Source organism: Dyadobacter sp. NIV53 (assembly GCF_019711195.1).
In the GTDB taxonomy this organism is placed as follows: Bacteria; Bacteroidota; Bacteroidia; order Cytophagales; family Spirosomataceae; genus Dyadobacter.
On the sequence record NZ_CP081299.1, the window covers coordinates 5,083,872 to 5,545,244 of the forward strand.

The window sequence follows — 461,373 nt, forward strand, 5'->3', positions numbered from 1 at the left end:
ACGAGGAGATTTCAGAAATTACCGGAACGTCTGTGGGGGCACTGAAAGCTTCTTATCACTGGGCAACAAAAAAAATAGAGGATTATTTAAATGAAACGGATTAAACTATTTCAGTTTAGGGAAGTCAAACATTTGCAAGACAGGAAATAAAAATAATCATGGACAAAAATCGCATACGGTTGGATGATCTGAAAAAGGAGACGCCTTTTTCAGTCCCGGAAGGCTATTTTGATAAATTACCTCAAATCATTCAGTCAAGAATTCCAGCGGAACCTATTCGAAAACCTATTGTCGGATGGTCATGGCAGCGATCGGTTGCATTGGTTTCAGCAATGGCATTAATTTTGGTTTTGGTTTGGGTTACTGTGCCGGAGCGTCAGGGTTCATTGGGGCAGGAACCACTAAGTGATATCAGCGATTCATCAATTATTGATTATCTGGAAGATCAGAATATAAGTTATTACGATTTGAGTGAACATAAAGTTGTTCAAAAAGCTTTTGAAACTGACTCAACCGTATTATATTATCTGGATGGTATGGATGATGATTTCCTGCGCCAGCAAATATTAGAATCAACATCCGGATCTGAAAAAACTATTTGACCCTAACATATTTAGAATAATGAACTCGAAACATAATAAAATATTAAAGTATAGCTCCTTTTTACTTTTTTGATATCATTCTTCTCTAATTCTTCTTTTGCCCAGCAACGGTCGGAAGAGGAAATGCAGAAGATCAAGGATGCGAAGGTGGCTATTATTACCAATCGCCTAAACTTAACGCCGGAACAATCAACCGGATTTTGGCCTGTATACAATGAATTTTCTCAAAAGAGAAAAGATATCCATCGTGCCCAGCGTAAAATTATCAATGATAAAAAAGCTGAAGGTAAAACAGATGAACAAGTTTTAAATAACCTGACCGAAGTACAGGCACTTAAACAAAAAGAACTGGATCTTGAAAAAGAATACCAAAACCGTTTTTTGAAGGTAATTTCAGCCAATCAGGTTATAGAGCTTTACAAAGCAGAACGGACTTTTAACGATATGCTTATCCAGCGTTTAAAGCAAAGACCTGAGAGAAATTAGACCGACTTATCGACTTATTACAAATTACTGATTCCCGCCGATGGACTTCCATTTGCGGGATTTTTATTTCAAGTCATCTGACATAATAAAATATACCGGATAAACGAAGAGGCCACATTACTTAAAATATGACCTCTTAAAATATTTAACTTTCTATTAAAACATCCTCGTATTTAATGTCCGCCAACAACTTCAACGCCTTTTATTCCTCTCGTTTCAACCGTGATATTTCTTTGCGGAGCGGTATGCTCTTTAAAATCCTGAATGATTTCCAGCACATCATAATCAATATCAATAGATTTGCTGCCATCAATGATAACAGTTGAGTTCTCTGGTATATGATCAAGCGTTAATCCTATGCTGCCTTTATTCAGGAAGGTGACTTCTTCTGAAAGAACAAGTGTAATTACCTCTCCGTCACGGTGCTGTTCTTTTTTATAATGATAAGAATGTTTGTAATTTTTTCTTAGTATAAAGTAAATGGCCACGATCATTCCTATTGCAATTCCTTTGAGCAAATCCGTACTTAAAATAGCAATTATTGTTACTATAAATGGTATAAACTGGTCTTTCCCCAATTTGTACATGCTTAGGTAAAGGGATAATTTAGATAATTTATAACCTACCAGTAATAGTATGGCAGCAAGACAAGCCAAAGGAATATAATTTATATATTTTGGAATCAGTATCGCTGAAAGCAGGAGAATAGAACCGTGGATGATAGTGGACATTTTTGTTTTTCCACCAGATTCTATATTTGCTGAACTACGCACAATAACCTGGGTTATAGGTAATCCACCAATCAGGCCGGAAGTAATATTTCCAATTCCCTGGGCAATCAGTTCACGGTTTGTAGGCGTATCACGTTTGTAAGGGTCAAGCTTATCAGTTGCTTCTACTGACAGCAGCGATTCCAGACTTGCTACAATCGCAATTGTGAATGCTACTGTATATACTTCCACTCTTTTAAAAGCGGAAAAGTCAGGCGTTTTGAAAAAGCTGAAAAATTCTGAAGCATTGGATGCTACCGGTAATTGTACCAGGTGGTCACCTGACAAAGCGAGGTCAGGTGCGATCCCTGTAAACAATAAATTAAGCAAAACTCCAATCAGGACAACAAACAGGGCACCAGGGATAAATCTGAATAATTGCAATTTCTTCATAAAAGGTCTATCGAATAGTAGTAGTAAACCCAAAGAAGCTATAGAAATAATTACCGCACCTGCACTGGTATATTTTACTGCGTTAAATAGTTCAGTAAAAGTATTTTGTCCATCTTTCTGGTCAAAGGCTTCATCGCCCATAAAATCTGCGTCGTAGCCAAAAGCATGCGGTATCTCCTTCAGTATAAGTGTAATCCCAATTGCAGCAAGCATTCCCTTAATCACGGCAGAAGGAAAGTAATAACCGATAATCCCGGCTTTCAGCAACCCTGCAATAACCTGTAAAATACCAGCCAGCACAACGGACAACAGAAATACTTCAAAACTACCAAGCGTATCGAGTGCATTGAGCACAATAACAACCAAACCAGCAGCCGGACCAGCCACACCTAGTGCTGATCCGCTGACAAGGCCAACTACAATACCGCCAACCATACCGGCAATAATTCCTGAAAATAGCAAGTCCGGACGGCCTATAGATGCCAGTGCAATACCAAGGCAGAGTGGCAGAGCAACAAGATACACTACCAAACCTGCCGGGAAATCGTATTTTAGGTTAGAAAATAATTTATTATTAGTAGCTGACATGAGATTTGGCGTAAATAATAAAGGAGCGATCCGTTAACTGATTATTGCTGCGTATTCAGATCCACATCGAATTTATACACCGGATCTATCTGACTGGTATCACCGACTGTAATATTAAGATCTTTCAGCAAGCCATCGTGAATGTCATATATAATACCATGAACAAGTAACGACCGGCCGTTTGCCCATGCATTTTGTACAATTGAAGTTTTAGTGAGATTAAAAACCTGCTCCTGTACATTCAGTTCCACAAGCCTGTTACTCCTTTTCACCTGATCCTCAATGGCATCCAGTTCAGCTTCATACAAACGATACACATCTTTGATATTACATAGCCAGTTATCTATGAGGCCTACTTGTTTATTTCCCATCGCAGCATTCACACCGCCGCATCCGTAGTGGCCAACAACCATAATATGTTTTACACCGAGGACATTAATCGAATAATCCAGTACACTAAGCATACTCATATCTGTATGTATCACCATATTGGCAATGTTACGGTGCACGAAGATATCTCCCTGTGCGGTTCCGGTTAACTCATTAGCAGGTACCCGGCTATCTGAGCATCCGATCCATAAAAACTGAGGGCTCTGACCTTGAGCCAATTTTTCAAAAAAATTAGGATTTTGGCTGTTTATTTCTTTTACCCAGTTCTTATTATTCTCAAACAGTTTTTTATACGACTTAATCATGAGTTATCTAAATTTCGATCTTAAAATATGTTAATAGAAAGGCCCAATATCTGATTGGTCAAATCAATAAGAAATGACACAGACAGAATGCCGTAAATTTAAAAATTAAACGAAGATGTATTTAGGATAATTCAGGTGGGGGAGAAAACAGATTTCTGAAAATCTCATTTTCAATTTTAACCGTATGGGAGAAAACAGTTTTTAAGATAACTGTAACCGCATTTTTTTCTAAAGAAATTGAGTTGTAAACCACTTGCTGGTCATCAATCATTTTTTCAACTTCTTTTTCTTCATTACCACAATTGTCTTTATCACAAGAAGCCGTTATCTTATATTTAGCCAACACGATGCTTGCAACATCTGATGACTTACATAAGAAAAAGACTGTAAGCAATATGAGACAAAGGTTTTTCAACAGAAGAAATTATTTTGATTTGACCTGATAAACGCTTTTGATGCCTAAAATGTTCTATTTCTATTTTAGATTTTTTTTAACTTCATAAAAAAGGGAATGCATTAATATACATTCCCTTTCCTATATTTTTAAGCTCTCCAGCCTTTTTCATGGTTTTCAAGCCAACGGCCAACGGCCAAAGCTGAACCCAGCAAAACGATATAAAAAGCTATCATGATGATTGTCATTCCCATAATATTCTTATTTCTCTGAATGTATATCCACAAAAATATGTAAAAAAGTCCTACTATCAACAGTAGTCAGAAAAAATTATAACACGCCTTTTGTAGAAGGCAGGAAATCAAGCGCTTTCAGATCACGGCGAACAGCCATCTTAATTGCTTTGGCAAAACCTTTAAATATAGATTCTATTTTATGGTGCTCGTTTTGGCCTTCAACCTTAATGTTCAGGTTGCACAATGAAGTATCAGAAAATGATTTGAAAAAGTGGTAGAACATTTCAGTAGGCATTTCTCCGATTTTTTCCCTTTTAAACTCTGCTTCCCAAACCAACCACGGACGTCCTGAAAAATCAATAGCAACCTGCGCAAGAGCTTCGTCCATAGGTAATAAAAAACCATAGCGGCTTATACCCCGCTTATCTCCGATTGCCTGGCGATATGCGTCTCCCAAAGCAAGTGCAGTGTCTTCAATAGTATGATGTTCGTCAATATGCAGATCTCCGTCGACATGAATAGTGAGATCCGCTCCTGAGTGCCGTGCAAGCTGGTCGAGCATATGATCATAAAATCCAAGTCCTGTATGGATATCAGAACGGCCGCTGCCATCCAGGTTAAGCTCGATTTTTATTTGCGTTTCCTTTGTGTTTCTGGTTACAGAAGCAGTTCGTGAAGGTAATTTCAAATGTTCGTAAATAGCATCCCAGTCAGTGGAAACGAATGAGATTGTTTTATTCATTTCTTCTGTAACTCCTTCGGCAGGAACAGCCGGTAAAAATAGTATAGCTTTGGCTCCCAGATTTACTGCAAGCTGGACATCAGTGAGACGGTCCCCAATAACATAGCTATTAGCCAGGTCATAATCTGCCGAGAAATAAGAACCTAACATTCCGATACCCGGCTTGCGTGTTGGCAAATTATCTTCCGGAAAACTGCGATCTATGTATGTAGCACTGAAATATATATTTTCTCCGGAAAGTGTCTCAACCATTTTATTTTGAGCCGGCCAGAATGTTTCTTCGGGGAATGATGCAGTTCCCAGGCCATCCTGGTTGGTAACCATTGCAAAATCGTAATCCGTTTCTTCTGCAATCCGGCGGAGATTAGAAATAGCTTTTGGGATAAACGCTAATTTTTCAAGAGAATCAACCTGAAAATCAACCGGAGGCTCGACGATTATTGTACCATCGCGATCTATAAAAAGTACTTTTTTCATTGAATTAGGATATATACTGTAAACTCCCGGTGAAGGGTATCATGTAATTTCCACAAAGTTCGTAAAGTATATGGATTTGAAAAGGCTATCCAAAAGTAAATCGTAATCAGCAACAGGGCTATTCAAAAAGGTTTTTAAAGATGTTGTACCTTTGCGGTGAATCTTTTTTATGAAATTAGAAATGTTTACAGGAATTGTAGAATCACTTGCAGAGGTAATCAAAATAGATCAGGAAGGTACAAACAAGACTTTTACCTTGAAATCTTCAATCGCTGCGGAATTTAAAATCGATCAGAGTATAAGCCACAATGGAGTATGTCTGACGGTAACGGCAATTGAAGGTGATACTTATAAAGTAACGGCAGTGGAGGAAACATTGCTTAAAACCAATTTAAATTCTCTGTATGAAGCTGCTAAAATAAATCTGGAGCGTTGTATGCCTGCCAATGGGCGCTTCGACGGTCATATAGTACAAGGGCATGTCGACCAGACTGCTATTTGCACCAGAATTGAATCCAGGGACGGCAGCTGGTTATTTGATTTTGAATATGATGCAAATCCAGGGAATATCACAGTTGAGAAAGGCTCAATTTGTATCAATGGAGTAAGCCTAACCGTTTTTAATTCAGCAGCAAATTCATTTAGAGTAGCAATAATTCCTTACACTTACTCTTTTACCAATTTTCATGAGCTTAAAGAAGGAGATTCAGTCAATCTGGAATTTGATATTCTTGGAAAATATATAAAACGTATTCTTGGCGGCTATCAGTCGTAGAATATTGCATCCTGAAATATTACTTCTATTTTTACTTTTTATAAAAAAATATTTGTTTCAAGTACCTCTATGGCAAAAATTAGTACGCAATCCCGAAGTGATTTTTTTATCCACATCGGCATCATTGTTTCTTTGATATTGGTATTTTTTCTTGGCTTTTTCTTTATTTATCTGCCTTTTACAACCAATCACGGAGAGGCCATTACAGTACCTGATCTTAAGAAAAAAAGTTTGGAAGGGCTGGAAGATTTTTTGGATGCAAGGGATTTGCGTTACGAGGTGAATGACAGCGTTTTTGTAGCAAATATGACTCCCCTTACAATTCTTGCGCAATACCCGCTTCCCGGTGCCAAAGTGAAGGAAGGCAGGAAAATATATATTACAGTAGTTTCCCGCACTGCACCGCTCATTAAAATGCCCAAACTTACGGACATGACTCATCGGAGTGCACAAATGTTGCTTAAAAGTGTTGGTTTGGAAGAAGGTAATATTTCATACGTTCCTGATATGGCTCAAAATGCAGTTTTACGACAGATGTACAACGGCAGCGTTATTGAACCTGGAAAACCTATTCCAAAAGGGTCTAAAATAGATCTGGAATTGGGTGAAGGATTGGGAACTGCCCAGTTTGAAGCTCCTTCGGCTATTGGAATGCCAATGGACGAGGCAAAAATTGTTATAATTGGTGCAGGCCTCAAAATAGGCCAGATCATGGAAGTGCCGTTAGAAGAAGGACAAGCACCTGGTTCGATTGTTAAACAAAACCCTGAGGCTGGTAATAATGTAAGAATTGGTGATGTAATTGATTTGTGGGTGACACCTCAGGCAGCTGAATCTATTGAGAATGAAAACACACAACCAGAACAATTGTAATAAAAAGAAATCTTCTTTTATAAAGCTATATTTCATACTGGCACTGATTTTCTTTCAGTATCAGGAGATTTATGCACAGCTTAAATTGGTTCCGATTGGTGAAATGAAAACCAGTGGTGCTAAAAAAGTAATTACGCGGCAGGTGCCAGAACAACAGCATCACTAAGTTTGCCATTCCTGGATGATTTTTCTACTGCAAAAACAGCAGGGCCCGATACTACCTACTGGATGCCGGGAAGTGGAGTTTATATTAATAATACACTCACAACCAATCATCCTTCTTTAAACGTGGCCACTTTTGACGGAGTAAATGCAACTGGGTCGCCATACAATTTTATCGTGCCTCTGTCTCAGGGTTTTACAGATACACTTACTTCTCAGCCCATTAATCTGGCGGGTAAAACTGCCAGGGATTCCATTTATATTAGTTTTTACTGGGAAGGTAAAGGCCTGGGTGAAAAACCTGATTCCAGTGATTACATCAGCCTGGAGTTCTTAAATAGCAGTCAAAATTGGTCAACAGTCTGGACGCAAAATGGTTACGTAATTGATACGGTTTTTAAGCAGCAGTTTATTGCGATTAAAGATCCCGGTTTTTTTCATAATGGTTTTCAGTTTCGTTTCAGAGGTTATGGCAGGAGTTCCGGGCCTTATGATACCTGGCATCTGGATTATGTTTACCTGAATGATAAAAGAACAGCCAACGATAAATTCATTAGGGATATTACTGTGCGCAAGCCGCTTACACCTTTTTTGAAAAATTATACCTCCATGCCGCTGCGGCAATACAAAGTAAATCCTATGTTAGCCACCGCAGCTACAGTCAGTACGGATATAGTCAATCTGAACAATCGTGAAAATAGTAACTCCTTTACTTTTACAGTAAGAGACAGGCTTTCTGGTGCCAATTATGGAGTAATTAATGATAATTCAGTTTATATAGCACCTTATACCGGAACGGGTCCGTTCAAAAATCAGGAAAGGATTATGAAACTTAATCCGATCACTTTTGGTGCATCCCTTACCTCTGCTTCTTTACAATACAAACTGGTAGTAAAGACCACGGACGCAGATAATCCTATTAAATTTCTCAATTTGAATAGAAATGATACGATCAGTGCAAATGTGGATTTGAGTGATTATTATGCTTTTGACGATGGAAGTGCTGAATATGGTGTGCAGATCCCGCAAAAACTAGGACGTGCAGCCGTACGTTATGTACTTTCCAAACCCGATACAATTGGTGGAGTGAGGCTTTCCCTGGTTCCTTTCAATAAGGATATTTCAGGGCAAAGTTTTACTGTTCAGCTTTATAGTAATAAAAATGGAAAACCGGACCAGGTGCTTACCCAACGGTCTGTTTCTGCTACTTATCCGGATAGTCGCAACGGGTTTCTGGAGTATGAGTTCGGTAATCCAGTTGCAGTGGCCGACACATTCTATATTGGTTGGCTATAGATTAATGAAGAACCCGTAACGTTTGGTTTAGACAGGAATTCGCAGTTAGGTAAAGACAAAATATTCTATAATCTTGGAAATTCCTGGGAAACCGAGGTGGCCATAAAAGGCAGTATTATGATCCGTCCATATCTTGGAAAATCCGGACAGGGAGTTGTTACAGGAAATGAACCAGTTGCTGTTTCTGAAAATTACTTTTTCCCTAATCCTGCACAGGGAATCATCAATTGGAAAAATACTTCTTTAAAAAGAATTGATATTTATTCGGTACAAGGTAATTTGGTACAAACTATTTTGCCGGTAAAAGGTTATCAATCTTCATTGCTTCATGTAACCGAAGACGGAATGTATATTATTAAGGGGTCGGATGGGAAACGATCATTTATCCAAAAAGTGTTCATTGTTAAATAACTCATTTAAATTATATAGTTGTTATGGATATTACAGTTGAAGAATTAAAAGAACGTTTGGACAAAGGAGAAGATCTGAATTTTTATGACGTCAGAGAAGAGCATGAGTATGAAGAAGATAACCTTGGTGCAATATTAATTCCACTTGCAGAATTACCTGATCATCTGGCTGAACTGGAAGATTTGAAAGATGCAGAAATAATTATTCATTGCCGTTCAGGAGCACGTAGCGGAAAAGCTGTGAAATTCCTGGAATCACAGGGATTTACGAATGCAAGAAATGTAACAGGTGGGATTTTGGCTTTCCGCGATCTGGAAGAATAAAATAACTTTTAGTTATCCGGAAAGGTAATTGTATTTAACAGTTACCTTTCCGGATTTTTTTATCCTTCCATCGTGATCACAGCCCGGGTGCAAACGCCTCCAACGGGCGGATTAAATTTGGATACTTTTACAGTAACCAGGTTTACGTTGGGATAATGATCTCTTACTCTTGATATAACTTTGAAACCAATATGTTCGAGTAGCTTTGCCGGTTCCTGCATCACTTTTGCTGCAATATTATAAAGCGTTTCATAATTTACGGTTTCACTTAGCTTATCATGCTGTGCAGCTTCAATAAAATTAGTCTGAATCGTTATATCCAGAGCATATTTGTTTCCGATTTTTTGTTCCTCAGGATAAAAACCATGATAGGCAAAAAATTCGAGTCCTTCCAGTGTGATCGTTCCCAATGTGTATTAAATTTGGTCGAAGAATGATCCGCCGCCACCTCTGTTTGACTGATTATTTTCCTGATTTCTTAATTTATTAATTGCCGGAGTTTCATCACGGGCTTTCTGTGCTACCCGATGCATTTCTGCCAGTGCTTCACTTGCTGCGTCTGCGGCGCTCTTTACTTTTTCTCTCGTTTCGGATTCTGTTGTTTCCGATAATTCGGCAGCAGCTTCAACCAGTTCAGGCTCCTGTTCCGGTGTTAGCTCGATTTCAGGCTCTGCAATTTCAGCCTCCTCGTCTTCATGATAATCTATAATTTCAAAAGCAACTTCAGGTTTTTCATCAGAAAGCACAATTTGTACGTCATCAGTGTCTGTTATCTCTTCTTCTTTATTTTCAACTTGAACTTCCTGTTTAGGCAAAGGCTTACGTGGAATTTCAATTTCCAGGATATGCTGTTTTATTTCGTCCATTTTATTTAAAACGGAATCCTTATCATATTTCTGTTCGAAACGTTCAACAGTATCGATCGTATTATTAGCCAAGGAAGCTAGCTGAACCACAAGATTATCCCTGAAATTCTCAATTGCCCTGAAATCCCGCTCCTGAATTTTAACTTCTGCAACGAATTCTTCCCGGAAACGCTTTAATTTATCTTCTGTTTCACTAACAACCTGTCCGGTTCGTTGTTCCGCTTCCAGAATCATTTCATCGGCCTTTACCTTTGACTCTCCAATAGTTTTGGTGGCAAGATCATTCGCCTCTTCAATTGTCTTTGTAGCAAGTTCGTTTGCTTCGTCAATTGTTTTTACAGCCTGTTCGTTTGCTTCTTTTTCAATTTGTCTGCTAACGTCTTCTGCACTTTTTAATGTACGAAAAAGAGTAGACTCTATATCCTTGAGCTTGCTAAGTTCTTTTTCGGCATATTCCAACTGCATTTTTAGTAATCCATTTTCGCTGGAAAAACGCTCCCATTCCTGTGATAAAGAGTTCAGGAAAGCATCTACTTCGTCGGGGTCATAACCTCTGAAAATTTTTTCAAACGTATGTTTACGTATGTCTATAGCTGAAATTTTCATGATGTAAAATGTGCTTTGGTATTTATTGAATAATGGCAGCGTAAGTTAAAGACATATGAATCACATTTCAAAGTATTTACCAATTTTACCATTCTAAAAGTATGTCATTGTATTACTTCCCATACAGAAATTGTTCGGTCGTCACTGCATGAAATGAGCTGATTTTCATAGTCAGTCCATAATAATTTATTTACCGATGTTCCATGTCCCGCATGCCTCGCACGGTCAATTATTTTCTTCAGACGGAAAGTAGAAGCGTCCCAAAGTTTTACGGATTTGTCCATACTATAGGTTGCAAACAATTTACCATCCGGACTAAAACTCACATGATTGATCGCATACATATGTGCAGCTATGTCCGTGACAGGCTCGTAGTTGTTTAGCACATCCCATATTTTTAAATGTGCATCCCTGCCCATTGTAAATAGAAAACGTCCGTCAGGTGAATATTGTACAGAGAAGACAGAGTTTGTGTGAGATTTAATGATTTGTTTTAAATTAAAACCATCAAAATCAAAAATATGGATATTATGATTACTATCACCTACGGCAAATTCAGAAGTGGCGGGATTTATAGAAATAGACCTGATACTTTTGTCGGCTATTTTAATATGTTTCTGAACCGAAAAGGTAGAGATATCCATCACCAGTATTACCCCGTCGCCTAATGCGACCAGTGCTTTTCCGTTCCACATTTGAATATCAAAAATGGCCGCGGTAGTAATACGCGCTGTGTTTTCTATTTTTCCATTGACAGTGTCGAGAATCTGAATTCCTTCAAAATTTTGTCCGATCCATAAAGCCTGATTTTCCTTGTCAAAACACAATGAATAGACTGATACGCCTGCGCGGGCAACGAGTTTGCCCAGATCCGGTTTTTGCAAATCCCACTGTATTATAAAGCCGTCGGCTCCGGCTGAGTAAAAGCCATGTCCGGAGTTATCAGCAATAATGGTGTATACACTATCGCGATGACCCGAAAATGTATCTATTTTACGAATATTCATGGTGTTAAATTGCGGTTAGCAGTTGGCTTTTAGCGGTTAGCTATTGGCAATACAAACCATTACATGTCAAAGCAGCATATTTTAATCAGTTATAGTTTCAAAATGCGGATAAGTAAGTATCTTCTGTCTCTAGACTTTATTGATGAGATGCTGATTATTTTTAAACTAAAACTGATTACTGACAGCGAATGGCTAATATTGCTGCAAATTTAGAAGCCTGCTGAAATTTTTAAACAGAATTATTATGCCCCTCGTTCATTCCGAAAAGATTGAAGAGAATAGTACACTGCTCCTGTGGAAGTTAACCGAAAATGAAACAGAACTCCGCAATAGTTTAGGTTCCGAGTATAATTTGGATGATCTCAATTTGATTTCCCACCCTCAGAAAAAACGTGAGTGGCTTGCAAGCCGTTTGCTTATTAAAACACTGGCCGAAGAGTTTGGGATCTTTTATGAAGGTACGCATAAGGATGAGCACGGAAAAGCATTTCTGGTCAATAACGATTCTCACATCTCACTTACGCATACTGCAGACTATGTTGCAGCGGTAATCAATTTATTATCCCCGGTAGGTATTGATATGGAAAAAGTGGATGAGAAACTTCGGCGCACGGCAAAAAAGTATTTATCAGATACTGAATTTGTTCACGCAGAAAATGATCTTTCACATTTGTGCACTTACTGGTGTGCCAAGGAAGCACTTTATAAATTATACGGAAAAAAGAAAATCAGCTTCAAAAATTCAATTTACATCGAAGTCTTTTCAGGCCGGGAGAACCAGATCATTGGTATTTTAACAGATGAAGAATTAATCGTACATTCCCGCATACATCTTCGCTGGTATGACGATTACTGCCTCGCAATTGCATTGTGATCAGTCTTCACTTTCATCCAGCGTAGCCTTTAATATTTTCTCGATTTCTTTACTTTTTTCCTGATCGCTTGTTTTTTCATAGGACAAAATCAAATTGCGAAGCAAACGCTGAATGATTTCAAGATTTGTACAAGGCTGATAAAAAATATCCTTCGATTTGATATTAAGCTGGGCGATATAATGGTCAATATCGGTTCTGGAAAAAATAATTCCTCTGTTAAATACATTGATATAAAACTGGGTCTTATCATTTTTATAGGTCAGTACAAACAGATTAGGCAGGTTTACACCATATACAGGCAATCCTAATTTTCGTGCTATCAATAAATAGATAACACATAAAGTAGGCGGATTACCTCTTTTGGTTTCCAGTACTACATTGATCATGGAATTAGAAGGAGAATGAAAATTCTTCGTATTGGCTGCAAAATTCATTGGTCCAAAAAAAATACTGTTGATCCGTTTGATCTGGTCTACCGCATTCATTTCTTCCTGAAACTGTATCCATATATCATAATACAGCTGATCAATAGAAGTTTTCAGTTTTTCGATTGACAGATCAGGATAATGATAGGTTGCCAAAATCCACATACCTTCCAGCAGATCCAGGCTGCCGCCATTTTTCCAGCCCTGCAACCTTTCAATCATGATACTTAGCTGGAGTTCATGAATGAGTTCTTCGATTTTACGTTGGATAATAGGATTGAAACTTTCTTCCCACTCTGTTTCAAGAAACGGAATTACATTTCCGCCTAATGATAGTATCTTTCCCTCAACGTGTTGACTCACCTCATGATCATCGTCATCAAGCAGTGATATCAGCGCTTTAATTTCTCTCTGGTTCATTTTCCTCAAATCTTGCTTTTACTAACCAACGGATAAATAAAAACAATTTTTTTTTATGGACGTCAAATTTTCTACTTTTGCCCGGAAAAAAATTGTAATTTATTCAGTAGGGTTATTTTTTATTGATTTCGTAACAGTCTGTTATGGGGCTTTGTAAATATAATTTTATGAGCAAATACAGTTTAATAAAATTTTGAAATAATATTTCGATTTATGAAAATTCTCGTTACAGGCGGAGTAGGTTTTATTGGATCTCATACAGTTGTGGAGCTGGACAAAGCAGGATTTGAACCGGTAATTATTGATAATCTTTATAATTCGAATCTGGACGTATTGAAGGGAATAAAGAGCATTACCGGCAAAGACTTCCCGTTTTACCAGATAGATTGTAATGATGTTGAAAAGGTAAGAAGTTTGTTTGAAAAGGAAAAGTTTGATGGCGTTATTCACTTCGCTGCTTATAAAGCAGTGGGAGAATCCGTGGAAAAACCATTGAATTACTACGAAAACAACATCATTTCCCTGCTTGTACTTTTAAGGGTTATGAAAGAATTTAATGTAACCAAGTTTGTATTTTCCTCATCCTGTACGGTTTACGGTCAGCCTGAGAAATTACCCGTTACTGAATTAACGCCACGCCAGCCGGCCACATCTCCTTACGGGAATACCAAGGCAATAGCTGAGGATATCATTCGTGACCATGTGCATTCAGGTGCCGGAATCAAAGCAATCTGCCTGCGTTATTTCAATCCGATAGGGGCACACGAGTCATCACTGATAGGCGAACTTCCTAATGGTGTACCTAGTAATCTGGTTCCTTTTATTACACAAACTGCTGCCGGGTTACGCAAATCGTTAACCGTTTTTGGCAGTGATTATAACACGCCTGATGGCACCTGCGTTCGTGATTTCATACATGTGGTGGACTTAGCCAAGGCACATTTAAAGGCATTCCAGCTTTTGGACGAGCAGGAAAACGAAAATTATTATGATGTATTTAACGTAGGAACTGGTGAAGGTTACACTGTTCTTGACGTAATTAAGACCTTCGAGGAAGTGAATGGCGTAAAATTAAATTACATTATCGGGCCAAGAAGAGAAGGAGATGTTGAAAAAATATACGCACAATCAGACAAAGTCAATACGGTCATGAAATGGAAAGCCGAAAAAACAATGGCTGACGCACTTCGTGATGCATGGAATTGGCAATTAAAAATAACCGCTGGAAAATGAAAAAGATTTTAATTACTGGTGGGGCAGGTTTTATTGGTTCCCACGTTGTGAGGCGCTTTGTTACACAACATCCTGAATATCATATTTATAATCTGGATGCATTAACCTATGCAGGGAACCTTGAAAACATAAAAGATATTGAAAATGCGCCCAATTACACTTTTGTAAAAGGTGATATTGTGGATGCAGATTTCATTGACAAACTGATCAGTGAGAATAATTTTCACGGTATCGTCCATCTTGCCGCTGAAAGCCATGTTGACAGGTCTATTTCTGATCCGATGTCTTTTGTAATGACCAACGTGGTTGGAACTGTTAATTTGCTGAATGCGGCACGGAAAGTCTGGAAAGACGATTTTACTGACCGTCGTTTTTATCATGTTTCAACGGATGAAGTATATGGTGAACTACATGATCCCGGAACATTTTTCACGGAAAGTACCAGTTACGATCCCCGTTCTCCATACTCCGCTTCCAAAGCATCTTCGGATCATTTCGTACGGGCTTATCAAAACACATACAATCTGCCGGTAGTTATTTCTAACTGCTCTAATAATTATGGGCCTAATCATTTTCCGGAAAAACTTATTCCGTTAATGATCCATAATATTATCCAGAACAAACCGCTTCCTGTTTATGGAAGAGGTGAAAATGTTCGTGACTGGCTTTTTGTAGAAGATCATGCGATTGCCATTGATGTAATTTTCCATAAGGGAAAAAACGGGGAAACCTATAATATTGGTGGTCATAATGAATGGAAAAATCTTGATCTCGTACTTTTGCTTTGCAGGGTTATGGACAAGAAACTGGGACGTGAAGAAGGTGAAACAGAAAAACTGATCACTTATGTTACGGATCGTGCCGGTCATGACCTTCGATATGCAATTGATGCAACAAAGCTTTCGGAAGAACTGGGCTGGAAACCTTCCCTTCAGTTTGAGGAAGGCCTGGAAAGAACTGTTGACTGGTATCTGACCAATAAAGAATGGTTGCAGAACGTCACTTCCGGAGATTACAAGCTTTATTACGATTCGATGTATATTAACCGATAACGATGAAAGGAATTATTTTAGCCGGCGGATCTGGCACACGATTACACCCACTTACTTTGGCAGTCAGTAAACAGCTTATGCCCGTTTATGACAAACCGATGATTTACTATCCGCTTTCGATATTGATGCTGGCTGGAATCCGCGAGATATTGATAATCTCAACTCCGCACGATTTGCCGCATTTTGAAAAACTATTGGGTGATGGTAGCCGGTTGGGGTGTTCATTCAGTTACGAAGTACAGCCTAGTCCGGATGGACTTGCGCAGGCATTTATCATAGGTGAAAAATTTATTGGCGATGACAAAGTAGCACTAATCCTGGGAGATAATATTTTTTATGGTTCGGGTTTATCAGGACTTCTGCAATCCAATAATGATCCTGATGGTGGTGTTATTTTTGCTTATCAGGTACAGGATCCTGAAAGGTACGGAGTGGTAGAATTTGATGGGAGCAATAATGTTATATCCATTGAAGAGAAACCGGAAAAACCAAAGTCGAATTATGCGGTTCCCGGATTGTATTTTTACGACAACGATGTTATTGAAATAGCCAAAACGATCCCGCCTTCACCACGCGGAGAACTTGAAATTACGGATGTAAACCGGGTTTATCTGGAAAAAGGAAAATTAAAAGTGGGCGTTTTGAACCGTGGTACAGCCTGGCTGGATACAGGTACGATCCAGTCACTGATGCAGGCCGGACAGTATGTGCAGGTTATTGAAGAACGCCAGGGTTTAAAAATTGGATGTATCGAAGAAATCGCATACAGAATGGGCTTTATAGATGCGGAAAAGTTAAAAGAAATTGCCAAACCTCTTGTAAAAAGCGGATACGGTATTTATCTTGAACAGTTGGTTTCACACTTATAAGAAACTGATTCAGAAGTTTGTAACATTCCTATAAGTCAATTAAAAGAGCTTGGGATAATATGATTCCGGCTCTTCATTTCCTTCATACTATCAAATGAAATTTCTGCCAGATGAAATAGAAGCATATTCTGAGGCTCATACGGAAGGAGAAAGTGAAATTTTACAACGGTTGAATAGGGAAACCTATGCCAAGGTACTTAATCCTCGTATGCTTTCGGGGCACTTGCAAGGTAGATTTTTGTCCATGATTTCACGGATGATTAAGCCTGACCGGATTCTTGAAATCGGGACTTATACAGGTTATTCTGCTTTGTGCCTTTGTGAAGGATTAAATCAAAATGGCCGGCTTACAACAATTGACATTAACGAAGAACTGGAAACAATGACCAGAAACTTCTTTAATATGTCTCTTTTTGCTGAAAATATAGATTACAGGATTGGTAATGCCTTGGATATTATTCCGTTATTACAAGATAATTTCGATATCGCATTCATAGATGCCGACAAAATAAATTACATTTCCTATTTTAATCTTTGTTTGGAAAAAGTACGGACAGGTGGTTTTATTATCGCAGACAATGTATTGTGGAGCGGAAAAGTGGTTCAGCCTGAACTGAAAAAAGCAGATAAAGACACTCAGCTGTTAATGGAATTTAACCGCATTGTACATGAAGACAGTCGTGTGTCCAATATTCTGCTACCCATACGCGACGGGTTAATGATTCTTCAAAAATTGTAAGTCAATAAAATACCGGATAAGCATAAATTATTTATGACCAGAAAATTCATCAAAAACATTAAGATTACATCATTTACTTGTTTTTTGCTAATAAGTGTAATCGCTACTGCACACGCTCAAAATACTTCTGATATACCTGCCAGCGTTTCATTCGGTGGTATTACGGTAAAATTTGACAGATCAGCACAAAATCTCATCGAAGAGGATATTAAAAGCCTGATGTCGAATAAAAAGTTTTGGGAAGAAAAAATGGAAAGAGCCATTCTTTACTTCCCAATTGTTGAGGGAATTTTAATGGACGAAGAAGTTCCGATTGATTTTAAATATCTCGCAGTTCAGGAAAGTTCATTTAAGCCGGATGTTGTTTCCAGCTCTAATGCGGTTGGTTATTGGCAGTTTAAGCCAGAGACAGCGCGAGAACTTAATTTACGGGTAGACGATGAGGTAGATGAACGGAAAAATATCAGTTCTTCTACACATGCAGCAGCCTGGTATCTGAAGAAAAATAACCAGCAGTTTAATAACTGGGTATCATCTCTTTATTCATATTATCAGGGCGCGGGTGGTGTAAAGAAGATTGTTCCTGCCAATTGGTCCTATGCCAAAGAAGTTACACTTACCGGAAAGACAGATCGCTACATGCTTCGGTTTTTTGCGCATAAAATAGCATTGGAGGCAGGTATTGAAAAATATCGCAGTAACAATAAGATCATTTTACTGGAATCAGAATATGGTAAAGGCCAGTCATTTGATGAAATTGCCAGGTCTTTGGGAATCAATTCAAAAGAACTTGAAAGTTATAATCGTTGGGTAACCGATGGCAGGATCCCAACCGACAGAGAGTACCTGATTACTGTACCTGTGCCATTGGATCAGGTTGCTTCAGTTCGCGAAAAATTATCATTGCCTGCTACTGCCAGTACAAGTGTTGTGGCAACAGTGTACGACGAAAATGGCTTTCCTGTCCTGAAAAGATCTAATGTACAGTCGAAAGATAAAAATGCACCTGTGCTTTATGATATTAACGGACTTCCAGGAATAGAAGCACGTGCAGGAGACGATCCGAAGGCACTTGCAAAAGCAGGTAATATAAGGGCTCCTAAATTTATGCGTTACAATGATATGTTAAAGGATACACCACTTGTACCTGGCCATGTCTATTATCTCGCAAAGAAAAATAAAAAAGCTTCAACACCATTTCATACAGCAAAACCTGGTGATACCTGGCAAACAGTTTCACAGCAATATGGTCTCAGATTGGTTAATCTGCTTAAATATAACCGGATCATTAGCAGAAATTATCCTATTCAAACAGGGCAGGTACTTTGGTTAAACAAAAAACGTCCAAGAAAACAACCGGTTGAAATTATTAAACCGGAAGTTAAACCAGCCTCACCAGCACAAAATAATACAGAAGTCACTGCTGCAAATCCTGTTAAAGAGGCTCCGGCAGCAGCAGTAACTACTCCTTTAGGCCGCAAAAAATATACGCCTGTATTGGTAGAAAAAAGCGAAAGCAGTATTGCTAAGGACAATCAGGATTTTAAACCTGACGCAACACCTAAGGCTACAACATCTGCAATTGCGGATAAGGCCGTCACAACGCCAAGAGAAACCAATGACAGGGTTGTAATTATCACACAGGATAATGTTGAAGATGGTTCTTTTAAATCAGCTGATGACATTACACCTTCAAAACGTAAAAGTGATGGTTCTGCCAATGCAAAAACCAAGCCCGCTACATCCTCAACTCCTGTGAGTTCAGGTTCTGTATATGCACGTCAGCAAAGAGAAGCAGCAGAAAAGGAAGCAGCAGAAAAACCAGTGATAGAAAAGGTAAGTGATCCGGTGGTAAAAAAGGAGATGAAGGAGTCCGAAATGGAATCATTTCATACGGTGGTTGCAGGAGAGAACTATTACAGCATCGCCAGAAAATACGGAATGAACGCAAGTGATCTTATATATCTGAACAGAGAATCAAAAAAAGGGTTGGTGGTTGGCCAGAGATTACGGGTTAAAGGTAATGCGGCTGACAATGAAGCCGCTACGAAACTTGCTGAAAACAAAAGAAAAGAAACGGCAGGCTCTTTTTCACCAACAGGATTTACCCGTACAGAAAAGGAAGCAGCGCAAATTGTTAATGACAGAAATACACATGGTAACGAGGGAGCTGAATTTCACACAGTTCAGGCTGGCCAGACTTATTACAGTATTTCCAGATTATATGGAATTAGCTTACAGGAACTGATGACGCTTAACGATCTGAGTCCTTCGCAGCGACTGATTTCCGGTCAGAAACTAAGGGTTAAAAAAGGTGGAAGTAATGTGGATGAAAATCCTGATAGGGGATCAGTCCGGTCTTCTTCATCAGGTAGTCACACGCATACCGTTTCTGCTGGAGAATCTCTTTATCGAATTGCACAAAAATACGGGACAACAATAGAAGAGCTTAAAAGGCTGAACAATATATCTGAGAATAGTGTTACCATTGGCCAGAAGCTAAAAGTTCCACAAAAATAATAAGGCCCCAATAAGATGATACTCATAGACAATACTTGTATCAGTGATGATATTGAAGACCAGTTATTTGTCTGTAATCTCGACAAATGTAAAGGTGCCTGCTGCGTTGAAGGAGATTCCGGAGCACCATTGGAAGAACCGGAGCTTGCTATTTTGGACCAGATCTATCCATTTGTTGAACCTTATTTGTCAGATGCCGGGAAAGCGGTAATTGCGAAAGAAGGTACATATACAAAAGATTGGGAAGGGGATTATGTTACTCCGGTTATCAATAACAGAGAATGTGCATATGCAATATACGATCCGAAAGGAATTCTTAAATGCGGAATTGAAGAGGCATATAATGATGGCAAAATAGATTTCAAAAAACCAATATCCTGTCATTTATATCCGATCAGGGTTACAAAGTATGAACAATATCATGCTTTGAATTATGATAGGTGGGATATTTGCAGTCCTGCATGTAGTTTTGGTAAAGAACTGGGTGTACCGGTTTATAAGTTTTTGAAAGAACCGTTGATAAGGGCATATGGAGAAATTTGGTATGGCCAGCTAACACGTGAAATTGATGAGCGCCAGGAAGCAAGAGAGGAAGGAAAAAGCATCAAATAATGATTTTTTTCAAAATGTTTACGATGTAGTTCGTTTAATTCCAAAAGGAAGAGCTACTTCATATGGGGCAATCGCTGCCTATTTAGGCTCAAAAAGAGGAGCCCGTATGGTTGGTTGGGCTATGGGAAACAGTTATACCCAAATAGATATTCCGGCATATAAAGTTGTAAATAAAGCAGGCGTACTTTCTGCCAAACTACTTTTCGAAACTCCGGCTACAATGCAGGAAAGATTGGAAAGTGACGGAATTACAGTTAAAGATGATCAGATTCAAAACTGGGATAAAGTTTTTTGGGATCCGGAAATTGAATTAAAACTATAAACATAAAAAAGCATCGCCTCAGATTATTCGGGCGATGCTTTTTTAATGAAGAAGATGCTACTGAATTGAAATTGAACGGCCGGTGCTGGTTTGAATTTGTACTTCTTTAATCAATTTTTGATCTCCATAAGATAATTCAAAATAATACTTTCCGTCATTCATACCGTCCATATCAAACACTCTCCGGTATTGCTCTGAATTTTTGCCATACGTTTCAGTATAAAGAGTACGTCCACTTCCATCTTTAAGTTTTACCAATAATCGCCCGTCAGTTCCTTTGTCAACTGCAAGTTTTACTTTGCTTGTATTGACTACCTGAAACATACCTGCACTTAAAGAAACTGCATGGGAAGAAACCTTGTTCTTTCGATCAGCTTTTTTGTCAGCTGCAAATGAAGAAAGAGACACAATGAGAGCGAAAGCAACTAATTTTGAAATGATTGAGATTTTCATGGCTTTTTTATTTTAAGATTAAACATTCATATTTCATGACTGATTAACTTATAAAAAAGCTTGTGCCAGATCTGATTTGTAAAATCGAATCTGGCACATAGGTTAATTAATATTCTGATTTTCAGTTATTTAGTTCATAAATAGAAATATTTTTGAATGCTTTTTTCTAAAATGGTATTGTTCGAAACCGAACGCTTAGAATTAAAAACCGAACGGTTTTGAAAGTTTTAATCAAAATCAAATCTTGTTTTTACCGCGACTTTCATTTGCTATTTTTTGAATCATTGGAAGTTTACTTACCGGAATAAGGTTCTTGTAATCCCAGAAAGCTGAGACACAAACAATTTTCCACTGACCATCTATTTTTTCCATCAACCTGACCTCCTTGCTATGATGGAAGTTCTTTTCTTTTCCGTCACTGTTAAACTGATCCCAGGTAAGGTATGCAACATTATCGCAATAGAACTTGTACTTCATGTTTTTGCGCTCAACTTTGGGATAACTTTTTTCAGGATTGTCAGTAATATATTTACCAATCTGATTATTGATGTCGTCCCAACCTACATTTGAATCAAAAGTGCCATCCCGGTTACTCCATGCCTGAAAAGCATAATCAGTTTGTGCATAACTTGATTTCCAACCATTATAATCCCTGTTAAAAAAGGATTTTGTTTCGTTCTCGATTGTAGCATAAATGGCTTTTTTTCTTTTTCCAGATTTGCTTCAACTTGTGCGCTGTCTTCTTCTTTTGCTTTCTCAGAACAAGAGAAAAACAGAGAAGTTCCGATAAAAATTAATGCTAATGTTTTCATATTGTAAAAGGTTAGTTCGTTAAAAAATTAATAACTCAACTGGTTTTTTCAACTTAAACATCCACTTTTTCAGATCAAAAACGCTTATTTTCTTTCAATCCGTATATATCATAAAGTTAATATTTTTTTGCATTGAAGAAAGAGATTTTAAACATTTAATTATCAATTGTAGTAAATCGGGCACAAATTAACAGGATGAAATTGATCATTATAACAATTGCAAAATCTGCAAACTGCTATAATGATAATTTTAGTATTTGAGACGGTTTATAGGTAATTATGATTATTTCCTATGAGGCATACGTAGAAGCTTTTGGCTTGGAATCTTTCAACAACCAGAGTCCGATAAAGGTAATTAACCCATTAATTATGAGTCTTTCAAATCCAAATTTATAACCATTAAACCACTCCGCTGAGTGTTCATTAATCATGTAGGTAAGAATAGGGGCAGCAATGCAGACTAATGGCACCCAACGGTCTTTGACAGGCGTTTTGAGAAAAGCTCCAAATGAAAATAAACCCAGCAGTGGCCCGTAAGTATATCCTGCCAGATCAAATACGGCTGTAATTACTTCCTTACTATTCAGGCGGTTGAAAACAAGAATGACAAGATAAAATACTACTGAGAAGCCAATATGAACCCAAAATTTAATAGAAGATCTTTTTTCTTCTGGCCTTTTTTCAATATTCATAAAATCAATACAAAACGCTGTAGTCAGTGCTGTCAATGCAGAGTCGGAACTGGCATAGGTAGCTGCTGTAATTCCCAGAAGAAAAGTAATACCAACTGCAATTCCCAAATGATTGAGTGCCAGCATTGGGTAAAATTCATCTGTTTTGGCAGTAACGGGAATTCCCTGTGCGCTGGCATATACGTAAAGCAGTGCTCCAAGAGAAAGGAATAGAAAATTTACAATCACCAATACAACCGTAAACCAGAACATATTTTTCTGAGCTTCGCCAATATTTTTGCAGGTAAGATTTTTCTGCATAAGATCCTGATCGAGCCCGGTCATTACTATCGCAATAAAGGCACCTGCAAAAAATTGTTTAAAAAAGTTTTTAGGGTCATTGGTATCCCAATAAAATATTTGGGAGTATTTGCTTTCCTGCACCGTTTTCCAGATACCGGAGATACCATCAAGATCCAGTTCCTGTGAAACCAATACAATCGTAAGAATAACAGCAGTAATCAGAAAGAATGTTTGTAATGTATCAGTTACAATGATGGTTTTTACACCACCTTTAAATGTATAAACCCATATTAAAAAGATCGTAATAGCCACAGCCACTTCAAATGGTACACCCAATGGTTTAAACAATGCAAGCTGAAGAACCTGTGCTGCAACATAAAGCCTCACTGCTGAGCCAATAGTTCGTGATAAAAGAAAAAATCCGGATCCTGTTTTATATGACCAAAACCCGAAACGTTGTTCCAGATACGAATAAATAGAGATTAGATTGAGCCGGTAATACAAAGGCATCAGAACAGTGCCGATTACGAAATAGCCCAGAATATAACCGATAACTACCTGAAAATAAGAAAATTGAATATTGGCAACGGCTCCCGGTACAGATACAAATGTAACACCCGACAAAGATGTGCCGATCATTCCAAATGCTACCAGATACCATGGTGATTGCCGGTTAGCTGTAAAAAATGTATTAGTATCTGCTCCTTTTGAAGTATATATGGAAACTGTGATCAGCATTCCGAAATAAACGATCAGTATAACCAGGGAAATGTAGGGATTCATCAAATCAATTAATATTAAGGATATGTAACGGGCAACAAAAGAAGGGAAAATCTTCTGTTAATGTACGTTTTTAATTAGATTTGCTAATCAAACAGAAATTTGGTTGTTATGCAAGCGCTTACAGAGACAGAGGTTGAAATTCTGGAAAAAACCATCGAAACAGAGATAAAAAAACTGGTTATATATAATGATGACGTAAATACTTTTGATTGGGTAATTGATACGCTCATAGAAGTTTGTCGTCATACCAGTGAGCAGGCAGAGCAATGTACGCTTATTATACACTATAAGGGTAAATGTTCTGTAAAAGAAGGTGAATTTGAGGAATTGATCTTTATGCGGAATGAAATTTGCAGAAGAGGTATTTCGGCAGAAATTCATTGAGTACTAACCATGTTTAAAATTGGTATGGAATGAAATTTTGATGCCAATGAAACGTTGGTTTGTGACTTACTGTTTATTAAACACTGCTTAATTATTTATCAGTTCACATGAATTATCCTTCACGTCTTATTGAGGATGCCGTTGGAGAGATTTCCCGTCTTCCGGGAATTGGGAAAAAAACAGCTTTACGCCTGGCATTACACTTATTAAAAAGAGAAGAGGAGCAAACGCGTTCACTTGCCGAGGCAATTGTAAATATGCGCACAAAAACCTCATATTGTGTAAAGTGCCATAACATTGCAGATGGGCAACTTTGTAACATATGCAGTAATCCAAAAAGAGATGCATCCATAATTTGTGTGGTAGTAGATACCAGAGATGTTCTTGCCATTGAGGCGACCAGTCAGTACAAAGGTTTGTACCATGTTTTGGGGGGAATCATTTCACCCCTGGAAGGTATTGGCCCGTCAGATCTGCATATTGAATCGCTTCTGACAAGAGTTGAAAATCAGGAAGATGGAGAGCATGTTGCTGAAATAATTCTGGCGCTGAATCCTACTATGGAAGGCGATACAACCGCATTTTATTTACAGAAAAAATTAAAGGTAACTGGTGTTAAAGTAAGTACTATTGCACGGGGGATTCCGATAGGAGGTGACCTGGAATATGCAGATGAAATTACACTGGGAAGAAGTATCGTAAGCCGGGTGGCCTACGATTGATACATATACATTTAATGTTAAGGAGATTATGAATAGAATAGATTTCTTGCGCACCTTAGCCGGAAGCACATTTGCCGTTGGAGCTTTGGGAAACCAGGCATTTGCAGGATCAGATAACATTATACTTGCTGAAACTGCACCTTTTAAGCAAGCACCGCTTCCTTATGATTTTGGAGCTTTGGAGCCAAGTATTGATAAACTTACGATGGAAATTCACTACACAAAGCATCATGCTGCTTATGTGAAAAACCTGAATGACGCGGTAAAAGGAACTGAATTTGAAAAGAAATCCCTGGATGAGATTTTGAAAACTATTGGTAAAGCTCCGGCAGCTATAAGAAATAATGGTGGCGGGCATTGGAACCATACTTTTTTCTGGGAAGTAATGGGTCCTAAAAAGGGAGAACCAACGGGCGCAGTTGCTGATGCTATTAAAGCACAGTTCGGAACGCTTGATAAGTTTAAAGAAGAATTTGCAAAAGCAGCAACAACCCGTTTTGGTTCCGGGTGGGCCTGGCTGGTTGCTAAGGACGGAAAATTGTCTATTGGTTCTACACCAAATCAGGATAATCCTTTAATGGATATTTCTGATATTAAAGGGACACCTGTTCTGGCACTTGATGTTTGGGAACATGCCTATTACCTGCATTATCAAAACAAGCGTGCTGACTATATTAAGGCTTTCTGGGATGTAGTAAACTGGGATAAAGTCGCAGAAAATTTGAAGAAGGCATAATTAATAGCGTCTTCAACGGATAAAAGGAGAGGATAAACTATTAAATCGTTTTTCCTCTCCTTTTGGTTTAATTGGAAGCACAATAAGTACTAATTACCTTATAAGCCTGCGAGTAACCAAGTTCTCCTGCCTTACTCAGATCAAGACATCCATCATTTGTCTGTCCGAGACTATTTTTAAGAATTCCTCTCAAATAATAAGCCTCAGGATAATCAGAACGTAATTTTATTGAGCTGGTAAAATCCAGAACAGCTCCCATCTGATCGCCGTTGGAAGACCTGATCATTGCGCGTGAAAAGTAGGCATTTGTATAAGTCGGGTCTAATTCAATTGCAGCAGTTAAGTCCAGAATAGCGGCTTTACTATCTCCGGTCGCTGCCTTGCTTATACCCCTCATGAAATACGCTTCTGTACGTTCGTTCGTAAGATTGTCAATTTTAACGCGTTCTTTAACTTCATTACGAAGCTTGTCCAATACTTCCCGGTTTATTTTGCCTGCGTACACTATTTTTTTAGGGTCACCGACATAGCTGTTTTTTAATTCGATCGCTTTGGTAAGGTCTGCTATAGCTCCGTGATGGTCATTTAGTTTACTTTTGGAGAATCCTCTGCCATAATATGCCTCATAGTTTTCAGGATCAGTCTGTATCGTTTTTTCAAAGTCGATAGCAGCACCTTTGAAATCATCAATTTTATTTTTTGCAAATCCTCTTTTACTATAGAAAGAAGCATCCTGCGGGCTTAGCTCAATAGCTTTTGTAAAATCAGTTATAGCTCCCTGATAATCACCCAGCTCCATTTTAGCCGTGCCTCTGCCTGCATACGCACCAACCCGTTTTGGGCTTAGTTCAATTACTCTGGAAAAATCAGCGAGACTACCTGCATATTCCTGTAAATCCTGTTTGCAGTTTCCTCTGGCATAAAGCGCTGCAATTTCATCAGGATTTAATATTAATGCCTGATCCAGATCCAGCAAAGCATTACGGTGTTTGTGAAGTTTGGCGTAGCTTACACCACGATTATAATATGCCTTTGGATCTTCGGGGTTAAGCTCAATCGCTTTGGTATAATCCATTAAGGCAGACTGAAAATCATCCTGCAAACTTTTACTGACACCGCGACTTTGATAATATAATGCAACCTTTGGATTGATTTCGATAGCCTGATCGTAATCTAAAATTGCTCCGCGGTGATCTTTTAAATTTGCTTTTGCCAGTCCTCTGTTAAAATAACTCGGAGCATGCTGCGGGCTCATCTCAATAACAGTACTATATGCCTTTAATGCTCCGGAAAAATCGCCCTTAGATGCAATGGTATTGCCCTCTTCAAAGTACTCGGCTGCTGATCGTTGCGTAAAACCAGGTTTGGAAAGAAATAGTGTGGCTATTGAAAAAATGGTAATAAAACTGTTTTTCATGTACGAAAAAGTAGTAGGAATTTCTTTGAATGGCATAAAAGTATTCAAAATGATTCAGGAACAAAAACAAATTCCTCTGCCTGAAAACCATAGTCATTACATTTGTTAAATATATCTATTTTTACAGCGTGGAATACTTTAATAAACCAGATTAAAATATACAAATAAAAATGACTGCTGTTTCGAAAAAATTTTAATTTTAGGAGTGATCATCATTGCGTCGGTTGCTATATATCTGGCATTTTTTAAGCCTGCTGACAATGAGAATGAAACATCATTGAGTCCGGTTGCTCCTGTTGAAGCCAATGATGGTGTTTATATTTCATCGCTGACAGATCTGGAAGGCCAGTCTGTAGCAATGGACCAAGACAAGCTGATATTTATGAATGTTTGGGCTACATGGTGCGGACCTTGCAATATGGAGATGCCCGGAATACAGAAGTTATATGATAAATACAAAGAACATCAGAAAGTTGCATTTTATATTATATCTGATGAAGATTCTGAAACTGTAAATCCTTTTATAGCCCGGAAAGGATATCAGCTTCCTTTTTACCGCTTTACCGGCGTATATCCTGCCGCATTGGATGGTAATGCAATCCCCCGGACTTATATTATTTATAAAGGAAAAATTCTGGCTCAGGAAATCGGAGCTTCCCAATGGGACAGTCCGGAAATTATTCAATTAATTGATAAGCAGCTGTCTGAGATTTAACTGCTTGTAATTTTGATAAAATATCCAAAACTTAGAAAGTATGGACACAAAAAAGGAGCCTGATTTATTCAGGCTCCTTTTCTATAATTAAGTTTTTAGCAATTATTCAACAATGAAAGTACCTTTCATTAAAGCATAATGGCCAGGGAAGCTGCATATGTAAGTATAAGTCCCTTTTTTTGGTGCTGTAAAAGTGATGGTATCGCTTTCTCCGCCACCCACAAGTTTGGTATGCGCAATGATGTTGGCTTCTTCTGATTTTGGAATGTATTCAGTTTCTCTGGCTGCTGCTGCCTTCGAGCCAAAAGCGGCTACATCAACACCTGGTTTTAACAAAACAAAATTGTGACCCATTGCTGCCTTAGCTAGTTTCCCAGAATGTGTCAGAGTAAGTTTTACCTTTTGTCCTGCCTTTACTTTTATCTCTTTAAGGTCGAACTGCATGGCATCACTTCCTTTTATAACGATCACTTTTTCTTGCTTTGTGTCATTTACTTCTGACTTAACAGCAAGTGATTTTGCGGTTAACGAGCTTGTTGTAACAGCTCCCAAAGCCATTATCGAAGCAAGAAATAATACGCTGGACTTGATCCTTTTCATATTTTAATATAAGTAAACTTGTTTTGTTTTAAATAACTCGTGCAATTTAACAGATGGCTCACTAAAATAATAACGCATTAACATTTGTTTGAAAAACAAAATTTTAAAAAAGTATTTTATATTCATCCCTGATGGCATTTCCAAAGCAAATTACTGCCAATACAGTCATGTAACGGTTGATATCAATAGGATCCATTGGTAAAGGTATTCTATGGGATTTTGTCGAAAGGGCAAGCAGCGTCATCGAAACAATCACCCATAATGCACTTTTTTGTTTATTACCTAGCCCGAGACAAGAAATCAACAAGGTTACGATAATACAAAATGGCTGTATGATCAGGCCCATAAACTGCACATGGTACCAGGTAATACAGAATAAAAGTAGCAGACCTAAAGAAATCGTTGAAAACAGCATTAAATTTTTAGCTTCATAACGCATAATTACGCACCATGATGCCGATACAAGACACACTGCACCTAATGTCCTTTCACTGTCACGTATAATATTTTGCAAATTGTCTGAAATATCCAATCCTGCAAATACAAACAATTCAACCAATGCATTAACGGATATAGGTAATAAAAAAAATCCCCATAACAACCGGTTTGTTAAAGGTTGCAGATTGTAATATTTATAAAAAATAAATGCACCGGTCAGGCTGAGTATCAGGTTAGAAAATATATGAGGATTAGTAAGCATATCTATGAATATGGCCCAAGAATATCAAAAAAGCAATTTACAAATTCTGGTTACATTTTGCTACTTCGTGCTTTTCGTCCTACTTTTACCAAAAAAACTGATTTACCAACATGAGCGTTTTAGTTAATAAAAATTCTAAGGTTATAGTTCAGGGATTTACGGGTTCTGAAGGCTCTTTTCATGCCCAGCAAATGATTGAATATGGCACTAATCTCGTAGGTGGGGTAACTCCCGGGAAAGGTGGACTTTCACATTTAGAAAGACCTGTCTTTAATACAGTAGACTTGGCAGTACGTGCTACCGGTGCAGATGTTTCAATCATATTTGTTCCACCAGCCTTTGCTGCTGATGCCATTATGGAAGCTGCTGATGCTGGTATTGGCGTTATTGTTTGTATTACCGAAGGTATCCCTACAAAAGATATGATGCAGGTAAAGGCATATTTGAAAGGTAAAAATTGCCGTCTAATCGGACCAAACTGTCCGGGAGTTATCACTGCAGAAGAATGTAAAGTTGGTATCATGCCAGGTTTTATATTCAAAAAAGGAACAATTGGGCTTGTTTCTAAATCAGGTACACTTACGTACGAAGCTGTGGATCAGCTTACACGTGCAGGACTTGGACAAACAACAGCTATTGGTATCGGAGGTGATCCGATCATCGGAACAACAACAAAAGAAGCTGTTGAGCTTTTGATGAATGATCCTGAAACCGAGGCTATTGTAATGATTGGTGAAATTGGAGGAAGTATGGAAGCTGAAGCAGCTGCTTATGTGAAATCTACCGGAAATAAAAAACCTGTTGTTGGTTTCATTGCTGGTCAGACTGCTCCGAAAGGGCGTCGTATGGGACATGCCGGTGCTATCATTGGTGGTGCAGACGATACTGCAGAAGCTAAAATAAGGATCATGAAGGAGTCTGGAATATTTGTTGCTGAATCTCCTGCATTAATTGGTGAAACAATGCTTATTGCTTTAGGTAAAAAATAATAGCTATAACTAAAAATTATATGAAGAGGGCTGAGGAAACTCCGCCCTTTTTTATACCATGAAGTCCATTTCTTTAATTCTTTTTTGGGCTTTTAATTTAGCACTGGTTTTGGTGGGCTTTCGCGCTCATGCTGATACCAGGTCAACTCCACCCGAACAATTTTTCCCAATTTATAATTATCAGAATGACTGGCTGGTTTATAGCGACCAGTACAAAAACTATGTTCCTTTTTCCCAGGAAATTGATGAAAGTTCAAGATATGTAAGTGTTTACATTGATTTGATTAAAAACAGGAGATATAGTCTCTTGTTAAAAACAGAAACAAGGAACTATTTATTTATCGAGGGTACTCTTCAAAAGGAAATAACTCAGGAACAATGGGTTAAAATGGACGTAGACAGTCTTTACAAGATTTATAAAAAAGACGAATTACTGCTGACAGTTTATGGAAGTCCTGGTATAGACGACAAAAACTTGCTCCTATGCAATGAAAGGAAACGGAATGATGCAGGAATTATTGAGAGTGCTTCTTCCAATATCATTAATATAAAACCTATTGCCTTTTCGCCATTTCGTAATTTTGCGATTTTTGCAATGGTTATTATCCTGATCCTCAATGCCTGGATTTTTAATGTAAATCCGCTTGCATTTATCAGGCTTATTAATCCGGTAGAACTGTTAAAAAATGATCCGCGGGACCAGCTTTCCAAGTTAAATAAACCCTACAGCAGCAGCATTATTTTCTTTGTTATCATTGTATCCATGCTCACCAGCTTTACGCTGTTATTTCTGTCTTCCAATAAACTTAATGTATTTTCTGTAAACATTATTCTTTCAGAAAAATCCAATACATTTCAGTTGCTTGGAGATTTTTTTATTCTCTCAACAATCTTTTTTTACTGTTTTACTTTAAATTCATATTGATGGTAATGGTAGGGAATATGCTTAATCTGGACAAACTGGTAGATGTGCTGTTTATAAAAATAATACAATCATCCTACCTGTTTTATGTAGCGATATTTCTTCTTGTTTTTATGCTAAGCTTCAATAGCCCTATGTGGCTCAATTCGGTAAAGTCATTTTTTCTTGTACCGTTCCTTATCTTTTACATTGCAAGATTTCTTGTGCTTTACTTCGTAAGTAAGCCACCGGGCACGCTTATTAATCTGTATTTATTTTCGTACCTTTGCGTCATAGAAATAATCCCGCTGATCATTGGCATAAAGTTTGCTCTATAAGTCAACAGATTACATGTGGGAATAACTAATGGAGATTATACATGAGTGAAACTATCAAATTTGATCAGGATCGGTTGACTAAAGTTACTAGTCTATTGGTTAGTCAGTCCAGACCAGCAGACGAAAATTCTCCTTATTTTGAATTAGCACGTAAGTATAATATCAAAGTAGATTTTCGTGCCTTTATCCAAATTGACGGTGTTTCCTACAAGGAATTCCGGAAACAAAAAATTGCTATACTCGATCACACGGCTGTTATTTTTACCAGCCGTAATGCTATTGATCATTTTTTTAGAATTTGTACTGAAGGAAGAATAGAAGTGCCTGCAACGATGAAATACTTTTGTATTTCAGAGCAGACAGCTAATTATCTTCAAAAGTACATTGTGATCCGCAAGCGTAAAATATTTGCCGGCACTAAAACAGCGGTCGAGCTTATTGAATTGATGCGTAAGCACAAAAAAGAGAAATTTCTTTATCCATGTTCAGACGTTCGTAAAAACGATATCCCTGAGTTTGCTGATACTGAGGAATTTCACTTCACAGAGGCTACCATGTATCAGACTGTTTCAGCGGATCTTTCTGATCTTACAGAGGTATTTTATGATATAATCGCCTTTTTTAGCCCGTCCGGTATTAAATCCTTATTTGATAATTTTCCTGATTTCAAGCAGAATGCAACACGCATCGCTGCGTTTGGGCCAACTACTGCTAAAGCTGTCGAAAATGCAGGTTTAGTACTTGACATTCAGGCCCCATTACCTAATGCACCATCCATGACAGGAGCGTTAGAGTTATACATCAAGAAAGCAAACAATGCTTAGCATGACTGCTTCCATAAAAAAGGCCAGGAAAATTTCCTGGCCTTTTTTGTTGATTTATCAATTTTTTTGAGCAATATGCGTTATTAAATTAACCGAAAATTACGAGTGATTTTTAAACCCAACCTACCGGCATGATATTGAAGTTTATCATTCAGAATATTAAATGGAACCGGCTGCTTGCTATATTAATACTTATATCATCCAGTGCCATTGCTCAAAAAGATGCTCAGTTCAGTTTGTTTTCATTAAATCAGCTTTATCTCAATCCTGCGGCTGCGGGAGCTGGTGGATTGACTCAGTTCCAATTAACACATAGAACACAATACTCAGGATATCAGGGAACTAACCCTGTCGATGAAGGTGGTTCGCTTTCAACACAGTTGTTTTCTTTTAGCATGCCGATCAAAAACTTTGGAATTGGTTTTTATGCATTAAATGACAAAAGCGGTCCAAGAACAGATCAGGATTTTAAAATTTCGGCTTCCTATCATTTGCCTGTGCTTGGTGGCAATTTACAATTGGGAGCCAGTGCGGGATTGTTCAGACAATCAATTGATTATGGAAAGTTAAGAGCAGTTGATCCTGATGACCCTTTGATACTTACCGGGGTTATTTCGGAAATAAATCCGGATTTCGCAGTTGGTGCACGTTTTGAAAATGAAACATTTCATGTAGGGCTTTCATTAAATCATTTGTTAAAGCCAAAATACCAGCTGGGAAGCGAAACAGGCACTAATCCATTGCCAAGAACTTTATATTTCAATGCAGGAGTAAATATTGAATTGGGTTATTTGCTTGATATACAGCCGATTGTTTTGGTGAAATCTGATATATCCACTTATTCGGTAGAAGGTGGTGCAACAGTTACCTATAATAAACGGTATTGGGTTGGCGGTACCTACAGACAGCAGGATGCATTTTTTATTATTATGGGCGGGGTGTATCTGTTAACGGATCAATCATTAAGATTGTCAGGCGCTTATGATCTGGTAATTGGAGGCAATAAGACTAAGGCACCTTCATCTTTCGAGGTAATGTTATCGTATGCTTTACCATCTCCTAAATTTGGAAAAAAGACAATCATACGCACTCCGCGGTTCAGATTTTAATTTGTAGTAATGTTTATCTGAATACAGTTATAATTTATCTGGTTATAGTTTAAATAATGCTTCCAGGCTTGTTAATTTATATTTTTTTTGTTTGACAGTTATTAATTACTATCCGTCAGATTGGGAAACTTAATTTATATTTGTAAAATATTGGAGTATTATATCAATTGTTCATTTTGCTACGTTAAGACGATTAGCTTGGTAAAAGTTTCGAAAATAGCTCGGCTTCCTTAGATATGTATTGGAAAGCTGTGGTTTCAGATTGTTACTTTTGTTTTTATTTCAAGTATACTATATACAAACTGCCGACGTTTTTAGGCTAACATTTATTACTCAAATTTTTTACAAAACCACTATGAATGTGAAAGTGTTCTATCGGGATGGAGTCAAAAGTCTGCTTTTGGTAGCCGCTCTTATGCTCATGCAAAGTTGCGGATTTATTAAAAGTAAGTTTGGCAAGGGAGGAAAGGAAGAAAGCGGTGTTCAAAACGGAGAGATTACAGCTACCGCCCGTAAAGGATTTAAACAAACTACGCCGGCCGGAATGGTGGTAATACCATCAGGTTCCTTTATTATGGGCCAGGCGGATGAAGATATTGCTTCTTCGATGAATAATATGAACCGCAGGGTTACTATTAGCTCATTCTATATGGATGATACAGAAATCACCAATAATGAGTATCGCCAGTTTGTTAATGCCCTTCTTGTTGACTCTGTTTCGGTATTGGGCGAAGAAGAAATCATGTCAAAATATTATCCGGACACAACTGCCTGGAAAAAAGATTTTGCTTACTCAAACGGTGATCCTTTTGTAGAATATTACTATCAGCATCCTGGTTTTGATACATATCCGGTAGTGGGTGTTAGCTGGCAGGGAGCCCAGTATTTTTCTAAATGGCGCACCAACTTATTACATGATTTTCAAAACCAGGAAGGACAGTTTAATTCTACCGGTTTCAGGTTACCAACAGAAGCGGAATGGGAATGGGCTGCAAGAGGCGGACGTGCCGTTGCCAAATATCCTTGGGGAAATCCATATACTATGAATGCAAAGGGTTGTTTCCTTGCTAACTTCAAACCGCAAAGAGGTAATTATGATGCCGATGGATATCCTTATACTGGTCCTGCCAATGCATATAATCCTAATGATTTCGGTTTATATAATATGGCTGGAAACGTAGCAGAGTGGACTTCTGATGCTTATACTGATAATGCTACCGCTATTGTTTGGGATATGAACCCAAGATATGATAATCCTGATGAGCCCCGCAAAGTCGTAAAAGGCGGTTCATGGAAAGATATTGCTTATTATCTTCAGACCGGAACACGTAGTTTTGAATATGAAACAGAAAGGCGTGCTTTTATTGGATTCCGCTGCGTAATGGATAATGTAAATGATCGTGGTGGTGCACGTGCCCGTCGCCGTTAGAATATTTGATAAAAAAGAAGTGCGGTGTTTCAGACACTGCTTCTTTTTTACGGCCTTCTCTAATTAACTTTTATAACAAACAATTTTTCACTGTAACCGATTTGAATTCGTATGGCTAAGAATAGCGGACCTAGTTTTGTATGGGATAAACTAGTACCAACAATATACAGCGCCGGTGCTGCCGTCGTTATTTTAGGAGCATTATTTAAAATTCAACACTGGGATGGAGGTAGCGAAATGCTAACGCTGGGTTTGGGTACAGAGGTTATTATTTTCTTATTGTATGCAATCCAGACAATTTCCAAGCCTGTTGATACTGAGCCGGACTGGACGCGCGTATATCCTGAACTGGACGATGATTACAAAGGACCGGCAATTAGCCGTGCAGTATCTGCATCCGGAAGTGGTATTACTGCTAAACTGGATAACCTGCTTGATAGTGCTAAAATATCTCCGGATGTTTTCGATAGTTTAGGAAAAGGTTTCAAAAACCTTTCTGATACTATAGGTAAAATGTCTGATCTTACAGATGCTACTGTTGCAACCAATGACTATGCGAAAAACGTAAAGTCAGCTTCTGCATCTATCAATGATATGAACAAATCTTACGGAGTTGCCATCAATGCTATGACTTCAATGGCAGATGCAACTAAGGATGCTCAATCATATCGTGATCAGTTTCAGCAAATTACTAAGAATATGGGTGCATTGAATGCAGTTTATGAATTAGAATTGCAGGATACTACCAAACACCTGAAAGCCATGAATGCTTTTTATGGCAACCTTACTGCTGCTATGGAGAATATGGCCGATGCTACAAAAGAATCGCAGGTATTTAAAAATGAGATGAATAAGTTAACAACTAATATTTCTTCTCTTAATGGCATATATGGTAATATGTTAACTGCAATGCGCGGCAATTCATAGTATCTTCATAATCAATAAATAAACCGGCTCGAACCGCTATTTATTGTTACTATAAAATTATTTTATCACTGATAACTGATTACTGAACAATATGGCAGGTGGAAAAGAAACACCCCGTCAAAAGATGATTGGAATGATGTATCTGGTACTTACTGCAATGCTCGCATTACAGGTAAGTTCAGCCATTATCGAAAAATTCATACTTCTGAATAATTCTTTGGAACTTTCTTCCGGAGCGGCCGATAGAATAAACCAGGAGACGGTATTAAAAATTAAAGCTGCTGTTGAGAAATCGGGTAACCGTGCATCCGATATTGCAGTTATGAAACAGGCAGATGAAGTACGCAAAACCTCTTCGGGTATCATTAATGAGTTGAATGCATTGAAACAGGAAATCATCGCACAAGCTGGTGCGGGATTGAATGAAGAAGGTGCAATTAAAAATCCTCAGGAAGAAGCCAAAGTTGGTGAAATGATGGTAGGAGGGCAAAAAAACGGGAAAGCTTACAAGCTGAAACAAAGTCTTAATGGCTATACTTCGGAACTGAACAAACTTTCACCTACTCAATTTTTGCCACTTGCAATGGATGGTAAAGATGATCCGATTGCCAAAGACAGCAGAGACCAGAAAAACAAAGACTTTGCTGAACTGAACTTTGCTGAAACACCGGTTGCAGCTGCTTTGGCAGTATTGAGCCAAAAACAAACTGACATTCGCAGAATGGAAAGTGAAGTTTTGAACTATCTGGCAAGTAAAGTAGGAGCAGCAGATATTAAGTTTGACCGAGTTTTGGCCATGGTTAGCGCTGATGCAAAAACAGTTGTAGCTGGTACCAAATTTAAAGGTCAAATGTTTATTGCGGCATCTTCTTCAGGAATTACGCCTCGGATGAGTTTGAATGGCGGTGCAATTAAAGTAGAGAATGGTGTTGGATTAATCGAGTTTACTGCACAGGGTGGTGGATACAATGCCGAAGGAATTGCTAAAAGGTCCTTAACTGGTGAAATCAGAATTACTACACCCGCCGGAAAAGATACTACTTATAGGATGACACAGGAATATTTTGTAGTGAAACCTTCTTATCAGATTGAGACTGGTACTTTACCTCCATTGTATCTGGGTTGTGCTAATAAACTAAGTATTCAGAGTCCTGCGCTTGGAGCTCTTTGGGCACCAAGTTTCTCAACTGACGGTGGTGAAATAATTAACAGCGGTGAAAAAGGCAAGTTTACAATAGTGCCAAGTAAATCATCACTGAATATTACCGTAAGCAATGGTGGTAGTGTTCTTGGTTCAGATCCGTTCAGGGTTAACCGGGTTCCTAAACCAACGTTGGAAATAAGAGTTAACGGTGCAGTTTTTGATGAAAGAAAAGGAACTCCTGCTTCCGGAGCCAGAAGTATTCAGGTTGCTGCCATTCCTGATGAAAGTTTCAAGAATTTTTCTCCTGCGGATGCAAGGTTCAGAGTTGCCCAGATAGAAGTTTCTTTAGCCCGGGGAAACAGAAGAATCGGAGGCGTAACTATGAACGGTGCCGGTGGTTCTATATCTTCTCTAGCTCAGCAGGCACAACCTGGTGACAGATACGTGGTTACAGTAATAAAAGTAGAACGCCAAAATTTTAAAGGAGCTGTAACGGAAGTTGAAATGGGAAGTCCAATTCGCCAGGTTACATTATACTAAGTTTCGATCAATATTCGTTGCTAAGCATATAGAACACTAGAAGCTATGATAAGAATGAACGGAAAAACAATTGCATGGTCACTGTTGGCATTATCAATAGGACATAGTGCTGCTCTTGCTCAGGAAAAAATTGATTCGACTGAAAATCGTTTTTCTTCGCGTCCGATTGGTGATGAAGATATCATGATGAAAAGGACATTGTGGAGAAGAGTCGATCTTAAAGAGAAACAGAATATTTCCATGTTTTCTAAAAATAACGAGATCACCCGTTATTTGATGGATGCTGCGAAAGCAGGGTTGATCGATGCATATTCAAATGATTCTTGCACGGTTAAACTAACTTCCCAGGAAATTCATAAAAGGATACTAATTCCAAACCAAACGGCGGGTTTATCTGCTGAAGAAATTGCAGCTGGATTTGGGACTCCCGCCGCCGCAGCGGATGATGGCTGGGGAAATAAGCCAAAGCCAGAGGCAGCCAAACAAGCTAATACAACTACGGATGACGGATGGGGAAATACCAAAAAAGACCCTAAAAAAGAAGAAGTTGCAGCAGCAGACGATGGTTGGGGACCACCTAAAAAGAAATCTACCAAGAAAAAAGGTGCAAAAGACGCTAAGGTTGAAGCTCCTGTCGTAGAAGCGGCTCCTGTTGATACTTTTCAGACTCAGCAGTTAGCTGCTACCGAAGAAGAATACTTTCCGGATCAGTTGTCTATTTTGGAAGTGAAGGAAGACTGGACTTTTGATAAAAAGAGATCACGTTTGTATAATGACATTCAGACTCTTTCAATAGTTCTTCCATCAGAACAAACTGCAACAGGTTTGGAATTGCCGGTAGCTTCGTTCCGTTATAAGGATGTAGAGCGTTTATTCCGCAGTGATCCTAAGAAATATATCTGGTACAACACGCATAATACGGCTCAGAACAAAAATCTGGCTGATGCATTTGACCTGCGTCTTTTTTACGGAAGAATAACGAAATACTCCAATGCAAACGACAGGGCATTTCTGGATATTTATGGAGGAGACAAAGAGGCACTTATAAAATCTTTGAATTACGAGCAGGAATTAATGGAACTGGAACACGGCCTTTGGGAATATTAATTGTAAAATAATTTGGTATAATTTAGGGCTGGTAACATTGTTGCCAGCCCTATTTTTTTAAACGTATCCTGAATATAATAATTAAAGGCTCAGAATATTCCACATAAGTGGTTTTCTGAGCCTTTTAAAACTTTCTGTTGATTAAATATTATCTAATAATCTTCGAAGCCATTAGTTTTTGGTATCCTTGTTTCGCGCTATAGTCTAATTTCTTAACATTGGTTTCATTTAAACCAAGTGCAGCTATGGTTTGATCATAATTCTTCCAGTTAACGTTAGCGTTGGATCTTACATTTCTAACTACACCTGGGATTAATACTAACCGAAGATCATCTAAAATTCGGGTTGGTGCTGTATCCTGGTCTTCTGACCAATTGGTTGAATACAAGTAGACTAAAAATTGGGAATTCTCTACACCATAAGCATAGCTAAAAGTACTGAAGCCCTTCTCGAATTCTACATTGCCTGGTAAAGGCCACCATAACCCCCCACTTTTTGCAAAGACCTGAATCGTGGATGCGTCGATAAATTCTTCATCATCGGCAGTTAATTCATCGAAACCGAATACATATCTGCCGGTGTCCGCAGTAACCTCACCAAAGGAATAAATAACTGATCCAACACTTCCTGTAGTATCGCTAGCACCATCTGCACCTGCAGGTCCGGCTGGTCCTGTAGGGCCGGTAGCACCTGTATCACCTTTTGGGCCAACTGCTCCGTCATCGCCCTTGCAATTCACTAAAAACAATGCTACGCAAACCCAAGCAACTAATAATAATTTTTTGAACATAATTGTTAAACGTTTAGATAGTGAAAAAAGTAAGTATTTGTAAAATAGTATATACGCAGGTAAAATGAATATTGACGAAATTATATTTTATTATTTCACAAAATACACAAAATATTTTCTAATCTGTTTCCAAATCTAAAGAATCAACTCCTGCATCTGTTGGTTTATAATTTGAATAGTGACCGAGTTCTTTTTTATTAGAATCAGGTAATTGCAAATCGATTTTCCAGTTCATCGTCGAAGCAAGCTGAAACATCATCAGTTGGACCTGATTTGTAGCAATACGAGGCAGATCACTTTGCAATGCTTTATCATTCATCGTTTGTTTAGCTTCGTTCAATATGGCTGTGTAATCATCACTTTGAAAACGATTTAGCCATCCTTGTTCAATATCGTAAAACTTGTAATCGGTATCTATTGAAAGGATTTCTGGTTCTGGAAAAAAGTCGATGATCATTTTCTTGTCAACTTCAGAAATATGATAACGCATTTTTCCGAAATCGTAGCCAACCAGTACTTTCGCTTTGGCAATGATAAGAGCCTTCTTTTTATCATTTATCAGATTCCAGATACTTTTTTCATCCTGATAATTATAAATCTCTGTAAAATATCCTTCGGCCATAACTACCTTGAAAACTTTTTCAATTCTTTCGACTAATACAGTAGCTTCCAGTTTCGTATCCGCAGTTTTGGGATTGCGATTTGAAAAATAGTAATAACCTGTTGCGCCTAAACCTCCGCCAATACAAAGTGAGATAATAAAAAAAAATAGTGTGTTGGCGTCCATGATCTTTATTTTTGTAGCAACTAAAATTCATATAAAAAGTGCAGAATGCCAAATAGCAAAGAAAAATACCTGATCATTCTGGCGGGGCCTACGGCGGTTGGAAAAACTGACCTTTCCATTCGGTTAGCAAAAGCTTTAAAAACGGTCATTATATCCGCAGATTCGCGTCAGATTTTTAAAGAACTAAATATTGGAACAGCTAAGCCGGATCAAAAAGATCTGGAAAGTATTGAGCATTATTTTATTAATTCACATTCTATTAAGGAAACATACAGTGCAGGAGATTACGAACGGGATGTTTTAATATTGTTACAAAGTTTGTTTGAAAAGTATGATTGTGTAATTCTGACTGGTGGTTCAGGTTTTTATATAAAAGCAGTTTCCGAAGGGCTGGACTTCTTGCCTGCACCTTTACCTGGATTAAGAGAATCGCTTACACAACGTCTTAAAGAAGAGGGATTGGGAAAATTACAGGGAGAGGTAAAAAGCATTGATCCTGATTTTGCCAATAGCACAGAAATTGTCAATCCTCAGCGTGTAGTAAGAGCATTGGAAGTATTTCATACTACCGGAATTCCAATTTCAGCCTATCAGCAAAAAAACAGGTCACAGCGGCCATTTAAGCAAATACTGATGGCAATAGATAGGGAAAGGTCTGATTTATACCAACGTATTGATTCCCGCATGGATTTAATGCTTATGCAGGGCCTGGTGGAGGAAGCGAAGGAATTGGCTCCTTTTAGGTTACACCACGCATTACAAACGGTTGGTTATAAAGAGGTATATGGATTTCTCGACGGACTGTACAATGAGAAGGAAATGGTCCGGATTCTTAAGCAGAATTCAAGAAGATATGCGAAGCGCCAATTGACATGGTTCAAGCATCAGGGTGATTTTCATTGGTTCCAGCCCGATGATTTTAATTCAATATTATCATATATCGAAACCAGATTAAGTGAAAATACATAACAAAGAAAAACCGTTGCCTATAAATCTGGCAACGGTTTTTCTTTAAATATTTTGTATCGTATCAGGCAGGATATTCGTGAGGAAGCGCTTCGTTTATAAGCTCGTTCCAGGGTAAGCCGTGTTGGTTCAGAAGATCCATAAAAGGGTCAGGATTCAATTCTTCAACATTCCAGACACCCGGTTTCAGCCATTCTTCATTGGTCAGCATTAGCATAGCACCAATCATGGCCGGAACGCCAGTTGTGTAACTTACAGCCTGTGCTTTTACTTCACGGTAACATTCTGCATGATCGCAGTTATTCCAAACGTAATATGTTTTTTCTTCACCATTTTGAATGCCTTTTATCTGGCAGCCGATTGAGGTTTGACCGGAATAGTTTTCTCCCAATGAATCCGGTGCGGGGAGAACAGCTTTCAAGAATTCAAGCGGAATAACATCTATTCCCTGGAATTTGATCGGGTGGATACTAGTCATACCAACGTTTTCAAGAACGTTCAAATGTGTAATATAGGCTTGTCCAAAAGTCATCCAAAATCTGGCCCGTTTCAGGGTTGGGAAATTTTTTACCAGCGATTCAAGCTCCTCATGATAAAGGACGTAACTTTCTTTCGGGCCAATCCCGGGATAATCAATTGGCTTATGAATAGACATCGCAGGAATTTCTACCCATTCGCCATTTTCCCAATAGCGGCCTGGCTGCGTTATCTCACGTATATTAATCTCTGGATTGAAATTAGTGGCGAATGCTTTTCCATGATCACCTGCATTACAATCAACGATATCAAGATAATGCATTTCATCAAAATGATGTTTGTTGGCATATGCCGTATACACCTGAGTCACACCCGGATCAAAACCACAACCTAATAAAGCCATCAGGCCAGCTTCTTTGAAACGTTCCTGGTAAGCCCATTGCCAGCTGTATTCAAACTTGGCAACATCTTTCGGTTCGTAATTAGCCGTGTCAAGATAATGAACCCCTGTTGCCAGGCAAGCTTCCATGATCGTAAGATCCTGGTAAGGCAATGCTACGTTGATCAGCAACTTAGGCTGAAATCTTTTGATTAATAAAATAGTTTCTGCAACAATATCAGCATCAACCTGAGCAGTCTGAATACTCACACCATGCATTTCTTTTACTTCTGCTGCTATTTTATCGCATTTAGCCTTGGTACGGCTTGCCAGCATAATTTCTGTAAATACATGGCTGTTTAGTGCGCATTTGTGTACAACAACACTTCCTACACCTCCGGCACCAATGATAAGGACTTTAGACATTTTATGATTTTGAATGATTGAAATACAGGAACATAAAATAACAGGCCAGTTAATTTAAAGTGCCTTTATATTTTCGGCAAAGATAGAAAGTCCATACCTTTTTATGCTAATTCCCTAAGAAATTAACATTCTGGTAATGGACTTTTTCAAGTAATTATAAGTACAAGGCGAAGCTAAGTAAAATCCGAAATTCTGTTAAAGTTGTCCGGCAAATGGATGTAGCATAAACAATACTCAATATTCAAATATCAATTTTCAACAAATGTGATTGCCAGCTCTGAAAATAAATACTAAGGCAGGAATCCCCTTAATAATTAACCCTTAATAATTAACCGTTCACAACTATAAGAGGTGCTTCCAGATCACATCATAAACATCAACTCCTTCAATAGAGTCTTTGTTTAAGGGCTGATCGGTAATACAGATTGGATAATATTCCGGTGAAACATTAATTCCGCCGTGAGAACCTTTTACCAATGTGGCATCCAAAGGAATCACATCCATCAGATAGCGGAATCCCATTAATTTCCTGGCAAGTTTGTAACCTGCTCTTAGTTTAATCAACGGGTTTTTTGGATCCATAAACATCTCAACCGGATCATAGCCTGGCTTGCGGTGAATATCCACCAGATGGGCATAATCTGGTGCTTTCTTATCATCAAACCAATAATAATAGGTAAACCAACTATTAGGATTTGCAACAGCAACGAGGTCTCCCGAACGTTCGTGATCCAGATGATATGCTTTCTGCTCTTTTTTGTCCAGAACCAAGTCAATACCGGGTGTTTCAAGAAGCAGTTTTTTTACTTTTTCCTTTACCGTAGGATCATTCAGATAAATATGGGCAATCTGATGATCCGAAGAGGCAAATGCTTTGGAAGCACCCGGATCAAGCAGTTCGTACCAACGCTCATTACGAACAGAAATTAATCCTTCTTCTCTTAAGATCCGGTTAATATGGATTGGGTTATTCACCGGATTTATTCCGTATTCCGAAAGCAGGATAATCTTCGCCTTTTTTGCTTCATAAAAGTTTACCAGCTCTTCTACCACCTTGTCGATTTCTGCGAGCTCTGGTTTGATCTTTTCAAAATCAGGGCCAAATTTTTGCAGGCAATAGTCAAGATGTGGCAAATATATTAATGTAAGCGTCGGATTGTGTTTGTTATCCACCCACATGGAAGCATCCGAGATCCATTTGGTCGATTTAATATTTGCATTGGGCCCCCAAAAGCTAAACAACGGAAATTGTCCCAGATCTTTTTGGAGTTCATCCCTCAATTCGGGCGGAAACGCATAACAATCCGGCGCCTTCACACCATCTGCATGATACTGAGGCCTCGGAGTTACAGAATAATCGGCGGTAGAATACATGTTATACCACCAGAACATTTTTGAACACGTAAATTTCGGGTCAAGCTTTTTGGCGGCATCCCAGATTTTATCACCTTTTACCAATTTGTTGGATTGTTTCCAGAATTTGATTTCGGAATCATCCCTGTCATACCACCCATTGCCAACAATTCCATGTTCTGCCGGCCATTTTCCTGTAATATAAGTACTTTGTGCTGTAGTAGTTACAGCTGGAAGAACTGGTTTAATGGGCGTTAAATGATGTTTTTGTAAATAACTTTGTAAAAATGGAGTATGTTCTCCAATAAGATTGGCGCTAAGACCTACAATATCAATAACAACTGTTTTGTTCATAAATATTTTCTTTAGAACTTATCTGCTCCTGACATTTTAAGCAGTTATTTCATCCAATAAAGGTTTGTCCAATATTTGCTGAACCCATTGCATTTCTCTCACAATTGACTCTCCGATTGGTTTTTGCATATCTTCAGGAAGAACTCCCCAAGTATAAGTTTCGACTTCAAGAAAAGTTGAAAAAGGTTTTTTCTGATGAATGGCCAGTGTTTTTACAATATCACTTTGTGTTGAATCGAGTACGCCGTAAGAAGCAATGAATAAAGGAACATGAAAATGAATCCGCCATTCCTCCTGATTTTCATTCCAGCCTTCCAAAGCTTCGGGCAGATCAGGATAATGTGTCTGGCTTTGATCCGAATTTCGCGTTACTACCTGATGTAAATACACGGGCTCATCAAAAGTTTCGATTGCTTTACGTTTGATTTCTTTGTTGGAAGAAAAATCAATTTTAAGCGCAGAACTGATCTGGATACGGCCTACTTTGATACCCGTTTCTATAAGTGATTTTAATATATTTTCGGGTTCTTCAAAAGCCACGGCGGCATGACAAATATCATAACACAGCTGAATATGGTCGAAAATGATTGTTTTGCTATCGTCGTCAGAAATAGCATATCTTTCGCTCAGATATGAAGTCCCGGTTGGCAAAAGAACATCACGGTACCAGTTTACAAAATCCACAGTATTGTCAAGAATTCCATCCGGTTCGGGCTCAATATCAAGATGTACCAATATTCCTGTTTCTTCTTTTATCAGAATTAATTCGTCCAGTAATATCAGGATATTGGTGGTAGCATCCTGAATGGCGTTCTGCTTTTGATCTTCGTTTTTCCACCACAAACGATAGGAGAGAGGCGGGGTAGAAACGCCGCCTTCCATACCATCTGGAAGTAATTGGGATAAAATCCGGAAGAGCCTGATTGTATAATCAAGCCGGTCGTTTGTAGTCCAGTCGGGTGTGTGAACATCTCCTTTTACAATGGTATTATGAAAACCGCCGTAAGGAAAACCATTTATCACAAAAACATAGATATCTTCTTCCTGGAGCCACTTTTTAAACCCGGCAATTCTTTCAGGTTTAACAAGTTCAACAGATGCGTCATTGGCAATTCTTAAACCTAAACCAAACGGTTTGTCCGGAGAAAGCTGTTGTTTGATATATGGTAAATTTTCCCTGAGTTCCTTAAAGTGATCGTCCCATTTTTCTCCGGGATGAATATTACTGCAATAAGTTAAATGACCATAAGGAGTGTTCATGGGTTGAGAGAAAAAGGTTAAAAGGTAAAGGGCTAAAAAGGTAAATGGCTGATTTAGAGATAATTATTAATTTAATCTAAATATTTGCATCCTCCGCGGTTAAATTAATATTCATTGTTTCCAGGTAATCTACTGAACTCACAATTACCTCTGCATCCAATTCATGCACTTCTACTCCTTTGCCGATTTTCTCTAAAAGCATAATAGTAAGCCTTCCACCTAAATGCTCGCGGAATTCGTGCAACCCATTTCTGAGATTGATCTTATCATTTTCTGCCAGTTTCGGGTGATAAAGTTCAAAACCAAGTTTAATCAGAACATCCAGAATCCGATGCAGGTCTGACTCAGGAAGCATACCAATTTTTGCTGCATAAACGCAATCCAGGGCAATTCCTATTGCCACGGCTTCTCCATGGCGTACTTCAAAATGTGTCAGGTATTCGAGTTTGTGCGCTGCCCAGTGTCCAAAATCAAGCGGGCGTGAGGAGCCGAATTCAAAGGGATCGCCTCCGCCGATATGTTCCGTATGCATTTCAGCACAACGATGAATGAGATAAGCCATTGCTGTTTCGTCACGATGGGCAAGTGCAAGGGTATTTTCTTCAATCCAGTTGAAAAAAGAAACATCTTTGATCAGAGCAACTTTAATGGCTTCGGCAATTCCGGCGCGCCAGTCGCGGTCATCCAGGGTTTTTAGCAATGAAAGATCGTTGAATACTGCAACTGGCGGTGCAAAGGTGCCAAGGAAGTTTTTCTTGCCATGAAAATTGATACCATTTTTAACACCAACACCTGAGTCATTCTGTGAAAGTACAGTTGTCGGAATCCTGATCAGCTTGATACCACGATGAGATACGGCAGCTGCATAACCAACCAAATCCAGAACGGCTCCACCACCAATTCCAATTACGAAAGAATGACGGTCAATTCCATGTATATCTACGGATTTTGCCAGTTTTTCAAAAAGATCAGGATCATTTTTTGAAGCTTCCCCACCCGGTACAACTATTATTTCCGATGCAAGACTGATATGCTGAATATATTGCGAAAAGTATGATTTAATGTCTTGGGTAAGTGTTGGGTGATGCTTTAAAAAGCCAGCATCTACTATTACCAAAGCTTTACGCTGAAAGCCCTGCTCGGTATAGTTACTAAAAAAGTCTTTCAGAATAACGTTGTTCTGATCAAATATGTCGTGAGTAAAGAAGATAGAATAATTGTATTCTATCTGAAAACGTTGTTTTATGGTTTGCATTGAAATAGGCATTAGACACCAACTAAAAGGGTTAATATATTTACTATAACGCTGAAAAGAGAGGTTTTTAACATAACCTCATAAATTTATCTGAATTATAATCTTATTCTAATCAAGACTTACTTTTTGGAGAATACCATTAGTCCGCTTAATTAGAAAATAGTAATTACAGCTTTCAATTATCAAAAGCCCTATGTAACTGCAAAAACCCGTGCCAAAAGTATGGATAACGGCAACAATGTCAGAACTAAAAGAGCTAACGGCCATAGCCCGAATGCGACACACCAGGAAGCATTCATGACAATCAAAGAAATAACTCCTGCTTTCACAGCTTTTCCAATCAGCGGGCCGATGGGGTTTTGAATTGCATTCCACAATGGTCGGCCAATAAGCCATGCATGAAGGATTACAAACGGGATGGTAAAGAGTATGTTTCCATGTTGTTGGGAAATTACGAGTTGAATGGCCAAAACGATTAGATAAAGTAATGCAGCAATGTAAAGCGTTCTTCTTTTGCCGCCATGTACTTCATCCTGACTAATCATTGTAATAGCGAAGATATAGGCAATTGGTAATAAAGCAATCAATCCCCACTTTTCAATTGATTCGGGTAATACACTCATTCCCAGTATCAGATTTCCACCACGGCACATTCCCATTGTCAGCGGACCGAGAAAAGCATGGTGTTTGGCAAAGCGATTATAAATTACTGTAAGCAAAGCAATTGTGATAGCTATGAGACCGCTTTCAAGGCTAAACATAGCAGCTGACAGTATTCCCAGAAACAATAAAGAAATTCCCATTACAGCAGCAACTTTCAAAGGAACATTACCGCTCGGAATTGGTCTTTCCGGTCGTTCAATACTGTCTAATTTTGCATCGAAAACATCGTTCATCACTACTCCTCCTGCATATAAGCCCAGTGTCGAAAGAAGAAGATAAGTGGGTTGAAAGCTTGAAAATGTAAATTGTGCAATAGCCATCCCGGCCAGTATGTCTGCAATGGCGGTAACTAGATTGGCCGGACGTGTAAGCTGAAGATAAGGTTTTAGGCTACTCACTTTATTGGATTAATAATGAATTTTTAGCTGGCGCGGGCTGCTGTCCTCCACGCAAAATAGAATTTCCATGAAATTTGGCTGAATGATCACTTTCCATACCATCTTCAAAATCGGTAACATCAATTTGTCCGCTTTTTCCAAAGGCATCAATAGCATTCTGATAGGTTACGAGTTTGATGGATTCATTTGTAATCCCTCTCATTTTCATTAAAGCTGCTGTTTTTGGAATGGCCAGCGGATCTGAAATTCCCCAGTCAGCTGCCGAATTAATCATAATTCGTTCAGGGCCGTATTGTTCAACTACTTTTACCATCCGTTCATTTCCCATTTTTGTAAATGGGTAAATGGTAAATCCTGCCCAAAATCCTTTATCCAAAACACTTTTTACCGTTTCTTCATTATTGTGGTCAACAATAACCCAGGAAGGATCAAGCCCGTGTTCAAGTGCAATGGCCATACTTCGTTCCGTGCCTTTCTTTTTGTCACGGTGTGGTGTATGTATCTGCACAGGAAGATTCGCCTTTTTTGCCAGCTCCAATTGCAGGCGATAATATTTTTCTTCAGCAGGGGTCTGGTCATCGAAACCTATTTCACCAATACCAACAACTCCTTCTTTATAAATATACAATGGCAAAATCTCCATGACCTGCTCAGCCAAAGGTTCATTATTGGCTTCACGGGAATTAAGGCCCATGGTGCAGTAATGTTTAATTCCAAACTGGGAAGAACGGAACCTTTCCCAACCTACCAGGCTGCTGTAATAATCCTTAAAACTGGAAAGTCCGGTCCGTGGCTGCCCAACCCAGAATGCAGGCTCTATAAGTGCTACAATACCAGCCTGATACATAGCCTGGTAATCGTCCGTAGTACGGGAAACCATGTGGATATGCGGATCAAAAAACCGCATTCCTTTTATCAGTTCATTATACTCGCTCCATGTTATATCGGTATGTGCGGGTGTATTTCCATCGTCACTATCTTCAAAGTGGGAAGGATTTTGAGTTGTTTCGTTATGGTTGAGGCACATAGGTGTTTAGGTCTGTGGTTTCAAGATCAGTCCATGTCAGTTTGCCGGAAGCAACAGACTTTTGCAGTTCCGGATAATTGGAAATGAGTTCAATGGCAGGTTTATAACCTGATTCAAAGCTCGCAATTGCTGCTGCCTGTTGATTTGGTACATATCTGGATTGAAGCAAATGCTGCATATCTCCTGCAATAATATCGTTCATGAAATTACTTACAAGCCTCCAGACCTGTGGGGCAACAGAACGTCCTGCTGCCCAGCGTTCATGCGCGAAATCGGAAAGGATCATAGCCAGATCTTCATTCCTCCTGCTTTCAAGCCCTTCAATAAAGTGAATTGGTTTGTCATTAAAAATGGTTTTCAATACCAGCTGATTCCAAGCCTGTTCACTGAAATATCTGGCAGGGAACGGATTATGTAAAGCAATAGCATCAAATACAAAACCCATGTTGGAACGTACCGCATCAGTTGCCCTGAATAGCCACTCATCAGGATAGGATAAAAGGGGAAGAGCAGAATAGAGCGCAACCAGCTCATTCATTTCGGCAGTATCAAAGAGTGTCGATATATTTTTTACATACGTTTCTTTATCCGAAGAATCCAGCTGAGTGAGCAGCCAAACCCTGCTAAGCCGTACGAGAGACCAGTCATTTACTGAAAAGCCGGCAATTTCGGCATTCAGTTCCCAGGCTTGTTCAGGTGTAACGGTGATAATTTTTTTATGCAGATTTCTTGGAGAAGCCACAAAAGCAGTCATTAATTCCAACGGATCTGACGAGCCTTTTTGCGTGAGCCAATCCGATTCAGAAGGGGAGGTATTCTGACTGATTACCTCCCGGATTTTTTGCTGTATAACGTCTGACATGATAAACTAAAAAGCAATGAATTTACAAAAGTGATACAACCAGCGTAAATAATTTATGAGATGGATCATCCTTAGCTAAAACCTTAACAATTACATAAAGTTTCCATTAGCCTGTTTATAACAATTTTTCCAAAAAGTAATTCTTGTAACCGTGTGTTTATTTGAATTTCTAAATAAAAACTAATTTCTATTATCAGTTAATTTATCAAAAATCGAATTCCAGGATTTCCGGATCATTCAGCAGGTATTCTGTAACTTCCTCATGCATTTTCTGAGATCCCTGCAAAGTCCAGTTTCCTGTGATATGGCTTCCCGAGCGGTTTTGCTCTCCTCTTAAAATTTTCAGATGATTATTTTTAAAGAATTCCTCGTAATTTTTGAGAGAACTTTTGTGGTAAATACACATCAGCCTGTAATTTCTGATCTGGCTTTTGTGTCTGATGTATTTCTGGATCGGGGTCAGAATAACAAGTGAAAGTCCCGCTATAATGAAGCAGCTTAATGTAACCGCATACATTCCCGCACCAATACCCATTCCCAGCGCAGCTGTAACCCAAACAATAGCGGCGGTGGTAATACCAACAACCCGGTTATTTTCCCTGAAAATAATTCCTGCCCCAATAAAGCCAATTCCCGTTACAATATTAGCCGCAATTCTATCCGCATCTGAACCGATTTTTGCAGATAATATAGTAAATAACGTGGAGCCGACTGCAATCAGTATCATTGTCCTGAGCCCGGCAGATTTGCTGCGATATTCCCTTTCGGTACCAATAATAGCACCAAGCAAAAAGGAAACCAGCAGTTTGTAAATATCTTCGGTCAAAAATTCCATATGAGTTGATCGGGCCTTTATTTATTCAAAAGCCGGAAAGATTTAGAATCTTCCGGCTTGAGATAATTTATGGAAACAATGCTGAGCTATCATTCAGCTTTTCAGGCGATTGCGGTCTGATTTTCCAGCCAGCCAATAATTTTTTCAGCTTCTTCCAATCCGGTAGCAGCGAGTTCCGCACTTTTTTCGCCATCAGCCATATCCAGATAAAGTACCTGGTAAGCTGTTGTAAATGAGTTATATATTTTTTTGTCCCATTTTACCAAATGCTGTTTGTACCAGTCAACGTTTTTCAGGCCTTTGCCTTTTTTGCCCAAAAAGTCGTCAAGTGCAAATAAGATTCCGGTATAAGCCGTCTGTCCTGCTAATTTTACATATTCTGTATCCTGATAAAAGCCACCTTCTTTCAGTGCTTTTTCACGAAGAATATCTTTTGCGTCCTTAATATGGCGTTTAGCTTCGAGTATGCTATTCATATTGTTGATGTTATCAATTTTCTGTTCTACAATTGTCCTTTCCTAATTACCAACAAAAGTATTGTATACATGGTGTCATATTTCAGAATATAGGAATAATATTTATATTTTCCTCATTTATTCATCAAATCTTCAATTTCTTCGGCTTCAATCGGAATGTGTCCCATCAGATCAATATTGCCTTCAGCAGTAATCAGAATGTTGTTTTCAAGCCGTATCCCCAGTCCTTCTTCTTTGATATAGATACCTGGCTCGCAAGTGAATACCATACCCGGTTCAAAACGACGGTACTTATTTCCAACGTCATGGATGTCCAGTCCCAGAAAATGAGACGTTCCGTGCGGAAAGTATTTTTTGTAAGCAGGCCAGTCAGGATCCTGTTTGGTTATGTCGTCCTTGGAAATGAGACCGAGGCCAATCAATTCACTTTCCATGATTTTACTGACTTCCAGATGATATTCATCCCAGATATTACCTGTTACCAGCATACTCTTTGCCGATTTGAAAACGCGTAATACCGCATCGTAAACTTCTCGCTGGCGTTTAGTGAATTTCCCGTTTACCGGAATACTTCTTGATAAATCGGAGCCGTAATTGGCATATTCGGCTGCCACGTCCAGAAGTAGCACATCACCATCATTGCACGTTCTGTCATTCTGAATATAATGCAAAACGCATGCGTTCGCGCCGGAAGCAATGATCGGCTGATATGCAAACCCTTTTGAACGGTTTATTAAAAATTCATGGATCAGTTCAGCTTCAATTTCAAATTCCTGAACACCCGGTTTTACAAATTTCAGTAACCTTTCAAATCCCAGTTTCGTAATATCACAAGCCTTTTGCATCAAGGCTATTTCAGCAGGTTGTTTAATTGCACGGAGCTGATGCATCAGCGGAGCAAGCCTTACCAGATGATGAACCGGATATCTTTCCTTAAATTCAGCAACAAACCTTGCTTCCCGCGTCTGAACGATCGAACCGTTACGGGTATGTTCATTGGTATTGAGATAAACATGGTCAGCTTCAAAAATAATGTTGCCAAAAATAGTTTCAAACTGATGCGTCCAGTAAACATTCGTAATACCAGACACTTCCCTTGCCTGTTCCTTTGTTAGTTTTTCTCCTTCCCAAACTGCAATCAGCTCATTGGTTTCGCGCAGAAACAGCACTTCCCGGAATTTTTCGTCCGGATGGTCCGGAAAAGTAAGCAGTACAGTTTCCTCCTGGTCTACTCCGGTAAGGTAAAATATATCCGAGTTTTGTTTAAAACCCATTGCCCCGTCTGCATTGCTGGGCATAATGTCATTGGAATTCAAAATAACCAGCGACCTGGGCTTTAATAATTCGGTAAGCCTGAGCCTGTTTTCAACAAACAAAGATTTGTCGATGGAAGAATAACGCATGTGGTTTAATTTTGTAACTGGTAATTTAATTTGTAAAATTACGTTTATCTTGTTTAAATAATATTGAAAAAAGCATAAAATCAATTCTGTATTATCTTTAAAAACGTCGATATTTGAACTCGTTTTAGTACAAAATATTGTCGCCTGCATAGCCTAACTATTCGATATTTTCATGAGAAGATTTTTTTTACTGGCATTCGTGTTTGCCCCGCTTCTTTTATCTGCAAGTCCGAAATACTGGATTTATTTAAAAAATAAAAACCTGAATACCAGTCCTGCGGTGTCTCCGCTGACTTTGGAAAACCGCCATAAAATGGGTCTGGCTATTTCGGATGTAACGGATTTTCCTGTAAGTGCGGATTATGAAACGGTTCTTCGTGAGAACTCAGTGAAAATTATCAACCGTTCCAAATGGCTGAATGCTGTGTCGGCCACACTGACCAGTGAACAAGCCAGCCGTGTTCGTCAGCTTGATTTTGTGCAAGATGTGGTTCAGATTGATCCGGGGTTTTATATTGCCAGAACACAACCCGTTGAAAAAGCACAAATGGCACCGGTAATGTCACAGGTTCAGGCGAATGCTTTTCTAAAAGAAGGGATTTCGGCAAAGGATGTTACAATAGGTGTAATTGATGCCGGATTTTATGGTGCCGATTCTTCACTTTCTTTAACTCAGATTTTCGATAACCACAGAGTATTAGGTATCCGGGATTATGTAAAACCAGGCCGGCCGGGTGATTTGTTGTTCAGTACAGCAGAATCGTTCTCGGATATGCATGGAACAGAAGTACTTGCAGCCATTTCCGGTATTGATTACAAAGACCAGATCCAGTACGGAATGGCAACGAATGCTAAGTTTTATCTTGCACGTACCGATTATTCACTAAGGGAATACCGAGGTGAAGAGGATAACTGGATTGCGGCAATGGAGTGGATGGACAGTCTGGGCGTCCGTTTAATAAATACATCTCTGGGTTATGCCAAAGGTTTTTCTGATCCGAAAGAAAACTATACGCCTTCGCAAATGGATGGCAAAACCAGTGCTATCAGCCGTGCAGCACAGATTGCCTCTGACAAAAAAGGAATTACACTGATCGTTTCGGCGGGAAATGAAGGTGACGACAAAGGCTGGGGCATAGTATCTACGCCTGCTGATGCAAAAGGCGTTTTAGCGATAGGCGCTACCAATGGAAAGTTATGGAACCGAATCAGTTACAGCAGTACCGGCCCGGAGTTTTTATCTTATGTGAAGCCTAATGTTTCATGCTTTTCTTTATACGGAACTTCTTTATCTGCGCCGGTTATTACCGGGTTTGCGGCATGCTTACTACAAGCTAATCCCAAACTCACGAATAAAGAGCTTCTTGACCTGATTGAAAAATCGGCGCATTTATATCCGTATGGGAATAATTTTGTCGGATATGGCGTACCTCTGGCTTCCCGCGCTCTTGCCCTGATCAAAGCACCTTATCTGCCCAATAATTCCAGGCTTATTGAAGTGAAAGGCCGCAGCTGTGAAATTGACGTTACAAGCCTGGAACCACTCGTTGCGATATACAGGAAGAAAAATACCAAAGATGTTTTATCCCAGCAGGTGGCGAAGGTTCAGAATGGTAAAATTTCACTAAAACGCCAGAATGGCGAACACTTTACGACTATTGATCTGAAAGACTCGGTAATAGAAGTAGAATGGAACTGAAGTAATAATCCGAAAAATTTGAATTGATCTGTATTTCCTGGTTTCCCAATCTGTTGGGGGCAGGAATCGGCAATATTACACATCAAATATTATTTTGTGTTTTCTTGCAAGTAGTTGCGTTAACGAGCACACTTTTCAATTTTTGCAATTTTATTGATATACTTTCCGTTAGATTTATTTATCTTTATTGCGTCGATATGAGTTTTAACAAAATTATATTGCCATGATTTCTATTTCTAAATTCCTTAATCTCATTACTAAAGCATTATCCTAATGAATACTTCCAGACGAGACGTTTTGAAAATGGCGGGTGTTGCACTGGCAGGCAGCACTCTTCCGACTATCACTATTTTAAACCCGAACCGTGCATTTGCAGGTGTAAATACCGACACCCTGAAAGTTGGTTTGATCGGTTGTGGAGGACGTGGTTCCGGTGCTGCCAACCAGGCTTTGAAAGCAGATCCTAACGTGGTTTTACATGCTATGGGTGACATTTTTAAAGATAAAATGGATTCGTCTCTTGAAAATCTGACCAAGGTTCACGGAGCAAAAGTAAAGGTAGACGAAGGCCATAAATTCATTGGATTTGATGCATTTCAAAAAGTATTGGATTCGGGTGTTGACGTAGTAATCCTGGCAACTCCTCCGCATTTCCGTCCGGAGCATTTAACAGCCGCGATCAATGCAGGCAAACATGTATTCTGTGAAAAACCAGTAGCCGTTGATGCTCCCGGTGTAAGAAAAGTGCTGGAAGCTGCCAAACTTGCCAAACAGAAGAACCTTTCTTTGATGTCAGGATTTTGCTGGAGATATCATGAACCAAAACGCCAGAGTTTCTCAAGAATCCTTGATGGTGCAGTTGGCGATATTTCTGCTATTTACAATACTTATGATACAGGTACACTTTGGTCGTTTCCTCGTGTAGCCGGCTGGACAGATGCTGAATACGTATTGCGTAACTGGACTTATTATACCTGGTTAGCTGGTGATCATATTGTTGAACAGGCAGTTCACAGTATTGATATGATGTCGTGGGCAATGGGCGGAAAGCTGCCTATATCTGCGACCGGCACCGGTGGAAGGCAAGTGCGTACAGATTCTCTTTTTGGAAATATATTTGACCATTTTGCCGTGACCTACGAATACGAAAATGGCGCAAAAGGGTTCCATCATTCACGTCAGCAGGCAAACTGTGAAAACAGTTACCTGGTAGAAACACTTGGTACAAAAGGACGTGCAATGGTGAACTGTGCAAGAAATGTGCATGAAATATATGGACAAAAACCCTGGAAATACGAAGGCCCGCAAAGCGATATGTACCAGACAGAGCATAACGAATTATTTGCTTCAATCCGTAGCGGTAAACTGATCAATGACGGTGAAATGATGGCCCAGAGTACTTTATTGGCTATCATGGGTAGAATGGCTGCTTATACAGGAAAGAGAGTAACATGGGATGAAGCAATGAACTCAACAGAAAAACTTGGACCGGATACATACAGTTTTGATATGAAACCGCCTGTTGTTGAGGTTGCCAGGCCAGGTATTACTTCTTTCTCTTAATAACGTTATGCAAAGAAGAGATTTTCTTAAAAACAGTGCATTGGCAACAACTGCCGCGGTAGTAGGAACGGGTGCCATTGCAGCAGCAAATACTGGCATCTATGTGAAACCAGTTGCAGAATTACTTAGCCCGATAGCCCGGCCGATGGTGAAAAAAAGCCTTATGTGGGGAATGATCAAGGAAGACTTATCGATTATGGACAAGTTTAAGTTGCTGAAAGATCTTGGTTATGATGGTGTAGAGCTCGACTCTCCCGACAAACTCGATATGAAGGAAGTTCTTGAGGCCAGAGACAAAACGGGTTTGCTGATACCTGGAACAATCAATTCCATGCACTGGAAACTGCCATTGTCCGATCCCGACCCGAAGAAAAGGGAAGAATGTGTGAAGTCAATTGAAAAAGCATTGTGGGATACCAAACATTACGGCGGTACAACAGTTCTGGTGGTACCGGGTGTGGTAAATGCCAATGTGAGTTATAGTGAAGCATACGAACGTTCGCAGGCGGAAATCCGTAAGCTACTTCCGGTAGCTGAAAAAACGGGTGTGAAAATAGCCATTGAAAATGTCTGGAACCAGTTTTTGCTAAGCCCTTTGGAAGCTGCAAAGTATGTCGATGATTTCAAACATCCGATGGTTGGCTGGTATTTTGATGTAGGGAACGTGCTCCGTTACAGCTGGCCTGCTTCCTGGATTGAGGCACTGAACAAACGCATATTAAAGCTCCATTTGAAAGAATTCAGCTTCAAAAAGCAAAATGATCTTGGGCTCTGGAAAGGTTTTGATGTTGAGTTTTTTGACGGTGATAACAATTGGCCCGAAGTGAACAAAGCATTGCAAAAAGTCGGATATTCCGGTTGGGCATCTGCGGAAGTTGCTGGTGGTGACAGGAAGCGTCTGTTAACTGTCCGGGAGAAAATGGATGAGATTTTTAAGGCGTAAGAAATAAAAATTACTAAAATAAGAAAAGCCCGGTTCGTGCCGGGCTTTTCTTATTTAAAATTAATCCTTTCCTACTTCTTCACAGCCTTCCGATAACTCTTCAAGGCCGTAATTTTCAATTCGCCGTCTTCAACTTTTACCTTTTTATATTCCTTAAATTCATTTTCTTTTCCCTTGAAACCGATGATACAAGAAAGGTCTTCCGGCCCTTTTTTCATTTCTACAACTGGCTGGATTCCGAAATCAGGGATCATCAGCGTATCTTCTACCTGCAATTCCTTATACTGAATTTTTAAAAGGTACTTAAAAGTCATTGGTGTTTCAAAAGCTTCAACGGCAAATTTCCATTTATTGAGTTTGTCTTTATCTGCAACCGGTTCGCTGTAACTGGCAGCGGCTTCCTTTTTTACGTTAGCTCTTGTTTCTGAAATGTCGCCTTCATCTGTGCCGGAATCGCTTTGTTTGTTACAGGATAGGAGGGTGAACACGAGTAATAATGACCAGTATTTTTTCATAAATAAAGTGGTATATTCTTCAACAGTGAAGAATAAAGATAGAAAGCTCAGCTCACTAACCTAAATTATTCATAAAAAAGTATTTTTCCCAAATGCATTGCAATAGCAGAAATTGAAATTTGAACATTGCGAATTGAATATTTTCCAAAAGATAATTAAATCTCCGTAACCTCTTCCAAATGCTGTTGCTTGTATTCTTTTTTGACCATTTCAGCTGTTTTATGATCTCCGGTATGGCTCCATCCGGGCGGCATGAAGATGTATAATAGTTTATTTTTTAAGCCGGGGGCATGATAAACGTCTTTGGCCAGCACTACAATCTCGCCAAAATAAGCATCCAGAAAATCTCCTTTTTTCATAGGCCGGGAAATGCCGTATTCTATTTCAATATCTCTTTTCTCTTCCTGCAGTGTACCAAACGCCCTGTCCCAGATATTGAGCAAATTACAGAAGTTGGTATCCATATAAAGTGGATTTCTGGCATGATGTACCCGATGGTGGGAAGGGGTAAGGATAATCCTGTTCAGGAATCCCAGCCGTCCGTCTTTCAATACATTTTCACCGACATGAATAAATGCGCCCCAGGTTCCATCAATAAACATGATCAGGAAGAGCAATGGCGGATTTACACCCAAAAGGATACAGATTGTGGTGCGGATAATATCGGCATAAGGAGCTTCCAGGAAAAAGTGTGCGTATGTGACTGACAGGTTCATGTATTCAGGTGCGTGATGTGTAGAATGCAGGCACCAGAATAACCGGACTTTATGGCCCAGATAATGATACACAAAATGAGCAAGTTCCCAGACAATGTAGCCGTAAATAAACCAGTACCAGGTAAGTTCAGTTTTAAAGATTGCGTAAGGTTCAAATAAACCTATGCAGAAAGCCACCATGGCAATGGAAATAAACCTGGAAATGAAACGGTTAATAATGTAAGTAAAAAGTGAAATTTTGTATTGGGAAAATGTGTAACGCCGGTAAAACAAACTCCGGATAATCTCTATAACCAGTAACACCGGAATGAATGGCCCCAAAACAGACTGAATTCCTTTTTGGGTTAGCAGTGCTTCATAATTTTCGGTCCTGACAATTTCAATAAGGCCCTCATAACCGAAAAAATCTGTAAATTCTTTTAAAATTGTTTCAAAAAAATCCATGACTTCAACAGGTAAAAGTTTGTATACGAATTGATTAAAAAGACTTTAAAAACCGGGTTCTACTTTTTTCTTATTTTAATGTAGCTGCAAAAAATGGTCTGGGATATTGTATAACGAATTCTCATCTATTTATACTATTTTACACCCCGATTGATTTGTTGGTGGTTTTCCGGTTCCAGATAGCCTGCTTGTAGTTTAAAATCGGCCGAAAGAATATTATTGGAACTTTACCGAATGAAGGATTTCAATGTAAAAATTTCCTTAATTATATCAGTCGGAGGTACTATAGGTGATCAATAATAATAACCATTTAGCGATTTGGAGAAGTTAAAACAATCTGAATGAAATCAACTCCTTCATGGTTTCAATGCTGATAATGTTTGTAAATAGCTCTGTTACTAAATTAACAATTGATCATTAACACTTAACCATTCATTAACCCCTTTTTATGGCGTTAAACTACATTTTTGTTGCCTTTTTTGTAATTGCTTTTGTAATTGCCACACTCAAATTTATCCTAACCGGTGATGTCCAGGCATTTAAGGCGATTACAGAGGGCATGCTCGAAATGGCGAAAATAGCCGTAATGGATATCGCACTGCCTTTGACCGGAGTTATGACATTCTTTTTAGGGATACTGAATGTTGGCGAAAGAGCAGGGATTATCAATGCGCTCGCCCGGTTTATCGGTCCTTTTTTTAACAAATTTTTTCCGGAAGTCCCTGCCGACCATCCTGCTAATGGTCAGATGATCATGAATTTCTCAGCAAATATGCTGGGACTGGATAATGCTGCAACGCCGTTTGGTTTAAAAGCCATGCAGAGTCTGCAGGAACTGAATCCTGATAAGGACACTGCATCCAATGCGCAGATCATGTTTCTGGTCTTACATACTTCCGGCCTTCAGATTATTCCGTTGTCAATTATTGCACAAAGAGCCATTCTGGGTGCAGAAAGTCCTTCCGACATTTTCATTCCCTGTGTTGTCGGGACTTATATTACTACCGTTGCGGCGATGCTCATTACTGCGGCATGGCAAAAAATCAACTTGTTCAACAGGTCGATCATGCTTGGATTGGGAATCGCGACCACTGTTATGGCCTTGCTGTTGTGGTATTTATCTGGCTTGCCTAAAGAGCAGATTGAGAAGATTTCAATTTTTACTGGAAATTCTATTTTATTGTCTGTGATTGCCGGTTTTCTTTTTTGGGGTTTGGTAAAAAAAGTAAATGTTTTTGAGGCCTTTATCGAAGGTGCCAAAGCTGGTTTTACCACAACTGTAACGGTGATTCCCTATCTGGTTGGTTTGCTTGTGGCCATCAGCGCATTCCGTAATTGCGGTGCCATGGATTATCTGATTGATGGATTAAAATTTCTATTCTCTTTTTCGGGCTTTAATACAGATTTTACAGATGCATTACCCGTAGCATTAATGAAGCCTCTGAGTGGAAGCGGAGCAAGGGCGTTAATGATTGATGCCATGAAAGAATTTGGCCCGGATTCATTCGTCGGCCGGCTTGTTTGTATTTTTAATGGATCGGCTGATACCACTTTATATATCGTTGCACTATATTTCGGATCAGTCGGAATTAAAAATACGCGGTATGCCATAGTGGCCGGACTCATTGCCGATCTGATTGGTGTAGTTGCCGGTATCTGGCTCGGATATCTCTTCTTTCATTAATATCATTACCAAAGAAATTACCCTTTTACCTACATATGCAACCGTCCGTATAAAATGGATGGTTGTTTTTTATGGTATCATGTAATATTGATTATCTAACCTACACAAGCAATGATTAAATCGTTACGAAAATCCGTATTTTATACATTCCTGATTGCCGGATTTACCTCGTTTCAAATGGTTTTTGGACAAACCAAAGTACAGCAGCCACCCAATACGTATTCGCTTGAAGATTGTATCCGTCAGGCTCTTGAAACAAACCCGCAGGTGAAGATTTCAGAATTACAGGTGCAGACCAACGCCAATATTTTTCAACAGTCACGCTGGCAACGTTGGCCAAGTTTGAGTTTCAGTGCAGGGCAAGGGTTTAGTTCAGGTCGTAATATTGACCCTTATACCAATAATTATGTTCAGCAGAATGTAACATCCAACAGTTACCAGCTAGGTTCCTCAGTTGTACTTTTTAACGGATTTCAATTACAAAATGCTGTGAGAAGAAACGACGTTAATTTAAAAGCGAGCCAAAAAGATCTGGATGCTGTACGTAATGATCTGATGCTTAATGTTGCATTATCCTATTTGCAGGTAATTACCAACGAAGAGCTGATTGATGTTGCTACTAGCCAGGTAACGGCGTCGTCATTGCAGGTTGAGCGTACAACAAGACTGGTACAGGCAGGTACCCTTGCAGAAAGTAATTTGCTTGACCTGCAGGCACAGCTGGCCAATGATGAACTTACTTTGGTAAATGCCCAGAACAATCTGGAAACGGCCAAACTTAATTTGAAACAATATATGAATATGCCGGGAAGCGAACCGATTGAAGTGGTGAAAATCCCGGTTGCTGACCCGACCTTACAAGCTTACGATGCAACAATCCAGGAAGTTTTTGATACTGCACTGGGTAATCTTCCACAAATGAAGGCTGCTGAACTAAGGGTGGAATATGCCAAAAGATCCGTAGAATTTGCCAAAGGAGCGGGTATGCCATCGTTAACATTAAACGGGGGAATAGGAACAGCTTATTCCAGTGTGGCTCCCAAACAGCGATTTATTGCAGATGGCTCAGGAAGCACAACCGTTGAAGTCCCATCGGCTACAAACTTTGTGAGATATGGCGATTTTACATTACCGGTTATACAGAAAGTAACTACTCCTAACGGTTCCATACAGGACTTTGGATATCTCAACCAGCTAGACGGAAACAGGAACACATCTGTCAATTTGAGTTTACGCATTCCGATTTTCTCCAATTTCCAGGTGAAATACAATGTTGCCAATGCTAAGATTCAGCAGAAAACTACGGAATACCAGGCTCAGCAGGTGCATTTGAATATCCGTAAAAATGTAGAACAGGCTTATATTGATATGAACAACTCTGCGAAACGTTATTCTGCAACTGCTAATCAGGTTCGCGCCTTAACGGAGGCTTTTCGTGTGGCGCAGGTTCGTTTGGATGTCGGTTCTATTAATTCTGTTGAATATAACATTGCCAAAGCAAACCTGGATCGTGCCAATTCGAATTTGATCCAAACCAAATATGACTACGTCTTTCGTACCAAAATCCTGGATTTTTATATGAACCGTCCGTTATCCGACTTCTAAAATGGGTAAGTGACTGAACGTATTTAAGCAGAGAAAAAGAAATTAATTAAGTTATCCTTTACAAACAATAGTATAATTAATAAAAATATGGCACGTAAGTCTTCAACAAAAATATGGTGGATTACCGGAATAGTGCTGGTGGTTTTGATGGTCGGATTATTTGGGGCCAAACAGGCCGGATTAATAGGGAAACCAAAAACTACGGAGGTAGAATATACGAATGTAAAGCGCAATGATATTATAGAACGTGTAAGCGCATCTGGCAAAGTACAGCCGGAAGTAGAGGTAAAACTAAGCCCTGATGTTTCCGGTGAAATTATCAGCCTGAATGTAGCCGAAGGAGACTCTGTTGTAAAAGGCCAGTTGCTTTTAAAAATCCGTCCGGATAATTATGAGTCACTTATGGCACGTGCACAGGCAGCCGTTAATTCAAGCAAAGCCAATTATGAGCAAACAAAAGCCATGGTTTCGCAATCTGAATCCCGTTTGATCCAGGCAAAGGCAAATTTTGAAAGAAATAAAAAACTGTACACCGATAAGGTGATCTCTGCATCTGATTTTGAAACATTTGAGTCTAATTACGGCGTTGCGCAACAGGATCTTGAGTCGGCAAAAGCCAATGTATCTGCTGCTATGTTCAATATAAAAAGTGCAGAAGCAAGTATGAAAGACGCGGCTGAAAATTTAAGGAAAACCAGCATTTTTGCTCCGGTAAGCGGAATTATATCGCTTTTGAATGTAGAAGAAGGTGAACGTGTGGTAGGTACTTCACAAATGGCAGGTACTGAAATGATGCGTATTGCCAACCTGAGAAATATGGAAGTGCGGGTTAACGTAAATGAAAATGATATTGTACGCGTTTCAATTGGTGATACTGCCGAAATTGATGTAGATGCATATAGCTCTTCCGGCCGTAAATTCAAGGGTATTGTAAAAGAAATTGCAAATACAGCTGCTGGTTTGGCAACTTCCACTACTTCAGCTTCCAGCGTTTCTGCTGATGCAGTAACTGAGTTTGAAGTAAAAGTAAAAATCCTGAACGATTCTTTCAGTGACCTGATGGCCACACGTTCCAAAAAATCGTATCCTTTTAAACCCGGTATGACTGCCTCAGTTGAAATCATCACTGAGAGGAAAAATAGTGTGATTTCTGTTCCGATTGCTGCCGTAACTACGCGAAGTAACAAAGCAGCCGAAGATGCTAAAAAAGAACCCAATTCAAATGATGCAGATATAGATGCAAACAAGGCAAAAGCGAAGAAGGAAGAAGTTATAAAAGAAGTGGTTTTTGTAGATGTAAAAGGAAAGGCTGAAATGAAAGAAGTGAAAACCGGTATCAGCGATTTTGATAATATTGAAATACTTTCGGGCCTAAAGGAAGGCGATCAGATTATTTCGGGACCATATATTGTAGTCTCAAAAAACCTCAATAATGGCGATCTGGTGGAGAAAAAGAAACCGGAAGTGAAAAAAGATGAGAAAAAATCAAATGAAAATTAGAAATAGTACGTTGTAATTATGTAATAAGTTCGATTTAGTTTAGGTTAAAAAAAGAAAATCCTTGCGGCCTTGCTGCAGGGATTTTTTATTTGGGTTAGTGAAAGAGATAAGCAAATAGTTACAGAATTGTTTAGTTAAAACAGAAAGTTGGTTTTTTGCCAACCTTTTTTTAGATTTGCTCTGTTATACCAATAACATGTTATGAAAATCATCATATAATAAAACACATTATGTTAAAGTTTAAAATGATTATTTCATCACATGATTATAATTCAATCCCGCAAATTGGACAAGTTCGTACTAAAACATGCAGATTCTGGTAAGAGTTTAAGAGTCTGGATAACCGTTGTTGAACGTGCAAAGTGGATAAAGAGCTTTGATGTACTTCAGGATTTTCCTAAAGCAAAGATTATTAAAGGTGATAGGGCCAGATTTAAAATTACTGGTAATAAATATCGTCTCATTATTGAAATCGGTTATATAGATGAAATAATGGAGGTCAGGTTTATTGGAACTCATTCTGAGTATGATATGATTGATGCTGAAATTATTTAACGACATATTTAAATAAACAAAATGGCAGAATTACAATGGTTTTTGTTAGAAACCGAGCAGGAATATGAAAAAGCTCTTGCCCGGTATGAAGAAGTAAAATATGCATCAAAGGAATCCGATGAACATAAAGAAAAATTACTTTTAGTATATCTTATTTCGGAATTTGAAAAAGAAAACCGGGAGTTGCCTGAGGTCGATCCGATTGAATTAATCAAGATCAGAATGGCGGATTTTGGTTATAAATCTGCTGATCTGGCTCATGAGTACGGGGATAAAGGAACCATCAGTAAAGTGCTGAACTACAAGCAGGCACTTTCACTTACTATGATACGTAAATTCAGCAAATTGCTTCATATACCTGCTGATGCTTTAATTAAAGAGTACGATTTAGTGGTTTAATATTAATTACCATCCATGAGTTTTTTAAATAATACAAAAATAGCGGTTATAGGAGGAGGAAGCTGGGCGACGGCTTTAATAAAAATACTGTGCGAACAATCGAATGTGCAAATTCGCTGGTGGCTTCGTAACCAGGACGATATCAACCATATCCGTAAGTTTCATCACAATCCGAGCTATTTGAGTGATGTTAATTTGTCTCCAAAAAAGATAAAGGTTTTTGAAAAAACTATAGACGCGTTAAAAGGAGCTGACTACGTGATTCTGGCCGTTCCGGCTGCATTTGTTCAGGAATCTTTACGCGATCTTTCTGAAAAACATTTTAAAGGAAAACGTGTTGTCTCCGCCATTAAAGGTATGATTCCAAATGAGAACATGCTGATTACTGATTGGATTGCGCAGGAATTTAAAATCGACTTACACGATACTTGCGTCATAGCCGGTCCTTGTCACGCGGAAGAAGTCGCATTGGAAAAGCAGTCGTATCTCACAATTGCATCAACAGAATGCCCAACAGCGGAAGATTTTGCCAAACTGATGACATGCCGTTATGTGACTGCCAACGCCTTGGACGATTTGTATGGTGTAGAATATGCAGCTGTGATGAAAAACATTGTAGCACTTGCCTGTGGAATTACGCACGGTTTGGGTTATGGTGATAATTTTCAGGCGGTTCTGGTTTCAAATGCCATGCAGGAAATCGGCAGATTTGTTTCCGCATTGGATTCCAGGGAGCGTGAACTTAGCTCGTCTGCGTATCTTGGTGACTTGCTTGTTACTTCCTATTCTCAGTTTAGCCGCAACCGTCTTTTTGGTAATATGATCGGAAGAGGATACAGCGTTAAAGCGGCACAGTTGGAAATGAAAATGATTGCGGAAGGTTATTATGCAGCCAAAAGTATCATGGAAATAAATAAAACTTATCATGTAGACATTCCTATTACCAACGCAGTATATCAGATACTTTATGAGGATCATGCCCCGGCACACATTATGGACGAATTGAAAAAGCTTTTGAAATAATTAACTGTTTTTGTAAAAACATACTTCCTAAATCTTCTAAATTATTTTTATGCAAAAATTTAAAAACTTGTCAAACCAGTTTCTGGTTGCTGCAATTGTTACCGTGACGGCACTTACTTCATGTACAACTGACAAAAAAGAATCTTCTGACAACACATCAGATACACTCAAAGTAGAAAAGGATTTTGTTTTCGGCGATAAACGCCCGTTTGCCGAATGCCACGCTTCTACACTGGTACGGTTGGCCGACGGACAATTTTTGATTGCATGGTTTGGCGGAACAGAAGAGAAAAATCCGGATGTTGGAATTTGGTTGTCGAAAGGAAAACCGGGAGAATGGAGTGAACCAAAAGAAGTGGCGAAAATAAGAGAAGATGCACACTGGAATCCGGTTTTACAGCGAGCAGCGGATGGCAAAATTTATTTATATTTCAAAGTAGGAAAGGAAATTGCACAATGGGAAACCTGGGTAAAAACTTCCGATGATAACGGTGAAAACTGGTCGGAGGCATACGAATTGGTAAAAGGTGATAAAGGTGGCAGAGGCCCGGTAAAAAATAAACTGATTGAGCTTTCTAACGGAACTTTGCTTGCAGGTGCATCCAACGAGGTAAACCGTTGGGAAGTTTTTGTAGACAGGAGTGAAGATAAAGGGAAAACCTGGAAAGCAAGCCCATATTTTAAAATTGATACAACTGAAATTACAGGCAGAGGTGCAATTCAGCCAACACTATGGGAATCAGAGCCGGGAAAGATTCATATGCTCATCAGGACAACTGGTGGCGTAATTGGACGCAGTGACTCTGATGACTATGGTAAAACCTGGTCAACAATTAAAAAAACAGATCTTCCAAATCCAAATAGCGGAATTGATCTCGCCAAACTGGCGGACGGAACATTGGCACTTGTCTACAATCCGGATTCTAAGAACTGGGGTTCCCGTTTTCCGCTTTCCGTTGCATTATCGCATGATAACGGCAAAACCTGGCCTGAAAAATTTGATCTGGATAAAGGGAAAAAAGGAGATGAATTCTCCTATCCAGCCATCATCAGCTGGGACGATTCAGTAGCTATAACCTATACCTGGAACCGTCAGAAAATTGCTTTTTGGAAAGGGAGTAAGGAAGATGTTATAAAGCTTGCTAAGGAATAGAATATGGGTTTCATACAAACCCATATTCTATTCCATGTAAAAAACCTCTTTCAAAGCAACACTAACCGGTGAATTATCCGGATTGGTTTCCATGACATCTGCCATATAAGCCCACCATTTCTGAACAATTTCTGTGGTACCCAGATCCTGTGATGATCCGTTCCCATCCTGTTTCTGAACGGCAAAAAGTATATTGGTTTCTTCATCCAGGAAAATTGAGTAATCGCTGATACCACTTTCTTTCAAGAGCTTTTTCAGTTCCGGCCAGAGTTCATCATGCCGCTTTTTATATTCTTCGGCCTGCCCAGGATTAAGTTTCATTTTGAAGGCAACAGTTTGCATGATCGGTTTGAGATGGATTTACCAGATGATTTTAACTTGGTTTTTATAGTAATGGAATTTTTCATCCACAGTTATAATATCTAATTCTTCGGTCAAAGCAGTAGCAATAAGTAACCGATCGAACGAATCTTTGTGATCCGAAATTATTGGAATTCGATGATAGTTTGAAATGTGGGAATGATTGATTGGTAAAAGTACAATGCTCATTTCTTCCAATTCCTGAACAATGTCCGGATTGGATTTAGAATTTACCATTTTACCTAATGAAGTCTTACAATTATGTAAATTTCTCAAAACCCCATCAAATCCAAGTCAAAAGTCTCCTTCATCTCCACCCTTTTTCCCATCTTTTTCTGAATAATTTTGAAGTGATGTACATCTTCGGGAGTGATCAGAGAAATCGCTTCGCCTGTTGCTTCGGCTCGGCCGGTCCTGCCTATCCGGTGAACGTAATCTTTTGGAGAACGTGGTAATTCAAAATTGATCACGTATGGTAAAAATTGAATATCAATTCCTCTGGATACCAGATCTGTCGCGACAAGTACTGTTAATTTACCAGATTTGAACTTATTTAAAGCTTCCGTCCTTGCTCCCTGACTTTTACCACTATGCATAGCTGCCGCCTGAATACCATTTTTGCTCAGCTTTTCTACAAGATTATCTGCTGTTCTGGTTGCCGAAACAAATACCAGAACCTGCTTCATTTCGCCTGTTTTGATCAGATATCTTAATAATGGCCCTTTTCTTTCCGGATCAACGAAATAGCCGGTTTGCTTGATCAGGTCAAGATTGCTCTCTTCTTCCTCAATTTCTATTTTAACCGGATTGCGCAGAATGCTTTTGTGTATTGCCTCTACTTCGTCTCCCAATGTGGCAGAAAACAGAATGCTTTGCCGTTTTTTAGGTAAAAGAAAAAAGATGTCCTTCATCTCATCTGCAAAACCCATATTCAGCATTTTATCCGCTTCATCCAAAACAAGTATTTCTGTTTCAGAGATGCTTAATGCTTTATGTGATAACAAATCAAGCAATCTTCCCGGCGTTGCTACCAGTATTTCTACATTCTGTAAACCAATCATTTGGGGATTGATAGACACACCGCCATATACGGCCAGAGTTTTTACTTTTCTTGGTAATTTTTCACCAAATGTCTGAAACACTACTGCTATCTGAACGGCAAGTTCGCGTGTCGGAACCAAAACCAGTACTCGTATGGATCTGTTTCTTGGTGCTCCTTTGTCCTGAAACCATTCTAAAATCGGCAATACAAAACTGGCTGTTTTTCCTGAACCCGTTTTGGCAATTCCCAAAATATCATTACCCTTCAGAATAGACGGGATGGCTTCCTGCTGAATCGGGTAGGGTTGAGTATAATTTTGTTCTGCTATGGTTTTTAATAAAGGTTCAGAGAGACCCAGGGATTTGAAAGGCATAAGTATTACAGATATTTCGCAAATATATTTTTGACAAAGATACCATTAAAAACATGACCGTTAACAGAAGAGAATTTTTGCAAAAGGCAGGTATGGGTGCCCTGCAGCTTGGGTTGGTTAGCTATTTGTCCAGTTCGTCGTGGGCTGATGTATTAAAAGTCAGTCAATTACCCAGAAGTCTGCCGGAAGCGCAGGGTGTTGCATCGGCTGGTATTCTTGATTTTGTGAACGCAGTCGAAGCAGGCAAACTCAATTTGCACAGTTTAATGGTTTTAAGACATGGAAAAGTACTGGCCGAAGGCTGGTGGGCTCCATATGCCCCGAATCTTAAACACACTCTTTATTCCCTGAGCAAAAGTTTTACTTCCAGTGCAATCGGGTTGGCAGTTGGAGAAGGGAAGTTAACGGTAAATGATAAAGTGGTATCTTTTTTTCCAAAGGAAGTTCCTGAAAAAATCAGTGAAAATCTGGCAAATATGCGTGTAAAGGATCTTTTAAGCATGGCTACCGGCCATGATAAAGATACGACACCTGCGGTTCGTGAAAATAAAGATAATAACTGGGTGAAATCATTTCTTGCACAACCTGTTGAGCACGAGCCCGGGACATTTTTCGTGTATAACAGCGGTGCCACTTACATGCTTTCTGCTATTATCCAGAAACTGACCGGAAAAACTTTGCTTGAATATCTTACGCCACGTTTATTTAACCCGCTGAACATTGAAGGAGCCGACTGGGAAGTTGATCCGAACGGAATAAATACCGGAGGCTGGGGATTGCGTGTGAAAACAGAAGATATTGCCAAATTTGGTCAGATGTATTTGCAGAAAGGCATGTGGAATGGCAAAAGGATATTATCGGAAGCATGGGTCGCTGAGGCAACCAGTAAGCATATACAGTCAAAAGGTGGTTCGAAAAAACAAGAGGAAAATGATTGGCAGCAAGGATACGGTTATCAGTTCTGGCGTTGCCGGCATGATGCATATCGTGGTGATGGCGCGTACGGGCAATATTGTATTGTAATGCCAAAAGAAGACATGGTAATTGCTATTACAAGTGAAACCGGCGATATGGGGGCAATTCTGGATCAGGTCTGGAACCATATTTTACCTGCAGTTAAAAGTGCTGAAATAACAGCCAATAAGCCGGGACAAACAGAATTAAAGCAAAAACTTACTTCACTTTCCATACCTCTTGTTAATGGAAAAAATACGTCTGAAATTTCCTCCAAAGTAAGCAATAAGGGATTCAATATTACCGAAAACGCATTGAAGGTAACTCGTGTATCGTTGTCTTTTAGTGCTGATTCCTGCATATTTACCTTAACAGACGACAAAGGCGCACACCAGGTGGAATGTGGTATTGGTAAATGGAAAGAAGGCCTGACTGATATTTCAACCATGCCGCTTAAATTGGTTTTAACACCTGTACCGGGAGAAAATAAATCGAAAATTGCAGCGAGTGGGATCTGGACGAGTGAAAATACCTTTGAAATGGTATGGCGGTTTATTGAAACGGCACATTATGAAACAGTAACGTGTAAATTTGAAAAAGATGATGTCCAGGTTGAGTTTAAGAGAAGTCTCGCAATTTTGGGTAATACCAAGGATTCAAGGCCGGTTTTAAACGGAAAGCTGGTTGCGTAAAAATGAAACTAAATCTTTGTACCGGTTGAATTAAAAGGATTAAACCGTACTTTACGATAATATTAAAACATATCAAACCACCTTTTCCTAATTTTATGAAAAAGACACTTTGCCTTTTTTTGATGCTTACAATTATTGCATTGGGTGCTCAGGCACAAAAATTCCGGGGGCTGGACAAAAGCCCACGCGACGTATCATACTTCCCTGATAACTTTGCCCATGATCGCAAAGAAGGTGAAAAACCACTTGTAAAAGTAACTTACAGCCGTCCCTATTTGAAAGGCAGGGAGATTTTTGGCAAACTGGAACCTTTTGGAAAAGTATGGAGAGTAGGTGCTGATGAATCTACTGAAATTAAGTTTTATCAGGATGCAACCTTTGGAGGTAAAAAGATAAAGGCTGGTACCTACTCGTTGTTTGCAATCCCGGCAGAAAAGGAATGGACCATCATTATTAGTTCTGATCTGGATTACTGGGGTGCCTATAAATACAAGGAAGCCAATGACGTTTTGCGTGTTACAGTTCCTGTATCTCCAAAAGCTGCAACGCCTATTGAAAATTTTTCAATCGTGCTGACAGGCGAAAAAACAGACAAAGCAGTATTGGCTCTTGGATGGGATACCACTGTTGTTGAGGTTCCTGTTAGTTTTTAGGTTAAGAATGAATCTTCATTTTTAACCCTTAATTCTCAGTTGGCATTATTATTTTATAAGTGAGGTATTTGGACGTTATTGTTCAGATACCTCACTTTTTTAATGCAAACATAGGATTGAAGTTATGAAAAAGATTCATCTTGTATTTACCTGTTTAATAGCAGGAACCATATTAATTAGTTGTGATAGCAAGGAAAAAAAGGAAGCTGCATCCAGCGGCCCGGACTCAGTTGCGACTGTAACGGACAGTTTGGTCTTACCTGCACCTTTTACCACAAAATCTGTTACAAACCGGCCCGATGAAGTAGGATGGAAGGACGGTCAAATGCCAAAGGCACCCGAAGGATTTGTAGTGACCAAATATGCAGATAAACTTGAAAGTCCGCGCTGGACTTATATCGGGCCAAATGGTGATGTATTTGTGGCTGAATCGGGGACAAAGAAAAGTCCCGACCGGATTACTATTCTCCGCGATGTGAACAAAGATGGTATTCCTGAAATGCGGGAAGTTTTTCTTGAAAAACTGAACAAACCGCTTGGGATGCTTATCCTCAACAATTATTTCTATGTGGGAAACACTGATGGATTGTACCGTTATCCTTATAAACCTGGTGAAACAAAAATAACCGGCAAAGGAGTTAAGATTCTCAACCTGCCCGCTGGTGGATATAACAATCACTGGACCAGAAATTTGCTCGCAAATGCAGACGGATCTAAAATTTATGTTTCGGTAGGATCGGGCAGTAATGTGGCCGAACATGGAATGGATAATGAAATAAGAAGGGCAAATATCCTAGAAATTAATCCGGATGGAACTGGCGAAAAAGTGTATGCAAGCGGTTTGAGGAATCCGGTCGGAATGGATTGGGCACCCGGAACCAAAACGCTTTGGACAGCTGTAAATGAACGAGATGAATTAGGCGACGATCTCGTTCCCGACTTTATCACAAGTGTAAAACAAGGTGGTTTTTATGGCTGGCCATATTCGTATTTCGGTCAGAATAAAGATCCAAGAATGAAAGGCGAAGGTGCAGACCTGGTCGCTAAAGCTATTGTTCCGGATGTGCCGGTAGGTTCCCATACAGCTTCGTTGGGATTGGTTTTTTATAATAAAACAAAATTTCCTACAAAATATCACAATGGAGCTTTCATAGGTCAGCATGGTTCATGGAACCGCTCAAAACTGGCTGGTTATAAAGTAATGTTTGTTCCGTTTAAAGACGGAAAACCATCCGGTAAACCCGAAGATTTCCTTACAGGTTTCATCGACAGCGAAAGCCAGGTATCCGGCCGTCCGGTAGATGTGACAATAGCGGAAGACGGTTCATTGCTTGTAAATGACGATTCCGGCAATGTAATCTGGCGGGTAACTGCGAAATAGTAAATTTGACTTGTGATAAGGCGACCTGATTCGAAAAGTCAGGTCGTTTTATTTTTGATTTTATTCGTTATTGTAGTTATTTAGTTTTTTAGAAGCAGTTAAAATTATTCCTAAGAAATCTTGTAAAATAATACCAATTGGTATATTTTTGTATCGCAATGGAAAATAAGACAAACAAAGCAGAAAGGACCAGGCAATTTATCGTTGAGAAAACGGCCCCTATTTTTAATAAAAGGGATTTGCCGGAACATCACTGAACGATATGATACATGCAACCGGACTTACAAAAGGCAGTATTTATGGTAATTTTGTAAACAAAGATGATGTTGCACTGGCTGCTTTTGATTTTAATCTTAAACAGGTAAATGGCGTGATCCAAAATGAGATGGAAAGCCGGAATACTTGCCGTGAAAAATTGCTGGTTTATACCAAAGTGTACGAGAATTTCCTCGAATTTCCTTTTCCTGACGGCGGTTGCCCAGTTTTGAATACGGCCGTAGATTCGGACGATACACATGCGGAATTGAGACAAAAAGCGGCTGACGCAATTCAGAACTGGAAAAACATTATTTCCAAACTGATACAAAAGGGAATCCTCAACAAGGAATTCAGAGATGATGTTGATCCGGAGCAAATAGCACTTACGATTATTGCTACTATTGAGGGAGCGATCATGATTACTAAATTGACCGGAAAACTAAATTATCGCAGGTCTATTATGAGATCGGTGGAAAAGATAATTAATGATTTAGGCTAAAAAAATTTGAACTATAAAATACCGATCGGTATAAATATAATGAATGAGAATTTACGTGAGCGAACTTTCCATTGGGAAGACCCTATGAAAGGTGCAAAAGAGGCAGTAACTATGGCTGGGCTGGATTATTTTCAGGCAATAAATGATGGGAAATTACCTTTACCTCCTTTAATGCACGCCCTGGATTTTTATGTAGAAAGCATTGAAAAAGGAAAAGCAGTTTTTAAGTTTGAACCCAATGAATTTCATTATAATCCGATCGGAACTGTTCATGGTGGTGTTATCTCAGCCATTCTGGATTCCGCAATGGGTTGCTCTCTTCACTCACTTCTTCCGGCAGGTACAGGTTACACGACACTTGAATTAAAAGTAAATTTTTTGAAAGCAATTACAATTAAATCCGGTGAGCTGAAAGCTGTTGGAAAAGTAATTCATTCCGGAAGCAGGACTGCTCTTATTGAAGCTCAGCTGACTGATCAAAATGGTGCCATATATGCACATAGTACCAGTACATGCATGATTTTCAGTATAAATCCGGAGTCATATAAAAGCTAAAAATTAACAATCAAAAAGCTAAAAGCGGTCCGCCGCGCGGCTAAAACCTTAGAACTATGAAAACAACTAATAATACGATTTTAATCACTGGTGGAAGTGCAGGAATCGGTTTTGAAATCGCAAAAATGTTATCTGAAAAAGGCAACGAAGTTATTATCACCGGAAGAAATCCTGAAAGGCTTAAACAGGCGGTTGCACAATTATTAAATGTTACAGGTTTTGAATGTGATGTAACTAATGAAGATGAAGTAAATCAATTGGTTAACAAATTGAATACTGATTTTCCAAAACTGAATATTGTGATCAATAACGCTGGTCAGGCTTATGCGTACAATCTGAGCGAAAGTACCAATACCTTTCAAAAAGCCAGTGATGAAATGCTGACCAACTATTTATCAATTATCAGGATAAACGAGAAACTTCTTCCCCTGCTTCGAGCACAGCAGGAATCAGCTATTGTAAATGTTTCGAGTATTGTTGCATTTGTGCCAAATCAGGCCGCGGCGACATATGGAGCAAGTAAGGCTGCATTGCACTCTTATACACAAACGCTTCGGATTTCTCTCGCCAAATCAACAAGTGTTAAAGTTTTCGAATTAATGCCCCCGTTGGTTAATACTGATTTTTCTCAGGAAATAGGTGGTATTAACGGAATTTCCCCTGTTGTAGTAGCCGAAGATCTGCTAAATGCTTTCGAAAATGATTCGTACGAAATTCATGTTGGCCGTACCGCTGATATTTATGCATTATTCCATGCTTCACCGGCGGATGCTTTACTGGCTATGAACCCAAATTAAAGTTATGTTTCCGTTTTAGATATATAGTTTTATTAAATTATAAAGCCTTAAAAATTAGTAGTTTAAATAAAAAAATGGGATTTATGAAAAAGAGAATTGCTTTTGCTATGATTATGGGAATTATTACAACAGGTATCATTTCCTTTACATTGATTTCCATTAATATTGGATTTGTTCCCAATTTTGTGGTGATTTGGCTCAGGGCTTGGAGCACATCATATCTGGTAGTCATTCCTGCCATATTATTGATCGGTCCGAAAGTTCAGAATCTTGTTGATGTAATGTTTAAAGAAACGACATCTACCAGGTTAGAATAAGGACAGAAAACCGAAGAAATTTTTAAAATTTTTATGAAAAGAGTAGTAGTTACAGGTTTAGGTGCAATTACACCGTTGGGAAATACGGTAGATGAATTCTGGCAAAATATCCTGGCCGGAAAAAGCGGCGCAGGAGCGATTACAAAATTTGATACTTCTAAATTCAAAACGCACTTTGCATGCGAAGTAAAACACTTTAATGCAGTAGATTTTATTGATAAAAAGGAAATAAAAAAATACGATGTCTTTACGCAGTTCGCTATTGTAGCAAGTGATGAAGCGATTAAAGATGCCGGTCTGGATTTTTCTCAGATGAGTGAAGAGGAACGATACGAAGTGGGCGTAATCTGGGGAAGTGGTAATGGAGGAATTGGTACTTTTGAAGAACAGCTTCGCGAATACCACACAGGCGATGGAACACCACGTTTCAGCCCGTATTTTATTCCAAAGATGATCGTAGATATTGCAGCAGGAGTTATCTCGATCCGCCATAAATTACATGGCCCCAACTACTGTACAGTTTCTGCATGTGCTTCGTCTAATACGGCTATAATCAATGCGTTTGATACCATACGTCTGGGCAAAGCCACAATCATGATTGCGGGTGGGTCAGAGGCCGCCATTACAAATTCATCTTTGGGGGGATTCAGTTCAGCACAGGCTTTGTCGAAACGCAATGATGATCCTGAAACGGCATCGAGGCCATTTGATAAAGACCGCGATGGTTTTGTGATGGGAGAAGGTGCTGGTGCACTTGTACTCGAAGAATGGGAGCATGCTGTCAAAAGAGGTGCAACAATTTATGCCGAACTGGTTGGAGGCGGAGCAGCTGCCGATGCCTACCATTTAACAGGTACTCCTCCGGACGGTTTGGGTGCTTATCTGGGTATGTCGAAAGCATTGAGTGACGCAGGGATTTCTGCTGATAAAATTGATTACGTCAATGCTCACGCAACGTCTACAGGTTTGGGTGATATGAGTGAATTGCATGGAATTAAGCGCGTATTTGGCGATCATCCGGTTGTTATTGGTGCTACCAAATCCATGACCGGCCATTTGCTGGGTGCAGCGGGCGCTGTAGAAAGTATTGTCAGCGTATTATCGATCAGGGACAATGTGATTCCGGGAACAATTAATACGCAGAATCTGGATGAGCACATTCCGGAAGGACTGGATATTATTCTGGGAAAATCACGTCAGCAAACTGTTAATTACGTCTTGAACAACACATTCGGTTTCGGCGGCCACGTTGCTAGCTCGATTTTCAAGAAGTATACTGGAGAATAAACTTTCGGTTAAAATATAAATAATGATCAATTTTCAACGCTTAATGTTCAGCCTTACAGTTGAATATTAAGCGTTGACAATTGATCATTGAATTTTTTTACATCAAAAGATAACTGCTTCGATTCAGATTTTTACTTATAGCTGATTAGTGACAACTACCGGATCAAGCAGCTCTGACAATACTTCAACTACACCGTTTTCGTCGTTACTTTTCGCAACAAACCTTGCTATTTTTTTAACTTCAGGATGTGCGTTGGCCATTGCGTAAGAATAATATGCTTTTTGAAGTAATTCCAGATCGTTCAGATAATCACCGAATGCCATAGTCTGCTCAAAAGTAATACCGAATTTTTCCTGAAGAACTTCCATTGCCCTTCCTTTATTGGCCTGTTTATGAGAAATATCCAGCCAGATCGGGCCTGAAACTTTTACCTGCAAAGTCGTTTCCAGGTGTTTGAAATGCGGGTAACTGTTTTTTTCTGAACCGGCCAGATCACACAATGTAAATTTTAGAAACTGGTCGTCTTCCACTTTAAGAAGATCTTCAACGATTTCGTATCGTTCGAAATAGAGTTTCAAATGATCTATAAATTCTGGCTCGGCACTTTCTACGTATGCTTTTTTCTTACCGCAAATGATCGCGTATGTGTTTGGGATATTTTTTGAAGTAACAATAAGTTCTCTTACAATGTCCTGGTCAATAGCCTGAATATGGATTTCTTCATCCTGAAAAACCACATAACTGCCATTTTCTGCCGCAAAGATAACTTCATCTTTTACCGCTTCCAGTTTCTTTTCCAGATTGTAATATTGCCTTCCGCTTGCTGCAACAAAAATGATTCCCTGATCTTTTAACTTTCTGAAAACTGGAAAAAATGACTCGTTCAGTTCATGTCTGGTATTAAGAAGGGTGCCGTCCATGTCGGTTGCAATCAGGCGGATATCGGAAATTTGCATAGTTTTAATTGGAATAGAAAATGATAGAACCTTCCAAAGTGAACCTCATTTTATATCTTTCTGTTCCAATAAAAACAGCTCCTTCCGCAAATAAAACAATTTTCCGGCTTTATGAAGTTTTCCAAGTATTACCTGATTGCATTTCTTTCCTTTGTTATGTGGGGATTTTTCAGCCTTGCTTTAAAGCCTTTACATCATTATCCTTCGCTTGATATTTTATTTTACCGTGTTTTTCTGTGTGCAGTTATTATGGTTTTTATCAGCTTGTTTTTACGCATAAAAGTGTTGAAAGAAAACATAGCTATTTTAAAAGCAATGTCTGCACAGCAACGCAATAGGATCATAGGATTAACACTGGGAGGCGGAGTTTTACTTACAGCCAACTGGTTTTTCTTCATTTATGTGATGAATCATATCAGTGTAAAAGCAGCTTCATTTGCTTATCTGGTTTGTCCGATTCTGACGACTGTAATTGCTTTTTTTGTTTTGCATGAAAAGCTCAGCAAATGGCAGTGGACCGCAGTTTTGTTAAGTGTAGTAAGTTGTATATTACTCTCATTCAATAATGTTGCTGATGTTGCTTATAGTATGATCGTTGCCGCTTCCTACGCATTGTATCTGGTAAGCCAGCGTAAGAATATGGGACTGGATAAATTCCTGGTACTCACCGTACAAATCCTTTTTTCTGCTTTGATATTACTTCCTTTTTATCCGTCATACAGCGCAGCTTTGCCGGACGACAGTACTTTTTACTGGTATATACTGTTGATAGCCGTTGTGTTTACCATCGTTCCGCTTTACATGAATCTGTATGCATTACAAGGAGTTACTTCTTCCACGATGGGTATTATGCTGTATATCAATCCACTCATGAATTTCGCCATTGCGCTGTTTTACTTTCACGAAACGATCAACAGTTTTCAGATTATAGCTTACTCGCTTATACTTATTTCTATAGTGATATTTAATGAGCGGTTTATTTTTAGGAGGAGAGGGAATGTGGTGGTGGGGTAATAGAGCGTTACCAACGCAAAACCATAATCGCCCCGATTGCAAATCGGGGTTAGCTGAATTAGCTAAAGGGGAAATAGGTAATAGAGTTTAACCAACTAATTTCTCGAACAATTCACCAGTAACAATGGTACGGTCAAATCCCATTGTTTTTAAATGAGTAACCAGTTTTTTGTCACCAGTCCAAAGCCAGCCATTTGTTTGTAAGGATAATGCAACATAGCTGATATCAAAAGCATCAATACCGATTGTAAGACGTTCTGCTTCTTTTCAATGCTCCTGTTCAATTAATGTTTCATTAACCAAAGAATTTGTCGAAGCACAGAATATAATATATCAAGAACCTCATTTTGAGGTCTTTTAGAAAACTTTATAATTTTTGGCTGGTGTTTAAATAGTTCAATAAAAGCATAATAGCAATTCATTTTTTCAAATGGAGGAGCGGGATGTGCAATAATTTCTCCTATTCTGCTATCTGGTGAAATTACGGCACTAAACAGAATATTCATATCGACGACTACAATCATCATTTAATAAACAAGCTACGGTTTATGCTCCACCAGTCTTTATGCACTTCTCTCGCCAATTCCGCTGCCTGCTCTTCTGTTCCTTGATTTTTAGATATGGATTCCATCAAATTAAAATAATCCACTACTTTTTGAGCAGACCTGATATCGATAGGCCGGCTAACGCGAATTACCAACTCCTGATTTTGTTGTTCAATAATCATGCTTGTATTTATTTACTTCTTTCAAGTATAACATTCTCCTCTTTGAAAATCAAAGCCCAACGCGTTGCAAACGCGAAACCATAATCGCCCCGATTGCAAATCGGGGCGACCCGCGTAGGGCGACCCGCGTAGGGCGACCCGCGTAGGGCGACCCGCGTAGGGCGACCACCAGCAAATTAATCACCTCACTTTCAAACTCCTGATCTTTTCATTCGATATTCCTTTGATATAATCATGAGAATCTTCCTGTGAAATGCTTCTGACTTTTTCCATTAACTCGGGGCTAACGGTTTTGGGCAATGATTGTATTGCGAATTTTCTTACACCTACATCTTTATCCGTAATCAGTGCAGACAGAATTCTCTCTGTAGCCGCCGGTTGTTTGAGCACATTGGCAGAGTGGGCAATTGCTACTCTTACTGCACTTCTTTTATCTTTTACTGAATTAAATATCACCTCATTGCTTTCCGGGTTGTCAACACGGCTTAGTGCAAAAATGGCTCTTGCGGCCAGCCAGGCTTCATCTTCTTTCAATAGTTTTTTGAGTGAAGGAATATCTTCCGCAGTTATTTGGGAATACATGGTTTCGTTCGCTTCTATTGCGCTGAGTATCGCACGGACTTCTTCGTAGCTTTTCATTTATTTTTCTTGATTAACAGTTAATGGTAAATGTACTTCCTAACATGGTAGTATAATCCGCGGTGGTAACATCTGGCGGCGTATTAGTCCAGCCAACATTTGGCCACATTAAAAAGTCGCTGTTTGCAGGTATGGTACCATCGACATGAGACAATCCAAGTACATGCCCGATTTCATGCGCAAGCAGCCATGGGGCATTGATATTCACGACTGCACAGCCAGGTTGCCCGGTTGGATGGGACGCACATCCTACAAAATTGCCAGCTCCGCCAATCAATGAATTAACAATATAAACAACGAGGTCATCTGTTCCGGCATTATTCCTGTTCTGGAATAGGGTGGTCTGGTCTGTTGTAGGTGAGCCCATAAAACAGCCGCCAACATCCAGATTACTTAGGGGCTGTAATGCCGCATCACCACTTAAATCTTCGGTCGTGCCACGTATTACTCCCACTCTGCCATCAAGGAATAACGTTTCCATAGCCGCAAACTGGTTGTCAATATAGGTATTGATCGTAGCATCAAGAGCCACCAGCGTTTTGAAATGTACCGTTATACTTTGGTCATAAGGCCTGCCTGTATTTCCTGCGTGATTCCATTCTAATACATTGTTTACAAACTTGCCAAGCCACCAGTTGCCATCACCAGGGAAATAAAACAAAACATCCGTAGTATTATCGGCGCTGAAATTCCCGGTCCAGATCGGCCTCCCATCAGCCAGATTACCAAAACCATTTGTGTTTCCGGCAACATTCCATTCAATCACATTGTTCACAAATTTTCCAAGCCACCAGTAACCATCTCCGGGAGAATAGAAAAGTACATCCACTGTGCTGTCACCGCTAAAATAGCCAGTCCAGACCGGCCTTCCGTCCCAGATATTACCAAAACCGCTTGAATTTCCGGCATGGCTCCATTGCAGGGCATTGTCTGCAAAACTGCCAAGCCACCAGTTGCCGTCACCTGGAAAATAAAAAAGTACGTCTGCCGTACCATCGCCATTGAAATCACCTATCCAAACCGGCCTTCCGTCCCATATATTGCCAAATCCGCTTGTATTTCCGGCATGGTTCCATTCCAGAACATTGTTCACAAACTTACCAAGCCACCAGTTGCTGTCACCCGGGAAATAGAAAAGTATATCCGTAGAACTATCGCTGCTGAAATTTCCGGTCCAGACTGGCCTGCCATCTGCCAGATTACCAAATCCGCTTGTATTGCCTGCCACGTTCCATTCGATCACATTGTTTACAAATTTGCCAAGCCACCAGTAACTATCACCGGGTGAATAAAAAAGTATGTCTGTAGTATTGTCCCCGCTAAATTCTCCCAGGTAAATCGGCCTTCCGTCCCACAAATTGCCGAAACCGTTTGTATTGCCTGCTACATTCCATTCAATCACATTGTTTACGAGCTTGCCGAGCCACCAATTGCCATCTCCGGGGAAATAAAAAAGTATATCGGTAGTGCTGTCACCACTAAAACTTCCTGTCCAGATCGGCCTTCCATCTGCCAGATTACCAAATCCACTTGTATTCCCTGCCAGATTCCAATCTAAAACATTGTTTACAAACTTTCCAAGCCACCAGTTACCATCATCCGGATAGTAAAAAAGTACATCCCTGGTATTATCACCACTAAAATTTCCCGTCCATATCAGACGTCCCTCAGTAAGATTACCAAAACCACTGTAACATGCCATTTTTTAAATTGTTTAATTGATTAAAAATTCAAATTTTAATTACACATTATTGATTTGCAGGGTTATTACTTTATCTTGTTTTCAGGAAATTTTGTTGATTTAATTTTTTCGGGCAAGGAGATTTTATTTAACGGCTTTTCGGAAAAAGCCGATTTGGAAAACTTAGATTTGTATAATTCCAATTCCATTGGTAAATGTTGCGAACATTAGAAATTGCCTAAAATGTCAAAATCCTGCCGTTGAGCCGCTATTTTGGCTATCAACAACAGGATTTATTATGTATTGGTTTTTTAATTATTTCGCGAGCCTTACCATTTATCCAGGCCCAACAGCTTTTTACCTAACGGTGACAAAATAGCTGTTTCATATTTTGTTTTTTCCCAGTTTCTTGGATCTCCCGGAAACGCGTAGCCTTCCGGTGCCTGCCTTTCTTTCCAGGAATTGATCCGCCATTGGCGCAGTTCTTCATCGTCTTCCTGAGCGGGCATCATTGCAATATATTGTGCCATACGTACTTTGTCTTTACTTCTGTTCGGCCTTATTCCGTGTGGCTGTGAGCTGTTGAAAATCAGCAGATCTCCTGCATTCATTTTTACTTTCACCAGTTCAAAACCAGATATATCCGGTTTAAAATGATCCCGGTCTTCGGGCTGCGTCAGTTTCCAGGTATCGTAAGTCCTGAACAGTTCAGGAATACACTGAAAGCCGCCCATGTTTTCATCATCCTGGTCTGCCAGTGCCAATACACCCTGCACATTTTGTGGTTTTGTCTCCGGATCATAGTCCCAGTGAATGAAACCTTTATAATCAAATCCCGGTCGTAATGGCATATTCAGGTTCGCACGGTCAATTGTTACCCAAAGTTTTTCAGTTCCCCATATATCCGTAAATGCCTGATGCACTTTTGGATACTGACGATTGTCCCACATATACTGATGGTTGTAAACTTCAACCATTCCGGTATTGGTCAGCTCTTTCATTTTCATTTCTGCTCGTGGCGGAGCATACCAGGTTTCCGGATCATTCGGGTCTTTTTCTTCAAATTCCCAAAGAAAATCGGCCATCTTTTTAACCTGCTCCTTTGGCACCGCGTCTTTGATAACAATGTATCCGTTTGTAATCCAGAACTGCCAGTCTTCTTCACTTAATAACTGCAAAGGTTTGCCATTGCTACGGTCATTCAGTTTCACATTGCTCGACTTCGCGGTAGATGGATTGCCGGGTATATCCTGGTGCGCATTTTTTGGCGCCATAGTTGGAGCCATAGTTTGATGTTCCATTGGGATAATATTTTATTGTTATTTAATAGGACAAAGTTAATTTATTGCCAATGCTTATTTCAACCGTTACAATAACCAGTATTTGCTCTGTATTGATATTATTTTAAATTTATAGTGCGAAAAGAGCAAAAGGGAATGATTAATTGTAAATTGTTATGAGGAAAAGGGAGGATGGAGGAAAGGGAGGAATCTATATCCGTGGCCCGGCTGATTCACAGATCACCCAGCCGTACCACGGATCCGTAACCAAAACTATCAGGGAAAAGCTAAAAGCCAAACGCTAACAACTCACGGCGAAAAACCATGAAAATCATTCGTGAAGAAATTATTCCTACACAGGGAAGTTCGTTTAAAGTTCTTTTAAGTCCGGGATTGAACGACACATTTCTATGGCATTTTCATCCTGAATATGAAATTGTTTATGTGGAAGGAACAAGCGGAACGCGGCGTGTCGGTGATCATATATCTGTGTATGAAGGGAGCGACCTGGTTTTTATCGGTCCTAATATTCCGCATCTGAATTTCGATTACGGCGTCCGTACGGAATGTGAGCAGGTAATTATCCAGATGAAGGAGAACTTTCTGGGAAAAGATTTTTTGGATATTCCAGAGCTTAATTCTATAAAGATGCTGTTCGATCAATCTCATTATGGTTTATCATTCAGCGGTAATACGAAGCAAACTGTTGGCGAAAAATTAAAAAAGTTACCCGAACTGGATCATTTTGACCAGCTGATGTCATTGCTCCAAATCCTGAAATTACTCGCAAATTCCAATGAAATCAGTATTTTAAATACTGCTCCGGCTGGGAATAAATCGTTGCAAAAGGAGCAGCATCGTATGGATGCGATTTATAAATATGTTGAAGTTCATTTTGACCAAAGTCCTGACGTTAATTTCATTGCCGCACAGGTAAACCTCACAACAGCCGCATTTTGCCGGTTTTTCAAGAAAAATACCAGAATGACTTTCACCGATTTTGTTAATCAGTACCGCGTCAATCAGGCTAAAAATTATTTATTACAGGATAAAACGGTCTCTGAAACCTGTTTTGCAGTCGGATTCGAAAGTCTTTCGTATTTTAATAAATTATTCAAAAGTATTGTCGGCGAAAATCCTTCGGAGTTTAAAAAGCAGTATTTGAAATGATTGCTTTGTACTTTTAAATTCCCACGGAATCATAAAATTTTATGAAGTAAATTACTGCTTTGAAACAGCTGATATTCAAATAACTACCATATGTACATAAAGCGCTACCTGTCACCTCTTATTGTTTATTATTATTCCTGGCGAATGGTCTTGTTTTCCATTTTCACGGGTATTATGGCAATTTTTGTTTACCAGTACCTTGGCTGGGAATGGGTAGCTATTCCCTGGTTACCGGTGTCGCTGGTTGGTACGGCAACTGCATTTTTTGTCGGTTTTAAAAACAATCAATCTTATGACCGCAGCTGGGAAGCCAGGAAAATATGGGGCGCTATCACCAATCAAAGCCGGTCCTTTGGCTCTGCTGTCAGAGCTTTTACCGTGTATAATTCTGATTCTCAGTTAACAACCAAAGAATTGGCTGACAATGATATTCAAACAATTATTTACCGGCATATTGGCTGGCTGTATGCCCTGAAACACGCTATGGCGCAGCGAACTTCCTGGGAGCATGAAGATAAGGCAAGTAAGAGACAGAGGGCTGCTTTACATAAAACACAGGAAAGTTTTGATGATGAAATTGTACGATATCTTTCACCTCAGGAAACAGACTGGATTAAAACCAAACGGAATATGGCAACCCAATTGCTTGACCGCCAGTCACAACATATCAGTAAATTAAGAAGCGAGGGATTGATTGATGCTTACCAGCATGTAGAATTACAAAATCTTATTGCTTCATTTTATGATGAGCAGGGAAAAAGCGAGAGAATTAAAAATACCCCGTTTCCGCGTCAGTATGCCACTACTTCGAGCCTGTTTATCTTTATATTCATGACATTACTTCCATTCGGTTTGCTGACCGAATTTCTGGAACTGGGAGAAAAATATATGTTTTTACTGATTCCCTTTAATATGATCGTTTCGTGGGTTTTTATGTTCATGGAATATACAGGTGACATCAGCGAGAACCCTTTTGAAGGATTGCTCAATGATGTTCCCGTTGGCAGCATAGTCCGGAATATAGAAATTGATCTCAGGGATATGCTTGGAGAAGATAATCTGCCTGAAAAGATCAAGCCATTTTATGGAGCTTTATTCTGATAAAAGTTAGAAAAAATAAGATGAGGTTAATGATTAAACCGATAATCTGATATAAACCGAAGATTTGAGAAAATTATAAAACCGGCTGTAACTGTAAATCTCACGAAAGCCGTTTTCTGTAAATTTACTATCCATTGGAATAAGCTCTCTTGCTTCAATATCGCAGATGATCCTGAAAAAACGGAACATGAGTTTTAATAACAACTTTTGCCAGTTTTTACTTTCTTTATCAATATGAAAATCAGCAAATAGCCATTTCCCTTTTTCTTTCAATAAGGAAGCAAGTTTTTGAAAAACGAGTATGGCCTTTTTCTCATTAAAATTATCAAATAAATAGGTAGTCAGCACAATGTCGAATTGGTTGGGCGTAATAAAATCTTCAATTGCAATATTGATAAAATATGCTTCGTTCTGCTTTAAATCGCGTTTTTTTGCGAGACCTATCATTTTTTCAGAAATTTCTACATAGGTAATAGACAACCCGGAAGAATGAATTTTTGCGGTTTCTTCCAGAATCCATCCGGTTCCTCCGCCTACAATAAGAATGTTACAATTGGGAGGAATATGCTGAAGCAGGCAGGTTTGTGAAAGGATCAGGTTTTGCCGGAAAATAAGCCTGCTCAGGAAATCATAATTTGCGGCAATCGGATCATAATTGTTTATCATTGGTAATTTGTTAGAGCTTATGAACTGAAATACTTCATGAAAAGCATTCCTGTAATTCCACAAATGGCTTTCACCAACAACAATCCGTCAATGACAATAAGATAGTATAAAATTTTTTTCGGCCTTTGTAACGAATAAGCTACGAATAACAGACTAATAAATGGTATCAGGTTGATCAGGACCGGAACAATTCCAAAGTTTTTATAATACGTAAAGATCAGGAGTGAAATAAGCCCTACAAGTAATAATGGTATTAATATAAAGAAAATAGTCTTTCGTAATCCAATTCGGACCACAAAAGTTTTTAGTTGTTTATTGGCGTCGTCGTCATAATCTTTTATATCAAACATAACGGCGTTAACGGTACAGAACATCCAGTTTTTGATAAAAAGCCAAAGCATAAAACCTGGTTCTGAAACAGAGATGCCATGTTCTATTTTTACCATCGTGACGGGTAAAATATTGACGCAGCCCGCCCAAACAAAACCAATTACAAATGCTTTAAGCCAGCCCGTATTTCGCAGATTGAAACGGTAAAGTGACTTGGGAAGCAAGCCATAATATAAAACGGCCGCGATTGGTATAGCCGCTACCATAAGCCAGTAAACCAGGCCTAGACTGAAAATTCGTTTATAATTTTCAAACAGGATAAATGTGCCGGTAATTAAAAATACGGCCAGTAAAAACTTTTGACTAATACCTATAAACGAATGATGGCGGCGATACCATTCCGTGCGCGGATTGGCAGATGCGGCAGTACTGGCCGGCCCGGAGTAGGCATAGGTATAATACATGACCGTAGCCGAAAAAAGCAACAAGTAATAAGCAAAAGAATTGGATGGAAGTTCGAGCTGAAAAACTGTTTCAACGGATAGCGCAATTGCCAGTAACCCGACAAAATAATTAGCAAAGAAAACAAACTGAACGATTCGTGAACCCATCCGCAAATTGGAAATGACAATTTGACAAAAGTAAGGGTTTAGATAACGTGTATTTTACAAATAAGTCTTTAAAAAATTGCGTGCTATACAGGTGGATTTCGTTGATAACAATATTATTTAATTTCTTCTTCAAGTTCAGGATTAGTATTCTTTGAATTTGCATTCTTAGGATCAGGTTTTCTTGAACCAGCTCCAAGAACGTATCCTACAATTCCACTCAATATTGCAGCAGCGAGTTCACCTTCAATTCTGCCGGATAATGCTAAAACAGTAGTAGAAGCAATTACTCCAATAACTGCTGTAGTGCGAAAAAATGATTGCATTTGTAAAATTTCGGTAATCCTGACCTTTTGTTTATACGCAACCAAGAAAAATACAAACCATATAAGTACAATTCCCACTGTTGCCATCAATGAGATATTAAGTATTTCCTGCGAGCTTAACAGATTAGATGAAATTTCAAGGAGGATCATATTTTTTTCGATTGAATTTAGTCAAATAAATTTCAGGAAGAACCTCTGTATCACAGAAGAACCTCCAATCATGTCTATCGCAAGATAATGAATATTATTAAGGGTGGTATTTGGTAAGCTGTATACTTATTAAACGGCTATTTATTGATTTTCAGGTATTTGTAAATTTATAATTCTAAGGAACTATAAATCTTTTATTTCCTGAATAGAGAAAAATAATCGTTAATCCTTAAAACTGATTATTGTATAATTATGGTTGTTTTTTGTCTCAAATATTCGCAAATCTCTCCCACAGTCTGCAATTTGGAATAATCCTCATCAGGAATAGACACATGAAACTGATCCTCCATCTGAAGTACAAGATCGACGGTATCGAGACTGTCCAGTCCCAGGTCACGGGAAAGGTTTGCCTGATCAGTAATAGATGAGGCGGGAAGGCCGGAGGTTGCAGATAATATTGTGCGCAGTTGCTCTTTCATTTCGGATCGTTTTTAAATGAATATTTTTATCGGAAAGTCTTTCCAGTAGAGTTCAACGCATTGGTGTGAATCGGTTATTCCTGTGGATTGGCAGAATTTGAATATTTATATTTTAGCCGGTAATTACAATACTGCTGAATCAGTTATTATGTGGCAGTTAGAACGGAATTTACTTTAATAAAATGCAAATCAGGCTGTAAAAGGTATAGTGCCCCTTACCAAATGAATCTATTAGTCAAAATAATCATTTTGCATTTTAAAATGATTGAATACAAACATTTCATCATCCGTGTGGAAGCATGATTTAGATTCTATAAATTCGGAATTAACAATAACCTTAACCAACAATGAATTCAATGAAAATATTATCCAGATGCCTTTTCCTTATTCTGCTGATTTCCGGCAACATGGGCATGGCACAAACGAAAGATCCGGTTATTGACGGAATAGTAAAGGAAGCTACTGAAAATTCCCAGCTTGAGAAACTGGCTCATGAGTTAATGGATGTTATCGGCCCGCGACTGGTAGGTTCGCCGCAAATGATGCAGGCGCACGAATGGGCCGTAGCCAAATACAAAGGCTGGAACATTACAGCAAAAAATGAGAAATGGGGCGAATGGCGTGGATGGGAGCGGGGTGTTTCTCATATTGACATGGTATCTCCAAGAGTAAAGTCACTGGAAGGAATGCAGCTTGCTTGGAGCCCGTCAACAGCAGGAAAGGATGTAATTGCCGAGGTGATTATTATTCCTGATCTGGCTGATTCGCTTGCTTTTGCAAAATGGATACCGGCTGTAAAGGGCAAATTTGTCATGATCAGCATGTTACAGCCTACCGGCCGGCCTGATTACAACTGGGAGGAGTTTGGTACCAAGGATTCATTTGCAAAAATGAAAAAGGAACGTGACGAGAAAACAGAAGCCTGGACAAAACGGATTACCAAAACAGGTTATACTACCCGGACAATAGCAGTTGCTTTAGAAAAAGCGGGTGCAGTGGGTATAGTAACTTCCTACTGGTCAAAAGGGTTTGGGGCGAATAAGATTTTTGGTGCAGCAACCAAAAAAATCCCGACTGTTGATATTTCCCTAGAAGATTACGGTTTATTATACCGCCTGACAGAATCAGGACATACACCAAAAATCAGTGTACGCGGTGATGCAAAAGAAACGGGTATAGTACCCACTTTTAATACGATTGGTGAAATAAAAGGAACTGAGAAACCGGATGAATACGTAATCCTGTCTGCTCATTTTGATTCGTGGGATGGCGGTTCCGGCGCAACGGATAATGGAACGGGTACCATTGTAATGATGGAAGCGATGCGGATTCTGAAAAAAATGTACCCAAATCCAAAGAGAACGATTCTGGTTGGTCATTGGGGAAGTGAAGAGCAGGGACTGAACGGTTCGAGGGCATTTGTGGAAGATCACCCGGAAATTGTTAAAAATATTCAGGCTGTTTTTAATCAGGATAATGGTACAGGAAGGGTGGTGAATATTTCAGGGCAAGGCTTTTTGAATTCTTATGATTATCTGGGACGCTGGTTAACCAAAGTGCCGGAAGCAATTAAAACACCAATAGAAACCAAATTTCCGGGTGCTCCGGGTGGCGGAGGCTCCGATTTTGCGTCGTTCGTAGCTGCCGGTGCTCCTGCATTTTCACTAAGTTCTTTAAACTGGTCGTATGGAACTTACACCTGGCATACCAACCGCGATACGTATGATAAAGTGGTGTTTGATGATGTGCGCAGTAACGCAATTCTGGCTGCTATTATGGCTTATCAGGCAAGTGAAGATCCTGCAAAAACTTCTCGGGACAAGATTATTTTACCATTAAATGCTAAGGGTGAACCGGGAGTCTGGCCGGAACAGAAGAAACCAACGCGTAAAGGAGGGCTTGATTAATTATTAAGTGTTAGTGCTTTAGATGTCAATGAGAGAAGTCAAGTTTTCAAAACTTAACTTCTCTTTTTTTGTGCTAATAAATTGTATATTTCCATAAATAAACAACTGATATGCGCGCATTTATACTGTTTTTTAACTTGCTGATCTGTAACATGGTATATGCTCAGAAAGATGGGCATATATCTGAAATAAGCGACATATCGGATATTGCTAAAAGTGAGCAGGAAAGCCATCGCAAACTGGTTAATGCGCATAAAAACTCTGCGCTGGCTAATGCATCAGTCAATTTTGATGTACAGTATTATCGGGCAGAGTGGGAGGTAGACCCGGCCATTAATTATATCAGGGGGAAACTGACGGCCTATTATATCATGAAAGCCCATGATAATTTTATTTCTTTTGATCTTGATAATGCCCTTTCCGTTTCCAGCGTTCAGCAGCGAAATACCTCACTTGCCATTTCACACACCAATAATACATTACAAATTATTTTTCCGGCTTCGGTTGCTATTGGAACGCTTGATTCTGTTAGCATAAATTATGAGGGCGCACCACCAAGTTCAGGCTTTGGCTCCTTTATTCTTTCATCACACGGCAGTCCGTCAGTTCCGGCTATGTGGACGCTGAGCGAACCATATGGCAGCAGTGACTGGTGGCCATGCAAAAACGGACTGGATGACAAAGCGGATAAAGGGATAGATATTTATATAACCCATCCTGTTGCTTACAAAGCCGCTGCAAATGGATTGTTACAAAGTGAAACGGCAGTTCCTGGCGGGAAAACACGAACGCACTGGAAGCATATTTACCCTATTGCGAGTTATCTGGTTTGTTTTGCTGTTACAAATTATACGGTGTTCAATAATAGCGTTTTGATCGGATCAGTTAACCTTCCGATGCTTACTTACTGCTACCCTGAGAATCTCGCTTCATTTCAGGCCGGAACACAAAATACGCTGGATGCATTACAATTTTTCAGCAACCGTTTTAGCACTTATCCTTTTATAAATGAAAAATACGGTCATGTACAATTTGGCTGGGGCGGCGGTATGGAGCATCAGACTAATTCATTCATGGTTAGTGTTGATGAAAAGCTCGTTGCCCATGAATTGGGCCATCAATGGTTTGGAGACAAAATCACTTGCGGAACCTGGGAAGATATCTGGCTGAATGAAGGATTTGCTACACATCTGGCCAGTATGTATATGGAAAACAAATATCCGTCCAGTGCCATAGCGATACGCGCAAATGAAATTGCACAAATTACTGCTCTGGCCGGTGGTTCCGTTCGGGTTGATGATGTAAATGATGTGAACCGGATTTTTAACAGCCGTTTAAGTTATACCAAAGGATCGCATTTGTTATATATGCTCAGATGGATTTTGGGTGAAGAAGTTTTTTTTGAAGGAATACGGAATTACCAGAATGACGCTTCCCTTGCATATCATTTTGCCGGAACCGCAGATCTCAAAAGCCATCTGGAAGCAGTCAGTGGAAAAGATTTGACCTACTTCTTTGATCAGTGGTATTCCGGACAGGGATATCCGTCTTATCAGCTGGAATGGTATACAAACGGGAATTCGGTTCAGTTTAATATGAAACAGACCACATCGCACACTTCTGTTTCCTTTTTTAAATTGCCGGTTCCGTTATTATTTAAAAATGCTACAACCGGACAGCAAAAACTGGTAGTTGCGAATAATACATTCAGTAATCAGAATTTTAGTGAAAACCTGGGCTTTGAAGCAGAGTCAGTAACTATCGACCCGGAATTTTGGCTCATTACCCGAAACAATTCAACAACAAAAATAACAACGCCATTACCAGTTACATTTACGTATACCAAAGTGGCCTGCAATGAAAATAAGGTCGAAATTTCCTGGGGAACTTCCAGTGAGCTGAATGCTGATTATTTCGAAATACAAAAAAGTGTGAATGCTTTAAACTGGGAAAAAATTGGTTCTGTGGATGCAGCCGGCAATAGTGAGAAATCGAAAAACTATTCATTCACTGATCCATTCGTTTCTTCGCAGAAATCTTATTATCGGATTGTTGAAAATGACCGGGACGGCAAAGTGCAATACACACGTATTCTGGAAAAAAGTTGTTCAGCATTCCAGGAAAGTCCGCTGATGATTTTACCCAATCCAACAGATAATCAACTCAAAATCAGTTTAGCAAGTAGTAAAAACGCTATTATTGAAGCCAGTATCTATGACATTTTCGGGAGATTAATTTTAAGTAAAAATGAAATTAAACTGGATAATGATGGGCTTGGCTCGGTGAGTGTTTCGGTGTTACATGCAGGTTTGTATGTTTTGAAAATAAGATCTGATAATGAATTGCTTTCCAAATCTGTGAAATTTGTTAAGGAATGAGTTGATCCAAATTAATCCATCTACTTCTTCTGCAACAACTGAACCGAACTGTCATTAATTTCAAATGATTTGTTATTCAGTAAACTGATAATTTCTGAACCGGCCATAATTACCGGGCCGTATCCATGTGCTGCAAAAGGGCTGATCGGGCGATGATAATAAAATGCCGGGTCAAAGCCCATACCGGTTCCAACGCAGGTCCCTTCCACTTGCCCTTCTTTATTGATTTTAGTTGAAACGGCATTCCAGGCCAAAAGTGTCATAGGTGCATAAGTAAGTCCGTCAATCCAGCCATTATTGATCGCTTTTGCAATTGAATAAGCATAAATGGCCGTTGCGGACGTTTCCAGATACGAGTCATTTCTATCCAGTAACTGATGCCAGAAACCCGATCCTGACTGATATGAAGCCAGTCCGCGAACGTGTTCTTTCAGCAATGCCAGTATTTTCGGGCGGCCGGGATGGTTTTCAGGAAGTACATCCAACAGCTCGACTTTTGTAAGGATTCCCCATCCGTTTGCCCTCGCCCAGTGAAATTGCGGATGTTCTGTCATGCCTTCAACCCAGCCATGCATGTATACGGCTTTGCTTTTGTTGAACATGCGATCTGAAATTTGCAAAACCTGCTTTACAGCTTCATCATAGTACTTTTTTTCACCTGTCAGTTTTCCCATTTGAGCCAGAGCAGGTACAGCCATAAACAAATCATCCAGCCATATCGTATTAGGTTGCGGCCGCATTCTGGCCAGTGTGCCATCTTTCAGTTTATGTTCTTTATTCAGGATATAGTCAATATGGCTGTCAATTAAGGGGCGAAAATTACCGGTAGTGCCTGCACGTGTAGCTCTGATCATCGCCGCACACATTGCACCGCAGTCGTCCAGGGCATGAGGATCAACCAGGCCGCGTAATGGGCCGGCTGTTGCCCAATCCGCATGTTCCAGGCTTGTTTTCTTGAAAAACGGTACAGATTCAGCTATGAATTTTAATCTCGAATCGGAATATTCTTTAAACTTTGGATCGCCGGTAGCCTTGCTTGCCAGCAACATAGCGCCATAAGTAACACCCCATTCATAACTGACAATCCTGTAATCGCCTTTTTGAAGTGCGGTGTTCTGGTCAATTTTAGTAAGATCCGTTACCTGTTTCCCGGTTTTAGAATCCACAAAAGCAGCCGGCGTTACTTTGTTTAAATATTCATAAATCCTGGTCAGGTCGGCAACAATATTTTCTTTTTTTACAATGCCATAAGGAACCGGATAATCTGGTTGTAAAAGGTGTAGCGGTGTATTGGAATCGTTGGCTTTGGTCTCGTTCCTTTGCGCGAAAGAAGCCGTTGTGATACTGGCTAATAATACCGTAGCCGCGATTAAAGAAGCATTCGGTTTCAAATAGGAAAGTATTCCGGTCATATAATTGAAGATTGTGTCGAAAAGTGTAAGTCAGGTTAAAACGGAAAGTAAAGAAGTAGGTAACATTTCCATACTCATCATATTTGTTATTTTACAGACGATAAAATTATCGTTTCACCTGTAATACGAATGATAGTGAGTGAAATTTTTTTAATCATAAAAATCCTGTAAATCCGAAAATCCTTAAATCTTGGTTAGCTTTGATTTTAACTGATAAATTAAATTACAGCAAATGCAGATCATTCAAACACTGGAAGCACCAGAGGATATACTTCTACTTCGTGCTTTTGAACAAGGACAGGAACCAGCAAACCAGAACATGTTTAAAGCCGAAAAGGGTGAAATTTGGTGGTATTCTTCTCAGGAATTGTGGTTTGGATTAGGGAAACAACCTAAAATATCTTCTGTTATTAAAGCATTCAGGTCTCTTTTTTTAAAAGGAAAGACCGCTGGCCGGAACAGATTGTACTGGATGCACGCAATTTTTCACCGGAATGGATCGAAGTTGCAGTAAATGGTATTCTGCTTGGCGGATATAATATACAGCTATACAAATCTGACCCAAAACCTTTCAGCTCATTTTTTGGTGAAAAAGGAAAGTTATTCATCCTTCCCGGAGAGCAATCGAATTCCGTAACCGCGGCTGCTGAACTGGCGAAGCAAACAGCTGTTGTACAGATGCGGATTATGGATTTGATGAATGCACCGGGTAATTACAAAACTCCTGATACATTGGCTGAATGGGCGCTGGAATCGGGCCGGAAAAACAATTACAAAGTGTCTGTTTTTGATAAGGAAACTTTACTGGCATTGGGGATGCACGCATTGCTTTCTGTAAGCAAGGGAAGCGACCAGCCACCGGTGATGATCGTAACAGATTATCAGCCTGAAAAGTATGAAAAGACAATAGCTTTGGTGGGAAAGGGCGTGACGTTTGATACAGGTGGTATTTCTATTAAAGGCTCTGCCAACATGCATTTGATGAAAAGCGATATGGGCGGAGCTGGTGCAGTACTGGGAATTGTTGAACTCGCGGCACAGCTGAAACTTCCGGTCCGTATCATTGGTGTTATTCCTTCCACAGAAAACTGTGTGGACGGCTCATCTACAAAACCCGGTGATGTGATTGGTTCTTACTCAGGAAAAACCATTGAAGTGATTGACACTGACGCCGAAGGAAGGCTGATTTTGGCTGACGGGTTAAGTTATGCAGTCCGCCAATATAAGCCGGATGTTGTAATAGATCTGGCAACATTGACCGGAAGTGTGATACAAACGCTGGGTTATGAAGCAGCCGGGCTATTTACTCCTAATGATTCATTAGCAAACGAATTGACACTGGCAGGTGAAAAAACCGGCGAACGTCTGTGGCGGTTGCCGGTTTGGGACGAATACAAAGAGGAGATTTCTTCGGATGTGGCTGACCTGAAAAACTACCATGGAAAACCGTTGGCAGGAGCCATTGTTGCAGCCAAATTTCTGGAAGTTTTTACGGATGAACATACTTCCTGGGCACATCTGGATATAGCTGGAACCGCTTTCGGGGACATAGAGTTTGCGCCTGGCCGGTCTGGTACAGCTTATGGAGTACGTTTATTAAGAGAGTTTTTAATGCAGCAATGAAAAAACTTTTATCATACAGGATCAGTTATAAACACGCTTTTACGCCAAAATATAATTTTGACATGCCTTGACAAATTGGTTCTTTTTGTTAGATTTGAGAAAGCAAGTTTTATTTCAAAAACCAGAATAGAATCCATATACATCCACTGATAAATTTCTTATGACTCAAACTCTAACCTTTCTTTGCATATCAACGTTTTTTAAAGGAAATGACTTTCTCAAAGCCTGCAAAAATGCTGGAAATACAGTCTATTTGCTAACTGCTAAAAAGCTCGAAAACAAGCCATGGGTCCGGGACTCCGTAGATGAGTTTTTTTATGTAGAAGAAGGGGAAGATGGTACCTATAACATGGATCAGATCATTAGCGGACTGGCCTATGTGATGCGTAGCAGGCCAATTGACAGGATTGTTGCCCTGGACGATTTTGATGTGGAAAAGGCTGCACATTTAAGAGAATATTTCAGGATTCCGGGAATGGGGCAAACCACAGGCCGGTATTTTCGTGACAAACTTGCGATGCGTACCAAAGCTGCTGAATCGGGGATTCTGGTTCCGGGATTTTCTTCACTTTTCAATGATGATGAGATCAATCGTTTTATCGAAAAATATCCCGGCCCATGGATGATCAAGCCGCGTTCAGAAGCCTCTGCCACAGGAATCAAAAAAATGCACCATGTGGATGAGCTTTGGGAAACTATTCACAGCCTGGGCGACAAAAGGCATGCATACCTGATTGAACAGTTCAAGCCGGGAGATGTTTATCATGTCGATTCCATATCGTATAACGGCAGGGTTATCTTTTCATGGAACAGTAAATACCTCGCTCCGCCGTTTGATGTAGCGCATGGCGGAGGCATATTCCGTTCTGTTACCGTTCCTTTTGATTCTTCGGAAGAACACGCGCTGGAAACACTGGCAGTGGATTTACTAAAAGCATTCGGATTAAAACACAGTGCCTCACATACCGAAGTGATCCGTTGTTACGATGATGGGAAATACTATTTCCTGGAAACTTCTTCAAGAGTTGGCGGTGCCAATCTCTCTGAAATGGTAGAGGCTTCGTCCGGTATCAATTTATGGAAAGAATGGGCGAAAATGGAGACTGCGGAAGCAAAAGGTGAAAATTATAAACTGCCTCCTGTAAGAAAAGATTATTCGGGGATTATTATATCATTAGCCCGCGTAGAATGGCCGGATCTGTCTGTGTTCCATGATCCTGAAATAGTATGGCGCATGGATGAACCTTATCATGTTGGATTGGTAGTAAGGGCAAAAACGCGTGAAAAAGTAATAGAATTGCTGGATAAATACGCAGAAATCATTCAAAGTGAATACCACGCGTCTGCTCCGGCACCCGATAAACCGTCGCATTGAATTCAATGGTTTTAATTTAAAAGAATAAATTATAAAGCAGGAACCACCTGTGACTTATTAGAGCATTTACATTTTCTGATAAGTCGCAGGTGGTTTGTTTTAAGAGAAAAGCCAGGACTGTTACAAATTGGACAGGTTGATTAACATTTAGAATTCATTTTAAAGTAACATATGATTTTTCAACCTCTAACTGATTGTAACTATGCTTGTTTTTACAAAATCGCTTTGTATATTTTTTCTTATTGGTTTTCTGTTTACAGGTTGTAAAAAAGATGAAGAAGTCGTTCCCAAAAGTATTATTACTATCAATGGGGTTGATTACGACTTATCACAGGCACTTCTGATTGATTATGGCCCTTTTGCGACTGGCCAACCCAATGCACAGGTATTGTTTCTCTCTTCATCCGGTGTTCAGTTTCATGAAGTAAACGGAAAACTGGATTCCATTTCGGGTGTAGGCCATGCCATTTATTTCGAATTATCCGGCTCCGTTCCCAATGCGCTTACCGATGGGGAATATGCTTTTAATCCATTCGGTCCACCCTATAAAGGGGAGACGTTTCTGTATTCCTATGCTGTTTTTCAGGCAGACTTTGTAACTTTTGATGGCGAATTTTATGAAATATCAGCGGGTAAAATCACGGTAAAAAAAGAGGATAGTCAATATGCGATTTCCTTTGATTGCACTGAAATAGAAGGCAAACATATTACCGGTTTTTATAAAGGGGCGTTAAAGTTTTTTGATGAGGGATGAGGTTCTGAATCTGTTGTTCCAGAATAGACAGGTATAATTCGCGGGATTCAAGAAAGGGAGCTTTTAAATCAATTACTACGGTCAATTATACGCGTGGAGTGAAAAATATGGATTGGAAACCATTTAATAAAAAATTGTGGCAACGGGATTATTTTGAGCACATCATCCGCAACAATGAAGCGTTTGACCGGATTGCAAATTATATCATAAACAATCCATCAAAATATCAGGGTAATTTAAACGCCTGACGTCCTATCAATAACCAATCTCCCTTCGATTTTTGCCAAACCATAAAAATACCCAGTTTTACCGGAGCAGGGTCTTTGCCTTTGTTATGCGTATCTCCCATGAGCTTGTGCCGTACCAGTGCAATATCACCCGAGATTTTGATGGTTTGCTCAGTAATCTCAATTCGCGTAAAATTTGATTCTTCACTGGTCAGAGCACGGATAAATTCCTTTTTATCTTCCAGTAAACCATTGGAATGCCCGTAAGACAAATCAGCAGAAGTAAGTTTATTTAAATCGGATTCTTTAGCATCCAACATTGCAACCCGAAGTTTTTCCACGGCGTCAGCCACTGCTTTTTCATCACTGCTTTGTGCAAAAGACAGGATATTGATTAATAAGAAACAAACAGTAATTAAGAATGTCCTTTTCATTTTTGTTCGATTAATGATAACAAAATAAGTTATGAGTAATGGCTGAAATATTGCAGCTGAAAGCCGACTGCTGAAAGCTGATAGCCCTTAAATCTTTACCTGTTCCATTTTTGGAGCAAATAAATGCATCACACCCCAGGCCAGTAAATAAGCAAAACCGCAAATAATAAAGATAATATTATAACCTCCGCCGATATTTCCTGCCGCTTTGTAATTGTCCAGAATGATCCCAACTAAAAGCGGAAAAAGAATGCCTCCTACTGATCCGGCCATTCCGCCGATACCTACCACAGAACTAACAGCTTTCTTGGGAAACATATCCGAAGCTGTTGTGAAAATATTAGCGCTCCACGCCTGGTGTGCAGCTGCCGCCAGACTGATCAGAAACACAGCCTGCCAGATATTGGTAGTGTACTGGGCGAGCATAATAGGTGTAACCAGAATAGCGAAAAACAGCATGGACATCTTCCGTGCACGGAAAATCGGCCAACCTTTTTTAATCAGATATCCTGATAAATAACCACCGCCAATACTGCCGATCGTTGTTGCGGTATACACAATTACAAGTTCAAGGCTGGGTTTGGACAAGTTTAATTTAAATGCTTCTGCAAAATAGGAAGGCAGCCAGTACAGGAAAAACCACCAGATCGGATCAGTCAGCATTTTACCGAAAACAAATGCCCAGGTTTGCCGTATTTTGAAAAGGTCCAGCCATTTTACTGGTTCTTCTTTACTTGTATCCGGTTCATTGTCACTATGGATATAATCAAATTCTGCTTCGCTCAGGCTTTTTTGTTTGGCAGGAACTTCATAATATCTCCACCAGAAAAAGAGCCAGACAAATCCTACTGCTCCGGTAATTAAAAACGCCTCCTGCCAGCCATAAGCACCCAAAATCCAGGGTACCATAATTGGGGCAACAACAGCGCCAATATTGGCTCCTGAATTAAAAATACCCGTTGCCAATGCACGTTCTTTTTTTGGGAACCATTCCGCAGTTGCCTTAATAGCTACCGGGAAATTACCAGCTTCTCCAAGGCCTAATAACGCCCTCATAAACCCAAAACTGAAAGTGCCCGTGGCCACCGCATGCAGAAGCGCCGCCAAACTCCAAACCACAACAGAAATGATGTAACCCATTTTGGTACCAATGCGGTCAATTATAGCTCCAAAACCAATTAAAGAAATGGCATAAGCCGCCTGGAATGCCATAACGATGTGGCTGAAATCACTTTCTTTCCAGCCAAATTCCGCTTCCAAAGTTGGTTTAAGAAGGCCAAGTACTTGTCGGTCCAGATAATTGATCGTTGTAGCAGTGAAAAGCAATGCCACAACGCGCCATCGGTATTTCGTCATCTGGTTTTCCATGAAATCAGGTAATTAGGTTTAGGTGGTAAATTTAAATTTATATCAGATCAGCAGTAGTAAACGGTTTCAGGCATATTCCATGTTTCCCATAAATGCTTTCAGCGCGGCCATAGCTCCATTGGTTTTTATGGATTCCAGATACAAGACGACACTTTCTTCGATTACTCCCGTTTTTGTCAGGTCTTTTCCCCAGATAAACGGATCTTTCAGTATGGCGTGAACCATTTCAGGCAATGAAACGATCAGCCATTTCTGATAAAAATAAGCTGCTTTATTATCCTGGATCAGATAGTAATTGCCATTAAAAAGTCCGTAATATTTATCGCCATTCTTTTTTACAGATTTCATAAAATAGATATAAGCTGCAAAGCCAAAGGTGATATAATCGGGATTGGTCTGAAACTGTTTATCGTATTGTACAAAAACCGGCATAACCCGTGAAAGTATTTTTGCCGAATAATTAGAGGTAATATTTAGCCATTTATGCTGAATATGATGATTTCTGAACCTGTCTAAAACGAGCCGTCCGAAATTCCGGGCAGTTTTTAAATCCAATGGATAGGGTATGGCCGAAGCAATTTCATTTTCCATCAGATTACTCAGATAAGCAGCGAAAAATCTGTTTCCCATCGCTTCCACTACCGTAGTAAAGCCACACAAATGAGCCAATCCGCCACCCAGTGTATGTCCTCCATTCAACAAGCGCAGTTTCAGTTCTTTATAGAGTTCAATATCAGGTTCAATAATTACGCCACTGCCAGCTTCACTGAACGATAATTTCTTTTTTACACTTTCATTTCCTTCTATCGCCCATAAATGATAATGTTCAGTAATAATCATCAGGTCATCTTCATAACCCAGTTCTTCTTCCATTTCTTTTTTCGTCGCCTCATCCGGTTTTCCCGGTACAATGCGGTCGACAAGCGAATTGCAAAAGGAGTTACTTTGTTCGAGCCAGTCTATAAAATTGCTTTCCAGTCCGTTCCGGTGAGCCAATTCAAGCACAATGGATTCCAGTTTGGTTCCGTTATCAGATATCAGTTCGGTTGGAATAATGACTACGCCATAATCCGGGCTTCCCCCAAAAGCAACATAACGGGCATATAAAAAAGCAAGTAATTTGCCTGGAAATGAGATAGGCGGCCACTGGTAAATATCATCCTGGATAAGCTGGATCCCAAGTTCGGTCGTATTGGAAATAACAATACTGATTGCCGGATTCCGGGCAAGATCCAAAACAAGCGACCATTGCGACCGGGCAGAAAGCACACGGCTTATCGACGAACAGATAATATTTTCTTCAACCGGTTTGCCTTCCTGAATCCCTCTTGTACAGATCGTATACAAATTGTTCTGCCTGTCAAATGCTTTTAAATCACCTTCACTGGTGGACTTTACGACTACAATACGACCATTAAAAATACCCTGGCGATTGGCCTTGTCGATGGCATAATCTGCCAGTCCGCGCAAAAATGCACCGGTCCCAAATTGCAGTACCTTTTCAGGAAGTTTGAAAATGGCATCGTCCGGTACAATTACATCGGAATTATTCCGGAGCTGCCGCAGGTTTTCACGAAAAAGATGATTCATAAGCGTTGTATTTTACTTTTTTACAACTTGTTTCAACAGCCACTCTGCCAGATCTTTTCCAGCCTCAAAGTTTTCAAAGCTTGTATCAATACGCCTGCCATCCAGATATTCGTTGTATAGCCACGGGTCGCCCACGGCAAATACAGTTCCTTTTCCGTATTTCGAAATCCCAAGAATAATATCACCATGATCTGTGAGCGCAGATTTCGCAGCACCAGTCAATGCTAACGGGGATAATTCTTTGATGTAAATTTTACCGGCAGTTTTAAAAATAGCTTTGTCACTGGCAGGAATGTCGAGCCGGCCCTGCTCAAATTGCAGTCCCTGTACCATATTCCGGTTTCTGTTTGTGAATTCGATACCAAATACTTTTGCCAGTTGGTTAAAATGAGGTATTTCACAGTTAGAAGTATCATTCGCCATCAGCATAAGTACGCCGCCTGCTTTTACCCATTTTTCAATAGCAGCAATATCTTTAGGCTGAATAAAATTCGGGTTGGCCGTTTCTTTTTTTGTATCAGGATCTACGATAATATAAAGATCTATTCCTTTCAGGTTTTCAGCATTTGGGGCGGCCGGAACAGAAACGGTCTGAGCGCCAAGTTCCCTGAACGTATTTCCCCAAAGCCAGAACCCTGAATGCTGGCGATCCTCCCAGGTATAGTGAAATGGTTCCTCTTTGCCGGTAGCGCTTTTGCGGAATTCGTGATTGAAGAAATAATCCAGTGCTACTTTTTTATTTTTGCCAACAGCGTTTTCTGCTGCGATTTCCATTTCGACACTCGCAAATATAAATGGCCCGACACCTTTCAAATCGTTCTTTCTGATTGGCTCGCTTAAGTAATATTCGTAACTGCCATCCCGGTACGGTGTGCCGCCCAAACCACCGACACTCACCGTTTTATTCAGACTGATACTGCCATCACCTTCTTTTTCTATGAAATTTTTCAGGATTCCGTCATATCCGGTTTTAGCATTTTTAGCGTATGTTGCCGGAATGTACCCAAGCCTCGCACCTTTTGCCAAAGCATAAACAAACATACAGGATGCCGAAGCTTCAAAATAATTGCCTTTGCGCGCTCCCTGATCTATTACCTGATACCAAAGACCCGATTGTTTGTCCTGATATTTAGCCAGAACCGGCGCTAACCTTTGGAGATATCTGATTAGTTCGGCACGTTTCGGATGATCCTGAGGGAAATATTCCAGTACGTCCACCAATGCAACTGCGTACCAGCCAATCGCACGTCCCCAAAAATTTGGCGATCTGCCTGTTTTTTTATCTGCCCATGGCTGTTCACGGCTTTCATCATAAGCGTGGTAAATCAGTCCCGTTTTTTCATCAACAGCGTATTTTTCAATTAATGCAAATTGGTTTGCAATGTCATCAAAATGCTCAGGATGGCTGAAAAGCATGCTGTATTCCGCCGCGAAAGGTTCACCCATAAACAGGCCATCCAGCCACATTTGATTGGAATAACGTTTTTTATGCCAAAACCCACCCTCTTTGGTTCGTGGCTGTTGTTCCAGTTGTTTCCAAAGCTGGTCCGCAGCTTTTTTGTATTTTTCTTTATCCGGCTGAGTTTGCTGGTATAAAGTCAGTAAAGCCCTGCCAGTCGGAATATTATCAATATTGAATTCGTCAAATTTGTAAGTGCGTATGCTTCCGTCTTCTTTTACATACTGGTCAATATCTTTGCGGATATATTCAAAATATTTTCCTTCACCAGTCCGGTACCATACCTTTTCAATGGCTTTCAGCATCAGTCCCTGCTCGTAATCCCAGCGTGTTACAGTACTTTTCCCAACCAGAATAGAATCCTTATTGCGGGCAATAAAGGAATCGGCCATTTGCTGGGATAACGGAATATCCTGCGCAATAGCAGTCGTGGATAAGATAGAGAACAAAAAGAAAAGCGCTATATTTTTTAAGCAAAAAGAAAAAGTATTTATCATATTCAAACTCATTAATAAGTTGTCAATCAGCTTTATTTTACAAAATCCTCACGCATGGGCGTAAACAAATCGATCAGGATTCCCGGCTCTAAACATACCGCGCCATGCATCACATTGGAAGGAATGTAATAGCCATCGCCTTTTTTTAATATTTGTTTTTTGTCTGCAATTGTCACTTCAAAAATACCACTTTCAACATAGCTCATTTGCGTATGCACATGTTTATGAGGAGTACCGATGCCGCCTTTTTCAAATACTATTTTGACCATCATCATCGTACTGTCGTACGACATAATTTTGCGTTTCAGTCCTTTTCCCAGATCCTGCCACGGAATATCTGCATCGACAATAAATTGTTTCCCTTTTGCTTCCTGTGCAGGTGATTTAGCTGTTGACTGAGCGAATAAGTGGCTGGTTATAAACAAAAAGATGATGGAAAGAAGCGCTGATTTGAAGGTGAATTTCATTTTAAACGATTTAGTCAGATATTGGTTTTTTTATTTAATAAAATCTTCCCTTAACGGAGTGAAAATATCTACAAGAATGCCTTCTTCTGTGCATAAAGCACCATGTATAATATCAGGCGGAATGTAGTAAGCATCACCTTTTTTGAGCGTTCCGGTTTTATCCCCGATCGTAATTTCAAAAGCACCGCTTTCCACGTAGCTCATTTGCGTATGAAAATGACTGTGTAAAGCGCCAATTCCACCCGTTTCAAAGGCAACTTTTACCATCATCAGGTTATCATCATAAGACATGATCTTGCGTTTCAAACCTCCTCCCAAGTCGTCCCAGGGTATTTCGTCGTCGTTTATGAATTGTTTGGCTTTTTGGGTCATTGGTTTAATTTCCTTTTTTATGATGTTATTTCAAGCAATTGGATTGAATTATCTAAGATTCTGTCACACTGAGCGAAGTCGAAGTGCGAGCCGGTATGATTGAATTATCTTGTTAACATTATGTATCACTTTGGCAAAGGTTTTAACGTGTTGAATGTAGATAATTGAGACTTGGTCGCCTGCACTTCGACTTCACTCAGTGTGACAAGATCGTCGCTCAGTATGATCAACTTCTTGATCGTTGATAATTTTATTACTCCCGCCTCACAACCCCCTCTAAACCCTTCCCACCAAACTCAACCCCCTTCTTCACGCCCTTTTCATCCGTATTAATCAACCGAATCGCCTTTGACTGATCCCCCGTCACCTTCAAAAGCAAATCGCGGTTGTCTGCATACTGAATTCCATCCATGGTTACATTTCTGCTGTTCTGGATTTGCATCACGGTTTTTTCTTTTGTGAAAAACGACACATTTTTAAGGTTGATATGATCGCCTTCTATACATACAAAACCTTTATTACTATGCAGGACTGCATTTTCTATATTAATATTTTTAATATTCATTTCAGGTAAACCACGCACCAGAATTCCGGTTTCCGCGCCTTCACAAACCACATTCCTGATGTTAAAGTTTTGAAACTGAGGTGTGCCTTCATTTACAGGCTCCCTCTTCATTATTGGCAGAACATTCTTTTCACCGGGCTTTGGAACCGGATCTTTTGCCTGGTAATACATATCGAACAAAATCGCTTCGCCGGGAATATTACTCATTTTAATATCCGATATCCATATATTTTCGACCACTCCGCCACGTCCGCGGGCCGTTTTAAAACGCAATCCTACATCCGTCCCGGTGAAAGTGCAGTTGGTAACAAACAGGTTTCTAACCCCGCCCGACATTTCACTTCCTATTACAAATCCGCCGTGTCCATGCAGGACAGTTGAATTCTGAACAATAATGTTTTCCGTAGGAACCCCACGTTTCCGGCCTTCTTCGTCTCTTCCTGATTTTATACAAATCCCGTCGTCACCTACGTTAAAAGTGCAGTTATCTATCATTCCAAAACGGCAGGATTCCAGATCAACACCGTCGCCATTTTGTGCATAATAAGGGTTTGTCACTTTTAAATTTCTAAGTGTAATGTGTTCGCAAAGCATAGGATGCAGGTTCCAGGCAGGGGAGTTTTGGAAAGTTACGCCGTCCAGCAGTATCTTTTTGCAGTTGGTAAAACGAACCATATTAGGGCGGAGGAAATCCTTGAAAGGCGTTACATTTTCCACCGTATAACCCGCTGCAATATTTCCGGCACCTTTTGTATTATTCCCAAGCAATGATTTTTCAGTAGGGTACCAGATCGTTTTATCTTTATTCAAAACACCGCCGGAAGCCACCAGTTTATTCCATTGCTCCTGAGTTAATTTCTCCTTTTTTACTGCCCTCCAAACCTGTCCGGCGCCGTCTACGATCCCACTGCCTGTAATAGCGATATTGGTGGCATCAATTGCACTGAGAGGAGACTGGCAACGCACAGCATCGAGTCCTTCCCAGGTAGTCCGGACTACCGGATAATCATCATAATTACTGCTGAACTGTAAACGTGCATTTTTTGAAATATGTAAATCAACGTTGCTTTTAAGGATAATCGGGCCTGTAAGCCAGATACCGGCAGGTACTAAAACCGTTCCGCCTCCATTGAGAGCACATGCATCAATCGCTTTTTGTATGGCAGCAGAATTTACGAGAACACCATTATTTTTTGCACCGTAGGAAGTAATATTAAAAGTGTCTTTTTTGAAAACCGGTAGCTGCACTTTTGGAAGTTCGTAAACGAATTTGTCGGTTGTTCCAAAGTGTTTCAGGTATTTGGCGATATCCAGTTTTAAGTCTTTTACACCTTCTGCTATTACACTTGCCATGACCGTTGCCCCATACCTGGAAAAATGCGTATCATCTACAAATGGTTTGGGGAATTTTGGATAAATACCACCTTCCAGATGAATGAATAGAGCCTTTGAACCTTCAACACCGTGTTCAAGAATGATTTCTTTACTTTTGGCATGCAGGTCAATCAGCGGAACGTTCAGTTCCTTTGCAACATTTTTTACAGCCTGGGGATAATCGCCATGTATGTCCGAAAAAACACCGGCCTTGTCAAACCTGCGGCGCATAACCGGTGTGATCAGTACCGGATTTCCGCCTTTTGCACGCGCTTCTGTAACAAACCTCATCAGGTTCTTCCTGTAATCCGTATTGGCAGCAGCATACCGGCTCGTGTCCTTGATTTTTTCATCATTATGCCCGAACTGGATAAATAACCAGTCACCTGATTTCATATCGTTTAATACGTCCGTCCAGCGCCCTTCGGCAATAAAGCTTTTGGTACTCCGGCCATCCTTTGCATGGTTTTCAACGGCTATGGCATTACCGTCAAAATAATCCTGAAAAACCATTCCCCAACCCGTTTCAGGAGCATTTTTGGCTAATTTATTAGCCATAGTAGAATCACCGATCAGGAAGACGTGGATTTTGTCCTTATCCGATTGGAATCCTAAAATGAAAAGCAGCGATATTAAAACCAGTTTTTTCATAATTGACTTATTTCAATATTCCGGAAACGAATATCTTTAGATGTTAATAACTGATCAGACGAGTTTAGGTCTAATAATTATAATTATCAAATATTAAATTGTGTTTAATTGCGCAATCGTTATCGGGAACGTTGCCGGAAGGCGGGAATTATTTGGAAATAAGTGAATCAAATACTTACAGCCAGTTTTTGGAAGAAAATTGCCGGAAGACAGGTAAATCCTGGTAATGAATTTTTTTAGGATTTTACGTTGAAGAGGAAGTTTGCGTATTCTAACTATTCCGTTTTATGGCACCCCAACGATAAGTTACATATAAAACCATAGCCACGAAAATGACCTATAGTCCGGTGAGGAAGTTTATGATCAGGCCGAGGTCCGGTTTTTTTGTCCAGGGAAGTTCGGAATCTTTTAGCGCTGACATCGGGGGATATAAAACCCATCCACTTTTTCCGGCATGTGATAACTGGTCCAAGTTCCTGACTAAATATCTCAATGCTAAAATGAGTACTGCACCTGAAACAACAATCAACCAGTTCGGAAGTGCACGGTTAAAGGATTTCGGCATTTCGCTGATGAAGTATCCCAAGAATGTTAGCAACGAAAAAAGTGGGATAAAGAAAAGCCAGACAGGTAAGACGAAATAGGTGTCGTAAAGTTGAATCTCAATGGTATTGTTTGAAATGATTGCAGCGGTCAGGAGAAGGGTTATTCCTAAGGAAATACATAACCAAAGTAATTCTTTCCAAAGTGAGCTGGTTTTGTTTAGCATAGTTTAGACGTCCAGATAATTTTATGAATTTAAGTCGGAATGCTCGGATTAAGTTAAGTTTATAAGTTGAATTGTTTCATGTTGACCCAAAGGTATTCAGACCAATTCAGGTTTTCAGGAAGTGTGCGTCTACTAAACTCGATGTGTATTACCCTTCGTTTCATGTAATTTGTGGTTCGGCTCGACGCATGAAGCAGCAATGGTTTCATAAACATTACTCCGCCTTTCCCAACATTGCAGCTTATTTCGTTTTCAACATTCCAGTCGATTGTTTCTGCCCTGTAAACACCTTTTAAATGTGATTTAGGAATTATTTTTAACGCTCCGTTTTCTTCATTTGTATCATCAAGGTGAATGCGGGCTGTAAAGTTGTCTTCCAGAATTTCCAGGGGAGGCTGAACCGCGAATTGATTTTGTTTCGTTGTCCAGGGGCCAAAGCCGGGTAAATTTATTTTCTTATCAACCGAAATGGTCAGATCCTGATGATAAGGAACAAACCAGTTTGATTCTCCCGGTTTGTCAAAATATATGGACTTTACAACAAAGAAATCCTTCCCGAAATTATCTTCTAAAATTTGAATAAACTTATCACTGAAAATTTGCTTCACTGAATCCGGAATCTCTTTTAAAAATTGCCTGATCGCAAACAGATCTTCCGTTTTACGAAAAGTAGATTTATTGGTGTCCGAACCTGAAATGGTTGAAATGATTTTATCCACTTCTGATCCGGAAAAGATCTGTTCTACAATTGCGAATCCTTCTTTTGAAATGCTTTCTTTTACGTCAAATGTCATATTTGAATAGTTTTCGATTGGTCGAACTACAAAAGTATGTACAATTCAGGTATTGAAGGCTCGGTAATCAACGATAACATCTGTCAGGCTAAGTTTCATCGACATTTTAGGTCTTTATTTTTTGGTGTCAGTCATAAAATTACCACTAACGTTTTGCGGATTTGCGAAGGGCGGACTATTTACCACGAATGTTGATGCGGAGAATGGAACTTACTTAAAAGGCAAAACTTTCTGAGGAGCACGAAACACCACCTATTGCAAATGTATTGTTAGGCGCTGTTTATCTTATCACAAATATAAGTCCTCCTCCAATACTTAAAGTAAATATGTCTTTGTTGTATCTAATGTTTTCGCTTGTTGAAATGTTTGTATTTAAGTCTGTCATTTTCTTTATAAATGTAATGTCTGTTTTGTAATATGAAGTCATAAAGTCTATATTTAGAAATAACCTCTTTGATAATTTGTAACCAAATGCTGTGGATGTTGCCAAAATAAAATGGTCGTTGGGTTGTTTGCCTGAGTCATATGTAACTTCTATTAAATTATTTGAGTTTTTCTGTTTCAAAATTGCGTTTCCCCAATCGGTGTAAAATGAACTTACTCCAATTGATAAATTTGGATAAATAAAAAATCTCTTTTTTTCATACCTATAAATTAAACCTATAAAACCCCGTTCAAAATTACCGCTAAACGGATTGAAATCATCATAGCTTGCACTAGTAGAAGACGTTACATAATAATTGTCCTCGTAATCTGATTTCATAGCGTTTAAAAAATTGTCTGCTCTTTTAGAAATATTACCAGCTGTCATTCCCTGGAAGTTAAACTCTAAACCCCAGTGTTTGTGAAAAAAATATGAAATTGATAAAACTTGCCAATATGTTGAATTATCGCCATACTTAAACATATTGTCTGGAATACCTCCGTCCAATAATTTGGTGATTGGAATATTTACTCCATAGCTAGGTCTTATCTGCCATTTCGATTTATAATTCAATGAATCTTGGCAATATGCCTTGTCCGAAAAAAAGCCAAAAAGCAAAAATATGATGAAAATATTTCGCATTAAATTAAATCAATTGAGGTTGTAGTTCCTTCAAGAGTCCGACCATCAGACAAAATAATTTTAATTTTAAAGTAATTGTTTTGGTTTAGATTAGGCGGTATCATAAGTAGAGCATCAAATGATAGCTCTAATTCACTTTTGCTATACAAAACAGTATTGTACATTTTTATAAAATTAGCAATAGTACTAAAGGAAGAACCTTTAAATATTTTAAAGTAGTCTGATATATCCGAATTTGCAGGATGATTTACATCAAAGTCATTTAACGTAAAAATTTGAATAGCTATCACGCTGTCTCTTGCTAATAATTGGTTAGGAGGTGGGCAGCCGCAACTTGTCGCATAGGCTGTTTGAATAAATAAATATTTGAAAGGGTTTAAACAAGCAGTCTCTTCTCGGTTCAATTGTGTCCTAATTCCATATGCTTCTTTAGGAACCGAATTTGCAGTCGTTGTCATTGGTTCACTGCCACTATTGTCAATGTTGTTAACTACAATTGTCTTGTTAGTATAGTGTCCGATTAAAGGGTCTGTGCAGTCGCAACACGCAACTAAAACCTCTGCCATCAAAGGAAAGAGTAGTAAAAGAAGTATTTTATTTATTTTCATGTGAGTCAATTTTGTTGTGTCGTTAATTTGTACCTAACGCTGGCGGCTTGGCGTAAGGTGTGGCATTGAAAAATGTCTGCTCGTAACCGCAGGCCGGTGATAAGAAATTGTTGATGATAAGAAACTTATATTTGGCTCTGTTCTTCTGCCGGAGCCGCTGCTAAATTCATAACAAAAGGCGATGTTTCATTCTTCCGCCACACTTGTGCCAAACCGAATGTTGCATGCCGGGTGTTTTTTGCTTTCGCCTTCAGCTAAAAACTAATATTAAAAGTTTAGGCGAAAAGCAACTGACATGCATCTAGGAAATATACGAAACTTACATCTCAAATTAATCGATTAAATACCTAAAATTATTCGCATTGACGAATTGATCTATTCGATATTGAAAATTCCAATCAAACCATTAAACTAAAAAAGCCGAACAAGTCCCAAAAACTCATCCGGCTCCAAAAAATATCAAAAAACCCCAACTACCTCAAATCCCCAATCGCCACAGCGTCCATATCTGTATAATCCTTATTTTCTCCTGCCATTCCCCATATAAATGAGTAATTAGAAGTTCCGCAGCCGGAGTGGATGGACCAGGGTGGAGAAATGATTGCCTGGCGGTCGGCTATCCATAAATGGCGCGTTTCGGATGGTTCGCCCATTAAATGCAATACCCGTTGGTTTTCAGGAACGTCGAAATAACAGTAAGCTTCCATGCGGCGGTCGTGTACGTGCGAAGGCATAGTATTCCATACGCTTCCTGTTTTTAATACCGTCAGTCCCATTACGAGCTGGCAACTCTGAATGCCGTCCATGTGAATATACTTGTAAATAGTGCGGTGATTGGACGTTTCCATACTGCCAATCGTTACCGGCGTTGCATCTTCCTTGGTAAATAATGTGGTAGGATAAGTCTGGTGCGCCGGTGAAGAGAGCAAATAAAATGAAGCCGGATCAGTTGCGTTATGGCTGATGAAAGTCACTTCCTTTGTTCCTTTTCCAATATACAAACAACTCATTTTGCTCAATTCAAAATCGACTCCGTCGGCTGTTACTTTTCCGTCACCACCAATATTGATGATCCCGATTTCCCTCCGTTCAAGAAAATAATTTGCTTTCAGCGAATCGTAGGTTTTGAGTTCCAGCGGCGCATTGGCAGGCACAGCACTCCCGATCATCACCCGGTCATAATGAGAATAAACCCATGAGATTTTGTTATGGCCGAATATATTTTCAATTAAAAAATTCTCACGTAAACTCGCAGTATCCATTTGTGACACTTCTTTACGGCTGCTCTCAAATCTGATTTCCATAATTTTTTAGCTATCGGCTGTCGGCAATCAGCTTTCGGTAAACCGGATTCAGCTTTTCACACAACAACCTTCTATTATTTTAAATCCTAAACTTAGCGGCAACTGCTCTTAGTCATGCAGCTAGCCTCTTTAAACCTTAAACTCTTTACTCTGAACTTTAAACTACCTTTACCGCCCCATCCATCCGCCGTCAACTGTCAGCGTAATTCCGTTGACATAGTTTGCAGCATCCGAAGCCAGGAACAAAACGGGGCCTTTAAAATCTTCCGGCATTCCCCATCTTCCGGCGGGTATCCTGTCCAGAATAGACTTACTTCTTACCGGGTCATTTCTTAGCGCTTCTGTATTATCCGTATTGATATAGCCCGGAGCTATGGCATTGACATTGATGCCTTTACCCGCCCATTCATTTGCCAGTGCTTTTACCAAACCGCCAATCGCGCTTTTGGAGGCCGTATATCCGGGTACATTAATTCCACCCTGAAAAGTAAGCAAAGAAGCCGTGAATATGATTTTACCGTAACCTCTTGCCACCATTTCTTTGCCCAGTTCCCGTGACAAAATAAACGGTGCATCCAGATTGATATTTAAAACCTGGTCCCAGTATTCATCGGAATGTTCTGCCGCAGGCTGACGCAGAATAATTCCTGCATTGTTCACCAGGATATCTATTTGCGGATGATCTTTTTTAACCTGGTCAATGAATGTGTAAAGCTTGGCGCGATCGCCCAAATCTACCTGATACGGATAAAATTTCCTACCCAATCCCGTGATGGATTTTTGGATTTCGCTGTCTGTGGAAGGTAAGGAGGAGGAAATGCCTATGATATCTGCACCTGCTTCCGCCAGCGCTTCTGCCATGGCTTTGCCTATGCCACGGTTGCAACCGGTTACGAGTGCGGTTTTTCCCGATAAGTCGAATAAATGAGTGGCCATTCAGTGGGGTTAGAAATTAGCTTTTTTTGAGGTACTATATTCTTAAAACTGAAAAGAATTTAACCTTTGTATCAACGAGTTTAGGCCGAATTATTAGAAATATCAAATAATGAATTGTCTTTTTTTGTGCAATCGTTGTCGGGAACGTTGCCGGAAGAGTAAATCATTCGGGGAAATTCCTTCATTTCCGAATTGCTCCTTAATTTAGTACATTCACTAAATGTTGCCGCAAGTATTTTGAATTGAATATTAAGTTGGAATAAACCAAGTTTTCTTTGGAAACGATCACTATAAAGGATATTGCACGGGCTCTTAATCTTTCGACTTCCACGGTTTCCCGTGCTTTGCGGAATAGTTATGAGATTAATACAGAAACCAAAAAACTGGTGATGGAATATGCGGAAAGGATGAATTACCGTCCTAATCCGATTGCACTGAGTTTGAGGGACTGTAAGAGCAAATCCATTGGAGTAGTCATTCCTGAAATTGCAAATAATTTCTTTTCCCAGCTTATCAACGGTATAGAATCCATAGCATATAATCTTGGCTATCACGTAGTTATTTTCCAAAGCCATGAGTCTTATGAGCGGGAGGTGGCTAATACCAATTATCTGGTTTCCAGAAAAGTCGACGGATTGCTGATTTCACTTTCCAGCCTGACCACCAATTTGCATCACTTCGAAGAGCTGATGGAAAAAGGATTACCCATCGTTTTCTTCGACCGCGTACCCAATACGATTGAAACACATAAAGTAGTGGCCGATAATTTTGCAGGCAGTTATGAAGCAACGGAGCATTTGATCAAAACAGGAAGAAGGAGAATTGCCCACTTAACAAGTCCTGTTTATCTTTCCATAACGACTGAGAGATTAGCTGGTTACAAAAAAGCATTGGAAGATTATTCGATCCCGTTTGATGAATCATACGTGAAATATTGTCATCACGGAGGAAAACTGGCGTCTGAAAATGAGGTTGCCGTACAGGAATTGCTGGATATGGCCGAGCCTCCGGATGCTATTTTTCCCGCAAGCGACAGGCTCACAACCGGTTGTCTGGCTGTTTTGCTAAAAAATAATATTAAAATTCCGGACGAAATCGCAATCGTTGGTTTTACAAATATTGGTGTTGCCGAACTACTGAATCCGCCATTAACTGCCGTAGTGCAGCCAGCTATGGAAATGGGGCAGCAGGCCGTAGAACTCCTGATCAGCCTGATCGAACATCCCCAAAAAACAAGTTCATTTGAAACCCGGTCATTTAAAACTTCTTTGGTAATCCGTGAATCATCGGCTGGGAAGATTCATGCTTAACGTTTTTCTGATTAATTTATGAATGGTCCTGCAACAATCAGTTTTTCTCTTGCTGATGGTTTATTTAATTTCAGAGTGGCTGGTGTTGCCATTCAAAACGGCAAATTGCTTTTACATAAAACACCTTCTGATAATTTTTGGAGTTTGCCGGGAGGCAGATCAGACATGTTTGAAGTAACGGCACAAACGCTTTTGCGTGAAATGTCCGAAGAAACAGGGATGGAAGTAGTGGTTGGAGATTTACTTTGGGTAGTTGAAAATTTCTTTGAGTATAACGGAATCCGCCATCACGAAATCGGATTTTATTATAAAATGGAAATTTTAGATTTGCAAAATGAACTGGACTTTGTTGCAACTGAGAAGGGATCAGAATTAACATTTCACTGGCATTCTCTTCAAAATTTACATCAGATTAAAATATATCCTGAGTTCATTACCAGTGATTTAATTGAAAATACGACATCGGCAAAGCACATTGTTGCGGATTTCAAAAATTTGAACGAAGGATGATTTATTTTGTCATAAATTGCCAGGTTACCGTTCCAACTGTATTGGGTTTTCCATTCTCAGGTTCTGAAATACTTCCTTTCAGTTCTCCGTTTTGCTGGCGTTCCACCTTGATTTCCCTCCATGAGAAAATACCTTTTTCGTAGGCAAATGTTTCTCCGTCATCATCATAGAGTTTATAATTTCCATTCTTCTCTCCATAATGCCTGATTTCCAGATTGACTTTTTCACCAGCTTTTGGTGCATGTAGCAATGGTGGCATCATAGGGATTATTCCACCGTCTTTTACATAAACAGGAATCTGGCCCATATCTGATGAAACTGTGATTACTTCCCCATTACCAGCGAGTTGGCCCGTATAGAAATCATACCATTTTCCTTTTGGAAGTATTACTTTTCTTGAAGTTTGTCCTGCAAATAATGGTGCAACCAGTAAATATTCCCCAGCCATATACTGGTCTTTTACTTCATTCATAATGGCTTCCTCATAAGGGTTTTCTTCCAGGTTCTGAACCGTTTTTTCGGTTTTCAGATCCGAAACAAATCCTTCTTCCAGACTCATTCCGCGGAAAGGGGGTGTTCCCTCGTAATGGTATTTTGCAAATTCGCTGTACCAGTATGGCATCATTTGCATGCGTAATGTTGCCAAGGCTTTTATCTGTGGCGCCACTTCCGGAAATGTCCACGGCTGCGTACTGCTCGACCATGCATTGATCATCGCCATGGGGGAGAAGCAAACGGTTTGAAATCGCCGGAGCCATTCTTCCCCTGATTTGGAAGCCCTCACTTCCGGAGTCCAGAGTACGCCGGCATATCCGCTGTTAATGAGCGCAGTAATGAAATCCTCATGACTGTAATTGTCGTTGTAAATTACATAAGGAAATGATGATCCACCGGCATTGGAACCGCGTACCAGCCCATAAGTCCGGCGGTTATTTCTCCGGAACATTTCAAAACTTTGTTTCTGCACAAGTAATCCATAAGTCTGGCGTATCTGTTCGGAAGTATGGCCGGAAGGAAAGGTTGCAACATCAGGCCATACATAGGAATCATAACCATCCACTTCATCTATTTTATACCCACTGACTCCAATTTTGACATGTTCTTTTTCAAACTGGTCAAAAAGTATTTTACTTGCCTGGGGCATCGACAAATCTGGCACAATACCATTCCAGACAGTATGTGAGCCGGTGAAAGGTTTGATCTTATTATAAATGGCAGCGTCCGGAGATACGTATGGATTGGTCCAGAGATTGATCTTTACGCCGACGGCATCCATTTCTTTTACAAATGTGGCAGGATCGGGGAAACGGGTTTTATCCCATTCAAAGGTGCATGGATAGGATTTACTTTGCCAGCCGGGTTCCAGCCCTATAAAATCCAGAGGATAACCTTTTTCTTCAAATGCAGCTGCTTCCTGTTTAACCTGTTCGGAAGTATATAGCCGGTTAACTCTTTGTGTAAAGCCCAGTCCCCAGCGCGGGGGCAAACAGCCGCCACCACTCAATAAATTAAACCGCTGAATCACATTTACAGGTTTCGGGCCTGCAAACACATATAATTCAATGCCTTGAGCAGGGACAAGCATTTCCACAGCGTCTGAATAGGGATGTGCATCCCACGAATCGTCTGTATTTCTATCCTGAATATTTGGTGGTGTTTTGCTGTCTTTCCGCACATTTGAACCTGCATATACATCAATATATTTTGCAGAATTTACAAAAACGCCATAACCTAATGACGATACATAAAAAGGAACAGGAGCATGTGTACGGCCATTATCCGTATTTCCATAATGATCGGCGTGTAATTGTAATATCCGGCCACGCTGGTGTATTGTTTTGAAATTTAAACCAAAGCCAAAAAGTTGCTCATTTTTAACCAGAGGAAACCGCAAATATGTTTTTCCATTTTTAACCTGAACTGAAATTTTAGCTTTATCTAACGGAAATTCAGCCTTATTCAGCGTTTTTAATGCGGCGGATGGTTGCGTGTCAGCTGCTTTAAGCAGATTATAATTATCGGGTTTTCCAACAATTGCTTTCCAGATTCCCGGGTGTATTTCCTGCCATTGAACAGTTTGTGAGTAGGAAATAAGTGAAGTTGTACTAAAAATAAACAGAAAGAAATAACGCAGAAATCGATTCATAACGGATAACAATAAATGACTGACTGAGAATGAGAGGCATGGGAGGCGGATTTATACTATTTGTGTTATTGAAAATAATTCAATCCTGTACAAATTAGTATTTGTACAGGTTATAGTCATATATAAATAGTAATTGCATAACCATAAAATTATTTCACATTAAATATTTTAATTATAAGTCTATTAAACTTGTAGGATAAATAGATTAATAATATATTTGTGACAGAATCAATACAACCCTGGCAAATATGTATTACGAAATCGAAGATGAAGTAGGAAATATTTCTACCATTCAACTTAAAGAGAAAGAGTCGGACGAGGCTGTACAGGAATTAAAACCTGGCGATTTTGCTCCTTTGTTTTATCTCAAATCAGAAGAAGGTTTCCCTGTAACCTCTCTTACAGGCTTTTCTGTATCCAATGATTCAAGATCATTGATTGAATTATTAAGGGACAAACCTTTGGTATTGAGTTTCTATTGTACTTGCTGGGGAAGATACGCGCCAAAACATCTGGCATTTTTACAGGAAATTGCGCCGCAGATAGAAGCACTTGGCGGACAGCTTTTGGTTCTTGCCAACGAATCTTCCAAGCAAATTGAGCGTATGTTGAAGAAGCTCGATACTGATTTGAATGTTTATCACGATACAGATCGTAATGTAGCGCGTTCTTATGGCGTTTATTCTGAAACTTCGCCAATCTGGGACAGAATTGCTGGTATTTCGGAGGAAGTATTCACACCATCGTTATTTGTGATTGGAAAGGACAGGAGAGTTTCTTATACTTTTGTAGATGAAAATTTTGATAATTCTCCAAACGCGAAGACGATTTTAAAGGAAGTTTACGAATGGAAAAATAGAAAGTGATCCTGGCAATCGGCCGTCGGCGGGGCCGCCTAGGCTTTCGGCAATCGGCAGGACCGCCCCGACAAAGGAATTCGGTAGTCATTCTGAATTTGATTTTCTGCATTAATCTGAAAGCCGAGTGCCGATAGCCATAAAATATAATTATCCCGCATCATGCTGAGTACTATCAAGTATATTTGATACAATCAGGTAAGAGATGCGGGATTTTTTTGTTAAAAACATTTATTAATCAATATCGTCAATAGTTATATGTCATTAACCAGGACAGCAATCCGGTCAAAACTTCCAAATGTTGGAACTACGATTTTTACAAGAATGTCGAAACTGGCAGAAGAATATAAAGCCATTAACCTGGCCCAGGGTTTTCCTGAATTTGATTGTTCAACTGAATTGCAAAAGCTGGTTGATAAATACATCAGACAGGGAAAAAATCAATATGCGCCAATGGCTGGTGTGATGGCATTGAGAGAAGCAATTTCCCGAAAAACGTATCTGGCAACCAACGCAGACTATCATCCTGAATCGGAAATAACAATCACAAGCGGGGCAACCGAAGCGCTCTATGTTGCGATCAGCGCTGTGGTGCATGTTGGTGACGAGGTAATTATTTTTGAACCTGCTTATGACAGTTACGTTCCGGCTATCGAGATGAACGGTGGTATTCCTGTATTTGTAACATTAGATCCGCAATATGAATCTATTAATTGGGAAAGCGTCAGTTCTAAAATCACGGACAAAACAAAAGCGATCATTATCAATACTCCCCATAATCCAACCGGGAAAGTATGGACATTATCCGATCTGCAAAAACTAACTGAACTCGCTGTAAAACATGATTTGCTGGTAATCAGTGACGAGGTATACGAACATATCATTTTTGATGACCGCGTCCATATTTCTGCTTCTTCTATTCCTGCATTGGCCGAAAGGACATTCGTTTGCGGGTCATTCGGGAAAACATTCCATACCACTGGCTGGAAAATTGGCTACTGTCTGGCTCCGAAAGATTTAACCACAGAATTTCGTAAAATTCACCAGTTTCTGGTTTTTAGTGTGGTAACGCCATTCCAGTTTGCCATTGCCGAATACCTATCCGAGCCGGATCATTATTTAGCTTTATCTGCTTTTTATCAGCAAAAAAGAGATTTGTTTCTGAATGCAATTACTGATATTGGTTTTATCATAAAACCTTCGGAGGGCACTTTCTTCCAAAACGTTGATTATAGTAATCTGTCCGATGAAGATGATTTGATCCTGGCAGAAAGACTCACGCGGAAAGCCGGTGTAGCTTCTATACCAGTTTCAGCGTTTTATGATAAAGTTGTAGACCACAAAGTTTTACGTTTTTGTTTTGCAAAGAATGACGATACGTTACTAAAAGGAGCAGAATTGTTACAAAAAATCAAAGTCTGGTAGAATTTTGATTACCTTTTTTACTTTCACGAAAAAAGTCGTATACTTGTATGACAAAATACTGATTTTATGAAAGTCATACAATATGAAATGCCGGCAAAAGGCAAAGCGCTGGCCATAGTTTCGGAACCCGAAGTCCTGTATCTGACCCAGGAAAAATCAGATACGTTTACAATCGAAAGTTTTCAAAAGTTATCTCAAAAGCTCCTGTTCACACAATTGGAATGGGCAGATATCCTGCACATAAGCGATCGTACTTTACAGCGGTACCTGAAAGAAAATAAACCGTTTGAAGGATTATTTGCAGAGCATTTATATCAGCTGGATAATATGTCAGACTTAGGCCTTATCGTGTTTTCCAATGCGAAAAATCTAGAAGAATGGCTAAGAAAGCCTAAAAATGTATTAGGGAAAGTTCTTGATTTTTCAACTCTGCAATCTTTCTGGGGTGTGAAATTAATCGGTAATGAACTTGGGCGGATGGAACACGGCGTTTATATATGATCGTATACCGGCTGGCTGCGAAGGAATATATTAGTGATAAGCTGGGTACGGGAGCGCGGTTGTTTGGCGGGCGCTGGAATCCACAGGGATTACCCTGTATTTATACTAGCGAACATATTTCTCTGGCGCTCTTAGAAAAATATGTTCATGCCCAGTCCAGAGAAAATATGGAACGGATTGCGCTGATAAAAATTGAAGTTCCTGATATAGATGGCCTGATTTTCAATACCGATGAAAAGCTCTTAAAAACCAATTGGGCTGATGATATTTCTTACTCACAATGGATTGGAGAGCAGATTTTGAAAGATCTGTCAATCATTGCATTCACTGTACCTTCCGCCATTATACCTTTGGAAAGAAACGTTATTATTAATCCTTTGGCCATAAAATCGGATCTCATAAAGTTTTCTGAACCAATTGATTTTTCTACGGATTTCAGATTGCTGAGCAGGCTGATGAAATAATTACTTTTTAAACAAAAGCGCCTTTATCGGCTGGATCCGTATAATGATCAATGTCGGAATCAGTAATATTAATGCCGAAACAATAACGGTAACCAGATTTACCATTGCAAATATTGTCCAGTCGAATACAATAGGAACGGTATCCATATAATAATTTACAGGATCGAGGGGAATAAGTTTAAACTGAAATTGAAGCCAGCAGAATAGTAACCCGACAAGGTTTCCAATCAGCAATCCCTGTCTCACCATATGAAGCCCAACCCTGAAAAAAACCATTCTGATTTGTCTGTTTGGGCTGCCTAATGTTTTCAACAGCCCTATTAAAGGCGTTCTTTCCATGATCATCACCAATAAAATTGAGATCATATTAAAACAAGCTACAAAAAGGATTAGACCCAAAAAAACGGCTGTATTACGGTCCAGCATAATAAGCCAGTCAAATATTTGCGGAAAACTATTGGTCACTTTCTGAAGATAAACAGCGGGGGGTAATAATTTTCTTAACCTGTTGGACACATCGTCCAGCTTTTCAAAATTTTTCAGATAGATTTCATAAGTCCCTACTGAATCAGCACCCCAGCCATTGAGCCGTTGTACTAACGCAATGTCACCGATAATCAATGTGTTATCAAATTCCTCCATTTGCGTGTCATAAATTCCGGCAACAGTCAGTTTTCTTGGTCTCGGAGGATTTTGAAGCGAATACATGATCACATTGTCGCCTGATTTTAACCGTAACTGTGAAGCGATTTTCCGGCTGATCATTATCTCGGAAGAATAACCATATTTAATTGAAGAGGAATCTTTGTAACCAATCAGGCGGCCGTCAATCAGATTTTTTTGAAAGATTTCCAGTCATAATCCTTGCCAACGCCTTTTAAAACAACTCCCTTTATTTCATCCAGTGTTTTTAATATACCTGATTTGTGTGCTACCTTTTGCCAGCGGCTTATTTCCGGCATTTTCGGAAGGGCATTGGCGACAGGATTATTAATTGAAAGCGGGCCTTCTTCATAAGTATTGCCCAAAGCAAAAGCGCTGATGTTGATATGTGCGCCAAAAAGAAATATTTTCTGCTGGATGGTTTGCTTGAAACCCAGTAATACGGCAAATGCAATGATCCCTACAGAAACGCCGATTGCAATACTGGCAATGCCTATGCGCGAAACGGTTGCAGAAAAAGAACCTGCTTCATTATGACGTATTCGTTTGGCAATGAATGAGGGAAATTGCAAGAGTATTGGACTGGTTAAATTTATGTTTGGCAAAAATAGAAAAAAAACAACAGAGGCATGGGAATGAGGAATAACAGTTGTTATGTTTTTGAAATTGTTAAAGATATTTTTTGTTAAGTTGCTATCCGATTCGTTTGTCCCGAAAGGAAATTACGCTTACTAAACTGATTATTAATTCATATGCCACAAATAAAAGTAGCTTCCGGAGTTGTAAACCAGACACCAATGGCTTGGGAGACCAATACAAAACATATTATTCAGGCAATAGATGAAGCAAAAAAACAACAGGTAAGCCTGCTTTGTTTGCCTGAATTGTGTATTTCAGGATATGGCTGTGAGGATTATTTCTTTGCTCCCGATATGACAGAACAGGCTCAAAAATGTTTACTTGAAATTGTACAGGAAACGGCCGGGATCGTTGTGGCTGTCGGTATGCCGGTTCGCCACAACAACAGTTTATATAATGCAGCCTGCCTGATTGCCAATAAACAGATCCTGGGTTTTTGCTGCAAACAAAATCTGGCCAATAACGGAATCCATTACGAAGCACGCTGGTTTCGCCCCTGGCAGCCGGGAATGGTAGAAAGCATCGAAATTAACCAGATCAATTATCCGATAGGGGACATCATTTTTGATTTATCTGATAGCCCGTTACAGGGCGGGTCGCAGGGCGTTCGTATTGCTTTTGAGATTTGTGAAGATGCATGGGTTTCCAATCGTCCGGGCAGGCGTCATTATGAACGTGGGGTTGATATTATATTAAATCCAAGTGCAAGCCATTTTGCCTTTAATAAATTTATGACAAGGGAACGCCTGGTAGTGGATGGCTCACGGTCATTTTCATGCAGTTACATTTATACCAATTTGTTGGGAAATGAAGCAGGCAGGGCACTTTATGACGGGGATGCGATGATCGCTTCGAACGGTGATATGCTGGTAACAAGCACACGTTTCAGCTACGAGGATTTTTTGATTACCGCAGCTGTTATTGATACAGATTACACAAGATTAGCCCAGATACAGAACAAAATTGCTGTTCCTTTCAAAGATAAAACCTGGCGCGTTCCTGGCAGGTTTGATTTTCCGTCGATAGAGCCGGTATTGCCTCAGGTCGCGGAACTGGAAGCATTTGAAAAAGGCGGGGCTCTGAAAGAAGAAGAATTTGCGAGGGCCGTATGTCTCGGACTTTTTGATTATCTGCGTAAAAGCCGCTCAAACGGTTTTACTATCTCACTTTCAGGCGGTGCGGATTCGTGTGCCTGTACGGCACTTTGCGGATTGATGATCCGATTGGCCGATGAAAGTATCGGAATGAAGCGCTTAAAACAAAAATTATCTTACATTGAGGCTATTCAATCTGCGAAAACAGAAGAGGACATTGCACTCGCTCTGATCCATAATATTTACCAGGGAACAGAAAACAGCTCGGATGCTACCTTAGAATCAGCCCGTTCACTGGCACATTCTATTGGATCTACTTTTTATAATATCAATATCGATGGTTTGGTCGAAACATATGTGGGGCTTATTGAAGACCAGATTGGAAGGCAACTGAACTGGCAGCATGATGACATAGCTTTGCAAAATATACAGGCGCGGGTTCGTGCTCCGGGTGTGTGGTTGCTTACCAATTTATCCAATCATTTGCTTCTGGCAACTTCCAACCGTTCCGAAGTAGCAGTAGGTTATGCAACGATGGATGGCGATACAGCCGGAAGTATCAGTCCGCTGGCGGGAATAGACAAGCATTATTTGCGCCAGTGGCTTCGCTGGCTGGAAACAGTTGGTTGTGAAGTAAAAGGAAAACATATCAAAATTGAAGGACTTAAAAAAGTGAACAGCCTGCAGCCGACCGCAGAACTTCGTCCCAAGGATAGAAACCAGACTGATGAAGATGATCTGATGCCTTATGATTTTCTGGATGCATTGGAAAAGCTTGCTATTCGTGATAAAAAATCGCCTGTTGATGCTTATCGTAATCTGGTCGTTCGTTATCCGGGAATATATACCGGTGAACAGATACACGCCTGGACCGAAAGATTTTTTAAATTATGGAGCCGTAATCAATGGAAACGTGAGCGTTACGCACCTTCATTTCATCTAGACGATCTCAATCTCGATCCGCGTTCCTGGTGCCGTTTTCCAATTTTGTCAGGAGGTTTTGTGAAGGAATTGGAGGAATTGAAAGAGTATGTCCGTGGTAATCCCGTGCAGGGCGGGAGGAAGAGGATTGGTTTCTGATGTGAGAAGGGTAGGTTATGCAGAGAGCCACGGAGAATTATTAAAAATCTCTGTGGCTCTCTTTCCTTTTTCTCAGTGGTTCTCCGTGTAACCTACGACTGACTTACAACCTGATACCGGCTTGGAAACCTATCCAGCTGTTTGGTTTGGTGTTGATCCAAATAGGTTTCAGGAAACCTGTACGTTCGGTATTGATTAATCCGGTATAATCTCCTGTTAAAAGATTAATGGACGGGCCTGCAAATAATGCAAATCTGTTACCGAATTTCTTTTCAATATTTAAAGAAAAACGAAATAAACCGGCCGGAATATTATCAATACTTTGCCGTTTGAGAATAACCGCATTCGCCGTTACATCTGCGTCCAACATCCAGGTTTTTCCCAATTTTTGCGCTGTTCCAAATCCATAACCAATTGTACCCAGGGGTTTATTCGCTGTTAATGCATTGAATCCCAATGAGAATATATTGTAAAATCTACTGACACCTGTTTTAAATGAGAAATTGAAATAATTAAATTCATTGGAAGCGAATTCATATCGTCTGTAACCGTTGCTGCGCACATAGCTGAATAATCCAAAGGGAACAGTGGCCGTAGAATCGGTATAATTGACAACGCCGATCTGGTGGCCGCTTCTCACCGTATTGGCATAATTATAAACTGCCGAAAGCTGATAACCATTTAAAGCGCCGACTACAACATTTCCAACTGAGGAAACCTGAAAACCCCTGAAATTTTTCCCTGTATAATTAATCACATTTGACCCCTGAAAACCTACAAAATTCCCCAGGGTAATGTTCAGGACATTGGCATATTGAAAACCAGTAACGTCATTTCCCACAATATTGCTGATGCCTGCAAGCTGGAAGCCGGTAACATTACTGCGGACGACATTCAGAATTGCCCCGATTTCCAGCATGTTGACTCCCAAAGAATAACCTGCTATTAAATTCACAGAAATATCATTTACAATATTTCCGCTCAGCTCATGATTTGTTCCCAGAAATGGTAATAATGAAGCCTGAAAATGACGGTGCAGCGTATCCGGAATATTTCTGGTATTGATCGCCTGTTTAGCAGACGCAAAAGCAGTTACCAGTTCGCTTTGTACTTTTTGATAAGTCTTTTTCAGTTTATCATTTCGCCTTGCTGCTATTACTTCATGCGTGGTGTCAGCAACGGTTAAAGCTGTAGCAGGCGCTGTAAATTGCGGGATTTCTACTTTTTGATGTAACGAATCTGCAAATCGGGATGTTCTGGGAGATAATCTCGATATTGGTTTTAAAGTATCCGGATTCAGGGTAATTGGTAAATAAGCGTCTTTACGTTTCGAAACCGGAATGGAACGGGCAATGTAATCCTCTTTTCTGATTTCCAGGCGGAGAGAAGCAGGGGCAGTCGGAAGCCGTATCCTGTAATATCCATATTGATTACTGATCGTTGAGGCCAGCGTCACAGATTCGTAAATACTGGCGTTTGCTAATTTTTCACCGGTTATTTTATCAATGATATAACCGTTTAAATTAAAGTTTTCAGGTGCTTCACCTTCCTGATTTATCGCAATTTTTTGTAAAATGATATATTTCCGCCGCTCCTTATAACCTACTTTTCCTTTAAAAATCTCATTCAGTATTTCCCTGATAGTTAAGCTAGTAGCCTGAACTGATACCTTTGCTTTTACATCTATCGCATCAGGGCTGTAAGAAAAACTGAAACCGCCAAGATTTCCGATTCTCTGTAATACCTGGTCTACCGGCTGATTGGTAATGCTGATAGATATTCTTTTTTCCAATAACTGCTGGCCAAAGCAATCTTTGGAAAAAAGAATAAAAAATGTCAGATAAATTGTAAGCCGAAATGTATTCATTCGAATAGGAAACGAAATTTTATGGGCAACCGCTTCCATCAAGCCAATAGGTCTCACCTTCTTTTCTTACTTTTAAATCAAGCGTTTCAGCAATGACAGAAAGTGTGGCATCAACGGGCTCTTTTTCAAAGCGGATGGTGAGACGGCATTGTTCTGATTTCGTATTCGACAACCGAAGGTCAATATGATAACCACTTCTGATAGAGGATACTACATCTTTTAAATTTGTAGCATCAAAATTGAAAACCTGCGTGCGGTATCCCATCATGTTAATGTCCGGGATAATTTGTCTGATCGTATCCGGATCAGCTTCGGCGCTTTGCCCTTTTACCAAATTCAGTTCCATACCTGAATTGTGTATCCTGACTTTTCCGGTTGCCACATCTACGCGGACCGCTTCTTTTTCATAAGCCTTTATATTAAAGGATGTACCCAAAACCTTTATTTCAATTCCGTTGGCATCAATGACAAACGGATGTTCGGCATCGGGTTTTACATCGAAAAATGCTTCACCTTTCAATGAGACAGTTCTCAGATCGCCGGTGAATTTTTCAGGGTAAGTCAGTGACGAATTATAGTTTAAAAATACCTTTGTGCCGTCGGGTAAAATCTTTTCAATGTTTTTATTTTTTGTTGCAACCTGTAAAGACGGAGGAATGCTGTATTCGGTTCTTATTAAAAACCATCCAAGAGCCATTAACAGCAGTGCAATAACCGCTGCAGCCCAAACTGTAACCGGTAATTTTCGCTGAATTGTTTTTTGTCTGGAATTGATTGGTTTGATATGATCTGAAAAGGATTCCTCAGGAATATTTACATAAGTGTTGTGCATTTTAGACCTAACCTTTTTCCAGGCTGCGTCCGTATCTACATGAATATTTGTCCGCTCAGAAATCCCTGATTGTTTCCAGATAATACGATATGCTTCAAGCTCCTGTTCATGATCCGGCGATTCGGCAAGCCAGAACTGCACCTGTATATTTTCAGTTTCAGTAGTGGTTTCGGCCAGATAACGTGCTAACAGCTCTTCCGATATGTTTTCATGATTATTCATGGTTACGGTTTGGTTAGCTGTTCAATAAAAAAATAAACCGGCAAAAGCATCGACGGGAGATAATCAGCCAACTCAATCCTTAGAATTTTTAATGCCTTGCCAATCTGATTTTCAACAGTTTTGATTGAAATTCCTAGCTGATCTGCTATTTCCTGGTATTTTAATTCCTGAAACCGGCTCATTCTGAATGCTTTCTGGCATTGTTCCGGCAGTGAGCTCACTGCTTTTTCAATCCGTTCTTCGAGCTCGTTTGCATGAATGACTTCTGTTACCGATTCACTGGATTGCGGAATGAAGTATTCGGTGTATTCCCGGTGTGCTTCCCGGACGGCGGCATGTTTAAAACGATTCAGGCAGTGATTATGAACTGCACGATATAAATAAGATTTTAGCGAAAGTGTGATTTCCAGATCAGCGCGTTTTTCCCAGATTATTAAAAAAACAGTTTGTACTACTTCTTCCGATTCCTCTTCATCTTTTAGCAGGGAGCAAGCATAATTACACAACCGGCCATAAAATTTACGGAATGTCAGCTCAAAGGCGTTTTCGTCGCCCCTGCGGATAGCACTCACTATTTCCGGGTCAGAAGTGTACAAGGATTTCTTTTTTTGATTGTTGGTCAAAAATATGAAATCTCTGTCGATTCGTAACTCCGGATATAGAAGAGCGGTCGCTTCCAAGTTTGAATTTGCTTTTCACTATGACAATCCGCTTTTGTCATTCCCCTACGTTTAAAAAAATAAAATTCTTATAGGGGGAAAACCGCCTGCGATTGTCTTGGGCAGATAGTGATTATTGGATTTTGATTTTAACTTATTAGCCATGAAAAAGTTGTTTTTGATTTTTAGTCTTTTTTCGCTTGCCACAATTCAGTCCTGTATTTATGTTAATGACCGGGATGATATTCCGCCGCGTGGAGAAAGTACACGAACTTATGATTTTCGTAATTTCGATGAGCTGGAAATGGGACATGCTTTCCAGGTAAATGTACAGGAAGGTGCTGCATATGCGGTTTCTGCTACCGGAGAGTTGAATGATCTGGATGATCTTGAAATTTTCGTTCAGGAAGAAAAGCTGGTTGCACGTTACCGAAATTCCTGGCGAAACCGTGAACCAATGAATATTGATATTACGATGCCTACCCTGGCCGCAGTGGATTTTTCAGGTGCCATTGATTCACAAATAGAAGGTTTTTCCAATCTATCAAAATTGGAAATTGAGCTTTCAGGTGCTTCTAAATGTGATTTTATTGGTTCTGCAAAAACGATAGATTTTGATCTTTCGGGAGCATCGCAATTGTATTTATCAGGAAACGGCCAATTTCTGGATGGAGAACTTTCGGGGGCTTCACAGCTGGATGCCTTGGATCTGCCCGTTGAAGAATCCGATTTGAAATTATCAGGAGCAAGTGATGCCAAAGTCTGGGCTTCAAAGTTTCTGGAAGTGGATGCAAGCGGAGCCAGCAGTGTCCGTTATAAAGGCGATCCGGCCATTAAGCAGAACTTGTCCGGAGGCAGTACATTAAGACGCCAATAAATTTTTTATCTGATCATTCCGTATTTTGCCCGTGCCTGTTTTTTTGACATTCCATCAAAGTGCCACCACTCGGTGGTATTTTGTTTAAAGCCGGCCTGGACCATTACTTGTCTCAGTATTTTTCTATTGGCAATTTGTCTGGTAGTTAGTTTGCCCAGGCGCAGCATTTCCTGTTCAGAACGAGGGTAGGCGAGAGGACCAAAAAAATCAAACTTTGTACCCATATCCAAAGGCTTGCCTTTTTCATCTGCAACGGTTAAATCAATGGCGCAGCCAAAATTATGGTTTGAGCCGATTTTGGGATCAGCCACATACTGGGTTTTACTGCCTTCCGGGATTTTTAAAATATCCAGCGCCTTCCAAAGGTCATATTGGGCCGAATTAGGACGGGCTGCATCGTAAACTAATAATTGATAACCAGGTTTTGTTTGTTGTAAAAAGTTACTTGCTTGTGCTAATTTTTTAGCCATGTCAGGCTGTAAATATGCGCGTGTCAGATCGCCATAAACATCTTTTCCTATAAAATTATCGGTGGTCGAATATTTTAACTGTACAAGAATATCCGGGTCAATCTGCTGAATATCAACTAATCCCTGATCAATCATTTTTTGTTCAATGGATGGTAGTTTAACCTTTTTTGCTTGCTGTGAATAGGTTGACTGATTATAAATCAGCAATAGAAAACAAATGAAAAATAATGTATAAATACGCATAAACGAAAAAAATGAATCTGAAAGTCACTTAACATCTAAATGGTAAAAAATAATCAAACCATTTAGGAGTTAAGAAAAATTCAGATTCAGTATTAAACTGATAATTATAAAAATTAGTATCTTCTTATTTTAAAGCTTGTTAAACCGCCTTCATAGTTAATAATGATCTTTTTCGCTGACTGATCAAAACCGTTAGAGCGATATAATCCATTGCTGATCTTTTCAAGTCCGTCAAAACTTTTGGAATTAAAAGCACCGTCCATATGCATTTCGCAACCTACCGAATTTGGGATTTCAAGTGTAATTGAAGCCACGCCTGCCTCAATATCTACATTGGAATTGGTTAGTTTATCACCCAAGCGAATGGACATATCCGCTACTCCGGTACTTACTTTCAACTTTTCGACTTTATAATTACTAAAATCAAAATCTCCTTTTCCCGCACCAATTCCAAGGTCGATAGTCCAGACAGGTTTATCGTTCAGCTGAATTTTAGCTTCATTAGAAACCTCACCTTTATTAATTTTGACGTTGCCATCTTCCATTTTCAAATTAACTGTTGCGGAATTATCAAGTTTATTGACAGAAGTATTAGACAAAAAACCGACCAGGTTGCTGCGCGTATTTGCTTCAAATAATTTGGTTGTATTGCCCTTCATAGTAAAAGATCCCGCTCCTCCTTCCAGATTGAAACTGGCTTTTTGGATAAAATCTTCCATTTCATATTTATATGAACCGTTTACTGGTTTTTTTCCATTCATGAAACCACGTTCCTCGTGATAATCCTCGTCTTTATTGTCATCCTCGTCTTCATCCTCGTCGTCATTGTCATTGTTGCCTTCGTCATCACGATCATTGTCATCGTGATGATTGTCGTCATCATCATCATCCCAATTGAAATTCCAATCATTGTTATGACGATCAAAAGCCCTATCCGTACGGTTTACAATACCACCGAAAACTGCCAGTGTAATCAGCAAAGCTACAATACCACCCGAAACTCCCCTGTCACGGCGCGTTATCAGCAACACCGCACCTGCTAAGATCAGTAAAGCCGGCCAGTATGGAAGTATTTCGTTCCACTGCACATTAATGAGATCCATATTGCGCAAAAGCCAGAACGTCCCCAGAATGACAAGCAGCCCTCCCCAAACAATACCTCTTGAATTTTTCATTTTTTCTTAAATATTAGAATGGTTGGAAATATCTGATTTCAGGAAATTTTTCAGCAAAAGAAGCCCACCGGAAACAATCATGATAATAGGCCAGAAAAAGCGCCCAAAATCGAAGTCGGTCAGTTCTTCCACTAAAAAAAGAGAACCGGTTATGATGAGGATTACACCCCAGAATATGTTACGAAAGTTCATGACTTTTTTAATTATAGATGGTTAATTATAAACTGTTAAAATTGCTAAAACAGATCAATTCACTTTGATAACCTGGTCATCGTCTTCATCGTCCGGTTTTTTCGTTTGCGGGTCTTCCGGGAAATGTGTTGTCGATGTTGTTGGTGTAAATGGCGTGTAAGGTTGCGGATCAGGGTCTAAGGGTTCTGCCGGAGGTGGTGTGGTAGGATACACCGTCGTGTTGCTTTCATTTGATTTGTCCCTCTGCCGAAGAATCAGGAAAGCACCAATACCGATCAATACAATCGGCCAGAAATAATGCTTGATCTGGTACCAGATTGGCAGGTGGTCTACCAGCATAATCGCACCAAAAAATATCAGGGCACCACCCAATATCATGATCGTCTGTTCAGATTTTTTCTTATCTGCCGGATCAGAAGATTTGTTCATGAAGGAGTCAAAAGTAGAAGCGCTGCTATTTCCTGTCACCGAGCTATCAGCAGATCCTGTGGGAAGCACTGCCCACAAAATAATATACAGAATACCTGTCCAGCCAAAACTTGGAGGCAAAGGCAAAAACAGCATTACAACGAACAGCACGCGGATAATTACTACATCTATTTGAAAATACTGAGCAATTCCGGAAGCTACTCCTCCAAATACTGCCTGATCAGGTATGCGGTGCAATTTCTTTTCCATGATTAAGTTTATCGTTTATTTGTAATCAAAGGTAGTGGGTTATGCAAGATACTGCAACGCGGAAGTTTATTATCGGTAACGTGACGTGTTAAATGGTTATTTTCCGGGAAAGGGGAGGAAGGTTACACAGAGGTTCACTGAGTAAGGAAGAGAACCACAGAGATAATTAAATAGAAATAAAACTCTGTGGCTCTCTACAACCACTATAGTTCCGCGCGGCGGCCGCTCTGTGTAACCTTCTTCCCCTTTACTTCACTGTTCCTCCAGCGCTTCCAGAATGTCCATCATACTGCCGAAGTCTTTGTAACCCGGACGGATTTCTTCGCTTCCTCTTAATGCGATACCAATTGATGGGAAAAGGTTTGTTAATGCAGTTACTGAATACTCATCATCTAATCCAAATCCAACAAGTATTGGATATTCGTTGGCAAGGCTTCCTAAAACCTGTATCCATTCGTCTGAAAGTTGTGCGTTGTTATCACTTTCCAATAAGAAATGTGAAACATCGCCTTCATATCGACTTAGAATAGAACTGATTTCATTTGCTTCGTACGTGTCAACACTTACGCGTAAAATTAGTGGCAGATTCAGTTCACTGTGCAGGTAGTTCAATAAACCGGAAGATTCAACCTGAACGGAATGAACAGCATATTGGCTTAGAGCTGTGATAATATTTTCCGGATCAGTTTGGGCTGTTTCCGCAACAAGATTAACCCCTGCAAGCCAGGAACATATATCATCGAATTTTTTTGGAGAAATATAATTCGGAGAGTCTTCATCAATAGAAAAACCAAGCATTTCCACACCCATGCCTGCACAATAACGTGCATCTGACAAATTGGTGACATTACTGATTTTTACGGTTCTGGTAAGCATGCTGACGGATATTTTTGTTGATGCAAAGATAAACCATCAAAAATAAAAAAGATCAGCTTTTTATTTTACCCGCATACAATTCTTCAACAGGGAAAATCAAATCCCAGTCTTTTCCCCAAACAAGGTTTCCTCTTTCAATTTTAAATTTTCTAAATTTTTTCAAATCCAGATATTCGGCGAATTGAGGATGGGAATTTTTTCAAGAAAGTTCTCAAAGTTTACTTCTTGTTGCTTACCATCCGAAAAGGTAATGAGAATCTTGTAATTTGATATATATATATAGCATTGACAACTCTGATTGTCACTGTAATAACTCATACAGCCAGTTTTACAGTTTCTTCTAATAATAGCCCTCGCAAACTTAAATCTGCATCAATTTCTGGCCAATGAATACCGTAATCAGATACTTTATATTGATTTAACTTTTCTTCAATTGCTTGTTCAAGTATAGGATATGAAGAAAGTGGTCTTTGAATAATGCGGCGATTGTTTAAAATGAAAATTACAAGATCCAAATCTTTAAAGAATGCGAAACGTTGAATTTTTAAATGGTTGTCTTTAATGATTTTATCAAATTCGTCAGTGCTAACAATGACATCGTTATTATCATTATCATTCAAAAGTTCTGTTAACTCTTTACTTATCAAAGGTTTCATGCCACTTTTCGATGATTTTTTCATAATTGTCAATAATTATTTCAATGATGGTTCGCAATTCGTTTTTCTTAAATCCTCTGCAGTAAGAAACATCAATGGCAGGAATTAAAACTATCCTTGCTTCGCTATCGCCTTTGGATACATGAATGTGAATTGGTTCGTGCTCGTTTAAATAAAAGAAAAAACGAAATCCATTTATAAGTAATATAGTCGGCATTATCAAAATTAACTAAAAAAAGCAAAAACGGCTCATAGAAAACGCCACGGATGCAATAATCTACACAAATCGTTATTCTTTAACATTCGTGCAAATTAGTGCATTCGTGGCTGAAATTTTACTCCGCCGAAAACTTATACATTGTAGTTGTATGGTAAGTTTTGCCAGGTTTTAATACGGTTGAGGGAAATTGTGGCTGGTTTGGAGAATCCGGATAATGTTCCGTTTCCAGGCACAGGCCAAATCTTTTGCTGAATGTGGCTCCTTTACCGGACAAACTGCCATCCAGGAAATTGCCGGTATAAAACTGAACAGCAGGTTCGGTGGTGGAAACTTCCATTACTCTTCCACTTTCAGGATCTTTTACTTTTGCAAATTGCATAAGACCTTTATCTTCACGTTTCAGAACCCAGCAATGGTCATAACCGCCTCCGCTTTTAATTTGCTCATCATCTGTCTTGTCAATTCCTGTTCCTACAATAGCAGATTTTCTAAAATCAAACGGTGTTCCTTCTACTGCACGTAATTTGCCGGTTGGAATTAACGTCGTGTCAACCGGTACAATGCTGTCCGACAGAATAGTAACTTCGTGTCCAAGTATATCACGTTTCAGTCCTGATAAATTGAAGTAAGAATGGTTGGTCAGATTAATTACGGTTTCCTTATCAGTTGTAGCAGTATAGTCAATGGTTAAAGAATTGTCATTAGCCAAAGTATAGATAATCTTCACAGTCAGATTTCCCGGATAGCCTTCTTCCATGTCTTTGCTCGTATATTCCAGTTGCAGTCCAACGGTTGAATCTTTTTTGATCTCGGTAGTTTTCCAAAGCTGTTTATCAAATCCTTTAAGTCCTCCGTGCAAAGCATTCGGGCCATTATTGATTGCCAGTTTATATTCCTTACCGTTCAGTTTAAATTTCCCTTTCGCAATACGATTTCCATATCTTCCCACAAGGGCACCAAAAAACGGATGCCCTTTCAGGTAAGGAGGCAGTGAATCAAAGCCTAATACCACATCTGCCCATTCGCCTTTTTTGTCAGCAGCAGTAAGTTTGGTGATAATTCCTCCGTAATTGGTAATGTTCACGGTCATGCCTTTGGAATTAGTCAGGGTATACAAATCGGCCGTCTGTCCATCAGGAAGTTGCCCGAATACTTCTTTGGAAATTGTACTGGTCATGGTCTGTTCTTTACTGGATTTAGAGCAACTGAACAAGCCAAAAGCAATCAGTGCAGTGAATAGAAAAGTAATTTTTTCATTAAAAAGGATTTAAGAGTTTGCGGCTATTCTATACAAAAGCAGTAACACCATTTATTCTATTCACTTCAATTCTTCTGTTCCGCCAGTGATTTTTACACGATAACAAGGCAAATCTATATTAAACTGTTCTTTATAAGCCGTTTTCATACTTTTTTCAAAGTCTTCCACCGCATCAATTTTAACAAGATTAATTGTACAGCCTCCAAATCCGCCGCCCATCATACGCGCTCCAAGCACATTAGAATTGTCTAAAGTCTGTTCAACCAGAAAGTCCAGTTCGTCGCAGCTAACCTCATATTCGTGCTGTAATCCGTTGTGTGTTGCATACATTTCTTTACCAAAATTCTCCATATCGCCCTGTACCAAAAAATCGCATGCTTCCTGGACACGAAGAATTTCCTCTGTCATATATTTGCAGCGACGATAAACCACGTCCCCCAATTCATCCTGATGCTGTGCAACCAATTCCGGTGAAGCATCTCTGAGACTTTTTATTTCAGGATGGTATTTTTGTAAAATAGAAACACCTTTTTCGCATTCCAGCCTTCTGGTATTGTATTCGGAACTTGCAAGTGAATGTTTTACACTCGTATCACATAAAACAAGAAGATAATCTTTCATCAGAAAAGGAAAGTATTCATATTCCAGCGAGCGGCAGTCCAGACGGATAACGGATTCCTCTTTTCCGAATACGGAAGCAAACTGGTCCATAATCCCGCTTTGGACGCCAACATATTCGTTCTCTACTTTCTGTCCCATTTTCACAATAGTGAACTTGTCCAGTTTCAAGTCGAACATTTCACTCAAACCAAATAAAAGGCAGCATTCCAAAGCGGCCGAGGACGACATTCCTGCACCAACAGGAACATCTCCGCCAAAAGTGGTTTGGAATCCACCAATGACATGACCCATTTTTTGAATCTGTTCAATAACTCCAATCTGGTACAATGCCCAGGATTGTTCGGGCTTGGAAAGATCATCCAGTGTAAATGTATAAGTTTCGTCCAAATCAGCTGCATGCAAAATCACCTGATTGTCCTCTCTTGGTGAAATCACAAAATATACCGCTTTGTCCACACTGGCAGGCAAAACAAAACCATTATTATAATCTGTATGCTCCCCGATCAGATTAATTCGCCCGGGAGATCGAAAAATTCTTGGTTTATCTGTACCATCAGCATTCCCGAATTTCTGAAAGTATTTTTCCTTGATCTGATCAGCTGTATTTTTTTCTGTAGTTAGCATTCTGTTAGTTTTTTAACCGCGATGGGCGCAATCATTATAAAAAACACCATAGTGTCCATTGCGAAAACCATTGTGCTCATCGGGGTAAATCTTAATTTTTTAATACCCTTTTGATAGATCCACTTCGTCGAACAGTGCGCTGCCGTTTTCAATTGCAAAGATATTGTTCAGAAACAGGTCTACTTTTCCTACGTGTTCATCTTTTCGCCCGCCACCGGTATGCTGTGTTAATATCACATTATCCATTTTCCACAACGGGTTTTCAGCTGGTAGAGGCTCTACTTCGGTTACGTCCAGAACAGCCCCGCTCAGGCGCCCGGACTTCAATGCTTCAATCAAAGCATTTTCGTCTGTAGTACTTCCACGGCCTACACTTGCGTAAATACTGTTTTCTTTCATTGCCGCAAAAATTCCCCATTTACGAAATGAGTAGCTGTTCCAGGCAGCGTATTAATAACCAGGTCAGCATAAGGCAATTCATGAAACAGATCTTCGCGGCTATGCAGATCGGCATCCGGAGAAGTACGCGCCAGTAAATGCGTGTAACAGCCAAAGCCTTTCAGGATTGCATTAACAGACTGCCCGATTGTACCAGCTCCCAGGATCACTGCATTTTGCTCGTGTAAAATCCTAAGCTCGGAACGTAATTTTGCACCTATCCATTCAGTTTGTTCCTTGAGATGAATCAGCGTGTCCAATCCTCTGTATAAAGTTAAAATTCCGCCCACAATGGTTTCGGCGCAAGGGCGTGCAAACCAGTTTCCCATATTTGCTACTTTCACATTTTTATCCAAACCAATAGCTGAATACTGGTCAAATCCAGCTGAGTCGAGCTGCCAGAATTTTAAATTCGCAGGTTTATTTTCAAACCATTCAACAGGTGGGTTTCCAAGAATGAAATCAGCGGTCTGAAATATATTTTGTGCTTCATTATCATTAATGTCAGCACTGAAATGAATGACATGTTTGGGAGACAAAGCATCGGTCAGTTTTGAACGAAGTGCTTCATCTATTGATGAATGGCAATAAACAATCATTGGTTTTTATAGTTAAAAGAAAGTATATCGTGTTTTTACCTGTTAATGTAATCATGTTACCGGCTATTCTTAATTTCAGAGAACAAAAATGTCCTGATTTATCGGACATTTAATACTTACAATCGTTCCTGTCCCGGGATGGCTTTCCAACAGAAATTTCCCTGCAAATACGGAAGTGCGTTGCCTCAGATTAAAAAGGCCATTACCTCTGCTTTTGTTTTCATTATATACAAATCCGATACCATCATCCCTGACAATCAGGTTAAGATAATTATTTTCCAAAAATAGCCTGATGTATACATTTTGGGCATTGGAATGGCGTACAATGTTATGTAAAATCTCTTTATAAACTAAAAACAAATTTCGCTTATATTCTGTTGGGATGTGCGAGTCAACTTCCTCAGCGGGCATGTCCAGATGCAGCTCAATAGGATAAAGCTCAAAAAGGGCATACGCTGTTTCTTTTGCCCTGAATGAAAAATTACCAATAGAATCCTTATCAGAATGAAGGCTTAAAATGATCTCTCTCATTCGCGCAATCACTTTTCTTGAAGTTTCTCCAATTACATTTATGGTATTTTCAGTTGCCGGATCCAGGTTTTTTAGCTGCCTCAATGCGGCATGGCTCAGTACACTGATACTTCCCAGGTCTGCACCCAGTTCATCGTGCAGGTCACGGGAAATATCATCCCTGATACGCATCAAGGCAGACTGTTTTTTTTCATTTTCACACAATTGTTCGATTAATTGCTTTTGTGCCTCTATCTTTTCAAGCTCATTTTTTCGGTTTTTTACTGACATACCCAAAATGAAACACATTACTTCCATGATAACGCCAAGTTCCATATATGTGATTGGAAACGACAGCGGGTTTGACGGGTTGCGATTAAAAACATCAGGGATGAAATTAATTATAAGTGACAGCAAACAGCCTAATACAAAGAAGAGCGAACCAGCTATAAAATAAACAACTGCAATCTGTCGAAGTTTTAATATCCTCGGAACAACTATCAGTGCACCGGCTGCAAGAATACACCGGAAAAGGATGTAACTGTTACTTTTGAAAATGGCAGATGTGTTAAGGAAATAAAAGAAGAAATCCGAAGCCATTTCTATACATAACAATAGGCTCATAATCCTTAGAATGCGGTAACTGAACGGATCGAGACGAGGAATTTCAATTAATAAAACAGCAAAACGGATATAAAGTAAAAATGCTGTTGATTCAATAATAACTACTTTTAAATTGACACCAGGTAAGTAATTCACCTGGCCGTAATCAATATCATCCCAGTAAAACGTAGTGACCATGCAGGCAATGTAAAGCGCATATTGCCAATAAATTGCTTTTCGGTGCAGGGTGTAAGAAAATAACGCATAAAGCGCCATCATGCATAACATTCCATCGAAAAACACTCTTAATTGTGGGTAGGAGGCGATCCAAAAAAGCATGTTAATAAATTCGTATCGGGTATCGGAAGTTATTTAACAACGTGATTTTTGTAACGATAACTTATGGGACGAACCGGTTAATTGAAAAATTATAAAGACAGGATTTGCTATTTTTCTACTGATAAATCACAGTTGAAATTGGTGTTCAGGTATTTGCTGCCGGTATTCTGGTTAATCTACTTTCTTATAATTAAATGTTGAATCATTGCTTACCTGTATATAGAGTTTGCCCGGTTCGATCCTGAATGGTATCGTTTTATTAGCCAGACGGCTCAGATAACTGCTTTCAAAATTCATATTTGGACAGGCCATCAATGTTCCGGAAAATCTACCGAAACGGATTTTTTTCCCTGAACTTCTATTGAGCTGTTGAACTCGTTACAGCCGGCAAATGCAAATACTTGATTTTGTGTTAAATTCAGTTCTATGCGTGGTAAGCCTTTTGGAAAATTGGCAGTATCAATTTTAGCATCATTGATGCTTTCCAATACCCAGATATCATTCAGGCGATAATCCGAAAGATAGGAGCCGCAGCCTTTATACTGTTTATCTGTCATTGTAATTTCTACTTTTTTAGGCAGCTCATTACCGGAAAGATTGTCAATACAGGGCTGGTCGTAAATAATAATTGTAAAATAATCAGAACCGGTTTTTGCCCTGTAACTGGTAGCAGCTACATCCTGCAGCCGGATTCCTTCCGGTACCATTGTCTGAATAGAATCACCATGAACACCTTTGAAATAAATGCGTTTGTCAAAATCAATCTCGAGAGACCAGAATGGTTCAGTGCCAGAAGCAATAAAATCAATTCCGTTCTCTAACTTATTCATTAACTGATCCGAATAACGCGCCGGGCCCTTTTCTCCGTGTTCCATTCCCGGCGTATGGTTCGTGACTTGCTGACTGCAAGCTGTTAATTCAAGCACGATCAATAATATGAATATTGTATTTTTCATTCAGTGGAGTTTAGCAAATCAGCTATAATGTATAAAAAAACCGGACTGTGGAGCCTGTTAGGCGCAATTAAACGTGAATAATAGTTATTCATTCAAATCTTTGCAAGTATTTTCTTTGCCCTTGATTTAAACGCAGCTGTTTCATAATCTATATTCTGAAGAACGATCATTTTCAATTCATTTCTTATTTCGGGGTAAATTTTTGAAAGATTAAAAAGAACATTTAATGAAAATGCTTTAATCGCAATGGGTGTATTGCGCTTTTGTATAAAATCAAAACAAGCACTTAATAATTCTCCATGAAATGCAGCGGGTATTTCCATATCCTGCAAAATCCGGATACTATTCCTGATGACTGCATCATGAATATTTGTTTTCGTTAACTGACTAACGAGTAAACCTATATGATGCTGTACAATTTCCGGGTTTTTCTTTGCTGCCCAGCTCACACTCCATGCCGCTCTTTGCGCCAGCTTTACATTTTCAGCTGTAAAACAATCAATCAGCTCCATGAAATTCTCCTCAGAAGAAACAGCATATTCAGCAATGCGTAATGCGTTTTCTTTGGATTGAACCTGGTATTTTAAAAGCTCTTCACGGATATTCATGAGATATTGAAAACGATCATTTCATTTAAAACTTCCAATTAATATGGTTTGAGGTTTGTTTGGTACCAGATTTACTTCAAGCGTTTTTGTACCATATTTTATTATTTGTTTTTGAGGATTTGTGGAAGACAGCGTAGTGGATACGAGTTTTCCATCCACCCATTTTTCATCTACTGTGACATTGCCTCTTGCTTTCAAACCCTTTACTTCGCCTTCCTGCCAGGCTTCCGGTAAAGCAGGCAGTAATTCTATCATTCCTGCCTGCGACTGTAAAAGCATTTCAGCTACACCGGCTGTTGAGCCCATATTACCATCCAGTTGGAAAGGGGGATGCGCACATAGCAGATTAGAGTAAGATCCACCGCCATTTGCCATGTTTGTGCCTTTATCGCCCACCGGTCGCAATACGCTTTTGAATAACTTATAAGCACGGTTTCCGTCCTGTAACCGCGCCCAGAAATTTACTTTCCATGCAAGTGACCATCCAGTTCCATCGTCTCCACGGGCATTTAGAGTTACTTTTGCGGCCTCAGCTTCTGCCGGAGTTTTTGTGATAGAAACCTGTTTACCAGGATGTAATGCAAACAAATGCGAAACGTGGCGGTGTTTGTCAGTTGAATCGTCAACATCTTCATTCCATTCCTGTAATTGGCCCCAACGGCCGATTTTTAATGGCAATATTTTATCTTTAATTACCTGCGCCTTTAAAATAAAATCAGCATCGGTATTTAATATTCTGGCTGCATCAATGGTGTTGGTTAAAATATCCCACGCAATTTCATGATCCATACTGGCACCGGTAGAAATGCCGCCATGTTCAGGCGAATAGGAGGGAGAAGAAACCAGATGGCCTTTTCCGTCTTCCGATAAATAGCTCATCCAGAATAAAGCTGCTTCCTTCATTATCGGATATGCTGTGTTTTTCAGATAATCCTGATCCTGTGTAAAAGCATAATGCTCCCACATGTGTTGTGATAGCCATGCCGCGCCGCCAGGAAAAAATCCCCATGGGAAATCCCATCCCGGAGAAGTGTAACCATAAGGATTCAGCATGGTATTGACTGTCCAGCCTGGTGCATTGAAGAATTCCTTAGCCGCCAGTTTTCCAGGTTCAACAATGGATTTTGTAAAATCAGAAAGTGGCAAAAAGCACTCAGAAAGATTGGTAACTTCCGCAGGCCAGTAAAGCATTTGGATATTGATATTCGTATGGTAGTCATTAGACCAGGGCGGATTGGTATTATCGTTCCATTTTCCTTGCAGGCTCATGGGCATCGTACCCGGACGCGTAGAAGAAATCATCAGATAACGGCCATACTGGAAGTATAATTCCTCAAAACCGGGATCAGACATTCCTTCAAAATACTGTATTTGTCGCTGGTTAGTTGGCAGGTTGTTCTGATCCTTTGGACTACCTAATTTTAATGAAACCCTGTCAAACAGATTTTTATAATCTTTTTGCTGTTCCTTTAGTAAAAAATCAAAGTTTTTACCAGCAAGGGCGGTCATCGTATTCAGATTTTCTTTTTTGTAATCCTTGCCTTTATAAGTGGGAAACTGAAATACATAATCAGTGGATGCAGTATGGATCAGTGTAACAATGCGCGCATTTTTTATAGTCAGTACACCATTTTCATAAGTTACTTTTCCATCTGTATCAATCCTGTAAGTTGTTTCAAATTCCTGATGATTGTCCTTTAAACTTCCACCGAAAGTGTATTGGTTCTTGTCAAACTTTTCATATTCCTTTTGGTGTGGCGTTGTAAACCGGACGGAATAGGTTTCAGCAGATGTGGAGGAAAATTTATAAACCATCACTTTTGAAGGGTAATTTCCAAAAAATGTTCTTTCAAATTTATCTTTTCCTGCCTGATACGAAACTTTTCCTTTGGCCATAGAAATGTCAAGTTCTCTGCGATAGTTTTCAATTTCACCTTTGTGTGAAACGCTGACAAATAAATCGCCCATAGGTTGCTGCGCGCCAAAATCACTGCTGCCGTTTTTATCATGGATGATTCCGGTCAGTTCTGTGTTGGCCAGTTTGTGCGCTTCTTCCAGTTTTCCCTGCGCCAGCAATTCTCTTACTTTTGGCAGATTTTTATAAGCATCTTTTCTTAAACCGAAATTATAATCTGTATTTGCATTTTTACCGCCAGACCACAGGCTTCCTTCTGAAAATTGCAATCGTTCTTCACCCGGATCACCAAAAAACATTACACCTAGATAACCATTGCCAAGTGGGAGAGCCTGTGTCATCCAGTCTGTTGCAGGTGCGTCGTACCAGAGTTTTAGTGTAGGCTTTTCTTCTTTTTTCTGACAAAATCCCAGGATATTTGAAAGAATAAAAACGAGTGTAAAGAGCAAGGCTTTTGAAAACAGAAATTTCATGTTGTTTGTTTAGGAATTCAGGATGCAAGGTAAAACAAAAAGCCCCGCGTTGAAATGCAGGGCAGTATTTTAAATCAGTTACAATGAGCCGACTGATTATTTATTATCACCAACCATCTCTTCCGGCTTTACCCAGGCATCAAATTCCTCAGGTGTAACATATCCCAGTGCCACTGCCGTTTCTTTCAGAGTTGATCCGTTTTTGTGTGCAGTCTGAGCAATTTCTGCTGCCTTGTAATAACCGATTTTCGTATTCAGCGATGTTACCAGCATCAGAGAATTGTTTACATGTTTTTTAATATTTTCATGCAACGGTTCAATTCCTATTGCACAATTATCATTAAATGAAACACAAACATCACCAATCAAACGTGCCGAATGAAGGAAATTATAAGCCATCATAGGTTTAAAAACATTCAGTTCAAAGTGTCCGTTTGATCCGCCAATGCTGATCGCAACATCATTCCCCATCACCTGAGCCGCCACCATGGTCATTGCCTCGCATTGGGTCGGGTTCACTTTTCCCGGCATGATAGAACTTCCCGGTTCGTTGTCAGGAATATGAATTTCGCCAATACCGGAACGCGGCCCGGAAGACAGCATACGGATATCATTGCCGATTTTCATCAGACTTACAGCAACTGTTTTCAATGCGCCGTGTACCTCCACAATAGCATCATGTGCTGCTAATGCTTCAAATTTATTTTCAGCCGTTATGAACGGTAAACCTGTCAGTAAAGCGATGTGTTTAGCTACATTTTCAGAATAACCTTCTGGTGTATTAATGCCAGTTCCAACTGCGGTTCCGCCTAGTGCAAGTTCAGATAAGTGAGATAATGTATGGAATATAGCACGTAAACCATGATCCAGCTGTGACGCATAACCGGAAAATTCCTGGCCCAGGGTAAGCGGAGTGGCGTCCATAAAGTGTGTACGGCCAATTTTAACCACATTCCTGAATGCTTCCGATTTCGCTTTTAAAGTATCCCGAAGTTTGGTAATCCCGGGGATGGTTACATCGACCAATATCTTGTAAGCCGCAATGTGCATGGCCGTTGGGAAGGTATCGTTGGATGACTGCGATTTATTAACGTCGTCATTTGGGTGTAGCACTTTTGTTTTATCAGCCAGATCACCTCCCTGCATTACATGTCCGCGGTATGCAATTACTTCATTACAGTTCATGTTCGACTGTGTGCCAGAACCGGTTTGCCATACAACAAGTGGAAATTGGTCATCCAGCTTGTCAGTCAGTATTTCGTCACATACTTCGCCAATCAGGTCACTTTTTTCCTTAGGTAAAATGCCTGCTTCGTAATTGGTAATTGCCGCCGCTTTTTTCAGATATGCAAAGGCTTTAATGATTTCCTTTGGCATTTTATTGATATCCTGTGCAATTGGGAAATTCTGGATAGAGCGTTGTGTTTGTGCGCCCCAATATACATGAGCAGGTACCTGCACTTCACCCATGGTGTCTTTTTCTATACGGTATTCCATTTTTTGAATGTAATGAATGTTAAAAGGTAAAAGGTAATACGGTCAACCGTCAGTTGATTTTGTAAAGTTAGGGTTGGGAGGGGAGTTTTTGGTATTTTTTTGTGGATAAATGTTTTAGAGTTGATTGGGACTGGATTTGATTTTGTAAATTCCATGAAAATTTATCTTAAAGTCCTTAAAATATGGATCTGCAATACATTTCGAACGAGAACGGGGAGAAAACTGCTATTATTATTCCAATTGAGGATTGGAATACAATAACTGCCAAGCATGAAGATTTAAAAGAATTGGAAGAAAAAGTATTAAAATTTCAACCTTCAAAAAGAAAAAAACCGTCAGACTTTGTTGGTATCATTTCAAACCAGGAGGCAGATGAAATGCAGGAATATTTAAAAAAAGCTAGATCTGAATGGAACAGAGATTTTTAATGGATAGTAATGCCGTAATAGATTACATTGCAAAAAGAATTCCTTCAAATGGACAAAATTTCATCAATCAGATAATTGATGAGGAATTTTTGATTTCGTCGATAGTGAAGATTGAGGTATTGGGTTTCAATGAAAGTATTCCGGCAAGAATGCTGGAATTGAAAGAGTTTATAAGTTTAGCAACACTTCTGTCTCTAAATGACTCTGTGATTGAGCAAACTATTGAATTGCGAAAAAATTATCAGAAACTAAAATTGGGAGATGCTATTATAGCCGCCACTGCTTTAATTCATAATTTAACTGTCATAACAAGAAATACTAATGATTTTAAAAATATAAATGGACTGGTAGTGCTTAATCCTCACCAGTTGTAACTACTAAAATGATCTTTGACTATTCCAATTCATGCCTCCAAAAATCAGCATATACAACGACTATACTACTTTAAGCCAAGCTGCCGCTAATCAGGTTATTGCACTTCTAAGACAAAAACCAACAGCTGTAATTTGCCTGCCTTCCGGAAGTACACCTTTAGGTTTGTTTCAGGAATTGGTTGCGGCACATATATCCGGAGAAACTGATTTCACCAAATGTACCTTTATTGGTCTGGATGAATGGATTGGGCTTGGTGCTAATGATGACGGAAGCTGCCGTGATTTATTAGATAAAGATTTCCTTTTACCTATTGGTTTCAGAGAAGATCAGATTACATTTTTTGATGGACTTGCCAAAGATCCTCAGACAGAATGTGAACGCGTCAACGATGCAATAGCAAAAGCAGGAGGTCTTGATCTGATTATACTCGGTGTAGGTATGAACGGACATTTAGCTTTGAATGAACCCGGAACGGCATTCGATACTTATGCACATGTATCTGAACTGGATACGATTACAAAAGAAGTAGGGCAAAAATATTTTAACCAGGCGACAGAGTTGAAGTTAGGTATAACGGTTGGGATCAGGCATATTCTGGAAGCGAAGAAAGCGATATTGATTGCCTCGGGAAAAGCAAAAGCCCCGGTTATCCAGCGTGCTCTTTCGTTACCGGTAACAACGGATTTCCCGGCCAGCATTCTGCAGGAGCATTCAGATTCAGAGTTTATTCTGGATAAAGAAGCGGGAGAACTCTTACAATAAAACTTCATGTTTCTTAACTTCTGAATGGCTATTAAACATTAAGAAGTTAAGAAACATTGAGAGAGAAGTTATTAAATTCAACGGAAATATTCACTTTTCGAATACCTGATTTTTCCTCAAAAAGGATAATTTATCTCCCCGCAATTTCAATTTTTGCTCTTCTTCACTTAAATAAAGCTTATTGAAAACAAGTCAGTTTTTACTCTACTATCTTTGTAGTGTTCTTTTGTGAACACCCGTCAATCGGGGTAGTGGTTTTCGCTGTGGAGTCCTCATTCAAAGCAGAAATTAAAAAGGAACCGTGTGAAATTCACGGGCAGTCGTGCTACTGTAAGTGCCGTTTCGGAAGTACCGGAAAAGTTTTTACCCTTGCGACCCATTGCCATCATAGGTGAGAAGGGCGGTAAAAATGGCACAAGCCAGGAGACTTGCCTCTACTCTCAATGGCTATTCCCTCACGTAAGGGTTTCGTCACGCATTGATTTTACATATTTTATTGGATACAATTTTTGAAAAATGATAGCCAATAAAAGACGTACGGATTTGGTAGCAAATGTTTACTGATTCCTGTTATGGAGTAAATGAAATGACCGCAGAAAGTGGCTTATTTTTCTTTTAAGCTACTATTCCAACGTGGGCTCTGAACTGTGAACTTTAAACTTTCAACTAAAAAAGCAGGGTGTTTCCGGAAGGTTTTTATAATCTTTTAAACACAAGTTTTATGTTATCACACAATTTGGGTTATCCGCGTGTTGGAAGCCAAAGAGAACTCAAAAAAGCCTCAGAACAGTACTGGGCCGGGAAAATTGACCGGGATGCATTACAAAAAGTTGCCAGGCAAATCCGTCACCGCAATTGGGAAACACAGCAGCAATCTGGTATTGACCTGATCCCATCGAACGATTTTTCATTGTATGATCAGGTTTTGGACACTTCCTTATTGGTAGGTGCAATCCCGGAACGTTACAACCAGCTTATCGACGGAAAATCGAACCGGGAACTGGATCTTTATTTTGCAATGGCGCGTGGTGTTCAGCGCGAAGGTGTCGATATTAAAGCGATGGAAATGACCAAATGGTTTGATACAAACTACCATTACATTGTGCCGGAATTTATTAAAAATCAAAAGTTTAACCGTTATTCTGATAAAGTCATTCTCGAATTCGAAGATGCAAGGCAGCAGGGAATTATTACAAAACCTGTTTTACTTGGACCGGTTACGTATTTGCTTTTAGGTAAAGAAAAAGAAGAAGGATTTGACAGGATTGATCTGCTAGATCAATTGTTGCCTGTTTATATCGAAATACTAAAAGAACTTGCTTCCCGGGGTGCAGAGTGGATTCAATTGGATGAACCTTGCCTGGTACTGGATCTTACAGATAAATACAAGATTGCCTTGGAAAGTGCTTATGCACAGATTCATGAGGCAGTTCCAAATTTAAGAATACTTCTGGCCACATATTTTGGTGCTTTGGAGGACAATTTATCTTTGGCTACAAATCTTCCGGTTGCTGCTTTACATATTGATTTAACAAGAGGCGAAGAAAGTCTGTCGGCTGTTTTGTCGGACCGGGATTTTATAAATTCAACTAAATTACTTTCGCTGGGCGTTGTAGATGGGCGAAATATCTGGAAAAATGACTACAAAAAATCATTGGATTTTATTCAAAAAACCGTTGATATAATTGGTGAAAACCGGGTATTAATTGCGCCGTCGTCTTCTCTTCTGCACAGTCCTCATGACCTGGATCTTGAAAAAAATGAAGAAGTACTGACTCCGGAAATTAAAAACTGGATGGCTTTTGCGAAACAAAAATTAGCTGAGGTCTCGACGCTCACAAAACTGTCCGGGACAGATTATATTAAAAATAAGCTTTTTACAACCAACCAGAAAGCGATTGAAAGCAGGAGAACTTCCACTTTAATCCATAAAACTTTGGTTAAGAAACGAGTAACAGCCATTGAGTTGCAGGATTTTGAAAGGAAAAACAATTTTGGAGCAAGGCAGATTATACAACTGGAAAAATTAAAACTTCCGTTATTTCCTTCAACCACAATAGGTTCTTTTCCACAGACTGACGATGTTCGTCAATTGCGTGCTAATCTTAAGAAGGGAATTTTAACGCAGCAGGAATATGAAAACCGTATTGAGGAGGAAATCGTAAAATCGCTGCGGTGGCAGGAAGATCTTGGTATTGATGTACTGGTTCATGGTGAATTTGAGCGGAACGACATGGTGGAATATTTCGGGGAAAGTCTGTCCGGATTTGTATTTACACAAAATGGCTGGGTACAAAGTTATGGCAGCCGTTGTGTGAAGCCGCCAATCATTTATGGTGATGTAGAGCGCCCGGCACCAATGACCGTAAGATGGTCTGCTTTTGCACAGGCAAATTCTGATAAGCTCGTGAAAGGAATGTTAACGGGTCCTGTTACGATTTTACAATGGTCATTTGTTAGGGACGACCAGCCAAGGAAAGACACTACTTTTCAGATCGGGCTTGCAATTCGTGATGAAGTGGTTGATTTGGAAAAAGCCGGGATTAAAGTCATACAGATTGACGAACCTGCCATTCGTGAAGGTTTACCATTGCGGAAATCTGCATGGAAAAATTATCTGAAATGGGCAGTTGATGCTTTCCGGTTGAGTGCAGCAGGTGTGGCCGACCAAACGCAGATCCATACTCATATGTGTTACTCGGAATTCAATGACATTATTGATTCTATCGCGGCTATGGATGCCGATGTGATCACAATAGAAACTTCACGTTCGCAAATGGAATTGCTTGATGCATTTGCTGATTTTAACTATCCGAATGAAATCGGGCCGGGAGTTTATGATATTCATTCCCCTCGTGTACCTACAATAGAAGAAATCACATTGCTATTGGAAAAGGCATTAAAAGTGATTCCGGCACGCAACCTTTGGGTAAATCCTGATTGTGGATTAAAGACCAGAAAATGGCCGGAAACGGAAGCTGCATTGCGTAATATGATTTCTGCGGCTAACTTGCTGCGTGAATCGGTGGCAATTGAGCAATAATATAATAAAACATTAAAATTTTGTGATCTCCCGGTTGTCTCTGGCACCGGGAGATTTATTTATATAGGTCGCCACCATCATTTATCTTAATTCTCAAAATCTTTCAGGAATAAAAATGACAGTTGAAGAAAAAATAAACCAGTCGGAAACCAGGGTTTTCAAAACGGTTTTTCCAAATAATACCAATCATTATGACACGCTTTTCGGCGGAACAGCTTTATCAATGATGGACGAAATAGCATTTATTACGGCCACCCGGTTTTCCAGGCTTCGCTGCGTTACAGTTTCATCCGATCGAATTGATTTTACCCATCCGATTCCTGCCGGTACCATCATTGAGCTCATTGGAAGAGTTGAGCATGTTGGCAATACAAGCATGAAAGTGCGGGTCGATATTTTTGTCGAACAAATGTATCAGGAAGGCCGGGAAAAAGCGGTTACCGGTATTTTTACATTTGTAGCCCTGGATGAAAACCATAAGCCAGTCAAAATTATTCAGGCTTAGTGATTATAAATTATAGATAACTGAAGCAATAAAATGAGGACAGAATGCAAACGTATAGGCAATAACATATACGGGCATTAACATGAATTTTAATTATTAAATCCCTTAATTTGTTGCCAGTTCAAAAACAAAGATGCAGAAACAGACAGAATATATCTCTCAGCTAGATGGATTACGAGCAATTGCAATAGCCCTGGTTATTGTTTTTCATTGGTTTCCTGAGGGAGAAGGAATTAATATTATTGCCAATGGTCCGTTAGGAGTGACTTTGTTTTTTGTTTTGAGCGGTTTTCTGATTACGCGTATCCTGTTATCCAGCCGGAATTATTTGCAGTCGCATGGTTTTGCCTCTACATATAAAACATTCATGATCAGAAGGATTTTACGGATTTTCCCATTGTATTATCTGACTCTTCTCATTATCTGGCTTGTCAAATATATTGCTTTTATCCCCCAGGTTTCGACAGAATTGTACACACATCCGTTTTACTATGTGTTATATCTGTCTAATTTTTTAATAGAAAGACTGCACAATTGGTCCGATGTATTATCGCCATTCTGGTCGTTGGCTGTGGAGGAACAGTTTTATATTTTGTGGCCGATAATATTACTGAGCGTAAAACAGCAATATCTCAAAAGTGTGATCATTCTGATCATTGTTATGGGAATTATTTCCAGGGGGATTCTTGCTGTGTATGGTTATGAAGAAGGTGTTTTAATGCCAACCTGTCTGGATGCTTTCGGCTTAGGTGCACTTTGGGCTTACATTTTATTTTACAACGAATCGCCTCAGAAATTTCTAAAAATACTCAACATACTGGCAGTTGCAGGTTTTGCTTTGTTTGTTTTCATTTGCCTGGACAAAGGAAACTCGCTGCTCAAAACACTATTTTTCAGAACTTCGATGTCCATGTTTTGCTTATACTTTGTAGCAAATGCAAGTTATGCTGGTGGTTTTAAGACATTTTTTGGAAAAATATTAAACAATGCCGGTTTAAAATATATTGGCAAGATCAGCTACGGGTTATATGTTTATCACATGCTGGTTCCTGCTTTGCTGTTACCATTTGTTGACAAACTGATGAACCGGTTTTTTCATACAACCTTTTTGCTGAATGATTCTTCTGTGAAAGTTATAAGCCTCATAATGTTGATTGTTGTCGCGTCCCTTTCATGGTATTTATTTGAATCACCTTTTAACGGATTAAAACGCTATTTCCAGCTGACCAACAGGCAGCAAAAAATAAAGGCAAATACCCGGTTTTAGTATTTGCCTTATATATATGTATTGTTGTTTCTGAATGGGATTAAGCTTTTTTCTTACGTAATGTTCTGTCATAAAGCAATTGCAGCATTCCGTCTTTTAGTCCTACATCCGGTACGTGTATAACCTGTGCTCCCGCCCATTTCATGGCCGATGTATAAATATCACCCGCCGGAACGATTACGTCTGCACGGTCAGGATTGAGCTGTAACTTGTTAATGCGTTCTTCGAGAGTGAATTGTGAAATGTAATCACGCATACGTTCAATTTCTTCCAGGCTCGTAGAGCTTTCGGTCAGCTTCGACGACAGATCAAACAGTTTATTGATATTACCTCCTGTACCAACCGCTTGTATGGGTTGTGAGAAATCCACATTGGCTACGATCCATTCTTTTAGTTTTGGCCAGATACTTTTTGATTCTTTGCCTTCTAAAAGCCTTACAGAACCAAGTTTGAAAGATTTGGCTATGATTTTCTTACGATCCTGGTAGATATTAAGCTCTGTACTGCCGCCGCCTACATCAATGTGAATATACTGGCCTTCGCTCAGGGATTTAACAACCACATTATTAACCAGTTCCGCCTCACGCTGGCCGTCAATAATCTGAATGTGGATACCGGTTCTTTGTTCAATATTTTCACGTACCTGATGGCCATTTTCGGCTTCGCGCATAGCTGAGGTAGAGCAAGCCATATAGTCCTCAACCTCATGCAGTTCCATCAAAAGCTGGTAAGCAAGCATCAGTTTTATCATACGGTCTTCGCTCAACGCCGAGATTTTACCTTGTGTAAAAACATCATGGCCTAAACGCAACGGAAACCTTACGTATTCAACTTTTTTCAAACGGGTAATACCTTCGTCCTGCAATACCGAAGATATTTGCATACGGGCACCATTTGATCCTATATCAATTGCAGCGAATTTCAAGAGCTAAGTGTAAAGGAGTAATAAATGCCAAAAATAGGGCTTTTTGACCATAAATTTCAATTCGCCGGCCGAGAATCATTTTGCTTGCGCTTACATTTTTCCACCAATCTGGTACAAAAGCTTTATTTTAACTCCGGGGCCAGTTCGCTGGCTTTCCGGAGAAAGCTGTTTGAAATAGCTATAAACGTATCCTTCCAGCTGCAAAACAACCGGGTGCCAGGTTTTCTCTATACCCGCTGAAAAGTTAACAGAATTGATAAGAGGCACATCCATTTTCCGTTCGAATGATTTTGTTAAACGGTCGCGGTTAGGGCTTGGTACCATGCAGTCGAAAGAAAACTTCTCCTTGCCATTCAAGGTTACATTGGTGCCTGCTCCTACGTAATAGCTGAAATTATGGTTGAGGCCGCTGCGGAAAGCTATAGTGAGCGGAATTTGAACCAATGTTGGTTTTACACTGATATTCTTAATTTCAAAAGCCATCGGTACTTCGTTTGGATGTGACCGTTTAAAATCTTTACGGTTTTTGTCCCTGAAAATCTTTTCATTGAAAAATTCCATTGGTTTCACTTTAAGCCAGCTAACACCAGTAGACAATGAGAATTTTTTCGAAATCAGAACTTCACCCGTTACAGTTTTAATCTGGTTACGGCCTTCAAATTGCATTCCTGCTCCAAACCGGTAAGGCACTTTCAGGTTAAGCCTTGGAATAGTGTTTTCTGCTTTTGCAATTTTTTCTGTTTTTTTGACATCAACAGTCATTTTTGACGATGCAGCAGTATTTGCCAGCCATACTTTTCTGGCTTGCCTTGAAGACAAGCGATTGGCCAAAGCGTAATTCATTTGCCTTGAACTATTTTTCAACGAAACTGACTGTATTTCAGTAAGCTGGTTAAAACTTTCATCCAATGTCCTGGCCGAACTCTGAACAGGTGGCAGTGCTGTATTATTTTCAGCTATTTCAATATTACCAGTATTTCCGGACTGGTTATTTTCTAGTTGATGATTATAAGTACCGGTTTTCCTGAAATTTTCATTTGGCTGGTTTACAGCAACTTCCTGAACTGGTTTTTGATTGAATGATTCCCTGTTCCCCGATTTAAGAATATCATTATTTTTTTCGGCAATTGTTGCATTGCTTGTTTCCGGAACTGCTTTTCCTTCCGACAGTTCCGTATTGTCTGATTTACGGTTACCAATATTATTTTCTGCATAAACCGGTTTATCATCAGGAGTTCTAAATTCCTGAAGAGCTGGTTTGTTATTTTGCTGTACAATTTCAGATTGGTTGATTTCCTGACGCAAAATATGGCTCTCTGTATTTTCAGATTCAGAGAAATTCTGTGATTCTCTTTCAAGAAACTGGTCTTTCGTTAGTTCCTTTTGAACAATATAAATGGTATCCGTTTTCCGGATTAGCGGTGGCGCGCTTTTTATCACCGCAATCTGATTTTGAAGTTGTTTTACGTCACTAACCAGATTATTGTTTTGTGAAAGTTGATTGATATACAAAAATGCCATCACAGTCGAAACCGACGCTGCAGCAGCATAGCCAAGCCAGGAACCGTATTGCTGCCAAAAAGTCGGAGGATTATGGACCTGCATATAATTTTGCATTTTGGCCCAGTCATTCTCATGAAAGTCTGGTGAAATACTCTCTAATTTCTGGCGTATAGTTTTTTCAAATTTATCAGTTTTCATTTCCTTTGAATGACTTTACAGCCCAATCACTTGGGAAGAGATGTGGGTAATATTTTTTAATCAGATGCTGCAAACGGGCTCTTGCCCTTACATAATGAGACCGGACTGTTGCCTCGTTAATTTGCAGTAATTCTGCAATTTCTCTGTGGTTATATCCGTCGACTACATACAATAAAAATACATTTTTGTATATAGGTTTAATTTCCTGAATCAGTTTTAATATTTCATCGGCCGTTATCTGGCTTACGATATCTTCTTCAAATCTTGGACATGGCGCATCTTCCAGCGAAATCATGTCTTCGGAATGTTTTTTGTGCTTGCGGTAATAACTTATGGCGGTATTAACCATAATAGTGCGAAGCCACGCTTTGAAAGGATGACTCTGATCATACCTTTCAATGTTATTAAATACTTTCAAAAAACCTTCGTTCAAAACCTCCTCCGCTTCCTCTGCAGAAGATGTATAGCGCAGACAGATACTTTTTGAGTATCCGAAAAATTGTTTGTACAAATGTCTTTGCGCCTGACTGTTACCGGCAATGCACGCAGAAACCACCGACGCGAAGTCGTTTTGGTCAAAGGATATTTTTCTTCCAAATAGCAAAGTTAGGGCGTAAGGTTGTCAGGGATTCGATTTCATAAATAAGGTACGCACCGGCTCTGGTTATTGTTGCAAAGTTTTTTAAATAAATATAACCAAAAAAATCAGGCTGTTTGCAACAAGATTTAAACAGGTCACGTAATGGTTGCAAATGGATAACATTTTTAACGCTTCAAACTGAAAAGATCATGATTAAAAAATGGATGTTAATGTTGGTTGTGGTATCGGGTGTGTGGTTTTCTTCTTGTCAGAATGATAGTTCAAATTCAACGGTAACGCCGGTTGACGAACTATCTGATATTGCGGAAGTTGTATCCACTACTGCTGCAAGGTATGCGGTTTCTACTGATTCGGTAACCCTGGGAAAATGCAAAGGAAAACTGACAGAAGTAGCTTTAGCCGATCTGTCGGCAACAATTACTGATTATATCAGTACAACTTACGCAGGTTCCAGCGTTACTTATGCTGCAAAAGACGAATCAGGGAAAGTTGTGGTGGCTATAACGCTTGCCGATGGTACATTGAAGGGATTATTATTTAACGCGGACGGCACTTTCAAAGAAGAGCTTAAAGGCCATGTTAAAAAAGCGAAATTAACTCCGGTTGAAGTAAGTGCACTTCCTGCTGCTGTTACTGATTATATTACGAGTACTTATACCGGTTCCGAAATCAAACAGGCAGGAACGAACGCGGATGGCCAATATTTTGTAGCAATATTGTTGGATAGTAAAGTTAAAATATTGTTATTCAATGCGGATGGTACTTTTAGCAAAGAATTAGAGAAACCTGCGATGGGAGGCAGAGGTCATAAAAAGCATTAAAGAATTTTGTTAGGGGTGAGTTGGAATACGGCGCTGGAATTTTCCGGCACCGTATTTATTTTTTACCGTTAATCATTTCCAGTTCTGAGGAATTTTTTATCTCACCCATTACAAACAAACTGTGTGTACTGCCAATGTTTTCAAGCGAGCCCAGTTTTTGCATCAAGAATTGCTGATACTGTGACATATCTTCAACAATGATCTTTAATAAAAAATCGTAATCACCCGATATATTGAAGCATTCCATTACTTCCGGCATGGCGACAATGGCATTTACGAATTTTTCCCCCATCACTTTTGAATGCTCTTTAAGCGCAATATTGCAAAAGGCCATCAATTTTTTGCCGACCTTCTCACGGTCAACTAGTGCTACATATTTTTTAATCACACCTTCTTTTTCAAGCCTTCTTACCCTTTCATAAACCGGTGTGTAAGAAAGGTTTAACTTTTCTGATAATTCCCGTGTTTTAAGGGTTGCGTCCTGTTGCAGGAAATGCAGAATTTTGGCATCTGTCTCATCCAGATTATACATAGATAGAATATCTTTATTCACTTTTTAACTCACCTGAACATAGATAAATTATGCAAAAGTAGTTGGTAATGTAGACTAATAATCTGATTTTTTTGATTTTATTGAACAAAACATCTATTAAGCTAAATTTGTATTTGAAAAAAAGTGCAGTTACAACCGTGAACGCATTTATTCACAATGAACAATTAAAAAGTAAAATAATGGTAGCAACACAAAAAAGTGATATCCGTGAAATTTTGAAAACTCGTATTCTGGTGCTGGATGGTGCTATGGGAACGATGATTCAACGCTACAAATTAGAAGACCACGATTATAGCGGAGAGCGTTTCAAGGATTGGCACCATGATGTGAAAGGAAACAACGATTTGCTTTCGCTGACCCGTCCGGATGTTATTAAAGAAATCCATGCTGCTTATTTTGAAGCAGGAGCAGATATAGCTGAGACCAATACATTTTCGGGAACCACAATTGCCATGGCTGATTATGGCATGGAAGAACTGGTTTATGAATTAAATTTTGAATCTGCACGGCTGGCGCGTGAAGTTGCAGACGAGTTTACAGAGAAGAATCCTGATAAACCCCGTTTTGTTGCGGGCTCAATGGGGCCAACAAACAGAACGGCGTCATTGTCGCCGGATGTGAACAATCCGGGTTACCGGGCAATCAGTTTTGATCAGCTTGTAGAAGCGTATTATGATCAGATTAAAGGTTTAACAGATGGTGGTGTTGACCTTCTTCTCGTTGAAACTGTCTTTGACACGCTGAATGCAAAAGCAGCACTTTTTGCGATTGACAAATTTTTTGTTGATGCCAAAAATGGTAAAGTTGAAGTGCTTCCTTCATGGAAAGTGGCGGCTGGGGAAGTGTTACCAATTATGGTTTCAGGTACTATTACGGATGCATCAGGGCGTACATTATCCGGACAAACTACCGAAGCATTCCTGACTTCTATTTCACATCTGCCTCTTTTATCAGTTGGTTTGAACTGTGCCTTGGGAGCTGATCTTATGCGTCCATATGTTCAGATCCTGGCTAATCATTCGCCTTTTTATACATCTGCGCATCCTAATGCCGGCTTACCTAATGAAATGGGTGAGTACGATGAATCTCCCGAGCAAATGGGAGAAGTGATCGACGGATTTTTAAGGGATAACCTGATCAATATTATTGGTGGCTGCTGTGGTACAACCCCCGGGCATATCCGTGTAATTGCGGATTTGGCGGCTAAATACAAACCAAGAACCATACAGAAATCAGAACCAATACTGAAACTATCAGGTCTGGAACCGATGGACATTACCAAGCTGACCAATTTTGTCAATGTAGGTGAGCGTTGTAATGTGTCCGGTTCAAAAATGTTTGCCCGACTGGTCCGTACCGGTGATTACGATGCAGCCCTTTCCATTGCACGTGATCAGGTTGAAAATGGTGCACAGGTTATTGATGTGAATGTGGATGAGGGAATGATTGATGGCGTGGAAGCGATGAGAACCTTTCTGAATTTATTGGCGGCCGAGCCTGATATTTCACGCGTTCCATTGATGATCGATTCATCAAAATGGGAAGTGATAGAAGCTGGTTTGAAATGTGTGCAGGGGAAAGCCATTGTTAATTCAATTTCACTAAAAGAAGGCGAAGAGAAATTCAAAGAATCAGCACGAAATGTATTACGTTATGGAGCCGCTGCCGTGATTATGGCTTTTGACGAAAACGGGCAGGCGGATAATCTGGAACGAAGAATTGAGATATGCAGCCGGGCTTACCGGATTTTGGTTGATGAAGTTGGTTTTCCACCTCAGGACATCATTTTTGATCCAAATATTCTGACTGTGGCAACGGGAATGGAAGAGCATAATAATTATGCTGTCGACTTTATCAACGCAACGCGCTGGATCAAGGAGAACTTGCCTTTTGCGAAAGTATCGGGTGGAGTTTCCAATGTTTCTTTCAGTTTTCGTGGGAATGAACTCGTTCGCGAAGCGATCCATACTGCATTTTTATATCATGCAATTCGTGCAGGAATGGATATGGGAATTGTGAATGCGGGACAGATTGGTATTTATGATGAAATTCCAAAAGAAACGCTTGAACTGGTTGAAGACGTGCTTTTAAATCGTCGTCCTGACGCTACCGACAGGCTGATCACATTTGCTGAAACGATAAAAGATAAAGGTAAAGTAGCAACCGGCCCGGATCTGACATGGCGTACATTGTCAGTGAAAGAACGCATGTCGCATGCATTGGTGCGGGGGATTTCGGACTATGTAGATGAAGACGTTGAAGAATGCCGGCATTTATACGGACGTCCTCTGGAAGTCATCGAAGGGCCATTGATGGATGGAATGAGCATCGTTGGAGATTTATTCGGAGCCGGAAAAATGTTCCTGCCTCAGGTTGTAAAATCTGCACGTGTAATGAAAAAAGCGGTGGCTTATTTGCAGCCGTTTATTGAAGCTGAGAAAAATGAAGGTTCTTCTTTTGCAGGTAAAATTTTACTGGCAACTGTAAAAGGGGATGTACATGATATTGGTAAAAATATCGTAGGCGTAGTACTTGGCTGTAATAATTATGAAATTATTGATCTGGGTGTAATGGTTTCTACGGATAAAATCCTTGCAGCTGCAATTGAACACAATGTTGATATTATCGGGCTTTCCGGATTGATCACCCCTTCACTGGATGAAATGGTGGGTGTGGCCAAGGAAATGGAAAGAAGGCATTTTACTATGCCGCTTTTAATAGGTGGGGCAACTACTTCACGTATTCATACGGCTGTTAAAATTGACCCGAATTATTCCGGTGCCGTAATTCACGTTTTGGATGCGTCCCGCTCGGTTCCTGTTGCTGGGAAATTGATTCAAAGTGATGTGAGTCAGGCAAAAGTACTGTCGGATATTAAAATAGAATACGCCAAACTCAGGGAAGACCATGCAAAAAGAGGCGGGGAGAAGGCGCATGTTGCCATAGATAAAGCACGTGATAACAGAGCGAAAATAGACTGGAGTAATTTTAAAGCTACCAAACCACAGTTTTTAGGAACAAGGGTTTATGAAGATTATGACCTGGCTGAAATTGCTAAATATATAGACTGGACACCATTTTTCCAGACCTGGCAATTACACGGAAAATATCCTGCGATACTGGAAGATAAAGTGGTGGGAGAAGAAGCAGGAAAACTTTTTGAAGATGCGGCTGTTTTACTCGGAGAAATAATCCGTGACAAAACACTTAAAGCCAAAGCTGTGATTGGGTTCTGGCCAGCCAATTCAATTCAGGATGATATTGTTCTGCATCATTTTGAAGAAGAAACGAAAGAAGTATCCTGTGAACGGCATGGATCGCATCAGCATATTGAATACAAAATCAGTCAGCACGGACTGGAAAATCTGAATGCTGGTGAACTTGTGAATGATACGGCTGTTGTGTTGCACCATTTACGTCAGCAAAGCCAGAAAGCAGCCAATTTGCCTAACTATTGCCTCTCTGATTTTGTGTCACCACTGGAAACCGGACATACCGATTATATTGGTGCTTTTGCAGTAACAGCAGGAATTGGTATAGAACCATTGATCGAGAAATTTGAGAAAGATCATGATGATTATAACAGCATCATGGTAAAGGCCCTTGCTGACCGCTTGGTGGAAGCGTTAACAGAGCTGATGCACGAAAGGGTACGTAAAGAAATCTGGGGACATGCGAAAGACGAACAGCTGACAAACGAAGAACTGATTAAAGAGGTATATAAAGGAATTCGCCCGGCACCTGGTTATCCAGCCTGTCCGGATCATACCGAAAAACGCAGGTTATTTGACTTGCTGAATGCTGAACAACTTGGAATTACATTGACAGAAAGTTATGCAATGTACCCCGCAAGCAGTGTGAGCGGCTGGTATTTTTCACATCCTGACAGCCGTTATTTCCCTGTTGGGAAGATATTTAAAGATCAGGTTGAAGATTATGCAAGAAGAAAAGATATGCCTCTGGAAGAAATTGAAAAATGGCTATCGCCTGTTTTGGGGTATTAAAATTATAATTCAGGTTCACTTTTACGGCTTCATTTCGAAAGATTTGGAGCCGTATTTTTTTAAAAAGTTAGTTTTCAGGAATGTCTAATCTATTTATTAACAAGTGATCCTGATGTTTTTTATTAAGCCAAAACAATGATCCATTGTCAATAATAGCAATTCTTGAACGAATTTTTAAACTGTTATCGAACAAATAAAGCCGGTCAAATTTCTGAAAATTCTCCGTCAGATTCTGTAAAGATCATTCGTAGCGTATCAGCAGATTTTTTGTAGGTACGTTGTGACCACCTTTTTCAACTCTGTCTTTTACACGTGCAATACTATCTTTAACATTTTTAAGGGTGACGAAATATCCAATTATTTTATAGCCTGCTTCTTTTGCTTGATTCAATAGTCGAATCTCAGAATTACCAGAAAATGTAGTTTCAATGGCAAAACTTTGTCTTTCTGATATACAATGTTCACGTTTTGCGAGTGCTATCCTTGCTGCCTGAAATTCCTTATCAGCCTGATCTGAACCAGCAATAGTTAGAGCGATATCATCTGGATTGATAACAGGAGTTAAATGTACATTTATCCTTCCTTTTTTTATAAGATAACTCGATAGAGTAGTTTTTCCAGACCCGTTTGGACCACCTATAATAATTAAAAGTGGAATAGAATTCATTTATTTAATGCCGGGATTTCTCTGATGGTTATAATTTTTGAATCATAAGCAACACCGTTGGCATCGTATAAAATTTCAATATCTATTAAAAACCTTTTTCCATCGGGCTGTTCCTGAACAATAAATTCAGGATACTCGTCATCGTGATATGTAATCCAATATCCATCTTTTAAAGATTGCTCAGCTGCATAACCGGCTCCTTCGTCAATGATTTTTTGTGTTGGGTCTTCTTCGTAGATTTCTTCCAGTGTTTTCATATCAGGAATTATGGTTTAAACTGATGAAGTATACAATAAATGTAGAAAATTATTGCCAGCTATTATTACAATTTTTGATCTGATAAAAGCTCGGGCTCGTAAGTACAAGTACAAACACCTGCAATAAAAATCAGGTAATTATACGCTACTTTTTCAATAATTTCCGTCAGATATTTGTAACCTGATTATAAGAAAGGATTACTTAATAATTTATTAGCCATGAATAGAAAAATATCGGTCTTTATTTTATTGATTTTGCTGGCATCATCATTTAAATACAGATCAAAAGCAGTTGAATCGAAGTCAGAGCCTTCTCCGGTGAAAAAAAGTATGATTTCATTAAAAGAGAAAGCTGATAAAGAATTTGAAGTAGTTGTAAATAAGATGCAGGAAGCCAACAGAGAATTTTTCCAGGGAAAACCAGAGGCATTGAAAGCATTGTGGTCGCATGGAGATGACGTGACAATTTTCGGCGGGTTTGGCGGAATTGAAGAAAAAGGATGGAAATCAGTAGAACCACGGTTGGATTGGGCCAGTAAAAAAATGCCGGCAGGCAGTACTTACACATTTGAAAACGTGAGCAGTCATGCTGGAGCAGACGTAGCCTATTTATTACAGGCAGAGCATTATATCCCGACTAATGGAAAAGGCATAGATTTGCGGGTAACCATTTTATTCAGGAAAGAAGCGGATGGCTGGAAGATGATTCACAGGCATGCAGATAATATGGTAGTAAAAGAGAAATGAAAATTTCAAAATTAATTTGCCGGTGGTAAATTTTCTAAATCTCGCAAATCCTGAGGACGGGCAACTGCTTGTTTATTTAATAGTAAATCTCGTAAGCTTATAAAGTTGACTGCGGTATCCTGCACATTCAATATAACCCGATTCTGATAACACTCCTCAAAAGTGACACCAAGAGTAAATGTCATTATGTCGATCCAGCCGTCGTACCGGCTAAAGGATAAATAATTTGGAACCAGGGTAAAATCACTTTCTTCAAATTCACCATTGGTATAACCTAAGCGTTCCAAAGCTTTCACAATATTTCGTGCATTTTGCTCACTTGGACTGACAAAAATGTCAATATCTCCGGTTGTCCTTAAATATCCGTGTGCAATGACCGCATGCCCGCCAAGAACCACATATTCAACGTTTTCTTCGTTCAACAGGCGAATCAGACTTAAATATTCTTCTTCCATTGTCTAGCGGAGTGTTTGCAGGATTGGACTTATAAAGCTCTTTTGCATATTGAATCAGTTTTAAAGCAGCATCCAATCGCTCCTGAGGACTTTTGGCCCACCAATATTCCTTATCATATGATGGAATTTCATTGAAAGACTGGGACTTTTTGATTAAGCTCATAAACAAAAATACAAAGTTTAGTAATGAAAAGATAATGGCCGCGATATAAGGAATCAATCCATAAAACTAAAATCACGATTTTTTATTAATCATTTGATTAAATTATTTGATTAATAAAATCTCTTTATTATTTTTGAAGAGAAATGATACAAGCTAAAAACCTGATGAAGAGTAAGCCAAAAAAGGCAATTGACCAGTCGACAGAGGAAAAGATTAAGGCGGCAGCATATAAATTATTTACCCGGAAAGGTTATGCCGGAACAAGAACGAGGGATATTGCGGAAGAAGCAGGAATCAATCTGGCATTACTGAATTATTATTTTCGCAGTAAGGAAAAACTATTTGATCTGATCATGGCCGATAATATGAAGCAATTTATGTTCGGGATTTTTGCCATAGCGAATGATGAAAAAACGGGTTATGAAGATAAAATTACACGTATAGTAAATGCATATATCGACATGCTAACTGTGCAGCCAGACATGCCAATATTCGTTTTAAGTGAAATAAGATATGATCCGGGCGGCCTGATTGAAAAGATGAAACTGGATAGTACTGTCATGCATTCTTACTTTGTTAAACAACTAAAACAAGCCATTGAAGCTGGTGAAATAGAACCAATAAATCCGCTTCAGATTCTGATGAATATTCTTGGCCTTACGATCTTCCCTTTTATTGGAAGTCCGCTTTTGAAGAAAATTGGTGGCATGGCAGATGACCAGTTTACTGGAATGATGCAGGAACGGAAAAAAATGATCCCGATCTGGATTAAAGAAATGCTTAAAAGAAGTAGCACGGGTTTGGCTATTTTTTTGACCTGACATTAATCAAATGATTAAAAGTGTTGATTAAATAAAACGATGGTGACATGAAAAAAACGTCTTTTATACTGCTTTTTATAGTTTCCTGTTTTGATGCAAAAGCGCAGTCGATAACGCTACAGCAATGTTATGAGCTAGCCGAACAACACTATCCGCTTGCCAAACAGAAAAATCTGATAGCCCAGACAAAAGCATATTCTATCGAAAATGCTCAAAAAGGATATCTGCCTCAAATCAGTATTCTTGGACAAGCAACATATCAATCAGATGTTACCGGGATTCCTTTCAGTTTTCCGGGAATGGATATTCCGAAGTTAAGTAAGGATCAGTACAAAGTATATGGAGAAATAAACCAGACGCTTTATGATGGTGGAATGATCAGGAATCAAAAGAAGCTGCATGAGGCCAATGCTATTGTGGAAGAACAAAACGTTACTGTCGAACTGTACAGGCTACGGGAAAGGATCAATCAGTTATATTTTGGCATATTGCTGATTAACAAACAATTATTGTTAACTGAGCTTCGCAAAAATGACATTCAATCGGGATTGGACAGAACCAATGGAGCCATAGCTAATGGTATTGCTTTTAAAAGTAACGCGGATGTATTAAAAGCTGAACTACTGCTGGCTGACCAAGCCGCAACGGAACAGAAAGCATTACAAAAAGCGTATCTGGATATGCTCAGCTTATTCATTGGGCAGTCGCTTAATTCAAATACTATTTTGGCAGAACCACCAGTTCCGGATCAGAATGGAACGCCTATGCGGCCCGAATTAGCAGGGTTTGATTACCGGAAAAGGCTTATTGATATCAATGAGTATATGTTGACAGCCAAAAATCAACCTAAAATAAGTTTGTTTGTTCAGGGCGGATATGGAAAACCTGGGCTGAATTTCCTGAAAAATGAATTTGTCTTTTATGGCGTCGGAGGTATACGTTTTAGTTGGTTATTAACCGGTTTTTACACCAATAAATCAGACAGGCTAATCCTGGAAAATAACCGGCGCTCGCTGGACATTCAAAAAGAATCTTTTTTATTCAATAATAATATTTCCGCTACGCAGGATCAGTCTGAAATTGCCAAATTAAAAGAATTAATCGGCACCGATGATGCCATTATTGGTCTAAGAACGAATGTGAAAAACGCATCAAATGCACAATTGGAAAATGGTGTAAAAATGCCGGCAGATTATGTTCGTGATGTTAATTTGGAAAGCCAGTCCAGACAAAATCTTGCTTTACACCAGGTGCAGCTGCTTTACGCACAATATAGGTTGAAAACTACCTTAGGGAATTAATTGGCCATAAATCCTTATTCAGATATTCCTCATCACAATATTTATCATGAAAAATATATTTCAACACAAAATGGCAATTGCTCTTTTCATTCTGATAATATCCTGTCAGAATGAAAAAAATGAATTTGATGCGTCCGGGGCATTTGAGGCGGAAGAAACAATAATTTCCGCTCAGGCAACCGGTACGGTTCAGAACTTTAATATAGAAGAAGGGCAAACGCTGGCGGCTGGTCAGCAGGTAGGATCCATAGACAGCATTCAGTTGTATTTAAAAAAGAAACAGCTCGAAGCACAGATCAGGACAATTGGCAGTAAAACACCTGAAATTGCCGCCCAGACGGGGACTTTTAAAAAGCAGATTGCAGTAACCGAAAGTCAGATCAATACACTTTTAGTTGAAAAAAAGCGGACGGAAAATTTGCTGAAAGCAGATGCTGCAACACCGAAACAACTTGACGATATTAATGGCCAGCTGGATATGCTGCAAAGACAACTGGATGTGATCCGTAATCAGGATATTGCACAGACTTCCGCGTTATCAACACAGAAAAGCGGATTATTAAGCGAACGTTCTCCTCTCGGGATCCAGGTGGAACAGGTTGAAGACCAGCTTGCAAAATGCAGGATTATTAATCCATTGAAAGGAATGGTGCTTACTAAATATATAGAAACCAACGAAATGGCGGTTCCGGGAAAACCACTATATAAAATAGCTGACCTGACTGGGATCATCATGCGTGCTTACATTACTGGTGATCAGCTTTCGAAAGTCAGGCAGAATCAGAAAATTAAGGTTTTGGTAGATGACGGAGCAGATAAATACAAAGAATATGAGGGGTTGATAACATGGATCAGCAATAAAGCAGAATTTACACCCAAAACTATCCAGACAAAGGAAGAACGTGCCAACATGGTTTATGCTATTAAAGCACTCGTAAAAAATGATGGGTTTTTAAAAATCGGAATGTATGGTGAGGTGAAGTTTTGAAAGGGGCAATGATGGGGTAAAGGTGGAAGGGGATGGAAGAAAAATAGAAAGGTATAACGGATGAATCCAGACAATGTAAGTGATGGCGTGTATTGTGACGCTTTGACAAAAACTTATAATAAGGGGAGTGTCAGGGCGGTGGATGCTGTTTCATTTTCGGTTAAGAAAGGTGAATTGTTTGGATTGATCGGTCCGGACGGAGCTGGTAAGACGAGCATATTCAGGATGCTTACTACTTTACTTTTACCCGATAGCGGGCAGGCAAATGTGGACGGGTTTGATGTTGTGAATGATTATAAAATGATCCGCAATAAAGTGGGATATATGCCCGGAAAGTTCTCTTTGTACCAGGATTTAACGGTTGAGGAAAACCTCCATTTTTTTGCTACTTTATTCAACACAACTATTGATGAAAACTATGATCTGATCAAAGACATTTACATTCAGATCGAGCCTTTTAAAACACGACGGGCCGGGAAATTATCGGGTGGAATGAAACAGAAACTGGCGCTATGCTGTGCTTTGATCCACAAACCAACTGTGTTATTTCTGGACGAACCTACAACAGGCGTAGACGTTGTTTCGAGAAAGGAATTCTGGGAAATGCTGAAAAAACTGAAAGAACAGGGAATTACGATCCTGGTTTCCACGCCTTATATGGATGAAGCTACCTTGTGTGATCGTATAGCATTAATCCAGGGCGGCAGGATTATGTCTATTGATACACCTCAGGAAATTGTAAATGCTTTTCCTGAACAATTGTATGCTATTAAGGCAGCAGACATTTATCAGTTGCTAAAAGATGTAAGATCCAATGCAGAAACGAAAAGCTGCTTTGCATTTGGAGAATACCTGCATTTGACTTTTAAAAACGAACAGGCTGATTCGGTAGAAAAATTAACTGGATTTTTAAATTTAAAAAATCATAAAAGGCTGGAAATTAAAAAAATAGAACCAACTATTGAAGATTGTTTTATCAGGTTGAGCAGCTAAATATACACCAATGAACGACAACCGGATTTCTATATCGGCCAATAAATTAACCAAACGTTTTGGCGATTTTACGGCAACCAATGAAATTACATTTGAGGTAAAACAAGGTGAAATTTTTGGTTTTTTGGGAGCAAATGGAGCCGGAAAAACTACGGCGATGCGTATGCTCTGCGGATTGTCTATACCAACTTCGGGTGAAGCAAAAGTAGCCGGATTTGATGTGTATAAACAAACCGAAGAAATCAAGAAAAACATTGGCTATATGAGCCAGAAATTTTCATTGTACGAGGATCTGACGATTTTGGAAAACATCAGGTTTTTTGGTGGAATTTATGGTTTGAGTAATGCGGATCTGAAACAGAAAGGAGAAAATCTGATTGAAGACCTGGGATTGCAAAACCAGACAAAAAAGCTGGTTGGGGAATTGCCACTGGGTTGGAAGCAAAAATTATCTTTTTCGGTAGCAATTATACACAATCCTAAAATTGTGTTTCTGGATGAACCGACTGGCGGCGTTGACCCGGTTACGAGGCGGCAATTCTGGGATTTGATATACGCAGCGGCAGATAGCGGAATGACCATTTTTGTAACGACGCATTATATGGACGAAGCCGAATATTGTAACCGAATTTCAATCATGGTCGATGGCCGGATAGAAGCACTGGATTCCCCGGCCAACCTGAAACGGCAATTTAAAGCAGATTCCATGGACGAGGTTTTTTACCAGTTAGCCAGGGGCGCAAAACGAGCTGAATAAAAAATAACTCTGTGACTCTCATTTAAACTCTGTGACTCTCCGTGTAACCTAACCACCAGCGAAAATGATAAAACGAAAAGCACTTTTATTACAAATGAGAGCCTTTATCAGAAAGGAATTTTATCATGTTTTCCGAGATAAAAAATCGCTTTTATTGTTATTTGGCTTGCCGATTGTTCAGATTGTACTGTTTGGTTTTGCATTAACTAATGAGATCAAGAATTCAAAAATTGCGTTACTGGATTATGCAAAAGATGAGGCAACAGGTAAAATTGTCAACCGGATAGAAGCCAGCCGGTATTTTGAAATAGAAAAATCCCTTATTGGGAACAATGATCTGGAAGCGGCTTTCAAAAGTGGAAAAGTTAAAATGGCTGTAGTCTTTCCGGCACATTTTAATGACGATTTATCACATCTGCACAAAGCCCGGATCCAGATCCTGGCCGATGGTTCCGATCCTAATACTGCCAATACCCTAACCAATTATGTGACGAGTATTATGCTGGATTATCAGTCAGAACTACAGCAAAATAATGCATTGCCATATCAGATTACTTCTGAAATCCGGATGCTGTACAATCCTCAATTGAAAGGCGCCCCAAATTTTGTTCCGGGTGTAATGTCACTTGTATTGTTATTAATTTGTGTAATGATGACCTCCATATCCATTGTCAGGGAGAAGGAACTGGGAACAATGGAAATTTTGCTGGTATCGCCATTTCAGCCGATTTTAGTGATTTTGGCAAAAGCCGTTCCTTATTTATTATTGTCTCTTGTCAATCTTACAATCATACTTTTATTAAGCGTTTTTGCACTCGATTTGCCCGTTAACGGTAGTGTGTTATTGTTATTTGCCGTCAGTACGCTTTACATTATTACCGCACTTTCTTTCTGTTTATTGATCTCAACCATTACTGAATCACAACAATCGGCTATGTTGATTTCATTAATGGGAATGATGCTGCCAACAATGTTATTTACAGGATTTATGTTTCCGATTGAAAACATGCCCTGGCCTTTACAAATGATTTCCAGAGTTGTTCCTTCCAGATATTATTATGTGATCGTAAAAGCAATTATGATCAAAGGACTCGGTATCACAGCTATCTGGAAAGAAACGCTTATCCTTTTTGGAATGACTGTTTTCCTGCTTTTTTTGAGTTTGAAAAAATTCAGGATCAGGTTGGAATAATAAATTTTCCTAAGAATTATTCAGCTAACTGCTAATAGCCATCAGCTAATATGAGAACGATCAGATTTTTACTGGAAAAAGAGTTTCGGCAAATATTCCGGAATAAGGCCATGCTGCCCATGCTTTTCATTCTGCCAAGTGTACAACTTCTGGTCTTGCCGTTAGCAGCAAATTATGAAGTGAAAAATATTAACATAGCCGTTGTGGATCATGATCATTCGACTTATTCGCAAAAACTGGTTTCAAAGATCACCGCGTCGGGTTATTTTCACATGGCAGGTTATAACGATTTATATAAAAGCGCTGATAAATTAATTGAGAATGATAAGGCCGATCTGATACTTGAAATTCCGGTTGGATTTGAAAGGAATATGGTTCGCGAAAATGAAGGAAAATTATTTATAGCCGTTAACGCGATCAATGGTACCAAAGCCGGAGTTGGAGGTGCTTATCTGAACAGGATTATTGCTGACTATAATAGTGATGTGCGTTTGGAGTGGATTACCCCGGAGCGTTTTAACGTACAGCCTGTCATTGAAGTTACCTCAGCCAACTGGTTCAATCCGCATATGAATTACGATTTTTTTATGGTTCCTGGAATACTGGCCGTTTTAGTTACCATGATAGGCGGATACATGTCGGCATTAAATATTGTCAAGGAAAAGGAAATCGGTACAATAGAACAAATAAACGTAACGCCAATCAGGAAATTTCATTTTATCCTGGGCAAACTTATTCCATTCTGGATCCTGGGAGTACTCATTTTTACATTCGGTTTACTCGTTATCGCTCGTTTTATCTATCACATTGTGCCTGTTGGAAGTATATTGCTTTTGTATGGATTCCTTGGATTATATCTTTTGGCCATACTTGGTTTTGGTTTGCTTGTTTCTACTTTTTGTGAAACGCAGCAGCAGGCTATGTCTGTGGCATTTTTCTTTGTAATGATATTTATATTAATGAGCGGACTTTTTACACCTATTGAAAGTATGCCGGAATGGGCAAAAATGATCGCCTATTTCAATCCCGTTACTTATTTTATTGATGTAATGCGAATGGTTGTTTTAAAAGGAAGTGGTTTTCGTGATCTTCAATACCATTTTATTAAAATCATTGCTTTTGCCATTGTACTAAACAGCTGGGCCATTTTGAATTACCGTAAGACGAGTTAAAGGTTTTCTTGAGACAGGATTAAAGGATTTACAGGATTTTTAAAATAAGCAATGTAAACTTTACTAAACTACGGCAGGTTTTTAATCCTGTCCAACAATAAATTCTTAGATTTTTCAGTAAAAAAATATTCTGAATCGTTGAAGTTTAATTCACTTCCGTGATATTTCAGTACCCGTGTGACTTACCATTAAAATGTTGTTATTTTGCACCCTGAAAAAAGCATCAACTAATTTACATGGAAAGATTTACCGGCCTGATTGGCATTGTATTGATTTTGGGTATTGCGTACGCAATGTCAAATAACCGTAAAGCTATTAATTATCGTACTGTTGGCGTCGGGTTGGGAATTCAGCTCGGTCTGGCTGTTTTTATTCTTCGTACAGATGTTGGACAATCTATCTTTCAATGGTTAGGCGCAAAAGTTCAAAAATTGCTTTCTTTCTCGGATCAGGGCGCTGATTTCGTATTCGGAACCTTGGTTCGTCCCGAATTAATGCAGCGTGCATTTGGTCCCGGAAACGATTTTGTATTCTTTTTTAAAGTAATTCCTACCATCATATTTGTGGCCGTGCTGGTGAACATACTTTATCACCTGGGTATTATGCAGCGCGTAGTTTCAATTATTGCCAAAGGCGTATACTGGTTAATGGGTGTTAGCGGAGCCGAGGCAGTTTCTAATGTCGCAAGTACGTTTGTAGGGCAGGTTGAGGCACAGATCATGATTAAGCCTTATCTGAAAAACATGACTAAGTCTGAACTTATGTCATCTATGACGGGCAGTTTTGCGTGTATTGCAGGAGGTGTAATGGCGGTGTATATTTCCTTGGGCGTGCCCGCTCCGTATCTGATCGCAGCTAGTTTAATGGCCGCTCCGGGTGCGTTGGTGATCTCTAAAATTGTTTATCCGGAAACGGAACAATCTACTACAAAAGGCGCTGTAAAGCTGGAAGTTACTAAAACACATGCTAATTTATTGGATGCTATTGCAGCAGGTGCAGGTGAGGGATTGAAAGTAGGGTTTAATGTAATAGCAATGCTAATCGGGTTTATTGCACTGGTAGCGCTTTTGGATTATTTATTGGGATTGATAGGTGGTATTTTTGCTTTTCCTCAGTTGAGTTTCAATTTCATTCTAGGTAAAGTATTTTCCGTATTTGCATGGGCAATGGGCGTTCCTGGTAAAGATATCGAAGCAGCGGGTTCACTAATGGGTACCAAAATGGTAATCAATGAATTCGTGGCTTATCTGGATATGGTAAAATTGAAGGACACACTGGATCATAAAACGATCGTTATTACTAGTTTTGCCCTGTGTGGTTTTGCTAATTTCAGCTCTATTGCCATTCAGGTGGGAGGTATTGGAGAACTTGCTCCCTCACGCCGCGCTGATCTGGCCCGTATCGGATTTAAGGCACTGATTTGCGGTACCTTGGCGTCCTATATGTCAGCGACTATTGCAGGATTGTTGTTATAAAAATTAAATAATATTTAGAGATAAAGGAGTCAAGTATAGGCGTCACCGTTTGAAACTTGACTTCTTTTGAATTAAGTTATCGTAAAATTCTTTTTGCACCCTTAGATGCTATCGGTGTAAACATTTGGCTTATAATCATTCAGTACAGAAACACTCACATCCTTATACTGCATTTTTCAAGGATTCTCCAAGTTCATTTAAAGTGCCGGAATCTTAATTTCCCAACATTGATTTTTTCACATTTAGCTGGTCTTTTTATTTATAACTGACTTTCTTGCCCTTCTTTAAACTACATCAATATTAATATCAATTTTAAGTTAAACCTTAAATTTCCGGTCATACAGGATTGGCATACAGCTTTCTGGCACGATTATGTTTCAAAAATTGTAAATATCAAAATATTAAAAGTTAAGAAATACGTCTCCTATGAAAACAATCAAGCTCTCTCTTTCTCTGCTCAAAGACAGTTTTAATGGATTTATGGATGATAATGGCCTGAAATTAAGTGCGGCTCTGTCGTATTATACCATTTTTTCTCTGGCTCCCATGTTGCTGGTAATTATTTCTGTGCTTAATTTTTTTTACAGAAATGGGGATATTCAGGGAGAGGTTTTTGGGCAAATTACTTCATTGGTTGGTAAAAATGCCGCGGAACAGCTGCTTGAAATACTTAAAAATGCCGAAATGTCAAAAAAGTCCGGCGTTGCAGCTGCTATTGGCATTGGTACTTTATTAATCGGTGCAACCGGGGTATTTGCAGAAATTCAGGATTCTATCAATTATATATGGTCTATTAAATCCAAACCTAAAAAAGGCTGGCTTCAATATCTTAAAAACCGGCTGCTTTCTTTTTCAATTATCCTCACTTTGGGATTTCTTCTGCTGGTTTCTTTGGGTGTAAATGCGTTGGTAGACTTGCTAAGTTCAAGATTGGAACAACGCTTTTCAGAAGCTTCGGTAGTTGTATTTTATATTGTTAATATGGCGCTGTTACTGACCATCATTACTTCTCTCTTTACGGTTATTTTTAAAGTATTGCCCGATGGACATGTAAAATGGAAAGAATGTATTGTAGGTGCTGCATTTACTGCAGTACTTTTTTTAATTGGTAAGTTCGTGATCACTTTCTATATCGGTCAGGCTGATCTCGGAGCAACTTATGGCACATCAGCTTCTATTGTCATACTTTTAACATGGGTATATTATTCTTCCATTATCCTGTATTTCGGAGCCGAATTTACAAAAGTGTACGCCGGCCTGGATGGGGTTGCAATATCGCCCAACAAAAATGCTGTGCTGGTCATAAGAAAAGAAGTAGACGAAAAAACCGGAAAGCTGGTACAATAGAAATCATTAGATAACAAAAAATCCCTTTTGCCTTTGCAAAAGGGATTTTTTGTTATCTAAACTCTAAACTCTAAGCTATTTTATCACCAGTTCAAAAGGCATTCTGGTTTGCGTTCCGCCCATGTTCATGAGTTTTTTATACATTTTAACATAAGTGGACATTTCTCCGAGATTTTTATCCATTACTTTTTGCTCTTCGTCGCCCATCATTTTAGTAAATAGCTCTTCAAGTGGCTTTTTCTTTTCAGGATAATACCGAACACGGTAATCATCTTTATCTAATTTGGCGGTTGTAGCAGCCAAACTGATAGCTTTGTCAATACCGCCTAATTCATCTACCAGTCCATTTTCCTTGGCTTCTACACCGGACCATACACGGCCTTGTGCTAGACTTTTTAATTTTTCAACAGGCATTTTTCTTCCTGCCGCAGCCTTAGCCGTAAATTTCTCATAACCTTCATTAACGCTCTTCTGAACCATGGACTTTTCAAATTCAGTCATTTCGCGTGTCGCAGTAGGCCAGTCAGAGTGGGCATTGGTACCAACATGGTCAAACGTGACACCCAGCTTATTATTCATGAAATCAGTTACATTAAAAATAAGTCCGAATATCCCAATCGAACCTGTAATTGTATTTGGCTGTGCAACAATCTTATCGCAACCCATAGCCATATAATATCCACCTGATGCAGCAACATCCGACATGGAAGCAATAACTGGTTTCTTTTTGGCTGTAATCTGAATTTCTCTCCACATTACATCCGATGCAAGTGCGCTTCCGCCGGGAGAATTGATACGGAGTACAATGGCTTTGATCTTGTCATTATCACGAAGTTTTTTAATTTCCTTCACAAACTTTTCAGAACCTATAGACTCGTCGCTGCCTTCTCCGCTTGAAATTTCACCTTCGGCAACCAGCACAGCAATACGCTTGTCAAAATCCCCTTCTTTTCCAATGCTTTCGCCTTTCAGGTATTTGTCGACACCTATGTAAGAAACTTCTTTTTTGTCTTCAATCTTTAAATCTTTTTTCAGGACGTTTTCAAATTCATCCCAATAACCAAGATTTGTAACAAGCTTGTATTTTAATGCAGATTCCGGATTCTCAACAGCCAGTGAATCGGCTAATCCTTTCAATTGATCAACAGGTATTTTACGTGATGCAGAAATATTTTTCAGGAAATTACCATTAATTGCGGCGATCAGCTCAGATGACTGCTTTTTACTTGCCTCACTCATATCCTGGCGCGAGAACATTTCAATAGCGCTTTTGAACTCACCCACACGGAAAATCAAAGGTTTTACTTCAAGCTTATCAAAAGTGCCTTTAAAGAAACTGTATTCAGCAGAAAGGCCGTTCCATTCCATTCCGCCAGCCGGATTTAAATAAATTTTATCTGCGAGGGAAGCGATGTAATAGCCTTTTTCCGAGAAAGATTCACCGTAGGTAACAATGAATTTCTTTGATTTTTTGAATTCTAAAAGCTGGTTTCTGATCTCTTCCAGTGTTGCCCAACCTGTTTCAGGACCTTCTGTTTTAAGATAAATGCCCTTAATTTTATCGTCGGTCTGTGCATTTTTCAGTGCTTCCAGAATATCCTTTAAGCCTACTGCATTCTCACTTCCTCCAAATGGCCCGCCAATTTCAGCGAAAGGGTTTTCAACACCAACTTCTGAAATGGGTTTATTCAAATCCAGTTTAAGAATAGATTTATCTTCTACCACAACTTTGTCCTCGGATGAGAACGCGGCTCCTATTCCGGCAACAATAAAAATGAAAAGAAAAAAGAAAACGGCTAAGCCAACTATTGTGGCTAAAACATATTTAAAAAACTGTAACATAAATTATATAAATCGTTGATTTGAAATTCACTGCTATTCTTTCAACAAAATTACGGATTAATTATCCCAGTTAGGGATATAAATAATGTCAAAAGGTATTTTCAGCGCATTAAATGGTCATATAACTTTTCAAGTATTTCTGTGCTTACATTCATGTATACACGTTTTGATTTTGTAATTTACGCAAAAATTAAAAATGAAAAAGATACTCATTTTAGTTCGCCACGCCACCGCCGAAGATCAGAGTTTTAAAATAAAGGATTTTGACAGACAGCTCGTTGATAAAGGGCTTTCTGAAGCCACTTTAATGGGCAAATGGCTTTATGGTAAAAATATAAATCCGGATCATTTCATTACCAGTGCAGCCCCTAGGGCATACAAAACCGCTGAGGTAGTTGCCGATCAAATGTATTTTGATGTTGCAAATATTGTTGCAACACAGGACTTATACGATGGCGGTCCGCAGGCTTATTTAAGTGCTGTCAATAAAAACCCCGAAGAAAGCAGGTGGCTGATACTTTTTGGCCATAATCCTGATATTACATACTTTGCTGAATATCTTTCAGGATCTCATATAGGCTCTATGAAAAAATGCGGTATTGCTATTATTGAATTTGAAAATCAGAAATGGGAGGAAATTTCAGGTAAATCAGGTAATCTGGTTTATTATATTACACCTAAGGAAGTTAGAGAAGCCAGTTGAAACCAATGGAGAAGCCCAATAAAAACCGTAAGATTTTCATCGTTGTATTAATTTTGTTTGTAGCCTTGTTTATTTATATATCCTACGATATGTCGAGCCGTACCACTGCACCCTGGAACAGGCCAAAGCAATTGAACCGTGCATTACCAGGCGCACTACCTGATTCTGATTCTCTTAAACTGGATTCGTTACTGGAAGAAGCGGATAAAAAATAGTGCCGATGGCTGCCATTCTCGCCATCTTAACCTCTTGGATGAAATTCGGTAATAATCTGACGTAAATAATCTCTATCCAAATGTGTATAGATCTCCGTTGTCGTAATGGATTCATGGCCGAGCATTTCCTGTACTGCTCTCAAACTTGCACCACCTTCTATTAAGTGTGTGGCAAATGAGTGCCGGAATGTATGCGGACTTACGTTTTTATCAATCCCGGCATTTTCAGTAGCATCTTTGATGATCAGAAAAATCATGACCCTGGTGAGCTGCTTTCCCCTTCTGTTCAGAAACACAATATCCTCGCTGTCTTTGTGTACAGCTATTTTATTTCTGACATGTTCAAGATAAATTTCAACATATTTAATTGCTTCCTTTCCAATTGGTACCAGCCTGACTTTATTGCCCTTGCCAAGTACCCGAATAAAACCGATATCAAAATAGCAATTCGTGAGCTGCATATTGATCAATTCCGAGACACGAAGGCCGGAGCTATACAGAACCTCAATGATGGCCCGGTTACGGGTTCCTTCGGGCGTTGAGTGGTCAATATTGGTTAATATTTCCTCTATTTCTTCATAAGACAAAACATCCGGAAGTTTTCTGGGGAGCCGTGGTGCACCGATCAGTTCTGTTGGATCTTCGGTAATTTCGTTTTCGAGAACCAGGTATTTGTAAAATGCCTTTATTCCGGAAAGTATTCTTGCCTGGGAATGTGCTGCAAGGCCCAATTCCGTAACATATTTCAGAAAACCAAGCACGTGCTCTTCCAAAAGACCTTTTGGAGTAACATCGATTTGATTCATTTCAAGATATTCCGCCAGTTTTTCTACGTCACGAACATAAGCTTGTATAGAATTATCAGAAAATGACCTCTCTAAGCGGAGATAATTTTTAAAATGTTTGATGTAGCTTTGCCACATACTCTAATTTTAATTGATTGAATGAATACAAAAAACAGCAATACAATGAATATCAATGTTGCAATGTATAATACTTTTGCGAGTTTGATGAAAAGAAGATAAACTACGGGTAAAATCAAAAAAATAAATCAAGAATCGTGGCTAAAAGCTAACAGCGGTCCGTCGCGCGGCTAATAGCCAAAATCTAAACAATATGAAAAAAATATTAATCCTTAACGGCCCGAATCTAAACCTTTTGGGGAAACGTGAGCCCGGCGTATATGGTAATCAGTCATTTGAGGATTATCTGCTGGATCTGAGAAATATTTTTCCTGATCATGAAATCCATTATTTTCAATCCAATCATGAAGGTGCAATGATTGACAAAATTCATGAAATTGGTTTTTCTTTTGATGGGATTGTGATTAACGCCGGCGCTTATACACATACCTCTATTGCTCTTGCTGATGCGTTGTCGGCTGTGACTACACCTGCGCTAGAAGTACATATTTCCAATATTCATGCAAGGGAATCATTCCGCCACCACAGTCACCTGACCCGTGTATGCAAAGGTATGATTTGCGGTTTGGGCTTAAAAGGATATGAAATGGCCATCCGGTATTTTGTTTATTAAACTACCGGACGGCCATTGTTTTATCTGAATACAGCGTTGCTGAATAATATTTTTCCGTTGTATATCATTCCTCGGAATAGCGGATCATCCATTAGATATACTACTTGTCCTTTTCCCATTGGCTGAACACCCATAATCAGTGTGTTTTTTAATTTTTCGGTCATTTTTTTACCCACAAACCCAGCTGCATATCCCTTATCGTCAAGATATCCGACGTTCCAGCCATCTTTCAGGTAGCCGATATCGTAGGAATCTCTTACCAATGTATAATATTCCTGATTGCAGCCAAAGGCAAGCGGATGTGTTTTGTCTAAATTAATAATGAACATACTCCCCGGAGAAGAATCACTTGCTTCGAGACGCTCCTGATCACCGAATTTTTTGAATACATCCGGCTCTTTACTTTTTTCAGAAATCTTTTTAGTAAGCCCGAACCCTGGCTTATTTATAAAAATATCCGTTGCCTGTTCCATAGCAATAAGTTTGCCTCCATTCCTGATCCATTCCTGTAGCATGTCAATTACCTTTTCATTCATAATATTGGCGTATTTCCCGGCAGGAAGGATCAAAACGTCAATTTCACTCCATGGTAAATTAGCCAGTTTGTCTCCATTAATAATGGTCATTGGATATTCAATCTGTTTTTCAAAGTAATGCCAAACCGCACCGAATGATGTAGCGGAAATGCCAGGGCCCCCAACAGTTACTATTTTTGGGGATTTCAAAACAGGTACAAATTGAGGAGATCCGAAATCTGCTCCGGATGTTACAAAACCAGTTTTTACAGGAATAAGCTGTACATGATGTTTTGTAGCCAGTGATGTTACAAGCTGGTCAAAATCTTTCTGACTGTTTCCTTTTTTTGTGATAACAAGTGTACCGGCTTCAAATTTAAGTTTATCAATCTCAAAATCAACATTTGAACTGCGCACCAGCATATTCCTTTTTAAAAGTTCTGAGAGGAAAACAACATCTTCCACCGCCGACCAGCGTGCTAAGTAAGCATAAGGCGAAACCTCTGAAATTTTGTTTTCAATTACCGGAGTTTTATAAGCAACCGGCGCCAGTTTTTCTTTCAAACCATATGTTTTCAATCCAAACAAATAAGACATTCCCCAGCTTGTAAGATCATACGTAACTGAATCTTCCAAAACCGGTTTAGTTTCAAAAAGTATCCTGATCAGGTTTGATTTGGGTTGATAAGCACTGATCAGCAAGTCATTACTTTCTATTTTTATGGATTGATCCGAAGAATTCGCCAGTTCAGTTCCTTTGGCAATCATATTTTTACCAGCCATTCCATATTCAAATCCCTGTTTTGTCAGCCATTCTGTGAATGACCTTACCCGTTCTTCATTTCCCTGGTTTTTTACTACATAAGTTTTAAAACCTCCGGCAGGATTTGTTGCTGCATCTTCATGGAATTTGATAAACTCTTTTACGATACGTTCCTGGTGTGATGTTACGGATTCAAGCGTGGCCATACTGGTTGCAAAATGATGATCGATCCTGCTCACAAGGGTTAAAGTATCCTTTTCTTTTTTCTTTCAATGGCTAAACCGCCGGCACCACCACCAGCCTGTTCATATGTAATACCAATCGCACCATTGAAAGTTGGCCAGGTATCGCCGTAACTTGGGTAAAACAGGTCATAATTGTATCTGGTAAAATAAGCCCAGTTATTTTTATCAAAATATTTACGACAATTTTCTCCAACCAATTCGTTGAATTCTCGTTGCCATCCGGTGATATCCTTATGAAAAGGCTTTGCAGCAGGTGGGAAATAATAACTGCTATTGGAACCCATTTCATGAAAATCAGCATGCAAATGAGGCATCCATTGGTTATAAAGCGCAATTCTGGCCTGTGTTTCTTTTTGTGTCTGCCATGCCCAGTCGCGGTTCAGATCAAAAAGATAGTGATTGAATCGTCCTCCCGGCCATGGTTCATCGTGTTCCAGTGCATACGGCGTTACGTTCGGGACTGCACTCTGGTAACGGTTGTACCATTGCGTGTAGCGGTCGTAGCCATCCGGATTTTCACACGGATCAATGATCACCACAGTATTTTTTAATATGCCTTGTGTTAAAGCATTTTCCTTATTCAGCAGTTCATACACAACCTTCATGCTCGTATTCGCGGAAACTGCCTCATTGCCGTGTACGTTGTAACTGAGCCATACAATAGGAGGGACAGTGCCTTCAGATTTGCCATCAAGCATTTTGATGCTTTTCAAATGATTGGTCCTGATGGATTCCAGGCGGCTGATATTTTCAGGAGAAGAAATAAAGGCAGCAATCAGCGGACGGCCTTCATTGGTACTGCCATATTGTATTATTTTCACGCGGTCCGGATTCTGGCTTTCCATTAACCGGATATAATCCACGATTTGATGATGGTAAGTAAATTTAGAGCCAAGCGGGTAGCCTAAATACTGATCAGGAGTTTTGTTTTGAGCAATGGCAAATTGAAACGAAAAAAGGAATAGGAGACAATAAATAGATTTGATCATAAATCTGTGAGTGAATTTCAAAATAGGTATAGCCAAATTTAGAAAGTTCGTGGAATTTAACGGCATTGAAAAATAAATTAAAAAAAGTTTGAATTTTAATGACTTGAAAATGAGAGTTGTAAAAAATAAGTGAATTATATTTCCTTCCGATGTTAGGAATTTAAAATTCAGTCCTGCATCTTTGCACCACGATTCCAGAACACGGAAACGAAAAGTGAAAGAAAGTGCTTAAAAAGCTCACGAAGTAGGAGACCAGTCGGCCCATTCGTCTAGCGGTTAGGACACGACCCTTTCACGGTTGAAACAGGGGTTCGATTCCCCTATGGGTCACAAACCGTGTGTATTGAGGGTAACTTCTTTCACTGAAATTATTGCAAATCAAGCTCGCTTTTAGCGGGCTTTTTTGTTTTATGTGGTAATTAGGAAATTGCGGAACGGTGAAAATGCGGATTATATCTTATCAAAATTATCTTGTTTTTATTTTCCATAGATTAAAATCCAGGGCTATATAATTGGTCATACCTATGGCATTTTATCTAAACTCGTTGATCGTAGTCTGTTTTAACAATTATAGACTTCATTCGGTAGGTTATAAGAACCAACAGACCCTTAATCTGTTGCTTTTGAGAATAATTTTTAAGTAGGCCTCTGACTGACGTATTATCTGGCCAAGTTCCATATTGCCGTACTAGACTTACGTTTAAACAATCCTATTCTCAAACCGCTCCATCCCAAAATTCTTTCCGTATTTTTGCTATACCACTTTTTAACCCATTTCCAATTCAATGTTCAGGAAACAACTTTTTATCTTTCTCCTTATACTTCCTCTATTGACCCAGGCACAAAATACTGTTACAACTGATACCAGTTTTGTAAGAAGCAATTACCGGAAAACGGAACGGACTATTCTGATGCGGGATGGGGTAAAGCTTTATACGGTTATTTACACGCCAAAAGACACAATGCAGTCTTATCCAATATTGATGCAGCGGACGCCTTACTCAGCCGGGCCGTATGGAGATAATAATTACCGCAGGAAGATTGGGCCTAATGTTTCGTTAATGCGGGATAAATATATTTTCGTTTACCAGGATGCGCGGGGACGGTATAAAAGTGAGGGGAATTTCCGTGAAATGACACCTGCTATCGTGGATAAAAAGAGTAATAAGGACGTTGATGAGTCGAGCGATACGTATGATACGATTGAGTGGCTTTTGAAGAATACAAAAAATAATGGCAAAGCGGGAATCTATGGGATTTCATTTCCAGGATATTATTCATCCGCCGCATTGCCTGATGCACATCCTGCCTTAAAGAGCAGTTTCTCCGCAAGCGCCTATGTCTGACGAATTTATTGGAGATGACTGTTACCATAATGGTGCATTTTTCCTGATGGATAATTTCGGATTTTACAGTGGTTTTGACGGCCCGAAAAGTGCAAATGGCGAAAATTATGAACTGTTCTTTAAAACCGGTGCTAATAGTGATGCTTATCAGTATTTCCTGGATTTTGGCCCCTTGAAAAAAGCAAATACCAGCGCTTATTTTTCAGATCCTAAAAGTGTGTGGAGACAGATTGTGGAACATCCTGTTTATGATGAGTTCTGGCTGTCGAGGAATATTAAACAACATTTGAAAAACGTTAAACCTGCCGTTTTGGTTGTAGGGGGTTGGTTTGATGCCGAAGATCTATATGGCGCTTTGAAAACATATGCCGCCATTGAAAAGCAATCTCCAGGCAACAATGCAAAACTTGTAATGGGGCCATGGACGCATGGAGGATGGGCGGCGGCTTCGTGGAAATCTTTTGCTAATTATCGGTTTGGCTCAGATTTAAATAAATATTATCAGGATGAAATTGAAACTAAATTTTTCAACTTTTACCTGAAAGATAAAGGCAGTTTCGACCAGTCGGAGGTAACGGTTTTTGAGACTGGTTCCAATCAATGGAAGAATTACGATGTATGGCCACCGAAAAACAGTCACCAGGTTCCGTATTTTTTTGGAGAACATGGAAAGCTTTCAGATACGAAACCAGATGCAGTAAAAAGTGCGAGTGAATATGAAAGTGATCCTGCTAAACCTGTTCCGTACACCGGCGTAATCAGTGGCCATAGGAATAACGAGTATATGGTGGAGGATCAAAGATTCGCTTCCCAGCGCCCGGATGTACTGGTATTTCAAACCGATTCTTTAACGCAGGATATGACATTGACTGGTGAAATTGCGGCTAATCTGTTTGTGTCCATGACTGGAAGTGATGCTGATTTTATTGTTAAAGTAATCGACGTTTGGCCGGCAGGTTCTACAATTACGGCAGCATCAGAAGGACAACGTCCAACGCAAATGGGAGGTTATCAGCAAATGGTAAGAGCTGAAGTATTTCGTGGTAAATTTCGTAACAGTTTCAGCAAACCGGAGCCGTTTACTAAGGACAAGATAGAAAAAGTTTCGTTTAAACTAAATGAAGTAGCACATACCTTCAAAAAAGGCCATCGTGTAATGGTTCAGGTTCAAAGCAGCTGGTTTCCGTTGGTTGACAGAAATCCACAAAAATTCATAAATATTTTTGAAGCAGACGAACAGGATTTTCAAAAATCAAAGATTATGATTTACCACGATTCAAAGAACAGCAGCAATGTCGTTCTACCGATTTTAAAATAAGTGTTTAATGTAAATCATGAATTCTGGATTAATGAAAAACTTCATTTGTAAATATCGCTTTTATCTAATATTCACGATTTTATTATACGCTCAGAGTCAGGTTTTTGCACAAACTAAAAAACCGGATTTTAAAGTATTAGCCATTTCCGAAAACGGTGGGCACCATGTCGAATACTCAAAAGCGGCTAAAATATGGTTGGAAAAGCTGGCGGAAGAGCGAAACTTCTCAATAGATTTTATTGAAAATACAAACCAGATAAATGATGATTTTTTAGCTCAATATCAGTTATTTATCCAATTGGATTTCGTGCCTTATGCCTGGACACCAGAGGCAATTACTGCGTTTGAAAAATATATCAATGAAGGAAAAGGAGGTTGGATTGGATTTCACCACGCAACTTTATTAGGAGAATTTGACGGGTATAAGATGTGGCCATGGTTTTCAGATTTTATGGGTGGAATCCGATTTAAAAATTACATTGCTGATTTTGCGTCGGCAACAGTTAAAGTGGAAAACAAAAAACATCCGGTAATGAAAGGCATTCCTTCCTCCTTTTTAGTAAAAAAGGAGGAATGGTATGTTTACGACAAAAGCCCGAGACCGAATGTTGACGTGATTGCCAGTGTAGATGAGTCAACTTATTCTCCGGATTCAAAAATTAAAATGGGCGACCATCCGGTCATCTGGTCAAACAAAAAAGTAAATGCGAAGAATGTGTACATTTTTATGGGACATTCTCCGGTATTGTTTGAAAGCGAAGAATATCAGACAATCTTCCGGAATGCGATTTTCTGGGCTGTTAAGAAGTAAAACAGGCCTTTTATTTTAATCCTTTCCGTTTTTTATATTCCTGGAAACGCTCGTTGTATTCCTTTAATTCTTCCTTTTTAAAACTTTTCTGGTAGTGTTCCGGCAAGTCGAGTCTTTCCTTTATTTTTAAAGAATTAGAAAGTTCTACCAATGTGTTTTGCCCGTTTTTATCTTTTTCCAGGTCAAAGGAGTCGTATAAATCACCATTTACGGTGTATGCTTTAAATTCAAGCTTTTTCTGGTCAATTGTAATTACCTGATACAATTGTGTATTGGACGCAGCACGATCCATCCAGTTTTGCAAACCAATATCATACATTTTCGGCCCGCTTACGGATACTACATAAATGGGGCCGTCCGGTTTTTTTCTGCTTTGTCCCAACGGCATATTAATACCTCTTCCATAAGTATGGTCGTGGCCCTGCAATACGATATCAACCTTATATTTTTTATAAAGTGGTTCCATTTTCAAACGCCATTCATCATTGTCTCTACCATTTTTGGTAGAATAGATAGGATGGTGATGGATCACAACCACCCAGCGATTGGGTTGGTCTTTTGCTGCATTTTCAAACCAGACCGCCTGTTTATTCATTGTTACAGAATCAATTATGGCAGCTTGTGAATTCAAGGTTATAAATCGTATGCCTTGATAGTCAATATAATAAGCAGTTTCTGATAACCCTTCCGGACCATTTTCAGGCAAAGCAAACTGAGGTTTCCAATGCATCGACACTTGTGGATTACCCTCTTTGTCTTTATAATATTCATGATTTCCTGGTGTTGCCAGACTTGGAACCATACCATTTACCCAGCCGCCCGCCTCAAACCATTCGCCCCATTCATAATCTGTGTTAGACCGGTTGATCAGGTCTCCGGCATGGATCATCAAATTCGCCTTCGGAAGTGTTGAATAAGCACCGCGAATAGTCCTCGACCATAAAGAACGAATGTCATTTTGTGCATCACCGAAATAAAGAAATGATACCGGCTCCGGTTTATCAGATGCTGTTGTAAAATGAAACCATTCACTCCAGTGGGAACCACCACCTACGCGGTAAACATATTGCGTGGCAGGTTTTAAACCCGTAAAATTAACTTCGTGATAATGCACTGTTTTGCCATCCATTTGCACAGCTTGTGTCAGTGCTTTTACAATTAGTGCATTTGGCCGAAAATCAGGAGACGGATCAGCTTCGTGAATGGCTGCAATTGCATCGGAAACCTGTTCATTGGTACGCCAGTTAACCGCTTGTGAAACAGCAGGGTTTCCTTTAAAACCAAGAATAACCCGATCAGGAAATTCAGAAGCAGGATAGGATTTGTTATCCTGGGCAAAAATAGGAGCGTAGCAAAAAAAGATGAAACAGGTAATCAGAGTAACCCTTAATAGAAAACCACTTGAACTTGGTATCATAATATAAATTATCATTCAGATTGTAATGATACCTGTTTCATCTCCAAACGGACTAGTTTTTATATTACGATATTATGAATTCTTTATTTTGAAGTGGTGGAATTTATGAATGACATTTTTCGGCAAGTGAGCTTTATTACCCGCCATTTGCACAGCTCAATAAGTTGGCAAAGGAAATGTATGTTTTGGAAAATTGGATTTCTGGGACTGGTTTTATTCTCCTGAGGAATAAAAAAATAATTTATAAGAACCGAAGCAAATGTATTGCTATAAAGAGCAGTGATTTAAACTATTTATGTCTCATTTATCTATAATATAAGCCTTATGTTTTTGCAGTATGGTAACTTGCGATTTTAATGATGGCAAAAAGCTAATTAGCTCTTCAATTTTACTGGTAAAACTATTCAGAACGACTATAGTGACTGGATATTTTTCTAGATTTTGTTGAAACATCAAATTTTTGTCAATAGTCAGTAAAATATCAAAATTATTTTCAACACAAAATGTCATTAATTTACCATTTTTGGTTCCACTAAGTCCCAATTCTCTTACCGTCGAAACTTCAAATTCCATTAAATGGTTTTTCAATCGTTTAGTAAAACATTCGTCAAGCAAAATTTTCATTTAGAATGTTTGTTGATGTTTCAATTAATTTCTGAGACATTTCCAGAACCTTTATAACCTGATTTTTACTAACACCCTCAAAATCTTCAAGGAAAGTTTCAATGTTGTCACCCGTTTCCAAATAATCAAATAAATTTTTAATGGGTACTCTCGTTCCAAAGAAAACTGGTGTACCGCCTAAAATTTCAGGATCAATATTTATTACCCGCCCTTCCATAATTCTGGAATTTATATTGTTTAATCAAATTTACATCATTTTGTTCAACAACAAGCTACTGAGAGTTAACTAGAAAAGGTTTCTCCAAAGCTGTATCTTTGCACCTGTAAAAAACCAGTTTTGCATTGAAAAAGAAAACACTATTTATTACCCCGCCATTTACCCAGCTCAATACACCGTATCCTGCAACTGCTTATCTCAAAGGGTTTTTGAATACTTTGGGAAGAGAATCGTATCAGGCTGATTTGGGTATTGATGTGATTCTGGCATTGTTTTCTTCAAAAGGGCTAAAAAAGCTTTTCTCGGATCTTGATAATTCTGATGCGGAACTAACGGAAAACAGTTACCGGATTTATTCGCTGAAAGATGATTATATATCTACGATTGATCCGGTTATCAGATTTTTAAAAAATAACAATCCAACTCTGGCCCATAGTATTTGTGACCGAAGTTATCTGCCGGAAGCCAGCCGTTTTCAGCAGCTTGAAGATATGGACTGGGCTTTTGGTACAATGGGAATTCATGATAAAGCCCGTCATTTTGCTACTTTATATCTTGAAGATCTGGGTGATCTCATACAAGAGGCCGTTGATCCCCATTTTGGATTCAGCCGTTATGCAGAGCGTTTAGGCAGATCAGCAACGCATTTTGATGAAATGGAGGCTGCCCTGGAATCTACTGATACACTTTTATCTCAAATACTAACACTTTTACTGGAACAGAAAATCCAGAAATACCAGCCTGACATGGTTTGTATTACAGTTCCATTTCCGGGTAATTTATATGGTGGATTTAAGTGCGGACAGTATTTAAAAAAACATCATCCAAATATTAAAGTAGTCATGGGCGGCGGTTTTGCCAACACAGAATTACGTTCGTTAAAAGAATCACGCGTTTTTAATTATATAGATTTTATCTGTCTGGATGATGGAGAGGCGCCGCTATTATCATTACTTGAATATCTGGACGGCGAAAGGGAAATAACACAATTGAAACGGGTTTATTCACGTGTTAACGGTGAAGTAATTTATCATAATGGTGCTAATGAAAAAGACGTCCCGCAACGTGATACCGGCACACCGGATTACAGCGATTTGCCTTTACACGATTATTTGTCAGTAATAGAAATTGTAAATCCTATGCACCGGCTTTGGAGCGATGGCCGCTGGAATAAGCTTACGCTCGCGCATGGATGTTATTGGGGTAAATGCTCTTTTTGTGATATATCACTGGATTATATCAGGCGGTACGAGCCGATGACAGCCGGACTGCTTTGCGATCGTATTGAAGAGATTATAGAACAAACCCGGCAAAACGGATTTCATTTTGTAGATGAGGCTGCACCACCAGCGTTGTTACGGGATCTGGCACTGGAAATTATACGCAGAAAACTAACTGTTGTCTGGTGGACGAATATTCGTTTTGAAAAGAATTTTACACATGACCTGTGCTTGCTGCTGAAAGCTTCGGGATGTATTGCCATTTCCGGTGGGTTGGAAGTTGCATCTGACCGTTTGCTCGAACGTATGAAAAAGGGCGTAACGGTTGCACAGGTGGCAAGAGTTGCGGATGCATTTACGCAGGCTGGTATTATGGTGCATGCGTATCTAATGTATGGTTTCCCCACACAGACCGCTCAGGAAACGATTGATGCGTTGGAAATGGTGAGGCAATTATTTCAGCAGGGAATTGTCCAGTCCGGTTTTTGGCATCGTTTCGCAATGACTGCACACAGTCCGGTTGGTTTGCATCCGGAAGAATTTGATGTTATGCGTATCGGGCCGGATACGGGTAAATTTGCAAATAACGATCTGGAACACCTAGATCCATTAGGGGCCGATCATGATCTTTTTGCGGAAGGATTGAGAAAATCACTTTTCAATTACATGCATAGCGTTTGCCTGGATTTTCCACTTTCACGCTGGTTTGATTTTAAAGTTCCTTCCACTTCCGTTTCTCCGAAATATATTGAAAAAAGTGTCCGCGACTTACCGGATTCCGTTAGCAGGCCAAATGCGCTTGTAACCTGGTTAGGAAGTTTGCCAGAATTATCAGTGTTTGAGGAGAAAAGGGGTAAAAAGATTTATGAAGTTGCCGAACTGATTTTTTATAACAAAAAGAAAGAATGGGCTGTTGAAGCGGAAGTTGAAATAGCAGAATGGCTGGTAGAGATCATGCCAAAAATCCTGATCGCCAATCCGGAAACTTATGCTTTTGAATTGTTAAGAAATGATTTTGAATCTTTGGGATTGGGGAGTTTTGAGACGCTGGTTCAGTCCAAAACCTGGGCAGATCTGAGAAAAGGCGGTTTGCTGATAGTTTAGGATTTTTTTGCAGCTAATGCAAGGACACACTAAGGATGAAAATTAACAATCACTGCTTTGTCTTTGTGACTTTCTGGCAAAATCAGTATTTCAAAACCTCAAACTTTTCCAGCCCATCGTCAAAAGTGGTAAAAACAGCCGGGAAACCAACGGCAATCTGCCCGATTTTATTGGATAATCCCAAGGCTTTTGCAGGCCTGATCGTTGCCATTTCTATTGCTTCCTGAACCGGGATATTGATTTTTTGTACTGCATTCCGAACAGCATCACCCAATGAAATAGTTGCTCCTGCCAGATTTCCGTCTGAGTTGGTATACCTTCCGTCTTTCAGATAAGCATCAAATTCTCCCCATTTAAATTCAGTTACTTTTTCTCCTAAAAACAGTGCATCAGAAATAAGAAAAAGTTTGTCTTTTTTGATCATATAAGCGACACTTGCAGCTGCAAAATCGCAATGAACGCCATCGATAATAACTGGCGCATAAACAGACGGAGTATCAAAAGTAGCACCAACAAGCCCAGGCTGACGGTGTCCAAATGCTGACATGGCATTGTAAAGATGCGTTACAAGGTTTATTCCCTGCGAAAAAGCCTTTGCAGCCTCTTCATAAGTTGCATTAGAATGTCCGGCTGATATAGTAATGCCTGAATCTAAAAGCATCTGGATCTGATCTGTCGTGAACATTTCCGGCGCTATCGTCATCAGGCTAATGACATCTTTACCGTAATGAATTATTTCCTCAAGATCGGCATTGGTTGGTTTGCGAACGTATTCCGTTAAATGAGCACCTCTTTTGACTGGGTTTAAAAATGGGCCTTCCAAATGCATTCCCAAAACGCCTGAGCCAGGATTTTTTTTCTGGTAACTTTTAATGGCTTCAATCCCTTTTAAAATATTGTCCTGGGGCGATGTAATTAATGTTGGCAATACGTAGGCTGTTCCGGTCTGGAAACTTGCCTGATAAATATCGTCAATCGTTTCTTCATCCGCTTTTTGTGTAAAATAAAATTTCTCTCCACCATTGATATGGCTATCGAAAAACCCGGCTGCAAGATTATTTACAATTTTAACTTCCGGTGAATAAGCAGAATGGGAAATAGCGTTTATTTTCCCGTTTTCAACTGTAATCAACTGATCTTTAAGGATTTCATTCCCTGTGTAAACGTTCTTTGCAAATAATTTTTCCTGCATAATCCAAAAGTGGAATTTTTATAAAGAAGAAACTAAGACTGAAAATCAGTTCAATATCATTTAATAATTATATCAAATTTTGTAAGAAGCCCTGCCAGATCGGATGAAAGGAACTTGGCTTTTCTCACATTATTATTAGTCGGATCAATCGTGAAATTTTTACTGGTTGTAAAGTCTACTCCACCTACATTGGTATTGACAAATACAGCATCCCAAAAGTCACAATTATGCAGTTTGCATTTTGATAAATCTGCCTGAGTAAAGTCAGCATTGTGGATTTTGCAATTGGTGAAGCTGCTTTTGTTCAGTTTTTTGTTATCAAAAATAGCATAATCTAAAATGCAGTTATCGAATTTTACCAAAAAACCGAAGTCTTTAGTCTCCGAAAAATTAACGCCCAATAACTTGCAATTATAAAAAGTCACGTCGTTCATTTTACAATTTGCAAACGTGGCATTGCTGAAATTGCAATCGGTAAAAATACAATCCGTAAGCTCTATTCCCGCAACACTGGAAAATGTACAGTTAATAAATTCAAATTGTTCAAACTCACTTTCCGGTATTTCCCTGTCCGAGAAATCTATGCTGTTAATAACTTCCAAATTTCCTTTACTGATCATTTTTGTTTTATCGGTGGCAGTCTTACTGTGGCAGTCACACTGTGGCAGTCACACTGTGGCCGGCAAAGATTACAAATATTTTTTAATTACTGATTTAAGCTGGTCCGCCTGTACTACTCCAGACTGTCTCCACATTGGTTTTCCATGTTTGAAAACGATCAGTGTAGGAACCCCCTGAATTTTGTATGCCTGTGCAGCGGATGGATTTTTATCCACATCTACCTTGATGATTGTTGCAGCATCGCCCAAATCAGATTTTAATGTATCCAAAATAGGTTTCATCATTTTACATGGGCCACACCATTCAGCTGAAAAATCAACGAGTACGGGTTTGTTCCCATTTATAAGTTCTTTGAATGAAGACATAACAGATCGTTTTAAATAGTAAGTAAGGAATGTTTTAAATCCTGAAATAACCAAAAATCAATTATCTGTATAATTAACCAATCAGGAACTGAAATGGTTTATGAAATTCCTAATAAAGTTGTCCCGCCGAATGTATCGGGCTATGCCGAAAAAGGAAGGTTTTATTTAAAAGTCAAAATGTCTTTTTCAGAAACTGGCCAAATCGTTTCTCAATCCATTCATACGTGAAATGAGAATAGATGATGGTAATGGCAATAGAAATAAACAGGGAAAATCCGATCATCCATTCGGTTTGAGGGGATTTTAACATTCTGAAAAGAATGATGTTTACAAATATCAGAACAATAGCGTGGTTGAGATAAATAGAGTAGGAGATACGTCCCAAATATTGAAAAAGCCTGTTACTCAGCATTTTTGTAACAAAACCTGTCGAATTACAGAAAACAAATATGCCGGCAGAAAAGATAAAAGGAAATACCAGTTTCCAAACATTTAGCTGATAGTGATGCACCAGATACATCATTGAAACCAGTAAAATCAAATAAGGGATTTCTAAAAATGATAATTCTAAATTCCGGTTTTTGATAATTTCAAACGTAAAAATTCCTATACAAAAACAAAGCAGCCCTCTGATAAAACCGTAGTCATAAGTCAGCAGATATTCATCGCGATCAATAATAAAAATACCTGCAAAAAGTATAATTGCCAGGAACGCCAGGTTTTTTTGCTTTGGAATAAAGAGCAGAATAAGCCCAAAAAAGACATAGGATATCATTTCAGAAGAAATAGACCAGGCAGGATAATTGAGCCCGATCCAGCCACCCAATACAGGTGTAGATCCCATGAAGGTAAGTGTATCCAGGGCAGTCAGGAAATAATAGGAAAGGCCGAGATTGGATGAATTTTTTAATACACTGTGTTCACCAGTGAGATTGGCGATCAGAAACACAATTTCAGAATAAAATAAAAGCGGATAAAGGCGGAAGAAACGTTTTTTTATAAACTGGAAAAAATCCTGCCCTGTACTTAGCTTACCGATGTAATTCATAGCAATTACAAATCCGCTCAGCACGAAGAAAAAATCTACAAACAGACTTGAATTGATTACAAAAAAGTTGTTGTAAAGGATGGAATTTTTAAAAGCATTGTGATGATGGGCCACTACAAGGAGAGCAAAAATGCCTCGTAATCCATCGAGTTGTTCTACTCTTTCTCTCATTAGTCGGGTTGAAATGTTAATGAACCCGTACATTAACAAAGATTTTTCAGGGTTATTGGCAAATATTTTTAAACAGTATTAAACAGAAATCGTTTCCAGAGTATTTTGTTTTGCCGGTGCCAGGTAATTAGTGATATATCCAATACCCAGGAACCGCATCATGGTCACGTAAGGAAACCAGAAAGCAATATCTGTAGGCCTTCCTCCGGTGATTAGTAATATGGTCAGTGAGATGAAAAAATAAGCCAGGAAGGTTGATAGGGAATTGGTACTTCTTCTGATTTCCCTGATCGCAAAAAGTAAAAGGAACAAGTTGAACGAAGCAAAAAATGCAAACCCTATTATGCCGTGATTTACAAAAGATTCCAGGATAGGAACGTCCAGATAAAAACTTTTATAACCTCTTCCTAAAAACACATCCCATGAATAAACGGTATCAAGAAATTCACCGAAACCACTGACGCGACCCATTGCCGAATAATCTACATCAGCTGTTTCTGTAAGTTTTACCCCAAAAGAAGTGAAAATTACATCCATGATCCGGTTTTCAAATACATCCCAATAACCCAGGATCAAATTGAAGATATCTCCGTAACGGCTCAGAAAGTAGTTAAGCCCAACCAGGATTAACAGAAAAACGATAAAGTTTTTAAATTTGAATAGGCTTCCCACAGCTGTAAATACACTGGATACTTTGAAATGGAAAATCATGTACGCAGCCAGCATGAGACCAATTCCCAGATAACTTGATTTAGCCAGAGAAAGAACTACCACACCCAGACTAAAAAGTACAGAGAAAAACAGGAATATTCTGGTAAATACACCAGGCGTTTTTCCAAGCAGTACCAACGCTGTTACGAGGCATATTACACCGTTTCGTGCGGTGATATGCGGATTTCCTCCCGGCTGGGCACCATCATTGGAAAAACTAACGGCCGCACGCATACCCGGAGACCAGTTAGGATCGGTTAACAGGGAATATACGAGTGTGATATTACAGAATAATGAAAGAAGAAATAGTACTGTGACAAGCGTTTCCGATACTTCGTTTGGAGTATGGAGCAGCAATACCAAAAAGGCGAAAATAAATACATAATTACCTATGTCAGCAATCGGTTTTCCTCCTGAATTGATAAACATGAAGTAATAAAACGATATAAGGAGAAACCCCAATCCCAGATTAAACAGAATGGTATTGGGCTTATAGAGGCGTTGGAAAAGATGCGTCGGAACCATTAAAATAAGTGCCAAAACAAAAAAAACGGCAGTGAAAACACTACTTGCAGGCCCAATCTTTAAAGTATCACGTATAAAAAAAATCAAAGGAAATCCATTGAACATCATTGCAATGCCAAGTGAATACCTAAGATTGTTAAAGTTTTGAACAATATTTAAAAGACTCCAATTCATCTGGATAATCTGTAACTTATATATTTAAAATCAAATTTTAGAGCGAAATACGCCGTTTTACGTAATCGGCACCAAAGATACCTCAATTTGTTGAGAGCCGGGAAGCCAATGGAAGGAATGTACAATTTCTGGATTTTTACATGCTCTTCTTCTCCTACATGTGCAATGGTTGAGGATTTGGCATCTGCATGCACCCTCAGTGCTCCGCCCAGGCCTTCTACTTTCCTAACGCTCGTTGTACCTTCTGCTGTGTAGCGGGTGATAAATTCATAATCAAAGGCAAAACGATAAGATTCATCAAACTTTCCATATTTATCCACCAGTGTTTTTTTGAAAAACAGCGACTGATTATGAATCTGCATTCCTTCAAGTACCTGACAAGTAAGGCTATAAGAAGTAGTTTTTAGTATTTCAGTAACTTCATCCGTTGTTGAAACCATGAAAAGATCACCATACAGAATGTCATCCGGCTTTTTCACAGTTGCTTCTCCAAAACGCTTAAACGTACCAGGGAAATATACATCATCAGAATTTTGAAAACCTATATATTCGCCGGTTGCTCTTTCAAGTGCCTTATTTATAGCATGTACCTGCCCGCGGTCTTTTTCCGAAACCCAGTAAGTAAGGTGATTTTCGTATTTTTTTATTACTTCTACGCTGTGGTCTGTTGAGCCGCCGTCAATAATGATATATTCCAGATTCGGGTAATTTTGATTTAAAACACTGAGAATCGTTCTTTCTAAATAATCTGCCTGGTTATATGACGGCGTGATGATGGTAAGTTTCGGGAAATGACCTGAATTTTCCTTTTTTATTTTTAATACCGAAATGAATTCACGCAAATCACGTGTACTTTCTTGGAGGGATTTCATCCTGCTTTCCTTATTAGTTAAATTGGAACTGATCAATAAACGCAGTTATTGATTTTAGCTTGCCTTCAATCTTTTTTCTCATCATTCTGTTCTTCCTGATATCCGGAATGAGGCCGTAGGTCGGTTTTGATTCAGAAGGCAGAAACGATTGAAAAGCGCTGAGGTTTTTTTTATATTCAGAAAAAAGCTTTTTGAATGCCTGATTTTGAGATAATAACACTGCCTGATCTGACCAGATAGGATCGAAAAAATCAAGACCTGCAAAGTCAATGGAAATCAATGGATTTCCATTGACCAGATAATGGCCGTTCTCAAATTCCAGTTTTTTGCTCAGCACCGAATGAAGACCGAAATGCCAGCCACTATGAGAAATCTGGTGCGCATCTTTAATTCTGACCAGAGCAAAATTGAGCCATAACTGATCCATGCACATACCATTACAAAGATCAAATTTTGCTCGGTCTATGGTTCTTACAGCCCACCAATCGAGGAATTTCAGACTTTCTTCACTTTTATTCAAAATCCAGCTTCCCGCATGGAACATACCAATGTTGAGGATTCTTTTGTCATCCAGGACAGCAGATTTTTGTAATGGGCTTGTTGTGTGAGGCGTCAGGATTATACCTGCATCCCGGACAAATATTTCTTCCACTGGTTTTAACAGTAAAACCGTGGGCGCAAAAAAGGTAAAGGTTACCTGATCCGGATGCAGATTGATTAAGTGTTTTGCAAACCAAGGACGACACGCAGGCAACAATTCAAAATCATAATAATGCCCAATCATTTGTGGCCACTCCGGAATATTGATTTCAGAAACGGTCAGTAACCTGACATTCTCAGGCAGTTTCAGAGGTTCCGGGCTATCTGCCCAGCATAGGTAAAAAATGTTTCCCGAATGTTGCATAACGGATCTGCCCAAAGCCAAAGCATTGGATAGATTTGTACGGTTGCAGACGGTGAAAATAATGTTCATGTGTGTAAGGTTCTCTTCGTTACCTATTTAAAATAGGGCAGGCTATTGATATTGGTACCGTTAATGCCAGTCAAAGCAAAAGGTAATTTATCCTTTAATTCTGATTGGGTGATTTGGTGATCAACGTATTGGCAAAAATAATTTTGTACAATTGGCGTTGGCTTCCGCAAATTTGGCCAGAAACGATTGGCTTCTATCTCCCAGAACAGAGCGTCACGGTTCAACAGATCTTGGTGATGCCTGTAATTGTAGGCAGTTTTCTGTTTGCCTTTAAGCGTGGCAATCATTCGTTCAACAAGGCACAGGTATAAGCCGTTATCCTGAAAACTGCTTCCCAATCTCAATTTTTCAGTATGGTTTAATCCTTTAATCAGTGAAATATCTTCAAAAAAATTCTGAAAACTTCCTTGTTTTTTGGAAACAGGTGCTGCTTTTAAATAATCATAACCAGACTTGCACCAGTAATACAGTTCATCTTTTATTACCCAGCTATTCAGTTCATGAATAAGCAAGAAACTGGCCCAGCTGAACTGGTGGTAAAAATCTTCCATCAGGAAAAGCTTTCCGAGCGTTTCCCGTGACTGAAAATATTCTTTGGGAAAATATACAACATCTATTTCCTTCTGATGCTCTCTGATGATACTCAGATCTGCTTTTTCAAATGTGATGAAAACGATCGGGTAATTGGCCAATGCCTCCAGGCAATGATGCAGTATCCGCTCTTCGGTCGGGTTAAGATTTGGATCTAATACAGGAATTATTACAGATACAAGCTCTTTCATTTATATCGTTTCGAGCTGGTCAATTACGTAATTAAAAGGTTTTTTAAGCCATTTTCTTACACGAAGGTAACGTACTACACGAGCAGGTTTGATATAAAAGCATGGAAATTTCCGGTAATAGGCGTTCCCGTTTTTTATAAGGTTGTTTTTATATAAAGCAAAAAGTTCAGTCAGATCAGGTCTTTCCGCAAGTTCAAACCGGTCCTGATATTTGGAAAGTATATCGGGTTTGGCCGGATCATAACCACTGTAATGGAAAAATATCAAAGGATTATCCCCATTTACAAAATAATTTTTATCAACAATCGAAAACTGGCGTTCGTGCAGGTTCCAGTACGCCGCATTGTATCCGGGATTTCGCTCAATATGCACATTCTTTACAAATACAGGGAGGAAATTCATCCAGTTCTGATCTGTAAATAATCCGTTACAAAGGTCAATCATACACTCGTAACGGAGCTTTTCTTCCCACCACTGGATATATTCCAGGTTTTCAGGACTTCTTCTAAAGGCTGCAAAACCCAGATTATATATCCCTGTATTTAAATGGTGCAATTCATTTGGTGTCAGCCGGTCTTCAATCGGTGTATTGATATGAGGCGTTAAAACGGCCTGATGAAGTTGCAGTGAATGTAACAGTTGTGTTAACGGCTTAAAGATGATAATGTCAGGATCGAAGTAAATGACGTTATCGGCTTTCGGGTAATTTTTGAAAAAATAGGTAAAATAGAAAGGTTTAACCGCCGTGTTCAATTCTGTAATGTCATATCTGGCAGCCATTTCGTCAAACCCGTCAATGCCTATTTTGTCGATTTCAATCATGGGATATTCCGGCATAAAGGCATCATCGAAACTAACCCCTTCAAGTATATCTACAAGTCCGATAAAAAAGAGTATGTCAGGATTTGTAGCTTTCAGCGAATCTCCGAGAGTCCGCGCCTGCGCCAGGTAATTGATTGAACAAATAGTAAAAACGATGGTCATTGATTTTGTTTTTCCGAAACCTGCAAAGGTAAATACTTTTGAATGATGGCCTCGATATTACTAACGCTTTTATCAGTATTATGTCTTTCCAAAACCTTTTTTCGTCCTTTTACACCCAGCCTGTCACGTAATTCAGGATCAAGTACGAGCTGGATAATTGCATCAGAAGCTGCGTTAATATCCATATAAGGTACTACAAATCCCGCATCACTTTCTATGAGTTCGGGGGCACCACCAGCATTTTCAAAACACACTACCGGAATTTCCTGCAAGGCAGCTTCGAGCACAACAAGCGGATAAGGATCTTCCCTTGAACTAAGGAGAAGTATATCAAAACGATTAATATAATCAAGCGCCTGGGGAGTTGGCGGTATGAGTATAATCCTGTCTGAAAGTCCCATCATACGGATGTCGCTTTCAATCAAATCATATATTTCATGCTGCGGACCTGCTCCAATCCATACAAAGTAAACGGGTAGCGGAGTAGTTCTCTGGATCACATTTCGTGCGATCCAGTTGAACAGATCATTTCCCTTACGCCATTCAGCATTGCCGCATCCACCGATAACAATGGCATTTTCAGGAATCCGGTATGCTTTTTCCAATATCTGAACCTGAACATTTTTAAGCTTTTCATCAATGTGCTGATGATCAATAAGCGTAAAAGTACTTACGTGATGTATTGGAAAGTCGTATTTTTTTACGTAATAATTAGCTACCGCTTTTGATACAGCGATCAGGTGATCAGTCTTTTTCAGTAGAAAATTCAGATGTTTTTCATGCGTATAAATCTTGACAGACATGGCCAGTTCATGCACGAACAATACCAACGGCAGGTGATGCAGGAAACGCAAAGTTTCATAGTATACACCGGCGTTAGCTATGGAATTAACAAAAATAAGCCCGATATTTTGACCTTCCAATTCTGCTATAATCCTGTCATTTTCTTTTTGAGCAGAATGTTCTTCGTATAATTTATGCAGGTTAACTTTTCTGAGAATTTTTCCGGTAAGCAGAGGTGTCATTTCTGAATATTGCGGGTTCAACCGGGTAATGGTTATAACTTCTGCAAAATCATCTTCCAGTTCACCACCATTACAAAGCAACAAATGCATCGGAATACTGCGTTCTTTCAGTAGCCTTAGCAATTGCAGCAACAGAAGCTGGCTTCCGGCCCGGTTGGCATCATGACTTACAAATAATATTTTCTTTTGTTCCATTTACTAAGTGTGTTTCTGCCATGAGTAATATCAAAATCCACTGTGTTATTTTAATAAAATGGTGTCAGTAAGCTTCATAACTTTTTTTGCCTGGTACCTTTTTTGCGGGATTGCCAATATAAATGCCCCATTCTTCGGTTTCCTTAGTAATAGCGGATGCCATACCAACGAGCGTGCCCTGAGCAATATGTGTGTAATCACGGATAGTGCTGTTAACGCCAAAAAAGCAATATGGCTCAATTACACAATGACCTGACATCACTACATGCGAAGTGAAAAACACGTGGTCTCTTATCGTACTGTGATGCCCGATATGGTTGCCACTCCACATAATAACGTTGTTGCCGATTGTTGTAAAAGGCTGAATGGTATTGTCTTCTAATATAAAGCAATTTTCGCCTACTACGCTTTTATCAAAAATGGTTGCATGCGAACTGATGTAAGATATAAACTGATATCCTTTTGCTTTGGCTGCATGGTATACACTTTCACGGTTCCGGTTCATATTGCGTCCCGTCATGGGAGCAAAAAATGAGTATTCTGTCGGAGAAAAAATGTTCTCAATATCTTCAAAAGCTACTACCGGCAAGCCATGAAATGTTTCATCCTGAATGTATTCCCGGTTGACTGTAAAAGCTGCTACTGTATGTTCTGAATCGTTTTCAAGATAGTAATGAGCCAGTTCTGCTGTGTCGAGGACACCAAAAATAATAACTTTCGCCATGCTTATATAAGTTCGTATTCTTTTAAGAGTTTGCTGATGTTTTCGTTATCGTTAAACATAAGGATATCGATAATTGACAGCCAAGGTACGAAAGCATTTTTGAATTGAGAATAAGGGGTTGCTACACTTTTTAAAAAGTTAAGCCGTATGCTCTCATTGGCAAATTTCGATTTTTCGTATAATTCCATTCCACCAACAGGATTAATATAATGAGATGCATTTTCCTGTTTACAAATATCAAGTATCCTTTCCTGCCCTTTAAGATCTGTATTTTTGTATACGGCTGACGTAGAAACGATTTCAGTCTTAATTTCCATGTAAGTACACACTTTTTTCAAAGCATGATATGCAAGCTCGTTAATTGTTCCGATATTTAAATATACAATTTCTTCTACAAGACTAAAAGTTTTTTCAAAATAAGGTGCCTTCTGATACGATTGCTGAACTGTTTTTAAAAACTTTTTTTCCACTGGTCACCACCTATTAATTCCACCTCATGAATTAATTTGTTCTGGCTGGCATCCTTTAATGGAATCGTAAACAGATGCGCTTGTCCGGATACTAATATGTTATTACGATTAATCCATCCTTTGTTTATAAAATTTACATCATCATAAATGATGAACTTATCTACGGCATTGATCAACTGGAAATATCCGATATATGGAAATATATAAGGTTGCATGATTGCAATAGTCATTGATTATCAGATTACTGGCAGTACAATTTGCCATGGTTGACGAATTCAGGGGTAATATCAATTTACGGAGCTGAGACCGTTGTTAAATTTCCCTAAAACGTTTATTTTAATTTACGCAGATAATAATCTTCTCCCTTTACGGCCAGATGTTTCATCGTTGTATCGCTTCCTAATCTCAAATCTGTTGGTAAGGCTTTGATACGGCTTGAATCATTTACAACACTTTTGGCGTAGAACAGATAATCCGCATCTTTTGGAATAGGCTGCAACCCTTTTTCAAAAGGATTAATGGAGATTAATCGTCGTGATAGTTTGGCTCCGTATAAAGGATACTCGAAATCATCGTTGATTGTAGCCAGGGCTATAGTTGCGTCTTGCGGAACAATTGAATCATAAGTCTGGTATGCTTTCGTAATATCCGGCCTTGCAAATGTCTGGTATTTGATACGTTCCATTTTTAAAGCAGATTCTGAACCATAGGCTGGAAAGGGAAGGCAACGGCTATTCAAAAAAACAGCCATAATTGCTGATGTACAAGCGAGCAGAACAATCAGGAGTACATATCCTTTCCATACTCTCCGTCTTGGTTTAATAATCGAAAGACGATGATTTGAAAACAGGAGAAGCAAAAATAAAACGCCGAACAAGCCCGGTTCTATAAAATATCTTCCTTTAAACGGGTCATATACGGCTGAAAAAGAAACCGATATGAAATTAAGTACGAATGCTAAAGCAAGGAACCAGTGAACTCTGGATGAGAATACCCTTAAAAAGACGAGAAGCAGTAACGGAAGAATTAAAGCAAAACCAAAAACGCCCCAATAGGGATTTGCATTATAATTGTCAAACCGCCTTTGGAACATAAAAGGCACAATGACGTAAGTAGTTTCTTCGTCCAGTCGCAGATTAAGCTTATTTTCCATTGCGACAATTGGCTTGCGAATCTGGGTATTTAAATCATAGCCCCATTGGGCATTGCGTATGCCGTCCAGATTAAAAAATTCGTAACTATACCGGATCACATTTCTGGTGCCTTGTTTCAGAAGATTAGGAAATGTTACAAATCTTTCAACAGACTGATGTTTCAATGCGGTTGGCGGACCAATAGGGTGGCCGTAAACCTGGATATTTTTGATATAACCGGTCGGCAATGTATAAATGAGGACTGCCAGAAATATAGCGATTGCCAGCTTAACAAAGCGGTCAAAAAATACTCTAAAGTTGGGTGAGATAAAAACAGCATAAACCATGATGATAAACACCGATGGAAGCAATAATACAAAAGTGATTTTATGCCCGAATACTATTCCGAATACCAAACCGGACAGGTATAAATATCTGTTGTCGCGATTGGTATAATAAGTAAAAAGGAAATAAAGCAAACAACTTAAATAAGCAGTGAGTACTATATCTGTCTCTGTTGTAACGGCCTGCATTAAAAAATTCAGGAACATACTGTAAGCAAGCGCACAGAAAAAACTGGCAGAAAGATTCCTGCCGATGCGTTGTGCGGTGCCGAAAACTGCGATAATCGTTATCCAGTACGACAAATGGTGTATGAGCTTGAAAGCGTTTTCTATTTTTCCTGTGATCAGGTAAGAATAGATCTGGATAGTGGTAACGCTTTTTGGGTATGTATCCATGTTCCAGTTGGTACCACCAAAATGCTCCATGGTACCGCGCTGAATATAACGAATGGCCCGATTGAGGTGACCAGTCATGCTATCCCATTCGTTGGGAACGGTAAATAAAACCAAAATTAAATTGGTGATCCCTATAATAGCCAGGGTACCAAACATGATAACGAAGATGAACTTCAGATAAGGTGACAATTCTTTTGCCCAGATACTGAAAGTACTTATTCTGTCTTTTAATACAAATCTGATAGAATATTCAGCTTTAACAGGAATAAGCACCGACCACATTCCAAATTGAATTGCAAGTACCAGAAAAGTACCGGCAATCCACGAAAATGGACTTGCGGTCAGATCCAGTGCCGAAAGCACAAAACCAGCTGGTATGATGCTTCCGACAAAAAGAATGAATGAAGTAATGATCCATTCAGTCAGCGATGGCTGGGTTATTTTTTAGAAACATAACCTACACTGTAAATGAACAGGAAAAAGAAAAGCCAGTATACAATAACCATAATACTATGGTAATAAATGACCGTTGATGATAGCAGAGATCCGTTCGATATCCGAATGGGGGAGCCCTACAAATAATGGCAAACATAAAACTCTTTCTGAAATATCTTCGGAAACAGGACATGCTATTTGCCTTGGCATAAATGTAAGCGTGTTCAGTGACGGATAAAAATATCTGCGTGGAATAATGTCTTCAAGACGCAAAGCTTCCATCACATTTTTCATGATTTTTTCATTTGGAAATACAACAGGGTAATACGCATAATTGTATTCCATATCTTTATTCATCACTGGCTTTTCCAGAATATTCCAGTTTAGCAAACTGTCATAATCATTAAAAATATCTTTTCGGGCGGCAATAATTTCGGGCACATGAGGCAGATTGCATAACCCCATCGCTGCATGGAACTCCGAGTTTTTACCATTTATTCCTGCAAAATGATAAGATTCGTCTCCCTGATGACCAAAGGCTCTGAGCAAATGAAGTTTCTTATCAAGTTCGGGATGATTGGAAATTAATGCTCCGCCTTCAATGGTATGAAAAACCTTGGTTGCATGAAAACTGCAGGTACTTATATCACCATAAGACAGTAAAGACCTGTTTTTATATATTACACCAAAAGCATGTGCTGCATCATAAATAACTTTCAGGTTATGCTTTTTTGCTATTTTTTCAATCTCTTCAACATCACATGGGTTACCGTAAACATGGGTTGCCAGGATAGCCGTAGTAGCAGGCGTAATAGAAGCTTCAATCAAATGGGGATTGATATTAAATGTTTGCGCATCAATATCAACAAATACCGGTGTACAGTGTTCCCAAAGTATGGCATTGGAAGTAGCACAGTAAGAAAAAGGAGTAGTTATCACTTCTCCTTCAATTTCTAAGGCCTTAATGGCAATTTGTAATACAATGGTCCCGTTCCCACAGAAATAAAGATATTCAACTCCAAGGTAGTCTTTTAGTTGTACTTCAAGCTCCTGTAACAAAGGGCCATTATTGGTAAGATACCCGCGTTCCCAGATTTCACGAACATATTGAAGGTATTTTTCCTGATCGGGTAAAAAAGTCTTAGTGACGTTAATCATTCACTACGTGTTCAGATTGGCGAATGGAGAAATTAAGTTGAGGGCGAATATAACCAGGCCATTTACCGTACCAGGTTACATTTTCACGAAAATCCTCAATATCAAAAACAAGGGCTTCCTCCATGTTGTAAAGTACCGTGCTGGTATCTTTAACAATCATCATGGATACTACATAAGAGCCATCGTTTAAAAAGTTGCCGGGAATTTCACAGGTTCCTTTGATAAGTCCTTTACCAAAAGATTCGGCTTGTGTTCCGACATTGAATATACATTCGCCTGTAAATGTATAAAGGTGCATACTCAGGTTCAGAATAGATTCCTCTTCCATATTCCAGAATTCGAACTCAAAATTGATCGGGGTACGAACATCAATATGAAACAGATTGTCCTGAAATTCGGGAGAAAGCCTGAAACTTTTAATACGTACCTGGTCATTTCCAGGAGCATGGTCAATATTATCCCAGTGCTTTTCAAGAGATTTGTGAGAAACCTTGCTCAGATAATTGGTTACGATGTGTGTAGTCTCACCCTGGTCAATTAACCTGCCTTTTTCAAAATAAAAAGCTTTGTTACAAAGTGCCTGAATGGCAGTTAAATTATGGCTTACAAACAGGAGTGTCCTTCCGCTTTCAGAAACGTCCCGCATTTTTCCAAGACATTTTTTCTGAAATTCAGTATCACCTACTGCCAGTACTTCATCTACAATCAGAATTTCCGGGTTCAAATGGGCTGCAATGGCAAATCCTAAACGCACATACATGCCGGACGAATAACGCTTTACAGGAGTATCCAGAAACTTTTCAACACCTGCAAAATCCACAATAGCATCGAATGACTGCTTGATTTCACTCTTGGCCATTCCAAGTATCGCACCATTCAGGAATATGTTTTCACGTCCTGTAAGTTCGGGATGAAAACCTGTACCTACTTCAAGTAAGCTGGCAATCCGTCCTTCAATTTTTATCTGTCCCGTACTGGGTTCAGTAATGCGGCTGAGAATTTTAAGAAGCGTGGATTTTCCCGCTCCGTTATGACCAACAATTCCGATACGATCCCCTTGTTCAATACTGAAATTAACATCCTTTAAGGCCCAGAATTCTTCCTTTTCTGCGAAATCGGAATTCTTACCTTTGCGCGAAAAAAGCTTGTTTACCGTTTCGGTAGCAATTTCGCAGAAGGCTTGGAGGACCACCTTTTCTCTGATGGTCAATGATATATTTTTTGCTGAGATTTTCAGCTATAATTACAGACATTTACAAAAATAGCTATTTCAGATATGATCAACGAACGTATTTTCCTTTTTGCGGAAATAAAAGACAGATAAAACTAATATTACAAACGAAATAATAGTAGTTGAGATAAGGCTTTGCGGATCAAAGTAGGCCTTGTCTCCTAATAAGCACCATCTGAACCCGTCAATAATTCCGACAATCGGATTTAATTTATATATTTTCTCATACCATTCGCCCTGAACCAATCGGCTTGTGTAAGCAATAGGGCAAATATAAAAACCGACCTGAACCATAAATGGTATAAGCTGGCCAATATCCCGGAACCTGACATGCAGAGCAGCAAAAAACAGGCCGAAACCCAGCGAAATAACAAAGGTTAGTATTACAAATGCAGGAAGGTATAATATATTCCAGCTTAACGGATAGCCTGAAATAACCGTAAATATCAGGAAAATAACGAATGTGATAACAAAATCAACGAAACCAACCGCCACAGAACTCAGCGGCATGAGCAGCCTGGGAAAATAAACCTTTGAAACCAGATTGGAATTAATTAAAATACTGCTGCTGATTTGTGTAAAAGTATTGGAAAAGAATGTCCAGATCGTAAGTCCGCTCAAAACCATCAGTGGATAGGGTATGCCAGGATCACCTTCAAGCTTTGCAACAAAACTAAAAACAAAGACCATGATGGCCATCGTCATCAGTGGCCTTAAAACACTCCAGGCCAATCCCAGAACAGTTTGTTTGTAACGGACAGAAATATCACGCCGGGAAAGTATCATTAATAACTGCCGGTTCTGCCATAGCTCTTTCCAGTAATCCTTTTCTGACCTTCCGGCTTTTATTGTAGTGATGTGTTGCATGATTATAAATTAATCCCTGACTACCTTAGTTGCAGGAGAAAATACAGTTCTGAAATATGTAAAGACCAATGCGATTAATAATCCGGCCAAAGCTCCGATTTTTGCTCTTCTTTTATCCTGCGCTTTCATATCCAACGGAACTTTTATTCCTTCAATTTCTGTAAACAGAGGTGCTTCACGAACCAGAGACACGCGCATTTTTTCGGCGTTACCCATGGCTTCGTAATACAGTTGCTGAAGGAAAGTTGATTTGCGTTCCATACTATTGGCAGTAATTTTGGCTTCCGGCACGATGATCTGGGAGCTGTAATCCAATTCTCTTGCCAGTTTATGCTCAGCTATTCCTAACACACGCGCCAGTGAGTCTGCACGATGCTGTAATAATCTTAGTGTTTTACGTGTTTTCTGAGTCTGACTTTCTGTATACATTTCCTCTACTGTTGTAAGCAAAGTTGTTATCCACAATCCCGCCAATCTTTCATTCTCCATATTGGTGGAAAGTTTTATGAATGAAGATTTGCGTTCCAGGGAAGAAATATCCGTAGCATTGGTTGCTTTAACAACAAGCTCATTCAAAATAACCCTTGAATTCATATCCAGGGATTTAATATCTCTGGTAGTAAATTGAAACTTATGCGATTCCGGACGATTTTCCCATTCTTTTTGTTTGATTCCACTTGAATCAATATATAGATTGGCTAAAATCATTTTTTTGCCATTCACATCTACTTCTTTCATCAGGTTCCGTTCAATAACAGGCCGTGATTTAACAAAGTAGAAAAAATTTTCACCAGTAAAAATGTTGGCGTCCGGAGCGTTACCCAATCCTAATAATCCTGCCATATCGCCCAATCCGGCACTTTGACTGCCACCTCCGAGATTAAAAACAACATCAGCCTCAAATTCGGTTGGTGTTTTTAAATAAGAATCCAGTGCATATCCTATACCGAAACCCACAATTGGTAAAAGAAGCAGCATTTTCCAGTTTTTAACCAGCGCATTTTTTACTTCTAGCACTTTATCAATGACATCTCTCGGGCTAAGCTGATCTTCAGGGATTTGTTGTGTTGTATTCGACATTGTTAATTATTTTATTGTTCGGAAGGCCAGAACCGCAAAAATTAGTGTCATGATTGAACTTAGCACACCTGTTGTTGTAGTTATAGCTTGTTGCGGGCTAAGAGCAGGTGCAGCTCTTTGCGGCACATATATTTCTGATCCTGGCTCAACTTTCGGATAAACATTGAAGAAGAGAAATCTCCTAGTTCTGTCTACATTTCCGTTAGGGTACTTAATATAAGAGCTTTTTCTTAATGACTGAGTAGTGAAACCGCCGGACTGAGAAATGTAATCAGAGAAGGCCATTCCCTTGCCATATTTTACGGTTGTAGGATATAAAACGGAACCAATTACCTGTACCGTTTCTAATCTTTTAGGAATACGAATGATGTCTCCTTCCTGTACGATCAGGTCTTCAAAAGAACCTGGGCTTTTTAGTATATTTTTTAATTTAATACCAATGGACTCTTCTTTTACATTTGGAAGGTCATTTGTAATCGTTCCGCGTTTGATATTAGTTTCAGCAGCTTCTTCCGCCAGATAATCAACCGGGGTTTGCAGACTGTTAACGATCGTTCTTCTTAGCAAAGTTGCTCCTTCCGGATAAGCCAGTTCTGTTAATCCGCCAGATCTTTTGATGATGTCGCTGATCTTATCGTTTTTATTAATAATGCTGTATGGGCCCGTTACCAGTACCTCGCCTTCCACAAAAACAGATTGCTGCTCAACATAATTAGGTGATTTCCGGACAATTACCTGATCAAAAGGGAGCAAAACGAAATTGGTTTCCTTATTATTCAGCGAAAGGTCACGGTTGACATTGAATTTATAAATTTCAGATATCTGCGCATTTGCGGCTCCTGCAATACTATTTCTTTTGCGGCGCACCACTTCCACTTCCGTAGAATACGCAGATTCTTTCAGGCCGCCTGCCTGTAAAAGCACATCTTCCAGGGTCATATTCGAAGTAAAAGGGAATTTGCCCTCATTCTCACCGATTTTGGTATTATTGACTTCGCCTTCTACACTGATGTAAGCGGTTTCTGCCATTTCAAATTTGGAAGGAATTACAACCTGGTCAAGTCTCGTTAGTACCAGATCCGGAACTACATTGTTAATTACATCCGTATAATTTAAAGGGATGCTTTCAATAGTAAGATCCTGGCGGGTTCTTAACACATTGATACGTCCTACAAAAGCATCTTCCCTAAGTCCTTGTGCATTTTCAATCAATTTTTTCAGGGAAGGGCTGCTGTCAAGTGAAAAGTTTCCCGGCCGCATTACTGCACCGGTAATAGTTACAATGTTTTCAATCCGGTCAAGTACCGTTTCAACATTAACAACATCTCCGGTAGCCATTTCAAATGTCTTGAATTCGCTTTCCTGAACATCAAATAATTTTCTTTCAATTGACGTAATCCTTTCCAGTTTTACTCTGCCGCGATAAGCCTGATCTTCAAAACCTCCTGCGTAACTAATAGCATCAATTAGTTTTTCATCTGGTGAAAGTTCAAAAAGCCCGGGTCTTTTAACCAGGCCTGCTATTTCAACTCTTTTAAGATAATAACTCACAACGATGTTATCATTGTCCTGCACACGAAGATCGCCATCAATTTTTCCGTTTGAAAGGAAATCGTAAATATCAAGATGAGAAATCACCTTACCATTCCGCACGATACGAACATCACGGAAAGATCCTATTTCATTAGGTCCGCCAGCCTGATACAATGCATTAAATGCGGATGCAAGAGATGACATTTCATAAGCACCAGGATTGATAACTTCACCAGTAACAAATACTTTGACGGTTCTTACTTCCGACAGGGTTACAGCCAATTTGGTTCGGGCTGATTCTCCGCCTGTTCCGAGCATTCCAGGAACAAATTTTGAAAATTTATCTATCAGGATTTTTTTTACTTCTTCAATTGTTCTGCCACTGACATAAACATTTCCAACTCTGGGTATCGTGATAAAACCATCGCGGTTTACTGAGACTTCGTAAGCAGCTTCGGCAAAATTGTATAAGTAGATATTAAGGCCGTCTCCTGCACCCAAAACATAATTAAAAGGTGTGGAAATCTGGAAGTCAGGAATTGTATTTAGATTCTTATCAGCAAAAATTGAATAACCGTAAATTTTATTCCGCAATTCCTGTTTTGCCTCTTGCTCAGGCGTTAAAGTACCGGTAGTAGACTGGTTTTGTTTGCTTTGATCCTGGGAATTCTGGTTTCCTGTATCTGTTGCATCAGTTCCGGCTGCTTTTCCATTTTCTCCCGCACCTTGTGGATTCGTACTGTTTGCAGGTTGGTTGCCTGTTGTAGTACTTCTGGGGTTTGCAGGATTGGTACTTCTTGGAGTTCCTGATGGTTGCGTTCCCTGTGGCTGGCTGGTAGAAGAAGGAGCAGTAGCAGGTGAGATTGTCGGTGCGGTAACCTGTGAAATTGCTGGTAGTGAAATGATAAAACTTAGCAAATAAGGTAATATATATTTACAATTTTTATCCAACTTGAATATGCTCATAAGAAGTGTTATTGTGTGCTTTTAATTACTTATAATTCAATATAAGCATGTAATGATCTTATAATTTTAAATTTTCAGTAGAGGAGAACTGAATATTTGATTTTTTATATAATGCAAAGTAAATTAGATTTTTCCTATTTTTAAAGAATTTCTGGTATTCACCGGAATAAGGATCAATTGCGCAAAGTTACAATAGCGTAACGATAAATGGCCAAAATTATTAAAATACAATTAAAATCCGTCATCATGAACATACGGATAATGGTAAATTATGGAAAATACGACTAACGTTCAATACGATGAAGACAGTATAAAGTCACTGGACTGGAAGGAACATATTCGTCTCAGGCCCGGGATGTACATTGGAAAGCTGGGGGATGGCTCATCGGTTGACGACGGGATTTATGTGCTTGTGAAAGAAATAATGGACAATTCCATTGATGAGCACATGATGGGAAATGGCAAAACGATTGAAATAAAAATTTCTGAACATCGTGTAGAAGTAAGAGATTATGGACGTGGAATTCCGTTGGGAAAGGTAGTGGATTGTGTTTCTAAGATAAATACTGGCGGGAAATATGATTCCGGTGCATTTCAGAAATCGGTTGGATTAAACGGAGTAGGTACAAAAGCTGTAAATGCACTTTCCAATTATTTTAAAGTACAATCGTACCGGGAAGGAAAATCAAAATCAGCCGAATTTCAGCAAGGTGTTTTATTAAAGGAATCAAAGGAAGAACAAACAAATCAGCGAAATGGTACCTATATGGTATTTGAACCTGACGGTATAATTTTTAAAAATTTCAGGTATATACCTCAGTATCTTAATAATATGATCTGGAATTACTGTTATCTCAACGCCGGGCTGACAATCAATTTCAATGGTCAAAAATACATTTCCCAAAACGGATTGCTTGATCTGTTACAAAGTAAGTCTGACGCCGAAACAATACGTTACCCAATCATACATCTCAAGGGAGAGGATATTGAATTTGCGATGACACATGGAAATCAATACGGTGAAGAGTATTATTCTTTTGTTAATGGCCAGTATACCACACAGGGAGGAACGCATTTAACCGGATTCAGGGAAGCGGTAGTGAGGGCTGTTCGGGAACATTTTGGTAAGGATTATGCACCAGAGGATATCCGCTCTTCAATTATTGCGGCCGTTGCAATCCGTGTTCAGGAACCAGTTTTTGAATCACAAACTAAAACCAAGCTGGGCTCCAATACGATGACGCCTGATCCTAACAGTACAACAGTCCGTACTTTTGTCAATGATTTCGTGAAAGAAAGGCTGGACAATTTTCTGCACATGAACCCGGAGTCCAGGGATGCGCTGAAAAAACGGATCGAACAATCTGAAAGAGAGCGGAAAGAGCTGGCTGGTATTAAAAAACTGGCAAATGACCGTGCTAAAAAAGCGAATCTTCATAATAAAAAACTGAGAGATTGCCGGTTACATCTTACTGACCTTAAAAATGAGCTCCGTTATGAAAGTACGTTATTTATAACAGAAGGAGATTCGGCAAGTGGTTCTATTACCAAGTCACGAAATATACAAACGCAGGCTGTTTTCAGTCTAAGGGGAAAGCCATTGAACTGCTTCGGGCTGAACAAAAAGATTGTTTATGAAAATGAAGAATTTAACTTGCTGCAGCATGCACTGGACATTGAGAATGGTGTTGAAAATCTGCGATTTAACCGCATTGTGATCGCCACCGATGCAGATGTTGACGGTATGCACATCAGATTACTGCTGATGACGTTTTTCCTGCAGTTTTTTCCGGATCTGGTGCGTAACGGACACTTATATGTGCTTGAAACTCCGCTTTTTAGAGTAAGAAATAAAAAAGAAACGATCTATTGCTATACGCCGGAAGAAAAACAGGCAGCTATTGACAAACTGGGAAGTAAACCGGAAATAACGCGTTTTAAAGGGTTGGGCGAAATTTCACCCGAAGAATTTGGAAAGTTTATTGGAGAGGACATGCACCTGGAACCGGTAATCCTTCAAAAAGAAACGTCAATTCAAAAATTGCTGACATATTACATGGGAAAAAATACACCTGAACGCCAGCGTTTTATAATTGATAATTTAAAAATAGAAAAGAATATTGAAGAACTGGCAATTGCCGTTTAGTATAATTACATGAATATCCTCCGTACACATTTTTCATTTTATACAGTTACTTTGTGAATTTACAAGATTTAAGAAATAGAATTGATGCACTTGATGATCAGTTGCTGGCAGTTTTGAATGAGCGGATGGAGCTTGTTCGGGAAGTTGGCGAATTGAAAAGGTCTTCAAAATCAATTATTTACAGGCCGGAAAGGGAAAAACAAATACTTGACAGGTTAGAAAAACGCAACGCGGGTTTACTAACAAGACAGGCGATTGACGCTATTTTCTTTGAAATTTTTGCTGTTTCACGCAATCTCGAATTACCGGAAAGGATTTCTTATCTGGGTCCCGAAGGCAGTTTTACACACCAGGCTGCGGAAAGCCGGTTTGGAGCAATGAGCGAATATCTGGTTTTACCCACAATCCATTCAGTTTTTGAAAGTGTGGAAACCGGCCGTGCTAAGTTTGGTGTAGTGCCGATTGAAAATAATCAGGAAGGTATTGTTATTGAAACGGTGGATTTTTTACGCGACAAAAACCTGACGATTGTTGCCGAACTGATGTTGCCAATACATTTTACCTTTGCTTCCCAGTCTGATTCCCTGCGTGATATCCGGCGTATTTATTCCAAGGATATTGCTTTCAGGCAATGCGGCAAATTTATCAGTGAATATCTTGATGGTCTGGATGTTGAACTGATATCAGTCGATTCTACTTCCAAAGCCGCGAAGATGGCTGCAGCCGATCCTGAATCTGCTGCAATATGCTCTTCAATATCGGCACGTTTGTTCGGTGTTCCGGTTCTTTTTGATAATATAGAAGACAGTGACCAGAACCGGACGCGTTTTCTGATACTTTCAAAGGATTTTGTCAATGCAAAAAGTAATGATGATAAAACCACTATCATTGCTAACCTGCCTAATACGAACCGCCCGGGTGTTCTTTATGATTTTCTGAAAGATTTTAATGACCGGGGAATCAACCTGACCAAAATAGAAAGCAGGCCACAGCGCGGCGAAGCTACTTTCCGTGCCTGGTTTTTGGTTGAATTTCTTGGGCATGTAGAAGATCCTGCTGTTCAGGAAATCATGCATAAATACGGCACTCACCTGAAATGGCTGGGTAGTTATGTGAAAGTTTCGTAAGTAAAGAATAATATTTTTTATACTGAGCGAACGACCTGATCCGCTCAGTATAAAATCAAATCCTGGAAATTCTCAAAATATTAATTTACTTCTTCAATTTGCCACGGTATAACACCGGCCAGTTTCCATACAATTCTATAGTTGCTACATTACCATCAGGAAGTTTTACATTTACCTTTTTCGATGCATTTGGTGCCTGAAAGCTGTCCACAGCAAGAACAGCAATCTGATTCCCTTTCACAATCGCTGTCACAAACGGTTCTTTCCTGTCAATTGCTAATATGGCCTGTTCCTTTTTTGGTTCAATCCATTTTCCGTTCAGTTCGAACGGCAAATCCTGATTTATGCCACCAATAAGAATATCTTCCACCTGTTTTGCCATCCAGTTTCCTAATACATAATATTCGGTCGGATAATCCCAGTAAGTTGGTGTTGCTGGTGCGCCGGGAGCTCTCTTTATTGCTGATATATCTGTTTTGCCATCAGCAGGATGCCATTCCTTATACCAGCCGCTTGCTTCGTCAGGAATGTTGTACCCATTTGGATCATTTCCGGCGGGGCCGCTATCACTCCATAAATAATAACCGTCGAAAAGAATTAAGGAAAATAACGATAAACTTAATGCCTGACTGGCCGGCATTATTTCTAATTGATTGAGTATTAATTCACCTTTTGGATTTGTTGTCTGAAAATTCCAGGGCACAACCGGGTCACCATAAAGTGGCTGATATTTGTTCCAGCCATAAAAAATGAATTTGTTGTTTTTCTGATAAGGAATCAATTTATTAATCCGCATAGAATGAATAGCCGAAAGCAGGACATAATTATTTACCGTATTTCCTTGGGCATCCATGGCAAACATGGCTTTGGGATATACATCAATAGGTGTAACATTAAAGAGGTTTTGAAAACTTTCACCATTGGGCAGCGGATCAAAATTGCTGTTATTGGATTTTGGGTTTTCGTAGTCCTTTACATACTCTAATGGATCTTTACTTGCGGTGTTACTGATGTGTGGATTGGTATAAGCTCCCCCTCCCCAATAATCCATCAGACGAAGATTCGGATGTGCTTTCCGTATCGGCTCCGTAAACCAGATTAACCGTTGCTTAACTTCCGGTGTGTAATGCTGGTTCCAGAACTCAAAATCAAATGCATAAACAGCAAAATCGGGTATATGCGCAATAGATTCTACTTCTTGTTTGCTGAGGCTTCCAAACCACTTTTCATCTTTGTCGCCAAAATTGTTAGGTGTTGCGGTCCAGTGCAGTTTTTGAACGGGCAAATCTTTTTCCCAGCCATATAAATAGTTAATTCCTCGTTTGAAATAATTTTCAGGAGATACGTAAGCGTTCAAACGGTACTGCATCACCATTTTACCTGCTATTGGCTCAAACTCAGGAAATTTTGTGTCAAAATCGGCGTTAATGGTTCTGGAAGGTGAAAACCATTCAGGAGTTGCAATTTGGGTTAGCTGCGAATTCTCTGAAACTGAGCTATGCCCGTCAATCCATATATTTTGCTGACGAACAGTCCTGTTTCTTAATTTATTCCACCAATCATTATAAGGTGCATCAATCCAGCGGGCGGTAACAGAATACAAATAACCTGGTTTTACTTCAATTCCCTGATTCATATTGTTCACCGCAATTCCGTCGATCATAATTACACGGGTTCTTCCGTCATCATAATTGGCAAAATCTTTCAGGTAAATGCGGCCATCTTTCTGAACCGGCCTTATATCCAGCCAGATATCTTTACTTCCTTTCCTTACCCATTTTTCTTCTGCCAGAATTTCATTACTGCGTGTTGCATCGTAATAAAAAGACGCTGTGGTGCCACATCCGGCTTGTCCCAGGCTGGTTACTTTTATGGTTGCAGGACCTTGTTTCAACGTCACTTTTGTCAAAGTAAGCCAGGTGCCGTGGCGGTGCTGCACGTGGCCGAATTGTTGTACAAAACCATTCTGTGATATTTCAACATCATAAGGTGCGAGCCCTGAGGCATTGGCTGCGAGTTCAAACTGCATTTCTTTTCCGATCTGTTTGTAACGGCGCACAGTAAGATCACAAGCTTTTGAAGAAGAGTCCAGCGTTTTTGCAATAAGCACATTCTGTACCTTTTCCGAATATATTTTATCCCGGGAAGGGCCAAATCTGTTCCAAACCCAAATTCCGGTTCCGGCCAAAAAAAGCAGGGTACCGCTGATCCATAAAAAGACTGTTTTTGACAAAATTTTATTTTTATTCAAGACTTAATAAATTGAGAATTGGCATGGAAATGAATCATCAAAGATACTTTGACTCATTCACTTCCATGCCAATTTTATAAAATCAGACTCTTACAGCTAATTACCACCAGCGGTAAAAAAACCTACTGATGCATTTAATGTTGGAACCCCTTTGTCAACGTAATCATATTTGAACGAAGTACCCTGGTATTTTACGCGTACATCGGCACCAAATGATCCGTCTTTTTTAAACATGAATTTTGATCCCACACCAACCCCATAAGTAGGTGCTGTTTTTTGTTTCTGCTGAGCCAGGCTGCCATAATACAATGTATAATCAAGAAAACTGATTCCGCCACTCAACTGTACATAAGGTTGTATAGATGAACTTTTAGGCAGAAAATGATAATTAACAAAAAACTGTAATGGATATTGTGTCAGTGTCCTTGTCTGAACGGCAGAAACGGTCTCGTCTCCGCTTTCATATATAGCTCTGGGAATCCTTTTCTGAAAATAAGATGAACCTAATTCACCACCTACCGATAATGGAGAGTTGCGAAGGACCCATTCCAAAGAAATTGAATAGTTTTTGAAAGAGGCTTTATCTATATAGGAATCAGAAAATGAGCCTAACGGAATTGCACCTGTATACCGTACTGTTGCAAGATAATGCGTATAACGTTCAAACGGGGAAGGCAAGGTATATAACCGGGGTGCTGTTTCCTGTGCATGCACCGATGAAAGTGCTGAAATAAGAAACGCAGCTAAAATTATTTTTTTCATTTTTAATTATTTTTAAGATACTTGGACTGGGCAAAAATTGAATCTACCATCTGGTCAATATACTGCCTGCTACCAATGCCTGATCCGCGGATTTGCGCATCCCAGATTACGTTGAATGTTTTGTCTGCTATATTAGGATTTTTAAAATCAACCATTGAAATCAGCCAGTAACTTTCGCTGGTTTCATAATATTGGTAATAACTTGGATAGCCATACCCATATCCTCCGCCCCAGTAACTTCCGTAATAAGGCTGCGACACCACGTTTAGCTGCGTATTGGTAACCCAGGCAGCATTAATTCCCACATCTGGTTTTGCACTTGGAGCGACATATGTATAACCAAGGTTTTTCATATTGGTTATAATCCGCACCAGCAGATCTTTGTCTATTTCTGTCAGTGCTGTACCACTCTGGTTATTTTCCACAACTAACACCGAATCCACAATGCTGAACGTTTTGTACTCTTTGTAATCGGCGTCTGTATCCCGGTTTGTGATATAAACGAGCGATTCTTCTGTCGACAAATCGTTGATCGGATCATTGGAACAGGAGAATAAACCGAAGGTGGTAATAAGAATAATTAATGAAGTTAGCTTTAACATTTTTTTTGTTTTGTATTTAATATGTTTACTAAACGAAATTTAATTTTGAAGATTTTATTTCCTCGTATTTCTGCGTTCTTTTTATTTTTATCATTTCTGATACATATACTGACTATTCATAAACTAAATTGGTTGGAACAGTAATTTAATTTATAGTTGGATCAGAAAAAAATCGCACCTTAATTAAGGCAATTTGTAAAAGACATATTACTATTGTAAAAATTAGCATTAATCAAAAATCGGGCAGAAAATTTTCATTGAAGAATATAATTCAGATGCTCCAAACGGAACAAATCTTATGGAATCAAAAGACGAAATTTTAAGGATTATAGATGTATTAAACGATACATATGAAAGCGAAGAGGCTTGGTATGGCCCATCGGTGGTAGAGGCACTCCGGGATGTAACACCTAAAATGGCAGAAGCAAGGATCAGCTCAAATACGAATTCCATTGCTGAAATTGCTTACCACATGACTACCTGGCGCATATTTGCAGTCCGGAAAATTCAGGGTGACGCAGAGTTCGATATCAAAACAAAAGATAAGGACTGGAAAAAATTCCCCATCGTTGATGAATTTGAATGGGAAGCGATCCAGATGGAGTTAAGCCTTTCGCAGGAAGAATTAATTTCTGAACTTGAAAAAATTGAAAGTGATGCATTTCTGGAAGAATTTGTTCCTGGAAGGGATTACTCTTATTATACCATGATCCATGGTGTGATTCAGCATGATGTGTACCACACCGGCCAGATTGGATTAATAAAAAAAGCGGTCAAAGGATTGCAGCTTGAAGATGATGATTTCGGCGCATACGATGATCGCTCTGAGTTTGATAAAGACACTGATTATTTTTGATAAAATTTAAGGTTTGCATTCTTGTCAGTCAACCTTAAATTGTGTTCAAAACAGGAATGAATTGGCTATTCGGTATATCGGGTAGCTTTTTTTATGAATTGTCTTAAATCTGTGCAACATTTGACACTTTATCGCACCATCTCTTATGAAAATACTTGTTGTAGAAGACGAACCAAAGCTAGCCGGATTTTTAAAACGAGGTTTAGAAGAGCAATCCTGGGAAGTGGAATTGGCTTATGATGGTCAGGTTGGGAAAAAATGGCTTCTAATTATCGTTTTGATGTCATCGTTTTAGATGTCAACCTGCCTATAATTAATGGTTATGATCTTGCCAAACAACTCAGGGGTGATGGGCTTGCTACGCCTATTTTATTTTTAACGGCATTGGGTACCATTGATGATAAACTGGATGGCTTTGATGCAGGAGGGGACGATTATCTGGTAAAACCATTTGAATTCAGGGAGCTTATTGCTAGAATAAAAGTGCTTTCACAAAGAAACAGCAACAGGGAGCAATCCAGCCAGATACTGAGCCTGGCGGATCTTGAACTTAACCTGGATGAAAAAGTAGCACGCCGCGCAGGTAACCGCATTGATCTGACGGCCAAAGAATTTGCTTTATTGGAATACCTGATGCGAAACCGCGGCAGGGTGGTCTCACGTGTAGACATTGCTGAGCAGGTTTGGGATATCAGGTTCGATACAGGAACTAATGTAATTGATGTCTATATCAATTTTTTAAGGAAAAAAGTGGATAAGGATTATGCTACCAAGCTGATTCATACTGTGGTAGGTATGGGATATATTTTCAAAGAAGAATGAATATAAAATCCCGTCTTACACTGCTCTTCACCATGCTGGTAGGTTCTATCATGGCATTGTTCTGTTTGTCCACCTATTTTTTTTACGACCAATACCGTGAAAAGCAATTTTATTCTTTTTTAAATGAAAGAGGACAGACTATTGCACAGCTGGTAGAAGCAAGCAATGGGATCAGCAAGGACGATATTGTTAAAATTGAAAAGGAAAATAATACCGTTTTGCTTGATGAAGAGATCACGATCTACAACGGAGAGGATTCACTGATTTTTACAAGTGGAAAAGAAAAATTTTTCCTTTCTCCTTCCTCACTACGGGAAGCGAGAAACGGCCATGAAATCCATACAAAATACAAAAAGAAAGAAGTAATTATTATCAGGCATATCCTGCAGGACCATAGAAAACCCTGGGTTGTTGCTGTCGTAGCAAGCGATATTCATGGAATGAACCAGTTGAAGCGCCTGAGAGAAATCCTGGTAATAGGATGGCTTTTGTCATTGGTTTTGGTAGGAGTAGCAGGCTGGCAGTTTGCCAATGATGCCATTAAACCGGTTTCTGACATAATTGACCAGGTTAATAATATTTCGGCGGGAAATTTACATGAAAAAGTAACGGTAGGCCGGGAAAAGGATGAACTGGCATCACTGGCTCAAACATTCAATCTGATGCTCAACAGGCTGGAAATTGCATTCGTGGCTCAAAAGAATTTTGTATCTCATGCCTCTCACGAATTAAGGACTCCGCTTGCACTAATTATGAGTGAAGTGGAAGTAACATTAATGAAAGAAAGAACGGCGGCGAATTACCAGGATGCGTTAACAGGTATTTTGTCAGAAGCAAAGGAAATGAATGAGCTGGTAAGCAGGCTACTGGAATTGGCTCGTACTGAGGAGCACGCATTTCGGGTTACCTTTTCTAAAATCAGGATTGATGAAGTACTCTGGCAGGCAAAAGCATCTGTTCAGCAAAAAAATCCCGGTTACGAAGTACATATACACTATGACCGGATTCCGGATAATGAGGAAGAACTGAAAAGGTATGGTGATGAAAGTCTGCTTAAAACCGCATTCCTCAACTTAATGGATAATGCCTGTAAATATTCCGAAAACAAGACAGTTCATGTATATCTTGAAACCCGCAAAGATTTAATTACCATAAACTTCAAAGACTTCGGAACAGGAATAGCTGCCGAAGAACTTCCGTATGTATTCGATACATTTTATCGCAGTGCAACCACAATGAACAAGGCAGGTTACGGCATTGGGCTGGCTCTGACCAAAAGAATAATAACTATGCAGGGTGCCAGTATTAATGTAGAGTCCAAAGTAGGAGCTGGCACAACTTTCACTTTAAAATTCCCGCCTTTTTAATTTTCTTTTAATTCGGTGTTAATGTGACTTTAACACATTCCAAAGTAATTTGTAGCATAGATTCAATGATCGGATTTATACATGCTACCAAGCATTGCTGTGCCAGACTTAAGTACCTGTTTTTTATGTCTAGTTTTTTAGAAGTTGATATGTCTGATTCTAATCTGATCTAAAAAATGATGAAGTCAGCACTGAGAAAGCCTGCAACTGGTGTAGTTGGGTTAAAGGAAAACTGGAAGGCTGATCTGTTATCTGGTTTTTTGGTCTCGCTCATTGCTTTGCCATTAAGTTTAGGTATTGCTGGTGCAAGTAACTTTCCTCCGATTATGGGAGTGGTGAGTGCTATTGTTGGAGGCATTGTTGTTTCGTTTTTTACAAATTCAGAATTAACTATAAAAGGTCCTGCGGCTGGTCTTATTGTAATTGTTGCAGGAGCAGTTGACGAACTTGGAAAAGGAAACCCGGTTGCTGGATGGCATCTTGCCTTAGGAGCTATTGTTGTTGCGGGTATTATACAAGTATTAATGGGCGTTTTTAAACTCCCGAGATTTGCGGATTTCTTTCCATTGTCAGCCGTATACGGTATGCTGGCTGCAATAGGGATCATTATCATGTCAAAGCAGCTTCATCTTGCAGTTGGTATTGCGCCTTCTGAATTAAAAGGTAAAGAACCGCTTGAATTGATTAAAATGGTTCCGCACAGTCTGTTACAAATGGAATACCATATTGCGATCATCGGCCTGGTTAGTCTGATGATCATGTTTGGATGGAAATATCTGTCTTTTTCATTCTTTAAAAAATTGCCGCCTGCATTGGTTGTTTTAGTTGTTTCGGTTTTACTTGGTCAGTTCTTTCATTTATTTGAACCTGCTTACCGGGATTTCAAACCACTGATCAATCCGGGTGATTTTACACTTGCATACAATGTAGATTTTGGTGGAATGAAAGGAGATTTGCTTCCCGTTTTCATAAAGTTCGTTGCAATGTTTGCGCTGGTTGGAAGTCTTGAATCGTTGCTAACTGTTAAAGCGATCGATCTTTTGGATCCATTCAAACGCAGGGCTGATTTAAGCAGGGACGTAGTAGCAGTTGGTATAGGTAATATAGTGGCAGGTTTTATTGGCGGTTTTCCAATGATTTCAGAAGTAGCGAGAAGTTCTGCTAATATTAATAATGGTGGTAAAACACGCTGGGCTAATCTATTTCATGGAATATTTCTTTTAATATTTGTGGTTGCACTTTCCCCGCTTGTTAAAATGATTCCTGTTGCAGCTTTGGCGGCGATGTTAATATTTGTAGGTTTTCGCCTGGCTTCTCCAATGGAATTTAAACACGTTTATTACATTGGTAAAGAGCAGCTTGTTATATTTTTAGTAACTATTGCAGTCACATTGAGTACTGATTTGCTGATAGGTATTGCAGCTGGAATTATTACCAAAATAATTATCCAGTTGTATTACGGTGTAAAGCTTTCCCACATATTTTCGCCAAAAGTTGAGATACGTGTCAATAATGAAGTGTATTTCGTGGACGTACCAAGAGCAGCTGTATTTACAAATTATTTGAGTCTTAAAGGTAAATTGGAATCGATACCAAAAGGTAAAAACGTACATGTCGATTTTTCAGATTCACCTTATGTCGATCATACCGTAATGGAAAATGTTACCCGCTTCAAAAATGATTACGAGCAATCGGGAGGGCACATGGAACTGATAGGTTTTGAACATCATATAACACTATCCGACCACCCGCTTGCTGCCAGAAAAAATCAGAAGAGGGAAACAATACTGAGTTAAATTAGATTTAGTTAGATGAGTAGTAAGGAAAAATGGCCTCCGAGATTTTGGAGGCCATTTTTTTGTTACAACGGGTTCACGCAGAATTAATGGAGTTTTGCGCAGAGTTTCGCAGAATAGCCATTAAAAACTCCCAGTTCTCTGCGTAAAACTCTCTTTAACTCTGCGTGATACTTTACCCCTTCTCCTCCACCCTGAAACTTGGCAGAGCATCCGGGAATTCCTGTATAATATATTCAATCATTTTTTCACGCACATAACATCTGAGATCAAAAGCCTGGGAAGAACTTCTGGCCGACATAATAGCTCTTACCACCATCCATTGCGCGTTCGTATCTGTTACCTGCAAAGCAAAAGAGCGTCCATCCCAGAGCGGTGTACTTAGCAGGATTTCTTCCAGTTTTGTCCTTAACTTATCAACTGGTGTATTGTAGTTCAAATTAAAAAAAGCAGTGCCTATCAGATTACTTTCATTTCTGGTCCAGTTCTGGAAAGGCTTTTCGATAAAATAGGTAATGGGTAGGACCAACCTGCGCAAATCCCAGATATTGACAACTACATAAGTAAGATTAATTTCTTCAATCCGGCCCCATTCACCTTCTACAATTACCACATCATCAATTTTAATGGGCTGTGTAAATGCGATTTGTATTCCTGCCAAAAGATTTCCAAGTGATTTTTGCGCGGCAAAACCAATAATTACACTGAAAATACCAGCCGAAGTAAGAATACCAATTCCATACTGGCGCACACTGTCAAAACTAAGAAGCAGGATAGAAACGCCAATCAGGATGATCAGAATGATAATAATGCGCTTGATAAACTTGATTTTGGTAAACATACGCCGCGCGTAATTATTGTCTTCCGTTTCAAAATCAAGTTGTTCAATCAGTATCTTTTCAATGATTATGACAATCCTGGTCATGAGCCAGGTAGTGACCGCAATTAGCATTGTTTTGCTGATTGCATGTGTCCATTCATAATCAGGATGGGAGAGGGAATAAGTTTTGGTAACGGTTGTAATGAGAACCAGTGGCACAAAAAAGCAAAGCACATTGGTCAGGTTCTGGCTTACAGCTCTTACAACTACCCAGTCTTTTTTTGAAGCGGTCAGTTTTATAAGCTTGATCACAACAATGCTGATTATAAAACCAATCACGCCAGCCAGGAAAAGTATAAGCCAGGGTGTGTTCTTATAATTCAGCAGCTCGAAAAAATAATTCATTGATTGTTGTCAGTAAGGCGTGCTACGATCATACCTGTATGTTTGGGTACGGAAGCAACGTATTCTGCAAGAGGAACATTTGATATAATTACTTTTTTACCTGCCAGAGAAGCGTGAATAAGATATGCCCTGCTGCCAACGCGCGTAATCACGCCCATGTGGTTAACGTCCAAACCTTCTACGGCGGAAGTGAATGCTACAATATCACCATCATGCAGCATAGGTTCTGCTTTCTGAATTTCAGCTTTCGGGATATAAGAATGTTCACGGCTGTTGATCAGGTTTTCCTGCTCTTTGACTTTTTCCCATGCAGAAGTTTCTGCAAGTGCAGGATACAAATTGGCATGGTTAGTCATAAAATTGATTTCCTTTTTATACGGAACACCGCCTACTTTTTCAGTTATATCTTCTAGACGTCCGCGTTTTTCATTTTCATAGAGCCAGTCCAGAATGTAATGAAGGCGGGATGGATATCCGTCAATAATCCCGTCACGGTAGCGTAGTTTGGTAAGCTCATTTTTATAACCCTCAAAAGTCGGATTTTCGGTTTTGGCAACTGCCAGTGCTATCGAACTTTCAACGAGTGTGGTGCAGTCAAGCCCGTCAAATTTGCATACAAGCCTTTCCGTTGGATTTCCTTCCAGCGTACCGCCTACGTAAGGCATTCCTAAAAAGGATTCGCTCATACGAAGCATTTTGGTTCCCATTTCCCTGCTGTCAGCCACATCCATTTTCTGGTTGAAAACCTTTTGCAAATTCGACTGTGCCATCATGCTCGTTGATAGCATCAGGAAAATACTGGAAATTAATATTCTGATCATATTGGTAATTCAATACGGACAATGTATCCGGTTGTGTAATGAGTGAAATTCGCGATAAAAGTAATTTTTTCTAATAAGTAAAATTAGCAACGAATTGCCTGTTTACAAGCTATATCTGTCTGCTAACGTGTGTTTCCTGCAATTCTTCACTGTTCATCTCCTTATTTTTAACAGGAAAAAAGAATGCCAGTCCGTGATGGAAAAATTGCCAGGCCAAATTTCCAAACAAACTCTTTACTTCACTAAATTTTGCATTACGTGATTTTAGTGCGAACGCAATGGAAAGCCCAAAACTAACCAGAACGTTCATGATTCCAATACAGGTTATGCCAATGATCGAATTAATCCAGAGATCAGCCGAAATCTGGTTTTCCAGACTGGAAACAGCTATTCCAAAGTTTCCTGATGCAAAAGTAATATGGCGGATATCCAATGGCAATCCAAGCGTAAATCCAATTGCACTGGTGGATCCGAGAAAAACACCAAGAAAGAAATTTCCAGCCAGTGCACCAAAATTTCTTTCAAAATAGCCAGCAATACGATTCAGTCTTTCCTGACCAAATAAACGGATTAGCCGGCGATGGCTCATCAGGCGGATTGAATATTTGTTGTAAATCCATTTATTTTCATAATATCCTGATATCAAGCCGGATAGCATTAAGTAAACGCCGGCCAATGCAGCATGTGGAAGTGCCAGACTTTCCCATGCATTCAATTCTCCGATCAGCCTGAAAGCTTTTGCAGGATCAGCGATATGATGACCAAGAGCCGAAAAATACAATTTGTCAAGCCCGTAAGCAACTGGAAAAGCTATAAGTGCATTTCCAACAAGCGATATAAACTGGCTCCGGATCAGCCTGATTAGTAATTGTGTTGTTTTGTGAAGCCAGTTTGGGTTTTCTCCGTTATTGCTCAAATTTGCTGCAATGGTGGAAGCCGTCATGGCCGGTTGCTTGGTTGCCAGTGTAAATCCTAAAAGATGGATCAGCATGAAACCAATGGAATAATTAATACTATAAAAGAATGCTTCCCAGAAAATAGGCAAATGCTGAAAATATAACCTGGTTTTATCGCCGCACAAAAATGCTACAATCGCACCTCCGCCAAGTGCCTTTCCAAACAATTTCCAATAAGCGATTTTGTCCGATGCAATGTAATGTTCACCGGTTTTGGAAGTATTCTCAATGACTTTGAAGGTCAGTAATTCCAGATTGGTTGAAAAATGTTTACGCAAACTGTATTTTGTATTCTCAGCATAAACAAATTCCTTTAATAACTGCGTGATGATCAGCCACTTTCTGTATTGATCGTTGGTTTGCAGTAATTCCAGTAACTGTGCAAGGCGTTTGAGGTGTTGTTCCGGTTGCCGTACCAGAGAAGTTAATTGTAAACTGATGCCGAAAACATCTTTATGTTTATAAATGTAACTGATCTGGCTGTTACACTGGCTGATCATTACAAGAATATGCTTGTAATCATTATTGCCTGACGACGCAAAATCATTAGAATTTAATGCTTTTTCTACGTAAAAGATCACCTCCCGGTTCAGACCCAGAAATGGTGAATCAAGATCGTCGACACGAGGGATTTTGGAAACAACTTCGGGCTCAATTCCCAGCGTTGCGGCTCTTTGCGCAAGTATAAGAATGGCATTTAAGACTTCCTTTTCAATGTACTTAACGACTGACGGATTAGTATCAATAAAAATTCCTTCAAAGAAATCAATCCAGTTTTCGTCAGGAATTGCCTTAACCCATTGATAATCTTTCTTATGATTAAAAAGATTGTCAAACTGCGTACGTAGCTCATCAGCTTCATTGACCGGCGGTAAAAATTTAAAACTCAGCCTGGCGGAAGCATCAGAAAAAAAACCTTTGTTGGAACCAATTTCAGATTCAGTAAGCAGGGAAACAAATTTGGTAGAAAAGAGAATAGAAAGTATTTGTTCGGAAATGAGGTCTTTCTCACGACGATCAAGTAGTATACTGCCTAGAACTTCTGAAAAGGAGTTATTTTTAGCAGATTTGTTTTTCCAACGGTTACGGATTATCTCAATTAATTTCCCGACGTAATCAATCCGGTCCGATAGTAAAGCGTTATCCATATTAAAGATTTAAAACGTTCGCTTATACGAAATTGGACAACTACCCATTCGTAACCTGGTCATAGCGGGAAGCTACAATCATGTATTTTCAGCTTAAATAAGCTTTCAATTATTAAGCCAGCAGCAGGTTTTTACTATGCCTGTTTAGGTAAATTTAGACATTCTTTGACATGGAAAGATGGAATTATGTCTATTGTTCAAAAACACGTTTAAATTATACCATTACGTAATAAACAATCATGCAACGCGTTCCAAACATTTTTTTGCAGCGCGTTGCATGATTGTTTTAAATTGTCAGTAAACTACTTATCTGTGATTTCGTAAACAATGACTGAACATGGAGGCAGGTCAACCTGAATGCCACCGGATGTAATTTCGGAAGCAGGAATTATCCGTTTTAGTGCTGATGCCGGAAAAACGGGCTTTAATTTATAAGAGCTTGTTATGTTTAAATTAAATGAATTTGTCCAGGCATCCTGAGGAATTCGAACAGATGTTTCGTAGTTCTTTTCTTTATCAAAATTATAGATGAAAAGAAGCTTTTGATTGTCGGTGTAACGTACGTAACTGTAAATGCGGTCTTTATCATAATTATAACACTGCCCGTCAATATTAAAGTATTGAAGGTCATAAAACAGGCCAGCGTAAACCGCTTCGTTGTCAGTAACAAAGTGATTAAGGCTTTCATAAAATACCCGTAGCTCTTTCTGATTGCCAGTCAGTTTTTCAAGATTATATTTCCCGCCGTTAATCCATTGCTGAAATTCCGGAACGCCCCAATAATCAAATATAGTCGTGCGTCCGTCATTGCCCTGAAATCCTTCTGATTCAGTAGGAGTTACACCAATTTCCTGGCCAAAATACAGCATCAATGGTCCCGTATGCATGGTAGCGCTCAATGTCATGGCCGGTATAGCAACCCACGGATTACCCGCAAAATAAGTAGATGCAATACGCTGTTCGTCATGATTTTCTAAAAAACGAAGCATATTCTGACTAATATCGCCAGATTCCCTTTGCCATAAACGTGTAATATCTTCTGCACTTCCGCGGCCTTCCATCAGTTCCCTGAGCAGGTTGTACAATCCGACTTTATCGTACAGATAATCAAATTTTCCTATTTTGATGTAGTTGTGGTATTCATAGGAATTATAAATTTCTGCAATAAATATAATTTCAGGATTTACCTTTTTTATTTCAGGAATGACCCAGCCCCAAAATTCTACCGGCACCATCTCGGCCATGTCACATCTGAAACCATCCACTCCCTTTTTTGCCCAGAAAACAAGAATATCACGCATCTTCAACCAGGTAGATGGAACAGGGTCAAAATAACTTGCCCTGTTATTCAGATAATCCACGCCATAGTTCAGCTTTATCGTTTCGTACCAGTCATATTGGCTTGGCTGTGCCCGGAAAACATCATTTCCTGTTGCTTTTGCGGGCCGTTCGTGATATGGTGCATCTACTTTAACAGGCGGTTTGTGGCCTTCCGGAACAATAAAATCCTGCTGCGGAATATAGTAAAAGTTGTTCTGAGGATTAAAAGCAAGTGTTATATCGTCATCTTCGCCAAAATCCTTGACCCGGATGGAATCATCCGTGGAGCGAATAATAGAATGATACTGGCGGGCAACATGATTGGGTACAAAATCTATAATTACTTTCAGGTTATGCTGATGCGTTCTGTTTACCAATGCTTCAAACTCACTCATTCTGTTAGTTACAACAACAGCCAGATCAGGATCAACATCGTAATAATCTTTAATTGCATAGGGAGAGCCGGCGATTCCTTTCACGATAAGCGGATGGTCATTTGGAATTCCGTATTGGGAGTAATCGGTTAAGGTGGCATGTTTTATCACACCTGTATACCATATATGTGTACTTCCAAATTCTTTCAGAGCGGCAAGCGCGGTATCTGTAAAATCATTGAACTTACCAGAGCCGTTTTCTTCTATGCTGCCAAAATATTTATTCGTTGTATTCTGATTGCCAAATAATCTTGTAAAAACCTGATAGACGATGAATTTATCTTTGTTAATTCCTGATTGAGCCATTTTATTTTTAATAGATTGATGCTGATTGATTTCTTCTAACTTCTACACAAATCGTCATTTTATTGCACAAACTGATGTTTCTACATTACTTATCTGACATTTGGTTTTACATCTGTTTTACTTTTTGCAGAGCAAAGTGTATAGTTACAACCGTGCCATTGCAAAGTCTTCTACTTTCGTTCCTATTATTTTTTACTATTTTGCAAGATATTAAATTTGAAATGATATGCCCGCAATTAAAGCTTGCCTTTTTGATCTTGACGGAGTTATTGTAGATACTGCCAGATTTCATTATATCGCCTGGCGCCAGTTGGCCAATGACCTTGGATTTGATTTAAGTGAAGAGGAAAACGAAAAGTTAAAAGGAATAAGCCGCATGGAATCGCTGGAAATTATCCTGGCAATCGGTGGAGTGGAATTAAGTGAAGAAGAAAAATCAGAACGTGCTGCTGTTAAAAATACCAGATACCTGGAACTTTGCATGCAAATGACACCGGACGATACATTACCGGGAGTACGCCGGTTTTTGGACGAATTGAAATCAGCTTCTATTAAAATCGGTCTGGGATCGGCGAGTAAAAATGCAAAAGTAATATTGGATAGAATTGATATGTTGTCCTACTTCGAAACCATTGTGGATGGCAACCGGGTTACAAAAGGCAAGCCGGATCCACAGGTATTTTTGATGGGAGCAGCGGATTTGCAAACATTACCTGAGAATTCTGTGGTTTTTGAAGATGCAGTTGCGGGAGTTCAGTCGGCGAAAGCGGCCGGAATGCTGGCAGTTGGGATCGGTGAAAAATCGGTACTGACAGAAGCGGATATCGTTGTTCCCGGATTCAGGGATTTTCAACTGGCCGATCTCCTGGAAGCATTTGAAAAGTAAAATGACTTTTCTATAATCTGTTTTGAAATAATTGATCAAAAAGCCGTTGGTTCACAGCTGACAGCTGATAGCTAATAAAAAAATGAAAAATTATATAACACACGATGAATGGTGCATAGTCGAAGATGGCTTTCATGCTGCCAATAATGAAATTACCGAAAGTTTGATGAGCCTGGGAAATGGACGTATGGGTCAGAGAGGTAATTTCGAAGAAAAATATTCCGGTAAAACTTTACAGGGAAATTATGTTGCAGGCGTATATTTTCCTGACAAAACAAGGGTAGGCTGGTGGAAAAACGGCTACCCCGATTATTTTGCCAAAGTGCTCAATGCCTGTAACTGGATTGGGATTGATGTCAAAATAGGGGATGAAGTCCTGGATCTGAACACTTGCGAAGTAGAAGATTTTCGCCGTGTACTCAACATGAAAGAAGGTGTTCTGGAACGAAATGCAACAGTGATTTTACCAGATGGAAAACGTCTTAAAATTCATTCAAAACGGTTTTGCAGCATGGCCGATGACCAGTCGGGTGCTATCAGATATAGCCTTACACCGCTGAATTTTAGTGATAACTTTGTCGTAACTCCTTATCTGGATGGCAACATTCGTAACCGCGATTCCAATTACGACGAAACTTTCTGGGATGAGATTCATAAAGAAACAAGTTTTTCAGAAGGCTATCTGATCCTGGAAACAAAAAAGAATCCGTACGGTGTAGAACAATTCCAGGTTGCTACCGGCATGGCATTCGATATCAGGATCAATGACCTTAAAACAGATTACCAGTCCTTACCTGTAAGGCAGGAAAAATATGTTGCAGGAACGGTACACCTTCATGTTCAGGAAGGAAAAGAACTTGTAGTTTACAAATATGGCGTAAATCTGTCTTCAACCAATTATTCTCCGGAATCCATACTCGCAGAAACCAAAACGTATCTGGCTGCCATTTACAGAAAGGGTTTTGATCAGTTATTATCTGAACAAATTGAGGCCTGGGCGGAGAAATGGGAGAAAAATGATATTACTATTGATGGAGATATTGCTGCTCAGCAGGGTATCCGGTTCAATATTTTTCATCTTGGACAAACCTATACGGGAGAAGATGAGCGCCTGAATATCGGGCCAAAAGGATTTACCGGAGAAAAATACGGCGGAAGTACCTATTGGGATACCGAGGCATATTGTATACCTTTTTATCTGGCAACAGCAGAACAGAAAGTCGCGCGCAATTTATTGGTTTACAGATATAAACATTTGCAAAAAGCCATCGAAAATGCTGAAAAACTAGGTTTTAAGGACGGAGCCGCACTTTATCCGATGGTAACGATCAATGGTGAAGAATGTCATAATGAGTGGGAAATTACTTTTGAAGAGATCCACCGGAACGGCGCGATTGCTTATGCCATTTATGATTACACAAAATATACAGGCGACGAAACTTACTTACACGAATTCGGCCTGGAAGTACTGATCGGTATTTCAAGGTTCTGGAAGCAAAGAATTAATTGGTCTAAGGAAAAAGGACAGTACGTAATGCTGGGAGTAACAGGCCCAAATGAATACGAAAATAACGTAAACAACAACTGGTATACCAATTACATTGCTTGCTGGACACTGCGCTATACCCTGGAAGCAATTGGCAAGCTGTGGACAACCAATACAACCCGGCTGAATGAAATTATTATCCAGACCCATTTTAACCTGAATAGCGAAATGGCTGACTGGAAGCATATTGTAGACAATATGCACTATCCGTATGACAGCACTAAAAAAGTCTATTTACAACAGCAGGGTTTTTTAGATAAAGAGATACTGACTGTGGACGATATTGCAGATCAGCGCCCTATTAACCAGAACTGGTCATGGGACAGGATATTGAGATCGTGTTTTATCAAACAGGCTGATGTATTACAGGGTTTATATTTCTTTGAAGATGAATTTAACCTGGATGATATAAAGAGAAATTTTGAGTTCTACGAGCCCATGACGGTTCACGAATCTTCACTTTCTCCGTGTGTACATGCCATACTGGCTGCAAAAATAGGTTTTAAGGATAAGGCATACGAAATGTATGTACGCACAGCGAGGCTTGATCTGGACGATTATAATAACGATACAGAAGACGGCCTGCACATTACTTCCATGGCTGGAACCTGGATGAGTGTTGTAAAAGGTTTTGCGGGACAACGGATTAAAAACGGGATTTTGGAGCTGAATCCTTACATACCAGCTCAGTGGAATGCGTATTCGTTCAGGATTGGATTTCAGGGGTCATGGTTAAAGATTGAGGTTACGCAGGATGGTGTGATGGTCCAGAATACGTCCGAAAAGGATCTGACTTTATGCATTCACGATCAGAAGCTTTTCGTGGCAGCGAATGCGACGGTATTTAAACAGGCCATTTAAATAATGAAACAAGGCAGTAATTTTAGTTAACTCATTACTTAGTAAATTAATATTTTAACTAACTATTGCACCATGAGAAGGATTTTTTTACTGCCTTGTTTTATATTATGACTGTCTTTTCAGTATTCAGTCAAAGTGCTAACTCTTTGTCTCAGCAAGAAAAAAGGAAGGCTGGAAATTACTTTTTACAGGAAAAGACTTTAAAGGATGGCATGCATACGGAGGAAACATACCTGGTTCAGCCTGGAAAATTGATCAGGGTGCTATAAAGCTGGATGTTCCTGAACGTGCCGGAAACAAGGCAAAAAATGGAGGCGATATTGTTACAGACCAGGTCATCAATGGCGACTTTGAATTTAAAGCCGATTGGAAAGTGAGCAAGTTTGCTAACAGCGGGATATTTTTCTTTGTGAAAGAAGATCCAAAGTACAAGAACATGCATGATACCGGACTGGAATTACAGGTAACTGATAATGCTATTTATGATGGTGCTAAGGAAAATACACATCGCGCTGGTGATTTTTTCAGCGTAGCCAATGCACGGCTTCGGGAAATTAATCCGGTTGGCGAGTGGAACCAGGTACATTTTATCATGAAAAAGAATCAATTAACAGTATATCTGAATGGTTTTATGGTTCAGGAACACGATATCGCTGGTGCAGACTGGAAAAAGCGTATTTCAGAAAGCAGTTTGAAAAATGCACCTGTTGCAAAAGGTGTATATTCCGGCCTGATCGGTTTGCAGGATTGGGGCAGCAGCGTCTGGTACCGGAATGTTAAAATCCGCGTTTATAATTAGTAGTAATATTATTATGGAATTAAATTATATTTTACGTTTAAAGTAATAATATTTGTTATTCGAAATTGATTTTCTAATTCATTTCTGGTAGGTTAGTAGTTGCGCCACCCTCTCATGTTATGGTCTTGAACGGTTACAAACTACTCTTTTTTGTCTTGCTGACGGTCGCCGTTTCCTACAAGCCTTGCTCAGCGCAGGATTTTAGTGAATGCCAGAGACTGGTCAAAGAACTATTGCCGGTTTTCAACCAGTCGTTTGAAGATAACGACCCTACTTTACTTCACGACGAAACCTATCAGCGTACTTTACGCCAGCTACAGGTAGCTTTTACAAAATACAATAAGGAATCCTTTTTATCTTCGGATTCAGTACAGCGGATGAATAATGAGGCAGTAATATTGGCCTTGTCAGGTAATCCATACAAAGCCATGCACATGATGGAAGATCTGGAATTAGCCGGTCAGGATGCTTATTTTCATTATAACCGTGGATTGTTCAGCTTACTGAGCGGAAAATACCAGGCAGCGAGAAATGATTTTGCTGATGCTCCGTCCAATTCCCAGGCGAATCTGAATATGCTTTTTTCGTATGCCAAACAGAAAAAGTATCTGGAAGGAAAAGATTTTGCATCCACAGCATCCGGCAAAAATTCCGGAGGAAAGTGGAATTATAATGTAGGTATGATCCACAAATTTGACGGTAATTTCCCCGAAGCAGTTGATGAAATTTCTTCTGCCATCCGTCAGAAAGATGACGTAATTGCTTACCGTTTGCAAAGAGGAGATTTGCTCATGAGGATTGGCAGCCAGAAAAAAGCGGTAAAGGATTTTGAAAAAGTTGCCAGACGCCATCCAAAAGCACAGATCAGATATGCCAATGCATTATTATCTCTCAGCCGGTTTGAAGAGGCAAAGGCCGTATTTGAAAAATATCTGGAAAGTGAGGACAAAAAATTCCGGGGTGATGCATATCTGGGTATGGCTCATTCTTACTATGGCCTCAAACTGATCCCGGAAGCGCAGCGATATTACAGACTGGCTTCAGCAACAAAAAGGGAAACCCTTGCGCTACTATCAGGAATTGCCAACACCCATCTTTCAAAACATGAATATCAAACTGCATTTAATCTTTTTGATAAAGTAATCAGGAAAGACACTACTTATTTGCAGGCTTATCTGGGTAGGGCTGTTGCTTATTACGGCCTGGGAAAGTATGATATGGCACTAAAAGATTTCAAAAAGGCAGAAAGGGCCATGGATGAGAATAACAGTTTTTTTGCTGATCTGTTTGTGACCAAAGCATTTTCTGAATATTATCTTAACAAATCGAAAGAAGCTGAGGAGGATTTCAGGAAAGCAATACGCCTTGACGCAACCAGATTTGAGGCTCTGGCAGGTTTGAGCAGCATCATGATCGACCGGAAAAGCTATTCGGAAGCTGGCCAGTATTTGGCAAAAGCGTTACAATATGAGCAGAATTATGACAAAATGTGGAGCAATTACGGAAACCTGCTTTTACATTTTGATATGTTTAAGAAAGGTTATCAGGTCTTTAAAAAGGCAATATCCCTTAACCGGGAAAATATCAATGCACAAAATGGATGGGGTGTAGTATTACTGGAAAATGACCAGCTTGATAAGTCTATGTCGCTTTTTGATAGCTTGGTTAAAGAGAATCCTGAGCTTCCTTTCCTGCAGAATAACCATGGCATTGTGCAATCGTATATTGGAAACAGACATGAACAGCGCCGGCAGATAGACCAGGCCAATACGCGCTATGAAGGAGCATTTGCAGATTTTAAAAAAGCATTGGAAGTAGCGCCTGCACGAAAATTTTATAACGTGAATCAGGGAAATGTGTACCGGTACTGGCAACAGTACGAAGAAGCGAAACTAAGTTACCAGAGTTATCAGGATAAAAGCGCGCTTAATAATACTGCGGTAATGTATGCAGGGCAGGAGAACTTTAAAGATGCAAAATATTACCTGGGCATTGCGATTGAAATCGACTCGTTACAACGGGTTTTTCAATATAACATGACAATACTTGTAAAAGGAAAACAAAAGGAAATGATGCGACTGGTAGCGTCTAATGAGGACAGCCCTTTTTCAGATATTGGCATTAAATATAGCAGGGATGGTTTTGTAACGATTTACCTGTATGACTATGATTACGATAAATTGTCGTTTCCCGGGCGTCACTATATGCCACTGCCTGTTGCAGAATACAATGAAGACTATTTTATCCCAGATTATGACTTTAAGTTAATGCCTTATGAAAAGCATAAAAACCTGATAAAAGTAAAAAAAGTGAGATATAAAGAGCAAAAAGTAAAAATGCCGGGAGGCAGAGGCAAATCAGGCACGAAATGTCCGGTATTCAGGTAAATGCCGGTATAAATATTATTGAATGCAAATGTAAATGAGTAAGAAATTCCACAGAGTATTCTCAGCATCTCTGGTATAGAGATATTTTTTCATTCATTTTATATGCACTCGTACAAATCTGTAATCGTTAAATAAACGTTTTGTCCTATAATCAGACCATTGGTGAATCGAATATATTCTGTACTTCGGCAAAACTGATCGGTTTATCCAAAAAGAAATCAGCTCCGTTTTTAATGGCCTCTTCCCGTAGATTTGTCATAGCACTCATCATGACAATACGTGTGTGATTTTCATTTTTAGCATAACTTTTAATGCTTTTAATTTCATTAATTCCTTTGCCATCAGGAAGGTTGTTATCCATAAATACCCAATCAGGGTCGATTTGCTTAATACAATTAATGCCCTCAGTAAGCGAAGTAACTAATTTGACTATAGAACCAGGTGCATCAATATTAAATTGTTTTACCAGAAAATTGCGCATCAATATTCCCAAATCTGTTTCATCTTCAATAATTACAATTCTCATGGCCGTCTGTTAAAATAAATATTCATTGACTTAGGTAGATGATGATTAGAGAACTGGTTTTCTAAAAGCTTTATTAGCTACATGTTGTGATCTGTTCTAAATTAAAATAACCTTGCCATGTCCATTTTACAAATTTGTATTTAGCTTAAAAATACAAATAAATTAAAACTCAGATATGTTACATTGTAGAATCCTGTCCCTTATTTTCTCTAAAAGCGTAAATATTTTACCAATAATGAGCAAATGCGTAGTTCAATTCTTACTTCATTGATTTGTAATTTTCTGATTTTCAGTGAAATGCAAATTCAACGGATGCAGCAATAAATTGGTACAGGTTTTTAAATAATATGTTATAAAAAATTAAACACTAAACCATTGCAAGTCATGGCAAATAATAACAGATTTTTTTGGGGAGTGGTTACTGCAACGGCAGTGGGAGCGGTAATCGGTTTACTTTTCGCACCAGACGAAGGAAATAAGACAAGAAAGAAAATAAAGAAAAAAACAAATAGCCTGGCAAGTGAGCTGATCGATGCTTTGGAAAAAAGTAAAGAAAAGGCAGTTGATGTAACCGGAAATCTTAAAGACAAAGCTCAGAAATACAAAGACGAAACGGTTGATACTGCTGAGCAATATGTAGATGATGCTAACGACGAAATAAACAAGTTTAAATAGTGTTTCGGGAAAGTTCTCCCGAAATACTATTTAAACTTACTCAATACTTAAACTGAATTTATGAAAAAGTACGATAATAATTTGCATCACAATGAGCAGAAGCAGACATCGGGTGGGGCAGTAAATCTTATCAAGGATTTGCTGATCGCCAGTTCAGGAAATGCTGCAAGTACCGGCCTTAAATGGGGTGTAGGAACGGCACTTACGAAAACTGTTTTTAGGCGACTGCCAGCTCCTCTAAATTTTGTAGTACCAATTATTGCTGAGAAAATCATTACTAAAGATACTGTTGACAGTGGCAGGGAAATACTTTTAAAAGGCCTTAGATGGGTTAAAAAAGCAACTGATGAAAAGCCGGAAGTTAAACTGCAACCGTATAACTAGAAGCAAAATGATTATTCAGGAAGGGTTGCTGTATCAAGCCAAAACCTTTGAATATTTACAACAACTTCCTTTAACCCTTCGTAACTGGAGGGTTTTATTATGTAACAGTTGGCTCCGTTCTGATAAGCAAAATTTACGTCATCCGGAGAATTAGAGGTACTGAAAATAATGATAGGAATTGTATACCATACAGCCTTACTTCTTATCAGCCTGAGCACTTCACGACCATCCCTTCTGGGCATATTAAGATCTAACAATATCAGCAGCGGATTAGGTTTTTTCTCATCTTCTGAAAGATGATTTACCAGTTGCTCTCCATCTTCAAAAAAAATAACAGGATTGGAAATATTGTTATCTTCAAAAGCAGATTTTACAAGAAAGCGGTCATCGGCATCATCATCTGCCATCAGAATTTGCCGGTCGGTCATACAAATGTTTTATTATTTAAAATATATTTCGATGTAAGCAAATTGAAGAATTATGCTGTCCGGTTGGAATCAACAAATAGAAATAATGGTAAATGTATGGAAGTTTGAGGCTTTTTCAATTTTTACCTTTTGCTGATATATCCCTAAACAGGTCATTTTCTTTTATTAAGCAGTTAAACAGATACAATTTGAAACAATTCTTCGATGGGAAATTTATAAAGGCCAAACGTTTCGATATCTGATAAGACTGAGGTAAATTGGAAATGAGGCAAGGGATTTGTTAAATGGGTTTAGTATTAATTTGAGTCTGGTAAACAGTTGAACAAAATGTTGGTTTTACTACTTCAAAAAAGACATTGGATAAGACGCAAACAACCATTTACAAATTATTAACTTTTTATAAAAGTATATTGCTTTTGTAAGTTCAAAGCGTTAACTATATGGCAGATGGTTAATTAGAAGAAACTGAATCTTTATAATTCCTAATGAAGTAGCATTAATTGAGCTTCGATTGCAATTTAGTAGTATTCTTCACACACTAGCAGGGACGAAATAGTTGGATTGAGTATAATGTCTACAATTTTGTTTGACATACTCAGTTTGTGGAAATAACTACGCAATCTTTTATAAATAACAATTCTATTAATATAGATAGGATAAAGAGTAGTAAATTTAAACCATTCAATAGAATTTTAATTTTTACCCTTAATTGCAATATGCAAAGACAGACGCAGACGCAACGACAGACACTGAAATATTCTCCCTTGCAAATTCAAATGCTGAATTTATTGCATTTGACTACAATGGAATTGGAGCAAAGGATTAAAGAGGAGCTGGAAGAAAATCCCATATTAGAAGAAGGCAAGGAAGAAAATGCGCCTGAGGAGTCGGCTGATGAATTCGCAGATCCTTCGGATGTGGCAGGTGGTAGTGATGAAGACTCATCCAGTGTTCAGGATTATTATGACTGGGATGAGTTTAGAGATGATGATATTCCGGATTACAAAACGTATGCGAATAATCAGTCAGCTGATAATGAATTGTATACCCGTCCGATGGTGGAGTCTATCGGTTTCAGGGATGACCTCAAACAGCAGGTGCACTTTCTTCGTTTGGACGAAAGGCAGCAGTTAATAGCTGATTTCATTCTGGATTCACTTGATGAGGACGGATTTTTGAGACGGGACAGTGAAGTAATCGCTGATGATATTTCCTTTGCCAATAGTATGTTTATTGATACTGAGGAAGTGGCTCTGATGCTGAAAGTGATCCAGCAGCTCGACCCTCCCGGTATAGCTGCAAGTGATCTGAGGGAATGTCTGTTAATCCAGCTGCATCGCCTTGAACGCCAGGATGAGGTGTGGAAATGGTCACTTCGCATTGTTTCGGATGCTTTTGACGAACTTGGTTCAAGGAATTATGATAAGATCATGCGAGTGCTTGGCCTGGACGAAGAATCGTTAAAAAAGGCTATTCAGCTGATCACTACACTTAATCCTAAACCTGCTTCCGGATTACGAAATGATACCCTTGTCAATGAGAGCATTAAACCGGATTTTATGCTCAGATATACCGAAGACGGTGAAATTGAAGTTCAGCTTACCTGGGGAAATAGCCCTGCATTAAAACTGAACAAGCTTTTTACACAAATGGCCGAGCAAAAAATTGACAAAGCCACCAATCAGTTTTTGAAGAATAAAATGAACTCTGCAAAATGGTTTATTGATGCCATTAAGCAGCGTGAAAATACGATGATAAGCACTTTGCGTGCTATTGTAAAACTTCAGTATGATTATTTTCAAACCGGTGATATCAAGAAACTGAGGCCAATGATCTTAAAAGACGTTGCTGAAATTATTGACATGGATATTTCAACAGTGTCGCGTGTTACGACAAATAAATACGTTCAGACTCCATTTGGCATCGTGTTACTCAAAGATTTATTCACAGAAGGTGTAACCAACGAAGACGGAACGGAAGTTTCTAACAGGGAAATACAGGAAGCAATTCGTGAAATAGTGGTTGATGAAGATAAAAGACACCCTTACAACGATCAGCAGATCACAGATTTACTTTCTGAAAAAGGGTATTCAGTAGCACGGCGCACCGTGGCAAAATATAGAGAGCAGTTAAATATACCAACGGCAAGACTAAGAGTAACCATTTAAAATATACAAAAGCCCTTAAAACCTGGCATGAAAAAAATTGTAGTTGTTGATGATGAAGCAGACATCTGCTTCTTGTTGAAAAGGTTCTTATCAAAAAATGATTTCATTGTAGAAACAGCACAAAATGGTAAGGATGGCCTGGCGTTAATTGAGGCCATTTCGCCGGATCTTGTAATGACTGATTTTCGTCTGGGTGATATTACCGGAACAGAACTTCTTACTGCAATCAAAGCGAAACGTCCGAATGTACCCGTTTTAATTATAACTGGTTATTCCGATATAAAAGTGGCAGTCAGCGTGATGAAACTGGGTGCTTATGATTATATCACCAAACCCCTTTTCCCTGACGAAATTCTGGTAACGGTAAAGAAAGCAATTGCTGACGCGGAATCATCCAAAAACGAACAGGTAGAATATGCAGCAGCGGTCGAAGTAAGCGATACAGCAACTGTTAAGCCGGCACGCAGAGGTTATTCCAAATCTAAAGCAGGTTATGTGATGGGGCAAAGTGACATATCGGATAATTTGTTCAGACAGGTTGATCTGGTAGCTCCAACCAACTTCAGTGTAATTATTTATGGTGAAAGCGGTTCGGGAAAAGAGGCTATTGCACAGGAAATCCATAATCGTTCGAAGAGAAAAGATATGCCATTTGTGGCAATGGATTGTGGCGCAATATCCAAGGAACTGGCAGGCAGTGAATTGTTCGGGCACGAAAAAGGTTCGTTTACAGGAGCCCTGCAGACAAAAATCGGTCATTTTGAGATGGCTAACGGAGGAACTTTGTTTTTGGACGAAGTTTCTAATTTATCCTATGAAATTCAGGTTGCGTTGCTGCGTGTGGTTCAGGAGCGCAAAATGAGAAGAATAGGCGGTTCAAAAGAAATTGATCTGGATGTGCGGATATTGGTGGCGAGTAACGAAAGATTGCTGGATTCTGCCAAAAGTGGAAAATTCAGAGAAGATTTATATTATCGTTTCAACGAGTTTACAATTGAAGTTCCTGCCCTTAGAAACCGGAAAGATGATTTAATGCTTTTCGCGAATACATTCCTGGAATCTACCAACGCAGAGTTGAGTAAAAGTGTAAAAGGGTTTTCAGACGAAGTTGTGGATGATTTTTTAAGTTATTCGTGGCCAGGTAACCTCAGGGAGCTTAAAAACGTAATTAAGCGTGCGACTTTGCTTTCTGATGGTGATTTGATAGAAGAAAAATCACTTCCGTTTGAAATTGTTAATTATCGTAAGTTGAAGGATCTGGATGAAGAACCTGTTTCGGTTCCGATAATGGCAGCGCAGGGAAATCTGGAAATGGCAGATGGTGATGATGTAAAACCAAGCCTCAAAACAGTTGCCAACGAAGCCGAATATGATATGATTATGCAGGTGTTGCGGGATGTTAATTTTAATAAAAGTAAGGCTGCCCGTTTGCTGAACATTGATCGAAAGACGCTTTATAATAAAATGAAGCAGTTCGATATTTAGTTAAAGCTTGTAATCTTTCTTGAATGAATAGTAAATTAATAACGGTACTTCTGGTCGATGATGATGAAGATGATTATTTTCTGACCAGAGAGTATTTTCAGGATCTGATAAACTGGAAATTTGATATTACGTGGTGTTCTACTTACAAAGAGGCACTGTATGAAATAAAGAATAATAAGTACGATCTCTATCTTTTCGATTATCTACTAGGTGAAAATAATGGAATTGACTTAATAGAAGAGGCTTGTGGAATGGAATGTGAGGAGCCCATTATATTGCTCACGGGCAAAGGTGATACCAAAATAGCCGTTGAAGCTTTACGTCTCGGAGCAGCGGATTATCTGATCAAGAGTGAACTGGATCCTGAAAAACTGGAAAGAAGTATACGCTATGCACTCGAAAGAACTTCTGTACTGAAAGCACTTAAACACAGTGAAAGACGGTACAGAAGGATTTTTGAAGAATCCAACGACTTTCTTTTTATTAGTGACTTAAAAGGTAATATTCTTGATTTTAATGCATCTGCATGTGTCCTGACAGGTTATTCGGAAGAGGAATTGAAAGCGATCAATATTCTGAACCTGGTTGATGAACCACAGTTTGAAGCGTTCTGGAACAGCATGAGGGACAGAACCATTCATGATTGCGAAGTACGCCTTATCACGAAGGACAACGACAAAAAATATTGCCTTTTTTCTGCTTCTGTCGAGGTGGATGACGGTAATCTGTATGTTCAGGGAAGGATACACGATATGACTGCCAGGAAGCAATCAGAAAGAGAACGCCTGTTTTCTGAAAAAATGGCAGTGACCGGACGGCTGGTTCGCATGCTTGCACATGAGGTTAGAAATCCACTTACCAATGTTAACCTGTCTGCCGAGCAACTGGAAATGGAGCTGGTGGATGAAGACCAGAAATTTTATACCCAGATAATCAAACGTAATTGTAACCGGATTAACGACCTGATTACACAGTTGCTTCAGCCATCAAGCTCTGCTGATATTGAGCTTGTTGAAAGTTCGGTCAACAAAGTTTTGAATGATGCCATTGCTACTGCTTATGACCGTGTTCAATTAAAAAGGATACAGATTATAAGTCAGTACGCAGAAGAGAACCTGTTGCTTCCGCTTGATTCTGTGTCGCTGCAAATGGCCTTTTTAAACCTGATTACCAATGCTATTGAAGCAATGGAAGAGGATAAGGGTATACTGCGTATCAGTACGAGAAACCACGGAGATTCATTCCAGGTGATCTTTGCAGATAATGGTTCTGGTATCAGTGAAGAGAATATGGACAAAATATTTGAACCTTATTTCACGGGTAAAAACAACGGAATGGGTATCGGTTTGGCAACGACGATGAGTATTATTAACGCCCACCACGGCCGTATTGATGTACAGTCAGAAATCGGAGTTGGTACTACTTTTACGATTAGTTTTTAGGAAACTGAAAAACTACTGATTTGATTCAGAGGCACCGTGAAATTTGTAAGATAGATAACTGACTATTTCCATAGACTAAAAATGACAAAGCCATTTATAGTACTGATAAGTTTCCTCGTCTTGCCTATAACCGGCTTTGCCCAAAATATATTTGATTGCACTTCCAAATCTGTTCAGGATAGTTTGTTTCCGATTTATTCAAAAAAAGCCCGGAAATACACATGGGATGATCCGGCACGAGAACTTACTTATGACAGTTTGCTTGCTATTTGCCCTGATATTGCGGAAGCTTATCAGGAAAAAGGTATCCCATACCTGGCAAATGGAAATTTTGAAAAGGCATTGCAAAACAATGATAAAGCAGTTGAACTTGACCCGGTTCGGTGGACTGCTTACCGTGGTTATTTACATTGCATTTATGCCAAAAATTACGAAAAGGCCATTGCTGATTTTGAAACTGCGGAAATACTGACTCCCCATTCATTTATTCAGGATCATAGTTTTTCATTTTATATTGCGCTTAGTTACATGGAGCTGGGAAACTACAGCAAAGCAGAAAGTTATTTTTTAAAAGATATTGCCCAGCAAAGCAGAGGAGAAGCCATGAATGATATTCATTTTAATTCATTGCTTTATTTTGGAATCCTGTATTACCTGATGAATGAATTTGATAAGGCAGAAATGTATCTCAGGGATTGCCTGCGGCTATATGAACAGCATCCAATGGCCAATTACTACATGGCTATGACGTTTAAAGTCACCGGCAATAAGCAGCAGGATCTTTATTTTGAAAAGGCTAAGCAGTTTATGCAGGAAGGTTATAAAATGAATGAACCCCACACTTTTAATGTAAATTATCCAAGACAAATTACGATGTCGGATATAGAAAAACGATAGATTCCTGCTTTGTTTCCTGCAACGTTCATGGCGTCAGCGGCGTAATGGTTTAATAGAATTTTTACCATTCCTGTTATGAAGCCAATCTATACGTTCATTGTAATTATTGCCTTTTCGAACTTTGTTTTTGCTCAGGATAATGCGGATTATTATCGTCCGGTTTTTCCTAAACCTGTTGGTTCAAAACCCTACAATGCCGAATCTCTGTTAAAAACGTTTGGGGATGTACGTGTCACTAACAGATGGTACGCTGGTGCCAATGGTTTTGTAAGGACCGACAAAAATATGCTGAATAATACACTCGATGGAATTATTGCAACCAAATCACCAGCCAGCTATGGTTACAGTGCTTCGGTTGGATGGATAAGCCACGAACAGTGGGCGGTTGAGGCAGAATTTGCAAGATCACCCATTCATAATGTGCTTCTGATCAATGGGGCTAATCCATTATCTTATAAATTTTCAAATGACAAAAACAGCCTGATACTTCGTGGAAAACGCCGTTTGTTATTTGGAAAATCATCTTTACGCCGCTCTGCATTCTGGATTGGCGGAGGAATAGGCATAGTTCCAAATTCAGGTAAAACAAAGGAGTATCTGGAATTTTCGGGATATAAAGAACGGGGCCGGAGACAAGCTATTGATACATTGTTTATTACGAGTGATACCCGCACTAATGCACATTTTACAGGTTTGGCGGAAGTATCGGCGGAGTATGTCTTGAAAGTTTCCAGAGCTATTGACCTTAGTTTTTTTGGTCGTAAACAGTGGGGAATGGGGAATTCACTTACAACCAATCTGGTTTATTATGTCAACGGCCTGGAAACTCAGACTGCAAAAATTACAAGTGATGGAAGTGGATGGAGTTTCGGTATTTCCCTGCGTTATATGATGCACATTGGTTATAATTTTGATAAAATGAACCACTCTTTTAAATTGAGGAAGGAAGCAAAAAACCTTACTGATATATAAAATTTCAGCCCAAAGTTTAAACTCCGGGCTGATTTTACAATTTAATTGCGCTTACCAACAGCTTTATTATGATCATTTTTATCTGATCCTTTACCTGAATTACCATTGTTATTACGGTTGGCTATGTTTTTTTGGCCAGGCTGCTCTTTTTCCCATTTCTGGTGCTGTGGATGCTGATTGCTCTGGAAGTACTTTTCATCTTTACTGTCACGGATTACGGCCTGGTTTCGTTTTCCTTTATAATTCGCGTACTGTGTTTTTTGGATCTTATTGCGCAAATATGGCTTAGGTTCGTTCATTACCACTTTGTAGGAATTATATAAGTCAAAATTCTTGTAACGCGACGGAAGGTTTTTTCCATAGATCCATTGCGTACCGTTTTGATAAACGTATTGCGATTTGTTTACATCAAAATATACATTGATGTCCGGAAGATAATAGAAATCAACATGGTCATAGCCGGTTGGCCCCCAGGCTGGTTGATTGCCTATATTGATGTTTACACTTACTTGTGCATTTACTTCATACCCGAGTGCAGATACTATAAGAAGTCCCGCTAAAATTAACTTTTTCATTTTGTCAAAAATTTGTGAATGAATTACTAACAGCAAACAATTTGCTTTTCTAATTCTATGACGCAGAATTTGACCGAATGTTTAGTGGTAAAATTCGGATATCGACAGAGAGGTTTAATTTACCGATGGATACATAGCTTTTAACGATAAGGCGGGCGCAAAGAAGTCTCTTTTTTTTGTGTATATACTTGCAAAAAACGAAAAAACCACTCTACCGATTAGAGCGGTTTTTGGCAGAATTTACATAAAATCTTTTATCTTGAAATACTATTATTTTTAATACTGTTAAAATCGATTATTTTTCAGAATTAAGCTCAGAACGTATTTTTTTAACAAAGTCAAGATGAACATCCGTAGCAGAAGCAATCTGTTCATCAGCAAATGTAACATTTTTTATAAATGCTGACATAATAACTACTTTTTGTCAACTTAACCTGTAAATAAATAATTCTAAGACATAAAAAAACTGCCTTCTCATACAGAAAAGACAGTTTCCGAATTACCAACTCATTCTTTTAAACTAACATCTTCTTCTTCCGATTGAAAAAAGCATAGATAATCGGGAAAATAAGCAAGGTTAGTATTGTCGCTGTAATCAGCCCGCCGATTACAACTATGGCCAGAGGTTTCTGAGTTTCTGAACCAATTCCGGTAGATGTTGCAGCAGGAAGAAGACCTATTGCAGCCATTAATGCGGTCATAATGACCGGTCGTATTCTTGATTTTACACCTTCTCTTATTGCATCGTCTAGTGGCATTCGTGCTGCCAGATTTTTATTGAACACAGAAATAAGGATTACGCCATTCTGCACACACAAACCGAATAAGGCAATAAAACCTACTCCGGCTGATATTCCGAAATTCATGTGTGTGGCATGCAAAGCCAGGATCCCGCCAATCAATGCAAAAGGAACATTCACCAGTACCAAACCGGCATCTTTCGCATTGCTGAACATGATAAACAGCAGGATAAAAATACCAATGAGGCTAATTGGCACAACCTGTCCCAGACGTGCCGTTGCGCGAACCTGATTTTCAAATTCACCCGACCAGTTTACTGAATAACCTTTCGGTAAAGATTTCAACAAAGGTTTCACACGGCTTTGCGCATCTGCAATTGTACTTCCCAGATCCCTTTCGCGAACAGAGAATTTTACACCAATAAAACGTTTGTTATTATCCCTGTATACGAAAGCCGGGCCAGTAACCGTACGGATACTGGAAATCTCTTTTAACGGGATCTTGCCACCGGTTAGCGTTGGAACCATCAGCTGCTGAATATCATTTACATCACGGCGGTACTGCTGTTCGTAACGTAGGCGGATATCAAACTTTCGCTCACCTTCATAAAGAATTGAGGCTGTTTTTCCACCGATCGCCATTTCAATTACCGCCTGCACGTCGGCTGTGCTTACTCCATATTGCGCCATTTTGTGATCATGCAGAATTACACTGATTTCCGGCTGCCCAATGTTTCTTAAAATACCTACATCCTTAATTCCCGGAACATTTTTAATGGCCTCCAACACTTCATTGGCTTTATTATTAAGCGTTTCCAGGTCGTCGCCATAAATTTTAACCGCATTACTGGCATTCATTCCAGCTACGGCTTCGGCGACATTGTCGATAATCGGCTGTGAATAATTGTAGTTGATACCCTGGAATTCTTTGAGTTTTTTGTCCATTTCCTCAATCAGATCATCCTGACTAATATTCCTTTTCCATTCATCCTTTGGTTTTAAATTCACCTGCATCTGAACGTAATAAAAACCTGAAGGGTCAGTTCCGTCATTGGATCGGCCGGTTTGGGATAAAACACCATTCACCTCAGGAAACTCATTCAGTTTGGCACGAAGGACAGTTACCATTTTAATAGTTTCGTTCAGAGAACTGCTCATGGGCATTTTTGCTTCTACCCAGAGTGCTCCTTCATTAAGCGTTGGCAGGAATTCGGTTCCGAGCAATGTGGAGGAGAATAAACTTAATCCCATAAATACAGATGCGAACAAAACGCTGATCTTTTTATGCCCGTAACACCAGTTGAAGCCATTAATAATGATCGTATCAAAAAACCTTACGATCGGATTGCTCTTTTCACGTACATTTTTATTCAGCAAAAATGAGCAAAGTACAGGTACCAATGTAAGTGTGTAAAGCAAAGCGCCCATTAGTGCAAAACCCAGTGTATAGGCCAGTGGAGTAAACATTTTACCTTCTACTTTCTGGAAACTAAAAATGGGGATAAGCGCTGTAATGATGATAAGTTTTGAAAAGAAGATTGCCTTTCCAAGTTCGCCACCGGTTTTTTTGATTAATCCCAGTTTGGAAAGTTTATTAAACCTGTCCATCCCGTTTTTATGTGCCAGATGATCTAGGGCCACAAAAATCCCTTCAACCATTACTACTGCGCCATCAATGATAATCCCAAAATCTATCGCACCCATTGATAAAAGGTTTGCCGACATACCTTTCATTCTCAGGCACATAAATGCAAACAGCAATGCAAGCGGAATAATAATGGAAACAATAACTGTTGTTCGCCAGTCGGCCATAAATAGAAATACAATGACTGTTACCAGCACAATACCTTCTATCAGATTGTGTTTTACCGTATGTGCACAAAATTCGATCAGGTTATCCCGGTCATAAAAGGTCACCATTTTTACATCCGGCGGCAGTATTTTCGTATTCAGTTCATCAACCTTTTCCTTTATACGTGCCAGTACTTCACTCGGATTTTCACCTTTACGCTGTACAACAATCCCTTCAACAGCATCGTCATTTCCATCAAGCCCAACCTGCCCGACACGCGGCATATCCGATTCTTTCACCGCAGCCACATCACGTACCAGAACAGGATTGTCCTTTACATATTCTACAATAATATTTTCAATGTCAGGTATGGAATTCAGTAATCCGATTCCTCTTACTACATAAGCCTGCCCGTTTTTTTCAATGACATCACCACCTACATTGACATTGCTTTTTGTTACAGCCTGGTAAACTTCCAGTGGCGTAATGTTGTATTTTACAAGTTTGGTAGGATTTACCTGTACCTCATATATTTTTTGCCTTCCGCCAAAAGCCACTACATCTGCAACACCCGGAATACTTCTTAGCTGGCGGTCGATTACCCAGCTTTGAAGTGTTAGCAATTCACGGCTGTCGCGGTCTTTACTTTGCAGTGTATACCGGAAAATTTCACCTGTTGGCCCATAAGGCGGCTGAACATCCGGTTCTACGCCTTCGGGTAATGATATGTTCCGAAGCTGGTTATTAACCTGCTGCCGGGCAAAAAAGTCTTCGACATTGTCATCAAAAATGATTTTGATAATGCTCAGACCAAACATGGTGGTACTTCTCACATTGGTTTTTTGCTGAACTGAGTTCATTGCAACTTCAATGGGCACAGTCACGAACCGCTCAATTTCCTCGGCACTCCGTCCGTTCCATTGTGTAACGATAATGATCTGTGTATTAGTAACATCCGGAAATGCTTCCAGCGGAGTCTCACGATAACTGACAATTCCTGCAACAATCAGCAGGCCTGTCATAAAGAATATGAAGAAGCGGTTTTTAAGAGAAAAACCAACAATTCCCCGAATGAATTTATTCATAAAACAATGTTGAATGATAGAATTTTGACCGGGTCGCCGGTGCGATGAGAGAATATTTTGACGGAACGAGCTTAGTAGAATGATTGATTTATTATATCATTCTCTCATTCTATCATTGTTTTTAGTCATTCAGCGCGTCGTATACCAGTAGCTGATTTTTTGAAATAATGGCTTCTCCGTTTTTTAATCCGCCACTGATGTAACTCCGGTTGGCAAGCGACCGATAAACTTCCACCGGACGCGTTTCAATATTAGAACGGCTGTGAAACACCATTACCCAATTTTTACTCCGGTCGAATATGATGGCTTGTGAAGGAATTGCCTGCATTTTATCTCCTTCCTCAAAGTTGAGGCTAACAGTCGCATGCATTTCAGGTTTAAGTTTAAATCCCGAGTTTTGCAGTTGAATCCTGATCTGCATAGCTTTTGTTTCAGGATCCAGAACGTTATAAATTTTGTCAACTTTTCCTTTAAAAACCTCATCTGAAAAACTGATCGTACGGACATCTGCCGGCATTCCCAATTGTACTCTTGGAATATCGCTTTCATTCACATTGGCCATCACCCACACATCAGAAATCTGCCCGACAGTAAAAAGGCTCTCGGAATTATCAGACCTTAACTGCATACCGCGGTTTACATTTTTGGCAATGATAAAACCGTTGATAGGAGATTTTACAGTATAATTCGTTGACTTGCCCAAACCGTAAATCGAAAATATTTCTTTCACACGGCTTACCTCTGCTTTTGCTTTATCCACCATTTGTCTGGCTGTAATGGCGTCACGTTCCGGAACCAGTTTGCTTTCATATAAATCTTCGGTAGAGGACAAATTCTTTTGAGCAATAAGCAAATCAGATTGTGCCTGAATCATTTCCCTCTCAAAATCAGCTACTTCTCCTGAGCGGATCGTTGCTAGTTTCTGGCCTTTTTTAACATAATCACCTAATTCCACGTTTACGTCTTCCACGTTTCCACCTACAAGAGGGAAAATTTTAATCACCTGGTTTTCATCCGGAACAACTTTTCCAACCAGCGTCAGTTCATTTCTGACCACTTCCGTTTTCACTGTGTCAATGGTAATACGGTTCATCATCGTATCCGAAAGCATAAACGCCTTGGCTTCATCCTGAACCTCCTTTTTCTTTTCACAGGAAGTAGTCCAGATACTAACAAGCGTTAACAAAACGATGCATGGTAAATTTTTCATTTTATTGATATGGATTGACAAATGTCTTATTATGAAAATGCTGACTTATTTTGTTTCGAATTTTAGGTCAAACCTAATTTTGTTTTCATTTTCTAAAATGTTGAAAAACAATTAGTTGGATCAGTTTACTTTAAACCTGCACCTGACTAATTAAACAGTTCTTCGCCGACTACAAAGTTGAGTTCTTCGTATACTTTTATGCGGTCAGACTGAAGGCGGTTAAATTCCTTAATACTTTCGTTGTAGGTTTCTATAAAATCAATGAATTCGAGCAGCGTTACATTTCGTTTCTGAAAATTTTCGTACATCCCCTTATTCAGCAATTCAAACTGATCTGTGAAATGGTTTTCAACGCTTTTATAAGCATTTTCAGCAACCGTCACTTTTTGCAACGCAGCATCTACCTCGTTTCCAATACTGTTTTCTTTTGCTTTTTCTTCTGTTTTAAAATAGCTGATATTGGTTTTGGCAGCACGGATATTTCCCTGGTTCCTATTAAAAAATGGCAGGTCAACAGACGCGGATACACCAAAATAATTGCTTTGGTAATTACTGTTCTGGTCATAAGTAGCCCCTAATTGAATGTTTGGAACAGCCAGTGCCTTTTGAAGTGTATAATTTAATTCGGCCTGTTTGGTTGAAGACTGCACGATTTTTAAATCAGTCCTGCTTAGTATTGCACGGTCTCTGAGCGATGCAGGGTTGTAATTTTTAACCTGATACCTGTTAATGTCTGTACTGTCTACCAACGGTTTTACCGGAAGATCAGCATTCAGATATGTTTTCAGATCCCGCTGATTTTCTGACAGTTCAAAAAGAATATCGGCCCGGTCGTTGGTCAGCTGGAAGAGAAGTGCCTTTAAACGGACCACCTCTTTTAGAGAAATATTATTACGGTTATATTCTTTTTCAAAAGCTGAAACAGTCGTATTCAGCGTGGCAATTTGTGTATCTAACAGCCGTATGGTCTGATTAAGAAAATAAGTCTCGAAGAAGATTTGGCGAAGATCAAATTTTAATGTGCGGATCAGATCGAAAAACTGGTATTCACTTTTTCTGGTCGATTCTACGTCCAGTGCTACTTGTTTGTTACGTTTTCCGGCGCGGGTAATCATTTGCTGGATACTCACCGCTTTTTGCCCCTGGCGTCCCACATCAAACAATCCACGTGAAGGGTTGTACGCACTCAACTCAAAGCTCAGGTTCGGGTTGTCCCAAAGTTTATCCTGGATTTCAATGGATTTGGCAATGTCAATCTGGTATCTTTCGGCAAGTAATTGTAAGTTGTTTTTCAGGAATAGACTGTCTGCCTGTCTGATGGTAAGTCTTAGAGTATCCTGGGCAAATAAGCTGGTGGAAATAAAAGTTAAAAATCCAATAATGTAAATTCGCATGTTCTCTAGTTTAGAAGATGCGATATTCGGCAGCCAACATTACAGGAGCCTTAAAATAACCTTAGAAAAAAATTAGAATGCTCAGATGTGGCTTAATTGAACCTGAAACTCACTTCCCTTTCCCAATTCACTGGCAACAGAAATGGTACCATGATGTAATTCAACAATTCGCTGGCATATAGAAAGGCCAATTCCAAAACCAGGCAGTTCGCTTGTGTGGGATGAGCGGAAGAATGGATTGAATATTTGCGGCAGATCTTCCTTGCTGATCCCTGATCCCTGATCTATCACTTTCACAATGCAATATCTTTCATTGGTAGCAATGAGTAACTGTGCAGTATGATTTTCAGAATACTTACAAGCATTGTCGATCAGGTTTAAAATCACGCGTTTCAATAATTCTTCATTTCCCTCAATCACGGTTTCGTTTTCGTTATCCGGAATCGTTGCGTAATCAATATTTACTTTGTAGTCAGGAAAAGATGTAAGCAATTCTTCTTTGGCAAGAAATGCAAGGTCTTCAATACGAACCGGATACATTTTCATGCGGCCCAGATTTTCGTAGGAACGTGCCAGGAAAAGAAGGTTATTGGTAATACTGATCAGCCGCTCGGTATCTGAAAACAGATTGGTAAAAACTTCTTTCAGGTCAGGATCATTTTTGGTAAAACGCTGTCCAAGCTGAATCTCTGATTTGAGCGCAGCCAAAGGCGTACGTAACTCATGGGAGGCATGGGAAACAAAGCTTTTTTGCTGCTCAAATGCCAGATTCAACCGACCCAATACATTATTGAAATTAATGGCCAGCTGTGCAATTTCGTCTTTCCGGTTGCCTTCGTCGAGTTTTTGAGAAAGATTTTGTGCTGTAATTAATGAAACCTGCTCATTGATCTTACTGATTGGCCTTAATGAATTTCCTGCAAAATATATTCCCATTACAATCGTAACACCGATCCCGGCAATCAGCCCCCAGGAAAGGGTTTGGATAAGATTGCGTTGCTTGCTACGGCCAAATTTATCATATGCCGATGCCAGAACGACCAGTGGTTCAGAGCCTTCTTCATAAAGGAGCCCAATGACTTCGCTGTCGCCCTGTACAAATTCCAGGTCTTTTTTTGCCTTACTTCCGTTAATAAATTGGCATGATAAGTAATCAGTTTGTCGTCAACACTTGAATAGATCAGTTCGTTTTTAGAATCAAAGATCAGCACTTTTTCGTCCAGCATTTCTGTCAGGGTGTTTTGATCAATTACTTTTAATAGATCTTTGTCGATACCGTTCACTTTCACTAAAAGCCTGCAGGTAGTACGTGCCTTGCTTCTTAACCGGTCATAAAATTCTTCCTGCCTGAAAGTGGACGAAACAATATATACGGCTATAGAAAACAGCAACAGCAGTGCGGCAACCAGTAATGTAAACTGAAAAGCAATTCGATCCTTAATTTTCACAGATATAAAAACAGCTATACGATTTAAATTTTATCCTTATTCCTCCTTTAAAACGTAACCAAGTCCCGGACGTGTATGGATCAGTTTAGTCTCAAAATCTTTGTCTACTTTTTTACGTAAATAATTGATATACACTTCAACCACATTTGTTCCCGGATCAAAATTCAGGTGCCATACGTGCTCCGCCAGATCCATTTTTGAAACGACCCGTCCACGGTTGTAAAGGAAGTATTCCAGGAGGGCAAATTCTTTGGCAGTAAGTTCAATAGATTTTCCTGCACGGATCACTTCTTTTGTTCCCAGGTTCATTTCCAGATCAGCAATCCGCAGTATTTTGTTTTCAGTTTCAGGATTCCGGATTTCTGAGATACGCAACGCAGCATTGATCCGAGCCAGCAATTCCCTGAAATCAAACGGTTTAACAATGTAATCGTCCGCACCGCGACTTAATCCTTCTACCTTATCTTCAATTTCTCCGTAAGCGGTCAGCATTATAATAGGAATGGCAGGTTTGTATAACCTGATTTGCTGACAAACTTCAAAACCCCGCATTCCCGGCAGATTTACGTCCAGAAGAATAAGGTCAAACTTTTTATCCAATGCGAGCTGCTTTCCGGTAATGCCGTCGTAAGCGATTTCAGCCTCAAAATTTTCAGAGATTAATCCACGGTAAATATTCTGTGCAATCCGCTTGTCATCCTCAACAATCAGTATTTTTTTCATAATGTAGTAAAGTCGGGTTTGTGTGTGATGGACTAAAGTGAAGGTTTTAACGCAATTGGCGTAATAGGTTTCGCAATGGACGCAAAGTTTAGTAATTATTTTACGGTTAATGAACAGCCCATTGCATGGATTGCGGTAAATTTTAACCTTCACTTCATTATAATATTTCCAATCCCTGTTCCAGATCTGTGATCAAATAATCTGCATCTTCCAGTCCGATATAAATCCGCGCCATACGATGTTTTTCATTTTCAGGATCAAATTTTTCCGGTCCTATTCCGGCAGCTTGCGGCAGTATTAAAGATTCGTGGCCGCCCCAGGAAACCGCAACGAGAAAATGACTCAAGGCATAAGTGAATTTCTCAATCTGAGCATACGAATCCGTTTTGAGCGTAACAGTAAACAAACCGCAAGCTCCGGTCATTTGTTTATGCGCCAGTTTCAGCTGAGGGAAACCTTCATCGAATGGAAAAATAATTTTTTCAATTTTCGGGTGATTTTTAAGATAGGCTACCACCTTTCTTGTCGTTTTGGAAATATGTTCCAGGCGCATGGGTAACGTTCGAAGACCACGCAGGATGAGCCAGGCATTAAAAGGAGAAATTCCGGAACCGGTATTCAGTAACTGCTCATTGAAAATCCTGTTTAACATTTCCTTAGAACCGGTAAGAACGCCAGCAACCGTATCGCTATGCCCCCCAGATATTTTGTAGCTGACTGCAGGCTCAGGTCAATTCCCAATGCGTGCGGTTTCTGATAAAGTGGTGTACAATAACTGTTATCCACGATAGTCAGGATGCCCCGGCTTTTAGCCAGCTTTGCCACTGCTTCCAGATCCTGTAACTCAAAAGTGCCTGAATTAGGCGACTCCATGTACATAATCCTGGTTTCAGGGCGTAAAGCATTTTCGAAATTTTCTATTTCTGTTCCATCAATATAGGTTGTTTGTATTCCAAAACGCGGCAGAATATTGTCAAACATTCTCCATGCCCAACTGTATGGTTTGTCCACAGAAATAATATGATCACCGGTTTTGAGGTTGGCCAATACTGAACAGAAAATAGCTGATGCTCCACTGTTAAAGACCAAGGCATCCTCAGCTCCGTCAAGTGCAGCAAGTTTTTTTCTTAGAATTTCAATTGTTGGATTTTTTCCACGGGAATAAAGAAATGCTGAATCTTCATCTTCAAATGCTTTTCGGATATCATCAAATGAATCAAAAACGAAGTTGCTTGTCTGAATAATGGGTGGTGCAACGGCATTGAAATATTGGCTGCGGTCTTCACCAAGCTCATTCAGAATGTGGGAAATTTCCATTTATTATTGTTGCAGATTTTTTAAGTGAATATTAAAGCAAAAGTTATACAGAATTTATTTCTGTTTTTCGGAATGATGTGGCGTTTGCAAAACAATCCCGTTATCAATAGAATGCAGGATAGCTTTTTTACTGTGTGCAAAGTAACAAATATCAATTCCCAGATTTTGAATGCTGTTTAAAAATGCAGTTGTTTCAGGTTTGCTGCGTGTCCTTGTCTGGCGAATATAAACAGCCCGTATGTTTTTGGTAAATTGTTTACAGATCTGTTCATAGATTTCGGGGTCTTTTTGTGAATCATCACCCAGCAAAATAAATTGTAACTGAGGATAAAACTCAATAACATTATGAATTTTCCGAAGCTTGTGTCCGTGCGAACCGGCTCCGGTCATGACAAAATCATCGAGTCCGGATTTTATTTTTTTTAACTTTAAAACTGCTTTCGGCAATCCGTTCAGTTCTGCAAATCTGACGATCATGTCATACAGGTTCCATTCGCTGCTGGACACATAAAAGAAAATATTGGTATGTTCCAGCGGATGTACTTTGGTTGCAAACGATAATAGCTGATAATGCTGCACAACATCGTCAAAAGGTTTCCTTGCCTGAACATTTTTTGATAGCAAAAGGAAAAGCTTTTTGAATGAACGGCGGCTGTGCGAAACAAGGAAGGTATCGTCTATATCCGAGATAATACCGTAAGAACTTTCGAAAGGAATAAAAAACTCTTCCTGTCTGGTTGCGTGGTATTTATGCCCATTTAACTCCTCATCAACAGTTACTTCATATTTATGCCAGCCTCCGTCCTGATACTCGGTAAAAGGTACCTGAAATCGGAAATAGCCATCTTCTTCGGCTACTGTCTCAGCAACGAGTGAACCAACTTTTAAAATCAGCTTTAAATTTGGTATGGTTTTTATTGAAAAAAGCTGAATGATGGTTCTGGCATATCGAAACCCTTTTCTTGTATATTTATGGTCCCCGGAAGGATATTTTTCTACCACGTGCCCAAATACAACCAATTCCTTTTTATTTGCGTAACCTCTGTATAGTTTTATGTCACAACGTTTCATATACTATATTTAAATCTCATATACTTAAAGTCCCTAATTTAGACAATATGTTTTCAGAACGAAAAGTTTTGTTAGTTGTAAATCCAATTTCCGGTGATCTGGTTAAAGATGAAATTTTTGAAATAGTCATTGAAAAGGCAAAAATTGAACAGTTTGATCTACGTATTTATACGACCACAGGAAAAGGCGATCTGGAAATTATCAGGGAAATGGTTCAAAATATCGGACCGGAAAGAGTTTTGGTAGCAGGAGGTGATGGCACGATTTCGCTCGTTGCACAGGCAGTTTATGGCCTCAATGTTATTCTGGGCATTATTCCGGCTGGTTCAGCCAACGGTTTGGCAGCCGATTTTGGAATCCCGGATTATATAACTGATTCGGTCAATATTGCTTTTGCTGATAATTCCATTGTTATCGACGCTGTTAGTATCAATGGCGAAATAAGCCTTCATTTAAGTGATATTGGTTTAAATGCTTTATTAATAAAAAATTATGAGAGCAGTGATTTGCGCGGGAAAATCGGCTATGCGCGTGAAATGCTTAAAACTTTAAACGAACATGAGAATTTTCTCGTCCGCATTACTACGGACCAGGAAACTATAGAAACAGAAGCGTTGATAGTAATTATTGCAAATGCCCAGAAATACGGGACAGGGGTTGTTATTAATCCCAAAGGCAATATGTCCGATGGGTTATTTGAACTCGTAATTGCTAAAAAACTGGATTTTCTGGAAACTGCTAAAATCCTGACCGGAAATACAGACTTTAATCCGGAAATTATGCAGGTTATTTCTGCTGAAAAAGCGTTGATAGAATGTCTGGACAAAGAATCCCATTTTCAGATTGACGGTGAATACAAGGGCATGGTAAGCCGCCTGGAAGCAAATATTATTAAAGGGTATATCAAAGTGGCTGTTCTATAGTGCTCTCACACCAATTATTTCTAATTAATAACATCCGGCAAATTGATCAGTAGTAGTGAGTACTTATGTGTCTTTTCAGGAAAACAGGATCATTTACTTATTCCAGATGAAGGCACTTTTGATATTACTTGCTGCATTAATGACAATAAAAGGCTTTGCCCAAACCGCTGAATTGTGCCAGGGCGCCTATTTTACAGAAGCAGGGGGAAAAGCTTTCCTGGAAAAACATCCTGTAACCACAAAACTTGCCTGGGAAACCCGTGCAGCCCAAATCAGAAATCAGATTAAAACGGGAATGGGTTTACAGATTTTACCTGCCAAACCGAATTCTGCTCCGATTATCAATGGTAAAAAGGTCATGGACGGTTACACCATTGAAAACGTAGCTTTCGAAAGTCTGCCTGGCTTTTATGTAACGGGAAACTTATACCGTCCGGTTAAAGAACAAAAATCTTACGCTGCTATATTAGCTCCGCACGGACATGGAGAAAATCCGCACGGGCGTTTTCGTGAACAAACCCAAAAGCGCTGTGCAACACTGGCACGTATGGGCGCTATCGTTTTTGTTCTGGACATGGTCGGACAAGGAGATTCTAAACAATGTGAACATAAAATGCCGATGGCTTTGAAGTTGCAGACTATCAATGCAATACGGGCAATTGATTTTTTGTCAGCACTTCCCGGAGTTGATCCGGAAAGAATTGCAGTTACAGGTGAATCCGGCGGAGGAACGCAAACGTTTTTACTAACCGCGCTGGACAATCGTATAAAGGTTTCGGTTCCTTGCGTGATGGTTTCATCTCATTTTTTTGGAGGCTGTGTTTGTGAAAGCGGGTTGCCAATTCATAAAAACGGAGATTTTCAAACCAACAATGTAGAAATTGCAGCACTTGCCGTACCAAGGCCCATGTTGTTGATTTCCGACGGAGACGACTGGACTAAAAATACGCCAAAAGTTGAATTTCCATATATTCAAAAGATTTATGGATTGTATGGAAAATCAGATCTGGTTCAAAATGTACATCTTGCTGATGAAAAACACGATTACGGGCCATCGAAGCGTAAAGCAATGTATGCTTTCATGGCCAAATATCTTAATCTAAACTTAAAGGCAGTGACTGACAAAAACGGTGCAATTGATGAAAGCCCGGTGAAAGTGCTGGATCAGAAGGAATTGGAAGTATTTAATGCAGCTCATCCCCGTCCGGCAAATGCCGTAATGGGAGACAGCAATGTGCTTGGCCTGTTGTAAGAGACTTAATGAAATAACTATCTTGCAAATAATTACGGCCTTGTGATTTTCAAAGCAATTCAAGCATGATCATTGTAGTTGTATTAATCTCTATACTTTTTATTGTTTTAAGTTCTACGGTTTTCAAAATGCACCCGCTGGTCGGTTTATTACTGGCTGCCCTGGGTGTTGGGATTTTTGCAGGATTACCCATTGACAAACTGGCCGAAACCATTGGAAAAGGTTTTGGAGAACTGATGTCAAAAATTGGTCTGATGGTTATCCTGGGCTGTGTGATCGGAGCTATTCTGGATAAATCTGGTGCTGCAATCAAAGTGGCTGATGTCATTCTAAATTTGTTTGGAGAAAAACGGCCTGCTTTTGCCATGTCTGTTATAGGAGCAATTGTAGGTATTCCTGTATTCTGTGATTCCGGTTTTATCATTTTGCATAAATTAAACCAGATTGTTGCCAAAAGGACAAATCTTCCATTAGCGACCGTTGCTCTTTCACTTTCAGGAGGTTTGTTTGCTACACATACGCTTGTTCCGCCAACTCCCGGTCCACTTTCTGCTGCCGGAAATCTGGGGATACCGGATTCTATAGGTTTGGTAATCCTGGTCGGCCTGATAGTTTCTATTCCCAGTTTATTTCTTTCTACTTGGTTTGCAGCAAGATATGCCAAAGATGTGCCGATTGTTGATGAGGCCTCAGAACATCATGCAGTGTTGGAAGTAAGTAATTTACCCCCGGCATGGAAAGCATTTATGCCCATTTTACTTCCTATACTTTTAATAACCTTAGCCTCTTTTGCAAGTATTTTACATTTTCCTGCACCTTTAACAAAATGGCTAGGATTTTTAGGAAGCCCGCTGGTATCGTTTTTACTCGCGATCTTTTTCAGCTATTCCTTATTTCCGGAAAAAGCATCTGAAAAAATGATGTCCTGCTTTAAAAGCGGTATCGAACATTGCGGTACAACATTGGTTCTGGTAGGAGCAGGAGGCGCTTTTGGAGCTATATTAAAAGAAACACCGTTGAAAGAAATGGTCAGTGAGTGGCTAACCAGAAATGAAATGTCGGGTGGTTATTTGTTACTTATAGCTTTCCTGATCGCTTCTTTTTCAAAACCGCACAGGGATCAACAACCTCTGCCATGGTTTTGACAACAAGCATTCTGGCGCCACTTTTAACATCGCTGGGATTTATTACTCCGTTTCAGGTTACACTTGTTGTAATGGCTGTTGGCAGCGGTGCCATGGTAGTATCACATACAAACGATGCCTGGTTTTGGGTTGTTTCACAATTTACAGGCATTACTGCTAAAGATACTTATCGCACGCATACCATACTTACCGGGTTGCAGGGAGTGGCGAGTTTCATAACCACACTGATCATTTACTGGCTTTTTGTTTAGTTTGATTGTGTTTTTAATAATTTTAGGGTTTGTATCTGATCGTTCATCAGTACTTTAAGGAAATACAATCCATCGGCTAGTCCATCAATATTTTGGCTTACCTCATTTTTTCCTGTTTTAAAATCAAACTCTTTATCCATTATTTTCCTGCCAATTATATCATACATTTCCATAAAGCCATTCCCTGATTTATCAGAATGGAAATTAAGATTAAACCGGTTTTGAGCAGGTAATGGAGCAACATTCATTGCAATGTATGGATTGTATCTGATCGTAATAATATTGCTAAACATAAAGCTGTTATCAGAATCAATCATTTTAAGCCTGTAATAATTAGAGCCGGGTTCAGGTATTGAATCTGTAAAAGTGTATCTTCCTTCGGGAGAATCTCTTAAATAAATGTGTCCGATTTTAGCAAATGGACTATTTTTGGGATCGGAAGATCTCTGGATATCAAAACCTTCTCCATTTTTTTCCTGATTTACATTCCAGCTTAATTCTACATTTTTGTTGTTTAAACTCGCTCGGAAACCAGAAGTATAGATAGGCAAAGCTGTGGGCTCCATGGCAGTAAATATCCATTGCTGCGTAACTCCTTCATAAATGTTGCTATAATTTTGAGCGATTTCTCCATTTTCATTATCAGCTCCGTTGGTATCAGCAGCTTTACTGCTTCCTCGGTTTATAATTCCATAACGATTGTTTTCAGTATCTGTAATCCGCCATTGCTGGTTCAGATTATTACCTTGCGCTTCATTTAAAAATAACTGTCCATTTTCAATAAGTGCTTCCAGTACTTTATGAGCTGAACGGTTTTTTATTGTGAAAAACCCATTATTCAGATTTATAATTTCCCATTGCTGAGTGTTATCGCCCGTAAATGTTTTTTGAATAACCGCTACTTTGTCATTCGAAATATCACCTGTTGACATTACTTTTCGACTGAAACGGTTTTCTATTTGATAATACGCTTTGGTATCAATGCCATTCAGCTCACGATCAAGCCAATTCAGGTGCTCCTCAATATATGTTGAAAGAAAATTAGTTTCGTTCTGATAAGTGTGTCGTACTTCCAATTCAAGCCAAATGATTTCATCAAGAATATTCCATCTCTTGAAATTAAGATCCTGGGATTGATTGATTTCTGTAATTAAACTATTCGTTATAATATTAAGATGTGATTTAATGCCCTGGTCTTTTAATTCATTCCAGCGTTGCTTTACAGCAAGGTTAAACTGGTCATCCTGTAAAAGTCTTTTAATCCATAGAAGATTATAACTTCCAACATCAGACATCCTACGGTTCGTTGTCGATCCGGGCCTGTTGTCATTATTAAAAGCAATATCAAAATCCCATAATGGCCCAAAGTAAAGTTTGTCTTCATTTGCTTTCTTAAACATATATGTGCTCCAGAATGAATCGGTATTTCCGGTGATTTCACATGCCACATACCAGTTGACCAGAGAAGTGAAATCTACCCTGGACTTATAACCGTTCTGAGAATCCCGGAAATTTGCTGAAAACAAAAGGTTTTCAAATTCCTGAATGTAATTTATTACAGTAGTACTCTGAGCGGGAGTGATCTCGTCATCCTTTGGATCTTTAATAGTAAATTTCATTCCTCTTGTTGTTGTAAACCAGGATGTCTCATTTTCGTTGCTGGCAAATCCGTCAGCTTCTACAAAAAAGCCTTCGGATGATTCTGTATTTGAGCCACCTGTAAGTTTAACCCGGTCACTTCCCGTTTCAACCTGATCAGTTAAAAGGTAATTTCCAATGAAATCGTCGTTCAGATAAACATCTACAAAACGATACGAACACGTAAATGGCATTCCGATAAATTTACTTACTTCAAAAGCTAATGCATTTCTCAGTAGTGTTTTATCGGCATGGTTGGCAAGGAGAACCCAGTTTTTGGCATTTGCCGGCATGCCAAGAAAGTTGATTTTATTGGGAAACTTAATGCGGTATGGCTTTTTGTTAAAGCTCCATGTTGAATTTCCACGGCCCCTGATCTCAACCGGGCCATTATATACACCCGCAGTTCCATCAGCAGCATTCATTGTTAAAGTGCCGCTTCTCCATTCAGATTTACTATCCACAGGAAGAGTTGTCGTAATGCGCAGGGTAGGGAGATTTGTTAATTGTTGCGCATGAATTTTGACGGTTAGCAACAGGATAACACAAAGTGCTGCCACAAAAGTTGTGTATAGTTTTGTCATGATTAAGAAAACGTTGAGTAGAGTTGGGTTTTATAAGATCCTGATGTAAAAACTTAACAATCAGAGCTGCAATAATGCACTGACCAATTGAATTTTAACGTTCAGTGACCTGAATAAAATAACTGATTTCGCTAAGTTATAGAAAAATCAGTGTTATAATAGTCATTGTAAAATTATTGATTACAATGATATTTTCCTGTAAAACTATATCCGATATACGGTTAGAAAAAGTGTCAGGTTTGAATAAAAAAAGGACGACCTGTGAAGATCGTCCTCTTTATAAATTTTTATACAATAGGCTTAAACGCCTAGTTCAGCCAAAACCTCAGAAACTTTTGTAGCTGCTTCTTTGAATTCAATAGCTGAATATACTTTAAGCCCTGATTCGTTAATGATACGTGCGCCTTCTTCAGCGTTGGTACCTTGCAAACGAACAATGATCGGAACAGGAATTTCACCAATTGCTTTGTATGCTTCCACAACTCCGGCAGCCACGCGGTCGCAACGAACAATTCCACCAAAAATATTGATAAGAATTGCTTTTACATTCGGGTCTTTCAAGATAATACGGAAACCTGCTTCAACAGTAACTGCGTTTGCACCACCCCCAACATCCAGGAAGTTAGCAGGATCACCACCTGATAATTTAATGATATCCATCGTTGCCATTGCAAGACCGGCACCATTTACCATACAGCCAACGTTACCATCCAGTTTTACGTAGTTCAGGTTGTTAGCGCCTGCTTCTACTTCCAGAGGATCTTCTTCGTTGGTATCACGCATATCGGCAAGATCCGGATGACGAAACAAAGCATTGTCGTCCAGATCAACTTTTGCATCTACGGCAAGAATTTTATTATCTGATGTTTTTAAAACCGGGTTGATTTCAAACATCGCTGCATCACTTTCAATATATGCTTTGTAAAGTGAGCCGATAAATTTCACCATTTCTTTAAAAGCATCTCCTTCAAGACCCAGGGCAAATGCAACTTTGCGTGCCTGGAATGGCTGTAATCCAACTTTTGGATCAATCCATTCTTTCATGATCTTTTCCGGTGTATGCTCAGCAACTTCTTCAATGTCCATTCCACCTTCGGTGCTGGCCATTATTACGTTGCAATTTTTGGCACGATCCAGCAATATGGACAAATAATATTCTTTAGGCTCACTATTGCCCGGATAGTAGACATCTTCTGCAATAAGGACTTTGTTCACACGCTTGCCTTCAGGGCCAGTCTGATGCGTAACAAGTACTTTACCCAGAATGTTTTTAGTTATCGTACGCACATCATCAACTGACTTGGCAAGAGCAACTCCACGCTGTTCTGTACCTACGATTCTGCCTTTACCCCGCCCACCAGCGTGAATCTGCGATTTAACCACATACCACTTGGTACCTGTCTGCTGGCTAAGTTCACGTGCAACTTCTACCGCCTTGTCCGGCGTGTCGGCTACGAGCCCTTCCTGAATACGAACGCCGTATTTTTTCAGGATGCTTTTGCCTTGATATTCGTGAATATTCATGAGTATTAAAGTAAATTGGTATTTTCACGGCAAATTAAGGAATTAATCAAAACGGGCATTGACTTTAGCCCAATTATCTTTTCAGAAAATGAATTTACTTCAGGCAAAAGGAATAAAGCGTACTTACGGTTCATTACAAGTTCTGAAAGGAATTGACTTAGAAGTAAAAAAAGGAGAGGTTGTTGCGATTGTCGGGCCTTCGGGAGCAGGTAAAAGTACTTTTCTTCATATTCTGGGAACACTCGACCGGCCAGAGGAAGGCCAGGTATTTATTGAAAACATCAATGTATTTACTCAAAAGGATAAAGATCTGGCTAAATTCAGAAATGAAAAAATCGGGTTTATATTCCAGTTCCATAATTTACTGGCAGAATTTACCGCATTAGAAAATGCCTGTATGCCCGGATATATTGGAGGAATGAACGAAAAAGATATACTTAGCAGAGGAAAAGAACTTTTGGATTTGCTTGGATTATCACATCGTTTTGATCATCTTCCATCTCAGCTTTCAGGTGGTGAACAGCAACGGGTTGCAGTAGCCCGTGCATTATTGAACAAGCCGGCTATTGTTCTGGCAGACGAACCGAGTGGTAATCTGGATTCGCATAATGCATTGGATCTGCATCAGCTTTTTTTCAAGCTTAGAGATGAATTCGGACAAACTTTTGTAATTGTAACACATAACGAAGAACTCGCAGAAATGGCTGACAGGCGCCTTGTTATGCAGGATGGACTTATGTTACCATAGAGATAAAAAAGTAAAATAATTTTTTTTAATTTTTTTCTAATTAAATGTGACCAACGTTTTAATGCTCCGTCACAAGAGCGAAGTTTTTCATAACGTTGAGTAAAGTGAATAGCCGCCTGGATTTTCCGGGCGGCTATTTTTTGTTAATAACATATAAATTAATGCTGATAACAGGATTTCAGGTATTGATTAAATGCAAAAACAGCCATCCCAAATCCGGGACGGCTGTTTTTATATATACATCTAAAAGATAGATGAGGGATGAATTACATCATTCCGCCCATTCCACCACCGTGGTTATGACCACCGCCAGCAGCGCTTTCTTCTGGTTCGTCAGCAATTACACATTCAGTTGTCAACAACAAGCCTGCAATAGAAGCTGCGTTTTCAAGTGCCAAACGTGAAACTTTCTTAGGATCGATGATACCAGCTTCAATCAAATCAACGTAAACGTTGTCTTTTGCATTGTAACCATAAGAACCTGATCCTTCTTTTACTTTCTGAACTACAACCGAAGGTTCCTGACCGGAGTTAGAAACGATTGTTCTCAAAGGAGCTTCCAAAGCAACACGGATGATATTGATACCAGTTGTTTCGTCTTCGTTGTTTCCAACCAAGCCTTCAAGAGCAGCAGCAGCACGGATATAAGCAACACCACCACCAGCTACGATACCTTCTTCAACAGCAGCACGGGTTGCGTGCAATGCATCGTCAACACGGTCTTTTTCTCTTTCATTTCAACCTCAGTAGCTGCACCAATATAAAGGATAGCAACACCACCTGACAATTTAGCCAGACGTTCCTGAAGTTTTTCACGATCGTAATCCGAAGTTGTATTTTCGATCTGTGCTTTGATTTGGTTTACACGTCCCTGGATATCGTCAGAATTTCCAGCTCCGTTTACCAACGTAGTATTGTCTTTATCGATAATTGCTTTTTCGCAAGTACCAAGATAATCCAAAGTAACGTTTTCAAGTTTGAATCCGCGTTCTTCGCTGATAACTGTTCCGCCAGTAATTACAGCGATGTCTTCAAGCATAGCTTTACGACGATCTCCAAAACCAGGAGCTTTAACAGCAGCAACTTTCAAAGCGCCACGGATTTTATTAACTACCAATGTAGCCAAAGCTTCTCCGTCAACATCTTCTGCCAAAATAAGCAAAGGACGGCCAGTTTGAGCAACTGCTTCAAGAACTGGAAGAAGTTCTTTCATTGAAGAAACTTTTTTCTCAGAAATAAGGATATATGGACGCTCAAGATCAGCTTCCATTTTCTCAGTATTTGTTACGAAATAAGGAGAAAGGTATCCACGGTCAAACTGCATACCTTCCACAGTTTTAACTTCTGTTTCAGTACCACGAGCTTCTTCAACAGTGATTACGCCCTCTTTACCTACTTTGTCCATCGCTTCAGCAATCATGTTACCGATTTCTTCGTCATAATTGGCGGAGATAGTAGCAACCTGAGCGATTTCTTTTGAAGTAAGAATGTTTTTCTTTTGTGCTTCAAGATCTTTAACAACCACTGAAACCGCTTTTTCGATACCGCGTTTCAAATCCATTGGATTTGCACCGGCAGCTACGTTTTTAACACCGATTGAATAGATCGCTTGTGCAAGTACAGTTGCAGTAGTAGTACCATCACCAGCAGAATCAGCAGTTTTGGAAGCTACTTCTTTCACCAATTGAGCACCCATATTTTCGATAGGATCTTTCAGATCGATTTCTTTAGCAACCGTTACACCATCTTTCGTGATGCTTGGAGAACCGAATTTTTTATCGATTACCACGTTACGTCCACGAGGTCCCAATGTAACTTTAACGGCGTCAGCCAATGTATCTACACCCTTTTTTATCTTATCGCGGGCTTCGGTATTAAAAAATATTTTCTTAGACATACGAATTAGTAATTTGAATTAACTTTTATTTCAATTATTTAATGTCAGTCAATTAACCAATTATGGCATAAATGTCTGACTCACGCATAATAAGGACATCTTTTCCTTCATATGCCAGTTCTGTACCAGAGTACTTGCCGTATAATACGGTGTCACCTGCTTTCACGGTCATCGGCTCATCTTTTTTACCTGGGCCTACTGCAACTACTAGTACCGCGTTGAGGTTTTTCTTTTGCAGTATCAGGAATAATGATACCAAATGCTGTTTTTTCTTCGGCTGGGGCTGGTTCTACAAGAACACGATCAGCCAGAGGTTGTACGTTCACTTGTATTTCTGCTAAAGTTGACATAGATATTAAACGTTTTATTTTTGAATTGTCAGTAATTTGATTTGACTCCTCTTTGCTTAGCACAATCTGTGCCAGTAGCATTCGTCTGACATTTTTTCAGACACAATGTGACAATTTTGTATCTTGCCCGGCTTACATATAACTTTTATACTATTCTAACTGTCAATGAGGGTAAATATTTTGGTTTGTGATTTCAAATGATTAATTTTTTACCGACATCAAATGAACCCGGAATTATGACGAAACTTAAAAGCGATTGGCTGACCGAAGGAGTTTTTGATTTTGAATATAAGAAATATGTCCTCCTGGCATATCTGCAACACATTGACAGCCAGTTTACAGCCAACAGGCTATACCCTCATCTACAAGAGCTGAAATTGCATTTTGATACCTGTGTGGATATTCAGGCTAATAAAAATGCAATAAAAAATTTCTTTCCAAAAAACGTAACCGGCATTGATAAAAATACCTGGAATCTCATATATGAAGATACTTACAAGGAAGATGCCTATTTGTCTGAACTAAACTATATTCTGGATTTTGCCATTCCTCATTTTTCGAAAACATTAACCGAAGGATCTGAACTTTTAACTGAAGTAGGAGGGAACATTACCATTTCGCCGGTAGGAATTGTTCCGTTACGAATTGAAGAAGGATATTTGTTTTTTGTACATACGTTTGAACGGATGGTCACTATATATCAATATCAGCTTGCACTTTATAATGAATTGAGAGAGAGGTACCTTAAAACTATATTCATTGATTCAGTAAGATTTGGGATTGGTAATACTGTTGCGCAGATTAAAATGGATCTTACCAGAAAAAACAAATCTCTACCAAATCCTGCAACTTATGTCGTAGAATCAAAGTATGATTATCCGTTGCATGAAACACTGTTACCGGTTGTTCAGCGACTCATGGTAAAACAAATGAATGTTACTTAGAATAACCAACTACCAAAATATCATTTGCTTAAACGTAGGTGATAAACCAAAAAAAGCAACTGATACTGACATTTAATCTGTCAATATCAGCTGCTTTTTAAAAGGAGATCTATTTTATTTTGCAGTATCAGCTGCAGGTGCAGTTGTTGCCGGTTTGGTTGCTGCCGGAGCAGTTGAACCCGGAGCCGGAGCAATATTTCCACCTGGAACTACTGTATTTTGCGCTTTATCAATATTTACACTTCTGATTCCACCACCGTCGTTACCCGTGCCAACCACGATATAAGAAGCCAATGAGACCAATATAACCGCACTTGCAAGTCCCCAGGTAATTTGTTCAAGCAAATCAGTCGTCTTTTTTACTCCAAACATTTGACTAGTACCAGCACCACTGAATTCGCTGGATAATCCGCCACCTTTTGAGTTTTGAATCAATACTACCAAAATTAACAATACCGCGATAATCGCAATCAGAATAATTAAGCCCAAATACATGCCTTAAACAATTATTGAATGAATGAATGTGTGAATTTTCTATAAAGGATAAAAAATTTATTTACCTGAATGATATAATTCACTTAATTTTTTCGCAAAGTAATTCCTTTTTTCCGGATTTTTCAAGATCAATTTTTGATAAACATCAATTGCCTTCTCAATTTTTCCCTGACGGAGTAAAATCCGGGCAAATGCTTCTGTTTCAATTGCTCCTGTACCAGACTGGGCAACGCGCCCATTCACATCCACATTAACGGGCTCAATATTGCTTTCCTGGCGGCTGATCCTGGGATTTTTTTTCATAAATCCTTCAATGATCAGCTGTTGTCTTTTTTGCTCTTCTGTTTTTTGTGATGGTAAAAGAGCCCCTTCCAGTATTACCTGATCGATAAGGATATCTTCCTCTTTTTCCAGGTCAGGCTGATCTTTGGCGATAGCAATTTCCTTTGTATTAACTGATGCGTCATATCTTTCGTTGTTACTTTCCACAAGATGCTGTAATGCAATCCTGCTCAATGCATAAGTTGCTGCAAGAGGTTTGGCTTTTTCCAGTTCTTCCGTTCCTGTCAAGCTGGATGCTTTTGCTAATAAAGAATAAGAAATCTGACAATATGGAAATGCCTTGATTGTAGCTTCAAGTTGTGGAATTAAATCGGTATTAAGTTCATTTGGATGCTTTACCAAATTGCTGAACGTATCTCTATCAACCATCGCCATAAAACGCTCCTGATATAAATTTGAAATAAAAAGATAAATTTAGATAAAATGAACCGCTCTCACCAGTCCGCAGCGGATTTATTGAATATTTGCTGCACTAAATTGTCCTGAATTGTTGGAAGTAATCTGGCTTCATTCTGATTTAAGGTCTGGGCCTGAGGGAAATCCGCGTAGTAAGTAAACGACTGGTCAAAGTTCTTGGTTTCGTCCTTAGCATTTGTAAAACGAATCTGAACTGTAACATTCAGACGGTTAAGTCCCGCCTGGTCATTTGCCGTGGGTGCAGCTGCCAGTACATCGTATCCTGTTATAGAGCCTTCTATAATCAGGTCACCGCCACTTGGCAAAATAGTCAGATTGGTGTTTTTCTGAAAATATTCTTTTAGCTTTTCTGTTAATTGCTGAGGCAGGTTTGTTGGTCCGCCCGCTGTACCCATTGTAAGGTTTATAACTGAAAAAGTTTTAAGATCAGGAGATAAGTTGGTTCCGCTGAACGAATAAACTCCGCAGCCGGAAATGAAAAATGACGAATTAAGAATAAAGAATAACAGTATTACCCTATTTTTTATAGAGAGAATACCTGCTTTTTTTAAACTGCTTTTTATTGGAAAACGCATTTTAGACGATTCATTTTTCATAATAATACTATTCTTCAATATCGTATTGCTTGATCTTGCGGTATAACGTACGCTCCGAAATCCCTAATGCGCTTGCTGCATATTTTCGTTTGTTATTATTTTTACGCAAAGCTTTTATGATCATTTCCTTCTCTTTGTCTTCCAATGAAAGCGATTCTTCTTCTGCTGTAACGTGCACAACGTCTTCTATTTCACTGCGTTCGTCCGAATATCTGTCCAGATCTACATTTCGTTGAGGATAAGGGCTTAATAATCTTGAAGGTTCGATAGTTGGTGTGGTAACAACCGGATCATTGTTATTCAGGGAGCTGAACAGTTCCTGATGGTCTTTTAATATTTCACCACCATATTTTTCATTTTCCAGTACATTCAATACAAGTTTTTTTAGTTCAGTCACATCTCTGCGCATGTCAAAAAGTACCTTGTATAGCAATTCCCTTTCCGAAAATGAGTTGGAAGGATCGTCCAGGCTCCGAACCGGAACCAGCGCTTTACGGCTTGATGGCTGGATCGGATTAAGATATATATTTAAAGTTTCGGCGGTAATTGGCAGCTCTTTATCCGTTTCCAGAATAGTAATCTGCTCTGCTATATTTTTGAGCTGACGTATGTTACCTGGAAATGCGTATTGAGATAACAAATTACGTGCGTCTGCATCAAGCCTGACTGGTTTTGTCCGGTAACGTTCTGAAAAATCATTGGTAAATTTCCGGAAAAGCAACAGTACATCCTCGCCACGGTCACGAAGCGGTGGTACATAAATCGGAACAGTATTGAGCCTATAATACAGATCTTCCCTGAACTTGCCGTTATTTACAGCTTCCAGCAGATTAACATTGGTCGCAGCAACTACACGCACATTCGTTTTCATTACTTTGGATGATCCAACCCGGATATATTCGCCGTTTTCAAGCACACGGAGCAAACGGGATTGTGTACCCAATGGCATTTCACCTACTTCATCCAAAAATATAGTGCCTCCGTTGGTTGTTTCAAAATATCCTTTTCTGGAATCCAAAGCACCCGTAAATGCTCCTTTTTCGTGCCCGAAAAGTTCAGAATCAATGGTTCCTTCAGGAATAGCGCCACAATTGATCGCAATAAAAGGCCCGTGCTTCCTTGAGCTGATGCTATGTATAATTTTTGAAAAGGATTCTTTACCACTTCCGCTTTCCCCTGTAATCAGTACAGTAAGGTCAGTTGCCGCTACCTGAATGGCCACATTAATGGCATGGTTCAGTACCGGTGAAGTACCAATAATTCCGAATCTGTTCTTTACAGCTTGTATTTCAGATGAATTCATTAAAATAGCGGTTGGCTGTTAGCACAGTCGGCCGCTGCCGTTGGCTATTAGCTTTTGATATTGATTTAATGCAGTAAACAATCAGGATACCGCATGTCGATGAATGGGTTAATATTGCATCACTTCTGCACAGGCTTTACCTCTTAAAGTAGCCGACGTACTTTCAGTGATCAGAACATCCACATAATCTCCTTTTTTGAAATTTTCACGAGGGAAAATAACTACTTTATTCTGATCGCTGCGTCCTGAAAAATCGTCCTGGGAGCGCTTCGATGTTCCTTCAACTAATACTTTTTGAATAGTGCCTATCAGTTTCCGGTTACGCTCTGAGGAAATGCGTTGCTGGACTTCAATAATTTCGGCAAGACGGCGCTGTTTTACTTCAGCTGAAATATCGTCTTTGAATTTTTTTGCAGCTGGTGTTCCGGGCCGTTCTGAATAGGCAAACATATAGCCAAAATCAAAACGAACATATTCCAGCAGAGAAAGTGAATCCTGGTGCTCTTCTTCTGTTTCTGTACAGAATCCAGCTATCATATCGTGTGAAATACCACATTCATCACCAAGAATTCTGCGGATACTATCGATTCGTTCCAGATACCATTCACGTGTATAAGTACGGTTCATGATTTCTAATACCCGGCTGTTTCCGCTTTGTGCTGGCAAATGGATGTATTTACAGATATTGTCATACTTTTTGATGGTATACAATACTTCATCTGTTATATCTTTTGGATGCGAAGTACTGAAACGTACCCGAAGATCAGGGCTGATCAGTGCCACCATTTCCAGTAGTTTTGCAAAATTGATTTGTACTTGCAGTTTCAGGATTTCCGTATAAGTCACCGTTAGGCCCGCTCCATTTGTAACTATCAACATTTTGCCCCAATAGTGTAACTTCTTTATAACCTTGGGCAAACAAATCCTGTGCTTCTTTCAGAATGGAATAAGGATCACGGCTTCTTTCTCTGCCCCGGGTATAAGGTACTACGCAGAAACTGCACATATTATCACAGCCGCGCATGATAGAGATAAGTGCAGTAATCCCATTGGAATTCAACCTGACCGGAGAAATGTCTGCGTAAGTTTCCTCTCTTGACAAGAAAACATTCACACCTTTCTGCCCTGTTTCTGCTTCTTCTACCAAACGCGGAAGATCACGATATGCATCGGGCCCTGTCACGATGTCTACCATTTTCTCTTCTTCCAGCAACTTGGCTTTCAACCGTTCTGCCATACATCCCAGTACGCCAATGAGCATTCCGGGTTTCTTTTTTTGTAAACGTTCAGTTGTTTGAGCCTTGTTCTTACCCGTTGTTCAGCATTATCTCGTATGGCGCAGGTATTAAGAAAAATCAGATCGGCATTTTCAGCATCAGAAGTAGTAACAAAACCAGCGTTGCGCATTACGGACGCTACAATTTCACTGTCCGCGAAGTTCATCTGACAGCCATAGCTTTCTATAAAAAGTCTTTTTTTATCGGATACGGGCTCATTTTCAGAAACATGTACTGTTTCACATGCTTCTTTATCTGATTGCGTTAATATTTTTAATGTAGTGGCAATTCTATGCTCCATTTGTTGAGGATACTGAATTTGATTTAAACGTATGGCATTGTTAGAACCATAGCTTTGGCATTATTTATACCAGATTTGAAAAATGCAAAGGTACGAAGAAATCTGGAAAAACTGACAAACTGTCATAGCGCAAGTTCCCCGTTTTAAGAAGAATTAAGAAAGAAACAAAGGAAAGCCAATCAGGAACAAAGCCAGAAAGACTTTAATACCTCAGCCCGATTCGTCTTCCTGGGAAAACCAAAGAACCAGTTAGCCTGAAAGGCTCTGATACCTCAGCCCTGAGCATCGCTCTGGGAAAACCAAAGAACCAGTTAGCCTGAAAGGCTCTGATAACTCAACCCGGGGCATCGCCCTGGGAAAATTAAAATGGATATCCCACGCCCAGATTAACATTAAGAAAATTGGATTGATTGCGGTTAAATGGTTTACTGGAAGTCAAATTCATCCAGCACAAAGCGCTGATTTTTTTGCCTGGATGGATCAATAACCTTAATTCCGAAATCAAAACGCAGAATAAAAAAGGAAAGGTCATAACGAATGCCAAAACCAGAACCGATGGCGATATCCTTTAATATTTTGTTTGCTTTTAATTCCTGCATTTCATCTGTCGTGTGAATATTCCATACATTTCCAGCATCAATAAAAAATGCATAATTAATGTCTCCAAAGAAATCGGCCAGATGTCCTCTCCATTCTAAATTACCTTCAAGTAAAAATTCACCCGGAGCTTCTATGGAAAAATTATTGTCAGTAAGCTTTGGCGGAGAAGATCCCGGGCCCAATCGCCTTGGCAGCCAGGCTCTTAAACTGTTCGATCCTCCTGCGAAAAAATACTTTTCATAAGGCGGTACTTTATTATCACCGTAGCTGTAAATAGCACCACTGTTAATCCGGGCTACAAAAGATGACCTGCTTCCCGAGCGCCAATAGCGACGAAAATCAGCATTCCAGCGCAGGTATTTATAAAATTGAAGATCTCCCTGTTTGTCCTGGAAAATATTTTTGATTAATTCTTTCTGGCCTGGAAATACGTTAAGCGACGTTCCGCCTGATTCCAGTGATAACCGGAAGTAACGTGCATCCTTCGGTGGCCCTGCAATAGGATTTGTATTATGAACGTAGGTGAAATTGATATCGGATACAAAAGATTTCAAAAAGCTGTTTTTTAAATTATTGCCCTGGAGATAAAGGTCTTCGAGCAATTCGCTGAATGCCGGAGCCAGCCTTGAAGTATTGAGTATATTAAGGTCTACCAGAGACAAATTATATAAGGTCGTATTGTTTGGCTGCCAGGAGTAGGTCATTGCGGCTTTTACGTTCGTTCTTGCGTATTCAGGCCGTTTTACAAAATTATATCCTAAACCTACCTGGGTACGCGGATTATAACCAGCCAATTTTCTCTGAAGCAGATTGCCCGGTACAAGAAGCCGTGGAAAAAGGAGGGAAGTATTAATTCCGATTTCTTCACTACGGTAAATCTGATCCGTACTGATAAAACCAGGAACCAGTTCAATACCGCCTCTGATATTGGTTTCAAAGTTTTCCAGACCGTTGAAAACATTCCGGATCTTATAGGAAAAATTGGCGAAAGGCCCCGGTGCGCCCTGTAACTGAATCACATTAAGTCCGACATCAGTGGAAAACTGGTATTTATCAAGTGGAATTGCCTTAAATGTGCCCTGAATCCCATGTCCGGTGGAATCCAGTTTATAGCTGTAATTGATAAACCTGAACTGATCGGTCAGTGACAGTTGACGTTGTGTATCTCTTTCTTTTTGCTGACTGTAAAACTCTCCCGGCCTCACCTGGATTTTAGAATCAAGAATATAGGTTGAAAACTTTTTATCTGTAAATGAATAATTAATATTCTGGCGGGTAGTATTGCTCTTTTTAAACAAAGAATCGGGTACATCTGATGGTGGCATGACATCAAAATTTACTGATGATATGGTGAAACGCTCAGGACTAGCTTTTCCGGAAGGAAGGTCTATTCTTACATTAACATCTACCAGTTTATACAAACTATCTGTTTTAGGATTCGTAATGGTGTCATTTACTATGTATGTAACGTTTTGTCTTGAAAAGCCAAAATAGCCTTCGTTTCTGAGTAAAGTTTCGATTCTGATCCGCTCATCTTCAAATGAATCACCATCGTACCTCTTTTTTGTGACCAGTATTCCATCTTTCTGGTGTTCTTTTAAAATACTGTCTGCCAGAATATTGTTGACGGCATACCTGATATTGTTGAGTAAAGTAGGTCGATTTTCTTTAACCAGATACTGGACCCGGATCCTGTTAAATATGGTATCCGGCTTAAAATTCACTGTTGATTGAAAAAAACCATTGTTATACAGGTATTTCTGCATTTTCTCTGCATTTTTTTCAACATCGCTTAAATTGAAATAAACCGGTTCTTCACCTAAAATGCGCATCCAAAAGTTGCCTTTTTCAGCTCTTGCCTGAGCGCGTTTCAGTTTTTTGGCATATCTGCGCTGTATTTTTTCAAGCTTTGCAGGTGAATTTTCGTGCAATCGTGATTCTTTCTGATAATTTTGTGTCACCTCAATGACTTTTCTTTGCTTTTCCTCCTTGTTGTAAAACAGTTGTCCGAAGCGGTAAAGACCAACATAAGGGAAAATTGGCAGGCCTAAAAGGCGGCGATTGGGTTTTTGAGGAATTAAGGCATCTAATTCTGAATCGCTGATCTCGCGATTACCTTTCATAGATGAATTACCAAGAAAATAGCTTTCGGATTGCAGAGTAGGTTTCCGGGCACAGGAAGCCAATCCTATAATAACCAGGAGCAAATAAGAACAATACGCAATCTTACACTTAATATTCAATGCTTTCTAAAAATCGTATAAAGTACATTAATTCACTGAAAATCAAGAAATTCAGGCAGCTTAATCAATCCTTTATTGTTGAGGGATATAAAAGTGTGCTTGAATTATTGAATTCAGATTTTACTGTTGAGCTTGTATTGGCCACTCAGGAGTTTCAGCAAAAATACTCAAGTATTTTAAGCCAGCATAAAACTCTTTTTGAAACTGTAACATTAACTGAATTACAGGGACTAGGTTCTTTTCAAACGAACGACTCCTGTCTGGCAGTAGCGAAAACGAAAGAAAATGATTTTTTGTGTGCTGAAAAGAATGAATATGCGCTTGTATTGGATGATATCAGCGATCCGGGAAATTTGGGAACGATCATACGGATTGCAGATTGGTATGGAATAAGAAAAATAATTTGCTCGGAAAATACTACTGATCTGTATAATCCCAAGGTGATATCAGCAAGCAAAGGCTCCTTTACAAGAATCAGCATGTATTATACCAATTTATCTGAATTTCTTTCCAAAAATGCGAAAAGTGCTATGGTTGCCGGTGCGTTTCTTGGTGGAGAATCTTTGTATGAGTTTAAGTTTTCTGCTACCGGAGGATATATTGTAATGGGAAATGAATCCAATGGAGTTGGGGCGGAAACAGAATCATTCATCACACACCGGATTACCATACCGAGAGTTGGAGAAGCCGAATCATTAAATGTAGGAATCGCAACGGCTGTGATTCTGGATAATTTGAGGAGAGGGGAAAAAAGGTCAAATGGGTAAAGGAGCAAGGGTGAAAGGAGGAACGGAAGGAGTGGCATTAGCCTGCTGATACCTAAGCCCGGGGTATTATACACTGGGAACTCCATTATCACAACCAAAGGATATTACCTTAGGGGCCTCAAACCTCATGCATAGCCTTGTGTGATAATTCTTCTGCGTATTCTTTTCCCAGGTATTGATCAATAAAATAATGGGCTAAGTAAAGGATTGGTGTGAGAAGTACGGCCACCATACCTTTGTACAAATAATTAATGCTACCTACTGAAAAAACCTGCTTCATATCCCAGTTGCCAAACACATAAAATGCAATAGTGATCACAACAAAGCTGTCTACCAATTGAGAAAACAATGTAGATCCTGTTGCCCTCAGCCACATAAACCGGCTTCCGGTTTTTCTGCGTAACCATGAAAAAACGAAAACATCGAGTAATTGCCCCAATAAAAAAGCAACAATAGAACCGATCATAATTCCCAATCCCTGATTAAAAACACGTGTAAATGCTTCGCTGATATTAAAAGGATGGCCTTCCTTGTCAGTATTATTGATGTCGAGCCAAAATTGTGCGGGAGGAAGTTTTGTGGCAATAAAAATGGTTATAAAGGTATAAACGATAAATCCAGCGGTAAGAAAAGAAATACGTTTTACACCTTTTGTCCCAAAATATTCATTTATAATGTCGGAAGTAATAAATACGACAGGCCAGTTTACCACACCCGCAGTCATGTTAAAATCCAGTTTTTGCCCACCAATTAATAATTGAGCAGGCGGAACACCTAATAAACCTTCTACCGAGAAAATTTTTCCTCCTATAATTTCGGCTATCAGCGCATTCGTTAAAAAAATGCCGCAAAGCAGTAAAAATAATCGTTGTCTTTTAGCTTCCTGTACTGAATTGTCCGGTATGGTCATGAAGTTGGCAGAGTCGGGAAATAGGTATTTTTATAATTTAATCTGGTAACTGAACATTTTGATTCAGTTACCAGATTAACAATTTATGCAATGATTTCTTCCACGGTTCGGGAAGACATAACTCTTTTATTTTCAAGGAAATATTCTATTTTGTCCATTGCCTGGTTCAGCTCATCTACGGTTGGGAGTACCACAATCCTGAAATGGTCATCACTAATATAGTTAAAGCCTGTTCCGGGCACGACAAGTACTTTCTGATCACTTAACAGATCGTACACAAACTGTTCATCAGTTTTAAAACTAAATTTTTTAAGATCAATTTTTGGAAAAACGTATAAAGAGCCTTTTGGTTTTACGCAGGTTATACCCGGAATGGATACCAATCGTTCATAAACTAAATTTATTTGTTTATAAAGTCTTCCTGTGGGTGCAACAAGTTCTTTAATACTTTGATAACCTCCCAATGCAGTTTGAATTGCGTATTGTGTAGGTACATTGGCACAAAGCCTTAAACTGGCCAATAATAAAAGCCCCTCAGTATAGGATTTTGCCTTATGCTTTGCACCGCTCAAAATCATCCAGCCACCTCTGAAACCTGCTGAACGGTAATTTTTTGACAAACCGCCATAAGAAACACATAATGTATCAGTTACAAGCGATCCCATTGGATAATGTACCGCTCCGTCATACAATATTTTGTCATATATTTCATCAGAAAATATAATCAGGCCATGCTCCTCAGCCATTTTTGCAATTCGTACCAATACATCTTTTTCGTATACTGCACCCGTTGGATTATTCGGATTAATAAGTACAATGCCCTTAGTTCGGGAAGTAATCTTGGATTCCATGTCTTCTATATCCGGATTCCAGTCAGATTCTTCATCACATACGTAATGAACCGGTTTGCCACCGCTTAGTGCAATAGCTGCCGTCCAAAGTGGATAATCAGGAGACGGCACCAGAATTTCATCGCCGGGATTCAGCAATGCCTGCATAGAAAGCAAAATGAGCTCGCTTACACCATTTCCAATAAATATATCATTAATCTCTACGTCCTGAATACCAATCGTTTGTGTATAATGCATTACTGCTTTACGGGCCGCAAACAATCCTCGTGAATCCGAATAGCCTTGCGCATTACGGATATTCATGATAATGTCGTGAACAATTTCGTCAGGTGAATCAAAACCGAACGGGGCCGGATTGCCGATATTCAGATTGTGAATTTTAAAACCGAGACTTTCCAGTTCAAGTGCTTTCTGGTATGTAGCACCCCGGATTTCGTATTTGAGATTGTTTAACCGCTGGCTTTTTAAAAATTCCATAATGTGATAGACGATGGTATTGTTACCCAAAGTTAAAGGAATTTACTCATCTGTAAACGGTTTCATTTATTTCTTCTCCTCTTTTTGAAATAATTGTATTATTATCAGTTTAGTTAGTAATAAATAAATCCTTATAGTGCTGTTCCATAAGCTCTAACTGTAACATTTTTTAAATAAAAGTGGAACTTTTCAAATCGAATAAAGGAAATTAAATGCAACTAAATTTTACAAAAAGAGAGAAATATTACAAGATATATAATAAAGCATTTAATGGAAAATATTGAAAATATTTCAATCGAAATATAAGTATGTTGTTATTTTTATATATAAACTGACAAAAAGATAATTCATTTATAATATACGTTTATGGATGAATATTTTGTCGAATATTTATATATAATACTCGAATAGTGTTGATATAATACAATATAGCCAAATTATATTTTGAATAATTGGATAAATCCATTGTAATATTTATAACAAATATTAGATTTGTGACTGTAAATGCATGATCGTGCACTATTGTTTATCAAACTTTTAATCATTTTTTATGAAAAAGTTTTTACAATTATTCATGGGATTCCTGCTTTTAAGTTTGCAGGTCTACGCCCAGGATGGTGAAGTGTCGGGTACTGTTACAGCGGATGACGGGGCTGCTTTGCCAGGAGTTAATATTAGCGTCAAAGGTACTACGCGGGGTGTGACTACAGATGTGGATGGGAAATACTCAATCTCTGCCGCCCGCGGGGCGACACTTGTCTTTTCTTTTGTGGGATATGTTACACAAAATTTGGCGGTTGGAGCGCAATCTGTTATTAACGTACGTCTTGTTTCGGATTCACAGCAGTTGGGCGAGGTGGTTGTAACTGCACTTGGTATTTCAAGAGAGAGGAAATCCATTGGTTACAGTACAGCAACGGTTTCCAATCTATCCATTACTGAGGCGAGGAATACCAGTGCGCTGGATGCGCTAAATGCCAGAGTACCGGGCCTTTCAGTATCAACGGCTTCCGGAGCTCCGGGTGCTTCCACTGTTCTGAACATTAGGGGTTTTAACTCCGTAACAGGAAATAATCAGCCTCTGTATGTGGTGGATGGTGTTCCTATGAACAACCGTGGAAATACGTCATCCACCAATGCGGCAAATGGCAATGATGATTTTAATCGCTCCATGGATTTTGGGAATCAGATGAATGATATAAACCCAAATGAAATCGAAAGTATCACTGTACTCAAAGGAATTTCTGCTTCTGCGTTGTATGGTAGCCGTGCCGCCAATGGTGCAATCCTGATTACAACAAAAAAAGGCAAATCAGGAAAAACAACTGTCGATTTTTCCAGTTCGATTGCGCAAACACAGGTTTTGCGAGTGCCACATTTGCAAAATACCTACGGACAGGGATGGAGTGGTTTGTTTGACCGTATAGAAAATGGTTCGTGGGGACCCAAAATGGATGGCGAAACCCGTCTATGGGGCAATGTTGTTGATAATTCACAGCTGTATAAATCATTTTCACCTCAAAAGGACAATCTGAAAGATTTCCTTGACCGGGGTTACGAATGGAATAGCAGCCTAGCAGTTGCAGGTGGAACTGAGGTTGCTAATTATCGTATTTCTTATTCTTATGCAGATGCAGACGGTATTATTCCAACCAATGCTGACTCTTACCAGAGGCATACCATCGGCGTTAACGGCGGTTTAAAACTGAATAAGTTTACTACGAATGCCAATGTAAATTATGTACATAAAGATCAGAAAGCTGTTGCAACCGGACAAGGAAATGATGCAGGTGCGGGGAAGGTACTCTGGCAGGAAATTATCCAGATCCCCAGAGATCATTCTATAGTAGATTCAAAAGGTTATGCAGATCCAAACAATCCATTTAGTAAGTTTTACAGTCTGGATAATTATTTTACTCCTTACGCACAAAACCCTTACTGGACTTTATACAATCAGGGCAATGATTATGCGGAGGACCGTGTTTTTGGAAACCTGGAATTTAAATATGACATTCTCAAAAGCCTGAATATTCTATGGAGAGTTGGTGGTGATTATTCTGATGCTTTCCAGAAAGACTGGGGAAATGTTGGCAAAATTACACCCGGAACTCCTAACAGCTCAGCCAATGATGTTTTTGGCAGCGTTTCCCAACTTGCCAGAGGTAACCGCCAGTTTAACAGTGATCTTCTTTTAAATTTTAACAGCAACATTGGCAGCCGTCTTGATGTTCAGGCTTTTATTGGACATAATATCAATCAGCGTACTGCCTTTACGCAATATGCCAGTGTAACCAACCTGGATTTACCTGGTTTTTATAATTTAAAAAACAGCTCAGTTACGCCAACAACTTTTACAACCGAGAGTACACGCAGGTTGGTTGGAATTTACGGAACAGCCACTTTCGGCTTTGATCACTGGTTATTTTTGACACTTGGTGCCAGAAATGACTGGACCAGTACATTGCCACAGGGAAAAAATTCCTACTTCTATCCAAGTGCGAGTATCAGTGCTGTGCTTTCGGATGTATTTAAACTACCCGCTGAAATTCCATTTGTTAAGGTTCGCTTTGCTGCGGCTTCTGCGGGTAACGATGCCGATCCATATCAAGTGCTTCCGGTTTATGCTTCCGGTAGCGTAAGTACAGGTGGATTTGGTACTATCGAATTCCCGTTTGGAGGTATTAATGCGTATGAGGTAGCAAACAATCCGGGAAACCTGAACTTAAAACCGGAAATTTCAAATGAATATGAAGTTGGGTTGGAACTTGGTTTCTTTGGAAAAAGAGTTGGACTGGAAGCCAGTTATTATGATAAAGTTACCAAAAACCAGATCATCAATTTAAACCTTGAACCTGCAACCGGTTATCAAAATCAAACTGTTAATTTAGGACAGGTTAGAAATAAAGGGATTGAGGCTATGCTTACACTTGTTCCCGTTCGTACGGATAAAGTAGAGTGGGGGATTAATTTTAATTACAATAAAATTAATAATAAAGTTGAAGCACTTGGTCTGTCAGACAGTACAAGCATTTTGCTGAACAGCAGCTACGATGTCAAATTACGGGCAGTTGTAGGACAGCCACTTGGCGCTATTTATTCCCCTGATGTGCTGCGTGACCCTGCAACCGGAGCTACAATCGTAAATCCTGAAACCGGCTTGCCTCTGGTTGATCCCAAAGAACATTATAGGGGCTCCATCAATCCTGACTTCACTATGGGCGTCGGTACTTACATTGATTATAAAGGGTTTAGATTAAGTGCTAATGCGGATTACCGTAAAGGTGGAGTATTCTATTCTTATACGGCGCGGCTGAATTATTTTAATGGCAATGCGTATGAGTCACAGTACAATGACAGGGAACCTTTTATTATTCCGGGATCAGTCGCTCAGCTTCCTGATGGCAGTCTGGTTGAAAATACCATGCCAATTTCCAGGTCACAAATGGCTACATATTACGGTGTAAATGATGCATACCAGTTTCATCATGTACTGCCAAAGACCTTCTTTAAGCTTAGAAATGTAGCGCTGAATTATACTATTCCCAAAGCCTTTCTGACTAAAATGCCTATTCGTGCCGCATCATTGGGTGTATTTGGCCGCAACCTTCTTTTATGGACACCGAAGAAAAATCATTACGTAGATCCTGAGGCTAATACTTTCGGTACGAATCTTAAAAATCTGTATGGGGAATTTGCTGCCGGCCCATCAACTGCAAGCTATGGTGTTCAGTTAAACTTATCATTTTAACCAGATCAAAGATGAAAAGTATATCAAAATATAGTTTACTGCTTCTTGGTGCACTATCACTCGGTTCCTGTAACGACTGGCTGGATGTAAATGTAGACCCGAATAATCCAACCAATGTCGGACCTGAATATGTATTACCTGCTGCACAGGCATCAATCATGGCTGTGACAGGCGGTAGTTTTGCGATCATTGGCGGAATATGGGCGCAACACTGGACACAAGCCCACGTGAGTACGCAGTATAAAACGATAGATTCTTATGATTTGCAGCCGGCGGATTACAATAATTCCTGGACAGAATTGTATGCAGGCGGACTGAATGATTTTGAAGATGTAAAACGCAAAGCAACAGAATCGGGTAATCATAATCTCGTACTTCAGGCAGTAGCTGGACAAACGTATGGATTTCAGATACTGGCAGACTGGTTTGATAAAATTCCATTGAGCGAAGCTTTACAGATTGATGGAACCAGAACACCAAAATATGATGAAGGCCCGGCTATTTATGCGGAACTGCTGAAACGGCTAGATGATGCATTGGCATTGGATTTTGATAACGGGAAATCTACCCAGGTATCATCAGATTTGGTTTTTGGTACACTAAGCCAGGCTGAACAGATTACACAATGGAGACGTTTTGCCAATACACTCAAACTGAAAATGTACCTGCGACAAATCAACAGTGCTAACTCAGCAGCGGCACTGGCAGCTATCCAGACCATGCTTACCAATAATACGGAATTTCTTACAACCCATGCTTCAATCACTGCTTTTGTAGATGAACCCGGCCGAAGTAATCCGCTTTATGAAAGTAATGTGCGCCAGTTGAACACGGCAACAAATCTTCGGCTTAGTAAAACCTTGCAGTCCTACCTTGAAATTAATAAGGATCTGGCGCGGTTGAATGCATATTTTACTCCGGGGACTTCTGGTCAGTATGGTTTGGCACAGGGAGATTTTGATGTCAGTACCACAGTTGTTGCTCCCAATGTGCCAAGTGTTTCAAAATTATCAGCTACTGATCCTTTCTATTTCTTTAGTCTTGATGAAGTAGACTTTATGCTGTCGGAAGCTTACCTGCGTACAGGTAATAATGTTCAGGCCAAGACATTTTATGATCAAGGTGTTGCAGCTGCTTATGCTAAATTCAATCTGGCTTTTGATGCATCCCGGATTTCCACAGGTGGGGTTTATGCATTTCCTGTTGCCGGTACAACCGAAGCAAAGCTGAAAGCGATAATGTATCAGAAATGGGTAGCGATGTACAAACAGGGCTACGAATCTTTCTGGGATCAGGCACGTACAGGTTATCCCGAAATTTCAGCAGTTCCTGCATCGAATGCAAGTTATATTCCGGGGCAATGGACCTATGCAGTTAATGGCGTGACAGGAAGGCTTTTTCCAAAAAGAATACTTTATACTTCTGCATCACGCGATGTAAATCCGGGAAATACACCTGCACCGGCAAAAGTTACTGACAAAATCTGGTGGATGAAGTAAACAGTTTAATTATCAAAAGATCATGATAAAAGAAATCAGGTATATAGCCATAGTGATTTTTGCAGGAATATTTTTTGCCTGCGAACCCGATAAAACCAGCGAGGATATATCAAACATTACTTTTTTTCCGGTTATCACTTTAAAAGGTGAACAATGGGAACAAATAACGCTTGGGACGAAATACACCGATCCAGGTGTGGATGTCAAAGAAGGTGAAACGGATATTACGGCCAAAGTGACTGGTACTGTGGACGAAAAAACAGCAGGAGTTTATGTGCTCCAGTATGATGCAGTAAACAAGGATGGGTACTCATCCAGGGAATACCGATACGTAGGAGTGATAGACCCCGCTATAAAAGGAACAGATATTACGGGTGCTTATAAAAGGAATGCCGGTGAAATGGGGATTTCTAATGTAACAAAGGTGAGCGGTAACCTTTATCACACTGATAATATTGGAGGTGTGGCAATTCCGAATGCCGGATTAGGCGTGTATTTTTATTATTATGCAAAAGGTAAACTTGGCGTCCCGTTTCAGTTAACACCCGGCAATTCTTTTGAAGCTACCAACGGAGCAGTCGTTGAAGGAGTACAATATAGCTGGATCGTAATCAATGCCGGCTATGGTACCGCAGTCCGTACATTTATCAAACAATAACCATTCGTGAACATGAGATACGCTAAATATGCAGGTATTTTTTTGGTTTTTGGAATGCTTTCCTGCGACGCAGGCAATGAACCTGATATCCAGGGAACAAAATTAAAAGCCATGACTGGTGAGTGGTGGATTGTAATTTCAAGCGGTGGAGATACATTCCCAGGTTATCATTTAATTACTACTTCCAATACTGCGGCTAACAATGAAACAGACTTGTTGCTTGACGATGGTGAGTTATGGCCCGCAAAGGTGGTAACAAAAGTGAATTTAGCTGCTATGACTTTTGATGCAGCGTCCAATCTTTCCAACATGTATGATGACTCCATTGCTGTTTCTATTACAGAAGGGAAAATTTTAAAAAATGCCGCAACGACTACCGGAGGAAATAAAACAGATTCGATTTATGTTCAGTTTGAATTTTCTGATGATCCCGGAACAAAATATGAATATGCCGGATATCGTCGTACAGGATTTCGTGAAGATGAGCATTGATTGACAGTTTTTAGAATTAAAAAAGGGATGAAGTCATGATTGACTTCATCCCTTTTTTAAAACGCAATAGCTAAATATTATTTATCCCACCAAACTTTTGTATACTGGTCATCAGCACCCTGAGAACTTACTACTGCCTGATAGTTTACTTTGTTAAGCGTATTTTCAGTTACCGGATAAGCTAGTCTGCGAGGAATCTCAGTACCTCCGTTCAATGTAGCAGCCGCTGGTTTCAAAACAGGAAAACCAGTTCTTCTCCATTCAGACCATGCTTCAGTTCCCTGGTAGAAAAGAGCAATCCATCTTTGGTTACCAATTTTCTCTAAAGCAGTTGCTTCTGCATAAGCGACATCCGGCATAGCAAGATATGCTTTCGCTGCAGCTTCTGTGTAACCTGTACCCATCCATTGTTGCAATGAGGCAGTAACTGCAGCCTCATAAAGTGTTTTTGCATTACCAGTTGTCCAGCCAAGTTTGGCAGCTTCAGCCTGTGCAAAAAGTACCTCAGCGTATGTCATTACATTTATAGCAGAATTTTGCTGAGCCAAGATTGTGCCAATTAGTGAAACATCCTGAGCTTTTGTACCACCCAATGCATAAGGAACCCCTACATATTCGCCATTGATATTTTTAGCGGCCAGGAATGGTAATCTTGGATCAGCTACTTTTTTCAGGTAATTAACAAAAACATCGCTTAAAGCATAGTCCTTTCTGTTAGTCACTGTATAGTTGTTGTAAAGAGGATTCTCATTATTGGATTCAGATAAATATTTATACTGAACATTATCTGCGTTAGAAGTAAAAACTCCGTCAGCAAGTGCAGCAACAAATTCTTGTTTCCCCATATCAGGTTTCACTTTAGATAAACGAAGCGCTGCGATCAGACGTAAAGAATTAGCAAATTTTTTCCATTTTGCAGTATCACCACTTAATAGAATATCACCTGTAAAAGCTTTGCCGCCATCAAACTGTGCTGCTGCTTCTTTCCATTCTTTAAACAAGTCTGTATAAATTGCTTCCTGCTTATCAAAAGCAGGTGTAAAATCTTCATCACCTTTAAGTGCCTCTGAATAAGGGATATCACCCCAACGATCCGTCATCCATTGAAAGAAATAAGCTTTCAGAATTCTTGCCGTTGCAATTTGATTTGCATTTGAACCGTTTGCAGCTGCACTGGTTGCAGTTGCCTCGTTAGAATTCAGATCAATAATGTGCTGAAGATTTACAAGCGGTCCGGAATACCAGGCATTGTAACTAAAGTTGATCGTTTTGTATTTTGAATCCTCGATATAGGTAATGTCGCCAAACTGCTGAACATACATAGCCGGAACTATATTCGCAGCTCCGGAACCAACCTGAGCATTGATAGTTCCAACATTACGTATTGCTCCTGTTAGTAAGCCAGATGTACTTGGCGATGACGGACTATTTGTATTGACATTCGTATCTCCAAAATCACTACATCCGAAGAGTGAAGTAATTAAGGTAATTGCTAGGATTGGTTTTTGCCAGTATTTTTTCATGATTGATTTTATTTCTTTGGTTAAATAGCTATGACTAAAGTCCTAAACGAAGATTTAATCCAACAGAGCGAACAGGAGGTAACTGACCACCTTCGTACCACATTGTTTCCGTTTCGGAGATATCGATACCACCGCCAATTGCGCTATAAACTAGTAACAGGTTACGTCCGATCACAGAAATGCTTGCAGATTTTACAAATTTGCCCAGGAATCTTGATGGAAGTTTATAACCGAAGGAAACCTCACGAAGCTTAACATAAGTTTTGTCGTAGATCCAGTTTTCGTTCAATGCAAATAACCAGTTTTCATAAAGATTCTGAGTATCTACACGTTGCGTATTTTTCTCTCCGTCCTGAGTAACTGCATCCAGAATTACACCACCAGGAGCAGTTCCATCAATAGGATCACGTTTTGGATTCCCAAGTTCATTCAAACCAGCTGTTTCAGCTGCCAATCCTGAATATGCATTAAACATTTTTGTAACTGAGAAGAACTTGCCACCTACTACGAAGTCTGTACTAATGTTAAGATTGAAGTTTTTATATTGGAAAGAGTTGATAAAACCACCTTTGAATTTAGGAAGTACATTACCAAGATTAACATTGTTCTCTTTAACATATAAACCCGCAGTACCAGCTTTGATGTTTTCTGGAGTAGAAGAGTAAACAACTTTGTTGCCATTAGCATCTTTTTTGATACCTACACCTTCCAGCATACCCCATTTCTCACCAACGCGTGCATTTAATGTAAGTGTTCTCCATTGTGGTCCGTCAACCAGGTAGTTACTGCTTTGTTCAGTAAGTTCGATAACTTTCGATTGGTTACGGTCTGCATTTAAATCAAGATTCCAGGTAAAATTGTCTGTTTTTACCGGAGTTGCAGAGATATGTAATTCTACTCCAGAAGTTCTAATCAAACCGGCATTCACAACAGCATTACTGTAACCACTCGTAGGAGCAACTGCAAGTGGAATGATCTGATTACTATTATCATTGCGATAAGCTGTAAATTCAAGACCAATTCTGTTGCTGAAAAATTTCAGGTCTATACCACCTTCATAAGAAGACGACATTCCTGGTTTCAAATTTGTATTTGGTAAAGTTCCTGGTAGAAACTGAGTTGGGTTACTTCCATAAACTGTTCCAACACCATAAGTAAGAGAAGTCTGGTAAGGTACAAGGTCAGTTCCAACCTGTGCATATCCTGCTCTCAATTTACCGAAAGACAATATAGAGTTAGAAGGTATAAACTCTGTAAATATCAAACTTGTCGAAACAGATGGGTATAGATACGAATTGTTAGATTCGGGCAGTGTAGATGACCAGTCATTACGGATCGAACCTTCTACAAAGAAGAAGTCGTTATATCCTAAACTTACGTTACCAAAGACACTGTTGACTTTACGTTCAAACAAATAATTGGCAGAAGTCGGACGGTCTTTTGAAGCACCAATGTTATAGTAGCCTGGTGTTGTCAAGCCACCAACAGTAGCCTGAAGTGTACCCTCAATTCGGTTATAACGAATGTTTCCACCAGCATTAGCCATAACGGAAATTTTATTAAAAGTCTTATCAAAATTGATAATCCCTTCATAATTGTTTTCTGATGTAACACCCGTCAGATAAGAATAGGCTCCCAATCCACCAGCATTAAGTGTACCAGCAGCAATTTGTCCAGACTGAACAAAAGTACCATAGTCACGACGAACCTTACCGCTCACTTTAAGGAAATCACTGAATTTGTAGGTAAGGCCTACATCTCCAAAAATTCTTTGTGTACGGCTTGTATTGGTGTTTTCATATGCCTGAGTGTACGGGCTATCCCAATATTTTGGTTTTGGGTCCAAAGGTCCTCCGATGTTCCAGCTACGGAAAGTTCCGTCAGCATTTTTGTAATTTTTAAGATCATCGATGCTTAACTGACGCTGGAACCACTGGTTGAAAGATCCTATAGTCTGATTGTAACCAGTAAGTGTAGCATTAGAAGTATTGAACAAATTTGTTCCTGCACTGGTACCTCCGGTTGAACCATAACGGTCAGCAGGGGTATTTTTTGTATTCGTTCCTGTATAGTTTATGTTCAGATCAGCGGTAAGATTTTTCCCAAAAGTAATTGAGTTTTTTGCACTGATATAATCACGTGACTGCTTGCTGTTTGGTATGATACCATTATTGACAATATGCGTGTAAGATATTCTTGAAGAATAATTCTCGCCAGCCTTTGCAAAAGCAATGTTTGAATTGTGGCTAACAGGTTTTTCAAAAAAGTCACGCACGTTGTTCGGATTAGCACTGAATGGAGTTTCCTTTCCAAATCCCTCTCCTGGCTGCCATGAAGCAGCAGAACGGTGTAGAGAATTGTCAATTTTAGGTCCCCAACTTTCATCTGCGGAATAATCCAGTATTTTTTGTCCGTCATATGACGACCATGCCGCAGGATGTATAGCAGGATTGAATGCAAAAGTTTCCCATTCCTGTGAGTATCCGCCGCCATATTCATTCTGGTACTTAGGAAGCATGGAAACCTGATCAAATGTAGAACTGTGGTTTACATTTAAAGATGTTTCACCTGATTTTGCCCTTTTAGTTGTAACAACAATTACACCCGCAGATGCACGATTACCGTAAAGTGCTGTAGCAGACGGTCCTTTCAAAACAGTAAGGGATTCAACATCGTCCATGTTAACCATGCTGATGTCGGTTGGTGTACCATCTACAACGTACAACGGATCAGCCCCTGTTAAAGAGTTAATTCCGCGAATACGGATAGTTGGTGCTCCAAATTTTGCAGCAGACTGGCCCATAACCTGTACACCGGCAATTTTACCTGCAAGCGCATTTCCGATATTTGGATCACGCGCAAGAGTAAGTTTGTCACCTTTGATTTCCTGTACGGAATAACCCAAAGCTTTTTTGTCGCGAGCGATACCAAGTGATGTAACAACTACTTCCTGCAACTGAGTAGCATCATTGACAAGCGTAATGTTGATTGAAGAACGTGTTCCGACGGGTACTTCCTGGCTTACAAAACCAATAAAACTAAAAACTAACGTGGCGCCAGGTTCAGCGGAAATAGAATAATTTCCCTGACTGTCAGTGTTTGTTCCGCGATTAGTACCTTTCAAAGAAATGTTAACGCCCGGTAAAACTGAGCCGTCATCTGCGGTTACGAGTCCCGTTACCGCACGATCCTGGGCATAGACTTGATTTGCCAAAAGCAATAAGCTTCCCAGTAAGGATAATAGAGTCTTCCTCATACGTAATTTAAATGGTTAGGTTTGTTATCAATAGAGATTGTTGCGAAATTAATTATTGTTTTAACCATTACAAGGTTTCTTTATTCGTTTGCCAAAAGAAAGTTTGGCAGGAGTGCTATTTTTGGCAAATTTTATTACTGTAAACAATCTTTATTTGCCAATATTTGAATTGAATGAAATTTATGCTATAATATGACTGTGTTATCCAATTGTTAACAGATTGCCACTTTTGTTGCTTTTTTCATACTTATACATTAAAATAGCATTAAATTGAATAATTGACATTTAAGTATAACGCAATGTATATACGTTTTCATTATTGAGAATGGTTATAAATTAATAAACCTTACTGATTTGAATTAGGTAATCCTTTTTCAAGAATATGTAACTGCCTTGAAAATTGGATTTTTTTAATATCAAAGCTTGGAATTTATGTGCCCGAATTTGAATTATTGGTAAATAAGTATAGCTATTTGGTCTAATCTGTTTATATTATGACTGATCGGCATTTTTTTAAGAGAAGAGTAGTTATTTAAATAAAATTTAGCCCATTTGATATGAATTTGAAAAGCCTTCTACCATTTTCATTTCTTGTTCTTTCAGGATTTCATTGTTATTCCCAATCTCCTCTGAATGCTAAAATTGATCAGAAGGCTCAGGCTCTTGAATCTCAAATTGTGACATGGAGAAGAGATTTTCACGAAAACCCTGAGCTTGGAAACAGGGAATTTAAAACAGCTGAGAAGATTGCAGCACATTTGAAAAAGCTGGGTATGGAAGTACAGACAGGAGTAGCACACACAGGTGTAGTAGGTTTACTTAAAGGTGGCAAACCTGGTCCCGTAGTCGCTTTAAGAGCGGATATGGATGGGCTTCCGGTAGCAGAGCGCGTGGATGTGCCTTTTAAATCCAAGGTTACCTCAGAGTATAATGGACAGCAAACAGGCGTGATGCATGCTTGCGGACATGACACCCACGTAGCTATTCTTATGGGCGTTGCAGAAGTGCTTACTTCCATGAAAGCCGATTTGAAGGGAACCGTTAAATTTATTTTTCAGCCGGCGGAAGAAGGTGCTCCGAAAGGGGAGGAAGGTGGCGCCAAACTGATGATTAAGGAGGGGGTTTTGGAAAATCCTAAGGTGGATGCCATTTTTGGATTACACATTAATTCACAAACAGAGGTTAATACCATTGCCTATAAGCCTGGCGCAACCATGGCAGCGGTAGATTTTTTCAGCATTGATATTAAAGGCAAACAGACACACGGAGCCTATCCATGGTCTGGTGTAGATCCAATCGTTACATCTTCTCAGATCGTAATGGGTTTACAGACTATTGTCAGCAGGAATCTGGATATTACCAAAGCGCCGGCAGTGGTTACGATAGGTGCTTTTCATGGTGGTATTCGGGAAAATATTATTCCGGAAGAAGTTAAAATGATCGGTACCATCAGGACCTTTGATGAAGAAATGCACACTTTCGTGCATAAGCGCGTCAATGAGATCGCCACCAATATTGCGGAAAGTGCAGGTGCAAAAGCGGATGTGAAAATTAATGTGCTGTACCCGGTGACATTCAACGATATACCTCTGACTGAAAAAATGATCGGCACTCTTGAAGAAGTTGCGGGGAAGAATAAAGTCATTCTGACGACGGCAAAAACGGGAGCGGAGGATTTCTCCTACTTTCAGCAAAAAGTGCCTGGCTTTTTCTTTTTCCTTGGGGGAATGCCAAAAGGTAAAAATCCGTTAGAAGCAGCGCCACACCATACACCGGATTTTTTCTTAGATGAAAGTGGATTGGTATTAGGTGTTCGTTCACTTAGCAGACTGACGGTAGATTTTATGGAAAAACAAACCTCCGTAGCAATTAAAGGAAAGAAATAGTTACGCATGATTAACGTAAAAGAGGGTGAATCCAATGATTGGAACACCCTCTTTTGTATTTTGACCAGACGGACTGTTTAACTTAGAATGTTATAAATGCCAATTTTAGCCAAGTTAATATTGTCAAACGACGTTATTCAGGTTTGGTTTTTCTTACTTGCTCGAAGAGTATATTTGGTAAAAATCTTTTCAGGTATATCGCGGCAACTTCCGTGAAACCACCGATGTATATTTCCTTTTTATCTTTTTTTACGGCTTCCAATATCCTTCTCGCGCATTCATCAGCCGGGATTCCGTTTGCCTGATTGGCATCCATTTTACCAAATTTGCCACCGGATTCATTTAATGCATTTACTGAAATATTCGTTTTAATGTAACCCGGACAAACGGTCGTAACGTGAATGTTTTCACCAAAACCCTCTGCTCTCAATGAATCATAAAAGCCGTGTAATGCATGTTTGGCAGCATTATAACCCGATCGCATTGGTGTACCGATCTTGCCTGCAACGCTGCTGATCACGATAAAATGACCCGACTGTTGCCTGATCATATATGGTAGTATCGCTTTTGTAATGGCAACTGTACTAAAAAAATCGACATCCATAATTTTACGATATACTTCCATGGTTGTATCCTTAATGTAGGATCGCTGACTAACCCCTGCGTTGTGGACCATTACATCAATATGGCCGAAGGTTTTTATAATCATATCTACCGCAGGTTGTGTTTTGTCAAATTCTGTCACATCCATTGGTAAGATCAAAACCGACGAAACGGGCAAACCGGTAAGCTTTTTTACGCGAAGTAACTCTTCTTCTCTTCTCGAGGTAAGCACCAGTTTTGCGCCTTCTTTTGCAAAAGCCAAAGCAATTGCTTCTCCAATCCCGGAGGATGCACCGGTAATCCAGACTACCTTATTTTTAAACGATTCCATCTTTTAGTGCATTTATAACGGGTATCTTATCAGAAACAAAATGAAAATCTACACTGTTCTTCTGAACATCAAGCCTGGATTCCATTCCAACTATCATGGCTCTGTTGTCAGAAACATGGCCGACGGGAAAGTTGAAACTTAGCGGATAATCATATTCTGATACATGTTCGTGAATAATTTCATAAGCATTTTTGCCAAACGCAGGCCGCGAATTATCCTTCATATCCGTAAACTGGCCAACTATCAAACCGGCCAGATGATCCAGTTTCCCGGCGCGTTTAAGCTGTATCATCATCCTGTCGAGGTTGTACAGATATTCGTTTACATCTTCTATAAAAAGTATTTTTCCCTTTGTATCAATATCAGTTACTGATCCAATTAAATGAGCAAAAAGACAAAGATTTCCACCGACCAGCTGACCGGTTGCTGTGCCGGGCCTGTTCAAAGAATGGGAATTTATGGAATATGAAGGAAGTTCTCCAAACAGAACTTTTCGAAGTGAATCCGCCGCTTCTTCTGCTCCTGGCAGCATCATGGATTTGACCATAGGAGCATGTACAGATGTAATTCCCAGCTTAAACAACTGAGAATGAACAACGGTTAAATCACTAAAACCGATAATCCATTTTGGAGATTGTATGAAATTTGTAAAGTCCAGATCATCAACAATCCTGGAACAGCCATAACCGCCACGGGCTGCCATAATTGCTTTTATTGACGGATCATCTAACATTTTCTGAAAGTCTGTCAAACGATCTTCATCACTGGCGGAAAACTGATTGAATGAGCTTTTTAATGTCTGACCTTCAACTACTTCCAGTTTCCATTCATTTTTTAACCGGTTAATTCCCGGAATCATTTCAGTATAGTTGATAGCACTTGCAGGAGCAATAATTCCTATTTTATCACCGGCTTTTAAAAATGACGGAATTTTAATTTTGGTCATAAATTGTTAAAACGCGTGGTATTGACAACAATTTTGGAAGCCTGAGTACAGGTTAAATAAATACAACATCTTCAACAAGATCACTTTTCATTTCTCTGTTGATAAGCTCAATGATTTTGAATTTGGCACGAACCAGTTCACTCCGTAAAGGAGCGGATTCTATCTGAAGAAAAAGTACGCGGTCTTTGATATACACTTTTTGGGTCCTTGATCCGATAGCCGAACCCATGATTTTGTCCCAATGCGCTACAACATACGACTGATCAAACCTGTTTCGTAACCGGTATTTTTCAAGCATCTGATCAATAGCATCTTTAAGAGGTGTTATCCCTGGACGGCGGGATGCTTTTTCTTTATCAAAACGGTATTGTTGTGCCATATTTATTGTAGTGCTTTATACAAATGTAAGAATATAGAAGGGAATAAGGAGGAAGGACGTAGTGGAAAATGGATTAAAAATTCGTTTTCAGGAATAATACTTTGAGGTTGAGGAAAGTAAAAATAAATAAGCCTGGAACGAGTTCAGTGCCAACAAATAAATCAGTTTCGGAGCAAATTAAAAACAAGTGTAATTTGCATTTTCAGCGATCCGGACTTAATATTGCAGCATCAAGTCAATTGCTTCACTTAACAGCGATTGATTTATAAAGAAGAGGCGAGAGAATGGGCTCAAAGAACCTCTGGCAACCTGCTACCAAATTTGGAGAAAGGTGCTAATTCCCACCTAAGTTATTAGGAGATATAAAATCAATTCGCATGAACTTACTGTTAGAAATTTCCGTAAGCCGGATGGCTTTAATCTCGTACCTGAAACTGGAAAGTAGTTTTCAATAAGCAGGATCGTGTATCTTTTTCTGGCTCATTCCGGAAACAGGTCATCTTATATCATATTTTATAATTTAAACTTTGTGCTTTGGCACTCATGCAAGCGGAACAAAAAATTTATAAATATCCATATACCTATTCCCTGGAATTAGGTCGTGAATTACCGGGTTTCGAATTGTCTTACACTACGTATGGCACCAGGAACGACGGAGATGATAATATTGTATGGATCTGTCATGCGTTAACAGGAAGTTCCAATGCGGCTGAATGGTGGGATGGTCTGGTAGGAGATGGAAAATTTTTCGACCCGGCCAAATATTTCATTATTTGTGTCAATGTAATTGGTTCTGCTTATGGGTCTACCGGCCCACTTTCCATTGATCCTAAAACGCAGCAGCCATTTTACAGGAATTTCCCGCTGATTACTGTAAAAGATGTAGTCGGAACCATGGAAATCCTGCGCCAGGAATTACAGATCCGTAGAATAAAAATATGTATTGGAGGATCTTTGGGTGGCCAGCAAGCGCTGGAATGGGCGGTGGAAGTTCCTGATCTGTTTGAAGAACTGATATTGATTGCGTCTAATGCATTGCATTCGCCCTGGGGTGTAGCGTTCAATGAGTCACAGCGCATGGCGATTGAGGCTGATCCGACTTATAATGACAATAATAGTGAAGCGGGTGGAATGGGGTTGCGTGCAGCCAGATCCATTGCGTTGTTGTCTTACCGTAATTATGATACATACAATTTTACGCAGGCACGTGACAATCCGGATCAGATCGATGATTTCCGGGCATCATCCTATCAGCAGTATCAGGGAGATAAATTTGTGAAACGCTTTAATGCGTTTTCCTACTGGATACTGTCCAAAATTATGGATTCGCACAACGTAGGCAGAAATCGTGGCGGAATTGTGCACGCATTAGGTATGGTAAAAGCAAAAACGCTGGTATTGGGAATAAAATCTGATTTGTTGTTTCCATTATCTGAACAGCAATTCCTGGCGAGGCATATTCCGGATGCAGTTTTTCAGGAAATTGATTCTTTATATGGGCACGACGGCTTTTTGATAGAGTATAAGCAGTTAAATCAGGTAATAAAAGCCTGGCAGCAAACAAATGGCCAATTGCAGATTGCTAAAATCGGTTGATGATTAAAACAAAAGAGTCGCAGATAATTTCTTTGCGGCTCTTTTGTTTTAACTACAAATTGGAACTTTCTATTTAGATATCTTCAGCAATAGCTCAGGTTCGTTTGTAGTGATGAAATCTACATTTTGATCCAGAAACCATTTCATTACCGGTTCATCATTTACGGTCCAGGTATTGGTAGAAAGATTCAGCTGATGCATTTCTTTGATCCAGTTTTCATTTTTCTTGAAAACTGTAAAATGATAATCAACACCGCTTAAACCTGCTGCCTTAATTTCAGCTGGCGTTTTATCTCCATTCAGGTATTCCACATGTGCATTTGGAGCAAGCTGTTTCACTTTCAGGCACACATCGTAGTCAAACGCGATGTAATCCGTAATGCCTTCAACTTTTAATTTTTTAACCATTTCTACACATTTTTCGGTCAGTGCAAGTGAACGTTCTTTGCTGATAGAAGAAGTTTTTATTTCAAGGATCAAACGTGTATTTTTTTGTTTAGCACCAGCTTTCAGGTATGCTTCCAGTGTAGGAAGATTCTCTCCATTTTCCAGTTTGATCTGTAATAATTCTGTTGAATTGGTTTTTTCGATATCTGTACCTTTAACAGCATGATCATGATGAACGAAAAGAACGGAATCAGCTGACATGTGTACATCAAACTCGCTGCCGTAACATTTTAGTTTAATTGCGTTTTCTAATGCGGCAATAGAATTTTCAGTTGCACTCGTATTTTTCCATGCACCGCGATGCGCTATAACTTTATTTTTATTTTGAGACATACTTTCAAAAGTGATCATACAGAGTAAACCAACTGCGATAATCAGGATATTTTTTTCATTTTTAATAAATTAAACTTTTAAAAAGGTACTTTTTTGCAATTCCCGAAAGTACTTCATTTTATTTAGCACAATATTAGCTTTACATTAAGAATTGAATATCTGAATTGAGTATGATAGTTACCATTCTTAATCAATGTGTTTTTTAACTTTTATAATAACATGCTTTGAAGTAGGTGTATTGCTTTTATCAGCAACGCTTGTTAATGGTACAAGTACATTGGTTTCCGGGAAATAAGTGGCTGTACAACCTTTTGGAATCGGATATTCAACTATAACAAATTGGTGCGCTGCTCTTTCGATACCATCGTGATAATTGTATAAATCCACGATTTCACCATTTTTTAATTTTCTTCTGCTGATATCTGTTTCGTTCATCAAAATTACCCGCCGTTCATTGTAAATGCCACGATATCTGTCATTTAATCCGTAAATTGTTGTATTAAACTGGTCGTGGCTCCGAATTGTCATCATAATCAATTCGTCGTGCTGTAAATTCAGTTCCGGAACATCTGCTATATTAAAATGTGCTTTCCGGGATTTTGTATCAAAATTTCCTTCACGGTTACAATTGGGAAGATAAAAGCCGCCGGGAATTCTTACGCGTTCATTGTAATCATCAAATCCCGGAATTGTCCGTTCGATATCTGCCCTGATCACATCGTAATTTCCTATGTATTGATCCCAGTCAATTTTGCTTTTTTTGCCTAGTGTAGCTTTTGCCAACCGGCTTACTATATCCGGTTCGCTTAACAGATGTTCAGAAATCGGATCTAAAATTCCTTTTGATGACTGGATTACACCCATGGAATTTTCGCACGATACGAACTGAGCTTCACCATTTGCCATATCCTTATCACTTCTTCCAAGGCAGGGCAATATCATTGCTTCCTTACCATGTACAAAATGGCTCCGGTTTAATTTGGTGGAAACGTGTACTGTCAGGCTGCAATTTTGTAATGCTTCGGCTGTAAAGTTTGTATCCGGAGTTGCGGAAAGAAAATTCCCACCCATCGCAAAAAATACACTTGCTTTACCTTCATGCATTGCTTTGATAGACTCAACGACATCAAAACCATGTTTTTTGGGTGGCGTAAAATGAAAATTCCGTTCAATAGAATCCAGAAATTTATCTGATGGTTTTTCAAAAATTCCCATTGTGCGGTCGCCCTGCACATTACTATGGCCACGAACCGGGCAGGTTCCTGCACCAGGCTTTCCAATACTTCCTTTAAGCAACAGCAGATTTACAATTTCTTTAATTGTATCCACGCCGTTTTTGTGTTGGGTAATTCCCATTGCCCAACACGCAATAATTTTACTTTTTTTACTTAATAATTTCGCAACTTCCTGTATTTGTATAAAAGGAACACCGCTGGCTTCTGCCAGTTTTTCTGCGTTTTTATTTTTGATGTGCTGTTTAAAACCTGCAAAACCTGCTGTATTATTTTTAATAAAATCATTATCCAGCACCATTCCCGGATTGCGTTCTTCTTCGTTCAACAAAAGAATTTCAATGGCTTGTAATGCTGCCATATCACCATTGATTTTTACCTGAAGGAAAATATCGGTAAGTGCTGAATCAATTTGCAAAATTCCTTTTACAGTCTGCGGGTTATTAAAACCCATTAACCCCGTTTCCGGTAAAGGATTAATTGCAATGATCGTAGCTCCTTTGGCCTTTGCTTTTTGCAATGCAGTAAGCATTCTGGGATGGTTGGTTCCCGGATTCTGGCCTAAAATAATAATCACTTCGGCTTCGTAAAAGTCTTCCAGTGTAACCGAACCTTTGCCAATTCCCAACGATTCACCCAAGGCTACACCACTGCTTTCATGGCACATATTACTGCAATCAGGTAAATTATTGGTGCCAAATTCTCTTACAAAAAGCTGGTATAAAAATGCGGCTTCATTACTTGTGCGACCGGATGTATAAAAAACAGCTTCGTCAGGAGAAGCCAGCCTGTTTAATGCAAAACCAATTTTTTCAAATGCAGAATTCCAGGAAATGGGTTGATAATGCGTTGCACCGGCAGGCAAAAACATGGGACGGGCTATTCTTCCCTTACTGCCAATTTCATAATCGGATAATTTTGCTAATGCTTTAACCGGGTTTTTTGAGAAAAATTCAGCCGTCAATTTCTTAAGTGTGGCTTCTTCTGCGACGGCCCGTGCTCCGTTTTCACAATACTCGGCAACTCCTGAACGCTCATCATCCGGATCCGGCCAGGCACAACTCGGACAATCAAAACCACCTTTTTTGTTCAGGCTCCACAATGCTTTCATACCACGTTTCACACCTGCTTCTTCCACTACTTTTTTAAAACTGGAAACCACAGCAGGAACTCCGGCAGCGACCTTTTTAATTTCTCCCTTTTTTAGCCCGGTTAACGTTTCCGGGTTTTCTGCTCCTGGAACAGGTATTTGTTCAGTACTCATAATCAGCAGGTTTTATTAGGATTCTCGAAATTATCCGATTGATCTTCTGTCGTATTGTCAAGGCATTTGAAATCTTTTTCCAGTAAAAGATATAAAAACTCCGTATCATTGATTGGCATATTCGCCTCAAAACCAACAATGTTATTGATCGCCCAGTCTTCCAGAAATGTGGCGGGTACCAGCATGGTAATTTGATTATCAGCAAATGTTGCTGTCAATTCATTCACTTCTATGCTTTGTGTTAACGCATACGAAAAATGCGTGCTGCCAAAAGAAGTACATTCTTCTAAATGCCCTTGGTCACTTAATAATTCCACTTCGGTTTTAGACAGCCTGACTCTAACCGAATTACCATGGATACGTATTTTCATAATTCTTTAACGCGGTTCCAACCAGAATATATATTAAATTTTTCGCTTCCTAAAAACCCGATTAATGTCATATTGCATTCCTCGGCAAGTTGTGCTGCCAGACTGGATGGTGCTCCAATTGCCGCAACAATTCGTATTCCAGCCATATTGGCTTTCTGTATCAATTCAAAACTTGCCCTGCCACTTAATAATAAAATCATGCTGGTTAATGGTAACTGATCGTTATAAAAAGCCGAGCCAATCACTTTATCCAATGCATTATGCCTACCTACATCTTCTCTTAATGCAATGAAATTTCCTTTCATATCAAATAACGCTGATGCGTGTAAACCACCAGTGCTTTTGAATATATTCTGTTGCTTTTGTAATGAGGCAGGAAGTTCAAAAAGTACTGCTTTTGTTATGGTCATTTCATCTCCTGGTTCAGAATACATTGAAATTGTTTTGATAGCATCAATGCTTGCCTTGCCGCAAACACCGCAGCTGGAAGTGGTATAAAAGTTTCTTTCCAAAGATTTTAAAACAGGAGTTTCTGTGTCCGTTAGAGTAACTACGATGTTGTTTTCATCCGGAACACTGGATTTCGCTGCTTTTACCTGGCCCTTATTCTGAATAATTCCTTCCGTAAACAAAAATCCCGTTGCCAGTTCGTCATCATGGCCGGGTGTACGCATTGTGATCGATACGTTTTTCAGGATTCTTTTGCCTTCTGCTAAAAATGAAATTTGTATTTCAAGCGGTTCTTCAATAGCAAGCTGGTCTTCTTTTTCAGAAAATTCGTTCGGCGTAACCTTTCTGATTATTCTGCTTTCAATGGAAATAGTATGCATTCTTAATTGGATCGTTGATATTTAAAATGGCAGTTTTCGGCTTTACATTATCTGCTTAGTAATTCTTTGGCAACCATGAATTCCTCCGGTGTATCCACACTTGTCATGACTATATCATCTGCCGGAATATATTTTTCTGCCTTATTCTGAATCAGAAAATGCTGCAATGAATGTTCTTTCGTATCAAATTGTTTTTTTAAAATTAAACCTGCTTCTTTGGAATACCAGGCTAATAATGGTTCATATTTTCCATGTTCATTATAAAAAGCAGCAGCAATAGAATCTCCTTTTATCTGTTCTAAAAAGTTTTTTAAAACCTGTTCATTTACAAACGGATAATCGCAGCCAACCACCAGAAAATCATGGTCTGGATAAGAAGTAAATGCTGTTAATAGTCCCGCCATGGGGCCAATATTTTCAAACTTGGCAAGATCCTGTAATACATTATATTCCTTCGAAACAGTTTTTAGTTGTATCTGCTTACAAGATATAAATGCTTTACTGCATAAATTGTTTTGACCCGAATAAAGCATATCATAAAGATGATAACGCTGTTGCTTTTCAAAGTAAATAAGCGAACTCTTATCGGCTCTCATACGCCTGCTTTCCCCTCCACAGACAACAAGGCCATATAATTTGCGTGATATTTTCATGTATGAGGATCTGTCGTGGTGTGATTCCATTATAAAACATATTTAGGGTAGTAAAATTCAGTTTTATACAACCTGCGCTACGGATATGGTCTATGCAACTTTCAAATGGCAAATTTCAAACTGATAATATTGAATTTTTAACTGGTAAAATTTAAATATTATTGCTTTTAATATAAACATATTGAGTTTTCTGGTCCTGAAATTTAATTATTATCAACCTTTAAAACATTTATTATGTGCCAAAATCATGGAGTAGCTTACATTAAACCGGGTGAAGTGGAAGTTCAGGAAATTGAATACCCTAAACTGGCAATTGGAGACAGGAAATGTGATCATGGTGTAATTTTAAAAATTGTTTCTACCAATATCTGCGGGAGTGACCAGCATATGGTTCGTGGCCGTACCACTGCTCCGTCGGGATTGGTTCTCGGCCATGAAATTACGGGAATTGTTCTTGAAGCTGGAAGAGATGTTGAGTTTATAAAAGTCGGTGACCTGGTTTCCGTGCCGTTCAATATTGCTTGCGGACGATGCCGGAATTGTAAGGAAGGCAAAACTGGTATTTGTTTGAACGTAAATCCCGCACGCCCGGGAGCTGCCTATGGATATGTGGATATGGGTGGCTGGGTAGGAGGGCAGGCCGAATACGTGATGGTTCCTTATGCTGATTTCAATTTACTCAAATTTCCTGATAAAGATCAGGGAATGGCTTATATCAAAGATCTGACTTTATTATCTGATATTTTTCCGACCGGATATCATGGAGCAGTAACTGCCGGAGTAGGACCGGGTTCTATTGTGTATGTAGCCGGAGCGGGGCCGGTTGGTCTGGCATGTGCAGCTTCGTGTCATTTGCTGGGAGCAGCAGTTGTTATTGTAGGTGATATGATTCAGGAAAGATTAGACCAGGCAAAAAGTTTTGGTTGCGAAATTATAGATCTGACAAAGGAAACGCCACTTGAACAAGCAATTACGGAAATTATTGGTATACCGGAAGTAGATTGTTTTGTGGATTGTGTAGGTTTTGAAGCAAGAGGGCATGGTGCCAATGCAACAGAAGAAAGGCCGGCAACAGTACTGAACACCGCCATGGCTATAACAAGGGCAGGAGGTGCAATTGGTATTCCGGGGCTATATGTAACCGGCGATCCAGGTGCGAAGGACAAAGCCGCACAGGAAGGTAGCCTGAGTATTCGAATCGGGTTAGGATGGGCGAAATCGCATTCTTTTTATACGGGCCAATGTCCGGTAATGAAATACCATCGGCAGTTAATGAATGCTATTTTGTATGATAAAATTAAAATTGCCAAAGCAGTAAACGTGGAAGTAATCAGTTTGAAAGATGCTCCAAGAGGTTATAAAGATTTCGATAAAGGTGCAGCCAAAAAATTTGTGATTGATCCGCACAGCATGATTATGAATTAGTTTGCGGATTTTTATGTAATTTGGAAAGGGCATTCGGAAATGATTTAAGCGTTGAGTTAGGGGAGGATGGCGCCGGGTTTCACAGTGGTCGAGCCATTGCTTGTATTGTCATAGCAATATGCTTATCTGCGAGTATAAGTGCATACCACGGCAGACTGTTAGTAGCAATTCCAGCAACGGCATAAAATAGTGGAGTAACTCCTTAATTAACTCATTTCAGAATTGCCTTTTCTTTTTTACAGTTTATTGTTGTTTGATTCGCATGGAAAACGGAGATGTTAAAATATTGAAGAAGAAGCCGATTTATCCGGTCAGTTCAGAATTGAGAAAGTACCTTCGCTTGTATCAGAGAGATGCTAAACTGCCGGTAGGTTATTATGATCTGCTTAATTATTACGAATCATTCCCGATTTCTGATAAAAATGGAAAAGACACACTTTGGGAAAGTCCCCTTTATCCTTCACACGAAATAGACAGACTGCACAACGGCCTGAAAAAAGCTTATGCCATATTGAAAGCTTCGGGAAATCTTCGCATTGTAGAGCACAAATATATTGAGCGAATTGATTATTGCAAATTTGGCAACTCCAATCCGTTTCGTATCAAAATTGTAAACCGGCTGAATGATATTTACGATTATTTTTATGTCAAGAAAGCCGATGCTTCAAGGATTTATGGATTGGAACTCGAAGAGATTTTTTCTCCCAATCAGGTAAATTATCTGGTAGATGGAGATACCCTGATCGAAGAGCACATTGCAGGGATTCCGGGTGATGTATTTGCACAAACCAGGCTTGGACATACAGATTATAACCCGATACGTATAGCCAAAGAGTTCGTTAAATTTAATGAACGCTGTATGATCACACTTTTAGGAGACATGCGATCCTATAATTTTGTTATGCAGATCACCCCTGATTTTGATGATTTCCAGTTTCGACTGAGAGCTATTGATTTCGACCAGCAGTTTTACGAAGGAAACCTGAAAGTATATATGCCGCAATTTTTTAAGGAAAATCTGCCTTACGTTGAGTTAGCCATGGAATATCTGACGGATAAAACGGTGCTGCAATATCAGCAGGAAGAACAGTCATCCATCATGTATCAGGCAAGAAGTGAGAGATACCGTTTAAAGGAACTTCGTGATGTGTCAAAAAAAGATAAAATTTCTACTTCCGAAAATATACACCAGCTCAGTTCGGGCCTGGCAAAACATTACCACGATGCAACGTATGATCATTGCGAAAGTATGACCGATATTATTGAACTGAATATTAAAAATGTGATACGGCAGGTGAATGCGTAAGGAGAATGATGTTTTAGTTTTGTCAATAATTATAACTTATGCCTACCTTTACGAAACTATTCAGCTGATACCAGCTGTTAAGCAATTTCAAATTAACCAAAATCGGAAGGCATTCAACCTTCGCAGATTCCGAATATGAGTAAACACGGAAGAATATTAGTCGCCATGAGTGGCGGCATCGACAGCTCTCTCGCAGCTGTAATGTTGCACGAACAAGGTTATGAAGTCATTGGTATGACTATGAAAACCTGGGATTATGCAAGCAGCGGAGGCTCCAAAAAAGAAACAGGCTGCTGCTCACTTGACTCTATCAATGACGCCAGAAGCATTGCCGTTGAACTCGGTTTTCCCCATTATATTCTGGATATCCGCGCTGAATTCGGAGATTATGTAATTGATCATTTTACGGGTGAATATCTGGAAGGCCGTACACCAAATCCATGTGTTTTATGCAATACGCACATCAAATGGGATGCACTTTTAAAACGTGCTGATCGTCTGGACTGTGAGTCCATTGCAACGGGACATTATGCAAATATGCAGTTTAATGATGGCCGTTATTACGTTTCAAAAGGAATTGACAGCTGGAAAGACCAGAGTTATGTACTTTGGGGCGTTTCGCAGGAAAGTCTGAGCCGGACCAAACTTCCATTGGGCTATTTACATAAAACAGAAATCCGTGAAATGGCGCGTGAGCGTGGTTTTATTGATCTGGTCAATAAAGCAGAAAGTTATGAAATTTGTTTTGTGCCCGATAACGATTACCGTGGCTTTTTGAAAAGGCGTATTCCCGGACTGGAAGCGGAAGTAGCTGGTGGGAATTTTGTGTATGAAGACGGAACAATTGTTGGAAAACATGAAGGTTATCCGTTTTATACAGTTGGCCAGCGTAAAGGCTTGGGCATTGCTTTGGGACGGCCTGTTTTTGTTACTGAGGTACGAAAAGATACCAATGAAGTAGTCTTGGGCGATTTGCCTGATCTTTTCCGTGATGGAATGGTGGTTGGCAAATTGAACTGGCAAAAATATGAAGGCCTTACAAAACCATTGGAGACAGTAACAAAAGTACGTTACAAACATGACGGAACACCTGCACTGTTGTTACCTGATGAACCGGGAAAAATAAAAGTACATTTTCATGATGGCGTAAATGGCATTGCTCCCGGACAGGCTGCTGTTTTTTACGAAGGGGACGATGTAGTAGGAGGTGGCTGGATTATGAAGAATTTCCGGCAATAAATCCACAAATAAAATGATGGAAGGGTTGAAGTCCATTTTTAATCTTCAGCCCTTTCATCATTTTATGAATTTAGTTAATGATTATCTTTTTTATTTCTTCCGCTCCGCTGTTGCTGAATATTTTCATTAAATATATTCCACTTTCCAAGGCAGCAGTTTCTATTGAAGCTTTTTGCTTATTCCCGATATCCACTTTCAATACAGGAGTTCCGGCTAAATTAATCAGTTCAATTTTTGAAACCGGGTAAGGCGATTGTATATTTATTTCAGCATTCAAAACCGGATTAGGATAGATTGATACCAATCCGTCTCTTTCTATTAGTGCTGCTGATATCCTGCTATAAGCAAATGTCAAGTCGGTATCAATCATTTTTAAGCGATAATACCAGATAATTCCCGGGCTTGCTGACTTATCTAAAAAAGAATAAGAATTTCCGGCTTGATCTTTACTTTTAAATTCTGCCAGATATTGAAAATCTTCTGTTGGGTTAGAGCTACGTTCTAGTTCGAAATGATCAAACTCCTTTTCTTCGGCAGTTTTCCATTGAATCAGGATATTTTTCTTTTCAAACACTTCGGTTTTAAAAGAAACCAGTTTAACCGGAAGAGGCGAGGAAATAATATTCCAGGTTACGGAATTGGTACTATTATGGGAATCACTATGATTGTCTATTTTGAGAAGATCCGATATGTCATCGACTGTTGCTGTTAAAACATGAGCTCCCGAAGATATAGCATTTTGATTTATGGCAACAAACTCACTATTTTCTTCAATAACAACATTATCAAGCTTCCATTGTATTTTCAAAGTATTTGGTATTGGCTTGATCAAACGTGTGAATTTAAAATTCAAATATTGGCTGCCCGAATTTTGAACCGGAGCATCGGAAGCCGGGGTATATTCGATGACAGGGGATGCACGAACATGAATTGCTTCAATAATTGCTTGTGTACAGACACTGCAATAAGCCGGTCCTAGAAATTCCATTTTGCAGTTGGTGGATGGCTTGTACCATATTGCAGGGTTTCCACTATCGCCATATTTATTAATTCCTACACCGTTAATACCTATCCAATTTTTCCATTTAATCAAAAGAGGGTTTGACTGCTGCGTCATATTTGGTTTTTCGGAGAAATATTGGTCACCAGCATAATATTCGTCAGCCAGGCCAGCAAAAGAATGGCCAAGTTCATGTGCTGCTAATTCGCCCGATAAAATATGGTTGGTAATTGTTGCAAAAGGCCCGCCTGATCCTCCGTAATATGGTGTGTTTGATAATACGACAAAATGGTCATACTCAGGAAAATTATCAATAAGGATACTGTTTAAATTTCCATATTTTGTTGGGGTAACTAATCTGTGAATTCCCGCTATGTCAAATGAGCAGCCAAGCTCACTATCAATAGCGGAAATGGGAACTCCACTCGTAGCACAGTCAGTTGCTGTTTGAGGATGTGTTATACCTGACTGAGCTGAGACAATTTTTATCGCATAAATATTAAAATAATTGCGGTAATTCGACCAGGGCGCCTGATTAAAAAGGTAATTTACAAAGTTGTTTATATCAGTTGTCATCTGGCCTTGCTCTGCACTGGTATAGCCATCTCCAAGAATAACCAAATCAATTAAATCATCTTTATCGCCATTGTTTTGAATCGTTTCAACCGTGTAAATTTGAGCGGAAGCACGAATACACAAAAAAATAACACATATTATAAATAGTATCAGTTTTTTCATAATATTTAAAAGTTAGGGAGAGAACGAGATATTACTAAATGATTAGGCTATAGATTTAAAAGTCGATCAGGCTTATTTTTTTCGTTATAGACTTATTTAAACTTTCACTAATAGCAATTTTTGAAAAACTAGATTTGGATTGAACCCTAACAAAAAAGGACTCTTCTTTCAATGATATTGATTTGGACAATAATTTTTTATTGTCATCCGCAGTGAATTCAACTTGCCTGTATAATGGGTGTTCTATAATTGTTGTGCTCACTAAATTGTCATTGTCATCAAGTAAATCTATTGTCAGGTAATTGGTATATTGAGCAGGTTGAATTTCGTTGATAATATTAATTTTTCCGTTTACTTTCTTCTTACTGATAAGTTCAATAACACTATTTTCAGAATCGGATATTTTAGAGATTTTGAAGTTTAAAAACACAAGCAGACTAACGGGTTCTGCCCCTGGTTTAACAAAACCAGCGCCAGGTTTTTTACTTGCTGAACAGGATATCAGTAAAAGTAAAATACATATATACAGTCTGGACATTTTACTTGTTAAGAAGAGATAATTAACTGGTTTATAAAGGCTAACGTGATGTTGTATGAAACAAAAAAAGACATCCTTTAATATTATAACAATACTATCTTAATTATAGCCAATAAAAAAACCCGTGATTAGTAAGTTTTTACTAATCACGGGTTTTTTTATTAAACGGTATCTAAACAGGTTTTACAACCCGCTGTCTCACTGCTTCATACAATACAATAGAGCTTGCAATAGATACATTCAGAGATTCTACTTGTCCGATTAAAGGGATTTTTGCACCGCTATCTGCCAGCTGAAGAAACTCTTTAGAAATACCATCTTCCTCCGAACCCATTATAATCACTGTTGGAATAGCGAAATCAATATCGTAAAGTGATTTATCCGTTTTTTCTGTACAGGCTACAATCTGCAATCCGCTGTTTCTCAGGTAAAGTAGTGTTTCATACAAATTAGGTTCACGGCAAACCGGCAGAAAATTTAATGCACCTGATGACGTTTTCATTGCATCCGCATTGATTTGTGCGCCACCTTTCATAGGTACAATTAATGCCTGAACACCCGCGCATTCTGCTGTACGGGCAATTGCACCAAAATTCCTGACATCCGTTATACGGTCCAGCAATAGTAATAATGGTACTTTTCCATCTTCATAAACCTGCGTTAGCACATTGTGCAGTGGCATATACTGAATCGGAGACACAAAGGCAACAACGCCCTGATGGTTTTTCCGGGTTACACGGTTCAGTTTTTCAACTGGTACACGCTGGTACGGAACTCCGAGTTCCTTGGCTAATTTTTCAATTTCAGAAAGACCTAACTCTCTTTGAATGAATAATCGTTCGATCTCTTTTCCTGAACGAAGGGTTTCAAGTACAGACTGTGTACCAAAAACCATATCGGCCTGGGACTGTCTTGGGGCGGGTTTTCTTACCGTATAGTTCCGTTTCTCCATGCTTCTACTACTGGATACCATATTGGCTGATATTCGGCGTACCGGACCAGCTCATAATGATCATCCACAAATTGATTGTTTCTTCGATTAAATGTAAAATTGACATTCTGGGCATTACCGCGCTGATCGTATGTCCAAACTTCGCGGTCTTTGCTGCGCTGCACTTTATCAGGTGGGCCTAACACTATGTAGATCATTCCCTTATCTGTTTTCCATCCTTCTTTATAAGTTGTAAACAGTTGGTTGGCTTCTTCGACTCTGCCATAAAATGAACGGATGGACTGTTGTGCCAGTGGTGCGTTTCCGTTCATTAACGTTAACCAGTATTTGTCAAGCGCTTTTTTATAGTTTTCTGCCTTTTTTATTTCATTTACTTCATTGTTGGTGCTCATATAAAGCAATGGGCCCAGCAATATTTCCGGATTTGTAATTTTAGGATAGCGTTCATTGACTACCAGCAAACCCATACCTTCCGACTGCGTTGTATCGGAGAAAATATTATACAAACCTTCTTTTTCAAACCGCAGGTTTTCGTTGGTATTTATGGTAAACGAACTGTCAATGTCTAACGATTTTGATACAGTTTTAGGTGCAGTATTCATCGGTGAACCAGCTGCTTCAAAACTGTGCGCATAATAATACACATGCAATTTATCGTTTCCTTCGGTAAGACGTTTAACAATAAATGGCTCGGTAGAATTGATATAATGTCTTTGTAAAGGCTCTGGGCTTGCGGCAGTGTAAATTCCGTATACTTCGCTGGTAGACTGCTTTTTGAAACGGATCGTTAAATCATTCAGTACCTTCTTTAAAGTTCCTGTCTGGCTGATTTCACTTAATAGAACGCCGTAATCTTTGTTCGGGCTTTTTACCTGAAAACTGATCACAATCTTATTTCCTACTCTGCTGACATTAGATGCGTCCAGTTTTACATTTCCATATCCCTGTCTGTCACGCGTTCCATAATCAGAATAGATGACATAATTCAGATTATAAATTTTGGAAAAATCTTCGGCAGTAATCGGGTTTTTTCCTCTGTAAGCATCTACGTACAGGTAAACATTTACCTGCGATGTGTCTTTTATCAGATATTTACTTTGTATGGAAACCAGTGAAGGTTCTTCGGCAACTGATGCAGATTGCTGCGACTGCTGATTAGATGGATACACCTTGGCTTCGGGTATTGACTTAGGTGTGTTATTGGAGGAAGCACATCCTGCAATAACCAGTGCTGACAGTAAAGAAAGGTATATTCGTAATGTCGTTTTCATATACATGTTTTCATCATTTGTCAAATAACGAATGAACGGGCAAAATTACCCAATAAAAACGGAAGAAAATTATTATTCTGATTTCTTACTCTCCCGATTAGCATTTTTTATCTGATTTCCGATAGCGTCCCACTGCTCATCCGACACTTCTTTAAGAAAATTAAACTGTCCGGCCGCCAGTACTTCACCGCCATCCAGAGTGATCACTTCGCCCGTCATATATGCTGAAAAATCTGAGATCAGATAAGCCGCAAGGTTCGTTAATTCCTGATGATCACCAACGCGTTGTAACGGAATTCGATTTTCAAAAGAAAACTTTTTAGCCAGTTCTTCTGGAAAAAGTCTGTCCCAGGCACCTTTTGTAGGGAATGGGCCGGGTGCAATGGCATTCAATCTGATACCATGGTCCGCCCATTCAAATGCAAGAGATTTCGTCATTGCTAACACTCCGGCTTTGGCCATGGCAGACGGAACAACCCATCCCGAACCTGTCCATGCATATGTTGTGGAAATATTAAGGACATTTCCTTTAATTTTATTTTCTATCCAGTACTTGCCAAGAGCCAGTGTAAAATAATATGTGCCTCGTAAAACGATGTCAACAACTGTATCCACTGCTTTATACGATAATCTTTCAGTAGGACTGATGAAATTGCCAGCCGAATTATTGACCAGCCCGTTTACAGAGCCAAATTTTTCAACGGCCCTGGCAATTACATTTTCAATCTGGTCTGTTTTTCTGACATCACACGCAATTGCCAGCACTTTTCCACCAGTTTCTTCTTCCAGTTCTTTTGCAGTATTTTCCAGTACTTCAAGCCTGCGGCTGCAAATCACAACATTAGCACCTAATTTTAGAAAGTAGGTAGCCATTGATTTGCCCAAACCGGTTCCACCGCCCGTAATAATGATTGTTTTAGTATCCAAAGCTCCGTCACGAAGCATTCCTTCACTGTATTGCATATGATGTTCTCGATTTGTTGTAAAAGGTTACTGTAAAAGTATAGGTTGAAAATGTGAACGGTCGAGAGGTTAAGGTAAGAATTCAATAACCCTTTAACCCTTTAACCCTTTACCCATTAACCTCATTTCTAGTTTCGAAAGAAGGCTTCTTTTTTTTGCAATTGGGCTTGAAATGCTTCATTTAAATCTTCCGAAAGCAGCATGGCCGCGTTCCATGTGGCCATGTAATTCAACCCGTCTGCAATGGAATGATCTCGGCTATAATTTAATATATGTTTGGTCCCACGGATTGAAATGGGAGATTTTGCAGCAATTGTAGCCGCTATTTCAAAAACAGATTTCATTAAATTTTCACGATGATCGAAACACTGATTAACCAATCCAATTTTCTCAGCTTCTGTTCCTGATACATTTCTTCCTGTAAATGCCAGTTCACGCATAATTCCTTCAGGAATCAGTCGTGGTAAACGCTGCAAAGTTCCCAGGTCTGCCACCATTCCCATATCTATTTCCTTAATCGTGAAAAAAGCATCTTCACTTGCATAACGCATATCGCAAGCACTGATCAGGTCAACACCAGCACCTATGCAGCCACCTGAAATTGCAGCTAATACGGGTTTACTACAATTTTCAACAGACGAAACACTGGCTTGCAAATTCAGGATTAATTTACGAAGGTTCTCCCGTTTACGCGCTTCATCCCGCTCTTCCGAATTGGTTACACTAAACAATAAAGTAAGATCAATACCCGAGCAAAAATGTTTTCCTTCGCCACTTAAAACAACAACCCTGATTTCTTCATTGGAATCAATCTCTTCAAAAACAGAACGTATTTCTTTCCATCCCAGATCATTTATCGCATTGGCTTTCTCTGGTCTGTTAAATTTTACATGCGCTATATTTTTCTCAATTGTAAAAAGCAGGGTTTCTTGTTGTTCCATGATCTTTGATGATCTGTTTCCTGAAATAAGTCTTAGTGAACATCCTTATTGTTATGCATGCATAACAATAACAAAGATATGATTTTGTCTTTATTAATTTTGAGTTAAAAAAGAAACGTTTCTTGGAAACACCAGCGCCGTAACGAAAATGAAGCTACCGCTAAGAAAAAGGAGGTCGTAATATTAGATTTGATTTTATAAAACTATTGCTGAGCAAGCAGATACAAAACGGCCATTCTTACCGCCACGCCGTTTTCTACCTGGTTCAGGATGATGGAATGTTTGGAATCAGCTGCATCAGAGGTTAATTCTACTCCGCGGTTGATAGGGCCTGGGTGCATCAGGATAATTTCTTTATTCAGATCATCCAGCATTTCTTTGTTAATCCCGAAATAAAGCGAATATTCACGAAGGGAGGGAAAATATTTAATCTGCTGTCTTTCAAGCTGTATACGCAATACATTTGCTACGTCGCACCATTGTAATGCTTCTTTTACATTGTGCCCGATCTTTACTCCCAGTTCCCCCAAATGTTTAGGTATTAGTGTAGCAGGGCCACACACCATTACTTCGGCGCCAAGTTTTTGCAGGCAAAAGATATTAGATAAAGCGACTCTTGAATGGGTAATATCTCCAATAATTGCAATTTTTTTACCGGTTAAATCACCCAGCTTTTCACGCATTGAAAATGCGTCGAGCAAAGCCTGCGTCGGGTGTTCGTGTGTGCCGTCGCCGGCATTGACCACATTGGCAGGAATGCGGGTAGAAAGATAATGCGGAGCACCTGGACTGCTATGGCGCATCACGATCATATCTACCTTCATGGCCAAGATATTATTGACTGTATCCAATAGTGTTTCCCCTTTTGTAACTGAACTCCCGGAAGCGGAAAAATTAACTACATCAGCAGAAAGGCGCTTTTCAGCAAGTTCAAAAGAAAGCCTGGTACGGGTAGAATTTTCGAAAAAAACATTGGCAATAGTGATGTCCCGCAGGGAAGGTACTTTCTTGATAGGACGGTTAATAACTTCCTTAAATTGAGTTGCCGTATCTAAAATTGTGTGGATATCATTCTCGTTCAGGTTTTTAATTCCAAGTAAGTGCCGGACCGAAAGTTTTGTCATTGCGAATGTTCAAGAAGTTTGGCAAAGATAGTAAGGATGGGGCAATGAGAAAACAGAAATGGTATTTTCTTAGGAAATTCAATTTTGGGAACCTGAAAAACTTGTATGGTTTTAAATCCGGATTCTTCCCATTTTCTTCGTATTGTCATTAAATATAATCACTTACGTATCTTTGGACTTTTATCAATATAAAAATCACAGGGAATCTGGATTTTGGTTTAACTTTATAAACCGGACTTTGGAAATTGTAGTAAGATGAATAAATCAGGATTAATAGTTTATACCAAAGAGCTTTTGGATGAACGTATGCAGGTGGCTTGGGCAGCCATGGAAGCAGCTCAGGAATCGGCAAATGACCAAAGTAAAAGTTCGATGGGTGATAAATATGAAACTTCGCGTTCTATGGGCCAGCTGGACCGCAGTATGCATGCGAGGCAATATGAACAGATCAGACAGGAAAGGTTTTTACTTGACAGGATCACTGGCAACGAGTCGTCTGGAAGAAGCGCAATTGGTTCATTGCTGGAAACAACGGCGGGCTGGTTTTTTATTTCGGTCAGCCTTGGGGTTATAAAATTTGAGGATGAAACTGTTATAGTGGTTTCATCCTCATCACCGGTTGGAATTTCTTTGTTAGGAAAGGAAAAGGGAAGCGTTTTTCGTTTTCAGAATAAAGATCAAAAGATACTTTCAGTCAGTTAACTCATTAACGGTTAAGCCATATTGTGATAAACGCGCTGAACATCATCGTCATCTTCAATTTTCTCAATTAGCTTTTCTACCTCTGCGATTTCTTCTTCGGATAATTTTTTGGTATCACCTGGAATACGCTCGAAATCTGCTTCTACGATTTCGAAGCCGTTTTCTTCCAGGTAATGCTGTAGCGTACCGAATGCAGTAAATTCACCATATATATTGATCTGATTCGTTTCTTCGTCTAAAAATACTTCTTCGCCGCCGAAATCGATCAGTTCAAATTCCAGTTCTTCAACGTCCTTAGAACCATCATTTTTGACTTTGAAAATACATTTTCTGTCAAATATAAAATCAAGCATACCCATTGTTCCCAGACTTCCACCCAGTTTATTGAAATAGCTTCGGACATTGGCAACAGTACGCGTTGGGTTGTCTGTTGTACTTTCTACCAGGATAGCAACACCATGCGGGCCATAACCTTCGTATACCATCTCCTTGTAGTCTTCCTGGTCTTTCGACGTGGCGCGTTTGATCGCCCGCTCGACCGTTTCTTTCGGCATGTTGGCTGCTCTTGCATTTTGGAGCAATACGCGAAGCCTTGCATTGGTGTTAGGATCTGCCGTTCCGCCTTTTACAGCCAGAACAATATCTTTACCTATTCTGGTAAAAGTTTTAGCCATTTTGTCCCAGCGCTTAAACATGCGCGCTTTTCTATATTCATAGGCTCTTCCCATTTTTACTAACAGATTATATGTTTTTGTTTTGGATATTTTAGCCTGATTAACGTATTCTGAATTGTTATCCAGTTTGCGTTATTGATCAGCTATTCTTAATTATGTTGCAAATTTATAAAAGTGGATTAGAATCAAACACATAAATCGGAACCTTTCAAGGTCAATTTTTTAAAAATGGAGTTAAAATTAGAGTGGGAGCTTAAAAAGTTCGCTGAACTTTCCAATGAAGTGCTATATCAGTTATTACGTTTGCGAAGCGAAGTTTTTGTAGTCGAGCAAGGTTGTAATTTTATGGATATGGACAATAAAGACCAGAAATGTGATCATTTACTTGGTTGGAAAGATGGCATATTGCTGGCTTATTCCCGGATTGTACCAACAGGGGTTTCTTACGCTTACCCATCTATTGGCAGAATTGTGGTTTCAGGGAAAGGCCGTGGAACAGGTTTGGGAGTCGAATTACTGAATGTTTCAATTGATATACTTGAAAAAATTTATGGGAAAACAAGTATCCGGATTGGTGCACAGCTTTATTTGAAAAAGTTTTACGGATCATTCGGTTTTGTACAGACCGGTGACATTTACCTGGAAGACGGTATTGAACACATAGAAATGACACGGATTGAAGCTTTTCCTGATTCATTCTGCTAGATGCTACTTGTGTAGAAGCTTTTCCCTTTATTGGCGAAATAGTAAACACTAACAGGATGTATAAAGGGGTACGATTTGTTATTCACAGGATTCTACCATTAATTCTTAACATTTTATTTACATTAAGCCGATAAAACTCTCAATTCAGTTGCTCAATAGGAATAAGTTTAATACTTTGGCACAGAATTTTAGTTATTAGTATTCAGTCAAGCAAAATGTTGTCGCGATCTGACGCCCTGTCAGAATTCCTTCAATGTTTTTGACGAACACTGATAGAGGAGGGTTTACGTGGAATGGCTTACTGTAATGCGGTAAGCCATTTTTTTGTGCTTTACAAATTGTTTTGGTTGGTAAAATGGTGTTCATTTGTAAAATTTTTCCGAATACCAGAGTTTCTACATGACAAAAGTTACCGATTTTATTAGTCGCTCAGAGGGTAAAACATTATTTTCTATTGAAATTATTCCGCCGGTTAAAGGTCAGAACATCAATGAGTTATTTAACTCGATTGAGCCTTTGATGGAATTTAAGCCACCTTTTGTTGATGTTACGTATCATCGGGAAGAACTCATTGACAGGGTTAATCCTAATGGTGTAATTGAAAGAATTCCGGTTCGTAAAAGACCCGGGACAGTGGGAATATGTGCAAGGCTGATGGAACGGTTCCATGTTGACGCGGTACCTCATGTCATTTGCGGAGGATTTACTAAGGATGAAACAGAGGATGTCCTGTTTGATCTTCATTATTTGGGTATTGATAACGTGCTCGTTTTACGCGGAGATCCTGAAAAATCGGCTGGTATTTTTAAAGCAAAAAATGGCGGGCATACTTACGCTTCCGAACTGGTAACGCAGGTTAGTAATATGAACAAAGGGATTTTGTTAAATGCTGAAACAGAAACACATCCCACAGATTTTTGTATCGGTGTAGCCGGATATCCTGAAAAACATATTGATGCGACCAACTTCGATACTGACTATGAGCATCTGCGTAAAAAGGTAGAACTAGGAGCCAATTATATAGTGACCCAAATGTTCTTCGATAATCAGAAATATTTCACATTTGTTGAAAGATGCCGTGCAGAAGGCATTACCGTACCGATTATTCCGGGGTTAAAACCTTTGGCGACAAAAAAACAGCTTACAATTCTTGCTGATATATTCCACCTTGAATTTCCGGAAGATTTAAAAAAAGAAGCATTATCACGCGCCACTGACAAAGAAGTACGTCAGGTAGGAATAGAATGGGGAGTTCAGCAATGTAAAGAATTGCTGGCCTACGGAGTTCCGGTTTTACATTTTTACACCATGGGCAAATCAGATAATGTCGGGCAAATCGCAAAAGAGATTTTTTGATAAAACTTTTTGAAAAATTGAATATGTAAGCGGTTTACCACGGTTGAATATTGAACATTAAAATTCAATTAGCGAATTAATGATCAATATTCAACGCTTAATATGCCATGTTCATCCTCCCTGGACTGAGGATCAGAGGCTAATCTTTACTCAATATTTACCGCTGTACCATTTGCACTAACCATCAGCATGGATCCGTTGCTGCCAATGGTCTCAAAATCCAGGTCGACACCAATGATGGCATTGGCACCTAATCTTTGTGCCTGATCCATCATTTCACGCACTGCAATACTTTTGGCTTCCCGCAGGCTTTGTTCATAAGCCCCTGAACGGCCGCCGACTACATCCCGGATCCCTGCCATAAAATCCTTTATTAAATTGGCTCCTATTATAGCTTCGCCATTTACCAGTCCAATGTATTTAACTATTTTTTTCCTTCGATATTAGATGTTGTAGTAACGAGCATAGGGAGACAGGATTAGAATTTATTTGTTAAGCGGTACAAGATAAAATATTTTAGAAGACGGATTCATACAATTCGTGCTCAATGGTGTTAATTGTCAACTATTGGCATTTAATGATTATAAGTGTAAAAGTTAATCTAACTTTTACGTCTTGCTTTTGCCATGCAAGTGGCAACCATTATATTCGTTAGTTTTACAGCATATTATACTTGAAATTAATTATTAATGGAGAATTCAGCAGAGATTATTACCAAAACCATTCGCAACCGCCGGAGTATATTTCCACCCAGCTATATAGAAAAAGATATCCCCAAAGAAATTATCAATACCATACTTGAAAATGCCAATTACGCCCCAACACATAAGCTCACTGAGCCCTGGCGTTTTATTGTTTTTAAAGGTGAGAGCCTGAACAAACTGGGCGGGTTTTTCTCTGAAAGATACAGGCAGGTTACTGCGCCTGAGTCCTTTTCACAAGCGAGATACGACGCTGCAAGTGAAAAAGTTTTGAAATCCAATTGTGTAATAGCTATCAATGTGGAACTTCATTCCGACAAAATTCCGGAATGGGAAGAAACAGCCGCTGTTGCCTGTGCTGTTCAGAATATGTGGCTTACTGCAACCGCTTATGGTATTGGATCTTATTGGAGCAGTCCTGGTATATTAAAAGAACTTGGGCAATTCCTTAATCTGGAAGAGAACCAGAAATGCCTCGGATTATTTTTTATGGGCTATCACGATGCACCGGAAGCACCAGCACGACGTACTCCTTTTGAAAACAAAGTGACCTGGGCTGAATAATGGGAAAACAAAAGTTCACCCTGCGTGCTGAGGCGGTTTCTAAAAATTTTGGTATTACTTCTGTTTTGTCAGCAATTGACCTGGCTCTACCTGCGGGTGAATGGCTTGGGATATTAGGTGAAAGCGGCTCGGGAAAAAGTACATTACTCCGTATCCTTGGCCGGTTTTTGGATGCAGATCAGGGAAATGTATATTTTAACGGGGATGTGCTGCCTCCGGTAAGCGGCGAACTTATTCCCGGGCATGAATCGATTAAGCTGATTCACCAGGAATTTGAATTGTTTCCTAATCAGACTGTTGAGGAAAATATTGCTTATTCTTTGCGTTTTTACGATCGCGAATACAAGAAGGAAAAAGTTGAAGAATTATTGCAGATTACCGGACTGGGTTATGTGAGAAATCAAAAAGCAAAATTGTTGTCTGGCGGAGAAAAGCAGCGGACTGCTATTGCCAAATCACTGGCCGAAGAACCGGATGTGCTGTTACTGGATGAACCTTTTGCGCATTTGGATAATCATAACCGCAGAGTATTAGCAGATGCCATTGAAAATTTGCGGCAGCAGCAGAAAATGAGCTGTATTTTCGTTACACACGAAGCCTCCGATGCATTGGCCTGGTCGGACAGAGTTGCAGTGCTTCAATTTGGAAAAATTATCCAGATTGGAACACCTCAGGAAATTTACAATCAGCCTGTTAATAGTTATGTGGCCGAACTTACAGGAGATATAAACTGGCTTGCAGGAAATGTTCAGAACAAAAAAGCATTTATACGTCCTGAGAAAATTAAAATAACCAAAAATCCTGAAAAAAGTAAATGGTATGGAACGGTAGATGCAATCCGTTTTCATGGAAACCACTGGGAAATCAGATGTACCAATGAAGATGGTTTACTTTCGTTTTACAGAAACAGGAAAGACCTGGAAGTAGGTGATATGGTGCATTTAACGTATGCAGCAAAAGATCTGATGCATGTTTAATGTAATATTTACAAGCTGAACCAGAAAGATATTTTAACAGCGAAAGGAGTTACCTGAGGGTTTTTGAGATAGGTAAGCCTGTGTATAAAATCAATTCTGCCGAACCTGAATATATTATCAATGCCGTAACCAAGTTCAACATAAGGAACGCGGTTCAGGCGGTTAAAAGTTTGTAATTCATTTCCTGCATCGTCTACCGAGGAAGTCAGTGCCAGGTTTTCATTACTTACATCTCCATAAAATATTTTTCCTGTTGCCAGCATACGCCATTTCAATTTCCTGATCGCCGGAATACGGTTAAACAGTAATCCCTCAAAATTATGTTCCATGCGTAACTGAATATAGCGGTCGCTGATAAATTCGAAATAATTCATCAGGTTAAAAGCATTGTCAACATAAAACAAGGATTCATTTCCCAGTGGCGTATACAGCAGCGGGTAAGGAACAGTAGAAGGTATATAACCCAGAGTAAGATTGTAGTAAGTTCTTCCAAGAATTCCGGAACGAAAACTGTGCTTGACGTTGAGGGAAAATTTCTGGTAATTGAAATCACCGGCAAGGAAATTTTTGATACCTGCCGTATATCTGAAAGTAACAGCAGGTGAATTCCCGTTTCCCATACTAATCCTTTCATTGTCATTCTGCAAGGAAAGTTTCTTTTCTTGCCAAACGCAGTTCAAAATTGAGTTCTGTAATGTCAAACGAACTTTTCAGAGGCGATTCTGCACCTTCATCAGGAGTAGTGCGATAAGCAAACGGGAACAAAGGGATGAAATTTCTGTGTCGTAACTGAACGCTTCCGGTTAATCCTTTTACCATTTCACGTTTAAAATAAGCCGAAATATCTTCCTGCCAGTAGGGCCTGCGAAAAGCACCAAATCTTGAAAAAGCGCCAAAAAGTGTATTTGGGCCAATTGTTTCAGCGGAAACGCCCAGCCTTTCCAGATCTTTTGAATAGGAAATACCAGCCATGGTCCATGGTTTTCTGGAAACGATATAATCCATTCCTGCACCGTATTTGAACTCATGGTCACGCGTCCCGTAAGCGCCGTAGCCATTAAAGATCCACTTTCGGCTAAATCCCGGATCTGTCCTGAATCCTAATCTGAAACGATGGCCCTCAACAGCATTGTTGGCATATAAAAATAAATAAGGGCCAATATCAATGTTCCATTTATCCAGTTTTTTGTACCCGTTTACAAAAATATTCAGAATCTCTGTGTACGTTTTGATGACGGGCAAAACCTTTAAAGAATCAACAAGCTGAAAACTTAAAATTTCAGAAGGAGTAAGGGACTCTGGCCTGCTTTTGGCCCAAAAAACAGAATCATGCTGCATGTAATCTTCCATGAGCTCGATACCTGTATCATAAAACTTGTTATCAAGCGGAGAATTGATCTTGTATTTTGAATTGGAAGAATAAAATTTAAGCAGCATTCCGGCTGTTTTTTTAGTGGGTTCATCCACATCTATCAAAACCCGGGTTTTGACCGGAACCCATCTTTTTTCAGTTTCAAAGTAGTCGTAAGATTGCTGGATTTTAATTTTATCTATAAAATTCAGGTTAGCTCTTTTCCCAACACTTACGTCCATTTGCGTAAGCGCAAAACTCTCCCCGTCTACCCAGAATGATCCGCTGAAAGCCAGATCCTGTTCATGCTTTGGTTCAAAATCAATCTGATAATCGTAGCGATTTCCATTAGAAGTACTGTCTGCCAGATAATATTCATAATATACTTTCCAGCTTTCGGCGATGGGAGAAACGAAGTCTTTTTCAAGAATGTTAAGCCAGTTGTTGTAAAAATTATATTGTTGAAAAGAGGAGCCTGTCAATTGGGAAACAAGGCTGCCATCGGTGAGGCCTACACCCGATACTTTGGTCTTGCGGATAATTTCCTTTTTCTTTTTCGGATCATTTCTGTAATAAACATTAGAAACAGATTCTGATATGAAAATCGGTATAACCGTTTCGCCATCTTCTCCTTTCACTTCATCGTATTTGTCTACGATATGAGTCATTTTCTGAATGGCCTTACGCTTCCTGAATTTATCCGAAAGATTATCAATATCAATCTGGATCTTGTTGTAACTCTCATATTCGTAAGCTCCCAGATTATCCTGATTATTTTGCTTTTTGTTGGCCATTATCTTACGCATGATGGCATAAGCAGGGTTTTCTCCGGCAAATATTCTTACTTCCCTCAATTGTAAAGAGCCTGGCATCAGCTGAATATCGATTGTTTGTTCAGCAAGGTTAGGTGCTATTGCTTTACTTTTTGTATCGTAACCTACATAAGTTACGAGCAAAGAGTCTGCCGGAAGAGTGTATTTTAATTGATAGAAACCATCAAAATTGGTAATTGCTCCTGAGGTTGAAGCTTTTACTGCAATATTAGCGAAGGGGATAGGATCACCGGAAGTAGCATCTGTAATCCGTCCTTTAATGATATAAGTAGTTTGGGAATAAGCTTTGGAAAAAAATCCTGCCGCAACAAAAAACAGAAAAAGTAATATTTTGTTCATATTTGATTCATGTCGTGCAAGTGTGGAATTCCATTACTTTTCTTTTTGGTTTTTCATTTTTTTCGTGATCTCATTATTTGATGTAATGTCGGCAGATGGCCGCAGAAAATGAACATCCAGCACAGCCTTTGGCCTCGCAAGATACTCGCGTATGAGCGTGCGGAATGAATAACCGTCCGGTACATCCTGTGCCGCAAACGAAATGGCATTAATTCCTTCATTACGTGCAATATACAGTGCCCTGGCATTGTGGAAGTTCTGGGAAATAATCGTGAAATTATCCTGGTTAAATACCTGCCTGCATCGCACAACCGAGTCGAAAGTGCGGAATCCTGCATAATCCAGCGTCATGACATTTTCAGGAACTCCCAGATTAAGCAATGCCTTTTTCATGTCCAGCGGCTCGTTATAATACTGTGAATCGTTATTTCCACTTAAAATAATATACTTGATCTTGCCTTCCTTAAACAAATGCGCAGTAGCTTCCATCCGGTATTTGAAAAAGAGGTTTTCCTTTCCTTTTTCTGTATTTCTGCTGGTTCCCAAAACAAGGGCTACATCATTACTTGGTAAACTTTCAATCGAAAAAAAATTGTACTGCCGCGTGTAATATACTATCCAGAAATTACACAGCAAGATGAAAACCAAGCAGATAAATACCAGGAAAATAATCGCTTTGAGCAAATTTTTCAATTCTGTAATTCGGGATAATCTTTAAGACTAACAACTGATTACCGGTTTCTGGTTCTCCAAACATTTTTGTCGTTTTGAACTATACGCCGGAACGTATACTTTTTGTTGCTGCCGGCGATGAAAAACCGGCAGCAGCAAAAAGTATTTTACATTGTTTTTCTATTCAAACAAACCTAACTGGCTTTTGCGTTTAGAGCCTTTCTTTGGTTCTTTCTTAGGTTTTAAAACCTTTTCATCTTCTTCGTTTTCGTCGGGTACGGCTTCCTCAGTTGCAGTTATATCCGGTATTTCTTCCGGAATAGCCTCCTGAATTACTTCATCCAGCGCTACAATATCTGCATCGGAAGTTCCATCCGTATCCTGGATTTCCTCAGCTTCTTCTACATTGTCCGCCACTTCTTCATTTGCTTCAGCCGGCTCAGAAATGATTTCATCAGGCAGGTCGGGTAGGGAAGGAAGCCAGCGTATTTCTTTGAATTTATCAAAAGGAAGTTTGTTTCCCATTGCTTTCCAACCACGGATTTCTACAATTTCCGCAATCAGATATTCTGTATTTACACGTTCGGTTTGAGCTGTTTTTGGTAATGAGATTTCCAGTTTTGGATATTTATCTGTACTGGCTAATAACAGCTTACTGTTTTTTGCATCACTGATAAACAGGAATTTCTTGTCTAGAGAAGAAGTTTCAATATGGAAACGTTTGATGAAATGCTGCTTCTGCCCTCCATCATAATAAACAGCAGTAATAGCGATTTTCGGATCGAATTTCTTAACAAGCAAGACCTCATTGGAAACATAGTGGTTCGTCAGGTCAAAACTGGTCAGCTCATAGGTTCCTTCTTTATATACGACCAAAATACTGTCTGACGCCTCAAAATTGCCCAGATATTCACCCCGTTCGTCCCGGTTTAATCTTCCTATAATCGGGTCAAACCATAAGTCTACACCACCTAATGTAGATCTTCCTGCCTGTTTCAGCGTAATTTTCCTGACCGAATATTTGGTCAGTACATTACCCATCGCACTGCGGTTTTTAATAAGCAGTTCAGCAAAATTGAAATCAAATTGCTTCACTTTTGCTTTGCTTTGGGCAGTAAGACTTAATGTGATAATTTCGGCTTCCCCATTTTCATTTGCGCTGAAATAGGTAATTTTCGATTTCGGGCTTCCCTGTGTAAGATCATACTCCCGGTCACGCGTTACGGCAGTTACCTGAAATCTCTTGCTGTATGAAACCCCGGTTTTGCCATCTACATAAATGAGGTTATACACCTTGCGCTCATCGTTCTTAACAAAAACTGCACAGTAAATAATATCCTTTCCGACAAACACCTTTTCCTGCGCTTTAACAACCAGGCATTTTCCATCGGTTTTGAAAACGATGATATCATCAATATCCGAGCAGTCCATCACATACTCGTCCTTTTTAAGCCCGTAACCTACAAAACCCTCAGCACGATTGACATACAGTTTCTGATTATTAGCGGCCACAATATTGGCTGAGATCTGATTGAAAGCACGTATTTCAGTTCTTCTTTCTCTTCCCTTGCCATATTTTTTCAATAAATCTCTAAAAAAAGCGATGGCAAAACGTGTGATATTAGCCAGGTTTTCCTCAGTTTCTGCCAATTCATCACTCCACTTCTTCATTTGCTCGTCGGCTTTGTAACCGTCGTATTTCGAGATCCGCTTGATCCTGATCTCTGTCAGTTCAACGATATCATCATCATTTATTTCCCTGTAAAACTGTGGTTTGAAAGGTTCCAGTCCCTTGTCAATTGTCCTGATAACGGCTTCGAAAGTTTCACATTCTTCAATATCACGGTATATACGGTTTTCAATAAATATTTTTTCAAGAGAACCATAAAGGATTTTTTCCAGCAACGCCAGCCGTTTGATTTCTAATTCACGCTGAAGAAGATGGACAGTTTGCTGGGTATTATATTTTAAAATTTCGGTAACACCAACAAAATGAGGCTTGTCTGCAATAATAATACAGGCATTAGGCGAAATGGATATTTCACAATCTGTAAATGCATAAAGTGCATCCATCGTAATATCCGGTGAAACTCCCGGAGCCAGATGCACCTGAATTTCCACATCCGCAGCGGTATTATCTACCACTTTCCTGATCTTTATTTTACCTCCGTCATTCGCTTTTACGATGGATTCAATCAGGGAAGTCGTTGTAATGCCAAATGGAATATCCCTGATCACAAGCATTTTCTTGTCTTCCTCCTCGATTCTGGCACGTACCCTTACTTTTCCACCTCGCTGGCCATCATTGTAATTGGAAACATCAACCTGGCCGCCAGTCAGGAAGTCGGGATAAATGGTTACGTCTTTGCCTTGTAAAATGCTAATGGACGCTTCTATCAGTTCGCAAAAATTATGCGGTAATATCTTGGTCGACAAACCTACCGCAATACCTTCCACACCAAGGGAAAGCGTCAGTGGGAATTTAACAGGAAGTGTTACAGGCTCCCGCTTACGGCCGTCATATGACAATTGCCATTCCGTAGTGGCATCATTGAAGACGATCTCTCTTGAAAACTTTGAAAGCCGGACCTCAATATAACGTGCAGCCGCAGCTCCGTCGCCGGTCCTGATATCACCCCAGTTACCTTGTGTATCAAAAAGCAGTTCCTTTTGTCCAAGGTTGACAATGGCATCGTAAATAGAAGCATCGCCATGCGGGTGAAACTGCATGGAGGAACCAACCACATTCGCAACTTTATTGAAGCGGCCGTCATCCATTTCGTTCAATGCATGCAGAATCCTGCGCTGAACCGGTTTTAACCCGTCTTCAATTGCAGGAACAGCGCGTTCCAGAATTACATAAGAGGCATAATCGAGAAACCAGCTTTCGTAAAGGCCCGAGATGGGTAATTTGTCGTGTAACTTGCTATCTTCTACGTCAGGCGTAGCTCCGTTTTCGTCCATAAATTGAGGAAGAACCAGGGTTTAAATATTCTGTAAATTTTATTAATGTTGTTTTCTTACCGGCTTTCGCGGAAGAACCAATGCATTTCAAAACAATGAAACAACTTGAAGAATTCCGGAAGAATTTCTGTTAAAAACACCGCTAATATACTAAATAAAGCGCTTATTTTTAGTTTTTCGGGCTGGTATCTGAGGCATTGATAACAGTCAGCAGTTCGCTGATCATCATAGCTGTTGCACCCCAGATTTTATAACCCTGAATTTCATAATGAGGAGCGTATACCTGTTCTCCCCTTATTTGTATATTGCTGGATCCGACAATATTTATGTTGGAAATTTCATCCAGTTTTATCTCAAAAATATCCTCTACTTCACGTGCATCAGGATAAAAATCCGGACGATAAGGAATGGTTGCAACTACGGGCAAAACAAAAAAGTTACTGGGTGGGATAAAAAGCTCTGTCAGGCTTCCCAGAATTTTTACGTCTGTCAGTCTGAGCCCGATTTCCTCCTGTGCTTCCCGTAAAGCTGTACGTATCAGATTTTCGTCACTCAGTTCATACCTCCCGCCGGGAAACGCTACTTGTCCGGAATGTACTCCGTCGTAAGCCGGACGGAGAATGAGAGGGAAATAAATTTCGTCCTTATGTGGATAGAATAAAATAAGAACGGCGCTTTTACGGGTCCGGTTATTGGGCTTAAAACTTAACCGGAGCGACGAAGTTGCCTGCATAATCCGGTGAGCCGACTCGCCTGGAAGCGGGTTTTTGAGATTTTGGGATATATGATTAATAAAGGACGAAAATGATCCTAGTATCATTATGAGTTTATATAGTTTGAATTGATGTCAGTACTGTATTAACAATGAGAATCAATACAGAGTTTCGAAGCTTTCCAATATAGCAATTTTTGAAAAAAAATCAAAATACATGCGCGTACAACTTTGCAAGTTGCTCAGCACAACGCTCACCGTCCATGGCAGCCGACATAATTCCTCCGGCATAACCGGCACCTTCCCCGCATGGAAATAAACCTTTAACTACCGGATGCTCGCAGGAATCTCTGTCCCTGGGTATTCTGACTGGTGAGGAAGTCCGGCTTTCAACTCCGATCAGCTGCGCATCATTGGATAAATATCCCTTCATTTTCCTGCCAAAATCTGCCAGCCCGTCACGCAGCGGATTGGAAATATTTGGTGGAAGTACTTCATACAGATCAACGGAATGTAAACCTGGCTGGTAAGAAGTTTCCTTCAATTCCGCAGATATTTTCATTTTTACAAAATCATTTGCCAGTTGTGCAGGAGCCGTTTGTGTAGTTCCTGCCAGATTACACGCTTTTTGCTCAATTTCTTTTTGAAACTGAAGTCCTGCCAATGCTCCAAATTCTTTATAAGGGGCAATATCTTCTTCTTCAACAGAAACCACAATCCCTGAATTAGCATAAGGTGAATCCCTGCGGGAAGGTGACATACCGTTCACAACAAGTTCGCCGGGAGATGTGGCAGCGGGAACAATAAACCCACCCGGACACATACAAAACGAAAATACGCCACGCTGAATACCTTTGTACCGTGTTTGCGTAACCAGGCTGTACGAAGCGGCCGGCAGATAAGGGCCACGATCCGTTTCACAATGGTATTGGATTTTGTCAATTACACGTTGCGGATGCTCGATGCGGACACCCATCGCAAATGACTTACTTTCGATCAGGATATTTTTGTCATTCAGCAATTCATAAATATCGCGTGCAGAATGGCCGGTTGCCAGAATCACACCAATGCCGGTATGTTCTTTGCTGTCATCAGTAATGACTCCTTTCAGTTCATTTTGTTCCAGTATCAGATCCGTAACCTTAGTGTCAAAATGAATTTCACCGCCTGCTTTCAGGATGCTTTCACGCATTTCTGCTACAACAACAGGCAGTTTATTGGTGCCGATATGAGGATGCGTATCGACAAGGATCTGTTCACTTGCACCGTGCCCTACAAATATTTCAAGCACTCTGCGGATATCACCTCTTTTATTTGATCTTGTATATAATTTTCCATCGGAATAAGTCCCGGCACCACCTTCGCCAAAGCAGTAATTGGATTCCGGATTAACAATATGCTCTTTGTTGATCGCTGCCAGATCACGTCTTCGGGCACGGACATCTTTGCCTCTTTCAAAAAGCACAGGTTTGATACCCAGTTCGATAAGCCGTAATGCTGCAAACATTCCTGCCGGACCGCATCCTACAACCAAAGCCTTTGGGCGCTGGCTCACATCCGGATAATTGAGATTGAAGCTGATCAGTGAAGGCGGCAGTTCATTTACATACACTTCTGCCTGCACATTCACTTTAACCTGTTTGCTCCGTGCATCGATAGATTGCCGTGTTCTGCGGATTACTGGATTTTCATCTTTATTCAGACGTAGTTTTTTGATGATAAACTGACGGAGATTCTCGTCGTCAAGCGCTACTTCAGGAAGTAGAGTTAATTGAAGTGTCTGGTGCATTTGGAAAGGGATTTATCCTTTAAGGACGCAAAGATAATAAATCCGGGTTTTGGAATGCATTTCACATTTTGAGAAGTCGGATAAAACAGGGAATTTTAGGTTTAATCCTATTATCTGATTTTATGAAATCCAATTACAAACACTTATATCTTTTATTGTTCATATACTTTTTGTCCTTTCCTGTTTTTGCACAAAGCATTAAGATACTGACCAACCATATAGGCTACGAAAATACGAATGTAAAAAGAGCTGTTGTGCTGGCTGAAAGTAAATTATCTATTCCGGTATTTCAAATAATAGATATTGCATCCGGAAAGGTGGTGTACAATGGTAAAACGCAATTCAGCGGCCCGGTTGCCAAATGGAAAAACTGGCTATTCTGGACAATTGATTTCAGTGATGTCAAAACGGAAGGAAATTATAAAGTTCAGGTAATAAACGCAGGAAAGACAATTTCTTCCTATCCTTTTGTAATTGGAAAAAATGTACTGGAATCGGCTACCTTATCCAACGTAATTTATTATTTCAAAGGACAACGAAGCTCGGGATTACTGGATAAAGCGGATCATCATTTGTTATTAAAAGGCCAGACGAAAGATACGGTTGATGTACACGGTGGCTGGTATGATGCTTCGGGAGATTATGGGAAACATTTATCACATCTTACGTTTTCAACCTATTTTAACCCACAGCAAATTTCGTTGACCGCATGGAGTTTGTTTAAAACGTATGATCAGCTTATTAAAAGAAAAGGCAATGACTTTCGTCAGTACAACCGCCGTTTGCTCGATGAGGCAATGTATGGTGCTGATTATCTGGTGCGTGTACAGGTAAAAGACGGATCATTTTACCGTTCGGTTTCAGCTCCCGGCCCGGGCAAAATGGCGAAAGACAGAGTCATTCAGGCAGAGGAGCAGAGCTATCGGATCAAGGAAAATAAAGACCAGGCATTTAGTGATACAGATAAGTCGGACAACTGGAAAAAGTACCAGGTTAGTTACCGGTCGGGTGGAGGCATGAGCATTGCTGCACTGGCAATCGCGGCCGCGCACGATTCTTCCGGAGATTTTAGCAATAAGAAATATTTATTGGCGGCTGAAAATGCATTCCGTTTTTTAGAAAAAAATAATGGAATGATGACCAATGATGGCAAAGAAAACATTGTGGACGACTACTGTGCGTTGAGTGCAGCTACTGAATTGTATAGGACAACCAAAAAGGATGAATACAAAATTGCGGCTGAAAAGCGCGCAGAAAGTTTGCTGGGCCGGCTTGTTTCATCTGAAAAATATAAAAACTTCTGGCGTGCCGATGACCATGACAGACCTTTTTTCCACCCATCAGATGCAGGATTACCGGTAGTAAGCCTGCTCAATTATTATCCTTTTGCTTCTATTGAATTGCAAGCCGGAATAAAGGAGGCAATCAAAAAGTCACTGACTTTTGAATTGGCCTTAACAAGTGAAGTGAAAAATCCTTTTGGATACAGCAGACAGTTAACACAGGATACATTGGGGATTCAAAAAACCACTTTCTTCTTTCCGCATGGAAGTGATGCATCTCCATGGTGGCAGGGTGAAAATGCAAGAATTGCTTCTATTGCAGCCGCTGCAAGATTAGCGGCTCCGTTATTTTCCTCAGATAAACCATTTCAGGATAGTCTTGAAAATTTTGCATTAAATCAGCTCAACTGGATTCTTGGATCAAATCCCTACAATACGTCGATGTTACAGGGTTCAGGATATAATAATCCGGCTTATGGATTTTTCGGAACTTTTGAATATACCAATGCACCGGGCGGAATTGTCAACGGGATTACTTCGGGGATTGACAATGAGGACGATATTGATTTCAATCTTTCATATGCCCAAACCGGTAAAGACAATGACTGGCGCTGGGCCGAACAATGGCTGCCGCACGCCGCTTGGTACTTACTGGCAGTATCTTCGGGGAGTATGAAGTAGGTTACACAGAGACTCACGGAAAGAGGAAGAGTGCCACGGAGAATATATCAAAACTCCGTGGTCCTCTTTTTTTCTCTGTGGCTCTCGGTGTAACATATCTGCCTTTGTCATTGTACTATTAACTTACCGGAGCAGGAACCAGAAATTGCATCAGCTCTGATAATATACGTGTTTTTTGCAAGAGCAATCTGTTTACTAACGGCGGCATCAGCATATCCTTCTTCATTGGTTATGCAGCTCGTTGTGTGTACGACGTGACCTAGCAGATTTACAATAGAAATATTTACCTTTTCATTTTTATCAAAGTTTTCCAATTTCAGATAAACCGTATTGCTATATGATGGATTTGGAGAAATTGTGATTTTTTTTATTCCTGCTTTCGTTTTCAAATTTATATAATCATCTTTCAAATCAGCACTTTTACGGCTTACGGCATTATTGTTCACCGCTATACCCTTAAATGTAGTACTGCCATTTGAGCCGCCCGTATAGTATAGGCTTCCGTTCAAGACAGCTGCAACTCCTGAATAACGTGTTACTGGCATTGGTGTAAGACTTGTCCAGATATTGGTAGCCGGATTATAAGCTGATACCAATGCAACACGCAGTTTGAGATGAACTGCCTCGCCTCCCAAAACTATTATTTGGTTTCCCATTACAACCACACTTGACGAAATGTGTCCCAGTCCATAATTGCCTGGTGCAGGCAAGTCCGCCAGTTTAGTCCATAAATTGGTCTTTGGATCATAAACATGCACATCTTTCTGCGTAACGAGGTGTTCATCATGCCCATATTGCCCGCCTATGTAATATATTTTTCCCTTGAACACTGTTGAGCCGGCGTGTTGCCTTGGATTAGGAAGAGGTGCCATAGCCTTCCAACCGGCTGTGATATCGTCGAGATCCAGTACATAATGGCTCGCCATGTCCTGTGTTCTTTGCAAATTTGTACCTCCAATATGATGTAATCTGCCGTTGACAAATTCCAGTTGTCCGGCTGCAAGTTTTATGGGGAGGTCAGGCAATTTGATATAAGTGTTGGAAGCCACATGATATTTCCACACCTGTTGAGTTCCGAATATCTGTCCGGTTCCGGTTGCATTGGAAGTATATCCGCCGGAAAAATATATATCGGTTCCATCCGTAGCTGTTCCGGCATGTGAAATGCCACCTAAATTGGTACCATTAGGTGTATGGGGTAAATCGGCAATGCGGGTCCAGGTATCGGCAACAGGATCGTAACCGTAGGATCTTTTAGTAGGAGTGAATGAGCTTTTCTGACTATCGAAGCCACCGAAGTTATACCATTTTCCATTGACTGTTTCACCTTGTGCTTCACTTACTTTAAAAGGTTGAAAAGCTGCCTTCGTCCAGTTTATCGTAGTAAAATCCTGGATAGGGTCAGTAGCGACTGTAATCCGCATGAGTACCGAAGCTTCATCCACAGCCAATTCGGTTGCTGCAACAACATTAAGCATATATTCTGACTGCGTGTGATGGTTTAACCGCTTGTTTACCAGAATTTGGCCGCTATTTTCATCAATGGAAAATGCGCCGTTGGTATTTCCTGATTGTATCCGGTAAGTAATTGCACCTCCATCAATTGCGGAAGCTCTGACTCTGCCTGCCAGCGAACCTGTCAATGAATTGTCATTGATATTAAAATTATAGGCGGAAGAATCAAATTGTAATATTTTGCTGACTGAAAAATTATTAAAGCTATATGTGACGGGTGTGTCAGCGTCCCGATGAGATGCTAATAATCCTGTATATGCTTTGCTGGCTGTAATTCCCATTCCGCTTAAACTGACTGATGAAAGGGGGTAATTGATCCCAACATTGATGTAAGTTTGGCCGCCGTCAGTTGAGTAAAAGCCGGAGCCTGCGTTTTTTGCCGGATCAATAATCAGTTTAAGCCCTACTGAATAAGTATGCAATCTGTTGATTGTTGCCGTGGTACGCTGGTCAACATTTGCAGAACCGATTGTTTTGTCGGAAACATCGTTTAACTCACGCCGGAGTTCAATTTTATTATTCGTGACCACCAGTTTAATGTATGTTTTATCACTTATACCAAACCAAATTCCTGCCTGCTGTCCTTTTGAACCATAAAATGGATTAATAATTTCAGTTTTAATTATCATTTTATCGCGTGAATCAACCATCACTCCCAAAGCATTAATCTGGTTATTGCTTGTCAGATAGCCAATTCCTTTATTCGACTTTAAATTTAGCTTGCCATCTGTAACCTTTAACGCCTCCGGAAGGTAGGCCGGAATAGCCGAATTAGGAGCTGTAATATCCTGTGCAAGCCTGGTGCCTGAATAATTCTGAACCATCGTAAAACCAGTGCCCAGATTATTCTGGTCTGTAATCGTATTGGCTACAGGATCATTAAAAAGAAGATTATAAGGTAAGCTGACCTGGATCTGATCGCAGGAAAGCGGACTTATAGGATAACAGCTTAGCGACCTGGCTGTCAGTGGAAATAATACATTGAATATTATCAGTACAATTAGTTTTTGAGTTCCTGAAAATAGCGATAGAAGCGGATGGTTGGTAAATCTGTTTTTCGACATAAGCTTAGCGTGTTAAAGTTTTTTCAAATTTTCTTTTCAATTTGAAATTACGCTATAAAACCTTATGCCAGAAGGCATTATTAATTTTAATTTAATTAGTTTGAGAATAAAATCTATTTATTATACAATTATTGCGATAAAATATGATATTAATTTATCTAAATCACTGCAATGTACTTGCTACTACATGCTTCAATGCACCCATAGCCAATGACCAGATTTGTAGCAGATAAGGGGGAGTAGTAGCAAATATGAGAACATCAGGATTTATTAACGGATATTATTTCAATTCGTTGACAGGGCTGGAAACAATCCTGCCGGAAACAAAAAGGCCCGATCCCGGATATCTAAACCAGGATCGGGCAGAGGCTTGCAGCCTGATGTATCAGTATTAATTTTGTCTGAAATTTTCTGTGTGTTCCGTTTTCATTTCAAAAGCAGCCACACCAGCTTCTGCCACCGAATGGTCCTGTTCGCCTGAACCGCCACTTACGCCAATAGCTCCTATCACTCTTCCATCTTTTTTAAGTGGAATCCCACCGGCGAAGATCATTACTTTACCATCGTTGGATGCATGAATCCCAAAAAACTGCTGACCAGATTGGGCATTGTCAGCAAGGTCCTTTGTACTGATATCGAATGCACGGGACGTAAAAGCTTTTTTGATAGAAATATCAATACTTCCCAGCCAGGCATTATCCATACGCACGTGAGCAATCAGATTTCCTCCTGCATCAGCAACCGCAATATTCATTGGCTGGCCTATTTGAACTGCCTTGTTTTCTGCTGCAGCAATAATTTTTCTGGCATCTGCTAATGTGATCATAGTTCTGTTTTTTAAAGGTGAAATGAACATTGGGGGTTGTAGCAATATCCGTTCCTTTGGGAAATGAGATAAAACCTGCGATATAATATATGCCTTTTTTGCATCCATTTCAAGCTTTTCTACGTATGTGTTTCTGTATAACCTAACGAAAACCCTTACCTTTACCACTTCTATTTAACGCACCCATACCAAATACCACTATTCATAAGATATTAATTACCGGGGCTACGGGCCAGGTTGGAAGTAAAACAATAAATTTCCTGAAAGGAAATAATGATATAGAGATCGTTGCCGCTGTACGTAATCCGGATAAAGCCCGGGCATTTGCCAAAAAAGATATAGCCACGGTTTTGTTTGATTTTGATGACTCACAAACACATGCAACAGCTCTGAAAGGAATTAAAAGTGTGTTTATGGTTACTGGTTATACGGTCGACATGCTGCGGCAGAGCAAGGTTTTTTTGGACAGTGCCAAAAAAGCAGGTGTAAAACACATTGTTCATCTTGGTGCATGCGGACGTGACGACACGACTGTTGCACATTGGGCCTGGCATCAACTGGTTGAGAAATATATAGAGTCGTCCGGGTTTTCGTTTACACACCTGCGTCCTGAAACTTTTATGCAGAACATGTTGAGTTATGGCGGCAAGAAAGTGGTTACGAAAGGTGTTTTTAACCAGTATGTGGACGGAGCTCGTAAAAGCTGGGTGGATGTAGAAGATGTAGCGCAGGTAGCCGCATTATCACTTTTGCATCCGGATCTGCATGGTGGAAAAACGTACAGAATGGGTTATGATGCGAAGTCGTATGATGACATTGCTGATATGATGACATTACTCTTGAAAAGGCCTTATCAATATCAGCCGCAGTCGCCGGACGTATTTTTACAATCTATGAAAGATGCGGGCGCCGATATGGCGTATATGCATTGTGTTTACGATCACTATAAACGTTATGCTGCCGGTACAATTCCGGGTGCAGATGATACTTTTGATAATTTTTATCAGATAACCGGCAACCAACCAGTAACCTGGGAAATGTTTATCAAAAAACACAAAGCTGAATTTGAATATTAGGATGGGGTTTTTGAATTTTCTTTTAGAGTAAAATTGCAAACTGCTTACTCCTGGCTTATTCTCTTTTGCAATTCCTTGCTTGTTTGCCTGGAACCGTCAGGTGACCAGCCAGGTGCTTTTAGAAGATATTTGAATTTCGTTTTCAGGTCAACTGGTTGTTTGAAATCTTGTCTTATTTCCTTCCATTCATGAAAGACAGTTTCTTTTAATCCATCAGAACCTGCCGGTTTTGTCAGTCCGTATTGTGGCGGTACATTCTGGATTTCTTCCTGAAAAGTGCCAAAAATCCGGTCCCAGATGATAAGGCACATACCCATGTTTTTGTCAAGATATTCTATGTTGCTGGCATGGTGTACGCGGTGATGCGACGGTGTTACGAAAATGTATTCAAGCCAGCCCAGTTTATTAATATATTCGGTATGGACAATGATCCCGTAAATTTGGGTAACCGAATACATGATTACAATATCAGCGGGGCTGAATCCAAGCAAAACCAGAGGAATGAAGTAAATAAACCGGTAAAGCGGCTGAAAAACAGAAGAACGAAAACCGGTCGTCAGGTTAAAATGCTCAGAAGAATGATGGGTAACATGGACTGCCCAGAAAAGCCTGCTGTGGTGATCGACATAATGCAGGGTGTAAAATGCCAGATCTTCCAGCAGGAAAAGAGCTGGCCAATAAATATATTGATTAGCAATGGGTTCGATAATGCGGAAATTATAAAACCATATTAGTATTCCCACATAAGCAGTACGAAACAGCAGGTCAACTCCACCATTAATAAGCATTAAAACTGCATTGGTCGCGCTGTCTTTAAATGTATAACTACGCCTTTCTGAACGGTTGGTCAAAAATATTTCCAGACCTATGAGGAAAATATAAAACGGGGTTGACAGCTTTAAGATAAGATCCTCGAATTCGTACGTGCCTGGCATAGTATCACTTCAAATATGTATACAAATATAGAACGGAAGTAAAACGAAATATTTATATTAATCACTTTTTAAGCTATTTCTAATTGTATTATTGATCTGAATGTTAAGAAATAGCTATTTCTCCGACGATTAGAGATGGATCCTATTTATTTTTACCCAAAAAATTATTTTCGTTACTTAATTAACCTTTTGAGCGCATTTCTCAGTGCTTCATTTTTGAATTTTTTCTGCAAAATAATCGGCGCAGCAATACGCTCCTTACAATCAAATAAAGAACATCTTTCGCAAGTCTGGTTTACTATACGATGTGGAATGGCTGAATCCTGTAAAAAGCCAAGCTTTTCCTTTGTTTGCTCATCCAGGAAAATTCCCATTGATACACTTACATTGAGGTTAGGCGTAGTAACTGTGGGTTGGGCAAAACTGATTACCAGGTACTCATCCTGAGAATCAACGTAAGTGGATTTTTGAGCCTTGCATAGAATATTGGGCGCTAATTTATTTTCTTTTAGCTCGGCCAGATCATTCAATATCGTTAGTGCTACCCAGCGCCTGCAATAATGTTCGTCACGTACAGTATGTGGATAATGCTTACGTGAAATATGCATTTCCTTGGTCATATCAAAAAGATTTTGCCCGGCAAAGTTATTGAAGCGCGAAAAGTAAATCTGGTTGATCCCGAAATACTGGGGCAAAACGTTACTGACCCGGTAAAAAAAGGATTCCGGTGTTGTATTAAAATCGTGGATCATGGCAATCAGCATTTCGGGCTGCCATGTTTTTAGTAAAAGAAAATCAGCGAGTTTTGGAATGAGCAAACTTCTTCTGATGATAATGGCACTCGCAAAATAAGATGCTTTAAAGTTGTTCAGGAGCTGCTCAAATGATTCAGCTTCAACCAGTGCTGTGGTATGCAGCCGGTTTTTAAGGTTCAGGTAATGATAGCCTATTTCACGGCCATAAATAAATGCTCTCTGTACAGAAGATAAATGCGTATTGATCAAAAGACGGTGCCCCTGATTCCCTGGAATAGTTAGTGAACGTACGCTGGCAAACTCAGGATTCGCTTTTTCGTTGATATCCTCAATCTTGTAATTGTAATTATTTGTCAGGATTCCCGCGAGTTGAATTTCATCCAAAAGTGCAAGACCAGGAACGTCATGAAATGTTAAAAAACGCTCTGCTTCCAGCTCTATATCCTCAAAATAATTATCGTGCATTTCCTGGTAAGTACGTAATGCCGAGAAATAAAATTTTTCAATGGACATGTTGTAATTCCTGGCAATTTCGATCAGCGTTCCTACAAACGCACTGATTTTAGTAGGTGCGTCAGACAGTATTTCAAGTAAGTTAGCCGGATCAATGCCAAATAATTCAAGCGGAAGTTCAGTAAGAATATTAGAGCTGAGCAACTCCGAAATCGGTTCCAGTCGTTTGCTTAATTTGAGCGATACAAGTGTGTCGTAATCCACGTCCATGGCCTTGGCCAAGGCAATGATCTTGTCTGATTTCGGGTATTTTTTTCCTTTTTCGATTTCGTTGATATAAGATAACGATAGCCCTGACTTTTGAGAAAGTTCACTAAGTGATAATCCTTTGTCGAGACGAAGTTGTTTTAGTTTTAGTCCAAAAACCAGTTTTACGTTATCGGTATTTATAGCCACAATGAAACAGGAAGTATAAAGTTAAGATTTGGATAATCAATTTTTCATTTGAAAGCCAAGCGGGCAATATAAATAAATATAGACAAAAGTAGAAATTAACGGTTAATGATAAGTACAGGTAAAGTAAAAAGCAGCGCCGTTGCGGTTAATTCCTTCCTTTTTAATCTGCCTATTATATAAACTCAGGTCCTGTGGCTGGCAGTTCTGTTAATCCTGCAATCCTGTCTGAATTTGTTGTTTGTCCTAGTTTCACAAGTTACCTCAAATGGTATTTCTGATCTTATATAAAGTACGACAACGAGTAATACAACCAAAACCACTATTTTTGCGGGCAATTTTATTGTCACACAATTACTAAAGATCATTATCCTATAAAAAAGCGGGATAGCAAATAACTTGAAGATGAGCGAGTACAGTCATAAGGAGATAGAAAAGAAATGGCAGGATTATTGGGAAAGTAATCAAACTTTCAAAGTTGAAAATCATTCTGATCTTCCTAAATATTATGTGTTGGATATGTTTCCTTATCCTTCCGGTGCCGGTTTACATGTGGGGCATCCGTTAGGGTACATTGCATCGGATATTTATTCCAGATATAAAAGACTGAAAGGATTCAATGTTTTGCACCCGATGGGTTTCGATAGTTTCGGGCTTCCAGCTGAGCAATATGCTATTCAGACAGGCCAGCATCCTGCTGTTACCACCGAGCAAAATATTACCAGATATATTGAACAACTGAAAAACCTTGGTTTCAGTTACGACTGGAGCCGCGAAGTCCGCACCTCTGATCCGTCTTATTACAAATGGACGCAATGGATTTTTATGGAACTTTTCAATAGCTGGTATAACAACGATACACAGCAGGCAGAGGCCATTGAAACATTAACTGCAAAGTTTGAAAACTATGGTAACAGTCATGTAAACGCTCCTTGTGATGAGGATACACCGGCTTTTACCGCGCAAGAATGGAATGTTTTTACCGAAGAAGAACAATATAAAATTACGCTTAAATACCGCCTGACTTATGTAGCCGATGCAACCGTAAACTGGTGTGCAGCATTGGGTTCTGTATTGTCCAATGATGAGGTAAAAGACGGCGTATCAGAGCGTGGCGGTTATCCTGTCGTGCAAAAATTAATGCGCCAGTGGATGATGCGTATCACTGCCTACTCACAGCGCCTTTTGGATGGACTGGATACCGTAGAATGGACTGATTCCTTAAAAGAACAGCAAAGGAACTGGATCGGAAGGTCGGTAGGAGCTCTTGTTAAGTTTGAAATAGAAGGAAAGGGAAGAATGGAGGAAAGGGAGGAACGGAATGATGCCACCCTTCCTTCTTCCCCTTCCTCCATTCCTCCCAATTTTTCCCCAATAATTGAAGTCTTCACCACTCGTGTTGATACGATTTATGGAGTTAGTTTCATGGTAATAGCACCGGAACATGAATTGGTAGACGTAATTACCACGCCGGAGCAGCGTGCTGAGATTGACGCATATATTGATATGACCAAAAAGCGGTCGGAGCGTGACAGGATGTCGGATGTGAAAACGGTTTCAGGTGCTTTTACGGGCGCTTATGTGATCAATCCTGCGAATGATGAAAAAGTGCCGGTTTATATCGCTGACTATGTTTTGGCAGGATATGGAACTGGTGCTGTGATGGGAGTTCCATCGGGTGATCAGCGTGACTGGAACTTCGCCAAACATTTTGATCTGCCTATTATTCCGATTCTGGACGCGCAAAAAGAAATTGATATCCAGGCTGATGCAACGAAAGAAGGCCAGTATATCAATTCAGGAATGATCAACGGAATGAAGTTTAATGAAGCCAATAAAACATTAATTGAATGGCTTGAAGAAAGAGGAGTTGGAAAAGGAAAAATCAATTACCGTTTGCGTGATGCCGTATTTGGCCGTCAGCGTTACTGGGGTGAACCTGTGCCGGTTTATTATAAAAATGACAGCACCGGACAACCTATACCTTATTTACTGGAAGAAAGTGAATTGCCACTGAATTTACCGGAAGTAGATAAATACCTGCCAACAGAAAGCGGAGAGCCACCATTGGGTAGGGCAGAAGGCTGGGAACATGGCACAGGTAATGCTTACGAACTGAGCACCATGCCGGGCTGGGCTGGCAGCAGCTGGTACTGGTACCGTTACATGGATTCCAAAAATGACGAAGAGTTTGCATCAAAAGAAGCGATTGATTACTGGCGTAATGTGGATTTGTACATTGGCGGTACTGAACATGCCACAGGACATTTGTTATACAGTCGTTTTTGGAATAAGTTTTTGAAAGACAGAGGGTTTGTTCCTGAGGAAGAGCCTTTCAAAAAACTGATCAACCAGGGGATGATCCAGGGACGGAGCAGTTTTGTGTATCGGGTAAAAAGCGAAGAGTTTAGTAAGCCGGTTTTTGTAAGTGCAGGATTGAGATCACAATATGAAGTCACTGCTTTGCACGTAGATGTGAATATTGTTGAAAATGATATTCTTGATATTGAAAAATTCAAAGCAACCCGTTTTGATATATCGGCTGAAAATGCAGAGTTTATCCTGGAAGACGGAAAATACCATTGCGGTGTGGAAGTAGAAAAAATGTCTAAATCCAAGTTCAATGTTGTGAACCCGGATGACATTGTGACTAAATATGGTGCAGATACTTTGCGGCTATATGAAATGTTTCTTGGGCCATTAGAACAGGCAAAACCCTGGAATACAAATGGCATCGACGGAACATATCGTTTTATCCGTAAATTCTGGCGTTTGTTTTATTCTGAAACCGGGCAATGGCTGGTAAAAGAGGAAGCCGCGAAGCCGGAAGAGTTGAAAGTATTGCACAAGACAATCAAAAAGATCGAAGAGGATATTGAGCACTTTTCTTTCAATACTGCTGTGAGTGCGTTTATGGTTTGTGTAAATGAACTGGGTGCCCTGAAATGTCATAGTAAGGCTGTGTTGCAGGAGTTGGTTGTGTTGCTTTCTCCTTACGCTCCGCACATAACAGAAGAACTTTGGGATGCACTGGGCAATGAAAAGGGAATGGTTTCTAAAACAGCTTTCCCAAAATTTGAGCCTCAATATGTTGTGGAAGCTATTTTTGAATATCCAATCCAGATCAACGGAAAAGTGAGGATTTCTTTGCCATTTGCATTGGATACTACGCCTGCCGATATTGAAAAGGAAGTACTGGCTAATGAAACGGTTCAGAGATGGATGGAAGGAAATGTAGCTAAAAAGGTTATTGTTGTTCCAAAACGTATTGTAAACGTCGTTATTTAAGACTTAAGTTAATATAAAAAGAGAAGGCAATTGCAAAACCAGCGATTGCCTTCTCTTTTTATATGTATATCAGAATTAGAAAAATACTGCTGCTTAATTCATGGATATTACTCGTTCAGGGTGTTTTTCATTTACTTCTACCTTTTTAATTTGTTTTTCGCCATCGCTCATAATTTGTAAAGTATACTCACCGGTCGGTAGTTCATTTACATCCAGGGAACGTCGGAATTTTGTTTCATTTTTGTTAACTACTTCCTGATACAGAATATTTCCTCTTTTGTCCTGAAGCTGAATTACTGTCAGTTTCTCATTATACTTGTTTACATTGACATTAATTTTACCAGTTTTGGTCGCGTAGATCCCGGTTCCAAATGCAGTAACTTTCTTTGTTTTTTTGTCTTCTGCTGAGGCGCTGAAAGCGAGCACGGTAGTAAGAGCTAATGCGTAAATGAAATTTTTTGCTGAAGTTTTCATGGCTGTTTAAATTTTGAATGATCCGGCTCTCCGGTGTTTGGCTAATTGTTCATTTAAGAACAGGACAAATGTAAGTGCAATGATCACTACTATGCAATGCATAGTACATGAATGGTTTTATTTTAAAATAAACGGTAACTATTTAATTATCAAGAGAATTGCGGCTCGATAAGGCCAGAAGCACCTTAGGCAGCGAGAAGGGCCGGCGACCGGTTTTAATAAGAATGGATTTCAATTTATGGAAAAACAAAAAACCTATTTAATCGGCAGTGCGCCTTTAAATAGGTTTGAATGTCTAGTGTGTTAATGAAGTAAACTTATAAAACGATGAAGTGTATTTCAGTTATTGATGAAATGTTTTATAGTAATGTGTATAGCTGTATTAATCTAAAAGTGTGTGTTTCCAGTTAAGACTGCCCGGTTTCTGATCGGTCACAAATTCTGAGAAAATAAATAAAAAATAAAAAAAGACACCTGTAGCTAATTTTTGGCTACAGGCGTCTAGTGTTTATTACCAGCTTTTCTGATTATTCTTTCAATCCTTTGATGTAGGCGATCGTTACCGGTATCTGTTTGATATAAGACGGGCTTTCGTCTTCAATAAAATAATGTTTGATTCCGGCTTTTTTTGCAGCTTTCAAAACAGCCGGGATGTCAATCGAACCTGTTCCAAGTGCCACGTCGTTGGTCGTTGGAGTTCCGCCCGACAGATCACCTTTCACACCTTTTTTCAGATCCTTTAAATGCATCAGTTTCCAGCGGTTACCATATTTAGTTAAAAGCTTTGCCGGATCCTGCCCAGGAAAAGCAACCCATAAAATATCCATTTCGAAGGATACATATTCCGGATTTGTATTTTTTACAATATAATCAAACAAAGTGCCGTCAGCATAAGGAACGAACTCGAAACCATGCGTGTGGTAACAAAGTGTAATTCCGTTCTCTTTAAGGATTTTACCTGACCTGTTAAAATCTTCCACAGCTTTTTTTGCCGTTTCCAGGTCGAATGTTTTTTCATGAGGGATCCATGCTACCATCACGTATTCCGCACCCAGAATTTTGGCATTTTTAATGGTTTCGTCGGTACTGGCTGCCAGCATTTTATAGTCAGCCCCAATAGACTTCATTTTTATTCCTCTTTTATCCAGCTGTTTACGCAGTTCTTCGGTCGACATTCCGTTGAGCGGTCCTCCTTCCATTTCAGTAATACCAAAAGACTGAATCGTATCCAGTGTTGCTTCTATTCCTTTGGGCCAGCTCTCCCGAAAAGTATAAGCCTGAACCCCGACAGGATTTGTATATAGTGCTTTTCCGGATTGGGCAAAACCTCCGTGGCTTAACAAAGCACCCAGAAATATAGCTGCCAGTCTTTTTTGTTTTGTTCATATTGTAAAGTTTTAGCGTTTTTTGAATAAATTATTCATTGTCAGTATGTCAATAATTTTCAGGATATAATTCTAAATGGTATTGTCATTTCTAACTAAAAAGATCAACGGTCTTTAAAACCTACTCGTTGTATAAATGACAGATTACATACAATATATACGTCATGAGCCAGTCGATACTTCTATTTATATTGGTAAAATCATATAAATTATTAAAAGTGACGATGCTGAAAAATGAGGTGATGAATATATCTACCTGAAGTAAATAAATGCGTATTTGGGTACTTTGGTAAAATAATATATGGTTTAATTTGATATTAACTATAATAAAATCCTGATTAAAGTTATTTCACTTGCATGTGAACTTGAATTATGATAATCTACATTTGTAAAAACAGGCAGAGTCCTGGGAATGATCTAACTGATAATAAACCAATAGGAATGAAGAAGATTAATTTGGGATTTCTGACTTTATTAAGTCTGAGTACTTTTACAACTTACGGACAAACAACGGTCACAAAAGAACAAAAAGAAGTTATTGTCAGTCTCGACAAGAAAAAAGACCATTATGGCGATGTTTCAAAAAAAATCTGGGATCTGGCAGAAGTTGGCTATATGGAAGTGAAGAGTTCGGCGATCCTTGAAGAAGAATTGGAAAAAGAAGGCTTCACATTGGAAAAAGGTGTTGCCGGCATTCCTACTGCATTTGTGGCTACGTATGGAAAAGGAAAACCGGAAATCAGTATCCTGGCTGAATATGATGCGCTTCCGGGTATGGCGCAGGAAGCCGTTCCGGAGCGGAAAGTTATTGAAGGACAAAAAGCCGGTCATGCATGCGGACATCATCTTTTTGGGACCGGATCAGTGGCGGCCGCAATTGCAGTAAAAGAATGGCTGAAACAAAATGGGAAAACAGGTACTATTAAATTAATGGGCTGCCCCGCAGAAGAAGGTGGCTCGGGAAAAGTATATATGGTAAGAGAAGGCGTGTTCAAAAATTCGGACATTGTTTTACACTGGCATCCGGGAGATCATAATTCTGCAAACCCGATGTCATCACTTGCAAATATTTCCGCCAAATTTCGTTTTTACGGCGTTGCTGCCCATGCTGCCGGAGCTCCTGAAAAAGGCCGTTCGGCATTGGATGGTGTGGAAGCAATGGACTATATGGTAAATATGATGCGTGAACACGTCCCGCAGGATACCAAGATTCATTATGTAATAACCCGGGGTGGAGAAGCGCCAAATGTTGTTCCTGCTTTTGCAGAAGTTTACTATTATGCGCGTCACAGCAATAGGGACGTTGTGAAAGGTGTTTGGGAAAGAATCATGGAAGCTGCCAAAGGTGCAGCTATGGGAACAGGTACAAAAGTTGAAGTAGAAGTTACTGGCGGCGCTTACGATTTACTGCCGATTGAATCTCTTTCACGTGTTTTATACAAAAATCTTGAAGCTGTTGGAGGTGTAAGCTATACGCCGGAAGAGATTTCATTTTCAGAGAAAATCATTGCCTCACTAACGACTTCAGAAGGCGCAAAACCTACATACACAGATGCTGCCGCAGTTACGCCGTTCTCTGCAAACCCGGAAGCGCTCGGTGGGTCAACAGATGTTGGTGATGTAAGCTGGGCTGTCCCAACAGTCGGATTTGGGGCTGCAACCTGGGTGCCCGGTACACCAGCACATAGCTGGCAGGCAGTAGCTGCCGGTGGAACCGACATTGGAAAAAAAGGTATGATGGTGGCTTCCAAAACGCTTGCATTGACGGCCATTGATCTGTTCAAAGATCCTGCTTTAATCGAAAAAGCCCACGCAGACTGGCTAAAAGCAAGAGGTGCCAACTTTAAATATGATGCAATGGTTGGAGATCGTAAACCGGCATTAGATTACAGAAAGTAACCAGAACTTCGGCTTTCGGCCGTCGGCAATCGTTCAATTAATATCCAAAATGGATTTATCCGATTGCCGAAAGCCGATGTTAATATTTAAAATCCGTCTGCCTTAATTTCTTTTTCAGTTATCTCGCCATATTTTTTAACCTGTTCTTTGATCTCACTGGCTTTTCCGACCAATACAAATTGCAGTTTTTCTTTCGGAAAATAGTTGGCAATAATTTCTTTGGCTTGCGCAGTCGTCAGTCCGTCTACTTTGGTTTGAAAAGTATTGATATAATTTTCATCAAAATTGAATACAAACATATCTGTCAGCAAACGTGCCAATGCACCGGCAGATTCATAATTCGGCGGAAAGTCTCCCTTTACGTACGATTTGGCCGAAGCAAGCGTAGTTTCATCAATGCCGGATTTATGCAGGCTATCCAGTACACTTAAAGCCATATCAATAGCCGGAACTGTACTTGCGTTTTTGGTAAAAGTGCTGATCGCAAATGTTCCGGCATATTTATAACGTGAAAACCTGCTGCTTGCACCGTAAGTTAAACCTGAATTTACACGCAGAGCATCATTAAGCCATGAAGTAAAACGTCCGCCCAGAATCGTATTCACAACCATAATCGGCACATAATCAACTGAATTATAATCGACACCCTGTCCGCCAATTAAAAAAGTAGTTTCTCTTGCATCTTCTTTGTTGACCAACAGAACACGGCTTTTTTCGAAAGTTAGGTCAGGAGCAACACGTTTGATCATTCTGGATTCTGCTGTTTTCCATTCTCCGAAAAGACCTGTAATCTTTTTTTCATATCAGCCGTTTTGAAATCGCCGACAACGGCAATCGCACCCTTTCCTGTGGTGTAATTGCTTGTATAAAAAGATTTTACGTCTCCTGCCGAAATTTTATCAACAGTAGATTTGATACCATCACCCGGAGTTGCGTAAGGAAAGTTTTTGAATACAAATTCATTAAAATAATTTCCTATAACCGTTCGCGGGCTTTCTTTTTGCTGTTCCAGTTCGAGCAATGTCCTTTGTTTGTGTTTATCAAACTCTGTAATATCAAAAACAGGAAACATCAAAACCTGCTGAATGATATCAAAAATCTTATCCTGGTCTTTCACGGCAAAAGAAGACGTAACACCCGAATTATCTTTACTGATATAAGTCCGCAGATCAGCACCAACAAAATCCGTCATTTCTTCTATCTGGGCTTTTGTATATTTTTTTGTGCCAAATGTTAAAGCATCTGCGGTAAGGCTGGCTAATCCATAACGTTCGCTGTCATGGATCGAACCTGCATCAAATACAGCTGAAACGTTGATAAGCGGGACTTCATGCTGTTCCATAAGAAAGACAGTCAGTCCGTTTTTTAGTTTGAATTTTTCGTATTTGGGTACTTTAAAATTATTCTGGGCAATGGCTGATATGGAGATCATCGCGAACAGCACAAAGATGATATGTTTCATATTTTTTCTAATAAATAGATTCTTGTGTTTTAGTGAATTTCAGGCCTTTACTTAGTCGAAACCTTTTCCGCTTTTTCCGGTAATAAATATCCGACAGTCCTGTTTCTTTCAGTAAAATATTTGCCAGCAATTCGTTTGATATCTTCTGCTGTCACTTTTTGATATTCTTGTGGTGCATCAAACATTTTCCGGTAATCGCCAAAAAATACATCATACGTTCCCAGGCTATTCGATTTCCCATTGATCGTTTCCAAAGAATGATAGAATTCCATCAGTTTCTGGTTTTTAACTTTTTGCAGTTCTGCTTCCGACACGCCATTTTTAGCAATATTGTCAATTTGTGAAAGTACCGCCTTTTCCAGATCCTGTGCAGAAATACCGTTTCCGGCAATCGCATAAATGTTGAAAAGGTTAGGATCAAAGCCTTCTCCCAAAAATGTAAAAACCCTGGAAGCAATGGTTGTGTCCATCACAAGCGATTTTACAAGTCGTGAGGAATTACCGGAAGATAATATACTGCTGAACAAATCCAGTGCATAATAATCCTCATGTCCGGTTTGTGGAGTATGATAAGCAAGCAATACGTTAGGTGTAGAAATGTCTTTATAGGCCGTAACCCTGCGTTCTCCGTTTTGCTGAGGTTCGATGGTCCGTATTTTTTGAGGCAATGCGCCTGCTACGATTGGAGCCATATATTGGTCAGCCAGTTTCCGTACCTGATCTAATGTAATATCTCCTGTAACAACCACAGTAGTGTTATTGGGTGAATAGTACGTTTTGAAATACGTTTCCAAATCCTTTTGCGTCCAGCTTTTAATGTCTGATTCAAAGCCAATTACAGGAAACATATAAGGATGTTCCTGAAAAGCTACGGATTGTACTAATTCTCCGATTAATCTATAATTGCTGTTTTCAAGGCCTGTACTGCGTTCTGAAAGCACGACACCTCTTTCACTTTCAACCATTTTCGGATCAATACTCAGATCAGCAATCCGGTCAGATTCCAGTTTGAAAATCGTTTCAAGTGCATCTTTTTGAAACCAGTCCGTATATACTGTTACGTTCTCGGTTGTGTATGCATTATTGGAACCACCGTTTGCTTCCATAACCTGGTCGAATTGCTTAGGGCCGTAGTTTTTGGAGCCGTTGAACATCATATGCTCAAAGAAGTGGGAGAGGCCTGTAATGCCATGGACTTCATTGCGTGAACCCACTTTCCAGAACAGGTACATGTTGGCAGTTGGAATGGAATGATCTTCCAGAACCAGAAATTTCATGCCATTTTTCAACGTAAAGGTCTTAACATCATCAGTTTTAGTTTGCGCAAAAGCAGTACCGGACCAGGCAAGCATTGCCGCTCCCAGCAGGAATTTTCGTAGCCTCATCTATTATGTTTTGTTAATTGTATTGTAATAATACTGAAAAATGACCAAGTCTGGTTTGAAAACTCAATTTACAGCCAAATTTGAAGTTTCCGCTTCTTTTATCCACCTCACGCGTACAATCCTGCTCTGGATACCGTGTTCCAAAAAGAAATGCTGCCAGTGTAATTGCCGTGACGATAAATGATCCGTTGGTGATTTGATTTCTATAAAAGCATATTCTGTTTCATTCCAAACCATCAGATCCGGAAAACCACGCGTATTTTCCCGCAGATTGTATGCAATTTCCAAAAGCACCGCATGTATCTGCTCAGGTGTAAGCCAGGAAATAAGGGTCAGGACTTTTTCCAAAGAACCTTCATACCAAGATACAAGCACGTTTGTGAGTCCTAGTTTTTCATGATACGTTTTCTTTACTATTTCTTCAATAGCTTCCCTTGTGTCAGCTGTTTTCATTCTTTCCAGTAATTGTTCAGAGCGTTTCAAATAAAAATCTGGAAGGAAAAAATCACTCGGAACACGCTGCAACGGATTATGAATGGCTTTTACGTTCATGTCATAAATAATATCCCAAAACAGCAAGCCAAACAACGAACGCCAGGGTTCATTTTCACTGAAAACGGCTTCAAAACCCTGTTCCCGGTAATAATGAATGGCACCCAGCTCGACCTGGTAACGGTACATGATCGGAATATCAATGGCTCCGGCCGATTTCAGTGCCTGCGTCGTACGTTTGACAATCCTTTTCTTTTTATTATTGATCTTTTCATAAAAATCTTCACTGAAGTAACGCTCATCAGCATTTTGCGGATTTTCTGCAATTTCCTCGCAAAGTGCCAGCGCTTCATCTATTTCACCGAGATTGTACAGCAGCCGGACACGCCTTTCACGTGCAGGTGCATTATTGGTAAGCTGATAGATACTAAGTGCCTGCGAAAGCATTTTTTTCTTTCAAGCCATGCGCTCACTCTCAGTATGAACTGGTTATAAGACGGAAGTGCCTTCGGACTTAAATTCCCGGCCACACCAACCTGCCAGTTCATAAACCAGTCAAAAATTTCCTCTGGTGGAAACTCCTGTTTCATGATATCAAAAGTTTCTTTCATGAGCGAAACCATCAGGGTATCGTCTACATCTTTCCGGGTTTCGAATTGTATGGACAAATGCTGCTCATCAAACGACTGAAAACGTACATGCCCCAGATCACGGATCACAAATTCAGTCATGTCTGCATACCTGTTCCCAAAAAACAGAAATTTCATGATCATCACTTCACCTTCATACGTGACTTTGATGACTGGTTCACTTTGACCGATTACTTCGCATAATGTTTTGAAATCGTATTCATAAATCAGCCAGCGGACCAGATCAGGCTTTTTAATGCTTTTCGCCGGCATTACGTCCGGTTTCAGGATTTTTGTGAATTCCAGATGCTGCTCTTTGGTGAAAAGATTCATGACTTCTTCGAGCCGGTCCTGGTGATCGTCACAAAGTGTTTCTATGAATTTTTTATCAAATAATTCTTCCAGTACTGCCGGTATATCAATGATTTCAGAATAGGACAAACTGTTAACACGAAAAAACGATTTGCTGCGATTGCTGAAACGAATAAAAAGACACTGTGCATCTTCCGAAAGTGCATTATACTGGTTCAGGAAATTGATTTCATTTTCATTTAATACAGGCTCGTACATTCTACGAACGAAATTCAGTACATAGCCGAAGTAATCGTGGTAGTATTTTGGGGGAAGATCCTGCGGAAACTCTATATTTTGCACGGTTTTTAAAACAAATATTAATAATATTCTTAACGTAAAATTAAGATAGTTAAACACAGAATAAAGCAACGTTTTTCTGTCTGTGTAAAATCTTGGTCGTTTTGCTTACCTGACGCCTTCTGAACATAACAAGGAATAGTTACCTAAGTTTCAGGAATATCAGTCAATATTAATGTTTTATTGTTTTTGGAAAAATATTAAGTATAAATAGGATTAAAATAATCCAACATGCGCCTTTTTTATACTAACATAGTATTTTATAAAGAATTGACTTACATTTGTTTTCAATGGAAAACAATTTTACATGCCCATGACAACATTAGATTCTTACAATTTTTCTGGCAAAAAAGCTCTTGTCCGCGTTGATTTCAACGTGCCGCTAAATGACAAATTTGAGATCACGGATGATACAAGAATCCGCGCTACTATCCCTACAATCACCAGGATTCTGAATGAAGGCGGATCAGTTATTCTGATGTCTCATTTGGGACGTCCGAAAGATGGCCCGACGGAAAAATATTCATTAAAGCATCTGGTAAATCCATTGTCCCTGATTTTGGGTAAAACAGTGAAATTTGCTGACGATTGTATTGGAGAAAGCGCTACTGAACTGGCAGCCGCTTTGCAGCCTGGTGAAGTTTTGCTTCTGGAAAACCTTCGTTTTTATAAAGAAGAAGAAAAAGGAAATGAGGAGTTTGCTGAAAAATTATCTAAACTCGGAGATGTTTGGGTAATGGATGCTTTTGGAACTGCACACCGTGCACATGCTTCAACAGCTGTAATTGGCAAGTTTTTCAAAGATAAAGTTTGCGGTTATGTGATGCAGGCTGAGCTTGAAAATGCTGAAAGACTTCTTGAGCATTCAGAACGTCCTTTCACTGCGATTATGGGCGGAGCAAAAATATCTGATAAAATATTGATTATTGAAAAGCTGATTGACAAAGTTGATAACCTGATTATCGGCGGAGGAATGTCATATACTTTTTCAAAAGCAACTGGCGGAAATATTGGTAAATCGCTATTGGAAGCAGACAAACAAGAGCTTACACTTGAACTGGTAAAGAAAGCGAAAGAGAAAGGTGTTAACTTGATTTTGCCGGTTGATACTGTTATTGCTGACGGATTCAGCAACGATGCGGCCCGCGAAGTTGTGCCGGCAGGACAGATTCCTGACGATTGGCAGGGTTTGGATATCGGGCCTGAATCAATTAAGATTTTTGCTGATATTATTGCCAAATCGAAAACGGTACTTTGGAATGGCCCGATGGGCGTTTTCGAATTCCCGAATTTTGCTCAGGGAACCAATGCGATCGCTGAGTCGGTAGTATCTGCAACTGAGGAAAATGATGCGTTCTCATTGATTGGCGGTGGTGATTCTGCTTCTGCTATCAACAATTCAGGATACGGAGACCGCGTAAGTTATGTTTCCACAGGTGGTGGTGCATTACTTGAATACATGGAAGGTAAAGTTTTGCCGGGCGTTGCTGCTTTGGAAGCTTAGATTTTAATTAGCGGTTTTTAGAGTAATCGGCCGGAGGCCTTAAAATAAGAATCCCGAACGTGACGTTCGAGCCATCAGAGAATCCCGAACGTGATGTTCGAGCCATCAGAGGTTGGCGCCATCAGAAAACAAGAAAACCATCCTGCAAGCGCGGGATGGTTTTTCTGTATAACAAACCTAACTAATTTATGAATAGAGCTCTCGAGAAAGCTGAAATTCCTTATCAACTGCCGCCACTTGCACGTTTTTGAAGATCATCCGATCCTGTGTTACGCTGGCGTGCCCCTTTTACATTCTGATTACCAAAGCTATACGTGAACGTTAGCCTGAACTGCCGGCTCGGCCATTCTGAACGAACTGAAAAATCAATATCCTTATATTGGGCACGTGCATTGAAACGGTTTGTCCAAAATATGTCGTTGACATTCAGGCGTATTGTTCCTTTTTTATTCATGATATTCTTTTGAATTCCGGCGTTTACCATACCCATTGGTTTTGCTGCATACAATCCATAAAATGCCCGGCTGTTGTACCATCCCGAAATTTCCGCCGACCAGCCTTTTGGTAAGGTAAACTGGTTGTTTCCGTACATGTTCCAGGAAATCTGCTGGATTTTTAACTGTTGTTCCAGATAATAAGAGTTGTAATAATTGTATACGCCCGTAAAGTTGCTCTGGAATGTCCACCATTTTGTGATCGGAATGGGTGCCGAAATCGTGAGGCTGATATTATCCTGATGATCTAGGTTGTCGGATGTTACAAACGTTTTATTTTCGGAAGCAATCTGTTGCGGCAGCTCGTTGGCGATCATATCTTTGATCCGGCTGTAAGCCAAAGTAGTGTTCAGGAAATTTTTATAGACGTGTACCAACTGAAATGAATTGGTATACTGTGGTTTCAGGTTCGGATTCCCACGTTGGAATGTGTATGGATCAAGGTAGAATTCGAACGGATTCAGCGACTGGTAATTGGGCCGGTCGATGCGGCGGCTGTACGAAAGATTCAGTACGTTATTCGTGTCCAGCTGATTGGAGAGGAAAACACTTGGGAAAAGGTTTACATAATTCCGGTCGCGTTTCTGGTTCAAGGTAACCGAGTTCCCAATGGAATGTGTGTGCTCGCCGCGTAAACCCAGCTGGTATTTGATTTTCTTAGAAATGCTTCCGCTGTAATTAAGATAAGCCGCATTTACGTTTTCAGTATATTTAAACTGGTTGGAACGCGTCGGATCAAGTACCCAGTCATCTGCTTTCGTTTCAAAAACCATATTATTGTCGGAAGTAACATAACTGGTTTTTAATCCGGTTTCAAACTTGCCTTTCCATAATGGCTGTGTATAATCCAGCTTGGAAACACCAATATTGATTGCCGAAGGCATATTATTCCGTACCTGTTCAGGGCTGCCATCCTGCTCACCGGCAGCATTGGAGTACTGCGTGTTCAGGTTACTGTTTTTCTTTCCGGAGTAATTCACATAATCGACATCGAACGTCAGTTCTTTTCCTTTGTCGTCAAACTGATGCTTGAAGTTCAGGTTTGTACTGATATTATTCATATTGCCGCCATTAAAAACATTCGTTCTGAAAGTTCTCTGAAGGCTGAGATCTTCATTTAGTATCCGGGTATTGGTTTGTCCGAAAGGATTACTGAAATCATTATGAAATGCAGAAACCAGTATTCCAAAAGTTGATTTATCCGTGGCATTATAGTCAATTCCGGCGCGTATGTTATGATACTGGGATTTGTTGGTTCGTTCAGTCCGCTGGTCAAAATAAGTAACATTGTCTTCAAATGGTATTCTGCGATAAATGGTATTGTTGTTAAAACCTTTGTTAAAAAATGTTCCTGCACTGATAAATGTGCTGATTTTACCTGCACGGTGATTAAGCGTCGCCGTTGCGTTTTCCCTTGCATATCTGGCATAAGCAACACCCAAACTGATGTTACCATTGGTACCATAGCTTTTATTCCGCTTCATTTTGATATTAATAATCCCTGAATTCCCGGCAGCGTCATATTTTGCAGAAGGATTGGTGATCAGTTCTATCTTCTCAATATTGTCGCTGGGTGTATTGCGAAGCAGCGTAATGAGCTCCTGTTGTGAGAGGAATGTCTGTTTACCATCGATCTGAACAATTACACCAGCTTTACCACGTAGTTTCAATTGTTCGTTTTGCTGATCGACTGTAACGCCGGGGGCACGTTCAAGTACTTCGAGTGCAGTTGCACCGGCAGATACAATGCTATTCTCTACATTAATGACCGTTCGGTCGATCTGCTGTTCGATGAATGGTTTTTTGGCAACAACAGTAACTTCATTTAAGGACTGGGTATCGGTTTTTAAAGAAGTTACAGGAAGATTGACTGTGTTTTTATTAATAGAGAAAACTTTGCTGTACTCTTTCTGATAGCCAACCATGGAAACCAGCGTCAAATATTGGCCATCATGTATCTGATCAAATAAGAATTTACCATTTTCATCGGCTGCTAATCCTTTTATCAGGACAGAATCTTTGGCCTGTAATAAAAGAACATTAACAAATGGAAATGGGGCTGATTTTTCATCCAGGACTGATCCGGAGACTTTTCCGGGGGCCGGGCTTGAACTTTGTGTTTGAGCAAGCACAAAGCTAGCGCTCAGCAGCAGTGCTGCAGTTAGGTTAATAAAGAATTTCATGGCTAATAAATGAGTTATGTTTTACTGAAATTTTTAAAAATTACCTGATCAATTTTTAAGTAACTCTTTTCTTGGTTTCAGTACATTGCAAAGATAAGTACTTGGTATAGCATAGAACCTAAAATTATATGAATGGTTCTTTTCGTGTGTTGAATGGAAGTGTAGATTTTGCAACTCAAATCATAGATGCAAAGTGAAGCAGGAATGTTGCACGAAGCCAGGAAAAAAGTTTGAGTGGTTGAAAACCGGTATGAATGAAGGCTGGATTTTATCCGGGTTTTATTCTGCTTCCAGAATAAAATATGGGATAAAGAAATGATCAGAAAGGAAAGAGGAGGGTTGCAGGTTTAGTATCTGTTATAACAGAGCACTTTTACATCCTGATTATTTATAAAGGAAGGGTTTACTAAATATTTTACCTATTGTGCTTTAAATCAGTTGTATGCAACCGGATCAGATTTTCACTATTAGTAGACAAGAGGTCAACAGAATCAACTTCTAAGATTTGTGCGATCTGTATCAGGCGTTCTAATGTGATACGGGTATAAGCCAGTTCTATCTTGCTGTATGCATTCTGTGAAATGCCCAGTTTCATTGCCAGATAATCCTGCGTGTAATTTCTATACTCTCTGATCTTCCTGATATTTGTTGAAACGATTTTGATTTTAGCTTCTATTGTATGATCCATAACATTGATTAGTAGCGACTGAAGTAAATCTTAATGAGTTTTTATATACGATAAAATAGTAATCCCAAGATCACATTCGTCTCTTAAAAATTGAAAAATCTGGCTTTAGAAGTGGTTCATATCTCTTCTGTTTTAGTTAAAACCGTATTTTTTTAAGTAATTGGCAGTTCATATCTATATACGAATCAAACAATGATTAACCGCCTTTACGACACCTCACTTGGGTTATTGACCGATTTATATCAGCTTACGATGGCCTACGGCTATTGGAAATCAGGTAAAGCAGAACAGGAAGCAGTTTTTAATTTATATTTCAGGAAACATCCTTTTCAGGGTGGATTTACAATTGCATGCGGACTAAGCAGTGTAATTGATTATTTAAATGAATATCGTTTTGATGAAAAAGATCTCGAATATGTTGGTTCATTAGAGGGAAATGACGGACAAAAACTGTTTGAACCTGAATTCCTGGAATATCTGCGTACCATGGAATTGCAGTGCAGTGTAGACGCTGTGCCCGAAGGAACGGCTGTTTTCCCAAATGAACCTTTATTGAGGATACAAGGCCCGATCCTGCAATGCCAGTTACTGGAAACCCCATTGCTGAACCTGATTAATTTTCAATCGCTTATTGCTACAAAAGCTGCGAGAATGCGTCTGGTTGCAAAAGATGATGCTCTGCTCGAATTTGGATTACGACGGGCACAAGGTCCGGATGGAGGAATGACTGCGAGCCGGGCAGCTTATATAGGCGGTTTTGATGCAACATCAAATGTATTAGCCGGAAAACTTTATGGTATACCAGTCAAAGGAACACATGCGCATAGCTGGGTCATGTCGTTTGATACTGAACAGGAAGCATTTGAAACTTATGCGCAGTATATGCCAAACAATGTTACGTTGCTGGTCGATACCTACGATTCGCTGAATGGAGTAGAAAACGCCATTAAAGTGGGAAACCAGCTTCGGGAGCGTGGCTTTGACCTGGGCGGAATTCGTCTGGATTCAGGCGATCTTGCTTATCTGAGTATTGAAGCACGCAAGCTTTTGGATGAAGCGGGGTTTGAAAAAACAAATATTGTAGCCAGCAACGATCTGGATGAGTATATTATGGACAGTTTGAAGATCCAGGGCGCAAAAATCAATGTATGGGGAATTGGCACCAAACTGGTAACCGCTTATGACCAGCCTGCGTTGGGCGGTGTTTTCAAGCTTGCTGCAATCAAAAATGAAAATGGAGAATGGGATTATAAATTAAAGTTATCGGAACAGGCTATCAAAGTATCAACGCCTGGGATTCAGCAGGTACGGCGGTTTCAGGATGCAGAAGGGATTTATTTCGGACATGATCTTCAATATTGAAACTCCGCTGACCGGAAAAGCGACTATGGTAGATCCTTACGATTTTACCAAAAACAGGTCTTTTTCTGAAACGGCTTCTTACGAAGATCTGCTTGTGCCGGTCTTTGCAAATGGTAAATTAATTTATACACTTCCATCAATTCATGAAACAAGGACAAGGGTACAGGATCAGCTGCTACATTTCCACAAAGGAATAAAACGTTTTGTAAACCCGCATACCTATCCGGTAGGTTTGGAAAAAGAGCTATTTGATATAAAAACGGATCTGATTGTGAAGCTGAGAGCTGGGAAGTGAGTTGTATTAGAAAATTCCTGTTTAATCTAAAACTTTAAATTTGAAATACTTATCTCTTAAACTCAATGAAAGAAATTCCTCAACCCAATACTGAAATTCTGAAAGAGCTTATCAAATACCGTATGCCTTTTGGGAAATATAAAGACTGGCTGATTATCGACTTGCCGGTTTCATATCTGGAATGGTTTGAACGTGAAGGTTTTCCGGCAGGAAAGCTTGGGATGATGCTGAGTACTATGTATGAGATCCGCCTGAATGATCTGATGTTTTTGATTGACGGATTGAAGAAGATTTATAGGACATGATATGGAAAGAACTTTGGCTAAAGATATCTAAGAACCAGATGGCTTTAGCCAAAGTGTTTTTACTCTACTTTTTCTCAGGCATCAACACCACTTTAATGAAATTGTCATCATTAAAATATTGAATTGCTGCTGCTTTGGTACTCTCTATAGTAATAGATTTGAGCAACTTATCCTGTTGAAAAATTTCGTCCAGATTATCTCCCAGAAAGGTATTGTCATCCAGGTAATCGAGCCAGAAGCCATTGGTTTTTACAGCCGTTTCCATTTTTCGGTTAGTTTCGGCTACAAATTTTTCAATGTCTTTCGGATCAGCTCCGTTCTGTTTGATTTTGGCAATTTCCTTCTGGGCACGTTTTACCAGTTTATCGACGTTTTCGGGTGCACAGCCAAATCCGATACTGAAACGGAAATGGCCGGTTGGGAATTTGTCGGTGCTTTCTGAAACGCTTACGCCATACACGCCACTTTCTTCTTCACGTAATGACTCGATCAACTTAATCTTTAATACTTCCTGCAAGGCTTCGATCTGGATATTGTTTTCAGGATTGTAATTGTATTCTCCGCTGGAGATCAGCGATACACGGCTTTTTGGTTCTAATCCTTTATAAACTGTCTTTTCTATACGGCCTTTTGGAGGATAAATATTCGGATGTTTATAAGTATCATCACGATCAGTGGAAGGCAGTGAAGCCAGATATTTTTCCAGTAATGGCTTTATTTCATCTATTTTAAAAGCACCCACAAAAGTGAATACAAAGTCAGAAGCATCAGCAAAGCGATCTTTGTAAATAGTCACTGCACGATCCAGGCTTACTTTGTCAACACTTTCCGGTGTCAATGGCCGGCGATCCGGATTATAATTGGATAACACAGCATTCAGTGTATCCGAAAACACTTTCTCAGGAGTCAGTGTTTTCTTCATATTTTCAAGATATGCTTTCTGGTTAGTCAGGATGCCACTTACTACTTCTGCATCTTTCCTCGGCTCAGTAAAGTAAGCATAGATTAATTGCAGTGTAGTTTCCAGGTCCTTTGGATTTGTACTTCCGCCGACACCTTCGGTCAGTTCATTCAGGTACGGCCCGCCACTTACAGTTTTTCCGGCAAGAAATTTTTGAAGCTGCGTTTGATTGTAGGGTCCGACTCCTCCTGACTGGATCATATAACTTGCAAAAATACCTGTTTCACGTTCACCCGGGAATAAAGAATATCCGCCTTTTCCGGTCGCTTTCAGAAGAATCTCATCATTTTTGAAATCGGTTGGTTTCAGCATTACTTTCACTCCGTTGGACAAAACCAATTCTGTCATTCCCAACTTTTCAAAAGATTTTTCACTTACCACTGTTCCCGCCTTAGGTTCAGTTGTTAAGAGCGGAGAGTCCAGTACATCGTCAACATATGCCGTAACATCTTTACCGGAATCGGAAAGCAATGCGCGAATTTTTCCTTCGGTAGGAAGTGCATCTTTGCTCTTCTCAGGCCCCATTACAACCACTGCACGGTTTTTGTCGGTAATGTATTTTTTTGCCAAAGCATTTACTTCAGTCAGGGCTATGCCATCCAGATTTTTCTTTACAAGCTCATAATAAGCTTCTGAGCTCATAAAAGGCTCATCATGAAGGAAATTGTCCAGATATTCCTGCACATAATTAGAAGATTGCGTTTTATCTCTTTCCTTATAATCCTGTTCAACAGCATTCAGGAAATCTTTTTTTGCACGATCCATTTCGGGTTGCGTAAAACCGAATTTCTGAACCCTGGCATTTTCATCCAGAAGGGCAACCAAAGCAGTTTCTATAGATGAGGCATCCTTGGCCAGCGCAAAAGAAGTATAAGAATCCAGATTCCCCAGAAAATTACTATACTGACTGCCGCCAGACAAAAACGGAGGATTTGCTTTTTGGGTAAGCTCCTGCATACGCTGTCCTATCATAGCATTATAAAGCTCCTGCGCCATATTGTCGCGAACATCCCTCAGTGTTTTTACTTTATTTTCGGGTTGTTTGTAAATCACCTGTATGACGTTTTGCGGGTATTCAGGATCAGTTACAATGGCAACATTGGTAGACCCGTCGAGCGGAATCGTGTATTTCGTACGTTTTTTAGGTTTTACAACTATTGGAATAGAGCTGAATTTCCGGATAATCGTTGCTTCTACTTTTGCCACATCAAAATCACCCACCGCAATTACGGCCATCAAATCGGGACGATACCAGTCTTTGTAAAAAGCCTTGATTGTTTCCGGTTTGAAAGTTTTCAGAATACTGTCTTTTCCAATAGACAAACGCTCTGCATAACGCGAATTATTCAGGATCATTTTCAGGTATTTATCACGCATACGTTGCTGTGCACCACGTCCCATGCGTGATTCCTCCAATACCACACCTCTTTCTTTTTCTATTTCAGAAGGATCCAAAAGCGCTCCATGTGCCCAGTCTTCCAGAATCTGTATCCCTTTGTCGAGCAAACCTGCCGAGTCAGTTGGAATGGGTAACATATAAACTGTTTCATCAAAACCAGTATATGCATTTAAATCAGCACCAAAACGGACACCCGTTTTTTGCAAAAAGTTGACCAGTTCGTTTTTTGGGAAATTAGTTGTTCCGTTAAAACTCATGTGCTCCATAAAGTGGGCTAATCCCTGCTGATCATCGGTTTCCAGTATAGAGCCAGCCTTTACAGCGAGCCTTAATTCAGCCCGGTTTTTCGGTTCTGCATTTTTCCGGATATAATAAGTAATTCCGTTTTTTAATTTTCCTATTTTAACACCAGGATCAAGCGGAACCTTTTTTGATAAATCCTGTGCTGACACAGAGATAGTTAAACTAAATCCTAACCCGATCATACACCAGGTCAAAAATATCTTTTTCATTGTTTTTAGTTAAAGTCGATAAAATGCAAAGAAGAAAAGGCAAAGTTACAGATTTCAGTTTCAAAGAAGCTAAACAGAATATCTTATTCAATTCCACTATAATTTCCCTTTTCTTCTCCCTCCATTCCTCCCATTTCAAGGGCATTCAGTCATTTTGAAAAGCATTCCGTTCCTGAATTTCAATTTCGTTTTATCCTTAAAAATCACTGATCCGGCTTTTTCTTCTACTTCTCCAAATCCTTCTAGCCAGTCATCTCCTTTTTTTAGGAACACTACTTCACGAACCGATTCTACACCCTCGGAAACGAACGTGTAATTAGCCAGCAGCGTATCATTTTTTAGCTTTCCCTGTAATGTGCCATCGTTGCTGTCTTTTTCAAAAATGGCGTATTTCAGGTTTCCGGTTACAATGCTGTCGGCAATATTGATATGCATAAAAGCCGTATCTTTTTTGCCCATGTAAGCATAACATGCATAAGTCTGAAATTTGCTTATGAGCTTTTCAGCGCTTATTGTTTTAGTATAGGTAATTTTTTCTCCTTGCGATTTTTCCAAAACCATTGTACTGTCACTTACAGAGATAATTTTTAAGGTATCCGTAAAATTAAGATTATGTTCATTGGATATGATCTTGCCAAACAATATCAGTCTGTTGCCTTGCTTTTCCCATTTCTGGTAATCCTTATCATTCAGATTAATGGATGAAGCAGTTCCTTCGTCTTTTAATGTAAAGCCGGATTTATGCTGTGGCTGTTCATCCATTTCAGTAACCCAGCTGCCTGAAATGGAGCCAGATTCTTTATTACATGAAAAAAGGACATAAGTGAGGGCCAGTAAAAAAAGGGCGTTCTTCTTCATTCAGTCAGTTGAGTTATAGTTTGAAAAATGGCAGGAAGAAATTTCACTTCCAATATGCTATAAAAATCTGGTTAAAAACGAAAAAGCAGCCACGGAATTATTGCAGCTGCCTGATAAAGCGGTATTATTGAATTTAAGCTTGTACTAATGATTGTTACTTTATTAACAGACTTACGTCTTGCTACAAAGTACATTACATTTTACGGCGTGATTAAAAATATAAGAAGTAAAGCTTTACGTCTATATTATGAAAAAGATGACGGATCAAAACTTCCTGCATCAAATTTGTATAAAATAAAACTGATTATAGGTTTACTGGATGCTGCCAAAGAACCTGAGGACATGAATTTCCCAGGATCCGGACTACATAAACTCTCTGGTAATAAGAATGATTTCTGGTCTGTTAAGGTTTCTGGAAATTATCATATTATATTTAAATTCGAAAATGGGCATGCATATGATATAGATTATCTTGACTATCATTAATACAAAATATATGGAAAACGACATTGTAAAAAGCCCTTTGAAAAATCCTCCTCATCCTGGTGAAATACTGAAAGGATTATATCTGGAACCGCTTGAACTTTCAATTACTGATGCAGCTATCGGATTAAACGTAACACGTAAAACTTTATCACAATTGATTAACGGACATTCAAGAATAACTCCTGATATGGCGTTAAGATTGTCGGAGGCTTTTAATACAACACCTCAGTTATGGTTAAATTTACAGCAGAATTTTGATTTGCGTCAGGCAGAAAATAAAACAAGGATTTACAAGATTCAGCATTTTTGGTTAGGAAAAGATAACCAGGTACAATCGGTTTAAATATAAATTTCAGGATCCCTCACCTCAAAGCCGAATCCATTCTTATTATCTCAAAAACTTCCACGGTCAGGAAACCAAATTCCTCGGTTACGGTTCCACAGATTTTATAAACACCTTTTCCTGAAAGCTTATATTTCGCAGCTATTGGGGGGAAATGTACCGTATCTATAAACTGCCCTTCCTGATCCAGAAATGTACCGAATTGCATAGTTTCTCCTTTTGAAGTCCGGGTATTTTTAATTGTTACCAGATATCCGAATTGCACAACGTCGTGGCCAACATGCTGATGCAGATCTTTGGCCATAATACCTTTAGGTAATCCATGTTTTACGAGCTCAAAAGGACTGCATAACGGAAAACCCAGCAGTTCAATCTGATCATACGCATCGTCGACAGGCGAGGTGTGAAAAACGGGCAGTTCGAAATTTTTGACTTCTGTCTGAAATAGCTGTTTTTGCTGTACTTTATTGAGTTTTTTATTAAGCCTGAAATGAGCTTTCCATAACAGATTTTTTTTATCAAAACCTGTAAACCGTAAACCATCAATACGGATCAGAATAGTCAGTTGTTCGATAGAAATGGCTACACGGTCCAGGAAATTATTCAGTGAAGTGAATTCTCCTTCTTCCTGTCTTGCCCGTATAATTTTTTCTATGGTTTTTTCTTCAATTTCATTTAATGATTGTAATCCTAAATAAATGTCTTTTCCTTCAATGATAGCCTGTGCACAACTATGATTTACACAGGGTGCCAGTATATTTGCTCCCAGCATCCTGGCTTCGTGCACATATAATTCAGGTGCGTAGAAACCACCGCCATTATTCAAAACGGCCACCATATATTCCAGCGGATAATATGCCTTAAGAAATAGAGACTGGTAACTTTCCACGGCATAAGAAGCCGAATGCCCTTTCGCAAAAGCGAAACTGGCAAAGCTTGCAATCTGGTCCCAAACTTCCTGTATTGTTTTTTCTTCGTGGCCTTTGTTTCTGCAATTCCTGAAAAATTTTAATCTCACTTGTTCGAATTCCTCACGCCCGCGAAATTTTCCGCTCATTCCCCGACGGATCATATCAGCATCTCCCAATGATAGCCCTGCAAAAAAATGTGCAACCTTGATGACATCTTCCTGATAAACCATGATGCCATAGGTATCCTTCATTAGTTTCATTAATTCCGGATGCGCTTCCTCTCTCTTTTTAGGATTACGATGCCGTAAAATATATTCACGCATCATTCCGCTTTTTGCTACGCCCGGCCGGATAATAGAACTTGCTGCCACCAGGCCAAGGTAATCTTGTACTTCCAGCTTTTTTAACAGCATACGCATAGCAGGTGATTCAACATAAAAGCAACCTATACATTGCGCTTGTCTGATCAGTTCTTTGATTTTTGGATCTGTCTTAAATTGCTTTACATCATTTATGTCAATTTCAGGTGTCTCGGGGCGGTTATAACGAATAATTTCGAGTGTTTCTTTAATTTTAGCCAGGCCTCTCTGGCTAAGAATATCATATTTGTTAAGTCCGATATCTTCTGCAATCTGCATGTCGAACTGTGTGGTTGGAAAGCCTTTTGGTGGCAGGTCGGTAGCAGAATAATAATGAATGGGGCGTTCTGAAATCAGGATTCCGCCAGCATGTATACTCAGGTGGTTGGGCTGATTATTGTCCTGTAAATATTTCGCGTACTTAATAACAAGTGCAGATATCTGGTCCAGTTTATTCGGGTCATATTTTCCATCACTTAGTGCGTCAATTTCATGCAAAGGCAAACCAAATACTTTCCCGAGTTCACGAACTGCGGCGCTATGCTGAAATGTACTATATGTAGCCAATAAAGCTGCCTGGCCGTTTTTACCGTATCTGTCAAAAATGTATTTGGTTACATCTTCGCGGTCTTTCCAGGAAAAATCAATATCAAAATCCGGCGGGTTTTTCCGGTGCAGATTCATAAAGCGCTCGAAATACAGATCCAGTTCAACGGGATCGACGTTGGTGATATTCAGCAAATATGCTACAATGCTGTTTGCACCGCTTCCACGGCCTACATAGAAATAATCTTTATGCCGTGCATAAGTTACAATATCATGATTGATCAGAAAAAAAGGGATATAATTTTGCTGTTCGATCAGGTCAAGTTCCATGGCAATCCTGTCAAAAATCACATCATTGACCGAGTCACCATAACGGTAGCCGATCCCCTGATAACTTAACTGGCGGATGCGCTGGTAATCGTCTTCTCTGCTTTTGCCGAACATCTGTAAATTCTGATGCTTTTTGTCATTTCCAAAGTTGAAATGAATTTGGCATTCAGCCATAAGCTTTTCAGTATTTTTGCCAATTTCGTCGATATTTTTGAAATGATATTTAAGTACATTATATGGCAACAACTGCTCGGTTTCTTCGGCGGTATCAGCAATAGTTATTTTACTTAACAATGTATTGCCATCAATAGCCCGGAGCAGTCGATGTGTATTGAAATCACGTTTATGACGAAAAGTGAAAGGCTGCAAGATGACTAATTTGCCTGCGTATTTATGCAGCAAATGAAACCTGATCCGTCCCATGTCCTGTATAGAAACGCCTATATATTCATTGGGCAATAGTTTTTCTATTTTCTCGTCCGACAGATTTTTAAATGGATAAATGAATACAGCGTTTTCAAGAAGAGGAGCCTGGTCAGGAAAATCCTGATTGGTGTGTAAATGCTGAGACAGATATGCGTTTAATTCCTGAAATCCCGTGTTGTTTTTAGCCAACCCTACAAACTGCTGCTTAATCCCATTACGAAAATCAATTCCGACGATTGGCTTTATATTGTATTTAGGAGCCATCCGTACAAAATTCAGGCAGCCGGAAGTATTGTTGATGTCCGTCAGGGCAATACATCCATAGCCATTTTCGTGGCTCATTTTGAGCAATTCTTCCTCCGGGATCGTTCCGTACCGCAGGCTGAAATAAGAGTGACAGTTGAGTAGCATGTTGTTTGAGAAATTAAACTTTATACTTACTTTTCGTAATGAAGACATCCAATAATATTCATCCGGGGGAGATTTTATTGAAAGAATTTTTTACGCATTCCGATGCGCCGGAATAACAGGAGGTTCTCCGTTAAATGGATTTCCCATACTGGCAATATTCGGAATGCCCAAAGTAGTGCCCCAGCTCAAAATCTGATCTCCTTTTTTATTCATGCCATACCTGTTCCTGATATAATCCATTGCCATATACAGATTCAGTTTTTCTTCCGAATCGTCAAACATATTGATCTGATAATTGCCGCTTACCAGGTCACTGAAATTGACGCCCACCAGGCGTACCATCATCCGGCGGTTATAAAGCTGGTCAAGCAGCCATTCAATTTTCGGGATCAGAACATGGTCAGCAGAGGTATAAGGAATTTTAAGCTGTTTAGAAAAAGTATTGAAATCAGAATAACGGATCTTCACAGAAATGCAGGAAGTTAATTTATCGCCGTTCCTGAGCTGATAAGCAAGGTTTTCTGCCATTGCACGTACCATTTCCCGCATTCTTTTTACATCCCCTGTATCTTTTCCAAAAGTCCGTTCGTTGGAAATGGATTTACGCTCATGAAACGGAACAATTGGAGAATCGTCCATGCCATTAGCCCGGTTCCAGAGTGCAATGCCGTTTTTGCCCAAAACATTTCCCATCATTTCCATCGGCATATCCTGTATCGTTTTCACATATTTTATTCCCATCGTATAAAGTATCTGACTCGTTTTTTCACCCACCATCGGAATTTTTTTAATAAGCATCGGAGCCAGAAACATCTTTTCTGTTCCTGCATCAATCCGCATTTCATTGTCGGGTTTTGCTTCCCCGGTTGCTACTTTTGAAACAAGTTTGCTGGTGGAAAGCCCAAACGAAATGGGTAATCCGCTTTCACGTTTAATGCGTTGCCTGAGTTCTGATGCTATGCCGTAGCAGCTGAAAAACTTATCCATCCCCGACAAGTCAGCATAAAACTCGTCGATGCTTGCTTTCTCAAAAAGCGGAACGCGTTCTTTAATTATTTCCGTTACGACTTTTGATTCTTTGGAATAATGGCTTGCCTCGCCACGAATCACAATGGCTTCCGGGCAAAGATTTCTGGCCATTTTCATTGGCATGCCTGAATGAACTCCATAAGGCCGCGTTTCATAACTGCATGCTGCCACTACACCCCGGTCACCTACACCACCAACCAGAACGGGCCGATTATTGAGACGACTGTCAAGTTTGCGTTCAACGGATACAAAAAATGTATCCAGGTCAAGATGTAGGATGGTTCGTTCCATAATTGGTTTGGAGTTTTTACAAATTTATGGAATATTTCCAAATTAATGGATTTAATCCCAAATAATTTATGGAAATAATCCATAAAGTTGTATCTTTGATATTCTAATTTGGTTTGAAGTCTATACGCCGACACTGATTTAATGTGATCAAAATCAGTCGTTTTGCAGATAGGAATTTTGAAAAAAACGTAAGTGTCTGACCGAAATAATTTTTTCTAAAACATTTAATATGCCAATCGAAGAAGAAAGTAAACGCTTTAAACAAATACGCGAAGAACTGAATCTGACACAAGCAGCTTTTGCAGAACAGTTGGGTATTAGTATGACTACGGCGGATATTGAAAGAGGGCGTACCCGCATACCCGGACAGGTTGTGAAGGAGCTTTTGAAACAATATCAAATTAATCCGCTCTGGCTGTTTGGAGAAAGCGGGCAAAAATACCTGCGTATAGGAGAAACAGCAATGAGCCCGAAGGTAGTTACCGTGGATAACACCGGTAAAGAAAATATTGTACTGGTAAGTGCAAAAGCGGCTGCCGGTTATCCGAACAATATTGGTGATGCACAATGGTTTGAAAGTCTGCCGGCGTTTAGTATTCCTTTACCCGAATACCGTAATGCTACTTTCAGGGGATTTCAGGTCGATGGAGATAGCATGTTACCTGCGTTGCAGTCGGATGAATGGATTGTAGGAAAAGCAGTAGATGACTGGGATAATCTGCGGAGCAAAAGTATGTATGTGATTGTAACCGCAGATAGTATTCTGGTAAAAAAAATACAAAAAGATAACCAGACAACTTATATCAATCTGATATCACTCAATCCTGAATATGGGCCAATACGAATAGACCGGAGTGAAATCAGGGAACTCTGGCAGGTGAACAGTAAGCTGACTTTTGATCTGGAAGCGGGTTTCCAGAATGTAAGTTTACATAACCTGCATCAGGAAATGAAAGAACTGAAAGAAGAGGTGAGAAGAGTTATTGGTTAAGAATTATCAATTAAGGGCGGCTAAGATGCGGTTAAAATAAAAAGTCCGGACTAGTGAGAGAGCTTCTCATCAATCCGGACTTTTATTTTATTAAGTTAAGCCTAGAATTTGAAGCTTAAACGTCCATAGTAATATGCTCCCTGATAACCCATTTGGTAGTTATCATATGCAAAGCGTCCAGAATCTGTCAGATCTGCACGAGTTCTGGTAGGATAAGTATTTGTAACGTTATCTCCGCCAATTGAAAGACGTACTGCTTTGATGATCTGGTAACTTACACTCAAATCAAGAGTAGCACGGGATGCCAAAGTATAATCAGCATATGGAGAAGTGATATCGCTTGTTTCGTGGTAATTGCTGTAATAGTTTACACCACCGAAATAAACGCCACGGGCCATTGCTGAGAAAGCACCTTTTGTATAAACAATAGAAGCAATATATTTCTGGCGGGGATTGCCTCTTTCAAAGCTTCCGCGTGAGCTGCGGTTCAGATAGATATCCGACAAATACTGAGCACGCAAAGTTGGGTCAGTTGGCAGTGTATTGTTGGCACCGATATTCAAAGGGGCAGGATATACTTTGGTGAAAGCCACTTTGTTCCAGTTTGCTGCCAGAGAGAAAACCATTTGTCCTCTTGCTAAACGTGTTGTATAATTGGCAACCAGGTCAATACCTTTTGTTTCAACATCGGCTGCGTTGGTGAAAAACTGTGCAATTCCGTCTGGCGTAACAATATTGCTGAAGCTACCACCAATTACGCTTCCACCAAAACCGCCGGTTTGAATAATTTTGTCTTTAATCTTAATGTAATAGCCATCCGCTGTAACTTCAAGTCCTGGCAATAACTGTGTTGTTAATCCAAAGCTCATGTTGGTTGAGCGTTCTTGTTTCAGAGTTGGGATTCCCAGTGTTTTTGCAGCAGTACTGTTGTTGGTGAAATATCCCTGATCGAAAGGAACGCCGCCTGGTGTAAAACCTGTGGAAGTCTGTGCATAATATAATTCCTGCAAACTTGGAGCGCGGAAACCTGTGCTGATAGAACCGCGAATGGCAAACATATCAGGAATTATAGAGAAGCGGGACGCAAGTTTACCTGTCAGAACGCCGCCAAAATCGCTGTAATGCTCGTAACGTGCAGCAGCTTCTACCATGAAACGTTTTGTAATATCTACTTCAATATCAACATAACCAGCCATTACCGAACGGAAAGCATTTGTTTCCTGCTCAGGAGCAAACCCGCGGAAACACTGACAGTTTGGTGAATATCCTTTGATATCAACCCGGTCACCTTTGTATGGAAGTATCAGATCAACATAAATAGTAGAATCACGGCCATCAGGAAGAGCAATTACCTGCTCAGATTTTACATCTGCATTTACATTTTTTGTATAGTTGTAATTGTCAGAAGGCGCGCTGAATGTACCATAAGTACCTTTGGTATAAGACTCTACCTGACCTGCTTTGATCTGGTAGTTTTCTACACGCATTTCAGCTCCAAATGCTACGTTGATACTTTTTATACCTCCGTTTCCAGGGCTTTCAAATAATTTGGAAAGGCCGACATTGGTTGTATTCTGTGTGAAATTATTATCTCCCAAACGCATGGTAGTAGGAGTAGACGGTCCGTAGGAAGCGTTCATGGTATTTACCATTCCGAACCCAAACTTGCTGTTACCAAACGAGTTGCTGAAATCCAGGTCAAAAATTCCTGCTTTTCCACGAATCCCCATTGTCAGAGATCGGTCCGAGATATTTGAGGTAAGCTGAGGCAAAAATCCGTTGGGATAAAGATCGTTCAGGAAACGATCCTGCTGGCGTGGGAAACGATAATAACATCCGCTTTTCGTATTACGGTAGTTAAGCCCACCAAAAGCATAAAATTCACTTCCTTTCATTCCGCTTAACGGAATTGCCATGTTCATGAAAATGGTTCCGTTTTCAACTTTACTAAGCCCGTTTATCATTTCAAAACTTTTCTTAGTCAGTCCGCGTGCGCTTTGAAGCCCTTCGTCTGTTTTTAATGCCGCATTATCAGGACTCGCAATAGCTTCAGGATTGGTTACAATAATTTGTCCATACTCATCTTTTCTGGTATTGTTCAGATAAGAATCATCAAATACAGCTCCGCTATAACCGCCTTTTGGCACACGGCTGGTTTTACCTTGCGTGCTCAATTCGAAAGTAAGGTTGATAAAACCACCTTTATCACCAATAGCAAAACCATAGTTTCCCATGAATTGCTGAAGCTTTCCATCCGTGCCAAATTTGTCGATGTCTTTATTTTTGGACAAACCTGCGTTGGCATAAAAACCAGTGTTAAACATACCGGTAAATACACCTACACTCTTTTTTAGCTCCATGTTTACAACACCTGCAATCGCATCTGAACCGTACTGAGCCGCTGCTCCGTCACGAAGGATTTCAACACGTTCAACAGCCGCAAGAGGAATTGTGCGCATATCCACTGTCGTAGAAGGGCCGGAATTGTTGGCTACCAGAAGCAACGAAGATGAATGCCTGCGTTTTCCGTTAAGCAATACCAGTGTCTGGTTAGGAGGCTGGTTTCTAAGCTGAACTGCATCAACGTGTGAAGCCAGATCTCCTCCCGGAATTTTTAGTGAGTTAAAAGAAGGAGCTACTTGTTTGAGAAGCTGTCCCAATTCTGTCTGAGGCATATTCTCGGATATTTTTGCCACAGAAATAACATCTACAGGAGCAGGCGTATCCAATTTTGTCCTGGTAGAATTACGGGAACCAATCACGACAAGTTCGGAAAACTGCTTTACATCATTTGCCAGTACGATATTGATTTCACTTTCTGAACCTACTTCTTTTTCCTGTGAAACAAACCCAACAAAAGAGAAAATCAGAACTGTCTTTCCGCTTGGTACGGTCAGTTTGTAGGAGCCATCAGCATCAGTAATAGCGCCTACATTGGTTCCTTTGGAAATAATGCTTACGCCAGGAAGTGCGGCGCCATCTTCACCGGAAGTTATACGCCCTGAGACAGTTTTTTGGGCATACGACAAGTGCGTTAAAAAGCAGCAAAGGACTGCCAGAAGTAAAACAAATTTACTTTTCGAAAGTAATGGTCTTTTCATAGGAGTGATAATTGTAATAATTAGTAATTGAGACCTGTCTTGGTTAAGTATTAATTCATTGGTGATTGTAATTGTAGTAATTGGAATTAAAATGTTGAAAATCTGATAGGTTTTAGTTCATAGATAAAAATGTTGTTGATTTTTGAGATTTTGAAATGACCTGTTAGTCAGATTGTTGAATTTTAATTGGAATTAGGTTACTTACATATTTAATTTTAAGTTTTTTATTATTAATATGTAAATGTATTGTAATATCAATAAAGTGCAAGAGAAAATGTATTAATTTTTTATTTAGACAGAATATTATTTAAGTAATAGTTACTTGTGGTTACAAAATAAATATGATTGGAGCAATATATATTTGTTAGAAAATCATAACTGAATCTATACGCTTCAATTTAATCTATAAATAATTATATTTTTAATTTCTAAAAATATTTCGTTTTACAGAAAGAAGACTTGAAAAGAGAATATGCTTTTATTGGAGAAGTGCTTTTTTAATAAAAGCAGATTTTCAAACGCTGATCAGTTTGTTTGAATGGGAAAATTGGAAATGCGGGAATTCGAAAGGAACGGTAGGTTGAAATATATTGCTAAACTAAACGATAGGTTAAATTCCAATGGATAAAATTTGTTCCATTGTTTGTTGATGTATTCTAATGTACGTCCATGCTGGCAGGTTAATTCATTATACTTCCTCAGCCATCAGCTGTTTCTCATATAATTCCTTATACGCTCCGTTTTTGGCCATTAATTCTGAATGTGTTCCCTGCTCAATAATTTTCCCATTATCAAGCATTACAATTCTGTCCGCCAGTTTTGCTGATGAAACACGATGTGAAATGATTACAGAAGTGCGCTGATCCATGATCTTCTTAAGATTGTTCAGGATAATGTTTTCAGTATTGGTATCAACTGCAGAAAGACAGTCGTCTAAAATTAAAATTTTGGGGTCACGGGCGATAGCTCTTGCGATGGACAGCCGCTGTTTTTGTCCACCTGATAAAGTAATTCCGCGTTCACCAAGCATGGTTCCGTACCCGTTCGGGAAATCTATAATATTATTATACAAATCGGCGTCTTTTACGGCCTGCTCTATTCTTGCAAACGGCATGTCGGTGGAGCCAAAGCGTACATTATTTTCGATTGAATCCGAAAAGAGGAAAACATCCTGCGGGACATAGCCAATTTGGCGGCGGTATGCATGTACATCATAATCCTGCAATGGAATATCATCAACCAGTATCCGGCCCTCAGTTGGATCGTACAAACGGCAAAGCAAATGCGCCAGTGTACTTTTTCCTGAACCAGTTGTACCCAAGATGGCCACTGATTCGCCCTGATTTACCTGTAAATCAAAATGCTGCAAAGCTTCAATACCGGAATCCGGATAAACAAAGCCAATGTTGCTGAAGGTAATAGAACCAGCCAAAGGTTTGTTAATATTTTTTACTGAAACCAGTGTTGTTTTTTCATCCAGAAATTCATTGATACGTTGCTGCGAAGATGCTGCACGCTGGATCTGGCTGGTAGTCCAGCCTAAGGCCATAACAGGCCAGGTCAGCATATTGACATACAAAATGAATTCAGTAATATTTCCCGGCGTCAAGTTCCCGTTTATGATTTCCTTTCCGCCTACATATATAATAAGGATGTTACTCAGGCCGATCAACAGCAAAATAATCGGATAGAAAAAAGAATCGACTTTGGTAAGTCCGAGTGATTTATTCTTAAAGTCTTCTGCTTCTTTCTGAAAATTTGTAAAAGAATGATTTTCCTGAACAAAAGATTTAATAACCCTAATGCCAGAAAACGCTTCCTGTACATAAGTCGAAAGCCCGGACAATTGTTTTTGAATTTCCTGAGAACGTTTCATAATAATACTGTTTACCACATACACACTAATAGAAAGTAGCGGGAGAGGTAAAAGCACATAAAAAGTTAATTTGGTATTCACCGAAAGCATATAGGAAATGACCAGGAAAAACAGCACGATCAGGTTTATTCCATACATGAGTGCCGGACCGAGGTAAATCCTTACATTACTCACATCTTCGGAAATCCTGGCCATAAGGTCACCCGTATTGTGGCGCCTGAAAAAGCTTGTCGGCAAAGTCTGATAATGCTGGTATACATCATTTTTAAGATCATATTCAATATGTCTTGACATAACGATAATCGTTTGCCTTACCAGGAAAAGGAATATTCCTTTCAGGAGTGCCATTGCCAAAATCAGCAGACCATAAAGTAAGATGCTGAATGCGAATATGTCGTACATTTTGCTTTGCAGTGCTGAGCCACCAAAAAGATAATAAATATCCAGTGTTTCAATCACAAGATCCAGTGCATACCGAACCAGCTGGGCAGGAATAATTCCGAAAAGGTTAGAAACGATAGTAAAAACGATTCCTGAGATGAGGTACCATTTGTATTTCCACAAGTACTGGTTGAGGTACTTTAATGATTTCACTTTTAAAAAAATTAGATATGAAACTCAGATAATTAAAATAAAATGGCGCTATATAACACGGCCGGATTCCTGTAAGAATTACAAATTAAAACATAAAACGAATAACACTTAATTTTCAATGTTCCGTTATTTTAATAGGTAAGTAAGGAATTAATCAAATTTATATTGGCAAATTAAGATTTAAACAGAAAGTCTTTCAGTTCAGCATCTTAAAATATCTTTGTCCGACGCCTTAAGAAAACCAACGTTCGGGCCTGCTAAATCGTTGCAAAAATCAAATGCCTGTTTTTGATTTTTCCGATTCTGAACAAAATAGTCTATTTTTGCGGTTAATTTAAAAAGAAACGCGGGGTATTGTAACAAATAATCCTGCACTATATGCAGACACGTTCTTTGGTTTACTGTACCTTTTTACCCACTAGTGTTGCGGCTTATGCTGAATAGAAGATTATTAAGAACAAAAGCTGTTCAGGCGCTTTATGCGCGCAAACTGACAGCTGACGCCAATCGCCTTTTGGCTTTAGACCACATTGATGAGGCATTTGCACCGGATCTCAATTCGATGGAATTTCAGGACCGGGCTAAACTGACCGGTATGAAAAAGCTGGCGGGTGTGACGCTGGATGATCTCATTAAAAAAGGAGAGCTGAACACTGACGAGACGCCGGCTCAGGTTATGAATGTTGCCCGCAGTGCATTTGACGCTTACCGGCGGCAAACTGTTTCGGACGGAGAAAAGATGGTTCGCCGCGTTTTAAATGAAACAGAATCTATTTATGTAGATTTTATCAGGGTTTTGTCCATGCTGATTGAATTGTCGCGCCAGGCGAAAATGGACAGGGAAAGAAGATATGATAATCCCGAGGCGCCTTTCCCAAAAGATTCCGGACTGAATACCAATCGTGTAATTCTTGTTTTAGAAGCGGACAAAAATCTGGAAGAAGAAATTATTAGGAACGGGATCAACTGGAGTAATGAAATGAACCTCATCCGGAAAATATACCGCGAGGCACTACGCAAAGATGAGGAATATGAAAAATATTGTCATAAAATTGCCCCCACATCTGAAGAAGACCAACTGATCATCCAGCATATATTAAGGCAGGTAATACTGAAACACGAAGTTCCTTTGGATTACCTGGAACAACGCGATTTATATTGGGTAGATCACAGTGAATTGATCCGTAGTTTATGTATCAAAACACTTAAATCTGCTGATACCAGTGAAACCTTCCAGCTGGCACCACTTACCAAAGACTGGGAAGAAGACCGGTTCTTTGTAGAGGAATTATGCCGGATCGTTGTTGAAGAAAATGATAAATATGATGTTTATCTGGACGAACATCTTAAAAACTGGGAACTGGACCGTATTGCATTAGTGGATCTGATCATCCTCAAAACAGCCTTGGCGGAATTGATCCATTTTCCAGGAATTCCAGTGAAAGTGACAATTAATGAATTTATTGAAATTGCAAAAAGGTATAGTACACCTAAAAGTGGTAAGTTTGTAAATGGAGTTTTGGACGTACTTTCTGTAAAGCTTGCTAATGAAGGCGTTATCAGAAAAAGCGGACGAGGCTTAATTGACAATAAATAAATTTGATAAACAAACGCATTATAAGTTGGTTTGTAAATTTGAATTGGAATAGTTTTTGTAAATATATTACTATTAAAATATCAGACTAAAAACTAACAGCAAAAACAATAGAGCCATGAGTAAAACTAGTAACGGTTTAATTGCATTTTTGACTGGCTGCGTAACAGGAGCTGCTTTGGGGATTCTTTATGCTCCTAATAAAGGAGAAGTACTGCGTACCCAATTAACATACAGATTATCAAAATATCGTGAAAAGCTTCAGGATGTAATCCAGGATATGGTTGACAGAAAAGACCTGCCTGATAATTACTCAAGAACTGAAAGTGAACGTGTTGTAAATGATGCGCGGGAAAAAGCAGAAAAACTGCTTGAAGATGTTGATCGTCTTATGGCTCAGATTAAAGGCCAGGCCAGCTGATTCAGGATTTATGAAACAAGTATTTTCGGTTATATTCTTTTTGTCGGTATCTACGGCTTTGTTAAATTGTTCGGGTACAGAAAAGAAAAACGATTCAAAACAGACAGATTCAAAACTGCCTGTTTTGACTTTAATAGACAGTTCTTCTTACGATTTTGGTACGATTAAAGAAGGCCAGGTTGTGGAGCATACTTTTAAGTTCAGAAATGATGGTGAATATCCTTTGATACTGAACAATATAACCTCATCTTGCGGATGTACAACTCCTGAATGGCCCAAAGAACCGATCGGCCCAAACGCTACTTCAAGTATTCATGTTCGTTTCGACAGTAAAAACAAATCGGGTCCCCAGGTAAAGACAATCACTGTTTATGCAAATACTGAACCTGCATATTCCGAATTGAGATTAAGGGGAATCGTGAATGCTGAACCAAAGCCGGAAGCAGAAAACTAAACTCAATCAAATAATTTCAAATTTTTAAAATAGGATATCTCCTTTAATAATGAAACTTTCTCTTTTAGCACAAGCAGCAGCAGGCGGTAACCAGGCCATGATCTACCAGGTAATAATGTGGGTGGGGATAATTGGTGTATTTTATTTTTTTATGATACGCCCACAGCAAAAGAAACAAAAAGAACAAAAAGAGCTTCTTGGTAACCTTAAAAAGGGAGAATCAGTCGTTACTATTGGCGGGATACATGCGAAAGTGTATACAGTTGATGAAACTACAGTAACACTTGAAATTGATAAAGGTGTTAAATTAACGATTGATAAATCGGCGGTGGCCCGTACAATTACCGAATAAAAGCTGGGGTAACCCTAGTGGTTACCCACAAACTTGTGATTACCCAATTACTCCTGGTTACCAAATACTTAATACAGAACTAACCAATAATTACTTGTGAGTGACACGCCTTCCGGAAAGAATAAGATAAAAACCTTTTTGGTTTGCCTGATTGCAGCTACGTTCTTTTGGTTGATGAACGTGCTTAATCAGGATAATTATTCTGTAAGGTTGAATTATCCGCTCGAAGTGGAGTACGATAATGCTTCTTTTGTGCCTTTGCAGCCTCTGCCTAAACGATTATCCGTAAATGTTTCGGGCAATGGATGGAACCTGGTGCGGAAATATTGGCTGAATTTTAATGCGCTTCCTGTCGTCTATAAGGTAAATAACCCGAACAAATCCAGCTATATCAATTCAACAACACTAACTGACCAGATCACCGAGCTCTTTCCTGATCTGCATGTTAATTATGTTGTTTCAGATACATTTGAACTCAGTTTTGAGCGTAAAATAAGAAGGATTATACCAATCCGGGTTGATAGCGCAGGAATTGATATGGGTGAAGGTTATGTCATATCCAGTATTATTAACGTTTCTCCATCACTTATTTCTGTCGACGGACCAGTTTCCCTGATAAAAGCTTATCCTGATACGATCCGTATTCAGGTTCCAACTCCGAAGATCCAGAACAATTTTGATGAAAGTCTTCCTATACCGCTGCCTGTTTCTCCTTTGGTAGAGGTTAGTCACCGTAATGTTTATATCAGTTTTGAGGTTGCACAATTTTTAAATACTGTTCCCAATAAGTAAGTGCAACTGCAATTTTTATGGCTGATTACAAGAAATCCCCTTTGCAAATTGGAATTACCGGAGGTATCGGTTCGGGTAAAAGTATTGTTTGTAAAATATTTTCGTGTCTTGATATACCTGTTTATGAAGCAGACAGCAGGGCAAAATGGCTGACCAATAATCATCCTGAAATTAAAGAAAAAGTCCTTCAGCTACTTGGGGAAAAATCTTATAATGCAGAAGGTATGTACAACAAGTTCTTATGTTGCCTCGGTCGTTTTTAAAAATGAGGATCTCCTTAAAAAATTAAATGCAATCATTCATCCTGTCGTCATGCAGGATACTGAAAGGTGGGTAAGTGAAAAATCCGGTTCTGCTTATGTGATCAAAGAAGCGGCCATTATGAACAAAGCCGGAGACAGAAATAATCTGGATTTTGTAATAGTCGTTGAGGCACCTGCTAAACTGAGAATTAAAAGAATACTATAGAGAGATAATCGCAGCCAGCAAGAAATAGAAGCAATCATTCAACGGCAGATTTCAGATGACGACCGCAATAAAATCGCTGATTTTGTAATTAAGAATGATGAAACATCTGCTCTTATTCCTCAGGTTTTATACTTGCATAAAAAATTCTTAAACAGATAGAAATGGCTGCTTATTAAAAGTCCGCATCCAAGCCTAATGCCTGCTTCAGCTTTAAAAGATGCGGGTTTTTTTCTGCCATGAAATTAAATTTCTCTGCCGCAGTATAAGGTACTTTTTTTACTTCATGCGGTGCTACACGCGGATTTATATCCAGTTTTGGCGCATGAAAACGATTTTTCAGAAAGCTTAACAAATCATACCTCATTCCCTGGATTGCATCGAGCTGATGGTCATTATCCAGAATAATTTCAATGCTTGTCCCGACAAGTTTAAATTCCTTCCTTAAAGCAATTTCTTCGGTAGTCGAGTTTTTTACCTGGTTGCGCTTTCCGGCGAATTCATACCAGGCACTTTGTAAATTTTCAAGCGTAAGTTCTTCCACATCAACCATAGTTGTTGAAGGCTGGCTTACTGCTATAATCGGATTTTCTTCGCGTGATGGCTGGGTTTGAACAGGTGCAGACGGAATGAGCTGCGTGGTACTTCTTAATTTTGTTGACTGAACAGGTGCTGCCACCGGCACAACAGTATTGACTGACGAAGAAGAGCTGACAGGCTGTAAATTAGTAACAGGTGAGCCATTACTTTTCTCATAAACAGGAGGTTTTGGTTCTGTCGTTACTGGCTGTTGCTCAGGCTCAACTTTTTTTTGCCGTTTCATCAACGGTCGCAAGTGAGCTCAGTTGAAGAATATGCGGCAAATTCGCAAGCTTCATAAGGCATAACTCTACATGCAGCCGCTGGTTTTTAGCAGCTTTATAATTGATATCAGTCTGGCCGGCAATACTAAGTGCCGACAGTAAAAAGCTCATGTCGGCAAGAGCAGACTGATGCAGGTATTTTCTTTCAGCTGCTTCAGAAACCTGTAAAAGGGTGACAGTAGACGGATCTTTACAAACCAGCAGATTACGGAAATGTTCGAGCAGGCCTACAATAAACAAATGCCCGTCAAATCCTTTTCGTAAAATTTCATCAAAGAGTATCAATGATTTTGCGATACTTCCAGCCGTTAAAGCATCTGTAATTTTGAAATAATAATCATAATCCAGGATATGCAGGTTTTCAAGTACCGCTTCATAAGTCAGGCGGTTGCCAGTTGAAAAAGTAACATTCAAATCGAACATAGACAAAGCGTCACGAAGTCCTCCATCAGCTTTTTGGCCGATTAGTTCCAACGCCTCTGCGTCTGTTTCAATACCTTCTTTTTTAGCAATATCTGCCAGATGGTAAGCAATATCCTTAGGTTGTATCCTGTTGAAATCGAAAATCTGGCAACGCGATAATATCGTTGGCAGAATCTTATGCTTCTCAGTTGTAGCCAGGATGAAAATGGCATAACTGGGTGGTTCTTCCAATGTTTTCAAAAATGCATTAAAAGCCTGCGATGAAAGCATGTGAACTTCATCAATGATATAAATCTGGTACTTTCCGGGTAATTGTGGCGGAGTCCGGATTTGGTCGATCAAACTCCGTATGTCATCTACTGAATTATTGGAAGCAGCATCCAGCTCATGGATGTTGAAAGACTGGTTGTTCTGAAAACTGATACAGGAAGTACATTCTCCGCATGCCTCTACGTCTTCACCCAGATTCTGGCAATTGATAGTTTTTGCCAAAATCCGTGCGCATGTAGTTTTTCCTACACCTCTTGGCCCGCAAAAAAGAAAAGCCTGTGCAAGGTGATTGGTGCGTATAGCATTTTTAAGCGTAGTAGTAATGTGTGACTGACCAACCACCGAATCGAAGGTGACGGGTCGATACTTCCTGGCCGAAACAACGAAATGATCCATGGGTGCAAGTTACCTCGATGGACTGTAATTTCAAAGCTACTTTTTTTCAATGAGTGGATAAACCCGAACATAATCCACCTCCATTTTTTGAGGGAAGATGCTATCATCCACGCCTTTCTGGCCACCCCAATTACCTCCAACTGCCATATTTAATAAAAGATGAAAAGATTTGTCAAAGGGCCATTGCTGCCATTGATAAACCGGTTCTTTATTAAATCTGAAATATTCGTTACCGTCAGCAGAGAGAGCAACATAGTCCGGAGTCCACTCACATGTATAAATGTGAAACTCAGTAGAAGCGGTATTGATAATAGTATTATTACCCTTATTGGTGCCAATGGAGTGGTTAAATGCCTTTGTATGGATATTGCCATGAATGTTATTCTGGTCAAAACCTACATGTTCCATTATATCTATTTCGCCATTATCCGGCCAGCCCTTATTTCCGTAAGTATTATTACTTGCCAGCATCCAGATAGCAGGCCATGTTCCTCGTCCCGTTGGTAGTTTGGCTTTAATTTCAAATTTGCCATAGCGAAAATCACCTTTACCAAGAGAAACAAGTCTGGCTGAACTGTATTTGTTTTTACCTGATTGTTCTTTAATTGCCTCAATAATCAGCTTGCCGTTTTCAACATGCGCATTTTCCTGTTTGTCCGTATAATTTTGCAATTCATTATTTCCCCATCCATCCCCACCTAAATCGTAACTCCATTTTTTAACATCCGGTTTGCCCGAATAATCAAATTCATCCTGCCATACGGGCGTAGTTCCAAATTCATATTGACGAGGAACCTGCGGCGTGTTGGCTGGTTGAGCACAACCAGTAAGCCCAATCAGATTAATTGAAATCAGGAATATTGACTTGAAAAAAGAATTTGGCATATTACAGTCAGATGCTAAACTTACTTGTCTTTTGAACTCATTGGAAATTTAGAAAAATCTATTTTCCTAAGTAACGCATTCATTTCGTCTAATTTTTTCTGAACAATTTGCTCTCCGGTTAATTTTGGGGCAGAATTTTCTTTTTACTGTTTTCATTAATCATGCTTGGCGTTAATTGGCATTCCTGGTAATTTAGAAAGATCCATTTTTTTAAGCATCGCATTCACCTTGTCTAATTTCTTTTGAACAATTTGTTCTCCTGTAAGAGTTAAAGTAGTATTTTTTTTTTAGTGTTTTCATGTTTTCCTATAAGGCAAAATTCATATTCTGTATTGATTTCAAAAGGATATGGAACATCATGGTTAACTCCGAAAACTACAAACTTTTTAGAAATCTCGATTAACTCTCGGCTCAATATTATTCGGTAAAGTCGATGTCGACGTGAATCACTGCCACTGAAAATAACAAAAATGTGATGATTGTGATCCAGAAAATTATTGATAATTTGTATTACAGTGGCTATAACAATTTTAAAATCATCATTACTCGTTTCTGCCATGTCACTTAGTTCACCATTTTCCAATAAATCAAGCAACGCAAGATTGTAAATTTTAGAAATGGCTGTTTCAGTTAAAAGAACAACCTTCCTGACTTCTTTCTTTGCACTGATACTGACAAATTCAAAGCGGAATTCTGTACGCGACAGCGTAAATGGGTAAGTATTTTCATTCATTATTTGTTGATGAGTGTGTGCGATTTAACTCAAACTTAATGATTTAAAATCACTAATAAAACAGAACTAAAGAGACGTTTAATTAATTCACATTAATTTTGCAATACCTACATGATTACACAGAATGAAGCAATTAAAATTAAATACCGAAGTCAGCATTACTCCGTCCGATTGGAAAATTAACCATCATTCAAAAATATTAACTATTGGTTCGTGTTTCGCAGAAGTATTGGGCAGACAACTTTTTGACTATAAATTTCCTGTCCTAAATAATCCCTTCGGCACAGTATTTAATCCGCATACGATTACCAAAATCCTGGATTCCGCTTTGGAAGGAAGGAAGCCAAATTCTGCTTTATATCTGGAAAATGCAGACCGGGTATGGCTTCATCATGATTTTCACTCAGCTCAATGGGCTGTAAATCAGCATGAACTGGAAACGGAATTGATGGAAAAGCTGAATAGCATGAAAGCATTTATACAAAGCGCAGATTTACTCGTCATAACATTAGGCACCGCTTATGCTTACCGGCACAGATCAACCAATTTGCTCGTCGGGAATTGCCATAAATTACCTTCTGACCGTTTTGTGAAAGAATTGCTGCATCCGGATCAGATCATGATCCCTTTTGAACAGCTGATCAATAAATTAAGATCTTTCCGGCGCGACTTACAGGTTATTGTGACTGTAAGCCCGGTTCGGCATACAAAAGATACTTTACCATTAAACCAGGTTAGTAAGTCTACTTTGAGATTGATTTGTCATCGTTTATCCGAAAAATACCGGCACGTTGAATATTTTCCTTCCTATGAAATCATGATCGACGAATTACGCGATTACCGGTATTACGAAGAAGACCTTATACATCCGAACAAAATAGCAGAGGATCATATCTTTCATACTTTTGTCCATTCATTTGTCAGTACAGGATCACTGGATTTCATGAAAGAATGGAATCATATACGCCAGATGATGAATCACAGGCCACAGCATGGATTTACGCAAAGCCAGTTTAAATTATTAAATACCCTTAGATTAAAGCTGAACGAAATTTCTGCAACCATAGATGTTACTGCTGAACTGAATGAAATACGCAAAAGAATAAATGAATTTCCAGTTCTTTAATAAACTCATTACGTATTATTTGTGTTGAATCGTATTGAAGAAGTGATGACGAAAGAGTACCAAATTTTAATTATGAATAGGATTTTATCCTTATAAGAAAAATCCGTAATCCGTATAATGGGAGAATTTACAATAAATAAAGAAAAAGTATTACAGGCATTAAGTACTGTGGAAGAGCCCGATCTGAAAAGGGATCTGGTAACGCTGGGTATGATCCAGGATATTGAAATCGGCATTAATCAGGTCAAATTCACTGTGGTGTTAACCACACCAGCTTGTCCGTTGAAAGAGCTGATCCGAAGGAATTGTACTGCGGCAATCCACAAACATTTAAGTCCTGATGTTGAAGTGATTGTTAATCTGACAGCTAACGTTACTTCAACGCGTCAGACCGGTTCCTTAATTCCGGGCGTAAAAAATGTGATTGCTATTTCATCAGGGAAAGGTGGTGTGGGGAAATCTACCGTTACTGCCAATCTGGCTATGGCGTTGCACCGTTCGGGTGCAAAGGTCGGGATTATAGATGCAGATATCTTTGGGCCTTCCATGCCGGTAATGTTTGGTGCAGAAAATATGCAGCCCACTATTACGCCAAAAAATGGTAAAAATTACATTAATCCAATTCGTCAGTACGGGATAAAAATTATTTCAATAGGTTTTTTAACACCACCGGACAGTGCAGTAGTTTGGCGCGGCCCTATGGCAAGCCAGGCTCTAAAGCAGTTTTTTGGTGATACGGATTGGGGTGATCTGGATTATCTCTTAATTGACCTTCCTCCGGGAACAAGTGATATACATTTAACACTGGTACAAACTGTTCCTGTAACAGGTGCTGTAATTGTGACAACACCACAAAAAGTAGCCTTAGCAGATGCGACCAAGGGACTGTCGATGTTCATGCAGCCACAGATTAATGTGCCGATTCTAGGTATTGTTGAAAACATGGCATGGTTTACACCTGATGAGCTCCCGGATTATAAATATCCAATTTTTGGTTCAGGCGGAGGGCAGCTTCTGGCAAGCAAATTTAATGTACCTTTATTAGGACAAATACCGTTGGTTCAAAGTATCCGAGAGGCAGGTGATGAAGGAAAACCGGCTATTATGAATAACAATGCTATTGTAAATAATGCTTTCAGGGATACTGCCGAAGCTTTGGCTCAGCAGGTTGCTATTAGAAATGCTTCCAAAGACAAAACCCGGCTTGTAGAAATCCAGGCTTAGGTTAAGAAGCATTTATTTGATTTTAAAGATAAAGTTTTGCATATTAGCAGATAGATTTTTTTATAATGGATTCAAAAGAAAAAACAATAGAACTGATTGAGCAGGCGCTCGAAACTGTACGCCCTTATCTTCATGCTGATGGCGGAGATGTGAAATTGGTGGAATTAACCGATGACATGACTGTAATTCTTGAGTTGCAGGGGTCTTGCCAAAGCTGTCCGATGAGCGCTATGACTTTCCGTGCAGGTCTTGAAGAGTCAATTCGTAAGGCAGTTCCGCACGTAAGCAAAGTAATTGCATCCAATGTAGCGGCACTCGCATAACGCATTACAGCAATTTTAAGATTTTTATAACCGGGCTAAAAACCGTCCGGTTATACCTTTCCTGAATAAATATTTCATGTGCTTACTTCGTGGAAATTGATTCGTCTCAATTACTGCCTTATATTGCAGCTGTGATTTGAATGCATCAATCAGGATTTATATGCGCATAGGAGTATTTTTTGGAGGCCCTTCCCGTGAAAGGGAAATTTCTTTTGCTGGTGGAAAAACCGCCTTCGAATATTTAGATAAGTCGCTCTTTGAGCCAATCCCGATTTTTGTAGACAGTTTCGGACGCTTTATCAAGCTTGAACATACTTACATGTATGCCAGTGAAATAAGGGACTTTTATCCATCCGCTCAAATGCAACGGGATGGATTCAAAACATACATAGATTCATATCCGCATCTGGCTAATGAACCTGTTCCTTCCGAAATAGGTACCCAGCTAACTCCCGCTGAATTCAATTCTCATTTTGATTTTGCATTTCTGGCCATGCATGGCCCTGGCTGTGAAGATGGTGCTATACAGGGCTTATTGGAATGGTATCAAATTCCTTATAGCGGTCCGGGTTTAATGGGATCTGCGGTGGGAATTGATAAGATATTACAAAATGAAATGATCGCCCTTGTTAACGGTCAGGAGAAAAAAAGCTGGACACTTCGTTATGACCAGTGGATTCCAAATGAATATCCGATTTTATTTAAGGTGCTGAAAAAGCATCTTGGCCTGCCTTTGGTTATTAAGGCGCCGCATCAGGGATCTTCCATTGGTGTAGCTATTGTAAAACAAGATTCTCTGGGAGATTTTATTGCAGCTATAAACCAGTGCTTTTTTCAGGTCGAAATTGAAAGCAGCACCTGGAAATCCATGGATGCAGCTCAAAAACATATTTGGGCACAGAAAATGGCCAATCTGGATGAAGGAATTGCTTATCCGGTTGTAATTAAAGGCAAGAGCATATATCTTCCCCAGCAATTAATTGAAGAACTGGATTCTTATTTTTCAAATCAGGCTGAAACATTATTTATCAGCAGTTCAAATGCAGAAGACCAGGTATTAATTGAAGAATTTATAGACGGCCAGGAATTTTCCTGCGGCTGCATTCAATTTGATAACGGTAAACCATTGGCATTGCCTCCAAGTGAAGTAATTAACCTGGCAGAAGTTTTTGATTTCAATGCGAAATATAAGCCCGGAGGAAGCCGTAAACGTATTCCGGTTGAGACAACTCTTGGAAAAAACCAGGAAATTCAACAGGTTATTGCACAGGTTTTTGAGCAGTTGGGAATTAATGTTTGCGTTCGGATTGATGGTTTTTTAACACCCGAGGGCACTATTTTACTACACGACCCGAATACAATTCCCGGTATGTCGCCAACTTCATTCATTTTTAAACAAATGGCAGAAATTGGCCTGAATGTTACACAGGCACTTACTTATCTTATTCGCCAGTCGATCAGGGAAAGAACCAGAACCGGAAAAAATACATGGCAGCTGCGCAATCTTCTTCAGGGTTTGGACGAAAAAATTACAAAAGAAAAGTCCAGACAAAAGCCGTTGAAAGGAATTGTATTTGAAGCTTCCGATGAACAATATGCGTTGGCCCGGTTAGCTTATGGAAAAACAAATGCCGAAGGGAAATATACCCCGGTACCTGTTTTACTTGCAGATGATGGTAAATACTATCAGCTTCCTAATCCGTTCATGTTCAAGGAGTATATAGCCGACGTTGAAAATCTGCTCCATCAGGAACGCCATCCATTATTGGTTGAAACGTCGGAGAGAGCAAAACCTACAACAGCGTTTTATGGAGGCGATGTAGAATATCAGGTAAAAGCTTATAATGATATTGAGTCTATAAATCTGGTAGAGAATTGGATATACGTAAAAAATGACGGTTTATAATGAAATTGGTATTTTTTAACGGATATAGCCTTTTTTAGAACTGTTTTTTTATTAATTTTCAATTTACAGACAGCTTAAAGAGTTTTTTATTCCTGACTTTTTAAATTGTGTACTTTTACATAAAATTAATTGAGTTAGATAATTCTACATATTGATGGCACACGGCGCGGAAAAAGTAAGGTTAAGCCTTCAGAAGGAAAATAAAGGATGGAAGAAATGGGGGCCATATTTGTCTGAACGTCAGTGGGGCACAGTGAGAGAGGATTATAGCGGAAACGGAGATGCCTGGAATTATATCACTCACGAAATGGCTTATTCGAAGGCATATCGCTGGGGAGAAGATGGTATTGGAGGGTTTTCAGATAATAAACAGCACATTTGTTTATCATTTGCTTTCTGGAACCATAATGATAAGCTCATCAAAGAAAGAATTTTCGGGCTGACAAACCGTGAGTCCAATCATGGGGAAGACGTGAAGGAAATGTACTACTATCTGGATAGTACGCCTACACATTCTTATACCAAAATGCTTTACAAATATCCTCATCAGGCTTTTCCATATGATGAATTACGGCAGGAAAATGGCCGCAGGGGGAAAGAGGATCCTGAGTATGAAATTATGGATACAGGCGTGTTCGATAACAACGAATACTTCGATATTTTCATAGAACACGCCAAAGCGGATGAGGAGGATATCATGATGAAAGTCACGATCTTTAACCGCGGCCCGAAAGATGCCCCGATCACATTGCTTCCTACTATTATGTTCAGGAATACATGGTCGTGGGGTTACGAAGCGTACAATTATAAACCGATGATGAACGGTATTTCCAACCGTTTAATAGAAGTTACGCATAGAAAACACGGAAAATATAATTTGTATCTGGAAGGTGCCGATGAATTGTTGTTTTGTGAAAATGAAACCAATTACAAAAAGCTTTATGGTACTGCCAATACCACAGCTTACCCAAAAGACGGTATCAACGACTATATTATTAGTGGTAAAAAAGCAACTACTGTTAATCCTAACAGTATTGGTACAAAAGCATCTGCAAGGTTTACCAAAACAATTAAAGCAGGTGAAAGTGTTTCCTTCCGGATGCGCTTTGTAAATCATACCATTTCTGAACCCTTTGGAGGTTTTGAGGATCTTTTCACCAAACGCATTCGTGAAGCCGATGAATTTTATGATGATCTTCAAAAGGATGTAACGGATGCCGACCTGAAATCCATTCAGCGCCAGTCTTATGCAGGAATGTTATGGAGCAAACAGTTCTATTATTACAATGTATACGAATGGCTGAAAGGCGATCCTGCACAGCCCGGGCCTAATCAGGGCAGGAAATGGGGGCGAAATTCCGGCTGGAAGCACTTATATGCGGCCAATATTATATCCATGCCAGATAAATGGGAGTATCCCTGGTTTGCAGCCTGGGACCTCGCTTTTCATTGTGTTCCGCTGGCACGCGTAGATGCAGCATTTGCTAAAAGACAGCTGGAAATTCTTCTGCGTGAATATTATATGCACCCCAACGGTCAGATTCCAGCTTATGAATGGAATTTTTCTGATGTAAACCCACCTGTGCACGGCTGGGCAACATGGAAGGTTTATGAAATTGACCAGGAGCAAAATAACGGAGTAGGGGATGTTGAGTTTCTAGAAAAAATATTTCATAAACTGCTTCTGAACTTTACCTGGTGGGTCAATCAGAAAGATGATACCGGTAATAATATTTTTAGCGGCGGGTTCTTAGGATTGGATAATATTGGTGTTTTTGACCGTTCGACCCCGATGCCTTTTGGCGGAAAATTACAGCAGGCAGATGCTACCGGCTGGATGGCCATGTACACGCTGAACATGTTGCGCATTTCTGTGGAAATTGCATTGGTTCATCCGGTTTATCAGGATATGGCTTCCAAGTTTTTTGAGCACTTCCTGCATATTGCCGGAGCTATGGAATCTATTGGTGGTAAAAACTCTTCTATCAGTCTCTGGGACGAGGAAGACCAGTTTTATTATGATGTAATCCATATTCCAAACGGTCAAAGTATTCTTTTAAAAGTTCGTTCAATTGTAGGTTTAATCCCTTTGTTTGCGGTCGAAATCCTTGATCCTCAGAATCTGGACAAAATGCCTGTTTTCAAACGACGTGTGGAATGGGTATTGGCAAACCGTCCGGATCTGGCCCGTTTAATATCCCGTTGGTTTGAGTCCGGAAAAGGTGAAAACCGCTTGCTTTCTATTCTTCGTGGCCACCGTATGAAAATGATCATGAAGCGTATGCTGGACGAAAGCGAATTTTTGTCAGATTATGGTGTAAGGGCTTTGTCCAAATACCATGAAGAAAATCCATATAAATTTTATATCAACGGGGAAGTATTGCAGGTAGATTATACACCTGCCGAAGCTTTAACGGATATTATGGGTGGTAATTCCAACTGGCGCGGACCAATATGGTTCCCCTTGAATTACCTGATTTTCGATTCATTGATGAAATTCCATGCCTATTATGGAGAAGATTTTATGATCGAATATCCCACCAATTCAGGAAATCTGGTAACGATTAAAGATGCTGCAGTTGCTATTGCAGGCCGTTTGATCAATATCTTCAAAAAAGATGCTGATGGAAACCGGGCGGTATACGGAAATGATGAAAAATTGCAGAAAGATCCTCATTTTAATGACCATGTGTTGTTTTACGAGTATTTTCACGGAGATAACGGACGCGGCTGCGGAGCAAGCCACCAGACGGGTTGGACGGGGCTGGTCGCTGAACTAATCCACAAAACAGCTAAGGAAACAATGAAGGATGTATCGGTTAAGGAAATTCCGAAAGATGCTTCACAGGAAGAAAAAAAGAAGAACTGGAAATAAGTAAATAATTCCGGTATATATTTACATTTATGGTGTTAAAGGCATTAAAAGAATAACTCTTAGTCCCTTTTTGATATAAATAACTGATATTCAGTTTTTCTGTATCGAAAAGGGACTTGGTTTACAATTTTTATCTAAAATCTAAACTTGACTATGACTGCAAAATTAGAACCGAATGTAATGGCCAAAGTGAATAGCTGGCTCAACGGTGATTATGATATTGATACGAAACAATCTATTCAGCAATTGATCGATGAGTCAAATGATACTGAATTAACGGATGCGTTTTACAAAGATCTGGAATTCGGAACAGGTGGTTTACGGGGATTAATAGGAATTGGCTCTAACCGCATGAACCGTTATACGGTTGGAACTGCAACTCAGGGGCTGGCAAATTACCTGAACAAAGCATTTCCTAATGAAGCTAAAAGTGTAGCTATAGCATATGACAGCCGCATAAAGTCAGATGAATTTGCTAAGATTATTGCAGATATATTTTCCGCAAACGGAATTGATGTTTACTTGTTTGAAGCATTACGTCCAACGCCTGAATTGTCTTTCGCTATTCGTGAACTGGGTTGTAAAAGTGGCGTTGTTGTAACGGCTTCGCATAATCCCAAAGAATATAATGGTTATAAGGCTTATTGGGATGATGGCTCACAGGTTGTAGCCCCACATGATGCAAATATCATCGACGAAGTAAATGCAATCAAGTCCATTGATGATGTGAAATTTGATGGTGATCCTTCTAAGATCACTAAAATTGGTGCTGATATTGATGAAAAATATCTGAACCATATATTATCGCTTTCTATTTCGAAAGATGCAATTGTACGCCAGAAAGATCTGAAAATTGTATATACGCCTTTGCATGGAACTGGGGTAACATTAGTGCCTAAATTATTGGCTAAAATGGGTTTTGAGGCAGTTACTATCATTACAGAACAGGCTGAACCTAATGGAAACGGACAATTCCCAACGGTTGTTTACCCAAATCCGGAGGAAACAGAAGCAATGTCCAAAGCAGTGGAAAAGGCCAAAGAAATTGATGCTGATCTCGTATTGGGAACGGATCCTGATGCTGACAGAGTTGGTATTGCAGCTAAAAACCACCACGGTGAAATTCAGCTTTTGAATGGTAACCAGACGGCCAGCGTATTAATTTATTACCTTTTAAATGCCTGGAAAGACGCCGGGAAACTTACCGGAACTCAGTTTGTTTGTAAAACCATTGTTACGACGGATCTTATCGATAAAATGGCCGCAGCGTTTGATGTCAAATGTTATAATACATTGACTGGATTCAAATTTATTGCGCAGGTAATCCGTGAAAAAGAAGGTATTGAGCAGTTTATCGGCGGAGGCGAAGAAAGCTACGGTTATCTAATCGGGGATGCAGTTCGTGATAAAGATGCCATTGCATCCTGCGCCATGATTGCCGAGCTGACTGCTTATGCAAAAGACAAGGGATTAAGCCTTTTTGATATGTTAATGGAAATCTACAAGCAATTTGGTTTCTATTACGAAGGTTTGATCTCTCTTACTAAAAAAGGTAAAGCCGGTGCAGATGAAATTCAGCATATGATGGCAGATTTCAGGGTAAATCCACCAAAAACACTTGCTGGCTCGCCAGTAACACGTATGGATGATTACAAAGCACTGACTACTACGGACTTTACCAGCGGAACTACAACGTCCATTCCATCAGGTGAAATGGGAATTGAACCATCCAATGTATTGCAGTTCTTCACTGAGGATGGTACTAAATTTACTTGCCGTCCATCCGGAACTGAACCGAAAATTAAGTTCTACGTAGGAGTTCGTGCGACGTTGGAAAAGAATGAAGATTTTGACAGCGTTTATGCAACTTTGAAAGATAAAGTGCAGGCAATAGGTGAGGAGTTGGGATTGAAATAAGGATACAGATACAAAAAACGGCAGTTCTCTTTTCGAAGACAACTGCCGTTTTTATATAAAGTTAAAGTAAAAATTATCTCAAAATCATCACAGGTTTAACAACAGAATGCTTGTCGTTTTCTAACCGGATAAAGTATTTTCCTGAGGTGATGTTCGGCTTTTTAATCCGTATTTGTGTTGTGGACAAATATGTAACCTGAAGGGGCAAAACCCGGCCGTTCATATCCGTTATAGTAAGTTTATCATTCCCCTGTATCATCAGCCCTGACTCCACATAAATTTCTTCATTAGCAGGATTGGGATAAACATTGATCCGTTCCGTAGATATGGGTTTAATATCCGGAACTTGTTTATTAAAAATCGGAAGATTCGTAAACATCGTATCAAACATAACACTTTTTGCTAAATCATCAGAAGCGCCCAGCCAATCGGTTAAAATACTCGAATATACTTGCCTGTAATCATTCTGGATTTTAATGTTGTTTCCAACCAAATCTGTCAGATCCGGATTTTTGCCAATTATGCGGGTTTTGATTTCACTTCCAAAAACGAACATTGGTGATGCCCAGCCATGATCCGTTCCCCGGCTTCCATTGGAAATAGCCCGGCGCCCAAATTCCGAGAATGTCATCCCAGCTACTTTGTCTTCCTTACCGTTGGCTTTAAGGTCATCCAAAAAAATCTTGATGCCTTCGGACAAATATTTCAGCAGAGTGGCGTGTTTTCCCTGTGTAGTATCCGTAATGTCCACCTGCTGCGAGTGTGTATCAAATCCACCCAGTGTTACATAGTAAATCTTCGTTTTTAATCCTCCTGCAATAAGCCTGGATACAATTTTAAGCTGATCAAATAAAGAATTATCTGTAGGATAAACTACCATGTTTTTCCCTTTAGCAGATGCTTCTTTCAAACGTCCTGCATATGCAACCGAAGAAGTTTGTTGCTGGCGAATGAAGGCAGTATATTTTCCGGCCGGGGTATTCGGTAGTTCCCCGGGATTTATGACCGGTTTATCTCCAATAATCTGTGAAAAAGTGTCAGGATCCTGTATGGAAAGCCCTCCAGGACTACTGCTTGTGTTAAACGTCGTAGAAGAAATGGAAGAAATCTGAATTGCCATTGGATCCGGAAAATTTGCATTAGGGTATGCATCCGGGAACTGATCATAGCTTTGTTCAAGATATCGCCCGAGCCAGCCCGATGTAGAAAGTTTGTCTGAGTCAACGGCGGTAAACCATATATCGTTCGCACGGAAATGCGAAAAATTCGGATTAGGATATCCGGTTGCATGGACAATCGACAACTTGCCTTCGTTAAAGAGAGTCTGAAGACCGGTCATCGAAGGATGTAGTCCGGTTTCCGGAAAGCCATCCAGTTTTAATGCTTTATTTTCCGGAATAGCAATATTGCCCCTGAAATTACTTGCAGTGTAAGTACTGTATTGGTCCAGCGGAAGTACCATATTCAGCCCATCATTTCCACCGTTCAGCTGAATTACCACCAAAATTTTGTCATTTGCCTCTGCCAGTTCAAGCATTGCTTTCATAAAGGGAGAGCTCGCATTGGTTTCTGCACGCGCGCCATATCCGTCTAAAACCAGAGGGAGAAAGAACGAGGAAGTTGCATATTGTAGAAATTCACGACGTTTCATAACGAGAGTAATTAATTTGGAAATAAGATCATTAACTTATTTCCCGCTGTTCTATCCCATCTGAAATTCAGCGAGACGAAGCAGATAGAGGTACATATTATCAATTTTCATTTTGACCGCAGTCATTTTGGCACTATTGACCGGATCTGCTTTATAAAGGTTCCATTCTGCTCCCCATTCGTAACGCGGCAGGCCAGGTACGAGTATCTCATCAATTATGTAATCTTTTTGCGCCTGGGTCAGATCAGATGCAAAAAGATATTTAGTCAGTTCATCTACCAACACTACCGGATCAGCCGGGTTTGATACCTTTTTTGCCAAATCCAGTGAATTAATATTGATGGTAGTATTGGTTGTTCCGGTTATTAAGGCATTGGTGTAAGCTCCTCTTAGCGCTAACGTTGTGGAGTTTATCCAAAGTTCATAGAAATCCGTATCATAATAAGGACGCCAGCCAAAAACAGTTTCCTGACCAAAAACTTCCATTTGCAGCTCTTTTGCATAATTGGCTATGTATAACAGATAAGCGTCAAAATCTTTCCTGTTTTTCAAAGGATCGGGTACCGGCTGGTTAAAATGAACAAGCGTTCCGATGAGCAGATCCAGCGGAGATTTGATCTGCGAACCGATGAGCTGTTCGTCATAAAAATGACTGGAGTTGAGCAGTTGTGTTAATACAGGTTTTATTTCGTAATCTTTTTGAAATAAAACCGCCAATGGTTGAATTACTTCATTTTCAATTGTTGACGAAATCTCTGCCTGTACAAACCATCGGTAAATTTTTCGGACAATAAATAAAGCAGTTTCCTTTTGCCGCAGGATCATGTCAATAAGTTCACCAAGTTCCAGAGCACCTGCGCTTGCTCCCGTCCTTCCTTTTATAACTGTATTCTGATAATAGGAGGAAAAGGTTTTATCACCGTTATTATGCTTGGATGATTTAAATTCAACATTAATATCTGCGGAAATAGTATCCCGGTAGCCGGTAAGCGTCCAGCCTGTTAGTATAGCTGCTGCATTCTTGACATCATTTTCATTATAATTACCCTGCCCGATAGTAAACAATTCCTGTAGCTCTCTGCCATAATTTTCATTGGGCTTTGACAGTACATTTTCGTTGCCGTCCAGATAAGTCAGCATGGCCGGGTCCTTTGTTATTTCGAGCAAAAAGGTCCTGAAATTACCCAGTGCATACTTTCTCAGGAGCTTATATTGCAGATAAATAAATCTTGCGTCATTGACATCTATTGTTGAAGAAACAAAATGGTTTTGCCAGAACAATGTCATTTTTTCAATGATGTTCTCTCTCTGGCCAATCATATTTGCGATCCACCATCTTTTGATCAGAATACGCCTTCCATTATCGTTCTCGTTTCTTTGTGCAGAAGTTATACCCGGATATCCCCATGGTAAATTATCAAATAATTTGCTTTCCTTATCCAATGGCGGATCAGGGGCATTTGTATCGGAAAGAAATGATTTAACAATGGTTCCCGCAGTTTTTCCTGTTAATTTTTCTATTGTTTCCGGTGAACTGCCAAAGGTGATTCTTCGCAACAGATGAGCAACCTGCCGGGAGCTTAAGGGTTTGTCGTATTTATCAATTAAAGCCATAATCTTAACGAGCTGAGTTTACACCCATTGCAGCAGAGTATATCATTTTCCTGGATTAAGGTTAAATTTGATACTTTTGCAGTATGTGTCTTTCTTTAAACTTTATCTTTTTTGCAACAGTGATATAACAAAATAGGTACTAAACAGATAGATTACAAAGCCCTGATTTATATTTGGGGTGAATTGCCTTTTTTACGTGGTTATACAATGTTCCTGATGCTTCACGATTCTATCTTTTTCAGAAAATTTTTTCTTGCATTTATATTTATCAGTATTGCGACTTTTTGTTTTGGACAGCAAGCTAATACAGTAACATTAGTCGGTAAAGTAACTGATATAAAAACTGGTAAACCTCTTCCTTTTGCCAATGTTTTTGTTAACAATTCAACCATTGGTACCAATGCAGATGAAAACGGGAACTACAAGTTACCAAATCTTTCCATTGGAAATATAGAAATGGGTGTTTCTTTTTTAGGGTACGAAACCATTAAGCAAACTTTGCGTTTTGAACAGCCAGGAATAAAAACGGTTGTTTTTAAAATGAAGGAAGGGATGGAATTGCAGGGAGTGACGATCTACTCCAAAAAAAATAAAAGAAGAGAAAAAAATCTTAAAATAATCACAAGGGAATTGCTGGGTAACAGCCGTTTTTCCAAACTTTGTAAAATTATAAATCCGGAAGTTTTACGTATTTCTGAGGATGATAACAGGCATTTAAGTGCGCAGACGACCAAGCCGTTGATTATTGAAAACAGTGCTTTGGGATATCGCATATTCCAGGATCTCGATGATTTTGATTATTTCGAAGGAAAAGTATATTACGGTGGAAGTACACGTTTTGAGCTTTTAGTACCAAAAGACAATGCCCAGAAAGTTTTTTGGCGGTCTAATCAAAAGATTGCTTATCAGGGCTCGTTAAAAAACCTTCTTGCCGGCATGGTTGCCGATAGTCTACAGGAGCAGGGATTTAAAGTATATCAGGTAATTCCTGATTCCTTGCGGATATTTGGCTCTGTTCGAAACAATGGATATGGTTCAAATCTTATTTCCAATCATTTGAATAATCGTATCACCCAAATTCGGGGTGAAAGTTTGATAAGGCCGGGAGAATTGGAAACAGAACGCCTGGTAGTATCACGCACACAACTCGAAGTCTTTTATATGAAAAGACGTGCCCGTTCTCCGTATTCTGATATGCCTTATTCATACACCCAAATTACATTGCCGCAAGGTTATATTGTGATTACTCCACAAGGCTGGGTGGTTATGCCAATGGGTTTTGAAATAGCCGGAGATCTGGGTAATGACCGCTTTTCAACTTTATTACCTGCTGACTGGAAGCGGGATGAATAGATTTAGTTATGCCAGGAGGTTTAAGTCTGGAGGTTTGCGGAATTCATTTGATGGTGTTTTCTAAAATCACAAAAGGTGTATGAATGTCCCAGTCCGGTTTGAAATTTTCCTGATTCATAAAACCCTTGGAGTAATTTCCTAAAACAACATCTTCGTCACCATCACCGTCGTAGTCGTTTAAATCCATACAAATCCATCTTCCGTTTTTCGAAATTGGTAATAGGTGAGGTTTAAAACTTAAAGTTTTCCTGGTACGGTCGCTGTTATTTTCAAAACAGATAAACGTTTCAGGCTGATTGTTTTTGAAATCCGCGAAAAAAGCAATGGAGGCAATATCGATATCCCCGTCCTGGTCAATGTCAGCTGCAATTGCTTTTGTACATCCGTTAATCGGATAAAAATAGGATTTTTCAAAACGTATATCCATCGTACGAAAATCTCCCTGATTAAGAAAAATGTAAAGTCCGTGATAAGGTTTTAGGATTCTTGAATAATCGCTGTTATCTCCGGCCGTATACACTATATCTGGCTTCCCATCCTGGTTCATATCTATTATTTGAAAACTGCTTGAACCATAGACAGGAGGAAAGCGAAGAATATTTTTTGTCTCAAACCCACCTTCTTTATTATTGGTAAAAAGCCATATACCTTCATCTCCATGTGCAAATAAAGCCATAATATCCGGCCAGCCATCGTGATTAAAATCATCGATTACAGTTTGGGTAGCGCCGGGAACTTCAAGGATCGGGATTTTTAGAAACGTTTTGTCCGGAAGCTGTTGTAATAAAAATAACCCTCCTTTGTTGTGCCCAAAGCTGCATACCACATAATCGGTAAGCCCGTCTTTATTGAAATCTGCCGGACGGCTTTGTATGGGCCTGATAAAATCTGCGCCAATTGTACTTTTAAAATAACTGTTTTCATTTTGTACAAATGATATAACGTCGCCTTTTGTAACGTCAAGCGCCTGCATTCCGCCCATACAGGTAATAACTCCTTTCTCAGGATCGGAAGTTTTATTAAATGTTATATCAACCGCAGACGAGGTAAGCGCAGTTATTAGTTTGGGTTTTAAGTTTTTATTCCATTGGTATAAGCCAGGATTTGTGAGGTTACTTGTATAAATGGCTTTTTCGGCTGGATTGATGACCGTCATTAATGTGGAAGCAACCTGAGATGAATCCCAATAGGGCTGTTTTAATTTGAAAACATACCAATCATTTAGAAATGAATGCTTTACTACGGGTTTTGTCAGACTGTCAGGAGCGAGCGTTTCATAATAATTGACAATTCTTAGCCAGTCTTTATTGGATAGTGTTGAGTTGGGAGTATTCAAGTACATATTTCCCTGTAATAACTCTATCCCAAACTGCGCAGCCATAGCTGGCAAAACCCCTTCACGCCAGGTTTTTTTATCCAGTAACTCAGGGCCGGGTAATAAATGACAGCCTGCACATTTCATTTTGGCAAGTATTTCTCCTCTTTTTATAGCCTCATTCTCAGTTGATGACTGGCATCCTGAAAGCCATATTAACTGACATAAAAGCATATAAGAACTACTTCTCAACAAAAAGTACAAACATTTCATATATAGACGAGCGTAACGGAATGGCGGTTAAAGTAACCAAAATTTATAATGGCCACTTCAATTTACAGGACAAATTAAATTAATTATGTAACTATTATAAACTTGTGTCTAATTGAATTGATTAAGTGACATTATTTTATCTTTTTATAATACTATTATATCATTGTATAAAAATATAAATCAAAATAGGTCAAATATTTGGTTAAATAATTATAGATTTGAGTAAGCTGTATTTTAACCTAACAATGCATTATGAAAAAAATCTACTTAAGCTCCCCCGGGGCTTATTCTTCTCAATTTTACTCTGCTTTATTTTTGTCACTGCTCAGGCTCAAGAGCGAAAAGTAACAGGTCGTGTCACGGATATTGCAGGTGTCGGTATACCTGGGGCAACTGTTGTTTTAAAGGGTACACAAACCGGAACTAACACCAGTAGCGAAGGTGATTTCTCCATTAATGTAAATTCAGCAACCAGCGTGCTGGTTGTAAGTTTTGTAGGATACAAAACCCTGGAAGTCAATGTAGGAAATCAAAGTGTTGTTAACATTAAAATGGATGACGATATTTCTGCACTGGAAGAAGTAATCGTAACAGGTTATTCGGTAGATAGCCGCAGGGAAACAACCGGGGCAGTTTCAACAGTTAAATCTAAGGATTTGACTGCAACTCCCTCAGGAAATGTAGAGCAGCAACTTCAGGGCAGAGTAGCCGGTGTAACTGTGATTACGAACGGTCAGCCGGGAACAACCAGTCAGATACGCGTAAGAGGTTTTGGTGCCTTTGGAGGTAACCAGCCATTATATGTAGTAGACGGTATGCCAACTGGTTCCACCGATTTCCTGAATCCTGATGATATTGAAACAACAACGGTACTGAAAGATGCAGCTGCTGCTTCTATTTATGGAGCTCGTGCTGCAAACGGTGTAATTGTTTATACCACTAAAAAAGGTACCAAAAAAGCAAAAAAATTAAGTGTAACCTATGACGGGCTTTTCGGGGTTACAACACCGGGACACGGGCAAAAAATGCTAACGCCTCAGGAACAGGCCGACTGGACATGGCAGGCGATCAGAAATGATGCATTTCAGGGAGATTCACTTCCTAAGTTTACCAACGTTGCCAGCGGGCAGTATGGTACTGGAGACAAACCTGTTCTTCCGGATTATATCAACGTAGGAGGTGCAACAGGCGTAGTTGGATCACTGGATCTGGCTGCAGAAAAATTAAAATACAATGTTGATCCGTCCCGCGGGCCAATTTACCAGGTTGTAAAGGCTAACAAGCAGGGAACAGACTGGTACGACGCCATTACAAGAGTTGCTCCGATTCAAAGACACTCGCTTGGTTTTTCCGGCGGTGGAGAAGGAAGTCGGTTTTATGCAGGATTCAGTGCTCAGGATCAGAAGGGTATACTTTTGAATAACAGCTTTAAGCGTTATGCATTTCGTGTCAATTCTGAGTTTGATGTTGTAAAAAATGTAAGGATTGGCCAAAACGCACAATTTACTTATTTACAAGTGTTGGGATTAGATGGCGATAATGGCGGGCAGGGTGTTTCAGCAAATGAAAATGACATTCTTTCTGCTTTCCGGATGCCGTCAATTATTCCTGTATATGATGAATTCGGAGGATATGCCGGTACGGCTGCCAAGGGTTTCAACAATCCGCGTAATCCTGTTGCCAGCCGTGACGGCTTAGCCAATAACAATGGTTTTGCAGGCCAGGGATTTGGTAATTTTTATGCAGAATGGGATGTTATCCCGGGTTTAACACTTCGTTCAAGCGTAGGTGCCCAGTATGTTGGCTTTAGTAGCAGAGGATTTAGCAGGTTGCAGTATGAAAACTCAGAAAATAACTCTGCTTTTGGTTACAACGAAGGTTCTGGCCATCGTTTCAGCTGGACTTTCACAAATACAGCCAATTATAAAAAGATATTTGGATTACACAATGTAGAAGTGCTTGCAGGCCAGGAAGCATTAAATACCGGTTTGGGTAAAAATCAGTCTTCCTCAGGTCTTAATCCTTTCTCTACGGATATCAATTACATTAATATGACCAATGTAACTTCCCGTATTGTAGATAGTGATTTTTACAAGGGAGTTACTTTTTACTCACTTTTCGGACGTGTTAATTACACATTCAACGACCGGTACATACTTACCGGGGTTGTCAGAAGAGATGGTTCATCAAGATTTGGTTCAAACAATCGTTACGGTGTATTCCCTGCATTTTCCGCGGCATGGAGAGTTTCATCAGAGAACTTCATGAAGAGCGTTCCATTCATTACTGATCTTAAAATCCGTGGTGGATATGGTCTAATGGGTAATTCAAACAACGTTGATCCTAATAACCAGTATAGTTTATATGGAGCCAATCTTGGGTTATCTTCTTATGACCTTAATGGAACAAATTCAAGTGCTCTGGCTGGTTATTATCGTACACGGATAGGTAATAAAGATGCCAAATGGGAAACAAGTATTACCAAAAACATTGGTATTGATGCTACTCTTTTCAAAGGAAAACTGGATGTAATTCTGGATTTATGGCAAAAAGATACCAAGGACCTTTTGTTTCAGGTTCCGATTACTTCAACAGTTGGTTACCGAGCTGCTGAACCATCAGTAAACGTTGGAAAAATGTCCAACAAAGGGATCGATCTGCAAATTATTAACCGTGGAAGAATTACCAATGACCTGGGTTATGAGCTGAATTTTACGGCTGGTATACTTAAAAATAACATTGAATCACTTGCACCAGGTTTAACATACCTGACGTCGGTCAATCCCGGATTCCGTGGAATTAATCCTGTCAGGAATCAACTTGGACATTCTATATCTTCATTTTATGGATATAAAGTAGCAGGTCTTTTCGCTGATAAGCAGGAAGTGGATGGTGCTCCAACACAGGATGGCGCTGCTCCCGGCCGGTTCAGATATGTTGATTTAAATGGTGACGGAAAGATCAATTCAGATGACCGTACTTTTCTGGGCAGTCCGGTTCCTAAATTTACAGGTGGTATTAATATCAAGCTGACATATAAAGGTTTTGACCTTGCAACTTACATGTATACATCGGTTGGTAACAAGATCTTTAACGTGTCCAAATGGTTTACTGACTTCTATCCATCATTTACAGGAGCGGCAGTTAGTGCACGCGTGAAAGATTCCTGGTTGCCGGATCATACCAATACCGATACACCTATATTCGAAAGCACTTCTAATTTCAGTACCAATACGCAGTCTAACTCTTTCTATGTTGAAGACGGTACTTTCTTCCGTATGCAAAACCTTACTTTGGGTTACACACTTCCTGCAAATATTTTAGGAAGGCTCAAAATGCAGAAAGTAAGATTGTATGCTTCTACCAATAACCTCTTTACCGTAACCAAATACCAGGGACTTGATCCTGGTGTAGGAGGTAATGCTGATACAAACTTTGGTATAGATGTAGGAAACTATCCGATCACAAGAAGCTGGACATTTGGAATAAACCTTGGGTTTTAAAATTTGGCCTGTGGTTTCGCAAGTATTGGTAATGATAGATCAGATTCAAAAATATTAATAAAATGAAAAAAATAGGAACAAAAGGGATATTGGCATTTCTCACGATATTAATGCTGATAGGCTACTCTTGCAAAGAAAGTTTTTTAGAGATTCCCGCTACCGGACAGTTGGATGAAGACCAGCTTTCTACCAAAAAAGGTATTGAAGGCGTATTGGTATCTGTTTATGGCCAGCTGAACGGACGAGAAAACCGTATGGCAAGCGCCAGTAACTGGGTTTGGGGAAGTATTCGTGGCGGGGATGCCAACAAAGGAACGGATCCGGGGGATTTCAGTGATATCAACCCAATCCAGCGGTTTGAATACCAGACAACACAGGGTGTTACACTTGACAAATGGAAAGGTTTGTATGAAGGTGTTGCCAGGGCAAATCTCGTAATGAAATTACTGGGCGTTGCGAAGGAAGATGTTACAGCAGCCGACAAAGCCAGAATAGGAGGGGAAGCCAGATTTTTAAGAGCGCATTATTATTTTGAACTGAAAAGAGGATTTAATAATACGCCATATGTAGATGAAACCATGGATTATGGAACGGGTATTGAAAAAGTACCTAATAATGCTGACCTGTGGCCGATGATTGAAGCCGATCTTAAATTTGCCTACGATAATCTCCCTGAGACTCAGGATGCAGCCGGTCGTACTAACAAATGGGCGGCAGGTGCATATTTGGCAAAAGTATATATGTATCAGAAAAAATACACTGAGGCCAAGGCGCTTTATGACCTGATTATTACTGGTGGAAAAACAACTAATGGCAAGAAATACGGATTGGTTCCCAGATTTCAGGATGCTTTCAAGGCAAGTAATGATAACAATTCAGAATCGGTTTTTGCCATTCAGGCCGCCGCTAATACGGGTAGCGTAAATAATGCAAACCCTGAATTTGACCTTAACTGGCCATACAATGTTGGACCAAACGGCCCAGGTAACTGCTGTAGCTTTTTTGCACCAAGTTTTGAATTGGGTAACTCATTCCGTACGGATGCAACCGGGCTACCTTTACTGGATGGGTCTTATAACTCAGGCGGAAATGAATTAAAGACAGATATGGGCCTGAAATCAAAAGATGCGTTTACGCCAGATGCAGGCCGTGTCGATCCACGCCTGGATCATTCTATTGGCCGCCGCGGTATTCCTTATCTTGACTGGATAGAGCATCCGGGTAACGACTGGATTCGTAATCAGGCTAATGCAGGACCATATACTACCAAAAAATATGCTTATTACCGGACTGATGTTGGTTCTTTGCAGGATAACAGTTCATGGACGCCTGGCTACACTGCTATTAACATTAATATCATCCGTTATGCCGATGTTCTCTTGATGGCCGCCGAAGCGGAAGTAGAAGTAGGTTCACTTGAAAAAGCCAGGGAATATGTAAATCTTGTTCGTGAAAGGGCTGCAAATCCTGCCAGTTTTGTAAAACGTACCAACGGCGAAAATGCAGCTAATTACGTCATAAGTACTTATAAAACTGCCTGGACAAGTAAGGATGCAGCGCGCTCTGCTGTTCGTTTCGAGAGAAAACTGGAACTTTCAGGTGAAGGACACCGCTTTTTTGACTTAGTAAGATGGGGTACAGCAGCGACTGAGATTAATACGTATCTCACTTACGAAAGCAAAAAGCTGAGCGGTGCATTGGGAGGATCTAAATTCACCCCTAACAAAAATGAATATTTACCAATACCTCAGGATCAGATTGACCTTTTGGGTAAAGAGGTTCTGGTTCAAAACCCGGGTTATTGATTTCAACAATTTTCTGTGATTAAATTAGATAAAATAAAGGAGATGGCAGCTAAATGCCATCTCCTTTTGTTAATTTAGACTTGTGCTAATCCTTCATTTTTATTCTTTAAAAAATGTTTGTCAGATATTTACCTGTAATTTTTATTGCTGTTTTTCTTTTGTCTTCCTGCAGGAAAAAACTTAAAACTTTTACGCTCCTCGGTAGTGATGAAACAGGAATTGCATTTTCCAACCGGATTGCTGAAAATGACACCATGAATATCCTGGCGTTTGAATACGTCTATAATGGCGGAGGCGTAGCGTTAGGGGATTTCAATAATGACAGTTTACCTGATATCTATTTTACCGGTAATTCAGTCGATAATAAATTATACCTCAACAAAGGAGATAAAAACGGATCGTTACAATTTGAAGATATAACGAAACAGGCCGGTGTAGCTGCTGAAAATAAATGGTCGTCGGGAGTGGCTTTAGTTGATATCAATAATGATGGTTTGCTCGACATTTATGTTTGCTCAACGGTACGAAAGGTAGCAAAGGAACGTGAAAATCTGTTGTATGTCAATCAGGGAATTGATCAAAATAAGGTACCGGTATTTAAGGAAATGGGAAAAGAATATGGCATTGCTGATACTACCCATACAACTAATGCTGCTTTTTTAGATTATGATAATGACGGAGACCTGGATTTGTTTTTGGTTGTGAATGAAATGGACGACAATAATTTTCCTAATAAATTTCATGAAAAAATAAAGGACGGATCTTCGAAAAGGACTGACAGGCTTTATCGCAATGAGTGGAGCGAAGTACTTGGGCATCCGGTTTTTACCAATGTTTCCAAAGAGGCAGGAATATTAATTGAAGGTTACGGACTTGGTGTAAACGTAACTGACGTTAATCAGGATGGATGGAAGGATATTTATGTTACCAACGATTACCTGACGAATGATTTGTTGTATATCAATAATGGCCAAGATAATAAAGGAAAACATTTAGGATTTACTGATATGGCAGATGTATACTTCAAGCATACTTCGCATTCGGCAATGGGAAACGACATTGCAGATATCAACAATGACGGGCTTCCGGATATTATTGCCCTTGACATGATGCCGGCAACGAATTTTAGAAAAAAATGATGATGCCGGCCAGTAGTTATATTACTTACCAGAATTACGAACTATATCATTATCAATACCAGGTTGCCCGGAATACATTGCAATTGAATCAGGGTAAAACTAAAAAAACTGATAAACATGCTGCTTTCAGTGAAATAGGATTATTGAGCGGCATCGCAGAAACAGACTGGAGTTGGACACCCATGGTTACTGATTTCGATAATGACGGATTGCGTGATATCATCATTACCAATGGCTTTCCAAGGGATATTACGGATCTTGATTTTGTGGCTTATAGAAATGAAGTCGGAAATGTGATGTCCAAAATGATGCTGCTGGACTATATTCCTTCGGTTAAAATCAAAAATTTTGCATACAAAAATAGTGGAAACCTGCGCTTTGAAGACGTTACAGACAACTGGGGAATAGAAAAGGCAGGTTTTTCAAACGGAGCAGCTTATGCGGATCTGGACAATGACGGAGATCTGGATTATGTGGTTAATAATATAAATGATTCTGCGTCTGTTTATCGTAACAATTCAATTCAGCTGAAACCGGAAGAAAGTAATTATTTACGGATTCAGTTTAAGGGGGAAAGATATAATGGAAAAGGAATTGGAGCGATTTCAGAAATAACATACAATGGTAATCAGAAACAATATTCAGAAAATTCACCTTATCGGGGTTATCTGTCTACTATTGAGCCTGTAACACATTTTGGATTAGGCAAAACAAAACTTGTAGATCAACTGAAAATAACGTGGCCCGGTGGAAAAATACAGGTTTTCAAAAATGTTAAGGCAAATCAGGTATTAACTGTTTTTGAAAAAATGCGACAATAGAAACACAGCAACCTGAATTTCAAAAAGAGAAAAACGCATTATTTGAAGATATTACGGAAACACTGCATGTAGATTACAAACACGAAGAAACAGACGCAATTGATTTTAACGTTCAAAAATTACTGCCACATAAGTTGTCGCAATATGGGCCTGCATTGGCAGTGGGAGACGTCAACGGTGACAAACTGGATGATGTTTTTATTGGTGGTGCTATCAATCATAAAGGCAAATTTTTGATCCAGCAAAACAACGGACAGTTCAAAACCTCAGACTTGCTGCCCGGAATGGAGGGCCCTGATAAAAATGCTGAGGATATGGGTGTGTTGTTATTTGATGCTGATCTGGACGGTGATCTGGATTTATATATTGTAAGCGGGAGTTATGAAATGAAAGTTGGTTCCGAAGCATTGCAGGACAGATTTTACACCAACGACGGCAAAGGGAATTTTACACTTGATTCCGCCGCATTACCAAAATTTCTTAAAAGCGGATCGTGTGTTAAAGCAGCAGATTATGACCGGGATGGAGATCTGGATCTTTTCATTGGCGGCAGGGTAGAGCCAGGCGCTTATCCAAAACCGGTTTCAAGTTATTTACTGAGAAACGATTCGGTAAAAGGGCAGGCAAGGTTTACAGATGCAACTGCGGGAATTTTTCCGGAACTTATTAATATTGGATTAGTCTGTGATGTATTATGGACAGATTTTGATAATGATGGCTGGGTAGATCTCCTTGCCGCAGGAGAATGGATGCCGCTTACTTTTTTCAAAAATGTAAATGGGAAATTTCAGAAACACATATCAGGATTAGAAAATAAGAAAGGATTGTGGGGAAGCCTCGCAAGCGGCGATTTTGACAATGATGGTGATATGGATTACGTTGCAGGAAATCTGGGCCTGAATTCTTTAAGCAGGGCAAGTGACAAACAGCCGATTGGAATGTATGCCCGGGATATCAACAATGACGGTTATTTTGATGCAATTCCTACTGTTTTTTATAAGGCTAAAGATGAAACGTATAAGGAATTTCCTTACAATACGAGGGATGAAATGGGTAAACAAATTATTCAGGTAAGGCAACGGTTTCAGGAATATGGAAAATTTTCGGATGTAGGTATTAAGGATATTTTTAAACCGGAGGAATTAAAAGATGCATTGGTTTTAAAGGCAAACTGGCTGAAAAGCAGTTACATTGAAAACCTTGGAAATGGAAAATTTAAGATGCAGGAGCTGCCCATCGAATCACAATTTGCCCCGCTCTTTGGTATGGTAACCGAAGATTTTGACGGAGACGGTAATCTTGACATTGTATTATGTGGAAATGATTTTGGATCGGAAGTTTCAGTTGGGAGATATGATGCTTTTAACGGACTGATACTAAAAGGTAACGGGAAAAATGGATTTACACCGCTTCGTAATTCTGAAAGCGGCTATTCGGTTGCAGGTAATGCAAAAGCATTGGTGAAAATATCCGGTGCAAATGAAAAGTTAATAACTATTACTTCCCAAAACAGGGATTCACTGAGATTTCATAGAGCTGGCCTATCGGTAAAGCCCGTACCACTTTCAACAACGGAAACCAGTGCTTTGATCAAATTGAAAAATGGTAAAACCCGCCGGGAAGAAATGAACTACGGATCTTCTTTTTTATCTCAATCCTCACATCAACTTTTTTTACCCGCCACTGTGGAAAGTGTTGAAGTTATAAATTCAAAGGGAAACAGGAGAAAAATAAAATAAGATTTATTATAGAAAACGAGGCTGCCAGAATTTGCTGACAGCCTCGTTTTTCTTTATCAAACACTTGAAGGAGTTATTATATCACCTTAATTTCCTGTGCAGGTTTTTCTGAACCCGGAACAATAGGAAGCGTCAAATGCAAAATGCCATTGGTATATTCTGCTTTGATGTTTTCAGCATCAACTGTTTCATCTATTTGAAATGTTCTTTCGAAAGAAGTTTTACGGAATTCGTGGCGAATCCAGCTTTTATTTTCACTTTCTTCATTTTTGAGCTCATAACCAATAGTCAGTTCGTTGCCTTTTATATTAATTCTGAAATCGTCTTTTCCGCGATCAGGAGCAAAGACTAAAAGTTCATAACTGTTTTCGTTTTTAGCAATATTTACCGGAACCCGAAATGAGCCTCTATCTCCAAACCGGTTTCCGTGGTTCATTCCGTAACCACGGTTTTCATATCTGTAACACATAATATTGTTGTTCGTGATAACTTGTTGAAATTGGATTTTTTTAAAAGGAATCCTTTGGAGTTTCGGCTGGTGCAGATTCCAGAGGTGATTTTTCAGCCTTTTGCTCTGACCCGGTGCGATTTTTGAATCTGCCACTGTTATCCCCATATCGATCGTGCTCATTTGAGCCGCATCCATAATCGCTGAATCTTGCAGAACCATGGTTATTATAACCGAATCCGTTTGGGCCATAATGCCCGAAATATCTTCCGTGGAAACGGTGGCCGACCGTGAAATGTAAACTTGCTGCGGTAATCAGGGCAATAGTGATGCCGTATATTAATCTTGTGCTTCTTTTCATGGCTTAAACGTTTTGCGGGTTTTGTTGAAACTGATCTCTCACGTTTTCTTTTCCTTCACTTGGATAAAATCTGTCATAATCTCGATGAAACCTTTGATAATAATTCCATCCTCTGCGTCCTCTTCCACCAAAAAGGCGAAATAGTAATCCTATCAGCAGGAAGAAGAAAAATACTTTAAAAAGCAGGAACGGAATAGCAAATAATAATATTCCGCCTAAAATCCCGGCAAGTGTTACTTTGAAAATTTGTGTTGTCATGGCTTTAAATATTTGTTTTGATAGATGTTTATAGTACATAACTGGTGTACAATCATGCAGACGATTGAATCAAAAAAATACTTTAAAGAATAAGTGGAAAAAATAAAAAAGCCCGGCATCGTTGCCAGGCTAAAGGAGATTTTTGGTAAACCAAGCTAATATGAATCAATCAAAAATCTGACAATTAATAATTGAGCATTATCTTAACAACGGCTATTCTTTTTCAGGAGGTTTTCTCCGGCATCGCTGTCTCATTTCATCCCTGAATTTAAGTCTTTCTTCTTCTGTCATACTCATCCATTTGCCTCTCCATGACGATCTGCCAAACGATGATTTTGAATCAGTGTCGTTTGTGCCGTTATTCTGCCAGTTTTGCTTCCATTGTCCCGGCCCGCCCATTCTTCCTCCGAAATTCCCAAACAGAATCCTGCAAAGTGCCAGTAACCCGACAGACTGCCAGTATTTAATAGGATTTACGTTAATTAAAGCTGGAAGAATTGCATTCCAAAGTAACATTACCAGTCCGCCTAATAGCAAGGCAGCTGCGAGAGCAAATAATGGAAACAATGGAAAACGTCTTCTATATGTATGTCGCTGATTCATGTTAGCAAAGTTAATAATTTACAAATTCATCATATAAGGTTTCCAGTCGCTTCCGCAAATGTTGAACGGCATACCGTTTCCTGGAAATCAATGTCTTAATGTTATCGCCAGTCCTGTCTGAAATTTCCTGGAAGGTCTGGTCTTCCAATTCATTCCAGACGAAGACCTGTCGCTGGTTTTCCGGCAATTCATCCAATGCCTGTGTGAGCTGCTCCCAGAACAACTCACGCATATATACCGTTTCGGGAGTGCCATCGTCAGCAAGCAGTATATCTTTAAAATTGAATTCACCTTCGTCATCCTCATAACTGTAATCTTCCAGTGAATCGGGTTTCTGTTTCCGGTATTTATCAATGATACGGTTGCGTGCCACTCTGTATAACCAACTTCCCACCTGTTCAATAGCCTCTATCTCGGGCACACTGCTAAGCTGGTACCACACGTCCTGCAGAATGTCCTCTGCATCCTCTTCTGAGTTTACCCTCTGGCGGATAAATCCCAATAGCTGGCTGCCATAGGCCTTAACGGTTTGAACTATATTTGGCTTTTTTGTGACAAAATCAAAGCATAAAAAATGGTGTTATTTACTTAGACGGCTTAATTCCGGAAATACTTTAAATGTGAAAATATATTTTAAATTAATCAACTAACCATTGTATTTCAATTCACCGGAATTCGATGGGATTGCAACGTGTTTTACCCGGCTCGCCGTAAGGTTGTTAAGTGCTGAAATGTGGTATTTTACAGATATATTATCATTCTGAATAATTGTGTTTTCATTCATCCGGATTTCTGAATTTTGTCATAAACCGCTGATCAATGCTAAATCTTTAAAAAGTACAAATATGAGCTGATTTAACCGGTATAATTATATTGTCAAATTTTAAACTACTTGTTGCACTTTTGGTATAAACATAGGATTATTCGAATATTAATAGATAACAGCAAAAAGAACTTTTAATAAACGAATTGCTTGCTATTGACTTTAATAGCAATTAGATAGTACATTTGAATCGTCAAACAAGCTGATGGCAAGGACAACAGCAAGTAACTGACAAACTTAAAGTATCAATTTTAGATTATCTGAAAAGTACAATTAGTTTACATTCATTTAGACATTAAAAAATTAAAAATATCATGAAAAAAATAATCTTATCTATTGCAGTTTTGATGGGAGTATCTGCTGCAAATTTTTCTTTCGCTAACGAAAAAGCTACGGCTGCAATTGAAATAGTAGCTGCAAGTGATTTGAGGTTCAAACTAACACTTGATAGTGTTAAAGAAAGATCTTCTATAGTAATTAAGGATGGTGATGGGATGATCGTGTACAGCACTTCTATCCCTAAATCAGAAAACTACTCTAAGATTTTCGATTTGTCGAATCTTTTGGATGGAAATTATAGCTTCGTAGTAAGCAATGGTAGTGAAGTAACTTCTAAACCATTTGTGATTTCTACTGAAACAAAACGTTTGGTAACAGCAGTTGCTGCTAACTAATAATACAAACCTGATTCTGTCAGTAAGTACTAAGGAAAAGGAGGATAGCAATCGCTATTCTCCTTTTTTTGTGAATATTATCTGAATAAATTCTGGAAGTTAAAGTGGCGGCAGATCCAGGTTAACTCAAAATAATCGTGGAAGGCTCTATAAAAAATAGTGAAGCAAAATTACAATTTAAAGATTACACCGAAGTTGACATTTCCTTGCGCAAAAAAGAAATGCTGGGAAGCACGGTCGTCAGGAAAATTGGTTGTAAGGATATCCGGCATATTAATAAACCCGCCTTTCACTTCACCCTGAATAAAGAAATGCCTGAAAAAAGTCACATTCAGGCCAGTTACCAGATCCACTCCGTATCCGGCTACATGCCATTGATCATTCCTGTCGTAATTCAGCAGCGTTACATCGGATTTAGGATAAAGCACTCCGGCACCAATTCCTTCGATAACGTTGATGTCTATGTTTTTTATTTTTAATGAACCGGCGTTAAACAGATTATCCATTCTTCTAACTTCCAGGTTAAGGAAATTCAAACCATTTGTGTGTTCCAGTTTCAGAAAATCACCTGTAAGTTTAATCGCATTGTTATTATAATTTCCATCGTAATCTGTTCCTGAACCTGCAATGGAACCATTGATTTTAACAGTCTGATCCTGCTTCATAACATATTTCATGTGGTCGAAGCCAAACGATATACTGTACTTGGAATTAATATAATAGCCAATTCTGAAATTATACTGCGGAATTGTAATTTTCGTAGGATTGAAATACCGCAGGGAGAACGCTGTCTGGCGGTCTTTTGCGACGACCCCCTTTAAAGTGAAATTGTAATCATTCCCTTTAAAATGAATATTAGAATGAGTGAATGCACCCTTGTTCCATCCCCAGGAAACAAATATTTTTCCTTTATTACTGTTTGATTTTTTCAACTGACTGGTTTGGGAAAAGCCAATAGAAGCCTGTATGGCAATAATGCCAGTGAGCAATAATTTTTTCATTCTTTTTTAGAAGAGGCATTACGCAAACAAATTGCACAGGTATTATTTTCCGTGCATTTGTACTTTACTTAGGACCCGTTAAGGTTAAATTGTGATGAAAATTGTTAACTATAAAATTAATTCGATAGTTTACAAATTTATAAAAGTTAGATTTATTTTATTTTGAAATACAGTATACGTTTAATACAATGTTGAAATAGTTACATTAAAAAAAGATTAGAGAAATTGCGTTTTTTTAATAATGGCAACACTTTTTTACCAGAAAAAAGAAACGCCGCTAAAATTTGCTTTTAGCGGCGTTCGATAAGATCGAGTGAATAAGCTGTATGATGATACTTTCGATCAGAAAATCATCACTTTTTTCTCTTTACTGCTTTGAAATGCTAAGTCAATCACACGCGTTGTACGCAAAATTTCAGAAGGCTTTACAGCCAGTTCTGCACCGTTCACAATAGCATCGTATACATTTTGGTAAAAGGGTGCATAATCTCCCGGCTCGCTTTCAATAGTTCCTGAGAATGCTTCACTATATAATTTTCCCCAACGATTTTCCGGTTCGGCACCCCAGGGTTTTTCAGTTGGCAGGACATTTTTTCGTAAAGTTTCTTCCTGAGGATCAAGTCCTCCTTTTATAAAAGAACCCTTTGTGCCATGTAAATGGTAACGAAGATAATTTTCATAAACCATCAGACTTGATTTTACAATAACCAGTTTATCTACATAGCCAAGCCGGACGTCAAAGTAATCATCAATTTCACTATTGGGCCTAACACTGCGGATTTCGGCCGTAACCGTTTCGGGCTCACCGAAAAGTACCAGTGCCTGATCAATCAAATGTGGCCCCAGATTATAAAGATTCCCACCAACCGGGACACTTTTTTCTTTCCAGGATTCGGTGGGTACTACCGGACGGAAGCGGTCATAACGGCATTCGTACTCTACAATATCTCCCAGTTTGTCCTCTGCTATTAATTTTTTAATTGTAAGGAAGTCCGAATCCCAGCGACGGTTTTGGTAAGCAGTCAGAATCAATCCTTTTTCTTCTGCAACTTCAATCAGTTGTTTCGCCTCTTCCTCAGTTGCTGAAAAAGGTTTTTCAATAACAACATGTTTTCCATTTTGCAAAGCATCCATCGCATAAGGAAAGTGGGTGTCATTGGGTGTACAAATAAAGACTAGGTCAATAGATTCATCCGCCAGCAGTTCGTCCACTGATCTAGCGTTTTCAATAGACGGGTCGAATTCCTGCGCTTCATTTTTACTTCTTTCTACTACTGTTTTTAATTTAAAACCAGGATTTGTAGTCAAAAAGGGGGAGTGGAAATACCGTCCGGAAAGTCCGAAACCAATTAAACCGACATTAAGGATTTTTGAAGACATGATTTATAATTGTAAATTATTAATTGTTAAGGATTAATGAAGCCCGTCTAAAAAGGAATTCTGCAGCCTCCGATTATATCTGGCAAAGGTAACTTTTGATGCTTAATTATGGATTTTTTTTAGTGGAAAGCCAATAGAAAAGATTTGATATCATCAATTTCTGACTTGTATTCTCGCGTTGCTTATGGAAGTCAAGCCATTTCCCAAAACTCTTTTACTTTTGCCAGATCCCGTTTCATTGCATTGAAAACTACTTTCCTGTCAACAGTAAGTTTATCTGCACCCTGATCTGCACCGCCGAGCGGGTATTCCAGATGTAAACAAACAGGAGCTTCAATTTTGTTGTCTTTCAAAAGTTTAAAATAAGTTTTGAAATCCACCATTCCTTCACCAAGAGGTACGCTTTTAGGTGCCCATTTACCATTGTTTTTCTCCCACATAAAATCTTTTAACACAATCGTTTTGATATATGGCCGGATCAGATTAAAACCTGTTTGCCACGACAACCCGCCTTCCAGTGTTGCGTGGCGAATATCATACTGTGCTCCCATGTGTTGTAAATCAGCTTTTTTAAGAATTTCCCAAATCTCAAACATAGACGCGCCAACCATCCTTCCTGCATGATTCTGATAACAGCCCGTTAAACCTAATTTCATGTTTAATTGACTCAGGCCTGCAATTTTGTCCCTGTATTCATCCAATGACTGTGGAATTGTTTTTTGATCGTTGTATTTGTACCAGTTCATCCTGTAATATTTAAAACCTAATTCTGCCGCCGTTTCAAGCAGTTTTTTATCGACAGGATTGTTTGCGTCTTCCACTGTAGTACAAAAAAGGGAAGGCGAAAATCCTGCTTTTTTCATTGCTTCAACTGCCATTGGCAAATCAGTTTCTACTTTTTCAGGTATTACATGGCCTTTTGGGCGAATAGTCAGATCTATACCGTCAAATCCCATTTCTTTTGCAGCTTCTGCCATATCCTTGTAGTTCAGAAATTGCAGGTGCTTGGAAAAAATGTTGATTTTAGGCAGATCAGCATTTCCGGACGAACTTTGGGAATACGATTTTTCCTGAATAAGCGGAAGTATACTTCCTGTCAAAAGTGTATTTATCAAAAATTTACGACGGGAATTGGATAATGACATTACAAATAAGAGTTAGGATGTATTTATTAATTGCCTGTTGGAAGAAGTTCAGATTATCTGTTTTTTACCGGACAAAAGGAAATAAATTAGACTCATAATTCCTGCCGGCAGAGCGGTGCTGATGGCTTTCCTATTTCCCGCCGATAACATGAAAAGATATTTGTGCTTTGCATGATGCATTTACTCAATCTAAAATATGGTATTTTTGTACCATGAGTTTAACACCCGTAGTCTTGCGCTTTAAAGAGCTGGCCGATTTGGATACAGTTGCATCTGAATTATTAAAAATTGGTAAGAATACGCCAATTTGGTTATTTCGGGGACATATGGGTGCTGGCAAGACCACTTTGATCCGATCACTTTGCAAAAATCTGGATGTTACATCGGTTGTCCATAGTCCTACATTCGCTTTGGTTAATGAATATATCACAACAAATAAAAAAGTTGTTTATCATTTCGATTTTTACCGCATTAAGGATGAAACTGAGGCTTTAGACATTGGAATAGAGGAATATTTTGATTCGGGAGATTTTTGTTTTGTAGAATGGCCTGAAAAAATTGAATCACTCTGGCCGCTTCACTATTTACTTTTAGAGCTTAATCTTGAAGAAAGCGAGGAACGTGTTTTGAAAGTGGAAGTGTATTAAAAAACAAATATTATTTGAAGGATCTATAAAACAGCCCCGGCAACATCTTAATTTATCATTCGCAATTCATCATTAATAAATGGCGCAACCTCAACTTCCAGGTTTTAAAGAGCTAGCTAAACAGTCGGCACTTTATCCACAGGAATCACTTTTGGCAGTCCGGAAGGATCAGAATTCACTACTTATAGGTTTACCCCGTGAAGTTTCATTGCAGGAGAACCGTATTGCGCTCACGCCGGATGCCGTGAGTATTCTGGTTCGGAACGGGCATGAGGTGTGGATTGAAACGGATGCCGGGAAAGGTGCCAATTTGTCGGATCATGAGTATAGTGAGGCAGGTGCGAGGATTGTACCGAGCGCGAAGGAAATATATCAGGCAAATCTTATCCTGAAAGTGGAGCCTTTGGTAGACGAAGAGTTTGGCTACATCAAAGCCGGGACTACATTGATCTCTGTTTTGAATTTACCGGCTCTTCAGAAAGAATATTTCGAAAAGCTGAATCAGGCCAAAATTACGGGAATTGGCTATGAATTGATTGAGGACAAAGTAGGTGGAAAGCCAATTATCCGGGCAATGGGAGAAATTGCGGGGAGTACCGTATTATTAATTGCTGCGGAATATTTGTCAACGCCAAACGGCGGACGTGGAATTATCCTGGGAGGAATTACCGGAGTTCCGCCAACCAAAATTGTGATTCTTGGTGCGGGTACAGTCGCCGAATATGCAACCAGAGCTGCAATTAGTGTGGGCGCTGATGTGAAAGTTTTTGATAAACATATTTACAGGCTTCAAAGACTCAAATATTCCATCGGCCAGAATTTATACACTTCTATTATTGATTCGGATACATTGGCAGAAGCAATCAGCCGGGCAGATGTGGTGATCGGGACAATGCGTGCAGAAAATGGCGTAAGCCCGATGGTCGTAACCAAAGAAATGGTTTCACAAATGAAACCAGGTTCCGTAATCATTGATGTCAGCATTGATCAGGGCGGTTCTTTTGAAACATCACATATGACCACGCATAAAGAGCCTACTTTCAAATACAATGACGTAATCCATTATTGCGTCCCTAATATTCCTTCACGTGTTGCACATACGGCGAGTACAGCTTTAAGCAATGTATTTTTGCCGTTTTTACTGCAAACAGGAACAATCGGAGGAATTGAAGAAATGATTTACGCCAATCGTTGGTTTATGAAAGGAGTGTACTGCCATAAAGGAACATTGACAAACTCTCATATTGCCAGGAATTTTAATATGCGCTATAAAGACCTGACTTTGTTACTGGCAGCGAGAATGTGACCTGGGCTGTCGGCAATCAGCTTTCAGCTTCCGAAGGGTCGATTAATTCGAGTTCTTTGATTGCATTTAAATTTTAAACAAACTAATTGAATGGCAAGAAGTGGTCTGGTTTGATGAAAGCCGATTGCCGAAAGCCAAAAGCCAAATTATGATTAACAATAGCAATGAAAATTCCTTGATGGATGATGCCAACTCTCCGGAGTTGAACAAAAAGATCATGGGGCTAGTATCTGAGGACTTTATTAAAGTTGCAGATCAATTGAAAGATGCATCTTACCAGATACGCAAAAGAGGATTTTCAGATAATCCGGTATTTGTACTGAGTTATACTGAGGTCGATCTCGGTGTTTTACTAATAGATACCCAGGAAATGTCTAACCGTTACAGTTATCGCGCATCCTACATGCAGGAATTCATAGACCGCAAGCTGATCGGAGAGGAGTCTGTCGATTTATTTAAAGAGAATTATAAAAATCCAGACGAATATTGCTGCCTTTTTACGTTACTGGGTGATTTTTCAGGATTTATTTATGTGCCTTATCCGGAAGATTAGAAAAGGACGCGACTTTCCAAGACCAGGCATCCCCGTCTTAAGACCTGGAAAGTTTGCACTCAGTACAGTTTTTATCAGAAAAGCGAGTGGTTTTCCGCTCGCTTTTCGTTTTATACCATTTATCCGTTAAAATTATAAACAGCATTTGTGTTTGTTACTTTTGGTATCCATCAGATACTTTGCATCTTTGAGTACAGTAATGAAAATTATAAAAATGGTATTCCGAATCATCTGAATTGAACAGATAATCACTGATTTCTCCTTTTAATAAATTAATATGAATATTATTGAAGTACAGCATGTTACCAAAGACTATGCCAATCACAGGGCGCTGGACGACGTTAGTATAAACATTCCCAAAGGCAGTATTTTTGGATTGCTTGGCCCGAACGGAGCAGGAAAAACTTCACTTATCCGTATCATCAACCAGATAACCGGACCAGATGCGGGACAAATAATTTTTGATGGACAGCCTTTAAATCAAAGCCATATTTCAAGAATCGGGTATCTTCCTGAGGAACGCGGGCTTTATCCGAAAATGAAAGTCGGGGAACAATTGCTTTACCTGGCGCAGCTGAAAGGGCTTTCTAAAAAAGAAGCCATGGATAAACTGAAAATCTGGTTTGTTAAATTTGATATTAAAACCTGGTGGGACAAAACCGTATCGGATCTTTCGAAAGGAATGCAGCAAAAAGTACAGTTCGTTTCGACCGTTTTACATGAGCCGGACCTCATTATACTTGACGAACCGTTTTCTGGCTTTGATCCTATCAATGCCAATCTGATTCGGGATGAAATACTTGAATTAAAACAAAAAGGAAGCACAATTATATTTTCTACCCACAGAATGGAAACAGTGGAAGAACTATGTGACAACATTGCATTGATCCATAAATCTAAAAAAGTACTGGACGGGCCAAAACTACAAATCAAAGAAGAGTTTAAGACGAATACATACTTTGTAGAATACAGAGGTTCGCTTATTATCAATGAAGAAAAATATGTACTTGAACCAAGCAAAGATCTTGAAAACGGATTCCGTCGCACAAGTATACATTTGCCGTCTTTTATTACACCGAACCAGCTGTTAAGCGAATTATTAAATCAGGTTGAAATTCGTTCTTTCGGAGAAAATATCCCGACAATGAGTGACATTTTTATGAAAGCTGTGAACGAAGTTCCGGATTGAAATTGAGTCTGAAAGCCTTTTCAGGCTGGCTGAATCAATTTCGTGTTAGAATCCCGAAATATTTAGAGTACGCTGAGTTGAGCTGAATCAATCCAGCCAACCGGAAACGGTTTTCAGACTCAATTTGCGAACCCAGTACAATTCAATTACCAAACAAACTCTATTAAAATTCAATGCGAAATATATTACTGGTTATCAGGAGGGAATATCTGGTTCGTGTCAAGAAAAAGTCATTTCTTATTATGACTATTCTGGCTCCGCTGTTTTTTGTTGGTTCCTATGCAGCTGTGATTTGGATCGCTGTTGGTTCCGTTGATCTGAAAACTGTTCAGGTAGTTGATGAAAGCAATTTATTCAAAAATGAATTTAAGGATACCGAATCTTTAAAATTCACATATTTGACTTCTTCCATTAATTCTGCCAAAACCCAATTTCAGAAAAGTGGTGCAAATGCACTGGTTTATATTCCGGCCAATGTAATAAAAGAACCAAAAAACGTCCGGATTTATGCTGCTAAAAATGTTAGCATGGAGCTAAAATCGAATATTGAAGATGTAATAGAGAAACAGATCGAAGAGATCAAACTTTCGGAAGCCGGTATTACACATAAAATCCTGGAAGATTCCCGCGTGAATGTCAGATCTGAAACGATAAGCCTGAGCGAAGAAGGAGAAAAAACAAGCAGTTCAGGAGCTGCAACGGTAATAGGCGGAATGTGTGCTTTCCTGATTTATATGTCCGTGTTTATTTATGGGACACAGGTAATGCGTGGAATTACCGAAGAAAAAACCAACCGTATCGTTGAAGTGATTATTTCATCTGTAAAGCCTTATCAATTGATGATGGGCAAAATTATTGGTGTGGCATTGGTAGGGCTTACCCAATTTGTATTATGGATACTTCTTACCGTTTCATTAAGTTCTGTCGCTACGGCAGTACTTGCGAATAAGATTCCGAAGGATTCAAAAGCCATGGTTGATAAAATGCAAACGAATATGCCAAGCAATAATATGCCGGGTTCCAATGTTGAAAATCCGGTTGCAGAAGTCCTTGGAGCGGTCAACAGTCTGAATATCCCCTTAATTTTATCCTGTTTTTTGTTCTATTATCTGGGCGGATATTTGTTTTACAGTGCATTATTCGGAGCAGTTGGTGCTGCGGTTGATAATGATGCAGATACCCAGCAATTTATGCTTCCCATTACTTTGCCTATCATATTTTCATTTGTTTTTGCCCAGTTTGTCCTCAGAGATCCGGATGGAAACCTGGCATTCTGGACATCCATGATTCCCTTTACGTCACCCATTATTATGATGGTCCGTATTCCGTTTGGAGTACCAGCCTGGCAAATAGCCCTTTCTATGTTGCTTTTGGTTGCTGGCTTTATGGGCACCATTTGGATGGCTTCCCGCATTTACCGTGTCGGGATTTTAATGTACGGCAAAAAGGTTACTTACAGAGAACTGGCAAAATGGATTTTTTACAAGTAAGCAACCAGCTGTCGGCTGTTCGAACAAAAGCCGGCAGCTGATTGCCGATTACTTATTCGTACGACAGCCGACAGCTGATAGCCGATTGCCGATTCATACTTCGTCCTTTCCTCCCTCTGCCTTTCCCATTCTCCATTTTTCATTCCTTTAACACTTTTTAAGAGCCAGTAACCGTTGCCGTTGAGGTTATTTTACTAATTTTGACCAATCATTGAAATTACTACTCTGATTAAATACAAGTTCAAACCCATTTTGCATTTCAAATTTTACATTTTATATTCTAAATAATGACCCGTTTCAATCGTTCCAACAACCTTACGGGTTGGATTGTCTTCGCCATTGCACTGATAACCTATTCGCTCACCGTTGAAAGAACGGCCAGCTTCTGGGATTGTGGCGAATTTATTGCCTGTGCCTTTAAATTGCAGGTTCCTCACCCTCCGGGAGCTCCGTTTTTCCTTTTGATAGGACGGATTTTCTCTCTTTTTGCATTTGGTGATCTTACCAATGTTGCATACTGGGTCAATATGGTTTCAGTATTAAGCAGTGCATTCACTATCCTGTTTCTTTTCTGGACTATCACCTTATTAGCCCGCAAACTGATTGGTAAACCGGATGAAGAATTAACTTCCGGTGATATTATGTTGCTGATGGGTTCGGGTATTGTAGGTGCTCTTGCCTATACCTGGTCAGATTCATTCTGGTTCTCAGCCGTCGAAGCTGAGGTTTACGGTATGTCTTCATTTTTTACTGCCATCGTAATCTGGGCTGTTTTTAAATGGGAACGCATTAAAGATCCGGCAGCGGAAAATCGTTATCTTATATTTATTGCATATCTGGTTGGACTTTCAATTGGTGTCCATTTGCTGAACCTGGTAACTATTCCAGCTTTGGCACTGGTATATTATTTCAAGAAATTTCCTAAGCCAAGCGTTTTTGGTGGTGTTATTGCTTTTATCGGCGGTTTGGTAATTCTTGCCATTATTAACTCTGGTATTATTCCCGGGCTTCCAAGTATGGCAGGTAAGTTTGAGATATTCTTTGTGAATTCACTTGGGCTTCCTTATAAATCAGGAGTAATATTTTTTATAGTCCTGTTTATCGGAGCGCTTATCTGGGGTATCCGGTATTCGCATCAAAAGGCGATGGTGTTGCTTAATACCGGCTTGCTCTCGCTGGCATTTGTACTGGTTGGTTACGCCTGTTATCTGTTGGTTCTGGTACGCGCGGAATACAATCCTCCAATCAATGAAAACAATCCAAATGATGTCCTGAGCTTCGTATCTTACCTGAAAAGAGAGCAATATGGCAGTCGCCCTCTTCTTTACGGGCCATCATTTGTTTCCCGTCCGGTAAGCCAGAAACGTGGTGCGCCTATGTACCGCAAACAGGATGGAAAATACACCATTTATGACTACCGCCCTGAGTATGAATATGAACCGGGCAGCAGCATGTTGTTGCCTCGTATGTACAGTACGCAGTCAGGTCACCCGCAATTGTATATGCAAATGGCCGGTCTGGCAGAAGGACAAAAGCCTTCAATGGGAAATAACTTGTCATTTATGTTTTCGTATCAGATCGGGCACATGTATTGGCGCTATTTCCTCTGGAATTTTGTTGGACGCGAAAGTGACGAAGAAGGTGCAGGGAATTTACTTCCATGGGATGTCCTGAAAAAATATCCGTCACCGATCGAAAACAACAAAGCGCATGATAATTACTTTATGCTGCCATTCTTATTAGGTCTTTTTGGATTGGTTATTGTTTATTTCCGTCAAAAAAGAGATTTACTGGTTCTGGGATTATTGTTCCTGTTAACTGGTGTAGCCCTTGTCGTTTATCTGAACTCTCCACCAACCGAGCCTCGTGAACGTGATTATATTTATGTAGGGTCGTTCTATATTTTCTGTATCTGGATTGGATTTGGTGTAATTGCCGTGGCCGATGGGATAAGCAAATTTGTGAAAGATGCTACCACACGTGCCGGAGTTGCAACTGCTGTTTGTCTGGTTGTTCCGGTAATAATGGGCGCAAAAGGATGGGACAATCATAACCGTGATCACAGGTTTCATTCAGTAGATTTTGCCAAGAACCTGTTGAATTCCTGTGCACCAAATGCGATCCTGTTTACAGGTGGAGATAACGATACATTTCCATTGTGGTATGTACAGGAAGTGGAAGGTTTCCGTACCGATGTTCGCGTTTGTAACCTGAGTTTGCTGGGAACAGACTGGTATATTGATCAGATGAAACGCAAAACATATCTTTCAGAAGCACTTCCAATTTCTTTGGATAAAAACAATTATGCTTTTGGGAAAAACGATATTGTTCCTTTTTATGAAATACCAAGTGTAAAAGGCGGTATCAACCTGAAAGAGTATCTGGGTCTGGTTAAATCAGAAAATAAAGCAATTCAGGTACCGCTTACAAGTGGTGACATGACTTCAATTTTGCCTTCGTCCGTTCTTTTCCTACCTGTTGACGCAGAAGCAGTGAAGAAAATGAACATCATCAAAAATGACCTGGTTCCATTCATTGGAGATTCTATCAGCTGGACAATCGGAAAAGGTGATTTGTATAAATCGGATCTGATCATGCTGGATATTATTTCTACCAACGACTGGAAACGCCCGATCTATTTCTCATCAACACTGGGTGGTTCAAGTTACCTGAATCTGAAAGAATATATGCAGCTGGAAGGTTATGCGTATCGTTTACTTCCGGTACGTGTACCAGGAGCGCAGGACGGTTATGTAAATTCTGACGTGATGTACAACAACCTGATGAATAAGATGTACTGGCGCGAACTGGATAATCCTAAGACATATTACGATAACACCTATCTGGGATCTCCGGTGGCTACTGCAAGAATAGCATTTTTACGTCTGGCTGGTCAGTTAATTGCTGATGGCAAGAAAGATGAAGCTAAAAAAGCAATAGAAAAATCGCTTTCAACAATGCCAGACAAAAGCATTCCTTATGATAATTTCTCTGCAAATTTCATTGGGATTCTGTTTGATCTTGGACAAACAAAACAAGCATTGGATATTGCTGATGTAATGGCAGTCCGTGCAGACGAAGTACTGACATGGGCCAAAGACAACGGCACCACCAAACGTCGTGACAGTAATCTGTACTTGTACATCTTGCAAACGATCGTACAGGAATGCCGCGAAGCAAAACAGGAACCCGCTGCCAAAAAATACGAAGTAATGTTCCAGAAACATCTGGCCGCATTTAATATGTATGGCGGACAGTAAGGTTTAGGAAGTTCATTGATAAAAAAGAGGGAACCGCATCATTGCGGTTCCCTCTTTTTGTACGCTCACACCGATTTGCAATCGGTATGTTCATGGCTTCGCGTTTGCAACGCGCTTGAAAGCAGAAGCAAACCAAATCACTCCAGCTTAACCTTCACCCAAACCAACCGATGGTCTGAGCTGGATTCCCGTTTCTCTACTAACCCCGACATCGGCTCACCTTTTGCAGGCCAGAAAACACCGCTGTCCAATACTTTAAATCCTGATCGGGACGGTAATACATAATCGGCACGCATACGCCAGAATGCAGTGTGGTTTTTGGCAAAATTATTGGTTGGGCTATGTTCCGCTCCGCCTTTGCTGGAAGGTACTGTATCACTATTTATTTTCGGATGCGCCAGCAATGATTTAATTCCTTCTGCAATGGCATTGCCTTCATCAGGTGAAGCATTCTGGTCCCCTAAAAGAACAAAGGAGGTATTGGCAGGTAAGCCGCCTTTAGTCCCTTTGTCATCGTAGATATAAGAGCTCAGGTGATCAGAAATGTAATCTCTCCAGAAACGGATTTCATCATGATTTCTTTTTCCGTTGCGGTCTTCAGCGCCGTCAAATGAAGGCGGGGTAGGGTGGCTGGCAAGAATATGTATCGTTTTGCCGCCGACTTGTACGGGTACATCCCAGTGTGATTTTGAGGATAATGGAAACTGATCCCAAGCTTCTTTTACATACCAGTCGCTGCCATCCGCTTTTGTTGTTTTTAACGCTCCCGGCATATCTTTCCATTTAAAATGCTGGAACGTGCGAACCTTGTTTACATCAATCGGATATTTGGACAAAAGCATCATTCCGTATTGTCCGGGATACATACCAAATCCCCAGGCATCTGCTCCGAAACTTTCCGCTTTTCCATTGTTATCCAGATCATACGGGCTCGGCTGGCCTGTATTCACCGTTGAATAATAGTAATAAGGATAATCAATGGATTTGCCGCCTTCCTGATCTTTCTTTAAATAATTGTTAATAAAAGCTTTAACACCAGACTCAGGATTTTTGATATAATCAAATTCATTGAGTAAGATGATATCCGGCCTGACAGTCTGGATAATTTTTGCAATATTCCTGATCTGTGCATTGTTTCCCGAATCCAGCTGACTGATCAATATTTGCTCTGAATTTCTTTTTGTTGCTCTTGGTACATAATTTTCGGCTTCCATACTTACATTGTATGTAGCGAAAGTGAGTTCAACGGGCTTTTGGGCAAAAGATTGAAACAACAGCGCTTCGGTTGAAAGCATGACAAATATTAAAAGGATTTTTTTCATAGAACTAAAATGATATTTCATGTTGACGTTGCGAAGATAAGAATCTCGTCAGACGCATTCATAAAAGCAATGTTAACGAAATGTCAATAAACAAAAATGAGCCGCCACAAAAGTGACAGCTCAATGACTATAAACCGGGTTTCGCCCGTCAATGAAAGAAATCTTTCATTTTATCAAAAAATCCTTTTTCATTTTTACCAGGTTTTGGCTGGAAATTAGGTGAATGGCGAAGTGATTCCAAAGTTTCTCTTTCATCAGAAGACAATTGCTGTGGTGTCCATACATTGATATGAACCAGCTGATCGCCTTTTCCGTAACCATTCAGATCCTTAATTCCTTTTCCTTTCAGACGAAGAATTTTTCCTGCCTGTGTACCAGGTTCTACTGTAATGCGCACTTTGCCATCTATCGTAGGGATTTCGGTTGATGTTCCTAATGCGGCATCTATAAAGCTCATGTGCATGTCGAAAACAACATTGCTTCCGTCACGTTTCAATTGAGCGTCTTCTTCTTCTTCAATTACGATGAGCAGATCACCAGCCATTCCGCCTCTGGAAGGAACATTTCCTTTCCCTGACATAGATAACTGCATGCCTTCTGCAACCCCGCCCGGGATGTTCAGTGTAATCAGATCATCCTGTAACAATCTGCCTTCCCCTGCACAAGTATCACAACGTTCGCTGATAATTTTACCATCACCTTCACAGGTAGGACAAGTACTGGTTGAAACCATTTGTCCAAGCATAGTGCTAACCACCTTACGAACCTGTCCTGATCCGTTACAAGTGCCACAATTGGTCAGTGCAGTTCCGTGTTTGGCGCCGTTACCACCACAGGTAGTACAGCTTACATGGCGTTTTACTTTAATCTTCTTCTCAACACCGTTTGCTACTTCTTCCAGGTTGAGCTTTAACTTAATACGAAGATCCGATCCTTTACGTACACGACGGCCGTTTCCACCACCAGCACGGCCAAACATATCACCAAATGGACTGCTTTCGCCAAAAATATCCCCGAATTGGGAGAATATATCATCCATGGAAAATCCGCCACCTCCATAACCTGCTCCACCCTGGCTGGCTCCGCCTACCCCGGCGTGTCCATACTGATCATAACGCGCTTTTTTATTATCGTCACTGAGAATGCTGTATGCTTCCGCTGCTTCCTTAAACTTGTCCTCAGCAGTAGGATCATCCGGGTTTTTATCCGGGTGGAATTTAATTGCCAGCTTGCGGTAGGCTTTCTTGATTTCGTCTGCAGGCGCGCTACGCTCCACACCAAGTATTTCGTAGTAATCTCTTTTCTTAGCCATGTTTTATTTCGGATGTATCATGTAAGCGTTCCCGTCTGGCACACCAATTTATTCTTTTGAGAATCAATGTCGGATGCCTTTGGTTATTACACATCATACATTACTTATATATAATCACTTATGCACCAACAATCACTTTTGCGTAACGAATTACCTTATCATTCAGATAATATCCCTTTTCTATTTCGTCAATTACCTTACCTTTCAAGTCATCCGAAGGCGCCGGGAACTGTGCGATGGATTCGTGTAATTCAACATCAAAAGTTTCGCCTTTGGATTCCATAGGTTTTAATCCTTTTGATTCAAGTGTTTTGTAAAGTTTGGTATAAATCAGATCCACACCTTCTTTTAATGCTTCTGTATCAACCGAAGAATCGAATGAAACTTTTGCTCGTTCAAAATCATCCACAATCGGAAGTATCAGTTTGATTACGTCAGCACTTGCGCTTGAAAGCAATTCAAGTTTTTCTTTGGAAGTACGTCTGCGGAAGTTTTCAAAATCGGCATATAATCTCAGATATTTATCTTTCAGTTCAGCAACTTCCTGTTTGGCTGTTTCCAAAGGATCTGTTTCGTGAATAGCACGAACATCTTCCGGGATTTCCTGGCCTGCATTGTCAACAGGTACATTTGTGTCAGTATCGGTAGTGGGATTCTCCTCGTTCACTGCGTTAAACTTGTCTTGATCTATGTTGTTTTCTGTGTTTTTCGGCATAGTAATAGCGTACTTTTATGACTGTTATAACGTTTTCAGGTTGTTAAATTACTTTGCCAGAGATGAAATACTGACAAGATGACATTTTTGTTATCTATTCGTAACTTTGCTGCATGACTACGATGGATTTGGTTAGGCAGCAGAGAAGTATATACATTAAATCGAAAGCGGCTGAAAATGGTTTCGATTTCTGTGGAATTTCTAGGGCTGAATTTTTGGAAGAGGAAGCACCAAGGCTGGAAAACTGGCTTAACCGGAATCATAACGGTGCAATGGGTTACATGGCCAATCATTTTGACAAACGCCTTGACCCGCGAAAACTTCTTGACGGAGCTAAAAGTGTTATTTCAGTTTTGCTCAATTATTATCCTGATCAAAAGCTTCCGGAAGGGGAAGAGGATCTGAAAATTTCAAAATATGCTTATGGTAAGGATTATCATTTTGTATTAAAAGAAAAATTAGCCACATTGGTAGCTGCAATCCAGGCAGAAACAGGAGACATTCATGCACGTGTTTTTGTCGATTCTGCTCCCGTGATGGACAAGGTCTGGGCGGCAAAAAGCGGATTAGGCTGGGTTGGCAAGCATTCCAATCTGCTAAACAGGGATATGGGCAGTTTCTTTTTTATCGGTGAAATTATTTGTGATCTTGATCTGGAGTACGACAGTGCCATCAAAGATTATTGCGGTACGTGTACAAGATGTATGGATGCCTGTCCGACCGACGCAATTACGGAAGCATACGTTGTTGACGGAAGTAAATGTATTAGCTATTATACCATAGAATTAAAAGAAGCCATTCCAAAAGAGGTGGAAGGTAAATTCAATAACTGGATATTCGGATGTGATATTTGCCAGGATGTGTGTCCATGGAACCGGTTTTCAAAACCTAATACCACGCCTGAGTTTTCTTTACAGCCAGGTTTGGCAAATTTTACACGAAATGATTGGGAAGAAATTACGGAAGAGGTTTTCCGTGAGGTATTTAGGAAATCACCTTTAAAAAGAACAAAATACGAAGGTCTCAAAAAAAATATTGTATTTGTTCAGCCTCCAAAATAAAAAGTATGAATAATACTGAAACCTCTTATATTTGAATTTAGTAGTTCCTTCCGATGACTGAATAAATACTCTTAATATGAGAAAGCAATCTGTCAATCTCTGGGCCGTACTTGTCTGTGTTGTAATCGGGCAAATAATTCCTGCATTGTGGTATTCAGCATTTTCTGAAATCTGGATTTCTTTAAATGGATTTACTCCGGAGCAACTAAAAATGGCAGTTAGCCCCATACCATATCTTGCCAGCATTGTTTCTTCTTCATTTGTCGCCTATACCATGGCCTGGATTTTTACCAAAATCCCTGTAAAATCTTTACTAACCGGATTTCTAACCGGACTATTATTTGGCATTGTCTTTGTCCTGTTTGAAACGATTGTAAAGGACATGTTTTCTATGCGCACTTTACTTCTTTCAATTATTAATGGCGGTTCCAGTGTCGTAGTATATGCTTTGAGCGGAGCAGTACTTGGTGTGTGGAGAAAATACGAGTAAACTGTTTTGACCTAGGCTTTCTTCCCTTATTTACATTGTTTCCTGCAATTTTAAGAGTTTTGCTATTCTTGGAAAAAGTAAATTTTTCAGAATGCTGGCCAATTATCTTTAATGATTCTTTTTTGCAACTGCGCATTAATTACGATTCGATTTGCATAAGCCTGATTCTGGCCACTGAGGATTATATTTAGTTACATTATAGGGAAAATTTGGATGTGAAATCGAAATATACAAATAGGTGTGTGTTCGAGAACTTCTGTAAAAATTGAAGTTAAAATTAAAGTAGCATTAAAAGGAAATAAAATTTTTCAGTTGAATAGAAAATGATAGTTTTATACCATATAATTGTCAAATTCTTCGAAATAATATTTTTAGTTATTTAAATATTGAGAAATATTTGGTCTGTATTTGAAAAAAAAATAAATTTCAAAAAAATACAATATTTAAATTTCGGTCAGGTGTATAAAATTGTTAAAGTGACAATTTTCTGTTTTTGTTTATGCGCTTTTTTTGTCACAAATGGGTGGCTGTTATTCCTGGATTTTTTGGTCGAAAAATTTAAGGAAAAGTTGGATACACTCCCAGATGGGTGGGTAATGTTTTGTGCTCGGTTTCCTCAGAAGTCATTTTGTGAATAGTATGTTAATGTTATGTCATAAGTATAAAATCAGATAGGCAAACACTTGGATTTACAACTTTTTTATTGGATAAGGGATGTGCCTGATTTTTAAATTTTTACAATTGTATTGCGAATATTAATTTACATACCAACTTTTTACCTAATTAATTATTATGAAGAAAAAATTACATATAGTGCTCCCCGGAATAGGATTCCGAGGTAGAGGACTACTATTTATGCTCTTATCCATGAACTGTCTGGCTGCACCTTCGTTTGCTGCTGACCTTGGCAAAACGGAAGGCGCGCGCTCGGGGAAAGAGCACCGAATGACTCCTGGTCTGGCAGAAGAGATTAAGGGTACTGTAAAGGATGGAAAAGGTTCTCTGATTCCGGGTGCCAATATCCTGGTAAAGGGTTCCACCGTTGGTACGAGTTCTTCGGCAGACGGTTCTTTTAGTATTAATGTACCAGATGCAGGGTCTGTTCTGGTAATATCTTCAATTGGATTTGTTACCCAGGAAGTTACGATTGGCAATCAAAAAGTCATTGATGTTGTGCTGGTTGAAGATGCAACAGTTTTGGGAGAAGTGGTAGTGACAGCTCTTGGTATTCAAAGAGACAAAAAATCACTGACCTATGCAACGCAGCAGATTGCAAGCACGGAATTGACCAGAGCTGCCAATACTAACTTTGTTGATGCCCTTAACGGTAAGGCAGCTGGTATTGATATTAAAGTAAGTAGCTCTGGTGCGGGTGGTTCTACGAGGGCTGTTCTTCGGGGAAACAAATCGTTACAAGGATCAAGTGAGGCTCTTTACGTGATCGACGGTATTCCTATGGTAAACAACAAAGGAGGACAACCGGGTTCTTATGGCGGAACAGATGGTGGAGATGGTCTTTCTGCAATTAACCCTAATGATATTGAAAGTATCAGCATACTGAGAGGAGCAAATGCTTCTATCCTTTATGGTAGCCAGGGTGCCAATGGTGTTATTTTGATCACTACCAAAAAAGGTAAAGAAGGCAAAGTATCTATAGACGTCAATTCCAGTGCGGTTGTTGAACAAGTTTCAGGCCTTCCTAAATTTCAATATCGCTATGGATCTGTGGGGGGTGATTATAGCTGGACCCCGACAGGAACAGCGGTTGTTAAATCAGACTCTTATCAGAAAGATTACATTAAAGACTTCTTTCAGAATGGTACTACTTTTAACAACTCTGTATCAATCACTGGCGGGAATGCCAAAACAAGTGTTTATTTTTCCTACGGAAATGTTTCTTCTAAGGGTATAATGCCAACAAATACCTACAATAAAAATAACTTTTCGTTTAGACAAAGCACCAAATTGCTGAATGACAAGATTACAATAAGCTCCGGTGTGATCCTTTCTTCTGAAGTATCCAAGAACCGTCCGGGCGCTGGTTATTACAATAATCCGTTGACTGGTTTGTATTTATTTGCCAGAGACCGCGACTTGAATAGCTACAAAAACAATTATGCGGTTCTGGATAAGGAAAGGAACCTGGACAAAATGAATTGGTATTCAACAGAAGAGAAGCAAAATAATCCATATTGGGAGCTTAATAAGAATCCGAAACTATAGACATACAAACGACTGATAGCCAATGTAAAACTTTCCTACGACATTGTAGAGAATCTTAAACTGGACGTAAGGGCTAATATTGATTTTAATAATGTTCTGGACGACAAGCGTTATGCTGCGGCTGGTAACTCAGTGAGTGTCAGTCCGAACGGAACATGGACATACGCAAAATACAATGATCAGGCCATATATGTAGATGGAATCTTAAGCTATAATAAGAGCTTTGGTGATTTTAGTTTGAATGCCCTTGCCGGTCTTAGTTATCAGAAAAACAAATACTTCGATGGTATGGTAGTGAACAATGGTACAACATCGTTGCAGTATCCAAATGTGTATACGTTTGCAAATATGCCTTATAACGTAATTTTCAATAACCATCCCGATTATAGCAATACCATCAAGCATGGTGCATTTGCCAACTTGTCTCTTGGATTTAAGGACTTCCTCTTTTTGGATCTGGCTGGACGTAACGACTGGGCCTCTACCTTGGCACTTACAGGTAACCAGTCCTACTTTTACCCTTCTATTGGTGGATCTGCTATCATCAGCCAGATGTTTAATTTACCTCAGGCAATCTCATTACTTAAGGTGCGCGCTTCATTTTCACAAACAGCGAATGAAGTACCTTATAATAGGGTGAATCCATTAGGTACAATCGCTGGTGGTGGTGGTCCAACAGGAATAGGTGGTATCAATTATGCCACTCAAGCGCCTGACACCGACCTGAAACCTGAAAAGATTGTGGCAAATGAATATGGTGTTGAAGTTAAGTTCTTTAAAGGACGTATGGGTGCTGACTTTACTTTGTACAACGGGGTAAGTACCAATCAATTTCTTTCCCTGCCTGCACCTTCAGGATCAGGATATACTATACAATATATTAATGCCGGAAAAATCACAAACAAAGGATTTGAGCTAACCCTTAATGCAGAGCCGTTCCGTACCGATCATTTCAGCTGGAATACTACAATAAACGCCTCTCAGAACAAAAATAAGATTGTAGAATTGATCGCGTCAAATCCAGGCTATCAGGCAGGTGGCGATGATGAGGGTTTTGCATCGATCATTAAAGCAGGCGGTTCTTTCAATGACGTGTACATCTACAAATTTGCCCGGAATGATGCCGGACAGATCCTTCTTGATGCAAATGGCGTCACAAGAAAAGCAGCAATACAAGAAAAGGTGGGTAATGTTAACCCAAAGCTGCTGTTAGGATGGAATAACAACTTTAATTACCGTAACTTCTTTGCCAGTGTACTGGTTAACGGGAAATTCGGCGGTGTTGCATTCTCAAAAACAGAGGCATTTTTGGATTCATACGGTGTAAGCGAGAGAACTGCAGAGGCAAGAGATGCCGGATCTGTGGCTATTAATGCAGTGACACCTGAGGGTGCAGCGGTTACTTCCATTGATCCATATACCTACTATTCTGCCATTGGTGATAGAAATAAAATCATGGAACCGTATGTATATTCAAGAACAAATGTAAGGTTGGGACAGTTTGTGTTGGGTTATAACTTTAAAACCAAAAGTGCAAACCCTGTGTTTAAAAATGCTACGGTGTCATTCGTAGGTCGGAATTTGTTCTTCTTATACAAAAAAGCACCTTTCGATCCTGAGCAGGCAATGACTACCAGCAATGCCCTTCAGTCCACTGATGTGTTTGGTTTACCTTCTACAAGATCCTATGGGTTAAATCTGAAATTGACATTCTAAAATTTTTAAAATATTAACATGAAACATATAATTATTTTACTGGTATCCTTGATTGCATTCGCAGCGTGTACTGACAATTTTGTCGAGACAAACAGGAACCCAAATCAAATTTCGGATGAGGAACTGTTACAGGATAACAACCTTTTAGGTTCTCCTTTCTCCGTTATGATTTTTAATTTGAACGGTCACCAGATCGAAGAAGATCTGTGTGCTGACAACTGGATGGGGTATATGGGCACACCAACTGATTTTGTTGGTAATGTCAACAATACGACTTACTATATTCGCTGGAATTCGTTTTGGGGCCGGGAATATGGTAGCGTCATGGCTCCTGCTAAAAAAGTAATTGAAAATGCACAAAAATATAACTTTCCCATGTTTGCGACTTGGGCCAAGTTGGTACGTATTTTAGCCATGTCCAAGTTGACGGCAGTGCATGGTCCGATCATTTACTCCCAGTACGGTTCCACGGAAAATTCTATTCCTTACGACAAGGAGTCCGATTTATATCCACTTTTCTTTAAGCAGCTGGATTCTATTCAAACTGACCTTGGAGCGAACAAAACGTACACCGGATTCAAGAAATTTGACCCAACAATATATGCAGGAAGTATACCTCAATGGCAGAAAGTAGTTAATTCCCTGCGCCTTAGATTGGCATTACGCCTGTCAAAAGTGGATCCGGCAATGGCTAAAACCGAAGGTGAAAAAGCGTTAAGTGATCCAGCTGGTTTAATAACTACCAATGCTGACAATTTCACCAATTCATTGAACGGTAATAAAATACCTGTTGCGCAGATTAGTTATGAATGGGATGATACCAGAATGGGTGCTCCAATGGAATCTTTTTTAATTGGTTTAAAGGACAATCGGATTTCACAGTATTATGCTCCAATGGCTACGGCTAATGCAGCATTATATGCTGATCATCCTACTATGCCTTACAAAGGAATACGGAATGGTGCTTATATTAAAGCAAAAGCGGATCACGTACCATTCTCAAAAGTTGCCGAAAGTTTCCAGACTATTCAGACCAGAAGGAATTTTACAGCGGCAGAAGTAGCTTTTCTTAAAGCAGAAGCCGGACTCAGAGGCTGGGCAGGTGCTGGCGATCCTAAAACCAATTATGAAAATGGAGTAAAATTATCCTTTTCTGATTGGGGTGCAGGTGGTGTGGATGCTTATCTTGCTGATGCCACAAGTAAACCGATTAATTATGTGGACCCTATTGACGCACGTAATAATTTTACTGCATTATCAACCATTACGGTTGCGTGGAACAATGCTGATTCTAACGAATTGAAACTGGAAAAGATCATTACCCAGAAATACCTTAATACTTTCACAAACACGTTGGAAGCCTGGGTGGATTTCAGACGTACGGGCTATCCCAAAATTCCACATGTTGCTAAGAATGACAGTAATGGAGACTGGGGTATAATTCCGGCAAATGAATGGATTAAAAGAATGCCATTCATAACTACTGAAAGAACAGGTAATACGGCTGCTGTTACAGATGCTGTATCAAAAATGGGCACAGGTGCGAAGGATGATATTGCAACACGCTTATGGTGGGATACAGGTAAAGTAGCAAACTTTTAATATCGATCCGGCTAATATTTATTGTAAAATCGGGGTGGCAGTCAGCCATCTCGATTTTTATTTTTATGAGTATACAAACGATGAATGAACGTTCGGAGAAAATATACTATTGAAGTCTCATTAAAACAGCCGAAGAATTGTTAATCTGATTTATTCTTTAACAACGTATATTTGGCTTTATTTACTGTCTGGCTTACCAGATGCTGAAAAGACTGTTGATTTGTGTTCGTAACGATTTAAATGAAAAAATACCATTACTTTATTTTCTTATTTTTTTATATTATCAGCAATAAATCCTATTCCCAGGATTTGATTGTAACAAATGTAGGTGACTCAATTGCCTGTAAAATCATTGATCAGACACAGAATTTCATTAATTTTTCTTACAGAAATAACAATTTCATTGTTGAAAAAAAGTTACGCTTGGCACATGTTAAGAGTGTCACCCGCAATTTTAATGTTAAAAAGGATTCATTTGGCAATGTACAGATTGACACAAGTCTGGTTGGTCAATACAAAACAACAAATGTAATAGCTGACACCAGCATTATTACTAATGTAGCCGACAGGGTTGAGCCAGAAACTTCTACATGGCAATTCAGTATCAATGGCGGATATGCATACAGGTTATTTAAACCTCGAATAAAATCAACTCCTTACGAAAAAGAATACATTGATAACCTCAAATCAGGATATTCCCTTGGTGCGGATCTATTCTACTTCCCATGGAAAAAAGTAGGGTTCGGTCTTAAATATGACAGATTCAACAGTAAGGGGAAAAGGGATATACGTACCAAAGATGACATTACCATTGAGTTTATGGGCGCTTCTGTCGCACACAGATTAATGTTTCAAAATAACAGGACTTCTGTGTTAACTGCTTTCTGGCTGGGTTATCAGCCGTATCGAAATGAATTCATGTTCATTGGCCAAAATTATAAATCCTACGCCAGGACAATGGGTTGGGGTGTGAGTGTAAGCCTGGATCATAGAATAACCCAAAAACTGGCCCTCAGTTTTTCGGCATCCTGTTTTATGGGTAGTTTTTACAAATATGAACAGGAGTTGAAAGGTAGCACGCGAACAATTCATTTGGCCAGAGATCGCTTCGAAGATCTTTCCCGTGCAGAATTTACCGTTGGCCTTAAATTTGTGAAATAACAGATTTTTGTAACAAAATAGTAGCCGTATAAATAATTGGATTACTTCTCCGTTTAGAAGAAAGATTTATAATTAAGTAAGGGAATATTTGGATTAATTAGTCTTGAATATGATCGTTTTGATTTTGGGCAAGAAAATTAAATCCTTAAAAGTAGATTGCCCGGTTGGCCGTCTTCATTTTAAATACTAAACCTTTGATTTTAAATCATATCATTTCTAAATCACCATTGATGAACACAATCCAGTTTTCAGGAAAACGTTCTTTTTCCTTATTTGCGCTTGCTGTTATTTTACTGATTGTCACCACAGCTGCTTTTGCCCAGTCCAAAAAGACACAGAATGTTAAAAAACCATTGGTCGTATTTGTTACCGGGGATCATGAGTACAGCGGTGAAGAAACACTCCCGATTATAGCTGCCGAACTGGAAAAAAATTACGGGATGCGGACAGCTGTCCTGAAGGCATATCCGGATCACAATTCAGAAAAGAACATTCCTGGCCTTGAAATATTACGCGAAGCGGATCTGGTTGTTTTCTATCTGCGCTGGCGTCAGTTACCGAAAGAACAGTTGGCTTTCATTGACGAATATCTGAAAAAGGGAAAGCCGGTAATGGGTTTCAGAACTACAACGCATGCATTCAATTATCCGAAAGGTGATGAAAATGAAAGATGGAATGCGTTCGGACAGTTTGCTTTAAATTCGCCTCCCGGCTGGGGCGGAACTGCGCAGCATACACATTATGGTCACAAAAGCACTACGGACGTGACTGTAATTCCTGCACAGGCACAGAACCCGATATTGACTGGTGTAGCACCTTCATTTCATGCACCATCTTGGTTGTACAGAGTATTGCCTGATTTCCCTTCAAAAGGTTCAACCTGGCTTTTAATGGGGAAATCTGTTAATCCTGATAAAAAAGCTATTGATAATCCGGTTGCCTGGACAGGTATCAATTCTTTTGGCGGAAAAGTTTTTATGACAACACTTGGGCATCCGGGAGATTTTAAATCAGAACCTTTTCAGCGACTTGTTATCAATGCAATTCACTGGGAATTGGGCATGGAAGTTCCAAAAGAATGGAAAGGGAAAATAAACATCCAGGTGCCATACAGAGAGGCAAAATAATATTTGAATATATCCTAAATCCCACTTTAAGAATATTAAATCAAGATGACTAAACCTGGAAAAATCGGAATTATTGCATTGCTAGTTGTTTTTGGACTGACCATCATTGCGTTCAGCGCTTTCAAATTCGGCCAGTCGGAGACGATACAAGTTAAGAAAGGATCACGTATTGCTTTAATCGGTAATAACCTGGGATCCAGAATGATAAATTATGACAATTTTGAAACTGAGATGAATGTCCGTTATCCTGATTTATCCTTGTATATCCGCAATATGTGTGATGGCGGCGATACGCCAGGCTTCCGGCCTCATGCCAGCAGGGATTTGCCGTGGGCATTTCCGGGAGCAGAAAAATTTCAGACTGAATATGCTAAAAATTCCGATAGTGAAGGTCATTTTGAAACGCCTGATCAATGGCTGACGCGTCTTAAAACGGATATAATAGTTACCTTTTTTGGTTATAATGAATCGTTTCAGGGAAAAGAAGGATTGGCAAATTACAAAGCAGAACTGGATGCTTTTATCAAATACTCATTAAGCCAGAAATATAATGGTGTAACGGCTCCGCAAATGGCCATTGTGTCGCCCATAGCTTTTGAAGATTTGTCAGATAAAATGGATCTTCCCAATGGCAAAAAAGAGAATGAAAATCTTTTGATGTACACAAAAGCCATGAAAGAAGTGGCTGACCAGAATAATGTACTGTTTGTCGATGCTTTTACGCCTTCTCAGAAATGGTATGAGGAAAGTGAAGCAGCGCTAACAATTGACGGTTCACAGCTAAATGAAGAGGGTTATAAGAAGTTAGGTGTTTTATTGGCAGATCAGGTTTTTGGGAAAGCTTCGCCAAAAGCTGAAGCAAACAGAAAGCTCGTGCATGATGCAGTTACTGAAAAAAACTGGATGTGGCACAACGATTTTAAAATACCAAATGGTGTTCACGTATATGGCAGGCGTTACAATCCTTTCGGGCAGGATAATTATCCTGCTGAAATACAGAAAATCCGTGAGCTGACTGATATTCGTGACACGGCGATCTGGCTGGCAGCGAGTAAAGGTGAAAAGCTGGATCTGAGTATTGCTGATAAAAATACAACTCCGCTGCCACCTGTAAAAACGAATTTCAATCCTGAGAAAAACGGCAGTCTTGAATACTTATATGGTGAAGCAGCGCTAAAAAAACTCAAAGTCCCGGAAGGTTATAAAATAGAACTTTTTGCATCAGAAGAGGAATTCCCTGATCTGGCCAAACCAATGCAAATGTCTTTTGACAATAAGGGAAGGTTATGGGTTGCTACCATGCCAAGTTATCCGCATTATAAGCCGGGAGATTCCAAACCAAATGATAAGATCATCATTCTGGAAGATACCAACAACGATGGAAAGGCTGATAAACAAACCGTTTTTGCCGATGGCCTGCATCTTCCACTTGGTTTTGAAATTGCTAAAGAAGGTGTTTATGTTTCGCAGGGTACCAATTTGAAACTTTTAACTGATACAAATGGTGATGAAAAAGCGGATAAAGTTGAAATACTTTTAAGCGGATTTGATGATCATGATACCCATCATAATAGTCACGCTTTTACGACTGACCCGTCAGGAGCAATTTATTCTGGTGAAGGTGTGTTTTTGCATACCAATGTCGAAACTTCATATGGCCCGGTCCGTGCTACCAATGGTGGGTTTTACCGTTATGCTCCGCAGCTTCATAAACTGGAACGCACCGCACAGCTTTCAATTCCAAATCCGTGGGGAATTGCATTTGATGATTGGGGGCAGCCATTTTTTGCTGAAACTTCCAGTCCGGATGTACGCTGGATGATGCCAGGTTCGGTTTTACCCAGATATGGAGAAGCAACTCATAAATCCTTTCAATTAATAGAAAAAGACCATTTGGTGCGGCCTACGTCTGGTTTGGAGTTTGTTTCAAGCCGTCATTTTCCGGATAATATTCAGGGAGATTTCCTGATTAATAATACGATCGGATTTTTAGGAATGAAAGAACATACCTTAAAAGACGATGGAACGGGTTACAAAAGTAAACACCAGGCCGATCTGGTGGTGAGTGAAGACCGGAATTTCAGGCCGGTAGATATGGAGTTCGCTCCTGACGGCTCTCTCTATCTGATCGACTGGCATAATATCCTGATCGGGCACATGCAACACAATGCAAGAGATCCTCTGAGAGATCATTCGCACGGACGGGTTTATCGCATCACATATCCATCCCGGCCATTGGTTACTCCTGCAAAAATTGATGGCGCCAGTATTGAAGTGCTTCTGTATAATCTTAAACTACCGGAATACCGTACCCGTTATAGAACCCGCCGCGAATTAAGAGGCAGGGATGTAAGCGAAGTTTTATCCAAACTTAATGTTTGGATTGCAGGCCTGGATAAAAAAGATCCTCGGTATGAGCACAATTTGGTAGAAGGACTTTGGGTTAGCTGGGGAATGAACAAAGTGGACCAGAAATTACTGAAACAGGTTCTTAAAGCAAAGGATTACCACGCCAGAGCTGCCGCAGTTCAGGTGGTTCGTTATACCGGGCATCAGGTTGCAGATCAGGCCGATTTGCTTATGCAGGCTGCAAAGGATGATAATGGCCGGGTTCGGCTGGAAGCTATTGTTTCTGCATCCTGGATCGGTAAGCAAAAGGGATTGCCTATTCTGGCAGAGGCAGCTAAAAAGCCACTGGATGAATGGATGATCCATGCGCATGAAACAGCAGTTGCGCATCTGAACGGAGTTGCAGTTAAAAAGGAAAAAGAAGTAGCTTCAAAATCAGCATTAAAAGGTAAGGAGCTGGCGCTTTTCAAAATGGGTAAAGAAATTTATGCCAAAGAAGGATATTGTACCACCTGTCACCAGCCCGATGGAAAAGGGCTTGCAGCATCCGGCTTTCCTCCGCTTACAGGTACCAACTGGGTTACCGGCAGTGAGGACCGTTTGATCAAAGTAGCATTAAAAGGACTACTTGGCCCAATTGAAGTAGGGGGTAAAAATTATCCCGGACAGGTTCCGATGACTCCATTTGGTGGCTTGCTGAAAGATGAAGAAATCGCAGCTGTACTGACTTATGTAAGGAATTCGTTTGGTAACCAGGGATCGGCTATACTTCCTGAAAAGGTGAAGTCGGTAAGAGTTTCTACCGAAAATAAAATAGATTTTTACTCCCCTGACCACCTTCTGAAAGAGCACCCGATGGAAAAGTAAATAGCTGTAATACATAAAGTGGACATTACAAAGAGAGCGGGCATTAATGCCTGCTCTCTTTGCTTTTATTCCTGCCTGGTTATAACTTCAACATCCTTATTTTATTGAACTTTATTAGGATAAACAAGATACCTTTTACCTTGTTTATTTCGTTTTTTATACATCGGATAATGTAAATCACTTGTTTATTAAACTATCGATTATATAATAATTCCATTAATACGTCTTAATGGGTAGAGTTATAAGGATATTTGGTTTTTGCATGTACCTATATTAAAACCGGGTAGGAAAAAGCATAAAAAAGACGTATATTTGCATGTTATAACACACCTAGAATAGCTCTTTTTATTGTCGGGTAAAACAAATTATATGTCAAACGAAACAGTGCTTGAAGTAAATTCATATTCAGCCGAAAATATCCAGGTTCTTGAAGGTTTAGAGGCCGTACGTAAGCGTCCGGCCATGTATATTGGTGATACCGGTTTTAAGGGGGTTCACCATTTAATTTGGGAAGTTGTTGATAACTCCATAGATGAGGCGATGGCTGGTTACTGCGATACCATCAACGTAACAATTGAAAAAAACAATTCCATAACTGTGCAGGATAATGGCCGGGGTATTCCAACAGGAATGATGGCTAAGGAAAAAAAATCCGCATTAGAAGTTGTACTTACCGTTTTACACGCGGGAGGTAAATTTAACAAAGACACATACAAGGTTTCAGGTGGTTTGCATGGAGTAGGGGTTTCCTGCGTAAATGCATTATCAATACATCTTCGTGCAGAAATTCACAGGGAAGGCAAAATTTTTGAACAGGAGTTCAGTGAAGGTAAGCCGCTTTATGCAGCGCGTGTCATTGGTGAGTCTGAAAGAACAGGGACTTTCATTCATTTTTTGCCGGATAATACGATTTTTACCGTTACTGAATTTAAGTATGAAACAGTGTCAACAAGGTTACGCGAACTATCCTTTTTGAACAAAGGCATTAAACTGACTCTGGTTGACAAGCGCGAGGAAGAGGAGGACGGTACTTTCCGCAGTGAAGAATTCCTTTCTACAATCGGGTTGAACGAGTTTGTGTTATATCTGGAAGGTACACGCCAGGCTTTGATACCTGAGCCGATCTACATGGAAACCAGCAAGGGGACCATTCCGGTAGAGGTGGCAATGATGTACAATACATCGTATAGCGAAAATGTTTTCTCTTATGTTAATAATATCAATACCATTGAAGGTGGTACCCACGTTTCAGGTTTCAGGGCTGCTTTAACGCGGACACTGAAAAATTATGCTGAAAAGTCGGGTGTACTGGCAAAAGAAAAAATTGAGATCAGTGGTGACGATTTCCGTGAAGGGCTTACAGCCGTTATCTCCATTAAAGTTCAGGAGCCTCAGTTTGAAGGACAGACCAAAACAAAACTTGGAAACTCCGAAGTAACCGCTATTGTGAGCCAGGTTGTAGCTGAAATGCTGGATAATTATCTGGCTGAGCATCCGAAAGAAGCGCGGGTAATTATTGATAAAGTGATCCTGGCTGCCAAAGCGCGTATTGCTGCGAAAAAAGCGCGTGAAATGGTGCAGCGTAAAAACATTCTGACAGGAACGGGCTTACCTGGTAAACTGTCTGACTGTTCAGAAACCGATCCTGCTGTTTGCGAATTGTATCTTGTCGAAGGGGATTCGGCTGGTGGAACTGCAAAACAGGGACGTAACCGTGCTTATCAGGCTATTCTTCCATTAAGAGGTAAAATCCTGAATGTAGAGAAAGCACAGGAATACAGGATTTACGAAAATGAAGAGATCAAGAATATGTTTACCGCTCTGGGTGTCCAGATCGGTAGAGACGGAGACGAAAGGGCATTAAATATTGATAAATTAAGATATCACAAAATCGTTATCATGACGGATGCGGATATTGACGGTAGCCATATCAGGACCTTGATACTGACATTCTTCTTCCGTTATATGAAGATTTTGATTGACCATGGTTATATCTATATCGCCCAGCCGCCGCTTTATCTTGTAAAAAAGGGTAAAGAGGAAAGATATTGCTGGACAGAAGCGCAACGTGAAGAAGCGGTAAGAGCGATCGGTAATGGTCGTGAAGATCTGGTCAATATTCAGCGATATAAAGGTTTGGGTGAAATGAATGCCGAACAATTATGGAGCACCACGATGAACCCGGAGGGCAGAAGCCTTAAGCAGGTAACAATTGAATCTGCCGCAGAGGCTGATCATTTGTTCTCCATGCTGATGGGTGATGAAGTTGCCCCAAGACGAGACTTTATTGAAAAAAATGCAAAATATGCACGTGTAGACGTGTAAAGATTGGTTTCCGATAAAAAAAATGAACGGATGGCTGATCAGAAACAGTCATCCGTTTCTTTTTGCTGAAAAGTTTACCGAAATTTAATAATTACGAAACATTGGACTTGTACTTTCGTTAAATTATAGGTTTTACGAATAACAGGAGGAGTTTTATTTAGATTTACACATTATGCCCGGCCAGAAAGATCCCATGTATAGCGGAGAGAAAAAAGGAAGATTAACCAATATTTTTTCTTTTTTTACACAACCCAAAGAACGTGTACCCAACGAGGATACCAAGCCCGTAAGTGCCATCGAAAAAGCAAATAACCTGGTGCAGCAAAGCGATTTTATCAGTCGCGACCTGAGCTGGCTTAAGTTTAATGAACGTGTGCTGGATCAGGCAACGAACGAGGAGCGTAATCTGTTTGACCGCCTCAAGTTTCTTGCCATTACGTCATCCAACCTGGACGAATTTTTTACGATCAGGATCGGTAGTTTATATAATTATCTTGATTTTGGTAAAGAACGGCTGGATTACTCAGGCTTGCGCGAAATTCCTTTCCGGAAACTTTTGATGAAGGAATTGCATGATTTTGTACGTCGCCAGAACGAATGTTACAAAAACCAGCTGGTTCCGTTGTTTTCCAGGCATGGATTCCGGATTATCAAACTCGAAGATACCAGCGAAAAAGAAAGAGAAACGATTGACGAGTATTTTGAGCGTACAGTGTATCCGATGCTGACGCCCATGTTATTCGACTATACACATGCATTTCCTGTCTTGCTTGCCAAGGTTTTGATCCTGGGCGTCATTACACAGGTGAAAGGTACCACTTCGGAAGAAGACCGTAAACTTTCATTTGTTCAGCTGCCACTAAATCTTCCGCGCTTTTATGCAATCGAAAGAGAAAATGAACTGCTGTTTTTACCGATTGAAGTCATAGTTCGTGAGCATATTCACAAGCTATACCGGAATGTACACATTGTATCTACCAATCTCTTCAGGATTATCAGAAACGGCGATTTTTCACTGGAAGAAAGTGATGACATTGAAGCTGATTTTATTGATGAGATAAAACAGAAAATAAAAAGCAGGCGGTTAGGCAGAGTTGTGCAGGTTTCTATTGAACCGGATACAAATCCCGATTTGCTGAATTTAATCAAAAAACGGTGGGAAATAGATGATCATAATGTCTTTGCAATAGACGGCATCATTGATTACACCTCACTTTGGTCGATTATCAAACACCCGGAATTTAAAGACCAGATGTCTCCTGTACATGCACCTATTCCTCCGCTTGGACTGGAACGGGATCGCATTCCGGATATTTTTGAGGTAATGAAAGAAAGGGATATTCTTTTGCACCATCCTTATAATAATTTTGAACCAGTACTGCAATTGCTGGAACAGGCAGCGGAAGATCCAAAAGTCCTTTCAATTAAATTAACGATTTACCGTCTGGCGAAAAATTCGAGAGTGACGCAGGCGCTTCTTCACGCAGCAGAAAATGGTAAACACGTTGCGGTACTTTTTGAAGTAAAAGCACGGTTTGACGAAGAAAATAATATCAAGGAAGCACAACGGCTTCAAAAAGCGGGGTGTTTTGTGATTTATGGAATTGGTCTTCTAAAAACACATACCAAACTGCTTTTGATTGTACGTAACGAAGGCAGCCATGTTTTACGTTATGCCCACTTGTCGAGTGGCAATTATAATGAAGATACTTCACGCTTGTATACAGATACCGGACTGCTTACTACCAACGAGAAATATACCCACGACATTTCGGAATTTTTTAATGTAATTACCGGGCATTCAATGCCATCAGAATATCAGTACCTGATCACCGCGCCACGTTATATGAGGGCCAGGCTGATAGATCTGATCCAGCAGGAAGCTAAGAATGCTGTTGAAGGAATACCTAGCGGAATTTGTATTAAAATTAATTCCCTGGAAGATCAGGAAACGATCCTGGAATTATACAAAGCGTCTCAGGCAGGTGTTCCAATTAAGCTGATCGTGCGGGGAATGTGCTGCCTGCGGCCAGGAAGAAAAGGATTGAGCGAAAATATTACCGTACGTTCGCTGGTTGGAGATTTTCTTGAACATTCACGTATATTTTATTTCCATCAAAACGGAAACCCGTTGGTGTATGGGGGAAGTGCAGATGCAATGGTCCGGAGTTTTGACAAACGTATAGAATCCCTTTTTCAATTGGTTGATGAACGTGTAAGGCAACAGGCGATTCATATTTTGTATTACAGCTTGCAGGATAATGTAAATGCTTACGAGATGCACGAAGATGGTACTTATGTTAAATGTGAAGTCGAAGAAGGAGACGAACCTTTAAATATTCATCAGGCATTTTATGACATAAAGCTTGAAGATGTAATGGCAGCAAGGCTTTTTGTTCTGGAAGAGAAAGTTGAGGAGCCAACTGAGGATCTGATCAAAAAGGAGGATACAGAAATTGAAATAACGCAGGTTACGGAAGAATAGGAAATGAAATATTAAGGACTAAAATCAAAACGCCTGTATCTCCAAGTGATGCAGGCGTTTTGATTTTCAGGTTAATTCTTGTATTATTCTTTATAAAATACCCGTTTTACTCTTTCTCCGATTCCCGTCAGTATTTCGTATGGAATAGTACCCATATTTTTGGCAAGGTCTGTGATCGGCACTTCTTTCCCAAAAACAATAACCTCGTTGCCTTCTTCTGCAATGGCACCTGTCACATCAATCATCGTCATATCCATACATATATTTCCAATAGTCGGGCACAATTGGCCGTTGACCATAAACTTGCCAACTCCGTTACCTAACCGTCGGTCATATCCATCCGCATAGCCAATTGCCAGCGTTGCAATGGCAGAATCGTGCGTGATCTGTCCTTTACGGCTATAACCAACGGTTTCTCCTGCGGATAAATATTTGATCTGGGAAATAATGGTTTTTAATGTACCAACTGTTTGTAAAGCAGACTGTTCGCGATTAGTAGCTTCCACACCATACAAACCAATCCCCAGGCGGACCATATCCATTTTGTACTCAGGAAATCGTACAATCCCGGCAGAGTTCAGAATATGTTTAACAGTAGTATAGCCAATTGTTTTTTCAATTTGAGATGCACCTTCAATGAATCTTTGGTATTGCTGTTTTGAAAAATCATTATGAACTCCTTCATCAGCACCGACAAGGTGTGTAAATATGGTTGAAATTTTCACACCCGGATTTTCCTTTAATTGCTGATGAAGCCACTCGTAATCATTTTCTGTGAAGCCGAGGCGGTGCATTCCTGTATCCAGTTTCAGGTGAACTGTCGGCATTTCAGAAGGTTCGTTGCGCTGGACAGCATAAGTGATCCAGTCAGTCAGGATTTGCCGGCTGTATAATTCAGGTTCCAGTTTATATTGCCATAACAGGTCAAATGCAGGCAGAGTAGCGTTCATCACCATAATGGGAAGGGTAATACCGGATTGCCGTAATGCGACACCTTCATCTGCATAAGCTACGCCAAGATAATCGACACGATGGTACTGAAGCAGATTTGCCACTTCAGAACTCCCGCTTCCATATGCAAAAGCTTTGACCATAGCCATAACTTTCGTTCCCTGCCCAACTTTTGTTCTGTAAAAATTCAGATTGTGGGTTAGTGCATCCAGATTAATTTCCAGGATTGTTCCATGTGCTTTTTGCTGCAAACGATGCACGATTTTTTCAAAAGAAAATGGTCTCGCTCCTTTGACCAAAACAAGGCTGTCGTGAAGTGTAGGAAATTGAAACTGTGCTAAAAATGTATCTGTATTGTTGTAAAATTCCTGATCCTGAATATCAAAACAAGAAGCCTGATTCGTAATTTCACTCCCGATCCCAATCAAACGGTCAATGTGTTTTTCTTTCAGCAGCTTTGCAATAGTAGCGTATAATTCAGCCGGAGCCTGGCCGGTTTGCAGCACATCAGAAAGAATGACGGTTTTTTGTTTCCGTTGTTCCTGCTGGCTCAAAAAATTTAGGGCCATGGACAAACCCTGAATGTCATTGTTATAAGCGTCGTCAATAATGTAACAATGGTTCGTTCCTTCTTTTAATTCAAGGCGCATCGAAACCGGGCGAAGTGATTCGATCCTTTGCTGTATAAGAGAAGCAGGCAAACCAAAATCTAGCAGGAAAACAATACAGTGCGTCAGGTTTTCCAGAGAAGCTTCGTCCCTGAAATTCGTTTCGAAACGATGGCTGCCAAGCTCTCCGCTCATACTGATCACAGCCGAATTCCTTTTAAAGATATAAGCAACCTGAACAGGAGCCTGAGATACTGTGCTTCCCCAGCAAATTATTTTTATGAATGGATTTACCGGCCTCAGGATAAGACTTATTTCTTCGTCAATATCATTATAATCTTTTCGGTAAATCAGTTTTTTTGCTTTGGTAAATAACCGGAGCTTTTCAGTGATTTTCTGTTTGCGGCTACGAAAACCATTGTCATGTGCTGAGCCAATATTGGTAAAAATACCGGTTGTAGGCTGCATCACCTGCTGTAGGTATTCCATCTCATGGGCTTGTGAAATACCAGCTTCAAAAATTCCCAGTGTATGTTCATTTTTGATATTCCAGACCGATAGTGGGACGCCTATCTGTGAATTGTAGCTTTTAGGACTGGCAACTACGCGCTGGTCGGGAGCGATAAGCTGGCTCAGCCATTCTTTTACAATCGTTTTACCATTACTTCCTACAATTCCAATCACCGGAATGTGAAATTTATTCCGGTGAACCGTTACCGTTTTTTGCAAAGCCTTTATACTGGATGGCACAATCCAGATTTTCGCATCATTCCAGGTTGTGGTTTCCAGGCGAATGGATTCGGTAAACGAAGCAAGTTCAATTACAAACTCCCGGACTCCTTTTTGATACAATTCTGTCAGAAAAAGATGTCCGTCATGACGTTCTCCTTTTATAGCAAAAAAAATGCTTTGTTCAGGGAAAGAAAGCTGGCGGCTGTCTGTCAGTAAATTAAGCGCATGTGTGTCAATCGCTCCACTGGTATTTTCGATGATGCTCATTCCGGTAATTAATTCAGGCCACAAAGGTATTAATCCTTCGGGTTTGAGAATGGTAATTACCGGAAATTTAAGTATGCTTGAAAGTAATTGGGACAAAAAACTTAATTATTAATGGCTAAAAGATATCATTAAAGTGCTGAAAATTTTCTGAATAAACTTCCTGGTAAACTGATATGAGCAGTACTGTCGACCTTCAGGTTAAACGAGTTAAAAACATCTTTTTCAACAGTGAGTTTGCTGGAATCTTTAACTGTAATATTGACATTACCAATAACATTTTTTGTCCAGAAATCTAAATTTCCTCCTGATTTCAGATCAATAGAAAGTTCGTCAAAATGATTGTCTGAAAATATAACACCATTACCCGATTGTTCAACAGACATTGTCCCGTTTTTCCATCCTTTAATGCTACTGGATAAACCTATGGATTGGACGCCGGATAACTGAGGTGCAATGATGAAAATTTGAGGTGCTCCCCAATAGATTTTATCGTTATAAGGATACTTCTCTCCCTGCATTTCATAATGTACATGCAGTGTATCGGCATTGATCTTCCAGTTAATTTTTGGTTTGATGGTATAATTATAAAAATCTGTCAACCTGATTTCGAATTCTTTCCCAGGCTCAATTTGTGTATACCCGAAAAAATTGCCCGTCATTTTTACGTACTTAAATGGTTTTACCGGCTCTTTCAGGTAACCATAATAAGGATCATTTTTATCTATTTTATCAAACTTTGCTTTAATTGACATATCGGAGCCAATCATTGCGAAAAGAGAGAAGGCAAGAAGTATTGCGATTAGCTTGGTACTTGTTTTCATGATTTCATCATTATTGAATGGTTGGATAAGCCTCGGCAACGAATGAATTATATCTGGATTGAAGTTCTTCCATGCTCACGTTTAGTAAGTAAAGTGTTTTAAAAAATTCAGGAAGTTCGGTTTCCAAAAAGCGTTCTTTGCGATAAGCCAAAATGAGCTCGTTTGCATTGTCTGTCACAGAATTGCCGATTCCGCGCTTATTAACAATTATTTCCTTGCTCTGTAAAAACTCATAAGTCCGCATCACTGTGTTTGGGTTTACTTCCAGCATTCCACCCAGATCCCGTACCGAAGGAATTCGCTCACTGGGCGGCCATTTGCCTAGTAATATCTGCTCACAGATATAATCAGCGATTTGAAGGTAAATGGATTGTTTATCTTTGAATTCCATGAATGACGATATTTAAATTTCTTTCTCTTTAAGCCGGACGTATGCAATGTACCAGGTGCCTAATAAGAAAAATGCGGGGAATAAATAGACCAGCGACTGAACAGGTTCCGGGTAATCCAGATAATAACTTTTATTAGATTCGTAATACCAGATTTTCCATGCGCTGAAAGGGAATGCAACCGCCTTTGAAGGAAAAGAAGTAACGAAGTTTGCAAATAGAAAATTAATCCCACCCACCAGAATTGCTGTAACAAAAACTGCGGATGCTGTTTTAATGTAGGATAATTTGGTAAAATAAATTGATCCTAAAAACACTGCACCCTGAATGATAACATGGAGGGAAAAGAAATACTGAAGTAATTCCTTCGGAATGTATTTATATTTTTCTATACCGCCATACAACTTGCTGTTAGCCAGGTCGATAGTGCAGATGTGAATCTGAAGAAATAGCAGAGCCAGCGGTACAATAAACAATAAATTGAGAAGCAATGCACTCAGATATTTTTCTAACCGGGAGGCAGGAACCATCAAAGCTGCGATTCCTGTGTCGGAAGAAGCATACTGGCTGAATACAGAAGTAGTAAGCAAGCTGCCACCAAACATAATAATCATAAACAATGCCAATGGATGGAACAGATATAGAAGTTCACTTACATCTTTACTCCAGGTGATTGGCAGCATAAATAAGAGCATCGTTGCAACGAACAAGCCGGTTGTAAGAAAATAGTTTTTACTCTTTTCGGAGAAATCCAGCTTTAATAAAAGTCCAAAACGATGGAAATCAAATGTCTGATTCATGGTAGTTAATTTAGAAATAAGAACATTGGGTTGAAATCAGGAGTGGTGTTGCTGATCAGCATTCCTAATAAAAGAATCATGAGTAACCAAAGTGATTTCATAACTGATGATTAAAAATCTGTTTAATACGTGCAGGATTTTCCATAACCGCATTGAACAATTGTTCCAGGTCCACGCGGCTTTCTTCTTGTTCCAGGTTTTCTGTTACAGCTTTATAGCCTCGCAGGGAAGGCTCAGAATACAATACATTTGAATCATGATTAATACTTGAAACCGTACCGAAGTGAAGCCTTTCCGAAACGATGTCCAGACTATGCTGAATCAGAATTTCACTGTCTTCCAGAATAATAATGCTGTCAATGAGATTATCCAGATCCCTTACCTGATGCGTGGAAATCAAAATTAACCGGTCGGGCTCAAGAGCAGAGGAAACAATTTTTCTGAACTGGCTTTTTGATGGAATATCAAGACCGTTGGTTGGTTCATCCATCAATAATATCCTGGTATTTGTGGCCAATGCAAAAGCGGTAAGCACTTTCTTCTTCTGACCATACGACATTCCTGTTAGTTTGTTGCCTTCCGGGATGTCAAACTCTTTGATATAACGGCGAAACTGCTGCTCATCGAATTTGGGGTAAAAAGGTGCGTGTACTTTCAAGTACTGATCGATCGTTACAGAAGGGAGGTAAATTTCCTCAGGAATGAAGAATATATCCTGTAAAAAAGCTGGCTGTCGCTTTTTTGGCTCATGGCCATTAATTTGAATTTTACCGTTTAATGGAAAAAGCAATCCTGCCATATTTCGAAGTAAGCTCGATTTTCCTGCACCGTTTTTTCCTAACAATCCATAAATGTGGCCGGAGTTCAGCTTCATTGACAAATTATCAAACAACCTTTTATGCTTACTATATCCAAAGGAAACATGGTCTAACTGGATCATAGATTACTTGTTTAGTGTTCTAGTATAATAGTACACTGTAAAAGTATATTTTTGATCCTAGATTTGCAAGAAGAATTTAAAAAAATTAGGAGCGAAGATGTAAGAATGAAAAATTTAGGGATGGTGTGTAATATTTATGAAATACCATTTGGCATGCAACAACAAAACTTATTGACCCAAAAGCCTCCGATAATCTTCCTGCGTATCAATATCCATACTTCCTAATGGAAATGGTATACTGACGACATCATTTTCAAACCGTTTCAATAATTTCTTGGCACCTTCTGCACCATTCAAAGTCAAAAGGGAATCAAAATATTTTTTTGGAAATAGGACAGGAGTTCCTAATGTATTCTGGTAGGAGCAGGCGATAATACTGTTTTCATTCGTTTCAGCTTTTTGAATAAGATCGAGAAATAATTCCGATGTAACAAAAGGCTGGTCGCTTACGACCAGAATTACACCAGCAGTTTGCGGATTGATCTTTAATAATTCAGAAATGCCAACCCGTATTGATGAAGCCATTCCTTCCTGCCATTCGTTGTTTTGGACAAAATGAAGTGGCAACTCATGCAGTTCTTCTAAAATGAGGATTTGAACCGAGCCGGTAACAATGATAACGGGTGAATTGATTGCTTCAATTGCCGCTTCGGCTACATGCCTGATCAGGCTTTTATTTTGATATTGGAGCAATTGCTTGGGTTCACCTAATCTGGATGAGCTGCCGGCTGCCAGTATAATAATTCCGTATGAATTTTGGTTAGCCATATTTCAGGATTGAACGGTGCTGACTGCACACAAAAAATCTTCTTTACCCGGCTTCACATAATCTACACTTTGACCGGAACGGTTGTGTATGGGTTCGGTCTTTTCACGTAACAATGTACCTTTTCTTCCATTCATGACTGCCTTTATTTCTGCCAATACCGATAAGGCAATTTCCTCGGAAGTTTCTGCACCGATATCTAAACCAGTCGGACCGAATATTTTTGATTTCTGTTCGTCAGTTACTGTAACTCCGTCTGCCTTCAGGTCGTCAAACATCCGTTCCAGTTTCTTTTTTGGGCCTAATGTGCCGATATAAATACAATTATCAAGCTCTATCAGCTGTTTTAAAAGAGCCAGATCGTAGTTGTAATTATGGGTCATTAATACAAAAAATGTTTGAGCATCAGTTTCTATATGTGCCAATACTTCACTGGATCGGGCTATCAATACCTGGGTAGCTTTGGGGAAACGCTGTTTTGTAGCGTGTCCGGTGCGGCCATCAACAACTGTAATATTCCAGCCCAGCAAATGTGCCATTTCCATCAAAGGAATAGTGTCGTTTCCGGCTCCCGCAATAACCAAAGAGGGAGGCGTTTTTAGGAATTCTACGAATCCGGTGAGTTTCTGTCCGTTAATGATATATTCCCTGAAAAAAGAATCCTGGATATTTTTTGCATGATCTGCTTCTAATACCAGCGAGTCCGAATAAGTGAAATTTTCATTTTGTATTATGCTGATATTTTCCTGATCCAAATGCAAAAAACAGGTTCCCGGCTGATTACCTGTTCTGGAATGAAGGGAAAACAACGTGACTAACACTGCATTCTGCCTTTTTTCTAAAATCCTTTTTAATAATTCAATCGGATGATTTACCTGTTCAGAATGTATCGGTTCAAACAGGATATGAACGATGCCGTTACAACCAAGCTGAACGCCTAGTGTTGTATCGCTTTCATCTGTTGTATCGTATGTGACCAGTTTGTTTTTCTGCTGTGAAATGGCCAGTAACGCTTTGCGCAATGCATCACCTTCCAGGCAGCCACCGCTGATGGCCCCTGTAAGTTGTCCGTCATCAGTTACCAGCATCCGTGCTCCCGGTCTGCGATACGAAGAACCTTCAACGTGAACGACAGTTGCCAATGCCATTCTTTTCCCGGCTAATAAAGCCAGTTCATACGATTTGATGATGTCCGTAATTTCTTTCACTACGATGTTCTTTTACAATTTTATCAATTACCTGAATAGCATAATCAACTTCTTCCCTGGTGGTAAATCTTCCAAAACTAAAACGAAAAGAATTGTGGATATTCTCGTCTGAAAACCCCATTGCTTTCAATACATGACTTGGCTCCATTGTCGCTGAGGTACATGCCGAACTTCTGGAAAAAGCAATCTGGCTGCCCGCTTCCAGAATCATTTTGTCTCCGTCAATATCACTGAAGGAAATATTGGTACAGTGCGGCAGGCGTGGAATTGCTTTACTATTGATTATAACACCATTTAGTTTTAACAATTCCGTTTCAAAATAATTACGCAGTTCGGTTAGTTTTTTCTCTTCTGAATTTAATTCTTCCAGGCATAGTTCGCAGGCTTTTCCCAAACCAACGATTCCGGGGACATTCAGAGTGCCGCTGCGCATATTTCGTTCGTGTCCGCCGCCATCAATCTGTGCAGTTAAATTGATCGCAGGGTTATTTTTTCTTACAAAAAGTGCTCCAATTCCTTTGGGGCCATATAATTTATGTGCACTGAAAGACATCAGATCAATTCCGTCAGCATGCACATCAACCGGGATTTTGCCAACTGCCTGTGTTGCATCTGTAAAAAAAAGAATTCCATACTTTTTAGCAATAACGCTTATTTCAGGGATAGGCTGGATCGCTCCGGTTTCATTGTTCGCATACATGACAGCAATCAGGACAGTTTGGTCCGTAATCGCATTTTCCAGATCTGATAAATTGATCAGCCCATTACTGTCTACGGGCAGATAAGTAATATTCCCGCCCAGTTTTTCTATATGCCGGCACGTATCCAACACAGCTTTATGCTCTGTTTCAACTGTAATAATATGGTTTCTCTCTAAAAAATTATTCTCAAAAACCCCCTTTATAGCCAGATTATTTGCTTCGGTTGCGCCTGAAGTAAATACAATTTCTTTTGGATTTGCACCGATCAGGTCAGCTATATTTTCTCTTGCAATTTCCACGGCTTCTTCTGCCTCCCAGCCGAATGCGTGTGTGCGGCTCGCAGCATTTCCGAATTTATTAAGAAAGTAAGGCAACATTTCTTCCAGAACCCGCGGGTCCATAGGCGTAGTAGCATTATTGTCTAAATATACCGGCGTGTTCAGGTTCATAAGCTAAGTTTGCTAAACATCAAATTTAAAGGTTTCAAGCAGAGAGCGCAAAGTTTGAGTACACAGAATGCGGAGTTTTCTTTCTTTGCAAACTCTGCACCCGACTCTTTTACCATGGCTGAACCCTTTCTTCCACACAAAAAACCATCCCATTTTAAACTATGAGATGGTTTCTGATTAACTTAAATGAACAGGTTAACTATAAAATTATGAAGAATGGCCTGTAAATGATCAGGCTAAGTACTGTTAATGAAGCTAATTCTATTTTAAGTTTTTTGGTAAAAGGTTTTAAACTTATTTCAATTCCTGATTCCATTATTAAAATTAAGATACTGAAAAGTGTATAAAATTTTGTGGTGGATAAAGTGTAGTACAATTTCTTTATTTATAATCCGCATTTCACGGATATCAATTTCCCAATAATATTCAAATGACCATATTTTCAATTAAAACGCAATTAAACGCAGCTTAAAATAAAATTAAAAGATGGATAATATTGATTTTGTATGGACTAAAAATTTGCAAAATTATACTTTCGATTTTGCGTATATATATTTAAAAATTTCGATTTTTATGAAACTAATTTTTTAAATTTGCGTTGAAGTCTACAAGTTTAATAGATTAAATGTTTTATTTAAAATTACATAATTATGTCACTTCGATTAGGAGATATTGCCCCCGATTTTGAGGCAAATACAACTCAGGGACCTATTAAATTTCACGAATGGCTTGGCACTAGCTGGGGATTGTTTTTTTCACATCCTTCTGATTTTACACCCGTTTGTACTACCGAATTGGGAAAAACAGCGCTTTTAAAAGGAGAATTTGAGAAACGTAACGTTAAGGTTTTGGCTATAAGTGTTGATGATCTTGAGTCGCACAACCGTTGGATTCCGGATATCAATGAGGTCAATGATACAGTTGTAAATTTCCCGATCATTGCCGACGAAAATCGTAAAGTGGCGGAATTGTACGATATGATCCATCCGAATGCAAGTGAGAAATCAACAGTTCGTTCCGTTTTTATTATCGGGCCCGACAAAAAAATTAAACTGACTCTGACTTATCCGGCTTCAACTGGACGTAATTTTAACGAAATTATCCGTGTCATTGATTCATTACAACTGACTGCAAATTATTCTGTTGCTACTCCTGCCGATTGGAAAGATGGCGAAGACGTGATTGTTGTTCCTTGCGGTAAGTACAGAAGATGCTGAAAAGAAATTTACAAAAGGCCTGAATATCGTAAAGCCATATTTGCGCTATACTCCGCAGCCTAACAAGTAAATATTATATTTAAAAGTGTAATTTTTCATAAAAAAGCCTCATGATCAGAATATGATTATGAGGCTTTTTTATGAAAAATTATAGGATTAGAGTTCTATAAGAATCTCCGTGGCTCTCTTTTAGCCCTGTGGTTTTCTGTGTAATCTGACACTCCCTTCACTCCACATCCATTTCCTGTTTGATTTCTTCTATTTTCTCTCTTTCAGCACCATAGAAAACCATATGCCGTGCTCCCTGATAATAGTACCAGATAGATAATCCCATGCTGATGTGACTGATATCATTATAGTTGAACCAAGGCCCGAAACTGAATTTTAAGGCGTGAAAACCTGCCGAAACGGCTCCCATTAAAGTAGCTATAAAAATGTATTTGCTGCCGGGATCCTTTTTCTTTTTATACACATACAATTCGATGAAGAAAAGCATAAGGAATAATCCGTAAAATGCGTGAATTTCCACAACGACAAAGTTGAGTGTAATGAAGGTTAGCACGAAGAAGATCGCCAGTTCGACATAATTAAGCCAGCCCAGAAATTTACCACTTCTTTCTGCCAATAATGGTTTGATATGCCATATCGCCGCACGTTCAAATAGTGCCACGGCGATCATACTTGCAAACCAGCCGGGTATTTTTCCGCGCATGCCGGTCACATATAAAAATCCATGTCCCAAAACACCGCCGATTGCCGTAGCAATTCCCATAAAAAGGAAAAAATACTGGATTTGGGTATACATACGATGCGCTCTTCCCAGTTTGTTAAGATGAAAAAATGCATAAATACAGACAACTGTCATCATGAGACTGGTGATCACAGTGGAAGGTTCCAAAATAGTTATTCCAAAAACCTGAATCTGAAAAACCTTACTGAAATCAATGGCAATGTCATTCATAAATAAAAATGAGTTTTATGGGCAAGTAAAAAGGAGTGAAGAATTTCTCCAAAGTAACTACAAATGAGCTGTTTTCTCTAAAAATATTTGCGTTGCTTAACAGCTAACAAAATTGTACCAGCCAATTGTTCGGTAAATGACGAAAGTTTAAGAAATAGGACATAACAAAGCTGGAAAAAGTGGCATTTGGCAGATGAAAATGCCTGACTGGTCTATTAGCAAAATTAAAGTGGTCGGGATAGTAGTTCTTTGTATCATGAAAAAATCAGCTACATCAGCCCTGAAGGTAATCGCATTGATTTGCCTTCTCTTGAATCAGATCAATTACGTCAACGCACAGACTCCGGGAGCCGCTGCAACCGGAGCCGCGGCTCCCGGCGGATTATCAACGCTTGAAAATACTCCAAAGGGAAATTCTAAAATATCCGGTTCAGTAGTTGATTCGGTAGGTTCCAAAGGAGTTGAGTTCGCCAGTATTGCATTATTCAATGTTGCCGATAATAAAGCAATTGATGGGACTACCGCAGATGAAACAGGGAAGTTTGCAATTACCAAGGTTGCTCCCGGAAATTACAAGCTGTTAATTTCCTTCATTGGTTTTAAAGACAAAACAGTCAATAATATTAAGGTAGAAAAGGGAAAAGACATTGACCTGGGTGCAGTTACATTATCGGGCAGTGTACAAAATCTGGCTGAGGTGACGATTACAGGAGAAAAATCATTAGTGGAAGAAAAAGTGGACCGCCTGGTTTACAATGCTGAAAAAGACATTACTTCGAAAGGCGGTGACGCTTCTGACCTGCTTCGTAAAGTGCCAATGCTTTCGGTGGATCTGGATGGAAATGTATCGCTGAGGGGAAGCGCCAATATCAAGATTTTGATCAATAATAAACCTTCTACGATCATAGCCAGTAACGTGGCGGATGCATTGAAGCAAATTCCGGCTGATATGATCAAATCAGTGGAAGTAATAACTTCGCCTTCGGCCAAATATGATGCAGAAGGTTCGGGCGGGATTATCAACATCATCACCAAGAAAAATAATTTGCAGGGACTTACTCTTAATATTGATTCAGGTGTTGGTAATCGTGGTTCCAATCTGGGGTTGAACGGAAGTTACAGAAAAGGAAAAATGGGTTTTACTTTGGGCGGTTTTGGCCGTGCGTTCTATAACAAAGCAGAATCTACACTTAACCAGACTACGTTTTCAGGAACCGATTCATTTCTTACCAATCAGACTTCTAAGGCGAAGGACCGTGGTGTGTTCGGGCAATATTCATTGGGATGGGATTATGATCTGGGAAAAAATCAGGCACTTTCAGCCGGGGTTCGTTACGGAACAAGAAATTTTATCCAGAAACAGGATCTGACAATTAACCAGTTTGAAAATAGTACACTGGATGCTACTTCAATGCGCAAAGTAGATCGGAAGGATCTTTCGGGAACAGTGGATGTGAATGTCGATTATATAAAAACATTCAAACCACAGCAGGAGTGGAGCATCTCAACTTTATATAGCAGAACCGGCCTGACAAATAATTTCAATACGGATCTGCTAAGTGAAAGTGGTTCATTGACTGGCCGCCAGAAAAATGAAAACCAAAATTACAATTCGGAACTTACTTTTCAAACTGATTACCAGACACCGATCAGGAAAAACCAAATGCTTGAATTTGGTGCCAAAGGAATCTTCCGGACAGTAAACAGTGACTATAAATATCTGATCGCAGCAGAAACAGGAGACTTTATCCTAAATGTTAACAATCCGTCAGGATCACTGAATTATAGCCAGAATGTTGGTGCGGGCTATGTTTCATATAGTTTGACAACAAAAAACAAATACACTTTTAAAGTGGGAACGAGATATGAATTTACAGATATCAAAGCTGATCTGGGTGAAGAAGGAAAAATTTCGATCCCAAGTTATGGCAATCTGGTACCAAGTATTAATGTTTCCAAGAGTCTGAGTGGAAGTACAACGGTGAAAGCTGCATATAACAGAAGGATCCAGCGCCCGGGAATTCAGCAGCTGAACCCGAATGTCAATCTTTCCAATCCGCAAAGTATCAGCACAGGAAATCCTGCATTGAGCCCGGAATTAACAGATAATTTTGAAGTTGGATTAAGTACTAATATCAAGAAAACGTATCTGAATGTTTCCGCTTTTGCCCGTCAGACAAACAATTCTATTACCCAGGTTCGTACGGCTGTGGATACGCTGGCAGGTGCTATTGTTACCACGTATGAAAATATTGGAAAGCAGCAGGCTTATGGTTTCAATGTATTTGCCAATGTTTATCTGACTCCTAAATGGACTTTAAACGGAAGTGTGGACATGTTGCATTCTTATATGGAAGGACAGACAACGGATGCAGAAGGACTTTCGGTTCAGGTTAATAATTCAGGCTGGAACTATGGTGGGCGTGTTATGTCGCAGTTAAGTTTGAGGCAGGGCTGGGGTTTGCAGGCATTTGCTTTTTATCGTGGAAAAGAAGTGCAGTTACAAGGATCCCGCACCGGATTTTACATGTACTCACTGGGTTTCAAAAAGGATTTTACCAACAAAAAAGGAAGCATTGGCTTTGCGGCTGAAAATTTCATGACAAAAGGTGTTCGTTTTACTTCTGACCTTAATTCGGCACAATTCAACCAAACTACTGCTACCCAGCTTTATAACCGTAATTTCAAAGTTACATTCAGTTATTCAATTGGTAAAATGAGCTTCGAAACCAAAAAGAAAACCAAATCGGTAAATAATACCGATGTAATGGGCGGAGGAGAAGGTGCCCAGAAATAAGTGAATAGCTAATTGATAGAATAAAGGCTTGCCAAACTGGTGAGCCTTTATTTTTGATATTTTAAAAATCATAATTTGTTTTTTTACTTTTTTAATTAAAATATAATTAGAATGCTTTTAAATAAACTTGTTTGAAAAAAAGCTAGCCCCTATCTTTGCGGAACAATTTCCACATTCCAAACACAGGCTTGCAGTGAATAATACGAATGAATTGTTCAGTACCTCCAAAGGTTTCAGTTTTCAGTGCGATAAAAGTTCAAGAATTGTTGTCAATTTTGGTGAGATGCAGGCTTCATTCCGAATTCAGGACTTTCTTGGTTTCCGCCGCTTCATTAATAAGATTGATATACACAGCAGGATTTTTGATCTTTCAGATGAATCTGATTATGAGTTTGTTGAAGCACCCCAGCTTAACATCTACCAAAAACTTACCCTTTGTGAGCTGATTCAGTTACGTGAACTTGTGAATGGTACCCACTTTGCCATCGAGCTGAATTCACTATTACATGAGCTTCTTTATCAAGAATCAGAACTAGTCTAAATAGCTCATACCCTTCATATTAGACCAATTCCAAATTTCAACGTTTAGTGTTATTTAGTTGTTAATCCTGAACTTTCGCGGGATATTTGTGCTTATTAATACGAAGCATAATCATTAATTAATCATGAAAGATCTACTTAGACAACGCACTTCTTTAAAAGAAGAAATAGAAATATTATTGAACAACCAGGTTAAAATGGAAGCAGAAGCTTCTTCAAAATATCTGGCCATGGCTTCGTGGTGTGACCGCAACGGATTCAAAAACAGTGCTGCTTACTTCATGAAACAATCAGAAGAAGAGCGTGCACATATGCTTAAAATATTCAACTATATCATGACTGTTGGCGGAACAGCTGTTTCACCTGAAATTGCACCTGTTAGACAAGAATTTGCGTCTTTCAGAAGTGTTTTCGAAGCAGCTTTACAAAGTGAAATCAGCGTAACCCAATCGATTAACCGCATTGTTACACAAAGCCGCAGAGAAGAGGATTACGGTACTGAAAACTTTATCCAATGGTTTGTAAACGAACAAGTTGAAGAAGAAGATAATGCTCGTCGCGCTATTGAACTTTTCGATGTAATAGGTGAGGAAGGTACAGGTCTTTACTTTATTGATAAAGCAATTTTGAAAATCAGCTCAGAAGCTTAATTGAATTTATTTACTGATAAAAGAGTTGCAGCTTCGGTTGCAGCTCTTTTTTTATTTACAGCTAAACCTGTTTTTATCAATAGTCTATAATAATATTTCAAAGTATCAATTATGATTGAAGCATTGTATACTGCCCATGCAACAGCAACAGGCGGAAGAAATGGGAAAGTAAATTCATCAGACGGGGTTTTGGAGCTGGAAGTACGTACACCTAAGGAAATGGGTGGTTCAGGCGGTGCTTATACCAATCCTGAACAGCTTTTTGCCGCGGGATATTCGGCTTGTTTTGATAGCGCACTTTCTCATGTGATCAGGGCAACAAAAATAAAAACAGGAACCACTACTGTGACTGCTCACGTAGGAATTGGTAAAAATGATACCGAAGGATTTGGATTGGTCATTACACTGGAAGCCAATATACCCGGTGTTGAGCAATCTGTTGCCGAAGAGCTCGTAGCAAAAGCACATCAGGTATGTCCGTATTCGAATGCAACCCGCGGAAACGTTGAAGTAACGTTAAAAACAACGATCAACGATTAATTGGTAGGTTACACAAAGCTGTATAGGGAAAAAAGAGAGCCACAGAGAATTTAATCTTTCTCCGTGGCTCTCTCCTTTTCTCTTTGTACCTCTGTGTAATCTGTAAATAATAATACAAGCTTTTGTGTCACATAAAAGTTAAAATTGGTAGTATTGCGCAGCTATCAACACGCTTTTCATGAACTACCTCGACGAATTTAAGAAATTTATATCCAGCCATTATCTTTCTACCGGAGTCAGGCTTACTTTGGGAGCGGTTATTCCGAGCCTTATTTTACAGCACTATGGTCTTTTAAGCAGTTATATAGCTTTTCCACTGGGCACTTTGCTTATTGGCAGCACGGATAATCCCGGCCCTTTTCACCGCCGCAGAAATGCGCTGGTCATTGCCATTCTCATGTGTTTTTTGGTAGCCTGTATTACGGGGTATCTTCGTCATATTCACTTCATTGTCTTTGCCGAAATACTGGTTTTTGGCATATTTTTCTCGTTGATCGGTGTCTATGGCAACCGTGCTAATAGTATAGGATTGATTTCCCTGCTCGTATTTGTTTTCAATATTGACGACCACATGAGCGGTGATGCCATTTTGCGTAATGCACTGATCTTCTGCGCGGGTGGCGTTTGGTATTTGATTTTGTTTTCGGTTATACAGACTTTACGCCCTTATTTGCTTATACAACAGCTTTTGGGTGAAAATTTTGTAGAGCTGGGAAAATTGCTTTCGATCAAGGCCGGTTATTATTTTGCCAAACCGGATTATGACGAACTCTTTAATCAAATGATCCATCAACAGGTTATACTTCGGGAGAACCAGGATAATCTGAGGGAAATCATATTTAAAACCCGTGAGCTTGTTACAGAATCGACGAATAAAAGCCGGATATTAATGCTGATGTTTCTGGATAGTATTGACCTGTTTGAAAGAATACTCAACTCACAACAGAACTACACAAACCTGCACAGGGCCTTCGATGATACAAAAGTTTTGAGGTTATTTGGAACGTATATATCCTGGATGGCAGCTGAGATACAGCAAATTGGCCTTGCGGTTCAAAGTGGTTTTCCGTCCCGTTCAAGACGGGATCTGGATGAAGCTTTCAATAAATGCCAGTCGGCGTTTGAACGAATGCGGCAGGATAGGATGACCCATGAAAACATGGAAGATTATATCATGCTGCGCCAGATACTTAACAGTCTGCAGGATATTACGGAGCGGATCAAAAAGCTGCATCGCGCAACAACTTATGATGCTTCGATGAGCAAAGACTATAATCTGGATGTTGAAGCTGATAATTTTATTCCTAAACAAGAATATAATCCAAGGATATTGGTTGATAATTTATCTTTAAAATCCAGTCATTTCAGGCATTCTTTGAGAGTTACACTGGCATTGCTGATTGGTTACACGGTGTCTTTGTTTTTTAGTTTTGGACATGGTTACTGGATTCTGCTGACCATTGTTACCATCATGAAACCAGCATTCAGTATCACCAAACAACGTAATCTGCACAGGATTGCGGGAACAATAATCGGGGCCGTTTCAGGGTTTCTGATTTTATATCTGATCAAAGATGGAACCGTTTTGTTTGTATTAATGATGCTTGCAATGATATCCGCTTATTCATTTTTGAAGATTAATTACTTTGTAGCCTCAGTCAGCATTACTTTATATGTGCTTTTGTGGTTTAATTTTCTTAATCCGCAGCATATCACGGCCGTTTTGCAGGACCGTGTAATTGATACCGTGATTGGATCTGTGATTGCTTATTTCATTTCATCTTATGTACTTCCGGTTTGGGAACATTCGCAGATCAATCAATATATCAAAGTTGCGTTGGATGCCAACCGTAAATATTTTGATATTGTTGCCGCGAAGTTTACGGGTAAAAATCTGGATATTAATGAATTGAAAGTTACCCGGAAAGATGCCATTATTGCCCTGGCAAACCTTTCGGACAACTTTCAGAAAATGTTATCTGAGCCAAAACGACAGCAGTTAAAGATGGAAGAATACCATCAGTTTGTGGCTACAAGCCATATGATGACTTCCTATATTGCGTCACTTTCTACCTATGCCCAAAGTAATGTACAAACGCAGATTTATGCAGAATTTGAAATGATGATCCGGCAAATAGACAAGCAGTTTCAGGTGGCGACTGATGTGCTGGATAGAAAGCAGAATTCGGCAGCAGAAATAGGAAGGGAATCGTTGCCGCAAAATCAGAAACTGGTGGAATTGCTGACCGTACGGAAAAAAGAAATTAAAGAAATGGGAATTGAAAAATCGGCTCAGTCTCCTGCCAGAAAAGCATTGTCAGAACTGAAAACGATCAACGGTTTGTTTGAACTGATCAGCACGATTACCATTGATGAAATTAAAATTTTACAAAAAATATCTACTAACTAAGAAAAAATGAATGAATTATCTGGGACTGAACGCAGGAATATAACTTCCGGACTGGCAGTTTCTATTGTTTTAAAACAAGATCAGCGTAGCGGAAAACTTACAAAAGGTATTGTGAAAGATATTCTGACAAGTGCTCCCAAACACACGTATGGAATTAAAGTACGGTTACAAACTGGTGAAGTGGGAAGGGTGAAAGTAATTGGGAGCTAATAGCCGGAACTTAGTATAATACACTATAATTAAAATTTATCAGGCGTTGGCATTGATTTTGTTCAATTTTCTGCTTGCTGGTTAAATGCACATTTAATCAAACCTTTTCATTTTACTCAATTTATTACAGAATGTCTTCCAGATTATTTTCTCCTGTTCAATTTAAAAGTATCACATTAAAAAACCGCATTGTTGTTTCTCCCATGTGCCAGTATTCTTCAACCGATGGCTTCGCGAATGACTGGCATCTGGTACACCTTGGCAGCAGGGCAGTTGGCGGTGCCGGATTGGTTTTTACTGAGGCAGCTTCAGTATCACCGGAAGGCCGTATATCTCCTCAGGATCTCGGGATTTACCGGGATGGGCACATTGAAAAACTAAAACAAATAACGGAATTTATAGAGGCACAGGGAGCGGTAGCAGGGATTCAGCTGGCTCATGCCGGGCGCAAAGCCAGCACTTTTACATCCTGGCTGGGGAAAGGACAAGTGCCTTTGGATCAGGGAGGATGGCAGGCATTGGCTCCTTCTGCTATCCCGTTCAGTGAGAGAGATAGTGTTCCAAAAGAAATGGATTTAGCCGATATTGAAAAGTTTGTGGATGATTTTGTCGCAGCAGCTTCCAGAGCTTTAAATGCAGGATTTAAAGTAGTCGAGATCCATGCCGCACATGGTTATCTGATACATCAGTTTTTATCCCCGTTAAGTAATAAACGCAATGATGGATACGGAGGAAGTTTCGAAAACCGGATTCGTTTATTGCTGGAAGTTATAGATGCGGTAAAAATAGTCTGGCCGGAAAATCTGCCTTTATTCGTCCGCATTTCGGCGACTGACTGGGTTGAAGGGGGATGGGATGAAAATCAGTCCGTAAAGCTTGCTGCTATTCTAATTGAAAAAGGTGTGGACCTGATCGACGTATCGACGGGCGGGTTAGTTGGTAATGCTATCATTCCTGTCGCGCCTTCTTACCAGGTTCCGTTTGCCGCGGCAATCAAAAAGCAAACCGGAATGCCAACCGGAGCTGTCGGAATGATTACCAGTGCAACTCAGGCTGAAACTATACTGGAAAATGGTGACGCCGACCTGATATTTATGGCAAGAGAATTTCTGAGAGATCCGTACGCAGCATTACACGCAGCTGCTGAGCTAGATACGGCAATACAATGGCCAGTACAATACGAAAGAGCTAAACCGGTCAGGAGTTAAAATTTTAGTGTTCACAGTTTAGCGTTTTAAAAGTCGTGATTTTAGCGTGAATTTTATTTTAACCTCATAATTCCAAACTCATCACTCCAGATTCATTGCCTGTCGTAAAATTTCTTTGATCTTTTCGACAGGCAAATCTTTTTTTGGATCAATCGGCATGATTTTCATTCGAGATCGTTTTTCGGCAACCAGATCGGGATGGATTACATCTTTGCCATCAACAATTCCAATATATGGCTCGTTTGTTTTTTTATTTATCCACAGGTAACAAATCCGTTTTTCAGTTCCATTTTCTTTTTTGAAATAATAAAAGGGCATCTTATAAGTCCATACTTCTCTGACATGGCTGTGTTGATGAAGAATTAGATACCGCAATGCTGCAAGGCAACTTCTTACCGGTTCTTCTTTTTGAAGGAAATAATTATCAATTTCTTTCATTAAATACGTAATGCTTTAAATTGTTTATGGAAAGGTAAGATATTGCAATCTTTATATTTGCATTGAAACTCTTCTGCAATGATCAATCCGCGTATCAGCCTAATTATAGGCGTTTTAAGTATAAGTATTTTTCCAGTCCTTGTAAAATGGGCTCCGGTTTCTGGGATTTCCTCGGCATTTTACAGGATGTTTATTGGCTTTATTTTTCTTTTGCCCTACGTATTGCTTACTCAAAAACTGGAAATCCCTTCAAAATGGGAATGGCTGCCCATTGTACTTTGCGGTATTATTTTTGGCAGCGATATTGCAGTATGGAATATGTCAATTCATTATTCCAATGCTACGCAAGCTACCTTATTAACCAATTTATCGCCGATCTGGGTTGGAATAGGAACATTCCTTTTTTTGCCAGACAAACCTACCTTCCGATTTTGGCTGGGAACAATTGTCGCCATTTCGGGAATGGTGGTATTGATTGGTTTTGATACATTTATTCAAATGCAGTTTGATAAGGGATTTATGCTGGCGGTACTTTCAGGAATGCTGTATGCAACTTATATGATCCTTAGTAAAACAGTGCTCAACCGCATGCAGGTCGTTAGTTTTATGACATACAGCATGGCCGTTTCAAGCGCTTATTTATTGATTATCTGTTTGATTATGGATCAGCCATTATGGAATTTTGAACCTTTAATATGGGGTGTTTTGGCAATACAGGGATTGGTTTGTCAGTTAGCAGGCTGGCTTGCCATTAATTACGCAGTAAAGGCAATGGATGCCAAACGTGTTTCATTGAGCCTGCTTAGCCAATCTGTTATGACCGGACTGATTGCCTGGATTTTTATTAATGAAACCATTTCTTGGCAAATGATAATAGGAGGTGTGATTATTCTGGTTGGAATTGCCATCACATTTAAGAAAAATAAAACTGTTGATTAGCAAATGTTTATCGCAATCAATGCACGTATACAATTCAGGTTAATAATTTATCGGAGAAAAAAATATAACAGGCAACGGTTGCAGAAGCAAATACAAAGTGTGTAATAAATAGTGTTGGCAGATAGGATTTAAGCTCAATGTGAGGCGGGAATGGATGAATGGCAAAGAAAGTAAACCAGAAAATAACCGCAAAAATCCCACTCACAAAACCAAGCAACAAACCATTCCAAATCCCGGGCGCTCCTACACCGGCGCTCCAAAGCAAGTGATAGCCATATGCGAACATAATACCAATAGCATAATGGGCAGCGATACCTGCTATAACAGAAAGTTTACTATCTGACAACTTTCCGTCGTCTGTTGTTTCGCAGGTGATCATGGTTCCGAGTATTTTAGTCACGTTCATAACCTTTTTTGTGACATGATTTAAAACGTAGATACACAAAGTCATCACGGCGGTACCCGTAATTCCGGATACTAATATTACACTCAGCCATTGATTTGTGGGTATCAGTTTGTCAATCATATGTGTTTTAACATTTTACATCTTTTTCAGTAATTACAATTTCCCTTCCTGTTTCATGTATTTTGTTATAATTTCTGTGACCTTTTCGGGTTGCTGAGTTCCTATGAGCAGTTTTTCTGAATTATTTTTTACCATAAACAAACCTTTATTGCCTTTTGCATTATACACCATACCGTATTTAAGGGAGACTCTCACACCGTATCCGACAAAACTGTATGTAATTATTTCGGCACTTTTAATACTATCCCATTTGATAAGCTGATTAGTCAGAAAGGAGTATTTGATCCTTATCCCATCCTCATTATAACAGGTTTCAAGCTCTAAATAATAGAAAATCAGCATGACCGTTGTGGTTATAAAAAGGCCGACAATCAACCCGGTAATGTCCAAAGCCTTAATTCCTGAAAGCTGCCTGATCAGATCCCAGATCCAATAGCCAGCCAATCCGATTAAAATTGCCCAAATCCACCATTGGGTCATTTTCTGTTTTTCGCTGAATTCGTTCATGATTTAAGTCGATTATCATTAAGAACTATATGTGTACTAATTTATCGAATTTCTTCAAACAAAAAAAACGGTATAGCAGAAGCTAAACCGTTCAATTATTTTTCAGAAAAATGGAATCTTGCAATTACATTTTAAATTCTATGGACCTATCTGAAATGATCTTGTTTTAAAAAGTATCTGCTTCGGGAGTGTAATAGTAAATAAAGATTTTTTTAGAATAATCCGCCTTAATTAATATCAGTATTGATAATTAAATTGTTTTAATGCAGGTTTCCAGTGGTGATTATTCCAGTCAATGTCCAGAATCTGGCTTATGGCTTGTTTCAGTTTCATAAACGAACCAGGTTTTTGAATAAAGTAACTCGCACCTTGTTCGTACACTTTTTTAATCATTTCCTCTTGCCCGGTTGTAGAAAGAATAATAATCGGAATATCTTTCCACTGCTTGGTCTTTCTGATCAGATCCAGGCATTCAAATCCATTTTTACGTGGCATATTTAAATCCAGAATAATAATGTCCGGAACAGGAGGAACATTAGATTCCATCAGATTAATCAGTTCCACACCATCGTTAGCAGTAGTTAATTCTGTTGATGTGCAAACTTCTCTCAAAGCATCTTCAAACAACATACAGTCGTCAGCATCGTCATCGGCCAGAAAAATAGACTTATTTGATTTAATATTCATGTTCTTGAAATTAAAGCACTTTTTACACAACGTTAAAAGAAAAACCACGATTTTGACGCAAAAGAGCAAAGGGCAGACCGTTACAGAATGTATCAACAAGGTATAAATTAATTAATACTTTTGGAACAACTTTTGGATTTATTTCTATCTGAATACATAGAATAAGTTCGTGCTGCATATTTAGAATTCTCCTTCTGCTCCTTCTTTTGGTTTCTTTTTTGCCTGATGCAGACGATAATTTAACGTTAAATTGATTTGTCTTCGTCTGCCTTGAGACCTGTTTAATGCATAAAAATTTTCTCCTTCTGTTACAGACCTGTATTTGCGTGAATTGAAAACATCAATAACACTAAGTGTAAGTGTTCCGTTATTTTTCAGGATATCCCTGCTTGCTGCGAGATCCAGTGTGGCAAGTGCTTTGCGTCGTCCCTGCGGTGTTTGCTGAGGCGCTTCATAATTGCCACGTAATTGCAGGTCAGTGGTTTTCCAAAGAGTAAAACGCTGCGTAGTCCTTACAAACCAACTATATGTATCACTTTTGAAATCAGCATCAACACCCGTTCCATCAGTTACTGCCCTGAAAAAATTTACGCTGCCATCTATTTTCCACCATTGGTACGGAACAAAAGAACTTGTAAATTCGGCTCCGTATGCGTCTTCCGTTCCCAGATTTTCGGGCCTTGTGTACGAGTTTCCATTTTCTTGTACACGGCGGATACTGGTGATTTTTCCATCCGTATGCCTGTAATAAACAGAAGAAGTAATAGAGCCTTTGCCAAAATATCTGATATGGCCCAGCTCAAAAACATTGGTAAATTCAGGGTTCAGATCAGGATTGCCACTCCAATAATTTCTATTGTCACTGTATGTGGCAAAAGGGCTTAAATCATTGTATTGCGGCCGCCGGACACGCCTGCTGAAACTCAGCTGTAATGCATTTTGCTTCGCCAGGTCATACGTAACATGCACACTGGGAAACAAATTGGCATAGTTCCTGTCGTTTACTTCTTTAGTAGTTCTTAGTTCGGTCGTTACACCAGTCCATTCCGCACGCAAACCAGCCTGATAAGAAAGTTTTCTGAATTTGCTTCCTATGATACCGTAAGCAGCATTAATTTTTTCTTTATACAAAAAATCATTGGTCAGGTTTGGGAGAGTGATCCATCCGCCGTCGTTGTCTTGCTGTGTTACCGTATAATCGTTGGTCATATTACGAGTACTGCTTCTTAAACCAGCTTCCAGTTTGCCGTCCTTACCAAAAGGATGCACATAATCGGCTTGAAAAAGAAACTGTTTTTCCGTTTCGTAATTTACAGCACGTTGTAAAATAGACGGTGCAGCCGGGCTGCCGTCCGGTTTATAAATGTTTTCATTATAGTACTGATCAGAATTTTCCCAGTTGTCCAGATAGCGTGCATCTGCCGTAAATTCCTGGCCTTTACGTTTAAATGTTTTTTTGTAAGTCAGTGCGTATTCCGAATTCGGCTCGGTTTCAGTTTCATCCTGTGTCCGGTTCGTAAATCCGGTAAGGTTGTTGATACTTGAAATATAATCGCGGTATTTCAAGGTTGAAAAACGCTTTCCTTTACTTGTTCTCCATGTATAGGAGCCTGTAAGGACATTCTTGTCATTAAAATAATAATCAATTCCTCCACGCGCACTATTTGCCATTCCCTTAAGACTGGAACGCATGTCGCGTTCCGAAATAAATGTAGAATCGTTCCGGTACAGTTCCTGATACAGATAATTAATACCCGGTGTATTCCGGTGCGACATGGTATAATTGATAAAAAAATTAAGATTTTTACGGCGGTAATTCACATTTGCTGCTGCTCCGATATTGGTTGGATAACCCGTAATAATATCAAATGAACCATTAAAACCTTCTTTCCTTTCTTTCTTCAAAACAATATTAATAATTCCGCCCATACCTTCCGCTTCATACCGGGCCGACGGATTAGTGATAATCTCAACCCTTTCGATCATACTTCCCTGTAATTGCTGCAGGCCGCTTCCACCTTTGATACTTACCAGGCCGGAAGGTTTTCCGTCAATCAGAATCCGTACATTTCCTGTTCCGCGTAAGCTTACATTTCCTTCTACATCCACTGCCACGGAAGGTACGTTTGTCAGGATATCAACGGCTGTTCCACCTGCATTAGCAAGATCTTTTCCAACATTGAATATTTTTTTATCCAACGATAACTCCATTGTACTTTTCTCAGCCTGAATCGTAACTTCTTCCAGGTTCCGTGCAGACGCAGCCAGCTTAATACTCCCTATTTCCAGTGGAGAATTAGTGGCATTGAGTTTCAGCCCATTGGAGAAATGAGGTTTGTAGCCAATAAATTCGGACATCGCATAATAATTTCCAGCTGAAATATCCACGACAAAACTTCCGGTTTCATCTGTTATTGCACCGGCAACGAATGAACTGTCGGTGGTTTTAAACAATCTGATACTGGCATAGCCAAGGGGTGTACTGGTTTGACTATCAATAATTTTTCCGATTACCTTTAACTTTCCGTCACTTTGGGCAAAAATTTTATTTTCTTCTAAAAAACTGAAAAAAAGTATCGGGGTCATGAGGCATATACACTTCCTCTTCAGATTGTTCCATGCGCTGTTTTGTGTCCTAGCCTTCAGATTCATTATGTCAGGAGTAATATTTGTTCGATAATATAAAATATGATTTTACATATATAGAAACCATTTTAGACGTTCATTTTACTTAATAAACAAGTAAAAGAGTTTCACACTGAGTAAGGAAGCTTACCCCGCGCGGTTAGGCACATAGAGCAGCGTGTTTCTCAATTACGTTAAATAAACTCTGCACCCACTGTGCCCAACTCCTCTGCTTTGTGTGAAACTCTTCCCATTGAATTTCCTAACTTTGCAGCTTTTTGAAAAGATTACGAATACATATTCCATGAAAGACGAAGCATCAAAAACCATCAGATTAGCACTTCCTATCATTATTGGTGAACTTGCACAAATGGCATTGCACCTGATTGACAGTGCAATGGTTGGTGCAATCAGTTATAAACAACTTGCAGCCGCAGCATTGGTTCTGAATGCCATGAACATTCCTTTTGTAATTGGTATCGGAATGACTATTTCGGTTTCTCAAATGGTTTCCCTTGCACACGGACGCCGGGATTCGCCACTGGTTTCTCACTATTTCTTTAATGGATTTATTCTTTGTGCAATTACGGCCCTGGTCATTTCCCTTACGCTCGTATTTGGAAAAGATATTTTATATCATCTGGGGCAGGATCCGGAAGTTGTAACACTTGCCATCCCGTTTATGCAGCTAATGGGGTTATCCATTATTCCTATGCTGCTGTTTATGACCCTCAAACAGTTCGCCGACGGACTGGAATATACAAGAACCGCCATGACACTTTCTTTGGCTGGTATGCCCTTAAATATCCTCTTGAACTGGCTGCTGATCTATGGCAACTGGGGATTTCCTAGACTGGAACTAGCCGGAGCCGGTTGGGCAACGCTCATTACGCGCTCATTAATGTTTCTGGCGCTTGGAGCTATTATTTTGAAACACAAAACATTCAGTAAATATATTGCAGTAAGCAGCAATCAATGGAAATTAAGGAGTAAAACCATGCGTGAACTGCTGCATATAGGCGTTCCAAGCAGTCTGCAGATAGGGATGGAGGCAGGTGCATTTGCCGTGTCAGGAATTATTATTGGTACATTGGGAGCAGTTGCCCAGGCTTCCCACCAGATTGCACTGAGCTGTGCTTCTTTCACTTTTATGGTATCAATGGGGCTTGCACAGGCGGGTTCCATACGGGTTAGTAATGCTTTTGGAGGAAACAACTGGAGTAAGATCTTTATTATTGGTAAAAGCACAATTTTTACGGCATTAATTTATGGTATAATATGCGCCATTGCTTTTGGTGTATTTCGTAATCAGTTGCCCAAAGCGTTCAATGATAATGCCCAGGTGCTTGAAATGGCTGGTTTGCTGTTATTATTTGCAGCTGTATTTCAAATTTCAGACAGTACGCAAGCCATTAGCGCCGGATTATTACGAGGAATAAAAGACGTAAAAGTGCCTACAATTCTGATTGGAATTGCTTATTGGGTGGTTGCTATTCCGTTTGGCTACGTGTTGGCCTTCCATTATAATCTGGGAGCTGTTGGAATGTGGGTAGGACTGATCGTTGGACTTACTTTGGCTTCTATATTCCTGATTACCCGTTTTTTCAAAATGACAAGAAGGAACACGCTGGAAGCGGATACAGAAAAACAAAGTGCAGCGAATTATATCAGCGAATGACAAACACTTTCACAGCGTACTGCTTATTCCCGTAATGAACAGTATGGAAAAGCCGGTTTAATCCGAAAAAATGATTTAAATTATGCTTTTAAAGTAATAAGGCAGACGTGATCGGGTGCAGATATTTTCAATGATTTATCCCTTCATTCTTAGTACGAAATAACTTAAATTTAGATATAATGGATTTCAGTTCAGCGTTAGAAAACATTTTTTTAGAAGAAAAAGACATTCCTTCTGAGTTCAAACTCCCCGCACAAGTACATCAGCGTGAATACCTTAGCAATGGTGAAATGAAGCCATGGACCGGACAGGTCAGCGAAGTTTTTTCTCCGGTTTGCGTAAAAACACCGAATGGCCTGGAACGCGTACTGATTGGAAGTTATCCGGTTTGTACAGAAAAAGAAGCACAGGAATCTTTGGAAGCCGCTGTAACGGCCTATGATAATGGTCGTGGTGAATGGCCGATTATGGGTGTAGCCGAGCGGATTCATTGTGTGGAGCAGTTTACAGGTAAAATGATCGAGCAGAAAGAGATCATTGTCAAACTGATCATGTGGGAAATCGGGAAGTCATTGGCAGATTCTGCCAAAGAATTTGACCGGACTGTTGAATACATTTATGCTACTATTGATTCCCTCAAAAATCTGGACCGCGATTCGTCAAAATTTGAGATTGTAGATGGGATTGCTGCCCAGGTTCGCCGCTCGTCATTGGGCGTTGTGTTGTGTATGGGGCCATTTAACTATCCCTTAAATGAAACTTTTACAACCCTGATTCCTGCCCTGATCATGGGGAATACAATTCTTTTCAAACCTCCGAAATTCGGTACATTATTACACTATCCTTTGCAGGAAGCGTTCAGGAGTTGTTTTCCAAAAGGTGTTGTGAATGTTATCTATGGTCGTGGAAATGTGATTGTTCCAGGCCTGATGCAATCGGGAAAGATTAATGTTCTTACCCTGATTGGTTCCAGTAAGGTTGCCAATGAACTGAAAAAGCAACATCCGAAAGTAAACCGTCTTCGTGCTGTTTTGGGGCTGGATGCTAAAAATGCGGCTATCGTGACGGCTAATGCGGATATAAGTATGGCGGTAAAAGAAATACTTACTGGTTCATTATCATTCAACGGACAACGTTGTACAGCATTAAAAATCGTGTGGGTGCACCGCAGCATTGCCGATGAATTTTTGAAGCAGTTCAGTGCTGCCGTTGCAGAATTGAAATTCGGCATGCCCTGGGAAAAAGGCGTTTCGCTTACTCCGCTTCCTGAAACCAACAAGATTGAATACCTGAATGGATGTATTGCAGATGCAAAGGCAAATGGCGCGGAAGTAGTGAATGAAAACGGCGGAAAATCAGTTGCTTCATTTTTTTATCCGGCAGTGGTTTATCCGGTCAACAGTAAAATGAAGTTATACCACGAAGAACAATTCGGGCCGATTATTCCGGTTGTGCCATTTGATGATCTGGAAGAAACACTGGAATATCTGATAGAAGCCACGCACGGACAGCAGGTAAGTCTTTTCAGTGATGATGCCAATGAAGTAGCTTCAATGATTGACCCGCTTGTAAACATTGTAAGCCGGGTAAATATTAACAGCCAATGTCAGCGCGGGCCGGATGTTTTTCCATTTACCGGAAGAAAAAGACAGTGCAGAAGGAACATTATCCGTACCAGATGCGATACGTTCATTTTCGATCCGTTCTCTGGTTGCCTTCAAAATGAACGACGCTAATAAAGAACTGATCAATGAAATTGTACACGACGACAGCTCGAATTTTTTGAGTACCAAGTTTATATTTTAGTACGAGGCGGATCAGTGCATTGTCATGTGAAGCTTTAAATGGTGTAATTTTATCACATCGGGCGGAGTCGGAATGTTAAGCTATATAGCCTGCATTTCGACTCCGCTGCCATTGACTGATATGTAACATGCTGGTTATCAATGGTGCTAATTTGGTTGCCTGGGTTTCGACTGCTTCGGCAGTCCGATCCGCTCAGCCTGACCCATATCATGTCATTTTCAATCGGATCGCCGAAGCGAGAGCTTGTTGCGCACGAAATAGTTATTCAATGTGACAATCCGTTAATATTTTTTAGCTTTTTAATTTGCTTTTACTTTAATTCTGAAAAGCTACGGACTCTTTTAAATGTTGTAAAAGGTCTGTTCTAAGCGATTCGGGTGATATTACCTTCATTTCATTGGCAAAACGGGCAAGCTCATATATCAGTTCTTTGTTGACGATCATGTGAAGACGGCATTTGAATTCGGTTTCATCGTCTGCCAGAATATCTTCCTGATTAAACGGGAAAAATGGCTGTGAACGAAAGTAACGTCCACGCATAGGTGTCATGGAAATAACCACATTTTGAGCAGGCTCATCATAAACTGCAATTCCTAATGCTTTGCTGAAATATGCATCTGCATCGAAAGCAGATGGTTCATAACGGTCAGATGTAATTTCAATAGAGTCAGCCAGGATACGATCCAGTCCAAAACAACGGATTCCCTGGCGGTTACGTGCAAGACCGATCACATACCAGCGATTCCTGTGCTCTTTTACCACATATGGTTCCAGTTCGTACGTAACAGGTGTATCGTTTTCAAATTTCTGATGTGAAAAACGTACCATACTGGCTGATTGAATTGTATTCAGGAAAACTTCTATTAATTCTGCTCCGTGTTGGAATTGAAATTTCTTTCGAACATTGTTAACCTCGCTCTCTGGCTTTCTCTCAATCGTACCGTGTTGGAATTGAAATCTTGTAACATTTATGTTTGTCACGGATTCGACAAACGCTCTCAATCGTACCGCGTTGGAATTGAAATAAAATGCTTTGTATTGAGCAGACGAAGCAAATCCGACTCTCAATCGTACCGTGTTGGAATTGAAATCTTGTAACATTTATGTTTGTCACGGATTCGACAAACGCTCTCAATCGTACCGCGTTGGAATTGAAATAAAATGCTTTGTATTGAGCAGACGAAGCAAATCCGACTCTCAATCGTACCGTGTTGGAATTGAAATTGCAATTGTAAGCGTTTGCTCGATTTTCATAATTGCTCTCAATCGTCCCATGTTGGAATTGAAATAAATCTTATTTGAAGTAGTTGTGGGGGGACTTGAGAAACTTAATCATTCTATAAGAAATTAAAATTCGTTTCCTGAACTTTAATTGTATTATATAACGCAACGTGTTAATTTCTGCTTTTTCAAACCACATCAGCCCAGAGATCGTGTATGTTCATTAGTAGTTTTAGTATCAGCAATAAACAGTTTGGCGGGAGGAGTAAGAGTAAGTTTTTCATGGCGTTGTTGGTTTAAGCATTAAACTTGAAAAGACAATGTCCGCCTGTATTCCACAACTTCGTGCTTATATCACGATCCAGGATCTGATATTTTAAGTGAATACAGCATATCAGTTGGTTAGGCGGACTTTGCCAGATTATTCTGGATGGCTAATAAATGCATTAATATTTTCTTATTCCAACGGCGGAAGTATACGTGCTCCAATTTGAAGCATTCGTCCTAAATCGTTTGCGTTACGCCAGGTTTCTACCATCTTTCCGTCTACAAAATGGAATATAAAAGTGCATGTAAACTCTTGTCTTTTACCCGCAGCTGGTATTCCCAAAAAACTTGACTGCATGCACGAATTGGTTGCCCGGACTGCCACTTTTTCACCTTCCCCAATCATGTCATTTACAGTCCATTTCTGGTCAATGTGATCAGAAGGTGCCGAATAAATAACGGATTCCATCAGGCCCTTCCGGCATTACCGGTGGCCCTCCATGCATTTTCCAGGTCGGGGATACCATCTCACAAATCTCTTCAACTTTACATTCGCTGATTAACCGGAGCCATTCTTCAGCTAGCCTTTTGTTTTCTTCTACGGTATTCATTTAAGTATATAATTAAGGTATGTTTAGAATTTTACTATTGTAAGTATTTGTTTAACAGCTAATTGTAGTCATTTTAGTGAAATAAAATTATATCGGGTTTCTATTTCTAAAAAAATATAGTAACCAAAGTGTAGAAAAAGGTTATTAAAGTGTAGTGATTTTGAATTGTATTGTTTTCTGGATTTTCTTAGCAGTATCTGCAAATTTGTTTCTTAACCAATCGGATGACTGGTCCGACCAACGGTAAATTTTCGTAGTAAAGTGCTCCGGCATCGTAGTAATTCCGGTGGGAAATGATTTTGTCGGCAACCAGCAGAACTGAAATTCCTGAGACCTTGGTGCGTTTGGCTGGTGTTTTAAATTCGAGTTCTAATTCCCACGATAAATATGCCTTGTCATGCAGAATACTTTGCTGGGTGAATTTGTAACTTCCCTGAACCAGATTGGCATTAAACATTTCATAATATACTTTTATTCCTTCCATGCCTCTTACCGAACGTACCGGGTCTTTGAACTGAATATCAGCAGAATAGAATTCATCCAGCTGTGATATTTCACTAAGTGGTAAGCTTTCAAAATATTTTTTAAATTTATCAATCGTATCCAAATTCATTTTTCTTTGGTTTTAATTTATTTATGAACGCGTTCTTTTGATCTTGATCAGACAGTTCGAAATTATTGCAGCTTGTTGTCTTTTAAAAATATAAATGACCGGGATGTAGGAATAGTAAATCCAAACGTAGGCAAAGAAGGAGGAAGCGTTTTATGTTCATACGGTCAGCTTTTTCCGGTTTTATTTTTATCAGTTATATAAATGGGCTTTAAAATCCGTGTCAGTTTATTTTTGCTACGTTTCCATTTAATTTTCCTCCCGTTCGATAAAAAAAATGATGGATTACTCCTGTTTTTTGCAAAATTTATAACAGTAAAATAGGGGAGTTTGCTGGTGGGAAAATACAGTTGTTCCAGGTTTTTGATTTGACGGTCGGATATGGATTCTCAGCTAAAAAATCTTGTTATTTGCTGGTTGCTGCACCTGATCATTGCCGGTGTAAATATGCCTGTACATGCACAGGAAATGGATTTTAAGGTAACCAGATATGGTGAGTCGGATGGGCTCGACAGCAAAAAAGTGCGTTGTATGATCCAGGACAGAAAGGGTATTTTGTGGCTGGGTACGGTTGAAGGATTAAGTAGTTTTGATGGCTACAAATTCAAAATGTACCGGAAAAAGTCATCGGATCCCAATTCAATTTCTTCCAATTATATTACTGCTTTGGCGGAGGATAAAAACGGGCTGATATGGATGGGGTTTCAGCAGGGATACGTAACTTCCTACAATCCGGAAACAGGGAAATTTAGAAATTATATTCTTCGGGATAATAATAACCTCCGCTATCCTTCGCAGGAGATCAGGATGTTATATGTAGACACTGATAATGATATATGGATCAGTATTTACCGGACAGGTTTTATGCGCCTGGATCAGGAAACCGGAAAATGCGTTCATTATAGCCTCGTTGCTCAGGATGTTCCGGCAAGCGACAGAAAAAGGCTGTATGATTATGTAACCGGAATTTGCGAAATGGAAAAGGGTAAATTCTGGATGTCGACCGCCGACGGGCTTTATTCTTTTGACAAAAAATATCGTAAACTTCGCTCTGTTTCATTCCCGATTGCCGAACAGAATTACATCAGAAGCGATTTATTTACTTCTATCCAACATAATGGCGATCAGCTTTGTATGAGTTCCTGGTCGGGCGGGGTTTCATTTTATAATACCAAAACAGAGAAATGGGATAACTTCAAGCATAATCCTGCCAAGGTTTCAGGCACCACCAATATTGTACATGGCGTAGTGAGGCAAGGGAATGATTCGCTTTGGGTCACAACTTCCAATGATGGCGGTTTTGGCTATTTTCTAAAATCAACGGGTAAATTTCATTTTTATAAGGACATATTTCCTGAGGGTGAGTATTTCGGGCTATGGCAGGACAGAGCATCGAACTTATGGCTGTTTCATGAAAAAGGATTGCTCAAAGTCCGTATTGAAAAGAAAAAATTTGTTTTTCATCCCGTATCCGTCTCAAAATCTGATAATGGCTCGACTTATATTATTTCTAAAATCTTTGAAAATGACAAGTTTCTGCTAACCGGAACCATGTTTGCGGACGGGCTTCATGTGTATAACAAGCAAACGGGGGTAAGTAAAACATTGCCATTTGAGTATGACCGGGATGAAAAGGTAATGATTGTCCATGATATTTTTCAGGACAGCCGGGGTAAAATATGGATTATCACACGGGATTATATTTATCATCTGGATGAAAATAAAATAGTTTTAAAAAAGCCAGTTCAGCCTCTGCAGTTTCCGGGAGAAGAAAACACATCTAATTTTTTTCGGCGGATCTGTGAAGACCGGCAAGGTAATATCTGGATTGCCAGCCGCAGAAATGGTGTTTTCGTATATGACCACCAAATGGAAAAATACATTCATTATTCACCCAAAGAAAAAGGTGCAGGTTATATTCCGGTTTTCAATATAGCTACTATCTGCATGGATCAAAAAGGGCAGGTCTGGATTGGCGGAAGCAACGGTTATCTGGCTTATTTCAGTAACAGTTCAAGAAATTTTGTATCCATATCTCAGAAATCTCTGGGAGAGGCAGCCGGAAATGATGTCCACGCTTTGATTACGGACCGGAAAGGTACGATTTGGGTAGGAACTGACGCAGGTTTACTGAGCTATGAATTCAAAAAAAATGTTCCGGTCCGTACCTGTATGCTTACCGCAGAACATGGTTTACGCGGCGATATTGTGTACGAAATGTGTGAAGATAAATCAGGGAAAATATGGTGCATTACCAGTTCTTTTCTGTGTGTGTTGAAGCCTGAAAATCATACAATTACCAACTTTGGATCGTCCGACGGAGTTGAGTATTCGGATACGGAACAGCGGCTCGTTCTTGCCAATGAACATACC

397 protein-coding genes, 1 tRNA gene, 14 pseudogenes and 2 riboswitches (2 of these 414 running past the window's edge) are annotated in these 461,373 nt (G+C 39.5%); of the genes and pseudogenes, 191 read left to right on the forward strand and 221 right to left on the reverse strand.

What is annotated here, in order from left to right:
* The 3 genes from KZC02_RS20920 to KZC02_RS20930 form a co-directional block, all read left to right on the forward strand.
* On the forward strand, nucleotides 1–104 hold the 3' end of the coding sequence (locus tag KZC02_RS20920; protein ID WP_221390473.1) for an RNA polymerase sigma factor. Its footprint begins 439 nt before the window's first position; 104 of the gene's 543 nt are visible here — the last part of the coding sequence; the start codon falls outside the window, past its left edge; the stop codon is at nucleotides 102–104.
* A 54-nt stretch (nucleotides 105–158) separates the two neighbouring features.
* A complete protein-coding gene (locus KZC02_RS20925) occupies nucleotides 159–602 on the forward strand; it encodes an ash family protein (protein WP_221390474.1) in 444 nt (147 codons plus the stop codon).
* 69 nt (nucleotides 603–671) lie between these two features.
* Nucleotides 672–1,088, forward strand: coding sequence for a hypothetical protein (locus KZC02_RS20930; RefSeq protein WP_229253705.1), 417 nt, complete (start codon nucleotides 672–674; stop codon nucleotides 1,086–1,088).
* Between the two features lie 173 nt (nucleotides 1,089–1,261).
* On the opposite strand, the gene KZC02_RS20935 is transcribed toward KZC02_RS20930, so the two are convergent.
* The 4 genes from KZC02_RS20935 to hisB form a co-directional block, all read right to left on the reverse strand.
* Complete coding sequence (locus KZC02_RS20935; RefSeq protein ID WP_221390475.1) at nucleotides 1,262–2,839, reverse strand: SulP family inorganic anion transporter; 1,578 nt, start codon at nucleotides 2,837–2,839, stop codon at nucleotides 1,262–1,264.
* Between the two features lie 41 nt (nucleotides 2,840–2,880).
* Nucleotides 2,881–3,534 (reverse strand): carbonate dehydratase, encoded by a 654-nt coding sequence (gene can, locus KZC02_RS20940; protein WP_221390476.1) that lies wholly within the window; start codon nucleotides 3,532–3,534, stop codon nucleotides 2,881–2,883.
* A gap of 121 nt (nucleotides 3,535–3,655) precedes the next feature.
* On the reverse strand, nucleotides 3,656–3,928 hold the full coding sequence (locus tag KZC02_RS20945; protein ID WP_221390477.1) for a hypothetical protein: 273 nt from the start codon (nucleotides 3,926–3,928) through the stop codon (nucleotides 3,656–3,658).
* Nucleotides 3,929–4,258: 330 nt separating this feature from the next.
* The gene (gene hisB, locus KZC02_RS20950; RefSeq protein WP_221390478.1) at nucleotides 4,259–5,383 is read right to left on the reverse strand and encodes a bifunctional histidinol-phosphatase/imidazoleglycerol-phosphate dehydratase HisB; all 1,125 of its coding nucleotides are present in this window, start codon (nucleotides 5,381–5,383) and stop codon (nucleotides 4,259–4,261) included.
* 181 nt (nucleotides 5,384–5,564) lie between these two features.
* Between hisB and KZC02_RS20955 the strand changes: the two genes are divergently transcribed.
* From KZC02_RS20955 to KZC02_RS20980, 6 genes are all read left to right on the forward strand, one after another.
* Nucleotides 5,565–6,158: a riboflavin synthase gene (locus tag KZC02_RS20955; RefSeq protein WP_221395128.1), complete on the forward strand. Its 594-nt coding sequence runs from the start codon at nucleotides 5,565–5,567 to the stop codon at nucleotides 6,156–6,158.
* Between the two features lie 69 nt (nucleotides 6,159–6,227).
* Nucleotides 6,228–7,031, forward strand: a complete 804-nt coding sequence (locus KZC02_RS20960; protein WP_221390479.1) for a PASTA domain-containing protein — start codon at nucleotides 6,228–6,230, stop codon at nucleotides 7,029–7,031.
* A complete protein-coding gene (locus KZC02_RS20965) occupies nucleotides 7,003–7,197 on the forward strand; it encodes a hypothetical protein (protein WP_221390480.1) in 195 nt (64 codons plus the stop codon). The genes KZC02_RS20960 and KZC02_RS20965 overlap by 29 nt, the downstream gene beginning before the upstream one ends.
* A gap of 2 nt (nucleotides 7,198–7,199) precedes the next feature.
* Nucleotides 7,200–8,489, forward strand: a complete 1,290-nt coding sequence (locus KZC02_RS20970; RefSeq protein ID WP_221390481.1) for a T9SS C-terminal target domain-containing protein — start codon at nucleotides 7,200–7,202, stop codon at nucleotides 8,487–8,489.
* Nucleotides 8,490–8,606: 117 nt separating this feature from the next.
* Nucleotides 8,607–8,900 carry a T9SS type A sorting domain-containing protein gene (locus KZC02_RS20975; protein ID WP_221390482.1) on the forward strand — a complete coding sequence of 98 codons (294 nt, stop codon included), beginning with the start codon at nucleotides 8,607–8,609 and terminating at the stop codon, nucleotides 8,898–8,900.
* Nucleotides 8,901–8,923: 23 nt separating this feature from the next.
* The gene (locus KZC02_RS20980; RefSeq protein WP_221390483.1) at nucleotides 8,924–9,223 is read left to right on the forward strand and encodes a rhodanese-like domain-containing protein; all 300 of its coding nucleotides are present in this window, start codon (nucleotides 8,924–8,926) and stop codon (nucleotides 9,221–9,223) included.
* Between the two features lie 59 nt (nucleotides 9,224–9,282).
* Here the strand turns inward: KZC02_RS20980 and folB are convergent, their stop codons facing one another.
* The 3 genes from folB to KZC02_RS20995 all read right to left on the reverse strand — a co-directional run bounded on the left by folB (nucleotide 9,283) and on the right by KZC02_RS20995 (nucleotide 11,702).
* The gene (gene folB, locus KZC02_RS20985) at nucleotides 9,283–9,633 is read right to left on the reverse strand and encodes a dihydroneopterin aldolase (protein WP_221390484.1); all 351 of its coding nucleotides are present in this window, start codon (nucleotides 9,631–9,633) and stop codon (nucleotides 9,283–9,285) included.
* 6 nt (nucleotides 9,634–9,639) lie between these two features.
* Nucleotides 9,640–10,695, reverse strand: coding sequence for a DivIVA domain-containing protein (locus KZC02_RS20990; RefSeq protein WP_221390485.1), 1,056 nt, complete (start codon nucleotides 10,693–10,695; stop codon nucleotides 9,640–9,642).
* A gap of 104 nt (nucleotides 10,696–10,799) precedes the next feature.
* Complete coding sequence (locus KZC02_RS20995; RefSeq protein ID WP_221390486.1) at nucleotides 10,800–11,702, reverse strand: WD40 repeat domain-containing protein; 903 nt, start codon at nucleotides 11,700–11,702, stop codon at nucleotides 10,800–10,802.
* A gap of 244 nt (nucleotides 11,703–11,946) precedes the next feature.
* Between KZC02_RS20995 and KZC02_RS21000 the strand changes: the two genes are divergently transcribed.
* The gene (locus KZC02_RS21000; protein WP_221390487.1) at nucleotides 11,947–12,576 is read left to right on the forward strand and encodes a 4'-phosphopantetheinyl transferase superfamily protein; all 630 of its coding nucleotides are present in this window, start codon (nucleotides 11,947–11,949) and stop codon (nucleotides 12,574–12,576) included.
* Here KZC02_RS21000 and KZC02_RS21005 read toward each other — a convergent pair whose 3' ends face one another.
* Complete coding sequence (locus tag KZC02_RS21005) at nucleotides 12,577–13,422, reverse strand: transglutaminase-like domain-containing protein (protein ID WP_221390488.1); 846 nt, start codon at nucleotides 13,420–13,422, stop codon at nucleotides 12,577–12,579.
* Between the two features lie 213 nt (nucleotides 13,423–13,635).
* Here KZC02_RS21005 and galE point away from each other — a divergent pair, with 213 nt between their 5' ends.
* From galE to KZC02_RS21040, 7 genes are all read left to right on the forward strand, one after another.
* A complete protein-coding gene (galE, locus tag KZC02_RS21010; RefSeq protein ID WP_221390489.1) occupies nucleotides 13,636–14,655 on the forward strand; it encodes a UDP-glucose 4-epimerase GalE in 1,020 nt (339 codons plus the stop codon).
* Nucleotides 14,652–15,707 carry a dTDP-glucose 4,6-dehydratase gene (gene rfbB / locus KZC02_RS21015; protein WP_221390490.1) on the forward strand — a complete coding sequence of 352 codons (1,056 nt, stop codon included), beginning with the start codon at nucleotides 14,652–14,654 and terminating at the stop codon, nucleotides 15,705–15,707. The genes galE and rfbB overlap by 4 nt, the downstream gene beginning before the upstream one ends.
* A gap of 2 nt (nucleotides 15,708–15,709) precedes the next feature.
* Nucleotides 15,710–16,576 carry a glucose-1-phosphate thymidylyltransferase RfbA gene (gene rfbA, locus KZC02_RS21020; RefSeq protein WP_221390491.1) on the forward strand — a complete coding sequence of 289 codons (867 nt, stop codon included), beginning with the start codon at nucleotides 15,710–15,712 and terminating at the stop codon, nucleotides 16,574–16,576.
* Between the two features lie 94 nt (nucleotides 16,577–16,670).
* On the forward strand, nucleotides 16,671–17,315 hold the full coding sequence (locus tag KZC02_RS21025) for an O-methyltransferase (RefSeq protein ID WP_221390492.1): 645 nt from the start codon (nucleotides 16,671–16,673) through the stop codon (nucleotides 17,313–17,315).
* 33 nt (nucleotides 17,316–17,348) lie between these two features.
* Nucleotides 17,349–19,835, forward strand: coding sequence for a LysM peptidoglycan-binding domain-containing protein (locus KZC02_RS21030; protein WP_221390493.1), 2,487 nt, complete (start codon nucleotides 17,349–17,351; stop codon nucleotides 19,833–19,835).
* A gap of 15 nt (nucleotides 19,836–19,850) precedes the next feature.
* Complete coding sequence (locus KZC02_RS21035) at nucleotides 19,851–20,447, forward strand: DUF3109 family protein (RefSeq protein WP_221390494.1); 597 nt, start codon at nucleotides 19,851–19,853, stop codon at nucleotides 20,445–20,447.
* The gene (locus KZC02_RS21040; protein WP_221390495.1) at nucleotides 20,404–20,769 is read left to right on the forward strand and encodes an MGMT family protein; all 366 of its coding nucleotides are present in this window, start codon (nucleotides 20,404–20,406) and stop codon (nucleotides 20,767–20,769) included. Before KZC02_RS21035 ends, KZC02_RS21040 begins: the two co-directional genes overlap by 44 nt.
* Nucleotides 20,770–20,826: 57 nt before the next feature.
* On the opposite strand, the gene KZC02_RS21045 is transcribed toward KZC02_RS21040, so the two are convergent.
* The 4 genes from KZC02_RS21045 to KZC02_RS21055 form a co-directional block, all read right to left on the reverse strand.
* Nucleotides 20,827–21,222 carry a hypothetical protein gene (locus tag KZC02_RS21045; RefSeq protein WP_221390496.1) on the reverse strand — a complete coding sequence of 132 codons (396 nt, stop codon included), beginning with the start codon at nucleotides 21,220–21,222 and terminating at the stop codon, nucleotides 20,827–20,829.
* 237 nt (nucleotides 21,223–21,459) lie between these two features.
* Nucleotides 21,460–21,699: a hypothetical protein gene (locus tag KZC02_RS32030; protein ID WP_229253706.1), complete on the reverse strand. Its 240-nt coding sequence runs from the start codon at nucleotides 21,697–21,699 to the stop codon at nucleotides 21,460–21,462.
* Between the two features lie 83 nt (nucleotides 21,700–21,782).
* A complete protein-coding gene (locus KZC02_RS32035; protein WP_229253707.1) occupies nucleotides 21,783–22,034 on the reverse strand; it encodes a hypothetical protein in 252 nt (83 codons plus the stop codon).
* A 290-nt stretch (nucleotides 22,035–22,324) separates the two neighbouring features.
* Nucleotides 22,325–23,791, reverse strand: a complete 1,467-nt coding sequence (locus KZC02_RS21055) for a sodium:solute symporter (protein ID WP_221390497.1) — start codon at nucleotides 23,789–23,791, stop codon at nucleotides 22,325–22,327.
* Between the two features lie 108 nt (nucleotides 23,792–23,899).
* Between KZC02_RS21055 and KZC02_RS21060 the strand changes: the two genes are divergently transcribed.
* The 3 genes from KZC02_RS21060 (at nucleotide 23,900) to KZC02_RS21070 (ending at nucleotide 25,633) form a co-directional block, all read left to right on the forward strand.
* Nucleotides 23,900–24,175, forward strand: a complete 276-nt coding sequence (locus tag KZC02_RS21060) for an ATP-dependent Clp protease adaptor ClpS (protein WP_221390498.1) — start codon at nucleotides 23,900–23,902, stop codon at nucleotides 24,173–24,175.
* Between the two features lie 107 nt (nucleotides 24,176–24,282).
* Nucleotides 24,283–24,897, forward strand: coding sequence for a recombination mediator RecR (gene recR / locus KZC02_RS21065; protein WP_221390499.1), 615 nt, complete (start codon nucleotides 24,283–24,285; stop codon nucleotides 24,895–24,897).
* 28 nt (nucleotides 24,898–24,925) lie between these two features.
* On the forward strand, nucleotides 24,926–25,633 hold the full coding sequence (locus tag KZC02_RS21070) for a superoxide dismutase (RefSeq protein WP_221390500.1): 708 nt from the start codon (nucleotides 24,926–24,928) through the stop codon (nucleotides 25,631–25,633).
* A gap of 67 nt (nucleotides 25,634–25,700) precedes the next feature.
* Here KZC02_RS21070 and KZC02_RS21075 read toward each other — a convergent pair whose 3' ends face one another.
* A complete protein-coding gene (locus tag KZC02_RS21075; protein WP_221390501.1) occupies nucleotides 25,701–27,050 on the reverse strand; it encodes a tetratricopeptide repeat protein in 1,350 nt (449 codons plus the stop codon).
* A gap of 205 nt (nucleotides 27,051–27,255) precedes the next feature.
* On the opposite strand from KZC02_RS21075, the gene KZC02_RS21080 reads away from it, so the two are divergent.
* Nucleotides 27,256–27,765: a TlpA disulfide reductase family protein gene (locus tag KZC02_RS21080; RefSeq protein ID WP_229253708.1), complete on the forward strand. Its 510-nt coding sequence runs from the start codon at nucleotides 27,256–27,258 to the stop codon at nucleotides 27,763–27,765.
* A gap of 102 nt (nucleotides 27,766–27,867) precedes the next feature.
* Here KZC02_RS21080 and azu read toward each other — a convergent pair whose 3' ends face one another.
* Nucleotides 27,868–28,365: an azurin gene (azu, locus tag KZC02_RS21085; protein ID WP_221390502.1), complete on the reverse strand. Its 498-nt coding sequence runs from the start codon at nucleotides 28,363–28,365 to the stop codon at nucleotides 27,868–27,870.
* 103 nt (nucleotides 28,366–28,468) lie between these two features.
* Nucleotides 28,469–29,065 (reverse strand): hypothetical protein, encoded by a 597-nt coding sequence (locus KZC02_RS21090; protein WP_229253709.1) that lies wholly within the window; start codon nucleotides 29,063–29,065, stop codon nucleotides 28,469–28,471.
* A 110-nt stretch (nucleotides 29,066–29,175) separates the two neighbouring features.
* Between KZC02_RS21090 and sucD the strand changes: the two genes are divergently transcribed.
* The 9 genes from sucD (at nucleotide 29,176) to gldN (ending at nucleotide 38,373) form a co-directional block, all read left to right on the forward strand.
* On the forward strand, nucleotides 29,176–30,054 hold the full coding sequence (sucD, locus tag KZC02_RS21095) for a succinate--CoA ligase subunit alpha (RefSeq protein ID WP_221390503.1): 879 nt from the start codon (nucleotides 29,176–29,178) through the stop codon (nucleotides 30,052–30,054).
* A 58-nt stretch (nucleotides 30,055–30,112) separates the two neighbouring features.
* Nucleotides 30,113–30,979, forward strand: coding sequence for a DUF4271 domain-containing protein (locus tag KZC02_RS21100; RefSeq protein ID WP_229253710.1), 867 nt, complete (start codon nucleotides 30,113–30,115; stop codon nucleotides 30,977–30,979).
* Nucleotides 30,955–31,293, forward strand: a complete 339-nt coding sequence (locus KZC02_RS32040; protein WP_229254408.1) for a DUF4271 domain-containing protein — start codon at nucleotides 30,955–30,957, stop codon at nucleotides 31,291–31,293. The genes KZC02_RS21100 and KZC02_RS32040 overlap by 25 nt, the downstream gene beginning before the upstream one ends.
* Nucleotides 31,294–31,334: 41 nt before the next feature.
* Nucleotides 31,335–32,117: a uroporphyrinogen-III synthase gene (locus KZC02_RS21105; protein ID WP_221390504.1), complete on the forward strand. Its 783-nt coding sequence runs from the start codon at nucleotides 31,335–31,337 to the stop codon at nucleotides 32,115–32,117.
* Nucleotides 32,118–32,248: 131 nt separating this feature from the next.
* Nucleotides 32,249–33,226, forward strand: coding sequence for a type IX secretion system membrane protein PorP/SprF (locus KZC02_RS21110; RefSeq protein ID WP_221390505.1), 978 nt, complete (start codon nucleotides 32,249–32,251; stop codon nucleotides 33,224–33,226).
* 355 nt (nucleotides 33,227–33,581) lie between these two features.
* Nucleotides 33,582–34,655: an SUMF1/EgtB/PvdO family nonheme iron enzyme gene (locus KZC02_RS21115; RefSeq protein ID WP_221390506.1), complete on the forward strand. Its 1,074-nt coding sequence runs from the start codon at nucleotides 33,582–33,584 to the stop codon at nucleotides 34,653–34,655.
* Between the two features lie 111 nt (nucleotides 34,656–34,766).
* The gene (gene gldL / locus KZC02_RS21120; protein ID WP_221390507.1) at nucleotides 34,767–35,582 is read left to right on the forward strand and encodes a gliding motility protein GldL; all 816 of its coding nucleotides are present in this window, start codon (nucleotides 34,767–34,769) and stop codon (nucleotides 35,580–35,582) included.
* Between the two features lie 91 nt (nucleotides 35,583–35,673).
* On the forward strand, nucleotides 35,674–37,266 hold the full coding sequence (gene gldM, locus KZC02_RS21125) for a gliding motility protein GldM (RefSeq protein WP_221390508.1): 1,593 nt from the start codon (nucleotides 35,674–35,676) through the stop codon (nucleotides 37,264–37,266).
* Nucleotides 37,267–37,320: 54 nt separating this feature from the next.
* Entirely contained in the window at nucleotides 37,321–38,373 is a 1,053-nt protein-coding gene (gldN, locus tag KZC02_RS21130; protein WP_221390509.1) for a gliding motility protein GldN, read from the forward strand.
* Between the two features lie 148 nt (nucleotides 38,374–38,521).
* On the opposite strand, the gene KZC02_RS32755 is transcribed toward gldN, so the two are convergent.
* Nucleotides 38,522–39,163, reverse strand: coding sequence for a collagen-like protein (locus KZC02_RS32755; RefSeq protein WP_221390510.1), 642 nt, complete (start codon nucleotides 39,161–39,163; stop codon nucleotides 38,522–38,524).
* 118 nt (nucleotides 39,164–39,281) lie between these two features.
* Nucleotides 39,282–39,950, reverse strand: a complete 669-nt coding sequence (locus KZC02_RS21140; protein WP_221390511.1) for a DUF4230 domain-containing protein — start codon at nucleotides 39,948–39,950, stop codon at nucleotides 39,282–39,284.
* A 45-nt stretch (nucleotides 39,951–39,995) separates the two neighbouring features.
* Here KZC02_RS21140 and miaA point away from each other — a divergent pair, with 45 nt between their 5' ends.
* Nucleotides 39,996–40,919, forward strand: a complete 924-nt coding sequence (gene miaA, locus KZC02_RS21145; protein ID WP_221390512.1) for a tRNA (adenosine(37)-N6)-dimethylallyltransferase MiaA — start codon at nucleotides 39,996–39,998, stop codon at nucleotides 40,917–40,919.
* A 61-nt stretch (nucleotides 40,920–40,980) separates the two neighbouring features.
* Here miaA and KZC02_RS21150 read toward each other — a convergent pair whose 3' ends face one another.
* The 10 genes from KZC02_RS21150 to KZC02_RS21195 form a co-directional block, all read right to left on the reverse strand.
* Nucleotides 40,981–42,213 carry a saccharopine dehydrogenase family protein gene (locus KZC02_RS21150; RefSeq protein ID WP_255637491.1) on the reverse strand — a complete coding sequence of 411 codons (1,233 nt, stop codon included), beginning with the start codon at nucleotides 42,211–42,213 and terminating at the stop codon, nucleotides 40,981–40,983.
* Between the two features lie 327 nt (nucleotides 42,214–42,540).
* Nucleotides 42,541–43,905 carry an alkaline phosphatase family protein gene (locus KZC02_RS21155; RefSeq protein WP_221390514.1) on the reverse strand — a complete coding sequence of 455 codons (1,365 nt, stop codon included), beginning with the start codon at nucleotides 43,903–43,905 and terminating at the stop codon, nucleotides 42,541–42,543.
* 36 nt (nucleotides 43,906–43,941) lie between these two features.
* A complete protein-coding gene (eboE, locus tag KZC02_RS21160; protein ID WP_221390515.1) occupies nucleotides 43,942–45,165 on the reverse strand; it encodes a metabolite traffic protein EboE in 1,224 nt (407 codons plus the stop codon).
* A 76-nt stretch (nucleotides 45,166–45,241) separates the two neighbouring features.
* Nucleotides 45,242–46,420: a 3-dehydroquinate synthase gene (locus tag KZC02_RS21165; protein ID WP_221390516.1), complete on the reverse strand. Its 1,179-nt coding sequence runs from the start codon at nucleotides 46,418–46,420 to the stop codon at nucleotides 45,242–45,244.
* A 191-nt stretch (nucleotides 46,421–46,611) separates the two neighbouring features.
* Complete coding sequence (eboC, locus tag KZC02_RS21170) at nucleotides 46,612–47,481, reverse strand: UbiA-like protein EboC (RefSeq protein ID WP_221390517.1); 870 nt, start codon at nucleotides 47,479–47,481, stop codon at nucleotides 46,612–46,614.
* A gap of 1 nt (nucleotide 47,482) precedes the next feature.
* The gene (locus KZC02_RS21175; RefSeq protein WP_221390518.1) at nucleotides 47,483–48,508 is read right to left on the reverse strand and encodes a TatD family hydrolase; all 1,026 of its coding nucleotides are present in this window, start codon (nucleotides 48,506–48,508) and stop codon (nucleotides 47,483–47,485) included.
* Nucleotides 48,492–49,370: an EboA domain-containing protein gene (locus tag KZC02_RS21180; protein WP_221390519.1), complete on the reverse strand. Its 879-nt coding sequence runs from the start codon at nucleotides 49,368–49,370 to the stop codon at nucleotides 48,492–48,494. The genes KZC02_RS21175 and KZC02_RS21180 overlap by 17 nt, the downstream gene beginning before the upstream one ends.
* A 205-nt stretch (nucleotides 49,371–49,575) precedes the next feature.
* On the reverse strand, nucleotides 49,576–50,205 hold the full coding sequence (locus tag KZC02_RS21185) for an MgtC/SapB family protein (RefSeq protein ID WP_221390520.1): 630 nt from the start codon (nucleotides 50,203–50,205) through the stop codon (nucleotides 49,576–49,578).
* Between the two features lie 101 nt (nucleotides 50,206–50,306).
* Entirely contained in the window at nucleotides 50,307–50,681 is a 375-nt protein-coding gene (locus tag KZC02_RS21190; protein ID WP_221390521.1) for a DUF5618 family protein, read from the reverse strand.
* A 113-nt stretch (nucleotides 50,682–50,794) separates the two neighbouring features.
* Nucleotides 50,795–52,084: an aminopeptidase P family protein gene (locus KZC02_RS21195; protein WP_221390522.1), complete on the reverse strand. Its 1,290-nt coding sequence runs from the start codon at nucleotides 52,082–52,084 to the stop codon at nucleotides 50,795–50,797.
* Nucleotides 52,085–52,256: 172 nt separating this feature from the next.
* Between KZC02_RS21195 and KZC02_RS21200 the strand changes: the two genes are divergently transcribed.
* The 3 genes from KZC02_RS21200 to KZC02_RS21210 all read left to right on the forward strand — a co-directional run bounded on the left by KZC02_RS21200 (nucleotide 52,257) and on the right by KZC02_RS21210 (nucleotide 56,289).
* Nucleotides 52,257–53,783 carry a S8 family serine peptidase gene (locus KZC02_RS21200; protein ID WP_221390523.1) on the forward strand — a complete coding sequence of 509 codons (1,527 nt, stop codon included), beginning with the start codon at nucleotides 52,257–52,259 and terminating at the stop codon, nucleotides 53,781–53,783.
* Nucleotides 53,784–54,086: 303 nt separating this feature from the next.
* A complete protein-coding gene (locus KZC02_RS21205; RefSeq protein ID WP_221395131.1) occupies nucleotides 54,087–55,346 on the forward strand; it encodes a Gfo/Idh/MocA family protein in 1,260 nt (419 codons plus the stop codon).
* Nucleotides 55,347–55,353: 7 nt separating this feature from the next.
* Nucleotides 55,354–56,289 (forward strand): TIM barrel protein, encoded by a 936-nt coding sequence (locus tag KZC02_RS21210; RefSeq protein ID WP_221390524.1) that lies wholly within the window; start codon nucleotides 55,354–55,356, stop codon nucleotides 56,287–56,289.
* Nucleotides 56,290–56,360: 71 nt separating this feature from the next.
* Here the strand turns inward: KZC02_RS21210 and KZC02_RS21215 are convergent, their stop codons facing one another.
* Together KZC02_RS21215 and KZC02_RS21220 are read right to left on the reverse strand one after the other, a co-directional pair.
* Entirely contained in the window at nucleotides 56,361–56,804 is a 444-nt protein-coding gene (locus KZC02_RS21215) for a hypothetical protein (protein ID WP_221390525.1), read from the reverse strand.
* A 155-nt stretch (nucleotides 56,805–56,959) separates the two neighbouring features.
* Nucleotides 56,960–57,964 (reverse strand): sterol desaturase family protein, encoded by a 1,005-nt coding sequence (locus tag KZC02_RS21220; RefSeq protein ID WP_221390526.1) that lies wholly within the window; start codon nucleotides 57,962–57,964, stop codon nucleotides 56,960–56,962.
* Between the two features lie 448 nt (nucleotides 57,965–58,412).
* On the opposite strand from KZC02_RS21220, the gene KZC02_RS21225 reads away from it, so the two are divergent.
* The 7 genes from KZC02_RS21225 (at nucleotide 58,413) to KZC02_RS21255 (ending at nucleotide 65,883) form a co-directional block, all read left to right on the forward strand.
* On the forward strand, nucleotides 58,413–59,648 hold the full coding sequence (locus KZC02_RS21225; RefSeq protein WP_221390527.1) for a nucleoside recognition domain-containing protein: 1,236 nt from the start codon (nucleotides 58,413–58,415) through the stop codon (nucleotides 59,646–59,648).
* Nucleotides 59,649–59,759: 111 nt separating this feature from the next.
* A complete protein-coding gene (locus KZC02_RS21230) occupies nucleotides 59,760–61,253 on the forward strand; it encodes a TolC family protein (RefSeq protein ID WP_229253711.1) in 1,494 nt (497 codons plus the stop codon).
* A gap of 87 nt (nucleotides 61,254–61,340) precedes the next feature.
* Entirely contained in the window at nucleotides 61,341–62,753 is a 1,413-nt protein-coding gene (locus tag KZC02_RS21235; RefSeq protein ID WP_221390528.1) for an efflux RND transporter periplasmic adaptor subunit, read from the forward strand.
* A 285-nt stretch (nucleotides 62,754–63,038) separates the two neighbouring features.
* Entirely contained in the window at nucleotides 63,039–63,308 is a 270-nt protein-coding gene (locus KZC02_RS21240) for a type II toxin-antitoxin system HigB family toxin (RefSeq protein WP_229253712.1), read from the forward strand.
* A gap of 21 nt (nucleotides 63,309–63,329) precedes the next feature.
* Nucleotides 63,330–63,707 carry a type II toxin-antitoxin system HigA family antitoxin gene (locus KZC02_RS21245; protein ID WP_221390530.1) on the forward strand — a complete coding sequence of 126 codons (378 nt, stop codon included), beginning with the start codon at nucleotides 63,330–63,332 and terminating at the stop codon, nucleotides 63,705–63,707.
* Between the two features lie 15 nt (nucleotides 63,708–63,722).
* Nucleotides 63,723–64,730 carry an NAD(P)H-dependent glycerol-3-phosphate dehydrogenase gene (locus KZC02_RS21250; RefSeq protein ID WP_221390531.1) on the forward strand — a complete coding sequence of 336 codons (1,008 nt, stop codon included), beginning with the start codon at nucleotides 63,723–63,725 and terminating at the stop codon, nucleotides 64,728–64,730.
* A 49-nt stretch (nucleotides 64,731–64,779) separates the two neighbouring features.
* A complete protein-coding gene (locus tag KZC02_RS21255) occupies nucleotides 64,780–65,883 on the forward strand; it encodes an exo-alpha-sialidase (protein WP_221390532.1) in 1,104 nt (367 codons plus the stop codon).
* Nucleotides 65,884–65,910: 27 nt separating this feature from the next.
* On the opposite strand, the gene rhaM is transcribed toward KZC02_RS21255, so the two are convergent.
* The 3 genes from rhaM to KZC02_RS21270 are packed head-to-tail and all read right to left on the reverse strand — an operon-like array spanning nucleotide 65,911 to nucleotide 67,658.
* Complete coding sequence (gene rhaM, locus KZC02_RS21260; RefSeq protein ID WP_229253713.1) at nucleotides 65,911–66,204, reverse strand: L-rhamnose mutarotase; 294 nt, start codon at nucleotides 66,202–66,204, stop codon at nucleotides 65,911–65,913.
* A gap of 39 nt (nucleotides 66,205–66,243) precedes the next feature.
* Nucleotides 66,244–66,480, reverse strand: coding sequence for a PIN domain-containing protein (locus KZC02_RS21265; RefSeq protein ID WP_221390534.1), 237 nt, complete (start codon nucleotides 66,478–66,480; stop codon nucleotides 66,244–66,246).
* Nucleotides 66,481–66,515: 35 nt separating this feature from the next.
* Nucleotides 66,516–67,658, reverse strand: a complete 1,143-nt coding sequence (locus KZC02_RS21270) for a DEAD/DEAH box helicase (protein WP_221390535.1) — start codon at nucleotides 67,656–67,658, stop codon at nucleotides 66,516–66,518.
* A 53-nt stretch (nucleotides 67,659–67,711) separates the two neighbouring features.
* Here KZC02_RS21270 and KZC02_RS21275 point away from each other — a divergent pair, with 53 nt between their 5' ends.
* The 8 genes from KZC02_RS21275 to fabF all read left to right on the forward strand — a co-directional run bounded on the left by KZC02_RS21275 (nucleotide 67,712) and on the right by fabF (nucleotide 75,051).
* Nucleotides 67,712–69,304 carry a serine hydrolase gene (locus tag KZC02_RS21275; RefSeq protein ID WP_221390536.1) on the forward strand — a complete coding sequence of 531 codons (1,593 nt, stop codon included), beginning with the start codon at nucleotides 67,712–67,714 and terminating at the stop codon, nucleotides 69,302–69,304.
* A gap of 95 nt (nucleotides 69,305–69,399) precedes the next feature.
* Entirely contained in the window at nucleotides 69,400–69,957 is a 558-nt protein-coding gene (locus KZC02_RS21280; RefSeq protein ID WP_221390537.1) for a DUF2911 domain-containing protein, read from the forward strand.
* A gap of 124 nt (nucleotides 69,958–70,081) precedes the next feature.
* Nucleotides 70,082–71,338, forward strand: coding sequence for a sorbosone dehydrogenase family protein (locus KZC02_RS21285; RefSeq protein ID WP_221390538.1), 1,257 nt, complete (start codon nucleotides 70,082–70,084; stop codon nucleotides 71,336–71,338).
* 262 nt (nucleotides 71,339–71,600) lie between these two features.
* Nucleotides 71,601–72,095 carry a TetR/AcrR family transcriptional regulator gene (locus tag KZC02_RS21290; protein WP_221390539.1) on the forward strand — a complete coding sequence of 165 codons (495 nt, stop codon included), beginning with the start codon at nucleotides 71,601–71,603 and terminating at the stop codon, nucleotides 72,093–72,095.
* Between the two features lie 39 nt (nucleotides 72,096–72,134).
* On the forward strand, nucleotides 72,135–72,650 hold the full coding sequence (locus KZC02_RS21295; RefSeq protein WP_221390540.1) for a PaaI family thioesterase: 516 nt from the start codon (nucleotides 72,135–72,137) through the stop codon (nucleotides 72,648–72,650).
* A gap of 56 nt (nucleotides 72,651–72,706) precedes the next feature.
* Complete coding sequence (locus tag KZC02_RS21300; protein ID WP_221390541.1) at nucleotides 72,707–73,447, forward strand: SDR family oxidoreductase; 741 nt, start codon at nucleotides 72,707–72,709, stop codon at nucleotides 73,445–73,447.
* An 83-nt stretch (nucleotides 73,448–73,530) separates the two neighbouring features.
* Entirely contained in the window at nucleotides 73,531–73,764 is a 234-nt protein-coding gene (locus tag KZC02_RS21305) for a DUF2798 domain-containing protein (RefSeq protein ID WP_221390542.1), read from the forward strand.
* A 33-nt stretch (nucleotides 73,765–73,797) separates the two neighbouring features.
* On the forward strand, nucleotides 73,798–75,051 hold the full coding sequence (gene fabF / locus KZC02_RS21310; protein WP_221390543.1) for a beta-ketoacyl-ACP synthase II: 1,254 nt from the start codon (nucleotides 73,798–73,800) through the stop codon (nucleotides 75,049–75,051).
* Between the two features lie 135 nt (nucleotides 75,052–75,186).
* On the opposite strand, the gene KZC02_RS21315 is transcribed toward fabF, so the two are convergent.
* A complete protein-coding gene (locus tag KZC02_RS21315; RefSeq protein WP_221390544.1) occupies nucleotides 75,187–76,008 on the reverse strand; it encodes an HAD family hydrolase in 822 nt (273 codons plus the stop codon).
* 111 nt (nucleotides 76,009–76,119) lie between these two features.
* Between KZC02_RS21315 and KZC02_RS21320 the strand changes: the two genes are divergently transcribed.
* On the forward strand, nucleotides 76,120–77,022 hold the full coding sequence (locus tag KZC02_RS21320; RefSeq protein WP_221390545.1) for an EamA family transporter: 903 nt from the start codon (nucleotides 76,120–76,122) through the stop codon (nucleotides 77,020–77,022).
* 87 nt (nucleotides 77,023–77,109) lie between these two features.
* Here the strand turns inward: KZC02_RS21320 and KZC02_RS32560 are convergent, their stop codons facing one another.
* From KZC02_RS32560 to KZC02_RS21345, 6 genes are all read right to left on the reverse strand, one after another.
* Nucleotides 77,110–77,268, reverse strand: a complete 159-nt coding sequence (locus tag KZC02_RS32560; RefSeq protein WP_310590454.1) for a PIN domain-containing protein — start codon at nucleotides 77,266–77,268, stop codon at nucleotides 77,110–77,112.
* Between the two features lie 38 nt (nucleotides 77,269–77,306).
* Nucleotides 77,307–77,549 carry a PIN domain-containing protein gene (locus KZC02_RS32565; RefSeq protein WP_310590335.1) on the reverse strand — a complete coding sequence of 81 codons (243 nt, stop codon included), beginning with the start codon at nucleotides 77,547–77,549 and terminating at the stop codon, nucleotides 77,307–77,309.
* Entirely contained in the window at nucleotides 77,546–77,749 is a 204-nt protein-coding gene (locus tag KZC02_RS21330) for a hypothetical protein (protein WP_221390546.1), read from the reverse strand. Before KZC02_RS21330 ends, KZC02_RS32565 begins: the two co-directional genes overlap by 4 nt.
* 180 nt (nucleotides 77,750–77,929) lie before the next feature.
* Nucleotides 77,930–78,388: a HEAT repeat domain-containing protein gene (locus KZC02_RS21335; protein ID WP_221390547.1), complete on the reverse strand. Its 459-nt coding sequence runs from the start codon at nucleotides 78,386–78,388 to the stop codon at nucleotides 77,930–77,932.
* A 13-nt stretch (nucleotides 78,389–78,401) separates the two neighbouring features.
* Nucleotides 78,402–80,090 carry a hypothetical protein gene (locus tag KZC02_RS21340; protein WP_221390548.1) on the reverse strand — a complete coding sequence of 563 codons (1,689 nt, stop codon included), beginning with the start codon at nucleotides 80,088–80,090 and terminating at the stop codon, nucleotides 78,402–78,404.
* A gap of 308 nt (nucleotides 80,091–80,398) precedes the next feature.
* Entirely contained in the window at nucleotides 80,399–81,370 is a 972-nt protein-coding gene (locus KZC02_RS21345) for a phytanoyl-CoA dioxygenase family protein (RefSeq protein WP_221390549.1), read from the reverse strand.
* Nucleotides 81,371–81,525: 155 nt separating this feature from the next.
* Between KZC02_RS21345 and KZC02_RS32570 the strand changes: the two genes are divergently transcribed.
* The 3 genes from KZC02_RS32570 to KZC02_RS21355 all read left to right on the forward strand — a co-directional run bounded on the left by KZC02_RS32570 (nucleotide 81,526) and on the right by KZC02_RS21355 (nucleotide 83,620).
* Nucleotides 81,526–81,654, forward strand: a complete 129-nt coding sequence (locus KZC02_RS32570; RefSeq protein ID WP_255636938.1) for a hypothetical protein — start codon at nucleotides 81,526–81,528, stop codon at nucleotides 81,652–81,654.
* Nucleotides 81,655–81,673: 19 nt separating this feature from the next.
* The gene (locus tag KZC02_RS21350) at nucleotides 81,674–82,519 is read left to right on the forward strand and encodes an AraC family transcriptional regulator (RefSeq protein ID WP_221390550.1); all 846 of its coding nucleotides are present in this window, start codon (nucleotides 81,674–81,676) and stop codon (nucleotides 82,517–82,519) included.
* 90 nt (nucleotides 82,520–82,609) lie between these two features.
* Nucleotides 82,610–83,620 carry a bestrophin family protein gene (locus KZC02_RS21355; RefSeq protein WP_221390551.1) on the forward strand — a complete coding sequence of 337 codons (1,011 nt, stop codon included), beginning with the start codon at nucleotides 82,610–82,612 and terminating at the stop codon, nucleotides 83,618–83,620.
* A 33-nt stretch (nucleotides 83,621–83,653) separates the two neighbouring features.
* Here the strand turns inward: KZC02_RS21355 and KZC02_RS21360 are convergent, their stop codons facing one another.
* From KZC02_RS21360 to KZC02_RS21375, 4 genes are all read right to left on the reverse strand, one after another.
* Complete coding sequence (locus KZC02_RS21360) at nucleotides 83,654–84,286, reverse strand: bifunctional 2-polyprenyl-6-hydroxyphenol methylase/3-demethylubiquinol 3-O-methyltransferase UbiG (protein WP_221390552.1); 633 nt, start codon at nucleotides 84,284–84,286, stop codon at nucleotides 83,654–83,656.
* 17 nt (nucleotides 84,287–84,303) lie between these two features.
* Entirely contained in the window at nucleotides 84,304–85,227 is a 924-nt protein-coding gene (locus KZC02_RS21365; RefSeq protein ID WP_221390553.1) for a UbiA family prenyltransferase, read from the reverse strand.
* 113 nt (nucleotides 85,228–85,340) lie between these two features.
* Nucleotides 85,341–85,637 (reverse strand): hypothetical protein, encoded by a 297-nt coding sequence (locus KZC02_RS21370; RefSeq protein ID WP_221390554.1) that lies wholly within the window; start codon nucleotides 85,635–85,637, stop codon nucleotides 85,341–85,343.
* Between the two features lie 302 nt (nucleotides 85,638–85,939).
* On the reverse strand, nucleotides 85,940–86,179 hold the full coding sequence (locus KZC02_RS21375; RefSeq protein ID WP_221390555.1) for an acyl carrier protein: 240 nt from the start codon (nucleotides 86,177–86,179) through the stop codon (nucleotides 85,940–85,942).
* A 356-nt stretch (nucleotides 86,180–86,535) separates the two neighbouring features.
* Here KZC02_RS21375 and KZC02_RS21380 point away from each other — a divergent pair, with 356 nt between their 5' ends.
* Together KZC02_RS21380 and KZC02_RS21385 are read left to right on the forward strand one after the other, a co-directional pair.
* The gene (locus tag KZC02_RS21380) at nucleotides 86,536–88,086 is read left to right on the forward strand and encodes a M20/M25/M40 family metallo-hydrolase (RefSeq protein ID WP_221390556.1); all 1,551 of its coding nucleotides are present in this window, start codon (nucleotides 86,536–86,538) and stop codon (nucleotides 88,084–88,086) included.
* 110 nt (nucleotides 88,087–88,196) lie between these two features.
* Entirely contained in the window at nucleotides 88,197–90,464 is a 2,268-nt protein-coding gene (locus KZC02_RS21385; RefSeq protein WP_221390557.1) for a M1 family aminopeptidase, read from the forward strand.
* A gap of 20 nt (nucleotides 90,465–90,484) precedes the next feature.
* Here KZC02_RS21385 and KZC02_RS21390 read toward each other — a convergent pair whose 3' ends face one another.
* Entirely contained in the window at nucleotides 90,485–91,876 is a 1,392-nt protein-coding gene (locus KZC02_RS21390; protein WP_221390558.1) for a glycoside hydrolase family 105 protein, read from the reverse strand.
* A gap of 232 nt (nucleotides 91,877–92,108) precedes the next feature.
* Here KZC02_RS21390 and KZC02_RS32050 point away from each other — a divergent pair, with 232 nt between their 5' ends.
* The 4 genes from KZC02_RS32050 to KZC02_RS21405 all read left to right on the forward strand — a co-directional run bounded on the left by KZC02_RS32050 (nucleotide 92,109) and on the right by KZC02_RS21405 (nucleotide 95,628).
* Complete coding sequence (locus tag KZC02_RS32050) at nucleotides 92,109–92,390, forward strand: hypothetical protein (RefSeq protein ID WP_229253714.1); 282 nt, start codon at nucleotides 92,109–92,111, stop codon at nucleotides 92,388–92,390.
* A gap of 173 nt (nucleotides 92,391–92,563) precedes the next feature.
* Nucleotides 92,564–93,499 carry a M17 family metallopeptidase gene (locus KZC02_RS21395; RefSeq protein ID WP_229253715.1) on the forward strand — a complete coding sequence of 312 codons (936 nt, stop codon included), beginning with the start codon at nucleotides 92,564–92,566 and terminating at the stop codon, nucleotides 93,497–93,499.
* Between the two features lie 160 nt (nucleotides 93,500–93,659).
* A complete protein-coding gene (locus KZC02_RS21400) occupies nucleotides 93,660–94,874 on the forward strand; it encodes an acetyl-CoA carboxylase biotin carboxylase subunit family protein (RefSeq protein ID WP_221390559.1) in 1,215 nt (404 codons plus the stop codon).
* 202 nt (nucleotides 94,875–95,076) lie between these two features.
* Nucleotides 95,077–95,628 (forward strand): hypothetical protein, encoded by a 552-nt coding sequence (locus tag KZC02_RS21405; RefSeq protein WP_221390560.1) that lies wholly within the window; start codon nucleotides 95,077–95,079, stop codon nucleotides 95,626–95,628.
* 226 nt (nucleotides 95,629–95,854) lie between these two features.
* Here KZC02_RS21405 and KZC02_RS21410 read toward each other — a convergent pair whose 3' ends face one another.
* The 7 genes from KZC02_RS21410 to KZC02_RS21440 all read right to left on the reverse strand — a co-directional run bounded on the left by KZC02_RS21410 (nucleotide 95,855) and on the right by KZC02_RS21440 (nucleotide 104,632).
* Nucleotides 95,855–96,289 (reverse strand): nuclear transport factor 2 family protein, encoded by a 435-nt coding sequence (locus KZC02_RS21410; protein WP_221390561.1) that lies wholly within the window; start codon nucleotides 96,287–96,289, stop codon nucleotides 95,855–95,857.
* A gap of 87 nt (nucleotides 96,290–96,376) precedes the next feature.
* Nucleotides 96,377–97,657, reverse strand: coding sequence for an MFS transporter (locus KZC02_RS21415; RefSeq protein ID WP_221390562.1), 1,281 nt, complete (start codon nucleotides 97,655–97,657; stop codon nucleotides 96,377–96,379).
* 66 nt (nucleotides 97,658–97,723) lie between these two features.
* Entirely contained in the window at nucleotides 97,724–99,247 is a 1,524-nt protein-coding gene (locus tag KZC02_RS21420) for a tagaturonate reductase (RefSeq protein ID WP_221390563.1), read from the reverse strand.
* Nucleotides 99,248–99,259: 12 nt separating this feature from the next.
* Nucleotides 99,260–101,098, reverse strand: a complete 1,839-nt coding sequence (locus tag KZC02_RS21425) for a glycoside hydrolase family 88 protein (protein ID WP_221395133.1) — start codon at nucleotides 101,096–101,098, stop codon at nucleotides 99,260–99,262.
* Nucleotides 101,099–101,235: 137 nt separating this feature from the next.
* Nucleotides 101,236–101,670, reverse strand: coding sequence for a cupin domain-containing protein (locus KZC02_RS21430; protein ID WP_221390564.1), 435 nt, complete (start codon nucleotides 101,668–101,670; stop codon nucleotides 101,236–101,238).
* Nucleotides 101,671–101,700: 30 nt separating this feature from the next.
* Complete coding sequence (locus KZC02_RS21435; protein ID WP_221390565.1) at nucleotides 101,701–102,042, reverse strand: cupin domain-containing protein; 342 nt, start codon at nucleotides 102,040–102,042, stop codon at nucleotides 101,701–101,703.
* A 253-nt stretch (nucleotides 102,043–102,295) separates the two neighbouring features.
* A complete protein-coding gene (locus KZC02_RS21440) occupies nucleotides 102,296–104,632 on the reverse strand; it encodes a glycosyl hydrolase family 28 protein (protein ID WP_221390566.1) in 2,337 nt (778 codons plus the stop codon).
* 332 nt (nucleotides 104,633–104,964) lie between these two features.
* Here KZC02_RS21440 and KZC02_RS21445 point away from each other — a divergent pair, with 332 nt between their 5' ends.
* Nucleotides 104,965–105,276: a hypothetical protein gene (locus tag KZC02_RS21445; protein WP_221390567.1), complete on the forward strand. Its 312-nt coding sequence runs from the start codon at nucleotides 104,965–104,967 to the stop codon at nucleotides 105,274–105,276.
* Between the two features lie 184 nt (nucleotides 105,277–105,460).
* On the opposite strand, the gene KZC02_RS21450 is transcribed toward KZC02_RS21445, so the two are convergent.
* The 5 genes from KZC02_RS21450 to kduD all read right to left on the reverse strand — a co-directional run bounded on the left by KZC02_RS21450 (nucleotide 105,461) and on the right by kduD (nucleotide 110,109).
* Nucleotides 105,461–106,195 carry a phytanoyl-CoA dioxygenase family protein gene (locus KZC02_RS21450; RefSeq protein WP_221390568.1) on the reverse strand — a complete coding sequence of 245 codons (735 nt, stop codon included), beginning with the start codon at nucleotides 106,193–106,195 and terminating at the stop codon, nucleotides 105,461–105,463.
* Between the two features lie 280 nt (nucleotides 106,196–106,475).
* Entirely contained in the window at nucleotides 106,476–107,261 is a 786-nt protein-coding gene (locus KZC02_RS21455; RefSeq protein WP_221390569.1) for a hypothetical protein, read from the reverse strand.
* The gene (locus KZC02_RS21460) at nucleotides 107,261–107,869 is read right to left on the reverse strand and encodes a DUF5034 domain-containing protein (RefSeq protein ID WP_221390570.1); all 609 of its coding nucleotides are present in this window, start codon (nucleotides 107,867–107,869) and stop codon (nucleotides 107,261–107,263) included. The genes KZC02_RS21455 and KZC02_RS21460 overlap by 1 nt, the downstream gene beginning before the upstream one ends.
* Before the next feature lie 473 nt (nucleotides 107,870–108,342).
* The gene (kduI, locus tag KZC02_RS21465; RefSeq protein ID WP_221390571.1) at nucleotides 108,343–109,173 is read right to left on the reverse strand and encodes a 5-dehydro-4-deoxy-D-glucuronate isomerase; all 831 of its coding nucleotides are present in this window, start codon (nucleotides 109,171–109,173) and stop codon (nucleotides 108,343–108,345) included.
* Between the two features lie 168 nt (nucleotides 109,174–109,341).
* Nucleotides 109,342–110,109: a 2-dehydro-3-deoxy-D-gluconate 5-dehydrogenase KduD gene (gene kduD / locus KZC02_RS21470; protein WP_221390572.1), complete on the reverse strand. Its 768-nt coding sequence runs from the start codon at nucleotides 110,107–110,109 to the stop codon at nucleotides 109,342–109,344.
* A gap of 275 nt (nucleotides 110,110–110,384) precedes the next feature.
* Between kduD and KZC02_RS21475 the strand changes: the two genes are divergently transcribed.
* A complete protein-coding gene (locus tag KZC02_RS21475; RefSeq protein ID WP_221390573.1) occupies nucleotides 110,385–111,419 on the forward strand; it encodes a LacI family DNA-binding transcriptional regulator in 1,035 nt (344 codons plus the stop codon).
* A gap of 18 nt (nucleotides 111,420–111,437) precedes the next feature.
* Nucleotides 111,438–111,929, forward strand: coding sequence for an NUDIX hydrolase (locus tag KZC02_RS21480; RefSeq protein WP_221390574.1), 492 nt, complete (start codon nucleotides 111,438–111,440; stop codon nucleotides 111,927–111,929).
* 1 nt (nucleotide 111,930) lies between these two features.
* On the opposite strand, the gene KZC02_RS21485 is transcribed toward KZC02_RS21480, so the two are convergent.
* Nucleotides 111,931–114,075: a TIM-barrel domain-containing protein gene (locus tag KZC02_RS21485; protein WP_221390575.1), complete on the reverse strand. Its 2,145-nt coding sequence runs from the start codon at nucleotides 114,073–114,075 to the stop codon at nucleotides 111,931–111,933.
* 248 nt (nucleotides 114,076–114,323) lie between these two features.
* Here KZC02_RS21485 and KZC02_RS21490 point away from each other — a divergent pair, with 248 nt between their 5' ends.
* From KZC02_RS21490 to KZC02_RS21505, 4 genes are all read left to right on the forward strand, one after another.
* The gene (locus KZC02_RS21490; RefSeq protein ID WP_221390576.1) at nucleotides 114,324–114,941 is read left to right on the forward strand and encodes a peroxiredoxin; all 618 of its coding nucleotides are present in this window, start codon (nucleotides 114,324–114,326) and stop codon (nucleotides 114,939–114,941) included.
* A 249-nt stretch (nucleotides 114,942–115,190) separates the two neighbouring features.
* A complete protein-coding gene (locus KZC02_RS21495; RefSeq protein ID WP_221390577.1) occupies nucleotides 115,191–116,357 on the forward strand; it encodes a methionine aminotransferase in 1,167 nt (388 codons plus the stop codon).
* A 66-nt stretch (nucleotides 116,358–116,423) separates the two neighbouring features.
* Nucleotides 116,424–116,858, forward strand: coding sequence for a hypothetical protein (locus KZC02_RS21500; protein WP_221390578.1), 435 nt, complete (start codon nucleotides 116,424–116,426; stop codon nucleotides 116,856–116,858).
* Entirely contained in the window at nucleotides 116,855–117,322 is a 468-nt protein-coding gene (locus KZC02_RS21505) for an RES family NAD+ phosphorylase (RefSeq protein WP_221390579.1), read from the forward strand. The genes KZC02_RS21500 and KZC02_RS21505 overlap by 4 nt, the downstream gene beginning before the upstream one ends.
* Here KZC02_RS21505 and KZC02_RS33020 read toward each other — a convergent pair whose 3' ends face one another.
* Nucleotides 117,323–118,087: an FtsX-like permease family protein gene (locus KZC02_RS33020; protein WP_310590336.1), complete on the reverse strand. Its 765-nt coding sequence runs from the start codon at nucleotides 118,085–118,087 to the stop codon at nucleotides 117,323–117,325.
* Between the two features lie 65 nt (nucleotides 118,088–118,152).
* A complete protein-coding gene (locus KZC02_RS33025; protein WP_310590337.1) occupies nucleotides 118,153–118,557 on the reverse strand; it encodes a hypothetical protein in 405 nt (134 codons plus the stop codon).
* 180 nt (nucleotides 118,558–118,737) lie between these two features.
* On the opposite strand from KZC02_RS33025, the gene nadE reads away from it, so the two are divergent.
* A complete protein-coding gene (gene nadE, locus KZC02_RS21515; RefSeq protein ID WP_221390580.1) occupies nucleotides 118,738–120,798 on the forward strand; it encodes an NAD(+) synthase in 2,061 nt (686 codons plus the stop codon).
* A gap of 103 nt (nucleotides 120,799–120,901) precedes the next feature.
* Here nadE and KZC02_RS21520 read toward each other — a convergent pair whose 3' ends face one another.
* From KZC02_RS21520 to KZC02_RS21530, 3 genes are read right to left on the reverse strand one after another with little or no spacing between them, the layout of a single operon-like run.
* On the reverse strand, nucleotides 120,902–122,665 hold the full coding sequence (locus tag KZC02_RS21520) for an STN and carboxypeptidase regulatory-like domain-containing protein (protein ID WP_229253716.1): 1,764 nt from the start codon (nucleotides 122,663–122,665) through the stop codon (nucleotides 120,902–120,904).
* A gap of 19 nt (nucleotides 122,666–122,684) precedes the next feature.
* Entirely contained in the window at nucleotides 122,685–123,719 is a 1,035-nt protein-coding gene (locus KZC02_RS21525; protein ID WP_221390581.1) for a FecR family protein, read from the reverse strand.
* 2 nt (nucleotides 123,720–123,721) lie between these two features.
* A complete protein-coding gene (locus KZC02_RS21530) occupies nucleotides 123,722–124,342 on the reverse strand; it encodes an RNA polymerase sigma-70 factor (protein WP_221395135.1) in 621 nt (206 codons plus the stop codon).
* A gap of 199 nt (nucleotides 124,343–124,541) precedes the next feature.
* On the opposite strand from KZC02_RS21530, the gene KZC02_RS21535 reads away from it, so the two are divergent.
* The gene (locus KZC02_RS21535) at nucleotides 124,542–125,255 is read left to right on the forward strand and encodes a head GIN domain-containing protein (protein WP_221390582.1); all 714 of its coding nucleotides are present in this window, start codon (nucleotides 124,542–124,544) and stop codon (nucleotides 125,253–125,255) included.
* Nucleotides 125,256–125,260: 5 nt separating this feature from the next.
* Here the strand turns inward: KZC02_RS21535 and KZC02_RS21540 are convergent, their stop codons facing one another.
* The 17 genes from KZC02_RS21540 to fumC all read right to left on the reverse strand — a co-directional run bounded on the left by KZC02_RS21540 (nucleotide 125,261) and on the right by fumC (nucleotide 140,206).
* A complete protein-coding gene (locus tag KZC02_RS21540) occupies nucleotides 125,261–125,968 on the reverse strand; it encodes a M15 family metallopeptidase (protein WP_229253717.1) in 708 nt (235 codons plus the stop codon).
* A 113-nt stretch (nucleotides 125,969–126,081) separates the two neighbouring features.
* Nucleotides 126,082–127,143, reverse strand: a complete 1,062-nt coding sequence (locus KZC02_RS21545) for a LiaF transmembrane domain-containing protein (RefSeq protein ID WP_221390583.1) — start codon at nucleotides 127,141–127,143, stop codon at nucleotides 126,082–126,084.
* 6 nt (nucleotides 127,144–127,149) lie between these two features.
* Nucleotides 127,150–127,335: a LiaI-LiaF-like domain-containing protein gene (locus tag KZC02_RS21550; RefSeq protein ID WP_221390584.1), complete on the reverse strand. Its 186-nt coding sequence runs from the start codon at nucleotides 127,333–127,335 to the stop codon at nucleotides 127,150–127,152.
* 54 nt (nucleotides 127,336–127,389) lie between these two features.
* The gene (locus tag KZC02_RS21555) at nucleotides 127,390–128,013 is read right to left on the reverse strand and encodes a PspC domain-containing protein (RefSeq protein WP_221390585.1); all 624 of its coding nucleotides are present in this window, start codon (nucleotides 128,011–128,013) and stop codon (nucleotides 127,390–127,392) included.
* Between the two features lie 252 nt (nucleotides 128,014–128,265).
* On the reverse strand, nucleotides 128,266–128,889 hold the full coding sequence (locus KZC02_RS21560) for a hypothetical protein (RefSeq protein WP_221390586.1): 624 nt from the start codon (nucleotides 128,887–128,889) through the stop codon (nucleotides 128,266–128,268).
* Nucleotides 128,890–129,203: 314 nt separating this feature from the next.
* Nucleotides 129,204–129,569 (reverse strand): DUF2442 domain-containing protein, encoded by a 366-nt coding sequence (locus tag KZC02_RS21570; protein ID WP_229253718.1) that lies wholly within the window; start codon nucleotides 129,567–129,569, stop codon nucleotides 129,204–129,206.
* Entirely contained in the window at nucleotides 129,526–129,762 is a 237-nt protein-coding gene (locus KZC02_RS21575; protein ID WP_221390587.1) for a DUF4160 domain-containing protein, read from the reverse strand. The genes KZC02_RS21570 and KZC02_RS21575 overlap by 44 nt, the downstream gene beginning before the upstream one ends.
* A gap of 118 nt (nucleotides 129,763–129,880) precedes the next feature.
* Nucleotides 129,881–130,942: an aldose epimerase family protein gene (locus KZC02_RS21580; protein ID WP_221390588.1), complete on the reverse strand. Its 1,062-nt coding sequence runs from the start codon at nucleotides 130,940–130,942 to the stop codon at nucleotides 129,881–129,883.
* A gap of 141 nt (nucleotides 130,943–131,083) precedes the next feature.
* Nucleotides 131,084–132,268 (reverse strand): galactokinase, encoded by a 1,185-nt coding sequence (locus tag KZC02_RS21585; protein WP_221390589.1) that lies wholly within the window; start codon nucleotides 132,266–132,268, stop codon nucleotides 131,084–131,086.
* 99 nt (nucleotides 132,269–132,367) lie between these two features.
* A complete protein-coding gene (locus KZC02_RS32575) occupies nucleotides 132,368–132,667 on the reverse strand; it encodes an NAD(P)-dependent oxidoreductase (RefSeq protein WP_255636939.1) in 300 nt (99 codons plus the stop codon).
* Nucleotides 132,664–133,305, reverse strand: a complete 642-nt coding sequence (locus KZC02_RS32580) for an NAD(P)-dependent oxidoreductase (RefSeq protein WP_255636940.1) — start codon at nucleotides 133,303–133,305, stop codon at nucleotides 132,664–132,666. Before KZC02_RS32580 ends, KZC02_RS32575 begins: the two co-directional genes overlap by 4 nt.
* 75 nt (nucleotides 133,306–133,380) lie before the next feature.
* Nucleotides 133,381–134,757 carry a histidine kinase gene (locus KZC02_RS21595; RefSeq protein WP_221390590.1) on the reverse strand — a complete coding sequence of 459 codons (1,377 nt, stop codon included), beginning with the start codon at nucleotides 134,755–134,757 and terminating at the stop codon, nucleotides 133,381–133,383.
* A gap of 171 nt (nucleotides 134,758–134,928) precedes the next feature.
* Nucleotides 134,929–135,054 carry a hypothetical protein gene (locus tag KZC02_RS21600; RefSeq protein WP_229253719.1) on the reverse strand — a complete coding sequence of 42 codons (126 nt, stop codon included), beginning with the start codon at nucleotides 135,052–135,054 and terminating at the stop codon, nucleotides 134,929–134,931.
* Nucleotides 135,055–135,068: 14 nt separating this feature from the next.
* Nucleotides 135,069–135,713 (reverse strand): hypothetical protein, encoded by a 645-nt coding sequence (locus tag KZC02_RS21605; RefSeq protein WP_221390592.1) that lies wholly within the window; start codon nucleotides 135,711–135,713, stop codon nucleotides 135,069–135,071.
* Between the two features lie 92 nt (nucleotides 135,714–135,805).
* Nucleotides 135,806–136,321 (reverse strand): hypothetical protein, encoded by a 516-nt coding sequence (locus KZC02_RS21610; RefSeq protein ID WP_221390593.1) that lies wholly within the window; start codon nucleotides 136,319–136,321, stop codon nucleotides 135,806–135,808.
* Nucleotides 136,322–136,342: 21 nt separating this feature from the next.
* A complete protein-coding gene (locus KZC02_RS21615) occupies nucleotides 136,343–138,709 on the reverse strand; it encodes a glycosyl hydrolase family 95 catalytic domain-containing protein (RefSeq protein WP_221390594.1) in 2,367 nt (788 codons plus the stop codon).
* Between the two features lie 96 nt (nucleotides 138,710–138,805).
* Nucleotides 138,806–140,206: a class II fumarate hydratase gene (gene fumC / locus KZC02_RS21620; RefSeq protein ID WP_221390595.1), complete on the reverse strand. Its 1,401-nt coding sequence runs from the start codon at nucleotides 140,204–140,206 to the stop codon at nucleotides 138,806–138,808.
* A 182-nt stretch (nucleotides 140,207–140,388) separates the two neighbouring features.
* Between fumC and KZC02_RS21625 the strand changes: the two genes are divergently transcribed.
* From KZC02_RS21625 to KZC02_RS21650, 6 genes are all read left to right on the forward strand, one after another.
* Nucleotides 140,389–140,634 (forward strand): hypothetical protein, encoded by a 246-nt coding sequence (locus tag KZC02_RS21625; RefSeq protein ID WP_221390596.1) that lies wholly within the window; start codon nucleotides 140,389–140,391, stop codon nucleotides 140,632–140,634.
* A complete protein-coding gene (locus KZC02_RS21630) occupies nucleotides 140,616–141,008 on the forward strand; it encodes a type II toxin-antitoxin system VapC family toxin (RefSeq protein WP_221390597.1) in 393 nt (130 codons plus the stop codon). The genes KZC02_RS21625 and KZC02_RS21630 overlap by 19 nt, the downstream gene beginning before the upstream one ends.
* 31 nt (nucleotides 141,009–141,039) lie before the next feature.
* Nucleotides 141,040–141,771 carry a glucosamine-6-phosphate deaminase gene (locus tag KZC02_RS21635; RefSeq protein ID WP_221390598.1) on the forward strand — a complete coding sequence of 244 codons (732 nt, stop codon included), beginning with the start codon at nucleotides 141,040–141,042 and terminating at the stop codon, nucleotides 141,769–141,771.
* A 235-nt stretch (nucleotides 141,772–142,006) separates the two neighbouring features.
* A riboswitch (cobalamin riboswitch) is annotated at nucleotides 142,007–142,222 on the forward strand.
* Between the two features lie 270 nt (nucleotides 142,223–142,492).
* Nucleotides 142,493–144,814: a 5-methyltetrahydropteroyltriglutamate--homocysteine S-methyltransferase gene (gene metE, locus KZC02_RS21640; protein WP_221390599.1), complete on the forward strand. Its 2,322-nt coding sequence runs from the start codon at nucleotides 142,493–142,495 to the stop codon at nucleotides 144,812–144,814.
* 115 nt (nucleotides 144,815–144,929) lie between these two features.
* On the forward strand, nucleotides 144,930–145,319 hold the full coding sequence (locus KZC02_RS21645; RefSeq protein WP_221390600.1) for an acyl-CoA thioesterase: 390 nt from the start codon (nucleotides 144,930–144,932) through the stop codon (nucleotides 145,317–145,319).
* Nucleotides 145,320–145,452: 133 nt separating this feature from the next.
* Nucleotides 145,453–146,586, forward strand: coding sequence for an acyltransferase (locus KZC02_RS21650; protein WP_221390601.1), 1,134 nt, complete (start codon nucleotides 145,453–145,455; stop codon nucleotides 146,584–146,586).
* Between the two features lie 40 nt (nucleotides 146,587–146,626).
* On the opposite strand, the gene KZC02_RS21655 is transcribed toward KZC02_RS21650, so the two are convergent.
* From KZC02_RS21655 to KZC02_RS21665, 3 genes are all read right to left on the reverse strand, one after another.
* Nucleotides 146,627–147,511 carry a Ppx/GppA phosphatase family protein gene (locus KZC02_RS21655; RefSeq protein WP_221390602.1) on the reverse strand — a complete coding sequence of 295 codons (885 nt, stop codon included), beginning with the start codon at nucleotides 147,509–147,511 and terminating at the stop codon, nucleotides 146,627–146,629.
* Nucleotides 147,512–147,601: 90 nt separating this feature from the next.
* Nucleotides 147,602–149,212 (reverse strand): hypothetical protein, encoded by a 1,611-nt coding sequence (locus tag KZC02_RS21660; RefSeq protein ID WP_221390603.1) that lies wholly within the window; start codon nucleotides 149,210–149,212, stop codon nucleotides 147,602–147,604.
* Nucleotides 149,202–149,816 (reverse strand): RNA polymerase sigma factor, encoded by a 615-nt coding sequence (locus KZC02_RS21665; RefSeq protein ID WP_221390604.1) that lies wholly within the window; start codon nucleotides 149,814–149,816, stop codon nucleotides 149,202–149,204. Before KZC02_RS21665 ends, KZC02_RS21660 begins: the two co-directional genes overlap by 11 nt.
* Nucleotides 149,817–150,001: 185 nt before the next feature.
* Between KZC02_RS21665 and KZC02_RS21670 the strand changes: the two genes are divergently transcribed.
* The gene (locus tag KZC02_RS21670) at nucleotides 150,002–150,634 is read left to right on the forward strand and encodes a PepSY-like domain-containing protein (protein ID WP_221390605.1); all 633 of its coding nucleotides are present in this window, start codon (nucleotides 150,002–150,004) and stop codon (nucleotides 150,632–150,634) included.
* A 55-nt stretch (nucleotides 150,635–150,689) separates the two neighbouring features.
* On the opposite strand, the gene KZC02_RS21675 is transcribed toward KZC02_RS21670, so the two are convergent.
* On the reverse strand, nucleotides 150,690–151,166 hold the full coding sequence (locus KZC02_RS21675) for an Lrp/AsnC family transcriptional regulator (RefSeq protein ID WP_221395138.1): 477 nt from the start codon (nucleotides 151,164–151,166) through the stop codon (nucleotides 150,690–150,692).
* A 200-nt stretch (nucleotides 151,167–151,366) separates the two neighbouring features.
* Between KZC02_RS21675 and metH the strand changes: the two genes are divergently transcribed.
* On the forward strand, nucleotides 151,367–155,191 hold the full coding sequence (gene metH, locus KZC02_RS21680) for a methionine synthase (protein ID WP_221390606.1): 3,825 nt from the start codon (nucleotides 151,367–151,369) through the stop codon (nucleotides 155,189–155,191).
* A 241-nt stretch (nucleotides 155,192–155,432) separates the two neighbouring features.
* On the opposite strand, the gene KZC02_RS21685 is transcribed toward metH, so the two are convergent.
* Nucleotides 155,433–155,858: a zeta toxin family protein gene (locus KZC02_RS21685; RefSeq protein WP_221390607.1), complete on the reverse strand. Its 426-nt coding sequence runs from the start codon at nucleotides 155,856–155,858 to the stop codon at nucleotides 155,433–155,435.
* Complete coding sequence (locus KZC02_RS21690) at nucleotides 155,855–156,115, reverse strand: hypothetical protein (protein WP_221390608.1); 261 nt, start codon at nucleotides 156,113–156,115, stop codon at nucleotides 155,855–155,857. The genes KZC02_RS21685 and KZC02_RS21690 overlap by 4 nt, the downstream gene beginning before the upstream one ends.
* Before the next feature lie 219 nt (nucleotides 156,116–156,334).
* Here KZC02_RS21690 and KZC02_RS21695 point away from each other — a divergent pair, with 219 nt between their 5' ends.
* Entirely contained in the window at nucleotides 156,335–156,862 is a 528-nt protein-coding gene (locus KZC02_RS21695) for a nuclear transport factor 2 family protein (RefSeq protein ID WP_221390609.1), read from the forward strand.
* Nucleotides 156,863–156,873: 11 nt separating this feature from the next.
* Here KZC02_RS21695 and KZC02_RS21700 read toward each other — a convergent pair whose 3' ends face one another.
* Together KZC02_RS21700 and KZC02_RS21705 are read right to left on the reverse strand one after the other, a co-directional pair.
* The gene (locus KZC02_RS21700; RefSeq protein WP_221390610.1) at nucleotides 156,874–157,317 is read right to left on the reverse strand and encodes a DUF6036 family nucleotidyltransferase; all 444 of its coding nucleotides are present in this window, start codon (nucleotides 157,315–157,317) and stop codon (nucleotides 156,874–156,876) included.
* Nucleotides 157,265–157,480 carry a hypothetical protein gene (locus KZC02_RS21705; protein WP_221390611.1) on the reverse strand — a complete coding sequence of 72 codons (216 nt, stop codon included), beginning with the start codon at nucleotides 157,478–157,480 and terminating at the stop codon, nucleotides 157,265–157,267. The genes KZC02_RS21700 and KZC02_RS21705 overlap by 53 nt, the downstream gene beginning before the upstream one ends.
* A gap of 143 nt (nucleotides 157,481–157,623) precedes the next feature.
* Between KZC02_RS21705 and KZC02_RS21710 the strand changes: the two genes are divergently transcribed.
* From KZC02_RS21710 to KZC02_RS21750, 9 genes are all read left to right on the forward strand, one after another.
* Nucleotides 157,624–158,301, forward strand: coding sequence for a TetR/AcrR family transcriptional regulator (locus tag KZC02_RS21710; protein WP_229253720.1), 678 nt, complete (start codon nucleotides 157,624–157,626; stop codon nucleotides 158,299–158,301).
* A gap of 47 nt (nucleotides 158,302–158,348) precedes the next feature.
* Nucleotides 158,349–159,602 carry a TolC family protein gene (locus KZC02_RS21715; protein WP_221390612.1) on the forward strand — a complete coding sequence of 418 codons (1,254 nt, stop codon included), beginning with the start codon at nucleotides 158,349–158,351 and terminating at the stop codon, nucleotides 159,600–159,602.
* 46 nt (nucleotides 159,603–159,648) lie between these two features.
* Nucleotides 159,649–160,590, forward strand: a complete 942-nt coding sequence (locus tag KZC02_RS21720) for an HlyD family secretion protein (protein WP_221390613.1) — start codon at nucleotides 159,649–159,651, stop codon at nucleotides 160,588–160,590.
* Between the two features lie 60 nt (nucleotides 160,591–160,650).
* The gene (locus KZC02_RS21725) at nucleotides 160,651–161,583 is read left to right on the forward strand and encodes an ABC transporter ATP-binding protein (RefSeq protein WP_221390614.1); all 933 of its coding nucleotides are present in this window, start codon (nucleotides 160,651–160,653) and stop codon (nucleotides 161,581–161,583) included.
* A 10-nt stretch (nucleotides 161,584–161,593) separates the two neighbouring features.
* Nucleotides 161,594–162,340 carry an ABC transporter ATP-binding protein gene (locus KZC02_RS21730; protein ID WP_221390615.1) on the forward strand — a complete coding sequence of 249 codons (747 nt, stop codon included), beginning with the start codon at nucleotides 161,594–161,596 and terminating at the stop codon, nucleotides 162,338–162,340.
* A gap of 64 nt (nucleotides 162,341–162,404) precedes the next feature.
* Complete coding sequence (locus KZC02_RS21735) at nucleotides 162,405–163,532, forward strand: ABC transporter permease (RefSeq protein ID WP_221390616.1); 1,128 nt, start codon at nucleotides 162,405–162,407, stop codon at nucleotides 163,530–163,532.
* 50 nt (nucleotides 163,533–163,582) lie between these two features.
* Nucleotides 163,583–164,704 (forward strand): ABC transporter permease, encoded by a 1,122-nt coding sequence (locus KZC02_RS21740; RefSeq protein WP_221390617.1) that lies wholly within the window; start codon nucleotides 163,583–163,585, stop codon nucleotides 164,702–164,704.
* Between the two features lie 236 nt (nucleotides 164,705–164,940).
* Complete coding sequence (locus KZC02_RS21745; protein WP_221390618.1) at nucleotides 164,941–166,179, forward strand: NupC/NupG family nucleoside CNT transporter; 1,239 nt, start codon at nucleotides 164,941–164,943, stop codon at nucleotides 166,177–166,179.
* Nucleotides 166,180–166,605: 426 nt separating this feature from the next.
* Entirely contained in the window at nucleotides 166,606–167,526 is a 921-nt protein-coding gene (locus KZC02_RS21750) for a YihY/virulence factor BrkB family protein (protein ID WP_221390619.1), read from the forward strand.
* 75 nt (nucleotides 167,527–167,601) lie between these two features.
* Here the strand turns inward: KZC02_RS21750 and sppA are convergent, their stop codons facing one another.
* Nucleotides 167,602–169,368, reverse strand: coding sequence for a signal peptide peptidase SppA (gene sppA / locus KZC02_RS21755; protein WP_221390620.1), 1,767 nt, complete (start codon nucleotides 169,366–169,368; stop codon nucleotides 167,602–167,604).
* A gap of 196 nt (nucleotides 169,369–169,564) precedes the next feature.
* Here sppA and KZC02_RS21760 point away from each other — a divergent pair, with 196 nt between their 5' ends.
* Together KZC02_RS21760 and KZC02_RS21765 are read left to right on the forward strand one after the other, a co-directional pair.
* Nucleotides 169,565–170,071, forward strand: coding sequence for a histidine phosphatase family protein (locus KZC02_RS21760; protein ID WP_221390621.1), 507 nt, complete (start codon nucleotides 169,565–169,567; stop codon nucleotides 170,069–170,071).
* Between the two features lie 5 nt (nucleotides 170,072–170,076).
* The gene (locus KZC02_RS21765; RefSeq protein ID WP_221390622.1) at nucleotides 170,077–170,286 is read left to right on the forward strand and encodes a hypothetical protein; all 210 of its coding nucleotides are present in this window, start codon (nucleotides 170,077–170,079) and stop codon (nucleotides 170,284–170,286) included.
* Nucleotides 170,287–170,312: 26 nt separating this feature from the next.
* Here KZC02_RS21765 and xerD read toward each other — a convergent pair whose 3' ends face one another.
* Entirely contained in the window at nucleotides 170,313–171,209 is an 897-nt protein-coding gene (xerD, locus tag KZC02_RS21770) for a site-specific tyrosine recombinase XerD (RefSeq protein WP_221390623.1), read from the reverse strand.
* Nucleotides 171,210–171,402: 193 nt separating this feature from the next.
* Between xerD and aroQ the strand changes: the two genes are divergently transcribed.
* Nucleotides 171,403–171,822: a type II 3-dehydroquinate dehydratase gene (gene aroQ, locus KZC02_RS21775; RefSeq protein ID WP_221390624.1), complete on the forward strand. Its 420-nt coding sequence runs from the start codon at nucleotides 171,403–171,405 to the stop codon at nucleotides 171,820–171,822.
* A gap of 20 nt (nucleotides 171,823–171,842) precedes the next feature.
* On the opposite strand, the gene KZC02_RS32055 is transcribed toward aroQ, so the two are convergent.
* Nucleotides 171,843–173,339 carry a hypothetical protein gene (locus tag KZC02_RS32055; RefSeq protein ID WP_229253721.1) on the reverse strand — a complete coding sequence of 499 codons (1,497 nt, stop codon included), beginning with the start codon at nucleotides 173,337–173,339 and terminating at the stop codon, nucleotides 171,843–171,845.
* A 5-nt stretch (nucleotides 173,340–173,344) separates the two neighbouring features.
* Complete coding sequence (locus KZC02_RS32060) at nucleotides 173,345–174,334, reverse strand: M14 family zinc carboxypeptidase (RefSeq protein WP_229253722.1); 990 nt, start codon at nucleotides 174,332–174,334, stop codon at nucleotides 173,345–173,347.
* 258 nt (nucleotides 174,335–174,592) lie between these two features.
* Here KZC02_RS32060 and KZC02_RS21785 point away from each other — a divergent pair.
* The 4 genes from KZC02_RS21785 to KZC02_RS21795 all read left to right on the forward strand — a co-directional run bounded on the left by KZC02_RS21785 (nucleotide 174,593) and on the right by KZC02_RS21795 (nucleotide 177,809).
* Nucleotides 174,593–174,664: transfer RNA gene (locus tag KZC02_RS21785), tRNA-Glu, on the forward strand.
* Between the two features lie 455 nt (nucleotides 174,665–175,119).
* On the forward strand, nucleotides 175,120–175,680 hold the full coding sequence (locus KZC02_RS32585) for a CocE/NonD family hydrolase (protein WP_255636942.1): 561 nt from the start codon (nucleotides 175,120–175,122) through the stop codon (nucleotides 175,678–175,680).
* Nucleotides 175,673–176,998 carry a CocE/NonD family hydrolase gene (locus tag KZC02_RS21790; RefSeq protein ID WP_255636943.1) on the forward strand — a complete coding sequence of 442 codons (1,326 nt, stop codon included), beginning with the start codon at nucleotides 175,673–175,675 and terminating at the stop codon, nucleotides 176,996–176,998. The genes KZC02_RS32585 and KZC02_RS21790 overlap by 8 nt, the downstream gene beginning before the upstream one ends.
* A 31-nt stretch (nucleotides 176,999–177,029) precedes the next feature.
* Nucleotides 177,030–177,809, forward strand: coding sequence for a ThuA domain-containing protein (locus tag KZC02_RS21795; protein ID WP_221390625.1), 780 nt, complete (start codon nucleotides 177,030–177,032; stop codon nucleotides 177,807–177,809).
* A 10-nt stretch (nucleotides 177,810–177,819) separates the two neighbouring features.
* On the opposite strand, the gene KZC02_RS21800 is transcribed toward KZC02_RS21795, so the two are convergent.
* The 3 genes from KZC02_RS21800 to KZC02_RS21810 form a co-directional block, all read right to left on the reverse strand.
* A complete protein-coding gene (locus KZC02_RS21800) occupies nucleotides 177,820–179,226 on the reverse strand; it encodes a metallophosphoesterase family protein (protein WP_221390626.1) in 1,407 nt (468 codons plus the stop codon).
* A gap of 300 nt (nucleotides 179,227–179,526) precedes the next feature.
* Nucleotides 179,527–179,850 (reverse strand): DUF5615 family PIN-like protein, encoded by a 324-nt coding sequence (locus KZC02_RS21805; protein ID WP_221390627.1) that lies wholly within the window; start codon nucleotides 179,848–179,850, stop codon nucleotides 179,527–179,529.
* Nucleotides 179,834–180,067 (reverse strand): DUF433 domain-containing protein, encoded by a 234-nt coding sequence (locus tag KZC02_RS21810; RefSeq protein ID WP_221390628.1) that lies wholly within the window; start codon nucleotides 180,065–180,067, stop codon nucleotides 179,834–179,836. Before KZC02_RS21810 ends, KZC02_RS21805 begins: the two co-directional genes overlap by 17 nt.
* 125 nt (nucleotides 180,068–180,192) lie before the next feature.
* On the opposite strand from KZC02_RS21810, the gene KZC02_RS21815 reads away from it, so the two are divergent.
* A complete protein-coding gene (locus tag KZC02_RS21815; RefSeq protein WP_221390629.1) occupies nucleotides 180,193–182,391 on the forward strand; it encodes a radical SAM protein in 2,199 nt (732 codons plus the stop codon).
* An 82-nt stretch (nucleotides 182,392–182,473) separates the two neighbouring features.
* On the opposite strand, the gene nagA is transcribed toward KZC02_RS21815, so the two are convergent.
* The 18 genes and pseudogenes from nagA to KZC02_RS21905 form a co-directional block, all read right to left on the reverse strand.
* Entirely contained in the window at nucleotides 182,474–183,583 is a 1,110-nt protein-coding gene (nagA, locus tag KZC02_RS21820) for an N-acetylglucosamine-6-phosphate deacetylase (RefSeq protein ID WP_221390630.1), read from the reverse strand.
* A 56-nt stretch (nucleotides 183,584–183,639) separates the two neighbouring features.
* Nucleotides 183,640–184,203 (reverse strand): pentapeptide repeat-containing protein, encoded by a 564-nt coding sequence (locus tag KZC02_RS21825; RefSeq protein ID WP_221390631.1) that lies wholly within the window; start codon nucleotides 184,201–184,203, stop codon nucleotides 183,640–183,642.
* 69 nt (nucleotides 184,204–184,272) lie between these two features.
* On the reverse strand, nucleotides 184,273–184,569 hold the full coding sequence (gene trxA / locus KZC02_RS21830; RefSeq protein WP_221390632.1) for a thioredoxin: 297 nt from the start codon (nucleotides 184,567–184,569) through the stop codon (nucleotides 184,273–184,275).
* Nucleotides 184,570–184,741: 172 nt separating this feature from the next.
* Nucleotides 184,742–185,788, reverse strand: a complete 1,047-nt coding sequence (locus tag KZC02_RS21835) for an acyltransferase (protein WP_221390633.1) — start codon at nucleotides 185,786–185,788, stop codon at nucleotides 184,742–184,744.
* Nucleotides 185,789–185,866: 78 nt separating this feature from the next.
* On the reverse strand, nucleotides 185,867–186,928 hold the full coding sequence (locus tag KZC02_RS21840) for a hypothetical protein (RefSeq protein WP_229253723.1): 1,062 nt from the start codon (nucleotides 186,926–186,928) through the stop codon (nucleotides 185,867–185,869).
* Between the two features lie 266 nt (nucleotides 186,929–187,194).
* On the reverse strand, nucleotides 187,195–188,070 hold the full coding sequence (locus tag KZC02_RS21845) for a glycosyltransferase family 2 protein (protein ID WP_221390635.1): 876 nt from the start codon (nucleotides 188,068–188,070) through the stop codon (nucleotides 187,195–187,197).
* 13 nt (nucleotides 188,071–188,083) lie between these two features.
* The gene (locus KZC02_RS21850; RefSeq protein ID WP_221390636.1) at nucleotides 188,084–189,043 is read right to left on the reverse strand and encodes a hypothetical protein; all 960 of its coding nucleotides are present in this window, start codon (nucleotides 189,041–189,043) and stop codon (nucleotides 188,084–188,086) included.
* A gap of 23 nt (nucleotides 189,044–189,066) precedes the next feature.
* The gene (locus KZC02_RS21855; protein WP_221390637.1) at nucleotides 189,067–189,825 is read right to left on the reverse strand and encodes a DUF5672 family protein; all 759 of its coding nucleotides are present in this window, start codon (nucleotides 189,823–189,825) and stop codon (nucleotides 189,067–189,069) included.
* Nucleotides 189,826–190,809 carry a glycosyl transferase gene (locus tag KZC02_RS21860; protein ID WP_221390638.1) on the reverse strand — a complete coding sequence of 328 codons (984 nt, stop codon included), beginning with the start codon at nucleotides 190,807–190,809 and terminating at the stop codon, nucleotides 189,826–189,828.
* On the reverse strand, nucleotides 190,806–192,029 hold the full coding sequence (locus KZC02_RS21865) for a glycosyltransferase family 4 protein (protein WP_221390639.1): 1,224 nt from the start codon (nucleotides 192,027–192,029) through the stop codon (nucleotides 190,806–190,808). The genes KZC02_RS21860 and KZC02_RS21865 overlap by 4 nt, the downstream gene beginning before the upstream one ends.
* A gap of 64 nt (nucleotides 192,030–192,093) precedes the next feature.
* The gene (locus KZC02_RS21870) at nucleotides 192,094–192,753 is read right to left on the reverse strand and encodes an acetyltransferase (protein WP_221390640.1); all 660 of its coding nucleotides are present in this window, start codon (nucleotides 192,751–192,753) and stop codon (nucleotides 192,094–192,096) included.
* A 2-nt stretch (nucleotides 192,754–192,755) separates the two neighbouring features.
* Nucleotides 192,756–193,453, reverse strand: a pseudogene (locus KZC02_RS21875) (WbqC family protein).
* 101 nt (nucleotides 193,454–193,554) lie between these two features.
* The gene (locus tag KZC02_RS21880) at nucleotides 193,555–195,459 is read right to left on the reverse strand and encodes a glycosyltransferase family 39 protein (protein WP_310590340.1); all 1,905 of its coding nucleotides are present in this window, start codon (nucleotides 195,457–195,459) and stop codon (nucleotides 193,555–193,557) included.
* A 147-nt stretch (nucleotides 195,460–195,606) separates the two neighbouring features.
* The gene (locus KZC02_RS21885; protein ID WP_221390641.1) at nucleotides 195,607–196,689 is read right to left on the reverse strand and encodes a DegT/DnrJ/EryC1/StrS aminotransferase family protein; all 1,083 of its coding nucleotides are present in this window, start codon (nucleotides 196,687–196,689) and stop codon (nucleotides 195,607–195,609) included.
* Nucleotides 196,682–197,942 (reverse strand): annotated as a pseudogene (locus tag KZC02_RS21890) (ABC transporter ATP-binding protein). The gene KZC02_RS21885 and the pseudogene KZC02_RS21890 overlap by 8 nt, the downstream one beginning before the upstream one ends.
* A 17-nt stretch (nucleotides 197,943–197,959) precedes the next feature.
* Nucleotides 197,960–198,787, reverse strand: a complete 828-nt coding sequence (locus KZC02_RS21895; RefSeq protein WP_221390642.1) for an ABC transporter permease — start codon at nucleotides 198,785–198,787, stop codon at nucleotides 197,960–197,962.
* A 9-nt stretch (nucleotides 198,788–198,796) separates the two neighbouring features.
* Nucleotides 198,797–199,867 carry a hypothetical protein gene (locus KZC02_RS21900; RefSeq protein WP_221390643.1) on the reverse strand — a complete coding sequence of 357 codons (1,071 nt, stop codon included), beginning with the start codon at nucleotides 199,865–199,867 and terminating at the stop codon, nucleotides 198,797–198,799.
* 6 nt (nucleotides 199,868–199,873) lie between these two features.
* Entirely contained in the window at nucleotides 199,874–202,366 is a 2,493-nt protein-coding gene (locus tag KZC02_RS21905; protein ID WP_221390644.1) for an SLBB domain-containing protein, read from the reverse strand.
* 271 nt (nucleotides 202,367–202,637) lie between these two features.
* On the opposite strand from KZC02_RS21905, the gene KZC02_RS21910 reads away from it, so the two are divergent.
* Complete coding sequence (locus KZC02_RS21910; protein WP_221390645.1) at nucleotides 202,638–204,512, forward strand: DNA topoisomerase IV subunit B; 1,875 nt, start codon at nucleotides 202,638–202,640, stop codon at nucleotides 204,510–204,512.
* 53 nt (nucleotides 204,513–204,565) lie between these two features.
* Nucleotides 204,566–205,639 carry a prephenate dehydratase gene (gene pheA / locus KZC02_RS21915; RefSeq protein WP_221390646.1) on the forward strand — a complete coding sequence of 358 codons (1,074 nt, stop codon included), beginning with the start codon at nucleotides 204,566–204,568 and terminating at the stop codon, nucleotides 205,637–205,639.
* A gap of 85 nt (nucleotides 205,640–205,724) precedes the next feature.
* Here pheA and KZC02_RS21920 read toward each other — a convergent pair whose 3' ends face one another.
* The 3 genes from KZC02_RS21920 to KZC02_RS21930 form a co-directional block, all read right to left on the reverse strand.
* Nucleotides 205,725–207,872, reverse strand: coding sequence for a hypothetical protein (locus tag KZC02_RS21920; protein ID WP_221390647.1), 2,148 nt, complete (start codon nucleotides 207,870–207,872; stop codon nucleotides 205,725–205,727).
* Between the two features lie 114 nt (nucleotides 207,873–207,986).
* Complete coding sequence (locus KZC02_RS21925; protein ID WP_229253724.1) at nucleotides 207,987–208,652, reverse strand: hypothetical protein; 666 nt, start codon at nucleotides 208,650–208,652, stop codon at nucleotides 207,987–207,989.
* A gap of 2 nt (nucleotides 208,653–208,654) precedes the next feature.
* A complete protein-coding gene (locus KZC02_RS21930) occupies nucleotides 208,655–209,254 on the reverse strand; it encodes a DUF4136 domain-containing protein (protein ID WP_221390648.1) in 600 nt (199 codons plus the stop codon).
* Nucleotides 209,255–209,552: 298 nt separating this feature from the next.
* Between KZC02_RS21930 and KZC02_RS21935 the strand changes: the two genes are divergently transcribed.
* The 4 genes and pseudogenes from KZC02_RS21935 to KZC02_RS21950 all read left to right on the forward strand — a co-directional run bounded on the left by KZC02_RS21935 (nucleotide 209,553) and on the right by KZC02_RS21950 (nucleotide 214,095).
* Complete coding sequence (locus KZC02_RS21935) at nucleotides 209,553–210,110, forward strand: DinB family protein (RefSeq protein ID WP_221390649.1); 558 nt, start codon at nucleotides 209,553–209,555, stop codon at nucleotides 210,108–210,110.
* A gap of 145 nt (nucleotides 210,111–210,255) precedes the next feature.
* Nucleotides 210,256–210,932 (forward strand): annotated as a pseudogene (locus KZC02_RS21940) (response regulator).
* Nucleotides 210,929–212,299: a HAMP domain-containing sensor histidine kinase gene (locus tag KZC02_RS21945; protein ID WP_221390650.1), complete on the forward strand. Its 1,371-nt coding sequence runs from the start codon at nucleotides 210,929–210,931 to the stop codon at nucleotides 212,297–212,299. Before KZC02_RS21940 ends, KZC02_RS21945 begins: the two are co-directional and overlap by 4 nt.
* A 176-nt stretch (nucleotides 212,300–212,475) precedes the next feature.
* Entirely contained in the window at nucleotides 212,476–214,095 is a 1,620-nt protein-coding gene (locus KZC02_RS21950) for a SulP family inorganic anion transporter (RefSeq protein WP_310590341.1), read from the forward strand.
* 175 nt (nucleotides 214,096–214,270) lie between these two features.
* On the opposite strand, the gene KZC02_RS21955 is transcribed toward KZC02_RS21950, so the two are convergent.
* The 4 genes from KZC02_RS21955 to KZC02_RS21970 all read right to left on the reverse strand — a co-directional run bounded on the left by KZC02_RS21955 (nucleotide 214,271) and on the right by KZC02_RS21970 (nucleotide 220,305).
* Entirely contained in the window at nucleotides 214,271–215,320 is a 1,050-nt protein-coding gene (locus KZC02_RS21955; RefSeq protein ID WP_221390651.1) for a mechanosensitive ion channel family protein, read from the reverse strand.
* Entirely contained in the window at nucleotides 215,317–216,141 is an 825-nt protein-coding gene (locus tag KZC02_RS21960; RefSeq protein ID WP_221390652.1) for an N-acetylmuramoyl-L-alanine amidase-like domain-containing protein, read from the reverse strand. Before KZC02_RS21960 ends, KZC02_RS21955 begins: the two co-directional genes overlap by 4 nt.
* A gap of 109 nt (nucleotides 216,142–216,250) precedes the next feature.
* Nucleotides 216,251–218,245, reverse strand: a complete 1,995-nt coding sequence (locus KZC02_RS21965; RefSeq protein WP_221390653.1) for a site-specific recombinase — start codon at nucleotides 218,243–218,245, stop codon at nucleotides 216,251–216,253.
* 302 nt (nucleotides 218,246–218,547) lie between these two features.
* Complete coding sequence (locus KZC02_RS21970; RefSeq protein WP_221390654.1) at nucleotides 218,548–220,305, reverse strand: alpha-amylase family protein; 1,758 nt, start codon at nucleotides 220,303–220,305, stop codon at nucleotides 218,548–218,550.
* Between the two features lie 226 nt (nucleotides 220,306–220,531).
* Here KZC02_RS21970 and pgmB point away from each other — a divergent pair, with 226 nt between their 5' ends.
* The 4 genes and pseudogenes from pgmB to KZC02_RS21990 all read left to right on the forward strand — a co-directional run bounded on the left by pgmB (nucleotide 220,532) and on the right by KZC02_RS21990 (nucleotide 226,784).
* Nucleotides 220,532–221,191 (forward strand): beta-phosphoglucomutase, encoded by a 660-nt coding sequence (pgmB, locus tag KZC02_RS21975; RefSeq protein ID WP_221390655.1) that lies wholly within the window; start codon nucleotides 220,532–220,534, stop codon nucleotides 221,189–221,191.
* An 82-nt stretch (nucleotides 221,192–221,273) separates the two neighbouring features.
* On the forward strand, nucleotides 221,274–223,598 hold the full coding sequence (locus KZC02_RS21980) for a glycoside hydrolase family 65 protein (RefSeq protein ID WP_221390656.1): 2,325 nt from the start codon (nucleotides 221,274–221,276) through the stop codon (nucleotides 223,596–223,598).
* A 107-nt stretch (nucleotides 223,599–223,705) separates the two neighbouring features.
* Nucleotides 223,706–224,397: pseudogene (locus tag KZC02_RS21985) on the forward strand (DUF1080 domain-containing protein).
* Between the two features lie 119 nt (nucleotides 224,398–224,516).
* On the forward strand, nucleotides 224,517–226,784 hold the full coding sequence (locus KZC02_RS21990) for a tetratricopeptide repeat protein (RefSeq protein WP_221390657.1): 2,268 nt from the start codon (nucleotides 224,517–224,519) through the stop codon (nucleotides 226,782–226,784).
* Nucleotides 226,785–226,935: 151 nt separating this feature from the next.
* On the opposite strand, the gene KZC02_RS21995 is transcribed toward KZC02_RS21990, so the two are convergent.
* Entirely contained in the window at nucleotides 226,936–227,310 is a 375-nt protein-coding gene (locus KZC02_RS21995) for a response regulator (RefSeq protein WP_221390658.1), read from the reverse strand.
* Nucleotides 227,311–227,694: 384 nt separating this feature from the next.
* Between KZC02_RS21995 and KZC02_RS22000 the strand changes: the two genes are divergently transcribed.
* Nucleotides 227,695–227,985 (forward strand): YtxH domain-containing protein, encoded by a 291-nt coding sequence (locus KZC02_RS22000; RefSeq protein ID WP_221390659.1) that lies wholly within the window; start codon nucleotides 227,695–227,697, stop codon nucleotides 227,983–227,985.
* 60 nt (nucleotides 227,986–228,045) lie between these two features.
* A complete protein-coding gene (locus KZC02_RS22005; RefSeq protein WP_221390660.1) occupies nucleotides 228,046–228,369 on the forward strand; it encodes a hypothetical protein in 324 nt (107 codons plus the stop codon).
* A gap of 11 nt (nucleotides 228,370–228,380) precedes the next feature.
* Here the strand turns inward: KZC02_RS22005 and KZC02_RS22010 are convergent, their stop codons facing one another.
* Complete coding sequence (locus tag KZC02_RS22010) at nucleotides 228,381–228,797, reverse strand: response regulator (RefSeq protein ID WP_221390661.1); 417 nt, start codon at nucleotides 228,795–228,797, stop codon at nucleotides 228,381–228,383.
* Nucleotides 228,798–229,513: 716 nt separating this feature from the next.
* On the opposite strand from KZC02_RS22010, the gene rpoN reads away from it, so the two are divergent.
* The 5 genes from rpoN (at nucleotide 229,514) to KZC02_RS22035 (ending at nucleotide 235,761) form a co-directional block, all read left to right on the forward strand.
* Complete coding sequence (rpoN, locus tag KZC02_RS22015; RefSeq protein ID WP_221390662.1) at nucleotides 229,514–230,965, forward strand: RNA polymerase factor sigma-54; 1,452 nt, start codon at nucleotides 229,514–229,516, stop codon at nucleotides 230,963–230,965.
* Nucleotides 230,966–230,992: 27 nt separating this feature from the next.
* Entirely contained in the window at nucleotides 230,993–232,450 is a 1,458-nt protein-coding gene (locus tag KZC02_RS22020) for a sigma-54 dependent transcriptional regulator (RefSeq protein WP_221390663.1), read from the forward strand.
* Nucleotides 232,451–232,473: 23 nt separating this feature from the next.
* The gene (locus KZC02_RS22025) at nucleotides 232,474–233,892 is read left to right on the forward strand and encodes a hybrid sensor histidine kinase/response regulator (RefSeq protein WP_221390664.1); all 1,419 of its coding nucleotides are present in this window, start codon (nucleotides 232,474–232,476) and stop codon (nucleotides 233,890–233,892) included.
* 81 nt (nucleotides 233,893–233,973) lie between these two features.
* Nucleotides 233,974–234,789 (forward strand): tetratricopeptide repeat protein, encoded by an 816-nt coding sequence (locus KZC02_RS22030; RefSeq protein WP_221390665.1) that lies wholly within the window; start codon nucleotides 233,974–233,976, stop codon nucleotides 234,787–234,789.
* Between the two features lie 75 nt (nucleotides 234,790–234,864).
* Entirely contained in the window at nucleotides 234,865–235,761 is an 897-nt protein-coding gene (locus KZC02_RS22035; protein ID WP_221390666.1) for a hypothetical protein, read from the forward strand.
* A gap of 41 nt (nucleotides 235,762–235,802) precedes the next feature.
* Here the strand turns inward: KZC02_RS22035 and KZC02_RS22040 are convergent, their stop codons facing one another.
* The 9 genes and pseudogenes from KZC02_RS22040 to KZC02_RS22075 all read right to left on the reverse strand — a co-directional run bounded on the left by KZC02_RS22040 (nucleotide 235,803) and on the right by KZC02_RS22075 (nucleotide 247,116).
* Nucleotides 235,803–236,336 carry a hypothetical protein gene (locus KZC02_RS22040; protein WP_221390667.1) on the reverse strand — a complete coding sequence of 178 codons (534 nt, stop codon included), beginning with the start codon at nucleotides 236,334–236,336 and terminating at the stop codon, nucleotides 235,803–235,805.
* A gap of 515 nt (nucleotides 236,337–236,851) precedes the next feature.
* The gene (locus KZC02_RS22045) at nucleotides 236,852–239,953 is read right to left on the reverse strand and encodes an efflux RND transporter permease subunit (RefSeq protein WP_221390668.1); all 3,102 of its coding nucleotides are present in this window, start codon (nucleotides 239,951–239,953) and stop codon (nucleotides 236,852–236,854) included.
* A gap of 121 nt (nucleotides 239,954–240,074) precedes the next feature.
* Complete coding sequence (locus tag KZC02_RS22050; RefSeq protein ID WP_221390669.1) at nucleotides 240,075–241,163, reverse strand: efflux RND transporter periplasmic adaptor subunit; 1,089 nt, start codon at nucleotides 241,161–241,163, stop codon at nucleotides 240,075–240,077.
* Between the two features lie 146 nt (nucleotides 241,164–241,309).
* The gene (locus KZC02_RS22055; protein WP_221390670.1) at nucleotides 241,310–242,557 is read right to left on the reverse strand and encodes a TolC family protein; all 1,248 of its coding nucleotides are present in this window, start codon (nucleotides 242,555–242,557) and stop codon (nucleotides 241,310–241,312) included.
* Nucleotides 242,558–242,638: 81 nt separating this feature from the next.
* Nucleotides 242,639–243,493 (reverse strand): HAMP domain-containing sensor histidine kinase, encoded by an 855-nt coding sequence (locus KZC02_RS33035; RefSeq protein WP_310590342.1) that lies wholly within the window; start codon nucleotides 243,491–243,493, stop codon nucleotides 242,639–242,641.
* A gap of 26 nt (nucleotides 243,494–243,519) precedes the next feature.
* A complete protein-coding gene (locus KZC02_RS33040) occupies nucleotides 243,520–244,005 on the reverse strand; it encodes a hypothetical protein (protein WP_310590343.1) in 486 nt (161 codons plus the stop codon).
* 36 nt (nucleotides 244,006–244,041) lie between these two features.
* The gene (locus KZC02_RS22065; protein WP_221390671.1) at nucleotides 244,042–244,728 is read right to left on the reverse strand and encodes a response regulator transcription factor; all 687 of its coding nucleotides are present in this window, start codon (nucleotides 244,726–244,728) and stop codon (nucleotides 244,042–244,044) included.
* A 157-nt stretch (nucleotides 244,729–244,885) separates the two neighbouring features.
* Nucleotides 244,886–246,045 (reverse strand): annotated as a pseudogene (locus tag KZC02_RS33385) (trans-sulfuration enzyme family protein).
* Between the two features lie 54 nt (nucleotides 246,046–246,099).
* Nucleotides 246,100–247,116: an App1 family protein gene (locus KZC02_RS22075; protein ID WP_221390672.1), complete on the reverse strand. Its 1,017-nt coding sequence runs from the start codon at nucleotides 247,114–247,116 to the stop codon at nucleotides 246,100–246,102.
* Between the two features lie 47 nt (nucleotides 247,117–247,163).
* Here KZC02_RS22075 and KZC02_RS22080 point away from each other — a divergent pair, with 47 nt between their 5' ends.
* The 4 genes from KZC02_RS22080 (at nucleotide 247,164) to KZC02_RS32590 (ending at nucleotide 250,687) form a co-directional block, all read left to right on the forward strand.
* Nucleotides 247,164–248,039: a diacylglycerol kinase family protein gene (locus KZC02_RS22080; RefSeq protein WP_221390673.1), complete on the forward strand. Its 876-nt coding sequence runs from the start codon at nucleotides 247,164–247,166 to the stop codon at nucleotides 248,037–248,039.
* Between the two features lie 139 nt (nucleotides 248,040–248,178).
* A complete protein-coding gene (locus tag KZC02_RS22085; protein ID WP_229254411.1) occupies nucleotides 248,179–249,291 on the forward strand; it encodes a S9 family peptidase in 1,113 nt (370 codons plus the stop codon).
* Between the two features lie 65 nt (nucleotides 249,292–249,356).
* The gene (locus KZC02_RS22090) at nucleotides 249,357–250,436 is read left to right on the forward strand and encodes a GntP family permease (RefSeq protein WP_255636947.1); all 1,080 of its coding nucleotides are present in this window, start codon (nucleotides 249,357–249,359) and stop codon (nucleotides 250,434–250,436) included.
* Nucleotides 250,427–250,687, forward strand: coding sequence for a GntP family permease (locus KZC02_RS32590; RefSeq protein WP_255636948.1), 261 nt, complete (start codon nucleotides 250,427–250,429; stop codon nucleotides 250,685–250,687). Before KZC02_RS22090 ends, KZC02_RS32590 begins: the two co-directional genes overlap by 10 nt.
* On the opposite strand, the gene KZC02_RS22095 is transcribed toward KZC02_RS32590, so the two are convergent.
* Together KZC02_RS22095 and sucC are read right to left on the reverse strand one after the other, a co-directional pair.
* Complete coding sequence (locus tag KZC02_RS22095; protein ID WP_221390674.1) at nucleotides 250,684–252,909, reverse strand: CotH kinase family protein; 2,226 nt, start codon at nucleotides 252,907–252,909, stop codon at nucleotides 250,684–250,686. The two genes, KZC02_RS32590 and KZC02_RS22095, sit on opposite strands and share 4 nt — an antisense overlap.
* A 300-nt stretch (nucleotides 252,910–253,209) precedes the next feature.
* Nucleotides 253,210–254,433 carry an ADP-forming succinate--CoA ligase subunit beta gene (gene sucC, locus KZC02_RS22100; RefSeq protein ID WP_221390675.1) on the reverse strand — a complete coding sequence of 408 codons (1,224 nt, stop codon included), beginning with the start codon at nucleotides 254,431–254,433 and terminating at the stop codon, nucleotides 253,210–253,212.
* A gap of 88 nt (nucleotides 254,434–254,521) precedes the next feature.
* Between sucC and KZC02_RS22105 the strand changes: the two genes are divergently transcribed.
* Complete coding sequence (locus KZC02_RS22105; RefSeq protein WP_221390676.1) at nucleotides 254,522–255,181, forward strand: ABC transporter ATP-binding protein; 660 nt, start codon at nucleotides 254,522–254,524, stop codon at nucleotides 255,179–255,181.
* A gap of 266 nt (nucleotides 255,182–255,447) precedes the next feature.
* Here KZC02_RS22105 and groL read toward each other — a convergent pair.
* Nucleotides 255,448–257,078, reverse strand: a pseudogene (groL, locus tag KZC02_RS22110) (chaperonin GroEL).
* A 52-nt stretch (nucleotides 257,079–257,130) separates the two neighbouring features.
* Nucleotides 257,131–257,428: pseudogene (groES, locus tag KZC02_RS22115) on the reverse strand (co-chaperone GroES).
* A gap of 236 nt (nucleotides 257,429–257,664) precedes the next feature.
* Between groES and KZC02_RS22120 the strand changes: the two are divergent.
* On the forward strand, nucleotides 257,665–258,372 hold the full coding sequence (locus tag KZC02_RS22120) for a hypothetical protein (protein WP_221390677.1): 708 nt from the start codon (nucleotides 257,665–257,667) through the stop codon (nucleotides 258,370–258,372).
* Nucleotides 258,373–258,486: 114 nt separating this feature from the next.
* On the opposite strand, the gene secG is transcribed toward KZC02_RS22120, so the two are convergent.
* From secG to KZC02_RS22150, 6 genes and pseudogenes are all read right to left on the reverse strand, one after another.
* The gene (gene secG, locus KZC02_RS22125) at nucleotides 258,487–258,867 is read right to left on the reverse strand and encodes a preprotein translocase subunit SecG (protein ID WP_221390678.1); all 381 of its coding nucleotides are present in this window, start codon (nucleotides 258,865–258,867) and stop codon (nucleotides 258,487–258,489) included.
* 57 nt (nucleotides 258,868–258,924) lie between these two features.
* On the reverse strand, nucleotides 258,925–259,584 hold the full coding sequence (locus tag KZC02_RS22130; protein ID WP_221390679.1) for a hypothetical protein: 660 nt from the start codon (nucleotides 259,582–259,584) through the stop codon (nucleotides 258,925–258,927).
* Between the two features lie 59 nt (nucleotides 259,585–259,643).
* The gene (locus KZC02_RS22135) at nucleotides 259,644–260,222 is read right to left on the reverse strand and encodes an LptE family protein (protein WP_229253727.1); all 579 of its coding nucleotides are present in this window, start codon (nucleotides 260,220–260,222) and stop codon (nucleotides 259,644–259,646) included.
* A gap of 7 nt (nucleotides 260,223–260,229) precedes the next feature.
* Complete coding sequence (locus tag KZC02_RS22140) at nucleotides 260,230–261,525, reverse strand: sigma-54-dependent Fis family transcriptional regulator (protein WP_221390680.1); 1,296 nt, start codon at nucleotides 261,523–261,525, stop codon at nucleotides 260,230–260,232.
* A gap of 108 nt (nucleotides 261,526–261,633) precedes the next feature.
* Nucleotides 261,634–263,103, reverse strand: a pseudogene (gene miaB / locus KZC02_RS33390) (tRNA (N6-isopentenyl adenosine(37)-C2)-methylthiotransferase MiaB).
* Between the two features lie 425 nt (nucleotides 263,104–263,528).
* Nucleotides 263,529–265,826, reverse strand: coding sequence for a BamA/TamA family outer membrane protein (locus KZC02_RS22150; RefSeq protein ID WP_229253728.1), 2,298 nt, complete (start codon nucleotides 265,824–265,826; stop codon nucleotides 263,529–263,531).
* Between the two features lie 119 nt (nucleotides 265,827–265,945).
* On the opposite strand from KZC02_RS22150, the gene KZC02_RS22155 reads away from it, so the two are divergent.
* Nucleotides 265,946–266,713 (forward strand): RNA methyltransferase, encoded by a 768-nt coding sequence (locus tag KZC02_RS22155; RefSeq protein ID WP_221390681.1) that lies wholly within the window; start codon nucleotides 265,946–265,948, stop codon nucleotides 266,711–266,713.
* Nucleotides 266,714–266,831: 118 nt separating this feature from the next.
* Here KZC02_RS22155 and KZC02_RS22160 read toward each other — a convergent pair whose 3' ends face one another.
* Complete coding sequence (locus tag KZC02_RS22160) at nucleotides 266,832–267,623, reverse strand: queuosine precursor transporter (RefSeq protein ID WP_221390682.1); 792 nt, start codon at nucleotides 267,621–267,623, stop codon at nucleotides 266,832–266,834.
* A gap of 83 nt (nucleotides 267,624–267,706) precedes the next feature.
* A complete protein-coding gene (locus tag KZC02_RS22165; protein ID WP_221390683.1) occupies nucleotides 267,707–268,951 on the reverse strand; it encodes a pyridoxal phosphate-dependent aminotransferase in 1,245 nt (414 codons plus the stop codon).
* 550 nt (nucleotides 268,952–269,501) lie between these two features.
* Here KZC02_RS22165 and KZC02_RS22170 point away from each other — a divergent pair.
* The 4 genes from KZC02_RS22170 to KZC02_RS22185 are packed head-to-tail and all read left to right on the forward strand — an operon-like array spanning nucleotide 269,502 to nucleotide 275,348.
* Nucleotides 269,502–272,699, forward strand: coding sequence for a SusC/RagA family TonB-linked outer membrane protein (locus tag KZC02_RS22170; RefSeq protein WP_229253729.1), 3,198 nt, complete (start codon nucleotides 269,502–269,504; stop codon nucleotides 272,697–272,699).
* 11 nt (nucleotides 272,700–272,710) lie between these two features.
* Complete coding sequence (locus KZC02_RS22175; protein ID WP_221390684.1) at nucleotides 272,711–274,198, forward strand: SusD/RagB family nutrient-binding outer membrane lipoprotein; 1,488 nt, start codon at nucleotides 272,711–272,713, stop codon at nucleotides 274,196–274,198.
* A gap of 22 nt (nucleotides 274,199–274,220) precedes the next feature.
* Nucleotides 274,221–274,856 carry an immunoglobulin-like domain-containing protein gene (locus tag KZC02_RS22180; protein ID WP_221390685.1) on the forward strand — a complete coding sequence of 212 codons (636 nt, stop codon included), beginning with the start codon at nucleotides 274,221–274,223 and terminating at the stop codon, nucleotides 274,854–274,856.
* Nucleotides 274,857–274,868: 12 nt separating this feature from the next.
* Complete coding sequence (locus tag KZC02_RS22185) at nucleotides 274,869–275,348, forward strand: lipid-binding protein (RefSeq protein ID WP_221390686.1); 480 nt, start codon at nucleotides 274,869–274,871, stop codon at nucleotides 275,346–275,348.
* A gap of 77 nt (nucleotides 275,349–275,425) precedes the next feature.
* Here KZC02_RS22185 and KZC02_RS22190 read toward each other — a convergent pair whose 3' ends face one another.
* Together KZC02_RS22190 and KZC02_RS22195 are read right to left on the reverse strand one after the other, a co-directional pair.
* Nucleotides 275,426–276,871, reverse strand: coding sequence for a SusD/RagB family nutrient-binding outer membrane lipoprotein (locus KZC02_RS22190; protein WP_221390687.1), 1,446 nt, complete (start codon nucleotides 276,869–276,871; stop codon nucleotides 275,426–275,428).
* Between the two features lie 34 nt (nucleotides 276,872–276,905).
* Nucleotides 276,906–280,127, reverse strand: a complete 3,222-nt coding sequence (locus tag KZC02_RS22195; protein ID WP_221390688.1) for a SusC/RagA family TonB-linked outer membrane protein — start codon at nucleotides 280,125–280,127, stop codon at nucleotides 276,906–276,908.
* A gap of 557 nt (nucleotides 280,128–280,684) precedes the next feature.
* Here KZC02_RS22195 and KZC02_RS22200 point away from each other — a divergent pair.
* The gene (locus KZC02_RS22200; RefSeq protein ID WP_221390689.1) at nucleotides 280,685–282,013 is read left to right on the forward strand and encodes an amidohydrolase; all 1,329 of its coding nucleotides are present in this window, start codon (nucleotides 280,685–280,687) and stop codon (nucleotides 282,011–282,013) included.
* A gap of 133 nt (nucleotides 282,014–282,146) precedes the next feature.
* On the opposite strand, the gene KZC02_RS22205 is transcribed toward KZC02_RS22200, so the two are convergent.
* From KZC02_RS22205 to KZC02_RS22215, 3 genes are read right to left on the reverse strand one after another with little or no spacing between them, the layout of a single operon-like run.
* Complete coding sequence (locus KZC02_RS22205) at nucleotides 282,147–282,947, reverse strand: SDR family oxidoreductase (protein WP_221390690.1); 801 nt, start codon at nucleotides 282,945–282,947, stop codon at nucleotides 282,147–282,149.
* The gene (locus KZC02_RS22210) at nucleotides 282,934–283,893 is read right to left on the reverse strand and encodes an LD-carboxypeptidase (protein ID WP_221390691.1); all 960 of its coding nucleotides are present in this window, start codon (nucleotides 283,891–283,893) and stop codon (nucleotides 282,934–282,936) included. The genes KZC02_RS22205 and KZC02_RS22210 overlap by 14 nt, the downstream gene beginning before the upstream one ends.
* Nucleotides 283,894–283,945: 52 nt before the next feature.
* The gene (locus KZC02_RS22215; protein WP_221390692.1) at nucleotides 283,946–284,272 is read right to left on the reverse strand and encodes a DUF721 domain-containing protein; all 327 of its coding nucleotides are present in this window, start codon (nucleotides 284,270–284,272) and stop codon (nucleotides 283,946–283,948) included.
* 260 nt (nucleotides 284,273–284,532) lie between these two features.
* Nucleotides 284,533–284,641: riboswitch (SAM riboswitch) on the forward strand.
* Between the two features lie 174 nt (nucleotides 284,642–284,815).
* On the opposite strand from KZC02_RS22215, the gene metX reads away from it, so the two are divergent.
* Entirely contained in the window at nucleotides 284,816–285,868 is a 1,053-nt protein-coding gene (gene metX, locus KZC02_RS22220) for a homoserine O-acetyltransferase (protein WP_221390693.1), read from the forward strand.
* Nucleotides 285,869–285,937: 69 nt separating this feature from the next.
* On the opposite strand, the gene KZC02_RS22225 is transcribed toward metX, so the two are convergent.
* The 5 genes from KZC02_RS22225 to KZC02_RS22245 all read right to left on the reverse strand — a co-directional run bounded on the left by KZC02_RS22225 (nucleotide 285,938) and on the right by KZC02_RS22245 (nucleotide 290,998).
* Nucleotides 285,938–286,648: a glycerophosphodiester phosphodiesterase family protein gene (locus tag KZC02_RS22225; protein WP_229253730.1), complete on the reverse strand. Its 711-nt coding sequence runs from the start codon at nucleotides 286,646–286,648 to the stop codon at nucleotides 285,938–285,940.
* A gap of 186 nt (nucleotides 286,649–286,834) precedes the next feature.
* On the reverse strand, nucleotides 286,835–289,144 hold the full coding sequence (locus KZC02_RS22230) for an FdhF/YdeP family oxidoreductase (protein WP_221390695.1): 2,310 nt from the start codon (nucleotides 289,142–289,144) through the stop codon (nucleotides 286,835–286,837).
* A gap of 2 nt (nucleotides 289,145–289,146) precedes the next feature.
* Nucleotides 289,147–289,515, reverse strand: a complete 369-nt coding sequence (locus KZC02_RS22235; protein ID WP_221390696.1) for a DUF7009 family protein — start codon at nucleotides 289,513–289,515, stop codon at nucleotides 289,147–289,149.
* Nucleotides 289,512–290,345 (reverse strand): formate dehydrogenase accessory sulfurtransferase FdhD, encoded by an 834-nt coding sequence (gene fdhD, locus KZC02_RS22240; protein ID WP_221390697.1) that lies wholly within the window; start codon nucleotides 290,343–290,345, stop codon nucleotides 289,512–289,514. The genes KZC02_RS22235 and fdhD overlap by 4 nt, the downstream gene beginning before the upstream one ends.
* A gap of 47 nt (nucleotides 290,346–290,392) precedes the next feature.
* Complete coding sequence (locus KZC02_RS22245; RefSeq protein WP_221390698.1) at nucleotides 290,393–290,998, reverse strand: molybdenum cofactor guanylyltransferase; 606 nt, start codon at nucleotides 290,996–290,998, stop codon at nucleotides 290,393–290,395.
* Nucleotides 290,999–291,232: 234 nt separating this feature from the next.
* On the opposite strand from KZC02_RS22245, the gene fdhA reads away from it, so the two are divergent.
* The 3 genes from fdhA (at nucleotide 291,233) to mnmA (ending at nucleotide 294,968) form a co-directional block, all read left to right on the forward strand.
* The gene (gene fdhA, locus KZC02_RS22250) at nucleotides 291,233–292,423 is read left to right on the forward strand and encodes a formaldehyde dehydrogenase, glutathione-independent (protein WP_221390699.1); all 1,191 of its coding nucleotides are present in this window, start codon (nucleotides 291,233–291,235) and stop codon (nucleotides 292,421–292,423) included.
* A 262-nt stretch (nucleotides 292,424–292,685) separates the two neighbouring features.
* The gene (locus KZC02_RS22255; protein WP_221390700.1) at nucleotides 292,686–293,729 is read left to right on the forward strand and encodes a hypothetical protein; all 1,044 of its coding nucleotides are present in this window, start codon (nucleotides 292,686–292,688) and stop codon (nucleotides 293,727–293,729) included.
* A 135-nt stretch (nucleotides 293,730–293,864) separates the two neighbouring features.
* Nucleotides 293,865–294,968 carry a tRNA 2-thiouridine(34) synthase MnmA gene (gene mnmA / locus KZC02_RS22260; protein WP_221390701.1) on the forward strand — a complete coding sequence of 368 codons (1,104 nt, stop codon included), beginning with the start codon at nucleotides 293,865–293,867 and terminating at the stop codon, nucleotides 294,966–294,968.
* A 70-nt stretch (nucleotides 294,969–295,038) separates the two neighbouring features.
* Here mnmA and KZC02_RS22265 read toward each other — a convergent pair whose 3' ends face one another.
* The 7 genes from KZC02_RS22265 to KZC02_RS22295 form a co-directional block, all read right to left on the reverse strand.
* Nucleotides 295,039–296,706, reverse strand: a complete 1,668-nt coding sequence (locus tag KZC02_RS22265; RefSeq protein ID WP_221390702.1) for a M64 family metallopeptidase — start codon at nucleotides 296,704–296,706, stop codon at nucleotides 295,039–295,041.
* A 55-nt stretch (nucleotides 296,707–296,761) separates the two neighbouring features.
* The gene (locus KZC02_RS22270; protein WP_221390703.1) at nucleotides 296,762–297,244 is read right to left on the reverse strand and encodes a hypothetical protein; all 483 of its coding nucleotides are present in this window, start codon (nucleotides 297,242–297,244) and stop codon (nucleotides 296,762–296,764) included.
* Between the two features lie 172 nt (nucleotides 297,245–297,416).
* Nucleotides 297,417–298,196, reverse strand: coding sequence for a 23S rRNA (guanosine(2251)-2'-O)-methyltransferase RlmB (rlmB, locus tag KZC02_RS22275; protein WP_221390704.1), 780 nt, complete (start codon nucleotides 298,194–298,196; stop codon nucleotides 297,417–297,419).
* Nucleotides 298,172–299,467 carry a GWxTD domain-containing protein gene (locus KZC02_RS22280; protein WP_221390705.1) on the reverse strand — a complete coding sequence of 432 codons (1,296 nt, stop codon included), beginning with the start codon at nucleotides 299,465–299,467 and terminating at the stop codon, nucleotides 298,172–298,174. The genes rlmB and KZC02_RS22280 overlap by 25 nt, the downstream gene beginning before the upstream one ends.
* Nucleotides 299,468–299,539: 72 nt before the next feature.
* Nucleotides 299,540–300,430 carry an SDR family oxidoreductase gene (locus KZC02_RS22285; RefSeq protein ID WP_221390706.1) on the reverse strand — a complete coding sequence of 297 codons (891 nt, stop codon included), beginning with the start codon at nucleotides 300,428–300,430 and terminating at the stop codon, nucleotides 299,540–299,542.
* 128 nt (nucleotides 300,431–300,558) lie between these two features.
* Entirely contained in the window at nucleotides 300,559–301,371 is an 813-nt protein-coding gene (locus tag KZC02_RS22290; RefSeq protein WP_221390707.1) for a crotonase/enoyl-CoA hydratase family protein, read from the reverse strand.
* 203 nt (nucleotides 301,372–301,574) lie between these two features.
* Nucleotides 301,575–302,495, reverse strand: coding sequence for an aspartate carbamoyltransferase catalytic subunit (locus tag KZC02_RS22295; protein WP_221390708.1), 921 nt, complete (start codon nucleotides 302,493–302,495; stop codon nucleotides 301,575–301,577).
* 255 nt (nucleotides 302,496–302,750) lie between these two features.
* Here KZC02_RS22295 and KZC02_RS22300 point away from each other — a divergent pair, with 255 nt between their 5' ends.
* Nucleotides 302,751–303,197 (forward strand): transcription elongation factor, encoded by a 447-nt coding sequence (locus KZC02_RS22300; RefSeq protein WP_221390709.1) that lies wholly within the window; start codon nucleotides 302,751–302,753, stop codon nucleotides 303,195–303,197.
* A gap of 11 nt (nucleotides 303,198–303,208) precedes the next feature.
* On the opposite strand, the gene KZC02_RS22305 is transcribed toward KZC02_RS22300, so the two are convergent.
* On the reverse strand, nucleotides 303,209–303,925 hold the full coding sequence (locus KZC02_RS22305; protein ID WP_221390710.1) for a YebC/PmpR family DNA-binding transcriptional regulator: 717 nt from the start codon (nucleotides 303,923–303,925) through the stop codon (nucleotides 303,209–303,211).
* Nucleotides 303,926–304,099: 174 nt separating this feature from the next.
* On the opposite strand from KZC02_RS22305, the gene KZC02_RS22310 reads away from it, so the two are divergent.
* On the forward strand, nucleotides 304,100–304,576 hold the full coding sequence (locus KZC02_RS22310; protein ID WP_221390711.1) for a GNAT family N-acetyltransferase: 477 nt from the start codon (nucleotides 304,100–304,102) through the stop codon (nucleotides 304,574–304,576).
* A gap of 399 nt (nucleotides 304,577–304,975) precedes the next feature.
* A complete protein-coding gene (locus KZC02_RS22315; RefSeq protein ID WP_221390712.1) occupies nucleotides 304,976–305,932 on the forward strand; it encodes a methylenetetrahydrofolate reductase in 957 nt (318 codons plus the stop codon).
* A 146-nt stretch (nucleotides 305,933–306,078) separates the two neighbouring features.
* Here the strand turns inward: KZC02_RS22315 and KZC02_RS22320 are convergent.
* Nucleotides 306,079–306,398: pseudogene (locus KZC02_RS22320) on the reverse strand (heavy metal-binding domain-containing protein).
* A gap of 223 nt (nucleotides 306,399–306,621) precedes the next feature.
* Between KZC02_RS22320 and KZC02_RS22325 the strand changes: the two are divergent.
* Both KZC02_RS22325 and KZC02_RS22330 read left to right on the forward strand, forming a co-directional pair.
* Nucleotides 306,622–307,197 carry a nitroreductase gene (locus KZC02_RS22325; protein ID WP_221390713.1) on the forward strand — a complete coding sequence of 192 codons (576 nt, stop codon included), beginning with the start codon at nucleotides 306,622–306,624 and terminating at the stop codon, nucleotides 307,195–307,197.
* A complete protein-coding gene (locus KZC02_RS22330) occupies nucleotides 307,197–308,174 on the forward strand; it encodes an ABC transporter ATP-binding protein (RefSeq protein WP_221390714.1) in 978 nt (325 codons plus the stop codon). Before KZC02_RS22325 ends, KZC02_RS22330 begins: the two co-directional genes overlap by 1 nt.
* A gap of 8 nt (nucleotides 308,175–308,182) precedes the next feature.
* Here the strand turns inward: KZC02_RS22330 and KZC02_RS32595 are convergent, their stop codons facing one another.
* The 6 genes from KZC02_RS32595 to KZC02_RS22355 all read right to left on the reverse strand — a co-directional run bounded on the left by KZC02_RS32595 (nucleotide 308,183) and on the right by KZC02_RS22355 (nucleotide 316,834).
* Nucleotides 308,183–308,794, reverse strand: coding sequence for a DUF5686 family protein (locus tag KZC02_RS32595; RefSeq protein WP_255636949.1), 612 nt, complete (start codon nucleotides 308,792–308,794; stop codon nucleotides 308,183–308,185).
* Nucleotides 308,795–308,810: 16 nt separating this feature from the next.
* A complete protein-coding gene (locus tag KZC02_RS22335; RefSeq protein WP_255636950.1) occupies nucleotides 308,811–310,697 on the reverse strand; it encodes a DUF5686 and carboxypeptidase-like regulatory domain-containing protein in 1,887 nt (628 codons plus the stop codon).
* 33 nt (nucleotides 310,698–310,730) lie between these two features.
* Complete coding sequence (locus KZC02_RS22340) at nucleotides 310,731–311,390, reverse strand: ElyC/SanA/YdcF family protein (RefSeq protein WP_310590347.1); 660 nt, start codon at nucleotides 311,388–311,390, stop codon at nucleotides 310,731–310,733.
* 159 nt (nucleotides 311,391–311,549) lie between these two features.
* Nucleotides 311,550–314,333, reverse strand: a complete 2,784-nt coding sequence (locus KZC02_RS22345) for a DNA gyrase/topoisomerase IV subunit A (protein ID WP_221390715.1) — start codon at nucleotides 314,331–314,333, stop codon at nucleotides 311,550–311,552.
* A gap of 169 nt (nucleotides 314,334–314,502) precedes the next feature.
* The gene (locus KZC02_RS22350) at nucleotides 314,503–315,153 is read right to left on the reverse strand and encodes a CoA pyrophosphatase (protein WP_221390716.1); all 651 of its coding nucleotides are present in this window, start codon (nucleotides 315,151–315,153) and stop codon (nucleotides 314,503–314,505) included.
* A 100-nt stretch (nucleotides 315,154–315,253) separates the two neighbouring features.
* Complete coding sequence (locus KZC02_RS22355; RefSeq protein WP_221390717.1) at nucleotides 315,254–316,834, reverse strand: NAD(P)/FAD-dependent oxidoreductase; 1,581 nt, start codon at nucleotides 316,832–316,834, stop codon at nucleotides 315,254–315,256.
* Between the two features lie 122 nt (nucleotides 316,835–316,956).
* Here KZC02_RS22355 and KZC02_RS22360 point away from each other — a divergent pair, with 122 nt between their 5' ends.
* Entirely contained in the window at nucleotides 316,957–318,798 is a 1,842-nt protein-coding gene (locus KZC02_RS22360) for a glycoside hydrolase family 9 protein (RefSeq protein WP_221390718.1), read from the forward strand.
* A 107-nt stretch (nucleotides 318,799–318,905) separates the two neighbouring features.
* Here KZC02_RS22360 and KZC02_RS22365 read toward each other — a convergent pair whose 3' ends face one another.
* On the reverse strand, nucleotides 318,906–321,377 hold the full coding sequence (locus KZC02_RS22365; protein WP_221390719.1) for a kelch repeat-containing protein: 2,472 nt from the start codon (nucleotides 321,375–321,377) through the stop codon (nucleotides 318,906–318,908).
* Nucleotides 321,378–321,628: 251 nt separating this feature from the next.
* On the opposite strand from KZC02_RS22365, the gene KZC02_RS22370 reads away from it, so the two are divergent.
* Nucleotides 321,629–321,772: a hypothetical protein gene (locus KZC02_RS22370; RefSeq protein ID WP_221390720.1), complete on the forward strand. Its 144-nt coding sequence runs from the start codon at nucleotides 321,629–321,631 to the stop codon at nucleotides 321,770–321,772.
* On the opposite strand, the gene KZC02_RS22375 is transcribed toward KZC02_RS22370, so the two are convergent.
* Nucleotides 321,769–322,203 carry a heme-binding protein gene (locus KZC02_RS22375; RefSeq protein ID WP_221390721.1) on the reverse strand — a complete coding sequence of 145 codons (435 nt, stop codon included), beginning with the start codon at nucleotides 322,201–322,203 and terminating at the stop codon, nucleotides 321,769–321,771. The two genes, KZC02_RS22370 and KZC02_RS22375, sit on opposite strands and share 4 nt — an antisense overlap.
* Nucleotides 322,204–322,418: 215 nt before the next feature.
* Here KZC02_RS22375 and KZC02_RS22380 point away from each other — a divergent pair, with 215 nt between their 5' ends.
* Nucleotides 322,419–323,279, forward strand: coding sequence for an SDR family oxidoreductase (locus KZC02_RS22380; RefSeq protein ID WP_255637496.1), 861 nt, complete (start codon nucleotides 322,419–322,421; stop codon nucleotides 323,277–323,279).
* Between the two features lie 44 nt (nucleotides 323,280–323,323).
* Here KZC02_RS22380 and KZC02_RS22385 read toward each other — a convergent pair whose 3' ends face one another.
* Nucleotides 323,324–324,214 (reverse strand): sterol desaturase family protein, encoded by an 891-nt coding sequence (locus KZC02_RS22385; protein WP_221390722.1) that lies wholly within the window; start codon nucleotides 324,212–324,214, stop codon nucleotides 323,324–323,326.
* Between the two features lie 173 nt (nucleotides 324,215–324,387).
* Complete coding sequence (locus KZC02_RS22390; RefSeq protein WP_221390723.1) at nucleotides 324,388–325,878, reverse strand: helix-turn-helix domain-containing protein; 1,491 nt, start codon at nucleotides 325,876–325,878, stop codon at nucleotides 324,388–324,390.
* Between the two features lie 402 nt (nucleotides 325,879–326,280).
* Here KZC02_RS22390 and leuS point away from each other — a divergent pair, with 402 nt between their 5' ends.
* Complete coding sequence (gene leuS, locus KZC02_RS22395; RefSeq protein ID WP_221390724.1) at nucleotides 326,281–329,163, forward strand: leucine--tRNA ligase; 2,883 nt, start codon at nucleotides 326,281–326,283, stop codon at nucleotides 329,161–329,163.
* A gap of 93 nt (nucleotides 329,164–329,256) precedes the next feature.
* Here the strand turns inward: leuS and KZC02_RS22400 are convergent, their stop codons facing one another.
* Both KZC02_RS22400 and KZC02_RS22405 read right to left on the reverse strand, forming a co-directional pair.
* Nucleotides 329,257–329,637: a T9SS type A sorting domain-containing protein gene (locus KZC02_RS22400; RefSeq protein WP_221390725.1), complete on the reverse strand. Its 381-nt coding sequence runs from the start codon at nucleotides 329,635–329,637 to the stop codon at nucleotides 329,257–329,259.
* A gap of 527 nt (nucleotides 329,638–330,164) precedes the next feature.
* The gene (locus KZC02_RS22405) at nucleotides 330,165–330,980 is read right to left on the reverse strand and encodes a sugar phosphate isomerase/epimerase (RefSeq protein ID WP_229253731.1); all 816 of its coding nucleotides are present in this window, start codon (nucleotides 330,978–330,980) and stop codon (nucleotides 330,165–330,167) included.
* 483 nt (nucleotides 330,981–331,463) lie between these two features.
* On the opposite strand from KZC02_RS22405, the gene KZC02_RS22410 reads away from it, so the two are divergent.
* Nucleotides 331,464–332,921 (forward strand): amidohydrolase, encoded by a 1,458-nt coding sequence (locus KZC02_RS22410; protein ID WP_221390726.1) that lies wholly within the window; start codon nucleotides 331,464–331,466, stop codon nucleotides 332,919–332,921.
* A gap of 86 nt (nucleotides 332,922–333,007) precedes the next feature.
* Here KZC02_RS22410 and KZC02_RS33395 read toward each other — a convergent pair.
* From KZC02_RS33395 to KZC02_RS32080, 4 genes and pseudogenes are all read right to left on the reverse strand, one after another.
* A pseudogene (locus KZC02_RS33395) lies at nucleotides 333,008–334,383 on the reverse strand (M16 family metallopeptidase).
* 47 nt (nucleotides 334,384–334,430) lie between these two features.
* Nucleotides 334,431–335,768 carry a pitrilysin family protein gene (locus KZC02_RS22420; protein ID WP_221390727.1) on the reverse strand — a complete coding sequence of 446 codons (1,338 nt, stop codon included), beginning with the start codon at nucleotides 335,766–335,768 and terminating at the stop codon, nucleotides 334,431–334,433.
* Between the two features lie 63 nt (nucleotides 335,769–335,831).
* Nucleotides 335,832–336,707 (reverse strand): VRR-NUC domain-containing protein, encoded by an 876-nt coding sequence (locus tag KZC02_RS32075; RefSeq protein WP_229253732.1) that lies wholly within the window; start codon nucleotides 336,705–336,707, stop codon nucleotides 335,832–335,834.
* On the reverse strand, nucleotides 336,614–337,459 hold the full coding sequence (locus KZC02_RS32080; RefSeq protein ID WP_229253733.1) for a hypothetical protein: 846 nt from the start codon (nucleotides 337,457–337,459) through the stop codon (nucleotides 336,614–336,616). Before KZC02_RS32080 ends, KZC02_RS32075 begins: the two co-directional genes overlap by 94 nt.
* Before the next feature lie 394 nt (nucleotides 337,460–337,853).
* Between KZC02_RS32080 and KZC02_RS22430 the strand changes: the two genes are divergently transcribed.
* Nucleotides 337,854–339,044: a phosphoglycerate kinase gene (locus KZC02_RS22430; protein WP_221390728.1), complete on the forward strand. Its 1,191-nt coding sequence runs from the start codon at nucleotides 337,854–337,856 to the stop codon at nucleotides 339,042–339,044.
* Between the two features lie 223 nt (nucleotides 339,045–339,267).
* Here KZC02_RS22430 and KZC02_RS22435 read toward each other — a convergent pair whose 3' ends face one another.
* Together KZC02_RS22435 and KZC02_RS22440 are read right to left on the reverse strand one after the other, a co-directional pair.
* Nucleotides 339,268–341,721 carry a TonB-dependent receptor domain-containing protein gene (locus tag KZC02_RS22435; protein WP_221390729.1) on the reverse strand — a complete coding sequence of 818 codons (2,454 nt, stop codon included), beginning with the start codon at nucleotides 341,719–341,721 and terminating at the stop codon, nucleotides 339,268–339,270.
* A 415-nt stretch (nucleotides 341,722–342,136) separates the two neighbouring features.
* Nucleotides 342,137–342,409, reverse strand: a complete 273-nt coding sequence (locus KZC02_RS22440) for a helix-turn-helix domain-containing protein (RefSeq protein WP_221390730.1) — start codon at nucleotides 342,407–342,409, stop codon at nucleotides 342,137–342,139.
* A gap of 192 nt (nucleotides 342,410–342,601) precedes the next feature.
* Between KZC02_RS22440 and KZC02_RS22445 the strand changes: the two are divergent.
* Nucleotides 342,602–344,066, forward strand: a pseudogene (locus KZC02_RS22445) (nicotinate phosphoribosyltransferase).
* 65 nt (nucleotides 344,067–344,131) lie between these two features.
* Nucleotides 344,132–344,371, forward strand: a complete 240-nt coding sequence (locus KZC02_RS22450) for a DUF3820 family protein (protein WP_221390731.1) — start codon at nucleotides 344,132–344,134, stop codon at nucleotides 344,369–344,371.
* A gap of 64 nt (nucleotides 344,372–344,435) precedes the next feature.
* Here the strand turns inward: KZC02_RS22450 and KZC02_RS22455 are convergent, their stop codons facing one another.
* Nucleotides 344,436–347,243, reverse strand: coding sequence for a pitrilysin family protein (locus tag KZC02_RS22455; protein ID WP_221390732.1), 2,808 nt, complete (start codon nucleotides 347,241–347,243; stop codon nucleotides 344,436–344,438).
* Between the two features lie 135 nt (nucleotides 347,244–347,378).
* A complete protein-coding gene (locus KZC02_RS22460; protein ID WP_221390733.1) occupies nucleotides 347,379–348,101 on the reverse strand; it encodes a lipocalin family protein in 723 nt (240 codons plus the stop codon).
* Nucleotides 348,102–348,248: 147 nt separating this feature from the next.
* On the opposite strand from KZC02_RS22460, the gene KZC02_RS22465 reads away from it, so the two are divergent.
* The gene (locus KZC02_RS22465; RefSeq protein WP_310590350.1) at nucleotides 348,249–348,587 is read left to right on the forward strand and encodes a type II toxin-antitoxin system RelE/ParE family toxin; all 339 of its coding nucleotides are present in this window, start codon (nucleotides 348,249–348,251) and stop codon (nucleotides 348,585–348,587) included.
* 10 nt (nucleotides 348,588–348,597) lie between these two features.
* Nucleotides 348,598–348,930, forward strand: coding sequence for a HigA family addiction module antitoxin (locus KZC02_RS22470; RefSeq protein WP_221390734.1), 333 nt, complete (start codon nucleotides 348,598–348,600; stop codon nucleotides 348,928–348,930).
* Between the two features lie 19 nt (nucleotides 348,931–348,949).
* Here the strand turns inward: KZC02_RS22470 and KZC02_RS22475 are convergent, their stop codons facing one another.
* A complete protein-coding gene (locus KZC02_RS22475; protein ID WP_221390735.1) occupies nucleotides 348,950–351,913 on the reverse strand; it encodes a DNA polymerase III subunit alpha in 2,964 nt (987 codons plus the stop codon).
* A 90-nt stretch (nucleotides 351,914–352,003) separates the two neighbouring features.
* Complete coding sequence (gene dinB / locus KZC02_RS22480; RefSeq protein ID WP_221390736.1) at nucleotides 352,004–353,233, reverse strand: DNA polymerase IV; 1,230 nt, start codon at nucleotides 353,231–353,233, stop codon at nucleotides 352,004–352,006.
* Nucleotides 353,234–353,462: 229 nt separating this feature from the next.
* Here dinB and KZC02_RS22485 point away from each other — a divergent pair, with 229 nt between their 5' ends.
* A complete protein-coding gene (locus KZC02_RS22485; protein ID WP_221390737.1) occupies nucleotides 353,463–354,224 on the forward strand; it encodes a LexA family transcriptional regulator in 762 nt (253 codons plus the stop codon).
* Between the two features lie 101 nt (nucleotides 354,225–354,325).
* On the opposite strand, the gene KZC02_RS22490 is transcribed toward KZC02_RS22485, so the two are convergent.
* The gene (locus KZC02_RS22490; RefSeq protein WP_221390738.1) at nucleotides 354,326–357,325 is read right to left on the reverse strand and encodes a TonB-dependent receptor; all 3,000 of its coding nucleotides are present in this window, start codon (nucleotides 357,323–357,325) and stop codon (nucleotides 354,326–354,328) included.
* 688 nt (nucleotides 357,326–358,013) lie between these two features.
* Nucleotides 358,014–359,795, reverse strand: a complete 1,782-nt coding sequence (locus KZC02_RS22495; RefSeq protein ID WP_221390739.1) for an ABC transporter ATP-binding protein — start codon at nucleotides 359,793–359,795, stop codon at nucleotides 358,014–358,016.
* 433 nt (nucleotides 359,796–360,228) lie between these two features.
* Between KZC02_RS22495 and nusB the strand changes: the two genes are divergently transcribed.
* The 7 genes from nusB to KZC02_RS33075 all read left to right on the forward strand — a co-directional run bounded on the left by nusB (nucleotide 360,229) and on the right by KZC02_RS33075 (nucleotide 363,876).
* The gene (nusB, locus tag KZC02_RS22500) at nucleotides 360,229–361,392 is read left to right on the forward strand and encodes a transcription antitermination factor NusB (RefSeq protein ID WP_221390740.1); all 1,164 of its coding nucleotides are present in this window, start codon (nucleotides 360,229–360,231) and stop codon (nucleotides 361,390–361,392) included.
* A 115-nt stretch (nucleotides 361,393–361,507) separates the two neighbouring features.
* On the forward strand, nucleotides 361,508–361,810 hold the full coding sequence (locus tag KZC02_RS22505) for a YtxH domain-containing protein (protein ID WP_221390741.1): 303 nt from the start codon (nucleotides 361,508–361,510) through the stop codon (nucleotides 361,808–361,810).
* A 10-nt stretch (nucleotides 361,811–361,820) separates the two neighbouring features.
* The gene (locus KZC02_RS22510; RefSeq protein WP_221390742.1) at nucleotides 361,821–362,264 is read left to right on the forward strand and encodes a DUF1573 domain-containing protein; all 444 of its coding nucleotides are present in this window, start codon (nucleotides 361,821–361,823) and stop codon (nucleotides 362,262–362,264) included.
* Between the two features lie 49 nt (nucleotides 362,265–362,313).
* On the forward strand, nucleotides 362,314–362,616 hold the full coding sequence (gene yajC / locus KZC02_RS22515; RefSeq protein ID WP_221390743.1) for a preprotein translocase subunit YajC: 303 nt from the start codon (nucleotides 362,314–362,316) through the stop codon (nucleotides 362,614–362,616).
* Between the two features lie 96 nt (nucleotides 362,617–362,712).
* Entirely contained in the window at nucleotides 362,713–363,408 is a 696-nt protein-coding gene (locus KZC02_RS22520) for a hypothetical protein (protein WP_229253734.1), read from the forward strand.
* Nucleotides 363,409–363,425: 17 nt separating this feature from the next.
* Entirely contained in the window at nucleotides 363,426–363,671 is a 246-nt protein-coding gene (locus KZC02_RS33070) for a dephospho-CoA kinase (protein WP_310590351.1), read from the forward strand.
* A complete protein-coding gene (locus KZC02_RS33075) occupies nucleotides 363,622–363,876 on the forward strand; it encodes a dephospho-CoA kinase (protein WP_310590352.1) in 255 nt (84 codons plus the stop codon). Before KZC02_RS33070 ends, KZC02_RS33075 begins: the two co-directional genes overlap by 50 nt.
* Before the next feature lie 172 nt (nucleotides 363,877–364,048).
* Here KZC02_RS33075 and KZC02_RS33400 read toward each other — a convergent pair.
* The 3 genes and pseudogenes from KZC02_RS33400 to KZC02_RS22540 all read right to left on the reverse strand — a co-directional run bounded on the left by KZC02_RS33400 (nucleotide 364,049) and on the right by KZC02_RS22540 (nucleotide 367,443).
* A pseudogene (locus tag KZC02_RS33400) lies at nucleotides 364,049–365,825 on the reverse strand (DNA polymerase III subunit gamma/tau).
* A gap of 36 nt (nucleotides 365,826–365,861) precedes the next feature.
* Nucleotides 365,862–366,710 carry a family 16 glycosylhydrolase gene (locus KZC02_RS22535; protein WP_221390744.1) on the reverse strand — a complete coding sequence of 283 codons (849 nt, stop codon included), beginning with the start codon at nucleotides 366,708–366,710 and terminating at the stop codon, nucleotides 365,862–365,864.
* 268 nt (nucleotides 366,711–366,978) lie between these two features.
* Nucleotides 366,979–367,443: a DUF6934 family protein gene (locus KZC02_RS22540; protein ID WP_221390745.1), complete on the reverse strand. Its 465-nt coding sequence runs from the start codon at nucleotides 367,441–367,443 to the stop codon at nucleotides 366,979–366,981.
* Nucleotides 367,444–367,567: 124 nt separating this feature from the next.
* On the opposite strand from KZC02_RS22540, the gene KZC02_RS22545 reads away from it, so the two are divergent.
* The 6 genes from KZC02_RS22545 to KZC02_RS22570 all read left to right on the forward strand — a co-directional run bounded on the left by KZC02_RS22545 (nucleotide 367,568) and on the right by KZC02_RS22570 (nucleotide 376,814).
* Nucleotides 367,568–368,569 carry a GSCFA domain-containing protein gene (locus tag KZC02_RS22545; protein WP_221390746.1) on the forward strand — a complete coding sequence of 334 codons (1,002 nt, stop codon included), beginning with the start codon at nucleotides 367,568–367,570 and terminating at the stop codon, nucleotides 368,567–368,569.
* Between the two features lie 117 nt (nucleotides 368,570–368,686).
* The gene (locus tag KZC02_RS22550; RefSeq protein WP_221390747.1) at nucleotides 368,687–369,793 is read left to right on the forward strand and encodes an Mrp/NBP35 family ATP-binding protein; all 1,107 of its coding nucleotides are present in this window, start codon (nucleotides 368,687–368,689) and stop codon (nucleotides 369,791–369,793) included.
* A 65-nt stretch (nucleotides 369,794–369,858) separates the two neighbouring features.
* On the forward strand, nucleotides 369,859–370,116 hold the full coding sequence (locus KZC02_RS22555) for a NifU family protein (RefSeq protein ID WP_221390748.1): 258 nt from the start codon (nucleotides 369,859–369,861) through the stop codon (nucleotides 370,114–370,116).
* A gap of 160 nt (nucleotides 370,117–370,276) precedes the next feature.
* Nucleotides 370,277–372,022: a D-alanine--D-alanine ligase gene (locus tag KZC02_RS22560; RefSeq protein WP_221390749.1), complete on the forward strand. Its 1,746-nt coding sequence runs from the start codon at nucleotides 370,277–370,279 to the stop codon at nucleotides 372,020–372,022.
* 154 nt (nucleotides 372,023–372,176) lie between these two features.
* Complete coding sequence (locus KZC02_RS22565) at nucleotides 372,177–374,897, forward strand: MGH1-like glycoside hydrolase domain-containing protein (RefSeq protein WP_229253735.1); 2,721 nt, start codon at nucleotides 372,177–372,179, stop codon at nucleotides 374,895–374,897.
* A 153-nt stretch (nucleotides 374,898–375,050) separates the two neighbouring features.
* Nucleotides 375,051–376,814: a phospho-sugar mutase gene (locus tag KZC02_RS22570; RefSeq protein WP_221390750.1), complete on the forward strand. Its 1,764-nt coding sequence runs from the start codon at nucleotides 375,051–375,053 to the stop codon at nucleotides 376,812–376,814.
* Nucleotides 376,815–376,887: 73 nt separating this feature from the next.
* On the opposite strand, the gene KZC02_RS22575 is transcribed toward KZC02_RS22570, so the two are convergent.
* Nucleotides 376,888–378,465 (reverse strand): DUF1501 domain-containing protein, encoded by a 1,578-nt coding sequence (locus KZC02_RS22575; RefSeq protein ID WP_221390751.1) that lies wholly within the window; start codon nucleotides 378,463–378,465, stop codon nucleotides 376,888–376,890.
* Nucleotides 378,466–378,516: 51 nt separating this feature from the next.
* Nucleotides 378,517–380,079 carry a DUF1800 family protein gene (locus KZC02_RS22580; protein WP_221390752.1) on the reverse strand — a complete coding sequence of 521 codons (1,563 nt, stop codon included), beginning with the start codon at nucleotides 380,077–380,079 and terminating at the stop codon, nucleotides 378,517–378,519.
* Nucleotides 380,080–380,295: 216 nt separating this feature from the next.
* Between KZC02_RS22580 and KZC02_RS22585 the strand changes: the two genes are divergently transcribed.
* Entirely contained in the window at nucleotides 380,296–381,432 is a 1,137-nt protein-coding gene (locus KZC02_RS22585) for a carboxypeptidase-like regulatory domain-containing protein (RefSeq protein ID WP_221390753.1), read from the forward strand.
* A 43-nt stretch (nucleotides 381,433–381,475) separates the two neighbouring features.
* On the opposite strand, the gene KZC02_RS22590 is transcribed toward KZC02_RS22585, so the two are convergent.
* Complete coding sequence (locus KZC02_RS22590; protein WP_229253736.1) at nucleotides 381,476–382,981, reverse strand: VCBS repeat-containing protein; 1,506 nt, start codon at nucleotides 382,979–382,981, stop codon at nucleotides 381,476–381,478.
* 284 nt (nucleotides 382,982–383,265) lie between these two features.
* Between KZC02_RS22590 and KZC02_RS22595 the strand changes: the two genes are divergently transcribed.
* From KZC02_RS22595 to KZC02_RS33100, 5 genes are all read left to right on the forward strand, one after another.
* On the forward strand, nucleotides 383,266–386,523 hold the full coding sequence (locus tag KZC02_RS22595; RefSeq protein ID WP_221390755.1) for a TonB-dependent receptor: 3,258 nt from the start codon (nucleotides 383,266–383,268) through the stop codon (nucleotides 386,521–386,523).
* A 62-nt stretch (nucleotides 386,524–386,585) separates the two neighbouring features.
* A complete protein-coding gene (locus KZC02_RS22600) occupies nucleotides 386,586–388,328 on the forward strand; it encodes a RagB/SusD family nutrient uptake outer membrane protein (RefSeq protein WP_221390756.1) in 1,743 nt (580 codons plus the stop codon).
* A gap of 113 nt (nucleotides 388,329–388,441) precedes the next feature.
* Nucleotides 388,442–389,467, forward strand: a complete 1,026-nt coding sequence (locus KZC02_RS33090; protein WP_310590355.1) for a VCBS repeat-containing protein — start codon at nucleotides 388,442–388,444, stop codon at nucleotides 389,465–389,467.
* Nucleotides 389,464–390,288, forward strand: coding sequence for a CRTAC1 family protein (locus KZC02_RS33095; RefSeq protein ID WP_310590356.1), 825 nt, complete (start codon nucleotides 389,464–389,466; stop codon nucleotides 390,286–390,288). The genes KZC02_RS33090 and KZC02_RS33095 overlap by 4 nt, the downstream gene beginning before the upstream one ends.
* Nucleotides 390,289–390,422: 134 nt before the next feature.
* The gene (locus tag KZC02_RS33100) at nucleotides 390,423–392,027 is read left to right on the forward strand and encodes a VCBS repeat-containing protein (RefSeq protein ID WP_310590357.1); all 1,605 of its coding nucleotides are present in this window, start codon (nucleotides 390,423–390,425) and stop codon (nucleotides 392,025–392,027) included.
* 76 nt (nucleotides 392,028–392,103) lie between these two features.
* Here the strand turns inward: KZC02_RS33100 and KZC02_RS22610 are convergent, their stop codons facing one another.
* The 6 genes from KZC02_RS22610 to KZC02_RS22635 form a co-directional block, all read right to left on the reverse strand.
* Nucleotides 392,104–392,496: an Hsp20/alpha crystallin family protein gene (locus KZC02_RS22610; protein ID WP_221390757.1), complete on the reverse strand. Its 393-nt coding sequence runs from the start codon at nucleotides 392,494–392,496 to the stop codon at nucleotides 392,104–392,106.
* 40 nt (nucleotides 392,497–392,536) lie between these two features.
* Nucleotides 392,537–392,836 (reverse strand): hypothetical protein, encoded by a 300-nt coding sequence (locus KZC02_RS22615; RefSeq protein ID WP_221390758.1) that lies wholly within the window; start codon nucleotides 392,834–392,836, stop codon nucleotides 392,537–392,539.
* Between the two features lie 3 nt (nucleotides 392,837–392,839).
* Entirely contained in the window at nucleotides 392,840–393,094 is a 255-nt protein-coding gene (locus KZC02_RS22620; protein WP_221390759.1) for a hypothetical protein, read from the reverse strand.
* Between the two features lie 213 nt (nucleotides 393,095–393,307).
* Nucleotides 393,308–393,697: a hypothetical protein gene (locus tag KZC02_RS22625; protein WP_221390760.1), complete on the reverse strand. Its 390-nt coding sequence runs from the start codon at nucleotides 393,695–393,697 to the stop codon at nucleotides 393,308–393,310.
* Between the two features lie 10 nt (nucleotides 393,698–393,707).
* Nucleotides 393,708–394,235 (reverse strand): RNA polymerase sigma factor, encoded by a 528-nt coding sequence (locus KZC02_RS22630; RefSeq protein ID WP_221395149.1) that lies wholly within the window; start codon nucleotides 394,233–394,235, stop codon nucleotides 393,708–393,710.
* Nucleotides 394,236–394,343: 108 nt separating this feature from the next.
* Nucleotides 394,344–394,481, reverse strand: coding sequence for a hypothetical protein (locus tag KZC02_RS22635; protein ID WP_221390761.1), 138 nt, complete (start codon nucleotides 394,479–394,481; stop codon nucleotides 394,344–394,346).
* Nucleotides 394,482–394,834: 353 nt separating this feature from the next.
* Between KZC02_RS22635 and KZC02_RS22640 the strand changes: the two genes are divergently transcribed.
* On the forward strand, nucleotides 394,835–395,194 hold the full coding sequence (locus KZC02_RS22640) for a hypothetical protein (protein ID WP_221390762.1): 360 nt from the start codon (nucleotides 394,835–394,837) through the stop codon (nucleotides 395,192–395,194).
* A gap of 170 nt (nucleotides 395,195–395,364) precedes the next feature.
* Here the strand turns inward: KZC02_RS22640 and KZC02_RS22645 are convergent, their stop codons facing one another.
* The 3 genes from KZC02_RS22645 to KZC02_RS22655 all read right to left on the reverse strand — a co-directional run bounded on the left by KZC02_RS22645 (nucleotide 395,365) and on the right by KZC02_RS22655 (nucleotide 398,720).
* The gene (locus KZC02_RS22645) at nucleotides 395,365–396,195 is read right to left on the reverse strand and encodes a hypothetical protein (protein WP_221390763.1); all 831 of its coding nucleotides are present in this window, start codon (nucleotides 396,193–396,195) and stop codon (nucleotides 395,365–395,367) included.
* A gap of 342 nt (nucleotides 396,196–396,537) precedes the next feature.
* On the reverse strand, nucleotides 396,538–397,575 hold the full coding sequence (locus KZC02_RS22650) for a Gfo/Idh/MocA family oxidoreductase (protein ID WP_221390764.1): 1,038 nt from the start codon (nucleotides 397,573–397,575) through the stop codon (nucleotides 396,538–396,540).
* Nucleotides 397,576–397,766: 191 nt separating this feature from the next.
* Nucleotides 397,767–398,720, reverse strand: a complete 954-nt coding sequence (locus tag KZC02_RS22655) for a sugar phosphate isomerase/epimerase (RefSeq protein ID WP_221390765.1) — start codon at nucleotides 398,718–398,720, stop codon at nucleotides 397,767–397,769.
* A gap of 212 nt (nucleotides 398,721–398,932) precedes the next feature.
* Here KZC02_RS22655 and tsaE point away from each other — a divergent pair, with 212 nt between their 5' ends.
* The 6 genes from tsaE (at nucleotide 398,933) to KZC02_RS22685 (ending at nucleotide 407,165) form a co-directional block, all read left to right on the forward strand.
* The gene (gene tsaE, locus KZC02_RS22660; protein WP_221390766.1) at nucleotides 398,933–399,367 is read left to right on the forward strand and encodes a tRNA (adenosine(37)-N6)-threonylcarbamoyltransferase complex ATPase subunit type 1 TsaE; all 435 of its coding nucleotides are present in this window, start codon (nucleotides 398,933–398,935) and stop codon (nucleotides 399,365–399,367) included.
* A 79-nt stretch (nucleotides 399,368–399,446) separates the two neighbouring features.
* The gene (locus KZC02_RS22665; protein ID WP_221390767.1) at nucleotides 399,447–400,673 is read left to right on the forward strand and encodes an alanine dehydrogenase; all 1,227 of its coding nucleotides are present in this window, start codon (nucleotides 399,447–399,449) and stop codon (nucleotides 400,671–400,673) included.
* Nucleotides 400,674–400,821: 148 nt separating this feature from the next.
* Nucleotides 400,822–401,226, forward strand: a complete 405-nt coding sequence (locus KZC02_RS22670; RefSeq protein ID WP_221390768.1) for a hypothetical protein — start codon at nucleotides 400,822–400,824, stop codon at nucleotides 401,224–401,226.
* Between the two features lie 277 nt (nucleotides 401,227–401,503).
* Complete coding sequence (locus tag KZC02_RS22675) at nucleotides 401,504–402,415, forward strand: ABC transporter ATP-binding protein (RefSeq protein WP_221390769.1); 912 nt, start codon at nucleotides 401,504–401,506, stop codon at nucleotides 402,413–402,415.
* Nucleotides 402,416–402,588: 173 nt separating this feature from the next.
* Complete coding sequence (locus KZC02_RS22680; protein ID WP_221390770.1) at nucleotides 402,589–403,905, forward strand: ABC transporter permease; 1,317 nt, start codon at nucleotides 402,589–402,591, stop codon at nucleotides 403,903–403,905.
* Nucleotides 403,906–404,192: 287 nt separating this feature from the next.
* Nucleotides 404,193–407,165, forward strand: coding sequence for a DUF2723 domain-containing protein (locus KZC02_RS22685; RefSeq protein ID WP_221390771.1), 2,973 nt, complete (start codon nucleotides 404,193–404,195; stop codon nucleotides 407,163–407,165).
* A gap of 137 nt (nucleotides 407,166–407,302) precedes the next feature.
* Here KZC02_RS22685 and KZC02_RS22690 read toward each other — a convergent pair whose 3' ends face one another.
* From KZC02_RS22690 to KZC02_RS22700, 3 genes are all read right to left on the reverse strand, one after another.
* Nucleotides 407,303–408,487 (reverse strand): endonuclease/exonuclease/phosphatase family protein, encoded by a 1,185-nt coding sequence (locus KZC02_RS22690; RefSeq protein ID WP_221390772.1) that lies wholly within the window; start codon nucleotides 408,485–408,487, stop codon nucleotides 407,303–407,305.
* 148 nt (nucleotides 408,488–408,635) lie between these two features.
* A complete protein-coding gene (gene dnaJ / locus KZC02_RS22695; protein ID WP_221390773.1) occupies nucleotides 408,636–409,799 on the reverse strand; it encodes a molecular chaperone DnaJ in 1,164 nt (387 codons plus the stop codon).
* Between the two features lie 118 nt (nucleotides 409,800–409,917).
* The gene (locus KZC02_RS22700) at nucleotides 409,918–410,514 is read right to left on the reverse strand and encodes a nucleotide exchange factor GrpE (RefSeq protein WP_221390774.1); all 597 of its coding nucleotides are present in this window, start codon (nucleotides 410,512–410,514) and stop codon (nucleotides 409,918–409,920) included.
* Between the two features lie 113 nt (nucleotides 410,515–410,627).
* Between KZC02_RS22700 and queG the strand changes: the two genes are divergently transcribed.
* The 10 genes from queG to ppk1 all read left to right on the forward strand — a co-directional run bounded on the left by queG (nucleotide 410,628) and on the right by ppk1 (nucleotide 427,920).
* Nucleotides 410,628–411,575: a tRNA epoxyqueuosine(34) reductase QueG gene (gene queG, locus KZC02_RS22705; protein WP_221390775.1), complete on the forward strand. Its 948-nt coding sequence runs from the start codon at nucleotides 410,628–410,630 to the stop codon at nucleotides 411,573–411,575.
* 76 nt (nucleotides 411,576–411,651) lie between these two features.
* Nucleotides 411,652–412,065 carry a DUF1761 domain-containing protein gene (locus KZC02_RS22710; protein WP_221390776.1) on the forward strand — a complete coding sequence of 138 codons (414 nt, stop codon included), beginning with the start codon at nucleotides 411,652–411,654 and terminating at the stop codon, nucleotides 412,063–412,065.
* Between the two features lie 792 nt (nucleotides 412,066–412,857).
* Nucleotides 412,858–414,288 (forward strand): TonB-dependent receptor plug domain-containing protein, encoded by a 1,431-nt coding sequence (locus KZC02_RS22715; RefSeq protein ID WP_221390777.1) that lies wholly within the window; start codon nucleotides 412,858–412,860, stop codon nucleotides 414,286–414,288.
* A gap of 132 nt (nucleotides 414,289–414,420) precedes the next feature.
* Nucleotides 414,421–416,004 (forward strand): hypothetical protein, encoded by a 1,584-nt coding sequence (locus KZC02_RS22720; RefSeq protein WP_409014216.1) that lies wholly within the window; start codon nucleotides 414,421–414,423, stop codon nucleotides 416,002–416,004.
* Between the two features lie 18 nt (nucleotides 416,005–416,022).
* A complete protein-coding gene (locus tag KZC02_RS22725; protein ID WP_221390778.1) occupies nucleotides 416,023–417,606 on the forward strand; it encodes a SusD/RagB family nutrient-binding outer membrane lipoprotein in 1,584 nt (527 codons plus the stop codon).
* 240 nt (nucleotides 417,607–417,846) lie between these two features.
* A complete protein-coding gene (locus tag KZC02_RS22730; RefSeq protein WP_221390779.1) occupies nucleotides 417,847–418,767 on the forward strand; it encodes a hypothetical protein in 921 nt (306 codons plus the stop codon).
* 230 nt (nucleotides 418,768–418,997) lie between these two features.
* Nucleotides 418,998–419,894 (forward strand): ThuA domain-containing protein, encoded by an 897-nt coding sequence (locus KZC02_RS22735; protein WP_221390780.1) that lies wholly within the window; start codon nucleotides 418,998–419,000, stop codon nucleotides 419,892–419,894.
* A gap of 45 nt (nucleotides 419,895–419,939) precedes the next feature.
* A complete protein-coding gene (locus tag KZC02_RS22740) occupies nucleotides 419,940–423,110 on the forward strand; it encodes a PVC-type heme-binding CxxCH protein (protein WP_221390781.1) in 3,171 nt (1,056 codons plus the stop codon).
* A gap of 369 nt (nucleotides 423,111–423,479) precedes the next feature.
* Entirely contained in the window at nucleotides 423,480–425,435 is a 1,956-nt protein-coding gene (gene gyrB, locus KZC02_RS22745) for a DNA topoisomerase (ATP-hydrolyzing) subunit B (RefSeq protein ID WP_221390782.1), read from the forward strand.
* A 172-nt stretch (nucleotides 425,436–425,607) separates the two neighbouring features.
* Nucleotides 425,608–427,920 (forward strand): polyphosphate kinase 1, encoded by a 2,313-nt coding sequence (ppk1, locus tag KZC02_RS22750; protein ID WP_221390783.1) that lies wholly within the window; start codon nucleotides 425,608–425,610, stop codon nucleotides 427,918–427,920.
* A gap of 83 nt (nucleotides 427,921–428,003) precedes the next feature.
* On the opposite strand, the gene KZC02_RS22755 is transcribed toward ppk1, so the two are convergent.
* From KZC02_RS22755 to KZC02_RS22790, 8 genes are all read right to left on the reverse strand, one after another.
* A complete protein-coding gene (locus tag KZC02_RS22755; protein ID WP_221395151.1) occupies nucleotides 428,004–430,478 on the reverse strand; it encodes a bifunctional UDP-N-acetylmuramoyl-tripeptide:D-alanyl-D-alanine ligase/alanine racemase in 2,475 nt (824 codons plus the stop codon).
* A gap of 128 nt (nucleotides 430,479–430,606) precedes the next feature.
* Entirely contained in the window at nucleotides 430,607–431,299 is a 693-nt protein-coding gene (locus KZC02_RS22760) for a hypothetical protein (protein WP_221390784.1), read from the reverse strand.
* Between the two features lie 10 nt (nucleotides 431,300–431,309).
* On the reverse strand, nucleotides 431,310–431,690 hold the full coding sequence (locus KZC02_RS22765) for a GntR family transcriptional regulator (protein WP_221390785.1): 381 nt from the start codon (nucleotides 431,688–431,690) through the stop codon (nucleotides 431,310–431,312).
* 12 nt (nucleotides 431,691–431,702) lie between these two features.
* Nucleotides 431,703–432,488 (reverse strand): hypothetical protein, encoded by a 786-nt coding sequence (locus KZC02_RS22770; protein WP_221390786.1) that lies wholly within the window; start codon nucleotides 432,486–432,488, stop codon nucleotides 431,703–431,705.
* A gap of 97 nt (nucleotides 432,489–432,585) precedes the next feature.
* A complete protein-coding gene (locus KZC02_RS22775; RefSeq protein ID WP_221390787.1) occupies nucleotides 432,586–433,428 on the reverse strand; it encodes an ATP-binding cassette domain-containing protein in 843 nt (280 codons plus the stop codon).
* 168 nt (nucleotides 433,429–433,596) lie between these two features.
* Nucleotides 433,597–434,196 (reverse strand): NTP transferase domain-containing protein, encoded by a 600-nt coding sequence (locus KZC02_RS22780; protein ID WP_221390788.1) that lies wholly within the window; start codon nucleotides 434,194–434,196, stop codon nucleotides 433,597–433,599.
* Nucleotides 434,197–434,199: 3 nt separating this feature from the next.
* A complete protein-coding gene (locus KZC02_RS22785; protein ID WP_221390789.1) occupies nucleotides 434,200–435,402 on the reverse strand; it encodes an XdhC family protein in 1,203 nt (400 codons plus the stop codon).
* Nucleotides 435,368–436,546 (reverse strand): cysteine desulfurase family protein, encoded by a 1,179-nt coding sequence (locus KZC02_RS22790; RefSeq protein WP_221395152.1) that lies wholly within the window; start codon nucleotides 436,544–436,546, stop codon nucleotides 435,368–435,370. Before KZC02_RS22790 ends, KZC02_RS22785 begins: the two co-directional genes overlap by 35 nt.
* 656 nt (nucleotides 436,547–437,202) lie before the next feature.
* Between KZC02_RS22790 and KZC02_RS22795 the strand changes: the two are divergent.
* A pseudogene (locus KZC02_RS22795) lies at nucleotides 437,203–437,839 on the forward strand (peroxiredoxin).
* Between the two features lie 156 nt (nucleotides 437,840–437,995).
* Here KZC02_RS22795 and KZC02_RS22800 read toward each other — a convergent pair.
* The gene (locus KZC02_RS22800) at nucleotides 437,996–438,730 is read right to left on the reverse strand and encodes a DUF6962 family protein (protein WP_221390790.1); all 735 of its coding nucleotides are present in this window, start codon (nucleotides 438,728–438,730) and stop codon (nucleotides 437,996–437,998) included.
* Between the two features lie 256 nt (nucleotides 438,731–438,986).
* Here KZC02_RS22800 and KZC02_RS22805 point away from each other — a divergent pair, with 256 nt between their 5' ends.
* The 7 genes from KZC02_RS22805 to namA all read left to right on the forward strand — a co-directional run bounded on the left by KZC02_RS22805 (nucleotide 438,987) and on the right by namA (nucleotide 447,085).
* Entirely contained in the window at nucleotides 438,987–441,527 is a 2,541-nt protein-coding gene (locus KZC02_RS22805) for an outer membrane beta-barrel family protein (RefSeq protein WP_221390791.1), read from the forward strand.
* Nucleotides 441,528–441,654: 127 nt separating this feature from the next.
* Complete coding sequence (locus KZC02_RS22810) at nucleotides 441,655–442,068, forward strand: hypothetical protein (RefSeq protein ID WP_229253738.1); 414 nt, start codon at nucleotides 441,655–441,657, stop codon at nucleotides 442,066–442,068.
* A gap of 124 nt (nucleotides 442,069–442,192) precedes the next feature.
* A complete protein-coding gene (locus tag KZC02_RS22815) occupies nucleotides 442,193–442,717 on the forward strand; it encodes a ferritin (RefSeq protein WP_221390792.1) in 525 nt (174 codons plus the stop codon).
* A 111-nt stretch (nucleotides 442,718–442,828) separates the two neighbouring features.
* Complete coding sequence (locus tag KZC02_RS22820) at nucleotides 442,829–443,257, forward strand: organic hydroperoxide resistance protein (protein ID WP_221390793.1); 429 nt, start codon at nucleotides 442,829–442,831, stop codon at nucleotides 443,255–443,257.
* Between the two features lie 178 nt (nucleotides 443,258–443,435).
* Entirely contained in the window at nucleotides 443,436–445,667 is a 2,232-nt protein-coding gene (locus KZC02_RS22825; RefSeq protein ID WP_221390794.1) for an FUSC family membrane protein, read from the forward strand.
* 6 nt (nucleotides 445,668–445,673) lie between these two features.
* Complete coding sequence (locus KZC02_RS22830) at nucleotides 445,674–445,877, forward strand: YwbE family protein (protein ID WP_221390795.1); 204 nt, start codon at nucleotides 445,674–445,676, stop codon at nucleotides 445,875–445,877.
* Between the two features lie 131 nt (nucleotides 445,878–446,008).
* The gene (gene namA / locus KZC02_RS22835) at nucleotides 446,009–447,085 is read left to right on the forward strand and encodes an NADPH dehydrogenase NamA (RefSeq protein WP_221390796.1); all 1,077 of its coding nucleotides are present in this window, start codon (nucleotides 446,009–446,011) and stop codon (nucleotides 447,083–447,085) included.
* 81 nt (nucleotides 447,086–447,166) lie between these two features.
* Here namA and KZC02_RS22840 read toward each other — a convergent pair whose 3' ends face one another.
* Nucleotides 447,167–447,523, reverse strand: a complete 357-nt coding sequence (locus tag KZC02_RS22840; protein WP_221390797.1) for a DUF1801 domain-containing protein — start codon at nucleotides 447,521–447,523, stop codon at nucleotides 447,167–447,169.
* Between the two features lie 78 nt (nucleotides 447,524–447,601).
* On the opposite strand from KZC02_RS22840, the gene KZC02_RS22845 reads away from it, so the two are divergent.
* Entirely contained in the window at nucleotides 447,602–448,462 is an 861-nt protein-coding gene (locus tag KZC02_RS22845) for a DMT family transporter (protein WP_221390798.1), read from the forward strand.
* A 34-nt stretch (nucleotides 448,463–448,496) separates the two neighbouring features.
* On the opposite strand, the gene KZC02_RS22850 is transcribed toward KZC02_RS22845, so the two are convergent.
* From KZC02_RS22850 to KZC02_RS22865, 4 genes are all read right to left on the reverse strand, one after another.
* Nucleotides 448,497–448,988: a hypothetical protein gene (locus KZC02_RS22850; RefSeq protein ID WP_221390799.1), complete on the reverse strand. Its 492-nt coding sequence runs from the start codon at nucleotides 448,986–448,988 to the stop codon at nucleotides 448,497–448,499.
* Between the two features lie 33 nt (nucleotides 448,989–449,021).
* Nucleotides 449,022–449,495 (reverse strand): hypothetical protein, encoded by a 474-nt coding sequence (locus tag KZC02_RS22855; RefSeq protein ID WP_221390800.1) that lies wholly within the window; start codon nucleotides 449,493–449,495, stop codon nucleotides 449,022–449,024.
* Nucleotides 449,496–449,732: 237 nt separating this feature from the next.
* A complete protein-coding gene (locus KZC02_RS22860; protein WP_221390801.1) occupies nucleotides 449,733–450,182 on the reverse strand; it encodes a response regulator in 450 nt (149 codons plus the stop codon).
* Nucleotides 450,183–450,362: 180 nt separating this feature from the next.
* Entirely contained in the window at nucleotides 450,363–452,768 is a 2,406-nt protein-coding gene (locus tag KZC02_RS22865; protein WP_221395154.1) for an outer membrane beta-barrel family protein, read from the reverse strand.
* Nucleotides 452,769–453,111: 343 nt separating this feature from the next.
* Between KZC02_RS22865 and KZC02_RS22870 the strand changes: the two genes are divergently transcribed.
* Both KZC02_RS22870 and KZC02_RS22875 read left to right on the forward strand, forming a co-directional pair.
* The gene (locus KZC02_RS22870; protein WP_221390802.1) at nucleotides 453,112–454,485 is read left to right on the forward strand and encodes an MATE family efflux transporter; all 1,374 of its coding nucleotides are present in this window, start codon (nucleotides 453,112–453,114) and stop codon (nucleotides 454,483–454,485) included.
* A gap of 179 nt (nucleotides 454,486–454,664) precedes the next feature.
* Nucleotides 454,665–456,291, forward strand: a pseudogene (locus KZC02_RS22875) (NADP-dependent glyceraldehyde-3-phosphate dehydrogenase).
* Nucleotides 456,292–456,606: 315 nt separating this feature from the next.
* Here the strand turns inward: KZC02_RS22875 and KZC02_RS22880 are convergent.
* The 4 genes from KZC02_RS22880 to KZC02_RS22895 all read right to left on the reverse strand — a co-directional run bounded on the left by KZC02_RS22880 (nucleotide 456,607) and on the right by KZC02_RS22895 (nucleotide 459,003).
* A complete protein-coding gene (locus KZC02_RS22880; RefSeq protein WP_409014217.1) occupies nucleotides 456,607–457,392 on the reverse strand; it encodes a helix-turn-helix transcriptional regulator in 786 nt (261 codons plus the stop codon).
* Nucleotides 457,393–457,969: 577 nt separating this feature from the next.
* Nucleotides 457,970–458,248 carry an ester cyclase gene (locus KZC02_RS22885; RefSeq protein ID WP_221390804.1) on the reverse strand — a complete coding sequence of 93 codons (279 nt, stop codon included), beginning with the start codon at nucleotides 458,246–458,248 and terminating at the stop codon, nucleotides 457,970–457,972.
* Complete coding sequence (locus KZC02_RS22890) at nucleotides 458,217–458,390, reverse strand: hypothetical protein (RefSeq protein ID WP_221390805.1); 174 nt, start codon at nucleotides 458,388–458,390, stop codon at nucleotides 458,217–458,219. Before KZC02_RS22890 ends, KZC02_RS22885 begins: the two co-directional genes overlap by 32 nt.
* 187 nt (nucleotides 458,391–458,577) lie before the next feature.
* Nucleotides 458,578–459,003 (reverse strand): nuclear transport factor 2 family protein, encoded by a 426-nt coding sequence (locus tag KZC02_RS22895; RefSeq protein ID WP_221390806.1) that lies wholly within the window; start codon nucleotides 459,001–459,003, stop codon nucleotides 458,578–458,580.
* 378 nt (nucleotides 459,004–459,381) lie between these two features.
* Between KZC02_RS22895 and KZC02_RS22900 the strand changes: the two genes are divergently transcribed.
* A protein-coding gene (locus tag KZC02_RS22900; RefSeq protein ID WP_221390807.1) for a two-component regulator propeller domain-containing protein crosses the window boundary here: on the forward strand, nucleotides 459,382–461,373 show its 5' portion. Its footprint extends 1,092 nt past the window's final position; only the first 1,992 of its 3,084 coding nucleotides appear in the window; its start codon is at nucleotides 459,382–459,384; its stop codon lies beyond the right edge, outside the window.

Excerpts from the sequence above, each read along its gene's own strand:
- KZC02_RS20925 (WP_221390474.1), top strand. The coding sequence starts at position 159 with ATGGACAAAAATCGCATACGGTTGGATGATCTGAAAAAGGAGACGCCT.
- KZC02_RS20935 (WP_221390475.1), bottom strand. The coding sequence starts at position 2,839 with ATGTCAGCTACTAATAATAAATTATTTTCTAACCTAAAATACGATTTC.
- can (WP_221390476.1), bottom strand. The coding sequence starts at position 3,534 with ATGATTAAGTCGTATAAAAAACTGTTTGAGAATAATAAGAACTGGGTA.
- hisB (WP_221390478.1), bottom strand. The coding sequence starts at position 5,383 with ATGAAAAAAGTACTTTTTATAGATCGCGATGGTACAATAATCGTCGAG.
- KZC02_RS20955 (WP_221395128.1), top strand. The coding sequence starts at position 5,565 with ATGTTTACAGGAATTGTAGAATCACTTGCAGAGGTAATCAAAATAGAT.
- KZC02_RS20960 (WP_221390479.1), top strand. The coding sequence starts at position 6,228 with ATGGCAAAAATTAGTACGCAATCCCGAAGTGATTTTTTTATCCACATC.
- KZC02_RS20965 (WP_221390480.1), top strand. The coding sequence starts at position 7,003 with ATGAAAACACACAACCAGAACAATTGTAATAAAAAGAAATCTTCTTTT.
- KZC02_RS20975 (WP_221390482.1), top strand. The coding sequence starts at position 8,607 with ATGATCCGTCCATATCTTGGAAAATCCGGACAGGGAGTTGTTACAGGA.
- KZC02_RS20980 (WP_221390483.1), top strand. The coding sequence starts at position 8,924 with ATGGATATTACAGTTGAAGAATTAAAAGAACGTTTGGACAAAGGAGAA.
- KZC02_RS20990 (WP_221390485.1), bottom strand. The coding sequence starts at position 10,695 with ATGAAAATTTCAGCTATAGACATACGTAAACATACGTTTGAAAAAATT.
- KZC02_RS20995 (WP_221390486.1), bottom strand. The coding sequence starts at position 11,702 with ATGAATATTCGTAAAATAGATACATTTTCGGGTCATCGCGATAGTGTA.
- KZC02_RS21000 (WP_221390487.1), top strand. The coding sequence starts at position 11,947 with ATGCCCCTCGTTCATTCCGAAAAGATTGAAGAGAATAGTACACTGCTC.
- KZC02_RS21005 (WP_221390488.1), bottom strand. The coding sequence starts at position 13,422 with ATGAACCAGAGAGAAATTAAAGCGCTGATATCACTGCTTGATGACGAT.
- galE (WP_221390489.1), top strand. The coding sequence starts at position 13,636 with ATGAAAATTCTCGTTACAGGCGGAGTAGGTTTTATTGGATCTCATACA.
- rfbB (WP_221390490.1), top strand. The coding sequence starts at position 14,652 with ATGAAAAAGATTTTAATTACTGGTGGGGCAGGTTTTATTGGTTCCCAC.
- rfbA (WP_221390491.1), top strand. The coding sequence starts at position 15,710 with ATGAAAGGAATTATTTTAGCCGGCGGATCTGGCACACGATTACACCCA.
- KZC02_RS21025 (WP_221390492.1), top strand. The coding sequence starts at position 16,671 with ATGAAATTTCTGCCAGATGAAATAGAAGCATATTCTGAGGCTCATACG.
- KZC02_RS21030 (WP_221390493.1), top strand. The coding sequence starts at position 17,349 with ATGACCAGAAAATTCATCAAAAACATTAAGATTACATCATTTACTTGT.
- KZC02_RS21035 (WP_221390494.1), top strand. The coding sequence starts at position 19,851 with ATGATACTCATAGACAATACTTGTATCAGTGATGATATTGAAGACCAG.
- KZC02_RS21040 (WP_221390495.1), top strand. The coding sequence starts at position 20,404 with ATGAGCGCCAGGAAGCAAGAGAGGAAGGAAAAAGCATCAAATAATGAT.
- KZC02_RS21045 (WP_221390496.1), bottom strand. The coding sequence starts at position 21,222 with ATGAAAATCTCAATCATTTCAAAATTAGTTGCTTTCGCTCTCATTGTG.
- KZC02_RS32030 (WP_229253706.1), bottom strand. The coding sequence starts at position 21,699 with ATGAAGTACAAGTTCTATTGCGATAATGTTGCATACCTTACCTGGGAT.
- KZC02_RS32035 (WP_229253707.1), bottom strand. The coding sequence starts at position 22,034 with ATGAAAACATTAGCATTAATTTTTATCGGAACTTCTCTGTTTTTCTCT.
- KZC02_RS21055 (WP_221390497.1), bottom strand. The coding sequence starts at position 23,791 with ATGAATCCCTACATTTCCCTGGTTATACTGATCGTTTATTTCGGAATG.
- KZC02_RS21060 (WP_221390498.1), top strand. The coding sequence starts at position 23,900 with ATGCAAGCGCTTACAGAGACAGAGGTTGAAATTCTGGAAAAAACCATC.
- recR (WP_221390499.1), top strand. The coding sequence starts at position 24,283 with ATGAATTATCCTTCACGTCTTATTGAGGATGCCGTTGGAGAGATTTCC.
- KZC02_RS21070 (WP_221390500.1), top strand. The coding sequence starts at position 24,926 with ATGAATAGAATAGATTTCTTGCGCACCTTAGCCGGAAGCACATTTGCC.
- KZC02_RS21075 (WP_221390501.1), bottom strand. The coding sequence starts at position 27,050 with ATGAAAAACAGTTTTATTACCATTTTTTCAATAGCCACACTATTTCTT.
- azu (WP_221390502.1), bottom strand. The coding sequence starts at position 28,365 with ATGAAAAGGATCAAGTCCAGCGTATTATTTCTTGCTTCGATAATGGCT.
- KZC02_RS21090 (WP_229253709.1), bottom strand. The coding sequence starts at position 29,065 with ATGCTTACTAATCCTCATATATTTTCTAACCTGATACTCAGCCTGACC.
- sucD (WP_221390503.1), top strand. The coding sequence starts at position 29,176 with ATGAGCGTTTTAGTTAATAAAAATTCTAAGGTTATAGTTCAGGGATTT.
- KZC02_RS21100 (WP_229253710.1), top strand. The coding sequence starts at position 30,113 with ATGAAGTCCATTTCTTTAATTCTTTTTTGGGCTTTTAATTTAGCACTG.
- KZC02_RS21105 (WP_221390504.1), top strand. The coding sequence starts at position 31,335 with ATGAGTGAAACTATCAAATTTGATCAGGATCGGTTGACTAAAGTTACT.
- KZC02_RS21110 (WP_221390505.1), top strand. The coding sequence starts at position 32,249 with ATGATATTGAAGTTTATCATTCAGAATATTAAATGGAACCGGCTGCTT.
- KZC02_RS21115 (WP_221390506.1), top strand. The coding sequence starts at position 33,582 with ATGAATGTGAAAGTGTTCTATCGGGATGGAGTCAAAAGTCTGCTTTTG.
- gldL (WP_221390507.1), top strand. The coding sequence starts at position 34,767 with ATGGCTAAGAATAGCGGACCTAGTTTTGTATGGGATAAACTAGTACCA.
- gldM (WP_221390508.1), top strand. The coding sequence starts at position 35,674 with ATGGCAGGTGGAAAAGAAACACCCCGTCAAAAGATGATTGGAATGATG.
- gldN (WP_221390509.1), top strand. The coding sequence starts at position 37,321 with ATGAACGGAAAAACAATTGCATGGTCACTGTTGGCATTATCAATAGGA.
- KZC02_RS32755 (WP_221390510.1), bottom strand. The coding sequence starts at position 39,163 with ATGTTCAAAAAATTATTATTAGTTGCTTGGGTTTGCGTAGCATTGTTT.
- KZC02_RS21140 (WP_221390511.1), bottom strand. The coding sequence starts at position 39,950 with ATGGACGCCAACACACTATTTTTTTTTATTATCTCACTTTGTATTGGC.
- miaA (WP_221390512.1), top strand. The coding sequence starts at position 39,996 with ATGCCAAATAGCAAAGAAAAATACCTGATCATTCTGGCGGGGCCTACG.
- KZC02_RS21155 (WP_221390514.1), bottom strand. The coding sequence starts at position 43,905 with ATGAACAAAACAGTTGTTATTGATATTGTAGGTCTTAGCGCCAATCTT.
- eboE (WP_221390515.1), bottom strand. The coding sequence starts at position 45,165 with ATGAACACTCCTTATGGTCATTTAACTTATTGCAGTAATATTCATCCC.
- KZC02_RS21165 (WP_221390516.1), bottom strand. The coding sequence starts at position 46,420 with ATGCAAACCATAAAACAACGTTTTCAGATAGAATACAATTATTCTATC.
- KZC02_RS21175 (WP_221390518.1), bottom strand. The coding sequence starts at position 48,508 with ATGTGCCTCAACCATAACGAAACAACTCAAAATCCTTCCCACTTTGAA.
- KZC02_RS21180 (WP_221390519.1), bottom strand. The coding sequence starts at position 49,370 with ATGTCAGACGTTATACAGCAAAAAATCCGGGAGGTAATCAGTCAGAAT.
- KZC02_RS21185 (WP_221390520.1), bottom strand. The coding sequence starts at position 50,205 with ATGGAATTTTTGACCGAAGATATTTACAAACTGCTGGTTTCCTTTTTG.
- KZC02_RS21190 (WP_221390521.1), bottom strand. The coding sequence starts at position 50,681 with ATGAATAGCATACTCGAAGCTAAACGCCATATTAAGGACGCAAAAGAT.
- KZC02_RS21195 (WP_221390522.1), bottom strand. The coding sequence starts at position 52,084 with ATGCGTTATTCTTCCATCGACAAATCTTTGTTTGTTGAAAACAGGCTC.
- KZC02_RS21200 (WP_221390523.1), top strand. The coding sequence starts at position 52,257 with ATGAGAAGATTTTTTTTACTGGCATTCGTGTTTGCCCCGCTTCTTTTA.
- KZC02_RS21205 (WP_221395131.1), top strand. The coding sequence starts at position 54,087 with ATGGCGGGTGTTGCACTGGCAGGCAGCACTCTTCCGACTATCACTATT.
- KZC02_RS21210 (WP_221390524.1), top strand. The coding sequence starts at position 55,354 with ATGCAAAGAAGAGATTTTCTTAAAAACAGTGCATTGGCAACAACTGCC.
- KZC02_RS21215 (WP_221390525.1), bottom strand. The coding sequence starts at position 56,804 with ATGAAAAAATACTGGTCATTATTACTCGTGTTCACCCTCCTATCCTGT.
- KZC02_RS21220 (WP_221390526.1), bottom strand. The coding sequence starts at position 57,964 with ATGGATTTTTTTGAAACAATTTTAAAAGAATTTACAGATTTTTTCGGT.
- KZC02_RS21225 (WP_221390527.1), top strand. The coding sequence starts at position 58,413 with ATGGCGTTAAACTACATTTTTGTTGCCTTTTTTGTAATTGCTTTTGTA.
- KZC02_RS21230 (WP_229253711.1), top strand. The coding sequence starts at position 59,760 with ATGATTAAATCGTTACGAAAATCCGTATTTTATACATTCCTGATTGCC.
- KZC02_RS21235 (WP_221390528.1), top strand. The coding sequence starts at position 61,341 with ATGGCACGTAAGTCTTCAACAAAAATATGGTGGATTACCGGAATAGTG.
- KZC02_RS21245 (WP_221390530.1), top strand. The coding sequence starts at position 63,330 with ATGGCAGAATTACAATGGTTTTTGTTAGAAACCGAGCAGGAATATGAA.
- KZC02_RS21250 (WP_221390531.1), top strand. The coding sequence starts at position 63,723 with ATGAGTTTTTTAAATAATACAAAAATAGCGGTTATAGGAGGAGGAAGC.
- KZC02_RS21255 (WP_221390532.1), top strand. The coding sequence starts at position 64,780 with ATGCAAAAATTTAAAAACTTGTCAAACCAGTTTCTGGTTGCTGCAATT.
- rhaM (WP_229253713.1), bottom strand. The coding sequence starts at position 66,204 with ATGAAACTTAATCCTGGGCAGGCCGAAGAATATAAAAAGCGGCATGAT.
- KZC02_RS21265 (WP_221390534.1), bottom strand. The coding sequence starts at position 66,480 with ATGGTAAATTCTAAATCCAATCCGGACATTGTTCAGGAATTGGAAGAA.
- KZC02_RS21270 (WP_221390535.1), bottom strand. The coding sequence starts at position 67,658 with ATGCCTTTCAAATCCCTGGGTCTCTCTGAACCTTTATTAAAAACCATA.
- KZC02_RS21275 (WP_221390536.1), top strand. The coding sequence starts at position 67,712 with ATGACCGTTAACAGAAGAGAATTTTTGCAAAAGGCAGGTATGGGTGCC.
- KZC02_RS21280 (WP_221390537.1), top strand. The coding sequence starts at position 69,400 with ATGAAAAAGACACTTTGCCTTTTTTTGATGCTTACAATTATTGCATTG.
- KZC02_RS21285 (WP_221390538.1), top strand. The coding sequence starts at position 70,082 with ATGAAAAAGATTCATCTTGTATTTACCTGTTTAATAGCAGGAACCATA.
- KZC02_RS21290 (WP_221390539.1), top strand. The coding sequence starts at position 71,601 with ATGATACATGCAACCGGACTTACAAAAGGCAGTATTTATGGTAATTTT.
- KZC02_RS21295 (WP_221390540.1), top strand. The coding sequence starts at position 72,135 with ATGAATGAGAATTTACGTGAGCGAACTTTCCATTGGGAAGACCCTATG.
- KZC02_RS21300 (WP_221390541.1), top strand. The coding sequence starts at position 72,707 with ATGAAAACAACTAATAATACGATTTTAATCACTGGTGGAAGTGCAGGA.
- KZC02_RS21305 (WP_221390542.1), top strand. The coding sequence starts at position 73,531 with ATGAAAAAGAGAATTGCTTTTGCTATGATTATGGGAATTATTACAACA.
- fabF (WP_221390543.1), top strand. The coding sequence starts at position 73,798 with ATGAAAAGAGTAGTAGTTACAGGTTTAGGTGCAATTACACCGTTGGGA.
- KZC02_RS21315 (WP_221390544.1), bottom strand. The coding sequence starts at position 76,008 with ATGCAAATTTCCGATATCCGCCTGATTGCAACCGACATGGACGGCACC.
- KZC02_RS21320 (WP_221390545.1), top strand. The coding sequence starts at position 76,120 with ATGAAGTTTTCCAAGTATTACCTGATTGCATTTCTTTCCTTTGTTATG.
- KZC02_RS32565 (WP_310590335.1), bottom strand. The coding sequence starts at position 77,549 with ATGATGATTGTAGTCGTCGATATGAATATTCTGTTTAGTGCCGTAATT.
- KZC02_RS21330 (WP_221390546.1), bottom strand. The coding sequence starts at position 77,749 with ATGATTATTGAACAACAAAATCAGGAGTTGGTAATTCGCGTTAGCCGG.
- KZC02_RS21335 (WP_221390547.1), bottom strand. The coding sequence starts at position 78,388 with ATGAAAAGCTACGAAGAAGTCCGTGCGATACTCAGCGCAATAGAAGCG.
- KZC02_RS21340 (WP_221390548.1), bottom strand. The coding sequence starts at position 80,090 with ATGGCATGTTACAGTGGTTTTGGTAATCTTACTGAGGGACGTCTGATA.
- KZC02_RS21345 (WP_221390549.1), bottom strand. The coding sequence starts at position 81,370 with ATGGAACATCAAACTATGGCTCCAACTATGGCGCCAAAAAATGCGCAC.
- KZC02_RS32570 (WP_255636938.1), top strand. The coding sequence starts at position 81,526 with ATGAGGAAAAGGGAGGATGGAGGAAAGGGAGGAATCTATATCCGTGGC.
- KZC02_RS21350 (WP_221390550.1), top strand. The coding sequence starts at position 81,674 with ATGAAAATCATTCGTGAAGAAATTATTCCTACACAGGGAAGTTCGTTT.
- KZC02_RS21355 (WP_221390551.1), top strand. The coding sequence starts at position 82,610 with ATGTACATAAAGCGCTACCTGTCACCTCTTATTGTTTATTATTATTCC.
- KZC02_RS21360 (WP_221390552.1), bottom strand. The coding sequence starts at position 84,286 with ATGATAAACAATTATGATCCGATTGCCGCAAATTATGATTTCCTGAGC.
- KZC02_RS21365 (WP_221390553.1), bottom strand. The coding sequence starts at position 85,227 with ATGGGTTCACGAATCGTTCAGTTTGTTTTCTTTGCTAATTATTTTGTC.
- KZC02_RS21370 (WP_221390554.1), bottom strand. The coding sequence starts at position 85,637 with ATGGCAACAGTGGGAATTGTACTTATATGGTTTGTATTTTTCTTGGTT.
- KZC02_RS21375 (WP_221390555.1), bottom strand. The coding sequence starts at position 86,179 with ATGAAAGAGCAACTGCGCACAATATTATCTGCAACCTCCGGCCTTCCC.
- KZC02_RS21380 (WP_221390556.1), top strand. The coding sequence starts at position 86,536 with ATGAAAATATTATCCAGATGCCTTTTCCTTATTCTGCTGATTTCCGGC.
- KZC02_RS21385 (WP_221390557.1), top strand. The coding sequence starts at position 88,197 with ATGCGCGCATTTATACTGTTTTTTAACTTGCTGATCTGTAACATGGTA.
- KZC02_RS21390 (WP_221390558.1), bottom strand. The coding sequence starts at position 91,876 with ATGACCGGAATACTTTCCTATTTGAAACCGAATGCTTCTTTAATCGCG.
- KZC02_RS32050 (WP_229253714.1), top strand. The coding sequence starts at position 92,109 with ATGCAGATCATTCAAACACTGGAAGCACCAGAGGATATACTTCTACTT.
- KZC02_RS21395 (WP_229253715.1), top strand. The coding sequence starts at position 92,564 with ATGGATTTGATGAATGCACCGGGTAATTACAAAACTCCTGATACATTG.
- KZC02_RS21400 (WP_221390559.1), top strand. The coding sequence starts at position 93,660 with ATGACTCAAACTCTAACCTTTCTTTGCATATCAACGTTTTTTAAAGGA.
- KZC02_RS21405 (WP_221390560.1), top strand. The coding sequence starts at position 95,077 with ATGCTTGTTTTTACAAAATCGCTTTGTATATTTTTTCTTATTGGTTTT.
- KZC02_RS21410 (WP_221390561.1), bottom strand. The coding sequence starts at position 96,289 with ATGAAAAGGACATTCTTAATTACTGTTTGTTTCTTATTAATCAATATC.
- KZC02_RS21415 (WP_221390562.1), bottom strand. The coding sequence starts at position 97,657 with ATGGAAAACCAGATGACGAAATACCGATGGCGCGTTGTGGCATTGCTT.
- KZC02_RS21420 (WP_221390563.1), bottom strand. The coding sequence starts at position 99,247 with ATGAATCATCTTTTTCGTGAAAACCTGCGGCAGCTCCGGAATAATTCC.
- KZC02_RS21425 (WP_221395133.1), bottom strand. The coding sequence starts at position 101,098 with ATGGCCGATTCCTTTATTGCCCGCAATAAGGATTCTATTCTGGTTGGG.
- KZC02_RS21430 (WP_221390564.1), bottom strand. The coding sequence starts at position 101,670 with ATGAAATTCACCTTCAAATCAGCGCTTCTTTCCATCATCTTTTTGTTT.
- KZC02_RS21435 (WP_221390565.1), bottom strand. The coding sequence starts at position 102,042 with ATGACCCAAAAAGCCAAACAATTCATAAACGACGACGAAATACCCTGG.
- KZC02_RS21440 (WP_221390566.1), bottom strand. The coding sequence starts at position 104,632 with ATGAAAAAACTGGTTTTAATATCGCTGCTTTTCATTTTAGGATTCCAA.
- KZC02_RS21445 (WP_221390567.1), top strand. The coding sequence starts at position 104,965 with ATGACCTATAGTCCGGTGAGGAAGTTTATGATCAGGCCGAGGTCCGGT.
- KZC02_RS21450 (WP_221390568.1), bottom strand. The coding sequence starts at position 106,195 with ATGACATTTGACGTAAAAGAAAGCATTTCAAAAGAAGGATTCGCAATT.
- KZC02_RS21455 (WP_221390569.1), bottom strand. The coding sequence starts at position 107,261 with ATGCGAAATATTTTCATCATATTTTTGCTTTTTGGCTTTTTTTCGGAC.
- KZC02_RS21460 (WP_221390570.1), bottom strand. The coding sequence starts at position 107,869 with ATGAAAATAAATAAAATACTTCTTTTACTACTCTTTCCTTTGATGGCA.
- kduI (WP_221390571.1), bottom strand. The coding sequence starts at position 109,173 with ATGGAAATCAGATTTGAGAGCAGCCGTAAAGAAGTGTCACAAATGGAT.
- kduD (WP_221390572.1), bottom strand. The coding sequence starts at position 110,109 with ATGGCCACTCATTTATTCGACTTATCGGGAAAAACCGCACTCGTAACC.
- KZC02_RS21480 (WP_221390574.1), top strand. The coding sequence starts at position 111,438 with ATGAATGGTCCTGCAACAATCAGTTTTTCTCTTGCTGATGGTTTATTT.
- KZC02_RS21485 (WP_221390575.1), bottom strand. The coding sequence starts at position 114,075 with ATGAATCGATTTCTGCGTTATTTCTTTCTGTTTATTTTTAGTACAACT.
- KZC02_RS21490 (WP_221390576.1), top strand. The coding sequence starts at position 114,324 with ATGTATTACGAAATCGAAGATGAAGTAGGAAATATTTCTACCATTCAA.
- KZC02_RS21495 (WP_221390577.1), top strand. The coding sequence starts at position 115,191 with ATGTCATTAACCAGGACAGCAATCCGGTCAAAACTTCCAAATGTTGGA.
- KZC02_RS21500 (WP_221390578.1), top strand. The coding sequence starts at position 116,424 with ATGAAAGTCATACAATATGAAATGCCGGCAAAAGGCAAAGCGCTGGCC.
- KZC02_RS21505 (WP_221390579.1), top strand. The coding sequence starts at position 116,855 with ATGATCGTATACCGGCTGGCTGCGAAGGAATATATTAGTGATAAGCTG.
- KZC02_RS33020 (WP_310590336.1), bottom strand. The coding sequence starts at position 118,087 with ATGATCAGCCGGAAAATCGCTTCACAGTTACGGTTAAAATCAGGCGAC.
- nadE (WP_221390580.1), top strand. The coding sequence starts at position 118,738 with ATGCCACAAATAAAAGTAGCTTCCGGAGTTGTAAACCAGACACCAATG.
- KZC02_RS21520 (WP_229253716.1), bottom strand. The coding sequence starts at position 122,665 with ATGAATACATTTCGGCTTACAATTTATCTGACATTTTTTATTCTTTTT.
- KZC02_RS21525 (WP_221390581.1), bottom strand. The coding sequence starts at position 123,719 with ATGAATAATCATGAAAACATATCGGAAGAGCTGTTAGCACGTTATCTG.
- KZC02_RS21535 (WP_221390582.1), top strand. The coding sequence starts at position 124,542 with ATGAAAAAGTTGTTTTTGATTTTTAGTCTTTTTTCGCTTGCCACAATT.
- KZC02_RS21540 (WP_229253717.1), bottom strand. The coding sequence starts at position 125,968 with ATGCGTATTTATACATTATTTTTCATTTGTTTTCTATTGCTGATTTAT.
- KZC02_RS21545 (WP_221390583.1), bottom strand. The coding sequence starts at position 127,143 with ATGAAAAATTCAAGAGGTATTGTTTGGGGAGGGCTGCTTGTCATTCTG.
- KZC02_RS21550 (WP_221390584.1), bottom strand. The coding sequence starts at position 127,335 with ATGAACTTTCGTAACATATTCTGGGGTGTAATCCTCATCATAACCGGT.
- KZC02_RS21555 (WP_221390585.1), bottom strand. The coding sequence starts at position 128,013 with ATGGAAAAGAAATTGCACCGCATACCTGATCAGGCAGTATTTGGAGGA.
- KZC02_RS21560 (WP_221390586.1), bottom strand. The coding sequence starts at position 128,889 with ATGCTTACCAGAACCGTAAAAATCAGTAATGTCACCAATTTGTCAGAT.
- KZC02_RS21570 (WP_229253718.1), bottom strand. The coding sequence starts at position 129,569 with ATGAAAAAATCATCGAAAAGTGGCATGAAACCTTTGATAAGTAAAGAG.
- KZC02_RS21575 (WP_221390587.1), bottom strand. The coding sequence starts at position 129,762 with ATGCCGACTATATTACTTATAAATGGATTTCGTTTTTTCTTTTATTTA.
- KZC02_RS21580 (WP_221390588.1), bottom strand. The coding sequence starts at position 130,942 with ATGACCAGTACAATTTCCAAAGAAGTATTCGGGCAACTTCCTGATGGA.
- KZC02_RS21585 (WP_221390589.1), bottom strand. The coding sequence starts at position 132,268 with ATGCTAACTACAGAAAAAAATACAGCTGATCAGATCAAGGAAAAATAC.
- KZC02_RS32575 (WP_255636939.1), bottom strand. The coding sequence starts at position 132,667 with ATGAAAGAAAACAGTATTTACGCAAGTGTAGGCCGTGGAAGTACTACA.
- KZC02_RS32580 (WP_255636940.1), bottom strand. The coding sequence starts at position 133,305 with ATGATTGTTTATTGCCATTCATCAATAGATGAAGCACTTCGTTCAAAA.
- KZC02_RS21595 (WP_221390590.1), bottom strand. The coding sequence starts at position 134,757 with ATGCTTTTTTGGATCGCCTCCTACCCACAATTAAGAGTGTTTTTCGAT.
- KZC02_RS21600 (WP_229253719.1), bottom strand. The coding sequence starts at position 135,054 with ATGAATTTTGAAAGCAGTTATCTGAGCCGTCTGGCTAATAAAACGATA.
- KZC02_RS21605 (WP_221390592.1), bottom strand. The coding sequence starts at position 135,713 with ATGAAAAATACAATATTCATATTATTGATCGTGCTTGAATTAACAGCT.
- KZC02_RS21610 (WP_221390593.1), bottom strand. The coding sequence starts at position 136,321 with ATGAATATCCGTGAAGAGCTTTTAAAATACCAGGTTCAATCCAAAGAA.
- KZC02_RS21615 (WP_221390594.1), bottom strand. The coding sequence starts at position 138,709 with ATGAAATTTCTGTTTTCAAAAGCCTTGCTCTTTACACTCGTTTTTATT.
- fumC (WP_221390595.1), bottom strand. The coding sequence starts at position 140,206 with ATGGAATACCGTATAGAAAAAGACACCATGGGTGAAGTGCAGGTACCT.
- KZC02_RS21625 (WP_221390596.1), top strand. The coding sequence starts at position 140,389 with ATGGATCTGCAATACATTTCGAACGAGAACGGGGAGAAAACTGCTATT.
- KZC02_RS21630 (WP_221390597.1), top strand. The coding sequence starts at position 140,616 with ATGGAACAGAGATTTTTAATGGATAGTAATGCCGTAATAGATTACATT.
- KZC02_RS21635 (WP_221390598.1), top strand. The coding sequence starts at position 141,040 with ATGCCTCCAAAAATCAGCATATACAACGACTATACTACTTTAAGCCAA.
- metE (WP_221390599.1), top strand. The coding sequence starts at position 142,493 with ATGTTATCACACAATTTGGGTTATCCGCGTGTTGGAAGCCAAAGAGAA.
- KZC02_RS21645 (WP_221390600.1), top strand. The coding sequence starts at position 144,930 with ATGACAGTTGAAGAAAAAATAAACCAGTCGGAAACCAGGGTTTTCAAA.
- KZC02_RS21650 (WP_221390601.1), top strand. The coding sequence starts at position 145,453 with ATGCAGAAACAGACAGAATATATCTCTCAGCTAGATGGATTACGAGCA.
- KZC02_RS21660 (WP_221390603.1), bottom strand. The coding sequence starts at position 149,212 with ATGAAAACTGATAAATTTGAAAAAACTATACGCCAGAAATTAGAGAGT.
- KZC02_RS21670 (WP_221390605.1), top strand. The coding sequence starts at position 150,002 with ATGATTAAAAAATGGATGTTAATGTTGGTTGTGGTATCGGGTGTGTGG.
- KZC02_RS21675 (WP_221395138.1), bottom strand. The coding sequence starts at position 151,166 with ATGTATAATCTGGATGAGACAGATGCCAAAATTCTGCATTTCCTGCAA.
- metH (WP_221390606.1), top strand. The coding sequence starts at position 151,367 with ATGGTAGCAACACAAAAAAGTGATATCCGTGAAATTTTGAAAACTCGT.
- KZC02_RS21685 (WP_221390607.1), bottom strand. The coding sequence starts at position 155,858 with ATGAATTCTATTCCACTTTTAATTATTATAGGTGGTCCAAACGGGTCT.
- KZC02_RS21690 (WP_221390608.1), bottom strand. The coding sequence starts at position 156,115 with ATGAAAACACTGGAAGAAATCTACGAAGAAGACCCAACACAAAAAATC.
- KZC02_RS21695 (WP_221390609.1), top strand. The coding sequence starts at position 156,335 with ATGAATAGAAAAATATCGGTCTTTATTTTATTGATTTTGCTGGCATCA.
- KZC02_RS21700 (WP_221390610.1), bottom strand. The coding sequence starts at position 157,317 with ATGGAAGAAGAATATTTAAGTCTGATTCGCCTGTTGAACGAAGAAAAC.
- KZC02_RS21705 (WP_221390611.1), bottom strand. The coding sequence starts at position 157,480 with ATGAGCTTAATCAAAAAGTCCCAGTCTTTCAATGAAATTCCATCATAT.
- KZC02_RS21710 (WP_229253720.1), top strand. The coding sequence starts at position 157,624 with ATGATACAAGCTAAAAACCTGATGAAGAGTAAGCCAAAAAAGGCAATT.
- KZC02_RS21715 (WP_221390612.1), top strand. The coding sequence starts at position 158,349 with ATGAAAAAAACGTCTTTTATACTGCTTTTTATAGTTTCCTGTTTTGAT.
- KZC02_RS21720 (WP_221390613.1), top strand. The coding sequence starts at position 159,649 with ATGAAAAATATATTTCAACACAAAATGGCAATTGCTCTTTTCATTCTG.
- KZC02_RS21725 (WP_221390614.1), top strand. The coding sequence starts at position 160,651 with ATGAATCCAGACAATGTAAGTGATGGCGTGTATTGTGACGCTTTGACA.
- KZC02_RS21730 (WP_221390615.1), top strand. The coding sequence starts at position 161,594 with ATGAACGACAACCGGATTTCTATATCGGCCAATAAATTAACCAAACGT.
- KZC02_RS21735 (WP_221390616.1), top strand. The coding sequence starts at position 162,405 with ATGATAAAACGAAAAGCACTTTTATTACAAATGAGAGCCTTTATCAGA.
- KZC02_RS21740 (WP_221390617.1), top strand. The coding sequence starts at position 163,583 with ATGAGAACGATCAGATTTTTACTGGAAAAAGAGTTTCGGCAAATATTC.
- KZC02_RS21745 (WP_221390618.1), top strand. The coding sequence starts at position 164,941 with ATGGAAAGATTTACCGGCCTGATTGGCATTGTATTGATTTTGGGTATT.
- KZC02_RS21750 (WP_221390619.1), top strand. The coding sequence starts at position 166,606 with ATGAAAACAATCAAGCTCTCTCTTTCTCTGCTCAAAGACAGTTTTAAT.
- sppA (WP_221390620.1), bottom strand. The coding sequence starts at position 169,368 with ATGTTACAGTTTTTTAAATATGTTTTAGCCACAATAGTTGGCTTAGCC.
- KZC02_RS21760 (WP_221390621.1), top strand. The coding sequence starts at position 169,565 with ATGAAAAAGATACTCATTTTAGTTCGCCACGCCACCGCCGAAGATCAG.
- KZC02_RS21765 (WP_221390622.1), top strand. The coding sequence starts at position 170,077 with ATGGAGAAGCCCAATAAAAACCGTAAGATTTTCATCGTTGTATTAATT.
- xerD (WP_221390623.1), bottom strand. The coding sequence starts at position 171,209 with ATGTGGCAAAGCTACATCAAACATTTTAAAAATTATCTCCGCTTAGAG.
- aroQ (WP_221390624.1), top strand. The coding sequence starts at position 171,403 with ATGAAAAAAATATTAATCCTTAACGGCCCGAATCTAAACCTTTTGGGG.
- KZC02_RS32060 (WP_229253722.1), bottom strand. The coding sequence starts at position 174,334 with ATGATCAAATCTATTTATTGTCTCCTATTCCTTTTTTCGTTTCAATTT.
- KZC02_RS32585 (WP_255636942.1), top strand. The coding sequence starts at position 175,120 with ATGTTCAGGAAACAACTTTTTATCTTTCTCCTTATACTTCCTCTATTG.
- KZC02_RS21790 (WP_255636943.1), top strand. The coding sequence starts at position 175,673 with ATGTCTGACGAATTTATTGGAGATGACTGTTACCATAATGGTGCATTT.
- KZC02_RS21795 (WP_221390625.1), top strand. The coding sequence starts at position 177,030 with ATGAAAAACTTCATTTGTAAATATCGCTTTTATCTAATATTCACGATT.
- KZC02_RS21800 (WP_221390626.1), bottom strand. The coding sequence starts at position 179,226 with ATGATACCAAGTTCAAGTGGTTTTCTATTAAGGGTTACTCTGATTACC.
- KZC02_RS21805 (WP_221390627.1), bottom strand. The coding sequence starts at position 179,850 with ATGAAAATTTTGCTTGACGAATGTTTTACTAAACGATTGAAAAACCAT.
- KZC02_RS21810 (WP_221390628.1), bottom strand. The coding sequence starts at position 180,067 with ATGGAAGGGCGGGTAATAAATATTGATCCTGAAATTTTAGGCGGTACA.
- nagA (WP_221390630.1), bottom strand. The coding sequence starts at position 183,583 with ATGCAGGAAAAATTATTTGCAAAGAACGTTTACACAGGGAATGAAATC.
- KZC02_RS21825 (WP_221390631.1), bottom strand. The coding sequence starts at position 184,203 with ATGATCAGTAAAGGAAATTTGGAAGTTATTAACAGCATAGATTTCTCG.
- trxA (WP_221390632.1), bottom strand. The coding sequence starts at position 184,569 with ATGTCTTCATTCAAAGAACTTATAAATGGGAACAAACCCGTACTCGTT.
- KZC02_RS21835 (WP_221390633.1), bottom strand. The coding sequence starts at position 185,788 with ATGAGAGAAAGAGTAGAACAACTCGATGGATTACGAGGCATTTTTGCT.
- KZC02_RS21840 (WP_229253723.1), bottom strand. The coding sequence starts at position 186,928 with ATGTTTATCAATTCAGGAGGAAAACCGATTGCTGACATAGGTAATTAT.
- KZC02_RS21845 (WP_221390635.1), bottom strand. The coding sequence starts at position 188,070 with ATGAAATCCCTCCAAGAAAGTACACGTGATTTGCGTGAATTCATTTCG.
- KZC02_RS21850 (WP_221390636.1), bottom strand. The coding sequence starts at position 189,043 with ATGAACATTATTTTCACCGTCTGCAACCGTACAAATCTATCCAATGCT.
- KZC02_RS21855 (WP_221390637.1), bottom strand. The coding sequence starts at position 189,825 with ATGAAAGAGCTTGTATCTGTAATAATTCCTGTATTAGATCCAAATCTT.
- KZC02_RS21860 (WP_221390638.1), bottom strand. The coding sequence starts at position 190,809 with ATGACCATCGTTTTTACTATTTGTTCAATCAATTACCTGGCGCAGGCG.
- KZC02_RS21865 (WP_221390639.1), bottom strand. The coding sequence starts at position 192,029 with ATGGAACAAAAGAAAATATTATTTGTAAGTCATGATGCCAACCGGGCC.
- KZC02_RS21870 (WP_221390640.1), bottom strand. The coding sequence starts at position 192,753 with ATGGCGAAAGTTATTATTTTTGGTGTCCTCGACACAGCAGAACTGGCT.
- KZC02_RS21885 (WP_221390641.1), bottom strand. The coding sequence starts at position 196,689 with ATGATTAACGTCACTAAGACTTTTTTACCCGATCAGGAAAAATACCTT.
- KZC02_RS21895 (WP_221390642.1), bottom strand. The coding sequence starts at position 198,787 with ATGCAACACATCACTACAATAAAAGCCGGAAGGTCAGAAAAGGATTAC.
- KZC02_RS21900 (WP_221390643.1), bottom strand. The coding sequence starts at position 199,867 with ATGTCGAATACAACACAACAAATCCCTGAAGATCAGCTTAGCCCGAGA.
- KZC02_RS21905 (WP_221390644.1), bottom strand. The coding sequence starts at position 202,366 with ATGAGCATATTCAAGTTGGATAAAAATTGTAAATATATATTACCTTAT.
- KZC02_RS21910 (WP_221390645.1), top strand. The coding sequence starts at position 202,638 with ATGGAAAATACGACTAACGTTCAATACGATGAAGACAGTATAAAGTCA.
- KZC02_RS21925 (WP_229253724.1), bottom strand. The coding sequence starts at position 208,652 with ATGAAAAAAATAATTTTAGCTGCGTTTCTTATTTCAGCACTTTCATCG.
- KZC02_RS21930 (WP_221390648.1), bottom strand. The coding sequence starts at position 209,254 with ATGTTAAAGCTAACTTCATTAATTATTCTTATTACCACCTTCGGTTTA.
- KZC02_RS21935 (WP_221390649.1), top strand. The coding sequence starts at position 209,553 with ATGGAATCAAAAGACGAAATTTTAAGGATTATAGATGTATTAAACGAT.
- KZC02_RS21945 (WP_221390650.1), top strand. The coding sequence starts at position 210,929 with ATGAATATAAAATCCCGTCTTACACTGCTCTTCACCATGCTGGTAGGT.
- KZC02_RS21950 (WP_310590341.1), top strand. The coding sequence starts at position 212,476 with ATGATGAAGTCAGCACTGAGAAAGCCTGCAACTGGTGTAGTTGGGTTA.
- KZC02_RS21955 (WP_221390651.1), bottom strand. The coding sequence starts at position 215,320 with ATGAATTATTTTTTCGAGCTGCTGAATTATAAGAACACACCCTGGCTT.
- KZC02_RS21960 (WP_221390652.1), bottom strand. The coding sequence starts at position 216,141 with ATGATCAGAATATTAATTTCCAGTATTTTCCTGATGCTATCAACGAGC.
- KZC02_RS21965 (WP_221390653.1), bottom strand. The coding sequence starts at position 218,245 with ATGGATAACGCTTTACTATCGGACCGGATTGATTACGTCGGGAAATTA.
- KZC02_RS21970 (WP_221390654.1), bottom strand. The coding sequence starts at position 220,305 with ATGGCTCAATCAGGAATTAACAAAGATAAATTCATCGTCTATCAGGTT.
- pgmB (WP_221390655.1), top strand. The coding sequence starts at position 220,532 with ATGCCCGCAATTAAAGCTTGCCTTTTTGATCTTGACGGAGTTATTGTA.
- KZC02_RS21980 (WP_221390656.1), top strand. The coding sequence starts at position 221,274 with ATGAAAAATTATATAACACACGATGAATGGTGCATAGTCGAAGATGGC.
- KZC02_RS21990 (WP_221390657.1), top strand. The coding sequence starts at position 224,517 with ATGGTCTTGAACGGTTACAAACTACTCTTTTTTGTCTTGCTGACGGTC.
- KZC02_RS21995 (WP_221390658.1), bottom strand. The coding sequence starts at position 227,310 with ATGAGAATTGTAATTATTGAAGATGAAACAGATTTGGGAATATTGATG.
- KZC02_RS22000 (WP_221390659.1), top strand. The coding sequence starts at position 227,695 with ATGGCAAATAATAACAGATTTTTTTGGGGAGTGGTTACTGCAACGGCA.
- KZC02_RS22005 (WP_221390660.1), top strand. The coding sequence starts at position 228,046 with ATGAAAAAGTACGATAATAATTTGCATCACAATGAGCAGAAGCAGACA.
- KZC02_RS22010 (WP_221390661.1), bottom strand. The coding sequence starts at position 228,797 with ATGACCGACCGGCAAATTCTGATGGCAGATGATGATGCCGATGACCGC.
- rpoN (WP_221390662.1), top strand. The coding sequence starts at position 229,514 with ATGCAAAGACAGACGCAGACGCAACGACAGACACTGAAATATTCTCCC.
- KZC02_RS22020 (WP_221390663.1), top strand. The coding sequence starts at position 230,993 with ATGAAAAAAATTGTAGTTGTTGATGATGAAGCAGACATCTGCTTCTTG.
- KZC02_RS22025 (WP_221390664.1), top strand. The coding sequence starts at position 232,474 with ATGAATAGTAAATTAATAACGGTACTTCTGGTCGATGATGATGAAGAT.
- KZC02_RS22030 (WP_221390665.1), top strand. The coding sequence starts at position 233,974 with ATGACAAAGCCATTTATAGTACTGATAAGTTTCCTCGTCTTGCCTATA.
- KZC02_RS22035 (WP_221390666.1), top strand. The coding sequence starts at position 234,865 with ATGAAGCCAATCTATACGTTCATTGTAATTATTGCCTTTTCGAACTTT.
- KZC02_RS22040 (WP_221390667.1), bottom strand. The coding sequence starts at position 236,336 with ATGAAAAAGTTAATTTTAGCGGGACTTCTTATAGTATCTGCACTCGGG.
- KZC02_RS22045 (WP_221390668.1), bottom strand. The coding sequence starts at position 239,953 with ATGAATAAATTCATTCGGGGAATTGTTGGTTTTTCTCTTAAAAACCGC.
- KZC02_RS22050 (WP_221390669.1), bottom strand. The coding sequence starts at position 241,163 with ATGAAAAATTTACCATGCATCGTTTTGTTAACGCTTGTTAGTATCTGG.
- KZC02_RS22055 (WP_221390670.1), bottom strand. The coding sequence starts at position 242,557 with ATGCGAATTTACATTATTGGATTTTTAACTTTTATTTCCACCAGCTTA.
- KZC02_RS33035 (WP_310590342.1), bottom strand. The coding sequence starts at position 243,493 with ATGGGAATATATTTTGCAGGAAATTCATTAAGGCCAATCAGTAAGATC.
- KZC02_RS22065 (WP_221390671.1), bottom strand. The coding sequence starts at position 244,728 with ATGAAAAAAATACTGATTGTTGAGGATGACAAGCGGATTGCACAGAAT.
- KZC02_RS22075 (WP_221390672.1), bottom strand. The coding sequence starts at position 247,116 with ATGAAACGTTGTGACATAAAACTATACAGAGGTTACGCAAATAAAAAG.
- KZC02_RS22080 (WP_221390673.1), top strand. The coding sequence starts at position 247,164 with ATGTTTTCAGAACGAAAAGTTTTGTTAGTTGTAAATCCAATTTCCGGT.
- KZC02_RS22085 (WP_229254411.1), top strand. The coding sequence starts at position 248,179 with ATGACAATAAAAGGCTTTGCCCAAACCGCTGAATTGTGCCAGGGCGCC.
- KZC02_RS22090 (WP_255636947.1), top strand. The coding sequence starts at position 249,357 with ATGATCATTGTAGTTGTATTAATCTCTATACTTTTTATTGTTTTAAGT.
- KZC02_RS32590 (WP_255636948.1), top strand. The coding sequence starts at position 250,427 with ATGGTTTTGACAACAAGCATTCTGGCGCCACTTTTAACATCGCTGGGA.
- KZC02_RS22095 (WP_221390674.1), bottom strand. The coding sequence starts at position 252,909 with ATGACAAAACTATACACAACTTTTGTGGCAGCACTTTGTGTTATCCTG.
- sucC (WP_221390675.1), bottom strand. The coding sequence starts at position 254,433 with ATGAATATTCACGAATATCAAGGCAAAAGCATCCTGAAAAAATACGGC.
- KZC02_RS22105 (WP_221390676.1), top strand. The coding sequence starts at position 254,522 with ATGAATTTACTTCAGGCAAAAGGAATAAAGCGTACTTACGGTTCATTA.
- KZC02_RS22120 (WP_221390677.1), top strand. The coding sequence starts at position 257,665 with ATGACGAAACTTAAAAGCGATTGGCTGACCGAAGGAGTTTTTGATTTT.
- secG (WP_221390678.1), bottom strand. The coding sequence starts at position 258,867 with ATGTATTTGGGCTTAATTATTCTGATTGCGATTATCGCGGTATTGTTA.
- KZC02_RS22130 (WP_221390679.1), bottom strand. The coding sequence starts at position 259,584 with ATGGCGATGGTTGATAGAGATACGTTCAGCAATTTGGTAAAGCATCCA.
- KZC02_RS22135 (WP_229253727.1), bottom strand. The coding sequence starts at position 260,222 with ATGAAAAATGAATCGTCTAAAATGCGTTTTCCAATAAAAAGCAGTTTA.
- KZC02_RS22140 (WP_221390680.1), bottom strand. The coding sequence starts at position 261,525 with ATGAATTCATCTGAAATACAAGCTGTAAAGAACAGATTCGGAATTATT.
- KZC02_RS22150 (WP_229253728.1), bottom strand. The coding sequence starts at position 265,826 with ATGAAAGGTAATCGCGAGATCAGCGATTCAGAATTAGATGCCTTAATT.
- KZC02_RS22155 (WP_221390681.1), top strand. The coding sequence starts at position 265,946 with ATGCTTTCTAAAAATCGTATAAAGTACATTAATTCACTGAAAATCAAG.
- KZC02_RS22160 (WP_221390682.1), bottom strand. The coding sequence starts at position 267,623 with ATGACCATACCGGACAATTCAGTACAGGAAGCTAAAAGACAACGATTA.
- KZC02_RS22165 (WP_221390683.1), bottom strand. The coding sequence starts at position 268,951 with ATGGAATTTTTAAAAAGCCAGCGGTTAAACAATCTCAAATACGAAATC.
- KZC02_RS22170 (WP_229253729.1), top strand. The coding sequence starts at position 269,502 with ATGAAAAAGTTTTTACAATTATTCATGGGATTCCTGCTTTTAAGTTTG.
- KZC02_RS22175 (WP_221390684.1), top strand. The coding sequence starts at position 272,711 with ATGAAAAGTATATCAAAATATAGTTTACTGCTTCTTGGTGCACTATCA.
- KZC02_RS22180 (WP_221390685.1), top strand. The coding sequence starts at position 274,221 with ATGATAAAAGAAATCAGGTATATAGCCATAGTGATTTTTGCAGGAATA.
- KZC02_RS22185 (WP_221390686.1), top strand. The coding sequence starts at position 274,869 with ATGAGATACGCTAAATATGCAGGTATTTTTTTGGTTTTTGGAATGCTT.
- KZC02_RS22190 (WP_221390687.1), bottom strand. The coding sequence starts at position 276,871 with ATGAAAAAATACTGGCAAAAACCAATCCTAGCAATTACCTTAATTACT.
- KZC02_RS22195 (WP_221390688.1), bottom strand. The coding sequence starts at position 280,127 with ATGAGGAAGACTCTATTATCCTTACTGGGAAGCTTATTGCTTTTGGCA.
- KZC02_RS22200 (WP_221390689.1), top strand. The coding sequence starts at position 280,685 with ATGAATTTGAAAAGCCTTCTACCATTTTCATTTCTTGTTCTTTCAGGA.
- KZC02_RS22205 (WP_221390690.1), bottom strand. The coding sequence starts at position 282,947 with ATGGAATCGTTTAAAAATAAGGTAGTCTGGATTACCGGTGCATCCTCC.
- KZC02_RS22210 (WP_221390691.1), bottom strand. The coding sequence starts at position 283,893 with ATGACCAAAATTAAAATTCCGTCATTTTTAAAAGCCGGTGATAAAATA.
- KZC02_RS22215 (WP_221390692.1), bottom strand. The coding sequence starts at position 284,272 with ATGGCACAACAATACCGTTTTGATAAAGAAAAAGCATCCCGCCGTCCA.
- metX (WP_221390693.1), top strand. The coding sequence starts at position 284,816 with ATGCAAGCGGAACAAAAAATTTATAAATATCCATATACCTATTCCCTG.
- KZC02_RS22225 (WP_229253730.1), bottom strand. The coding sequence starts at position 286,648 with ATGTCTCAAAATAAAAATAAAGTTATAGCGCATCGCGGTGCATGGAAA.
- KZC02_RS22230 (WP_221390695.1), bottom strand. The coding sequence starts at position 289,144 with ATGAGTACTGAACAAATACCTGTTCCAGGAGCAGAAAACCCGGAAACG.
- KZC02_RS22235 (WP_221390696.1), bottom strand. The coding sequence starts at position 289,515 with ATGAAAATACGTATCCATGGTAATTCGGTTAGAGTCAGGCTGTCTAAA.
- fdhD (WP_221390697.1), bottom strand. The coding sequence starts at position 290,345 with ATGCATACTATTTCCATTGAAAGCAGAATAATCAGAAAGGTTACGCCG.
- KZC02_RS22245 (WP_221390698.1), bottom strand. The coding sequence starts at position 290,998 with ATGAAAATATCACGCAAATTATATGGCCTTGTTGTCTGTGGAGGGGAA.
- fdhA (WP_221390699.1), top strand. The coding sequence starts at position 291,233 with ATGTGCCAAAATCATGGAGTAGCTTACATTAAACCGGGTGAAGTGGAA.
- KZC02_RS22255 (WP_221390700.1), top strand. The coding sequence starts at position 292,686 with ATGGAAAACGGAGATGTTAAAATATTGAAGAAGAAGCCGATTTATCCG.
- mnmA (WP_221390701.1), top strand. The coding sequence starts at position 293,865 with ATGAGTAAACACGGAAGAATATTAGTCGCCATGAGTGGCGGCATCGAC.
- KZC02_RS22265 (WP_221390702.1), bottom strand. The coding sequence starts at position 296,706 with ATGAAAAAACTGATACTATTTATAATATGTGTTATTTTTTTGTGTATT.
- KZC02_RS22270 (WP_221390703.1), bottom strand. The coding sequence starts at position 297,244 with ATGTCCAGACTGTATATATGTATTTTACTTTTACTGATATCCTGTTCA.
- rlmB (WP_221390704.1), bottom strand. The coding sequence starts at position 298,196 with ATGGAGAAACGGAACTATACGGTAAGAAAACCCGCCCCAAGACAGTCC.
- KZC02_RS22280 (WP_221390705.1), bottom strand. The coding sequence starts at position 299,467 with ATGAAAACGACATTACGAATATACCTTTCTTTACTGTCAGCACTGGTT.
- KZC02_RS22285 (WP_221390706.1), bottom strand. The coding sequence starts at position 300,430 with ATGCAATACAGTGAAGGAATGCTTCGTGACGGAGCTTTGGATACTAAA.
- KZC02_RS22290 (WP_221390707.1), bottom strand. The coding sequence starts at position 301,371 with ATGGAACAACAAGAAACCCTGCTTTTTACAATTGAGAAAAATATAGCG.
- KZC02_RS22295 (WP_221390708.1), bottom strand. The coding sequence starts at position 302,495 with ATGACAAAACTTTCGGTCCGGCACTTACTTGGAATTAAAAACCTGAAC.
- KZC02_RS22300 (WP_221390709.1), top strand. The coding sequence starts at position 302,751 with ATGAATAAATCAGGATTAATAGTTTATACCAAAGAGCTTTTGGATGAA.
- KZC02_RS22305 (WP_221390710.1), bottom strand. The coding sequence starts at position 303,925 with ATGGGAAGAGCCTATGAATATAGAAAAGCGCGCATGTTTAAGCGCTGG.
- KZC02_RS22310 (WP_221390711.1), top strand. The coding sequence starts at position 304,100 with ATGGAGTTAAAATTAGAGTGGGAGCTTAAAAAGTTCGCTGAACTTTCC.
- KZC02_RS22315 (WP_221390712.1), top strand. The coding sequence starts at position 304,976 with ATGACAAAAGTTACCGATTTTATTAGTCGCTCAGAGGGTAAAACATTA.
- KZC02_RS22325 (WP_221390713.1), top strand. The coding sequence starts at position 306,622 with ATGGAGAATTCAGCAGAGATTATTACCAAAACCATTCGCAACCGCCGG.
- KZC02_RS22330 (WP_221390714.1), top strand. The coding sequence starts at position 307,197 with ATGGGAAAACAAAAGTTCACCCTGCGTGCTGAGGCGGTTTCTAAAAAT.
- KZC02_RS32595 (WP_255636949.1), bottom strand. The coding sequence starts at position 308,794 with ATGGGAAACGGGAATTCACCTGCTGTTACTTTCAGATATACGGCAGGT.
- KZC02_RS22335 (WP_255636950.1), bottom strand. The coding sequence starts at position 310,697 with ATGAACAAAATATTACTTTTTCTGTTTTTTGTTGCGGCAGGATTTTTT.
- KZC02_RS22345 (WP_221390715.1), bottom strand. The coding sequence starts at position 314,333 with ATGGACGAAAACGGAGCTACGCCTGACGTAGAAGATAGCAAGTTACAC.
- KZC02_RS22350 (WP_221390716.1), bottom strand. The coding sequence starts at position 315,153 with ATGATACTAGGATCATTTTCGTCCTTTATTAATCATATATCCCAAAAT.
- KZC02_RS22355 (WP_221390717.1), bottom strand. The coding sequence starts at position 316,834 with ATGCACCAGACACTTCAATTAACTCTACTTCCTGAAGTAGCGCTTGAC.
- KZC02_RS22360 (WP_221390718.1), top strand. The coding sequence starts at position 316,957 with ATGAAATCCAATTACAAACACTTATATCTTTTATTGTTCATATACTTT.
- KZC02_RS22365 (WP_221390719.1), bottom strand. The coding sequence starts at position 321,377 with ATGTCGAAAAACAGATTTACCAACCATCCGCTTCTATCGCTATTTTCA.
- KZC02_RS22370 (WP_221390720.1), top strand. The coding sequence starts at position 321,629 with ATGAGAACATCAGGATTTATTAACGGATATTATTTCAATTCGTTGACA.
- KZC02_RS22375 (WP_221390721.1), bottom strand. The coding sequence starts at position 322,203 with ATGATCACATTAGCAGATGCCAGAAAAATTATTGCTGCAGCAGAAAAC.
- KZC02_RS22385 (WP_221390722.1), bottom strand. The coding sequence starts at position 324,214 with ATGCCAGGCACGTACGAATTCGAGGATCTTATCTTAAAGCTGTCAACC.
- leuS (WP_221390724.1), top strand. The coding sequence starts at position 326,281 with ATGAGCGAGTACAGTCATAAGGAGATAGAAAAGAAATGGCAGGATTAT.
- KZC02_RS22400 (WP_221390725.1), bottom strand. The coding sequence starts at position 329,637 with ATGAAAACTTCAGCAAAAAATTTCATTTACGCATTAGCTCTTACTACC.
- KZC02_RS22410 (WP_221390726.1), top strand. The coding sequence starts at position 331,464 with ATGAAGAAGATTAATTTGGGATTTCTGACTTTATTAAGTCTGAGTACT.
- KZC02_RS22420 (WP_221390727.1), bottom strand. The coding sequence starts at position 335,768 with ATGAGGCTACGAAAATTCCTGCTGGGAGCGGCAATGCTTGCCTGGTCC.
- KZC02_RS32075 (WP_229253732.1), bottom strand. The coding sequence starts at position 336,707 with ATGCTTTCGCAGGCACTTAGTATCTATCAGCTTACCAATAATGCACCT.
- KZC02_RS32080 (WP_229253733.1), bottom strand. The coding sequence starts at position 337,459 with ATGTACGAGCCTGTATTAAATGAAAATGAAATCAATTTCCTGAACCAG.
- KZC02_RS22430 (WP_221390728.1), top strand. The coding sequence starts at position 337,854 with ATGACAACATTAGATTCTTACAATTTTTCTGGCAAAAAAGCTCTTGTC.
- KZC02_RS22435 (WP_221390729.1), bottom strand. The coding sequence starts at position 341,721 with ATGAAATTCTTTATTAACCTAACTGCAGCACTGCTGCTGAGCGCTAGC.
- KZC02_RS22440 (WP_221390730.1), bottom strand. The coding sequence starts at position 342,409 with ATGGATCATACAATAGAAGCTAAAATCAAAATCGTTTCAACAAATATC.
- KZC02_RS22450 (WP_221390731.1), top strand. The coding sequence starts at position 344,132 with ATGAAAGAAATTCCTCAACCCAATACTGAAATTCTGAAAGAGCTTATC.
- KZC02_RS22455 (WP_221390732.1), bottom strand. The coding sequence starts at position 347,243 with ATGAAAAAGATATTTTTGACCTGGTGTATGATCGGGTTAGGATTTAGT.
- KZC02_RS22460 (WP_221390733.1), bottom strand. The coding sequence starts at position 348,101 with ATGAAGAAGAACGCCCTTTTTTTACTGGCCCTCACTTATGTCCTTTTT.
- KZC02_RS22465 (WP_310590350.1), top strand. The coding sequence starts at position 348,249 with ATGATTGTTACTTTATTAACAGACTTACGTCTTGCTACAAAGTACATT.
- KZC02_RS22470 (WP_221390734.1), top strand. The coding sequence starts at position 348,598 with ATGGAAAACGACATTGTAAAAAGCCCTTTGAAAAATCCTCCTCATCCT.
- KZC02_RS22475 (WP_221390735.1), bottom strand. The coding sequence starts at position 351,913 with ATGCTACTCAACTGTCACTCTTATTTCAGCCTGCGGTACGGAACGATC.
- dinB (WP_221390736.1), bottom strand. The coding sequence starts at position 353,233 with ATGGAACGAACCATCCTACATCTTGACCTGGATACATTTTTTGTATCC.
- KZC02_RS22485 (WP_221390737.1), top strand. The coding sequence starts at position 353,463 with ATGCCAATCGAAGAAGAAAGTAAACGCTTTAAACAAATACGCGAAGAA.
- KZC02_RS22490 (WP_221390738.1), bottom strand. The coding sequence starts at position 357,325 with ATGAAAAGACCATTACTTTCGAAAAGTAAATTTGTTTTACTTCTGGCA.
- nusB (WP_221390740.1), top strand. The coding sequence starts at position 360,229 with ATGCTGAATAGAAGATTATTAAGAACAAAAGCTGTTCAGGCGCTTTAT.
- KZC02_RS22505 (WP_221390741.1), top strand. The coding sequence starts at position 361,508 with ATGAGTAAAACTAGTAACGGTTTAATTGCATTTTTGACTGGCTGCGTA.
- KZC02_RS22510 (WP_221390742.1), top strand. The coding sequence starts at position 361,821 with ATGAAACAAGTATTTTCGGTTATATTCTTTTTGTCGGTATCTACGGCT.
- yajC (WP_221390743.1), top strand. The coding sequence starts at position 362,314 with ATGAAACTTTCTCTTTTAGCACAAGCAGCAGCAGGCGGTAACCAGGCC.
- KZC02_RS33070 (WP_310590351.1), top strand. The coding sequence starts at position 363,426 with ATGGCTGATTACAAGAAATCCCCTTTGCAAATTGGAATTACCGGAGGT.
- KZC02_RS33075 (WP_310590352.1), top strand. The coding sequence starts at position 363,622 with ATGCAGAAGGTATGTACAACAAGTTCTTATGTTGCCTCGGTCGTTTTT.
- KZC02_RS22535 (WP_221390744.1), bottom strand. The coding sequence starts at position 366,710 with ATGCCAAATTCTTTTTTCAAGTCAATATTCCTGATTTCAATTAATCTG.
- KZC02_RS22540 (WP_221390745.1), bottom strand. The coding sequence starts at position 367,443 with ATGAATGAAAATACTTACCCATTTACGCTGTCGCGTACAGAATTCCGC.
- KZC02_RS22545 (WP_221390746.1), top strand. The coding sequence starts at position 367,568 with ATGAAGCAATTAAAATTAAATACCGAAGTCAGCATTACTCCGTCCGAT.
- KZC02_RS22550 (WP_221390747.1), top strand. The coding sequence starts at position 368,687 with ATGGGAGAATTTACAATAAATAAAGAAAAAGTATTACAGGCATTAAGT.
- KZC02_RS22555 (WP_221390748.1), top strand. The coding sequence starts at position 369,859 with ATGGATTCAAAAGAAAAAACAATAGAACTGATTGAGCAGGCGCTCGAA.
- KZC02_RS22560 (WP_221390749.1), top strand. The coding sequence starts at position 370,277 with ATGCGCATAGGAGTATTTTTTGGAGGCCCTTCCCGTGAAAGGGAAATT.
- KZC02_RS22565 (WP_229253735.1), top strand. The coding sequence starts at position 372,177 with ATGGCACACGGCGCGGAAAAAGTAAGGTTAAGCCTTCAGAAGGAAAAT.
- KZC02_RS22570 (WP_221390750.1), top strand. The coding sequence starts at position 375,051 with ATGACTGCAAAATTAGAACCGAATGTAATGGCCAAAGTGAATAGCTGG.
- KZC02_RS22575 (WP_221390751.1), bottom strand. The coding sequence starts at position 378,465 with ATGAAACGTCGTGAATTTCTACAATATGCAACTTCCTCGTTCTTTCTC.
- KZC02_RS22580 (WP_221390752.1), bottom strand. The coding sequence starts at position 380,079 with ATGGCTTTAATTGATAAATACGACAAACCCTTAAGCTCCCGGCAGGTT.
- KZC02_RS22585 (WP_221390753.1), top strand. The coding sequence starts at position 380,296 with ATGCTTCACGATTCTATCTTTTTCAGAAAATTTTTTCTTGCATTTATA.
- KZC02_RS22590 (WP_229253736.1), bottom strand. The coding sequence starts at position 382,981 with ATGCTTTTATGTCAGTTAATATGGCTTTCAGGATGCCAGTCATCAACT.
- KZC02_RS22595 (WP_221390755.1), top strand. The coding sequence starts at position 383,266 with ATGCATTATGAAAAAAATCTACTTAAGCTCCCCCGGGGCTTATTCTTC.
- KZC02_RS22600 (WP_221390756.1), top strand. The coding sequence starts at position 386,586 with ATGAAAAAAATAGGAACAAAAGGGATATTGGCATTTCTCACGATATTA.
- KZC02_RS33090 (WP_310590355.1), top strand. The coding sequence starts at position 388,442 with ATGTTTGTCAGATATTTACCTGTAATTTTTATTGCTGTTTTTCTTTTG.
- KZC02_RS33095 (WP_310590356.1), top strand. The coding sequence starts at position 389,464 with ATGATGATGCCGGCCAGTAGTTATATTACTTACCAGAATTACGAACTA.
- KZC02_RS22610 (WP_221390757.1), bottom strand. The coding sequence starts at position 392,496 with ATGTGTTACAGATATGAAAACCGTGGTTACGGAATGAACCACGGAAAC.
- KZC02_RS22615 (WP_221390758.1), bottom strand. The coding sequence starts at position 392,836 with ATGAAAAGAAGCACAAGATTAATATACGGCATCACTATTGCCCTGATT.
- KZC02_RS22620 (WP_221390759.1), bottom strand. The coding sequence starts at position 393,094 with ATGACAACACAAATTTTCAAAGTAACACTTGCCGGGATTTTAGGCGGA.
- KZC02_RS22625 (WP_221390760.1), bottom strand. The coding sequence starts at position 393,697 with ATGAATCAGCGACATACATATAGAAGACGTTTTCCATTGTTTCCATTA.
- KZC02_RS22635 (WP_221390761.1), bottom strand. The coding sequence starts at position 394,481 with ATGAATGAAAACACAATTATTCAGAATGATAATATATCTGTAAAATAC.
- KZC02_RS22640 (WP_221390762.1), top strand. The coding sequence starts at position 394,835 with ATGAAAAAAATAATCTTATCTATTGCAGTTTTGATGGGAGTATCTGCT.
- KZC02_RS22645 (WP_221390763.1), bottom strand. The coding sequence starts at position 396,195 with ATGAAAAAATTATTGCTCACTGGCATTATTGCCATACAGGCTTCTATT.
- KZC02_RS22650 (WP_221390764.1), bottom strand. The coding sequence starts at position 397,575 with ATGTCTTCAAAAATCCTTAATGTCGGTTTAATTGGTTTCGGACTTTCC.
- KZC02_RS22655 (WP_221390765.1), bottom strand. The coding sequence starts at position 398,720 with ATGTCATTATCCAATTCCCGTCGTAAATTTTTGATAAATACACTTTTG.
- tsaE (WP_221390766.1), top strand. The coding sequence starts at position 398,933 with ATGAGTTTAACACCCGTAGTCTTGCGCTTTAAAGAGCTGGCCGATTTG.
- KZC02_RS22665 (WP_221390767.1), top strand. The coding sequence starts at position 399,447 with ATGGCGCAACCTCAACTTCCAGGTTTTAAAGAGCTAGCTAAACAGTCG.
- KZC02_RS22670 (WP_221390768.1), top strand. The coding sequence starts at position 400,822 with ATGATTAACAATAGCAATGAAAATTCCTTGATGGATGATGCCAACTCT.
- KZC02_RS22675 (WP_221390769.1), top strand. The coding sequence starts at position 401,504 with ATGAATATTATTGAAGTACAGCATGTTACCAAAGACTATGCCAATCAC.
- KZC02_RS22680 (WP_221390770.1), top strand. The coding sequence starts at position 402,589 with ATGCGAAATATATTACTGGTTATCAGGAGGGAATATCTGGTTCGTGTC.
- KZC02_RS22685 (WP_221390771.1), top strand. The coding sequence starts at position 404,193 with ATGACCCGTTTCAATCGTTCCAACAACCTTACGGGTTGGATTGTCTTC.
- KZC02_RS22690 (WP_221390772.1), bottom strand. The coding sequence starts at position 408,487 with ATGAAAAAAATCCTTTTAATATTTGTCATGCTTTCAACCGAAGCGCTG.
- dnaJ (WP_221390773.1), bottom strand. The coding sequence starts at position 409,799 with ATGGCTAAGAAAAGAGATTACTACGAAATACTTGGTGTGGAGCGTAGC.
- KZC02_RS22700 (WP_221390774.1), bottom strand. The coding sequence starts at position 410,514 with ATGCCGAAAAACACAGAAAACAACATAGATCAAGACAAGTTTAACGCA.
- queG (WP_221390775.1), top strand. The coding sequence starts at position 410,628 with ATGACTACGATGGATTTGGTTAGGCAGCAGAGAAGTATATACATTAAA.
- KZC02_RS22710 (WP_221390776.1), top strand. The coding sequence starts at position 411,652 with ATGAGAAAGCAATCTGTCAATCTCTGGGCCGTACTTGTCTGTGTTGTA.
- KZC02_RS22715 (WP_221390777.1), top strand. The coding sequence starts at position 412,858 with ATGAAGAAAAAATTACATATAGTGCTCCCCGGAATAGGATTCCGAGGT.
- KZC02_RS22725 (WP_221390778.1), top strand. The coding sequence starts at position 416,023 with ATGAAACATATAATTATTTTACTGGTATCCTTGATTGCATTCGCAGCG.
- KZC02_RS22730 (WP_221390779.1), top strand. The coding sequence starts at position 417,847 with ATGAAAAAATACCATTACTTTATTTTCTTATTTTTTTATATTATCAGC.
- KZC02_RS22735 (WP_221390780.1), top strand. The coding sequence starts at position 418,998 with ATGAACACAATCCAGTTTTCAGGAAAACGTTCTTTTTCCTTATTTGCG.
- KZC02_RS22740 (WP_221390781.1), top strand. The coding sequence starts at position 419,940 with ATGACTAAACCTGGAAAAATCGGAATTATTGCATTGCTAGTTGTTTTT.
- gyrB (WP_221390782.1), top strand. The coding sequence starts at position 423,480 with ATGTCAAACGAAACAGTGCTTGAAGTAAATTCATATTCAGCCGAAAAT.
- ppk1 (WP_221390783.1), top strand. The coding sequence starts at position 425,608 with ATGCCCGGCCAGAAAGATCCCATGTATAGCGGAGAGAAAAAAGGAAGA.
- KZC02_RS22755 (WP_221395151.1), bottom strand. The coding sequence starts at position 430,478 with ATGAGCATCATCGAAAATACCAGTGGAGCGATTGACACACATGCGCTT.
- KZC02_RS22760 (WP_221390784.1), bottom strand. The coding sequence starts at position 431,299 with ATGAAAACAAGTACCAAGCTAATCGCAATACTTCTTGCCTTCTCTCTT.
- KZC02_RS22765 (WP_221390785.1), bottom strand. The coding sequence starts at position 431,690 with ATGGAATTCAAAGATAAACAATCCATTTACCTTCAAATCGCTGATTAT.
- KZC02_RS22770 (WP_221390786.1), bottom strand. The coding sequence starts at position 432,488 with ATGAATCAGACATTTGATTTCCATCGTTTTGGACTTTTATTAAAGCTG.
- KZC02_RS22775 (WP_221390787.1), bottom strand. The coding sequence starts at position 433,428 with ATGATCCAGTTAGACCATGTTTCCTTTGGATATAGTAAGCATAAAAGG.
- KZC02_RS22780 (WP_221390788.1), bottom strand. The coding sequence starts at position 434,196 with ATGGCTAACCAAAATTCATACGGAATTATTATACTGGCAGCCGGCAGC.
- KZC02_RS22800 (WP_221390790.1), bottom strand. The coding sequence starts at position 438,730 with ATGAATGACATTGCCATTGATTTCAGTAAGGTTTTTCAGATTCAGGTT.
- KZC02_RS22805 (WP_221390791.1), top strand. The coding sequence starts at position 438,987 with ATGAAAAAATCAGCTACATCAGCCCTGAAGGTAATCGCATTGATTTGC.
- KZC02_RS22815 (WP_221390792.1), top strand. The coding sequence starts at position 442,193 with ATGAAAGATCTACTTAGACAACGCACTTCTTTAAAAGAAGAAATAGAA.
- KZC02_RS22820 (WP_221390793.1), top strand. The coding sequence starts at position 442,829 with ATGATTGAAGCATTGTATACTGCCCATGCAACAGCAACAGGCGGAAGA.
- KZC02_RS22825 (WP_221390794.1), top strand. The coding sequence starts at position 443,436 with ATGAACTACCTCGACGAATTTAAGAAATTTATATCCAGCCATTATCTT.
- KZC02_RS22830 (WP_221390795.1), top strand. The coding sequence starts at position 445,674 with ATGAATGAATTATCTGGGACTGAACGCAGGAATATAACTTCCGGACTG.
- namA (WP_221390796.1), top strand. The coding sequence starts at position 446,009 with ATGTCTTCCAGATTATTTTCTCCTGTTCAATTTAAAAGTATCACATTA.
- KZC02_RS22840 (WP_221390797.1), bottom strand. The coding sequence starts at position 447,523 with ATGAAAGAAATTGATAATTATTTCCTTCAAAAAGAAGAACCGGTAAGA.
- KZC02_RS22845 (WP_221390798.1), top strand. The coding sequence starts at position 447,602 with ATGATCAATCCGCGTATCAGCCTAATTATAGGCGTTTTAAGTATAAGT.
- KZC02_RS22850 (WP_221390799.1), bottom strand. The coding sequence starts at position 448,988 with ATGATTGACAAACTGATACCCACAAATCAATGGCTGAGTGTAATATTA.
- KZC02_RS22855 (WP_221390800.1), bottom strand. The coding sequence starts at position 449,495 with ATGAACGAATTCAGCGAAAAACAGAAAATGACCCAATGGTGGATTTGG.
- KZC02_RS22860 (WP_221390801.1), bottom strand. The coding sequence starts at position 450,182 with ATGAATATTAAATCAAATAAGTCTATTTTTCTGGCCGATGACGATGCT.
- KZC02_RS22865 (WP_221395154.1), bottom strand. The coding sequence starts at position 452,768 with ATGACCCCGATACTTTTTTTCAGTTTTTTAGAAGAAAATAAAATTTTT.
- KZC02_RS22870 (WP_221390802.1), top strand. The coding sequence starts at position 453,112 with ATGAAAGACGAAGCATCAAAAACCATCAGATTAGCACTTCCTATCATT.
- KZC02_RS22880 (WP_409014217.1), bottom strand. The coding sequence starts at position 457,392 with ATGTTACAAGATTTCAATTCCAACACGGTACGATTGAGAGTCGGATTT.
- KZC02_RS22885 (WP_221390804.1), bottom strand. The coding sequence starts at position 458,248 with ATGGAATCCGTTATTTATTCGGCACCTTCTGATCACATTGACCAGAAA.
- KZC02_RS22890 (WP_221390805.1), bottom strand. The coding sequence starts at position 458,390 with ATGAATACCGTAGAAGAAAACAAAAGGCTAGCTGAAGAATGGCTCCGG.
- KZC02_RS22895 (WP_221390806.1), bottom strand. The coding sequence starts at position 459,003 with ATGAATTTGGATACGATTGATAAATTTAAAAAATATTTTGAAAGCTTA.